Origin of the sequence: Glycomyces sp. NPDC021274, from assembly GCF_040641195.1 — a bacterium.
Lineage (GTDB): Bacteria > Actinomycetota > Actinomycetes > Mycobacteriales > Micromonosporaceae > Glycomyces.
On sequence record NZ_JBFADC010000005.1, the window covers coordinates 1 to 422,967 of the forward strand.

The window sequence follows — 422,967 nt, forward strand, 5'->3', positions numbered from 1 at the left end:
GTGGGGGCGGGTCGGGCCGGGGGCCCCCCCGGGGCCCCCCCTCGTCCCGTATCCCCCTCCGCCTTTCCCGCCCGCCGGTGGGGCCCCTCCTCGCCCGGCCCCCCCCCCGCCCCGCCCCCGCTCGATGGGGGTCGGCACCCTCGGGTAGCATTTCCAATCGACACGAACGCCCAGCGTGCGTGAAAATAGAACATCGGGTTGTGGCGCAGCTTGGTAGCGCACCTCGTTCGGGACGAGGGGGTCGCAGGTTCAAATCCTGTCAACCCGACAGATGAAAAAGCAGTTCAGGGCCGGTCTCCCATCTTCGGGATTCCGGCCCTGACTGTGTCTACAGCAGCGGTTTACAGCAACGCTAGTCCTCGGACTCAAAACTCTCGCTCAGCTTCCGCAGCGCCTCCCTGGTGGCCTTGTCGGAAGCCTGCGCGTAGACCTCCATGGTCATCTTGAAGTCCGAGTGCCGCATGATCGCCATGATCACCCGAGGGTGAACGTCGAGATCCACGAGCAGCGAGCTACAGGTCCGCCGGGCGTCGTGCACCGAGATCCGGGGGAGTCCCGCTGCTTCGAGATGGTTGACGAAGTACCGGTGAAAGTTGCGAGGCTCGATCGCCGTCCCGTACCGAGTGGTGAAGACCAGACCCGACTCATGCCAGACATCGGCCTTCGCCCGGTCCCGAAGCTGCCGCTCCCGACGCTCCCGCAGCGCCTTGACGCACAGATCAGGCATCGGCAGGGCGTTCTCTGACTCCTCTGTCTTGGCCTTCCTCTTGTGGATCAGTTCGCCCATGACCCTCTGGAGCTGCCACTGCGGCTCAAGAACGCCCTCGTCCAGGTCGAGGCTGTCCCAAGTCAAGCCGAGCACTTCTCCCTTGCGCAAGCCCATCGCGAGGACCAGCAGATACGCCGCATAGTGCGGATCCGGGCGCACGTGTTCGAGGAACCGCCGCGCCTCATCGGTGCCCCACGACTTCTTGCGCCGCTTGCGTCCACTGGGCAGACGGATCTGCATCGCTCGGTTCACCGACACCAGCTCATCGGTGACCGCCTGCGACAGCGCCGAGCGCAGCACCGTCCGGGCATCACTGATCGACCTGGCTGACAACACCTTTCGACAGCATGCGCCCTTCGCGCAGCACTTGTGCGGCGTCCGAAGCTCATCAACGCCCTGTTGGCAGCACTGACACACCGTCGCGAGCTTGTTCGCCCACTGTTGGATATCCCGCGCCGACAGCCGATCAAGCTTCTTCTTCCCGAGCCACGGCACGATGTGCAGCCGAATGAACCGCTCGTACCCGTCGTAGGTCTTGGGCTCCCGGTTGGGCCTGATTACCTCTGCGAGCCAGGCGTGCAAGTACTGCTCGACGGTCTTGGACTTGGTCTCGACAGCACCGCGCGCGGCGGCCTGGTGGAGATCGAGCCACTTGCCGTGGACCGCTTCACGGGTCGGGCCGTAGACGTACTTCCGTTTCTTCACACCCGCAGGGGTCGTTACCCACACGTAGGCGGCGTAACCGTTGCCATGCGGGTAGATCGAGCCTTCCCCGTTGCCCCGCTTGCTCATGCCGCACCCACATAGTCGTCCTGGCGGGCGAAGCGCTCAACGTATTCCTCGATCCATTCGGGCAGGACACGGCGGTGGCCGCCGACCTTGACCGAGCGCAGCTCACCGGAGGCAATGAGCATCTTGACCTTCGAGACCCCAAAGCCGAGGACCTCGGCGGTCTGCCTGGTGTCGTACCAACGCGGTTTGAGTACCGTGCTTCCTTCCATCGCAATCAATCCAATCAATCCATAGTGTTTAGTTCATCCAAAGCTTCACGGGCAAGCTGCCGCTGCTCCCGGGCACGAGCGGCAGCGGAAGAGGCCATGAGGGCGTCAGCCTCGGTGTGCCAGCCGGTGCCGTCGTAGCGGAGGTAGTTGACGAGCACGATGGTTTCAGTCGGATCGGTGTCAAGCTCGTGTTGACAGCGGATCCATTGCGCGCGTGCGTCTCTGAGTGCGCCGAAGGTGGTGGACCAGGCGCGCGCCTTGGTCATGAAGTGGCCGCCGAAGCCGAGCATGTGCGCCCACTTGCGGAGCCTGATCCATTCCCCGCCTTCGGAACCGAGACGCCAGCACGCGGCGATGAGACGGGCGATGTGATCGCCTTCAGGATCGGCGTAGACGGCGACGGTGGCCTCAGTGAGACGGCCGGACAGGTGGCCGGTGTCCTCCGTGGCTTTGGTGGCGTACTTGGCGAGATAGCCCGCCGCATGGTTCTCACTCAACTCGTCATCGCCGAGCTCGACCTGGCGGACATCGACTTGCGCACCCCAACGGATAAGCCAGCCCTCAGAGCGCTCGTCGTGTTCGTCGGTGCGGAAGCTGGTCGAGGCGGCGGCATCGGCGACGAGGGCGGCGATGGAGTCGGCGTCGAGGGCGGCAGGCGGCGGCAGGATCGCGTCACTGCCAGCCATGCGACCGTCGAGGCGAATGAGCGCGTGGAAGTGAACGGCACCGCGCCTCTGGAACTCGGCGACCTTGACATAGCGGAGCCGCACCGAGGCCGGGTCGATGCCGTGGGCTTTGGCGAGGCGCGACAATCCGCGGTCGATGTTGATGCGGGTGCGCCGCCACAGTTCGCCGGAGGCGACGTTCCAGACGACTTGGGCGTCATGGTCGTAGCAGTCCAGGCACAGCGGCTGGCCGATTCGGCCGGCGCTTTCGCCGTGGCGAGTGTGGCAGGCCAGTTGGACGCCATGGGGGCAGGTTTCGGCGTCGCGACGGGCGCGGCAGGGACGGACCTTGCCCGAGGCGGTGAGCGTTCGGGTGTGGACGGGGCCGAAGGCGGGGGCGGTGAGGGTGACGAACAGGGCTGGGTGGGCGGTGACGGTGTCGGGGACGCCTTTACCGCCGGTCATGCCGGAGCGCACAAGGTGGAACGCGTCGTGCTGATAAGTCTTCGCGCAGGTCGGGCAGAGGGAGGCCCGACGCGTGCCGCAAGCTTTGTAGATCACGCTATCGGGCATCGTGCCGGTGGTGCGCGCGGAGAGGATTTCGCCGGTGGACTCGTTGACCGTGTGGAGGTCACCGTGGAGCCGAACCGGGTTGGAGCATCCAGCGGCACCGGCGACGTGGGAGAGCCACGGCTCCCAACCGGTTGACTCGGACCGGGCGATGATGTCGGCGGCGAGGCCGGGCGTGATCGTGCTGTGTTCCATGCGGTTGCCTCCCTTCAGATGCGCTTGGGGTCATGGCCCCGCCGGGCTGCTCGACGTCGGTTGCGTGGTCGAGGGCCGGGCGGGGCCGGTGCTAGGTGTTGGTTTCGGTGTCCCGTTGATCGGGGATGGCCTTGCCCCAGCGCTGCTGGGCGGCCTGCCTGGACATGCCGATACGTTCGGCAATCTCGGCCCAGGAGTAGCCAAAGGCACGAAGGCCCCTGACGGCGTTGGTGATGGCCTCATCGAGGGAGGCGGAGAGCTCAAGGAGCTCGGGGAGTGCGTCCACGTCACCCTCAGCGACCCGGCGCCCGTAGGCGCGGATGATGCGGCGGGCGAAGCCGTTGAACTCGCGGTTCTCGACCATCGCGATCACCGGTCCCCGTTGCCGAGGTTGGCGAAGGCGTTGGCCCAGTCCGGCTGAGCAGGCTCAGCGGCGACGGCAGAGCGCTCGGTTTGGAGGCTCGGCACGTCGATCGGATCCGAGGAGGCGACCGGAGCCGACTCCCTCCAATCCGATTCCGCGAATGAGGCCACCGGCGATTCGGCCGGCTGTGCCTCAGCGGGCCGCGAGAGCACGACCTTGACCAGGGTCAAGAACCCCAGGGCCGAGGCCGAAGCCGCGAGCCAGCCGACAACAGTCGGTTCGGCGTCGAGGACCTGGGCCCCAAGCGAGAGAGCGATGAAGAACATCATCATCGCCATCACGGACTTGACCTTGTGGCCGCCGTTGCGGCGGCGGCGTCGCACCTCGAGACCGAGGGCGATCACCATCAACTCGATGGTCACCGCGTTGACCCAGCCGACCCAGGAGGGCTGACCGGCCGCGACGGTGGCGTCGTGGACGTGGGTGAAGGAGACCGCGCCAGCGGCCACACCCATGGACAGCATGATGACGGTTTGCACGCCGTCTTCGAGTTTCATTTCTGGCTCCTTGGTTTCTGCCACTGCACGCCGGTGCAGTAGTCGCATTTCTTGGAGTGCTCGACCGTTGGCACGGTCTCTTCGCCGCAGACGTCGCACGCCCGCATTTCCCAGCCCTCGAAGGGCAGAGAGACGAAGAGGTGCCTGTCGTCGTCGGCGAGTTCGGTTCCGGTCATGTGCACGTCGCAGACGACGCAGAGGAACCGCATGCGGGAAAGATCGGGCTCCCACGGGGGAAGCGAGTCGATCTGCTTGACGCGATGCAGTGGCATCGCTTCGCGGAAGATGGCGAACGCGGCGAGGAGATCGGTCATCGCGCGCCGCCTTCGAAGCAGGCGAGGCATTCGCCGTAGCGCTTGGGGATGTAGTAGCCGTATTCCGTCTGGCATGACGGGCAGGTCGACAGGGCAACCCACGCTTTCATCAGGGCCCGCAGTTGGGCATCGGTGGCCGGACGCTTGGGCACGGCCAGATCACGCTTGTACAGGTAGGCGAACCTCTTGCCGCGACGCCAGATGATCTGGCCTGCGATAGGTTGCCGCCCGGGGGTAAGGCCCTCAAGGGCGAGTTGTCGGCGGGTGTACAAGCCGTCCGGCGCAGAGCGGTAATTGAAGGTCGGCAGTCCGCCATGGCTGACGCCTTCCGGGTCATCAAATTCGGTACGGAACATTGCACACTCCTCCTCTCTTTTTCATTCGTGATTGCTATTACCGCGTGAGCGTCGGGGTCTCGAACCCCGAAGATTGCCAATCGCTCTACCAATCGGTCAGTCGGTGACTCGACCGATCTCGATTCTGCGGATCTCATCCGCATCCACCCATTCGCCCGACTTGAGCAACGGAGTGCCGTTGTACAACTCGTACTTCTGAACCAGGATGTCCGCGCTAGCGCAGAAGTCCGAGAAGATCCTCACGGCGCTGTCTTCGGTCGTGCGGAAGCTCTGCTTGTACCCGTTCCGGTAGAACATCGTGATGCGCTTCATCGGTTCGTGACCTCGATCAACATGATCTGGTCGGCTCGGACGTAGGTTGTGCAGACCCGGATCAGGCGGTCCTCGTTGTAGTTCTCAATGGCCATCGCACGGCCCGCTTTCATTTCCGTCACGACGGCGGCAGCGTTGTCATCGGTGGTGAGGTAGTGCTTCACTTCCCCGTTTTCGCCGCGACCGTTGTCGAATACGACTCGGAGGTGCTTCATGCTTGAACCTCGCTTTCTTTTTCTATTGCTTCATCGGCAAATTGGCGCAGTACTGGCCTGGTGCGTATTTGCGGTGGCTTTCCTTGCGACGTGGACGCCGGGGAATCGAACCCCGGGTGAACCGTTCGCCCTGGAGTGCCGTCAACTGCCCGTTGACATCGGCTGGCGCTGACGGCACTCGCTCTAGGCAGAGGCCCTGTGGCCCCGAAGCTGCGCAGCGAAGGCCGCGACAGTCTGAATCTCTTCGTCGGTCATCCAGGCCGCTCGCATCCGCTGGGGTGCATTGCCCTCGGCGAGGAGGAAGGAATCCCCAGGCTTCTTGGGGTCCAGGCTCATGGCGTTGTAGCCCGCTTCGGCCCAACCGGCCCCGAGCGCGACATCAGAGGAGCCGGGCGTGGTCGCGCGGCCGGTCCACCGGTAGGCGAACAGGTCGCGCAGTGCGGTCGGCAAGATGTCGAACGAGGCACGCTGCGTGCCCATGATCGGGATGATCGCCGCCGCCCGTCCCCGAGCAACCACGTCACGGAAGAGCGCGGAGAACAGCTCCTGCTCGACCTTGGTTCCTGCGACCGAGGTGTAGTACGCGACCTCATCGAGGAAGAGCACCCACGCCGGTTCGGCCGGCGACGGGACGAGCTTGCGGATCCGGTTACGAGACATCCAGTCGTAGCGGCGGTCCATGAGCTTCTGGATCCACAGCATCGTTTGGAGCGCCTTGCGCATCTCCGGGCCCACGAACACGTCCATGACATCGGTCCAGGGCATCAGCTCGACCAACTTGGCGTCGAAGCCGAGCATTCGCGCGTCCGGCATCAGCGACACCTGCGCGATCATGTTGTTCATCAGCCCCGACTTGCCCGAGCCGGGCTCGCCGTTGAGCATCATGTTCTTGCCGTACATGGTGACGTTCACGGCCTCGTTCGAAGCCGACCGGCCCAGGTAGATGGGGTCTTTGATCGACATGACCGGTCCCAGTGCGATGTTCATCGTGCAATCTCCTTAGTGAAATCGGTGCATCTATCGATGCGTGAGTCTTGGTGGTGGGAGCCGGTACTTGGCCTAGTTGGCTTCCACGGCTCCCACCGTGAGCAGCCCCAGCTGGGGAGCTTTCTGGTTAGACCCAGGCGGGCATGTCGCCCTCGTCCGGGTTTTCATCGGGTGCGGTGGTCTGGCCGTCATCGGCCTTGCGCTGACGCGGTTTGCGACCGCCCTTGGTGCCCAGCAGGGCATCCAGTTCGGCGTTCACCGACTCCGGTGTCAGGTCGACGCCTTCGGAGTCGTCCACCCGGCGGTATTCGACCGGGTAGGAATCGGGATCGATGCCTTCGAGCATTTCGGTGACCGGCATGGCCACGCCCTCAGCGAGGACGTCACGACGACGGATGTCCACGACCACGTAGGCCGCTTTCGACCCGGCCATTTCGGCGGATGCCTCGTGAGCCCAGCACACCGAAGCGAGTTCGGTGAGACGGTCCCGCAGATCGTCCAAGGTGAGGTCACCGCGCAGCCACAGCCACACACGCTCACCGGAATCCGTGGGACGAGCCCACAGGATCAACGGCATCACCGAACCGCGAACACCCTTGCCCTCAATGAAGGCATCGCAGGCGACACGGATGCGGTGACGCACGATCATGCACCAGGCCCAACGGACCAGGAACCGGCACACCGGGCGGAACAGCCACGGCACACCGACTAGCAGGAGCGTCGCGCCAAGAGCGACCAGCGGACCCGCCCAAGCGTTGAGCAACGCCCAGACGGTGACCACCAGCGCCAGAACGACCAGCTCTCCAGCCCAGTGCCACGCCATGCGCAGCCCCGGCCAGATCAGCACCAAACCAGCGGCAACGAAGCCGGTGGCGAAGGCGACGACGACCGCCAGGAGGAACGCCGCGGCGCCATCCTTGACCGTCAGAGCGATAGCGAAGCCGACCAGGCCGGCGAAGACGCCAGCGAGGATGCCGACGATCTTGGCCCGGCGCTTCGCCGAGTCGATTTCGAAGGTGTCGATAATGGTCTGACCAGCACGAACACCCGAGCGGGAGCGCCCGGAGCTGGTACGGTTGCTACCATTACTAGGCATGGCAGCACTCCTTTCCGCCCCCTTGAGGGCAAGGGATGGTTGCTTGTTGGAAACCGGGGAACCGGTCGAGTTCTTGGTCGGATTTGGACCGGTTCCCCAGTGCCGCTTAAGCGGCGAGTTTGATATCGGTGGTGGCTTCGCCCTCCAGGACGAACTTGGTTCGGCTCTTCGCCGGAGCGTTGTCAAGCGTCCGTTGACGGTTGCCCGTCCGCTCGACTTCATCGGCCAACTGGTGCAGACTCTCTGCGAGCCTTCGCAGTTCGCCGGGAGCGCCGAAGATCGCCAGCCTGTTGCTGTCGCTGGGATCTTCGATCCGCATCACGCCCTGACTGATCAGGTGCGGGTACAGGTCGTACCCCTTCAAGACCATGTCCTCTTTCAAGAAGACGTCGGTCCGGAAACTGGTTCGCATGGCAGATCCTCTCGGGATCAAGAGGCATACGCCTCAGGGTGACTACTTACCGGCTTTCGCCAGGTTGATCGCAGCGGCGCGGTAGGCCGTGCCGAGGGTTCCCTGCTTGGAGACCCACGGGACCGCCTCCAGGTCGACAACCGAGACCGGCTGCCCCTTCGGGAGGTTCGGCTTCTCACCGGTGGTGACGACCTTGATGACCGACGCACCCTCGTCCTCGGACGAGCCGAGCGCAATGAGTTCGGTGGTCCACTTCAGCGAACCGTCCTTGTCGGTCTGGTGCTTGCCGTCGTACTCCTTGGCCACGGGGGCCAGCGACACCATGAAAGTCACGTCCGAGACATCCAGCTTGAGCTTCATAGCCCTACCTCTTCCTTGTTTGTTGACTGCCCTCATTGGGCTTCAACCCGGGACTTCCGGGCTGATGCAACAAGACTCGCGGATTCTGGAGGACGAGTTCACCGCGTGGAGGGACTTCTAGGGACGTCTCTGTTAGGATGAAGTCGTCCCTAGAAGTCCCTTCCCGGTTCGAAGCGAGGGCTCACCTATGCCGAATGAACGTCTCCGAGATGCGATGCAGTCCAACGGCTTCAGCCCTGCGAGCCTGGCCGTGCAGATCGGTGTGGACCCAAAGACCGTCGAACGGTGGATCACTCAAGGACGTCCGCCGTACCCCAAGTACCGGCGAGAGGTCGCGGCACTCGTCAAGGAGAGCGAGAACTACTTGTGGCCCAACATGCTTCCCGAGCAGAAGCAGGTGGCTGTCTCAGAGTCGGAGCTGGTGAAGACCTACCCGCGCCGGTACGCCGTACCCAACGACCTGTGGTCACGCCTGCTTGACCAAGCTCAGGACTTCATCGGAGTCCTCGCGTACGCCGGGCTGTTCCTGCCCGAACAGACAGACCTCATCGAATTGATCAAAGCGAAGGCAGCGGAGGGCACAAAGATCGTCATCCTCTTGGGAGATCCCGACTCGGACGCTGTTGCCCTCAGGGGCGAGGAGGAGGGAATCAAGGGAGCGATGGCGGAGAAGGTCAGGAACGTCCTGGCGTACTACAACCAGCTCGAAGGTACTGAAGGCGTGTACGTCGGCTTCCACAACACGGCGCTGTACAACAGCATCTACAGATTCGACAATGAGATGCTGGTGAACACGCACATCTTTGGGTGCCCCGCGGCGCACGCTCCTGTGATGCACCTGAGGGAACTCGCAGGCGGAAGCATGTTCAGGACGTTCTCCGACAGCTTTGACAAGGTTTGGTCCGCTTCCAAGGACGTTTGGACGAACCCAGTTGGGAAGGTCAAACCATGAGCCGCATTGACCACATCAACAACCCCGATGCGCCCGCTCCGAACAGCGTCGTTCCCTCGACCACGGCGTTCGTGCTCGATGAAAAGCACCAGGTTCTCCTCATCAGGCGCACCGACAACGGAGACTGGGCGCTTCCCGGTGGCGCTCATGACCTCGGCGAGTCCATCGCACAGACAGCCATACGGGAGACCAAGGAAGAGTCCGGCATCGATATCGAGGTCACCGGAATCGTTGGCATATATACAGATCCCGGCCATTTGATCGAGTACAGCGACGGCGAGGTCCGCCAGCAGTTCTCGATCTGTTTCAGAGGCAGGCAGACAGGCGGGACGCCAGCCGTGAGCGCAGAATCATCCCAAGTTGAGTGGTTCGACCGAGCCGAGCTTGCGGATCTTCCAATCAACCCCTCTATGCGCCTGAGGATCGAGCACGGGTATGACCGAGGAGATACGCCCTACGTGGGCTGAGCGGCTAGACGTTGCTCGGTCTGGCGTACCGCATCAAGGATCAGAGGGCGCGCACGCTTGATGAACCGAGTGACCACGTGTTCCGGGCCGTACCGTTCAAGGATCTCGGCGAGCCGAGTTTCGACCTTGAGATCCGTACCGTCGGGCCCAGTCGTCATGTCGCAGAACCAGAGCGCCTGAGTAACGGCAGAATCTTCGTTCATGAACTCTGACTCAAGTTCCCGACGGAGGCCACGTTCATCGGCTTCGAGCGTGGCGCACGAGTGATGGGCAACGAGCGACGTTACCCGGTCGTCCCAGCCCTCAGCACGGAGCCAGCGAGCACCGTCAAGCGGATGAAATCCGGTCTTGACCAGTTCCGGGGAGTACCCCACATCGTGGAGGATCGCTGCCATCGCAAGGGCATCGGCATCGTCGGCTGAGAAGAGACGGCCACCCACATCGAGAGCCTTCCTACCAACCGCTTGTACATGCCTCCAGCGCCGGGGAAGTGCTTCAGAAAGCAAACGCTGGGAGGTCTCAAATGCGGTTTCGTAGGTACTCATCGATTCGACCCTAACACCAGGCCAGGGACACTGTCACCTGCGACGCAGGGTGCCCGCCAAGGGACCTGTGAGAACTTTCTATACATCTTCAAGGCGGCCTTGCGGCCGCGCCTTCGTGGCAGGCCTGCGGTCCGGTCCTCGCTTCGCTCCGGGCGGTCCTCGGCCGGCCACGGGCCAAGCAGAGGACGCCTTGAGGATGGAATGAAAGGTTCCGGCCGGAACCCTTGGCCGGGGACCCCTGCGGGCGCGCGCCCAGGCCGGATTGAGGGCGATCCCTGCGGGCCCGCCCTGTCGCTTGGGCGAGCGTATCGCGCGCCCGCCCCCGCCCAATGAACCCGGCCTTCAAATGTGCATATCGGAGCAGAAACTCAGTCCGAGCCAATTCGAAGATCGGTGTCGCGATCAATAGAGACAGATGCCTGATTTGTTACTAGGAGAAGATCAACTGCGCGTCCACGTGTCAGGAATACATCCCCAGAATTTACTGCGGCCAACATCTTGAAAACATCTCTTAGTGCATCAACGGAATTCTGGCTCAGGTTCTCAGAGTCGATGGCTTTTCTCATCAACCTCTGCAGTCGAAGCGCGTTGAATTCTGTCGGCGCAGGTTCATGTCGTTCTAGGAAACGCCACAAAGCACGACCCAGCCTATTTTTTCCATATTGGATAAGCTGCTCACCATTTTTTTCCGCGAGGCTCTCCAGGATCCAACGTGAAATTTGGGAATCAGAAGAAGGCATCTCGTGGTGATTGAGCAGGACTGACTCGAACTTCTTGCGCCTCGACTCAGCTGGGGGTTCCTTCTTAATCTCAATTTTGCTCGCGTCCGTCTGGCCATTTGCAGTGTCAATGTCAGCCTGGGGCTGCGGTTCGCTGTCCTCTTTCGCTCCAAGCGCGGCGCCAAGGTCGCTCGGTGTTGCGGTTTCGTCACTTTCTGCTTCTGCCTCACTTGCAGCCTCAGCCCTAGCCGTGATCGCGTCCCATTTTGCAACTACACCCCAGCCCTCAAGGTGCCCGGAGCCCTTTCCCAAAAGCTTCGAAACGGCATCTTGCATCGTCTTCCGAAATAGCAATAGACCTGCAACCACAACGAGGGGCCATACGAGATCGCCGACGAGCGCTGCAGTGAACTCCAACTTCGACACCACCCCATTGTGCACCAAGGCTCCCGGGCAGGGGTGCGCGTCCAGCGGGGTGCAGCAGCCCGAGAATCGGCCAATGAGACGTTTAAGGAGGAGCCGGAATTTGAGCCCGCGAGCGGACACCCCGAGCCTGCTCAGAGGGTAGAGCCTTGGGGCCAGGTACAGCAGGGAAGTGCAGCAACCGCAGTGCACGAAGATGTCTTGGGTTGGCTCTGACCAGCCTTGATGCACCTTGGTTGGCCCCCAGTGACCCCCGTGCCGCTAGTTCGGGACGAGGGGGTCGCAGGTTCAAATCCTGTCAACCCGACCAAAGGTAAGGGGGCCGGAAGGCCCCCTTTCCCGTGTGCGCGCGGAGGACGGCCGGGTCCGGGGGACCCAACGGTTGGTAGTCACTCGGCTGCAAAGGGGATGTGCGGGAGTTGCGAACGGGCATAACCTGCTTGCCTGCCCCTGGCACGATCCTCTCAACCCTCGGGAGATCCCGTGTCCGTCAACAACGCTGGTCAAGGTCCGAATGCGGGCCGCCCACAATCCTGGTCCGATCTGCCGAAGGCGTCGCAGGTCGCCATCATCTCGATCCTGGCGATCCTCGTGCTCTGCTGCGGCATCATGCTGCTCCCGGACGCCGATGAGCCCGGCTCATCGGGGGAGGTGCCCACCGAGAGCGAGACGAGCGAGTCGGCGTCGCCGACCGAGCCGGAGCCGACCACCGCCCGGGCGGCGCCGACTGAGGCCGCCACTTCGGCATCTCCTGAGCCGCCGCCCGAGACCACCGAGGCCGAAGCGGAGGCCGAGGAGGAGGTCTACTACGAGAACTGCGACGCGGTGCGTGACGCGGGCGCGGCCCCGATCTACGAAGGCGAGCCGGGCTATCGCGCGGGGCTCGACGGCGACGGGGACGGCGAAGGCTGTGAGGACACGTCGAGTTCCGACTCCGGCGGCGGCGGAGGCGGCGGGAATGACGATGACGACGACGGCGGCAGCGTCTACTACGAGAACTGCGACGCGGCCCGGGCCGCGGGCGCGGCCCCGGTCCACGCCGGCGACCCCGGGTACGGCTCCCACCTCGACCGGGACGGCGACGGCACCGGATGCGAAGGCTGAGGCCCTCTGCGCGGACAGGGTGGAGATAACTTCACCGTGAAGTCGGGTACCAGCGGCAATGTGCGGGGCGGCGCGCGAACCTACTGTTCAAGGCATGGACATTTCAGCGGCGTCGCCGATCCCCTGGCGAAGTGCCCCGCGAGCAGCGGTGCGGGCCTTCTGGGCGGGGTCGACTTGGCGCTCACTCATGCATCTGGTCACCGGAGCGGTGGTCGGCGTCGCCGGCGGTGGCGCCATCGCCGTGCTCGTGATCCTCGGCGTCGGCGGGTTCCTCACGGTGGTGATCCCGGTCTTCGCGGGTGGGACGCTGCTCGTGGTGAGCGGCGGGCTCACGGCGGTGCAGCGCAGCCGCCACACCGCGTTCCTCGATGCGGAGTGGCCCGACGGGCCGTTCGCGCAGCCGGTGACGTTCGCGCCCCGTGCATTGCTGGCCCTGGTGAAGAACCCCCGCACCTGGCGGCAGTTCTCCTACCACGTGATCGCCGGGGCCTTCGGCTTCTTCGCGGCGGCGATCGCGGTCGCCGCGTGGACCACTGGCCCCGCGATGATCATGGCGCCGCTCATCGGACTCGAGGCGGGATTGGAGACCAGGCACTGGGTACTGTGCGGCGCAGGCATAGTTGTGACGTTCGCAGCGCCTTGGATTACGCGGGGCCTGGCGGCACTCGACGGGCTCCTGGCGCGAGTGTTGCTGGGCACCAGCCGGGCCGAGGCGCTTGAGACCCGGGTAAGCGATCTTGCAGCCAGCCGGGATTCTACTGTGGATGCGGCCGATGCGGAACGCCGGCGCATTGAGCGGGACCTCCACGACGGTGCGCAGCAGCGGCTGACCTCGCTCGCCATGAACCTCGGGATCGCTCGGGCCACCCTCGACGACCTCCCGGAGGAGGGCGCCCGCGCCATCGCGCAGGCCCATGAGGAGGCCAAGCAGGTCCTGACCGACCTGCGCGACCTGGTGCGCGGCCTCCACCCGGCCGTGCTCGAGGACCGCGGCCTGGACGCGGCGCTCTCCGCGGTCGCCGCCCGCTCGCCGATCCCGGTGCGGCTGCGGGTCGACATGGACCGGCGCGTCGCCCGCGACGTGGAGGCCGTGGCCTACTTCGTCGTCTCCGAGGCACTGACCAATGTGGCCCGGCACTCCGAGGCGGAGCACGCGGCCGTCGAAGTGTCCCTAGAGGATGACGCGCTGCGACTGCGCATCGCCGACGACGGACGCGGCGGCGCCGATGCCCAAGGCGGCACCGGACTCCAGGGCCTGTCCGACCGGGTCCGCTCGGTCGACGGCAGGTTCCGCATCACCAGCCCCCTCGGGGGACCCACCGTCATCGAAGCGGAGCTGCCATGCGCGTCGTGATCGCCGAAGACTCGGTCCTGCTGCGGGAGGGCCTCGCCCGGCTCATGGAGGTCGGCGGCATCGAAGTCATCGACACCGTGGGCGACGCCGAGGCGCTGCTGCGCTCGGTCGAGCGCGACCGCCCCGACCTGGTCGTGGCCGACGTGCGGATGCCGCCCGACCAGAGCGACGAGGGCGTGCGCGCCGCACTGGTGCTGCGCCGCCAGTACCCGGACCTCGCGATCCTCATGCTCTCCCAGTACGTCGAGGAGCGCTACGCCGTCGAACTGCTCACCGGGCAGATGCGCGGCATCGGGTACCTGCTCAAGGACCGGGTGGCCGATGTCGCCGAGTTCCTCGACTCGCTGCGCCGCGTCGCCGACGGCGGCACCGCACTCGACCCCGAAGTTGTCTCCCAGCTCCTGGTGCGCCGCAACGGCAGCGAGCTCGACCGCCTCACCCCGAGGGAGCGGGAAGTGCTGTCGCACATGGCAGAAGGCCGCTCGAACGCCGGCATCGCCGCCGTCCTCGTCCTCAGCGAGGGCGCGATCAGCAAGCACATCAACTCGATTTTCACGAAGCTCGGCCTCCCGCCCAGCGACAGCGGGAACCGCCGCGTTCTCGCCATTCTCAAGTTCCTGCAAGGCAACACGAAGGACCGGTCATGATCGACAGCCCCGAGAAGCCGACCACCGCCCCCCAGCCCGAAACCCAGCGCGCCGCCCGCACCGTCTGGTGGATCATCGGCGCGGCCTGCACCGGCCTCGTGCTCCTGGCCGCCATGGCCGTCGCCGGCGTCTGGATCTGGTCCACCGCCTCGCCCGAGAAGACCGAGACCCACAGCGAGACGTACACCCAGCACACTGCGGGCGTCGAGGTCGTCGTGGAGGTCGGCAGGATCGAGCTCAACGCCTCCGCCGACGACGCGCTCGTCGTCGACAGCGAGATCATCTGGCGCGGTGAGGATCCCAAGCTGGTCGAGCAGTGGCAGGGCGACACCTTCACGGCCGACGGCACGTGCAACGACCGCCTGATCGTCTTCGCCAGTGACGAGTGCGATGTGAACTACACGCTCGCCCTGCCGAGCGGCGCCGCCGCCGAAGCGGAGAGCTCGGTCGGCGATGTGCACATCGACGGCCTCGACGGTGCGATCGACATCGAGACCAGCGTCGGCGACATCCAGGGCGAGAACCTGCGCACCACCGAGACCAGGGTCGAATCCAGCGTCGGCTCCGTCCGGTTGGCGTTCGCCGAGGTCCGGGGCGACATCAACGTCATCAACAGCACCGGCGATGTCGAGATCATCGTGCCCGACGACGGCACCACCTACGACGTGGTGTTCGAGTCCGGCGTCGGCAGCGAGCACATCGACATCGCCACCGACCCTTCGAGCAGCGCCGACTACGTCATCTCGGTCAACACCAGCGTCGGGGACCTCATCGTCCGCTACGCCGACTGAGCCCCATCCTCCCGCCGCCCGCGACCGGTCTCCGGCCGCGGGCGGCGTCGTCCCCTGAGGTGTTGTGACGCAACGGCTTCCGAGCTCGTCAGCGGGCTGTCAGTGCCGCGTCAGCGTCGGCGGCGAAGGTACTGGCACGGGCCCGGACAACAGCTCCGACCGCAGACCCCTCGACCTCAGGAGACTCCCGTGTTCGCCAAGCGCAACCGCCCCACCGCCGTCACCATCGCCGCGTTCCTCCACTTCGCGATCGCCCTCGCGTTCGCCTCGATTCCGATCATCGGGCTGCTCTACGGCGCCGACGTCCAGGCCGCCGCTGAGGCCGAGGTCGTACGCCAAGGTCAGGACCCGGACCTGCTGGCCGCCAACGGGCTCGCCTTCGACGAACGCGGCGTTGCGATCTGGGCCACGTTCGCGATCACCGCCGCCCTCGCCCTCCTCGGCGCGATGCTGCTGACTGGAAGACGTGTCGCCCGCGTCCTCGCCTTCGTCGCCCTGCCGCTCGTGCTCGCAGGCAACGCCCTCATCGTGGCCAGCAACGCGACCGCCACCGCCAAGGTCCAAGCACTCTTCGATGCTTCCGGGGACGCGGCCGTGCGTTCCCTCGACGCCGCCGCGATTCTCGATGCCGCGTTCGCCGCTTACCCGGACTGGCTGCCGACCCTCGAAGGAGTGCGCTTCGCGGTGGTCACCGCCGGCTGCGTCCTCGGCGTGGTGCTGCTGGCGCTGCGCCCGGCGCGCGAGTACTTCCGCAAGGCATAGCAGCAGGAGCAGGCAGGAGCATTCGGCCCCGCGCGTCGCGCGGGGCCGCACGCCGTGGCGGGCGCGGCGGTAGCGTACGAGCATGACCGAGTTGCTGCACCTGACCGAACGGAGCCTCTGGGAGGCCGCGCTCGCCACTGGCGTGTACGAAGGCTCCACACGCGGGAAGACCCTCGCCGAGGAGGGTTTCATCCACTGCTCGCTGCCCGAGCAGCTCGAGGCCGTGGCTGCGTTCGTATACGGCGATCACCCAGGGCCGCTTGTGGTTCTGGTCATCGACCCCGAGCTGGTCGACGTGCCGATCCGGTACGAAGCGCCCGCTCCCGGCGCGCCCGAGTACCCGCACCTGTACGGCCCGCTGGCGACGAGAGCGGTCGTTGAAGTGCGGCCCTGGGGCGCAGGTTGATCCGAACGCCTCAATCCCGCTCGGCGCAGGCTGATCCGAGCGGGATCAATGCCTGAAACGCACTACAGGTTCGTGAGCAGCAGTTCGACGACGGCGTCGCGTTCGAGCGCGGCACCGGTTTCGTACGTGGCCTGGAACGCGGTGTCGCCCAGCGCCTCCCGAGTGCGGTCAAACGTTCGCAGCGCCGTGTCGTAACCCCGCCGGTCCTCAGTGCCGAGCAGCGACACGGCGGCACCGAGCAGTCTCGCCGCGTGTGCCGCGTCCCCGTCCGCGAGAGCGGTCGCCGCCCGCACGCGCACGGCCACAGCCAGATTCGGACCCGCGGCGCCTTCGATGCCGGGAGCCGTGAGCGCATTGAGATGGCGGTGCGCCAGTGCCGCATCGCCCTCGATGAGCGCGACGATCGCGCGCAGCGACGCCCCCCAGACCTGGATGCGCGAGTCGATCCTGGTCCCGCCGAAGACGTCCTCAGCGGCGGCGAGCGCGCTCAGTCCCTGCTCGTGCTCGCCCGCGCACAAGAGGACTTGGGCCCGGCACCAGTGCACGTACGCGGTGGTCTGCGGGGTGCGTTCGGCGTCGGCCCGATCCAGGCCGAGGCGCAGGGCCTCCCGGGCCTGCGCGATCGCCGGGGGTTCGCCGGGGCCTTCGATCAGGGAGCTGAGGGCGCTGCTGCGGGCGGTGACGAGCGCGAGTTCGGCGTAGGTCTCGGCGGCGTCGGCTGCGGTGCCGAGTTCGTCGAAGAGGTGTCCGGCCTGCGCGAGGGCGTCCTTGGCCTCGTCGTGGTCGCCGTGGCGCGCCGAGTATTCGGCGCGCATCCGCAGGGCGGAGGCAAGGCCGAAGCGTTCGCCGAGCTTCGCGAACTCGGCTTCGGCCCGTTCGATCTGGTCGAGGCCTTCGGCGCCGGTGCCGCCTTCGCCGGCGGCGGCCTCAGTGAGCAGGATGACGCCGAGCTCCCAGCCCTCGGCCATGGCGCGGTCTGCGGACACGGCCGGGTCGGAGAGGAACGCGGGGGCGATGGCCATGAGCGAGCGTCCCGCGACCGGGGCGTTCAGGTGGTGTCCCAGTTCGATGCCTTCGAGGATCGATCGTGCGGCCTCCTCGGTGTCGCCGAACTCGAACTGCCCCATGCCGGTGAGCAGCTTGACGGCGGGGACGAGCGGTTCGGGGATCTCACCGGGGAGCCCGAGCAGCGCCGGGTACCAGTGCTGGAGCTGAGTGCGGAACCCGCGCAGGTGCCAGAACCAGAAGAGGGCTGCGATCATGCGCAGACCGGTCTCCTTGTCCCCGAACTCGACCGAGCGGGCGAGGACGGCGAGGAGGTTGTCGTGTTCGGCGTCCAGGCGGGCCATCGCCTCGAGCTGGGCCGCTGCCCTGATCTTGTCGTCGGCGCGTTCGACCAGGTCGAGGCAGTAGCGGGCCATCGCGTCCCGTTCGGAGGCGGCCCGGTCGGGCTCGAGTTGCGCCTCAGCGTAGGTGCGGATGGTCTCGAGCATGCGGTACCGCTCGCCGGTGCGCTCCACTAGGGACTTGTCGACGAGTCCGGCGAGCGCCTCGAGGTCGTCGACCCGGTCGAGGCCCACGCCGCCGGGGTAGACGGCCATGCGCATGGCAAGCGCCCGTTCGGCATCGGAGAGCAAGTCCCAGCTCCAGGCGATGACCCCTTCGAGCGTGCGGTGCCGCTCGGGCGCGGTCCGGTCGGACCCGGCGAGCAGCGCGAACCGGTCGTCCAGGCGCGCGGCGATCTGCGACGCGTCGAGGGCGCGCATGCGGGCGGCGGCCAGCTCGACGGCGAGGGGCAGGCCGTCGAGGCGGCGGCAGATCTCCACGACCGCTTCGGTATTGGACTCGTCGAGCTTGAAATCGGGCCGCACGGCGGCGGCTCGCTCGCAGAACAACCGCACCGCTGGGCTCACTTCTGGACGGTCACCGGAGAGCGGCAGCGGCGGGATCGGAAACAGCCGCTCGCCGCCGATGCCGAGGGCTTCGCGGCTGGTGGCGAGGAGCCGAAGGCCGGGGCAGGCGCCGAGAAGCCGGGGGGCGAGGCGCGCGGCGGCGTCGATGCGGTGCTCGCAGTTGTCGAGGATGATGAGCGCGTCCTGGTCGGCGAAGTACTCCTCCAGGCGGGACTCGGCATCGTGCGCGGACGGCTCCAGCAGCCCCGACTCACGTGCGCCGATGGCGCGCAGGACTGCGGGCGCGACGTCGGCGTCATCGCCCACCGCGGCGAGTTCGGCGAGCCAGATGCCTTGGGGCGCAAGGTCCGACATCGTCGCCGCGGCCTCGACCGCGAGGCGGGTCTTGCCCGCGCCTCCGGGCCCGGTGACGGTGACCAGGCGTGACGCGGCGACGGCTGCGGCGAGCGCGTCCAGGTCGGCTTCCCGGCCGACGAAGCTGGTGAGCTGCGCTTTGAGATTGGTGCGCTTCTCGACCCGAGCGGCTGGGGCCGCGCTCTGGCGCAGTATCTGCAGGTGCAGCTCGGCGAGTTCGGGGGAGGGGTCGGCGCCGAGCTCGTCGGCGAGGCGTTCGCGGGCGCGCTCGAACGCGTCGAGGGCTTCGGCCGGGCGGCCGGTCGCGTAGAGGGCCCGCATGAGGAGGGCCTGCCAGCGCTCGTCCAGCGGGTGGGCTTCGGCGACGGGCTCGAGTTCGGCGAGAACGTCGGCGCCGGTGGTGATCTCGAGCGCGAGGCGCTCGCGGGCGGTCTCGTTCCGCAGGCGCTCCAGGCGGATCGCTTCGTTCTCGGCGAACCGGAGGTGGCGCAGATCGGCGAGGGCCGGTCCGCGCCAAAGGGATTCGGCTTCGCGGAGTGCGGCGAGGTCCGCTTGTCTGCGGCCGGTTTCCGAGAGGCGCTCGAACCGCTGCACGTCCACGTCGCCGGGTTCGACGGCGAGGCGGTATCCGGCGGCGCCGCGAGTGAGTCTGTCGGCGCCGATGGCGCGGCGGACTCGGGAGACCAAGGCCTGCAACGCGTTCGCCGAGGGAGCGTCGTCTTCCCAGATCGCGTCGAGCAGGGTGTCGGCGGTGACCTCGCGGCCCGGTTCGAGAGCGAGGCGGGCGACGAGGGCGCGGAGGCGCGCGCCGGCGAGCTCGACGGGTTCGTCGTCGCCGTCGCGGATCTCGAACGGGCCGAGCAGGTGTACGCGCATGGGTGTAAGTGTGCCGGGGAGGGAGCGAGCGGGGGCGTGGAGGGCGGCGCACCACGATCGTTGCGGGTTGCGGTCCCAGGTGTGGCCGAATGCCGCCGCACACTCGGCTGCGGCGGCACGGCACGGCCCGTCCGGTCCTGCCCGCCCGCTTGAGCCCCGGTCCGAGTCCGAGTGGGCCTACCGAGACCGGCCTTGCGATTCAGGCGCGCCCGCGAACCCTGCGGAACTGGCGTCCGGCGAGGTCGATCGCCGTCACCTCACCGCGCTCGTCCCGCGCGAAGTAGCCGCGCTGGCCTTGGAGCGGGCCTTCGGTGACGATGTAGTCGTCGCCGTCCTCGTGGAGGAAGCCCATGTGCGCGGGCTCGCAGTCGGCGGGCATTTCCGGCGAGTCCACACGCAGTTCGGGCCGGATGCAGGCCGCAAGGCTCAAGTAGTCGCCCTCGTCGACAACGCTCACGACCATCATGTCCACCTCGTAGTCGCCAATGATCCCGGCGGCGCGCTCCCGGTCGAACGCGACCGGCTCGGGGTCGCGGTCGACCAGCCCGAGGTAGTGTTCCAGCGCCCAGCGGATGACCGCGAGGTTGCAGGGCGTGCCGCCCGGTTCGGCGTTGGTCACCACGGCGATCGCGAAGTCGTGCTCGGGCACGGCGATGAAGTCCGCGAACTGTCCGACGGACGAGCCGCCGTGGGCGAACGTGGCCGCGCCGTCGATCTCCCGCAGGAACCAGCAGATGCCGAACCCGTCTCCCAGGGAGCTGCCGCGCAACTCCACGGTCTGGCGTCGCATCGCTTGCAGCGCTTCGGCAGAGACGATCCGCTCGCCGGACTCCGCGCGGCCGTCCCCGAGGTGGAACCGGGCCCAGCGGACGAGGTCGCGCGCGGTGGAGGCGCCGCCCCCGCCGGGGTTCTGGGAGCGGTGGACCTTCCAGGTCGGGACGACCGTGGTGCCGTCGGCCGTGACACTGTGGCCGAGGGAGAACTTGCGGGTCATCGCCTCGGCGGCGAAGAACGTGGAGTTCTCGAGCCCGAGCGGCTTGAACAGGAGGTCGGCCATCGCCTGTTCGTAGGTCGTGCCGGTGACCACCTCGATGACGCGTCCGAGGAGGTTGTACGCGGCTTGACTATAGGAGGCCCGCTCGCCGGGCTCGGCGATGACGGTCAGCTCGTCGAGATGGTCCACATAGGTTTTGAGGGCGTCGTCGCCGTCACCGGTGTCCCGGAGCATCCAGGTGTCCAGGCCCGCGGTGTGGTTGAGCAGGTGCCCGACCGTGATCGCGGCGGCGGACCGCTCGTCGGCGAGCCGCAGGTCGGGGAGGTAGCGGCGCACGGGAGCGTCGAAGTCGACCTTGCCCTGCTCGGCGAGGATCACGAGCGCGGTCGCCGTGAAGCTCTTGCTGGTCGAGCCGAGGGTGAAGATCGTGTCCTCATCGACCGGGTGCGGGTTCGCGACGCTGGTGACGCCGTGGGCCGCGTAGATCTCGCGGCCCTGGTGCCAGATGCCGACCGCGATGCCGGGCACCGCGAACTCGGCGGCGGCCTTGGCGACGAACTGCTGGAATGCATTGGTGCTCAAGGTGGGTTCCCCTCTCGGATGCCGCCGGAGTCTTCCCGGAAGCCGTGTCGAGAGGAACCATCGCCTCGAGCGCTGACGCGCCGCTGACACGCGGCTGACGACGCCGCCCGCACGACCCCCGAACCGGGTGTCACTGCAGGTCAGGCTCCTGGTGAACGAAAATGTCGTACCCCGCTTCTACAGTTGCGGAGGCAACTGAATAGCGCGCGCAACGCCCGATGGCGGGGCGCGAGAACCGATTGGACGAAGCGATGGCAGCGAAACCATCAGACAGTTCACGGAACCAGGCGAGCCTCGAGGTGATCACCCGGGCCTTGCCGTTCACGACCATCCCCGACGAGCCACTCCGAGCGCATTTCGCCAGGTGGCTTCTCGATTCCCTGGCGACCGCGGACCGGCTCGGACCGTTCCCCAGCCTCGAACCCGAGACCCGCCCACCGGCGACCGGTCCGGAAGCAGCAGCGCCGACCACGGCACCCGAGGCCGACCCTCGGTCATCGCCGCCCGCAACGCCGATCGAAGCCGCAGCCGATACCGCCCTTGCGGTCGACACTCGGCCACCTCCGATCGCCACGCCCTCCGAGGACGCGGTCGAAACCGCCCCCGAGGCGGCTCCACCTGACGACCCGCCGAGAGGCGAGCCGCTGCCGCTCGAGTGGCAAGGACCGCCCGCACCGCCCAGACCGCAGTTCGTACGCCAACGCGACGGCACGATCTGGGTGACCAAGCCGATCCTGCGCTCGCGAGGCTGGACCGACTCCGCAGTCCGCGACTTCCTGCCCCAACCTGAAGGCCTGAAACCGAATCCGAGGTTCGCGTCCACCGGCGCCCCCATGCCGGTCTGGCGGCCCGCGACCGTGGCGGCCGTTGAGAAGACGCCGGAGTGGCAGGCCTGGCTGGAGCGATCACTGCGGCGGCGGCAGACCACGCTCGAAGCGCTGGCCGAGACCGAGGACGAGGACTTCCGCGCCCGAGTGGAAGCGGCCCGCATCGCCATCGAGTCGGAAGGAGGCGTGTCGAACGCCTAGCCGAAGACCGGTTTCGACCATGCCAGGCTCGGCGAAACGCCGGTGTCGCGGTCGTTGATCTCCTAGGTTGGAAGGCGGCCAACACGGTCCGTGCCGATGCGGACCATGGGCGCAGTCGAGGAAGGAGACGGTCATGACCGATTTCGCGTTCGCGGGGAAGGCCTTCGACATCCGCTTGGACAACGGGGTGCTCTTCCACAACACCTTTGCGGCGGAAGGCAACAAGCTGGTGTACGAGCAGATCGACGGCGCGGTGGAAGGCGCTTCGGAGGAGGTGCAGCTGTACGTCGCCGAGGTCGCGCCGCGGATGTACCTGATCGGCTGGAACGAGCTCTCCGGGGCGACCGTGGCCCACGTGATGGATTTCAAGACCAAGAGGATCACCGCGTTCCGATCGCTCGACGCCGGCGGCAGCAGGGTCGGCGAGGTGCACACCGGAACCTTCGAGGAGGTGAGATAAGGAACCCCCGCTAGACGGCTCAGGCCAGCTTGAAGCCCGCGGCGGTCGCCAGCTCGCCCGCGATCTCGACCGCTTGGTCCGCGGTGATGAGCGCTCCGCGCAGGCTCATGAGGCCGTTGATACCCGACAGCTCCGCACGCCGCAGGTCGCAGCCCTTGGCGTTCGAGACGCGTGAGAAGTCCGCGCCCGGGAAGGCGCAGTCGATGAACACGGTCCTGGAGAGGTCGCCGAGGAACGTCGCGTTCATGAAACGGCACCGCTCGAAGACCACCGGGCCCTTGGCGGTGCCGATCGAGATGCCGGCGAAGTCGGCCCGGCAGTCGGCGATATAGACGTCCTGGGCCAGCGCGAACTGCGCCTGCCAGCCCACCAGCTGGCTGTCGGTGATCTCCAGCCGCCGCGCGGTCGCCCGCTCCCAGCGGGCGTTGGCCAGCATCGAGCGTTCGACGGTCACGTCCACGATCTCGAAGGGCGACAGCACCGTCCCCGAGAAGTCGACGCTGCGCAGCAGCGACTGGTCCAGGCTGCCGTCGCCGTGTCCGCCGGTCCACTGCAGGCCGTCGAAGAGGCACTCGCTGAGTTCGAAGTCCGGTTCGGGCTCCTCGTCGAACGACCGCAACCGCTCGGTTTCCCAGAGCGGCCTGCGCATCGAAAGCTTGTCGTCGATCTTCCTGAACTTCACCGAGCCTCCAAGGTCATCGTGACCCCGGCAGGCTACGCGAGCGCGCCGACAATTTCACGCACGCCGCCGAGCAACGAGTGGCCCTAGTCACTCTAACTCTTTGCGGGTTGCGGCACGACTGAGCGCATCGGGCCTGGACGGCACCCGGTCGTCGGCTCAAGCCCAGGGGCGCAGTTCGAGCAGCGCCCTGACGGTCTCGATGTACTGCGGGTTCGTGTAGTCCGGGCCGCCGCCGGCGTCGAGCACGGTCTCGACCGTGCCGAAACCCGCCTGGTATGCCGAGATCACGGCGTTGAGCAGGCACCGCTCGAGATGGTCGGGCACGTCCTCGTCCCGGCCGCAGTCGTCCTGCAGCGAGTAGCTGCCCGGGTCGGAGCCGTCGAAGTAGTTGACCGCGAAGTACTTCGCGAGCCACTGGAGCTGCGCGCTGCCGAGCATCGCGTTCTCCTCGACCCCGGTCCGGTCGAGGTCGAGTTCGAACCGCTCGTTGATGAACGCCTCGGTCTCGGGCTGGATCTGCATGAGGCCCGTCCCACCGTCGCACGCGACGATGTCGGACTGCCAGCCGCTCTCCATCCAGGCCACGGCCTTGATGAGGTCGTGAGGGACGTCGACGCTCGAGTTCGTCCACACCTGGGTTTCGGCGGCTTCTTCAAGGGCCGCTTCGACTTCAGAGACCGGAGCGGGGCCGCCGCCGAGGTAGGTGGTGCAAGGCGGGTGCTCCGAGGGCGGCACGGTCGGGAACGCCGCGCTCGTGGTCTCGGCCGCGCTGGTCGTCTCGAGGAGGCTCGGCGCCGGCTCGCTGAGGGGTTCGGGGCTCGGCGTGCTGCTCGGTCGTTCGGTGGCGCTCGCGGTCTCGGTCGCGGCCGGAGTCGTGGCGGCCGCCGAGGTCCCGTCGCCGCCAGAGGGGAGGATGAGGTACACGACGATCGCGACCGTCGCGAAGAGCAGGAGGAACAGCACGATCCAGGTGACGGGCGCGCGGTCCTCGTCGTCGGGTTCGTGCTCGAAGGGGATATCGGTCATGGAGGGGGTCCTTTACCGAACGTGAAGTTCACTGTGGACAGCGTACCGAGTGCGGGGCCGGTGTGGGAAGCTGCAGACGTCAGGATCCGCGCTGGTGTGCGGCGTGTCTCGCGTCAGTCTCCAAGAATGTATTTGAACGTGTTCAACTAGGCGGGTAGGCTTGGCGGGGAAGGAGGAACCCCATGAAGATCGTCATTCCCGGCGGGACCGGCAGTGTCGGTGCCGTCCTTGAACGCGGACTCCTCGCCGCAGGCCACCGCCTCATCGTCCTCACCCGCAGTCCTTCCCGCCCGCACCACGTCCACTGGGACGGCCGCACCCTCGGCCCCTGGGTCGAGGCCGTCGACGGCGCCGACATCGTGATCAACCTCGCCGGACGCAGCGTCAGCTGCCGCTACACCCGCGAGAACCTCGCCGCGATGATGGACTCCCGCGTCGACTCGACCCGCGTCGTCGGCGAGGCCATCGCCGCCGCCGACCAGCCCCCTGCCGTGTGGCTCCAGATGAGCACCGCCACCATCTACGCCCACACCTTCGACCGCGCGAACGACGAGGCCACCGGCGTCATCGGCGGCGGCGAACCCGATGTGCCCGCTTACTGGGCCAAGAGCATCGAGATCGCCCAGGCCTGGGAACGCACCCTCGACGAGGCAGAGACGCCCCGCACCCGCAAGGTCGCGATGCGCTCGGCGATGGTGATGAGCACCGACCGCGGCTCGGTCTTCGACATGCTCTCCCGCATGACCCTGCTCGGCCTCGGCGGGGCCGTCGGGGGCGGACGCCAGTTCGTGTCGTGGATCCACGAAGCGGACTTCACGCGGGCCGTGCAGTTCCTCATCGATCGCGACGACCTCGCCGGACCTGTCAATCTCGCCGCACCGCATCCCTTGCGGCAGAAGGACCTCATGCGGACTCTCCGGCGCGCCTGGGGCGGGCACTTCGGCGTCCCGGCGGCGAAGTGGATGGCCGAGATCGGCGCGTTCGCGCTCCGCAGCGACACCGAGCTGCTGCTCAAGAGCCGCCGCGTCATCCCCGGTCGCCTCGAGGACGCCGGGTTCGAGTTCACCTATCCCGCTTGGGAAGCCGCAGCGGACGACCTCGCGCGGCGCACGGCCGCTGATCGGAAGTGGCCGTTGATGCGCAGACCCGGACTCAAGGCGGTCAGGGCATTGACCGGCAGCTGAGCCGCAGCAACCGAATGCGCCGGATCCCGCTGGCGGCGGCTGAGCGGCGGGAGGTCTGCGGCCCGGGAATGGAGCGGTGCGCGCAGGCCAGTCGTCCCGCGCCTACGATCGCGACTCGGGCGCGACAGGTGGCTTGTTGCGCGCGGGGACGTGCCGACTCACCGCCGATCGCATCCAGGACGCCTCAGGCGGAGCGTCCCCGGTGTGCTTCGGCGAACGCCGCCACTGCCATCGCGGCGGCTACCGCCGCAGCGATCCCGCACACCGCCCCGAAGGACACCGCGTTCGCCAGCACCGAGCCGAGCCCGGCCGCCACGAGGTACACCGCCCACACCCCGGCCTGCAGGCGGGCAGTCCGAAGCCCACTGCGCCCGCCGGAGAGGTTGACGGACAACGCGATGAGCGTGCCGGTCAGGACCGTGGTCGTGACGCCCGCGAGCCCGATCCGGGCCGCGTGAACGCTCTGCACGCCCATCGCGAACGCCGCCAGCGCAATCGCGAGCGAGAAGCCCTGGCTGAGTCCCGCCAGCGCGAGCATCACGACCTCGACCACCAGGAGCAGCGGCACGCCGAAGCTGGTGAGGACGTGGCGGCGCGTCGCGAGCGAGGCGAGCACCGCGCCCAGCGAGAACCCCGCAAGGGACCACAGTGGGCCGACTGGCGAGAGTCCGTCCTCGCGTCCGGTCAGTTCGCCGGACACGGCGACGGCGAGCAGTACCGCGTTGCCGGTCTGGTTCGCGACGAACTGCTGGCTCAGGCTGAGGAATCCGGCGCCGTCGACGGCACCGGCGATCGCGGTGAGGACCAGCGCGGTCCAGGTGTGCGCGTACGTGGGAGTCGCCGGTTTCATCGACTGCCGCCGTTTCGCTGCGGCCGTGCGGAGAAGGACGAAGCGAAACGGCGGCACATGCGCCCCAGGCTAACGCCGGCACAGGCGCGGCCACGATCGACCCGCCGCACGCTCCGGAGAGCCGATGCGCAAGAGCAGGCCCGTGAGGAAGCGGCCGTCGACGCGCACGCCCACGAGGCCCCCGCGATCGCCCGCAGCGAGCGACGCCGCCCTTGCCGGAGGCGATCGAGACACGCGAGTGCGCGACTCGGGCAGGCTGAACGGGATCACCGGTTCGGCGCCCGGACGCCCGCCTTGCGGCTTCGTCTGCAGGTCGCGGCTCCGGTCGGGTGCACTTACTCGCCCGCTCGCTTTCGCGCCGCGGCGATCAGCGCCACCGCACCACCCGCGACCAGGACAGCAGCGGTGATCATGAACGCCCGCATGTCGCCGCCGGTTGTGGCCAGGCCGCTGCTTCCGTTCCCGGAACCGCCCGCGCCATCGCTGCCGGTATCGGTGCCGCCGGTAGGTGCCGTGGTTACGTCGCCGGTGGTCGGGGCGTCGGTGCTGCCGTCGGGGGTGGGATTCACATCGCTGTCGCAGGTCAGTTCCGCATTGAATGGGAAGTGGTGGATCTCGCCGCCGTTTTCACCGTCCTCGCCGAGGCTCGCGTTCTTGGCGATGATCTGGCCTTCGACGTTCGCGGGGCTGATGTCGGAGTAGTCGGCGTCAGGGGCGAGGATCGAGCCCTCGACCGTGTCGCCCGCGCTGATGCGCAGTCGCGTGGTCTCGTTGAAGTTCCACAGCATGTACGGCGCCTGCTGACCGCTGATGCCGGCCTGGGAGGCGACTCGCCAGTCCAGTTCGCCGCCGGTGCCGGAGGTGTCGACGTTGATCAGGAGCGGTGTGTCGGCGTTCGGCATGTTCTCGAAGACGATGTCCGCCATGGCGTTGAGGTCCCCGCCCGTGACGCGGAGGATGTTGGTGACGCCCTCCTCCAGCGTGATGCGGACCTGCTGGTTCTGCTGCACCTGGCCTTTCGGCACGGTGACGCCCTGGTCGTCCTTCATCACGACTTCGTGCGCTTCGCACGCGTACAGGTCGGCCGCGTTCGCCCGGAGCTCGGTGAACGCGGCGCCGAAGTCGATGGGGGAGGTCGGGCCCACCGAGGCGAGCGGCTGCTGCAGGTTCAGCTCGATTCTGGGCGTCGAGTCGTAGCCCGCGCCGGCGGCGACCACATGGGTGTTCACCGAGGCGTTGTTGGCGTCGGTGTTCATCACCTCGGCGCCGCTCAGGTCGCCGATCTTCACGTAGTCGTGGACCTGCACGACCGAGGTCGCCGGGTCCTTGGTGAAGTCGATCCGGCCGCCCACGACCAGGGCGCTCGGCGTGGAGTCGCCAGGCGCGGTGAACGTGCTCGCGTCGTGGATGTTGACGTTGTAGGGGCCTGAGATGACGAGGTTTCCGCCCGTCGCGACGCCGCCTTCGGATTCGGTCGAGGCGAGGACCGTCTCGTTCTCGACGAACGCGTTGAACCCGAGCGCGCTCGCGAGGGGATCGATGCCGGCCGACGCCGCCTGTGCATTGGGGACCGTGGCCACTGTGGCGAGCGCCGCGACCGCGACGACGCCTGCGGCGGTGCCGAGCACCGCCATGCGACGCGTTCGGACTCGGTGCATGGGCTTCGGCGGTGTGAACGGCATGGTGCTCCCCTGGATAGGACGACGGTCGACTGTGCAGGGGGGATTCGCGCCTGAGCGTATCAAGTCAAATATGGATCAAGTGGGGTGAAACGCGCGGATCGAGGGCCACGGGCAATGGTCCCGGTTCGGCCGCCCGGGCTGCGGTGCAGCGCCTGAACCTTGCGACCGCACCCTGCTTCCTGGAGGATTGGCGTTGTGGGGCAACCGAATCCGTCCCTCACATGACCAAGGAGGACCCCATGGAGCATTCCTACGGACGCCACGAGCGCGGACTCAAGACCCTGCAGCATCTCTCGGGCGAAGCCGAACCCACGGTCGTCACCTCGCTGGCCGACATCGCCCCCGATCTCGGCCGGTTCATCGCCGAGTTCGCGTACGGCGACGTCCTCACCCGTCCCGAACTCGACCTGCGCGACCGCGAGCTCGTCACGATCGGAGCCCTCGCGGCGCTGGGCAACGCCGCCCCGCAGCTGCGCTTCCACATCAACGGCGCCCTCAACGCCGGCTGCACGAGGGTCGAGGTGATCGAGGCGCTCATCCAGATCGCCGTGTACGCCGGCTTCCCCGCCGCGATCAACGCTGTCGAGGCCGCCAGGGAGGTCTTCGCCGCCCGCGATGCCGCGAGCTGATTCCCGACTGGCCGAGCGCGTGGTGTCGGGACTCGGCGGGCTGCGACGCGGGCTGAATCCCATCAGGCCGAGCCTTCCGTGTCGGGGCCCGTCGAGCTGATCCTGCGATGCCGCTGATGCATTGAACTCGCCCATCGAGTCGACCCGACGAAGATGAATCTTTGAGAAGTATTCGCATATAGCCGAGGGGCGCATCGCGATCGCGATGCGCCCCTCGGCTGTCGTACCCCGCTGGGAGTATTGAATTTGGGGTTTCCAGGGTGTCCGATTTGAAGGCTAGCGCCCCAAAATGTACTAGAGATACTGCCCGATGTGCTGCTGCGGGATCGGAGGCTCCGTCCGCGTCGGGTCAGTGCCGCCGCGCCGCGCGTACAGCTCGGCGAGGGTCATCGGCTCGCGCACCGGGTCGCCGCCGAGCCAATCGCTCGACTCCAGCGCCGAGAGCGCCCCGACCTCGATCTGCGCCAGGCACCGCCCCGGACGCACCACGGCCGGGTGCAGCCGGTCGAGCCGCTCGTTCGTGGTGATCGCGACCATGATCTCGCGGCCCTGACCGAGCAGGCCGTCCGTCAGGTTCAGCAGCCGCGCCAGCGACTGCCCCGACGCCTCTTTCGCCTCGCCGCGGATGAGCTCGTCGCAGTCCTCCAGGACCATGAGCCGCCAGTGCCCGCGCCGCGGCTCGTCCGGATTCAGGTCCGCGTCCAGCACCAGGTCCATCTCCGACCCGATGATGACCTCCATCAGGTAGGACGGGTCCGCGAAGAACGCCTCCGGGTCCAGCACCGTGTCCACCTGGCACCACGGCGCCCACTCGCGCGCCAGAGCCCGCAGCGCCGTCGTCTTGCCGGTCCCCGGCGGGCCGTGGAACAGCACCAGCCGCCCCGCCACGTCCGAAGCCTGCGTCGCCATCAGCTTCCCCAGCGCCGAGCCGGCGTTCGAGGAGTAGTTCCGCTCGATCTCCGGCCACCGCGGTGCGCTGATCGAGCGCGTGGACCGGAACGGTCCCCGCGCCGACCGGTACCAGAAGCCCATGTCGACCTTGTCCTCGCCGACCTCCTCGACCGAACCGGTCCGGTCGGTCAGGTAGGCGGCGATCTCCTCGGCGCGCTCGCGCGTCACCGCCGTCACGACCGCCTGGCCCGAACCGTCGCGCCACCGCTGCGTCCGCAGCGTCCAGCCCTCACCGGTCACCAGTTGCAGAAAAGAAGCCCCGGAAATCGACCGTACGAGTGAACCGCCCTCAGGAATGAGGTCCACGTCGTCGGCGACCATGTCGAGCGCCCGCACCACCGCATGCGGCTGCTCCCCGGATACGTACGCGTCCAGAGCCATGAGGTTCAGCACGTTCGACGGATCGTCCGAGCCGTCGAGCGTGAAGTGCATGTTGCCGAGCACGCCACCGCTCCCCTGAAGCAGGTTCATGATCTCACCGCGTCTTTCGATGATTCCCATCGCGATCCACCATAGAAAACTACGGCGACGCCTCCGCCGCCGTGACTGCCATCGCACGGCATCGCATGCCGCACTCCGTGACCGTGCCTTATGACTGTGCCTTGCAACCCCGACACGGCTGGGCGCGCCGTGGAGTTGCACGAGATAACTGGACCCCACCCGGTGGGGCGTGAGCTGGAACAATCAGCCATGCTGGGTTACGTGACCGCATCGACCGAGACCAGCCAAAACACCGCCGCTACCATACCTGGCGGCGGCGCGGGGTCCCGAGGCGGGCAGCAGGCGCGGCACCGGCGCGGACTGCGCGCGCTGGCCGTCGCCGCGGCAGTGCTCGCGGGGCTCGCCGTCGCCGTGATCGCACTCGACCTCGGCGGTGCCGTGGACGTCGCGGACCTGCCCGGCCTGTCGACCGCCGACCCCACCGTCACGTGGGCCGCGGGCCTCCTCAAGTACGGGTACGACCTGGCAATGCTCGCCGCGGTCGGCTGCATGATCGCGGCCGCGTGCTTCCTGCCCGGACGAAAGGGCGACCGCGCCCGGCTCACCGGCCAGTCCTGGCGGTGGCTGCGCGTCGGCGCCGTCGCCTCCGGCATCTGGGCGGCCGTGGCGCTGGTGAGCCTGCCGGTCGACTTCGCGAACTCGTTCGCCCGGCCGCTCGGCGGGGTCACCGCCCTCGGCCTGTGGTCGTATGTGGGCCAGTACGAGCAGGGGCAGGCGCTCGGCCTGACGGCGCTGCTCGCGATCGCCGCGGCCGTGGTCGCGGCGCGGGCGTTCACGATCCCCGGCGCGGTGCTGGCGGCCGCGCTCGCGGTCGCGGCGGCGCTCCCGCCGGTGTTCACCGGGCACTCGGCGTCGAACGGGAACCACCAGATCGCCGTCGACGGCCTCCTCATCCACGTCATCGCCGCCGCGTTCTGGGCGGGCGGCCTGTTCGCGCTGTTCATCGCCCGCCGCGACCCTCTCGCCGCCGCCCGCCGGTACTCCGCCGCCGCCGTGTTCGCCTACGCGGCGGTCGGCTTCTCGGGCCTGATCGTGTTCTGCGCCAACGTGAACCTCACGGACCTGTGGACGTCCTCGTACGGGCGCATCGCGCTCGCGAAGCTCGTGGTCCTCGCGATCGGCGGTGTCTTCGGCTGGGCGCACCGGCGCGCCACCCTGCCGCGCATCGCAGCGGGCGACCGGAGCGTGTTCACACGCCTCGCCGCGGTCGAGCTGGGGCTCATGGCGGCCGCGTTCGGCCTGGCCTCGTCCCTGTCGGTGACGCCGCCGCCGTCGGAGGAGCTGCCGGACCCGAACACGGCCCTGCTCGGCTTCCCCACGCCCGGCCCGCTCTCGTTCGAGTCGATCGTCCTCGACTGGTACCCGTCCGTGCTGTTCTGCACGGCCGCACTGGCACTCGTGGGTGGATACGTCGCGGGCGTCGTGCGCCTGCGCCGCCGCGGCGACTCCTGGCCCTGGTACCGCACGGCGCTGTGGATCGCCGGGTGGGCGGTCATCGTCTTCACCACCTCCTCCGGGTTGAGCAAGTACGGGATGGTGCTGTTCAGCGCGCACATGGTGCAGCACATGGCGTTGAACATGCTCGCGCCGATCCTGCTCGTCCTGGCCGCTCCGGTGACGCTCGCGCTGCGGGCACTCAAGCCCGACCGCGCCGGCGGGCCGCGCGAATGGCTGCTCGCGGCGATCCACAGCCGCTGGTCGCGGTTCGTGTCGCGCCCGCTCGTGGCCCTGTTCGTCTACCTGACGAGCCTGTACCTCATGTACTTCACCGGCATGTTCGAGTGGGGGATGCGCGAGCACTTCGGGCACCTGTTCATCACCATGCACTTCCTCGCCGCCGGGAGCCTGTTCTTCTGGGTCATCATCGGCCCGGACCCGAAGCCGCGCCCGCTCTCCTACCCGGCGAAGGTGCTGCTGTACTTCGTGTCGATCGTCTTCCACGCGATCTTCGGGCTCACACTCATGATGGGCACCAACCTGATCGCCGTCGACTGGTACACCCAGATCGCCATCCCGTGGGTGGGCGACCTCCTCGCCGACCAGCGCGCCGGGGGCGGCATCGCGTGGGCGTTCGGGGAGATCCCGAGCCTCATCATCATCGTCGTGCTCATCGCGCAGTGGACGCGATCGGAAGAGCGCGAAGGCCGCCGCATCGACCGCATCGCCGAGCGCGCCGCCGCCTCGGGCCGCCCCGAGGACGACCCGCACGAGGTGTACAACGCCTACCTGGACGGCCTCGACCAGGAGCGCCGCTGAAGCGACGTGACTTTCTACAGGGTACGAACCGGTCATTAGACAGATGCGGCCCCGATCCGCCCGAACGTAATGTGGCTGCATGACCACAGACAACGTTCGCTTCGAGACACTCGCCGTCCACGCCGCCGAACCCCGGCCCGCACATGGCCGCTCCGTCGTCTTCCCCATCTACCAGGGCACGGTCTACGAGATCGAACCCGGCGCCGGCGTCGACTACCTGCGCTACTCCAACACGCCAACGCAGAACTATCTGCAGGAGAAGCTCGCGGCCCTCGAAGGAGCCGAGGCCGCCGTCGCCACCGCCTCGGGCATGGCCGCGATCAGCACCGCGCTCCGCAGCATTCTCGCCGCCGGCGACCGCATCATCGTCGCCGGGAACATCTACGGCGGCACCCACGCGCTCCTCGCCGAGGAGTCCCGCCGGTCCGGCTGGGGCGTCGACTTCGTGGACGCCGCCGACCCTGCGGCCTGGGCCGCCGCGCTCACTGCCGAGACGAAAGCGGTCTACGTCGAGTCGATCACCAACCCGCTCATCAGGGTCGGCGACCTCACCGGGCTCGCCGCGTTCGCGCGCGAGCACGGCCTGACCTCGATCATCGACAACACCTTCCCCACCCCGATGCTGTTCCGGCCGCACACCATCGGCTACGACCTGGTGTGCCACTCGGCGACCAAGGCCCTCAATGGGCACTCGGACCTCGTCGCCGGCGTCGTGACCGGCTCGACCGAGCGGATCGAGCAGGTGCGCCACCACCTGACGCTGTTCGGCGGCAGCATCGACCCGCACGCCGCGTTCCTCCTCTCGCGCGGCATCAAGACCCTCGCGGTCCGGGTCAAGGCCCAGGGCGAGAACGCGTTCGCGCTGGCGCGGTTCCTGGAGGGGCACAGTGCGATCGCCGAGGTGCACTACCCGGGTCTGGAGTCGCACCCCGACCACGCGCGGGCCTCGGAGCTGTTCTCCGGGTTCGGTTCGATGCTGGCGTTCCGGCCGGTCGGGGGCCTGGAGGCGGCCGAGCGGCTGCTGAAGGCGCTGCAGATCCCGTACTCGGCGGCAAGTCTGGGCGGGGTCGAGTCGCTGGTGACGCGTCCGGCGATCAGCAGCCACGCGAAGCTGACCGCCGAAGAGCGGGCGGCGGTGGGCATCCCCGATGACCTCATCCGGTTCTCGACCGGCATCGAGGCGGCCGAGGATCTCATCGAAGATTTCGGGAGGGCGCTTGGGGAATAGGAGGTACGGCAATTCGGAGGAGAGAGGAGGTGCGACGGGACCTCGGAAGTGAGCGGAGGATCGACGAGGCTTCGAGGACGAGCTGAAGCGCAACGCGGCGACGGGAACGAGCCGAAGCGCGGCAGGCCCGCCGCGCGGGCCGGACGAGCGTCAGGCCAGCCCGACCTGGCTAAGGCCGCGACCAGGCGGAGTGCAGGCCGACTCCCAGCGGGCCGAAGGAACGGAGCTCTCAGACCGCTCCACGACGAGTCGGCGAGACCCGCGACGCGGTTGAACGTGGCGTCGGCGGCCTTGGCGGGGATGAAGGGTCGGCCGTCTGCGGAACGGCGGAGTTCGACCGGATGCCCACCGCGGTCTACCGGGCCTTCGGCCGTGTCAAGTAGGCCGCCGCGCTCGTGAACGCCGCCCGAGGCGCCGACGGAGTCGGCACGCCCGTGCACGGACCCGATGGCGGGCGCGTTGCCCGGGCCGGGGGCGGGCGGCCGCGATCACTGAGCCGAGTGCATGGGTGCGCTGATCGCCTCGACGCACCACCGGGTCGGCTCGGTCAGGCTCGTCTGCTCCAGTGCGGCATGGGGATCGGGGCGAACCTGATTCTCGTGCCGGGGCGGGCCTGGGCGGCGGCGGCCTGGGCTTCGGCTCCGACGACGCCGATGACGGGGTAGCCGCCCGTGGTCGGGTGGTCGGCGCCGAAGAGGATCGGCTGCCCGTTCGGGGGCACTTGCAGGCCGCCCGCGACGATGCCCTCGCTCGGGAGCTCCGCGGTGTCGGTGCGCCGCAGCGCGGGGCCGTCGAGTCGCAGGCCGATCCGGTTGGAGTGCTCCGAGACCGTCCACACGCCGCGCGCGAGTTCCGCGACCGCCTCGGGCCGGAACCACTCGAGGCGAGGCCCCAGGTGGAGCTTCATGACGAGTTCCTCGCTCACCCCGGCCCACGGCGTCGGCCACTGCGTGGGCAGCGGCGGGTGCGCGGGGCTGGGGCCGAGCGGGATCGTGTCGCCGTCGGCCAGGGGCGCGGGGCCCAGGCCCGAGAGCAGGCAGGTCGAGTGCGAGCCGAGGCTCGACTTCGGGTGCAGCCCACCGGAGAACGCCAGGTAGGACCGCACGCCGACCTCGGCGGGGCCGGCGTCGAGCACCGACCCGGCCTTGAGCTTCACCGGCTGGCCCCAGGACTCCGGGCGTCCGTCCACAGTCACCGGGCAGGGGGCTCCGCCCACGACGACCGTGACGTTCCGGTGCGCCTTGACCGTGCAGCCGTTCAGGGTCGTCTCGAGTGCGCAGGCGCCGGTCGGGTTGCCCGCCAACTGGTTCGCGAGCCGCCACGAGGGCCGGTCGGCAGCGCCCGAGGGCGGCACCGCGAGGTGGCCCCAGCCGGGGCGGCCGGCGTCCTGGCAGGTGGTGAGCACGCCCGCGCGCAGGATCTCGATGTGGCTCATACCCGCACCGCCGCGAATCGCACCTTGGTGCCGGGGACGAGGAGCGCCGCGGGTTCGCGGTGCTCGTTCCACAACCGGCCCGGGTTCGTCATCGTCGCGATGAGCTGCCACCCGCCGGGGCTCGACCGCGGGTACACGCCCGTGTAAGGCCCGGCGATCGCCACCGATCCGGCCGGGACCGAGGTCCGCGGGCTCTCGCGCCGCGGCACCTGGTACTCCGCGGGCAGGCCCTCGAGGTACGCGAACCCGGGGGTGAACCCGCAGAACGCCGCCTCGTACTCGATGCCGGAGTGGATGTCGGCCACCGCGTCGGTGCTCACGCCCCACAGCTTCGCCACGGTCTCGAGGTCGCGCCCGTCGTAGCAGACGGGGATCTCGACGGCCTCGCTCACCGATTCGGGCTCTTCCGTGAGCGGCCAGCCGGGGAGCTCGGCCGCCAGCAGCTCGGGTTCGTCGACACCGTCGACGAGCACCGTGGTCGCGCCCGGCACCAGGTCGGCGGCCTCCAAAAGCCCGGACATGCGCCGGGCCTGGAGCGAGCGGTAGCAGGCGCGGGCGAGCGCGGTGGTGCCGCAGTCGATCAGGATGCCGCGCGGCCCGGCCGGGAGCGGCCTGAGCCCGCGGTTGGAGGTGGGTGCGGTGGGTCTGGTGCTCACGAGAAAGCCTCCACGTCGATGCCTCGTTCGTCCAATGCGGACCTGATTGACGCGGCGACCGCCACCGCGTCGGGACCGTCGCCGTGCACGCAGATTGATTCGGCCGCAACAGGAGTGACAGTACCGTCGATCGCTGTCACGACGCCGTCGGCGGCGAGCGATACGGCCTGCGCCACCGCTTCGACGTGCCCGAGGAGCGCTCCCGGGAGTCCGCGCGGCACGAGGTGCCCGTCGGGAAGGTACCCGCGATCGGCGAAGGCCTCACCCACGACGCGGAGCCCGGCCTCGGTCGCGAGGCGGTCGAGCGCGTTCCCGCGCTGGGTGAGCAGCACGCCCACACCCGCGAGCTTCGCGCCCTCGACCACCGCGGCGGCCTGCACCGGATCGCGTCCGGCGCGGTGGTACAGCGCCCCATGGGGCTTCACGTACGCCACTTCGGCGCCGGCGGCCTGGGCGAAGACCCGGAGCGCGCCGATCTGGTAGGCCACTTCGGCGGCAAGCTCCTCCGGGGGGACGTCGATCTCGCGCCTGCCGAACCCGGCGAGGTCCCGGTACGAGACCTGGGCACCGATGCGCACGCCTCCGGCGGCGGCGAGGGCGGTGACGCGGCGCAGTGTCGAGGGGTCCCCGGCGTGGAAGCCGCACGCCACATTCGCGCTCGTGACGATGCGCAGCAGCGCGTCATCGTCCGTGAGCACCCAGCGCCCGAAACCCTCCCCCAGGTCCGCGTTGAGGTCCATGACTAAACGGTACCGGAGTGCGCGGGATTCGGGCGCTTCGGGAACGGGGGGAGAAACCCCACCTGCGACTCACCCGTTCGAGTGAGGCGAGGGCTGCCGCCGAACGCGAACGGGTGAAGCGGCGGTCGTGTGTTCCGAGCGCGCCAGTGGGACTCGAGTGCATCGTGGAATGCGCACCAATATGGACAGAGTCGACATCGTGACACTCGGTAAACAGACTTGCCAAAACCCCTGGTAGGCACCAATATTCAGGGGACCCGAAACGAGCGTCGCCGGTCTATGCTGATACTCACATTCGAGTCCACTGAGCCCCTCGGAGGCGGCATGTTCGGTGAGGACGCCATCGCCCAGCAGCTGGCGGAAGCCCGCTCGCAACTGGACGTCGTCAGGCAGACGCAACAGGACCACCAGGTCCCCCCGGTCACCGCGGAGGCGGCCGACGGGCGCATCAAGATCACCCTCGGCGCGAACGGCCGCGTCGAGCGGTTCGAGTTCACAGAGGTGCGAGTCCTCAAGGAAGGCACCGAATTCCTCGAGGAAGAGCTCCGCAACGTCGTCAACGCGGCCCTCGACGCCCGCGCCGAGTCCCTCGGCCACGACACCGCCGCGCCCGACCTCGAAGCCATCGGCGAGGCCGTCACCAAGATCCAGGACCAGGGCCTCGCCCAGATGCGGGCCATGAGCACCCAGATCAGCGCCGTGATGAAGAAACTCCAGGGAGGGGCCTGACATGGTGGTGCAGCTCGACCTCGACTCGATCCGGGAAGGCGCCGAAGCGCTCGACGCCGCCACCGAGACCGTCCAATGCCTCTTCGACGAGTTCAAATCCGCCGTCGAAGGCCTCGCCGACTCCTTCGGCAGCGACATGATCGGCTCGCTCCTCGACCTCGCGCACCAGGTGTGCATGGAGGCCCTCATGGAGTGCATCGAATCGAACATCGAAGACCTCCTCGACTACGCCGTCAACCTCCGCGAGATGGCCGACACCCACGAAGCCGCCGACAGCGAGGCCGCGCGCATCTTCCGCGAACTCCTCGCCGAACTCGGCCTCTAGCCCCGCCCCGCCCGGCCGCCGGCACCGGTCGCGCCCTCCCATCACCCTTCGCGTTCCTCCCCTTACGAAGGAGACCCAAAGTGGGTATGTCACTGCCCTCCGAACTCACGAGCCTGCTCTCCATGCTCGGCTACGACTGGCCCGAATCGGACGAGACGAAGCTCTTCGACCTCGGCAACACCTGGACCAGGCTGTCCGACCAGATCACCGGCGCGATCGACCAGCTCGAGGACGCCGCCCGCACCGTCACCGACAACAACATCAGCAAGGACATCGAGGCCTTCCGCTCCGAATGGGAGGACGGCGAGTCCGCGGTGCGCAACATCGCCGACATCGGCGAGCCCTCGAACATCATCAGCATCGGCCTCATGATCGCCGCCGGCGTCGTGCTCGCCCTGAAACTTCAGATGATCGTCCAGCTCGTCACCCTCGCCATCCAGATCGCCCAGGCCATCGCCACCGCCGTGGTCACCTTCGGCGCGTCGCTCCTGGAGATCCCGATCTTCAAGATGATCACCTCGATGCTCATCGACCAGCTGCTCAACATGGCGATCGAGGCGGTGCTCAATGGCTAGGGCACGCACCAGGGCCGCCCGGAAGTCCGTGGCGAAGGGCGCCAAGATCATCTCCGCGATCATCGACAACCCGCGCTTCTTCCGCGCAGGCAAGGGCCGCGGCATCAAACCCAAGGTCGTCACCGTCAGGTTCGACCCGAAGATGAGCAAGAAGGACTTCCGCACGAAGGCCGACTCCCTCCGGCGCCTCAGCCGCGAGGGCAAGCTCCGCAAGACCCCCGTCAAACGCGACCCGCAGATCACCCGCAACTACCGCGGTGCGACGATCCGCAAACTCGCCGGCCAGCACCGCGGCAACCGCGACCAGCAGCGGCGCATCGCCCAGAAGTTCGGCGGCCGCAACTCGGTCACCCGCGCCGGCGACGGACTCGACCCCGACCACGTGCACGAATTGCAGCTGGGCGGGCGCGACCACGCTGATAACCTCCGCTGGATGGACGCCTACACGAACCGCACGATCGGCTCCCAGATAGCCGGGCAGCTCAGAGGCGTCCCCGACGGCACACCCGTCATCATCAGGGTCATCGGGTACTGAAAGGACAGTCCAGGATGGAACTCGCGGCCAAAGTGGCGCTCGTCCGCCCCCGCATGGGGGAGCTCGAGCGCAACGGCTGGGCCCACGAGCTCGGCGAACCCGCCGAGGCCGAAGGCCTGCCGCCCGCGCTCGCGGACCTGTACCGGGTCTTCGACGGCCTGAGCACCCGCATGGGCCTCATCGACCTCTTCGCGGCCGACGACGTCCTGGCCGAACTCGGCAAGCACGGGACGGGGGACCTGCACGACCCCGTCCCGCAGCTCCTCCAGTTCGGCAACGTCTGCTACAGCTTCACGCTCTGCACCGACATCGATTCCGGTGCAGTGCATCTGGTCGACGCGGACGCCCTCGTCGAGGCGATCGAGCAGGGCGGGCCCCTGCCGACCGAACCCATCGCGCCGAACCCGGTCGCGTTCGCCGACGCGTTCCTGTTCGGCCCGCGCTACCGCGAGCTCATCGACCTCGCGGGCGGCTACCAGACCCCCGAGGACGAGGAGGAGGACGAATGGCGCCTCCTCATCGAGGAACTCGACTTCGCCTGACCCTGCGCCCGTCCCCCGCCCCGTCTCCCGCCCCGTCTCCCGCCCCGTCTCCCGCCACCGAACGACCCCCGACCTGAGGAGGACCGCATGCCCGCGGCAGCGAAGTACCAAGCACTGTGGACCGAAGACGAACTGGTCCCGTACCCGCGCGAAGCCTGGCTCGCCGACGGCTTCCCCGCCGCCGCCCTCCCCGAGGGCGACGAGGTCCCCCTCGACGTCGAGGTCGTCTACACCGCCTTCCTCCCCGGCAGCCCCGGCCTCTACGACACGATCAGCCTCGGCACCGAGGACGGCAAGGTCGACCTGCGCCTCATCGTGGTCGGCGCGGTCGAGGACGACAAGAACCTCCTGTACGTGCTCGACCCCGACAGCGGCGACATCCTCCAGCTCGACCAGGCCAACCCCCGCGACGTCCAGGCGGTGAACTCCAACTACCGCTGCTTCATCGAGTTCCTCTACCACTTCCAGCAGTTCGTCAACGCCGACGAAGGCAAGGAGGGCCGCGCCGCCCGCGCCGCCTCCCTCCGCGAGATCCTGATCCGCCTCGACCCCAACGCCTTCGCCGCCGGAGCCTGGTGGCCGCTGGTCTTCGACCAGCTCACCGCCTGACCGGGGCGCCCGCGGCCAGGCCGGTGCCGGTGATCGCCGGTGCGGCGAGTGTTCTGCGCCTTCGAGAGACGGATCGTGCGACGCGGGAAGCGGCGTCGGACCCGAGCGGCGAAAGCTGTGACCGGTAGGGCGCTGCGATGCGCGACGCTGGCGAGGCCGGCCCGCCAGGGCAGGTGACGCGCCCCGGCCGTCACCGGCGCGCCCGCCCCCGGGCGCGGCACCACGAGGAGGCCGCCGATGAGCACCATGGACCCCGTCGCCGCACAGCGGGCGAAGCGCCTGCAGCGCACCGGAGACCGGCGCTTCCTGGCCTGGGCGATCGCCGTTGCGGCGATCATGACCGGATGCGCCGCCCTGTGCGGACTGGCCGTTGCGGCGACCGCGGACATGTTGCGGCATTCCATCATCGACAGCGTCTTCGACGACCGGCTGCCGTTCCCGACGTTCTGGGGCATGGGCACCCTCGGGTACCTCTGGAGCCTCGGCATGATCGGAACGTTCACCAGCGCCAAGGTGGCTTCTTGGCTGCTCGACACCTACAGGGGCGGGGAGCAGCAGCCGCGGATCCTGCCGTCCCTCGCGGTCTGCGCAGCAGCCGCCGCCGTCGTGGCAGACGCGCCGACCTGGCTCGCCCCGCTCGAGGTCGGCATCGAATCGGATCCCGTGTTCCACGAGGACGCTCCTTGGAGCGTCTTCGGATGGACCGCCTACTACGCCGACATCTGGCTGCCCGTCATTGTCGTGATCATCGCTGGTCTCGTTGTGGCCCACGCGATCCGGCACTACCGCCGCCTGCAGCGCCAGATCGCCGACCGGGACCGCCTGCTCGCGGAGGGCCGCCGCACCAGGGGCGCGATCACCGACATGGTGCTGCGGACCTCGGCGAACGACCAGGGGCAGCGTTCGGTCGTCGGCGCCGAGGTCACGGTGCGGTTCACCGACGCCCACGGCGTCGAACGGTGGGTGACCCGCTTCAGCCGCGGACGGACCGCGATGCCGACCACGGGCTTCGCCATGGTGCTCTTCGACCCGCGGCGGCCGGGGGACGACCACCTGATCTTCGTCTCGTTCCATCCCGACCCGACCCCGCCGGAGTGGATCGGCACAGCGCTTTAATGAGCCGTTGCGACCGAGAAAAGGCTGTGCAAGGCTCGCAACGGCGTCCACCACGGGCGCGTGCCGTTCCGCTCGTGACGGGTTCCAGGCGTTGAGCAGGTGCAGCGTCGTCATGCGGAAGGCCAGGGCGCGCACCAGCAACTGCTCCCACTCCGCGATGTCCCTGCCCGCCGAGGACAGCAGCTCTGTCGGCGCGCCGTGCCAGCACACCGCATCCACGACCGCGATCGCGGCACCGAGACCGGCCGGCCGCCAATACGGCGCCCAATCGATGATCGTCGGCGGCTCGCCTTCGGTGAAGAGGACATTGCCGAGCAGGTCACCGTGGATGAGCTGCGACGACGACGCAACCGGACGGAACCGCTCCGCGAGGCGGCCGAGCATCGCATCGGAAGGCAGCGCGCCCTCTCCCCACACGATCCGGTCCGCCCGAGCCCACGGGTCGTCGGAGGTGTCGATGAACGCCGGCCGAGCGAGGTCCGAGATCGCTTGGTGGAACGCTGCTCCCGCCTTGACGATGTCCGAGACCCGCGACTCGTCCGCAGCCCCGGGCACCCACTGCCAGGCCTCCCATCCGTCGACGATCCACTCGCCTGAAGCGGCTCGGATCGGTCGCGGCGTTCGGAACTCCTCGGTGTGCTCCAGGTGTTCGAGCACGCCTGCCCGCCAGTTCGCCTCGTCCCCGCCACCTGTCGGCCGCAGGACCACGGGCCCGGCCCGCCATGTCAACCCACGGCCGCCCTCGAGCTTCTCCCGTCGTGCCTCTCCGCTGCCGAACGTGGAGAACACTTCGTCTGATGGACTTCCTTGAGCTGTCACGCCTGTAGGCTACCGAGCAGGCCGAGCTGCGGCGTCGTCCTGCACCACCGGCCACCCACCCTGGTGCGCATTGATCCTCGAACAGGCCAGGCGCACATCAGAGTCTGGTGATCCTGAGGCCGTCCTGCTCGGGCACCCCGCCGGTTACTGCGGTCCGCCCGGCAGCGGCCGATTCGGATCGGGCTCGCCGGGTTCCGGATACGGCCGCATCGGGTCGGGCCGGTTCGGGTCCGGCGGCTGGTTCGGGTCCGGGTACGGTCGCGTCGGATCGCCCGGCTCCGGGTACGGCCGCATGGGGTCGGGCCGGTTCGGATCGGGGATCGGCTGCGCGGGGTCGGGCCTGCCGGGATCGCGCGGTACCGGGCGGTTGGGCACCGGCTCCTCCTGCTCGCCCGCGATCTCAGGCTCTTCTCCGGCGATCTCCTGCTGAAGCGGCGTGCCCCGGCGCTCCTCCTCAGGAGTCAGCCCGAAATGCTCGCCCCTGTAGTCCTCCGCGTCGTCTTCGATCTTGCGATTGCCGCGGTCATGAGCCGTGTGTCGATCAGACATGTCTCCCCCTCTGCTCCGAGGCAGAGGGGTACCCGCTCAACGACCGCTCATGCCGGGACGAGCAACGCCGCAGGTGGCGCCGCTTCGTGAAACCGGAAACGGCAGGGCGGCTAGCCCTTCGAGCCCATCTGCATGAGCGCGATGGACCACCAGGACTCGCGGTCGGAGAGCGCTTCCGGGTCGATGGCGTTCATTGTGGCGCGCAGGGCCTTCGCGCGCTTGGCGCGGCCGAAGCCGCCCGTGTCGGCGTCGATGAAGAGCGCGAAGTGGTACAGGAACTCGGTGAGGGCCTTGAACGTCGAGTTCACGAGCTCCAGCGTCCCGTCGTCGACACCGAGGAGCAGGATCCGCCCGCTGTCGCCGTCGAGGCAGAACAGCATGTCGTCCCGGTCTTCCGGGACCGCGCCGACGACCGCCAGCGGGAGCGTCCCGTCCGGGCCCATGTCCAGGTTGATCCTGCTGTACAGGTCGAACCGGGCGCCCTCGAGGTATGCGGTGAACACCGCGGACATGTCGATCGGCAGGAAGTCGACCGCGGGGTAGGTCGCGGCGGGCGCGGCGAACTCGTCCAGCCACTGCTGCCGCGGGTAGGGGATGACGTTGTCAGGCTCCCAGGCCTTCAGAAAAGCGTCGCTGTCGGTCACGGTGCTTCCTCACAGGGGATCGGGTGCTCGCCGGGGATCAGGCCGATTTCGCGCAGGTAAGCGTACCAAGGATCGGTCGCCCACCACGGGTCGTCGCCGGTGGGGCCGAGCAGCTCGCGGTGGCCGGGACCGAGTGCGACGGTGTCGATGAACGCCGGGACGTCAGGGCGGCGCAGCATCACCGGGGACGCCCAGCCGTACTTGAAATAGCGGTCGAAGTAGACGATGACCTCGCCGGACTCCGCGTCCATGAGGATCGCGTCCTCGTGCCCCACATCGCCGATGCGCAGCCACGAGCGGTCGTCGATCGGCTCGCCGAGCGAGTCCACTGCGCTCTGCGGTGCAACCGACCTCTCGGGACTCATGCTCACGCGGCCGAAGTTCGCGGTCGCGCAGAGCCGGAACCAGTCGCCGAGTCCGCCGGGCCAGTCCCGCGCCGGCTCGGCGCCGTCCTCGATCCGAGGGACCTCGTACCCCGCGAAGTCGTCGTCGACCTCGGCGGCGTCCCATCGCCGATAGATCTCGGCCGGCGCATCGAGTTCACGCAGCAGCGCCAGCTTGCGCCGCACGTCGGAAAGATGAGCACTCACGCCGCTAGAACAGCCCGGAGACGGCCGCGACGACGAACAGGACCAGGATCACGAGCACCCCGATCGCGATGTACAAGAAGATCTCCGGATTGATCGCGATCAGGATCAGCGCCAGCGCCACCGCGATCGCGACCGAGACGCCGACGACCTTCCACTTCCGCGAACCCTCGCCGGCACTGTCGCGCAACTGCTGGTTCACCTTCGACAACGGCGCCCCGGGCATGACCGCCGTCGGCTCCAGCCCGGCCGCCGAAAACCCCGGTGGCGGCAGCTTCTGGAGGTCCGACAGCAGGATGTCCAACTCGGAATAGACCTTCGCCTGCATGGCGGCGTCCACGCGCTCCTGGTACTCGGCCACGTCGAGCCGGCCCTCCTCGACCGCCTCCCGCAGCCGCTCCATCACGACCTGCCGGTCGGACTCCGACGCACGCATCTGATCGCGATCCATTCGGCGACACCTCCATAGTCGGATGCTCCTCAAGGATGCCAGCACCCCGCAACACGCGCCAGAGAAACCTCCCCGCCGCGACCCTCGCCCCCATCCTCCCGCACGACTCGCGAGCCCCACCGCGGCAGACCCTTCCCCGGGAGCCCCGAAGCTGCGACGATGGGACCGTGAGCGAACGGGAGCAACTGATCGTCGGCGTGGGCGCCGGCACCGAGACCACCGACATGGTGCTCAACATCGGCCCGCAGCACCCGTCCACCCACGGCGTGCTGCGATTGCGGCTGCGCGTCGACGGCGAACGCGTCACCGCCTGCGAACCGATCATCGGCTACATGCACCGCGGCGCCGAGAAGCTCTACGAAGTGCGCGACTTCCGCCAGATCATGCTGCTCGCCAACCGCCACGACTGGCTCTCCGCTTTCTCCTCCGAGCTCGGCGTCGCCCTCGCCGCCGAACGCCTCGCCGGCATCGAAGTGCCCGAACGCGCCACCTGGCTGCGCATGGCCCTCGCCGAGATGAACCGGGTGCTCAACCACCTCATGTTCCTCGGCTCGTACCCGCTCGAAATCGGGGCGATCACCCCGATGTTCTATGCCTTCACCGAACGCGAACGGCTCCAGCAGGTGTTCGAGGAGGCCAGCGGCGGACGCATCCACTACATGTACAACTGCGTCGGCGGCCTCAAAGCCGACGTCCCCTCAGGCTGGGAAGGCCGCGCGCACCGCGCCCTCGACGAGGTCGAGCACGGCATGATCCGTCTCGACAAGCTCCTGCGCCACAACGAGATCTTCGCGGCCCGCACCAAAGGCGTGGGCGTGCTCGACCCCGCCACTGCCGCCGCGTACGGCGTCACCGGGCCGGTCGCGCGCGCCAGCGGCCTCGACTTCGACCTGCGCCGCGACGAGCCGTACCTGGCCTACGACCAGCTGGACGTGCCGGTCGTGCTGCGCACCGAAGGCGACTGCTACGCCCGCTTCATCTGCCTCCTCGACCAGGTCGCCGTCTCGATCGGGCTCGCCCGGCAATGCCTGGAGCAGGCGGCCCTCACCAGCGGACCCGTGAACGTGAAGCAGCCGAAGATCTTCAAACCGCCCGTCGGCGAGACCTACGTGTGGACCGAGAACCCCTTGGGCGCCAACGGCTACTACCTGGTGAGCCGGGGCGAGAAGACGCCGTGGCGGCTCAAGCTGCGCACCGCGTCCTATGCGAACGTGCAGGCGCTGGCGACGCTGATGACCGGCTGCCTGATCCCGGACATGATCGCGATCCTCGGTTCGATGTTCTTCGTGGTCGGCGACATCGACAAGTGAGCGGGCGGCTCAGACCACGAACACGTTGTAGACCACCACGAAGCCGACGATCCCGATGGTGAAGATCGAGCCGAGGATGAACGCGAGGCGGTTCTGCGTCACCGTCTGCGACCTGGGGTTGGGGATCGGCCCGGTGTAGACGGGCGGCTGCTGGGGGTGCGGCGGATACGGCGCGGGCGGGTGCGGGGCCTGCTGGTACGGCTGCGGCGTGTGCATGGGCGGGGCTTGGTGCATCGGCTGCTGGTACGGCGCGGGGGCCTGCTGGTACTGCGGCTGCTGACCTGGCTGCCATTGCGGCGGTTGATAAGTCACGAGGAGGGACTCCTTCGGGGAAGGGCGTGAAGGCCCGCTCACCGTACCGCAGCGGTGCCGCGGGGGGACTGCTCAGCCCGCGTCGGCTGCAGGGCCGGGGCGGTCGCCTTGAACCGGCTTCAGGCGCAGCCGCCGGTGGTCTCGTGGACGCGCATGGGCTGGGCGTCGAGCGGCTCGGTCCAACTGGTCAGGGTCTCCCCACCGGGGCAGTCGATCGAGCCGTAGTTCCAGGCGGCGGTCGCTTCGGCCGGGGGCTCCGGCGTGAACGACCCGACGGGCGCCTCAAGCGGCCTGCAGCCGCTGGTCGCCTGCACCGCAACGGGTTCGGCCCAACGCCCGCCCGGGGGATCGGCGGCCGGGGCGGTGACCCGCACGCTGAGGAACTCCTGGGTCGTGCCCGACCAGGACGCGCCGTCGGGTTCGCTGGTCAAGGAGCGCAGCGCGAACCGCTCGGTCAGCGCCTCCACGTGCTCGACCGTCGCGCCCGAAACCTGGAGGGTCCGTTCGAGCGACAGGCCCGGCCGCACCGGCGTCACGTCGCATGACTCCCAGGTCAGCGGCCCCACCGCGAGGACCGCCGCGCCGGTGAACGCCGCCGCCGCCTCGCCCACCGCGGCGTCGAGCAGCCCGCGGGCCCCGGCGGCGTCGACCTGCTCGCGCACCGTGGCGCGCGAGCCCGCGAACGCGACCGCGACCAGCAGCACCGCCCACACGACGACCGCGATGCGCAAGCGGCGGCGCCACCGCTCCGAGAGGTTCGAGAACACGGCACAAGTCTGCCCTACGCCTCCCGTGAGATGCCGGTCACAATCTGCGATCCGATGTCACACTCTTGAACCATGCCCCGTCCTCCTCGCATGAACGGTCAGGAAGCGCACCACCCCGAGGCACCCGCCGAGGCGCCTCCCGAGAGCCGCGCGCTCACGCAGTTCGAAGCACTCCGTCCACGCCTCTTCGGCGTCGCCTACGGACTCCTCGGCTCGGTCGCCGAAGCCGAAGACGTCGTCCAGGACGCCTGGATCCGCCTCCAGCGCACCGCGATCGACGAGATCGAGGACCTCACGGGCTGGCTCGTCACCACCACCTCCCGCCTCGCCCTCGACGTCCTCCGCGCCGCCCGCACCCGCCGCGAAGCCTACGTCGGCCCCTGGCTCCCCGAACCGGTCGAGACCGCGCCGGACCCGGCCGACTCGGTCAGCCTCGCCGACTCCATGTCCTGGGCGATGCTCGTGGTCCTGGAGACCCTGAGCCCGGCCGAACGCGCCGCATTCGTCCTCCACGACGTCTTCGGCCTCACCTTCGACGAAGTCGGCGCGGCCCTCGGCCGCAGCGCCGCCGCCTGCCGCAAACTCGCCAGCCGCGCCCGCGAACACGTCGAAGAGCGCCGACCCCGCTTCGACGTCGACCCCGAGGCGCACCGCGCCGTCGTGGAGGCCTTCTCCAAGGCCACCCGCTCCGGCGACCTCGACGGCCTCCTCGAGCTCCTCGACCCCGAAGCGGTCCTCACCACCGACGGCGGCGGACTCGTGAGGGCCGCCCGCAACCCGGTCCGCGGCGCGGACAAGGTCGCCCGCTTCCTGGTCGGCGTCTCCCACAAGTACGCCGACCGCGTCCACCGCCCGATCGTCATCAACGGCAGCCCCGCCCTCGTCACCGTGGGCGGCGGCGTGGTCGACGGCGTGATCGCCCTCGGCATCGAGCACGGCCGCATCGTCACCGTCGACTACCTCCGCAATCCGCAGAAGTTCGCCGGCCTGCGCACCACGCAGGCCGAACAATAGAAAGGACACCACCATGGGACCCCGACTCGCCTTCGCCGAGACCGAGTTCGCCAAGCAGTACTACAAGCACATGCTCGCCAACGAGAAGCTCTTCCACACCGGACCCGTCCCGCACACCACCATGGAACTGCTCAAACTGCGGGTCAGCCAGATCAACGGATGCGGCTTCTGCGTCGACATGCACTACAAGGACGCCGTGCACGCCGGAGAAGACCCCGAACGCCTCAACCTGGTCACCGTGTGGCGCGAGGCCCCCGCCTTCACCGAGGCCGAGCGCGCCGCGCTGGCGCTCGCCGAGGAGTCGGCCCGCCTCGCGGACAACCCGCACGGCGTCACGGACGAGACCTGGGAGCAGGTGCGCAAGCACTACGACGACGAGCAGATCGCCGCCCTGGTCGCGATGACCGCGCAGATCAACGCCTGGAACCGCATCAACGTCGCCCTCCGCACCCCGGCGGGCTTCTACGACCCGGCCACCAAGACGGCCCGATACAAGGACCTCGACAAGTAGGAAGGAGAACGACCACGAGGGCGGCAGGCCGCCGCCAGAAGGCCGAACTCGCCGGCGTTCTCGGTTCCGCCCGCGCGCTAGGGTGCGGTCATGGAACTCCTCGCTTCGGGCCGGGCCTCGGCCGTTTATGCGATCGACGAGCGGACCGTGCTGCGGCGCACCGGTTTCGACATCGCGGGCGAGGTGCGGCTCATGCGGTACCTCCGGGAGCGGGGCTATCCGGTCCCGGAGGTCTATGCGGCCGATGGCGGCGAGATGCGAATGGAGCGCCTGCACGGTCCGACGCTCGCGCACGAACTGTCAACCGGCCGCATCGGTCCGGTGCAGTGCGCCGAGCTGATCCGGGGACTGCACGACGACCTGCACCGCATCGAACCGCCGACGTGGCTCGCCACCGAGGCCCGGGGCGTCGACCTGACCGGCGGCACGCGCGGCTGCGCAGTCCTGCACCTCGACCTGCACCCCGAGAACATCCTGCTCACCGAGGACGGCCCGCAGGTCATCGACTGGACCAATGCCGCAGCGGGCGATCCGGAGATCGACCTCGCGGTCACGTGGGCGGTCTTCGCCGGCGTCGATGCGACGCTGCTGGAGCCCGAACTCGCCGCGAGCCTCGACCTACTGCTCGAACTGCTGGCCAGCGGCCCCTCCCGCGAGGCGCTGAACGCGGGAGTGGCGTTTCGGGAGGCCGACGGCAATCTCGATGCGACTGAGCTGCATCGGCTGCGGAGCCGCGCGGCAGAGCTGCGGCGCTGATGCCGACAGAAACCCAGCCCGCTGACCTCGAAGCGGTCGGCTTCGAACGCTGGCTCGCGGGCCTCGCGGCTGCTGGAGTTCAGCGGATACGTGCGCTTGGAGGCGAGCCCGGCGAGCTCCTTCGGGCGCACGTCCTCGGCCCAACAAGTCAAGGTCGTTGAGGCCGTGGAACCTTCGAGAGCTCGGGGCCAGTTTGCCCGCGCTCCTGGAGGCCATGGCGGGCACCGGAACGGAGAAAAGGCAAGGCGCTCGAACCCGGCGGCGTCTAGCCTGAGTTGCGGCCCCGGCCCCGGCCCCGGCCCCGGCCCCGGCCCCGGCCCCGGCCCCGCTTCCCGCCCCCGCTCCCGGCCCCTGTCCCGCTTCCCGCCCCCGGCCGGCGACCGACATCGAGCCGCGAACAGTCCCGAAGGACACCGATGACAAGCGATCGCACCCTCCCCACCGCCGACCGGATCGAAGCGGCCCTCGCCGCCCACGACGGCCCATGGGGGTCGACGTCCCGCGTACACCAGGTCGAGGACCTCTCGCCAGGACTCGGCCAGGCCGCAGTCATGCGCGTGCACACCACCGACCGCAACACGGCGAACCAGACACAGTGGATCGTGAAGATTCCCGGCGGCGGCGCACGATCGCTCCTGGATTCACAAGACGCGCAGCTGAACGACCGGGAAGTCGCCTTCTTCCGCAGCACCCTGCCCGCCCGGCTCCCGACCGGGATCACCACGCCCCCGGCCGCAGTGATCCCCGGCGACCACGGCCGGGAATGGATCGTCATGCGCGACCTCGGTCCGGCACTGGCGAATCCGTGGACGCCCGAAGCCACCGCGACCGCCGCCGCCCGCCTGGCGCTCCTGCACACCCCGGTCGCCGCCGACCCCGCCCTGCTCGACCTGCCCTTTCTGGAGCGGACCGGACACCACGCCTACGCCCACCACGTCCCCTCCGGCCATGACAACCTCGAAGCGCTCCCAACCGACCCCCGCCTGGCGGACCTGTTCACCCCAGCGCAGGTCCGGGCGCTGCACCGGTGCCTCGATGCCGCCGAAGCGCTGGCCGACCGCGCCGCGCGCCTGCCGCCCACGCTCGTGCACGGCGACTTCACGCCGCGCAACACGGGACTGGACTCGACACAGACACTGGTCCTGATCGACTGGGAACACGCCGGAGTCGGCCCGGTCGGCTTCGACCTGGCCACGTTCGTCGCCATGCACCAGGCCTTCGGCGGGCTCGGCGCACTCGATGAGCGGGCGCTGCTGAAGACCTACAGTCGTGCCCTGGCCGAGGTGACGGGCACCGACCTCGCCGACCAGGCCGAGGCCGGTTTCGCGATCGTCCACCTCACCTGGGGACTGCACCTGCGGCTGGGACCGGGCCTGGCGGCGGTCCGGCTCGGCGCCTTCGACCATGCCCCGGCGCAACGGTCCGCGGCTTTGGAGGACATCCGCACCGGTTGCCTGCGGGCCCTGCTGTGGGCGGGAGCCGCCGGAGTCGACGCGGGTTCCTGAGGTGCCGGAACGGACCGGGCTCCCGTTCGGCGCAAGGCAAGAGGCGGGGCTGCTCGCGCCGCTCGTGCTCAGGCGTGCAAATGGGGCCGCTGGTCAGCCTCTCCTCGGGCACGCAAAAGGCGGGGCCGCTGATGCGGCCCCGCCCTTCAGACTGGGTTACGAGCTGAATCGCCCCGGTCGGTCTCGGTGATCGTGATCGACTAGCGGCTCACGGCCAGCTTGGTCTCGTTGAGACCGCGGTCGGCCTCGACCTCGCCGGTGGCGTCGCCGTAGCGCGAGAGCGCGCGGAGCGTCCACTTGCCGGGGGCGGCGAAGAAGCGGAACTGCCCGCCCTCGCCGGTCACGACCTCGGCCGTGAACTCGCCCGAGCCGTCGAGCAGGCGCACGTAAGCGCCCTGCACGAGTTCGCCCTCGTCGTTCACGACGGTGCCCGTGAGCACGGTCTCCTTCTCGATGTCGACCGACGCCGGCAGGGCCGCGTCCTGGTCAGGTGCAGCGCAGCTGTCAGACATGGTTGTTCCTCTCAGTACCGTCGCCGGTGTTACTTGGTGCCGGGCTCGTCGCCGAGGGCGATCGGCACGCCGACCAGCGAGCCGTACTCGGTCCAGGAGCCGTCGTAGTTCTTCACGTCCTCGTAGCCGAGGAGCTCGCGGAGCGCGAACCAGGTGTGGCTGGAGCGCTCGCCGATGCGGCAGTAGGCGATCGTGGACTTGGTCTCGTCCAGACCGGCGTCGCCGACGTAGAGCTCGCGCAGCTCGGCCTCGGACTTGAAGGTCCCGTCCTCGTTCGCGGCCTTGCTCCACGGCACGCTGAGCGCGGTGGGGATGTGGCCGGCGCGCTGGGACTGCTCCTGGGGGAGGTGGGCCGGGGCCAGGAGGCGGCCGGCGTACTCGTCGGGGGAGCGCACGTCGATGAGGTTCTTGACGCCGATGGCGGCCTCGACCTCGTCGCGCTTGGCGCGCAGGTCCCAGTTGAGGGGCTTGGCGACGTAGTTGGTGCGTTCGCGCTTGACGACCTCGGCGGTCACGTCGCGGGCGTCGAGCTCCCACTTCTTGCGGCCGCCGTCGAGGAGCTTGACGTCCTCGTGGCCGTACAGCTTGAAGTACCAGTACGCGTAAGCGGCGAACCAGTTGTTGTTGCCGCCGTAGAGGACGACGGTGTCGTCGTTCGAGATCCCGCGCTCGGAAAGGAGCTGCGAGAACTGCTCCTGGTTGACGAAGTCGCGGCGGATCGGGTCCTGGAGGTCGTCCTTCCAGTCGATCTTCACCGCGCCCTTGATGTGGCCGTAGTCGTAGGCGGAGGCGTCTTCGTCGACCTCGACGAACACGACTCCGGGGGTGTCGAGGTTCTCTTCCGCCCAATCGGCGGTGACCAGCACGTCTTCACGAGCCATGGCTTGTTCTCTCCTGAACGTAAATGAAACTTGAGTTCTAAGGTTCGAGAGCGAGCCCAGTACGTGGTGCGAAGCGGGGCGGAACGCTGCTGTTCGCAGCTGAGCAGGGTTCGTCCTGGACAGATGGTCCGGGATTCGAGCCGATTGACGTCACACCCGAGCAGTACCGCTTTTCGCAAGCGGGCCTTGGGTTTTGGTGAGTCGTAAGCCTTGCTCTGAAGTTCGCGCACGCTGGGCCGCAATGCGGCGACCGCCGTCGGGCCTCTGAGGGCCTGGCGAGTCGCCTAGGGCATTCGACAGAGCGTGGTCGCGATCATGCAGTAGTCGATCGCGCGCCGCTTGGTGAGCATCGGCTTGCGCATGGCTGGAACGCTAGCAGACTTCCCGGGCCGAATCCATACCCGTTCTCGCGATGCGGACTGTGACGAAGACCCAGCGCTACGGCCCGGTGTCGCCCGGTGCCCGCCCGCGCCGGCGGCGGACGGGCATGGAAAGCGCAGGTGGATCAGGTGAGGACGACGTCCTGGGCGGTGCCGGAGACGGTCACGATGTCGCCTTCGAATCGGATCTCCGACAGTTCGATCCCATATGGCAGCTCCGGCAGTGTCACGGTGGAGGCGAACTCGCCGGCGGCCTGGTCGATCAGCGGCTGGATCTGCGGCGGCACGCTCTCGGTGAGGGCTTCGACGGCGTCCGGCGTGAAGGTGAGCGTGTTGTCGGCGAACGCGAACTGGCCGGTGGCCTCGAGTTCGACCTGGGTGCCGAGGAACTCCTGCGAGCCGGTCAGCGAGGCCGTGCCGTCCTCGTCGATCTGCAGGTCGAAGCCGGTCTGCTCGGCCATGATCGCCTCGATCGAGTCGACCGAGACGGAGCCGCTCACGTCGAGGGTGCTCGCGACGGCGTCGCCGCCGTTGCTGAGCTCGCGCCAGTCGGCGTCCACGTCGTGCGCCACCATCTCCAGGGACGGGAAGGTGAGGCCGTTGGAGCCGACGTCCTGGAGCGTGATGTCGATCTGCTCGAACTCGCCGGTCCAGGCCTGGGTGAGGAACGGCCAGCCGTGGATCTTGACGTCCGGTTCCTGGTCGGAGTAGGCGCCGTTCTCGGCGGCGGTAGTCGCCACCTCGTCGGCGATGCGGCGTTCGACCAGCGCGTTCGCGACCCGGTCGCCGAGGGCGACGACCGCGGCGACGATGACGAGGGTGATGAGCAGGCGGCGGAGGATCTTCACCAGCGGGTCTCCTGTGCAGCGGTGTGCCCGGCGGGGTGCGCCTGGGGGCGGTCGACGGACGGAATGTGTCAGTCGATCATGTAATAGGCGCTCAAGAGGTACACGACGGGGCCGGTGATGGCGAACGCGAGGAGCGGCCCGGCGGCGCTGACCACCGGGTTCGGGGCGGTGCCCGCGCCGTCGATGCGCCGCGACGCGGACATGTACCCGCACGCGAGGTCGGCGAGGACCGCAGTGAGTGCGATGAGGAGCCCGCCGACCGCGGCGTGGGTGGGGTCGGGGCCTTCGATGACGAGCCCGGCGTACGCGGCGGACGCGGTGCCGCACATGGTGCCGATGACGATGCCGAACGCGCCGCGCGTCACCTGCCGGTTGATGCGCGGGTCGGGCATGACGAGGTCGACGGCGCGGGCGGCGAGTATCGCGGTGCCGGCCGCGACGACCGCCGAGTACATGGCGGGCGGGGCGGAGCCGAGTCGCGAGAGCGCGATGTAGCAGGCGTAGCCGCATACGGCGAGGCAGAGCAGCATCGTGAACCCGAGGTTCTCGGTGACGCCCACGTGGGTGCGGCGCACGAGCTGCGCGGCGACGGCGGCACCGAAGCCGAGTGCGAGGAGCACGGTGATCGGGACGAGCGAGACGGGCGTCCAGACGACGGCGGCAGTGCTGGCGGCGATCGCCAGGAGCGAGGCGACGGCGAGGGGCACCCAGGCGCCGTCGATCCTGCGCACCCAGGTCACGAGGCCGACGGTGGCGAGTTGGAGGACGGCGATCCCGGCGGCGTAGACGGGGCGTTCCATCTGGGCGCCGAGGACGAGGCCGGCGCTGATGACGATCGTGGCCGCGATGGCGGGGAGGCGGTGCAGGAGGGCGGGGCTGGGCGGGGGGAGGGTGTGGTCCTCGGTGCCGTCGGCGCCGCTGGTCCGGTAGGAGCCGGTGCTCCCCGGGGGCGCGCCGGTCCCGCCGGAGCGGGCGGCGGCGCGGCGGCGTTCGGTGCGGCGGGGAGGGGCGTCGGGCCCAGGGGGTTCTGCGGGTCCGCCGCGCTCGTCGGCGGCGCCGGCGGTTCCGGCGTAGGCGTCGCCCCAGGCGGAGCCCTCGGCGGCGCCGGGCGCCTCGGGAGGCTCGTAGCCCCAGGTCTCGTCGGGTCGGCTGTACGACACGTCCACAGCCTACGGCAGCAGGAAATCCCGGCTCGCGAGCTTCGCCATGAGTCACCCTTGCGGACGGTCGTCCGGCACGTCGGGTGACGCCGGGTCCGGTCGGGCGGGTCCGGTGCCGGACTGTCGCCCGCCTCGCATCGTCTCATCATGTGGACGCGTGGAGGAGCGGGCAGGAGCGCGTTCGGCGGCCCGTTGCGGAGGCGCTTTCGGATCCGGTACGGGCCAACGGCGTAGGGCGGGATCGTGACCGTATCGTGTCGGCGCGGTGAACGCGACTTGACGGAGACCTACCGTTGCGTCGTCCCGCATGGTGAGGTTTCACGGTGGTGACGCTGGTCTTTTGACTGGTGACCGTTTACACTTGTCCAGGACTCCACCTACCGCATGTAAGCCCGCCCGCCGCCGACGCCGGGAAGAGCGATAGTCGCGTGTGCTCACCAACCAGCGGAGGACTGCTGTGGAAATCCTTATCCTCACTTCCAACCCCGTTCCGGAGTCCCCTGAGTCGATCCTGCCCTCGCTGGAACTGCTGCCCCACCGCGCGCGCTACGCCGGCCGGGACGTGCGGGCCCTGCTGAGCGGCCCGAGCCCCGATGCGGTGATGGTCGACGCCAGGTCCGACCTCGCCGATGCCCGCGCCACCTGCCGGGTCCTGCAGGCCACCGGACTGACGGTGCCGCTGTACGCCATCGTCACCGAGGCCGGCCTGGCGGCATTGCAGGCCGACTGGGGTGTGGACGACTTCCTTCTCGCTTCCTCCGGTCCGGCCGAGGTCGAGGCGCGGCTGCGCCTGGCCACGGGCAAGCCGAACGCGGCCACGGCCGCGGGCCCGGCCGTGATCCGCGCCGGGGACCTGACGGTCGACCCGGACACGTACGCCGCGAAGCTCAAGGGCACGCCGCTGGACCTCACGTACAAGGAGTTCGAGCTGCTGCGCTTCCTGGCCCAGCACCCCGGCCGGGTCTTCACCCGCGAGCAGCTGCTGCGGGAGGTGTGGGGCTACGACTACTTCGGCGGCACCCGCACCGTCGACGTCCACGTGCGGCGCCTGCGCGCGAAGCTCGGCAGCGAGTACGAGTCGATGATCGGCACGGTGCGGCAGGTCGGCTACAAGTTCGTGGCCCCGCCGCCGGAGAACCTGCGCGAGTCCGAGCCGGTCCCCAAGCGGGTCGACGCCTGACTCCGGGCCTTCACTGGCGAGTGAATACCGACGAGTGAATTTCGAGCGGGTCCGCGGAAGCGGACCCGCTCAATTCTTTGTGTCCAAAGTTGACTGAGTGGCGATTGCGCTCACTGGTGAATCAGTAACGCATTGATTCGAAGCGACGGCGGCAACTTGCGGTCGAATAAGGAAAACTTACCATTCTCGGTGGGGCGAAAGAATGGTCCTATCCGGACAAATGCCGCAACTCTACGTACCCATGGTATTGCTCTCGGTGGTTAGAATTGAGTTCGCTTTGGACTTAACCTTCCCCTTGGAGTGTGACCCCGTGTCCGATCGCTCCGTCGACCCCGAAGCCCTCGCGGTGTTCCGCGAGATCGCGCAGGGCCGCTTGGACTATCTCGAAACCCTCATCGATCAGTTGCGCAACGGCAACGAACTGGGCGTCGAACCCGGGTTCGGGCTGCTCGACAGCGCCCTGACCGCGCGCGATGCCTATCGCGAGTTCCACCGCCAGACCTGGACCAACCTCCAGGACCTGCGGGCGGACCTGACCGGCATCATCGCCACGCTTGACGGTGTCGCCGATCGGGTCGTCGAAGACGACGAGACCTCCGCCGTCCAGATGTCGCGCGGGAGGGACTGAACGCCATGTCAGACACCCAGCAGCAGCAGAACCAGTCGCAGGACCCGGACCTCGGCGACGACCCGAACTACGACGACGAGCTCGACCCCGACCGCGCCGTCGAACCGGACGAGGAGCCCGCCGACGTCCCTGTCGATCCCGACGCGGACGACGATGAAGTCCCGGCCGAGGACTCGGATGAGGACGCGGACGCGGACGACGCCGACGATGACGACTCCGAGCCTGACGAGGACGAAGGAGACGACGACTCCGAAGGCGAAGAGGACGACGACTCCGAGGACGAGGACTCCGATGAGGAGGACGACGACGAGGACTCGGACGACGACGGCAAGAAGGAAGAAGAAGAGGACGACGGCAAGGACCACCAGGGCCGGCAGACCTACGAGCGCGAGGAATGGGACAACTCGGCCCCCGACAACTCCACCGACTTCGAGTACCAGCGCATGGACGCCGAAGCCCTGTTCCTCTCCGGCACCCCCTGCCCGCACGCGACCTGCCAGAACACCCAGAACCCCGCCGAGGCCGCCTGGATCAAACTGGTCTCCGCGATTCCCGAGGTAGGGCAGGTCAGCAACCTCACCGTCGTCACCACCGGCACGGCCGCGCCCAGTCAGGACGCCATCCAGTCACTGGTGTCCCAGGTGCGGCCGGACAGCCCGGACACTTACGCGCTCAGGGCGATCAGCTCGCACTGGCAGAGCTTCAAGGACGGCTTCGACTCCGACCCGACCACCGGGATCGCCCCGATGCTCAAGGCGGGCCTGCGAACCCTCTCCGAGCACTGGCAGGGGGACGACTTCGACGCGTTCGCCGAGCAGGTGGAGGTGGTGATGTCCAACTGCGCGTCGATCTGCGACGACATCGGCGACCTCTCCTCGGGCGCGGTGGGGCTGCTGGAGCAGAAGGCCGACGAGTTCTACGGCCTGCAGGGCGGCTCCTCGGGGGAGTTGCCGTATCCCGCGCCGCTGTACTGGATCTCGGACATGGAAGTGATGTTCACCGACCCGTTCGTGCATGTGCGGCCGCCGTTCCGCAGTGGATCCTGCGATGTCACGGACGGCTGCGGGCACTCCGGCGGGCTCCTCGGCTCGCTGCTGGAGCTCGGCGGCTTCGACAGCGACTACCTGCGTGAGACCAGGAACTACGTCGAGGCGCAGACCGAGTACTACATGAACAAGTTCAAGAACGAGGATCCGCCGGTCACCGAGGACCAGGCGCGGACGTGGGCGCAGGCCGACGCGAACAACGCGATCAGCACCGACATGGTCGACGGCATGGAGGACTACGAGTCGCGGTCGCGGATCGCGAACGAGGATGTCGTCAACCGGTGGGAGAACGCCGAGGAGTCGGCGGGAACCTTTACGCCCGAGGCGAAGCCGTCGAACCCGTCGAACTTCCGGGAGGCCTCCGACATGCTCGGGGACTCCTACGGGGGCTTGGACGCGGGCTCGGGCGGCTTCCAGCCCGGCGGCGAACCGCCCTCGCCGGACGCCGGCGGCGGTGGAGGGGGCGGCGGCGGTGGCGGCGGTCTGGTGCCGCCCGGCGACGTGAGCGGTGGTCTCGCCAGCGGCGGGAAGACGCTCGGCGGCGGCGGCGCGTTCCCGGTCGGCCCGGCATCCTCCACATTGGAGGGCGGCAGTTCGGCGGGCGGTGCGGGCGGCGGGCGCGGCGTCGGCGGTATGGGCGGCATGATGGGCGGCGGCGCCGGTGGCGGTCGCGGCATGGGCGGCGACCAGCAGGCCGAAGGCGAGCACCGCGACTGGCTCGAGGAGGACGAGGAGATCTGGGGCATCCGCGCCATCGACGACGACCCTTACGCCTGAGCGCGTGGCACTGAGCGCGATGCACTGAGCCTCATTGCAAGGCGGCGGGCCGCGATCCTTCGGGATCGCGGCCCGTGCCGGTTCGGGGACGGACTCATGACCGAGCCGTGACGGGAGTGGCGAGTGTGTGCCGAACGAACCCCCCGACGCGAACGGAGCGCCAGCAATGTCGTACCAGCCCGATCCCCAGCCCCCGTACTCGGATGGAACGCAGCCCGGCGTTCCGCCGCAGCACCCGGATCAGCGCGCGCAGCCGGGCGTGCAACCGCAAGGGCTGCAGTCGAATCCACATCCGTACGCGCCCGGGCCGGTCGGCCCTTCGGGCCTGACCGCGGAGGAGGAGGCCCAGCACCGGCAGCTGGTCCTGGCCGGCATCGGGCTGCTGGTCGTGCCGATCCTGCTCGCGATCATCCTGTCCGCGGTCGACGCCCCGATCGACCCGAGGTTCACGGGCCCGGTCTTCTCGGCGGTGCTCATCGCCGGCGCGGCCACGCTCGGCAAGGCGTACCGGTTCAAGCGCGACACCAAGCGGCGTTGACGAGGCACCGCAGTGGCGGACGGACCGGTGGGCCCGCTATTGCAGCGGGCCCACCGGTTCTTCAGTTGTGCGTGCCGTTCGGCCTCGGCCCGATCCGGGCGGTCCGAGGCGCCGTCAAGGTCTTACTCGGTGTCGGTCCAGCGGTGCCGGTGGTGGACGCCGAGCGAAAAGCGCTGCAGCCCTTCGGCTCCTCAGCGCTGTCGGTCCTAGACGCCGTCCAGGAGCGGCCAGCCCTGGGCGTTCCATTCGATCTTCTCGATGCCGAGGTCGAAGTGCCCGTCCTGGTGGTAGGAGTGGTATGCCATGAGGCCGTTGGAGATCGACTGCCCGCCGGTGGCGACGTAGTCGCCGTGGGCGCCGAGCACGAGGGTGCCGCCGCCGTCCGTGAGAGCGACGCCGTCAGCGTCGACGAACGGGCCGGTCGGCGACGTGGAGCGGCCGACGCGGATGTTGTACGTCGAGTCGGCGCCCGCGCAGCAGACGTCCCAGGACGTGAAGAGGTAGTAGTAGCCGTCGTGCTCGGTCAGCACGGGCGCCTCGATGCCGGCGCCGCCGCGGCCGGCGATGTGGATCGGCTCCGCGCCGTCCGCGGCCTTGCCCGAGGGCCAGTCGAGTTCGAGCATGTAGATGCCCTGCCACCAGGAGCCGTACGACATGTAGTGCTTGCCGTCGGCTTCGAGGATGGTCGGGTCGATGGCGTTGTACGGGTCGCCGGGGTTGGACTCCCAGACCTGGCCCTCGTCGACCCACTCGTAGTCGTCGTCGGCGGGGTCGAGGGTCTCGTTGGTCGCGACGCCGATGACCGAGCGCTGCTTGCCGAAGGTCGAGGCCGAGTAGTACAGGTAGTACCGGTCCTGGTCCTCGTCGAAGTAGATCTCGGGGGCCCAGATGTTGTCGACGCCGGGGACGGCGTCCTTGAGCCACTGGGGTTTGGTGTCCCACACGGTGTCGACGTAGTTCCAGGTCGCGCCCTCGTCGGTGGAGGAGCGGATGGTGACGTTGCCGTCGCCGAGGGGCCCCCAGCCGGTGGCGAACACGTACCAGGGGTCGCCGTCGGTGCAGGGGGCGAAGAGTCCGGGGTCGTGGGCGCCGAGGTCGCCGCCGAGCGCGCCGGGCGCTTCGAGGTCGCATTGCTGCCGGTCGTGGCCGTGCGCATTGCCGTTCCCGTTCCCGTTGCCATTGCCGGGGCCGGCCAGCGCGGCCGGCGTGATGATCGCCAGCGCCGCTGCGGCGAGGCCGATCGCGCCGGTCGCGGCTATGAGGGTGGTGCGCTTCCGTTGCATGGAAGACCGCCTTGTCCGTGAATCGATTGATTGAAACGACTCAATGTTAACGGGAACATGACGGCCGGGTCAATCGTTCGAGTGAACTTCGACGCGCCCCGACGACAACGCCCGCCGCAGCCGACCGCGAGCCTTGCGGCCCCAGTCGCCCACGACGGGCGCGTCGATCACATCGAACCTTGCGGCTAAACCGATCAGGTAGTGATCCCCACGATCGTCGAATCGATCGCAGAGCCGTCGGCCGAGTAGTTCACCGTGCCGAGGAACCGCTGCCCCTCAGCCAGACCCGACCACGTCAGACCCACCGAGTACGGATCGCCCATGGCGACCGACTGCTCGGCCGGATCCACCGCGAGGTTCCCCTCGTCAGCACCCGGAACCACCCACGCGTGCAGCTTCGCCTCCAGCGGCGAAGGCCCGGCCCACTCGTCCACGAACACCACGAACGTGTAGCCGCCCGGCAGCGTCACGGTCTCGTTCGTACCGCCCGAAGCCGAACTGCCCACCAGCGTCAACGCGCCGTCAGCAGCCTTCGCGTACACGAACAGGTCAAGGTCCGTGCCCGCCGGGTGCTCCGCGTCGAAGGTCGAGAAACGCACCAGCGCCGCATCCTCCGGCGTCGTGAACTCGTACGACACCGCGTGCGAGCTCTCCACCGGCGCAGCAGACGGGAACGTCGACGAATCCGGGTCCGACAGCGTCGCCGTCTTCACCTCGGAAGCGACCAGACCCGACACCGAAGCGCCCAGCGAACCCTCGAAGCCCGACGTGCCCGAAAGCGTCGCCGAACCCGAAGCGCCCGTGAAGGTCGCCTCATCGGAGGCCGCCAGCTGCACCGGCTTCACCACGATCGGCGACCGCACCTCGTGCACCGTCTTGGTGCCCTTCTTCTCCACCCACGTGACATCACCGAACGCCCACTCGCCGAACGCCGCGTCAGTACGAGTGATCTGGAGCGTGTACGTCGCCGACTCGCCCGGCTTCAACGTGAACTTCGAAACGTCAGAAGTCACCTCGAAACCCGCCGGAGCCGTGAACTCGGCCTTGTACGTGCTCTTCTTCTCCGACACGTTCGTGACCGTACGCGTCACCTGGTACGAACCCGTCAGCTCCGCCACCGTGATCGACGGGTAGTTCAGCTGCGACGGGTCCATCGAACCCAGAGCATCGCAATACGACTGCAGCTTCGACGCCTCAGGCGTACCGCACACGTACTGGATCCACTCCGTCGGGCTCGACTCGTACACCAGGCCCGGATCGAACATCGACTGCGCGTCGACATGCCCCGCACCGTAGTCGAACGGCGTCGCATCCGCGCCACCGCGCTGAATCGGGTCACCGTTCTGATCGGTCTGGTACGCCGTCGTCATGATCGCCGACTTCACCGCCATCGGCGACCACTCGGGGTTCGCCGACTTCAGCAGCGCCGCCAGACCCGCAATGTGCGGGCTCGACATCGACGTGCCCTGGTTCGTCGCGAAATCGTTCCCCGCGTGGTTGAACGGCGTAATGCCGGCCAGAATCTCCACACCGGGAGCGGTGATGTCAGGCTTCAGCAGGTTCTGCTCCGCCGCCAGCGCCGGACCGTTCGACGAGAACGCCGCCATGCTCGGCGCGTTCTGGTAGTCCAGCTCCGACGTCTCGACCTCGATGCGCGGGTTCGACTTCGAATCCACCCACTCGGCCAGCGCCAGACCGTCCTCATAGCTCACATGCACGACCGGAACGGCCTGCGACGTGACCACACTGGCCGGGCCGCGATCGTACTGGTCGCGCACGATCAGCGCCACGCCGCCCACAGAGGCGATGTGGTTCGCGTTGTCGCTGAACAGGTTCCCGCGCACGCAGATGATCGCGAAGTCCTCGGCCTTCGCCGGGTCCAGCGTGCCCGCGTCACAGCGGGCGGCGGCCTCCGGGTCGGCCCCGTCGTACGCCGCGTCAACCGCGTTCTTCACGTACCACTTGGCCTCGCCGACCGCCGCAGCCGCTTCGATCTCCTCGCGGCCGAACTCGACCTCGGTGCGGAACGTCTGGTCGTGCGTCGAAGCACCCACCGTGGTCACCCACGGCTCCTGGTGGTCCACCGTCGAAGTGGGGCCGTCGTTGCCGGCGCTGGCCGCCACGAAGACGCCCGCCGCGGCCGCGTTGAAGAACGCGAGCGACACCGAGTCGATGAACTCGGCGGTGCCGGTGGAGCCGATCGAGAAGTTGATGACGTCGACGCCGTCGTTCACGGCCGCTTCGATGCCCGCGACGAGGTCGGCGCCGGGGCAGCCGCCCCAGCAGACCTTGTAGGCGGCGACGCGCGCAGCCGGGGCCATCCCGGAGAACGTGCCCATCTTCTCGCCGTCGATCTCGACCTTGGTCTTGTAGTTGCCAGCGGCGGTCGTGGCGGTGTGGGTGCCGTGGCCGTCCTGGTCGCGGGGCGAGGCGAAGCCGTCCTCGCTGTAACCCCAGGTGTCGAAGTACCGGGCGCCGATGAGCTTGTTGTTGCACTCGACGTTGTTGGCCGGGTCCTCGTCGACGCCGGTGACGCACTCGCCGTTCCACTTCGCGTCGATGATGTGCTGGTCGGGGCGCGGCTCGGGAAGCGGGGCCAGGGCCGGGTTCTCGGGCCAGATTCCGGTGTCGAGGACGCCTACGATGACGCCTTCGCCGGCCTCCTTCGCGCCGCCGAACTCGTCTTCCCAGGCGCCGTTGCCACCGGATAGACCCAGGAAGCCGGCGGTGTCGACCGCGGCGGTCGGCTGGTAGATCGTCTCGGGGACGACCGCGGCGACGTCGTCGCTGGCGGCCAGTTCCTCGGCTTCGGCTGCGGTGAGGTTCGCGGCGAAGCCGTTGAGGACGGTGTCGTACTCGGCGATCGCGTCGACGTCGTACTCGTTGATGACCGCTTCGCGCTCTTCGGCGAGGGTGTTGCGGTACTCCTCGACGGCCGAGGCCTCGAAGTCGATCGTCTCGCCCTCGGCGGGCGCGGTGGCCTCGTGGGTGGCGATGGGGTCCGAGGCGAGCTGGACGATGTAGTTACCGTCCACGTAGTCGATCGGCAGCGCCGCACCCTCTTTGAGGTATTCGGGTGTGACCTCAGGGAGGGCGGGGGGCTCGGCCGAGACGGGGGCGGCGGCGGTGGTGAACGCGATGGCCACCAAGGGGACGGCCGCGGCCGCCATGACGGCTCTGGTTCTGGCTCGGGCGCGCGTCGACGCGCGCCCTTGCCTGCGGAGGGACGGAGATCCCATGCGATGAGCTCCTCTCAAGGGGGAGTGCGCCGTGGGTGAGTGATCCGGCGCGGACAGCGATATGCGGCCGCGCCGCGGCGCACGGAAAGGAGCCTATTGCGAGGTTGGTTCGCTGTAAACCCTCATATGAGGAGAATGCCGGGATCAGGCATGACTGTTATGAGTCCGTGACATGTTCGGTTCCGGCAGGTGGATATTCAGTGAATTGCGCGCAATGCAGGCGCCGCGATCACCAGCGCCACCAGAGGAATCGCCGCTCATGGCGAATCGTGACCGATCCGAGCCTCGCCTTGCCCCTGACGGTGAATCGCACCCCGTCCCCTCCTTTGTAGGGGGCGCGGTTCGTGACGGAGCCGAAAGTCGCTTCGACGCCGTCTTCCAGGGCGTAGGCCCCGGCGGGGAGGATGACCTCGAGCGAGGACATGTTGAAGTCGACGTCGATCTCCACGGTCCGGCCGGTGAAGGTGGCGTGGCGGCAGTCGAGTTTGACCGAGCTCATGCTGCCCCGGACGACCACTTTCGGCGGGACGACCCACTCACCGCGGCGTTCCACCGAGGAGCCGGTGGGGCTGAGGCGCAGCTCGGCGGGTCCACTCACGGGGGAGCGGACCGCGGCGGGGACGGCGACGGCCCCTGTCGTCTCGGGCAGGTCGGCGAGGAGGCGCGCGACCTCGCCGTAGGTGCGGGCCTCGTAGACCTGGCGGGAGCGGTCGGCGAACTCGTCGAGGTCGAGGCGGCCCTCCTCGGTGGCGGCGTGGAGCTTGGCGAGGATCGCCTCGCGCTCGGCGTTGGAGACGCGCATGTTCGGGTCGTGCGTCATCGTGGACTCGCAGGCTTCGTCGTGGTCTTCATCGGGTCAGGGCTTTCTCGTCGGGCCGGGGTTCAGCCGCCGGGGCCCGCGCACCAGCCCGCCGTTGCACCATTCGTGGTAGTCGAACAGGTCGGGCTGGCGGATGAGCGCTTTGGTGTTGGCGGCCCAGAGTTCAACGTACTGGTCGCGGGATTCGACCGCCTTCTCGAGGAGGCGGTCGACGCGCTTGCGCGAGTGGACCCGGAAGTTGGTGCGCACGGCGTCGCCGGCGTAGATGTAGAGCACGTGGAGGGCGAAGGAGCGCTTCGGGCACGTCGCGTCGGCGGCGAGTTCCAGCCAGGTGTCGACGAGCTCGTCGGTGGCGAGGGTGAGATCCCACTGGCGGCCCTCGGGGGCGGTCGAGTAGGGGTCGAGCGCCCAGTCGCGGATCTCCTGGGGGGTGGGCACGGCGGGGCGCGCGAACCCGGTGAAGGACCCTTCCGCCACTGCCGCTCCTACCGATTCGAACGATGCTCGCACCGATCCTAGCCCGCCGCCGCCCCGATCCCGGTCCACGATTGCAAACCGTGAGATCTGCCGGCGGGCTCCGATTCGGGGAGAGATGCGTGCCTTCTCGGGCAAAGCGGGCGGATCGCTCGGGCCTCCCTGGGGCCCCTCCCCCCCCCCGCCCCCACCCACCCCACCCCTCCCTCGTCCACCCACTCCCCACCCACCGCTCCGCCCACCCGCCGCCCCGCGCTCGGGCCGCCTGCGGTGGCGCCGACCGCTCGGCCGCTCGAGCGGGCCCGCAGGCGCTTCGCCTCGAGGATGCGTTGCCGCCCTTCGGCTTCGGTTCGCTGGACCGGTGGTCGGGAGGCGCCTTCCCGCGCCACCGGTCCAGCGTTCGGTCAGCCGCGGCCCACTGCCATGTGCACCGCCTCGATGCGCTCGTTGATGTCGCGCAGCTCATTCGTGTCCGGGTCCCAGCCGCGGGCGAGGAGCGTCTCCCGGAGCCGGACCAGCCACGGCCGCGGGTGCTCCATCACATCGGAGGCGGAGAGGACCAGGACCTCCCAGCCGAGGTTCTGGAGCATCTGGTGGCGGCGCCGGTCGGCGGTCTCGGTGGCGAGGCCGAAATGCGTGCCCATACCGTCGTACTCCACCCCGACCCGCCACTGCTCCCAGCCGAGGTCGAGGAACTTGGAGCGCCCGTTCGGCGTGCGCACCCGCAGCTGCGGGACCGGCGCAGGCAGGCCCGCGTCGCCGACCAGGCAGCGCGCCCAGGACTCCATCGGCGACTCCGACCGCGGATCGGCCGCGAGCAGGGTCGCGTTCGCTCGTCTGAGCCGGTCGCCGTGCAGCGGTTCGAGTGCGGCCGACAAGCTTCCCGCGTCGATGCCGGCCCGCAGGAACTGATCCGCCGCGGCCACCGCCTCCAGCCGGGGAAGATCGGCCGCGCAGTCGACCAGGGTGCGCGCCAAGCGGGTCACCGGCAGGCCGTCGATCACCGTGATGTCCGACAGCGGCGGATCGGGCGAGCTCTCGACCGGCCACTCGCGCTGGTCGGCTCCCGGTGGCAGTACGTCGAAACCGTGTATCCAGGCCGCGGTGCGGCCCGTGGCCACCAGGCTGAAGTCGGCTTCGAATGCGGCCTCGAAGCGCATGAGAAGGTCGTCGGGGGTCTCTCCCGCGTCGCGGAGCGGCCCGTCGAGCGGCCGGTTCATCGTTGCCGTCATCGCGGCGGTAGTGGTGCGGTACATCGGTATCTGTGTCATGTACCAACTGTCGCCGACCCGATGCGGAGCGTCAACGATTACTTTTCCGCCTGTGGATAACTCTGGGGAGTTGGAAGGAAGGTGCAGGTGAGAGGCCGGCAAGGGGCGTCGGGCGTGGATTCGGGGGCTGGTTCGGAGGGGTTCCGGCCGGCGGGCGAATGCAAAACGAACGGCCGTGGGCCCCAAGGGCTTCCACGGCCGTCCTACTTCAGATCTCGCTCGAACGCGGTCGGTGTGCGGCTGCTACTCGACGAATCCGTACTGCACGTCGTAGAGCTTCCAGGCTCCGTCTTCCTGCACCAGGGTGTAGGTGTAACCGGAGAGGGGGTCGTCAGCGCTCTCGGGGGCCGTGTCGTCCAAGGTCCAGCCCGCCCAGGCCTGCATGGTGCCGTCGTCGTTCTCTTTCGCCATGCCCCAGTACGGGTACGGGTACGGCTCAGTCGTGTCCTCGATCTCCCACTCGAGGTCGACCAACATGGCGTTGGTCGCGTCAGCGCTCACCAGCGCGCGCATGGCGTCGTCGTCCCCGGTGTTCTGCGCGACCTGGTAGGCGATCGCAACGCCTTCGGGGCTGGCCGGGTCGAAATCTTCGGAACTCGACGGCGGTCCCCAGGCACTGAAGTCGCCGCCCGCGTCAGGAGTGGCCGACTCCTCCGCCGCGGTCGTCTCCTCGGCCGCCTCGGTCGTCGCCTCCTCCTCTTTCGAGGGTTCGGTGGTCTCAGTGGTGCCCTCGCCCGCCTGCGGGTCGTCGTCGTCCACCATCCCGGGGATGATCAGGACCGCGGCGATGCCGAGGACCACGACGAGGACGACGATCACGCCCAGGATCACCGGCAGGTTGCCGCCCTGCTTCGCCGGCGGGAGCGGCGGGGGCAGCACCGATCCGGGCGCCGACGGGTAGCCCGGCTGCACGCCCACGGGCGGCATCGGCGGCTGGGTCGGCGGCTGCGTGTACTGCGGCGGCGGCTGCTGCTGGTAGTAGTTGCCGGGCGGAGGCGTGCTGTTGTATCCCTGCGAGTAGGGGTCGCTTGGCTGCTGCGGTTCGGGCTGCAGCTGGTACTGCGGGTTCCCACCGCCGGGGGGCGGATACGTCATCGCTTCTACACGCCTCGTCTGCTCGGGGGCAATCGGTCGCGGTGATTGGGCTTCACCGGGGTGACCTCGATCGTACAGGTAGCAGACGACATCGTGGCCCCCGGAAATCCCCAGGTCGCATCGCATGCCAATGGCAAAGGGGCCGTACAGGGGCGAATTGCTCCGCAAGCCCCGCCGCGAGCGAACCGTCGCACACCCAGTGCGACGGCCTGTCCCCCGGTAGGACTACGATTTATGCCCCGGCACCACGCATGCGGCCTCAAAACAAGGCGCCGTCGATCCCACGTCGAGGCCGCGCGGCGCCCGAGGCAGTCCGCTGCCGCGGACGCCGGTGGAACCGCACCGAGAAGTCCCCGCCGACCACGCTTCTACCCGAGGTTCGACGTATGGCGAACGCCAATGCAGTGCAGCTTTGGACCATCCGCTTCTCCGCCGCGCTCGCCCCCGTCCCGGTGGTCGAGCTCCTCGACGCGGGACGCTGGGGCTACGGCCTCCTCTATCCCGCGCTCGCCGCGACCTGGGCGACCGGCCGCTGGCAGCGCCGCCGCCAGCTCGCCCGCATGCGCGACGAGCCCGACCCGCACCCCCGCCTGACCCGCACCCGCTTCTGGGACAGCGACTCCGACGCACCGGACGAGGACCGCATCGGCTCCTACGAGTCCGCGATCAGCGACGCCTACCGCTCACCCGCCGGAGCCGAGCCGCTGACAGGCGCATTCGGCGGGGCGGGCGAGTCGAGCGGCTCACTCGTCGAGCAATCGGTCGGCCCCTTCGGCGACGCTCGCGAACCGTCGATCGGCCCCTTCGGCGACGCGTGCGAGCCGTCAATCGGGATGGCCGTCGTAGCCGTCCCGCATCAGCGCCGCGACCGCGCCATGAGCAACCTCGTGGGCTCCATCAAGAACGAGGCGATCGACGCCGAACTGCGCATCCAGCTCATCCAGGACCTCGTCGACCTCGGCGGCCGGGACATGGCCATGCGTCTCTCTTCCGTAGCCAATTCGTCCAATGTGGACGTAGAGGTGCGGCTCGAAGTCGCCGAGCACATGGGCCGCTTCAGCGTCGAGGACGCCGCCCGCGCACTCGAGTCGATCGCCGCCGACACCACAGTAGACGCCAAGTACCGCCTGGACGCCGCCAGCGCCCTCGTCGACTGCGCCGCCGGTCCGGCCGGGATCGCGCTCATGCAGCTGGTCACCGACGAGTCGGTGAGCGAGTACGTGCGGCACAGCGCCGCCCACGCGCTGCGCAACGTGCACGGTTCGGCCGCCGCGATGGCGCTGCGGCACTTGGCGAACGCACCGCTGATCTCGGTGCGGCTGCGGATCATCTGCGCCGAGCAGCTCGCCGAGGACAGCGTGATCGACGCGGAGAACGCGTTGTGGCGCATCGTCAAGGGCGTGGAGTCCGTCATGGACTTCCATCTGGGCATCGATGCGGCGGAGGCGATGCACGGCATCAGCCCGGATGTGGGGGTCGAGGCGTACTCGGTGCTGGCCTCCGACGACTGCTTTCATTGGCTCGGGCGCATCGAGGCCGCGTACCGGCTCGGGCGGCTCGGGCTGCGCGACGGGTACGACCTGCTCAGCGATTTCGCGCGCGCCGAGCACCTGGAAGAGGTGTACGCGCGGGCGGCGCTGGAGCGGCTGTTCCAGCTCGAGGTCGACTCCGGGAGCGAGTGAAGGCCGCTCAGGGTTTGACGGCGATGAAGTACGTGTCGATCGACAGGTGGTGGAGGTCGCGGCGGCGGCCGAGCCAGTCAGGGCCGTCTGCGTCGAGGAGGCGGGCCCAGGCGGCCTTGTCGTCGTCGCTGAGGTAGTGCTCGAACCACTCCACCCTGGTCTGCAGTGATTCGAGGGCGTGGGTGAGGGCGGTGCCGTCGAGCGGGGCGGGGGTCGCGTCGAGCTCGTTCACCTCGCGCACCTCGGTCAGGCCCGCGCGTTCGAGGGCGAGGTTCCAGCCGTACGGGAGGGGCGTGGAGCCGTGTTCGGCGCCTTCGCCTTCGAGGCGGCGCGATCCGGCTTCGATGAGGCGCAGTTCCAGGCCGGGCCTGCCGACGCCCACGTGCCAGGGCAGGTACTGCGGGGCGGTGCCGCCTTCGCCGATCGCGAGCCGCCCGCCGCGGGCGAGCATGTCGGCCAGGTTGCCGAGGGCCGCTTGGGGGTCGGCGGCGTGGTGGATGACGTGTCCGGCCCACAGGAGGTCGGCGGGGGCGCCGAACACTGCGGCGAGCGCTTCCGGGTCGTCGACCGACGCCTGCGCGGCGCGCACTCCGGTGCCGGTCTCGGCGGCTCGCTCGCGTACGAGGTCGAGCATGGCCGGTTCGGCGTCCACGGCCACCACCTGGGCTTCGGGGAGGGTCTCGGCGAGCGCGAACGCCATGGACGCGGCCCCGCATCCGATGTCGGCGACGAGGTGGTCGGCCGGGTCCGCGAGCCGTTCGGCGAGCCGCCGGTACTCGGCGGCCTCGGCGGCGGCGCGCTCTTTGAAGCGGGGCGCGGCTTCGGCGAAGTCGAAGGCGGCGGAGTGGTCGTCGTGCCGGTGTCCGTGATGCGCTGCCATGCGCCCCAACCTAGCCCACGGGGGTTCCCGGCGCGAACGAACGACCGGGCGGCCGCGTGAGGCGGCCGCCCGGTCGGGTTTCCCGGAGTCGGGGTCTATGCGGCGGCGAGGCGCTCCTGGACGCGGGTGACCTCGGCGTCGATCGTGGCGGTGCGGACCGGGGGCTGGGGTGCGTCCGATTCGGTGAGCGAGGCGAGGAGGCCCTTGCCGAGGGCGGCCTGGGTGATGGCGAAGCCGCGCAGGACCAGCGGCAGCAGCAGGGCCATGACGAGTCCGCCGAGGACGGCGAGGAGGGAGGCGGCGGCGTACGAGTCGCCCCAGCCGAGCCAGCGCGTCGCGTACTCCAGGCCGTCGCCACCGTCGCTGCCGACGGCGCGGTTGATGATCCAGGCGTACAGGGGGTAGGCGAGGGAGGCCACGGTTGCGGCCCACCAGCTCAGGGCGACGCAGAAGCCGGCGACGGCGAGCGGGAAGTTCACCAGGCCCCACAGGAGGTTGAGCCACGACTGGCCGTCGGTGACGGGGGTGAGGGCGCGGCGGAGCGCGGAGGCGTTCTCGGGGGCCCGCTTGTAGTGCGGCTGGTTGATCGGCTGGCGCAGGACGGCGCTGAGCTGGCTGCGTCCGGCGGCGGCGAGGCCGCGCATGGCGAAGAGGGTCGCGGCGAGGATCGGGACGCCGATCCAGACGACGGCGGTGCCGATGCCGGCGGCGAAGCCGGTGACGGTGATGACGAACGCGGGGATCGCGATCGGGAACGAGGAGAGCAGGTACGCGGAGTCGGCGCCGAGCTGTTTGAAGATCTTGTTCATGGGATCAATCTTCGTCCGATCCGGCTCTCGCAACGACCCTGCGAGCAGGCATTTCGCGGGTGGGGACAGCCCTACCGGGGTTGTCGGGCCTGCCCTTGCGGGCGGAGCGGAGTGCGGCGCCGGCGGCCGGGTGCGGCCGTCGGCGCCGTTCATGCGGTCGGGTTCAGCAGCGGCGTGTCCACCAGGGTCCTGGTGGTGCGGTCGGGTCGGGGAAGGTGCGGTTGCGGAAGCGCTCGTCGAGGGGTGCGATGAGTCGGCGCAGTTCGCGGGCGGGGCGCGTGGGAAGATCCCGCATCGCCATCTCGAGGGCTTCCCTTGACGGCGGGCAGCAGCCCCAGATGCCGCACTCGCCCACGAACCCGTACCCGAGGGGGCTGGGGGTGGGTCGGTTCGCTATGCGGCGCCAGGTGTTGAAGGATCGTGCGACGTCGCCGGGGCCGAGCCAGGCGTGGTGCAGCTCGAGCAGCTGGACAGCGGCGTGCAGGGTGCTTGAAGCATGGGGGAGGCGGGGGAGCCGTCGCCACGGCGCGGTGGGCCTGGGGTGCCGGCGCTGCTGTGCGCGGACTCGCGCGGGCGGCCTACGCGGCATCGCCCTTTCTGTTGTCGCTCATGGCGACCATTGTGCATCGCCCCCGCCACGAAGGGCATAGGTGCGGCCCGGGTGGTTGACCTCCATCCCGGGCCGCCATGTGCCACATAGTGGCCGCTGCGATCTGCGGTAGCCGTTGAGTCTGCTGCTAGCACCGTGCTCTGCCATTGAGCTACCGCCGCATGTGGTGCGGCGGGAGGGATTCGAACCCCCAACATCGATGTCCCAGAGGGACTACTCGCGGATCGTGCGGCGTGGCGAATGCTGAAGCTGGAGCGAGAGTCTCAGTTTTGGCGGAGAACGTGTGCCGATGGGCCTTCGGCGGCTAAAGCCGAAGGAGGGCTCATACCCTCAAGAGTTCCCGCGTATTACTCGGACTGAACTTCAATTTCAGCGTGTTTCGGCGCATTCTGCGCCACCCCTGTCGCTCAAACAGGGGGGTCTGTGTGCCCTAGTCGCCGAGCAGGTAGCCGAAGACCTTCGCGCCGATCTGCTCGTCGACGACGTCGGTCCCGTTGGCCTCCTCCCGGGCGAACTTGACGGCGATCTGGAGTTTCTCGAGCCGTTCGGAGAGTTGCGCGACGCGCTTGGCGGGGGCCGCGCCGGAGAACTTCACGGTCGTCCAGTACCCGACCGGGATGTCCTCGTAGTACACCTCGACCTGCGCCGGGTGCTCCTCGGTGGCCTCGGCCTTGACGTGGTTGCGCGGGATCTTCTTGGTGCGCACCGTCTTCACGGGGTCGGTCGCGAAGGCGTCGGAGGCGTCGTTGTACGTCCAGGACTCGGCCGCGTCCAGCACGGGCAGGGCCTTGACGAACGCCTGCAGTTCGGCGAGCTGCTTCTCCAGGAACAGGAGGTAGGTGACGGGGACGTCGGCGACCAGCACCTCACCGTCCACTGTGATGTCCGCGGTGGCGAGGGCGTTGGTGCGGTCCTTGGTGGCCGTGACGTCGAACAGCCGGGTCATCGCCGCGGACACCTCGCGCAGCTGCTCTTCGACGCGGCGCTGCACCTTGGTGGACTCGGGCGGCAGCTGCTCGCCCTCCTCGTCCTTCGGCTGGTAGGTCCGGGAGATGCCGGACAGCAGCGGCGCCTTGCCGAGCTCGCGTCCGGCGTCGCCGAGCGCACGCGCGGCTTTCGCCTTGACGCTCTTCTCGATCGCGATGATCTGGTTCAACTTGGTCACGGAGCAACCCTCACTTTCGGGCTTCACCATAGGACCCGCGTGCCAACGCGGGCAACGCGTTAAACGCGGCGCGGCCGCCGGAGGATCGAGCCCTCCGGCGGCCGCTCAGCACGTGCTACTCGTTGCACCAGCGCTTGGAGTCCGCAGTGGACAGCAGGCTGATGATGATGGCGGCCAAGGCGATGCCGATGACCGCACCGATGACGGTGCCGGCCGTGTTGCTCGTTGCGGCGCCGTTGGTGACCTCGACCTCGGGGGTGAAGAGCCACGACAGGACCGCCAGACCCAGGCCGACCAGCTCGAGGATGATCGCGCCCTTGCGGGCGCTCGCGCTGCGCTTGGCGATGCGCACCGCGAAGATCGCGCGCAGGACCGTCCAGACCAGGATCTGGACGATCGAGGCGATCAGGAACGGCATGAACGAGGACGGGATCACCACGTCACCGGTGTCCTCCAGGCCCGCGAGCATCGTGTAGCCGACGACCGAGAGGGCGCCGCCGCAGATGCCGAATCCGAACAGGATCCACAGGAGCACCACGGCGCCCTTCGTGGAACCGGGCATCGTCTCGGGCGCGGACCCGAGCGGCGGGCCGGGCGGGGGAGCGGGGGGAAGCGGCGGATTGCTCATGGGGGTTCTCCTAACATCGGGCGGAACAAACGGGTCTCGCGGTCACCGGGGCGACCGCGAGCAAGCAGATGACGAGGTACGCGGCCGCGCCCGCCCGGAGCGCACGGCGGCCGCAGGCCCGGCAGGCGCGGTTTCGGGGGTGGCCGGTGCGGGGCGTGCGGCGGAACATGGTGCATGGGCGGGAGTGCTGCGGCGGACGGCCAACGGCGGACCTCCAGGGGCGATGAAGGGCTAGTTGCTCATTGTAGGTGCTTCGAGGCCGAAACGGGGTACCCCGTTTCGGCAACCGTTATGCGCGCATACCGAACACCCAGGTCAATGCGGTGGTGTTCATGCGTTTCGCGAAGGGGTACTAGGCTGGACGGAGGCCCGCGCCGCCCGAAATGACGGGTTCGTCGCGGCGGAGCGGCGTGTGCGAACGCCGCGCGGGCGAGCGGCCGACGGTTGGACGGAGGAGTAGATGATCACGCGATTGGCCGAGTCCCTCGGGTACCGGGTGTTGGAGGTACGCGACGGGGACGGCACGCTGTCGGTGGGCGGCCACGACGGGGCGAGTGCGCTCCGCGTCGGGTGGAGACCGCTCATCGTCGAGGGATACACCGGTTCAGGCTCGATCGACCGCTTCGCGATCCGCACCCGCGACGCGGCCTTCCGCGGGTCCCTGCGCGACCTGCGCGGGCGCCTGCGCCACGCCACCCGCGACACCGATCCGGTCGAACTCGCGCGGCCGATCCTCGGGCTCCTGCAGCCCGGCCACTACGGGGTGCGGATCTGGCGCGACGCCAACGTGCACATCGAGCCGTTCGGCGACAACGGCACCGCCTGGTGGTACCCGTACGAGCCCATCGGCACCGAGGGCACCGCCGTCATCCCCACCGACACGTGGCCGCCCCGCGACGAGGAGACCACCGCCGGCTACGTGGACGCCATCGAGGACGGCGACCGCCCGCTCGCGGTCATCCTCCGCTCCGAGCCTCCCGGCGACGAGCAGGACTGCGCGTCGTTCCTCATCGACGGCCACCACAAGCTGGCCGCCTACCGCCGCACCGGCATCGCCCCGCACTTCCTCGACATCGCCCGCCTCGCCGACCGCCGCCCGTGCGAACCCGCCGACCTCCGCGACGTCATCGACGGCGACGAGAAGCTGCAGCAGTCCGCGGCGAAGCTGATGCGCTACCTGGAGGACCGGGGCAACTGACCGGGACGCGATCCCGGTGGGGCGCACGCTACTGCGCCTCCGCCGCGCGCTGGGACAGGTGGCGCAGCAGGTTCGCGGTGGCCTCCCGCAGCACCGGATCCTCGCCGGTGACCGCGGCGAGATCCGCTGGGTCGCAGGCGGTCTCGTCCGACATCCTGGCGATGTCCAGGCAGTGCGGGGCCACGCCGAGGTGCTGGTAGGCGGCCAGCTTGTGGTGGCCGTCGACGACGAACGCGACCGCGTCGTCCTCGTCCTCCGGCGGGCCCGCGCGGAGGGTCACCACCAGGGGCCGCTCGCCGCTCCTGATCCTGCGGCGGTAGTCGGCGACCGTGGCGGCGTCCTGGGGCGGCCACTGGTCGGTCGGGAGGAGGACCGCACCGAGGTCCGGGGTCGTGATCCCCACGTACCAGCTCGTGACCCGCTCGGGCTGCACCGCCTCCACGTAGTAGGTGTCCGGCACCCAGCGGCGCAGGCCGTACCGCCCCGGCGCGAGCAGCGGCCACAGCGCCCGCGACAGCTCCAGGGCCGAGTCCCGCGCGGGATCGCGGAGGGACGCCCGCAGCCGCCGCACCTTCCGGCGCACCCACGGGTCACCCGAGCGCACGGCAAGGCGGTCGGCCGTCCCCGAGCCGGTGTACCCCTCGACCAGGCAGGGCTTGCCGCCGATCCGCAGGGCGCTCGCCCCGTCGCGGCCCACGACATGGAGCACGCCGGTCCCGAACTCGTTCTCGGCGTGCTGGTACTCCGACGACGGTCCCTCCAGATAGGAGAGATGGTCGCGGCGCGCGGTGTAGGCCTCGATCACGACGCACACCGGATCGCGTTCGAGCGCAAGGTAGGCGGCGAGTTTGTGGTGCCCGTCCAGAAGGTAGTGCGCCTCCGACTCCGGGTGCGTGACGAGGATGAGCGCCGGCTGCGCCCGCGCGTCGGCGATCCGCTCCCGGTAGTCGGCCACGGCCGCCTTGTCCGGCGGCGGCCAGTGGTGCGTCGGGATGATCGTGTGCCCGAAGAACGGAATGGAGCTGTCGGCGTACCACTTCGCCTCCTTGCCGGTCTTCACCGCCCGCACATGGGCGTTCGGGAGGGTCCCGACCCCGATCCCGTACCGGCCCGGCGCGAGCAGCCCCAGGAGCGGGCGCAGCGGCGCCACCGGATCGTCCTCGGGCTCGATGTGGCGCACCCACTGGCGCAGCACGTCCCACTCCTCCGGCTCTGTCCACGCCTCAGGACGATGCAGCGGCTCGTCATCCGGTTGCGGCGCAATGCGACTGGCGAGCCACATGATGGAGCCGCCGCCGTCGTGCCCGTCGCGGGCGATCGGGTCCCCGGCGAGCCGCAGCGTGACCCGGCTCGGCCCGGCGTCGAAGTCGACGACGCCGAGGCCGTGCGGCACGTCGACGCGGTGGACGGAGCGCGGGAATTCGAACGGCATAGTGGAGCGACCGTACCCGGCGGCGGCAACTCAGCCGAGGACCAGCTGCGGGGCGTACGCGATCGCGATGAAGCGGATCGAGCGGCCGACCATGCAGGCCGCGACGAACAGCGGGAGGTTGATGCGCGTGCCCGCGGCGTAGATGCTCGTGGCCATCAACGGCGGCAGACCTGTTGTGGCGCTGAGGAGCAGGATCGGCACGGCGAGAGACGGGCGGTCCAGCAGCGCGAGGAGCCTGCGGCCGGTCGCGATCAGCGCCGCGATCGGACCGCGGCGCACCCGCGTCGCGGTCGGAGCGCCCCCGCCTCCCTCCGGCGCGGCCCCGCCATCGTCCGCCCGCACGCCGTCGTCCGATGCGGGCTCGGCGCACCGGTCCGCGCGCCGCCGCTCACGCCGCTCCTCGGCGGCCTCGACCCACCGGCGCAGCCGAGCCGACCGGAATGCCCCGCGCGCCCCCAGGAAGAGCGTCGTCTTCCCGAGCGTCTGGCCCACGGCCGCAGCGATGCCGAGCGCGATCGGGCTGTACGCGGTGGCCGCGGCCAGCGCCAGCAGGTAGGGCTCGACGGGCGTGATCGGGAAGAACGCCGACACGAACGCCGTGAGCGCCGCCGTCAGGCACGCGGCGATCACGGCCGCGCCGTCGGCGCGAGCGGGGCCGCGTCACCGACGCGGTCGCGGGTGGCCCTCGGGGCGGGGGTGGCGGGTCGCTCGATCATTCCCAGTTCGTGTTCGCTGGCGGGGGTGTGGGTTGGCGCACTGGGAGCGACTGTAGTGCACCGGCGCTGGCCGGGGAACCCCCGCCGCTGCGTTCAGCCGCCCGTTCGGTTGCGCCCCATCCGGATACCGCCCTGACGATCGATCGCCTTGAACAGGGCCTTCGCGTCCCAGTCGGCCGGCGGCGCGCCCTCGGCCGATTCGAGGTACGCCTCCATGAACGCGCGCAGCGGCGCGCCCGAGAGCCGGTCCGGGCGTCCTTGCGTGAAGGATGCGTCGGCGTGGAGCACCAGGAGCAGCATTCCGCGCACCCGCCGCGCGGGGCTGCCGATGCCGGGCTGGAAGTACGGCAGGTCGAGGACGCGCGCGCCCGCGGCCTCGTAGAACGCCAGGCGGCGGCGCGGGTCGCCGTAGGCCTCATGCGCCATGGGTGCGTCCGGGGCTTCGACTTCGGCGACGATCACGCACGGGTCGTACCGCTCGCGCCACGCTTCGACCGCGTCGTGCAGCAGCCGCCCGCCCAGGCCGTGCCCGCGCGTGCCCGGCTTGACCGCCAGGTACGCCAGCAACTGCACCCGCGACGCCTCCGACCAGCGCCCGAACGCCGCCCCGGCCGGCCGGCCCGCGTCGTCGACCGCCACGAGCAGGCTCCCGAGCCCGGCCTCCAGCGTCTCGGCGATCCCCGCCTCGCCCTCGATCTCCTCGGGCGGGAACGCGGGCACCAGCACCTCCCGGTACACCTGCCCGAGCAGCCCGCCGGGCCGCGTCTGCTCCATGATCCGGTACTTCATCCCCAGCCCCCTCAGGCGCCAGTATCCCAAGGAACGGCAGCTCAGGAGGCCACTCCCGCAGACCGCCCGAACGACACCCACTGTGGAGTGTGCCGACCGATCGGCGCGAATCTTGTACCCTGAAGTTCACGAAACGGCTTCATGTCAGAAGGAGGTGCACGGTGGCAGGCGATCCGATCCTGGTGGAACCCGGCAAGCTGCGTTCGACTGCGTCGCAGATGAAGTCGACCGCGTCGCGATTCCCGCAGCAGCACCCTCCGGTGGACAACGGAGTCGACAGCGCGTCCAAGGCGAACCGCGGCTACCTCACCAGCTCGGCGGCGGACAACTTCGCGACGCAGCTCAAACCCGTGCTCGAATCCATAGAAGACCGGATCGAGCAGCAAGCCGAATCGATCGAGGACAGCGCGAAGGCCTGGGAGGCCGCAGACGACCAGGCCGCCCAGGACCTGGACGGCATCGCCGGGGAAATCGAGGCATAGGAGCAGCCATGCCCACGTTCCAGCAGGTCATCGACTCCAACCCCGCCAAGTACAGCGACGCCGGCGGCGACCTCGGCTCGGCCGGGTCCGACGTCGGTGACCTCCGCAGCGAATACGGTCGCCAGGTCAAGGCACTCGGCGCGAGCTGGAACGGCGACGACTACGACGCGCTCACCCGCGACAAGGACACGCTCGTCATCAACATCAACGCCACCAAGCTGAAGGTCGAGGCGGCAGGGAAGGCCCTCCAGCTCAACGGCCCCATCATGAAGGCACTGTCCGAGACGCTCGAGCAGACCAAGCGGGGCGCCGAGACCGCGCAGTTCAAAGTCCTCCCCATGCCCTTCTGCGTGCCCAGCCAGCAGCAGCTGCAGCAGGCCTCCTCCCTGGGGCCGGGAGCCCCGGCCGCCTACTCGGCGCTTTTCGCCACCTCCACCGCGATCGCCACCGCACTGATCGCCCAGTACACCGCGATCTGCGTCCAGGACGCCACCGCGGCCGCCGCCCTCCACACCCTCGGCCTCAGCCTGCGCGACGTCACCGGCGCCATCGGGCAGGGCATCAGCATCGGCGACGTCTCCAAGACCGTGAAGCAGGACCCGGGCCAGCGCCCGGGCAGTTTCCGGCAGCAGACGACGAAGGACGCCAAAGACCGCTCCAAGGACAGCCAAGGGGTCGTGCGGGACTGGCACACGCAGCAGCCGATCAACACTGCCGACCGCAAGACCTGGGACATGGGGCACCCGTACGGCTACGAGTCGAAGAAGCACGAAGAAGTAGCCCGGTTGTGGGAGAGCAAGATCGAGCAGCTGGGCAAGCGACCCCGCACCGAAGTGCTCAGGCAGCACAACGACGTCCCCTACCGCGTCGAGTCCACCAACACCAACCGCAGCCACATCGGTGAGGCGCCCGACGAGACCAACTACTGGGTGCAGAAGTACCGGGCCGCCTACGGCGACCCGCTCCACCCCGTCATCTGACGGCTCCGGAAGAGGCGATGAACATGGCAGACCGGCACGACGTCGACGACCGCCTGGCGTTCGCCATCGCCGACGCGGTCGGTGGGCGGGCCCCCGACGGCATCGTCCGGCACACCGACGGCGCCGGCACGAAGCACATCGACCTGGTGCGCTTCGACAACGTCCCGTTCCGCGGCGGCGTCACCTTCGGCACGCTCGGCCTCTCGTCGTTCCCGATCGGCGGACAGCCGGCCGAGGGAGAACCGGACCTTCGGGTCGAACTCGTCGGCGCCGCCTACGAGCAGTTCAGGACCTACGACAACGTCCTCGCCACCGGCGCGTTCAGTGTCATGGACGGCGCGCCCATCATGCCGGGCCAGATCTATGAGGGCGCGGTCGAGCCCTACTTCCCCGGCTTCGAACTCAAGCACGTGCTGTTCGCAGAGCCGTACTTGTGGGACGACGCCTTCACCCTCCTGGAGCTCGGCGACATCACCGTGGTGTGGCTCCAGCCGGTGCCGATCACCCAGCGCGAACTCGACTTCGCGGTCGCCGTCGGCACTGACGCCCTGATCGAGCGCTTCGAGGAGGAGCGGATCGACGCCGCCGACATGGCCCGCGAATCAGTGATCTAATCCGGCGGTGACGACCATGCAGCAGCCCGAACTCGACCTGCCGCCGGAATGGGCGCGACTCGTCATGCCCCGCAAAGGCGGGCGCACGCCGACCGAGCCGATCAGATTCGACTCCGAAGCGCCCGCACGGATCGACGGCCTGGTACGGGAGCACTTCGCGTTCATCGAATCCTTCTTCCCGCCGCTCTTCACCGACATGGTCCTGCGCAACGCCACCGCAGCGCACCTCAGCACCGGTCCCGACCCGACCGGCGCCGCAGTGCTGCACTTGATCCTCGGACACCTCGTGACGGGAGAACAGCGGTTCGGGCCGTTCCTCGACGCCTGGATCATCGAACACGGCCCGGCGTTCGCCGCCGCCGCAGCACTCGAACGCTGCATGATCACCAGCGAGTACACGATGATCGGCGACCACCGACGGGTCACCGCCGACGAACCCGGCGGCCTGAAATGGGCCGCCGGCCTCGACCGCGAAGACCTGCGCCGACTCCGGTCCGCCATCGCGAGCGCCGACGACTACGACGCAGTGGTCCAAGCCCTGGCCGCACGCCGTTCGAGCCCTTGGCGGAACACGGTCGCCGCGTTCCTCGTCCCCACCGAGACGAACTGGGTGAGCGAGGCATTGGACGCCGACTTCCCCGAACGGTTCACGGTCGACTGGATGTGGTGGCATGCCGTCTCGACCGCAGACCACCTCACGGCCCTGGACCGCCGCAGCGACTGGCCGAGCCGCGGCGACACCGGAACACTGGCCACCTTCCTCGACGGCTGCGGAGCCGCCGGTCTGCCGGTACTCGCAGGCAGCTCGCGCCGCTCGGGCTGGGAACCCGCGACCCGCCCTGAAATGGCCACGGCCCTGACCGCCACCGAATCCCCAGAAGCATTGCGACGCTTGCTGTCGAGCTTGGAAATCCGAGGTGCGCTCCCACTGGCCGGAGCCATCGCACGACGCTTCCCGGCGATGGCGGTACAGGGCATCGCCGCTCACGCCGCCGAATCCTGCACCACCCCGGAACTGGCGGCACTGCTGCCCTCCGATCCGGTCGTCTGGAGGGCCATCGCAGCCGAACTCTCCGACTCCGACATGGCCGCAACGGCGAGCATGCGTGAAGTCGGCCCCGAGACACCGGTGGCCGACCCCGCCGACCTGCCGTCACTGCTCACCGAACCGCCATGGCTGCACCGGGACCAGGCGCCCGTACCACCGCAGCCGCTTGCCACACCCGCCCCCGTCGACATCGCATGGCGCTGGCTGCCAACGGAAGAGCCCATCCCCACCGACGCCGATTCTGCAGCCGTGTTGGAAGCGATCGTCGACCGGCCCGATCTCGGCGATCGCCTGCTGCCGTTGACGGGCCTGCGACCGGCCCGCGTGGCGGCCTCGTGGTTGAGCGGGAAGCCGCAGGCGCGCAAAGCGAGCCGCGCCTGGTTCGATCGCCACGGCGTGGCGACCGTGCCATGGCTGGCCTTCGACGCCTTGGGTGCTCCCGGTCCGCTTCGTGACGCCGCCGCTCAAGCCTGGCGGTACCTCGCGTTCCGGCACGGTGCTGAGGCCGTGGCCGCCGAGATCGCCGATCACGGCGAAGCAGGACACGCGGCATTGGAGTCGATTCTCGGCCCCGAAGCCCTCTACGCGCTCCCGCGAACCATGCCCCGGATCCCCGACTGGGCGAACCCGTCACTGCTGCCCCCGATCTGGGCGCGAGACGGCATGGGCGTACTGCCGGAGCGGGCCGTCCAGCACCTGCTGACCATGCTCCTGCTCTCGGCCTCGGACGTGCCATACGCCGGCCTCACCGTCGCGATCCAAGCGTGCGACCGCGAATCCCTCGAGCGGTTCTCCAACGCGATCGTCGAGCAGTGGGAACGGGTCGGCCGAGAGAAGCACGGCGCCAAAGGCTGGGTGCCGCGCCAGGCCGAGCTGATCGGCGCCCCCGGTTCGCGCCCTGCCTCGAGCTAGGACAAGCCGAGCTCGGCGTAGACCTCAGCGGCGATCAGATCGGTGGCCTCGCGGGCCTTCGCCTGTGCTGCGGCGATCGTCGACCGCACCTCCTCGGCCAGCGCCACCCGATCGAGCTCCCGCATGGCATTCGCCTGCAGGAACTGGAAATCGACCAGCTGCTGCCGGAGATTCACCGTCGCGGTGCACAGCTTCGACGGTGAAGTCCGCTCGAAGCGCTCGTAGGCGCGGGACTGGGCGATCGCCTCGATGCGCGCCGTCGCCTCCTGGAGTGCGGCCATCAGTGCGGCGCGCTCGCCCGCGTCACTCATCGCTCCTGCCCTCCGAGTCCACGCGACATCTCCTCGAACCTCGCGCTGTCGGCATCCCGCTGCGCTTCGGCGGCGAGCCAGGCCTCCTGGACCGCTTCTGCGGCCGTCCGGGCGCCCAACCGCACGGCGGCGACGTCGAACTCGACGTCCTGGATGCGACCGCCGGTGTCGATGACGACCTTCACCAGGCGGTCAGGGTCGAAACCGGTGTAACGCGCCTCAGTGAGCGCTGCGAGCAGTTCCTGGGCTTGGACGAGTGCCTGAGCCGCCGCTTCGATCTCGGTCCTGGACGGCGCATTTTCGAGAACCCGCCTGGTGTGCTCCCAGTCGTCGTCGCGGGGGAGTGCCTCCAACGCTTCGATGCCCTGCGCGAGTCGCTCCTCGTAGTCTTCGTCAGCCTCGTAGGGCTGGACGGGCCCGGCGATCGGGTTCGACGAATCCTCTCCGGGCCGACGGCCATCGGACACAGTGGCTCCTTGGGGTAGGGTGCGCGCTTCCTGACACGGTAACACTCCCCGACGTCGAATTCCGTCCTCGAAAGCAGTGGAACTCAACCACATGTATCCGAAAGTCCTTGAGCGCCAAGGGCTCTGCACAGCGCCCCGAATTCGCCGGCAGCGCCTGCCGCCGAGAACCGGTCCGACGCGGTGCGCCGGTCCGGCTCTCGGTCATTCGCAGCCAACGCCGTCTCCGTCGCGGTCCAGATGAGTGTCGTAACCGGGCTCGCCCACATGGATCGGGTCGGCTCCGGCGGCGCGAACGGCGTCGCAGTTCTCGTAGTACACGTCCGACTGCTCCTCGGACTCCTCTGCGGCCTCGGTCGTCGGGTCAGGCTCGGGTTCAGGTTCCGGCTCTGGGTCGGGCTCCGCCTCCCCAGTGGCCGCTTCCTCCGAGGCCGCCCCAGCCGAAGGCGATGCGCTCGATTCGCTCGGCTCGGGTGTGCTCACCGCCTCGGCAGCGGACTCCGTATCAAGCGGGAACGGTGACGCCACGGCTGTGGTCGTCTCACCGACACCCGGATCATCCTCGTCGTCCGACTGGCTCGCGACGATGCCGATCCCGCAGCACAGGATCACGACGGCGCCGAGGGTTCCGTACAGCGCGATCGACTTCCCCGCGCTCACCACGTACTTCCCGGCGCCCTTGCCGTTCTGGCCGTTGATGATCACGCTGCCGGTCTTGCCCGCGAAGCTCCATTCCACGATCCAGGCAGGCGCGAGCACAAGTCGGCAGTCGACCGCCACATCCCCTGTGTCCGTGCCGGTCTGGCGCGCCACGTCACCGCCGATGTCCTGCTTGATGTCCTTGGCGATCGCCTTCTTCCGGGCCGAACGCGCCTCGAGCAGGGCCGACTCAGGCTCCACCGAATACCGCAGCGCCTGATGACCGGCCAGCAAACCCGACTCGAACGGCAACGCCGCGTTGAAGTCCCAGCCTTTCCGCACCTCGCTGATCCAGGGCTCTGTGATGCCGACGAGCGCCGCCGCAGGCACGAACGCCGGGAGGCTGAAATCCTCACGACCGTGCTCCACCTGACCCGAGACGTCCGTCCAGTCGGTCTGCTTGACCTTGTAGTGGCCCTTCTTCGGGTTGTAGAGCGTCTGGGTGACGCGGCGCCCGCGCTGGCCGCGGTAATTCGAGTACAGGTCGGTCCACCCGACCCAGTACGGCAGGTACACCGAGCGCTTCGTGCCGACCTGCACTTCGCGCTTGAAGTCGCCGCGCGCGAGCAGCTCCGAGGCCGCCCAGTTGCGAAAGTGGGCATCGACATCGGCCTCGTTGATGCTGAACGGGATCACCGCGACCGGGGGGATCAGCTCGGTCGCCGCCGGGTCGACGGTGACGGGTCCTCCGCAGGAGACGCAGCGGTCGGAGTAGTGCGGCGTTTGGAAGTTTGCTCCACAAGCGGGGCAACGTACTTGGTGCGGCCCGATGCTCGCGGACGGCTTGTGCGCGGGAAGCTGGACGACTCGCGCAGGATCGGGATGACGGCGTCCTCTGGACGCCGAGGAACTGCGGTTCACGTGTAGGGGTGCTTTCTCGAGAGGACGACCGCCTGCCGAAGCGGAAGGTGATGACTACACGCAGTAGGGTCGTCGGCGGTTGCCTTCGTGCTCTAACGGCCCCACCTCCGGTGAAGTTAAGGGAAGACGCGGGAGGAGTCGCCTGCTTCTAGTTGAGGTCGGTGGTCGGGTCCAATAGGGTGGGGGCATGGGTAGGTTGTTCCGGCGTGTCGTTCGCACCGCCCGCCGCACGCGTCGTGCTAGCCGCGGCTCCACGGTCCGCAGCGCTGACGGCAGGCAGTACCGCGTCGTCGCGGTCAACGAGACTGAGGACACCGAGTTCGCCGACCCGCCAAGGAAGTGGGGACGGGTCGGCCTCATGGCGGGGGCATGGGCCATCGCCCTCTCACTGGGCGCTTGGGTCGCCCCCGGCTTCGCCGCAAGTGGCAACCCGGACAACGTGGACCCGCGCGACGAGCCCGCGACCGACGCGAGCGGTGCTGCCCTCCGGTACATCCGATACGGCTCAAATGAAGACATAGACCGGGCCGACGCCGCCCTCTGCCAGGATGCTTCACCTGAACTCACTCCGGCTGAGATCGATGGGATCCGCCAGGCGTTCGATGAAGAGCTGGGCGGCATTACCCGGACTGACTTCGACGCGGGAGAGCCGTCGCCCGTGGCTGGGGGCACTCAGTTCACGATCACAGCTGCATATATCTATCAGGCGCAACAGCAGTATCAAGATTTCGTTGTCACGGTTGTGGAAGCCGACGGAACCTACTGTGTTTCTGATGCCGCTTTGCCAGAGGGAGATGAGCCGGATGCTGGGGATCGAACAGAGGAGCCAGTGGATCCGAAAGCGATAGCCCGCGACCTGATGCAAGCGGTGGTGCTTGATCGTGATCCCGCCGCAGCTGCTGAGTTCCAGTGTCCCCCTGAGTCCTACATAGGCATAACCCCAGAAGCGCTAGATGCGGCGATCACCGAGTGGGCCTCGGCCAACGGCCCTACAGAAGGTGCCATCGACACGATCAACCCGACAGAGTCCTCAGAGTCTTCGGTCACAGCCTTCGATTTCAAGATTACCCTCAAGGGTGAGCTGATTAGGGAATCCTTCATCTTTACTGTTGGGGTGCAAGGGAACTGTGTTGCGTTGCTCGAAGACGTAGATGGACTCATATGAATGTCATGCGCTCAAAGTCCACTTAAGACTTCGTGACACGCCGGAAGCGGCGGTTGACAATCGAGGGATTATCGCTCACCATTTGGTCAGCGCGTCCCCGCACGGCCGGTTTGATCGGTTTGTGCGAGACCATGCACCCAACTGAAGAAGGCAGTGAAAAATTCTGCCGCCCGGTGGCTCCTACTTTGGCGAGCCGGACCACCGGGCGGCCCCTAACACCAGAGGAGCAAGCTCCCTTGGCAACTACGACCATACTCGATTTCGGGCTGCCCGCAAACAGCCATTCCGGGGCGAATCAGAACCGCCGACCGGGCGTTCCCACCTACCTTGAGCAGGTGGTTTACGCAGCCACCGACGACGCGGATTCGCCCGGCGCGTACCGCTACGACCCCAAGGGGTACGACCCGACCGTCCCCGAATCGGACCCGCGCTCTCCGCGCTACGAGCCGCCGCATCTGCGGCACCAACCCGGCGACACGTGGATCATCGACCGCGACCGCCCGCGCGACCCGCTTGACCCCGGGCCGTTCGGCTCGCTGGACTGGCGCCCGGACAACCGCACCGGCAGACACCGCCGCGGGGAGCTGCCCGACCCGCCAGCTGAGACCGAACCGACCAGGCCTCGGTCCGAGCGCGCCAACCGACCGTCACCCGGCCCCACCTCCGAAGGGGCCGAGGAGCGTCGCCCGTCGCCCGGTCGCGGAGGCAACGAACCGCCCGAACCACCGGTGCGCCCGCGCCGCCGCTTCTGGGAGGACGATCACGAGGACCGCTACGACTTCGGCAAGCTCAGGGAGGATGCCTGGGTGCGGTTCCTGACCGGTTCGCAAGAGCTGCACCATGCCCACCTGATCGCCACCACCACCTTCACCGACCGCTGGGTTCAGTTCTGGATGACCATGCGCGCCTTCCTCTTCCGAATGCTCGGCATCACCCCGGCCGACAACTCGGAGCTGGTCGAGAGCCCGGCTCCGATCAAGGCTTCGCTACCGGTCGAGAGCCCGACCGTGCCGCTCCGAACCGTGAACGCACCGACGAAATCCTTGGCTCGACCGCTCCTCGCCGGAACGCCTTTTCAAGGGGCGCACCGAACCAACCCCATCGCTCCGTACCTGGGGAACTGGGAGCGACATTTCGATGAGCGTCAGGCCTTCCGAGAGGCGGTGGCGCTGTGAGCTACGAGTACGTTGGCGGCCTGGACAAGCGCGCTTCAGATGCTGCGGATGCCGACCTGGACGGCCTGCACTTCGCGGCCGTGATCGGCGGACGAAGGCTCTACTTCGCTGCACTGCCTTCCCAGGCGCGCTTTCGCATCACGATGGCGCGGGCATGGGAGCAGCGGACCGAGCCGCTCGGTTCGGTGATCCGACTCGACACCGACGAACCCGGCCTGCGCGTCTGCGCCCCATTGGAAGTCGAGTGGGCGGACAAGCACGCCGAGAGGATCGTCGCCGAGGCCGTATCGGTGTGGAAGTCGATCGCTCGGGGCAGCGAAGTCTGAGCCGGGAATGAGGGAAGGTCGGCGCACCGCGGTGGGGCAGTGCGCCGACCTTTTCATTATCCAAGTCACCAAAGTCCGAGTTACGGCGGTCCTGGCGGTCCAATGGTTGTGAATTCAGCCGACCTGTGTGGTTTGCGTGCTCCACGGGTCGCCTGCCGTGAACGAAACGGGACCATTTGAGGCCCTCGAGTACGATGGCGGCACCCTACAGTGCCCCCAACCTCAGGAGCCCCGTATGAGCCAAGACCTCTCGGTCGACCCGGATGCGATCAGAGCCGAGGGCGAGCGGCTGAAGGCCCTCGCCGGGGACTTCGACATCGTCGCCGACTACGCCCAGGACGCCGACCCCGACTGGCACATGTGGGGAGTGCCCGGCATCGCGCTGGCGCAGCTCTATTTCGCGAGCGCCGACCAGATCCACACCATCCTCAAGGAATTCGCGCCGGCCACCTCCGGCCTCGCCCAGCGGTTCATCGACTGCGCCGAGGCCTACACCGACTCCGACGAAGAGAGTGGCAAGGAGTTCGACGACCTCGAAGGGGACATCGTCCTTGTCTGACAATCAGAAGGGCCAAGTCGTCGACTTCACCGACGACCCCCAGGCCTCCAAGTTCGGGCTCAACGCCGACGGCAAGATCATCAACGGCGAACTCGGCGAGAACGCGAAGACCGCCGCCCTCGGCAACGCACCGATCTACTCGCAGTGGAACAACGCCAAGACGGCCTGGAACAACGGCCTGAACCCGCCGCAACCGTACTTCCACGGTGAATGGTGGGAGGAACTGCTCAACGCCATGCAGGCGAGCGCCGACATCTGCCTGCAGATCGTCGACGTGTTCGACTACGGCAAAGGCGTCGTGAACCTGTTCACTGGCAACTTCCTCGACATCCTCGGCACCCTCGCGGCGGCCGTGTGCAAAGGCTGGCTGGACTTCCTCTGGAACTCCTTCACACCCTTGCAGGACGCCGTCGGTGTGCTGCTCGGCAACCCTCCGAAGATCACGAACTCCGCGAACATGTGGAACTCGGTGTCCGAGAACCTCAAGGCGCTCCTGGACGCCATGGGCCCGGACCTGGAGCGGACCCTCAACCAGTGCTGGGACGGCCAGGCGGCGTGCAACGCGAGCGTCCGCGCCGGGGACCTCCTGCAGACCGTCGACTTCGCCTCGCAGAGCGCGAAGGGGCTGAGTGAGCTCCTGCTGATCTACGCGGACATGGCAGCGCGGATCAACGACACGGTCCGCCAGTTCATCGCCGACATCGTCGGCACGGTGATCGGCGCCATCGGCGACATCGCCACCAAGGGGCCGCTCGCGATCATTCCGATCGGCATCGACCTGGCGATCCTGCTCGCTCGGTACACGATGCGGCTCATCGGCATCGCCATCCAGGAAGCCTGGTTCATCATCGCCGGGATGCAGCTGCTCATCACGATCAGAGGCTGCTTCGAGAAAGCCATGGAAGTGCTTGAGAAGTTCTCCGGCTACAACCCCACGCTCAGCGTCTAGGAGGTGCTGCAATGGCGACAGACCCGTTCGACCAGGCCACGCTCGCCGCGCTGGCGGAAGGCATCACCGCCACCGCCGCGCATGAGGAATCGCTCGTCAAGGCGACCGCACTCCCGCACGGGGTGATCGTCGAGCTCGAGATCCAGCCGACCCTGCACGACCTGGGCGCCGCCACGGCGGCGGCCGAGATCCTGACCGTTATTCGTGCGGCGCAAGCACAAGCCGATGCGGAGCTCCAGCAGCGAGTGCAAGCGCACATCGCGGCGACGATGCCGGAATTCGGAGGAGGACAGGCATGAGCTTCGACTTCGACTCGCTGAAGCACATGAGACCGGAAGACATGATCGTGCGGCTTGAAGCCATGAAGGCGCAGGCCGAGCAGCAGCTGGCCGCGTTCGAGGCGATGAAGGAGCAGATCACGGCGATCACCGTGACTCGCACCGATGCCGAGGGCATGGTCACGTTGACCGTGGGCAGCGACGGTTACATCACGGACCTCGTCATCGATCCGGCAGTACATGGCCAGCAGTACCGCAGGCTCGGGTCGGTCATCGTCGCGACGCTTGCCGAAGCCCGAGCCGAGCTGCAGCAGAAGCTGAATGAGGCGGCCCCGCGCCGGGGCTGAGGACCACGGACGAGAGGTGGCCATGGACTGGCAGGGAGTTCCGCTGAAGCGGCTCGCCGAGTTGTACGGGGTGGTGACGACTCCTGAAGAGGCCCGGAAGTTCTACCGCAGGCAGGCGCGGATCAACATCCGGCTGATCTGGGGCACCAACCTCTTCTTCATCCTGCTCTTCGCCACCCTGGTGTTCACCGGAGTCCTCGCGTGAACGGCCCGCAGGGGTCGCCGAACCCTCAGGGGGTACCGCCGGAGGTCGAGGCGCGGCTGCGCGATCCCCGGCACCCGGTGCACCACGGCCTCGTTCTTCATCCTGTGCCGAACTTGATCGTCACCCGCAGCACCCCGCGCTACGGGGAGCGGCACCTCAGGATGTCCTGGTGGATGGCCAAGACCGTGGTGTTCGTGCATTACACGCGCATGCAGAAGCTCCTGTACTTCGGCGGCCTCATCGTTCTGATCCTCATGTGGACCGTGATCCCGCTGCTGCTCTTCGCGGATACGCCCAGTTGTGTATTCGACATGTCCAGCAACGGCTGTCCCGCACCTTAAGCACCGTCGTTCGGATTCCCTTCCATCTCGACGGTTTCACCGCCTTCCTGGAAGTAGGGCGGGCACTCGGTATCGGAGGCCTCGTCCAGATACTGCTCGATCTCCGCGACCCTCGATTCAAGGTAGGAACCCCGATAGACGGCCGGGGGGAAGTCCTCGCGCTGCGGCACCTCCAGCAGCACCCGATCACCGGGTTGAAGTGCGCTTTGCGGATCAGACAGTCCGGGATCCAGTACATCGAGCTCCACCGGTGCCGGCGACGCGGCGGGCTTGAGCGGATCCTCGACCGCGAAGGTCACGATGATTCGGTCAGCGACATCGGAGGGCGCCACCGAAACGACCTCCCCCACCGCTATGAACTCGGAGCAGGCGATGTTCTCGGCTTCGTTCAGACTCTGAACGAACGGCTGTCGTTCATTCTTGCCGAAATCAGCCGTGACGAGAATGAACGTGCCAAAGATGACCAGCGAAGCGCCGAGCACCAGTCCGGCGACCAGACCACCCGAGATCCGTTTGCGAGGCGCAGCACCGGCCTCTTTCCCGATCAGGTTGACCGCCCTCCGCAGATCCTCGTCTTCCGGTTCAGGTTCCTTCTCCGTCATTGGATCTCCTCTACTTGCAATCGGGTCCGAAGCGCGGCCACAGCCGAGTTCAGTCGGCTCTTCACTGTGCCTTCCGGGATATCCAGCATGAGAGCGATGTCCCTGACCGGTAGATCGACAAAGAAGCGCAAGGCCACCACCTGCCGCTGGAGATCGGTCAGAAGCTCTAGCCGCTCCGCCACTGCAAGCGCGAGGTCGCGGTCCTCCTGGGGATGATCCGGCGGCGTTGCGGCCCATCGTGCGGCAAGGCGTTCGCGCAGCCCGGTGTCGCGCTTCCGGGAACGGTGCCAGTCTGCCGCCACCCTCGAAGCGGCGACCGAGGCCCAGGCCCCAGGGTTCCGGATCGTCTCGAGATGAGCCTTCGAGCTTGACTGGAGCAGTTTGAGGCGGACCTCCTGGAGTGCGTCGTCCAGTTCGTCCCAGGGCACGCCGCCCAGAGCGAGGACCGCCCGGACCCGCTCCACCTCCTGTTGGTCGGTGAGGAGCGAAGCGCCTCGCTCCGCTCTGGTGCTGCGCTGTCGCGTCATGGCGGCTTCCTCCTTACTGTTGATATCTATGACGCGCGAACCAGGTGGAACGTTCGGAGCCGGTCGTCATTTCATACGGCAGCTCCGCATTGCGGGCGACCGCAGACCTCTTGCAGTCTCCGGCCGCCCGAATCGCGGCTATCTTCCTTGTGGGTCAGACACAGTCGGATGTCGCTGAGAACGCGTCAACCGGGACTTCGGGTGTTGCCGTCGGGGTGGCGGTTTCGAGCTCGGCGACCAGTGCGTCTGCGCTTTGCCCCGCCACCTGCTCTTCCAGGCCGCCGAAGGCCACGTTTTCCTCTGTCGCGGCGAACTGCTGCGGGCTCTGGATCTCACCTTCGAGTTCGCCGTTGCCGAGCACGCCGTCATCGTAGGGAATTTCGGAGCCTTCGCCGAGGCCGCGCCATTGCGCGGGCTCGGATTCTCCGTCCTCGCAGCGCTCGGGTTCCCATCGGATCGCCATGACATAGCTGTGGCCGACCTCGACCCGCGGACGCTCGTGCAGGGCCATCTCGAACGGCTCGGAGGTGTTGCCCTCCGTGAACTGCGCGCCGATCGCGGAGTAGTCCCACGTTGCAGGCGGGGCGACGAGGGTGCCGTCACGCGACCAGAGCACCTCGCTGACCTCCAGGGTCACAGTGCGGCCGATGATGCCCTCGCCGCGATCGAGTTCCGTCTGCGACGGCGGGACGGATACCTCTGATACCGCGCTGACCACGACAACGTGGTCGGCATAGGTGACCCAGTCGGCAGCAGTCTCACTCGGCAGGTGGTCGACACCTTCGACCATGACTGCACCGGGCGGGGGCTGCGATGGGGGGAGGGGCTCCGGAGCGGCGAACCCGGCGATTGCGAGGCCGATGGCCCCAGCGGTGGCCAGTACCGCTCCCACGGAGACGATCAGGGGTAGTCGCTTCATTGCCGTCTCCTCAGTAGGTGTTGTTGATGTTCTCGATGTTGTTGGAGCCGAGCGAGGTGGTGGAACCGACCGGGGTCACCATGCAGCCGAGCCGTGTATCGGTGTTGGTCTTCATCGGGGATGAGACGTTGCCGTGGACCAGACCGACCGCATGCCCCGTCTCGTGGCAAGCGAGTCCACGGGTGTAGGAGCCGGCCCCTCGGATGCGAACGTACTGCTGGTCGCACTTGTCCAGGTCCGATGCGTTGTTGCACCAGGTCATGCCGTCGACACTGGAAGGAATGTCGGCCGAGCCCTCCTGATAGATGATGTCGGTTTCGGCGCTGCCGGAGAACGACGGAGTCGAGTCGTACGAGACGCTCAGGTCGGTGGGGTTGTAGTCGCTGGACATGGTCGCCCGAACGTCGTCCCTGTCCGGAGTTTCGAGTTCGAACTCGCCGCCGCTGTCCATGTAGTACGTGAGTGTGGCGTTGTCCGTGCGGCAGGTGGACTGGCGTGCATTGGGTTCTTCCGAGAAGCAGCCGGCGTTGGCGTACTGCGTCGGATACATGTTGTCCGTGTAAGCGGCCCAAGCGATCCCGGCGGTAGCCGCCAGGGCGATGAGCACAACGGCGCAGAAGCCGACGATTCTGGCCGCGATCTTGTCTGCAAAGGCTGTCAGCAATGCGTCTTCCTGTCTGTTCGAGGAGTCAGGGCATGCCGGAGGCCCCGGAGGGAGACAGGGCGTGCGCCTTGTGTGCATGGCTACGCCCCGACTTTGCGGATGCAAGCCAGTCGGGTCGTGCCGTTTGGTTGGCATTTCGATGCGGGGAGAGGGACGATCTTGCTGTGCCAGAGGGGTGTCCGGCGCTGTGAGGGAGCCTCCATAAGCGATTGCGCAAATTGGATTGCCGCAAGGTTAACAGGGTCTGAAGGCTCTGTCAATCACGCTCTGTTGCTGGGAGGCAACGTCAAACGACGTGCGGGTCGCCGCATGGCCGCTGTCGGCTGCGCCGTCCATCCCTCATCGAAAGGCGGCGACCTCAGTTCAGTGGGGCGCCCATCTGGTTCATGAAGTCGACCGGGTCCACCGCGCCGGCCGGGCTGCGGTCGGCGTTCAGGTGCGTCTCGAAGTGCAGGTGCGGACCGCTCGATCGGCCGGACGAACCCACATAGCCGAGGATCTGACCGGCCTGGACTACGTCGCCCTCCTTCACCAGCGGAGCGGATCCGAAGTGGCAGTAGCGGGTCAGGTAGTCGCCGGCGTGCACGATGTTGACGTACCAGCCGCACCCGGCGACTTCCGGAGAACCGTCCTGGTTGCAGGAGTAGGGCGCACCGTACAGGCTCGCGTTGCACTCTGAGGTGATCACAGTTCCAGCAGCTGCGGCGACCACGGTCGCGCCGCGCGGTGCGCCGATGTCGACGCCGTGGTGGGTTGGTCTTTCAGCAGTACGGAATCCGGAGTTCAGCGGCCCTTCGACTGGAATGATCCAACCTGAAGCGGAGAGCTGCCCGGAGGGATTGCAGTTGCCGAGCTGGGTGTCGACGGCGGCCACGCGACCGCCGCCGCCGGTCAGGGTGTTGACGATCTCGGTCGCCTTCGGCTCGTGCTTGGCGTAGGCATTGGGGAAGGCGGAGATCTGGACCTTCTGCGCCGCAACCGTCAGCGGCAGCGTCTCCCAGTCGTCGATGGTCAGGAGCTTCTCGTAGAACTTCGTCGAGGCGTAGACCGGATCGGTGATCTGTTCCGGTGTGCCCCAACCGGTCGACGGCCGCTGCTGGAACAGGCCGAGCGAGTCGTGGTCGTTCTGGTCGCCGAGGTGGCCGTGGTTCGTCAGGCTCGACTCCTGCATCGCCGTCGCCACGGCGATGATCCAGCCCCGGGCCGGGATCTCGAGGTCCTGTCCGACCGAGATGATGATCGCGGCGTTCTTGATCTCCTCGGAGGTGTACGGGCTGATCGCGGGGAACTCGGCATTCGGGTCGACCGTGGAGTTCGTGCCGCAACCGGCCAGGCTCACCGTGCCCTCGTCGCCGTTCGACTGGTCGGACAGCAGCTGCACGACGGAGACGACCACACCGAGGCAGCACACGCTGACCACGGTGAGAATCCACATCAGCGGCCTGAGCTTCTTGGGGATCTTGGGCGTGATGGGGTCCGCGGAGCGTTCCTTCGCAGTGGTCTCGTCGTCGCCGATGGCACTCATGACTGCTCCCAGTCGATCGCCGAGACGAGCCAGCCGGTCCCGGTCAGGTTGTTGGAGCCTTCAGTCATGGTGAGGGTCAGTGTTCCCGTGTCCATCGGGAAGGCGACCTTCAAGCCCTCTGGGACCGGGGGTCCGGTGACCTCCGTGGCAGGCACCTCGCTTGGGTCGACGCCCTGCATCAGCTCGGCCTGCTCATCGGTGAGGAACGGGATGATCGAGTCGTACCAGCCGTCGGCGCTGTACCCGTTCGGATTGAGCCAGGCCTCGGCGAACTCGACCGATCGGTCGACCGCTTCCTGCGGCAGCTCCTCTTCGGGGTAGCAGTCGTCGCTTTCGCAGTTCTCCGTCGCGAAGCCGTCGTCTTCAGTGAAGGCCTCGGAGCTCGCTTCCGACGTCGAGCCTCCGCCGTTGGCATTGCCGCCGTCGAGCGGTGTCTGTTCGCGTTGGCTTGCCAGTGCGATGACGCCGAGCACGAGGATCAGGATGATGACGACGATCCCGTAGCGGGAGAAGATGATCCGGAGGGCTCGGTTCATCGGTCACTCTTTTCTCGAAGGCCGGTAGACCTCTCCACCGCCGGAACCGCCTCCGCCGGACGCCGCCGTCCCACTTTGACCACCGGCGCCGGCCGGTTGGTCGGCTCCGGTCTTCTGCTCGGGCAGGGTGTCAGTTCCGCGCGGTGTGCGCACGGTATCGGGGACCTCTTCGGGGCGCGCGTCGTCGCGGCGGCGCGAGACCCGCTCGCGCTCACGCTCGCGTTCGGCCTCGCGCTCGGATTCGGTGGTGCGTCTGCCGAGGAGCGAATCGGCCACGCCGCCGCCTGCGACGAGTCCGGCGATGCGCCTTCCTGGTCGTAGGAGCAGCCAAGCGGCGACGCCCAAGAGTCCAATGAGGACGACCTGGAGCCAGACGGGCATCGTGGTGCCCAGGATGCGGCTCGAAGCCCAGATGTAGATCACCGCAGCCAACGAGAAGATCGCGACGTTGATGATCGCCCCGAGGACCGTGTTGACCAGGCGTTTGAATGGGCCGCCAGCCGGGCGCAGCAGCGCGATCGTACCGATGATCGGCAGGGCCACGATCGCGAAGCGCACGATCATGAAGCCCAGGATGATCAGGATCGAGGCCACTAGGTCGAAGAGCGAGAAGAAGATCGCGGTCAGGAGCGCAAGGAAGCCGGTGCCGGTGCGCTCCCAGGCGCGCTGGCCGCTGATGTTGGCGTAGGCCTCAGGGTCCTCGGTCTGGATCTGAGCGACCAGGTTGCGCCAGTTCTCTTGCTTCTCCTCGATAAGGTCGTTGCGATACGTCGCGGAGTCCTCTGCTTCGGCTTGCTCTTCCCAGGAGAAGGCTTGAGCTGCGAAGAGAGCTGGACCGTACTTGTAAGCGGCGTTGGAGTCCGTGACGACGGGGTTTCCCTCGGCGTCCTCAACTACTTTGCCGTCGCGCTCCTGGAACGTGACTTCTTCGCTCTGGCCGAGCATGGTCCGCAGCCAGTTCTGGTAGAGCACCTGCCCGGAGACGGTGTCGGAGGCGACTACAGCGGCAGTGCGGGTGTCGACGCAGAAGTCTTCGCCGTTGTTTTCCTTTAGCTCGTCGTACCGCTCCTGGTCCATACCGTCCTCGCGCCAGCAGCCCTCAACCATGTCATCGTTGATGAGCACGGTGCTGAGGTTCATGCCGATGGTCAAAGCCTGATCCGTGTATTCGGCGGCCTTGACCGGCCAGCGAACCACGGCAGTGACGAGCACGAGAATGAGCACAGCCCAGGCCACGGTCGTGACCGCGTTGTTCATGTCGGCTTGCTTTGAGCGCCAAAGCAGGTAGAGGCCGATGAGTCCTACGGTGACCGCGCCGAAGACCGTGAAGATCTGGCGATACAGGATTTCGGTGCCCTGCTCCATGAACTCGTTGGACCAGCCCCACATGTTGTCGGGCTCCCAGGCGGCCTGCCGCATCGAGTTCGCGGCCCCGACAGTGGCGACCGATAGGTTGAACTCCATGTTCGCCAAGGCGTTCGCGGTGTCGGCACCGTTGGGGATCGACACGGAGTCGACGCAGCCGCCGCCGATCGACATCTCTTGGGAGCCGTACATCGGAAGCTGGTAACCGGCGTACCCGTAGGCGCTATAGGTGCCGATGCCTTCGCTCTTGTCGAGCCTGCTCGGCTCGGCGAACCAACCCGCCATGCCTGAGTCCGGAGAAGCGGGCTGTGGCGCAGCCTCGCATTGAAGCTCTTGACCTGCGGGCAGCTCCTCCAGGCAACTCGACCATTCGGTGTGCCACTCGTAATCGGTGCACCCCTCCGCATCACCCTGCGCCCCAGCCATACCCGGTGTGAACACCAAGGCCCCGGCCGCCGCCGTCAGGGCGAGCAGGACCCGGCCGAGGCGTCCGGCCGCGCGTGCGGCGAGGCCTGGTAGTCGGTGTCGGGTTGATGGAGGAGCAAGGTCGTGATCGGCGGAGGGGTCGGTCACTTCGCCTCCCCGGGCGTGGTGTTCAGGTACTCGAGCAGGTTGCGGACCCAGCTGAAGTCGGCGCGGATGCGCTGCACGCGTCCGTCGACGTCGCGCATCACGAACTCGCGGTAGGGGAGCTTCTGCGTCTCCGCCGCATCCACTTCGGACAGCGAGGCGAGGACGCTCTCGTAGCCGACGCCTGTGGGCACGCGCAGCAGCTTCAGCGCCTCCTCGGCGACCTCGCGGTCCTCGGCGATGCGGCCGACGAAGACCGTGGAGACGAGGTTCTGCACGTCGAGCCCGAGGATGTCCTTCGGGTTCTGGCTCGCCACCAGCGCCGCGAGGTTCCATTTGCGGGAGTCGCGGGCCAGGCGCACCAGGAACGAGCGGCCGGACTTCCAGCCCTCCATGAAGTGCGCCTCGTCGAGGCCGACGAGCTTGCGGCGGTGCATGTCGCCGCCGTAGGCGCGGCGCACGGCCAGGCGGTGCGCGGTGTGGAGCATCGGCAGGGCCAGGGCCTCTTCGGCGCTCCAGTACTCGCGCTCGATCCCGAGGTCGGGCAGGCGCAGGCCGGACATGGTGATCACCGTGAGCGCGGTGTCGTCCTCGAGCACGCCCTTGTCCGGGCTGCCGAAGAACAGCTTCGCGAGCGGCATCTCGGCGGTGTCGAGCAGGAGCGCGGCGAGTTCGGCGCCGTCGCCGGTGGCGTGGTCCTCGGCTTCCTGCAGGGACTCGACGACGTCCTCGATGGTCGAGTCCTCCTCGGCCGGGACGTACCGGGCCGCGTGGCGCAGGAGCCGCGCCGTGGAGGCCTCGCGCTGGATCTGCGGCGGCAGGAGCATCGCGCAGATGTCCTGCACGAGCATGCGCCGTTCGCTGCGCGCGTTGGAGATCGCGATGTCGTACTCGCGCTGGCCGTCCGGGGAGTCGTCGTAGTGCTCGCGTTTCGGGGAGGGGATGAGCGCGTACGGGGCGAGCGTCCCGTGCTCCGAGCCGGTGAGGTTGAGGACCCGCGAGTACGGCTTGAGCTCGGGCATCTCGCACAGCCGCGCGAGCGGGCCCGAAGGGTCGAGGAGCGTGACCTGGACGCCGCGGCGGGCCGCGAGGTAGCCGATCGCGCCCATGAGCGTGGACTTGCCGCCGCCGGGTTCGGCGACGAAGACCGAGAGGCCGGACTTCTCGCGCACTTCGGTGGCGAAGTGCATGTCGAGGAAGACCGGGCGGCGGCAGGTGCCGGCGGTGCGGCCGATGAGGTCGCCCCGCTGGTCGCCCACAGTGGACGCGGCCTGCGGCAGGGCCGCGGCGAAGAGCTTGACGGGCATGCGGCGCACGTAGCCGGTCTGCGCGACCGGCTCGCCCGGGATGAACTCGCGGGCCAGCCAGTCCTGGTTCTTCGGGTGCTGGAGGCTGATGCGCATGTCCCGCTGGTACATCTGCATCAGCGTGCGGGCGCGCTCCAGGCACTCCTCTTTCGTGTCGGCGGTGACGGCGATGCGGTGCCAGCCGTGGGCGCGGGCGGCGTCGATCGGCAGGCCGGTGGTCATCTCGTCGCCCACGCCGAGGGCGCGTTCGGCGAGGCGCTGGAGCTCCGGCGGGGCGTCCATCGCGTGCTCGTCGTAGTCGCGCTGCTGGCTTCGGATGAGGCGCAGGCGGTGGTCGAGGTCGCGGAAGGCCTCGCCGGGGCCGAGGATGTCGATGCGGCTCGAGAGTTCGACGGGCCAGGGGCAGCGCTCGTGGAAGTGCAGCCACGGCTCGTGGCGCTGCGGGATCTCCAGCTCCTCCATGCGCCCCACGGTGAGGACCGCGGTGTGCTTCTCCTCGCCGGTGAGGCGGTTGACGAGCTTCACCGTCGAGCCGTACGGGCTCCGGTAGCGCTCGATCGACTCGGTGAGGGCCAGGACGTCGCCGGTCTCCCACTCGCTGTTGGAGCCTGAGAGCAGGCGCGGCGGCGACATGCCGAGCGCGACGGAGCGGTAGACGAGCCATTCGAGTTCGGCGGTGGTGGCGCGGCGGGCGCGTACACCGAAGGAGCCGAGGACCTCGTCGAACTGGAGGCTGCGCTTCTCGATCTTCTCGCGCTCGGAGAGCTTGGTGCCGCGGCCGAACATGCGGCCGACCTTCTCTCCCAGCTGGTCGAGGGCGCCGCGGCGGCTGAAGGTGATGCCGAGGAAGGTCTCGCCCTCGGCGTGCGAGAGCTGCTGCAGGTGGCGCTGGGCGGCCACGAGGTGGTCGGCCCAGCTGGTGCCGCCCGGGACGGTGCGCAGCGGGCGCGCGGTGTTGCGGTCGACCGTGCGGGCCCACTCGTCGGCCGGGAACGGCCGGGTGGTGCGGCGGAGGTGGACGCGCATGCCCGCGAGGCCGGCGAACTGCTCGGCGATGGCGACGATGAGCGCCTCGCGTTCGAGGTCGGGCCGGAAGGACCAGCGCACGCCGGGCAGCTTGTACCAGGCGGTGACCGAGGCGGGCGTGAACGTGGCGTGCCCGGCGATCTCGGTGAGGCTCAGCTCGCGGAGCGGCTGCTTCTCCTTGTCGCGGGGCAGCGGCTTGACGCGGGTCGGCTTGAGCTCGGTCGTCTGCAGCTGGGCGGCCTCGGCGCGGGCCTGCTTGACCGGGACGAGGTCCTGGCCCGGCACCCGTTGTGCACCCTTTTGTTCAGCTGCTGTACGACCTGTGGAAACATTCCCGCGCCGCTGGTCAACAGCCTGTGGATAACTCTGTCCCGGCTGTGGATAACTTCCGTTGTGCTGTGGATAACCCTGTGGATTTCCGCTGGTGGGAGCCTGTGGGTAACGCTGTTGATACCCCTGTGGATAACTCCCCGGATTCTGTGGATAACCCTGGGGATAAGCCTGTGGACGACTCCCTGACGGAGGGGTCATCGGCGCAGGTGGCGAAGCGTGTCGGACGGAGTCCGAAGAGGAGGACGGGCGCCCGGGCGCCACCGGTGAGGGCTGGGCGGCCGGGCTCGGCTGCGTGGGGCTCGGAGCGGGCGGGCTCGCCGAGCGGTGCGCAATGACCGGCTCGGTGCTCTGCTTCCTGACCGGCTCCGCCCTGCTGTGCCCTTTGACGGGCTCCGCCCGAAATACCGCGTCCGCCAGCGCGGTGGCGTCGTCGCCGAGGTCGCCGGACTGCCGCTCCCGGTCCCGCACGGGTGCGGGGGGCCGGGGGGCGGAGAACTTGGCGACGGGCTGTCGGCGATCCTCGCCGCTCATAGACGCTCCTCAGTTCGGACGGGCTCCACGAGTGTGGGCCGCAAGCGGATCGAACGGGTCGTGAACGCCGGTATCCGCTTCTCGTCGCCGGCGTCGCGCGTGTGCTTCCAGTCGGTGAGCAGCGTGCGAACAACCGTGGTCGCGGGGCGGTCGGCGTCGACGTAGCGGAAGATCAGCGAGGTGGCGACGAGGGCGAGGGAGATCTCGATGGCGGGGAAGAGGTCGACGTCGCCGGTGAAGGTCCAGCGGAGCAGCATGAACAGGGCCAGGAGGGCGGCGAAGGCCCCGTACTGCCCGTAGGGGAGGTGGACGGGGAGGGTGTACCCGGGAGGGCCGAGGTACAGCAGCCGGGCACGGTAGATGTCGTCGTCGGTGCGCAAGCGCATGGGCGTCCTCCGTCCGGCCTTATTTCAGGGGCGATGTGGGGTTGCTAATCCTCGGAGCTGAAGAGGATGTCGACCAGGCCGGTGCCGACGGCGACCAGGACCACCGCTCCGGCGATGAACGCGATCCCGATGATGGCGATCGTGGAGGAGGTGAGCACGCGGCTGACCTCGCCCTTGTTGGAGCGCGCGATGAAGATGAGTCCCAGGATGGCCAAGAGAATCGGGGCGATCTTCGACAGGAAGAATCCGATGATCCCCTGCGTGTTGATCTCGGCGCCGGCCTGGGCGTGCGCGGCCACCGTCCAGAGTGTCTCACTCATCATCGTCAGTCCCAATCCTTCCGTCACAGGGGTCACTGCAGTCTCACGTAACGCAATCTTCACTCATGTTTCTTGTCTCCCAACCCATTGCGGGGTCTGCCCCTCATCATATGCCGCGGTGCTGACAGAACGCACCTTCGTCGGGTCGAAGAGCGACTGCAAGCGCTGACACGAGACAGTGAACTTGATTCAGCGGCGGAAGGCAATCCGATGGACGCGATCACTCCGTGTCGGCAATCCGACACTAAACTCGGGGAGGTCGGTGTCCTACGCTCGGAGACGCCCCTGGGCCGCACAATAGAGCCCGACGAACCAGCACCGACCGACACAACCGAATCCAGCCCACACCGCCGGCCACCAGGCCGAGCACCGACCTCGCGGAGACCACCATGGACTACATCGACGACATCGCCGGGCGGCTGACCGCCGCCGCGATCGCCTTCGCCGTCGCCGGTCTCGCCGTCGCCGCCCTCTCCGCCGCCGCCCTCGGCGGAGTGCGGGCCTCCGAGAAGTGGCCCTCCGCCCCCGTCCCGCGCCTCGGCCGCCCCGCCGTCATGGCCGGCGCACTCCTCGGCCTCGTCATGTTCGCCCTCGCCGCAGGGCTTTTCTCCTTGGCGCAGTTCGGCACCGGGCTCAACGCGAACCTGCGGGTGCTCCTGGCGGTCGGCGTCGACCTCGCCGCCCTCGCCCTCGGATTGTGGTTGGTGAGCTACGTTGCGGGGAACGTCGAGATGCGCACGCTCATCAACGTGCCCGACCAGCCGATGAACCCGCCGCCGATCCCGGTGTCGGGCGACCCGACCCGCTACCAGATGCCGGACTACACGGAGACCCCCATGGAACCCGAGCCGCAGGACTACCCGCACACCGCACCGGAACCGCGCCACCCGCAGCAGTACCAGCAGGCCTACTCCGAACCGCGGTCGCCGTACGCGCCCGACACCGCCGCCACCGGCAGCCTCCCCGCCGCCCGCTCCAAAGTCCCGACCATCCCCACCGACACCCGGCCCGGCTGGGTCTTCCAGGACCGCGGCACCGGCGCCTACTACGCCGCCGTCGCCCAGAGCCGCGGCGGCATCAGCCTCCTCGCCCTCGACGACTTCACCGTCGCCCGCACCGCCTCCCTCGTCGGCCCCCTCGAACTCGTCGGCTCCGTCGAAGCCACCGTGTGGCCCTTGGAGAACGGCGAGAACGGCAGGACCGAGGCCGAAGCCGAACAATGAGTGAACACTGCGGTCAGTCGGCCGCGGGCGCGCAGGTGATCCTCAGCAGATAGGGGTCGAGGTCGTTCTCGGCGTCGACGGCCCCGATGCCCGCTCGCCGCAGGACCGTCTGCACGCGTGCGGTGGCCGCCGTCAGATCGTCGTCGAGGTCGAACTCGTGCCGACCGGCGCCTGCGGCTCGGCGGTCGCCGGCCCGGAGGTTCGCATTCGACTCGAGGCCGATCTCGCCGCCGAAAGCGCGTCGGACACCAGCCCCGCAACCCGCTCGAGCTTCTTCGGCGAAGCCTGCTCAAGACTCATCGACGATGCCGTCCAACCGGACCGGGCCGCGCCGCCGAATCGCTCCTTCGGCGCTGAGCCGCCGCCCATCAGCGCGTGGTCGGATCGTCCATGACCCGGCTGTACAGCTCGGCGCACGCCTCGTCCTCGGTCGCGAAGACCTCCTCGTAAGCCCGCTCGCCGCGCTGCGAATAGTAGACGGCCCAGCCGTTCTCGCGCTGCTCCAGCGTATGGCTCTCGTTCGGCAGCCCGCCCTCGAGCCAGTAGGTGTTCTCGCGTACGCCCTCGGCTTCGAGCAGGCGGGCGAGGTCGTTCTTCTTCATGGCAGGCACCTTACAGTCGAGTGAGCTTCGAATACCCGGACGCATCAGGTTTCAGCAGGTCTTTTACCGCGGACGGCAGCTTGTACTGCGTCCCCATGCCCGGCTCGCCGAACCACGGCGCGATGGTCGCCTCGTCCACCTCGATGTCCTCGTTCAGCCGGAACCTGCTGTACGGCGACGACCTGCCTTCGGGCGGCATCGCCCGCTGCTCGAACGGGATCCCGTCGGGCGAGGTGTAGTCGCCCCAGTCGCTGCCGTACCGGTCGATGATCGTGCCCTTGGGCAGGGTGACCTTCCGGGAAGGGCCGAGCGCGCCCGCATCCGGCGGCCAGTTGAGGTCGCCCCGGGGCAGGCCCGGAGCGGGCGGCGTGTCCCGGTCGCCATGGCCGGGACCGGGATTGGAGCCTATCGGTGAGGGGCCGGTCATCCACTGCTTGTGCAGATCGGCCATGGTGGGCGCGGACGAGGCCGACGAGCGGCGGGCGCTGCTGCGGGGCAGGCCGCCTGGATGCTTTCCAGTCGTCATGGGGGTGCGGACCTTCCGTGGGGGAACCCGGAAGCGGGGTTATCCAGCAAACTAGACCAGCGGTGCCAGTACCACCGTCGTGGCCGCCGATTCCGTGCGCACCAGCCCTGGCGGGCCGGTGCTAGCCTGACCGCACAGCACCACCGCACCCCCGAGGAGGCTTGACGTGTTCGGTCTCGTGCAAGTCGAAAGCCAGGCGATACGCAGCGCTTCCAGCCGGATGAAGCAGTTCGCGAGCCAGGCGAAGAGCCTTCCCCAGAACGCGGTCCAGGCCGCGCAGCGAGCCGAGAGCGCCAACCGGGGATTCATGTGCGCCGACGGCGCCAAGGACTTCGCCGACGACCTCGAAGAGGACATGAAGGACCTCAACGAGCACCTGGAGGACACCGCCGAAGTCCTCGAGGACATCGCCGACCACTGGGACCGCGCGGACGAGGACGCCGCCGCCGACTTCAAGCCGATCGGCTCCGAACTGAGCGGCTTCAACGTCCCCACCATCCCCGGAGGAGCGTGACGCGATGCCGACCTTCCAGCAGTGCCTCGACGCCAACCCCGCCCAGCTCATGACCCTCGGCGCCTCCATCGCCGGGGCCGCCGCGCAGCTGACCCAGCTCGGCGCGACCTACGGCCAGACCGTCGCCGGCCTCGCCGCCTCCTGGCAGGGCAAGGACTACCAGGAACTCGTCAAATGGTCCACAGAGGTCGGTCTGTTCATCGGCCGCAGCGACGCCGCGATGCTCACCTGCGCCGGCGCCCTCGAAGGCACCGGCGCCGCCCTCATGGCCACCTGCTTCGCCATGAAGGCCACCAAGCAGGCCGCCGAAGCCGTCGGCTACAAGGTCCTGCCTACCCCGTTCGTGATCCTCGGCCCCAGCCAGTGGTCCCAGGTCTCCTCGGCCGGACCCGCCGCCCCGGCGGTCCTCGCCGCCTACCAGTCCGGCGCGATCGCGTTCACCACCGCGCTGGTCTCCATGTACACCGCGGTCATCGCCCAGGACACCGCCGGGTACGCGATCATCCGCACCGCCCTCGCCCTGAGCCCGTCGTAGAAAGCCCGGCCCATGACGACGAGCAAGCACGGCAGTCCGCTCCCCAGCAGCAATGCCCGCAAGCCGGTGCACGCCAACGCGACCACACTTGCGACCGCACCGAACTTCCGCCGCACCATCGGAACCCGCGTCGGCTACGGAGAGACGCCGCTCGGACGGCATGTCGCCGACATGCGGCAGGTGCGGCACCGACCGCCGCCGCCCACGCTCGACCCGGGCATGGGCCGAAACATCGCGGCTGCACGGCTCAGCGACGGCAGCGTGATCGACGGCGTGAGCGGCAACCCCCACGGATGCTCCGAGAACGAGATCCAGGGCAAGCTCGACGCGCTCAACAACGGGCGGACACCACCGTTGAAGATCGAGGAGCTCTATACGGAGCGCCAGCCGTGCTGCAACTGCGAGAACCTGATGAACACCAAGCACTCCGGAGCCGACGTGAACTGGACTGTCGAACACTTCGACGTGCCGGGTACGCCCTCTACTCCCGAGGAGGCGAAGGCACTCCGTCAGCTGAAGAACCTCGAAACGGCCGAGCTGAAGCGCGCGGCGTACACGTACCATGGCATCTGATCCCGAACAGCGAGAAGAGGTCCCTCGGTGAGTCTTGACCAGGCGTCCGACGACGAATTGGAACGGGTGCGCGGCCTGGTGGCGGACGCGTTGGAGTCGGCGGGCATCCGCTGGCAGTTGCATGAGAAGCCGCAGTCGTACGCGGTCGCGCAAGTGACCATCGACTACGGCCGGGACTCCGGCCGCGGCGTGTTCGTCTCCTGGGAGCAGAGCCTCGCCGAGCACGAGTCGCTCATGCGCCTCGTCCGCGAAGGCGACCACATGAACCCGCGCATCCTCGCCGCAGACGACGAGGCCCAAGCAGTCAACGCGCGGCTCCAGGCGGCGCTGCGCGCGGCCGGCATCGAATCCGAGGACGCCGAGAACGACTTCGCCCCCTACCTGCTGCGAATCGTCTCCGCCCCGGGCACCGCCTAGTACCCGGCCACGACTGGAGCTCCACATGACCCCCGCTGAAGACCCCAAGCCGTTCGAGTTCGCGGTGCCCGAGGACTACGAGCGGCACATCGACGAGGCGCGGGCCGCGCTCGACGTCGTGCCCCGCAACGAGAACTGGGAGAACGCCCAGCGCGTCCTCGCCGACCCGCCCAGCCGTGAAGCGATCGAGGCCGCACAGCGCGAAGCCGCCGAGGCCATGGCGATGCTCGCCGCGTTCCAGCAGGCCCGCCACACCGGCTACGACCCCGACCAGACCACCAAGGTCGTCATCGACGCCGCCGGGGAACTGCGCGAACTCGAATTCGGCGTCGACGCCGTCCGCCTGGGCAACCACGGCCTCGCCGACGCCATCGGCCTCGCCTGGGCCGCGGCACAGGACGCGCGCGCCGAGAGCCAAGGCGACTACACCTCGCGCACCGGCGCGCTCGGCGGCGGCAACACCCCCGCCGAGCAGGTGCTCGCCGACATCGAGTTCGCCCTCAGCGCCCGCGAGCACGAGCGCTTCGGGGCCACCACCGAGGACGGGCTCACCAAACTCGCCGTCAACCTGCGCGGACGCCTCACCGAGGTGGTGTTCCTGCAGAACAACGTCCTCAACCTCACCGACCGCCACACCCTCGCCGAACAGCTCACCGCCGCCGTGCAGCGGGCGCAGTCGGACGCGGCGGCCGTCGTCGGCGAGATCGGCGCCGCCCACTACGCCCGGTTGGGATAGCGCCCGCCGCGGCGGTGAGCTGCTCTAACGGCCGCCCCTACCGCTCGTGCAGCGGTGCGCTCCGCACGCGTTTGTTCGGTATTGTCATGGTGACGTCCACCGAAGTGAGCCGCCGCTGTGACCGATCCCGGCCAGACTTTCACCGACATCGATGAATATGTGACGCTGCGCCTCGACGACGACAAGATCATCGTCGCGGTGACGGCCGCCGGTTTCCGCCAACCCCCGAGCACCATCGCACGCCTGGTCACCGAACTCGCCGCCCGGCTGCCCCGCCCCGGCGCCGAAGCCGACGCCGCGGTCGCCAACGGCATCAAGGCCATCGGCGAACTCCAGGACGCCGCCGCCACCGGCGGCTACGAGGCCTTCGCCGCCATGATGCGCGGGCGCCTCGGCATCGGCGGCGTCGCCAGCCCGATCGGCCCCAACACCCTCAGCCGCGACCCCGAGCACGACCGCGCCCTCGCCGGCCACCTCGACGGCGTCCTCAAGACCATGCGCGCCGCCCAGACCGCCCGCACCGGGCCCGCCGCCGACCGCGACCACCTCGACGTCAAAGTCCACAGCGACGAAGGCGACCTCAGCGTCACCGCCAGCGCCGAACGCGCCGTCGCCGCCGTCTGGATCGGACCCACCGCCCGCCAGCGGGGCCTCGACGGCCTCGGCCGGGCGCTCACCGACCTCATCGCCCGCGCCCGCGACGAACTGCGCCGCGCAGCAGAGCAGCGCGCCCGGGACACCCTCCCCGCCGACCTCGCCCGCAAGACCGAGCAGGCCCCCGCCGCCGCCGACCGCGCCACCCGCGCCGCCGGGGACATGGCCGAACGCGTCCAGCAGCTCAGCGACAGCATCCAGCGAAAGGCAGGACCCCGATGACCCGCGTCTTCGACAGCGAATTCGTCCGGCAGCTCGGCGCCGACATCGAGGCCAAGGTGGTCCCGATCCTGGAGAGCACCGACGAGTACCTCCAGGTCATGAGCGAGATCGACCGCGGCCTCTACACCACCGTCACCCTCCCCATGGCCGCCGCCTACTCCATCGCCACGTCCACCGTCACCGAGTCCATGGCCGGAGCCGCCGCATGCTTCCGCGAGGTCAACGCCGCACTTGACGCGTGCGCGCAGGATATGGACGACACCGACGAAGCCTGCGCCACCGCGTTCGGCGCGAACGGATAGGAGCGGGCGACCATGTCAACGGGGCAGAGCATCATGGAGGCCGGGGAGGCGATGGCCGGTGAGTACAACGCCGTCATCAAGGGCTGCGCCATCGGCATCGCCGCGCCCGCCATCGCCTTCGGGCTCTCCACGCAGGCGCTCGCCACCGTCGTCTACCTCAACCAGTGCAACCCCGGCGACATCATGAAAGGCGCCGGCGCCTGGATCGCCTTGGCGGAGAAGAACCTCGAAGCGGTCGAAGCGCTCCAGGCCGAGGTCGACAAGGTCGACGACGAGCACTGGTCGGGCGCCGACGCCGAAGCGTTCAAAGCCGCCTCCGGGGACGTGAAGGCCCAGCTCACCCAGCTCGCCGTCAACGCCTACCTCGTCGGCGCGCAGCTGCTCGCGTTCGCGGTGATGCTCACCGTCTTCTGGATGTTCCTCACCGCCGCCACCGCCATCATGGCCGTCTACTTCGGCGCGTACATCGCGGCCCTGTCGGGCGTCGTCAGCGCCGTCGGCGCCCCCGCGATCATGGCCAGCGCGAACGTCACGGCCGCCTCCCTGCTGGCCACCGCCAAGAGCTTCGAGGCCACCCTCATTTCCATCTCGACCGGGTGCGCGGCGATCACCGGTGCGATGTCGGTGTTCACGTTCGCGTTCCAGAAGTCCCAGGGCAACCCGGTCTCGCCGCTCGACATCGCCGGCGCGGGCCTGGCCAACATGCTCGAGGGCCTGCTCGTGTACGGCATCAACGCCGCCACGATGACCTCGGGCGGGCGGCACGCCACGGGGGCGCTGGCCAGCGGCTGGGCGCTCGCGGGGCACCTCACCCAGGCCGCCTCGACGTTCTTCCCCGCGTACAAGGGCGAGGACGACGGATGGGAGGCCGGGTTCGACGGCGGCGGGCCGCTGCTCGGCGTCCCCGACTCGGCGCTCAACTGGCTGTGGGAGGACAACGCGCCCGAGTCGATGAAGAACCCCGAAGACCTGGACTGGTCCTGATGCGCACCGGGAGCCCTTCGTTCCGGCCGCCGCGGCCGGGCTGGGAGATCGCCCGCATCGGCGAGCCGCGCCCGGCGGACGGCGGCGTGCTGGACCTGCGGGTCGGCCACTGCGGCGGCGCGACCGACAAGACGCCGGCCCAAGCGGCGGTGAACATCTCGGAGCGCCGGAAGGCGGGCGACCCGATCGCCGTCTGGAGCGACCTGCGGTCGAGCCTCGTCCCGGTCGTGCTCGTCGACGGCACGCCGGTCGCGACCGGCTGGGGCCGCATCGAACTGCCGCTCCCCGCGGGCCGGCACCTGATCGAGGTGCAGAGCCAGCACTCGCGCACGTGGCGGGCGTTCGACATCGCGGCGGGGAAGGCCACGAAGCTCGACTACATCGGGATGCTCGGCGAAGCGCACCGGGCGTACGGCGAAGCGGAGCTGCGGTGGAACCTCCAGGGCCTGCACGGGCACACGGTGGGGCCGCGCGGGCGTCTGAACTACTTCCAGTACCTGCCCGCGAACGCCAAGGAGCGCAAAAGCTTCCTCGCTTTCATGCTCGCGGCGCTCGTAGGCGCGACGCTCTCGGCCGCGCTCGCGTACGCGGGCGTCCCGGCCGGCATCGCGATCCCGGCGGGCGCCGTCATCTGGGCGAGCGCCCTGGCGGCGTGGGGGATCAGGGTCCTGTGGACGCACCTGCGGTACAACCGGCTCGCGCCCGAAGCGCCGCTCGACACGCGCCCGTTCACCCGCGGCACGGCCGCGCCGCTCGTGCTCGACGCCGACGGGGACCTGCCCGAACTGGGGCCGGGGGCGGCGGCGGTGCTCCTCGACGCGCGGTTCCTGAAGGCCGACCTCGCCTCCGACGAGCTGGCGCTGCAGCTGCCCGAAGGCCAGGACCGCATCGACGGGAAGCAGGCCAAGGCGTTCAACGCGGTCGGCGAGGTCGTCCCGATCCGGCACCGGTACGCCGTGCCGCCGCCGGAGGTCCTGCTCGACGGGGTCGCCTTGGGGGCCTTCTGGACCCGCATGTGGCTCGCGGTGCCGCCCGGGACGCACCGGCTCGAGGTGCGCACGCCGGCCGCGCCGCTCCCGGTCGAAGGGCGGGCGCATCAGCCGCACACCGCCGTCGCCACGGTCAACGTCGACGCGGGCGAGGTCGCCCGGGTCGACCTCTCGGTCACGGTGACCGCGGTGCCCGACCCGCTGCGTCCCGTGCTGCACCTCTGGCACTGCCGCATCGACCGGCTCGGCCCCGCCGCGGCGCACGAGGCGCCCGCCGTTCCGAGGGCCGACGTCCGCGGCGGCCTGCGCCGCGCCGTCACGGGCCGGTACTGGGAGACCAAAGACGACATTCCTCCCACGCGGTGATCACGGTCTTTCGCGAGGTTCCATCGATGGCGCCTTGTTGCTACCGTGAACCCGTCCGGTCACCCCTGAAGCCGCGAGGTGCGTATCGATGAGCGACAACTCGAGTGCGTCCTACCCTGGACTCGACGCCGCCGCGCCGGCCATGGGTGCCCCCGCGTTCGGCAGTGCCGCGCCGCCCGCGGCGCCTCCGCCGCCCCCGCCTCCCGCTGACGAGACGGTCGCCCCGCCGGTGGCCGAGGAGAGCCTCCCCGCTGGCCGCACGCCCTGCTCGAACCCCAACTGCGGCAACCCGACCGAGCACCCCGCCGAACTGGACTGGCAGCAGCTCGTCTCGGCCGTGCCCGTCACGGGCCAGCTGTACCGCCTGCGCCCCAAGGAAGCCGGGATGGCGTTCCCGACCGAGGCCGACTTCCGCGCGGCCGTCGCCGCCGTGCGGCCCGAGCGCGCCGACGCGCACTCGCTCGAGCACCTGCGCAACGCCTGGAGCGAGAACGTGACCGGGCGGATCGCCGACTGGTCCGAGCAGATCAAGTCCAACCTGAACGAGCTCGCCGAAGGCTGGTCGGGCACCGACTTCGAGGCCTTCGAGGCCACATGCACGCAGACGCGCGAACTCGTCGACGACCTGGTCGACGACATCGACGCCACCGTCGCCAACCTGCAGTCCACTGAGGAGGCGCTCTACTCGATCCAAGGCGGCAGCTCGGGCGAGATCCCGTACCCCGCACCGCAGTTCTGGATCGACGGCGACTGGCACAGCTGGGTGTCGGTGCATGTGCGGCCCGCGTGGTGGCACGGCGACTGCATCGAGTACACCTGCCAGGACGCCGAGCACGTGCTCGCCCTCGGCGGCGCCGAACCCGAGCTCGCCACCGAGATCATCGACTACATCGACGAGCGCATCCTCCACTACATCGACTACTACGCCAGCCCCGTCAACATCGAGCGCGACGGCCTCGACCCCACGAAGGGCCTCACAGTCGTGGAGGCCAAGGAGCTCGCCGTCGCCGACGCGATGGAGCACTACGGGACCCTCGTCGACCAGAGCTGGGGCGCGTACGACGCCCGCCAAGCAGAGTCCAATGAGGACATTCAGCAGCGGAGCACCGACACCGATGCCGAGGACCGCTCCGTGCGGACCGTGCACAGCGACAAGGAGTACCCGCCGTCCGCCGACCCGGCGTACATGAACCTCGAACCCCCGCCGATGGAGCAGCCCAGCGGCAGCGCGCAGCCCATGGCCAGCGAAGACCCCTCGCTCGACCCGCCCGTCGGCGAGACCCCCGCCGAACCGGTCGACCCAGCGGCGCCCGACGATCCCGCGGAGGACGACGGCGAGGAGCCGAGCGGCGGCCTGGCGAGCGGCGGCGCGGGCACGGGCACCGCGGGCGGCTTCGGCGGAGGAGGCGGCGGCGGTTTCGGCGCTGGTGCCGTACCTGCAAGTGCCACTTCGGGTTCCGGCGCTTCGATGGGCGGCGCCCTCGGCGGCGCGGCCCTCGGCGCGGCAGCGGGCGGTGCCGCGGCCGCCACGGGATCGCGCGGCTCCGCGGCCATGATGAGCGGTGGCGGCGGGGCGGGAGCCGGGCGCGGCATGAACATGGACGACAAGGACCGCGAACCGGACGTCGACCTGGTCGAGGACGAGAACATGTGGGGCTTCGTCAACGAGGACGACGACCCCTACGCTTAACGCACCCCGTCCCTGAAACCTTCGGAAAGGAACCCTGAGATGCCAACGCGCGCTTTCGATCCGGCCGCACTCGAGCGCTACCGGCAGTTCCTCGCCGGACTCCTCGAAGAACTCGAGAACGAGATCATCCCGTCCCTCAGCGACGGCGACCTGAAGAAGGCCCCCGCCTTCGGCACCGCCCCCGGCGCGGCCGAGAACGCCGCCATCGAGTACGCCGACTTCCACGCCACCACCTGGCGAAACCTCCAGTACCTCCGCGGCACCCTCCACGGCCTCATCAACGGCCTCCAAACCGCCATCGACACCGGCGGCACCGTCGACCAGCAGGTCGCCACCGACATCGCGAGCCTCACCGGGGGCGACGACCTCTACGCCTGATCCTGACGCGGCCCAACGCGCATCGCGTGGGGCCCGTGAGTGCTGCTGGGGCACAAGTGATCGTTGAACCCGGACATTTGCCATGTCGGTATATGATGAGTGATCCTCAGATACCACAAGGCAACTGGAGATCACATGTTCGGAGAGGACGCGATTGCGCAGCAACTGGCGGACGCCCGCGCGACACTGAGCACGGCAGTCAGGTCTCCTGAGGACCACCAGATCGAACCAGTGATCGTGGAGGGCGTAGACGGCCTCCTCAAACTGACACTCGGCGTCGAAGGCCGCGTGGACAAGTTCGAGTTCGATCCCCGCATCATGCGCATCGGCTCCGAAGTCCTCTTCGACGAGATCAAGCGAATGGTCAACGCCGCCTTGGACGAACGCGCCGAGGCTCTGGGCACCGACGAACCCGCCCCCGACCTTGAAGCGATCAACGAGTCGGTGGCCGAGATCCAGGACCGGTCGCTGCGCCAGTTCCAGGCCATGAGCGCCTCGATCAGCGAGGTCATGAACAAGCTCCATGGAGGCAGGTAGCCATGCCGAGCTTCGACATCGACCCCGAGACTTTCCGGCAGGCCGCCGACCAACTTGACGCCGCCAAGGACGAAGTCCAGGGTCTCCTCGACCAGTTCACCGGAGCCTTGGAACAGTTCGCCGACGCCTTCGGCGGCGACGAGATCGGCATGCTCGTCGGCATCGCCCACCAGGCTTGCACTGACGCCCTGACCGAGTGCTTCTCGACCAATATCGAAGAGCTGGCCGACTACGCGCAGTGCGTGCGGGAGATGGCCGACAACCACCAGGCCACGGACGACGAGACCGCGCAGATCTTCAACGAGCTCCTCGGCGAACTCGGCACCTGACCCTTCACTCCCGCTCCTCGAGGAGGTATCACCCCCATGGGCCTGCAACTGCCCTCAGAACTCACCGGCCTATTGAGCATGCTCGGCTACGACTTCCCGGAGTCCGATGAGGAGTCGATCTTCAACCTGGCCGGTGAATGGACCGGCATGGCCGACCAGATCACCGGCCGGATCGAGTCGCTCAACAGCGCGGCGTCCACACTGCTGGAGAACAACCTCGGCAAGGAGATCGACGCCTTCAAGGACGAATGGGACGACGCCGAGTCCGCGGTGCGGAACATCGCCGACGCAGCCAACCCGACCAACCTCATCAACATCGGACTGACCATCGCCGCCGGCGTGGTCCTAGCCCTGAAGGTGCAGGTGATCGTCCAACTGGTAATGCTCGCCTTCCAGATCTTCCAGGCGATCGCCACTGCTGCAGTCACCTTCGGCGCCTCGCTCGCACAGATTCCGATCTTCAAGATCATCAGCGGGATCATCATCGACCAGCTCATCGGCATGGCGATCGACATGGTGCTCAATGGCTAGGCAGCGGAACCAGCCGCCGCGACAGGCGACCGAGGCCGGCGGCAAGCTCGTCTCGAAGGTCCTCAAAGACGTGGACGCGTTCCGCACCGGCAAAGGCGGGAGCAGCAAGCCAGATCTCAGTAAGCCGCTCGACAAGAGCAAATACGACAAGCGAATCTTTATCGATCCTAAGAAGTATCCCGAAACAGCCGCCCACATCCGAAAAGCCCAGAACGACGGGCATCCACGGGTCCTCACCAAGGACTCCGCGAACAAGAGTGAGGTGCGGAAGCGGCGCAGAGCAGCGACGAAGGTACTTCCGCCGAAGAAGCGCAACACCGAGGACCGCGACGAGTACCCGTTCGCTTCGACGAAGGAGGGCGGCGAGGGATCGAGCGTCCAGTACGTGAAGTGGGACGACAACCAAGGCGCCGGCAACGAGATCAAGAACCAGTGGGCAGGCGTGCCACAAGGATCTAGGATTTGGGTGGATACGTACGCCAGATCAGGCGGCACCTAGTGACTAACGAAAGGCTCATGTTATGGCGCAGCAGGACTTGGCAGATCTCCTGGCTCAGGGGGGTAGCGCGCTGGGGCCTTCGCTACGGCCTCCGCAGGTTGCAGTCCAGATTCCCGAACCGCTGAAGCCGATGCTCATGCAGAAGAACGGGTTCTACGCCTTTGGTCCGGCGCTCTTCGTTCGTCCATGGGGCGCGAACATCAGCGGAAACTGCCTGTGGTGGAACGCAACGGACACATGGCGTAGGGAGTTTGCCGGGGAAGGCGATGATTTGCTGTTCTTCGCGGAGGACATCTTCGGCTTCCAGTTCGCGATCCATCCGAAGGGCTTTTACCAGTTCGACCCGGAGACAACGGACCGGGAATTCATGGGTAACGACATCTACGAATGGGCTGGCATACTCATGGGTGATCTCGAGTACTTCACAGGTGCCCCGATCGCCGAGCGCTGGCAGGAACTCAACGGTCCTCTACCGGTAGGTAAACGGTTGGCCCCACCTGTTCCGTTCGCATTCGGGGGGGAGTTCGAAGCTGAGCAGCTCGGTGCGATCACCGACGTCGAACTGATGCGCTTCCGTGGCGACATCTACATGCAGACCAAAGACCTTCCGGACGGGGCGAGCATCGAGTTCGAAGCCTAGCCGCTCTGCCAGGTGAAGGCAGCGCGGTCGAATCGTCGAAGCCGGAGATCCTCAGCTCTGATGAACCAGTACAGAGTTCCCGTATCGCCCCAGTGCATCTCGGCCTCGTCATCTTCGGAAATCTGAAGGAGCAGTTGCCATTCGCGGCTGACCTCGATGAAAGCCGGACTTTCGCTGTCTAGTTCGGGATGCCTGCCAACACCCACCTCGTACTCGGGGGCACCTTGGGTCTCGGCCGGATAGCCACCGACTTGATGGAGCGGCTTGTCCCACGGAGCGAGGGCATCGACAAATGCATCGTCGGCCAATTGCCGGGCCGTTTCGGGGTCGTCGAGGTCAAATGTATCGGCGAGAGCGGGACTATCCTCGTCGGGAGCGCTCCAGACGGTTCTTGCATGCAGCGGGACTCGCGAGTAAGGCTGGAGCCCTTCAGGATGCGACCGTGATTCAACCTTCGCATCCTGGTCCAAGTAGAGCACCTGCGCCGCAGCGGAAGTCTCTGGAAGCCGGCCGTTGACGAATGCCTGATCACCGTCGACTTGGCCGTCGAAGTAGAAGAATAGCAACGAGCCGCTGTCGGGCAGTTCGAGATCGGTCCCTCGCAACATTGCGCAATCGAGACCGGCAATGAAGGTGAGAGGTCCATGCCCCGGCCAGCTTGGCCACGGTGCGTCCACCGGAAGCAGGGGCTCGCCGCCTAGCTGACCAGCGATCTTCCCCTTCGCAGAGGCCTCAAGTGTAAGTGCCGGACGCAACAGCGATATCCATTGCCCAGCAAGATTGCTAGGTAGATGTTCTGTTGCGACATCGATGAATGCGGCGCGATCCTCCATGTCTCTAATACTGACATGGCGGTGTGACAGATCCAATTGCACGGTCGGATCGGCCTGAAGTCGACCGCGTTCCTGCGCAAGGAGGAAGCGAGACGCGATCGTGACCGTCTTCGCCGCCTGGGCGACTCCGGGTTGACACCCTCGTCGACTACGAGCTCTACGTGTTCGAAGTCGGCAAGGACCACCGGTCCCGGACCGATCCTGGGAGGGGCTGGGTCCACGGGACTCTTGATCCGAGAGGGTTCTTCGATGCATCCGTGGTCGGACCCAAGTACCCTGAGCTGATCGACGGGATCATCGGATTCGAACCGAGTGCCGATTGAGGCGCCGTGGATGAATGGCGTGACGTCATCCGCCAGATCAGCTGAGGTCCGGCATCGATGCATGACTCGCCGATGCGATCTCTGTTCACTGCGACAGATTCTTGAAACGGGTGCATCATCGGGGTCGAATTCCCTTTCCGCATCATCCCGCGCGTCGGATTCTCCTTCGTGCGCTTCGGGGAGCCCCTCTCGCAGCACCGGCAAGGACTCGGCGAGTTCGAATCATGGCAGCGTGATCCCGCCCGGCCTCGAGAGACCGACCTCTACCTCGACATGCTCATGAGCTTGGACTACGACGACCAGGATCGCCTCGACTACATCGAGGTGATCAACGACGAGGGGCAGATCCTCCTGGACGATCTTCCCATTCTGGCAGCGCCCCTTGGCGAAGTGCTCAGTGGGCTCTCCGCACGCGGGTTCGAGGCGATCGGACCCCGAGTCGGCATGTATGCGATACCCGAGCTGGGACTCCGGTTCGGAACCCGATTCGACGACGAGCGCGAGGTCGAGGTCGTGGAGGGCATGGGCCTGGTACCTGAAGAGACCCAACCGAATTTTCAACGCGGCTAGCAGATGGTTCGTGCTTTGGCATGCTGAGAAGTCGGTAGATGACCGGCCGCGAGTACGACCTGCGTGAAGACGCCCGCAGCCTGGTCACTGGCCAATGGCTCAAGTCGGGCGAGACGTTGCGCGCCTTCGCCCCGACCGGACGCGGGAACTACCGCTCCGAGATTCGCGGATACCCCTCGGCCCCATGGCGGGCCATGACCGCGACCGGGTGGGCGGTGGCGAAACTCGCCAGCCCGCTGGGAATCGTCACCGGCGGCGTCCCGTACTGGAACGAACTGCGACGATTCGAGGGCCACCCGCCAGGTCTCATCGCCTTCGGTGACGGCAGGGCATGCCAGGCCGCCCGCGTCCTCGGCACCGGCCCACGAAAGAGCGGCATCTGGATCCTCACGCGCGAGCGGTTCGGCTTCGCCGCTGTTCGCGTCACTTCGGCCACGAAGAGCCCTGACGGGCTGCGCCGGTCCGGTGACCTGAGCATCGTCCTGGAAGCGCTCATCGAAGTCCCATCAACACAGTTCGACTTTGAGGACCGGGTGACCAGAGGCGACGACACCTACCTCCGCATCCGCTTCCACGACGGCTCCGGGCTCGACCTCCACGCGTTCTCCCGGCGCTGAGCGATGCCGCGAGCGCTAGCGGGTTCTAGGCGCGCGGGCTCGGATGCCATGGTGTGAGCATGGGAATCGACTGGACCGCGGTGTTCAACGCGCTCGTGGTGGCAGCGCTCGCGGCACTTGTCGTCGCCGTCGTCGCGACTTATGGACGACGAGCCCGGATCATCGCCACGCAGGCACACGAGGTTCCGCGATGGGCAGACGAGCACGGGTTCGCACTGCTCGACAACGTCGAGGCGGTTCGCGCCACCGGAAGACGACAGGGGCTTACAGGCAGCAGCGCCAAGCTGTTCGCAGGGATCGCGGCGACGCCGTTCGAGGAGAACGTCAAGCTGCTGCTGCATCGGCCGGCCACCGGTCATTGGGTCGTGCAGCACGGGATCCGGAACGGGAACCCGCGCCGGGCACAACCGCGTACTGCCCTGGGCATGGCACTGGACTACCACTGGGCCGATGCGGTCGCGGTCGGCCTGCCGGGCAATGCCGGGCCACTGCTCATCACCCGCCGCAACCGGATGCGGGCCTCGCTGTGGATCCACCGGCGGTTGCGGCTCGCGACCGGAGACCGGGCGTTCGACCGTGAGTTCGGCGTGGTCGGAGCCGATGCCGGATATGCGGAGATGGTGCTCAGCAAAAGCGTGCGCTCTTGGTTGCTCGAGGCGGAGTTCCCTGCCAAGACGGTGCTGGTGCTCGACGGCGGCTGGTGCTACGCCGCCCGACATGAGCCTTTGCGCCTCGCCACCGTGCCCGACCGCATCGCGCTCGTCACCGGCTTCGTTGAGCGACTGCCAAGGGAGGCTTGGAAAGCGGCGGACCGGTAGCGGTTCACGACTCCGCGAAACCCGACATTCCCGACGCCCGCACGCAGCCCCGGTTCGCCGCATCTGCTGGATTTCGAGGCCTTCTTTCGGGGAAGCACCGGTTGCGGGGCTTTGCTAACCTGAATTCCAAGCTACTAACCTGTCTACTGGAGCCCCCACCTCCCCCGAAGGAGCCCTGATGTCTCAGCGCGAGTTCGATCCGGAAGCTGTCGCCGATTTCCAAAGGATCCTCAAAGCTGACCTCGACTTCATCGAGGAGCAGATCATCCCGCGGATGCGAGACGGCGACCTCAGCTACATGCCGGCGTTCGGGCTCGAAGGAGTCGAGGGGAAGAAGAGCGAGTACCAGACCAGCTTTGCGTCGACCTGGACAGATATACAGAACATCAAAGTGACGATCAAGAAGATGCTGGAAGCGCTCGACGAGATCGTGAAGCAGAACGCGGACACCGAAGACTCCAACGTCACCGAGATCGAGCAGTACCTCAGTGTCGGAGAATCGGTTCCCGCGGAAGCCCCCACGACCAACTACTACGACGAACTGTGATCCGGTCAGTCCGGGCAGAACCTAGAGAGGAACCAGTCCAGGCATGTTCAAGCAGCGTATGAAGGTGTTCTCGGCGGGCCTAGCAGGTACCGCTCTGGTGTTGCTGTCCGGATGCTCGGCCCTGACCGGCGGCGGCGACTCGGACAATGGGGGGGAAACCTCCGAAAGCGGGTTCACTGACGTCACCAATCAGGTCGCGAGCTGGGACATGTGCGAGGTCCTCCCGATCGATCCGATCCGCGACAAGGTTGCAGCGACCGCCTATGCCGAAGGACCGAACCATGTCGGCATGGGTTCGGCGATCGATACTGAGGCTGTCTCGTGCAGAGCTGAGATCGAGGTCCCCGATACGGATGGCACGATCCACTGGATGTCGGTCACTCTCGCGGTGTTCCCTGGACTCTCGACCGAACACGTCGATGACATGTGGGGATTGCGTCAAGACGGCTGGTACAGGGACAACGTCGAAACCAATGCCCGGGACCTCACCGCTGAAGACTTGCTGATTGACAAGGACCTCGAGGGCGATTGGGACCAAGCCCATGCGTATGCCGTCATGGGCACTCAAGGAGAGCGCTCAGGAGAAGCTGGGTCGATGATCGTAGATGCTCGTACCAGCAACTACATCGTCGAAGTGTACTTGACGATTCCGACAGACGCGGAACAAACTGCTGCGGCCCGATATGGACTGAGTCAGGAAGAGATCGACGCGCGTACTGCACTCGCATTCGATCGGACTGAACTGGTCAATTGGGTTGCCGACGAGTACATCTACACGATGTTCGAAGCAGTCAGTAGCCAGCTCGAATCCTGATCTGAAGGAGCCCCCCAATGGCGGAAGAAGAGATCGAGACCCATGAGGGTCCGGCAGAGCACGAAGCGAAGCATTACCAGCAGACCACCCGTTGCCATGCCGATGGCTGTTCGCTCGGGAGAGCCCAGGCTGACACCGACTGGGAATCCTTGATGGCCGGTGTCTATCAGGATGGGACGAGCTTCAAGCTCGAAAACTCCGGGCACCGGTATGCGGCACCAGACGAGGCAACATTCCAGGCCGTTCTCGCTGCGGTTCGACCAAGCGAAAAACACGCGATCTACCCCATGATCGAAGCGTGGAAGCAGGTCGGCAAGGACCTCACCGATTTCGAAGAGCGCCACAAGTACAACATTGAGCAGCTCTCGAAGTTCTGGACCGGTGATGACTTCGACTCCTTCAGCGATACCAATGATGAGCTGAAGACGCTGATCTTTGACACGGTCGATAAAATCGATAGTGTCGCGACCTCGTTGGAACAAGCAGGGCAGGAAATCTATGCCCAGCAAGGTGGCGACAGCGGGCACATTCCCTTCCCCGAACCGCAGTACTACGTCAAGAACGGCGGCTGCGGTGACGCCAAGATCCACTTCCGTCCCCCGTGGCACTCCGGTGACTGCGAGATCATGGACGACGAGAAGGCGGCTTTCTGGTTCGGTGGTGGCGCTGCCGACGGTGGTACCGGCGACGGGAACACCAACTGGGGCGAGGAAATGTTCGTCTCGGCCAACGAATGGCGAGAGGGCCGCGTCAACTACCTCGTTCAGAACGGCATGGACCAGGCTGAAGCCCAGTCCATTGCGGAGAGCGAGCTCGACGACTGGATCTTCTACGAGCGCGAAGACGTGGCCGAGGCGCTCAAATCCGCTTCCGAGCGCACGGCCGACGACATCAACACTCGCAAGACCAACCAGGAAACCGGCGTCAACGAGACCGACTACGACGCAACCCCGGGCAAGCCCCCGGAGATCGTCGCCGGTGAGGAACTGGAGCAGCCGCCGAACCTGACCAACCCGTCCCCGCCTGGGTCGCCGAGTATTCCCGGTGGCATGGGCGACATGCCTTCGGCCAAGCCGCCGGGGGACTTCTCGAGCGACCTCGGCACGCCTGACTCGCCCCCCGGGCTCGGCTCGGGCACCGGTGGCGGTCTCGGCAACGGCACCTACAACCCCGGCATCGACACCGGCGGTCTCGATTCCGACAACCCGTGGGACTCCAACGTTCCCGACCCTGACGACATCTCCGGCGGCCTGGCCTCCGGCGGCGGTCTCAGCGGTGGTGGACTCGGTGGCGGCGGGCTCCCCGGCGGCGGCGGACCTGGTGGCGGCCTCGGTGGCGGTGCCGGTGCCGGCGGCGGTCTTGGCGGCGGCATGGGTGCCGGTATGGGCGGCATGATGGGCGGCGCCGGTGGCGGACGCGGAGCCGGCGCAGGTGCCGGTGGCGGCCGTGGTGCCGGCGGTCGCGGTGCCGGTGGCCCCAAGGGCATGGGCAAAGGCATGGGCGGCGGTATGGGCGGCATGATGGGCGGCGCCGGTGGCGGACGCGGCATGGGCGGCCAAGGTGAAGGCGAGCAAGAGGCCGGCACCTGGCTGACCGAGGACGAGGACGTCTGGGGCATCGGCAACGAAGAAGAAGACCCCTACTCGTAAATCGATTCCGGGCCGGACGATGACCACATCGTCCGGCCCGCTTTCTATACCTGATGGAAAGCGCGACGAGCTGATAGGCACTGCGGCCCTGCCGGAGCAGAACCTCGCCGCTCCCGGCGGGGCAGGAGCGCTCAACACGGCGACTGGGTCGTATCCGATTGCGAAGGAGCACAACATGGTCGAGATGCTGCTCGAAGGGCTCATGAACGCCGGTGTCGATTCGGTCGACCAGCGCCTTCATGCTCGCCGCACGGCTCGGTTCGCGGAGAAGGCGGGGCTGCGCTACGACGCGGCCGTGCAGGCGCCGCACATGGCCCGGGCCTTCGGTGAGATCGGTTCGGGTCCGCTGCGGAATGTGGTCTCCGGGCAGATCGACGGCGGGCACGCGATCGCCTGGGAGCGGGTCGTCAAGGTGCCGCTCGGTGAGGACCACGTCCAGTACCAGAGCCTGCATCCGGGCGGTGCGTTCGTCGCGGTTCCGCTGCAGCGACCGCGTCCGGCCGTTGTCGTGCGGCAGTGGGTGCCGGTGGTGACGAGCGATGAATGCGGTTGGCTCGCAGGGGGATCCAGGGTGCACCTGCAGGATCCGACGGCCGAGCGGCTGGTTCGGGTCTCGGCCGTCGACCATGCTTTCGCCCGGCATCTCATCGACGAACGCGGGCTGCTCGCGAAGCCCCGTCGTTCCTGGGCGGTGCTGGGCGGTTGGGCGGTCTCGTTCGGGGACCGGATCCGTCGGCGCGGGAAGCGCGGACTGCACGCGGAGGTCGCGTTCCTTCGTGAGTTGGCGGGCCGCTGCGACCGGATGTGAAGGACTACCGGGAGCTTGCTCCAGTGCGTTAGATTGGGCCGGTCGCCGACCCCGAAGCGACACTGAGCGTTCATCCCCGGCCCACTGGAGTCTGATGCCATGGCAGGCAATGCCGATCAATACGGATCCGATATCTCGCAGTACGACATGCCCACCGAAGACGGCACCCTCACCGACATCGCGCAGGGCACCCCGGTAGTCAAGAGCGTCTACAAGACCGCTGAAGACATCTACGGCACGGTGGCCGGCGACAACCGGATGGCCTCCGCGGCGGGGCTCGCCGGCGACATCTACACCCTCGGCCTCGACGCGATGCTCGCCGTCCGCGACCCGGTCTACGCACTCGTCAACGCCGGGTTGAGCATCGTGCTCGAGCTCGTCGACCCCCTGCAGGAGATGCTGCACGCGGTCTCGGGCGACCCCGACGAGATGCAGGTCCAGATCGATGTCTGGGGCCAGGTCGCGGAGGCGCTGACCGCGCTCAAGGACGAGACGGCGGACGCGGTGAACAGCCACCTGACCGCGTGGACCGGCCAGGCCGCGGACGCCGCGTACGACCAGCTCGGCGGGCTCGAGGCCTCGGCCTACGCCGCCGCGCACGAGGTCGAGGGCGTGCAGCAGCTCCTGAAGTGGTCGAAGCTGCTGGCCGAGACCATCGAAGCGGTCATCAGGTCGATCATCGCCGAACTCGTGTCCTGGCTGATCATGCGGGGGCTCCTGGCCCTGGCCTCCAGCGCGTTCACGTTCGGGGCGTCCGTCGCGACCTTCCTCCTCTCGGCGGCGTACAAGTCGTACTCGATGTTCAGCCGCGCGTTCCGGAAGTTCTCCGAGTCCAGCCGCCTCTTCCGCATGCTGTACGGCTTCCTCGGGAAGTTCCTCCTCGACAACCCGGTGATCCTGCGCGGCGCGGGCGGTTTCCTGGACTTCCTGAAGGCGATCGGCGCCAAGGCCGGCCTCTCGATCGCCACCGTCGGCGGGCTCGGGGCGGTCATGCAGGGCAAGGACATCGGGAAGAACGCCGCACTGGACGCGTTGATGCCGAACGAGAGCGGCATCTCGCGCGGCAGCAGCGGGCAGCTGGCCGTGGACCCGGATGAGCTGGTGGCCACCGCTTCGGCGCTCGACAACCTCGCCGGCAACACCGACTCGATCAAGTCGGTCGCCCAGGAGGCCACCTCCGCGGACATGACCTGGGGCCTGCCGGGCCTGATCTTCGCCGAGAAGTACACCGACACCGGCCAGGGCCTCACCGAGGTCATCGGCGACCTTTCAACGGCGCAGACTGCGACGGCGACCAGCCTCCGCCAGTGCGCGCAGGACTATTCGACGGCCGATGGCGACATCGCCGGCGAGTTCGGCAACCTTCAGGGGCAGCTCGACGGCAAGTGATTCGGGGCGGGCCCCGGTCACTGCCCGGGGCCCGGCCAGAACCGCAGCGGGACCCACTGGTCGGCTTTGCCGTTGTCGGTGTTGGCGACCTTGCCGAGTTTGCTCTGCGGCACCTTGGTGACCGCCTGCGCGATCTGCGGCGGGAACCCGATGAGGGCGCCGGTGCGCTCGTCCCAGATGCGGAACACGCGGATCGGGACGTGCAGCACGGTCATGTCGGGCACCGCGGCAACGGTGAAGGTGAAGTCGAGCGCGGCTTCGTCGTCGCCGTACACGACCCGGCAGCGGTGTTCGCCGGCGGCGAGCGGGTAGTGCCACGCGGCCCAGTCGCAGGGGACTTCGGCGTCGTCGATCCAGGCGCGCACGCCCGCGGCGTGGGCGAGGGCCAGGGTCTCGCCGCTGCCGGTGTACGCGGCGGTGCCGTCCGCGTTGCGGGTCAGGCGGAACAAGTGCAGGTCGAAGACCATGAGCGGCCCCTGCACGGCCCGCTCGGCCGACCAGTCCTTGGCGTCCTGCGGTGACGGGAAGGCCACTGCCTGGCCGGTCAGCACGCCGTGTCGGCCCGGCGCGGTCCGGCCGGTGGGGAGCCGGTTCGCTTTGGCGCGCTTGTGAAGTGCCCCGGTGGTTCGGACGCCGAAGATGAAGCCGACGACGAGCGCGACGACGCCGATCAGCGCCGGGATGCCGATGAGCTCCGAGGCGGCCGAGTCGTCGCCGACGAACATGGCGAGGACCGCGGTCAGGACGCACAGCAGGACGCCGGCGAGGGCGAGCAGGCACCCGGCGCCGGAGCGGTTGGCCGCCTTCTGGGAGAGCACCGGGACGAAGTCGGAGGCGTCCTTGACGCGGTACAGCTGGGTGCGGAAGTCGACCTGGTGGCGGACCGCGCAGCCCTGGCCGGTCGTGAAGTGCGCGGTGGCGCCCGCATTGATGCTGAACTCGGTGGTGGAGGCGTCGATGCCCTGCACTTCCAGCCGGTGCTCGCCGGGGGCGACCTCGAACTGGTAGCGGCCGTCGCCCGCCGCGATCGGGACGCCGTCGAGGAGGAGGACGCCGGTGGCGTCCATGGACTCCACAGTGCAGACGAGGACGTCGACGAGGCCGTTCCCGGCGCTGGGCGAGAGCGTCGCGGTGCGGCCCTCGCGGTAGTCGGCGATCGTCGCGAACTGCAGCGCGGGCGCGTTCGGCGTCTCGTAGCGCCGGCCTGCGGCGTCCCGGTAGGCGGCCTCGGGGATCGCGTCGATGTTGTTGGGGGCGCTGAATCCGCGCTTGGAGGTGGTCATTCGGTCCTTCGATGATCGCGGGATCCCCGAGCGTATCGGCGGCGCGCCGATCGGACCCGCCCGGTGGGTGCGAGGTCCCGCGCACGCTGTGTCCGGGTGCGAGCGGCACCCGGTTAGCATGCAGGTGAACCGCGGGCGGAGTGCGATCGCGGCGGAATCGAAGGGAGGCGCCGTGGACGCGGATCCGACAGCGGACATGCAGCGCAAAGCGGGCGACATTCAGCGCCTCGTCGTCGAGGCCCAGGGCGAGGCGGTGAGCGAGGACGGGACCGTCCGCGTGGTCACCGGCGCTGCCGGGGACCTCCGGGAGCTCGACCTGCGGCTCAGCGCGTTCGAGTTGAGCGGCGTCGAACTCGGCGAAGTGATCGTCGCGACCATCAGGGCTGCAGAGCACAAGGTGCAGGCCGGCCTGTCCGCGGAGATGTCCCGCGTCATGGGCATGCCCGTCGGAGAAGACGTGTTCGGCGGCGGGCTGCAGCGCATCGACCCCGAGACGGAGGCGTGACGATGACCGACCGGAACCGCGACCCCCAGGAGATGCTGCGGCGCCTGGAGCAGATGCAGGCCGACGCCGAGCAGATGATGGCGAAGTACAACCGGCTCGCGGAGGAGTCGGGGGCGAGCGAGGTCGAGGTGGTCTCGGACGACGGCCTCCTGCGCGTGAAGCTCGACGCCGAAGGCAAGGTCGCCCACATCGGCATCGACGAGTACGCGATGCGGATGCGCCAGTCCCTGGCGCCCGCGATCATCGCGCTCATCGAGCAGGCCAAGGCCGAGTACGGCGTCAAGATGACCGAGATGGCCCAAGAGCTCCTCGGCGACCGCATGGACGTGATGGGCATGGTGCGCGGGACGCTGCCCGAGGACATGCGCGCCCGGTTCGACCGCGAACGCGGCCTCTAGCCGCAATCCCCCTGGCAGCAAAGGCCCCCGATGCCGCGAAACCCCCGCTTCGATCTGCAGCTGGACTCCCCGGGCCTGCTCGAACGCCAATGGCTGGAGCCCGGTGAGAAGACCGTCGACTGGATCCCGCAGTGGAAGCTGCCCGAGTTCGAGGGCGTGCCGCGACCGCCATGGACGATCGAGCAGGTCCTGCGGCGCGTCGCGAAGGTCCTCTGGTTGACGCTCGTCTGGGTCGTCGGCTCGGTGGTGCTCCTGATCGTCCTGGCGATCCTCGCCGACGGCCTGAGCGGCGCGGATGCCGGCGGCTCCGGCAAGAAGGTCAAGGGCCCCAACGTGGTCCTGCGCGGCAAAGGCCGGGACTCGGTCATGGGCCGCCTGATCACGCCCGAGCTGCGCTGCCGCGGCCTGTGGGTGTTCACGAACCGGCGCATCGCGTTCGTCGCGGTGGACGGGCGCACCCACGGGAAGCTCCTCAGCGGCTCAGGGGACCCCAGCACGTTCACCGAGCCGGTGCCGATCCGGACGCTCTTCGAGGTGCGCGACCCGCAGTACCGGTACGAGGGCGAGGTGGACCGGCTGCGCCGGACCCGGATCCTGCGCCGGTTCAAACCGGCCGGGGTGTACCGGCGGATCACGTTCGCCGACGGCTCGGGCATCGACCTGCGCCGCTACCGGAAGTAGACGCCATGCACGCCGATTACCCCTACGGCCCCAAGGAGCCGGGGCGGATCGAGAAGACCCTCGACCTCGCCGTGAAGATCCTCGACGACCCCTTCCCCGACCCCGAGGACGACCTGCGGCGCGAGCCGACGCCGCGCGAGATCGGACGCGAGTGGGTCGAGCACTGGCGCCGCTTCGCGGACGAGCACGGCTTCGCCTACCGGGGCGGCGTGTCCGCCCCGGGATTCGCGCCCGACGGGCCGGACGCGGCGTTCCTCGCCGACATGCGGGCACTGCACCTCCCGCTGCACGAGACCGCGGGCCTGTGCCGCGGCACGTGGCAGGGCGTGCCCTTCACGAGCTTCGACGCGATCAACTTCGGCGCGGCCGGCACGCACTGGCCGTACCGGTTCGTCTGTGCACAGGTGCGCGGCGGCGCAGGTGCACAGGTGCGCGAGCACGGGCCGGAGGTCGTCCACGACCGCGCGCTGGCGAAGCGGCGGCCCTACCACGTCGAGTGGTACCCGCGGCTGCCCGAGTACCAGCGCTACAACGGTCCGTGGAACGAACCGGACAGCGTCGTGAAGGTGCCTGCCGCGTTGCGGCGCACCGCATTCGGCAGGGGCCTCTCGAAGGCCGTCGAGAGCGCGGCCGACCGGCTGACGATGCCGAAGCTGCACACCACGTCGCTGGATCTGGCCGCGGCAATCGGCGCGCGACCGTATGAGCCGCAGGCGTTCGAGTACAACTGGGCGGTCCGGGGCCGCTGGCTGTGCGTGTTCCAGATGGTGCCCGACCGCATCCGCGACGACGCCGCGGAGCGCATCGTCTCGCTGCTGGACGGCTTCGTTGCGGTGCACCGACTCTGGGAGGCAGTGAGCGATGGCGAGTGAAGGCTGGGCCGGCGGCCCGAAGGACAGGCACCGGGGCTGGCGGAAGCTCGACAACCTCGTCTACGTGACCGACCTGGTCATCGGGGACGCAACCCTCGACGCGACGCGGACCAAGGTCGACCTGGTCAACGAGGCCTCGAGAGCGTGGCAGTGGAACGCCCGCTCCAACGGCCTGGAGTACCGCGACCCGAAGTCCGACGCCGAGGCGTTCGCGCTGCCGCAGTGGGGGCCGCTGCTCGCACAGCTGCGGGCGCTCGGCCTGCCGGTGCAGCGGGTGCGAACGCTGGTGCGCGGTGAGCGCGGCGGCATCCCGTTCGAGAGCCTGTGCGTGTGCGACGCCGACGAGGACGGCGAGGTCCTCCCGTACCGGATCTGGGTGCTCCGCAACACCGAGCGGCTGCCCGACCTCGTATGCGACTACCGTTCCAGCCGAGGCGAAGTGCCCGACGAGGTCGCCTGGTGCGAGTCGCCGGGCGCCTTCGTGAAGGCGACGGCGTTCAAGGCGGACAGGCCCGTGATCAAGGAGGGGCGCTTCACGAAGAGCCTCATCGGCCGCGCGATCGCCGGGAAGGTCAACGACTTCCTCGACACCTCGGTGCAGGTCACCGTGTGGGCCAAGGACTCCGGTGCCGCGCAGGCCGTGGCGGAGGCGGCGAAGGACGAGCTGCACCAGCGCCGCGTCGTATGGATGGCGCGCGGCGGCCTGTTCGTGTACGCGACGCCGGGCCTCACGCAGGGCGCGGACGCGAAGAGCGAGCAGGAGCACCTCTTCACGCTCAAGCTCGCTGCGCTGCAGCGGAAGTACGCGGCGATCCTGAACGGCTAAGCGGTCTCGAGCCACAGGCGCGGCTCGAAGGTCTCGATGTCGCCCTTCGCAGGACGCCAGATCGCGTACACGTGCGCTTCGGCTTTGACCGGGATCGCCTGGCCCGCATGGGCTTCGATGACGAGGTCGCGCTGCTTCTCGGGGCTGCCGGTGTGGCGGTCGGGGACGTCGAGGTTCACCGCGCGGCCGTCGACGACCACCGTGATCTGGTACGCCCCAGTGGGAACCAGATAGCGCCAGTGGCCCCACGCGGCGGGCCGCTCGGTGCCGTTGATGAGCACGCGCGGCGGCCGCGTCCAGGCGCGTGAGAGGAACGAGCCGTGCGCGGCCTTGCGGCGGCCCGCCCACAGGTGCCTGCCGCATTCGAGGTGCAGGTCGATCGCGGCCATGCCGTCCGGCAGCGGAGGGACCGCGGTCGGCAAGGCGCCCAACAGGATCGTGTCGGGCTGGTATGCGACGGGTTCGCGCGGGAGTGCGCGGCGCTGCTCGGCGATGTCCCGGTGGTACTTGGCCTTCGTGCGCCGGTACATGGGCCAGCCGGTCGCGATGAGCGCCACCGCGACCGCGCCGAGGACGAGGCCCGACACCCAGTGCCAGGTCTCGGTCGGCATGAGGGTCATGACCGCGCTCATCGGCAGGCAGCAGACCGAGGAGGTCAGCACGAACCACGACCAGCAGCCCGCGTTCGTGGGGATGAACTCGGCGGTCTCGGGCAGTTCGCCGAGGACGCGGTGGCCGCTCACGCCGTCCTCGAAGTACTGGAGCTGGTGCGCGCCGCCCTCGGCGATCTGCACGACGACCGGGTCGACGGTGGCGGTGTTCTGCACCTCCACGGTGTGCCGCCCGGCGCGGAGCAGGAGGTCGAGCTGGCCGTTGCCGAGCGCGACGGGCACGCCGTCGACGGCGATCACCGGCGCGGTGGCCCCGCTGTCGACCACGATCGACAGGACGCCCTCGCCCGGCCCCGGCCCGAGGTCGGGATTCGCGACCACGCGCATCGGCTTGCGGTTCGGCAGGCCCAGGGCGTCGGTACGGGACTTCGACGGGCGCGCGGCCGCCGTGACCCGCTCGTTCAGGACGCGCATCTCGTTGTCGCCCACCCGAAGCGGTCGCGGCACGAGGTAGGCGTCCCCGCGGTCGCTGTACGCGCCGCGGTCGAAGCCGTTCGGGCGGGGCAGGTCGTCGCGGGCGGTCATCGGGCTCCTCTCGCCGGGGCGTGCGCGGTGCTGTAGCCAACCTAGGCGATGGGTGCTTCACCGGGTGACCGGGCGGTCGCGGTACGGCTCATGAGCGTCGCCGACGCTGGCCGCGGACCTGTATCTTGCTCGCATGGGAATGAAAGACCGCCTTGAGCAGATGAAGCAGCGCGCGCAGGAAGCGGGCAAGTTGGTCGTCGACGTCGGCGTCGACGCGGCCCGGGAGAAGCGCGACGCCGCCGTCGGCCTCGCCAAGAGCAAAGTGGACGCCACTACTGGTTACGTGGTCGACAAGCGCGACGGCGCCGTCAATTTCGCGAGCGACGCCAAGACCGCGTTCAAAGAGGGCGACCTCGAAGAGCTCCTGAAGCGGCTGCCGCTGCCGGCCTCGCCGGTGCAGGAGGAGTGGCAGTGGAGCCTCGGCAAGCTCATCACCTCGGGCAGCAAGCCCCCCATGGGCACCGGAATGCTCCTGGGCCTGCTCGACAACTTCGGGACGATCGACATCGGCCCCGAAGAGGTCGGCTTCGACGGCGCGACCGCGAAGTGGCCCAAGGTGAAGGCCATCCGCACGCGTTCCCTGGACGGCATCATCCAGAAGCTCTCCACCGACTCGTTCAGCGAGAGCATCGAGAACCTGCTGCCGCTCGTGCCCGGCCGCGGCTGGGTCGCCGAGAAGGCCACGTCCGCGATCTTCACGATCTGGGCGATGGTCGCCGACCTCGCCATCCGCGACCCCGAAGCCGGTCGGCGCCAAGTGGTCTGCGAGATCGAGTACAAGGGCTGGATCCGCACGAAGGAGGCCGAGACCGGGTTCTTCACCGGCCCGGTGATGGCCCTGCTGCCGGGCCTGGACCAGGTCTTCCGCGAGGAGGCCGCGCGGCGCGGCGTGCTCGTCGAGCAGGCCGAGCAGACCGCGATCGAGACCGCCGAGAACCGGGTGGCGTGGCTGCGCGAGAAGCACGCGGCCATCAGCGCGAAACGCGAAGAGGCCCGCAAGCAGATCGAGTACTGATCCGCCTGCGGGCCTTGGAGTCTGAGTTACCTCGGATGGGTCTCGCCGGGGTAGCGCAGCCCGATCTGGGCGCGCGCCTCGTCCATGATCTCCATGACTTCGATGGTGGCCTGGGGCGGCACGAGCGTCGACTCGAGTCGCCCCTGGCGCAGCGCCCGGTGCACCTCCAGCGCCTCGTGGACGTAACCGTGGCCGACGTAGGGCGCCTCGAACTCGCGGGGCGACTCGTCGTACCGGACCAGCGTGTACCCGCTCGGACGGTAGGCGTACTCGCGCAGTTCGATGCGGCCCAGCGTGCCGCTGATCGTGACCTCGTTGGCCGGCCCGCCCCGGTAGGAGCAGGAGAGCTGCGCGATCGCGTTCGGGTACTTGAGGGTCAGCGCGGTCTGCGCGTCCACCCCGGTGGTGTCCATGATGCTGTGGGCCTCGACCGCATCGGGCTTGCCGAGGACCAGGTGCGCCAAGGTGATCGGGTAGACCCCGAGGTCGAGGAGGGCGCCCCCGGCGAGCTCGAGGTTGCGGAGCCGGTGGCTGGGCGGCATGTCGCCGGCGAAGGAGAAGTTGCCGTTCACGGACACGACCTCGCCGATCATGCCCTCCTTGATGGCGCGGCGCATCTCGCGGATCGCCGGGTTGCAGCGGGTCCACATCGCCTCCATGAGGAAGCGCTGGTGCTCGCGGGCGACGTCGAACATCGTGCGGGCCTGCGAGGCGTTGTAGGCGAAGGCCTTCTCACACAGGACGTGCTTGCCGGCTTCGAGGAGCTGGAGGGTGGGCAGGTAGTGATGGGAGTGCGGGGTCGCGACGTAGACGATGTCGACTTCGTCGTCTGCCGCAAGGGCCTGGACGGACTCCCAGGCCTGGGGGATGTCGTGCTTCTTGGCGAACGCGGCGGCGCGCTCCGCCGATCGAGAGGCCACAGCGGTGACGCGGCAATCGTCGAGGAGGGCAAGATCTTCCACAAAGGTCGATGCGATTCCGCCGGTCGCCAGGATTCCCCATCGGATCGGTTCAACCATGGACGTAAGCACACCACAACTTCTCGCGATCGTCAACACGAGGGTCAGCGGTACTATCTGCGCCAACCGGGCCATTCTCGCCAACGGTGATCACCGTCCGTCACGTCCCTCCTGTGACCTGGTGATTGATGTGACCTTTCCCGCAATGGGGAACCGAACGCTCCGTGGCAGTATGGCGAAATGGATCGAACTCCCGTACTCCGCTCCCGAGCCCGGCGCGCCGCCGCACTGGCGCTGGCCGCCGCCGGCGGCGGTCTCCTGACGCTCGGCCTCGCCGCTCCGGTCTCGGCGCACGCGGCGCTCACCGGCACCGACCCCGAGGACGGAGCCACCGTTGCGGTAGCGCCCGCCGAGGTCTCGGCCACGTTCTCCGAGATCCTCGACGAGGCCTCGACCGAGATCGCGGTGACCGACCCTCACGGCGCCGTCCTCGACGTGGCCGACCCGAGCTACGACGCGGACACGTTCGTCCAGCCGATGCTCTACACCACGCCCGGCGAGTACACGGTGGCGTTCCGGGTGATCTCCGAGGACGGGCACCGCGTGGACGACACGATCACGTTCACCGTCGAGTCGATCCCCGAAGGCCTGTACGCGCCCGGCGCCGAACCGACCGCCGAGGCCACGACCGGGGCCGAGGCGACCGCGGACCCCACGACGCAGGAGGAGACCAGCCGGGCGACCGGCGGCCAGACCCGCGATGAGGAGGACTCGAACACGGGCGCGGCGCTGGCCGCGATCCTGCTCGGCTTCCTGGTGGTCGTGGTCGGCGGCGTGGTCCTGGTGAAGACCTTGGGCCGCAAGCAGAAGGACGAGGGCGGCGAAGCCGGCGAGTAGCGGCGAGGACGGGCCCGTCCCGTCCCTCAGCGGTTGAAGCCGGCGACGAGTCGCGTGTAGTCGCCGAAGGCCGCCTCGACGCCGTCGAGGTCAAGCCCGTAGCGGGTCAACCCGTACTCGTGGCGGCGGTCGGTGACCGGCCGGGCCAGCGCGCTGTCCAGGTTCGCGGCGTCCCGGTCGGTCCATTCGGCGCCGATGGCCTCGTAGATCTTGGGGACGTTGCGGTGCGGGTCGGAGTTGAGCAGGTGGTAGGGCACGTCCACGACCGACTCCGGCGGCAGCGCGGAGCGGGCGGTCCGGGCGCGGTCGATCGCCTTGACCATGAGCTCGAGGCTGAGCTTTCCGATGGCCCCCAGGTCCGGCCGCTTGCGGGCCATCGACCAGGAGGTCTCCAGGAGGCTGCACATGGAGCCCATGGCGGTGGTGGGGTCGCGGTGGGTCCACACGAACGTCGCGTCCGGGAAGACCTTCACGATGGTCTCCATGTCGTTGAGGTGCAGCGGGTACTTGAGGATCCAGCGCTTGGGCGCGCGGTCGAACTGGAGCACCTGGAGCGCCAGCTTGAGCTGCTCGTAGTCCTGGGTGGTGTCGCGTGACTCCAGCCAGCGCTGGTACCGGGGCATGGGGCCGCGCAGCAGCGGGTGGAAGTAGCCGTGGGGGAGCAGGAACAACGACTCCTCGGGCTGGTCGACGCGGATGGGGTGGATGACCTCCCACAGCGGCGAGATCTTCGCGACCGCGCCGATCTGCTTGGCGAGCGCGCGCACACGGCGGTCGATGACGGCGGGGTCGGTCTCGATGTCGGTGTGCAGCATCTCCCACATGAGCGGTCCGCGGTGGTCCGCGGAGAGCGCGAGGATCTTGTGCGCGAGCGTGGTGGCGGTGCGAGGCAGCCCGATGACGAAGACCGGGCGGCGAATCTCCTCGTCGAGGACCGCGGGGTGATCGGCGGTGATCCGGTTCATGCGCAGGTGGTTCTCCAAGCGGCCCTTCACGTCGGAGTGCACGGCCTGCCACCCGAGCGGGGTGAGGTCGTCGGCGGCGTGGGCGAGGCTGGCGAGCGCGAAGCCCTGCTCGTCGGCGAACTGCCGCTCTGCATCGTTGAGGGGGCGGCCGTGGGCCTTCTCGGCGGCGGCGACGGTCTGCCGCCACGCGGCTTCGGGGCGCTTGCGCCCGCCCGAGGCTGGGGTGAGGGCGAGGTTCAGGAGTCGGGCGGTGACGGTGATGCGACTGGTCATAAGGGGTACGGCTCCTCCGCGGGGGTGACGGTTGGCACTTCGGAGGCAGTCTATGGCAGCATCCGTCACCGATCAACGTGGAGCGTCGGCGGATATCCTGCGGCGCATCGGCATCGCGGCGCCCAGGTCACCCGCCGACGGGCGCTACGGGCAGTTGACCCATTCGTCGGTGCCGTCGTCGAAGAACTGGTGCTTCCAGATCGGGAGGCGGGCCTTCACTTCGTCGACGAGGTCGGCGCAGGCGTCGAAGGCCTCCTTGCGGTGCTCGGCGGCGACGGCCGCGACGAGGGCGGGGTCGCCGATCGCCAGGTCGCCGATCCGGTGCGAGACGACGACGCCCCGTACGCCCGGGCGAGCCGCGATCTCCTCGGCGATCGTGCGCAGCAGGTCGCCCGAGGACGGGTGGCCCTCGTAGGAGAGCCGGAGCACGCCCCGGCCGTGGTCGTGGTTGCGGACGACGCCCGAGAACGACACGACCGCCCCGGCCTCGGCCGCGGCGACCGCGGCCTCATGCTCGGCGACGTCGAGCGGGGCGTCCAGCACGCGTGCGCGGATCATGGTTTCACGCTCCAGGAACAGTGGCGAGTTCGACTGTGACCCCTTGGGCCCCAGTGCTTTCGGGGCCGATCACGGCGAACCCGGCGGCGTTGGCCAGGCCCCGCAGCATTGCGGAGCCGTGGTGGCCGAGGCGGTGCCCGTCCCGGTCGACCAGGGCCAGGTGGGTGAAGTCGCCGCGGCCGGGGACGTCCTCGGCGAGTGCGACGGTGCCGAGCGCCGGCAGCGGCAGGCCGCGCAGGCCTGCGAGCAGCGGCGCGACGAGCGTGACGACCGCGATCACCGCGGACTGCGGGTTGCCCGGCAGGCCCGCGATGAACTTGCCGTCCTCGGTGCGCGCCAGCAGCATCGGGAAGCCCGGCCGCACCGCGACGGTGTTGATGACGTACTCGGCGCCGATCTCGGCGAGCGCGGCGTGGAGGTGGTCGACGGGGCCGACCATGGTGCCGCCGGTGGTGCACACCAGGTCCGCGTCGGCGAGCGCTTCGCGCAGCGCCGCGACATGCGCTTCGAGGGTGTCCTCGACCGGCCCGATGCTCGGCCCGGCCGCCGCGCCGGCGGCCGTCAGCATGTGGGGGACCATGGGCCCCAAGGAATCGCGCACCCGGCCGTCGCGGGAGACGCCGGAGGTCAGCAGCTCGTCGCCGAAGACGACCACGCGGGCCGCGGGCTTGGCGTGCGCGGGCAGCGTCGCGTGTCCGGCGGCGGCCGCGAGGCCGATCACGGGCGGGCTGATCGGGGTGCCGGCGGCGAGCAGCTCCTCGCCCTGTGCGGCCTCCTCGCCGGCCTCGCGCCATTCGCGCGCGGCGGGACCGCCGACCAGGCCGTCCTCGATCGTGCTGTGCTCCAAGCGGATGATGCCTTCGGTCCCTTCGGGGACCTGCGCGCCGGTCGCGATCTTGACCGCCTGTCCGGGCTTGAGCGCCTCCGGCACCTGCCCGGCCAGTACGGCCCCGCCGAACAGCGCCGGTTCGACGCGCCACGGACCCTCACCGGCGACGGCCCAGCCGTCGACCGCGGAGGTCGGGAACGCGGGCAGGTCGGAGACGGCCACGAGCGGCGCGGCCAGGGCGGAACCCACCGCCTCGCCGAACGGCAGCTCGGTCGCGGCGGGTTTGGCCGCATATCCTGCGGCCCAAGCGGTCTCGCGGGCCTCGGCCCAGGGGTGCGCGGTCGTCATCAGGGTTGCCTCCTGTGCGCTTCGGTGTCGTCGCCGGGCGTGTGTGTCGTGTCGGTGCTGCCGGGTGTCCGCGCGGTGTCGGTGTCGCCCGACGCCGATGCTGCGCCGGGGTCGCGCTCCTGCGCCCCGCCGGGGGTCTCGCCGGGCGTGTGCGTTGCGGCGGTGCCGTGCACTTGCGCCACGCTGGCCGCATCTGCGGCGTCCGACGTCCCGCCCGAGGCCTCGCCGTGGTCTTCCCCCGCATCCGCGCGCATGTGGTCGCCGCCGTGCAGCTGCGACACCGCGTGCTCGATGAGCTCGGCGGTGAGCACCGCCAGCCCGTCCTTCGCGGCACCCGTGGACCCGGCGAGGTTCACGATCAGCGTCTTTCCCGCGACCCCGGCGATGCCGCGCGAGAGCGCCGCGTGCGGGGTCTTCGCGAGCCCGGCGGCGCGGATGGCCTCGGCGATGCCGGGGACCTCGTAGTCGACGACGCGGCTCGTCATGTCCGGTGTCAGGTCCAAGGGCGTCAGCCCGGTGCCGCCCGAGGTGACGACCAGGTCGAACCCGTCGTCCACGGCGTCGCGCAAGGCCTGCTCGACCTCCTCGCCGTCGTGCACGACCATCGGCCCGACCACGCCGAAACCGGCGGCGGCGAACCCCTGGATGAGGATCGGCCCGGAGGTGTCCTCGTAAACCCCGTCGGCGGCGCGGTTCGAGGCGACGACGACCAGTGCGCTTATCGGTGCCATGTGCCGGTCTTCCCTCCGAGTTTTTCCTCCACACGGATGTCGGCGATGACCGCGGCCGGGTCGACGGCTTTCACCATGTCCACCAAGGTCAACGCTGCCACGGACACGGCCGTGAGGGCTTCCATCTCGACGCCGGTGCGGTCGGCGGTCTTCACGCGCGCCGCGATCTCGACGCCCTCGTCGGTCACCGTGAGGTCGACCTTCACGCCGCTGATCGCGATCGGATGGCACAGCGGCACCAGGTCGGGCGTGCGCTTCGCCGCCATGATCCCGGCGATCCGCGCCGTCGCCAGCGCGTCGCCCTTCGCGAGCGAGTTCTCGCGCAGCGCCGCGACCACCTCGGGGGTGGTCAGGAGCCGCCCGGTCGCGAGCGCCGAACGATGCGAGACGTCCTTCTCCGAGACGTCGACCATCCGGGCTGCACCCTGGGAGTCGACATGCGTGAGGTCTGCCATGCCGCGAAGTCTAGTCGCGCGGTGGGACGCCGCCGAACTTCTCGGCACGGCGCTGCCAGAACAGCTCGTAGTGGAGCCAGCGTGCGGGGGCGACGAACCGGGTCGGCGAGCACCGCGGCGGCCACTTCGCGGTGCGGCCTCGGATTCGCCGCCGGAGGCCTGTATTAGCGTCGAGGCGTGATCGAATGGCTCTACCTCGCCGTCCAGGCCGCCGCGCTGGGGATGAGCGCCTGGTTCTTCGTGGACACGGCCCGCTCCCAGCTCGTCGGCCGCCGCCACTTCGTCGGTGTCGCGGCATTGGAAGTGCTGCTTCTGGCGCAGCTCGTGGTGGCGATCGCGATCGTGCCGGGCGAGGCCGGCGACGGGAAGGCGCTGTTCTTCTCGTACCTGGTGACGACGATCCTGGTGCCCGTCGCGGCCTGCTTCTGGGGCTCGATCGACCGGAGCCGGTGGGGGATAGGGACCGTGGCGGCGTCGGGCCTGATCGCGGCGGCGCTCATGCTGCGCGTCCACCAGATCTGGGAGCTGCAGGTCCATGTCTGAGACCGGGTCTGAGGCAGAGGCGGCGCCGCGGGCGCTCGCGGCGGGGTTCGGGCGCCTCATCGTGCTGGTCTACGTGGTGTTCGCCGTCTCGGCGGGCGTGCGGGCCGTGTTCCAGGTGGTCGTGAAGTTCGACGCGGCGCCGGTGAGCTTCACGCTGAGCGCGATCGCCGCGCTCATCTACCTGGTGGCCGCGGTCGCGATCATCCGCGGCGCGGGCGCCCTCGCGATGCTCGCGGTGGGCGTGGAGATGGCCGGGGTGCTCGCGGTGGGCGCGTTGAGTTTCGCGGTGCCGCACTGGTTCCCGGAGCCCTCGGTGTGGTCGCACTTCGGGTCCGGGTACGGCTATGTGCCGCTGATCCTGCCCGCGGTGGGCCTGGTGTACCTCTTCAGGCGCCGCAGGGACTAAGCGCGCTCGAGGAGATCGAGTGCGGCGTCCAGGCTGTGGACGGCGCTGGCGGTGTCGACCCGGGCGAGGGCGTAGGCCGCGACGACGAGGGCGGTGCAGGTCTCGGTGAGCCGCTGCGTGTCGGCGTCGTCGAGGTCGGGGCGGTGGGCGCGGATGCCGTTGCCGATGGCCCGGCCGAGTTCGGCGCGGTAGGCGGTGATGGTCTCGCGGACGGCGGCGTCGTCGGCGATGGCGGCCCCGGCGGCGTTGATGAGCAGGCAGCCGTTGGCGGCGATGAAGGACCCGGCGCGTTCCAGGGCGTCGCGCAGGCCCCGCAGGTATTCGAGGATCGCGTCCGGCGCGGGTGCGGCGAGCGGGGCGAGGCGCGGGCGCACGATCTCGTCGAGGTAGGACTCGACGGCGGCGTCGAAGAGGCCGCGTTTGCTGCCGAAGGCGTGGTAGATGCTGGATCGGCGCAGGCCGGTGGCGGCTTCGAGGGCGGGCACTGAGGCGGCCTCGTAGCCGTGCCTCCAGAACACCCCTCGGGCGGCCCGGACCACTGCGTCGGTGTCGAAGGTCTGCGTTCGCCCCATGACCGACCTCTCTTTGCGGAATGATCGTTCCAGTATATATTAGTAGAACGACCATTACAAAACGAGGGGATTCGCCATGTCAGAGGCCGTCAGCACCCAGATCCAACTCGTCCGCCGCCCGCAGGGGTGGCCGACGCACGAGGACTTCCGCACCGAGCGGGTGAGCCTCGGCGAGCTCGCGCCCGGGCAGGTGCGGGTCGCCAACGAATTCCTGTCGGTCGACCCGTACATGCGCGGGCGCATGAACGACGCCAAGAGCTACATCCCGCAGTTCAACCTGGGCGAGACCATGACCGGCGGCGCGGTCGGCCGCGTCGTCGAGTCCGCCGCCGACGCCCTCCCGGTCGGCACCGTCGTCCTCCACCAGTACGGGTGGCGCGACCTCGTCCAGGAGGACGCCGCCGGGTTCACCGCCGTGCCCGAGGTCCCGGGCGTGCCGCTCTCACTGCGGCTGGGCATCCTCGGCATGACCGGGATGACCGGCTATGTCGGCCTCACCGCCATCGCGGGCCTGCAGCCGGGCGACACCGTCTTCGTCTCCGGCGCGGCGGGCGCCGTCGGCACCGCGGCCGGCCAGATCGCCAAGCTCCTCGGCGCGGGCCGCGTCATCGGCTCCGCCGGCAGCCCCGAGAAGGTCCGCCTCCTCACCGAGAAGTACGGCTACGACGCGGCGTTCAACTACAAGGACGCGCCCGTCCGCGAGCAGCTCAAGGCGATCGCGCCCGACGGCGTGGACGTCTTCTTCGACAACGTCGGCGGCGACCACCTCGAGGCCGCGCTCGACGTGATGAACCGCGACGGGCGCATCGCGATGTGCGGCGCGATCTCCTTGTACAACAACACGGAGCGGGTGCCCGGCCCGGACAACCTCGCCAAGATCGTGCAGCAGAGCCTCACCGTCAAGGGCTTCACCCTCGGCGGCTACACGCACCTGCGCGAGGAGTTCGGCACGCGCATGACCGAGTGGTTCGGCCAAGGCGCGATCGCCTACGACGAGACCATTGTAGACGGCGTCGAGCACGCGGTGGACGCGCTCCTCGACATGATGCGCGGCAAGAACACCGGCAAGATGATCGTGCGGGTCTGAGCCGCCGCTAAGCGCGCTCGCAGGCGTCGGCCGCGGCGGCCAGGAACCGCAGCGCCGACGCCGCGTCATCCTCGCCGCGCGTCCGCAGGCGACCGCGATGCCAACCCACCGCCCAGTTCGCCCGCACCATCCACGAACGGTCAAGCGGCCCTTCGCCGTTCAACGCCGCGAGCACCGCGCTCGCCGACGCCGGATCGGCCGCGGTGACCGTCCTGGACGACCTCGCAGGAGTCGGCACTGGCAGGCACGGGCCATCGGGCTTGAACCAGGCCGGCGGCTCGCTCGCGACCAGGAGATCCGGAACCGCCCGTGCCAACCGCACCGCGGTGAACCGGTACGGGACATGGCGCTTGCGCTTGTGCCAGATCAGGTTCTCGAACCCGAGCACGTGCCGGCCCTGGTACCCGCCCGCGAACGTGTCGGCCACCGGCTGCACGAACGGCACACCCAGCATCTCCAGCTCGTCGAATTGCCCCGAGACTTCGATGTCCTCAGGACGGCCCTCCGCATGGAAGCTGAGGCCGAGCGAAGCGGCGAAGGCCGCGGCCCGACGCCGCCGCGCGGCCCGCGAGGCCTCGCCGAACACGACCTCGACGATGCCCTGGGCGAAGACCTCCATGCGTGACTCCTAGGCCAGCTCGTTGTACTTCGCCTCGAACTCCGCCGCGGCGACCTCGTCAGAGGAGCAGTATGCCGCCTTGCAGTCCCGCAGCAGCTGCCCGTGCCCGTTGAGCGACTCCGAGAGCTGCCCGGTCGACGCGACCGCCTCCTCGCAGGAGCCCTGGTACGACGAGGCGAAGAACAGCCCCGTCAATCCCCAGGTCATCTCCTCCGAAGCGGCCCCGGACGCGACCGTGTTGATCGACGCCCCGTTGCCGGAGAGCCCCTCGAGCTGGGACGCGAGGGCGTCCAGCTCGTCCAGGTCGACGGTGAGGCCCACCGGGCTGCCCGCCGAGACCGAAGCCGTGGGGCCGGAGCCGCTCGACAACTGCTGGTAGCCCGTGGTGGCCGCCCCCAGGCCGCCGGTGATGGCGCCCGTGACCAGTCCCTTCATCAGTACGGCCTTCCACAGCGGCTTGCCCGCGGGCAGGAAGAACTTCGTCAGCAGCGGCGCGATCTTCGCGAAGATCTTGCCCGCCTTCGCGAACTTGTCGATCGCCCGCGAGATCGCCGACATGGCCTTCACCATGCCGCTGATCAGGAACTCCGCGAACGCCGCGCCGAACGTGAACGAGCTGGCCGCCAACGCGATCAGCCCCCGCATGATCAGCCACGACACCAGTTCGGCGAGGATCGACTTGATGACGTCGTAGATGGTCTGCGCGACGACCTCGGCCCAGGCCAGCAGCTGCTTGATGCCGCCCGCCTCGTGCCCCATCGCGCCGATCGCGGCCGACAGCCCGTACAGCTGGTTGTACGCCGCGTCGGCCGCCGAGCCCTGCCAGTTCGGGATGCACGTGTCGACGGCGGTGCCGACCTCTTCGCTCAGCGCGCCCAGCGCCTCCTGGACCTGGCCCCAGACCTCCTGCTGTTGCTGCATCTGGCCCGGGTCGCCGGAGACCATCTCGAGCAGGTCGTTCAGCGGCGTCACCAGCTCCAGGAGCATCGTCAGGCCCGCGTTCGCGAGCGCGTAGACGGGGTCCTTGATGAACATGAGCCCGCCCGCGGCGAGCATCCCCAGGTCGGCGGCGATCCCTCCCGCGGCGTCGGCGATGGACGTGTCGCCGTTGACGGCGTCGTTGATCTCCTGGGCGATCCCGTACACGGGCTTGGCCAGGGGGATGTCGTTCGCGATCCGCTCACCCGCGCCAGGGCTATCGACCGGGGCGTACTGGGTGATGTCGGAACCGTGCTCGCTGGAATCGGACATGGTGTCAGCCATTCTGCTCGCGCACCGCAAGGCAATTACTAGGGGAGGGAACGGCCCCCGCACGGTGCTGCTACAGCGACTATAAGCCGAGAATGCCACCCGGCTGAACACGCCTGTACCGGCCGCGACCAGGGACGACCCACGCCCGGCGTTCGTCCCTCGGACTGCCGGTCCGCGGATCGCGGTTCAGCTGAAGAAGCCCAGGCACGCCACGACGAGCGTCGAGCCGCACACGACGAGGCCGAGGCGGTAGTTGCGTTCGAGGCGCTTCTCCTCGTCGCCGATCCTGGGGCGGGCGGCGACGCCGATCGTCAACCAGCCCAGGCCGAACGCCCCGAGCGGAGCCCCGATGAGGACGGCCGCGAGGAGGACCGCGCTGAGCGTGTCCTCGGCGCGCAGGTTGCGCAGCACGAACAGCTGGACCGCGACGCAGACGAGCGCGAACAAGCCGTAGATGAGCCCGTTTCGCTCGTCCGCGCGCCAGCGCGGCAGGAGCGGCGCCCGGTGCGCGAGGTACCGGGCCTCTTCCAGTTCTGTTGCCGCCGTGTGCAGGTCGGTCTCGGCGGCGGCGAGGTCGGCCGCCGGGTCGCCGTGCAGCGGCGGCGGGTTCGGGGTGCGCTGCGGCGGTGGGATGCGCGCGGCGCGGGCGAGGTCGTCGATCGCGGTGCGCTGCGCGGCGGCCTGCTCGGCGAGGCGGGCCGTGCGCTGGCCGAGGGACTCGGTCGCGGTGGCGGTGCGGGCGGCTGCCTCGTCGGCGCTGCGGCGGGCGTCGTCGAGGCGGCGCAGCTGCGCGAGGTAGTCGTCGAAGGCGCTCACTGGCGGGTCCTCTCCATTGGCGTGCTGCCGCCGCTGCGCTGCGGGCCCGGCCCGTGGTCTTCGATGCGGGAGAACGGGACCACGAGCTTGCCGCCGCCGGTGTCGGCGTGGCGGTCGATGAGCAGCGCCCGGCCCGCGCGCGGGCTCCAGTGCTGGAACTGCTGTCCGAAGTGGCCCATGATCTCGCCGCCGGGGAGGTTGAGGACGAGCGCGCACGCGATGTCCTCGCGGCCCGCGGTGCCGCCGATGTCGTCGGTGAAGCGGCGGAAGTTCCGCCACCAGCCGAGCAGGTGCACGCCTCGGGCGGGGCCGGTGCGCAGCAGTGCGCGGAGCGCTTGCTGCGCTTTGATATCGAGCGCTGCGGCGTCGAGGCCCCAGGCGGCGAGGACGGTGTTGTCGGGGATCTCGGCGAGCGCGCCCGCGAACGCCTCCGGCGAAATCCTATAGGATATATCCTGTAGGGTCGCGGCGCCGGTGAAGTCGGCGGCCCACACCTGCGCGCCGTTCCCCGCCAGGCATTCCACGGCGGCTTCCAGGGCTTCGCCGCCCACCGGGTCGGAGCCGAGCACGGCCAGGTGCCGGCCGGGGCGGCGGTCGAGGTCGACTCCGGCGGCGTCGAGGCGCAGCGAGACCTCGCGGCCGAGCAGCGCGCGTCCCGGTCGCCGTTCGCCCGGCAGGGTGTCGGCGAGGTGCACGGGCCGGTAGCCGTAGAACACGCGCGGCGCGCCCGTGCCCGCGTGGGCCTCGCCGAGCTGCTCGCGCAGCCGACGCATGACCTGCGTGTCGGTGTCGGGGAACCGCGCGATCCGGTCGGCCCTGGCGGTGCCGCCCTCGGTGTTCACCACGACCTGACCGAGCGAGATCCGCGACGCCGCATCGTTGTTCGTCTCCAGCACGGTGCGCGCGCCCGGCAGGGCGATGCGCATCGGGAACTGCCCGAAGATCGAGTCCTTCTTCGCCCACAGCGCCTCGATCCCCGAGACGGTCTGCGAGGCGAGCACGAGGTGCACCCCGTACGAGCGGCCCTTGCGGGCCAGGTTCTCCAGCAGCGCAACGGCTTCGGAGGCGACCCGGTCGTTCCCGGCGAGGAGCACCTGGAACTCGTCGGCGACGCACACGATCCGCGGGTACGCCTCGTGCTCGCGCAGCCCCGCGAACGACGCCACCCCGTAGCGCTTCATCACCGTCGAGCGGCGCGTCATCTCCTCGTTCAGTGTCTTGAGCACGGCCAGCCCGTACTCGCGGTCGGACTCGACGCCGACGGCGCGCGCGTGCGGGATGAAACTGGGATCGCGCTCGGTCGGGATGAACTCGGTGAACGAGACGCCCTCTTTGAAGTCGAGCAGGAAAAGCGCCAGATCCGAAGGGGCGTATCGGGACGCGAGTCCGTACAGGACGTCGAGGAGGAACACGGTCTTGCCGCCGCCGGTGCGCCCGCCCACGAGCCAGTGCGGGGTCGCGTCGTCGAACCGCAGCCGCACCTCCCCGGCCGCGTCGCGTCCGATGAGGACTTCCAGACCCCGCGACGGGTCGCCGGACGCGGGCCGGGACGGGATGAGGTCGGCGAACGTGAGCGTCGCGGCGGCCTTGGCGCGCTCGGCGAGCCGCAGCGCCTCGCCGGCCACGAAGGACGGGTCGAGGGCCTCGGGCCAGTCGACCGGCGCGGCCAGCCGCTCGCCGCGCCCGAACGGCGCCGCGGGCGGGTTCGTGATCGCCACCGCGCCCGCCTCGGCGTGCATGACGGCGGCCTGCGGCAGCTCGGGCAGCCCGCAGCCGAGGACCGTGACGCCGTGCGCCAGGCCCGAGCGCGCCAGCGCGTAGACGCGTTCGACGAGCTGCCGCGGCGCTTCGCCGAGGGAGGCCGCGACGAGCAGCATCCGGTCGGTGCGGCGTCCCGCGATGTGCTCGGCCACTTGGGTTTCGGCCAGGGCGACGGCGTCGGCTGCGGCGCGCGCGTCAGTGGCGACCGCTTCGATCACGCCCGCGTCGGCGAGCGGGCGCAGCGGCGCGAACGACGCCCCGAGGGTCGCGGTGTCGATGCCGACCACCCGCAGCCCGCCCGGTTCGCGGGTGCCCACGGCGTGGAGTATCGCGGTCCGAACGAGGTTCGCGACGCCTTCGACGCGGGCGTCCACCGAGGTCGCGAGGTGCCCGCGCTCGCCGAACGGCACGATGAGCGGCACGGTGCGTCCTTCGTGGAGGATCACCCGGCCGGCGTGGAGGAGTTCGGGGTCGGTGCGCAGCTGCTGCGCGGAGGCGGCGGCCGCGTCGGCGATCTGGCGCTCGGCCGCGAGGAGCTCGGGGTCCACTGGGGTCTGGAAGGCGGCGTCGCCGAGGCGCTGCGCCACCTGGGCGAGGCGGGCGGCGGCGGCATCGCAGCCTGCGGCCGCGTTCGCCAGTGCGGTCGGGAAACCGGGCACCGGACCTCCTTGCGCGATGTGAGTGACGGCCTGTCCGCCTTGCGGGCGGACGAGCTGTTCGGCCGGTCACACCATATCGCGGGGGGGCTCCCCGGGCCTGCCCAGTGCCGGGGCCCGGAGGCGGGCGCGGGGTCCTCGGTGTTTCCTGGTGGGGGTCCCGGTGCCGCCCGCAATGCCGGTCGGCGGGCCGGACCGTCCGCTTTGCGCGACCTTCCCCGCAGGGGACGCGTGCATTACCCTAGAAGCAGGCCCGATCTCGCTGACCCGGAGAGACCGGCCGAACGCCTACAGCGCCGCAAACGCCCGCATCCGCTGCCCGCGGGCCCTCGGCCTCGCCAAAAGGACCCGTGCCCCATGAGTGAGTTCCTGGATATAGCCCTCTCCTTCCCACCGGTCGTCTTCTCCTTCGGCCTCGTCGTCGTCGTCCTGTACTGGCTCACGGTGATCATCGGCGCGCTCGACGTCGACATCGTGGACGTGGGCGACGCCGAGCTCGACTCCGGAGGCGGCTTCTGGTCGGCGTTCGGGTTCGGCGCGGTCCCGTTCACCGTCGTCCTCTCGCTGTGGATCACCTTGGGCTGGATCGTGACCGTGCTCGGCACCACCTGGGTGCGCAGCGCGGACATGTTCATCCCGCCCGCCCTCACCGGCACCGCCGTGCTCGTCGCCGGGATCGGCGTGGGCATGCTCGGCGCGAAGCTCCTCACCAAGCCGCTCGGCCGGCTCTTCGAGGACGCCCCCGCCACCGCGCACGCCGACCTCGTCGGCCGGGTCTGCGTGGTGCGCACCGGCACCGTCACCCTCGACTCGGGCCAGGCCGAGATCACCGACGACGAGGGCAGCCTGCTGCTCATCAACGTGCGCCGCTCCCCGCACGAGCCCGAAGGCCTCGACGAGGAGCTGTTCACGCGCCACTCGAAGGTCGTGGTCTTCGACTACGACGAGGTCGAGAAGGTGTTCCTGGTCGTGCCGGTGGCGCTCCCGCCGGACCTCGTCATGGAGTCCTGATCCCGCCGCTGCCCGCCACCTCACAGCCGACCGCCACGTATTGCCACGATGTGCCCGGTTTGCACTCTCCCGGTTTCGTGCCGCGAGCACCCTCGCGTACCCACAGCCTGGCGCGCCTTGGTTAGGGTGTGGTCACGCCCGCCGCGGCGGCGCTGACCACTCGCGCCCCGCAAGTCCCCGTTCCCCCGAAGTCTCGTTAGGAACCACCGCATGGACGCCTCCAACTCGACGACGCTGATCGGCCTCGTGGTCGGCGCGCTCGTCTTCCTCGGCATCATTCTCATGGTCGTCCGCCTGTACCGCAAGGTCGCGCCCGGCCAGGCCCTCGTCGTGACGAAGCTGCGCGCGCGCAAGGTCTCCTTCACCTCCGCGCTGGTGCTGCCGATCATCCACCGCGCCGAGTACATGGACATCTCGGTCAAGACCATCGAGATCAACCGCGCGGGCAAGGACGGCCTGATCTGCCAGGACAACATCCGCGCCGACATCTCCATCACGTTCTTCGTGCGCGTCAACGCCACGGTCGAGGACGTCATCAACGTGGCCGGTGCGATCGGCACCAAGCGCGCCTCCGACCAGGAGACGCTGCAGGAGCTGTTCAACGCCAAGTTCGCCGAGGCGCTCAAGACCGTCGGCAAGCAGCTCGACTTCACCGACCTCTACACGAACCGCGACGAGTTCCGCGACCGCATCATCAACGTCATCGGCACCGACCTCAACGGGTACTCCCTTGAGGACGCGGCGATCGACTACCTCGAGCAGACCCCGATGGACCAGCTCGACCCCAAGAACATCCTCGACGCGCAGGGCATCCGCAAGATCACCCAGCTCACCGCGATCGAAGCGGTCACCACGAACGAGCACCGCCGCACCGAGGAGAAGGAGATCAAGCGCCAGGACGTCGAGGCCCGCGAGGCCGTGCTCGAACTCGAGCGCCGCCAGACCGAGGCCGAGATCCGCCAGCAGCGCGAGATCGAGACCCTGCGCGCCCGCGAGTCCGCCGAGGTCCAGAAGGTCCAGGCCGAGGAGCGCCTCAAGAGCGAGACCGCCCGGATCAAGACCGAAGAGGCCACGGGCATCCAGCACGAGAACCGCCTCCGCGAGATCGCCGTCGCCGAGAAGAACCGCGAGCGTGTGATCGCCGTCGAGACCGAGCGCATCGAGAAGGACCGCATCCTCGAGGTCGTCGGCCGCGAGCGCGAGGAAGAGCTCGCCCGCATCGCCGCTCAGAAAGAGCTCGAGGCGCAGAAGCGCGACATCGCCGACGTCATCCGCGAGCGCATCGCCGTCGAGAAGACCGTCGCCGAGCAGGAAGAGGGCATCAAGCGCCTGCGCGCGGTCGAAGAGGCCGAGCGCGAGCGCCAGCGCGTCATCATCCTCGCCGAGGCCGAGGCCCAGGAGAGCCTGGTCAAGGACATCAAGGCCGCCGAAGCCGGCGAGGCCGCGTCCAAGCACCTCGCCCGCCAGCGCCTGACCGAGGCCGAAGCGGCCCAGCAGGCCGCCGAGCTCGAGGCCCGCGCCAAGATCCGCCAGGCCGAAGGGGACCAGGCCATCGCGGCCGCCCCGGGTCTGGCCGCCGTCCAGGTCCGCGAGGCCGAGGCGGACGCGATCGAGAAGGGCGGGCTCGCCGAGGCGAAGGCCGCCGAGGCCAAGGGCCTGGCCGAAGCCGAGGCGCAGGCCGCCATCGGCAAGGCCGAGGCGACCGCGACCTCCGCGAAGGGCCTGGCCGAGGCCGAAGCCCAGGCCGCGAAGGGCACCGCCGAGGCGAACGCCCTGCGCGAGCGCCTCCTCGCCGAGTCCGTGGGCCTCACCGAGAAGGCCGCCGCGATGGACGCCCTCTCGGACGCCAGCCGCGGGCACGAGGAGTACCGCCTGCGCCTGGAGATGGAGAAGGAGCTGCGGGGCATGGAGATCGACGCCCGCCGCTCGATCGCCGAGCAGCAGGCCGGGGTCATCGCCGCGGGCCTCACCAGCGCCGACATCTCGATCGTCGGCGGCGACACGCAGTTCTTCGACCGGGTCGTCGGCGCGATCGGCTACGGCAAGGCCGTCGACGGCTTCGTCGCCAACTCCGATGTGGCGCAGAGCGTCGCGGCCTCCTGGGGCAACGGCTCCACGTCGTTCGCCGAGGACCTCAAGGGCGTCCTCAGCGGTGTCGGCAGCGAGGACGTCAAGAACCTGACGGTCTCGGCCGCGCTCGTCAAGCTCATGCAGGGCGGCGGCGACCACGACGTCCTGTCGGGTCTCCTCGGCAAGGCCAAGGAACTCGGCGTCGCCGAGAAGCCGGCGCTCGAAATCGCCAAGTAGGTCATTGAGAACGGGACCGCGGCCCGTCGGGTCGCGGTCCCTCAGTCCGACTCCCAACGCTCCCAGGGGAACCCATGGCCGAAGAGAAGTCCGCCACCGAAGCGCCCGCTGCTGCCGCCCTCGACGCCGGCACCTACGAGGTCCTCTCGTCCCGCCTCGCCGACTTCGCCGACGAGCTCGCCGGGCGCGCCGAGGCGCTCAATACCGCCCGCACCGACGCCTTCGGCTCCACGGGGCTCACCCTCCTGGGCACCACCCGCATCCGCACCGCCAACAACTGCGTGCCCCGCGACATCGCCCGCGTCGGCGACCGCCTCCTCTTCGGCTACAACGTCCACATGGGACTCAAGTCCCACTCGGGCGTCGGCGACGTCTTCGCCCTCCATGATTTCAAGCGCGAGGGCAACGAGTTCGCGTTCACCGAGGTCACCGAACCCGGGCACCTGCTCGACCAGCCGAAGTTCACCGCCGACTTCACCGAGATGTACCGGTACTACCGGTCCACCGAGCTCCTCCAGGTCCGCGAGGTCGACGGTCGCCTCCTCGCCGTCTTCAAGATCGGCGACAACCTCGCCGACCAGCGCGTCCTGCGCTGGCAGCTCGCCCCCGGCAAGGAACCGGCCTATATGGACGCCCGCGGCGACGCTGACGCCCGCTGGCCCGACCCGTACGACTTCGAGTGGACCCCGACGGGACGCGAGCACCACGTCACCGGCCGCCACCCGCACGTCTCCATCGAGGACGAGATCTTCGTGGAGTGCCTCAACGGCGACCTCACCGTCAAGATCGAGGACAACACCGAGTCCGGCGAGGGCATCTACAGCGAGCCGGTCGCCGAGCCCCTGCAGTCCCTCGCCGACGCCGACATCGCCTACGCCCGCATCGGCCCTCTCATCCTGCTGAAGATCCTCCCCTACAAGGAGACCGTCACCCGGTACCTGATCTTCAACTCCCGCACCGGCACCATCGTCCGCGCGGACGCCATCGGCCAGGCCTGCCGCCGCCTCCCCGAGGACCACGGCCTCATCTTCCCCGGCGGCTACTACCTCAACGAGGGCAAGCTCAAGACCTTCGACCACGATGTGACGGACCTCCGCTTCAAGCGCGTGATCCGCTCGCCCAACGGCGAAGACGTCCTCTTCGTCTTCTACCACGAGGTCGAGGGCCGCTCACTGCTCTTGCCGTACAACGTCATCCGCAAGGAAGTGGCCGCGCCGATGAGCGTCCACGGCTACGCGGTCTTCGACGACGGCACCCTCGCGGCCTTCCGCTTCACCGGCGAGGAGGCCACCCGCGTCCACCCGATGCAGATCTGGTCCACGCCGTTCGTCTCCGAAGCCCACGCCGCCGCAACGGAAACCGGCGACACGCCCGTGCACCGCATCGGCAACGCCGAGGCCGTGCGCGCCGTCTCGGACGCGCTCTCGGTCGCCCGCATGGTGCGCGAGATGCAGCCGGCCCAGGCGGTCTTCGAAGCGCTCATCGCCGCCGCCACCCGCTGCCTCGACGACTACCCGTGGCTCGGCGACGACGGCCTGCACGACCTGGACGAGAGCCTCGCGAAGGTCCGCGACACCGCCGAAGCCGTGCTCGACGAGTACGCCACCGTGGCCGAGCTGACCGCCGAAGCGAAGAAGGCCCTCGAACTCGCCCAGACCGACACGGTCAAGCTCCTGCGCCGCGCCCGCGGCGAAGCCCCCAAGTCCGCCGAGCAGTGGGTCGCGCTCCTCGCCGAGCTGCGCGGCGCCGGCGGCCACCTCGTCACCCTCCGCGAGACCCGCTACATCGACCTCGCCGGACTCGACGCGCTCGCCGCCGAGGTCACCGAGACGCTCGACTCCACGGGCCGGCGCGCCGTCGCGTTCCTGGAGCGGGAGGACGCGTTCGCCGCGTACTTCGAGCAGGTCGCCGACCTCGAGCGCAAGGCCGAGGCGATCGGTTCCGTCGCCGAGTCCGACCCGCTCCTGAGCGACCTGGACGAGCGCCAGCGGGGCCTGGAGACGCTGACCGAAGTGGTCGCGACCCTGGAGATCGGCGACGCCGTCGTGCGCACCGCGATCCTCGGGCGCGTCTCGGAAGTGCTCGCCGCCGTCAACCGCGCCCGCGCCACGCTCGCCGCGCGCCGCCGCGAACTCGCCGTGGGCGAAGGCAAAGCGGAGTTCGCTGCCGAGTTCGCGCTGCTCGGCCAGTCCGTCACCGCCGCGATCGCCGCCGCCGACACGCCCGCCGCGTGCGACGAGCAGCTGGGCCGCCTCCTGCTCACCGTCGAGAACCTCGAGACCCGCTTCGCGGACTTCGACGAGTTCCTGACCCGCCTGGCCGACAAGCGGACCGACGTCTACGAGGCGTTCTCCGGCCGCAAGCAGCACCTCCTCGACGAGGCCGCCCGCCGCGCCGAGCAGCTCGCGCAGTCGGCCGCCCGCATCCTGGAGGCCGTGGCCCGCCGCACCGCCACACTGTCCTCATTGGACGAAGTGAACACCTACTTCGCCACCGACCCGATGGTCGAGCGCCTCCGCAAGGTCGTCGCCGAGCTGCGCGGCCTCGACGACACCGTGCGCGCGGAGGAGATCGAGGGCCGCATCAGCGCCGCCCGCGCCGAGGCCGGGCGCGCGCTCAGCGACCGGCTCGACCTCTTCGACGGCGATGCCGTCAAGTTCGGCGAGCACCGCATCCCCGTCAACACGCAGCCGCTCGACCTCACCCTCGTGCCCTCCGGGGACGCGCTCGCGTTCTCGCTCACCGGCACCGACTACCGGCAGGTCGTCACCGACCCCGGCTTCAGCGACACGAAGCCGTACTGGCACCAGTTCCTGCCCTCGGAGAACGAGAGCGTCTACCGCGCCGAGCACCTCGCCGCCGCGCTCCTGGCCGAGCACGGCCCCGCGAAGCTCCTCGCCGAAGACCTCCCCGCGTTCACCGCCACCGCCGCCGCCGAACGCTACGACGAGGGGTACGAGCGCGGCGTCCACGACGCCGACGCCGCCGCGATCCTCGCCGAGGTCCTGCGCCTCTACGCCGCCTCGGGACTCCTGCGCTACCGCTCCGCCGAGCGGGCCGCCACCCAGCTCTACTGGGGGCACGGCATCCCGAAGGAGGAGCGGATCGCGATCCGCACCCAGGCCCGCTCGCTCGCGCGCGCCCGCGCCGTGTTCGGCCGCGCCGACGCCCTCGCCGACCTCGGCGCGGACCTCGGCGAAGCCGTCAACCACTACCTCAACAGCACCCTGCTGCCGCTCGAGGTCGACCCCGACCTCGCCGGGGAGTACCTGGTCGAGGAGCTCGCCGACCCCAGCGGCGGGTTCGCGGTCTCGCAGCGGGCGCGCTCGCTCCTGGCCGCGTTCGAACGCCAGATCGGGCCGGGCGCCAAGGCGGACTTCGAATCCGACCTGCGCGCCCTCGAAGGCGACATGACCTCCAAATGGGAGCTCGCCGCCGTCTGGCTCGAGTCGTTCCTGCACCAGGCCGAACCCGACGGCTTCGACGAAGCGGACCTCCCCGAGGCGCTCGCGGTGATCCTCGCCGAGGTCGACACGTACGACGTCACCGCCGAACTCTCCAGCAGCGTCACCGGCCTGCTCGGCACCCACGCGCGCATCGAGGGCCGCGTGCTGCCGCTGCGTCTGGACGAGTTCCTGGCCCGCACCGGGCGGTTCCGCCGCACCGTGCTCCCCGGCTACCGCGCCTACCAGCGCCGCCGCGGCGAGCTCATCGAAGGCCACCGCCGCAAGCTCCGCGTCGAGGAGTTCAAGCCCAAGACGATGGCCGGGTTCGTGCGCAACCAGCTCATCGACGACGTGTACCTGCCGCTCATCGGCTCGAACCTCGCCAAGCAGATCGGCGCCGGGTCAGGGGAGGGGCGCCGCACCGACCAGTCGGGCATGCTCATGCTCATCTCCCCGCCCGGCTACGGCAAGACCACGCTCATGGAGTACGTGGCCGACCGGCTCGGGATGCTCCTGGTCAAGGTCAACGGGCCCGCGCTCGGGCACGAGACGGTGTCGGTCGACCCCGAGGACGCGCCGAACGCGACCGCCCGCGCCGAGGTCGAGAAGATCAACTTCGCGCTCGAATGCGGCAACAACGTGCTGCTCTACCTCGACGACATCCAGCACACCAACCCCGAGCTGCTGCAGAAGTTCATCTCGCTGTGCGACGCGCAGCGGAAGATGGAGGGCGTCTGGAACGGCCGCACCCGCACGTACGACCTGCGCGGCAAGCGATTCGCGGTGTGCATGGCCGGCAACCCGTACACCGAGGCCGGCCAGAAGTTCCGCATCCCGGACATGCTCGCCAACCGCGCCGACGTGTGGAACCTCGGCGACGTCCTCTCCGGACGCGACCAGGTGTTCGCGCAGTCCTACATCGAGAACGCGCTGACCTCCAACAAGGTCACCGCGCCGCTCGCCGGGCGCGAGCGCTCCGACACGTCGATCCTCATCCGCCTCGCCAACGGCGACCCGACGGCCGCGCCCGAAGCGCTCAAGCACCCCTACAGCGCTGGCGAGCTCGACCAGCTCCTCTCCGTGCTGCGCAAGCTCGTGCGCATCCAGAAGACCGTGCTCGGCAACAACCTCGCGTACATCGCCTCCGCGGCGATGGACGACAGCGCCCGCACCGAGCCGCCGTTCCTCCTCCAGGGCTCCTACCGGAACATGAACCGGCTCGCCGAACGGGTGGTTCCGGTGATGAACGACGACGAGCTCGAAGCGGTCATCGACGACCACTACGCGGGCGAGGCGCAGACGCTCGCGTCCGGCGCGGAGGCCAACCTGCTCAAACTCGCCGACCTCCGCGGCCGACTCACACCCGAACGCGCTTCGCGTTGGGAGGCCGTGAAAGAGGCCTACCGGCGCGAGCAGACCCTCGGCGGATCGAGCGACGATCCAATGTCGAGAGCGGTCGGCGCCATCACCTTGCTCTCCGACCGCGTCAAGGGCATCGAGACGGCTTTGCAGCAAAGGAACGGCGCCGAACTGGAATAAGTCCTCTCCGCTGGCCCGGGCCTCCCTTGCCACCCGGTACGCTCTTGAGCAAAAGCTTGGCGCGTAGCCCGTAGTGCCCCTGCAGCCACTGACCATCGAATAAGGGAGGTCCCCCGTGCCGACGAAGACGGGAGATAAGGTCCGGATCATCGTCCTGGGCACCGGCCCCGACGCCGAAACTGCCCGCCTCATCGCCGAGTCCGACGCCGATGTCGCCCTCGCCAAACAGTTCACCAAGACCGTGACCCACCTGGTCATCGACGACACCGTGAAGCCCACCGAAGCCCGCTTGAAGAAGGCCGAGGAGGCCGGCGTGCCGGTCCTCTCCTTCGCCGAGTTCAAGGCGCTGCTGGTCGCCGGCGCGGAGGACGAGGTCGAGGAAGTCGTGGAGGCCGAGCTCGAGACGGCCCCCGCCGAGACCCCTGTGGCCGTGGTGGACACCGAGCCCGAACCCGAGCCCGAGTCCGAACCCGTCGACGAACCCGGACCCGTGGTGGTGCCCGAACCTGAGCGCGAGCCCGTCGAGGAGCCCGAACCGGTCGCCGACCCCGACCCGGGCATCATCGACGAGCCCGGACTCACCACGGACTCCGTGCCCGCGCCCGTCGAGACCGAGACCGCTGAGCCGGAAGCCGCTGCGCCCGGGGCGAAGGATGAAGCGAAGGACGCCGACGTCAAGCCGGTCGCCGAGGCGATCGACGAGCCCGAGGAAGTCCCGGCCGACCCCGAGAAGACGGTCCCGTCCCAGGCGGACGCCCCCGCCATCGAGACCGACGTGAGGGGCGGCACCAAGCCCTCCTTCATCGACAAGATCAAGTCGATCTTCGGCAAGAGCGTCGCCAAGAAGTAGCGCACGCCAGTGCGCGGAAAGCCCTGGGCCCCAGCGGCCCAGGGCTTTCCGCGTCTCTCTCACCACAACGGCGGCGCCACCACCGACATGTCCAGCCGCGACGCGCCCCTCGCCGTCCACGCCAGGGCCGCCGTCAACGGCGCGGTCGCCCGGCGAAAGCGCCGCGATCGGCGACGCGCTGGCCCATACGCTCCGACCGCACCCGCCGGAGGCTTTACGCTACGGGCGAAACGGATCGAACCCGTCCCGGGAAGTTGAGTCGGATACACTCAACTTCGGGCCGCTTCGGCAGCCGCGCCCGGGTGCGTCGCACCTCGGAGCGTACGAGGCCCGCATGCCGTGGACACCATTCCTGTCGGACATCAGAGGAGCAGGGGAACCGTGGACGTCAACCGTCTGACCACCAAGAGCCGAGAAGTGATCTCCCAGGCCGCGCGCACTGCGGCCGCCGGCGGCAACCCCGCCGTCGAACCCTGGCACCTCCTCGACGCGCTCCTCACCGTCGACGGCTCCACCGCGCCCGGCCTGCTCCAGCTCGTCGGCGTCACCCCCGGCACCGTCTCGGCCGAGACCGAGCGGCGCATCGACGAGCTCCCGTCGGCCTCCGGGCCCTCCGTGTCCGAGCCGTCCATGGCCCGCGAATCCCTGCGCGCCATCAACGCCGCAGACAAGCTCGCGACCGACTACGGCGACGAGTACGTCTCCACCGAGCACCTCCTCACCGGCCTCGCCCAGGCCGGCGGCGACGTCGGCACGTTCCTCGCCGCCCAGGGTGCCACCGAGAAGAAGCTCATCAGCGCCTTCCCGACCCTGCGCGGCGGCGACCGCAAGATCTCCACCGCCGACCCCGAGCAGGGTTACAAGGCCCTCGAGAAGTACGGCGTCGACCTCACCGAGACCGCCCGGTCCGGCAAGGTCGACCCGGTCATCGGCCGCGACACCGAGATCCGCCGCGTCATCCAGGTCCTGTCCCGCCGCACCAAGAACAACCCGGTGCTCATCGGCGAGCCCGGCGTCGGCAAGACCGCGATCGTCGAAGGCCTCGCCCAGCGCATCGTCGCCGGGGACGTCCCGGAGTCGCTGCGCGACCGCCGCGTCATCCTCCTCGACCTCGCCAGCATGATCGCCGGCGCCCAGTACCGCGGCCAGTTCGAGGAGCGCTTCAAGTCCGTCATGGAGGAGATCAAGTCCTCTGACGGTGAGATCATCCCGTTCATCGACGAGCTCCACACCATGGTCGGCGCCGGCAAGTCCGAAGGCTCCCTCGACGCCTCGAACATGCTCAAGCCCGCCCTCGCCCGCGGCGAGCTCCACATGATCGGCGCGACCACCCTCAACGAGTACCGCGAGCACATCGAGAAGGACGCCGCCCTCGAACGCCGCTTCCAGCAGGTGTACGTCGGCGAGCCCACGATCGAGGACACCGTCGCGATCCTCCGCGGCCTCAAGGAGCGCTACGAGGTCCACCACGGCGTGCGCATCACCGACTCCGCGCTCGTCGCCGCCGCGCAGCTCTCCGCCCGCTACCTCCCCGACCGCAGGCTGCCTGACAAGGCCATCGACCTCATCGACGAGGCCGCCAGCCGCCTGCGCATCGAGATCGACTCGCGCCCTGAGGAGATCGACACGATCGAGCGCGCGGTGCGCCGCCTCGAGATCGAGGAGACCGCCCTCCAGAACGAGAAGGACGACCCGGCCTCCGCCGAGCGCCTCGCGTCCCTTCAGCGCGAACTCGCCGACGAACGCGAGAAGCTCGCCGCCCTCTCCCGCCAATGGGAGTCCGAGAAGAACCGCATCGGCAAGGTCTCGGACCTGAAAGAGGAACTCGACGACCTCCGCACCCAGGCCGAACGCGCCGAACGCGAATACGACCTCGAGAAGGCCGCGCAGCTGCGCTACGGCCGTATCCCCGAGCTCGAGCAGCAGCTCACCGCCGCCGAGGCCGAACTCGCGAGCGCGGACACCGACCCTGCGGCCCAGCCGATGCTGAAGGAGGAGATCGACGCGGACGAGATCGCCGACGTCGTCTCCGCGTGGACCGGCATCCCCGCCGGCCGCCTCCAGGAAAGCGAGAGCCACAAGCTCCTCCACGCCGAGCAGGTCCTGGGCGAACGAGTGGTGGGCCAGCTCGAAGCCGTCACCGTCGTCTCCGACGCGCTCCGCCGCGCCAGGGCCGGCCTCTCGGACCCGAACCGCCCCACGGGCTCGTTCATCTTCGCGGGCCCCACGGGCGTCGGCAAGACCGAGCTCGCGAAAGCCCTGGCCGAGTTCATGTTCGACGACGACCGCGCCATGATCCGCATCGACATGGGCGAGTACACCGAGCAGCACTCCACGGCCCGCCTCATCGGCGCCCCGCCTGGGTACGTCGGCTACGAGGAGGGCGGCCAGCTCACCGAGCCCGTGCGCCGCCGCCCGTACTCGGTGGTCCTCCTGGACGAGGTCGAGAAGGCCCACCCGAGGGTCTTCGACACCCTCTTGCAGGTCCTGGACGACGGCCGCCTCACCGACGGCCAGGGCCGCACGGTCGACTTCCGCAACGTCATCCTCATCATGACCTCGAACCTCGGCTCCTCGGCCCTGGTCGACCCGCTGCTGGAGGACACCGCGAAGCACGACCAGGTCATGGCGGCCATCCGCTCGCACTTCAAGCCGGAGTTCCTGAACCGCCTGGACGACATCGTCATCTTCCACGCGCTCGAGCACGACCACCTGAAGTCGATCGTGGAAGTCCAGCTCCGCTTCCTGGAGCACCGCATGGAGACCCGCCGCCTCAAGCTCGCCGTCAGCGACGCCGCCAAGTCCTGGCTCGCCGACCGCGGCTTCGACCCGGTCTACGGCGCCCGGCCGCTGCGCCGCCTCATCCAGTCCGCCATCGGCGACCCGCTCTCCCGCGAAATCCTCGAAGGCAAGATCATCGACGGCGACACCGTCGAAGTCGGCGTGAGCGACAAAGGCGACAAACTCACCGTCTCCAGGAGCTGACACCGACATCGATCGCCGCAAACAATACGAATTCCTGCCTTAACGGAACCGCACGTCAGATGCTGCGACGACGCGTCTGACATTGGCACCGACCCGGCATTCCAGAGTGGTCTCAGCCGTCTACAGTCATGTTCAGCTTTCCCCCGGAAGGACCGAACATGACTGTCAGCAATCCCTCCGCAGTGAACCGCCGATGGTTCATGCGCCTCGTCGGCGGCGCCGCCGCGGCCGCCACCGGAAGTGCCGCCGGAGCCGTCGCGGTCGCGGGGTCGAGTGCCGCCGTCGAGCTGCCGCCGGGCACCGCCGTGGCGCAACGGCCGCACGGGAGCCCCGCCGAGCCCCCGCTCCCGCCGCTGCCGGAGCAGCTGGAGGGCGGCAGCGCCACGCCGCCGAGCAACCCGGTGCCCGAGCCGCGCAGCGCGCCGGAGGCCGAGTCGTTCGCCATGGACGACGTCCCGACCACGCTGCCGTTCGAGTTCAACCAGAACGGGTACCTCGCCGTCGTGGACCTGCCCGAGGCCATGCGGCCCTGGCGGGACCGACCCACGAGGTGGGAGAACGTCACCCCCAACACCCAGCACACGTACCTGGACGAGGAAGGCGTGATCCAGTATCGGCCCGACTGGGACGTGCCGGGCTACGACCAGCCCGTCACCCAGATCCAGTTCGGACTCGGCTGCATCTCCAGCTACCGCACCGAGCAGGACCCCGCCCGCAAGGAGCTGTTCCTGACCCGGGCGAAAGCCCAGGCCGGACGCCTGATCGAAACCCGGGTGGAGGCCCGCGGCGCCTGGTACTTCCCGTACCCCTTCGACTTCAGCTCCGCCACCCACAGCGGCGTCTCCTACAAGGCCCCCTGGTACTCCGGGATGGCCCAGGGCGAGTCGCTCAGCCTCTTCATCCAGCTCTCGGAACTCGACGGGGTCACCGACGAGGAGCGCACGCTGTACCGCGAGGCCGCCGACGCCGCCTTCGCCTCCCTGCTCCGCGGCGACGACGGCACGCCCTGGGTCGTCCACCGCGACCGGTCCGGGTACCTGTGGATCCAGGAGTACCCGAGCAGCACGCCGGGCACCGGGGACTTCACCTACAACGGCATGATCTTCGCGATCTTCGGCCTGTGGGACTACGTGCGGGCCACCGGCAACGAGCTCGCCGCGGCGCTCTTCGACGGCTCGTGCACGACGATGGACCGCTTCTACCCGCTGCTGCGGAACCCGCGCTGGATCTCCTTCTACTGCCAGCAGCACCGGGTCCCCACCGTGTCGTACCACCAGCACGAGATCAACTTGTACCGGCAGCTCAGCTGGCAGACGGGCGTTCCCGCCTTCGCCCAGAAGGCCGAGCAGCTCACGGACGACTACCCGTGGCCCTCGCTGGCCCAGGGCTGCAACATCGCGTTCGCCGCGGGCACCCACACCTTGTACAAGCTCGACACCGACGCTGACGGCGACTACGTCGCGTCGAAGGGCGACGCTGAGCTCGACCGCAAGACGGTGACGTTCACCCGCGCCACCCAGGCGCCCGCGAACCGGCGCCGACGGATCAAGGACCGCGGCATCTACTACCGGATCTCCGCCGGCGCCTACACGGGCTGGTGGGTCGGCGAGGCCTACCCGAAGGCCTACCTGGTCGGCGAGTACCTGCCGGTCGTGTGCTACCCCGCCCGGACGCTCACCTTCCCCGCGAACACCGAAGTCGACTGCTTCACGCTCGGAGCGGACGGCCGCTTCGACACCACCCGCACCGTCTCCTTCACCAAGAACTCCAACGCCCCCTTCGACAGGCGTTCCATCGTCAACGGCAGGCCGATGTACCGCATCTCCGGCGGCTACCTCACCGGCTACTGGGTCTGGTACGGCCACGTCACCGTCGACGGGAACTGACCGCAAGAGCCTGACGCCCGGGTCCCGCAACAGCGAGGCCCGGGCGTCGGTGGTCCTTCGTCGCTGTTCAGTCGCACCGGCGTCTGCCGAAGGCAAGAGCACTATGGAATGAAAAACCGCGGTTTCCCGGAATAACCCGTCATCATTGGTCATAGTGCGTAGATGGCCGTTCCTGAACCACTGGGCCTGACACGTCGCACCGTCCTCACCGGTGCGGCAGCCCTCCTCGCCGCCGGAACCGCGGGTCTCACCGCCGCGCGACCAGCCCGCGCGGCGAACCTGCCGCAGATCCGCGCCGCCGCAGCGGGCTGGATCGGACGGGGCGGCGAACTCCTCGTCCTCACCGCCGACCCCGCGACCGAAGCCGACTACGCGCTCCGCCTGCTCAAAGCGACCGAGAACCCTGCCAGCGGCGCCGAACTCGGCCCGCCGCTCCCGCTCCCGCTGCCCTCCGGGTTCCACCCGCATTCGATGGCCGCGCTCGGCGACACGCTCTGGATCACCGGCGCGACCGAACTCGCGCCCGACCAAGCCCGGCCCGCGCTCGTCCGCGTCCGCGACTCAAGGACCGCGTACGCCGATCTGCCCGTGCCGAAGGCGATCCGCTCCGGTATCGCCACCGCCATCACGCCGGTCGGCGACCGCGGCCTCGCCGTCGCCATCGAAGGCTGCCCCGACCAGCACCTGGCCGTCATCACCCGCGCCCACCTCGCCCGCACCGCCGACGCCGGCCGCACCTGGACGGAGCGGCCGCTCGCCACCGGCCTCGGCGAGGGTTACGGCACCGTCCTCACCTCGCACGACGGCGGCCTCTTCGTTGCGATCGGCAGTGGTGAAGGCGCCCAGGCGATCCACACCGCCGGTGCCCGGACCGCACTGACCCGGGCCGCGACGATCAGCGACGCCGGCCGCCCGATGGCCGCCGTCGCCGCGGCCGACCACGTCAGCGTCTTCTCCGATCACCTCGGGACCGTCACCGAGACCCGCTTCACCGCCGCGGGCGCGCCCCTCGAAGCCGCCCCCGCGTGCGCGTGCCAAGGCGAGATCCACGCCGTCCCGGGCAGACCCGGCACCTGGCTCGAGACCGACGGCCAGACCATCCACATCAGAGGCGCCAGCTGACGCACCGGCACGGCGAAGGAGGACCCATGGCATTCCCCAGCAGCAGCACCGCATTCGCGCGCTCGACCTGCGACTACCCCGACATCACGCGCGACTGGCTCCACCAGAGCGCGCTCAAGACCCGCTACCGCACCGCCTTCGACGGGGACGGCAACGGCGTCCACCCCTCCACCACCTCGTTCACCATGCACGAGGAGGCCCACGCCAAGGCCGGCCTGGTCATCCGCGACCTCCACAACCTCGGCGCGAAGTACGCCCGCAGCGAAGGCCCCTGGACCTACCGGTGGACCGGCCTCGCAGGCGCCAAAGTCTGCAAACCCGGCTACCACCGCTACGGCGCCGCCATCGACTTCACCCGCTTCGACTGGGGCTCAGGGCACTACGTCGACACCGCGCTCCACGGCAAGGACAGCCGCCTCTACATGCGGCGCCGCTACCTCGCCGTGATCGCGACCTGCCGCAAGCACTTCGGCACCGTCCTCCACTGCAACCACGACCCTGACGGCTCCCACTGGAACCACATCCACGTCGACCGCGGCCGCCAGGCCGTCGCCGCCAACTGGGGCTACCAGACCGACACGACCATCATCCAGTGGGCCGCAAGGGATCTCGCGGGCGTGAAGGACATGCCCATCGACGGCGACTTCGGCCCCAAGACCAAGCGCGGCTACGAGCTGCTGCGCGAAAAGTTCGGGACGGGCGGCGTCGACCCGACCGCCTCCGGCGGCAACTTCCGGGTCTGGCTCGACCTCATCGGCCGCCACGGCATCGCCGACAAGCCCGCCGGCACGTTCCGCGCCACCACCGCAACGGCGACCGAGACCGCCGCCGCGAGCGACTGACCGAGACCCGCCCGCACCAGTAAGGAGCAAGCCTTGGACGACCCGCACCGGACCGGCAACGGCCGCAAGCACTTCGCCATCGCCCTGGTGCTCGCAGGCGTGCTCGCCGCCTGCGACCTCGACGCGTCCGGTGACGGCGCCGACGCCGGCGTGTTCTACGCCTTGGGCGACGACCACCGGCTCTACCGCTGGGACCCGGGCGCCGAGGCCGACGGCACCGAGGACGAGTCCGCAGGCGTCGAACCCGTGCTCGACCTCAGCGGCGTCTGGGACGGCGAAGGCGACGTCGGCACCGTCCTGCGCGCGTCCCTTAGCATCGACCCGAGCGGTCGGCACGCCGCGTGGGTCGCCGGGGCGAGTCCCGGTGCGTCGCTCATGTTCGGCGACCTCGAGACCGGCGAGATCACCACCGCCGTCCAGTACCCCGTGGACCACGCGTGCATCGACCCCGCCTGGTTGCCCGACGGCTCCGCGATCCTCGCCCACCGCGCCCCGGTCTGGGGCACCGAGACCGCCGCGGGCGACGAGATCCCCTTCCCCGTCACGACCTGGGGCGCCACCGAATGGCACTCGCCCGACGCCGGACAGCTGCCCACCACTGTGGACCTGGACCCGCACGGTTGCCGGATGCGCTGGTACACCGCCGAAGACGGCTCGGCCCAGGCGATCTACCACGACCTCGCGTTCAACTACCTCTACCGCGTCGACGCGAACGGCGATGTGCTGCAAACGATCCCGCTGTCGAGCCTGGCCGGAGCGCGGACGCTCACCATCGGGCTCGTCGGCGTCGACCCGACCGGCCGCTACGTGTGCGTCGTCGACGGCTACACGCCCGACAGCGCCGCCAAGGGCGGCTTCACGATTCGCGCCGAATCCGGCACCCGCGTGCTCGACCTCGACTCAGGCGAAGCGGTCGGCCCCGACGAAGCCCGATGCACCACCCTCCACGAGGACGGCTTCGTCTCCCGCAGCGACGCCTCGGTCGCCTTCATCGGCTACGACGGCGACAACCGCTGGACCACCGAGCTTCCCGAACCGATCGCCGAATCGCCGGTCCTGTACTTCTTCCCCGACGGGTCCTGAACGGTCCGGCATAGAATCGCGGGCGTGAACCGCGTCATCGGCATCCGCCGCCACCCGCTCAAATCGGCCGCCGCCGAGCTTGTGACCGAGGCGTTCATCGGCAAGCACGGCCTCGACGGCGACCGCACCTGGACCTGCCTCGACGCCGACGGCACCATCGGCAGCGCCAAGCAGCCGCGCCTGTGGGGAACCCTCCTCGACGTCAAGGCCTTCTTTCAACCGGCCCAAGGCGACACCCCGGGCACTGTCCACATCGAAGCTCCCGGTGCGGCCCCCGCGCTAGCAGGCACCGCGGAGGCCGACAAGGCCGTCTCGGCGTGGCTCGGCCGACCCGTCCGCCTCACCCGCAGTGCGCCCCAACAGCTCAAACGCCACCACTGGTGGCCCGACGAGCCCGGCATGATCCCCGACTGGGCCGCCGACAAAACGCCCGGCGACGATGACATCGTCACCGCGGGCCACGACGCCGAAGGCGGCCGCTTCTTCGACTACGGCCCCGTCCACCTCGTCACCACCGGTGCCCTGGAACGGCTCAGCGCCGAGCACGGCCGGGAGGTCGACCCGACCCGCTTCCGCCCCAACCTCATCCTCGACCTCCCCGAGGACCCCGAACCGGGCCAGCGCATCGCCATCGGTCCCGATGCCGTCCTCGAAGTGGCGATCCCGACCCCGCGCTGCGTCATCCCGTCCCTCGCCCACGGCGACGCGCTCGCCGACCGCGCGCTCCTCAAGACCCTCGCCGCGCACCACCGCATCGACGTCCCCGCCTTCGGCCGCGCCACCTGCTTCGGCCTCTACGCCAACGTGCTCGCGGTAGGCACGGTCACCATCGGCGACCGTGTCACCGCCGCAGCGCAGTGAACGGCCCGTCCAGCGCTGAGCGCCGAACGGGCCGTCCACGAGCTCGTCGAAGCCGGTCGCGAAATACCGCCGGCCTTGCAACCTGTCGCGCAATGCCGCTGAACTAGTTGAAACCGGTCGCGTAGTACCGCGCCTTGTAGAACTCCGCGCCGCTGCGCGTCCGGTCGGCCGACTGCGAGAACACCACCGTCGGGCTGCCCCAGTCGCGCGAGCCGGCGTTGTCGCCGCGCACGTAGAAGTACTCGCCCGTGCGCATCTTCACGTACGCCTTGATGCGCGTGGTCGTGTGCAGCGTCGTCTTCGACAGCGTCGACTTGCTGATCGAATAGACCCCGTACGAGTCCGAGACCAGCAGCCGGTCGGAGTTCGAATAATCCGGCTGCAGGTCGTGCCCGAGCCCCGAGAGCGCCACCTTCTTGCTGGTCGCGCTGATCCGCACGTTCCGGTACGTGCCCGACACCTTGTACGCCTGCACGACCTTGTTCCCGCAGGCCCACAGCAGCTTGTTGTTCGGGTCCCACAGCACGCCGTGCGCGCCCGCGAGCGTCACCCGCTGCACCTGCGCGAGCGTCGACGGATTCGAGACCGCCGTCGGCCCGTACACCGTCAGATACCCGTCGGACGAGGCCGCCACGAACGCGCCGATGTCCGGGATGCGCTCCAGCGCATGCGGGTTCCCACCCGGCGTCGCGCTCCATAGGACATCATTGAGTTCCTGGTCCTTCTCGTCGGTGATGTTCCAGATCCCGACCCGCCCGCCCGACGCCGCGGCCAGCCCGATCGCCCCGAACTGCGCCGTGTCCCGAATCCGGCAGTCGGACAGGTTCGCCCACCCGCCCGTGCCCGGGCTCCACGACTTGTACCGGTTGGCGTCGCTGAACGCCGCGTTCTTGTCGAACACCATCACCTTGTTGGCGACCTGCTCGGTCACCATCACCTTGAAGTTCGCCGTGTCCGCCGACGCCACACCGGCCCCGACCACCCCGGCCGCCGCCAACGGCGCCCCAATGGCCGCCACCCGCAGAAAACTCCGCCGTCTCATGCTGCTCCTCATGGGGGTAGGAAGCGTCCGCACCCAACCCAGGCCGCGAACCACCCACCAGTGTGCGACACCCGAACCAGTCCAAAGCAACACGCGCCCTCTGGCCGCCCCAGCAGCAATGGCCCCGAGAACCAGAAAAGCCAGGTCCGGAGACCTGGCTTTCGTTGGTGCGCCGCGAGGGATTCGAACCCCCAACCTTCTGATCCGTAGTCAGATGCTCTATCCGTTGAGCTAGCGGCGCAGGTCGGCTTGATCGTTTCGATCAGGACCGGGCATAACCTTACCTGGGGCGAAAACCGATCTGCAACCGGGTATGCGGATGTGCGCTGGGTCATTGCGCATGGTTTGGGCTGTCCGTGGGATTCGAACCCACGGTCAGCGGGCGTTCAGCAGTTGTCGAGGACGGTCTTCGCCAGGGCTCGCCAGGCGGCGGGGAGGGCCTCGGCGCGTTCGGGGAGGGGGGCGTTCGCTGCGGCCCATACTGCGGCTTCGGCCTCGGTGACCTCGTCGCCGAGCAGGTAGCGCTCGACGAAGGCCGCGCGGTGCTCGTGGCCGGGGAAGAAGTAGCCGCCCGCCGCGAAGAGCGCGACGTAGGCGCGGTGCAATCCCGCGGTGAGGGTCTCGGCCAGCTCCCAGGGGTCGGCGGCGTCGCCCAGGCGCTTGGCCAGGGTCTCGACCTCGCCGGCCACGGCCTCGCGGGAGGCGTCGGCCAGGGCCTGCGGGAACTCGGTGACCTCGGCGCGGGCCTTCGAGCCCAGTTCGGAGTCGTCGGCGAGGAGGGTGCCCTCGGCGAAGCGGGCGATGACGTGCAGGGGCTCGTCGCCGGGGTGCTGCCAGCCCTCGCCGCGGTCGAGGGCCTCCAGGTCGGATTGGAAGCGCGCGACCGTGAGGTGCACGGCCTCGTCGCTGGCGTCGGCGGGGACGGTGTCGGTCTCCCACACGCAGACCAGTTCGGCCTCCTCCCCGAAACCGGACAGGGCGGGGCCGTGCGCATAGGCGAACGCGAGGCGCTCGTCGTCGTTGATCTCGGCGAGGACGTCGGTGGAGAGCCTCAGGACCGCGTTGGGAAGGGACATGCCGCAATTGTGGCCGTTGTTCGCAACCGCGTCTACCCGTACGTTCGTACGCGCACGCGGTGATTCCGGCCATGCGGCCGGGCGCAGTGGAACACGCTGATCGGCGGAGGGCTCATGTCGTAAGGGCCGGTTAGCATGTCCACATGGCATCACCCACCGGCCGCGTCGGCACCGATCTCGAGCCGGGCGCGGTCGCCGCCTGGCGGGCCCACTCCCAGCGGCTCTGGGGCGAGCGCTTCGCCACACCCCTGGACGCGTTCAGGCACCTGGGCGCGGTCCAGTCCCAGGAGTTCCAGCCCTCGAAACTCACCCCCGCCATGCGCACCCGCCCCGACGCCGAGGGCCTGGCGTTCGCGGGCGTCGACGCGGTCGACGCGCTCATCGAGAAGGGCGCGGTGATCCGCACCCACGTGCTGCGTCCGACCTGGCACACCGTCCCGGTCGAGGACATGCGGATGATGCTCGGGGCCACCGCCCACCGGGTCATGCAGGTCGCCGGCACGCAGTTCCGCAGCCTCGGGCTCAGTGAGGCCGAGCTGCTGCTCGGGGACGAGGCGCTCGCGGCGGCCACCGCCGGCGGGCGGCACCTGCTGCGCGAGGAGGCGTCCGAGGCGCTGGCGGCCGCCGGGATCGCCGACCCGACCGGGATGCGCCTCATCCACCTGCTCTTCCACGCTGAACTGGAGTCGGCGATCTGCTCGGGCACGCCGAAGGGCGGCAAGCAGACCTACGCGAACTTCGACGAGCGCGTCCCGGCCGGATCGGTCGATCAGGACGAGGCGGTCCGGGCGCTGGCGCTGCGGTTCTTCACCTCGCGCGGGCCCGCCACCGTCAAGGACTTCACGCGCTGGGCGACCTTGAAGGTGGCCGACGCGAAGGCGGCGATCGACGGGCTCGGGCTGGAGGAGCTGCGGGTCGGCGAGCGGGTGCTCTACTACGTGCAGGAGCCGCCGGCCGGGCGCGATGCGGGCCCGGTGGTGGACTTCGTGCAGGGCTTCGACGAGATGATGTGCTCGTACACGGACACGAAGGAGTTCGTGACGCACCACTCGGTGCCGCCGACGCGGTTCCCGGGCCGGGCGCGGTACACGTCGGTGATCCTGCTGGACGGCCAGGTGATCGGCAGTTGGAAGGCGACGCTGAAGCGCGAGAGCGTGCTGCTCGAGACGTGGCGGGTCCGGGGGTTCACGGCCGCCGAGATCGCGGCGCTGCGCCGCGGCGCGGACCGGCTGCGGGCCTGGTACGGCAAGCCGGAGATGGAGCTCGTGCTCGACCACGAGGACTGACACTGCGTAAGCGGGCAAATCCGGAATGACGGATATGTTCCGTACGCAGTGCCCCCGTTCAACAACCTGTACCTCGCCGGTACGACAACCCGCGTGAACGCGAAACGGCCTCGCTCGCACTGCGAGCGAGGCCGTTTCGTCAGTACTACTAGAGGCGGCCGAGGGCCTCGGCGAACGGGGCGAGTCCCATCGAGCCGAGGTTCAGCGCGTCCGAGTGGAACTGCTTGAGCGAGAAGTCGGCGCCCTTGCGGGCCTTGTAGTCCTCGCGGGCCTGCATCCACAGGCGCTCGCCGACCTTGTACGACGGGGCCTGGCCGGCCCAGCCGAGGTAGCGGTTGACCTCGAAGTGGAGCATGTCGTCCTCGATCGTGCGGGTGTGGGCCCGCATGAACTCGAACATCTTCTCGCCGTCCCAGGTCTCGCCGGCGCGCCAGCCGAACGGGTTGTCCTCGGGGATGGCGAACTCGCAGTGGAGGCCGATGTCGACCACGACGCGGGCGGCGCGGAACGCCTGCGCGTCGAGCATGCCGAGGCGCCCGGCCGGGTCCTCGTCGTAGTAGCCGAGCTCGTCCATGAGCCGCTCGGAGTAGAGCGCCCAGCCCTCGCCGTGGCCCGAGCACCACATCATCTGGCGCTGGAAGCGGTTGAGGAGCTCGATGCGGGCCATGGTCTGGCCGACCTGGAGGTGGTGGCCCGGCACGCCCTCGTGGTACACAGTGGACTTCTCACGCCACTTGCCGAACAGCTTCTGGCCCTCCGGCACCGACCACCACATGGCGCCGGGACGGGAGAAGTCCTCGCTCGGCCCCGTGTAGTAGATCGCCCCGTCCTCGGTCGGCGCGATCTTGCAGTCGATCGTGCGGATCTGCTCGGGGATGTCGAAGTGCTTGTCCGCGAGGTCGGCGATCGTGGAGTCGGCGAGGTCCTGCATCCAGTCGCGGAACACGGCCTTGTCGGTCATGTTCTCGTTGGGGTCCTGGTCCAGGAACGCCACGACCTCCTCGATCGACGCGCCGGGCTTGATGCGCTCGCAGGTCGCGCGCATGTCGTCCTCAATGCGGGCCAGCTCCTGCCAGCCCCACGCGTAGGTCTCCTCGAGGTCGATCGCGGAGCCGATGAAGTAGCGGGACGCGCGCGAGTACCGGTCGCGGCCCACCGCGTCGTTCTTGGGCGCCTGCGGGGCCAGCTCCTCGCGCAGGAACAGCGCGAACTTCGTCGCGGCGTACCGGGCGCGGGTCGCGCCGTCGCTCAGGGCGATGCGCAGCGGGCCGGTCTTGATCGGCTCCCCGTCCACGGTGACCCCGTTGACCAGGTTCGCCCAGAAGTCGGTCTCGATGCCTTTGGCGCCGTTCCAGTTGTCGCAGTGCGTGGCGACCTCGAGGACCTGCCGCTCGGCGGCGACGCGGCCCGCGGCGGCCTCGGCGCGCAGCGTCTCCGTGTACTGCTCGAACGCGGTGGGGACGGCCTCGAGGCGGGCTGCGATGTTGCGTGCGGCCTCCTCGCCGTCCTTCGGCATGAGGTCGAAGATCTGGCGCACGCTGTGCACGGGGGAGGCCAGGACGTTGAGGCTCAAGTAGGTGTCGCCCGTTTCGTGGCGCTCCATCTGGAGGCGCAGGCGCTCCAGGATGGCGTCCTTGGCGACGCGCTCGCGCTCGTCGACCGGCTCGGCGGCTTCCAGGTCGGCGATCGCCTTGCGGGTCAAGGCGGCCTCGGCCTCGAGCCCGGCGGGCGAGAGGTCGTCGATCTCGTGGTCGTGTCCGGGGACGCCCATGCTCGTTGCCGTGAGGGGGCTCAGGGCGATGACGTCCTCTACGTACTGGTCGGCGATGCGATCGATGCTTCTCATGGAGTGGACTTTACGCGAGGGCGCCGGGCGAGCGCGACCTCGCTTTCGACCGCTTCGAGCCATCCGCCGGCCGCGCCCAGCTCCATGAGCGACGCCCTCGTGAGCGGGATGCGCTGCGCCGCTTCAGGTTCGGGCGGCCAGTCGGCACGGAGTGCGCGGGCCCGGTCGAACCATTCACTGATTGAGTTCGGCCGATCGGTGTAGGCGTCCAGGTCCGCCGCCGCAGCGTCCAGCTGCACGGCGAGGTCCTCCACGGCCGCCATGAGCTGCTCCCGGTTGCCTTCGCACATCCCGGTGAACAGCGCGGTCGGGCTGGCCGCGACGCGGGTGCCGTCCCGGAACGAGCCGGCCGCGAGCGTGCGGGCCAGCGGCTCGTCGGCGACGTGCACGAGCGCGGCGGCGACCAGGTGCTCGAGGTGCGAGATGCGGGCGGCGGCCCGGTCGTGGTCGGCGGCCGTGGCAGGCACGACCTGCGCGCCGATCGATGTCCACAGCCCGGCGAGGGCCGTCCAGTCCGCGAGGTCGGTGCCCGTTTCGAGGCACAGCACCCACTTGCGGCCCTGGAACAGGCCCGCCTCGGCGGCGCCGAACCCGGCGGTCTCCTTGCCCGCCATGGGATGCCCGCCCACGAACCGGTGGCGCGCGAAGATCCGCGCGGGCTCGGCCTTCACCGAGGAGACGTCGGTGACCAGGCCGGTGTAGCCGTCCAGGGTCGCGGACGCGACGGCGGCGAGGTGGCGGAACGGGGCGGCCACGACCGCGAGGTCGGTGTCCGCGAGCGCGGCCGGGTCGGCGGTGACGGGGAAGTGCGCGGCGGCGGCCTCGCGGGTGGCCGGGTCCGGGTCGAGGCCGAGCACGTCGTGCCCGGCGTCGGCCAGGGCCAGCGCGGCGGAGCCGCCGATGAGGCCGAGCCCGATGACCGCGACGCGCATCAGAGGTAGAGCCCCGTGCCGTCGTTGTCGACGCGCTTGGCGGCGACCGCGTGGATGTCGCGTTCGCGCAGGAGGATGAAGGTGCGGCCCTGCATCTCGACCTCGGCCTTGTCCTCGGGGTCGAACAGGACGCGGTCGCCGGTGACGACCGAGCGCACGAGCGGCCCGACGCCCACGGCTTCGGCCCAGTGCAGGCGCCGGCCCATGGCGGCGGTGGCGGGGATGACGATCCCGGCGGCGGAGCGGCGCTCGGAGTCCGCGTCCTCGCGCACGAGGAGGCGGTCGTGCAAGAGCCGGACCGGCAGGCCGGTCGTGGAGTCCAACGGTGTATCGGTCACAACGCGCCAGCTTACCGGCAGCGGTGGCCGGGCGCGAAATGCGAGCGGGGAGTCTCACGTCCGCCCCCGGGGTCGGGGGTGTCGGATCCCCGCGCCCCTGAACACAAGGGTGCCCTGCGGGTACGACACTTCGCCCGCCGCCCGCGAGCCGCCGCCCCGCCGCGGGGTGCCCACGGGCACTCGGTACAGGCTGCTGTATCGGCGCAGTCGCACCCAACCGGTACGGTACGTGTTGACGTTGCACCCACCTCCTTCCGGAGGAACCGTCCTTGGAGAGACCGTGAGCCGATTCCGCCGCACCACCGCCCGGGCACGTCAATTGTGGATCGGCATGCGTCTCAACCCGGTCGCCGAACGGGCGCTGGCCCGGCGTGACGAACCGGTCGAGGACGACATCGAGATCCCCAGCGGCATACCGCCGGAACTGGACCAGTCCGGCGACGGCGAGCGCCCCGAACGCGACTTCGTCCCCACGGGCCTGGCGGTCGGCGCGGCCTGGTCCTGGCGGCTTCTCATCATCGGCGCCGCGATCGCCGTGGTCCTCTACCTGCTCAGCTACGTCACCACGGTCGTCATCCCCGTCGCGATCTCCTTCCTCCTGGCCGCCATGCTCCAGCCGCCCGCGGCGTGGCTGATCCGCAAAGGCTGGAACAAGTCCCTCGCCTCGATCCTCATGCTCGTGGCCGGGCTCGCCGCCGTCGGCGCGATCCTCACGTTCGTCGTCCAGCAGTTCATCGCCGGCATCCCCGACTTCTACGACTCGATCGTCACCGGCCTCCGCGACACCCAGGCCTGGCTCGAATCCGGCCCCTACGGCCTCAACGGCGCCCAGGTCGCCGAGATCGTCGCGAACATCCAGGACAACATCACCAACTGGTACGACGAGAACCAGCAGGCCATCGTCCAGACCGGCGTGGACGTCGCCACCTCCACCGCCTCCGGCCTCGGCAACTTCGCGGCAGGCCTGTTCCTGGTCCTGTTCACGACCTACTTCTTCATCCGCGACGGCCGCCGCATCTGGACCTTCCTCACCGGGATGCTCCCGCGCACCGCCTCAGAGCCGCTGCGCTACGCCGGCGGCGCCGGCTGGTCGACCCTCGTGCAGTACATGCGCACCATCGTGGTGGTCGCCGCAGTGGACGCGATCTTCATCGGCCTGGGCCTGTACCTCCTCAAGGTGCCGCTGTGGCTGCCGCTGACCACGCTGATCTTCCTCGGCGCGTTCATCCCGATCATCGGCGCCACGATCTCGGGCATCGTCGCCGTCGTCGTGGCCCTCGTCGGCGCCCCGAACGGCCTCGTCACCGCGCTCATCGTCCTCGGCATCGTCCTCGCGGTGCAGCAGCTCGAGTCGAACCTGCTGCAGCCCTTCCTGATGAGCCGCGCGGTCAAACTCCATCCACTCGCGATCGTCCTCGCCGTCACCGCGGGCGGCTTCGTGTGGGGCATCATCGGCGCCCTCGTCGCCGTGCCGCTCCTGGCGATCGTCAACGGCACCGTCCGCGCCCTCAACCGCTACCGCGAGGCCCGCCGCGAAGCCCAGTCCCGCGGCCTCGAAGGCGAGGACGCCACCGCCGAAGCGGTCAGAGTCAGCGCCGCCGCCAGTGCAGCAGAGCGGGCCCGCCGCGCCGCCGGCTCCAAGGGCACCGGCAAAGACAGCACTGACACCGGCGAGCAGGCGGCGCAGGAGGCATGAGCACCAACGCCACGGTCACTGAAGTCCCCGCCCAGCCCGCTCCGAAAGCCGCCACCAAAGCCGAACGGGACGCCCTCGCCATCCTGGACGCCGCCGTCGCGGCCACCCCGCACGGGCAGGCCCGTGAAGGCCAGCGCGAGATGTGCGCGGCCGTCGCCAAGGCCGTCGATTCCGGCGAGCACCTGCTGGTCCAGGCCGGCACCGGCACCGGCAAGTCCCTCGCCTACCTGTGCGCGGCGCTCGCCGCGGGCAAGCCCGTGGTCGTCTCGACCGCCACGCTCGCGCTCCAGCACCAGCTCGTCGCCGTCGACCTGCCGCGCCTGGTCGAGGCCGTCGCGCCCCTTCTGGGCCGCACGCCGACCTTCGCGCTCCTCAAGGGCCGCCACAACTACATCTGCAAGCGGAAGATCGCGGGCGAAGAGGACGAGGACGACGGCGCGATCGAGGGCACCGAGACCCTGAAATGGGCCGGGCAGCAGGCGTCCTTCGCCAAGCAGGTGCAGCGCCTCTTCGACTGGGCGGGCGACACCGACACGGGCGACCGCGACGACCTCGACCCGGGCGTCTCCGACCGCGCCTGGAAGCAGGCCTCCACCTCCTCCACCGAGTGCCCCGGCGCGAAGGACTGCGCGCAGGGCCCCGACTGCTTCGCCGAGTGGGCCCGCGCCAAAGCTCATGAGGCGGACATCGTCGTCACCAACCACGCCCTGCTCTCGATCGACATGATGAACGAGCGCAGCGTCCTGCCCGAGCACGCCGTGCTCATCGTGGACGAGGCCCACGAGCTGGTCGACCGCGTCACCTCGGCCGCCCGCGCCGAGCTCCACCCTGCCCGGCTGCGCTGGCTCGCCCAGCGCGGGCGCCGCCTCATCGACCCCGATGTGGCCGACCAGGTCCGGGAGGCCGCGGACGCGCTCGAGGGCGCGCTCACCGCGGCCGGTGAGCGGCGGTTCTCCGGTGAGCTGCCCGCGCCGCTCGTGGAGGCGCTCAACCTGATCAACGGCGCGTGCGTGAAGGCCACCACCCACCTGTCCACGCTCGACGCGGAGACGAAGAAGCAGTTGAGCGCCCAGCAGCTCAAGGCCGGGCTCGTGGAAACGATCGAGACCGCGGGGCGCTGCATCGGCCCGGCGGGGGACGACGTGATCTGGGCGGAGCCGAACGGCCCGCAGCTGGTCGCCGCGCCGCTCTCGGTGGGCGGCCTGCTCTCGGCGATGCTCTATGAGGACCGCACGGTGATCGCGGCGTCCGCGACGCTGACGCTCGGGGGCCGGTTCGACATCGTGGCGCGCAACATCGGTCTGCCCGCCGACGGCCACGGCTGGACGTCACTTGACGTCGGCTCGCCGTTCGACTACCGCAAGCAGGGCATCCTCTACGTGGCGGCGTCGCTGCCGCGCCCGACCGCGTCGGGCCTGTCGGCCGAGTCCGGCAAGGAGCTGCTGCGCCTGGTCGAGGCGAGCCGCGGGGCGGCCCTCGGCCTGTTCTCGTCGAAGAAGGCCGCCGAGGCGGCGGCCGAACTGCTTCGCGCCCAGACCGACTACGACATCCTGCTCCAGGGCGAGGAGACGCTCGGGAGCCTCGTGAAGCGGTTCAAGGAGGAGGAGTCGACCTGCCTCCTGGGGGTCATGAGCCTCTGGCAGGGCGTGGACGTGCCGGGGATGACCTGCCGCCTCGTGGTGGTGGACCGGATTCCGTTCCCGCGCCCGACCGAGCCGCTGACGGCGGCGCGTTCGGAGGCGGCGGACGCGGCGGGCCGCTCGGGCTTCGCCGAGGTGTCGGTCCCGGCCGCGGCGATCCGGCTCGCGCAAGGAGCGGGGCGGCTGATCCGCCGCACGTCGGACCGCGGCGTGGTCGCGATCCTCGACTCGCGGCTGGAGACGAGCCGCTCGTACGGGAAGTTCATGCGGGATTCGCTGCCGCCGTTCTGGTACACGACGAAGTCGGATTCGGTGGTGGCCGCGCTGGGTCGGCTCGCCGACACCGCGAACGACTGATTAGACGCGGGCGGCCCGGGGAACCCGTCTTCTCGGCATGGCAGGAGCACCGCAGTGCGGCGCTTGAGTGGTGCCTCCCGAAGTTAAAGGTGAACGCAAGGTGAATTCAAATGAAACCTTTGCATAACCCCAGCTTGGAGCGGTTTCGTGGATTCACACACACGAGACATCGCGAGCTTGTGTCGAGTTCACCTGGATGTTAACTTCGCGGTGACGATTTCCACCCGTCCCCTGAGCCGATCGGTACAGTGAGGACAGTCAAACCGACCGAAAGCAGGGGTGCCCAGTGCGGTTCTCGCTGAAGCCTCAGGACGACACGTTCTACGCCTTCTTCAATGACGCGGCAGACAACATCCGCCGCGGCGTGGCGATCCTGGCCGAACTGGGAGACGAGTCGGCTGACTACCAGAAGATCTCCGAGCGCCTCGTCGACGTCGAGCACGACAACGACCAGCTGACCCACCGGCTGTTCAACAAGATCAACTCGACGTTCGTGACCCCGATGGACCGCACGGACATGTACCACCTGGCCGGCAAGCTCGACGACATCCTCGACCACATCGAGGCCGCCGCCAACCTGGTCTACCTCTACGGCCTCTCCGAGCTCCCCGACCTGCCGCGCGAGATGATCGAGCAGATCACCGTGCTCGGCGCCCAGGCCGACCTCCTCGCCGAGTACATGCCGAAGCTCAAGGGCCTCAACGAGGGCATGAAGGAGTTCTGGGTCGAGTGCAACCGCCTCGAGAACGACGGCGACCGCGCTTACCGCATGCTCCTGGTGCGCCTGTACTCCGGCGAGTACCCGGCGCTGACGGTCATGAAGCTGAAAGAGGTCGCCGACGAGCTCGAAGCCGCGTGCGACTCCTTCGAGTCGGTCTCCAACGTCGTCGAGTCGGTCTACGTCAAGGAATCCTGAACGTGGACAGTGTGTTCATCGCGGTCGCGGTCTGCATCGCCGCGGCCCTCCTCTTCGGCTACACCAACGGGTTCCACGACTCCGCGAACGCCATCGCCACCTCGATCTCGACCCGGGCGCTCAAGCCCCGGGTCGCACTCGGCATGGCCGCGATCGGCAACTTCGTCGGCGCGCACCTCGGCGGCAAGGTCGCGGCGACCGTGGCCAGCGGCCTGGTGGAGCTCCCCGACGGCATCGACGGCATCCTGATCGTCATCGCCGGCCTCTTCGGCGCGATCGCCTGGAACTTCACCACCTGGTACTTCGGCCTCCCCACATCCTCCTCGCACGCCCTGTTCGGCGGCATGGTCGGCGCGACCATGGCCGGCGGCGCGGTCGTCCTCTGGGGCGGCATCCTCGACAAGATCGTGCTCCCCACGATCGTCTCCCCGCTCGTCGGGTTCACCCTCGGCTTCCTCGTCATGATCGCCGTGTACTGGCTCTTCCGGCGCGGACGCCCCGACAAGCTCAACCGCGGCTTCCGCCACGCCCAGACCGCCTCCGCCGCCGCGATGGCCATCGGCCACGGCATGCAGGACGCCGCCAAGGTCATGGGCATCATCATCCTGGCCCTCTCGGTCGGCGGGTACTACACCGACGCCGAGCCGATCCCCGAATGGGTCTACCTCGCCAGCGCCGCCGTCATGGCCGCCGGCACCTACGCGGGCGGCTGGCGCATCATCAAGACCATGGGCCGCAAGATCATCGACCTCGGCCCGCCTCAGGGCTTCGCGGCCGAGACCGTCGCCAGCGCCGTGCTCTACGCGAACACGTTCCTGCTCGGCGCGCCCATCTCGACCACCCACACGATCACCTCGGCGATCATGGGCGTCGGCTCGACCGGCGGCAAGCGCGCCGTCAGGTGGGGCGTGGCCCGCTCGATCGTGATCGCCTGGATCATCACGTTCCCGATCGCGGCGATCGTGGGCGCCCTGTTCTACCTGCCGATCCAGTTCATCGGCTAGGCCACGGACCCGACCGGCCCGACTTCGGTCGGGCCGCTGTCGTTTCGGCCGTTGCGCGCTGGAATCAGTCGGTCTTGGGTTAGCGTGATGGCATGTCCATCCAGCGCTTCGGGAAATGGGACTTCAGAGCGGTCGACTCGGCGTCGGCCGCTCGTGCTCTCGCCCGCCTCCGCAGCCAGGGCGCTCCCGCCGAGCCCGAGCGCGCCGCCGCCGTCGTCCTCCTGCGCGAGGCCCCGCTGCGGGTGTTCCTGCTGCGGCACGCGGCGAAGGAGCCGTTCGGGCTCCCGTCGATCGGCCCGGCCGAGACGCTCCAGGTGCGCGAACGGTGGTCGCACCTCGACGTCGACCACTACGAGAACGCCATGAACGGGCCCCGCGGCGCCCAGTACGGCTTCCCGGGCGGCCGGCACAAGCCCGACGACCCGGACGTGGCCATGACGGGCATGCGGTCCGTGGAGGAGGAGACCGGCGCGATGGTCGCCCTGCAGCGCGCCTGGGCGCGCTGGGTGACGCCGGAGTACGAGCCGGTGCGATTCGACACGTGGATCTACGTGGCGACGCTCGCCGAGGGCTTCCAGCCGCGCATCCGGGTGCGCGAGCCGGAGTACGCGACGTGGATCGGGCCGGAGCAGGCGGTGTGCCAGTACGGCGGCCAGATGTCGATCCCGGAGGCCACGACGTTGGCCGAACTCGCGCGGTTCTCGACGGTCGGCGAGGTGTTCGCCGCGGCCGAGCAGCGCGACATGTCGCCGATCCTGCCGCGCGTCGCGGTCACCGGCGAGGAGGCCCGGTTGGTGCTGCCGGGCGAAGAGGGCTATCCGACGGACGCGCTGGCTTCGACTTGACGACGGCGCATTTCCGGAATTACGGAAATGTCCTTGGCAAAAGCCCCCTTGCAAACCAACGTACCCGCGTGGTCCGACACCGCGGAGCCGATCGTTCACGCGAGTCTCGCTCGCTGCCGCTCAGCGCAGGCGCTTCGCCCACTGCACGTCGGTGCGCACGACATCGAACCCCTGCGAGCGGTAGAGCTTGACCGCCTTGGCATTCGACTCGTCCGCGTAGAGGTCGACCTGCCTGATGCCGTGCGCCGCAAGGTGGGCGAGTCCCGCGAGGGTGAGGGTCCGGCCGAGTCCCGTGCCCTGGGCCCGGGGGTCGACGCCGAGGACGTACACCTCGCCGATGCCGTCCTCCACTTTGGTCCAGTGGAAGCCGAGCAGGCCCGCCTCGTCCTCGGCCACGAGCAGGCCATCAGGGTCGAACCAGGTCTCCTGCTCGCGCGCGGCGAGATCCGCTGCGGTCCAGCGCCCCTGCTCGGGATGGTGGGCGAACGCCGCCGCGTTCACCCGCAGCCACTCGGCCTCGTCGCGGCCGACCCTGAACGGCCGCAAGCGCACCCCTTCCGGCAGGGTCGCGGCCGGGCCGTCGCCGACCGGCCAGTTCCGGCCGATGCCCTCCGGCCACGCCGCGGGCCAAGCGAAACCGTCGAGATCGCGCGAGAACTGGAACAGCACGCGGTCCCGCGTGAAACCGTGCTTCGCCGCGAACCGCTGTGAAACGGGCAGATCGCCGTGCGCCCACACCCGCAATATCGTGATGTCCGCCTCAATCCAATCCAAGACGTTGATCAGCAGCCGGTGTCCGACGCCCTTGCCGCGATGGGCGGGATCGACGGCCATCTCTGCCTCGGCGACCTCCCCGACCTTCTCCACCCCGGCGTACGCGATCACCGCATCCCCAAGGCGCACAACGAAATGCCTGCGGCCCCGCACCGGGTGGCGGGACAGCGCGAGCGTCGTCTGCTCGTTGAACGGGGCGATGCCGTCCGCCTCCTCGCAGCGGTGCGCCATCGTAACGATTCTGTGAATATCCCGACCCGGAAGTGAAGCATGTTGCGCCATGGGGTTACCCTAATCGTGGACTCAGCACCGTGCCGGGGTGCTGAGTCCTTTTTCATGTCCCGGGCACGGGAAGACCCCCTGGCGCACAGCGGTAGCCGGGGGTTGTGCGATCGGGATCCCGCGCGAAAGCGCTATTCGTCGGAAATGTCGCGAACGATCGGCGACAGGTGGCGGAGAGGGTGGGATTCGAACCCACGGTGAGCTTTGACACCCACGGCGGTTTTCAAGACCGCTGCACTAGTCCACTATGCGACCCCTCCAGGGCCCCTTGAGGCAAGCGCCAATCTACCAAACGACCGTCAGGGCCGCTCGGTGCGGACGCAGCAGGTCGAGCAGGTGCGGTTGCCGTCGATGGTGAGCGCGAGGCAGCAGGTGCGCCGCTGGTAGACCAGGCGGCCCACAGCGTCCGTGCTGATGTCGACCAGGTCCGCGACGTCGAACGCCTCCAGGAGCGTCTTGGCGAGCACGTCGTCCGGGTCCGGCACGACCTGCGCGATCGACGCGACCGCGTAGGCGATCCCCGAAGCGACCGAGCCCATGAGGGTGCGCCTCCCGACCCTGGCCTTCGCGAGGAACGCGTCCAGCACCGGGCCCAGGTGGGCCTCGAACACGGTGGCGTGCAAGCGGTCGAGCAGGACCGACTCGTTCGCGACCACTTCCGCGTCCGGATGCGCCGCGCACGGGTCGTGCGGCAGGACCAGGAACCGCGGCCGCAGCTGGCGCACGGAGAACATCGGCGCGTCCTCGGCGACACGGAAGACCGCGTTCGACGCGTCCATCACCGGGACGCGGCGGGCGGCGACATAGCCGAGCACGACCGGTGCGAGCGTCCAGTAGCAGTAGGTCTTCCAGGCGAGGGCCGCGTTCGCGTGGGCGGAGCCGCCCCACAGTGCGGCGGCCGTCCCCATGAGCTCCTCAACCCGCTCGCCAGCGGCCAACTCGGCGGCGTGGAACTCGATCCCGTCACTGGGCTCGACGCGGCTCTCGCGAGCACTGCCGTTCCCGTGGGGGCTGTCGAGCCAGGCCCGCACGCCCGCGAGCGGGTGGACGCTGACCTCGCGGTCGACCCGGTCGGCGACGGCGCGGAGCGCGTCGATCGGATGGGGGAGCGGTGCCGGCAGACGACCCGGAGTCGTCGTGGGCAGAGCCGTCATGAGCAGGGGCGCCGGCGGGCGTCGATCGATTGCGGTGGCGCTCAGGACGTGAGCCTCCGCAGTCGCGAGCCGCATAGCGTACCCCTCTCAGGTAAGGACTGGCTAACCTTACCTGATCCACATCGAGGAGTGTCAAGAAACCGACAGACACCGGGCCGCGACAGGGTGTAGGAAAGCGAGGTGCCGTGAATGGTGAGCGTCGCCGAGTGGGATGAGATTCACAGCACCTCGCCTCGCACGATGATCATCCCCAACCCCCGCGCAGGGGCGTCGCACACGCAGTGCGATGCGCTCGATCCCGGGCTTTTCCCGGGCGTGTCGACCGGTCGGCGCGTCCGTCCCGCCGTTCTGGCAGGCTGGAACGCATGTCGAACCGCTCCGAGACCGCGCTCGCCGAAGAACCGGCGCCGGCGCCGCTGCTCGCGCCCCGCGCCATCGGGCGCGAGATCTGGATCGTCCTCGCCGTCTCCCTAGGCGCGTCGGCGATCTGGTCGATCGTCGACATCGTCGGCACCCTCACCGAACCGGGCGGCCTCGCCGACAGCGTCCAGCCGATGAACTCGGCGAAGGCCGAGGCCGAACGGCCCTGGTACGACCTCGCGCAGCAGCTCGTCAGCCTCGTTCTCGCCATGGCGCCCGTCGCGCTCGCCCTGCACCTGCTCAGCCTCGACCGCGGGAACCCCTTCCGCGCCATCGGCCTCGACACCCGCCGCCCCGGCTTCGACCTCCTCAGCGGTGCCGGACTCGCCGCCTGCATCGGCATCCCCGGCCTCGGCCTCTACTTCACCGCCCGCGCTCTGGGCCTGAACGCCGAGATCGCCGCCGCCAACCTCAACGACGTGTGGTGGGCCGTCCCGATCCTCGTCCTCGCCGCGCTCAAGAACGCGATCATCGAAGAGGTCATCGGCCTCGGCTACCTCGTCACGCGCCTGCGCCAGCTCGCCTGGAGCCCGTTCGCGATCATCGCCGCCCACTCGCTCCTCCGCGGCACGTACCACCTCTACCAAGGCTTCGGCGGCTTCATCGGCAACATGGTCATGGGCGCCGTCTTCGCATCCTTCTACCTCCGCTGGAAGCGCACCGGCCCCCTCATCGTGGCCCACACCCTCCTCGACATCGCCGCCTTCGTCGGATACCTCCTGGTCGCACCCCACGTGAGCTGGCTCTGACCGACCCGAACCCGCTTGGGCGTTCCGCCACCGGCCCGGTATGCTCTGTGCTTGGTACGCGCTCCGGCGCGTCCTGGAGGATTCGCATAGTGGCCTAGTGCGCCCGCCTGCTAAGCGGGTTTCGGGTGATACCCGATCATGGGTTCAAATCCCATATCCTCCGCCACTTTCGCGTAAAGCGACGTACATGACCTGCGGGGACACTGTCACAAAGGACAGTGTCCCCGCAGTCGTCTTCGAACATCCGCGACTATGTACGAAAATCTGCCGTTCGTGGCCTCTGACCTGATGAAATACCGCTTGTCTGACTCTTCGTCGCCATCTGCGTACAGCGCTGTCCAGCGGTCGCCAGGCAGTTTTCCGCCAAATACCCGCCAAAGTTTTGAAGCGAAAGCGGCTGTTGCTCAGCATCGTTCACCCATTGGAGTGAAACCTCCGGCCTGTGTCCCATACCTTAGGACCCCTTGGCTCCATGGGCGTTCTAGCAGCGGAGACATCTGGAATCGCGTCACCGGAATCTTTTGCCCCTTTGACGCGGGTGAGGTCGTCGGGCACTTCGGGCATGCCCGGCAGCTCACTGAACGGGTTGGCTTTCGCGGTGTGGGCGCGGGCCCAGGCCAGCCACGCGCGAGCGGATTCGGTCTGGGCTGCTTGAGGATCGGCTGCATCGAGGTGCGCTTCGAGTTGATCGCAGTAGGCAGTGAGGAGCCGCCAACGCTCCAACTCCCTGGCTCGGCGATCGAGTTCCTGTGCGAGGAAGACTTCGACTGCCCGCTCTCGGTCTCTGGCTGCTTCTGCTGCCCCGGCCACCTGTTGGGCGGCCCGCGCGTGTGCTTCCGCTGCGGTCCGTTCCTGATCTGCTGCGACGCGGTGGGAGAGGGCCTCGATCACTTCGGGCAGCCGCTGCTCCAGCAGGACCGTTTTCGCATCGGTCCATGTCGATTGCAAGTCTGTATGCGACTGGGGGAGTGCGATCTTGAGGCGGCTGGCCTTGGCAGGGTCAGGTGCCTGCGGGGACTTCTGATCGACCGTGACCGTGTACCTGAACCCGTTGATCCCGATCCGGACCACTCCTTCACGGGCGAGCCGAACCTGCTGCTTCTCCGACAAGGTGCTGCCTCGGTCGCCTGGCGCGTCGGTGACGTCCCAGCCGCGCTCGACCGCGGCCTCGGCGAGGGCCTGCAGGATGCAGAGACCGCGATGGCGCACCTCGCTCGGCATTTCCATCCGTTCAGAGTCGTCCCGCAGCCGAGCGATGACCGGGTGGGGTTGGTCCAGCCGGCCAGGGACCGGGACCGGTGGGAGCTGTGCGGCCCGCTTCAAGGCGGCGGTGGGGTGCGTCGCGGCGACGAGTCGAACGGTCATCGTGCTGGCGGCTGGATGGTTGCATTCGATCCGGTGACCCTCGGGCACTAGGCCGTGCCGCTTCGCGTAGTCGATGGTCTTGCGCCACCGGTCGACTTCCGCCTCGGACAGCGACAGCAGGTCCACGATCCGCTCCGCGCGCAGACGCTCGACCAGCTCGACGGCGTCGCAATGGCGCTCGCCCGCCGATGCCGGCCGCTTCAGCGCAGGCGGCCCATAGCGGGGACTCGCACCCGACGAGGCATCATCGGCGGGGCGGGTGCGCTGCCTCGGCGTCCGGCCCGCTGCTGCGGATGCGCCCGCAGCCTCGGGGTGAGTACCGTGCTCGAGGTAGAAGCGACCGGCCTCGGTGATCACGGCCCGCCACCGGTCCTCAGCCCGGCTGACCAAGACCAGCCCACGCGACTGCAGCGCCCTCGCCGTGTTCCGAAACTGCACTGAAGCTTCACCACTGAGGTCGTCGCCGTCACCGACAAGCCCGAGGACCTTGAGCTGGCCGCTCGTTCAGCTTCCCGGTTCGTTCCAACCAGAGCCCCCTATCCGCGATTTTTTCCCATGCGATCATGGCCGACCGGCAACTTTCCTACATTGACCGACTCGTCTGGCGGCCTTTTAATCCGACAACCCGAGCCTCTGGCATCTCAGGCTTGCCGCACCGCTGGGTAAGCCTGGGGCGACTCGGACCCAAACGCGGGTCGGGAATCAGACTCGGAAAGCCGTGTGTGAGTGGCCGTGTGGCCCGGTCAGCGCTACCGGTTCCTCGTCGACGGCGAGCACGAACGATCCGTCGGTGTCCACACCGGTCGGTAGGCGGCTTGCGATGTCGGGGAACACGTGGGCCCCCTCGTTGCTGATCCAGACACAGTTCAGATTCGACACGGTGTCGCGGAACCGGGCTCGGTCGGCGGTGGACACGTAGACGAGGACCGCGGAGTGGAACACCACGAGCGTCGCTTCCGTCGGCGCGTCCGCGGCGACCTCGGCCAGCACCTCGTTGAGGTCTCCGACGCGGATCGGTGCCGGTGCCGCGGCGGCGATGCGGGCGGCGGCCGCGATGCGCTCGCGTCGTTCGTCCTGTCCGGGCCATACCAGTGTCTCCAGCCAGGAGCGGGTGTCCGGGTCGGTGGCGTCGAGCGGGTTGCGGTCGATACCGGCGCGCCAGACCACGTCCGGGAGCCGGGTCGGCGCGGGCGTGCCGTACAGCGCGCATTCGAGGACCACCGGGCTCGGGCCGGAGTCGGGGTTGAGTGCTGCCGGGGCGTCGCTGGTGAAGCGGTAGGAGTACTGGTCGGGGTAGAGGCACAGGCCCGCCGAAGCGCCGACCTCCAGGAGGGCCACGGGCCCCTCGATCCGGGACAGGACCGGGAGCAATGTCGCGCAGCGGGCGGCCTCGTTGGTCTGGGTCGCACGTGCCATCACGATCGGCCGCACCGATTCCCAGTGCTCCAGCAGCCATTCGCGCCAGGGCTCGTAGGGGCCGACCGGGGCCCCGGCGTGCCGGGAGGCCGCGAACACCAGGTTCGGTTGGCGCTTCGCGACCGGTAGCGCGGCGATGAGCGCCCGGACCGGTTCGTCGGCGGTGACGCCGCCGGCCCAGGCCTCGTAGATGGGGGAGACGCCCGCCGTCTCGTGCGCCGCGAAGCGAGCGTACGTGCGCGCGACCTGATCGGACTCTGAGTCCGCGTCCAGGATCGGATCGAACATGCGCGCCATGCTACGCCGCGCCGGCGGCGGATCCGCTTCCCATTCAACGACAGTCCGGTGCCGATCGCCTTACGGGGCTCGCGATCTCGTTCGGGGCGGGCCGGGGGTGTCGTGTTCGGCACAGATCTTTGCTGATGCGTCAGTAACTGAGTCATAGTTGCTGACATGTCAGATAGAACTACGGCTCAGCAGCGGCGGGTGTGGCAGAACTTCCTGGTCCTGTCCGAGACGGTCCGCCGCGAGACCGCTCGCGACCTCCAGGAGGTCTCCGGGCTCTCCGGCACCGACTTCACCGTGCTGGCCACGCTCGCCTCCGCGGAGGGCTCCGCGATGCGCTCGACTGAGATCGCCCGCGCGCTCGACTGGGAGACCGGCCGCATGTCGCACCACCTGCGCCGCATGGAGGTGCGCGGCCTGATCCAGCGCTGCCGCGATGCCGAGGTCGACGGCCGGGCCGCGATCGTGAAGCTCACCGATGAGGGCCTCGCCGCCTACCGGCGCTCGCTCGGCCCGCACTTCCGGTCCATCAAGCACTGGTTCCTCGACGGCCTCGACCCCGAGCGGGTCGACCAGATCGACGTGATCCTGCAAGCGCTGCTGGACCACGTTCAGCACACCAACCGCACCAAAGGCAAGGAGCCATCATGAACACCACAGTGGACCGACCGAGTTGGGCGCAGCCGCTCACCGACCTCACCGGCAAGACCGTGCTCGTCATCGGCGGCGCGGGAGGCGTCGGCGAAGGCGTCACCCGCGGGCTGCTCGCGGCGGGCGCCCACGTGATCGCCACCGCCCGAAGCGAAACCAAGCTCGACGAATTCGCCGCCCGGCTCAGCAGCGAGCGGTTGTCGACGCTTCGGCTCGATCTCGCCGAGCCCGGTCTCGACGCGGCCCTCGCGAAGGCCGCCGCCGAGCACGGGGGCCTCGACGGGGCCGTGGTCAGCGTTGGCGACTGGGGGCCGCAGGGCCGCAGGGACCTCGTCGATCTCAAGGACGACGAGTGGGCCTACCTGATCGAGAACAACCTGACCTCGGTGTTCCGGGCCCTCCGCGGACTCGTCCCGGTGCTCGCGCCGGGCGGCGCGCTCGTCCACGTCAACGGCGGCAGTGCCGAGATCGCCTGGCCCGGGCACGCGGTCCTGGCCATGTCCGCGGCCGCCGGCAAGTCGCTGACCCGCAGTCTCGCCGTGGAGACCAGGAAGTCGGGAGTGCGGGTGCACGACCTCATCCTCGGCGTCATCAGCACCCGGCCGAAGCGCGCCGCCGGCATGGACCACCCGGCGTGGATCCCCGCCGAGGAGGTCGGTGTGCACGTCGCCGAACTCCTCGCGGGCAGCAGTCCCCTGACGGGCTCGGTGGTCCAGTACTTCACCTCGCGGCAGCAGGGACCGACCACGACCGTGCCGGACCTGGGGTAGGCCAGTCATGCTCGATATCATCCGCCCCGGCGACAGGCCCTACGAGGAGGTCCGGCACGTCTACACCGCTACCGGGTCGCCGGCGGCGGTGATCCGACCCCGGACCTCGGCCGAGGTGGCCGAGGCACTGCGCCTGGCCCGCGACACCGGAGGCCCGCTCGCGATCCGGTCCGGTGGGCACGGCATCTCCAGCCGCGCCACCAACGACGGCGGCACCGTCATCGACCTGGCCGAAATGCGTTCGGTCGAGCGGATCGATCCCGGCGATGACCTCGTCCGCATCGGGCCGGGGGCCCGCTGGGCCGAAGTGGCCCGCTCCCTGCGGCCCTGGGGGCTGGCGGTCAGCTCGGGCGACTCGGGTGGCGTGGGCGTCGGCGGCCTGGGAACGACCGCGGGCATCGGCCTGCTCGGCCGCGCCCACGGCCTGACGATCGACCACATGGTCGCAGCCGAGATCGTGACCGCCGACGGGCAAGTCCGCACCGTAGACGCCGAGCACGACCCGGACCTGTTCTGGGCCGTGCGCGGCGCCGGAGCGAACGTCGGCATCGTGACCGCAATGGACTTCCGTGCGGCGCGCGTGCCCCGCGTCGCCCATGCGACCCTCCAGTTCCAGGTCGACCGGCCGGCCCCGTTCCTGGAGGCATGGGGCGCGACGGTCGAGAACGCGCCCCGCGAGCTCACCGCGTTCGCCTACCTCGGCAGCGGCGGACATGCGATGGCCTTGATCGTGTACGCCGGGGACGACACCGAGGCGGCCGAGCGGGCCTTCGCGCCGTTCGCCGATCTCGCTCCGCTGCTGGGACAGCGGGCGGTGCTGGTGCCCTACGACGCCGTCCTGGTCGGTGCTCGGGGACCGCATTACGGCCAGCAGACCGGCCACGTGCGCAACGGCTTCGCGGTCCACCTGGATCGGCCGCTGAGTGAGCGGCTCGGTACGCTGCTCGGCTCGCTTCCCGGAGCGATGCTCCAGGTCCGCGCGGTCGGTGGCGCGGTCAACGATGTTCCCGCCGACGCCACCGCCTTTGCCCACCGGCACCAGAACTTCAACGTCGCAGCGATGACCCACGCGCCCACCTCGCTCCTCGACAAAGCGTGGGAGGACGTCCGGCCCGCCCTGGACGGCCTCTATCTCAGTTTCGAATCCGCGTTCTCGCCACAGCGCCTCGCTGACGCGTTCCCGCCACCCACACTGCACCGGCTGCGCGAGATCAAACGCAAAGTCGACCCGGACAACGTCTTCCACCAGAACTTCCCCGTGGCTTGAAAGCGTCGGGCGTGCCGCCAATCAACGAAAATCGACGAATCTAAATACTTGACCACATGCCCTGGTCGGTGCCATACTTCCTTTGAATGTTTTCGAAAACATTCAGCCTGAGCACTCTCGGAGGATCGACGACTCTCATGCTTCACATCGCTGCTACCCACAGACCGCGAACGCGAAGGCGTTCACCCCGGCAGTTCCTCATCGGCGTCCTGAGCACCTTGATCATGGTGCCGCTCGTCGCCTTGTCCACCGCGTCGCCCGCGGCCGCTGACACCAGCGGGTTCCGGGGCTTCAACTGGGCCGTCCTGGGGGACAACTACGTCGAAGGCCCGCTCGTCCTCGACAAGCTGAGCCAGTCCGACAGCTACAACACGGTCAGGGCCAAGGCCGACGCGATCTACGCCGACATGGCCTCGACCATGGGCGCCAATACCGTGCGCTTGCCGGTCAACACCCACACTGTCGGCACGACCTGGTGGAACGCCTACCGCGCCGCCATCGATGCCGCCACTGCCCGGGGCTTCAAGGTCATCCTCGCCTACTGGGAGGACGGCGCGGCGGACGGCGGCCGGATCACCAACATGACCGCGTTCAACACCATGTGGAACACGGTCGTCTCGCAGTACGGGTCCAACAGCCTGGTCTACTTCGAGCCGATGAACGAACCCCACGGCTACAGCGCGACTGAGTGGACGAACGTCGCCGCCGCCTGGGTCAGCGCTCGCTCCTCGGTCCCGAAGGGCCGCATCCTCATCGGCGGCGCCGGCTACAGCCAGGACGTCAAGCCCGTCTGCGCCGACTCCCGCCTGGCCGGCACGCTCCTGTCCTACCACCACTACCAGTTCTTCTACGGCACCAAGGACTACGCGGGCTGGGTGCAGAGCTTCCGCGACGGCCTGGGCTCGTGCGCCTCCCGCTCGGTGCTCACCGAGTTCGGCGCGCCTATGGACAACGGCCTCAACTACGCGAACGCGGGCAGCACCGACAACTTCGTGCGCTACTTCCGGGCGGTCACCGAAACGGCTCGTGAACTGAACATGGGCTCGACCTATTGGCCTGCCATCGGCGGCAAGCTGACCGGCACTTCGGGCTACGACTGGTACTCGATGTACGCCGTCTCGGGCAGCGGCACCGACCTCAACCTGACCATCCGCAACACCTCGGCGGCCGATCGAGTCCGGTACTCCTGGGGCGACGACATCGGAGCGCAGGCAACCGACATCGTCGGCCGCGCCTCGGGCAAGTGCGTGGACGTGGTGACCGGTTCCACCGCTGACGGCGCCGAGATCATCCAGTACGACTGCCACGGCGGGGCCAACCAGCAGTGGTACCTGCAGAGCGCGGGCAGCGGCTACGTCCAGATCATCTCGAAGGCATCGGGCAAGTGCCTCGACGTCGCCTCGGCATCGACGGCCAACAACGCCAGAGTCCTCCAATACACGTGCAACGGCGGCACCAACCAGCAATGGCAGCTGCGCACCGTGAGCGGCGGCTATGTCGAGATCGTGGCGCGCCACTCCGGAAAGTGCCTCGACGTGGTGAGCGCCTCGACGGCGAACAGCGCCCGCATCCAGCAGTACGACTGCTACGGCGGGACCAACCAGCATTGGACCGTGTGAGGTCGCAGTTGCAGACTGAGATGGGGCGGGACCCGGCAACGGTCCCGCCCCACCTGCGTTCGCCCGCTCTACTCGAAGTACAAGTTCCCGCCGCCAGCGCTGTACCGGCTGCGCAAGATCAAGCGCAAGGCCGACCCGAACAACGTCTTCAGCCAGAGCTTCCCTGCGGCAGGAGCGGCCCCAGGTACCGGCCGGTGACGCTGGCCTCGGTGCGGACGATCTGCTCAGGTGTGCCGGCCGCGACGATGCGCCCACCGGCGGCGCCGCCGCCGGGGCCGAGGTCGACGACGTGGTCGGCGTTGGCGATCATGTCGAGGTCGTGTTCGATGTAGACGATCGTCGCGCCGTTGTCGACCAGGCGCTGCAGTACGCCGAGGAGGACCTGGACGTCGCGCGGGTGCAGGCCGACGCTCGGTTCGTCGAGGACGAACAGGGCGTCGCGCTGGTCGCGGTCGAGTTCGGAGGCGAGCTTCAGCCGCTGGGCCTCGCCGCCGGACAGTGCTGGCGTGGCTTCGCCCAGGGTCAAATAGCCCAGGCCCAGGTCGTGCAGGGTCTGGAGGCGGGCGCGGACTTTCGCGATGTCGCCGACGGTCTCGATGGCCTGGGTGACGGTGCAGGCCATCAGCTGCGGCAGCGTCAGCGCCTCGCCGTCTCCGTGCGTGGTGCGGGTGATGGCGTCGGCTTCGGGGGCGTAGCGCCGCCCCTCGCAGTCGGGGCAGATGATGTCGACGTCGGGCAGGAACTGCACGTCGAGTGCGATCTGTCCGGTGCCCTCGCAGGTGGGGCAGCGCAGTGATCCGGTGTTGTAGGAGAAGTCGCCGGCTTTGAGCCCGCGTTCCTTCGCCGCCGGAGTGGCGGCCAAAGCACGGCGGAGATCGTCCAGGACACCTGAGTAGGTCGCGACGGTGGAGCGCACGTTGATGCCGATCGGGGAGGCGTCGACGACGTTGACGCGGGTGACGCCCTCGGGGGCGATCTTGCGGACGTGGCCCGGGAGCTCCCGGCCGGCCGCGTGGGCTCTGATCGCCGGGACCAGGCTCTCGAGCACGAGGGTGGTCTTGCCCGAGCCCGAGGCCCCTGTGACAGCGGTGATCCGGCCGCGCGGAATCTCGAAATCGAGCGCGTGGACGGTGTGCAGCGGCGCGGTCCGCAGCCGCACCCGCCCGAGCTTGAAGACGTCGTCGGCATCGGGCCGGTCGCGGACCAGGACGTCCTCCTCGCCGTTGAGGAATCCGCCGATGATCGAACGGCGGTCGCGGCCGATGGACGCGACGGTGCCGGTGGCGATCACGTTGCCGCCGTCGCGGCCCGAGCCGGGGCCGATCTCGATGAGATGGTCGGCCTCGCGCAGGATCTGGAGGTCGTGGTCGACCACGACCACCGAGTTCCCGTCGGCCAGCAGGCCGCGGACGACACTCAGGAGTCCGTCGACATTGGCCGGATGCAGGCCGATCGAGGGCTCGTCCAGGACGTACAGCACGCCCGTGGTCCGGTTGCGGACGGCGCGGGAGAGCGCGACGCGCTGGCGCTCCCCTGTGGAGAGCGTGGACGAGGCCCGGTCCAGGCCGAGGTAGCCCAGGCCGAGTTCGATGAGCCGCCGGGAGGTCTCGACCATGCTGGAGACGATGCTCTCGGCCATCGGCTTCATCGGCGCGGGCACCGTGCCGGGAATGGTCTGCACCCAGACGGTGACCTCGTCGAGGGTCTTGGCGGTGGCCTCGGCGAGGTCGATGCCGTCGACCAGGCTCGAGCGGGCCAGGGCGCTCAATCGCGTGCCGTGGCAGTCGGGGCAGGTCTGGACGGACAGGAACTTTTCGACGCGGGCCAGGCCCTTGGCGGTCGACGCGTTCTTCAACGCCTCCTCGACGGCTGCGCGGGCGTTGCGGTAGGAGGCGTTGAGCTCGAAGAGCTTGCCGTTCCTGGCCGGGTATACGATGCGCCGTTTCACCGGTGCACCCTCGAAGACGACGGCCCGTTCTTTCTTCGTCAGCTTCGCGAACGGCACGTCCGTGCGAACGCCGAGCTCGGCGGCGACCTGCGGCATGGCCGCGAGCCCGAACATCGACCACGGCACGACCGCGCCCTGGTCGATGCTGAGCGAGGGGTCGGGGACGAGGGTGTCGACGTCGACCTCGCGAACGAAGCCGGTGCCCTCGCAGCGCGGGCAGGCGCCCTCGGAGTTGAACGCGAACGACTCGGCGCTGGGAGGGCCGAAGACCGCCCCGCATTCGGGGCAGGTCAACGGCAGGTCGAGGGCGACGTCCATGGTCGGCTCCAGGCGGTGCCCGTTGGGGCACTGGTGGTGGCCGAGCCGCGAGTAGAGCAGGCGCAGGCTGTTGAGCAGTTCGGTAGAGGTCCCGAAGGTGCTGCGCACGCCGGGGATGCCCGGGCGCTGGCGCAGCGCGAGCGCGGCGGGCACGTGCTCGACGCTGTCGACGGCGGCGTGCGCGGCCTGCGTCAGGCGCCGCCGCGTGTAGGTCGACAGCGCCTCGAGGTAGCGTCGCGACCCTTCGGCGTACAGGACGCCGAGGGCGAGCGAGGACTTGCCCGAGCCTGAGACTCCGGCGATCGCCACCAGCTTGCCGAGCGGCACTGCCACATCGACGTTCTTGAGGTTGTGGACGCGGGCGCCGCGCACCTCGATCGCGTCGGGTGCCGTGCGCTGCTTCGCGGTCTTCGCCATGGTCGTACCTCGATTCCTCTCGTATCGCTTCGTCGCTGCGATCAGTGGCGGGCGTTGGGTCGGTCGCGGCGCGGCAGGGATTGCGCCGCCAGCTCGTAGGAGGTGGCGACGAGATCGGCCACCAGGCCTGAGGTGATGTCGTCTCCGGCGGCGACCGAGATCCAGTGCCGCTTGTCGAGGTAGTGTCCGACCGTGACCGATGCGTACTGCAGCTTCAGGGCCTCGGCGTCGCCCGGATCGGCTTTGACGGTGATGATCTGCTCGGCGGGATCGTCGGTGACGATGAGGAAGACCTTCCCGGCGACCTTGTAGACGTCGAGCTTGTCGACGAAAGGCCTCCCTTCGGTGACCTCCGGCAGCGAGGAGGCGACCTCGCGCGCGACGGCTTGGAGCCGTTTGCCGTCCATCACTCGTCCTCCAATACTGCGGTCATCAGTCGACGGACCTGGAGCCAACGTAGGGGTTAAAGCCGCGCCGGGCTCGCGAATACCATCGGCGCGGCAGCGCGATCCCGATCTACTTCCCGACGCTGTTTCCGATGTTGTAGCGATCCCAGGCGTCACGCAGGGACAGGTGCCCATGCGTCAGCAGCCACTCGCCGTCGGTCTTCCGGAAGATGAGCGACATGTTCCACGTCAGGAACTCCTGCTCCTCGCCGTTGTCGTCCTGCCGGTACGTGGTGAAGTTGAAGACCAGCAGGACCTCGCTGTCGCTGAGTGCGCGGGCGATCTCGTTGCTGTACTCCTGCCGGGTGATGCCCGCGGGGCCGGTGTGGATGCGCTTGAAGTGCTCGCGCACGGCTCCACGGCCGACGACGACGTACTCGGTGAGCGGATCGAAGTAGGTGACGTCCTCGGCCAGGGCGTCCATGTAACCCGTCGGATCCCCCGAGCTCCATCGCCATTGAATTTCCTTCTCGAACTCCTTGAGGGCCTCGACTTCATCGCGAGTCATCGCATGTTCCTCTCTCCTGTAGTAGGCGCGTGCACTGCGGCACGGGCTATTGTTTCCGGATTCGGATGGTTTCGAGTCGCAAAAGACGGACAGTTCATGGTCAGCAGCGGACACTTTGGCGAGAGCGCACCGGACCTCAACGGGGCTCGCCCGCCGCTGTACGGTTTCCAACCTCCGGTCGGCACCCCGTTCGGTCTGGAGGTCACCACGGTCGAGGACTTCTTCGACCGGCACGACGACTGGCCGTGGAACCCGCCCCGCCCTGGGCGCGCCACCTTCCACTACCTCATCCTCGTGACTTCCGGCGAGCTGCTGCACGACGTCGACCACGTCACCCGCACCGTCGGGCCCGGCCAGTGGCTGTGGGTCCGTCCCGGCCACACCCAATGCTGGCATCCGCCCGGCAGCGCCCGCGGCCCGTTCATCCTGTTCGAGCAGGGCGTGCTGCGGCCCGAGACCGCCCGGCTCCTCGCTCCCGCCACCGCCCACGACGCCTCCGCCGTCCTGACCCCCGGCGCCGACGGCCACTGGGCCGAGCAGACCGCGCTCCAGCTCCTGGACGAGCACCGTGCCCTCGGGCGACGCCCGCTTGAGCTGCACCACGCGCTGCGGCGAAGCCTGCTCGAGGCGCTGCTGCTGCGCCTCGCCCACGGACCGGACATCCCCGCCCGCGAGGCCGACACCCCCCGCGACCGCCGCGCCTCGACCTACCGCCAGTTTCTCGACGCCGTCGAGTTGCACTTCCGTGAAATGCATCATGTGGACGACTACGCCCGGCTGCTGCGCTGCTCGGCCCGCACCCTCACCCGCGCCGCGCGGGCCGCAGTCGGCACCGGCGCGCGGGAAGTGATCGACGCGCGCCGGGTCCTGGAGGCCCGCCGCCTCCTCGACGCTGGCTGGACGGCCGGCGCCGTAGCCGCTCACCTCGGCTTCGGCGACGCCGCCAACTTCGGACGGTTCTTCCGCAACCACACCGGCGTCGCTCCCGCCGCCTATACCGCGCGGCAGGCGCACGACGGCACCAGTCTCGGGAGGTGATCGCCCGCGCCTCGACCCAACCCATCACCGAAGGCTTTCGAGGCGCGGGCGATACCGGACGATCGGCTTCCCCAAACCGATCGTCCGCTCCGCGGGATCGCCTTCCGCGAAGTCTCAGAGCGAGGCGAACGCGTCCTTGTGGGTGATCAGCCAGTCCTTGAACGACTGGGGTGAGGGGACGAGGCCGCGGAGCACGGCCGGATTGCGCTGGGCGAGCAGGCTCTCGGAGAATTCGGCGTAGACCTGGAACATGTTTGCCAGCTCCGCACCGCCGGGGATGCCCGGGTCCCGCAAAGCCTGGTACGGGAAAGGCGCGTACGCCACGGGCTCCCCCAGGACGTTGGTGAACACCTGCGCGTACTGGTCACCGGTCAAGTGCTCGGCGGCGACGGCGATGGTCTGCCCCAGCAGTTCTCGGCCTCGCTTGAACACGCCGAGCGCGCTGCGTCCGATGTCCTCGACCGCGATGCCCGCCAGTGCGGCCTCGCCCAGCGCGAGCGGCAGGACCAGGGTGCCGTCGTCCTGCCGCCGCAGCGGGATCGAGGAGAGGAAGTTGTCGAAGTAGAACGACGTCCGCAGGAATGTCGTCGGAACGCCGGCCTCGGTGAACCAGGCGTCGGCCTCACCTTTGACATCGCAATGCGGGACCTTGTACTTGCCGTCCAGCGTCGGGATGCGGTCGTCGTCGAGCGGGAAGGTCTCGCGGAAGTCCTCCAGGGTCGACCAGATCGCGTGCGCGATATTCGCCGCCTTAGCGGCGCCTACCAGGTTGCGGGCCTGGGCCGCTTCGCGTTCGGGGTCCATGTGCTCCCAGAAGTTGGTGACCAGGAACGCCCCGTAGGCCCCATCGAACGCCTTGGCAAGGCTCGCTTCGTCGTCCATGTCCGCCTGCACGACTTCGGCGCCGCGCCGGGCCAGTTCCCGCGCCGCGTCGGAGCCGGGATTGCGGGTGATCGCGCGGACGGTGAACGCCGAGTCGGGCTCGTCCAGGATCGCGCGGGCGAGCCCGCCGCCCTGGGCTCCGGTCGCACCGGTCACCGCGATGATCTGCTTCTCTGCCATGATCCTTCTCCTTTTATCCATGGGTCGCAGCGGCGCGGCGCGGGGCCGGCCGTTGAGGTTTGCGTAGTGCGCGAGGTCAGGCGATGCCGCCGTTGGCGTGGATGGTCTGGCCGTTGATCCAGTGGCCTTCGGGCGAGGCCAGGAAAGCCGTAAGCGCGGCGATCTCGTCGGGCTGGCCGATGCGCTCGTAGGGAGAGAGCGCGGCTCCCTCCTTCAAGCTCTCCTCGGTCTGAACGGCGTAGAGCATGTCGGTGGCCGTCAGACCGGGGGCGATCGCGTTCACCGAAACGTCCTTGCCGCGGAGCTCGCGTGCGAGCGTCAAGGGAATCGTCTCGACCGCGGCCTTGCTCGCGGCGTATGGCCCGACGGACGGGGTGATCAAGACGGTCGCCGAGCTGGAGAGCAGGACGATCGCACCGCCGCGGCGGACCCGGCGCGCCGCCTGTTGCGCGACCACGAATGGCCCCCGGATGTTGGTGCGGTGCAGAGCGTCCAGTTCGCCGAGATCGATGTCAGCGATCGGTGCCGCGTACGCGGCGGCGGCGGAGTGGACGACGACGTCGATGCCGCCGAACTGCGATTCGGCTTCGGCGAACATGGCTGCGACCGCGGTCTCGTCGGCCACGTCGGCCTGAAAGGCGATCGCCTTCCCTCCGGCGAGGAGGGCCTCGCCGACCGCCGCGGCGGCCTCGCCGGCGTTGGAGGCGTAGCCGACCACGATTGAATAGCCTTGTGCGGCGAGTCGCCGCACGATCCCTCGACCGATGCCCCTCGAACCACCGGTGACGATGGCGACGCGGCTGCCGGATTCGGTGCTCATATCGGGATGTCCCTTCACGCAATGGGCGGTGTCGGGGCAATACTCACCGGGGCGGCGGTGTTGAGCCTGGGGGATGTTCACCCCGGGGATGCCGTCCCCATCCACAGCCCGGTGCCGAGTGAAGGGAAGATTGACGAATGGATGCCACGGAGCTCGCCGCGTTCCTGCGCTCGAGGCGCGACCGGATCAAGCCCGCCGACGTCGGCCTGCCCAGCGGCTCTCACCGGAGGGTGCCCGGCCTGCGGCGCGAGGAGGTCGCATTCCTGGCCAACGCCTCGATCGACTACTACATCGAACTGGAGCGAGCCCGCGGATCCCAGCCGTCGGCCCAGATGCTGCTCTCACTGGCCCGAGCCCTGCGCTTGACCAGCGACGAACGCGACCACCTGTTCCACCTGGCCGGCCACGGCACGCCACCCCGACCACGTCCGCTGCGGCAGACCGACCCGTCCCTGCTGACCCTGCTCGAACGCCTCGACGGCACCCCGGCGAGGATCGTGACCGACCTGTACCAGCCACTGGCGCAGAACCGGCTGGCCGCCGCACTGCTGTGGGAGATGGAGCCCGGCGAGGAACTGGACTACACCCACAGCGACATCTTCCGCTGGTTCACCGAACCGGCCGCCAGGACCGTCTTCCCGGCCGCTGACCACGACCGGCAATCCCGCTCCTACGTCGTGGATCTGCGGGCGACCGCCGCCCGTCGCGCAGTCTATGGCGGCGAGGCCGAAGCGGAGAAGATGATCGCCGAACTACTCGACCGCAGCGGCGAATTCACCAGGCATTGGGGCTATAGAGACGTCGGGGTGTGCCGCTGGGAACGACGGCTCCTGACCAACCCCGTGATCGGCGACATCGAACTCGACATCCACCATCAGTCCACAGAAGACGGAAGTCAGCGCCTGCAATGGATGACGGCACCGCACGGCAGCGAAGCCGCCGCCAAGCTCGCACTCCTGGCTGCACCGAACGCACCGGTCGTGGCGGCGCCGTAGACTTTTGCGATCCCGGGCTGTAGCTGTCCCTTGCCCAAGGAACTTGTAGCCCGCCTACCTAAGCGGGTTTCGGGTGATACCCGATCATGGGTTCAAATCCCATATCCTCCGCCACAAAGCCCCGCTGACCTGCGGAAACGCAGGATCACCGGGGCTTTTCACATGCCACCGCTTCGAACCTTGGTGCAAGTGGCTGTTCCGGGCCGTCGTCAGCTCGATTTGAACAGGTCGAGTGGCCAGGCGTGGATCGTGTGCACGCCTCCGTCCTCGACCCTGGTCTGCATCTCGTTGTCCTTGCCGCCGATGTAGTCGCCGGGGAGTTCGACGAGGGTGCCGTCGGTCAGATTCACCGCGTAGACGCCGTCGAAGAAGCCGCCGAACGCGGTGCCTTCGCTGAAGATCCACATGGTGGACCCGGACACATAGGTCTTGGCGTAGTAGTTGACCGGAGCGGTGACGCGCCAGATCTCCTCGCCGGTGGCGAGGTCGTACCCGGCGAGGTTGTCGGTGTCGCCCGCCCAGTCGAGCGCGGCGAGCACGTTCGCGTCGGTGCCGTAGGCCTGGCCTTCGACTTCGGCGGTCCATTCGATCTGCCCGGTCCGGGCGTCGATGACGGCCGGATGCCGCCCGTCGGTGACGGCCAGTCTGCCCGCCGCCGGTTCGGTCATCGGCTGGGCCCCGCAGCGGCTGAGGTCCTCGTTCTTGCGCATCTGCGAGTCGAACTCCCAGGCGAGAGCGCCGGAGTCGGCCGGATAGGCGCGGACGACGGCGGTGCACCCGGCGGTGGGGTCGCCGTCGTAGTCGAGCCAGAGGTACACCATCCCGCCGGCGAGGACCGGGTCGGATTCATAGTCGCCTTCGAGGTGGTCGATGCCGCTGACCGACCCCGTCGACAGTTCGCGGGCGGTGTACTGGACGCCGTCGTCCAAACCCGCTGCCGCGGTGAACACCAGCAGGGTCTCCTCGTCGGCCGCGCTGGCCTGGGAGGCGCCAACGTCGTCGACCGACCAGAGGACATCGCCGGTGGCGGGGTCCCTGGCGGAGAGGACGCAGGTGCCGCCGTCATCGGCGTCACCGTCGCAACTGGAGGTGTACACACCGCCGCCCACGAACTCGCCGTAGGAGACTTCGGTGTCGGACCAGCGCGGCTCGCCGCCCTCCAGTGCGAAGGCCTCGATGGTCTGGCGAGCAGGCCACTCCCAGCCGTCGGGGTGCCTGGTCTTGACCAGGACGGTGTCGCCGGCGAGCAGGTAGCCGGCGACTTCTTCCTCCCAGGAATGCTCCCAGACGACCGAACCCGCTGTCTCATACCGGATCGAGCCGTAGTCGTAGATCAGGAAGCCCTGATCGGTCCGCAGCACCGAGTCGCCGTCGCGGCCCTCGTAGGTCCAGGCGGGGTCACCGTTGTAGGCGGTGAACTCGACCTCCGGTTCCTCGCCGCCTTCGAGGTCGTCGACGGGCGTGTAGGAGGGCAGGTCCTCAAGGGTGTCCAGCGGGCCGCCGTCCCATCCGGCAGGCACCGCGACCAGGCCGCGGTCGGCGATGCCGAGCAGGACCGGGACGGCGACCAGGACTCCGGCTGCCGATGCCGCGGTGATCCGCAGTGCCTTCGGCCAGCTCAGATATTCAGCTGCCAGCTTTTCGGCGGCATTGCGGTCGGCGTCGCGGCGCTTCACGGGATCTCCAGGGGTGGGGGATCCGGCCACGATAGCCGTTACGCGCCAATGGCACCGGGTAGCTACCCTGGCGTACGCCGCCGCCCCCACCGTGAGGAACCATGACTCCCAGACCCCTGCCCCGAGGCCGTCGCACGGTCACCAAGCGCCGGGTCGCCTGGATCGCCGTGTTCGCACTGCTGCTGGTGCCGACGTATGTCATGAAGCAGCGTCTGGAGCCCACGACGGCCATCGAGATCGTCGAGGCCTATCTGCTCGCCGTCGCTGACCGCGACATCGATGCGGCGCTGGGCTATCTCGACCTCCAGATCGTCGAGGACCCACCGGACAGCGAAGGTGAGACGGCATTCTCGGCTTGGCGGGAGGAGTACAACGGCGCGTTCTACAGTGCAGCGATCGTGCTCTCCGAGAGCGAAGCAAGTCTGCTCGCGCCTGCGGCGGTCGACTCCGAATGGCGGGTCGTGGAAGTCGAAGAGCTCGAGACCTACCTCCTGGACGAGGGGAGGGCGGAGGTCGAGGCGACGATCGCCCACCCCGGCGGGACCGCCACCGGCACCTTCGATGTCGATGTGGACCGCCGGAAGGTGCTCAACGGGCTCGGGCGCGTCGCTTTCGCGCCATCGGCCTTCACGTATGTCACGGTCAACAGCGCCGCCTTCGACCAGGGCCCGTGGGCGGCGCAATGGGATCCGAAGTACGCGCTCTTCCCTGGGGTGTACCGCTTCCCAGGCGCTGCGGACCCGGTCGCGGTCATGGGCGACGACCTCCCCGGTGTCGTCCCGCCGCCCGAGCCGGTCCTGGATGAGGACGTTCGGGCGGCGGTCCAGGCCGCGCTCGAGTCGTATATCGACGAGTGCGCCGCAGCGCTGGTCCAGGTCCCGCCCGGATGCCCGTTCGGCACCGACGGCGAGATCGACTCTGCATCGAACGGTCGCGTCCACCCCGAACACAGCCTGGCATGGGAGGTGCTCGAATACCCGCGAGCGGTGCTGCGCGTGGGCGACACGGCATCCGATGACGGCTCGGCGCTGCTGATCGACTTGGAGGCCGAGGGGTTGATCGAGTTGAGCGGGACCGGCGAGGACCAGCAGGAGGCCCTGGTCGAGTTCACTGCCCGCTGCCATTTCGACGCCGCGTACCTCATCGCCTACCTCAACGCCGACGGCACCGCCGAAGTGCGGTGGAACGCTGCGGCGGCCGAGTACAACTACTCCGAGTACGACTTCGACACCTGCCGCGGCACCGCCTGATCCGACCGTCGATCATCAGCGTCGACGGACCGGCCGCCGTCAAGGATGCGGATGCTGCTGGACATCTGCGGGCGGAACTGGGGGTGTCATCAAGTGACACTGCGTTGTTCGAAGAACGGCGTCGTACCGGGGCACTAGTCTCAGGACGCTCGACCCGGTCGCCGCTGCAGCGACACCCCCGAACACGCCGCGCCCCAAGCGGACCGGCGCGAACCTCCGGCGGCCTGGACCGCGAAGAGCGACCGCGCCGAGGAGGCGCAGTCACCCGGCCGCCCGCGACTCCTGAACCCGGAAGGAACGCCATGACGTACGAAGCCTCCCAAGAGGACCGCCTCGACCTCCCCTCCCACTGGGGATCCGACCCCCTTCCGCGCCGCTCCGAGCCCGGCGAGCCGCCCGTTCTCGACCCCGAGGGCCCCAAGGAGGTCGCGCGGATCATCCGCCGCAACGAGGACGACGTCCGCCACGTCCTCGCGCGGCACACCGCCGGCATCCCGACTGCGGAGGCGCTGCGCCACCTCGACGGCGAGCCCGATCCCGTGGGCGCCGGCGTGGTCTCGGCGGTCTTGTCCTCGCGCGAACGCAACGGACAGTATTCGATGCTGCGCCCCGAACTCGACGCCTGGGTGGCCGAGCACGGCCTCCCGTTCGCAGTCACCGCGACGATCACCCGGCTCGGGCTGCGCGCCTGGCGGAGCTACAAGGCGACGCTGCGCGACGCCACCCTGCGGCCGCTCACCCTCAGCGAGCTCGGCTCGGTCCGCGGGGAGGTCGACCGCGGCATCCGCGTCCTGCGCGGCCTGCTCGCGAACGCGTCCGAAGCGGACTACGCGGCCGCCGCGGCCGCCGCCCTCCGGGGCGACCCGGTCGAACGGTTCCTCACCATGCTCCTCTTCCCCGACGAGACCGCCTGGACCGAAGCGGTCTGCGGCGAGTACAAGGGCAACGGCGACCACAGCACCAGCGTGCTGCTGTGGCGCACGATCGACCGCGCCGACCTCCTCGTCACCGCCGGGCTGACGCGCCTCGATCCCTGGCTCATCACCCGCGACACCGTCGGCGCGATCCTGCGCAACCTCGGCGCCGACGCCCTCCCGTTCCTGACCGCGTCGCTGCACCAGCAGATCGCGAGCAGCGAGCGGCACCTCCTCATCGACGCGATCGCCCTCGTGCCCGGCGAGGACGCCGCGGCGTTCCTCGTCAGCCGCCTCGGGGAAGAGCACATGTACCAGGCCGCCGCCGAAGCCGTGAAGCACTTCCCGCGCCGCGTCCTCCGCGCGATCGCCGCCGCGGCCGACCGCACCGCCCCCGAACTGCGGCCCCGTCTCGCCGCGCTCGCCGCCGACATCCCCGCCGAGCACCGCGCGGTCCTCACCGACGCCGACCGGGCCGCAGTCGAGGCGCTCCTCGAGCCTTCGCCGACCCCGATCGCCGACTCTGCGCAGCTGCCGCAGATCCTCACCGCTCCGCCGTGGACCGTGAAGGGCCCCAAGCGGAAACCGAAGAGCATCGAGCTGAGCGCCGACGCGGGCCCGACCATGGCCTGGGCCGAGGGCGAACTCGACCGCTGGATCAAGCCGGACCACGACTACTACAGCCGCACCAGCGACGCCGAGTGGGAGCGAATGCTGGACAAAGACCACCACAACGGCTCGCGCACCCGCTATTCCACCATCGTGACCTACGCGCCCACCTCGCTCGCCCTACGCGCCCTCGAGAAGTGGGACGGCAGCTTCAACGCCTACATCTCCAGTGATCTCAAAGTCATCGCCGCGCGCTTCGGATCGGCTGCCGCACCCCAGCTCGTGGCCGCATTGCGGGCAAACCCGAACAACCACGAAGCCCTCGTGCCCATCCGCAGCCTCGAGGCCGCCCGCCTCGCCGCCGACTGGTACGCCCGCCTCAAGGGCGCCCGCGCCAGCGCCATCGCCTGGTTCGAGCGACACGGCGCCGACGGCGCGGCCCTGCTCGTCCCCGACGCGCTCGGCGCCGACAAGAAGCTCCGCGGCAATGCCGAAGGCGCCCTGTGGAACATCGCGCTCCGCCATGGCGCCGACGCCGTCACCAGCGCCGCCGAACCCTACGGCCCCGAAGCGGTCGAGGCCGTCGCCGAACTCCTCGCGGGGGACCCGCTCGAACCGCGCGGCGTCAAGCTCCCCAAACCCGGGGCCTGGGCCTCGCCGGTGATGCTCCCCGAAGTCCTCACCGCACCGAAGACCCACGCGCTCCCCGCCGAGTCGGTGCACCACCTCATCACCGTCCTGGCACTGTCCTCACCGGAGTACCCGTACGCCGGGCTCGACGCGGCCGCCGAGGCGCTCGACCGGGGTTCGCTCACCCGGTTCAGCCGGGGGCTGTTCCAGCTGTGGCTCTCGATGGGCTCGCCCTCGAAGGACGGCTGGGCGCTCACCCAGCTCTCGCACTTCGCCGACGACGACACCGTCCGCCTCCTGGCCCCGCTGATCCGCGAATGGCCCGGCCAGTCCCAGCACAAGCGGGCCGTCAGCGGCCTGGGCGTGCTCGGCGCGATCGGCTCCGAGGAGGCGCTGCGCGCCATCCAGGGCATCGCCGAGAAGGTGAAGTTCAAGGCGCTCAAGGAGGAGGCGCGCGTCCAGATCGCGGCGATCGCCCAGAGCCTCGGCCTCACCCGCGACCAGCTCGCCGACCGGCTCCTCCCGGACTTCGGCCTCGACGAGGAGGGCGCGCTCGTCCTCGACTACGGGCCGCGCCGGTTCACCGTGGTCTTCGACGAGCAGCTCAAGCCGTTCGTCAAGGACGAGACAGGCAAGCCCCGCAAGAGCCTCCCCAAGCCCGGCGCGAAGGACGACCCCGAGGTCGCCGACGCCGCCTACAAGCGGTTCGCCGCCCTCAAGAAGGAGCTGCGCACCGTCGCTGCCGACCAGGTCCAGCGCCTCGAAGCGGCGATGGTCAACGGCCGCACCTGGACCAAGGACGAGTTCGAGCGCTACTACGTGCGCCACCCGCTCACCTGGCACCTCACGCGGCGCCTCGTCTGGTCCGCCACTGTCGGGGAAGGCCGGCCCGGGGGAGTCGCGACGGCCTTCCGCGTCGCCGAGGACCGCACCTACACCGACGCGGACGACGACACGTTCGACCTCCCCGACGACGCCGTGATCCGTCTCGACCACCCGGTCCGCCTGGGGGACAAGGCCGCCGACTGGGCTGAGCTGTTCGCCGACTACGAGATCCTCCAGCCGTTCGACCAGCTCTCGCGCCCCGTTCTCGCGTTCACCCCCGAAGAGCTGGAGACCGGCCTGCTCGAACGCTTCTGGGGCGCGAAGGTCGAGGTCGGCAAGCTCCTGGGGCTCACCAGCCGCGGCTGGCACCGCTCCGCTCCCGAGGACGGCGGCGTCGAGCCCGGCATCTACTTCCCGCTGCCCGGCGGCGGGTACGTCACCGTGTCGCTCGACCCGGGCATCTGGGTCGGCATGATCGCCGAGAACCCGATCCAGACCCTTGACAGCGTCCGCATCTCGGCCACCGAGGACTACTGGTGGAGCCGTGCCGGCCGCGCCGCGGACGGGAACCACCCGCGGGACATCGACCCGGTCACCGCCTCCGAGGTCCTGGGCGCCCTCACCCGGGTCACGGCGACGGACTGACCATGACGAGCGTTGCGGTGTGCTTGGAGCGTGCCAGAGTGAGCACTGCGGGGGCACAAGGCATCTCGGGTCTCAGTCGCCCAGCTCGACCTCTCCCCAGCGTGTCGCGGGATCCGGTTCCGCATCGTCCAGCTCGACGTCGTGGCCCCACCGCTCGGTCTGCACCAGCGCCGCGACCGCCGCCGACTCCACATCGGAGAGACGGCCGCGCGCCTCCCACCGATGCTCGGCACCGTCTCAACGCTCGATGTTGGCTGCGCGCGGCCGGGGCGAGCCTCAGCCGACGAACGCGATCGCGTTGCCGTCCGGGTCGCGCACGATGAAGTCGGTGCCGCCCCACGCTTGTTTGGTCAGCTTCTGCACGATCTCGGCATTGGCGGCCCGATACTCGGTGTACAGCTCGCGCACGTTCGGTGCATCGATGAAAGCCATGATGAGCCCTTCTCGTTCCGCGGCACCGGCCGCGAACACCGGTTCGTCGACGAGTTTCAGGTGCAGGGTCGCGCCCTCGCGCGACACCGACCCGTAGAACGGCGGCTCGCCGTGCACGAAGTCGATCTGGAAGCCGAGCCGGTCTCGGTAGAACTCGGCCGAGGCATCGACGTCGGCGACGTACAGCACTGGTTTGGCGCTCGCGACTGCCGTGTGCTGGGTTTTCGGCTGGCTGGTGGGCGGGGCCGCTTCCGTGCTCGCCTTCAGCTCGGCCCAGCTCGCAAAGCCCGCTTCGAGGGCGATGATCTCTTGGGCCTCGGTGAGCGGAAACTTCAGTGCGAGCGCTTCGCGGTCGGACAACTCGCTGTAGCGCGCGAGCTGCCGGATGCGGCCGCCGATCGAGAAGTTCCCGTCGCGGTGCCAGCGAACCAGCAGTTTCGCCTGCTTCTTGTACGTTTCGAGCTTAGGCATGGCGCTCCCTCTTCGGTGTTGAAGTAGGTGGGCCTTGCCCTTTCGGCTGCTTGTGCCGTTGCGCCCTACGACCGGGTCTGCACCCGCGCCTGCGACGTTCAGATTATCACGGGGAATCGGCCCCCGAACGGTGTGCAGGGGCCGATGACGTGGGCAAACTTGCCTATTCCCGGTCCACGTCGCAGGTCACCGATGACGGACTCACGCGGTTGTGGAAGATGCGGTGCCGGGCGGCCAGGACTTCGGTGTCGGTCCCGATCGGCGCGCCGGTTCCTGCGTTCCTGTCGAACTGCGGGAAATCGCTGCCGGCGATCTCCAGCCGGATCCGGTGCCCGGCGTGGAAACGCCAGGCCGTATCGCCCAGGTCCACTCGGTACTCGTAGGTGACGTCCGGTTCTACCGGCTCGGCCGCGTCGATGCCCTCGCGGTAGCGGGCCCGCAGCAGGCCCTCGGCCACCGGCAGTGCGGTCCCGTCCGGTGCGACGTCGACGAGCTTGACCGCGAAGTCGGCGTCGCGGGCCGAGGTCGCGGCGAACAGGCGGACCGTGACCGCGCCGACGACGTCCAGCGCGCGATCGAGCCGTTCGCCGGTGTAGCAGAGGACGTCGCTCCGCGCTTCGACGCCGCGCCGGTCGAGCGGCCCGCCGACGAGCCGGCCCATGCTCGCGACACGGCCGCCGTGTGAAGGCACGGGATCCTCCGGGTCGTGGCACAGGACGTCCTGCACCGCTTCGGAAACGCCGGGCTCACGGACGAGTCTGCCGTTCCCCGAAGCGGTCCGGGCGTCGCCGCGGCTGGCCAGGTACCAGGTCTCGCTGCGGGAGGTGCGCGGCGGCCAGGAGTCGGCGGTGCGCCACTCGTCGGCGCCCATCAGGAAGTACTGGACGGCCGGCACGGGATCGGCGCGCCGCCCCTTGAGGTGCTCGTCGAAGAAGGCCAGGTGCCGGCCGGGCACGTCGGCGAAACCGGCGTACCCGGCCGGCCCGAAATTGCGCTGGCCCTGCACGCCCGGCAGGTGACCGTCGTGCGACCACGGTCCGATGATCAGCCGGTGCCCCGCGTCCGGTTGCGCGCGCGCCATCGCCTGGAAGGCGGCGATCGTGGCGGAGCAGTAGATGTCGTACCAGCCGCCGAGCGAGAGCGTCGGGACGGCGACGCGTTCGTATTCGTACCGGGGCGGTAGGCCCGCCGTTCCGGCCAGGACCGCGCGGAGGTCGACGGGGAGGCCGGGGATGTCGAACTGCGGCATGGCGTCGAGCGGCAGGCGGAGCACGGCCGGGGTCGGGTCCTCGAGCAGCGCGAGCATGGCGGCGTCGACTGCGGGATCGACTGCGTGCCCCGCCTGCCGCCGGTACCGCGCCCATTCGAGCGTCGTCAGCGCCAGCCAGTAGACGAGCTGGTTGAGCCGCACCGCGCCGCCCGAGGCGGCGCGTTCGAGCTCGCCGCTGCTGTGCATGCCGGGGGCGACGGCCCGCAGGTGCGGCGGCCGGGCGGCGGCGCCGAGCCATTGCACGATGCCCAGGTAGGAGGCGCCGGCCATGGCGACATTGCCGTCGCACCAGGGCTGGGCGGCGACCCATTCGACGCTGTCGAAGGTGTCGAGCGCCTCCTGGTCCCATTGGAAGGGCGCCCAGTCGCCGCCGGAGTCCCCGGTGCCCCGGGCGTCTTGCACGATGCACGCGTAGCCGCGGCGCACGCAGTGCTCGGGGCGCAGCGCGTCCGCGTTGAACAGTGAACGGCCGTAAGGGGTGCGGATGAGGACGGCCGGGTGCGGCCCGGGGCCGGCGGGGCGCCAGAGGTCGGCGCGGAGACCGGCGCCGTCCCTCATGGACATGGTGACGCCGTAGTCGATGGTCGCGGTCATCGTGGTCGCCCCGTTCATGCCCGCAGGCATCGGTAGACGGTGTCGACGAGTTCGTTGACGCGGAGGTCGTTGCCTTCCAGCAGTTCGGATCCGCGGTTCGGGGTGTACCCGAACGCGAGGCCGCCGGCGGGGTCGGCGAACGCGAAGGACCCGGTCGCGCCGCCGTGGCCGAAGCTTCCTGCCGGGACGCCGCCGGGGACGAACGGCCCGCCGGGGACCATGAATCCCAGGCCCCAGTCGGTGCGGATGTTCAGCACCTGGTCGCGGCCGGTGCTGTAGACCGTTCCGGACTGCCGGGCGAGCTCGGGGCCGAACAGGCGGATGCCGTCGACGTCGCCGATGGTGGCGGCGAACAGCTTCGCGAGGCCGGCCGCGTTCGCCGTGCCGTCGGTGGAGGGCGCTTCGACCAGCGAGAACTTGGGGTCGCTCGCCGACTCCCATCCGATCTGGAAGCTGCCGTACATGGCCCGGTACGTGAGCGAGGCCGGGTCCGCGAGCCCTTCGTACAGCCCTTGGAGTTCGGCGACCTGGCTGCCCAGCATCACCTCCTCGGTCGCGGCCGGCACGACGAGCGACGCCAGGCGCGGCATCTCGCTCTCGGGCAGGCCGATGTAGCAGTCCAGGCCCAGGGGCTCGGCGATCGCGTCGGCGAAGTACCGGCCGACGGTGGCGCCGGTGACCGCTTTGACGACCGCGCTGAGCAGGTGCCCGAAGGTGACACCGTGGTACCCGTGCGCCTCGCCGGGCGTCCATTGCGGATGCGCGGCGGCGATCGCGTCGAACACCGGGTTGCCTGCGGCCAGCGCCTCGTAGGTGACCGGCGCGTGTTCGAGCGAGACGACGCCGGAGCGGTGGGTGAGCACCATGCGGAGGGTGATGTCCTGCTTGCCTTCGGCGGCGAACGCGGGCCAGTAGTCGGCGATCGGCCGGTCCAGTTCCAGGCTGCCGCGGTCGACCAGGTGCAGGACGCTGATCGCGGCCATGGCCTTGGTGGTCGAGGCGATGCCGGTGACGGTGTCGCGGCGCCAGGGCCGGCCCGATTCGGGATCGGCCAGGCCGCCCCACAGGTCGACGACCGGTCGGCCGTGGTGGAGCACGGCGACCGCTGCTCCGACCTCTCTGCGTTCGGCGAAGTTGCGTGCGAAGCATTCGCGTACCGGCTCGAAGCCCGTCGCGGTCGTGCCCTCGATCGTTGTCATGTGCGGGCCCTCTCTCGTAGCCTACCGTCCGGTCGGTAGATTAACCTACCGCCCGGTCGGTAGTCAATGGGGTAGCATGATCGGCACAGCGACGATGAAGGAGCGGCATTGGCGGGCAGGCAGGACACCGCGGTCACGCGGGACCGGATCTTGGAGACCGCCCGCGAGCTGTTCGGCACGAACACGTACCGGGCCTCCTCGATGCGCGAGATCGCGGCCAGGCTCGGCATCGCCAAACCCTCGCTCTACCACCACTTCAGCAGCAAAGCGGAGATCCTCGAGCAGCTGGTGCGCGCACCGATCGACGCGCTCGGCGCGGCCGTGGACGCCGCGGCCGAGGAGCCCGACGCCGACGAGGCGCGGCGCCGCCTCCTGCGCGACTGCATCGCGGTGATGATCACGCACCAGGACGTCATGCGGCTGCTCCTGCGGGACGCGTCGATCTACAGCGACGACTCGATGCAGCTCGTCGGCACGGTCGTGGGCACCGTCGACCGCGCGGTGGCGATCCTCGCCGGACCGGACGCCGACTGGCGCCGGCGGCTCCGCGCCGCGCAGGCGTTCGCCGCCGCAACGGATCCGGTCGGACAGTTCCCGGACGCCCCGGCCGAAGCGCTCCGCGAGGCCCTCTACGAAGGCGCCGCCGAACTCCTCGGCCTCGACGCGGACGCAGCGCACCGCCCCGAGTGACGCGAACGCCTGACATGAGCCGCGATCGCAAGTAGGGTGCTCGGATGCCGACCCATCATCTCTCCCGAACGCTCACCTGGCAGGGACGGACGATCGCGTGGGACCGCTTCGGGTCCGGGCCCGCGCTGGTGCTCCTCCACGGCACGCCCTGGTCCTCCTACCTGTGGCGGCCCTTCGCCGACGCGTTCGCCGAGCGCTTCACCGTCCACCTCTGGGACATGCCCGGCTACGGACAGTCCTCTAAGGACTCCTCACATGCCGTCGACCTCGGCTTCCAGTCCGAAGTGTTCGCGCACCTGCTCCAGGAGTGGGGCCTCGAACGGCCGCACGTGATCGCCCACGACTACGGCGGCACCGTCGCCCTGCGGGCCCGACTGCTCCACGGCGCCCGGTACGCCTCGCTGTGCCTGATCGACGTCGTCGCGCTGCGGCCCTGGGGCTCGCCGTTCTACCGCCTCGTGCGCGAGCACGCCGACGTCCTCACGCAGCTGCCGCCGGCCGTCCACCGCGGCGCCGTCGAGGCCTACATCCGCAGCGCCTCCCACCGCGGACTGAGCAAGGCCGACCTCGAGGCGCTGGTCGAGCCGTGGACCGGCGAGGCGGGCCTGCCGGCGTTCTACCGGCAGATCGAGGCGGCCGACGAGCGGTTCACCGACGAGGTCGAGGACCGCTACGGCGACATCGACGAACCGACCCGCATCGTGTGGGGCGCCGACGACGCGTGGATCCCGGTGGACCACGCGCACCGGCTCCAAGCGGCCATGCCGGGCGCTTCGCTCGCCCTCATCGAGGACGCCGGGCACCTCGTGCAGCTCGACGCGCCGGTCCGCCTCGCGGCCGAACTGACGCGCTGGACCGAGTCCGTGAGGTCGACGCCGTAGGCGACTTAGGAGCTCGGATCCGCCGGCTCGTCGGAGCGGTGCTTCGGCGCGGTGAGGGCGACGAGGCCCGCGCCCAGGAGCGCGGCGATGAGGGACCCGGCGAGCACGCCGATCTTCGCCTCGTCGGTCAGCAGTTCGGTGCCTTCGCCGCGGAAGGCGAGCTCGGTGATGAACAGCGCCACCGTGAACCCGATCCCGGCGACCGCGGCGATGCCGATCAGCAGCGGCCAGCTCGTCCCGGTCGGCAGGCGGCCCGCGCCGATCCGCACCGCGATCCAGGTCGCGAGCGTGATGCCCACGGTCTTGCCCAGCACCAGACCCAGGACGATGCCGAGCGTGACCGCCGAGGTCGCGGCCGTGGCCAGCAGGTCGCCGGAGAGCACCACGCCGGCGTTGGCGAGGGCGAACAGCGGGAGCACGACGAACGAGGAGAACGGGTGGTTGGCCGCCTGCAACCGGTCGGTCGGGGCGAGCGCGTCGCGACGCAACCGCACCACCTGTTCGGTCTCCTCGGCCGTGAGCCCTTCCTTCGCCAGTTCCTGGGCCCTGGCGTGCGCCGCGGCCGGGTCGAACAGCGGCTTGGCGGCGATGATGAGGCCCATGATGACGCCCGCGATGGTGGCGTGGACGCCGGATTCGAGCATGGCCAGCCACAGCGCGATGCCGACGATGAGGTAGACCGGCGCGGACCAGACGTTCAGCAGGCGCAGCCCGATCGCGATCACCAGGATGACCCCGGCCGCGGTGAGCCAGCCCAGGGACACCTTCTCGGTGTAGAACACCGCGATCACCGCGATCGCGCCCAGGTCGTCGACGATCGCGAGGGTCAGCAGGAACACCCTTGCCGCCGAAGGGATCCGGGAGCCGAAGAGGGCCAGGACGCCGACGGCGAACGCGATGTCGGTGGCCATCGGCACACCCCAGCCGCCCGCGCCCGGGCCACCGGCGTTGAAGGCCGCGTAGACCAGTGCGGGTACGGCCATGCCGCCGATCGCGCCGGCGATCGGGGCGACCGCGTTGCGGACGCTGCGCAGCTCGCCGGAGACGATCTCGCTCTTGATCTCCATGCCCACGACGAAGAAGAAGATCGCCATGAGGCCGTCGTTGATCCACTCGCGCAGCGTGTGGTGCAGCTCGAAGCCTCCGATGTGGAGGCTGATGTCCATGCCCCACAGCCACTCGTAGGACCCCGCCCACGGCGAGTTCGCCCAGACCATCGCGATCACCGCGCACGCCAGCAGCACGATGCCCGACGCGGGCTCGATGTGGAGGAAGGCGGCGGCCGGGCGTCCGACGAAGCGGGCGAGCGGCTTGCTGGAGTACAGGAACGCCGGGCGCGAGCGCCACAGCGGCGAGGTCCAGGGCTCTTTCACAGACGGCATGGGCAGTGACTCCGATCAGCGGGGACGACGAACGCTCGCCGACCAGACTTCCCGGCACACCAAGCCACACCCTACCCCACGCCACCACCCGCCCCACCCCCTCGACCGCCGACACAGGGCTGCGCTACGCCGGGCATTCGACGCTCCGGCGTTCGAAGCCCGCGGCCCCAACCGAAGGCGGTCGCGCGCTGATTCGGGCCGGTAGGGTTGCGTTCCTGGACACAGAGGGCGGGGTGGCGATGGACGAGGGCGAGTTCATGCAGATCGGCGAGGTGGCCGACCGGACCTCCTTGAGCCTGCGGACGATCCGCTACTACGAGGAGGTCGGCCTGGTGGTGCCCTCAGGGCGCAGCCAGGGCCGGTTCCGCCTCTACTCAGAGGCCGATGTGCGCCGCCTGTGGCTGATCCGCAAGCTCAAGCCGCTCGACCTCTCGCTCGACCAGATCCGCGACCTGCTGGCCGCCCTCGACCGGTCCAGCGCCGGGGATGTCGGCCCCGACGAGGCCGCCGCGCTGCGCTCGTCCCTGGCCGCGTTCCACGCCATCGCCCGCGCCCGGTGTGCTCTGATGCGGGAGCAGCTGGTCGGCGCGGAGGAGTTCGCCGCCGACGTGGCCGACAGGATCGCCGCACTCGCACCCGCCGACGAGACCGCGTCGAAGCGCTGATCAGCGGAACGCGCGCACTCGCGGGTCAGTGGCCGCCGGAGAGCGTGCCGGTGAGTTCGCCGTGGAGTTCGGCGCTGCGGTGGTCGAGCCCGACGATCTCGACGGTCTTGCCCCGCGCGTGGTACTTCGCTTCGATCGCGTCCAGTGCCGAGACCGTGGAGGCGTCCCACACGCGCGCGTCGGAGAGGTCGATGACGACCTTGCCGGGGTCGCCGTCGTAGTCGAAGCAGTGGACCAGGTCGTTCGACGAGGCGAAGAACAGCTGGCCGGTGACCGCGTAGATCACGGAGCCGCCCTCGGGGTCGGTGACGCTGGTGACCTCCACGACGTGGGCCACGCGGCGGGCGAAGGCGACCATCGCGACGATGACCCCCGCGCCGACGCCGATGGCGAGGTTGTGTGTCGCCACGGTGGCGGCGACGGTGGTGATCATGACGATGGTCTCGGAGACCGGCATCTTCTTCAAGGTCCTGGGGCGGACGGAGTGCCAGTCGAAGGTCACCGCGGACACGAAGACCATGACGGCGACCAGGGCGGCCATGGGGATCTGCGCGACCACGCCGCCGAGGACGACGATGAGGATGAGCAGGAAGAACCCGGCCGAGAACGTCGAGAGGCGCGAACGCGCACCCGACTTGACGTTGATCATGGTCTGGCCGATCATCGCGCACCCGGCCATGCCGCCGAAGAATCCGACCAGCACGTTCCCGATGCCCTGGCCCGCGGCTTCGCGGGTCTTGTTGGAGCGGGTGTCGGTGGCGTCGTCCACGACCTTCGCGGTCATCAACGACTCCAGCAGCCCGACCGCGGCGAGGCCGATCGCGTACGGCGCGATCACGCTCAGGGTGTCGAGGTCGAACGGGACGTCGGGGAGGGCGAGGAACGGCAGGCCCGAAGGCAGTTCGCCCATGTCGCCCACGTTCGGCACCGCGATCCCGAAAGCGACCGTGGCCGCAGTGAGCGCGACGATCGCCACCAGCGGCGAAGGGACGGCCTTGAAGACCAGGGGCAGGCCCCAGATGACGGCCAGCCCGGCGCCGATGAGGGCCCACACGACCCAGCTCGCGCCCCAGAAGTGCGGGATCTGCGCCATGAAGATCAAGATCGCGAGGGCGTTGATGAACCCGGTGAGGACGCTGCGGGGGATGAACCGCATCAGCTTCGCGACCCCGGTGAACGCCAGCACCACCTGGATCAGGCCCGCGAGGACGGTCGCGGCGATCAGGTAGTCGACGCCGTGCGAGGCGACCAAGGGGGCGGCCACGAGGGCCATTGCGCCGGTCGCGGCGGAGATCATGGCGGGCCGCCCGCCGAGGAACGCGATCGAGCAGGCCATCACGAAGGAGGCGAACAGGCCGACCCGGGGGTCGACGCCGGCGATGATCGAGAACGCGATCGCCTCGGGGATCAGCGCGAGCGCGACCAGCAGACCGGCGAGCAGTTCGGTGCGCAGGAACGGCGCGAGCGGTCTGGGCAGCGTGAAACGGGCACGGCGGAGCGCGGGCAATGCGGCAGAGGACATACAGCACCGTTCAGGAGAGGCGTCGGACTCGCACCGAGACGGCATTGGGACGGTGCCGGAAGACGGTACCGATACTACTGCGCCACCGGAGGGTGTCCACGCTCATCGAGTCTGGTGGTGTGGCGTTTAACAATGACGTCGCGGAAGAGTTGGGTGCGGCGGGCAGCCGTACTGGTCGAGCGCGGGCTCCGCGACTGCGCCCCGCCTTCGAGGCGGCGCGACCGGCGGTTCGTCGTTGCCGAGCTATTCGGCGTGCATGACGCGCAGCTCCAGCGCGTCCAGCCGCGCGGGATCGCCGACCGCTTCGATCGCGGCGATCTTGTCGCCCTTGAACGACACCGTCAGGACCAGCCGCAGTCTGCCGCGCGGCGCCAGGACCACACCGGGCTCGCCGTCCAAGAGCGCCGCCCGCGTCCAGTGGCCTCCACCGCAGAACTGCTCCGCGATGGTCCGGCCGCCGTGCACCTCGGTTCCGGCCCCGAGGCGGCGCGCCGCCTCGTCCGGCCGGTAGGTCGCGTCGGGGTCCAGCATCGACAGCAGCGTCGCGAACTCGCCGTGCCTCGACGCCCGCAGGAACGCGTCGACCGCGCGGAAGCGGCGGACCCGGTCCCCGCCGCGCACCTCGCCCCGGTCCCGGACCCGGCGCCGGGCCCGGCTCGCGATCCGCTGCGTCGTCTCCGGGCTGCGGCCCACGATCGGGGCGATGTCCGCGAACGGCACTGCGAACAGGTCGTGCAGCACGAACGCCAGCCGCTCGGCCGGTGACAGCGCCTCCATGACGACCAGGAGCGCCAACCCGACCGAGTCGGCCATGACCAGCTCGGCCTCGGGGTCGGTGCGCCGGCGCAGGCGCACCACGGGCTCGGCGGGCCGCTCCTCGAGCGGGTCCTCACGCCGCGACTTGCGCGAGCGCAGCAGGTCCAGGCACACCCGGCTGACCACGGTGGTCAACCAGCCCGCGAGGTTCGCGACCCCGCTGACGTCGGCGCGGGCGGCCTTGATCCACGTCTCCTGGACCGCGTCCTCGGCCTCGCTCAGCGAACCGAGCATCCGGTAGGCCACCGCGAGCAGGTGAGCCCGGTGCTCCTCGAAGCGCTCGGCCGGCAGATTTGCTGCGTCCATCGGTCTTGTTTCCCTGCCTCCGTAGGAAAAGGGGGCCGGTGGCGCGGTGGGCGCCACCGGCTTGCCGGCTACTTGTCGATGATCGCGGGTTGCTTCGTCACGACGTTGAGGCGGTTGAAGAGGTTCGTGACGCCGATCATCAGGAGGATCGCGGCGAGCGCCTTCTCATCGTAGTGCTCGGCGGCTTCGCGCCAGGTCTCGTCGGTGACCGCGTCCGGCCGGTCGGCGATCCTCGTCGCGGCTTCGCCCAGCGCGAGCGCGGCGCGCTCGGCCTCGGTGAACAGCGGCGATTCGCGCCAGACGGCGACGGCGTGGAGCCGCTCGTCCGTCTCGCCACGCTGCGTCGCCTGGTGGACCCCGAAGACGACGCAGCCGGCGCAGCCGTTGATCTGGCTGACGCGCAGGTGCACCAGTTCGAGGGTGCTCTCCGGCACGCCGCTCGAGGTGATCGCCTTGTGGAGCATGACGATGGCCTGGTGGGCCTCGGGGATGAGAAAGGCGGGGTTGGTCATCCGGGCTTCCATGGTTGACTTCCTTCGGGTTCGTCGGTGCGGCTTCCACCTCTTTGACGGGCGTCGCGGAGCGAACCAGACGTGCATTCGAGATTGCTTTCGCCACCGCGAGGACAGCGAGGTCACACGGGATGTCAGCCGATCCGATCGACGAGATGGCGCGGGGCCGGTTCGCGAACGTGCGCTGCGAGGGCGGCACCGTGGTGCGGCATCCCGCGGTCGACAACGCGGGTTCGCTTGCGCTGCTGCGGCATTTCGAGGCCGAGGGCTGCGCGCTGACGCCCCGGGTGCTCGAGGCGTCCGAGCAGCGCGAGCGGCTCTCCTATATTCCGGGCGTGACCGGCTATCCGCCGCTGACGGCGGACCTGCGGTCAGAGGACGCGCTCGTCTCGGTGGCGCGGGCCGCGCGCACGATCCATGACCTCTCGGCGTCCTTCGCCGGTCGCGGGGACTACGAGTGGCATCCGCTCGAGACCTGCCGACCGGTCCGGGACCTCGACGTCATCGGGCACGGCGACCTGGCCCCGTGGAACATCGTGTTCGAGGGCGCTGAGGTGGTCGGCATCATCGACTGGGACGCGGCCGGGCCGATGACCCGGTCCTGGGACATGGCCTACCTCGCGCACCAGTTCGTGCCGTTCCACCTGGGCGACGACCTCTCGAGCTGGGGATGGGACCGCCCGCCGGACCGGCGTGCCCGGCTCGCCCTGCTGTGCGAGGCCTACGGAGGGCTCGACCCGGAGGACGTGGTGGACGACGCGATCCTGCGCCTGCACTCGACCGGCATGTTCCTGCGGCAGCGCATCACCGCCGGCGACCCGCGGTTCGAGGCGCAGCGCCGGGAGCGCCACGATCGGGGATTCATGGCGGCCGCGGCGCACCTGGCGGCGTACCGAGACTCCCTGCTGGAGCCCGAATTACGGTCCATGCCGAGGCCGAGTGCCTCAATCGGACGGTCGGGCCACGGTGATGAGGACGACCGCGTCCTCGAGCACTTCGAGGTCGTAGTCGCCCACGTCGGGGACGGGGAGGAGTTCGAAGGGGCCGCCCGTGGTGGACTCGCCGTTCGCGGAGAGGCGGACGCGGCCGCGGATGACGAGGAAGGTGGTCTCGGCCGGGTTGGGGTTGTCGTCCAGGACCGCGCCGCGGTTGAGGGCGATGAGGGTCTGGCCGAGGATCCGTCCGCTGCCTCCGTGCACCGTCCGGCCCGCCCTGCCGGAGGGCGATGCATCGGCGGCCCGTACCAGTTCCTCGACGACTGTTCCTTCTGCGCTTATCTGCATAGCCCGATGCTAAAGCGCTAGCACAGTTCACGTTGCCGTACGGGCAAATCGGCCGAACCCCGGCATCGCGTCAGCCTTTGATGGCGCCGGTGATGACGGCCTTCGTGAAGTGCTTCTGGATGAACGGGTACATGATCACGATCGGGATGATGGTGCAGACGACGGCGGCCATCTTGAGCGAGGCGGCCGGGGCGTTCTCCATTCCCGAGGAGATCGCGGCCGCGGCGGCGGCGTCCTGGCCGGCGGGTCCGGTGGAGGCGATGAGCCACTGCTGGATGAGCACCTGGATGGGTTTGGTCTCCAGGCCGGGCGTGTAGAGCACGGAGATGAAGTACGTGTTCCAGTAGCCGACGGCGTAGAACAGGCCGATGACCGCGAGGATCGCCTTCGACATCGGCAGCACCACTTTGAACAGGGTCCGGAACTCGCCGGCGCCGTCGATCTTCGCGGCGTCGATCAACTCGCCGGGGACGCTCGTCATGAAGAAGGTGCGCAGCACGATGAGGTTCCACGCGGAGAAGCACACCGGGAGGATGAGCGCCCACATGTTGTTCAGCAGCCCGAGGTCCTGCACGACCAGGTACGACGGGTACATGCCGGGGGCGAACAGGAGGGTGATGAGGATGGCGGTGAGGAACTTGCGGTGCCACACCGAGCCGGGCCGCGACAGCCCGTAGGCCGCGCCGACGGTGAGGACCAGGCTGATGGCGGTGCCCACGGCCGTGAGCATGAGCGTGAACAGCAGCGACTTGGTGACCGCGCCGCCGGAGAGGATCTCGCGGTAGGCCTGGAAGCTCACGTCGGTGGGCAGGAAGATCATGTCGCCGCCGCTTCTGGCGAGCGCTTCGTCGGTGGCGAGGCTCGTGGCGAGCACCGCCCACAGGGGAATGATGATCGCGGCGGCGTAGACGAGCAGGAACAGCGCCTTCGCGGACTTGCCGACGAACGACGGCTCCTCGTCCCAGACGGGGCGCTGGTCGCGGCGGCGGCGAGGGCGGGTTGCGGTGAGGGTGCTCATGACTTCTGGTAGATCCCTTGCTCTCCGAGGCGGTGGGCGATGTGGTTGGCGGCGAGGATGAGCAGCAGCCCGATGACGCCCTTGAACAGGCCTGCGGCGGTGCCGAGGGATTCGCCGTTGGAGGACAGGATGGTCCGGTAGTAGACGAACGTGTCGAGCACTTCGGCAGCGCCCCAGCCGACCGCGGCCCGCTGCAGCTGGTACTGCTCGAAGCCGACCGAGAGGATGCCGCCGAGCTGGAGGATGAGCAGCAGGACGATGACGGGGCGGATGCTGGGCAGGGTGATGTGCCACAGGCGCCTCCAGCGGTTGGCGCCGTCGACCGCCGCCGCCTCGTAGAGCGCGGGGTTGATCGAGGCGAGGGCCGCGAGGAAGATGATCATGCCCCAGCCGGCGTCCTTCCAGGTCCACTGCAGCCACGCCAGGAACATGAAGCTGTCGGGGTCGCGCATGATGTCGAGCCGTTCGCCGCCCATGCCGACCAGCCAGCGGCTGAACAGGCCGTCCTGGCCCAGCACCTGGGTGAAGACCGAGACGACCAGCACCCAGGAGAAGAAGTAGGGCAGGTACACGATCGACTGGAACGTGCTGCGCAGCTTCGTGGAGATCACCGAGTGCATGACCAGCGCGAGCACGATCGAGAACGGGAACACGAACGCCAGCTGCGCGAACGCGAACTTGAGGGTGTTGAGGAGCGCGTCGACGAAGTACGGGTCCTGGAAGAGGATCTGGAAGTGGGTGAACCCCACGATCGGGTTCTCCCACAGCGACCGGTACGGGCTGTAGTCCATGAACGCGATGACGCTGTACGCCGAGGGGGCGTAGAAGAAGATCGCCAGCTGCGCCAGCGCGGGCACGGTGAGCACGACCAGCGGCCAGTCCAGCCGCAGGCGGTGGCGCAGGGGCTTGCGCCTGGGCTTGGTCGCGGGGGGCTTCGGGGCCGCGGCGGGCGCCGCCGGCTCTGCTGTCACTGCCATGTCGCTCTCGTCATCTCCGCAGGGGTCGCTCGTCGGTCACGTCCATAGTGGTGCGCGGGCGGGGCCGGTCCCGCCCGCGCGGCGTCACTCGTCGTGCAGCTGCTTGTAGGCCTGCTCGTAGAACTCGCGGGCCTCGTCGCCGCCTTCGGACTTCCAGGTCGCGACGGCCGCGTCCAGTTCGCTGAGTTCGGCGCGGCCGTAGATGATGTCGTTGACCTTCTCGTCCATGACCGCTCCGGCGTTCGTGCCGGCTTCGGGGCTGGTCAGGCGCAGTCCCGCGAACGGGTTCGTGTCGAGGTACGGCAGGATCGCCTCGTCGAACGCGAACCGGGCCTCGATGATGTCGGCGGGGCCTTCGAGCAGGTACTCGGTGGTGCCGCTCATCGCGGTGTAGGACAGGGAGTCCTGGAAGCCGCGGACGCCGGCCTCGGTGAGCGCGGGCCTGCCGTCCGCGTCGTACTCGAACTGCCGGCCCTCGAAACCGAACTGGACCGTCTCGTACTCCTTCGTGCCGTACGGGGCCGCCACGTAGTTCGAGACGTCGAGCAGTTCGGCGATCGCGTCCTGCCCGAGGTCCTTGCGGAAGAACAGCCAGCCGCCGACGCCCCACGCGGAGTGGTACATCGGCTCGCGGCCCTGGAAGGTGAGCGCGCCGACCGGCCCGAGTTCGAACGCGGGGTTCTCGCCGGTGGCCCGCACTTCGGTCGTCATCTGCCACCAGCGGCTCCAGCCGTCCTGGTCGAACAGGATCTCGCCGGTCCGCTGGAGGGTCTTGCCGTCGAAGTCGGCGCTGCCGACGCTGGGGTGGCGCAGTCCCTCGTCGGTCAGGGTGCGCTGGAACTGGACCCACTCCTTGAACTCGGAGCGCTCGTAGTTGTGGACCAGGCCCGAGCCGTCCCACAGCCAGCCGGTGGACTCGAGCCGGAACCAGGCCCTGGACATGTAGTCGGTCGCGCCGATCGCCCACCGGCCGGCCTTGTCGTCGGTCCAGTCGCGCGCGAGCTCGAGCAGTTCCTCGACCGTGGTCGGCACCTCGTACCCGGCTTCGGCCATGAGGTCGGCGCGGTGGAAGAACGCGTTGCCGGGTCCGCCGCCCAGGCCCCACGGGACGCCGTAGATCCCGGCGGTCTCCTGCGGCTTCTCAGGGTCGGAGGACCAGACCGAGTCGGCCCAGGCGGCGTCGCCGCGACCGGCCAGCAGCGGCCAGCGCTCGGCGATGTCCCCGGATACGATGTCGGTGATGTCGGCGAACCGGTTGACGACGGTCTCGTTGAAGTTGGCGTGGGAGTTGGTCATCCACCCGAACATGAAGATCGCGTCGCCGAACTCCTCGGCCTGGATCCACTGGGTCGACGCCTCGGCGAACGCCTCGCCGTCGCTCTGGACGAACTCGATCTTCGTGCCGCCCGTCGCCTCCTGCATCGCGAGGAGGTAAGGGTCGTCCTTCGAGAGGGTCGGCCCCCAGTTGGGGACGTACACCTGGTACGACCCGGAGTTGCTCGGCGGGTTCGCGATCGCCTTCGCGGGCGGGTTCGGGTAGGCGAGGTAGCCGCTGGGGTGGTTGGGCGGCTCGCCGATGAGGTCGGGTTCGATCGGGAGCGGCCACTCCTGGTAGGAGGGCAGGATGTCGAGTGTCTGGTCGACCTCCTGCACGTTGCCCTCGCCGCCGCTGACCTCGCCGCAGGCGGACAGCAGGGGGATGCCGGCGGCGCCGGCGGTGCCGATGCCGGCCGCTTTGAGCAGTGAGCGGCGCCGGAACGGCGATTCGTCAGAGGGAGCAGGCATGTCGTCGTCCTCGTCCTTCAGCGGGGGATGCGGATTTGCCCGGGCCGGCCACGCCGAGATCGAAGTATTTCCATGGCCTGCCTGGTGCGCAGTACGGTACACAGCCCGCAATACTTTGTCAACAGATGAAATCAAGTCGGCGTGCTACTCGGGCGGTTATCACCGCAATCGCTGACATATTGGCAAGGACGCCTACTCGCTTCGAGCCGGTAGGCTTCACCCGAAACAAAGCGAGGAGCTTCCATGACGAGTTCGACCGGCTTCGAGAACGCGGGACCCGAGCCGTGGCCGGCCCTGGGCGGCGTCGAGCGCCAGGCCTTGCGCGAGCTGCTGATCCACGGCCCGAAGTCGCGCGCCGAGATCGCCCGGCAGCTCGGCATGTCCCGCGCGAGCCTCACCCGCGTCACCCGCACGCTGGTCGACCACGGCTTCGTCGCCGAAGGCGCCTCAGAGCTGCGCGGCGCCACCGGCCGCCCCAGCGAACTGCTCCACGTCCGCCCCGAAGCGCGCAGCTTCCTCGGGGTCAAACTCACCAAAGAGGCCCTGTTCGCCGTGGTCACCGACCTCACCGCGAACGTCCTCACCTCCCACGACGAACCGCTGCGCGCCAAAGCCGTCGACGACGTCGTCGCGCAGATCGGCGAAGTCCACGACCGCCTCAAGGCCGTCCACCCCGACATCACGGCCGCGGGCATCGCCCTCCCCGGGGACGTCACGGAGGCGGAGGGCCGCCAGGTCGTCGCCCAGTCGGTGTTCCTCGGCTGGCAGCAGGTCGAACTCGCCGCACTGGCCGGCGAGCGCCTGGGCATCCCGGTCGCCACCGAGAACGACGTGCGGTCCCTGACGGCCGCTGAGCACTGGTTCGGGGTCGGCGCCGGGTACGACTCGATGGCGCTGCTCACCGTGGGCGCCGGGGTCGGCCTCGGCCTGGTCGTGGACGGCAAGGTCGTCACCGGCGCGCACGGCAAGAGCGCCCGGGTCGACCACCAGCTCGTGGACTCGAACGGCCCGCAATGCGGGCAGGGGCACCGCGGCTGCGTCAGCTCCTACCTGCCGAACGGTTCGATCGTCGGCTCGCTGCGCACCCCCGGCCTCGACTACGACGCGGTCGTGGCGCTGGCCCGGAACCACGACCACGCGGCCCTGCGGGCCTTCGCCGAAGCCGGGCGCGCGCTCGGCGTCCTGGTGGCGACCGTGGCCAACACCATGGACCCTGAGAAGATCGTGGTCACCGGCGACGGCATCGCGGTCACCGAGTTCGCCCGAACCGAGATCGCGGCCGCGATCGAGGCCCACCGCCACCCCTACGGCGCTCCCATCACCTTCGACATCCAGCCGTTCGAGTTCGTGGAGTGGGCCCGCGCCGGGGCCGTCCTCGCGATCCGCTCCTGCCTCCGCTTCTGATACCGGAAAGCCGCCCCTCATTAGTTTCATTGATTGACAAAGCGCGATTGACAAAGCAACGGCCCGTGCGCATACTTGGGCGTCCGCTGCAGTCGTCTTCGAGAGGCCCGCATGAACGAGCCCGCATCCGCCATCGCCCCGGCACCGCCCCACCCGAGGCCGGACCGGCCCTCGCGCGGTGCCGGCGCACCCGAGCCCGCCGAACCGATCCGGGTCCTGCGCGGCGGCGGCGTCGCGGTGGTCGTGGACGTCGCCGACGACGGACTGCCGCAGGTGCTGCACTGGGGCCGCGACCTGGGCGAACTCGCACCCGGCGACCTCGCCGGACTGCGGCTGGCCCGCGCGCGGCCGGTCTCGCCGAGCGCGCTGGACGAGCCGTGGCCGCTCACACTGCTCCCCGGCGAGCACGACGGCTGGGAAGGACGCCCGGGGTTCGCGGCCCACCGCGCCGGCCGCACCGAACACCCCCGGTGGGCCGTCACCGAAGTCCGGACCGAGCCCGCACGGCTGCACGTCCGCGCCGCGGCCGACGGCCTCGCCCTCGACACCGACCTCTCGCTCGACGACGCGGGCGTCCTGCGCCTCGCGCACGAGCTCACCAACACCGCCGCCGAGCCGCTCGCGCTCACCGGCCTGGAAACCGTGCTGCCCGTAGGCGACCGCGTCGGCGAGGTCCTCGACTTCACCGGCCGCTGGACCCGCGAAAGGGCACCGCAGCGCCGGCCCCTCGCGCAGGGCAGCCATGTGCGCGAGACGCGGCGCGGGCGCACCGGCCACGACGCCCCGTTCGTCCTCGCCCTCGGCACGCCCGGGTTCTCGGCGGACGCCGGCGAGCTCTGGGCCGTCCACCTCGCGTGGAGCGGCGACGCCGTCTACCGCCACGACGCGCTCCCCGAAGCCCGGCCACTCGTGGGCGTCGGGCCGCTCCTGCGCGCCGGCGAGATCGAACTCGCGCCCGGGGAGTCGTTCCGCACCCCGACAGGCGTCTTCGTCTGGAGCGACGCCGGCACCGACGGGATCGGCGCCCGCCTGCACCGCTCCCTGCGGTCCCGGCCCGCACACCCGCGCGGTCCGCGGCCGGTCGTGCTCAACACCTGGGAAGCGGTCTACTTCCAGCACGACCTGGCCCGGCTCGCCGCGCTCGCCGACACGGCCGCGAGCATCGGCGTCGAGCGGTTCGTGCTCGACGACGGCTGGTTCCGGGGCCGCCGCGACGACAGTGCGGGCCTGGGCGACTGGACCGTCGACGCCGAAGTCTGGCCCGAAGGGCTGCATCCGATCGCGGACAGGGTCCGCTCCCTGGGCATGCAGTTCGGGCTGTGGTTCGAGCCCGAGATGGTCAACCCCGACTCCGACCTCGCCCGCGCTCATCCCGACTGGATGCTCCAGCCGCTCGACGCGGGTATCCGGCCCTGGCGCGGCCAGTACGTGCTCAACGTCGCCCACCCGGCGGCGTTCGAGTACCTGCGCACGGCCATCTCAGTGATCGTCGACGAATACGGCCTCGACTACATCAAGTGGGACCAGAACCGCGACCTGATCGAGGCCGTGCACGAGGGCCGGGCGAACGTCCACCGCCACACCGAGGCCGTGTACCGCCTGCTCGACCGGCTGCGGGCCGACCGTCCTTCGCTCGAGATCGAGTCCTGCGCTTCGGGCGGCGCGCGGGTCGACCTGGGCGTCCTCGAACGCACCGACCGGGTGTGGGCCTCGGACACGAACGACCCGATCGAGCGCCTCGCGATCCAGCGCTGGACCGAACTGCTCCTGCCGCTCGAACTCATCGGCTCGCACGTCGGCCCCGAGGTCGCCCACACCACCCACCGCGCCGCGAGCCTGGACTTCCGGATCGCGACAGCGCTCTTCGGCTCCGCCGGCATCGAATGGGACATCACCGCTTGCACCCCAGGCGAACTCGACCGGTTGCGCGAGGGCATCGCCGCTTACCGCCGACTCCGGGGCCTGCTGCACTCGGGCGCGCTCACCCACCCCGACACGGGTGACGACGGCGCGACCGCCACCGCAGTGATCAGTGAGGACCGGAGCCGCGCGGTGGTGCGACTCGCCCGGCACGCCACCGCGAACCGCGCCCTCGCGCCGATGCTCCGCATCCCCGGACTCGACCCGACCGGCCGCTATCGCGTTGCGCCCGTTGCGGAACTGCAGGTCCCGCGCGGGTTGGACGACACGCCGCCGCCGTGGCTCGCGGAGGGTCTGCTCCTGCCCGGCGCGGTCCTCACCGAGGTCGGTGTCCAGCCGCCGCTGCTCGCACCGGGCGAAGCGCTCGTCCTCGAACTCACCCGCGAACCGCGCGGCTGAACGCACGGCAGAGGCCCTGCCGGTCGTCCGTCCCTCATGGACCGACCGGCAGGGCCTTGATCGTGCGCGCCGGATCTGCGCTCACGTGTTAGGCGGCGGCGCAGCTCACCTCCGCCGCGGTGCTCGGGCCGGTGCCGATGAACCCGAAGACGCCGCGGGTCTGCCCCGCCGAGACGGTGGCGTTCCAGCCGACGTCCGAGGCGGTCACGGTCTTCCCCGACTGGGTGAGGTCGGCGTTCCAGTGCGAACTGATCGTCTGTGCGCCGGGCCAGTCCCAGGTGAGGGTCCAGCCGTCGACCGCGCCGTGGTCCGCGGTGATGCTGACGTTCCCCTGCCAGCCCGAACCCCAGTCGCTCACGACCTCGATCCGGGCGGTGCAGTCGCCCTCGGCCGGGGTGGTCGGCTCCTGGGAGGTGGTCGGTTCGTCCGAAGTGGTCGGCTCGGTGCCGCCGTCGAAGATCGTGGCCCGCTCAGCGGTCGCCCCGATGCCGTTGGCGCCGTGGAAGACCCGCTCGCCCCACGGGCGCATCTGGTTCGGGTCGAAGTCGATCACCTGGTCGTGGTCGACGCTGCTGTTGCCGCTCCAGGACCAGGCGATCCAGCCGATGCCGCGTTCTTGCGCCTCTTCTTCGATCGTGAGGGGCGTGTCGTGGCCGAACTCGCCGACGATCAAGGGCAGGCCCTTCGCCTCGAACGCGTCGAAGTAGTCGATGACGGTCTGGCCTTCGGCGTACACGCTGTACATGTGGACGGAGAAGACCGTGTTGCCCAGGACGTCTGCGTCGAAGATGTTCTGGGCGGCGTCGCCGTCGCGCATGGTGTTGGTCCAGTCCTGGCCCCAGTTCGGGGCGTCGACCACGAGCGTGTGCTCGAAGCCGATCTCGCGCATCCGCTCGACCGCGGCCGTGGTGGCCGGCTCCCAGCCGGAGACGTTGTCGTTGCCCCAGGCCTCGTTGCCGATGTTGATGAGGATGTACTCCTCCTCGCCGACCAGGACGTCCTTGATGGACTCCCAGTAGTCGACGGCCTGGTCCAGGCTGGCGGCGTTCGGGGCGTACTGGTCGCCGTAACCGGTGGTGTCGTGGACTTCGAGGACGCAGACGACCTTGTTGGCCTTGCACTCCTCGATGAGGTCCGCGACGGTGGCGGCGGGGCTCGGGCCCCACTGCTGCCCTGAGCCGAGGACGACGCGGACCGTGTTGGCGCCGAGCGCGCTCATGTCCGCGATCGCTTCGGTCTCGCCCTGGTACCACTCGTGGGGGTGGGTGGAGCCGCGCATGATGAAGACGTTCCCGTTGGCGTCCACCAGGTCGCTGCCGACGACGTGGAAGCCGGGCGTCTGGGCTTGGGCGGCGGGCAGGAAGAAGGCGGCGGCCGCTGCCGTCGCCGCAGCGGTGAGCACCGTGAGGAGCACGCGGCGAAGCGGGCGTCGCCTCCCGGGCGCGGGTGTCGCTGACATGGTGAGACCTCTCTGGAGTCGATCGCCGTCGGAGGGTCGGGCGTGCCGGGCGATCGTGACTGATCACTGACCCGACCTCGGGATAGCTAAACATAAATGCTTCGATCAGTCAATCATCTATGTTCAAGTAAGAAACAAAACGATGCCAACGAGATCGGACGGATGAGCCAACGAACTGGCTAGCAGTTTCCCTCAGGACCTGATGGAACACGTGGCCATGGCCGCCGCAACCACAGGCGACGGCACGCTCGCGGAACGCGGCTGGCCGCAGCTGGTTTGTTCACGGCGATACGCCGCTTCCCATAACGGAACCGATCGTTGCAATGAACCAGCAGGTCAAACGTCAAACTGGAGCTTCGCCGACCATCAGTTGGTTTCGGTAATTGACAAAGAAATGGAAGTTTCGTATCGTACTTGCGCGGCGGCCCGGCGACGAAACGGCCGGAACCGCCACCTCCCAACCCTTCAACGGCGAGGACCGCAAGATGAACCATCCCTCGAACACGCCGCCGCTCAGGCGCCGCTCACTGCTCAAAGCCGCCGGCATCGGCACGGCCGCCGCCGGCCTGCCGCTCGCCGCCGGCTGCGCCGACGTCAGCGGCGGCGAAGGCAACGTGCAGGAACTCGACCAGACCCTCGACCTCCTCCCCGAATACCGGGAATGGCCCCTCCCGGCCCGACCCGACCTCGTCGGCGAACCCCCGCACCACCCCAGCGCCTTCCTCAGCTACCCCAGCCCTGTCCCGCAGGCGATCCCGAACCCGCCGAGCAACTCCGGCTCCTATCAGGTCTACGTCCCGAACTGGGGTCCGGCGATGAGCAAGGACGACCCCTATTTTGACGCGATGCAGGAGGCCACGGGCGGCACGAGGATCGAGTTCGTCCAGAACACCGCCGACACCTACGCCGACGCCGCCGTGCAGTGGATCAAGGCCGAGGAGTTCGGGGACGCGATCTTCCTCCAGACCTGGATGGGCGGCGTCGACGCGAACTTCAACGAGACCGTCGTCAACCGGTTCGCGAACCTCACCGACATCGTCTCCGGTGACATCGCCGAGCGCTGGCCGCTGCTGGCCGGCCGAGGCGACGACGCCTGGGCCAACTGCGTCTGGTCCACCGACCCCGAGAAGCCGCAGGAGACCGCGGGGATCTACGCGATCCCGTGGACCCTGAAGGGCGGGCCCGGCAACGCCGTCTTCTACCGGGCCGACCTGCTCGCCGCGGCCGATCTCGCGGTCCCGACCACTGTGGAGGGACTGCTGGAGGTCGCCCGCGCCTGGTCGGACGACGCGGCGGGCCGCTGGGCCATCGCCGGGACCGACTGGATGTCCCCGGCCTGGTTCGGGCTGACCGCCGGCAACGGCTGGTCCTGGGACGGCTCAGGCATGGTCCACAACTACGAGCGCCCCGAGTACAAGGACTACGTCGAATTCCACCGCACCCTGACCGACGAGAAGCTCCGCCACCCCGGTGTGGGCAGCCCGGACTTCGACTACCGGGCGGCGCACCGGATCGGCGAGGTCGTCTTCGATCAGGACGGCTGGAACCGCTGGCCCGAGCTCACCGCGGAGGTCCGCACCTCCGGTGAGAACCCCGACTTCGAACTCGGCGCCCTGGGCGCGCTGAACTACAAGGGCCGCGACCCGGTCTACTTCGCCGCGCACGGCATCGACGGCTGGCTGTTCCTCAGCAAGCACCTGAGCGAAGACGCGATCGCCGAGATCCTCGACGTGTGCAACTTCGTCGCCGCCCCGTACGGCACCAAGGAGTACGAGATGGTCACCTTCGGGATCGAAGGCGAGCACTTCGAATACGACGCGGACGGCAAGCCGGCGTTCACCGAGGCCGGCAACATCGCGAAGCAGGACTCGTTCGCCTACACCGCGATGAGCGGCGTGACCCAGGTGTTCATCGACGGGCCCGCCGATGTCGTCGAGGCCCGCTTCGCGTTCGACGCGGCGATGCAGCCGTACCTGGACGAGGACCTCTTCAAAGGGCTCCGGTTGACCGCACCGGAATCGGGCCACGCCGCGGGGACGGTCTTCAACGAGAAGATGCAGGACATCATCCACGGCCGCGCGGAGATGAGCGAGTACGACGCGGCGGTCGAGGCCTGGAAGGCCGATGGCCTCGAGGAGTCCCGCGAGTTCTTCGCAACGGCCTACAAGCAGCTTCACGGCGAGTAGCGACGCCGCCGCAGTCCGCCGGATCCCCCACCTTTGCCGGGCGGGGATCCGGCCTTCTTCCTGCACGGGCGGGTCGCGGACCCGTCGGCCGCCCTCGCGCCAGCCATTGGCGGATTCAGGTTCGCTGAGAAGTTTCTGCAATCGGTTGCATCGAAGGTCTTGACCCCGGGAAAGCCCTTTCCCTAAACTCATTGACATATATCGATGCATCTTCCGTGAAGGAGAACCCCCCAGATGAGACGAACCGTCACCCGCAGGATCGCCGCGGTGCTCGCCACCGCAGCCGTGGTCGCAGCAGGCGTCGCCCTGTCGATCACCAACGCCTCCGCGGCAACCGGCGGCGTAACCGGCTACGCCACGCAGAACGGCGGGACCACCGGCGGCGCCGGCGGCCAGGTCGTCCGCGCCACCACCGGCACCCAGATCAACCAGGCCCTGTGCAACCGGGCCAGCTCCAGCACCCCGATCATCATCCAGGTCGAGGGGACCATCAACCACGGCAACACCAGCGACGTCTCCGGCGACAGCTGCGACGTCGGCTCCACCCTCATCGACCTCAAAGAGGTCAGCAACGTGACGATCGTCGGCGTCGGCTCCGGCGCCGTGTTCGACCAGATCGGGATCCACATCCGGTCCTCCAGCAACATCATCCTGCAGAACTTCACCGTGAGGAACGTGAAGAAGTCCGGCTCGCCCACCTCCAACGGCGGCGACGCGATCGGCATGGAAGCAGGCGTGCGCAACGTCTGGGCCGACCACCTCACCCTCGAAGCCTCAGGCGGCGAAGCCGAAGGCTACGACGGCCTCTTCGACATGAAGAACGACACCGAGTACGTCACCCTCTCCTACAGCATCCTGCGCAACTCCGAGCGCGGCGGCCTGGTCGGCTCCAGCGAGAGCGACACGTCGAACAACTACATCACCTACCACCACAACCTGTACGACAACCTCAACTCCCGGGTGCCGCTGCTGCGCGGCGCCACGGCCCACATCTACAACAACCACTACACCGGGATCGTGGAGTCGGGCATCAACTCCCGTGCCGGCGGCAAGGCCAAAGTGGACAACAACTACTTCGAGGACTCGAAGGACGTCCTCGGCACCTTCTACACCAACGAGCGCGGGACCTGGCAGACCAGCGGGAACATCCTCGACAACGTGACCTGGTCGGCCCAGGGCAGCGAGAACTACCCCGCCGGACCCAGCATGCCCTCCACCACCACCATCAGCGTCCCCTACAGCTACTCGCTCGACAACGCCTCCTGCGTGCCGAGCATCGTGAGCAAGACGGCCGGCGCGAACAAGGGCAACCAGGTCTCGGACGGCAGCTGCAACGTGCAGTCCCCGTCGCCGAACCCGACCAACCCCACCACCAGCCCCACCACTGGCCCGACTGACCCTGGCACGAGTCCGACCACCCCGCCCGGCGGCACCAACCTCAGCATCGGCGCCGGCGCCGACGGCTCCAGCAAGGCCAGCGGCACCAGCTACGGCAACGTCATCGACGGGAGCATGAGCACCTACTGGTCGCCCAGCGGCACCACCGGCACGGTCTCCGTGAAATGGAGTTCGGCCAAGACGATCGACACCGTCAACATCCGTGAAGCCGCAGGCACCGCGGGCAACATCGACAACTGGCAGCTCGTGAACCACGCCACGGGCGCCGTCCTCGCCTCCGGCACCGGCGCGGGGGTGATCTCCTTCTCCGCCGTCTCCACGACGAAGGTCAGCTTCGTGATCACGAGCGCGAGCGGCACGCCGAGAGTCGCCGAATTCGAGGTCTACGCCTGACCCAGGGCGCCCCGCGCGGCCCCGGCTGCGCGGGGTGTCTCCCCTCACGCCCGACCCGAACCGCAGCGTTGGCCCCGTGACCTGCGACTTTGATACAGTCGCAGGAGTGATCGCGGGGCCTTCGCGTTCGCGGAATCGGGGGAACGGTGCAACAGGACGAGCTCGACGGGCTGCCGCTCGAAGGACGCGCCCGCTACGCGGTGCTCGGCGTCCTCCAGCGGGCCCGGAGCCTGCGCCTCGACTGGGTCGACGCCGCCTCCGACCTCGAAGGCGGCTCGGGCGATCCCGGCTGGCCGGCGGCGCTCGCCGGCGTCTTCGACGAACTCGGCGGCGACGCGGCCCTGCGCGCCTGGGAGTGGGGCTGGATGCCGCGAGAGGCCTTGAGCGCCTTGCGGAAGTCCCTCAGCCCGGAGGCGGTGCGGGCCGGCGCGGTCATGATGCGCGGCCAGCTCGCGCAGTACCGCGACATGCAGCTGAGCGACCGCTGGAACGTGCAGCGCGAAGAGCTCGCCGCGATCGCCCCGTTCGCGGGCGTCGCCAAGGCGAGCGCGGGCCTGGGCCGCTGGGACCGGATCGTCCTGTGGGGAGCCGTCCTCGAAGCCCTCGACTTCCTCAGTGGACTCCCGAAGATCCCGAAGGTCGAGCCGCTCCCGGGCGACCTGCTCATCACGCACGGGCTCGGCGTCGCGGAGTCCTCCCGCGTCTACGAGAAGATCCGGGCCCTGCTCGCCAAGGCCGAGTCGACCGACTCCGACGCCGAAGCCGAGGCGTTCACCGCCAAGGCGCAGCAGCTCATCGCCCGCCACAGCATCAACGAGGCGCTCCTTTCCGAAGCGGGCGAAGGCAAGCGCGACCCAGAGGCGCTCCGCGTCATCATCGAGCGCCCTTACGAGCAGCCCAAGTCCGAGCTCCTCGCCCAGATCGCCGACGCCAACCACTGCCGCTCCGTGTACTGGCCCGACGGCGGTTTCACCACCTTGATCGGCGACCGCGCGGACCTCCGCTCGGTCGAGCTCCTCTTCAACTCCCTGCTGGTGCAGGCCACTGCGGCGATGACCCGGGTCGGCTCGATCTCGGCCAAGCGCGGCAAGTCCCAGACGCGCTCGTTCCGCCAGTCGTTCCTGGCGTCCTTCGCCATGCGCATCGGCGAACGCCTCCGCGAATCCGCCGAGGACACCGCCCGCGAGTACACCGAGGAGACCGGCACCGACCTCGTCCCCGTGATGCGCCAACGCGACCAGCGCGTCGACTCCCGCACCGAAGAACTCTTCCCCCGCCTCAAATTCGGCCGCTCCACCCGCATCACCAACTACGAGGGCCACATAGCCGGCCTCGCCGCAGCCGACGCCGCCCGCCTCACCGCCCCGGAGCCCATCACCCGCCGCTGAATCAGCACCCCGGGATCCGTTTCGAGACGCGCAGGCGCCGCCGGGAACGCGATGAGGCCCCCGGCGCTGTGCGCTCGGGGGCCTCGCTGATGGTTCAGCGCCGCTGCATCGGGCGGCGGTTGGCGTGGATGAGGTCGCAGTGGTCGAGTCGCCAACCGTGCTGCGTCGCACGGAAGGTCAAGGTCATGGCCTGGTGGGCGGTGCCGTTCTCGACCATGGCGACGATCTCGGCCGACTCCTTGGTGGGGAAGTTCGCGCGGACGACCCGGACTTGGCGGAACCGGGTGGGGACGCGGCGCTGGACCCTGGTGAAGGCCCGCCAGCCGGCATCGGTGGCGAACATGCGGGCCTCGGCGGCGGATTTGCGTCCGGTGAGGACGTTCAGGAAGAAGGTCGAGTAGGAGACGGCCTGGCGGGGCGGGAATCGGTTCGGTATGTCGCTGACGTTATTGCGGCACTTCATGGTTCCTCCAGGATCGGTGGGGCCCGGTCGAAGGAGAATCTATTCATCACTTTAGGTGAAGTCAAGCACACCAGTAGTGATGACCCTGGTCTTGCCGCGTCTCGATTGTGGAATCCGCACGAGTGGCACTTCGCAACGGCTGCTTCGTAAGGGACAGGAGCGCTACGTTGAAGCGCGTCTCCTGTGGAACCCTACAAAAACCAATCGGCTGCCCGTGGCGTGTCGCGAGGCGCGAATCGGCCGGGCCGGTCACCGCAGCTGCGGTGACCGGCCCGGCCGTATTCAGTTGTGTCTTAACCCTCGGATTCAGCCTTTGACGGCGCCGGTGAGGACGCCGGAGGTGAAGAAGCGCTGGAGGAACGGGTAGACGATGAGGATGGGGACCGTCGCGAGGACGATGACGGCCATCTGGAGGGTCACGCCGGGGGGCGGGGGCTGGTCGGGGGAGACGACGGCTCCCGGGATGGCGACGCCGGCGAGGACGTACTGCTGGAGGACGACCTGGATGGGCCACTTCTCGCTGTCGTTGATGTAGAGCAGCGCGTTGAAGTAGGTGTTCCAGTAGGCCACGGCGTAGAACAGGCCCATCACGGCGAGCACGGGTTTGGAGAGCGGCAGGACGATCTGGAGGAAGATCCGCCATTCGCCCGCGCCGTCGATGCGCGCCGCTTCGATGAGTTCCTCGGGCAGGCCTTGGAAGAAGTTCCGGATCACGATCATGTTGAAGGCCGAGATGAGGCCCGGGATGATCAGGGACCACGTGGAGTCCAGGAGCCCGAGGTACTTGATGAGCATGAAGTTCGGGATGATGCCGGCGCTGAAGAACATCGTCGCGAGGATGCCGATGAGCACGATCTTGGCGCCGGGGACCTGGCGGGTGCGCACCAGGCCCCAGGCGAGCATCGAGGTCGCGGCGAGGGAGAGGAGCGTGCCGACGACGGTGATGAAGAGCGAGTTCTGGAGGCCGTTGACGACGGTGCCGCCGTTGAAGATCGCGCGGTAGGCGTCGAGCGAGTACTCGGTGGGGAAGACGACGCCCGCGCGGGCCTGCTCGGGCGAGGCGAAGCTCATCGCGATGACGTAGACCAGCGGGTAGATCATCGTGATGACGATGCAGACGATGACGATCGCCTTGACGCCCCTGACCCACACCGGGGGCGGGTTCATCCATGGTGGACGGCTGACGGTTGCGGTGGCCATTAGAAGATCCCCTCTCCGCCCATCTTCTTGGCGAGCTTGTTGGCCGACAGGACCAGGATGGTGCCGATGATGCCCTTGAGCAGGCCTGCGGCGGTGGCGATGCCCCATTGGCCGCCGAGGACGCCTCTGAAGTAGACGAACGTGTCGAGCACTTGCGCGGCGTCGGCGCCGACCATGGGCTGCTGGAGCAGGAGCTGCTCGAAGCCGACGGTGAGGATCGAGCCGATGTTGAGGATGAGCAGGAGCGTCGCGACCGGGATGAGCGCGGGCAGCGTGATGTGCCAGGTGCGCTGCCAGCCCGAGGCGCCGTCGATCGCGGCGGCCTCGTAGCGCTCGGAGGGGATGCCGGCGATGGCGGCGAAGAAGATGATGGTGCCCCAGCCGGCGTCCTTCCAGATGTTCTGGGCGACGACGAGGAATTTGAAGCCGTCCGCGTCGGTCATGAGGTCGAAGCCGGGCATGCCGAAGCCGTCGAGGATGCCCGCGACGAGTCCGCCGCCGCCTACGACCTGCTGCCACACCGAGATCACGATGACCCAGGAGAGGAAGTTGGGCAGGTAGACGATGGTCTGGACGAGCCGCTTCACCTTCTCCGACAGCAGTGAGTGCAGCAGGAGCGCGAGGGCGATCGGCGCCGGGAAGGCGAAGGCCAGCTGGAGGAACGCGATGATGAGCGTGTTCCGCAGGGCGGTGATGATCTCGGGGTCGGTCCAGATCGCGGTGAAGTTCGCGAGGCCGACCCACGGTGAGCCCTCGATGCCGCGGAACGGCGAGTAGTCCTGGAACGCGACGACGTTGCCCGCCATGGGCACGTACATGAAGACCAGAAAGAACGCGGCGCCGGGGATGATGAACGTGTACGACCAGCGTTCACGCCAGATCCGTTGGCGCAGCGTCAGTTTGCGTCGCTGCGGGGGCGCGGACGGCCCCGGGGCCCGCGCAGTGCGGGTCCCGGGGCCGGCGTCCGTGGTGTTCACGCTCACTTGCCCGCGTCCTTCAGCGCCTGGGTGTATTCGTCGCGGACCTGGGTGCCTCCCTGCGACATGTAGTTGTCCACGAAGGACTGCAGGTCGTCGATGCTCTCGCGGCCGGTGATCACGCCGGTCTCGAAGTCCGTCCACAGCTGCTTGAGCTGCGCGCCCTTGGTGACGAAGGTCTGCGAGGCGGCCTCGAGCCCTTCGAGGGGCCGCGCGATCGAGTGCTCCGCCAGGGCCTCCATGACCGTGACGAAGGATTCGGCCCACGGGGCCGCGTTCGGGTGGATGCGGTACGAGTTGTCGCCGGAGGTGACGCCGACGTACTGGACGGCCAGCGCGGTAGCGCTGTCGGGGTTGACGATCGGGATGCCGTGCGCGTCGACGGTGTGGTGGACGCCCTCGGTGCCGTTGGCGATGAAGTACTGCTCCTCGGAGCCGAACGGGGCCGAGAGGTAGTCGAGGACGTTGAGGATCTCGGTGAGGCGGTCCTCGTCCTCGGCCGCGGCCGCCGATACGCAGGTCGACCGGCCGTAGGGCACGTTGCGCACGACGACCTGGCCGGAGCCGTCGAAGCCGGGCATGTCGAAGAAGTCGTACGTCGCGCCCGGCAGGTCGGCCTCCCACTGGGACAGGCCGAGTGCGCCGATGGCCCCGCCGACCGGGTCGTAGCGCAGGGCCGCACCGGAGACGATGTCGGTGGCCGTGGGGGACATGGAGACCGGGTCGAAGATCCCCTCGGCCCAGGCGCGGGCGAGCCATTCGAGCATCGCCCGGTAGTTCTCGGTCGAGGTGATGTGGACCAGGTCGCCGTCGGCGTTCACCTGCCATTCGGCGCCGGTCTTGAACAGGCGCTGGAACATCACCGCGGTGTTGGGGTGGGCGTCGTACTTGTTGAGCCCGTAGACCTTCTGGCCGCCGGGGCCCGTGCCGAGGGCCGAGACCTCTTTGAGCATGGTGAACAGCTCGTCGGCGTCCTTGGGGGCGCGTCCGATCGAGGTCTGGTCGACCAGGTCGGTGCGCATCGTCGGCACGTTGGTGAGGGCCCAGACGGTCGAGGGGACCTGGTAGATGCGGCCGTCCTTGAGGCTGGCCTGCCAGATTTCCTCTTTGCGCGCGGCGAGGTTGGGCCACTTGAGGATGTTGTCGCCCGAGAACGTCTCGGAGAGGTCGGCGAACGCGCCGTCGCGGATGCCCTGGAGGTTCCCCGCGGACTGGTCGTTGACGAAGACCAGGTCGGGGACGTCGCCAGAGGCGAGCATGGTCGCGAACTTCTGGTCGAAGACCGGCTGGGGCACGAACTGCGGCTCGAAGCTGACGCCCAGGCGCTCGTTCAGCTCCTGCCAGTACGGGTTCTCCTCGAGCGGGGTGGCGGGGTCGCCCCAGGTGAGCTGGAAGCTCGTGACCTTGCCGCCCGAGCCCGGCTCGCGGTCGACCGACTTGAAGAACGTCTTCGGGTACTCGGTGTAGACGCTCTCCATGCCCGGGGTCTCGCTCGTGTAGTACGGCTGGACCTCGAGTTCCGGGGCGGGCTGGTACGTCGGCATCTCGTAGTCGCCGCCCGTGGCGCCGCCTCCGGCGCTGCCGGAGCAGGCGGCGGTCGTACCGAGTGCGGCAGTGGCGGCTGCGGCGCCGGCGGCACCGAGGAGCTTGCGGCGAGAGACTTCGGCCATGAGGGGCCTCCTTAGATCAACGTTGATACAGGGGTGAGGGATGAGGCTGTTGTGAAGATTATTCCGACGGCCGGTGCGGTCGTCCTGCCGGGTGCTGCACCAGGTCGCCGGGGAGATAACGGTATCATCAGGTATGGAAATCAGTCAATGATTCGCCTGCCGAAATCTCGGTTCTCAGAGCGTTCTATTCGATTGCGGCGCAACGTATTCGCAGGATGATGCGAATTCGTTGCCGTCCGCGCGGGCGTTTCCAGTCTCGCCGGTGCACCGGAAAACGGTCAGATATCGGTTTCTATCTTCGTCGCATCAGGCCTGCCTCCAGAGCGTCTCGGGATCCACCCGGTGCAGCAGCGGCTCGCCCGCCGCGTACCGCTCGGCGTCCTCGACCATGAACAGGCCCATACGGGACAACTCGTTGCCGTGCGAGCCGGCCACGTGCGGAGTGAGGAAGACATTGGGAAGGTCGTACAGCGGCGAGTGCGCCGGCAGCGGCTCCGGGTGCGTCACGTCGATGACCGCCGAGAGCCGCCCGTTGAGCAGCTCCACGGTGAGCGCCGCAGTGTCGACCAGGCGCCCGCGCGCCGTGTTGACCACCACCGTGCCGTCCCGCATGAGCGCCAGCCGCTCGGCGTTGATGAGGTGCTCGGTCTCGGGCAGATCGGGCGCGTGGACGCTGACCACGTCCGCCCGGGCCACCAGCTCATCGAGCCCGACCGACTCCGCGCCCAGCTCGGCCGCCTCGGCCGCACCCACGAACGGGTCGTACAGCAGCACCGTGAAATCGAACGGCCGCAGCAGCTCCAGCACCCGCCGCCCGATCTTCGAGGCGCTCACGACACCGATCGTGCGACCGAAATTGCCGACCCCCGGGTGGATGTACCCCAGCGTGAAACTGCGCTCCTTGCGGAAGTCCTCGCGCAGCTGGAAGATCCCCTTGCCCGCCATCAGGATCGACGCGAGCGTGTACTCCGCGACCGGCAGCGCGTTCGCCCCCGACGAGCTGGAGACGACGATGCCCCGCTCCCAGCCGGCGTCGCCGAGGATCCACTTCACCGTGCCGGCCGCGTGCAGCACCGCCTTCAGATGCGGCGCCCCGGCCAGCACGTCGTCGTTCAGTTTCGGTACACCCCAACTGGAGACGACGACCTCGGCCTCCGCCAGCGCCGCCTTCGCGGCGGGCTCGGAGAAGTCCTGGACGACGAATTCGGGGTCGAAGTCGAGCACCGCGGCGAGACGCCGCATGAGCGGCTCGGGGAAGAGCTGCGGGAGGAACTCGGGGCTCATGGCCAAGAGCGCTCGGGGTCGGTCTGCCACTCGGGGGTCCTTCGGAGTCGCCGGATAGATATCGGTTTCTAAGTTAGATCTCAATCGCTGACTTGTCGAGACCCTCTGATCGATCAATGTCAGCAGCAGGGACCCAGATCACCTGTCGATACAACCGATCATGCAGCTAGACAACGTGATCTTCCCAAGATAACAATTCGGTAACCCGACGCAGGGGTCAAAACTTGCCCATACCAACGAGCAGAGAACGTTATCTGCCAGAGCCTTGATTCTCGCCACCGCAGCCGCTATCGTCCGCATAGACGGATTCCGATATGCAGCTGCTTGTGCACCCGACCGGACCCCTCCGGCGCCGCCACCCCCGCCGGCAGACCCGGAAGGCCCCCGCCTTGAAAGGCCTCCCCTTGCAAGGCTCTACCCCGAAAGGACGTGCAATGACGCAAGTCGACCGACGAAAGCGGCCGCGCCTCATCGCGCTGGCCGCCGCCCTCGCGGCGGGCATCGCGGTGGTCGCCGCACCGCCGCCCGCGCAGGCCCAGGAGCAGGACGAACTGCCCTACGCCGGCCTCCTCACCGACCACGTGGTCGAGATCAACGAGACCGTGAGCGACGCCGGGTTCGTCCACCCCGGCGTGGGCCTCTCGGCCGACGACCTGCGCAACGCCCAGGAGATGGTCCGCTCGGGCCAGGAGCCGTGGGCCTCCTACTTCGACGCGATGACCAAGACCGGCGCCACCTCCAAGACCTACCGCGCGTCCAACTCCAAGTCCGCCGCGCAACCGGACGTCGCGCTCGACCCGAACTTCAACCACGGGGGCCTGCGCGGCCGCGAGACGAACGACTCCTACGGCGCGCTCAGCCAGTCCCTCATGTGGGTCATGACCGGCAACGAGGTGTACCGCAAGAACGCGATCCAGGCCCTGCGCACGTGGGCGAGCATGAACCCCGACGGGTTCAAGTACTTCCCCGACGCGCACATCCACACCGGCAAGCCGCTCTCCCAGTTCCTCATGGCCGCCGAGATCATCCGCGCCACCGAACCGGCCGCCGACGACACGCCGGGCACGCACGACGGCTACAGCGTCGAATGGACCGCCGACGACGACGCGAAGCTGCTCGGCAACTTCGCCCAGCCGCTCGTCGACACGTTCCTGTACTCGCCCGAGCGGTGGATGAACCAGCACAACTTCGGGTTGTACGGCCGCATCGCGACCGCGATCTACGCCGACGACGCCGAGGCCTACGCCAAGGGCGTCGAGTGGTTCACCGTGAACTCCGAGTTCGTGAACTACACCAGCGGCGGCCTCGCGCAGCAGATCCCGCTCATCGAGGCCGACGACCCCGCCAACCCCTACGGCGAGGACTTCGTGCAGCTGCGCGAGATGGGCCGCGACCAGGCCCACGCCGAATGCAACATCGACAACTTCGCGGCGATGGCGCGCTTCCTCCACGTCCAGGGCACCAGAGTGGACCCTGAGGACGGCACCGTCTCCACCGCCGACGACGCCGTGACCGCCTACGGCTTCCTCGGCAACCGGCTCCTGGCCGGCGCGGACGCGTTCGACGGCTACATGATGGGGCAGCCCACGAAGTACATCGACGACCGCGGCACCGGCGGCGTCATCTCGCCGGCCTACCGGGGCCGGATGTTCAACGCGCTCAACGAGTTGTACTACCAGTACAAGTACGTCGAAGGCGTCGACGTCGAGGCCGAGGCACCGAACGTCGCCCTCCTGAACGAGCGCATGGACGGCCCCCTCTACAAGTACGGGACCGGCGTCCACAACTTCTGGTCCCCAGGCGACAAGAGCATCGAGTACTGGGTGGCGTTCCCGCCCGAGATCGCCGGCACCGAGCCGCGACCGGCCGAGGACACCGCGCTCACCTTCGGCAACTACGGCATCCCGCTCGACGACGGCACCGAGATCATCAGCGAGGACGGCGCCACCTTCGCCCGCGCCACCGCGGACGCGGACGGCACCGTCAGCGTCGTCAGCCGTGTGATGTACCCCGGCAACAGCACGACGGGCGTGCTCGTGCGCACCGACGGCCCCGCCGTCATGGAAGTGCTCGACAAGGAGGAGCGCGACCCGCGCAACGAGGCCGAACCCGAGCCGGGCGTCCTGGCGCGGATGGAACTGCCCGACACGCAAGGCGAATGGCGGTACGTCACGTACCCCGCGGTCGGCCTCAACACCCAGTTCTACCGCATCACCGGTGACGGCACCACTGTGGACATGGACTCGCTCCTGCTCGACGCCCAGAAGCAGCTCACCCCGCCCGCCTTCGAGCAGGCCCGCGGCAAGTACCACCTGTGGCCGGACGCGACCTCCACGTTCGAGCTCGGCGCGACCGACACCGGGAACGCCCCCGCCTACACCGCCGCAGGCCTCCCGGAAGGCGCCGAACTCGACCCCGAGACCGGCACCCTCACCTGGAAGCCGACCTCGCACGACCGCGGCGTCCACCAGGTCCAGATCATCGCCGACGACGGCGACGCCGTCTCCGCCCGGACCTTCGAACTCGCCGTGGCCAAGAACCGGCCCAAGATGATCGACGCGGCCGTCGCCGACGGCACCGAGGAGGGCGCGGTCTACACCACGGCCTCGAACGAGCCGTACCAGGCCGCGCTCGACGCCGCGAAGGACTCGGCCGAGAACGGCACCGATGAGGAGTTCCGCACCGCGTTCCAGGCCCTGCTCGACGCCATCGAGGCGCTCGAACTGCTCAACCCGCGGCTGGCGGACGGATCGCTCGACTACCGCAACGCGGTCGCCCCGGCCAACATGACCGCGGACCAGGCCCGCGCCCTCGCCGACGGCAACAACAACAGCCACTTCGGCGACCTGCGGGTCGGGTTCGTCACGCTCGACTTCGGCACCCGGTACCGCGTCGCCGCCGAGGAGTTCGGCCTCCAGGCCCGCTTCTCGTTCCCGATGCGCTCGCAGGGCACCAACGTGTACGGGTCCAACGACGGCATCACCTGGGACCTGCTCACCGAGCGGCCGACCGGCGACACCAACGAGATGGAGACCATCCCGGTCGTCGCCGAGCACCGCGGCAAGGAGTACCGCTACCTGAAGCTCCAGATCGACGATCCGGCCCCGCCGATCGACCCCGCCTACCCGGGCATCTGGTCGGTCGCCGAGTTCCACGTCTTCGGCGACCGCTCCGAGGTCCCCGGCGATATCACCGACGTGTCGGTGGCCTCACCGGACGCCGAAGCGGGCAGGGTGATCAGCGGCGACGAGGTCAACGTGACCTTCACCAGCGCGAAGCCGATCAGCGACGTCGCGGTCAGCGTCGGCGGCCAGGAGCTCGCCGCGACCAGCGAGGACTCGCTGTCGTGGACGGCCACCGGCACGCTCGGCGACCTCACCGGCGGCGGCCGCCTCGACCTCGTGGTCGACCACACCACTGAGGACGGTGAGACGGCCGCGACGATCCACGGCGCGACGGACAGCACCGCCCTCTACGGCTCGGACGAACGGAACCTCGTCGACCTCGCCGACGCGCAAGTGATCAAGGCGGACGGTTCGGCCGACTCGTCGAATGCCGCCCAGTCGCAGAAGATGCTCGACGGCAACCCCGCGACCTTCAGCGACGTGCCCGCCGTCGACGGCCAGCACTCCCTCGTGTGGGACTTCGGCGCCGGCGTGCAGGTCAGCGTGGACCGCTTCGACTATCTTGCGCGCCAAGACAGCGAGGGCGTGCGCCGCATGGACGACCAGGTGCTCCAGGGCTCGAACGACCTCACCACCTGGACCACCGTCGGTGACGCGTCGTTCAAGACGCTGTCGTGGCAGAACCTCCCGTCGCAGGACGACGAAGGCTACCGCTACCTGCGGGTCGTGAACAGCGCGCCGGTCTACATCGCGGAGCTCCGGCTCTTCGGCACCGCCGTCTACGACATCGACCCGATCCTGGAGCGCGCGGACGCCGTGGACCTGAGCGGCTACACCCGCGGTTCGCAGCTCCTCTTCCCGCGGGAAGTCGCCGCGGTCCGCGAGGCCCTCGCCGAACCGGAGGCCGACGAGCAGGCCCTCGCCCAGCGCCTCATCAACGCCTGGGACCTCCTCGACCCGTCGGCGACCGAGGCGCCCGCCGGTTTCGATCAGTCCTGGGTCGCGGCCAGCACGGGCTCGTGGGACGGCTCGAAGGACGCGGCCGCCAACGGCTGGGCCATGTTCGACGGCAACACCGGGACGTTCACCGACACGACCACCAAGTCCTGCACGAACACCGTGCTCCCGACCGACGGGACCGGGTACACCGTGGTCGGCGTGAAGTACTTCCCGCGCGACAGCGCGTGGTTGCGGGCGACCGGCCTGAAGATCCAGGGCTCCAACGACGGCGGCGCCACCTGGACCGAGTTCGCGAGCACCGGCACCCCGGTCCGCGGCTGGAACACGGTCCCTCTGGCCGAGCCCGTCCACTACGAGGCCCTGCGCATCAGCGGCGGCAACGGCTACTGCAACGTCGCCGAACTCCAGTTCATCGTCGAAGTCATCGACAAGTCCGGCCTCGCCGTCCACCTCGACGATGCGGCCGCGCTCACCGAAGCCGGCTGGACCGCCGACTCCTGGACGGCGCTCACCGCCGCCCGAGACGCGGCGACCACCGTCAACGACGACAAGGGCGCCACCCAGGAAGAGGTGGACACCGCCTCCGATGCCCTCACCACCGCGATCGACGGCCTCGTGAAGGCCTGACACCGCTCGACACCAAGGACCCCAAGCGCTTACGCGCTTGGGGCCCTTCGTCAATCATCGCGTCCCGTTCGCGAGCAGCGCGGGCTCCACGGGCGGACGCACAGGCGGCTACCGACCCGCGGGGATCGTCATCGTCACCGCGATCATCGGAGCCTGCCCCTCCACATGAGTCGGTGCACCTCGCCGACCTGACCGGCTACGATCCGCCCGCGTGGATCTCCAGCGAATCCGGCAGGTCCGGCGTCCTCGCGCGGCGGACCGCATCGATCTGAGCGCGCACGTATTCCTGGAGTTCCGCGTCCTTCCGTTCGCCGGCCATGCGGCCCAGGACCGTCAAGTGCTCCAAGGCTCCATCGGCGTCATCGAGCCGCCGATAGCACTCGACCAGCAGCTTGCGGTGCTCGTCGGCCGTCGACGGCTCCTCAAGGCGCCCACGTTCGCGCTCTTCGTCGAGGAAGTCGGCGTCGACTTCCGCGACGTCGACTGCGTCTTCGAAGCGACCGGCCGCGAAATACCCCCGCGCGAGCCAATGCCAGTGCATGGTCGGCACCCCGCTGGAACGCTCCGCGGCGATCAGCGCCTCCAACGCCGGCACGGCCTCCGCCTCCCTGCCCTCGCCGATGCGGACCCGGGCCTGCGCGAAGCCGAAGCCCACCCGAACCAGATGCGGTGTGCCGGAGGAGAACCCGGCGATCCGCTCCTCGATCTCCCGGTGGTAGGCGGCCGACGTGCCCGCCTTGGCGTGGGCCGTCTCGAGGTGGGCGAACGCACGGACCGCTTGAGCCGGCCACTCCGCGTCCAGCGCGGCGTCCCGCATCGTCGCGGCCAGCGCGATGATCTGCGAGGGCGGCAGATCCTGATGCACCGCCCGCTGCACCCTGGAATGCGCGACGACGGCGGCGACATGGGGGTCGCCGGACTCGGCGGCCCGCTCGGCGGCACGAGCCAGCGCGCGGTCGGCCTCGTCCTGGTCCGACCACTCCACCACGTTCGCGAACTTGCACTCCGCCAGTGCGGCCGTCTTCGGGTCGGGCAGCCGGCACAGCAGGTCGCGCATCTTGGTGACCAGCGGCAGCGCCTCGTCGAGCATCCCGTTGTCGCCCATCCACACCGCGACATCGCACAGGCAGAGCGCCATGCCGATCATGTCGTCCTCGTCCCGGTACCGCCCGGCCGCCTCGTGCAGATCGGATCCCGTGTCCGGTCCTTTGCGCATCAGCGCCCGCAGATGCGCATGGCGGGCGGCCAGATGCGCGGGCGGCTGCCCGAGCGCCCGGAGGTGGTCCTCGGCTGCGGTGCGCTGCTCGCGTTCGCGATGCCACTCGGCGCGGGCCAGCAGCTCCTCGGCCGACAGTTCCCCGGGGATGCCGGCGGTGAACCGGTAGCTCGCGGCGTCCACCCGGAACTGCGCGACCGGCCGCGCGTCGAGGCGGGCGCGCGCCCGGTCGCCTTGCGCCGCAGTGCCGTTGCGCGCATCGAAGGTCGCCGCGAGATCGAGCGCGATGCCGCGCATCCGCGCAAGCATCTGCGCGGCGTCGACGTACTCGTCCTCGCCCTGCCCGGCCCAGCCGATGGGCTCGTCGCCGCGACCGGCGTCGACCATCTGCCGCATCAGCACCGCCACGGCGACGGCGAACTCCATCTTCCCGGTCGGCCGGTCCAGGCTCGCGAAGCCCCACATCATCCTGCTGAGCGTCTCGAGGCCCGCATCGAGGTTCCCGGTGAGCGCGCAGAACTCGATGAGCCTGCCGCTGTACTCGTAGCGGTACACGCCGCGCCTGATGCGGCGACGGGCGAGCCGGAACGCCCGCCTCGCCTCGTCGTGCCGTCCCAGCCGCGCCAGGGGGAGGAGCATGTCGATCTGCACCGGCACCGGGGGTTCGGTGACGGTTCGTGCGGCGGCCAGCACCGGGGCGGCCAGCTCGTACGCCGCCGCGTCGTCCCCGCGGTCGGTGAGCCGGTCGACTTGCAGGGCGAAGTCCCACATGCGCATCGGATTCGGCCCGTCGGCGGCGATCCACCGCTGGAACCAGTGCGCCTCCTGCTCCCAGTCCGCGACGATGTGGGCCACGGACCGGCGGGTCGCGTACACCTCGGTGAGGTTCCGGCCCGCCTCCCGGTGGCGCTGTTCGACATCGTCGAGCGCCGCGTGGATCAGGGGCAGTCCGACCGCCGGGAACTCGGCCATCGTCTGGACGATCCAGCAGTACCAGGAGAGCAGCTCCGCCTCTTGGTCCGGATCGAGCTCGTGCCTGCGGGCGTCGTGTTCGGAGAGGCAGCGGGAGAACAGGGGAAAGGCCCGGGACCATTGCCGCCCCACGCAGTACGCGTCCGCCAGCGCGCGCCGGGCGGTGAAGGCCAGCCGGGCGAAGCCCCGTGCCTCGGCCCAGCCGACGACGTCTTCGAGTTGCGCCTGCCGTATCTCGTGGTCCTCGACCGTATGCGCCGTTTCCAACGCGGCCCACAGCTGCGGTTCGTCGTAGTCCATGCTTTCTCCTGATCGCAGGTCGGTGTGCCGGATCGAGACCGAACGAACGCACGAGTCCGGGCCGTGAGGTTCACCGGACTGCGTGATGCCCCCGCAGGCGGCGGGTGCGGACGCCGCTGCCGTCTACGGGCACCGATCGGTCCGGTCGACCGGGTCCGGGCGCCTACCAAAATACTTCGGGACCGCCGGTCGGACCGGGCGCCTGCGGCACTGTCGAAGGTCGGGGAATTTTGGGGCCGGAACCTTGGAGTCCTCGCAGGGAGACTCAGGGGTGGAGGGTTGGATGTTGATGGGGGACAAGGCGATAGGGATGTGCTGAAGTGTCGGCGGTTGCGTGACCGCGTGCGGTCGAGGGCGGCGGGTTCTGCGCGAGTCCGGTAGCGTGCTCGATGTTTCCCCCCGAATCTGGAAGGTGCCCGACGTGGCGAGTGTTGATGAGTTGTCGGCTGCGGTTGCGGCGGCGCGCGATGCGATCGAGCAGAGCAATGCGGTTGTCGAGGGCGCGAAGCAGCAGGCCGAGGAATTGAGCGGGCAGCTGGCGGCGCTGGGCGTCGAGCAGAAATCGGGCCAGGCCATGCAGGTCAAAGATAGCCTCGAGCAGATGCAGGCCCAGGTCGCGGCGTTGACGAGCGCGGCCGAGCAGGTGCAGCAGCAGGCGGAGGCGTTGAGGGGTTTACAGGGCGGTACCGGCGGCGGAGTTGCAGTAGGGGATGCCATTGGCGGCAACCAAATCCCCACCCCCGCCGGAGCCTCGGGAGGAGGAGGGGATCGCAACGGTCCGCCCCCAACCGAGCCCCCAACCCCAGCCGCAGCGAGCAACGAACCGCCCGACGATTCGAACTCCAACGAACCGCCGAAGTTCACCTTCAGCAGCCGCTTCCAGCCCGATCCCGAGTTCAACGAGAAACTCGCCGAACTCTGGGATCCGCCCGACGCGATCGAAGCCGATCAACGGAAGACCAGAATCGCCAGAGTCGGCCGAGGCCTTGTCCGAAAGGGCGACGACATCGGCCAAGCAAGCAAGGACGCTGGTTCGACGATCGATAAGCTCCTCAGCGACAGCTTCGACCCGCTGTCGAACACCTCAACGGGCACCGTGGCCGACACGAATCCACCCGGTCCGACGGTTTCCCGGCCGGACCCCGTTATGCCAGACTGGGGTTCAGCCGCCGCTGCCGGCCTGATGATCGCCATAACCGCCGTTGAAGCGGTGAGCCGCTTCGTTGAAGCACACGATAGAAGGAAGTGACAACATGCAGCGCGAGGAACTGCTCCGCGAGCAAGTCAAAGCGATGATCTTCAACGAGCCAGCACGGTCTACCGAACTCCGCACGCAGATCGGGGAGCAGGGGCTTGCACGCGCGCACTTCAACTTCACGACTGCCGTGTTCGCCGGTGCAGTAATTCAGTACTTCGGCGAAGAGCTCGACCTTGCCGCGCTCAGGACATTCATGACCGGCATTCGACACGACTTCCGGAAGGCGGACCCACCGCTCAAGTTCATGACCGTCGAAGGAGCAGTCCGCGCCATCTATGGCGAAGACCACTTCCTCGATGAGATGACCGGTGAGGAACAGCTAATCGCCATGAGTGCGGTAATCCGGAAGATCACGTTCGAGACCCCGTACATCACCGACAACATCGAGCCCTTCCTCGATGAGGCCGAGAAGCTTGCTCGGCAGTGGGAGTCCGAGGGTTAACCAGTAGAGCAACGAACCGCAATGCGAGATCCACCGCGCCGAAGGCGCGGTGGATCTCGCATATCTGCATACATTTTTGAGGTTCAGGGCACTTCCGTTGCGCGCCTTGCTATTTGAGAAAGTTCTAGACCCAAAATCCTCGTAAGTTGACAGCGGATATTTCGTTGCGTCATCATCGGACATACGACCTTGCGCGATCGCAAGGGAGCCAGTTCCTTACGTCTCGAACGGAGACTCTTACGAAGCATCCCAAGAAGTTCGGCCTTATTCGATAGGCCAGAATGTTAACGCCGCCCGGTGGTCCACGGACTACCAATCAGAGTTCCACCGGGCGGCTCCAACAACAGAAAGCGAGCTTTCCGTGTCGTCTACGACGATACGCTATTCGGGCGTACCTGAAAACAGCCATTCCCGCGACCTTTCCCACGATTCCCGCGAATCCCCGGCTCCCCTGGATGCCAGGGGTTGCCGGGACTCCAGCGATCCGCACGGCTCGCGGGACTCCTGGGAACCTCGGCCTTCCGGAGGCACCTCCGTCCCCTCCGGCACATCTGGCGCATCTGCCACCTCTGCCATCTCTGGCGCGTTTTCCGATGCGCCCGAAGCGGTCTCGGACCTCGACACCGACGCCGATGCCAATACCAGTAGCGGCCTCTCAATTCAGGCCGACGGCTACTACGACTGGGCGGGCCGCCGCCTGTTCCTGCTCGACGGTTCACCAGACCCGTTGACACCGGGCGCTTACCGCTACCAGGCAAGCCCCGACTACTGCGACCTGTCGGCACCCGAGTCCGACCCGTCCAGCCCGCGCTACGAACCTCCCCACCTGCGCCATCAACCCGGCGACACCTGGGAGATCGGCGGCAAGCCGTTCGACATCCACGACCCGGGGCCCTACGGCAACCCACTCTGGCGTCCGGACCCCCGTACCGGCCGCCACCGCCGAGGCGAACTCCCCGACCCGATGCCACCCAGTGGCGCAAAGCAACCCGCGAATTCGCAGGTCGAGCAGCCCGTCTCCGCCGGTTCGGTCCCTCCTTGGGGCCCGCGCCCGCGTACCGCCGCGCCGTCCCCGGAGCCGCCCGACGACGAGGACGAAGGCCAAGGCGGCCAACCGAACACGTCTCGACCCATCACACCGGACCGGCCCCGGCCCGCTCCGCGCGACCGCTCGCGCTTCTGGTCGCAGGCCGACAGCAGCCAACCGGAGCACACCATGAACCGTCAGCGCCGCGACCACTCCACCCACGACACCGACAACACCGCGCCCGTACCTGGGTTCGCCCCCGAACCCGAAACGCCGCTCCGGACCCGGACTCACGCCGGACCTGCGATCGATTCAGCATCCAGCTCCGTACCATTCCGATTCGACAAGCTGCGCGAAGACGCCTGGGACCGGTTCCTCGAGAAATCCAGCGACCTCGCCGCCGCCCATCGCACCGATCGCGGTACCGCCCTCGAACGCGAATGCGGTTGGCAGATAGCCCTATGGGTCCGCTTCTTTCGCTGGCTCGCCGCCGTCTTCAACCGATCCACGAAGGTCGAACCGCCGCAACAGGATTCCGTACCGCCTCCGCAGGACCAACCAGTGCTGCCGATCCAACCCGACCTGTCCGGTCAGACCGAACGCAACGCGCGGACGCGGCGCACCGAGCTCGCCGACCGCTCGACTCGCTTCGCCGGCGCGGTCAACGGTGCCAGACGCGCCAGGGCCGAGTCCAGCGCAGGTCCCCTCGCGGAAGCCCTTGAGGCCCAACTGATCGGAGGTCGGGCATGGGCGTAGGCCGACTCTCCCTGCACCGCGTCCGCGCGAAGTACGCCCGCGCACTCGCCCAGATTCCGCTGCCGGTCCGCTCGCTCACCGAGATCGACCCGGCGGCGCTGCGGACGATATCCCGAGTGGAGTTCGCGGACCGAACCGTCCAGTTCGGACTGCTTGAGGGCACGCCACGCCTGTGGATCATTGCCCCCGATCATCTGCCGCCGGTCATGGGCTATGTGACCGGCCTGCACACCGGGAAGCCAGAAGTGCACATCACCGCCACCGACCACATCGACTGGGCCCGCCAGCCCGGCCGCACCCACCGCCTCCTGGCCGCTGCGCTCACCGCATGGCGAGGCGCCCAACGCGAATGCGAAGGATAGGAACACCCGTGAACGAGACCGTCACCGACTCCGCTCCGGACCCCGCGCCCGACTCCGCACCCGACTCCGCTTCTGACAACGACAGCAGCCGCGAGGCACGGGCCGCGCTCTTCCGCGCCCACGCCACCGCCCGCTTCCGTCTCGACACGGCCGAAGCCGCCCGCCTGGCCGCGACGCTCAGACCCGAACACCGCATGGGACACCTGCTCTTCCAGGTGTGCCTGTTCGCCCAAGTCGTCTTCGACGAGTACGGCACAGCCCCCGACCCCGGCGACCTCGCCGAACTCACCGAGACCCTGCACCGCAAGCACTACCCGAAAGACCGGAACTTCACCGCCATCAAGGCCGAAGCGATGATCAGGGCCGTGTGCGACGAATCGCTCCTGCTCACCGAGATCCCGCAAGCCGAGCAACCCGGCTACATGTGGGCTGTCATGAACGAACTCGTGCGCCCTGACGCCACCGACGCCGACCTGGCCGAGCGCTTCGAGGTCGCCGAAGAAGTGGGACCCGACCTGCTGAAACAGGCATTCGAGCAGACGATCGCCGCCCCCGTGAAGGAGGCAAGCGCATGAAACCCGAGCAACTGCACCGCCGCCACCTCACCGCCCTCATCGCAGGCGACCACGACACCGCCGCGAACCTCCGCAAGCACTTCGGCCGCACCGACCACGACACCGCCGTCCAGTTTCTGCGCGCCGCCACCGCGGTCAGCCTCGAATACCGCTTCGGCCCCGGAGCCGGACTCGGCGCCGGCCCCATCGACTACGACGAACTCGCGGCGTTCATGTCCGAACTGCGCCGCACCTGCGAGGGCGCCGAACCGCCGCCCGACTACCTCGCCGTCGAAGCGGCCATCCGCGCCCTCTACGGCGAACCGCACCTCATCGAACCGCTACAGCGCCAACAGCACAGCCAAGCGCTCTACCTCGCGCTCACGGCGCAGACCCGCCGCCACCCGTGGATCGCCGCCAATCCCGAATGGGTCCTGGACCGCGCCAAGCACACCTCACTGATCTGGCTCCTCAGCTGAGGAACCTCGGCGGGCCGAATGGTCGAAGCGACCGTCCGGCCCGCCGCCCGCCCCGTCTCCCGCGATGCCGAACTCCTCGCCCAGCCAGACGGGGACCGGGACCCGCGCACATCACGCTGCAAGGCCCAGATCGCCGAGCCCCTCCCAATCGTGCGCGCCGGACTTGAGCAGCCTCGTCAGTGTCGGCTCACCCTCGAAACGCACGATGTCCCTGGCGCAGTAGCAGTTGCGGATCGAACGCCCCCGCCGCAGGCAGGCCTGCACACCGATGAGCTGCATGGTGCGGCCGACCATCACCGGTGACAGTCCCTCGCCGGCACTGGGGAAACCGCTGACCAGCAGATCCTCCACTCCGACACAAGGAAGCCCGGCGCCGGCGAGGAGGCAGGACAGGAATATCGACGGCGCGGGCACCTCGTCGTTCTCCAATGCGAACGCGGCCGCCTTCGCGAGCGCTTCGCAGCGGTGGCACGCCCGGCCGGAGATCGCCTTCCGGTACACCTTCGGATCGAGGAGCCGCGACGCCTGCTCGTCGAACTCGCTGAACCAATCGTCGTCGACCAGGTGACGGAGGTGCGAATCGAAGCGGTCGTACCGGGCTCTGGCCTCATCGTGCAGTTGCGAGGACCACGGTCCCGTGATCACCGGCACCCGCTTCTTCAATTTGAACAGCAGGTGGTCGTGGTAGCCGTCCAGATACATGCGGCCACCGCCGACAGGGATCTGCGGCAAGCCCGGATGCTGGTCGCAAGTCCGGCCGGGCTCGCCGGGCCTCCGGCAAGGCAGGGCGTCTCTCTTCCTCGGAGCTCTGCACGCTTTCAAGGGGTTCTGCGTCATCATTCATGTCATGGTCCCGTGATTGAACGATGACTCGCCAGCACTGGTGGTGTCGCTTTCACGACTCTCGGTGGTCGGTGTCTGAAGCTGATGAGAACTGCGTCGGCGGAGGCTCAGGGCGATAGCATCGGCCGATGAAGCTGCTGCGGGGACGGGAATCCCCTGGGGTCGGCCCGGGCGCCTCGCGCCGCGCCCGAGTCTTCGCGTTCGTCCTCATGGCGACCGGCGCCGTCGTCTTCGCGGTCGGCGCCGTGCTCGTGCTCCTGCACCCCTGGGGCGCCGCTGATGCAGCCGTCATCGCTGCAGTCCTCGGCGGCCCTGCCCTCTACGTGGTCGGCGACCTCGTACACAGGCGAACAAGCACCGGCCGCGTCGCGGTCTCGCGCGTCCTGGCGCTCGGTTGCCTGGGCGTGTTCGCGCTCATCGCGCTCGCGCTGCCGGCGCTCGTCCTCGCGGCCCTCGTGCTCGCCGTCCTCCTGCTGCTCGCGCTCGGGGCCTCCGGCTGGTTCCGGCCGCCGTCCGTGAACGTCGACGAGTGATCAGCGGCGGAGCGTGTTCAGCCGCATCGCCGGCTCTTCCGAGACGGTGAACCCGAGCTCCCGGTACAGGCCCTCGCCCTGCTGCGAGGCGAGCAGTTCCAGGACGTTCACGCCCTGGTCCTCGAACCAGTCCAGGAGCGCCCGCGTGCACGCCCGGCTGTAGCCGCGCCCCCGCCACTGCTGGTCGGTGACCACGTTGAAGATCCAGCCGTACCGCCCCGAAGGGTTGACCGGGTTCGGCAGCCGCTCGCTGATCACCCCGGTCGCGCAGGACGCCAGCGCCCCCGACCCGTCCGGGGCCTCGACGACGGTGACGGCCATGGTCGGCTTCGGCTCGTCGAGGCGGCGCTGGAGGATCGCGGCGGTCTCGGGCTTCCAGCCGGTGTCGCTCATGTCGAACCAGGGCGCGAGCATGACCTCGCGGAGCCGGATGATCTCGTCGATGTCGCCGAGGTCGGCGTGGCGTGCATTCGTCATGCCGGGGAGCTTACGGGCGGACCGGGGTCCTCGCCCAGCCCGTTTCACGGGTTCCCTTGTCGCGCAGAACGTGCCATGATGTGGTCTATGTCCCACCGCCCCAAGGACCTCAGTCCTGAGCAGCTCCGCTTCCGGCCGCAGGGGCCGGTGCGCTGGCTGTCGCCGCGCACGCTGCTCGATACGAGCATGCGGTTCGGGCTCGCGCGGGTGTTCGGCGGCTATGTGGACAAGCGCGAGATCATCGGCGGTCGCCCGCAGGGGGTGTACAACCACGCCGACGCCGACGAGTTGTGGCTCGATTACGTGGCGGACGTGGGGGACGGTTTCAACGCCACGTACTCGGTCGCGTATCTGATGGCGCAGGACCACATCGAGGTGGGCGGGGAGCGGCTGCCGCGCGGGTCGGTGCTCGTCATGGGCGGCGACGAGGTGTATCCGGCGGGGGACTGGCTCGAGTACGAGCAGCGGATGAAGGGCCCGTACGAGGCGGCGAATCCCAGCAGCATGGTGTCGCTGTACGCGATCCCGGGGAACCACGACTGGTTCGACGGGTTGACCGCGTTCGCGCGGCAGTTCACCGAGGGCCGGAAGGTGGGCGGGTACCGGACGTACCAGAAGCGCTCGTATTTCGCGCTGGAGCTGCCGCACCGCTGGTGGCTGTTCGCGGTGGACGCCCAGTTCGACACGCATCTGGACCAGACGCAGATCGAGTACTTCCGGCATGCGGCGGAGCGGATGCGCCAGGGCGACCAGGTGATCCTGTGCGTGCCGCAGCCGTCGTGGCTGTGGACGGAGGACGATCCTCGCTCGTTCGACCGGATCGACCATTTCATCCGGGACGTGGTGGCCGCGCGGGGCGCCCGCGTGCCGCTCGTGATCACCGGCGACCGGCATCATTACGCGCACTACGAGGAGGTCGACGGGTCGCGGCACCTGGTCACGGCCGGCGGCGGGGGCGCGTACCTGTCGCCGACGCACACGCTGCCGGAGGCGTTGACGGCGCCGCGGAAGTCGGTGTCGGAGCCGGAGGCGCGCGAGCGGGACTACCGGTTGACGCAGACGTACCCGTCGAAGGCGAAGTCGATGGGGTACGCGTTCGGGATCTTCGCGCGGCTGCCGTGGTTCAACAAGGGGTTCGTGGCGCTCATGGCCGTGGTGGGCCTCATCGCGACGGTGTCCATTCTGGAGGGCACGGGCACGTTCGTGGCGGTGACGGCGGTGCTCCTGGGGGCCGGAGTCGGATTCGCGCACCCCGGGCAGGGCAGCCGCACGTCGCGCCATTACATGCTCGGCGGCCTGCACGGCCTCGCGCAGGTGGCCCTGTCGTGGGGCGGGGCGCAGGCGATCAAGATGGTCGACGACGTGAGCCTGTGGACGTACCTGGCGTACCTGCCCCTCGCGGGGCTCGCGGGCACCTGGGTCGTGGGGCTGTACCTGGTGGTCGCGAACCGGGTGGGCGTCAACGCGAACGAGTTGTTCGCGGGGCTGAACGTGATCGACCAGAAGTGCTTCCTGCGGATCCGGGTCGCGGCGGACGGGGTCACCGTGTACCCGATCGGCCTCGACCGCGTGTCCCGCCGGTGGGTCGCCGATCCCGATGGGGCGCCGACGGATTCGTTCATCAAGCCGGTGGATCCGTTGAAGCCGCGCCTCATCGAGCCGGGCTTCTCGGCCCTCCATCCGGGGCCGCGCAGCGCCGAGCTGCCGCCGCAGAACCCGGTGCGCCGCCTGGTCGCCCAGGCTGGCGAGTGGTTCAAGCAGGGTTAGGGCCTGTCCGGGCCCCGCCCGACCGGGCCGTTTCCAAGCGGGCCTCTCCCGAACTCGGGCTCCGGCGGCGTCTCGAGCGTCGCGTCGGGGCCGTGCCCGCCGCGTCCCATGAGCCGGTGGAGCGCGGGACTGCAGATCGCGAGGACGACGGCGGTGAGGATCGCGATGCCGGCGAGGATGTAGAAGAACGCGGCCTCGCCGACCTTCGGCACGAGGAACGCGAACGCCTGCCCGCCGAGCGGTGTGCCCACGGCGGGGCCGAGGAACCACACGCCCATCATCTGCCCCTTGAGGTTCGGCGGCGCGAGCTGCGTCGTGACGCTCAGTCCGACGGGCGAGACGCACAGCTCGCCGAAGGTGAGCAGCAGGTACACCCAGGCCATCCAGGCGAGGCCGACGAGGAGCCCGTCGTCGGCGCGGGTCTGGAGCCAGCCGAGGAACACGTACGCGAAGCCGACGAGGAACACGCCGATCGCGAACTTGTACGCGGTCCCGAAGCGGGTGCCGGCCTTCAGCCAGATGACGCCGAAGATCGGGGAGAACACCAGGATGAAGATCGAGTTGAAGTTCTGGACGCCGCCGGCGGGCAGGTGGAAGCCCCACGAGTCGAGGTCGACCGAGTTGGCCGCGAACGCGGTGAGCACGGAGCCCATCTGGAGGTACAGCATCCAGAACACGACCGAGGCGATGAACAGGCCGACGTAGGCGCGCAGCCCGGCCTTCTGGGCGGGCGTGATGTCCTTGGCCTCGCCGAAGATGTAGATGAAGTACCAGACGGCGGCGGCGATCGACAGGCCGGTGACGACGGTGGGCACGGTCGCGAGCGTGAGCGTCCCGGTCCAGGCCCAGATCGCGATCGCGACGGCCGCGATGGCCAGGGCGATGACGAGGATCCGGGTGGTCTTCTGCTTCTCGGCTTCGCTGAGGGGGCGCGCCGGGCCGATGCCGGCGTTCGTCAGGCGCGGCCAGCCGCGCACGTACCAGAGGAGGCCGAGGGCCATGCCGACCGCGGCGGCGCCGAAGCCGAGGTGCCACCGGTCGTCCCCGGCCAGGTACGGCGTGATGAGGATGCCGAGGAACGCGCCGAGGTTGATGCCCATGTAGAACACGGAGAACCCGGCGTCGCGGCGGGCGTCGGTGTCGTCGTCGTAGAGCTTGCCGACCATCACGGAGATGTTCGGTTTGAGCAGGCCCGAGCCGGCCACGACCAGGAACAGGCCGAAGAACACCATGGCGGGGCTCTTGATCGGGATCGCCATGGAGAGGTGGCCGGCCATGATGACGATGCCGCCGATGAGGACGGCGCGGCGGGGCCCGAGGATGCGGTCGGCGAGCCAGCCGCCGGGCAGCGCCGTCAGGTACACGAGCCCGGAGTAGAGCGAGGCGATCGGGACGGCGACGGTGTCGGCGAGGCCGAGGCCGTTCTGCGCGACGTCCGCGACGAGGAACGTGAGGAGGATGCCCTGCAGGCCGTAGAAGCTGAACCGCTCCCACATCTCGGTGCCGAAGAGGACGGCCAGGCCGCGGGGGTGCCCGAAGAATGTCTTCTCGCGGCCGACGGGACGCATCTCGCGGTGGGACATCGGCGCTCCCGGTGTGCTCGGCGGCTGCTGCAACCGGCGCGACGTGCGCCGATACCTGCGTACGGTAGTGGTTCGGGGGCGGCCGGGCAGGGGAATGCGCGAACGTGTCATCCCCGAACGGATGCGTTGCAGCCGTTTGTCTGATATGCACGGTTGCTTGGTTTACGATCCGGCGTATGAGCGACGATCCTTACTGGAACTCCGGGCGGACCGGCGAACCGTCGGGCCGCTTCTCCGGCGGCGACCCCCTGGTGACCGACACCTTCGAAGGCTGGTGGCACGCGTCGATGGACGTCGTGCAGCGCTCCTGGCGCACGGTCGGCCTCATCCTCCTCATCGGGGTCGTCCTGCCGCGCTGGGTCCTCGGCGCGTTCAACAACACCGTGCGCACCCCCGACATCGACGTGAACCAGACCGACTGGGGCACCATCGTCCGCGAGTACAGCCCCGGCGTCGCCGTCGGCGTCATCGGCGCGATCCTCTCCCTCGCCGTCCTCTACGTCTCCGGCTCGGCCGCCCTCGCCGCCGTGCGCACCGCCGCCGCCGAAGCGGCCGGCGGCTTCCTCGCCCTCGGCGAGGCGTTCTCGTTCGGGTTCAAACGCGGCGGCCGGTTCTTCCTGTGGCTCCTGCTCGCCTGGGTCACCATCGCCGTCGGCCTCGTCCTCTGCGTCCTGCCCGGCCTGTGGGCGATCTTCGCGCTCAGCCTCATGGCCCCCGCCGCCGTCTTCGAGGCCCGCCGCAGCCCCTACGCCCGCTCGATCCAGTTGACGCACTCGGCGTTCTGGCTCGCCTTGGGCCGCATCGTCATCGTGGTGCTCGTCGCCGTCGCCGCGAACCTCATCATCTCGCTCGTCGGCCTGCTCCTGGCCGGCGTGTGGCACGCGGTCTTCGCGTCCTGGCTCGCCACCGTCCTCACCGTCCTCACCGAGGCGGTCATGGCGCTGCTCCTGCTCGTGCCGATGATCTGGATCCTCGCCGCGTCCCTGTGCACGTACGCATGGCTGCGCGGACGCGCCGAATCCGTCTCGGCCACCTCGCTCTCCGCGGAGGCCGCGGGCGTCGCCGTCGACCCGGCCGCCCCCGGCGAGCCGGGCCACCCGACGCCGCCACCGAGCCCCGAGTCACCGAACCCCCCGCCGCCGCATCCGTAGACCGCACCAGCGAGGCCCGGGCCCCAGCCCGGGCCTCCTTGCATCTACGGCTCGCAAGCGTCGCCGAGGCTGCTTTTCACCACTTGTTTCACGCCCCGGATTGGCACTCTCAAGGCGAGAGTGCTATACCTGGAGCTGGCACTCGCAGCTGGCGAGTGCTAAGAACGCTAAGAAACGCGATGAGGTGGTCGAGCCTTCACCGGCTCACCGTCGCGGGGATGCCGCCTCACCGTCGACCACGAACGTTATCCGAAAGGAAGCCATCGACCATGGCGAAGATGATCGCATTCGACGAGGAGGCTCGCCGCGGGCTCGAGCGAGGCATGAACACCCTCGCTGAAGCCGTCAAGGTGACCCTCGGCCCGAAGGGCCGCAACGTGGTGCTCGACAAGAAGTGGGGCGCCCCCACGATCACCAACGACGGCGTGTCCGTCGCCAAGGAGATCGAGCTCGAAGACCCGTACGAGCGCATCGGCGCCGAACTGGTCAAGGAAGTCGCCAAGAAGACCGACGACGTCGCGGGCGACGGCACCACCACCGCCACCGTGCTGGCCCAGGCCCTCGTCAAGGAAGGCCTCCGCGCGGTCGCCGCCGGCGCCAACCCGATCGCCATCAAGAAGGGCATCGAGAAGGCCGTCGCCGCCGTCGTCGAGCACCTCCAGTCCACCTCCACCGAGGTCGAGACCGAGGAGCAGATCGCCAGCACCGCTTCCATCTCCGCCGGCGACGTCACCGTCGGCGCCATCATCGCCGAGGCGATGGAGAAGGTCGGCAAGGAAGGCGTCATCACCGTCGAGGAGTCGAACACCTTCGGCCTCGACCTCGAGCTCACCGAGGGCATGCGCTTCGACAAGGGCTACCTGTCCGGTTACTTCGTGACCGACCAGGACCGCATGGAGGCCGTGCTCGAGGACCCGTACATCCTCGTCGCCAACCAGAAGATCTCCGCGGTCAAGGACCTGCTCCCGACCCTGGAGAAGGTCACCCAGACCGGCAAGCCGCTCCTGATCATCGCCGAGGACGTGGACGGCGAAGCCCTCCCGACCCTCGTCGTGAACAAGATCCGCGGCATCTTCAAGTCGGCCGCCGTCAAGGCCCCCGGCTTCGGCGACCGCCGCAAGGCCATGCTCGGCGACATCGCCATCCTCACCGGCGGTCAGGTCATCTCCGAGGAGATCGGCCTCAAGCTGGAGAACACCGACCTGTCCCTGCTGGGCCAGGCCCGCAAGGTCGTCATCACCAAGGACGACACCATCATCGTCGACGGTGGCGGCGAGGAAGAGGCGATCCAGGGCCGGATCAACCAGATCCGCGCCGAGATCGACAACTCCGACTCCGACTACGACCGCGAGAAGCTGCAGGAGCGCCTGGCGCGCCTCGCCGGCGGCGTCGCCGTCATCAAGGTCGGCGCGGCCACCGAGGTCGAGCTCAAGGAGCGCAAGCACCGCGTCGAAGACGCCGTGCGCAACGCCAAGGCTGCCGTCGAAGAGGGCATCCTCGCCGGCGGCGGCACCGCGCTGGCCCAGGCCGGCGCGATCGCCTTCGACAAGATCGAGGCCGAGGGCGACGAGGCGACCGGTGTCGAGATCGTGCGCCGCTCGCTCGGTGCGCCGCTGCGCGCCATCGCCGAGAACGCCGGCCTCGAGGGCGGCGTCGTGGTGGAGAAGGTCCGCAACCTGCCCACCGGTCACGGCCTGAACGCCGCGACCGGCGAGTACGTGGACATGCTTGCCGCGGGCATCCCCGACCCGACCAAGGTCACCCGCTCGGCGCTGCAGAACGCCGCGTCGATCGCCGCGCTGTTCCTCACCACCGAGGCCGTCGTCGCCGACGCCCCGGAGAAGGAATCCGCCGGCGGCGCGCCCGACATGGGCGGCATGGGCGGCATGATGTAAGCAGCCCTTCGGGTTTGCTTGCTCAGGCCGACTGAGTACTGCAAGGGAGGACCGCTCACTGTATTGTGAGTGGTTCTCCCTTTCTCTGTACTGGCTGCCAGTGCAGACGGCGTAGTCCGCTGCGCAAGCGCGGCATACCGCCCCTTCCAAGGACGGTATGCCGCGTCCTTGCCCGCGTCATGTGCCCTTGCGGCGGGATGCCGCGTCCTTCCTGCCGCCGCCACTCTTTCGGGTGACAGATGTCCTTACGACGGTAAGAACAGCGGTTTTCTGTCGGACCCCGGCGGAACACTTGAATCGGGGTCGCCCCCCTGGGAGGGCGGGGGACTGCCCGGGTATCGCGGCAGGGGCCGGACCGCATGCGCGCCAGCGCATTCCGCCCCTTCACATCGAGTGCCGCTCGCGTTACCCTGAGCCCGTGCCCCCCGCGCCCCGCCCCCAGCACCGCCTCGCGAAGGCCGTCTTCGCCGTGATCGCCCTGGGCGTGCTCGCCTTGAGCTGCAGCGCAGGCGGCATGGCGGCCGATGTCCGCACCACCGGCATCGACGCGGAACGGTCGCCCGACGACACCGCGCCGCCCGCATACCGCGAGGACGGGCCCGTGCTCCTCGTCTGCACCGACGACGCCGAGGACTTCGCCGAACGCAACGACGACGTCGACATCGGCCGCATCGAGAACGAACGCCTCTACGAGGACTGCCTCGCGAGCGGCCACCGCGAACTCGCCTCCGCCGTCGCCGCGGCCGAACCAGGCTCCCGCATCCTCGTCCTCCCCGGCCACTACGACCTCGCCGAGACGCTGCTCCTCGAAGGCACCGCCGACCTCCAGATCGAAGGCCTGGGCGACGGCCCCGAAGCCGTACTCCTCTCCGGCGGCTTCCAACTGGACACGGTCCTCGAAGCCCGGGACGCCACCGGCCTGTACCTCAGGAACCTGACCCTCGGTCAGGCCCGCGAAACCGGCCTCCTGCTCGACGGTGTCGAAAGCGCCACCGTCGAATCCGTCACCGCCGTCCAGAGCGGCGGCCACGGCCTGCATGTCATCCGCTCCCGCGCCGTCGCCCTCACCGACTGCCGCGCTGCAGCCGCCGACGACGCCGGGATCGCCATCGAGACCGCAACGGCGACCGTCGAAGCCTGCGAGGCCACCGGCAGCCTCACCGGGCTGCTCGTCTCCGGCAGCGGCGCGGTCGTGGTCGACGGGAACCGCCTGCACGGCAACACCACCGGCCTCGCCGTCACCGATACGGGACCGGTCCCCGACGTCACGGTCTCTGAAAACCTCGTGTACGGCAACAACACCGGCCACTACGCGCATCTCGGCACGCCCGCCTGCGCCGCCGACCTCGCCGACCGCGACTGGACCGCAGGGACCGTCTGCCCGGAGCGCACCGTCCCGCGCGGTGTCGGCGTCCTCGTCGCCGACGCCGCCCGCGTCCACGTCACCGGCAACCGCATCTGGAACCAGGACACCGCCGCCATCGCCGCGTGGGGCACCCCCGGTGTCCACGGCGTCGCCGGAGACGCGAACACCTTCGCCGGCAACACCTTCGGCGTCCGCGAGGACGGCCAGCGCGAACGCAACCGCCTCGACCTGTGGTGGGACGGCGTCGGCGCCGGGAACTGCTTCGACCAGCCGAACGCCTTCCGGACACTCCCGGCCGTGCTGCCGCCCTGCGACACCGAGTTCCCGCCCGCGCGCGTCGCGGGCGACCCGCTGCGGGCCTTGAAGCTCTGGCAGTGCGGCATCGGCGACGCCACCGCGGGCGTCCCCGAAGGCTGCGACTGGTTCGGGGCGCGCTTCACCGACCGCCTCGAGTTCCAGGCGGCCGTCGTCTTCGCCGCCTCGCTGCTGTTCCTCACCGGCGCAGGCTGGCTCGCCGCCGCCCGCACCGACGAACCGCCGCGCGCGGGCCGGATGACGTTCTCCGCCATGGCGACCGGAGCCGGTGGGCTGCTGCTCGTGCTCGCCGTCTGGTCGGGCCGGGCCGACTACGAGGCGCTGGCGACCGGCCTGTGGGGCGTCGGCTGGCTGCTCGCCGGGCGGTCGTGGCGGCAGTGCGGGATGACGTTCTTCGGGCTGTTCACGGGCCTCATCGGTGCGGTCGCGGTACTCGACGCGGTCGACCGCGCGGTCTGGACGCTCCCGTTCGTGCCGGTCGCTCCGGCGTGGATCTGGGTCGCGATGCTGCCTTTGTGGACACTCGTGGCGCTGAGTCTCGCGTTCGGTCCGCGCCGCCGCGAGGAGGCCCCGGCCCCGGTCGAGCGCACCCCGGTGACCGCGCCCACCCGCGACCGCTTCGACTGGTGACCTCCGCAACCCCACCCCCGCAATGGAGACGACATGACCGCACCACCCGACAGCGACGCCGCCCCTGACTCCACTGCCGCTGACCCCGCCGCAGCCGGCTCCGCCGACCCCACCGCCCTCAACCCTGCCGCCTGGCTGCTGATGCTCTGGTCCCTGGCGTTCGGCGGCCTCAGCGCCTACTGGGCCTGCGGCGGCACCTGGCTGGCCGACAAGGTCTCCGAGCAGGCGCTGGCGATGGCCGCCGACCGGATCTGGTGGTTCATGCTGCTGCTGTGGCTCACCGCCGTCGTGAAGTTCGGGTACGGGGTGTGGGCGCTCGCGATCACGCGCCCGTGGGGCCGGCGGTTCCCGCGCTGGCTGCTGCTCCTCGGCGGCTGGGGCGTCGGCCTGGCGACGCTCGGCTACGGGGCCGTGCAGCTCGCACTGTCGGCACCGGTGTACACCGGTGCCGTCGTGTACGCGAACGCCCCCGACCGGGCCACCTTGTGGTGGCACGTGTTCGTCTGGCAGCCGGTCTGGATCGCCGGAGGGCTGCTCGTCCTGGTCGCCACGCTCACGTTCCAGTTGCAGAGCAGACGGTCCCGGTCCGTTGCGACGTGACGGCTCGGCAATCGCGGCAGCGGCCGATCACGTACTGTTGTCCCATGACTTGGACCTGGAAGCTCGAAGACGCCGACGGCAACGCGATCGAAACTCCGGACAGCGACCTGGGCAGCCAGGGCGACGCGGAGTCGTGGCTCGGCGAGCGGTGGCGCGAGTTCGCCGACCAGGGCGCCGCCGCCGCGATCCTGCTCGAGGACGGCCGCCAGGTCTACCGCATGGAGCTCTCCCCGGCCGAAGAGTAGCGGCCCTCGCGATTCGCGCACTGCGCGTGAGTTGCCGGTGTGGCAAGAACGGCGCACTGTGAGAGTCGCCGTCTGCGGCCGGGCCGTAATAGGCTGGGCGGCGTGACCGACTCTGGTTCCCTCACTTTGACAGCGACCCGCGCCAAGGCCGGGCTCGACGCCCGGCGCGGCATCGTGCGCCTCCACCCCGAAGCCCTCACCGCGCTCGGCCTCCGCGCCGGCGACGCGGTGGAGCTGACGGGGCGGCGCTCGACGGCCGCGATCGCGCTGGCCGCCGACCGGTACGCGTCCCGGCGGGCGCTGTACGCCGACGACCTGACCTTGGGGAACATCGGTGCGCGCGACGGCGACCCGGTGCGGCTCTCGCCCGTCGCGCTCGCCGCCGCCGACCGCGTCGTGCTCTCCGGCCCGGCGTCGGCGGTGGCCGTGGTCGACCCGGACACGCTGCGCCTGGCGCTCCTGTCGAAGGTCGTGGGCGAGGGCGACGACGTGTCGCTCCTGCCGATCGAGCTGGGGGACGTGCAGCGCGACATCGTCGCCTCGACCCGCCGCACGCTCAACAACACGCTCGGCATCGGCTGGACCACGATGGTGCTCAACGTGGTCGAGGCCAGCCCGGCGAGCGGCGCCATGATCACCTCGGACACGCGCGTGGAGTGGGAGAACGACGCCCCCGCCGCGATCGACCTGCCCCTGGAGTCCGGCCGGGTCGCGAGCCTGGGCCGCGCCCCCGCGCCGATGCCCGCGCCCCGCTCCGGCGGCGAGGCCGCCGCGACCCGCCCGCGCACCGAACCGCAGGGCCGCGTCAGTGCGACTCCTGAAGCCCCGCCCGGGATCGCGGCGATCCCCTACGAGGAGCTGGCCGGGGCCAAGATCCCCGCCGAGGAGCTGCGCGAACTGCTGGACCTCGGCTTCAACCACCGCGAGGTCCTGAAGGTGGTGGGCACTGACATGGCGCTCGGCGTGCTCGTCTCGGGGCCCTCGGGCGCCGGGAAGGCCACTGTGACCCGCTCGGTCGCGGCCGCCGTCGGCGCCCGCGTCAGCGAGGTCTCCGGCCACGACCTGGCCGCGCTCGAAGCGAACGCGGCGGCCGACCGGCTCCGCGCCGCCGTCGCCGCGCTCACCGTCCCCGGCGTGCTCCTGGTCCGCGGCGTCGAGGCGATCGCCCCGGCCGGGAAGCGGACCCCGTTGGGCACCATGTTCACCCAACTGTGCGACGAGGTCCTCGCCGAAGCGGGCGAGCACGCGGTGGTGTGCACGACCGCGCGCGTCGAGGACGTCGACACCGCGCTGCGCTCGCGCCTCGAGCACGAGGTCGTCGTCCCGATGCCGGACGCCGACGCCCGACGCGACCTCCTCGTGTACTTCACGCGCGGCATGAAGGTGGCCGAGGACGTGAAGCTGGAGTCCGTGGCGCACCGCGCGCCGGGCTACGTCGCCTCCGACCTCGCCGTCATGGTCCGCGAGGCCGGCGTCCGCGCCGCCATGCGCGCCAAGGCCGGCGGCGCGACCGCCTTGCAGCGCAGCGACTTCGACGGCGCGCTCGAGTCGGTGCGGCCCACGAGCATGTCCGGAGACTCGGTCGAGCTCGGCGGGCTCACCCTCGCCGACGTCGGCGGCATGGAGGACCTCAAGCAGACCCTCACCGAGACCGTGCTCTGGCCCCTCACGTACCCGGACGCGTTCACGCGCCTGGGCATCGAGGCCCCCCGCGGCATCCTCCTCTATGGACCTCCCGGTTGCGGCAAGACCTACATCGTGCGCGCCGTGGCCGGCGAAGGCCACGCGAACGTCTTGAGCGTCAAAGGCTCCGAGCTGCTGAACAAATGGGTCGGCGAGTCGGAGAAGAACGTGCGTGAGCTGTTCCGCCGCGCCCGCCAGGCCAGCCCGACCCTCATGTTCTTCGACGAGCTCGACGCCCTCGCGCCCGTGCGCGGCGGCGGGACCGACGGCGGCACCGCCGACCGCGTCGTCGCCGCCCTGCTCACCGAACTCGACGGCGCCGAGTCCCTGCGGGACGTCGTCGTGGTCGGCGCGACGAACCGGCCGGACATGATCGACCCCGCGCTCCTGCGGCCCGGCCGCCTCGAACGCCTCGTGTACGTGCCCCCGCCGGACGCCGTCGGCCGCGCGGACATCCTGCGCGCCAACGCCAAGAACGTGCCGTTCGCCGACGACGTGAACCTCGACGAGGTCGCCGACGAGCTGTGGCTCTACTCGGCCGCGGACTGCGCCGCGCTCGTGCGCGAGGCCGCGCTCACCGCGATGCGCGAGTCCCTGGACGCCAGCATCGTCACCGCCTCCCACATGGCCCAGGCGATGGAGCGCGTCCGCCCCAGCCTCGACCCCGAGCAGCTCGAGTACCTGGAGAACTACGCCCGCAACCGCGAAGCCTGAGGCGCGGCCGGCGGACCGCGCGCCCACGCTCCGCTGGATAGCCTGGGGCCATGTCCGCATCCTCGACGCACCCCGCCGACCCTTCGGGCTGGCCTCCCCAGCTGACCGCCTGGGAACGCGCGACCAACCTGCCCCTGTTCGCCCTCGCCCTGCTGTTCCTCGTCGCCTACGCCGTCCCGATCCTCGACCCGGGGCTTCCCGCGTGGGTCGGCACGGCCGCGACCACGGTATACGTCCTGGTGTGGGCGCTGTACGCCGCGGATTTCGCCGTCCGGCTCGTGATGGCCGGCCGGGGGAACCGGTGGCGGTTCGTCTACTCGCACCCGCTCGACCTCCTCATGGTGCTGCTCCCCATGCTGCGTCCGCTGCGGGTCGTGCGGATCGTCGTGCTGCTGGCCGAGGTCTTCCGCCGCCACGCGGAGGCCTCCAAGCGCTTCCAGGCCGTCTTCTACGTCGTCAGCGTGACCGGGATGATCCTGCTGGTCTCCAGCCTGGCGATCCTCGACGCCGAACGGGACGCCCACGGCACGCAGGTCGCCGACTTCGGCGACGCCGTGTGGTGGTCGGTCGTCACCGCGACCACGGTGGGCTACGGCGACATGGTGCCCCAGACCGTCGAGGGCAAGGCCATCGCGGCGTTCCTCATGTTCGCGGCCATCGGCCTCGTCGGCCTGGTGAGCGGCTCGCTCGCGTCCTGGTTCGTCGACCGCGTCTCGGCCGCCGAGGAGACCACCGAGCGCGCCGAGTTCGTCGAGCTGCGCTCGCGACTGGAGCGGTTGGAGCTGCAGCTCGCGGAGATCCACGCGGCCCTCGTGCCCGGGACCGCAGGTGGCGAGCCCGCGGCGGTGCCGGCCCCGCGCGGCGAACCCACCGGCGGCGCGGGCGCGCAGTGAGACCCGGAGACTCCACAGAGGATCAGTGGTTCCGGCGCTGTTGGCCCGGAGTTGGTGCGCCCGTTACCGAAGGGCACTAGCCTGCCCGGTGGCGTGCCACGGCGGCCGCCGCCGCACCCTTCCGGGAGGGAACCCCATGCGAATGACGCGACTGCTGCCCGCGCGGCTGCGCCGCAGGCTGCGCACGCTCCGCGCCGGCGGCGCCGGCCTCGACCGCGCCGCCCGCGGCCCGCTCCCGGCCTCCTCCGAGTTCCTGCACGTCGTTGCCACCCGGCACGGCATCGGCGTGTTCGACGAGCAGTGGTTCGCGTACCGCCAGCTCCTCCTGGAGCACCTGACGCTCGCCTCGCTCGACGCGCAGACCCACCGCGACTTCGTCTGGTACATCGCGATCGACCGCGAGATGCCGCCGGTCGCGCGGCAGCGCCTCACCGCGCTCGCCGCCGAACGGCCGTGGATCCACCTGGCCGAGACCGAGCTGAAACGCGACTTCGTCCCCGACCTCGTCGCCTGGACCCGCGAGGAGGCCCGCGCCCGCGGCAAGGGCTGGGCCCTGACCACGCGCCTCGACGACGACGACGCGGTCCACCGCGACCTCGTCGGCCGCCTCCACGAGTCCGCCGCCGCCTACCTCGGCGCAGCGAGCGCCGCGCCCGCGATCCTCTCGCCCACCTTGGGCTGCAACTGGGTGCCGTCAGAGGCCGCCGGCCACCGCACCTACCACCACAGCCCCTCGATCGGCCTGAGCCTCCTGGAGCCCGCCTCGCGCGCCCTGAGCGTCTACCGCCGCAACCACTCCACGCTCGCGCAGAAGCTCGTCCCCAGCGGCGTCAGCGTCCGGCACATCGACGGCGAGACCATGTGGTGGCTCTACGCCCACACCGGCCTCTCCGACCAGCAGCGCGAAGGCTCCGAGCGGATGTCCAACGTGGCCGGGCACCCGAACGCGGTCGCACTCGACGCGGCCGCGCTCGCCCAGTTCGGCATCACCGCCGAAGGCCTGCGCCTGCTGCGGCGCACGCCCGAACCCGAGCCGCACGAGACCCTGCACCTGCTCAACCGCCGCGGCCTCGACGTCGAGCAGGAGATCCACGACCTGCGGGAGGCCATGTCCCGCAGCGGCGACGGCGACGCGGTCCTGCGCGAGAAGATCGCCAAGCTCCACGCCGAACGCCGCCGCATGCACGAGAAGCTCATCCGCTGAGGCCGCGCTGACTGCCGCCGCTTCAGCACGGGAGAGCAGTCGCGGCGTCGAACGCCGCGTCGGCGGTCAGCCGAGCTTCTTCTGGTAGACGTTCTCGTGGCAGACGAGCCGGTACCCGACCGCTTCGTTGATGGCGATCATGTGGCTGTTGCTGGTCGCGTTGCCGGTCCAGACGTACCGCATCTTCGGCCGCCATTCGCGGATCGCGCGCTGGTTGGCGATCTTGAGGATCGTCCCGAGCCGGTGGCCCCGGAAGCGCGGGTCGACGATCGTGTCGCCCTGCACGCAGTGCTCCTCCGCGCCGGCCTCGACGATGACCTCGGTGAGGCCCGCGATCGTGCCGCTCTCCTTGTGCCGCACCACGGCCTGGAGGTGGAGTTCGCCCCGCTGGCGGCGCACGCGCGCCCCGTCGAGGATCCGGTCGCCGTCGACCTCGGCCTCCTGGAGGTCCCAGTCGCCCAGCGGCATGTCGGTGTACATGCGCGCGTGCAGGTACGCGATGCCGTCGAGCAGTTCGGCGGGAGGCGCGCCCGTGAAGGTGACCAGCTCGAAGCCCTCGGCCCGCTCCCAGGCGGCGTCCCAGAGCCGGTCGAGCTCGGCTGCGTCGACCTTGTCGAGGTCGCAGGCGCGCACGGCGCCTTCGAGCGACCGCGCGTAGCCCTGGTGCGCCGCGAAATGCGCGCCCGCAGCGTTGATCGGCGCGCCGCCCTCCACCGGTACCGGCACCCATGAGGAGAGGGTCGTCCGCTGCTCGGCGGCGGCACGGTCCTCCAAGTGCCGCAACAGGGCCGAGCCGACCCCGCGACGGCGCTCGTCGGGGTGGGCCCCCAGCTCGAAATGGACGAGGTGGGTGTTGTCGAGAACCGGGAACGAGAGGTCGAGGTACCCGAGGGCCCGGCCGTCGCACACCGCCGCCCATCGTTCGCGCCGTACGTCATTGCTGCTGAGTACCAATGGCGACAAGCGGTACACGGGGCTGGACGGGCGGATGCCGGTCCAGTCGTGGGCGTCGATCGCCTCGTGGACCGCGAGCCAGGACTGCACCAGGGCGTGGTCGTTCGGGTCGACCGGCACGATGTCGAAATGCGTCATGGCCAGAGTTTCGCGCAGCGGTACGACACGGGCAAGCGCATTTGCGGAAAGGTTTGGGGGAGTGGCGGTCTGGGCACCCGAATGGCAAGTGAAGGCCGCAGGCACGTGGGAGGATTGGTCGGGAGACCGCAGTTCCTGACACCGGCTGGCGCTGCTCGACACGTTCTAGCCCCAGGACTCGCAGTCAACCGGGTTTAGTGGCGACAGGACGTCTGCGGCCTCCCGCAAGAAGAATTCTTACCTATTCACTGAATAGGGTCAAGACCCGGCGAGCGATTGATTTCTGTCGGGTACCCGACACAAGCATTCACATCGGTCACGCTCAGTGATAAATTCGGGAGTTCGGAAAGCGTTTGACTGGCAATGCTTTCCAAACTCCCGCTCCACTCAGGACTCGAGAAGTCCCGCTTCCTTTGCCGCCTTCAACGAAGGCTTCACGGTGTGCGTCGGTCCGACCAGCGAGGACACTGCATCGAGCGTTTTCAGTCCCTCACCGGTGTTGTAAATGACCGTCTCGGCCTCCGGGTCCAACTGCCCCGACTCCAGGAGCTTACGGAGCGTAGCGACGACCACGCCGCCGGCCGTTTCGGCGAAGACCCCGGTCGTCGCCGCGAGCAGCCGCACGCCCTCGCGGATCTCGTCGTCGTTCACTTTGGCCATGCCGCCGCCCGTGCTGCGGCACGCCTCGATCGCATAGGGCCCGGCCGCCGGGTCCCCGATGTTGAGGCTCTTCGCGATGCCCGTCGGCTTCACCGGCGTGATCACGTCGGTGCCCTCGGCGTACGCGTCGGCGATCGGGCTGCACCCGGCCGACTGCGCGCCGAAGACCCGTACCTTGCCCGGCTCGACCAGCCCGATCTCGGCCGACTCCTCGAACGCCTTGTGGATCTTGGTCAGGAGTTCGCCCGAGGCCATCGGCACCACGACCTGCTCCGGCAGCCGCCAGCCGAGCTGCTCGGCCACCTCGTACCCGAGCGTCTTCGAGCCCTCGGCGTAGTAGGGGCGGATGTTGACGTTCACGAACGCCGTCGTCTCGAAGTCGTCCGTCTCCGTCAGCTCCGAGCACAGCCGGTTCACGTCGTCGTACGAGCCCTGCACCGCGACCAGCTTGCCGCCGTAGATCGCCGACTGCACGATCTTCCCCGGCTCCAGGTCGTGCGGGATGAACACGATCGACGGCACGCCCGCGCGGGCCGCGTGCGCGGCCACCGAGTTCGCCAGGTTCCCCGTCGAAGCGCACGCGAACCGGTCGAAGCCGAGCTTGATCGCGGCCGAGACCGCGGTCGACACCACGCGGTCCTTGAACGAGTGGGTGGGGTTCGCCGAGTCGTCCTTCACCCACAGCTTGCGCATCCCCAGGGCCTTGGCGAGGTTCTTCGCGTCGATGAGCGGGGTCAGGCCCGGGTTCAGGCTCACCCGGTCCTCGGGGTGGACGCCGACGGGCAGCAGCGGCGCGTACCGCCAGATGTTCTGCGGGCCGGCCTCGATCTGCTCACGCGTGACCTTCGCCAGCTCCGCCTGGTCGTAGTCGACTTCGAGCGGCCCGAAACACTGCCAACAGGCGTGCTGGGCTACAAGCTCATAGGTGGCGTTGCAGTTGCGGCAGACCAGGCCCTTGGCCGGGCTGTCGTCGAACAGGGTATTGGACATACGAGAAGGCTCCTCCCTCATCTTCCCCGCGCAGCGGGCCGGAATTGGCACCTGCCGCCTGCCCTCGAAGAGCGGGTCGGTGGTTGCCGCAGCGTCACAGGGCCGGACCCCTCAGCTGCTCTGGATGAAGTACGAGCCGAATGCTACGGGTGTGACAGCCGCATCCGCAACCGATGTTCCAAGTTTCGAGATGGGCTCGCAATCCCACCGGTCCGATCGGTGCACCGCGCACGCCCAGGTCACAGCGCACTGCGCCGCAGCGCGCCGACGGCGCGCTGTCCGTGATCTGTCAGGCCTACCGGGCCCGGCGCGTCGCCATCCACACGGCCCGCGCATCGGCCGTCCCGGCCACGTCGTGCACCCGCACGCCCCACGCGCCCGCCTCGAACGCCAGCAGCGAGGTCGCCAGCGTCGCCGCCTCCCGCTGCCCCACCGGACGCGGCTTCCCGCTCTCGTCCTCCAGGAGCTTCCCCAGGTACGACTTGCGCGAAGCGCCGAACAGCACCGGGAACCCCAGCGCCACGAACTCGTCGAGGTGCGCCGAGAGCCGCCAGTTGTGCTCTGCCGACTTCGCGAACCCCAGGCCCGGGTCCAGGATCAGCTTCGAGCGGTCCACACCGGAGTCCAGGGCCGCCTCGACCCGGTCCTCCAGCTCGGCCTTCACATCGGCCACGACATTGTCGTAGTGCTGGAGGCGCTGCATGTCCGCCGAATGGCCGCGCCAGTGCATGAGCACCCACCGCACGCCCGTGTCCGCCACGACCCGCCCCATGTCCGGATCGGCCAGGCCGCCCGACACGTCGTTCACAACGCTCGCACCGGCCTCGATCGCCGCCGCGGCCACCGCCGCCCGGGTCGTGTCGATCGAGACGGCAAGGCCCCGTTCGGACAGCGCCGCCACCACGTCCACGACACGCGCGATCTCGGTCGCCGGATCCACCCGGTCCGCGCCCGGGCGCGTCGACTCGCCGCCCACGTCGATCAGGTCGGCCCCTTCGGCGCCCATCTGCTCGCCGTGCGCCACCGCGTCGCCGAAGTCGAGGTAGCGTCCACCGTCGGAGAACGAGTCGGGGGTGACATTGAGGACACCCATGATCTCGGGCCGGGCCGGGCCCGCCTCCTGCGGTGCGCTCAAGTCTCCAGGTGTGGTCACGGCATCGACGTTACCCGTGCCCGGTCAGCGAACGCCTCGCATTAAGCGAGGTCCGTGAGGTCCAGCACGTGCCACTCGAGCAGCTCCCCGGTCCCGGTCGACCACCACAGGCACCGCGCGTCGGCACCCGTCTCGCCCGCACTCGAGGCCACCAGGTACTCGGCGTCCCCTTCGAGGTCGAAGAGCGTCACCGTCGTCGCATCGCCCGTGGCGGCCTTGGCCTCCGCGAGCGGCTCGAACCGGTCGATGAGCCCCACGTCGGGCGACACCGCCGACTTGAAGCCCTCCGCGACGGTGACCCGGTCGCTCCCGTCTGGACGGACGAGGTCCACGCGCGCCCCGTCCTCGGCGTTCACGATCAGCCGGCACCACGTGGCAGAGCACAGCGTCAGCTCGTCCGACCCCGAGAACACCTTCACGCCCGCGCCCGTGTCGGTGCGCACGAGCTGCGCCCCGCCGAGCGAATCGGATCCGGCGCTCGCGAGCCACGGCCATGCGGCGGACTGCCACGCCCCGCGGTGGCCGACGACCTCCACGTCGCCGCCTTCGACGGCGATCGAGCGGTGCTCGGTGACGAGCGTGTCGCCGCGCGCGTTCGAGAGCCAGTGCAGCCCTTCGGCGGCGAACTGGAGGTCGTACGCGCTGCCGGCGGTGATGACGTCGCCGGTGTCGGCCGTCAGCAGCGCGGCCTCACCGGGCCTGCCGTCGGCGCCGCGCTCGGCGGTCCACAACTCGGAGACGACCCTGCCCTGCGCATCGGGCACGGTCTGGAGCCACGCGAGGCGGTCATCGGTGGCCGCAGCGGCGACCACGCCGGGCACGCCGCCGGGCTCGGCGACCACGGTCAGGACCGCCTCCCCACTAGCGGGTCGCTCCACATAGAGCAGTGACCCGGCTTCGTCGGTGCCGAGCATTGCGTCGACATCGGGGGCCGGGTCGTCGAGGACGGCGAGCGGGGTCCACGCCCGATCGTCGATGAGGCCGGGCAGGTCGACGGGCTCGGCGTCCCAGGTCTCCCACACCGTCGGCACCGCAATGGGGACCGCGGCGGTCTCGGGGCGGTCGGGGGAGGGCCAGGCGAGCCAGGCGACGGCGAGGACGGCCGCCCCCGCGAGGGTGAGCCGCTGCGCCGTGTCGATATGCCCTGCCATGCGCCCTATTCTGCTACCGGCCCGATCCGGGCCGCCGCTAGTCCCGCTCGCGGGACTTGTACAGGTACAGCAGGCCCGCGCCCACCCCGGCGGCGGCCGCGGTCGGCAGCGCGAGCTTCGCGGCGCGGCGCCCGCGGCGGTAGTCGAGGACGGGCCAGCCGTAGTGGCGGGCCTGGCGGGCGAGGCGCGTGTCCGGGTTGACGGCGATGGCGCGGCCGACCTTGCGCAGCATCGGCAGGTCGTTCGCCGAGTCCGAGTAGGCGGTGCACTGCTCGAGGTCGAGGCCGCGCTCGGCAGCGAGCTGGGCGATCCCGTCCGCTTTCGCGGGGCCGTGCATGAGGTCGCCGACGAGGCGGCCGGTGTAGCAGCCCTCCTCGATCTCGGCGATCGTGCCGAGCGCCCCGGTCAGGCCCAGGCGCGAGGCGAGGACCCCGGCCAGCTCGACCGGGCTGGCCGTCACGAGCCACACCTCCTGGTCGGACTGGAGGTGGCGTTCGGCCAGGCGGCGCACGGGCGCGAGGATGCGCGGGGAGATGTCGCGGTCGACGACCTCCTCGCAGAGCGCCCGCATCTCCGCGACCGGGAACCCGGCGACGAGTTCCAGCGCGGAGGACTTGACCGAGGAGATGTGCCCGTGGTTCTCGGCGCCGAACTTGAAGCGGGCCTGCTTCCAGGCGAAGCTGAGGATGTCGCGGCCGGAGAGCACGCCGTGCTTGGCGAGGGCGCGGGCCAGCCAGTAGGTGGAGGCGCCGTGCATGAGGGTGTTGTCGACGTCGAAGAAGGCGGCGGTGGGGATGTGGGCGAGCTCGTCGTCGCCCGGCGCGGCGGGCTCGACGACGACGGAATGGGTCAGCGCGGAACCGCCGGCCCGCACGGTTCGTGGAAGGGGCGTGGCGGAGGCGGTGAAGGAAGCCTCGATCTCAGACACTCTAAAAGCCTACAAGCCTCAGGCAGACGCCCTGTAACGCCAGGACGCGAGGTCGGTGAATTTCCAGTGTGGCCCTGGTTATACGGGCAGGACGGGCGCGATGGGAAGGGCGTCAAGAAGAGCGGCGCTGCAACGCCCGGCTCCCGCGACCGCATCCCGCTCGGCGACTCCCTCCGGACCGACGACCCACTTTCGGGTGACACAGCCTTCTCAACCCCTTCGTTCTGTCGTACCCCCGCGCCATCGTGGTGACTACGGTCCCCGGGTGGGTGGGGGTTAGGGAAGGTATACGGCCTTGAGCACCTACGGCGGCGGGCCGGGACGCCTTGCGGCATCCCGGCCCGTTACTCCACACCTTGCACATGTACGGCTCCGCAAGCGTTCGCCGAGGCCGCATATCCACGACTCGGCAAGTGTTCACCGAGACCGCATATGCCCGGCTCGGTGAGTTTCACCGAGGCCGCACATGTTCGGCCCCGCAAGCGTTCACGGAAGCCGCAATTTATCGGTCCGACATCGGTCCGACCGGCATACCCCGAAGGGCGCCGCCTTACTCGAACAGGTCCGAGAGGATTCCGGTCAGTTCGCCGAGGACGTCCTCGTCCTCGGGTTCGCTGCTCGGATCACTGGTGGTCGCCGGGTCGCTCGCGCCGCCCGTCGCCGGGTCCGTCTGCGGTTCCTCGGTGCCGTCGGCGGGCTGGTCGCCCGTCGCGGGCTCCGACTCGCCGTCGGCCCCGCCGGTCGACTCGCCGTCGCCGGTCTCCGCCGTACCGCTCTCGGTGCCGTTGGCGCCGCTCGGCTCGACCGGGGCCGTCGCGTCCATCGAGTCCTTCGCGCACGAGCCCGGGATCGGGCCCAGCTCGTCGGTCTCGCCGCCGGACTCGGTGCAGTCGAGCGCGCCGCGCAGCTCCACCGAGCGGACCGCCGCGGCCTCGAGCACCGCGACCAGCTCCTCGCCGGCCGTCAGCGCCTCGCCGTCGAGCTCGGCCACCAGGTCCTCGAGCACCCAGCGGTGCTCGTTGGTGAACAGGTCCACGTAGTCGAGCGGTGCCGGGTCGCCGCTCTCCACCGCGACCTCGCCCAGCAGCGCGGTGCCGCTGCGCAGTTCGCCCGTGGCGTCGCTCAGCGCGCTGGCGACAGCCGCGTCGTCGCCGACGACCTCGGTGGCCTCCTGGATGCGCGTGCGCGCGAACTCCAGGTACAGCTGCGCGCGCCCGAGGTCGTTGCCCGCCAGAGCGAGCTGCGCCCGCTCGGTGGAGCGCTTGACCCCGTAGAGCGTCTCGCCCGGCAGCGCGTCCCCTGAGGCCGCTGAGACCCCGGAGACGGCCACGGTGCCGGTGAGCAGGGCCGCCACGATCGCGAGGCGGCGCCCGCCGCGGGGGCGGCGCGGGAACATGTCGTCGAGCACCGGCGCCCGCTTGGTCTCGGGCACGGCGGCGCTGGCGCGGGCCCGGGCGGTGACGCCGATGCCTTCTTCTGCGGCGACGGCCATGAGCCGCCGCCTGGTGGCGTCGTGCCATTGCTGCGACGGCCGGCTGGCGGCCATGAGCTGCTCGCCGAGACCGCCGAGTCTTTCGGTGACGCCGACGAGTTCGGCGAACGCTTCCGCGGCATCCGTGTGCACTGTCGCGGTCGATTTGTCAGCGCTGTGCTGGTGAGGGAGGGAGGGTTCCTCGGAGTCAAGCAGCCGTGCGAATTCCTCCGCGCGGCGGCGCTCCATAGGGTTCAAAGTCACCGGGCACACCCCCTCTCACTGCATGGATCCTGCTCCTGTACTGAGAACAACGCACGAGTAGCCCCTGAGGTTACGGTTCGCCGAGAACCTTGCGACGCGGACCACTTTGTCCGCCTCGCAGCGCGGTTCCACGGCGGCAGAGGGCCGGTGAACGGCCCTGACCTGGCAGTGTCGGTCCGGCCGGGTAGGGTCCGGCCGATCATTGATGACGGGTTCGCGGGTCGGTGCCCGCGGAGACGGGATTTTGTCGGGTTTCCGACAGCAGCCTGAGCCGTCGGAGAAGGGAATGGGAAAGGGATCGGAAACGCCCCGCCCGCCTTGGCGACCGCTCGCGGAGCCATAAATGTGCTCAGCCTCGGAAGCCGTCCGGCAGCAGCCGGGCGAGGGTGCGCACGGCCCGGTACTGCAGGGCCTTGACCGCGCCTTCGTTCTTGCCCATGGTGCGGGCGGTCTCGGCGACGGTGAACCCCTGCAGGAACCGCAGGACGATGCACTCCTGCTGGTCGGGGTTGAGCTTCTTGACCGCGGTGAGGAGGGTGGCGTTGGTGAGCTTCTCCAGCGCGGCGGTCTCGGGGGAGGTGGTCGGGTCCGTCTCGGGGGAGTCGGTCCCCAGGACGTCGGGTTTGACGATCTCGAGCCGGTACCGGCCCGATTTGAAGTGGTCGACGACGAGGTTCCGCGCGATCGTCACCAGCCAGGCCCCGAAGGCCCGGCCCTGCCAGCTGAAGCTGGAGATGCGGCGCAGTGCCCGGAGGAACGTCTCTGAGGCGAGGTCCTCCGCCAGCTGGGCGTTGTTCACGCGGAAGTAGATGTAGCGGTAGACCGTTTCGCTGTAGCGGTCGTAGATCTCGCCGAAGGCGCTCGGGTCGCCGTCCTGGGCGCGTGCCACCAGGTCGGCCACTTCGTCGCCGTCGACCTGGTCGGTGCTCGGGTCGTGCTGGTCGGGGCCGGCGGCCTCGGTGGCGCCGCCCGCGGCGCCGGCGCCGGAGCGCACGTGGTGCTGCTCGGCGGTGCCGGTGTCGAGGCTCAGGACCGTCCAGACGGCCTGCCGGAGCCGCTCGAAGGTCGGGGCGGGCAGCCGCACCAGGGTCTCGGCGACGGCGGTTGCATTCAGGTAAGGGGCGAAATCTGCCGTGAGCATTGCGGTGTGGTTCGCGTACGTCGTCACCATTGCTGGTGCAATACCGGGCACTAGTGGCCTCCTCGTGTGAGGGGTCGGGCCGAGTCATGCGATCGGGTCCCGCAGGGACTGACCCGCCTGAGTCTAGAAATCAGGAAGGCCGCCGACGCGGATTTGCGTTCGGCGTGTCGCGTTCGGTGACGGCTTGGCTGCGGATGATGTCGGCGTTCGCCCGGCGCACCGACGTACCCTTCTTCGCGGGGGCGGAATCCCACCATTACCTCCCCAAATGTTTGGAGGTCCGCGTTCGCGGACCGGTTCTGGCTCAATAGTGATCGAGGAATGACGGAGGGTGTCGCACAGATTGTGCGATCTTCTGATCCAGGGAGGGAGCAGGGTGAACAGGCTGACGCTGTTGACTACAAGGGATTGCCATCTCTGCGGCGCCGCGCGCGCCGATCTCGGCCGGGTGGCGCGCGAGGCGGGCCTCGGTTTCACCGAGATCGACGTCGCCGATGACGCTGCGTTGGCGCGCGAATACGGGGACCGGCTGCCCGTGGTGCTGCTCGACGGCCGCGAGCACAGCTACTGGGACGTCGACGTGCCGCGCCTGAAACGCGATCTCGAGACTTCCTCGAATTCGTGATGCCGGGGACGACGCGCCGAAAAACACTGATTTACGGGCATCAGCGGTCTTTTAGGGCAAAATCAATCCGGACGGCGGCTCGCCGGGAACCGGCTTTCGGTACAGCTGGGCTTCGCCCAGTGTTACGGGGGTGTACCGCACCGGTCCCGCGAGCCGCCGAGTCGCGTCCGGCGCGGGTTAGCGCCGCCTGTGCGAGCTCCCCCACGGTCCACCTCCTAAGCTGGGTTGCGCGCCGGTGAACGGCGGCGCGGAACTAGCGGACCTGGAGTTCCACCATTGACGACCACCGGCGAAGGCACTGACCACCGGGCCCCCAGCGGCCCTCCCGCAACGGCCGCCGACCTCCCGGCCGCGACGGTCAGGCGCCTGCCCGAGTACCTGCGGGCGCTCAGCTCGCTGGGCGAGTCCGGCGTCGAGACCGTCTCCTCCGAAACCCTCGCGGCCGCCACGGGCGTCAACTCGGCGATGCTCCGCAAGGACCTCTCCCAGCTCGGGGCCTCCGGGATGCGCGGTGTCGGCTACAACGTGGCCGCGCTCGCCGCCTACATCGCGGGTGTGCTCGGACTCACGAAAGACTCCCGCGTGGCCATCATCGGCCTGGGCCACTTGGGCCAAGCCCTGGCCAGGTACCCCGGGTTCTCCGAACGCGGCTTCGACATCGTTGGCCTCTTCGACGCCGACCCGGGCATCATAGGGAAGGACCTGGACGGGATCCTGGTGCGCGACGTGGCGCTCCTGGCCGGCGCGGTACGTGACGAAGGCATCAACATAGGGGTCATCGCCACACCTGGCGCAGCCGCGCAACACGTGGCCGACCTACTCGTAGATGCTGGTGTCACAAGCATTCTCAACTTCGCGCCATGTGTTCTCGCCGTGCCGCAGGGCGTGGCGGTCCGCAAGGTCGACCTGGCCGTCGAGCTGCAGATCCTCTCCTTCCACGAACACCACAAGACCATCGGCCGGACGAACACAGAGGTCAAGCAGTCACGCCGCCCGCTCGCGGGGACGTGAGAGAGTACGGCCGAGAGACGGGAACGGTGAAGTGAACCTCCTGGTAGTGGGCATCTCGCACCGCAGTGCCGCGGTGGAGACCCTGGAACGGCTCGCGGTGGGCCCCGAGGCCGCCGCCGATCTCGCGCGCTCGCTCCTGAGCGGCGGCGAGGTCCGCGAAGCCGTCGTGCTCTCGACCTGCAACCGCGTCGAGGTCTACGCCACCGCTGCCACCTTCCACGGAGGCCTCTCCGCGATCGTCGACGAGCTCCACCGCGTCTGGGGCCTGAACGAGTCCGAGGCGGAGCTCGACTTCGCCTCCTGCGGGTACGTGCGCCACGGCGCCGACGCCGCCGCCCACGCCTTCCGGGTCGCCGCCGGCCTCGACTCCATGGTCGCGGGCGAACCGCAGATCCTCGGCCAGCTGCGCGACGCCTACGAGACCGCCCGTGAGGCCGACCAGGTCGGACGCCACCTCCACGAGCTGTTCCAGCAGGCCCTGCGCGTCGGCAAGCGGATCCACGCCGAGACCGACGTGGACGCCGCCGCGCCCTCCGTCGTCACCGCCGCCCTTGAGCTCGCCGAGCGCGAACTGGCCCGCGCCGGGTTCGCCAACGGCCTCACCCAGGCCCGCGCCGCCGTCGTCGGCGCCGGGGCCATGGGCAGCCTCGCCACCGCGACCCTCGCCCGCTCGGGCGTCACCTCCCTCAAGGTCGCCAACCGCGACCACGAGAAGGCCGAACGCCTCGCGTCCGTCTGGGACGCCGAGACCGCCGCCTACGACGACCTCACTTCCCTTGCCGCGCAAGTCGACCTGCTCGTGTGCGCGACCTCCTCGCCCGAGCCGGTGCTGCGCGCCGTCCACCTCGCGGGCCGCACCGCGCCGCTCGTCGTCTGCGACCTCGCCCTCCCCAAGGACGTGGCCGAGGAGGTGTCGCGGCTCGACCACGTGCACGTCGTCGACATCGCCGAGATCCAGCGAGCCGACGCCGCCGGAGCCGCCGCCGACACCCTCGCCGAAGTCGAAGCCCTGCTCGCCGAGGAGATCGCGGCCTACAACGAGAGCCTGCGCGCGGACGCCGTCACGCCCACCGTCGCCGCCCTGCGCTCGGCCGCCGCCGACATCGTCGAGGCCGAGCTCTCCCGCGTCGCCCGCCGCGGCGACTTCACCGACGACCAGCGCGCCGAGGTGGCCCGCACCGTGCACCGCGTAGTGCAGCGCCTCCTCCACGAGCCCACCGTCCGCGTCCGGGAACTCGCCGGGCAACCCGGCGCGCCCGACTACGCCCGCGCCCTGCGCGACCTGTTCGCGCTCGACGCGGCCGCCGTCGCCGAACCGCAGAGCGGCGACCTCGCGGAAGCCCTCAAGATCAATCCGGTCCTCGCGACCGAAGCACGCAACACCCTCGGCACTGCCCCGCAGCAGCCCGGAGCGCCTTCGCGCCGCCGGCCTTAGGAAGGGAAACCACCTGTGATCCGAATCGGGACCAGGGGATCGAAGCTCGCGCTCGCGCAGAGCGGCATGATCGCGGACGAGATCACGCGCCTCACGGGGGAGCAGGTCGAGCTCGTCGAGATCAAGACCACAGGAGACGGCACCACCGTGCCCGTCGCCCAGCTCGGCGTCGGGGTCTTCGTCAACCAGCTGCGCGATGCGCTGGAGCGCGAGGAGATCGACATCGCCGTCCACTCGTACAAGGACCTGCCCACGGCCCAGCCCGAGCACCTCGTCATCGCGGTGCCCCCGCGCGCCGACCCCCGGGACGTGCTCGTCGCCTCCGACGGCCGCACCCTCTCCGACCTGGGGCCGGGCGCGCGGATCGGGACCGGTTCGCCCCGGCGCATCGCACAGCTGAACGCCCTGGGGCGCGGCTTCGAGTGCGTGCCGATCCGCGGCAACATCGACACCCGCATCGGCCGCGTCGGCGACGACCTCGATGGGGTGATCCTCGCCGCCGCAGGCATCAAGCGCATCGGACGGCAGGCGGAGATCACCGAATACCTGGACCCGCTAGTGATGCTTCCCGCCCCGGCACAAGGGGCATTGGCGGTCGAATGCCGCAAAGCCGACATGACATCTGCGCGGATCTCAAGTAAGCTCAACGACCGGTACGCACAGGCCGCCGTCGCCGCCGAACGCGCCCTTCTGCAACGACTCGAAGCCGGATGCAGCGCTCCCGTCGCCGCACTCGCCGATGTCGCCGAAGGCGCTTCGCCAGACGAGGTCGACCTGTATCTGCGGGGGGCCGTCGGTGCCGAGGACGGTTCCGTCATCGAGCGGCTCTCGACCACCGCCGCTCTCCCTGACACAGGCGACGCGGGCGCCGCCGAAATGGCCGCCCGGGCCGCCGCCGTGGGGCGAGCGCTGGCCGAGGACCTCCTCGAAGCCGGTGCCGAGCAACTATTGAAGTTAGACCCAAGCTCTAGACGACTGTTGATGGAGAGAACATGACCAGTGCCCGTAAGCCGGTGGGCCGCGTGCGTTTCGTCGGGACCGGCCCAGGCGACCCGGGACTGCTGACCAAGCGCGCCCTCGACGCGATCCGCGAGGCCGACCGGGTCTACTACGACCGGTCGCTCCCGCAGTCGCTCATCGAGACCGCGAAGGAGCTCAACGGCGACGACTCGCGGATCAAGCTCATCGAGTCCTCCCCGAGCGACCAGGGCAAGCTCATGGCCGCCGCCGCGCGCGAGGGCGAGAACATCGCCCGCCTCATCGTCGGCGACGCGTACCCGAACCGGCTGGCCAAGGCCGAGATCAGGGCCGCCAGCGCCGAGCAGGCCCGCTTCGAGGTCATCCCGGGCATGAGCCACGCGCAGGCCGTCGCCGTGTACGCGGGGATGCCTCCGGGGGAGATCCGCACGGTCATCGACATCGACGACATCGCCTCCATCGAGCCGCTCATGATCGCGGACGCGATCAAGCGCGGCAGCCTCACCGTCACCGCCGACGTCTCGGACCTGTCGAGCCTGCGGGACATCCTGCTCGCGGGCGGCGTCTCGGGTGAGACCGCCGTTGCGGTCACGGGCGACGCGACCGGCGAGACCGAGTACACCACGACGTCCTCTGTGGACACCTTTGTGGAGGCTGCGCTCGGCTATGCCGGGCAGGTCGTGCTCACCATCGGCCCCGGGGTCGACGACCGGCACGAGCTCGCGTGGTGGGAGGGCCGCCCGCTGTACGGCTGGAAGGTCCTCATCCCGCGCACCAAGGAGCAGGCCGGCATCATGTCGGAGCGCCTGCGCGCGTACGGCGCGATCCCGTGCGAGGTGCCGACGATCGCCGTCGAGCCGCCCCGCACGCCCGCTCAGATGGAGCGGGCCATCAAGGGCCTGGTCGACGGCCGCTACGCGTGGATCGTGTTCACCAGCCAGAACTCGGTGAAGGCGATCTGGGAGAAGTTCAAGGAGCACGGCCTGGACGCGCGCGCGTTCGGCGGGCTGCGCATCGCCTGCATCGGCGAGGCCACCGCGAACGCCGTGCGCGAGTTCGGCATCGAGCCGGAGCTGATCCCGACCGGCCAGCAGTCCTCGGAGGGCCTGCTCGAGGTCTTCCCGCCGCACGACCCGATCCTCGACATGGTCGGCCGGGTCCTGCTGCCGCGCGCCGACATCGCGACCGAGACCCTGGTCTCGGGCCTGACCGAGCGCGGCTGGGAGGTCGACGACGTGACCGCGTACCGCACGGTGCGCGCGTCGCCGCCGGCCGCTGACATCCGCGACGCCATCAAGTCCGGCGGGTTCGACGCGGTGCTCTTCACCTCGTCGTCCACGGTGCGCAACCTCGTGGGCATCGCGGGCAAGCCGCACCAGCGCACCGTGGTGGCGTGCATCGGCCCGGCGACGGCCGACACGGCGACCGAGTTCGGTCTGCGCGTGGACGCCAAGCCGGACAACGCCTCCGTCCCGGACCTCATCGAGGCCCTCGCGGAGTACGCCATGGAGCTGAAGCAGCGCCTGGCCGAGGGCCCGATCAAGACCCGCCGGGGCCAGAAGATCCAGGGGCCGACGGCCCTGAGGTTCCGTTAACGAAGACAGTAAGGAAGTGGTCGCAGTGCCGAACAGTCCCGAGTTCCCGGTCATCCGCCCTCGGAGGCTGCGACGCACTGCGGCCCTTCGCCGTCTCGTGGCCGAGACGCGCGTCCATCCCGCGGACCTGGTGCTGCCGGTGTTCGTCAAGGAGGGCCTGATCGAGCCGGTCGAGATCGCCTCGATGCCGGGCGTGTACCAGCATTCGGTGGACTCGATCCGCAAGCTCGCGGTCGAGGCCGCGCGGGCCGGGATCGGCGGGCTCATGCCCTTCGGCATCCCGGCGGTGCGCGACGCGATCGGTTCGGCCGCAACCGATCCGAACGGCATCTTGAACGTCACGACGCGGGTGATCCGCGAGGAGGTCGGCGACGACCTCGTGGTCATCCCGGACCTGTGCCTCGACGAGTTCACCGACCACGGCCACTGCGGCGTGCTCCGCCCGGACGGCACTGTGGACAACGACGCTTCGCTGGTGCGGTACGCCGAGATGGGTGTGGCCCTTGCGGAATCGGGCGCGGACCTGCTCGGCGCCTCGGGGATGATGGACGGCCAGATCGGTTATGTGCGTGCGGCCCTTGACGAGGCGGGCCGCACCGACACTGGTCTCCTGGCGTACGCGGCGAAGTACGCGAGCGCGTTCTACGGTCCGTTCCGCGACGCGGTCGAGTCCCAGCTCCAGGGCGACCGCCGCACGTACCAGCAGGACAACGCGAACGTGACCGAGGCGCTGCACGAGATCGACTTGGACATCCAGCAGGGCGCGGACATCGTCATGGTCAAGCCCGCGCTGCCGTACCTCGACATCGTAAAGGCCGCCGCGGAGCGCAGCCCGGTTCCCGTTGCGGCGTATCACATCAGCGGCGAGTACGCCCAGATCGTGGCGGCGGCTGAGCGAGGCTGGATCGACCGCGACGCGGCGATCCTGGAGTCCCTGACCAGCATCAAGCGAGCCGGTGCGGGCGTCATCGCCACCTATGCGGCAATGGAAGCGGCGGCGCTCCTCCGCTAGAGCGGCAGATCTTCAGGAAGTGCCGTGCTGCCTGGCATCGGTGCCCATTGATGACCCGACAGCGGTTGAGCCTCAATCGCCTTGGCCTCGCGTGCGCGTATTGCGCTGCGGCGTTGCATCCGGATCGATTCGGGGCGACAGGTAGTTGAAGAGGACTTCCTTCGTCTCGGTGACTATGGCAGGCAGTTCGTCCTCGGTCGCGCTCATGATGAGGGGGAGCAGGCCCCTGAAGAGGTGGACCGCGACTTCCGCCGTGCGGGTTCGCTGTTCGGCCGGGAGGTCGGGGGCTCGTCGTTCGAGGATCTGGTCGAGGCGTTGGAACATGAGCTTCTGGGCTGGTTTCTTCGCGCCGGCGAGTTCCGGTGAGAGGTGCGGGTCCGACATGAGCGCGTAGAACCCCGGGTTGGCGCGGTCGAAGGCGACGACCGGGTCGATGGTGCGGTCGAGCATCTCCGGCAGCGGCAGTTCGGCCACGGCCGGGTCGAAGGCTTCGCCGTGGGCCGCTCGGAGTCGGGCCACATACCGCGCCATGAGCGCTTCGGCGATGGCGTCCTTGTTCTGGAAGAACTGGTACAGCGTCCCCGGGGAGGCGCCCGCGCGCCGGGCGATCTCGTTCGTGCCCGCGGCTTTGTAGCCGCGCTCGGCGAAGACCGCTGCGGCGGCGTCGAGCAGTTCCTCGATGCGCTTCTCGCCTCTGGCCTGGCGTTTTCGTTCGGGCTTCGCTGTGTCGTCGGGCACGATGCAATCTCCGGCTTGAAATTACGAGCGATCGCTCGTATTTTTATTTGCGAGTGCTCACTCGCATTCTCAAGTCTAGCCAGTCGGAGACCCCATGCACCGCCTCGGTCGATTCACCGTGCACCGCAGACGCATCCTGCTCCTCGCCGCACTCCTCGTCCTCCTCGCCAGCGCCTTCATCGGCTCCGGCACCATGAACGCGCTCGTCCTCTCCCGCTTCGAAGCGCCCGGTTCCGAGTCGATCGTCGCCGGGGACGAACTCGACGAGCGCTTCGGCGTCGGCAGCGCCAACTTCCTGCTGCTCGTCACCGCCGCGGACGGCGACGTGGACTCGGCCGCGAGCGCCGCCGCCGGCACCGCCCTCGCCGCCGAGCTGGCCGCCGCCGACGGCATCGCGACCGTCGACTCCTACTGGGACACCGACTCTCCCGCGCTGCGCTCCGAGGACGGCTCCCAGGCGCTCATCACCGCCTACGTGCCCGGCGACGTCACGTATGTCAGGGCCGAACTCATTCCTGAACTGAAGGAGAGGTTCGCCCGGGACGACGGGACGCTCGCCGTCGCGGTCGGCGGTTCCGACGAGATGTTCCGCGAGGCCGCCGAGCTGGCCCGCGAGGACTTCGTGCTCGCCGAGGCGATCATCATCCCGGGGATGCTGGTGCTGCTCATCGTCCTCTACCGGCGCCCGGCCGCGGCGTTTCTGACCCTGGGCGTCGGGATCTTCGCGCTCGCACTCTCCTTGGCCGCCATGCGCGCCGTCGCGGCGATGACCGAGGTCTCGACGTTCGCGGCGAACCTCATCCTGGTCATGAGCATGGGCCTGGCCGTCGACTACTGCCTGTTCATCGTCAACCGCTTCCGGGAGGAGTCGGTGCGGCACGACCGCGCCGAGGCGGTCGCCCGCACCGTGGCCAGCGCGGGCCGCACGGTCGTCTTCAGCGCCGTCACGGTGGCCGCGAGCCTGTCGGTGCTGCTGCTCATGCCCTTCCCGTTCCTGCAGTCCTTCGGGTACGCGGGGATCGTCGTGCCGCTCGCCGCGCTCCTCGGCGCGGTGGTCGTACTGCCTGCGGCCCTGGCGGTCTGGGGCGGACGGGTGGTGCGCGCGCGTCCGGCCCGGCCGGTCGAGGCGGGCCGGTGGTTCCGGCTCGCGTCCGCGGTCATGCGCCGTCCGCTCCTCTGGGGCGGTGCCGCGCTGGTCCTGGTGCTGACGTTGGCGTCGCCGATGCTGGGCGTCCGTTTCGGGGTCGCCGACGAGCGGGTGCTGCCGGAGGACGCGGCGAGCCGGGTGGTCACCGACCAGGTGACCGCGGGGTTCGCAGCCGAGGAGACCGACGCGTTCCAGATCCTCGTCGCGGGGGCCGAGGCGCAAGCGCTGGAATCGTATGCGGTCGAACTGTCGACTGTGGATGGAGTTGCGCAGGTCGACTCCGGCCTCGGACGCTTCGTGGACGGCATCGCCGTCGCGCCCGGAGACACCGAGCGCTTCACCGAGAACGACGGTGCCACTTGGCTTTCCGTGGTACCGACCATGGAGGTGATGCGGGAGGACCCGTACGGACTGGTCGGCGACGTCCGCGCCGTCGACGCCGGGTTCACGACCTCGGTGTCCGGCTACCCTGCCGACCTCGCGGACTTCCGCGACGCGCTGCTCGACCGGCTGCCCCTGGTGATCGGCCTCATCGTCCTCGTCACCTTCGTGATCCTGTTCCTCATGACCGGCAGCGTGATCGCGCCCGTCAAGGCCACCATACTCAATGGACTCTCGCTGGCGGTGATGTTCGGGGCCATGATCTGGGTCTTCCAGGACGGGCACCTCTCCGGCCTCATCGGGTTCACCCCGCAGGGCTCGTTCGAGCCGAGCATCCCGATCCTCATGTTCTGCATCGCCTACGGCCTGTCCATGGACTACGAGGTGTTCATGCTCTCGCGCATCAAGGAGGAGTACGACCGCACCGGGAACCGGACCGGTTCGATCGCGGCGGGCCTGCAGCGGTCCGCGCCGCTCGTGACCGCCGCGGCGGCCGTGCTGGCATTCTCCTTCGCGGTATACGCGACCGGCGACATGGTGTTCCTGCAGATGCTCGGCCTCGGCATGGCTCTCGCAGTGCTCGTGGACGCCACCGTGATCCGCGGGATACTGCTGCCCGCGCTCATGCGCCTCACGGGCCGGTGGAACTGGTGGGCCCCGCCCCCGCTGCGGCGCCTCCACGAACGGATCGGCCTGCGGGACTGAGCCTGCGGGGTTTACAGCTCCGCGTTGACCATCACCGGCTCGGGGTGGAGGCGGACGCCGAACGCCGCTTCCACACCGTCGGCCACCTCCGCGGCGAGCGCGAGGACATCGGCCGCGCTCGCACCGCCGCGGTTCGTCAATGCGAGGGTGTGCTTCGTCGAAAGACCGGCCTCGCCCCTGCGGTGGCCCTTCTCGAAACCGGCCGCGCCGATGAGCCACGCCGCCGAGACCTTCACCAGGCCCTCACCCGCAGGCCAGTGCGGCGGCTCGCCCCCGGCCCGCTCGGCCACCTTGCGCAACGCCCCCGCGTCGATGATCGGGTTCGTGAAGAACGAACCGGCGCTCCACGTGTCGTGGTCGTCCTCGTCCAGCACCATGCCCTTGCCCCGGCGCAGCTCCAGGACCGCCTCCCGGACCAGATGCACCGGCGCCCGGTCGCCCACCTCGACCTCAAGCCGCTTCGCCAGCTCCGCATACGCGATCGGCTCCGACTCCTCGCCCTCCGCGAGCCGGAAGTCGACGCTCAGCACCAGGTACCGGTCCGAGTGCTTGAACACGCTGCGGCGGTACGCGAACCCGCACTCCGCCGGCGACCAGTCGCGGATCTCGTCCGCCTCCCGGTCCCACACCTTCACCGCCGCGATGGTCTGCGCGACCTCCTGGCCGTACGCGCCCACGTTCTGGATCGGGGTCGCCCCGGTCGAACCGGGGATCCCGCTCAGGCACTCGACACCCGAGAAGCCGTTGCTGACGGTCCAGGCGACGAAATCGTCCCACACATGACCGGCCTGGACCCGGAACAGCTCGGGGCCGACCTCCTCGATGCCCTCGCCGCGCAGCAGCACCACCGTCCCGTCGAAGCCCGCGTCGCCGATCACGACGTTCGAGCCGCCCCCGAGCACCAGCGTCGGACCGGCCGCCCCGCGGATCGCCGCGACGGCCTCCGACCAGTGGCGGGTCTCGATCATTTCGCGGGCCGGACCTCCTATCCTCAGCGTCGTGTACTCGCTGAGGGACCTGCCCGGGACCGGGCCGTTCGGAGCCTGCTCGCGCGGCGTTGGACTGGCGTGTGTCACACCGGAAAGCCTAAGCTTTACGCAGGCTACGAGGAACGGCGGTCACCATGGCTAAGCTGCGCATCACCGACTACCTCACCGAGTTGAAGACCGAGGCCGCAGGCCTGCGCTCGGCGTGCGGACCCGAAGTCCTCGACCGCGTCGCCCCCTCCCGCCCCGACTCCACCGTCGCCGGCATCCTCCTCGAACTCGCCCGCGAATACCGCTGGGCCGTCGAAGCCCTCTTCACCCGCCCCTCAGCAGACCAGGACCTCCCGCAGCCGCCACCGGTGACCGCCGAGGGCACCGCCGTGCTCGACGTGTACGACCAGGCGCTGGCGTCCGTGCTCGACGCGATCGAGGCGCGCGGGGCCGACTCGCCGGCGTGGACGTGGGCGCCCGTGGAGTGGCGGGGCGAGTTCTGGCACCGCAGGGTCGCCGTCGCCACCGGGCTGGCCCGCTGGGACGTCCAGATGGCCGTGGGCGCCACCGCGCCCGTGCCCGTGGCGCTCGCCGCCGAGGCGATCAGCGAAGTGTTCGAAGCGTTCCTGCCCGTCGGCGCCCGCCGCGGCGCCCATCCGCAGGCCTCGGGCCTGGTGCAGCTGTTCGCGCAGGACGCGGACGCGACCTGGTTCGTGCGCCTGCGGGACGGCCGGGTCGCGCTGCTCGACCAGCCCGATTCGCGCACCGAACTGCAGGCCCGCGCGGCGGGCTCGGCCTCGGACATCGCCCTCGCGCTGTGGGGCCGGCTGCCCTTCGGGATCTGCGACGTGGCCGGCGACGAGGGGCTCCTGCAGGCCATGCGGGTGGAATAACGTTTCGGTAAACCTTCCCAGTAAACCGGACAAACGTTCGGCAGCGACTTGGCAAAGGCATTCCCCCGCGGCTAGGCTCACCTCACGACCGCACGGTGCTCCGCATCACGCGGTCGTGATCGCAGCGCAGGGTCGCGCCGCTCCGGCGAGGTCCCGTCTGTGATGAAAAGCCGCCTTTTACTACGGATCGTCTGGCACGTGCCTGCCAGTGAAAGGGACCATAATCATGGCCACAGTGACGTACGCCGGTGCCACGCGCATCTACCCGGGCACCGAGAAGCCCGCCGTCGACAAGCTCGACATCGAGATCCAGGACGGCGAATTCCTCGTCCTCGTCGGCCCCTCCGGTTGTGGAAAGTCCACCTCCCTCCGGATGCTCGCCGGCCTCGAAGAGGTCGACGAAGGCTCGATCTTCATCAACGACACCGACGTGTCGAACCTCCCCCCGAAGTCCCGCGACATCGCGATGGTCTTCCAGAACTACGCGCTCTATCCGCACATGTCCGTCTTCGACAACATGGCGTTCGCCCTCAAGCTGCGCCGCATGCCGAAGGCCGAGATCAAGCAGCGCGTGGAAGACGCCGCGAAGCTCCTCGACCTCCAGGACTACCTCGGCCGCAAGCCGAAGGCCCTCTCCGGCGGCCAGCGCCAGCGCGTCGCCATGGGCCGCGCCATCGTGCGCGAGCCGCAGGTGTTCCTCATGGACGAGCCGCTGTCGAACCTCGACGCCAAGCTCCGCGTCCAGACCCGCTCGCAGATCGCCTCGCTCCAGAAGCGCCTCGGCATCACCACCGTCTACGTCACCCACGACCAGGTCGAGGCGCTGACGATGGGCCACCGCATCGCGGTCATGAAGGACGGCCTGCTCCAGCAGTGCGACACTCCTCGTACGCTGTACGACGCGCCGAAGAACACCTTCGTCGCCGGCTTCATCGGCTCCCCGGCCATGAACCTGAAGACCGTCAGCCTCACCGAGGCCGGCGGCCTGTTCGGCGACGTGACCCTCCCGCTCTCGCGCGAGGTCCGCGACGCCGCCACCCAGGACGGCGGCGACCAGAAGGTCACCATCGGCATCCGCCCCGAGCACTGCAAGCTCGGCACCGAGGGCTCCGGCGGCATCCCGATCGAGGTCGACCTCGTCGAGGAGCTGGGTTCGGAGGCCTACGTGTACGGCCACGCCGCGTACAACGGCGACTCCGAGCGCTTCGTCGTCCGGACCGAGTCGGCCAACGTGCCGCGCCTGGCCGAGACCGTGTACGTCGTCCCCGAGCCGGGCCACGAGCACGTCTTCCACGCCAACACCGGCGAGCGCCTGAACTAGTACCGCCGGGCCGCACACAGGCCCGCAACGGTCGAGACCGGTAGGGGTCGCGCCGAGCAGACCGATCGCTCGGGGCGGCCCCTTTCGCGTGCGCACCGCTCGTGTCGATGCCGAAACGCACCGGCAACGGAGCGGGCGCTACCGTAGTGAGTATGGCCACCCTCACTCCCCGTAGGCCACGGACCGCAGGGGCCGACGAGTTCACCGTCGGCACCGGCTTCCACCGCGCCCTCGACGACGGCCGCCTCGAGTGCACCGTCTGCCCCCGCGCCTGCCGCCTGCGCGAGGGACAGCGCGGCCTGTGCTTCGTGCGGGCCCGCCACGGCGACCAGATCGTGCTCACCTCGTACGGGCGCTCCTCGGGGTTCTGCATCGATCCCGTGGAGAAGAAGCCCCTCAACCACTTCCTGCCCGGCACGCCCGTCCTCTCCTTCGGCACCGCCGGATGCAACCTGGCCTGCCGGTTCTGCCAGAACTGGGACATCTCCAAGTCCCGCGAGATCGACACGCTCGCTTCGGAGGCCGAGCCCGAGACCCTCGCCACCACCGCGAAGCGCCTGGGCTGCAGGTCGATCGCGTTCACCTACAATGACCCCACGGTGTTCCTCGAATACGCCGCGGACTGCGCGGACGCGGCCCGCGAGGCCGGGCTCAAAGCGGTGGCGGTCTCGGCGGGGTACATCAGACCTGAAGCGCGACGAGAGCTCTACGCGCACATGGACGCCGCGAACATCGACCTCAAGGCGTTCACCGAGGAGTTCTACCGCAAGATCGCGTTCGCTTCACTGAGGACTGTCCTCGACACACTCGAATACCTGGTGCACGAGACCGACGTGTGGACCGAGATCACCACGCTGCTCATTCCCGGGCACAACGATTCGGATGCGGAGATCGCCGCCGAATGCGCGTGGATCCATGAGCACCTCGGACCCGACGTGCCGCTGCACTTCACCGCGTTCCACCCGGACTTCAAGATGCGCGACGTGCCGCCGACCCCGGTCGCGACACTCCGCCGGGCCAGGCGCATCGCCTGCGACGCGGGCCTGCGCCACGTCTACACCGGCAACGTGCACGACCCCGAAGGCCAGACCACGACCTGCTCCAGTTGTGGCGAAGCCCTCATCGTGCGTGATTGGTACCGAATTGACCGGTATGCAGTGTCGGATAGCGGACAGTGCGGCCGTTGCGGCGCGAACGTTCCCGGAGTTTTCGACGGACCGGCGGGAGACTGGGGTCCCAAGCGGCAACCGATCCGCATCGCCCCGCCGTCAACCAGACGAGCACCGGCACACGACGATATTGCGGCTCACCGACCAGAGCCTTCACACCGACCATAGGAACCACCACCGGAAGACCTGCGATGCCTTCGATCAAATCAGACACCGTACGGCCCGCTGCCGTCGCCGGACGCTTCTACCCGGCCGACCCCGGGCTGCTCCGCGCCGACATCGAGCGGCTCATCGACGCCGCCGGACCGGTGAGCGAACCGCTCGCCGCCGCCTACATCGCCCCGCACGCCGGCCACCGCTACTCCGGGCCCGTCGCCGCCGAGGTCTACGCCCGCCTCGCGGTCCACCGCGGCCGCGTCAAGCGCGTGGTCCTCGTCGGCCCCTCCCACCACTACCCGCTCCGCGGACACGCCGCCGCGCCGTACGCGCGCTGGGAGACCCCGCTGGGCGAGGTCAAGGTGGCCGCCACGGGCGTGGTCGGATCCTCGCGCCTCCCGCACGAGGCCGAGCACTCGCTCGAGGTGCAGCTGCCGTTCCTGCAGGTCGCGCTTGGCCCGGACATCGAGATCACGCCCGTCGCGTTCGGCATGGGCCAGTCCCCGGACGGCGCGAGGCTCATCAGCGCCCTCCGTGAGGAGGCCGGCGAGGACTCGGTCATCATCTGCTCCACGGACCTCTCGCACTACCACGACCAGGCCACCGCGCAGCGCATCGACGCCGTCACCGCCGAGGCCATCCGGAGCCTGCGTCCGCGCGAGATCGCCCCGCAGCACGCCTGCGGCGTCTTCGCGCTGCGCGCCACGCTCGCCTGGGCCGACGCCACCGGCCGCCGCCCGCGCCAGCTCGCACTCGCCACGTCCGCGGACACGGTGGGCGGGCCCGAGCGCGTCGTCGGCTACCCGGCGTTCGCGATCGAGCGGCCGATCCTGGCCGAATAGCGGCCCGCCCGGCGGGCGTGAGCAGCACTCGCGTGCTGTTCGATGTCGGACCCGTGTGGGAGGGTGATCGCATTTATCCGGTCGGTCGGAGGTGGATGCGGGTGGGAAGGGGCATGCCCTACGGCCGCTCCCGGCCGCGGCGCGCGGTGTGACACGGCGCGATGAGGGGAAACTCGCATGCCGCCGCGCAGGGGCGGCATTTACCCTGTAAGACGTGACCGAGCACGAGCAGCACGCAGACAGCACCGACGACCTTCCCGAGCAGATGCAGATCCGGCGCGAGAAGCGCGCCGCCCTCCTCGCGGAAGGCAAGGAGCCCTACGCGCTCGGCTACCCGCGCACCCACACGCTGGCCGAGCTGCGCGAGCAGTTCGCGGGCCTCGCCGACGGCGAGTCCTCAGGCGTCACCGTGGGCACCACCGGACGGGTGATCTTCGTCCGCACGGCCGGGAAGCTCTGCTTCGCGCGCCTGCGCGACGGCGACGGCACCGAGTTCCAGGTGATGCTCTCCCAAGGCAAGATCGGCGAGGAGCGCCTGTCCGATTGGAAGCGCCTGGCCGACATCGGCGACCACATCGGCGTCACCGGCGAGGTCGTCACCTCCAAGCGCGGCGAGCTGTCGGTCATGGCCGACTCCTTCGAGATCACCGCGAAGGCCCTGCGGCCCCTGCCGGTGGCCCACAAGCCGCTCGCGGAGGAGACGCGCGTGCGCCAGCGGTACGTGGACCTCATCGTCCGCCCCGAGGCCCGCGCGAACGCCCGCAACCGCGCCAAGGTCATCCGGTCGCTCCGCGAGCAGCTGGACGACCGCGACTTCATCGAGGTCGAGACCCCGATGATGCAGGTGCAGCCGGGCGGGGCCACTGCGCGGCCGTTCGTGACGCACATGAACGCGTACGACATGGACCTCTACTTGCGCATCGCGCCCGAGCTCTATCTGAAAAGGTGCGTGGTCGGCGGTATCGACCGCGTATTCGAGATCAACCGGAACTTCCGCAACGAGGGCGCGGACTCGTCGCATTCGCCGGAGTTCGCGATGCTCGAGGCTTATCAGGCCTACGGCGACTACCGCACGATCGCCGGGCTCACCAAGTCGCTCATTCAAGGTGCGGCGCGCGCGGTGTTCGGCTCCGAGACGGTGACTCTCGCGGACGGCACCGAGTACGATCTCGGCGGCGAGTGGGCCGAGATCACCGTGTTCGGGTCCCTTTCCGAAGCGCTCGGGGAAACCGTGACCGTCGACACCCCGCTCGAGACGCTCCGGGCTTACGCGGACAAAGTCGAACTCGGCGTCGACCCCCTCTGGGGACCCGGGAAACTCGCCGAGGAATTGTTCGAGATGCTGGTCTCCGACCACCTCCACGAGCCGACCTTCGTCTTCGACTACCCGGAGGAGACCTCACCGCTCACGCGCGGTCACCGCACCACTCCCGGGCTCGCGGAGAAATGGGACCTGTACATCCGCGGCTTCGAACTTGGCACCGGCTATTCGGAGCTGATCGACCCGGTGATCCAGCGCGAGCGACTGGAGGCCCAGGCCAGACTGGCCGCGAAGGGCGACGCCGAGGCGATGCCGCTCGACGAGGACTTCCTGCGCGCGATGGAGTACGGCCTCCCGCCGCTGTGCGGGATGGGCATGGGAATCGACCGGTTGCTTATGGCACTCACCGGACTCGGTATCCGAGAGACCATCCTCTTCCCGCTGGTGAAACCCGAATAGCAAAGCCAAAGGAACCGCGCTCGAAGACCGCCTATTCATGGGATGGCCTTCGGGCGCGGTCCCTTTTCGCCCGGAGCCGGGAGACTCGGACGCATTCAAGTCGCCCGTGGCCTGGACGGTAGCGGCGTATTCACAAATAGATGCGCCCACCCTCTTTCCCTTCGCTAATGGACTCGTATATGCTCTGGCACTAGCAAGACGGTTGTCCCGGCAGCGGTAGTCGCTACAGTTCGAGAGGAATTTGCCATGGCGAAGAAGACACAGGTCATCCTGATCGACGATATCGACGGCAGCAAGGCTGAGGAGACCGTCAAATTCGCTATCGACGGACAGGCCTACGAGATCGATCTCTCGGCCGGTCATGCCAAGGAACTGCGCGACGCCTTGGAGAAGTTCCAGGAGGCCGGCACCCGACTCGGCCGTTACAGCCTGGGCGCTCCCCGCGGCCCGGTCCGCGGCGCCGTCGCCCCCCGCCGCCAGACCGTGGACCGCGAGCAGAACAAGGCCATCCGCGAGTGGGCCGAGCGCAGCGGCAAGCGCGTCTCGCCCCGCGGGCGCATCCCGCAGGCCATCGTCGAGGAATACAACGCCGCGCACAACTAGTCAGGCACCCGGCGAACCGACTTCCATGCCCGCTCTCCCCTGGGGAGCGGGCATTTTCGTGCAGCGAACAGCGATCCAGTCGCGCAGCGAACGGCACCGCCGATCGCACTGCGAACGGCGTCGCGGGCACGCAGCGAATTCCGGCGCGGAACGGCGGCGGCGTTCCGTTCCTTGGGACGATGAGTCGGCCGGGGTGTCACACCCCTCGGGCACCATTGGATTGCCGCGGCGGGGAGAGGGGTATTGCGCTCACAGCGAACCTGTTATCACCTGGAATGGTCGAAGAGGCACGCTTGTTGTCACCCACGTGGCACCCGTCGTCCGCGGACCCGGGAGATAAGGTGTACCCACAGGGTTTTGCAAGCCACGACCAGTAACGACGACAAGTAGCGGCGCCACCTCGGCGAAGCTGGCGAGCCGTGTATTAGCGGTGCGAGGAGCGGAAGCGCATGTTTGAACGGTTTACGGACCGTGCCCGACGCGTGGTCGTCTTGGCTCAAGAAGAGGCCAGGATGCTCAACCACAACTACATCGGCACGGAACACATCCTGCTCGGCCTCATCCACGAGGGCGAGGGCGTGGCGGCGAAGGCCCTGGAGAGCCTGGGCATCTCCCTGGAAGGCGTCCGCCAGCAGGTCGAGGAGATCATCGGCCAGGGCCAGCAGGCCCCGTCCGGGCACATCCCCTTCACCCCGCGGGCGAAGAAGGTGCTCGAGCTGAGCCTGCGCGAGGCGCTGCAGCTCGGCCACAACTACATCGGGACCGAGCACATCCTGCTCGGCCTGATCCGCGAGGGCGAGGGCGTCGCCGCCCAGGTCCTCATCAAGCTCGGCGCGGACCTCAACCGCGTCCGCCAGCAGGTGCTGCAGCTGCTCTCCGGCTACCAGGGCAAGGAGCCCGCGGGCGCGACCGCCGGCGGCACCTCCCAGGAGGCGCAGCAGTCCGGTTCGCTCGTGCTCGACCAGTTCGGCCGCAACCTCACGCAGGCCGCGCGCGACGGCAAGCTCGACCCCGTGATCGGGCGCCAGCGCGAGATCGAACGCGTCATGCAGGTCCTGTCCCGCCGCACCAAGAACAACCCGGTGCTCATCGGCGAGCCCGGCGTCGGCAAGACCGCCGCCGTCGAGGGCCTCGCGCAGGCGATCACCAAGGGCGAGGTCCCCGAGACCCTCAAGGACAAGCAGCTGTACACGCTCGACCTCGGCGCCCTGGTCGCCGGGTCGCGCTACCGCGGCGACTTCGAAGAGCGCCTGAAGAAGGTCCTCAAGGAGATCAAGACCCGCGGCGACATCATCCTGTTCATCGACGAGATCCACACCCTCGTCGGTGCGGGGGCCGCCGAGGGCGCGATCGACGCGGCCTCGATCCTCAAGCCCATGCTGGCCCGCGGCGAGCTGCAGACCATCGGCGCGACCACCCTCGACGAGTACCGCAAGTACCTCGAGAAGGACGCCGCCCTGGAGCGCCGCTTCCAGCCGATCCAGGTGGCCGAGCCGTCGCTGGCGCACACCATCGAGATCCTCAAGGGCCTGCGCGACCGGTACGAGGCCCACCACCGCGTCTCCATCACGGACGGCGCCCTGGTGCAGGCCGCGACCCTCGCGGACCGCTACATCTCGGACCGGTTCCTGCCGGACAAGGCCATCGACCTCATCGACGAGGCCGGCGCGAGAATGCGCATCCGCCGCATGACCGCACCGCCGGACCTCCGCGAGATCGACGAGGAGATCGCGGAGACGCGCCGCCAGAAGGAGTCGGCGATCGACGCCCAGGACTTCGAGGCCGCCGCGCGCCTGCGCGACACCGAGAAGCGCCTCCACGAGAAGCGCGCCAAGCGCGAGCAGGAGTGGAAGGCCGGCGACCTCGACCAGGTCACCGAGGTCGACGAGGAGATGATCTCCGAGGTCCTCGCGAACTGGACCGGCATCCCGGTCTACAAGCTCACTGAGGAGGAGACCTCCCGTCTGCTGAAGATGGAGGAGGAGATCCACAAGCGGATCATCGGCCAGGAGGACGCCGTCAAGGCCGTCTCGAAGGCGATCCGCCGCACCCGCGCCGGGCTCAAGGACCCCAAGCGCCCCTCCGGTTCGTTCATCTTCGCCGGCCCGTCCGGTGTCGGCAAGACCGAACTGGCGAAGGCGCTCGCGGAGTTCCTGTTCGGCTCCGAGGACTCGCTGATCCAGCTCGACATGTCCGAGTTCCACGACCGGTACACGGTGTCGCGCCTCGTCGGTGCGCCTCCCGGGTACGTCGGGTACGACGAGGGCGGCCAGCTCACCGAGAAGGTGCGCCGCAAGCCGTTCTCCGTGGTCCTGTTCGACGAGATCGAGAAGGCCCACCCGGACGTGTTCAACACGCTCCTGCAGATCCTGGAGGACGGTCGCCTGACCGACGGCCAGGGCCGCATCGTGGACTTCAAGAACACGGTGATCATCCTGACCACCAACCTCGGCACCAAGGACGTCGGCAAGGCCGTCTCCCTGGGCTTCCAGTCGGACGCGTCCGAGGGCGGCGACTACGACCGGATGAAGGAGAAGGTCTCGGAGGAGCTGAAGAACCACTTCCGCCCCGAGTTCCTGAACCGCATCGACGACACCATCGTGTTCCCCAAGCACACGCAGGACGCGATCGTCGCGATCGTCGACCTCATGGTCAAGCGCATCGAGGACCAGCTCGCGAACCGCGACATGGCCCTGGAGCTGACGGACGCCGCGAAGCTGTACCTGGGCCACAAGGGCTACGACCCGGTCATGGGCGCGCGGCCGCTGCGCCGCACGATCCAGCGCGAGATCGAGGACACGCTCTCGGAGAAGATCCTCTTCAACGAGTTCGTGCCCGGCCAGATCGTGATCGTGGACGTCGACGGCGACCCGAAGGACGTCGAGAAGACGAACCTGACGTTCAGGGGCGCCGACAAGCCCGCGAGCGTCCCGGACACGCCTCCGGCCGAGCTGGCCGGCGAGCGGGCTCCCAAGAGCCCGGGAGCCGGTACCGGCACGATGCCGCCGAAGAGCCCGGGGGCCGGGCCGCGCGGCGGCCAGGTCGGCCAGGGCGGCGCCGCTTAACCGCGGCAGCCGATAGAGCGAACAAGGGGGCGGGACCGCGAGGTCCCGCCCCCTTCGTCATACCGCGGCGAGCCGGCGGCGGTCGCGCTGCCCGAGCGGGCTCGCGCAGCGGGCGCACACGTGCTCGCCGTCCAGGCCCGGCCGGACCAGCCAGCCCTCGGCCTCGGCGGCGTCGCACAGCACCGGCCAGCTGTAGTAGGAGTCGTCCCCGCAGTCGAACCGGGCGCCGCAGTGGTCGCAGACCAGTTCGTAGTCGGGGATGCCGCCGAGCGAGTAGTAGACGTTGCCGCACATCGTGTTCCTCCCGTCCGGGTGCCGGCCCGGTCGCGGGCGCGCCGCGACCGGGCGCGGCTGGCTACTGCTCGATGGCCTGCTTGCCGCTGCCGACGAGCACCTTGCGGGGCTTGGCCTCCTCGGCCAAGGGGATCGTCAGCGTGAGAACGCCGTCCCGGTAGGCCGCTTCGACGTGCTCGGTGTCGAGGGCGTCGCTGAGGAAGATCTGCCGCATGAACGTGCCCGCCGGGCGTTCGGCGTGGATGATCTCGCGGTCGCCGTTCGCGGCATTGCCGTTGTCGACAGTGCGGCGCTCGGCCTTGACGGTGAGGACGTTGCGCTCGACCTCGAGGTCGATGTCGTCCTCCCGGACGCCGGGCAGGTCGAGCTCCACCTTGAACCGGTGGCCCTCCTTCCACGCGTCCATCGGCATGGCCAGCCGGGTGTCGTTCTGTCCGAGCAGCTGCTGTGCGAGACGGTCGAGCTCGCGGAACGGGTCCGTGCGCATCAGCATCGCCAGGTCACCTCCTGCAATGAGAGTGCTTACGATCGATACGAAAAATATATAACACACGATGGAGATTTCGTCCAGCCAAGGGTTGCAGATAAACTAGTGGGGTACGTTCCCGTAGTGATGGAGGAGCACTTGGACCGCCAGCCGCAGCCCGCCGCCCGGCCCGCCCCCGACCATGCCGTCTACGGCATCTCGGTCGCGGCCGAGCTGCTGAACCTGGCCCCGCAGACCCTGCGCGTCTACGAGGCGCGCGGCCTCGTCGAGCCCCGCCGCACCTCCGGAGGCACCCGCCGCTACAGCGACGACGACATCGACCGCGTCCGCCGCATCGGCGAACTCCTCGCCGCCGGCCTCAACCTCGCCGGCGTCAAGCTCGTCCTCGACATGGAACTGGAGAACCGCCGCCTCCGCGCCGAACTCGGCGAAGCCCAGGCCCGCCTCGCCTCCCGCGACTGAAACCGGGTCAACCCCAGGGCACGAAAAAAGCCGGAGCGCCTGCTCCGGCTTCTCTCTTCTCACCAATTGGCGGAGGATAGGGGATTCGAACCCCTGAGGGCGTTAACCCAACACGCTTTCCAAGCGTGCGCACTAGGCCACTATGCGAATCCTCCGCGGAAGACCTTACCGGATGCCCCCGGCGACTTCCAACCGGGTTGATCGAGGTGACCTGCACTGCATCCCGCCCGATCGGGGCGTTCCCGGTTCAGTGGCGGCGGAGGCGTGGGGTAGACTTTCGCCCGTCCCTCATGCGGCGTCATCTTGTGAACCTCCCCAGGGCCGGAAGGCAGCAAGGATAAGCGGGCTCTGTCGGGTGCGTGAGGGACCCCGCCGCCTTAGCTCAGTCGGTAGAGCGTGTTACTCGTAATAACAAGGTCGACGGTTCGATTCCGTCAGGCGGCTCCAACATGAAAGGCCCCGGTGCAACCGGGGCCTTTGTCGTTTCCCGGTCAGTCGCCTGCGACCGGCAGTCGCACCGTGACCGCCAGGCCCCCCTCAGCGCGGGCTGCCGCTGTGACCTCGCCGCCGTGGGCCTTCGCGACCGCGCGCACGATGGACAGGCCGAGACCGGCCCCTTTCGATGCGGTGGCCAGCCGCTCGGTCCCCAGGCGCCGGAACGGCTCGAACAGGCCCTCGACCTCGAACACCGGCACCACGGGTCCGGAGTTCACGACCTCCAGGACCGCCGAGGCGCCCTCGCGGCGGGTCGACACCCGCACCCAGCCGTCCTCCGGCACGTTGTAGCGGATCGCGTTCTCCACCAGGTTCTGCGCCAGCCGCTCCAGCAGCACCGACTCGCCCAGCGTCGGCGCCTCCTCGCAGTCGGCCGACACCGCGACCCCGCCCGCAGGCGTCTGGGCCACCACGTACTCGGCCACGTCCGACAGGTCCACGTACGACCGCTCCGCGAGCTCGCGGTCCGAGCGCATGAGCAGCAGCAGCCCCTCGATGAGCCGCTCGTGCCGCGCGTTCACCTCCAGCAGCGTGCCGCCCAGCAGCCGCACCTCCTCGGACGCGTCCGGACGGTGCACCGCCACCTCCAGGAGCGCCCGCGTCACCGTCAGCGGGGTCCGCAGCTCATGGGAGGCGTTGGAGATGAAGGTGCGCTGGCCGTCGAAGGACTGGTCGAGTCGTTCCAGCATCCGGTTGAACGTCTCCGAGAGCTCCCGCAGTTCGTCGCGCGGACCGCTCACCTTGATGCGCTGGTGCAGGCCCCGGTCGGCCGCGGGGGACTCGGCGATCTGCGCCGCGGTGTCGGTCACCCGCTGTAGTGGCCGCAGCATCCGCCCGGCCACGAGCCAGCCGATCGCGATCGTGCCGAGGCTGACCAGCAGGAGTGCCTGCGGGCCCTGGTTGCGGATGGCGTCGAGCGCCTCGGCCCATACTTCGTTCGTGGCGATGAGCCGCAGATGCTGCGCCTCTGTCAGCGACTGGTCGGATTCGGGAAGGGGGATCTCCTCTCCGGACGAGTCGAAGCCGCGGACGATCGTCCCCTCATCGGGGATGCCCTGCTCGACGAGGCTGTAGGTGAGGACCAGGAGCAGTGCCCCGCCGGCGAGGAACAGCCCGCCGTACACCAGGGTCAGGCGGGCACGGAGCGTGAGTCGGATGCGGTGCTTCATGTCAGGTGGTGTCCCGCTCATTTGAGGTGGTAGCCCACGCCGGGCTCGGTCAGGACCACCGGCGGGTCGCCGAGTTTGCGCCTGAGCTTGAGGATGGTCATGCGCACCGCCTGCGTGAACGGGTCGGTGTGCTCGTCCCAGGCCTTCTCGAGCAGCTGCTCGGCCGAGACGGGCGCGCCGTCCGCTCGCAGGAGTTCTGCGAGGACCGCGAACTCCTTGCGTGACAACGGCACGTAGCGGCCGTCGCGGAACACCTGGTGCAGGTGCGTGTCGAGGGTGATGCCGGCCCGCGAGAGCACTGGTGGCGCCGCCGGCCGGGCCCGCCGGCCCAGTGCGGCCACGCGCGCCGCGAGCTCCCGGAATGCGAACGGTTTCGGCAGGTAGTCGTCCGCGCCGAGCGCGAGGCCGGTGACCCGGTCGTCGATGTCCGACGCGGCCGTCAGCATGAGCACCCGCGTGTCGCCGTGCTCGGCCGCGATCGTCCGGCACACCTGGTCGCCGTGCACCCCGGGCAGGTCCCGGTCGAGGACGACGACGTCGTAGTCGTTGACGCTGAACCGTTCGAGCGCCGCCGCCCCGTCGAACGCGATGTCCACCGCATGCGACTCACCGCGCAGCCACTCGGCCACGGCATCGGCGAGCAGCGGCTCGTCCTCCACCACCAGGATTCTCATCCCCCCATCATGGCCCGCCCCGCATTGCCGGGGCGTTGCCGTTTCGGCTTACGGCCGGGCAACGCCGCCGCGGTTGTACTGGTGCTGCCGCCGGGACCTCCCCGGCGGCGGTGAAAGGACGAACATTCATGCGGCGACAGATGATCGCACTCCTCCTAGGCCTGCTGGCCCTCTCAGCGGCCGCCTGCGGCGGCGACGGCGACGACGGCGGCGGTGTGGCCGACGCCGGCGGCACGGCGTCGGAGTCGGCGAGCGAGGGTGCGGGCGAAGGCGAGGAACTGGACGGTTTCGAGGAGGCCCTGGCCTATTCGGAGTGCATGCGCGAGAACGGGGTCGCGGAGTTCCCCGACCCTGAGCAGGACGGCGAGGGCATGCGGTTGGGCCTGCCCGAGGGCATCGACCCCGAGTCGGAGGAGTTCAAGGCGGCCGAGGAGGCCTGCGAGGACTTGACGCCCGGCCCCAAGGAGGGCGCGACGATCGACCCCGAGATCTACGAGGCGCTGCTCGCGTACGCCGCGTGCATGCGGGAGAACGGCGTTCCGGAGTTCCCGGACCCGCAGCCGAACGGCGGGATCATGATGAACGGCGACATGGGCTTCGACCCCGAGAGCGACGAGTTCCAGGCGGCCGACGAGGCCTGCTCGGAGCTGCGCCCCGAGCGCGGCGAAGGCCCGGCGGACGACGGCGGGGACGAGTGATGACCCGCAAGCGCCGCAAGGGCGGTGCCGGGAAGGTCGTGGCCGTGACCGCCGTGGTGGTGGCCGCCGCCGGGGCGGGTGCGGCCGCCCTCGGGTTCGACCCGCGGGCGTTCTTCGAGGAGGCCGAGGCGGGCGCGTCGCAGGAGACCCCGGCGACCGCGGAGGTCGTGCAGCAGACGCTCACCGAGACCGTCACGGTCTCCGGGGATCTCGGCTTCGGGGACGTGATCGGCCTCGACTGCCTGCGCGGCGGCACCTTCACGGCGCTGCCGAAGGCGGGCGACGTGATCGAACGGGGCGGCGAACTGTACTCAGTGGACGATCAGCCAGTGACCCTCCTCTACGGGGACCTGCCCGCGTACCGGTCTTTGACGCCCGGCGCCGAGGGCGCCGACGTGGAGCAGTTCGAGGAGAACCTGTCGAAGCTCGGCTACGACGGGTTCACCGTCGACGACGAGTACACGGACGCGACCGCCGAAGCGGTCGAGGAGTGGCAGGACGACCTCGGCTTGACCGAGACCGGCACGGTCGAGCTCGGCCAGGTCGTCTACGCCCCGGGCGAGGTCCGCGTCGACACGGTCGGCGTGGAACCGGGCGACCCGGCGCAGCCGGGCTCGCCGGTGCTCGACTACACGGGCCTCGACAAGGTCGTCACGGTCGAGGTCGACCTTGAGGACCAGGAGCTGGTCACCGTCGGCGAGGCCGTCGCGATCACCCTCCCGGACGGCACCCAGGCGACCGGCACCATCGCCGACGCCGAGACCCTGGTGAGCGAGGCGGACGGCGACAGCGAGGCCACCACGTACCTCGAGGTGACGGTCGCGGCCGACGACCCGGCGGTGTTCGACGGCCTCGACCAGGCCGCCGTCGACGTCGGCTTCGCCGGCGACACGGCCGAAGACGTGCTCACCGTTCCCGTGGAGGCCCTGCTCGGGCTCAACGGCGGCGGGTACGGGCTCGAGATCGCCGCGGGCGGCACGACCGAGATCATCGCGGTCGACACGGGCCTGTTCGCCGACGGTTCGGTGGAAGTCAGCGGCGAGGGCCTCGAAGCGGGCATGGCCGTGGTGGTGCCCTCATGAGCGCCCTCGCGGACACCGCTGCCGAGGTCGAGGCGCCGTCCGGGCCGCGGCCGGTGGTCGAGCTCGACGGGGTCTCGAAGACCTATCCGGGCGGGGTGCGGGCGCTGCGCGGCGTCTCCCTGCGGATCGACGCGGGGGAGATGTGCGCGATCGTCGGCCCTTCGGGCTCGGGCAAGTCGACGATGCTGCACCTCATCGGCACGCTCGACCGGCCCAGTGAGGGCACGGTGCGCATCGACGGGTTCGATGTGGCGCGGCTGCGCGACAAGCAGCTGTCTGCGCTGCGCGCCACCAGGATCGGGTTCGTGTTCCAGCAGTTCCACCTCGCGGTGGGCCAGCAGGTGCTCGACAACGTCGCGGACGGGCTGCTCTATTCGGGGCGGCGCGGACCGGACCGGCGGGCCCGTGCCGCCGAGGCCTTGGAGAAGGTCGGGCTCGGGCACCGCCTGGACCACTTGCCGAACGAGCTCTCCGGCGGCGAGCGCCAGCGGGTGGCGGTGGCGCGGGCGATCGTCGGCGAACCGGCGGTGCTGCTCGCGGACGAGCCGACGGGGAACCTCGATTCGGTGTCCGGGTCCGGCGTGATGGCGCTGCTGCACGAGCTGCACGAGGCCGGCACCACCGTCGTGGTCATCACACACGACCAGGACATCGCGCGGTCGCTGCCGCGGCAGGTTGCGATGCGCGACGGAGAGGTGGTCTGAATGTCAACGCCCCCAACGGGTCCGGGACGCGGCGAGGAGCCGCCGCCCGGCGGCTGGCCGCCCCCGCCGATCCCCGCCCCGCCGGCACCGAAAGCGGCCGGGACCGACACACCCGGAGGCCGACGGGAACCGCGCGGGCCCGACCGGCCTGCACGGTTCGGACCGGCCGAGTCGGCACCGAGCGCCGACGACCCGACGCCGAAGGCCGACGGGCCGGTGACACCGAGCCGGGCCGCGGGCGCGTTGCCACAGGGTGGCTCGCCGGATCCGAACGCCGCCGGCGCGGCGGCACCGGCTCGCGCCGCGAGCACGCCTTCGCGACCGCAGCCGGGCACGCCGTCACCGGGTCCCTCGCTCGACCCGCAACTGAACACTGACGGGCCGGGAGCACCGAGCCGATTCGCGAGGGCGCGTTCGCGACCGCAGCAGGGCGCGTCGCCACAGAATGACTCGCCGGATCCGCAGCCGGAGTTGGACGGAGCGGCAGCGAGCACGGCCGCAGGCGCGGGTTCGCGACCGCAGCCGGACGCCGCACTACCGGGCGATCCGCTCGGACCGGCACCGCGCGCCGTCCCGCTCGAACCGGCATCGGATGCACCGCCCGGGCCGCCTCCGGCGCCGACCGGTCCTGCGGCGCCCGCAGCTTCCCGGCGGCGAGCGAAGGGCTCTCGCCGGATGCGGTCGCTGCGGGCGTCCGATCCGGCGGAGCCTTCCGCGAAGTCGCTGCGGGCGGCCCGGATGCGGCCCGGCGACGTACTGCGGGTGGGGGCCACCGGACTGCGCACGCGGCCGCTGCGGGCGTGGTTGTCCGCGTTGGGGATCGCGATCGGGATCGCGGCGATGATCGCGGTCGTCGGGATCTCGTCGTCGAGCCGGGCCGAGCTCGACCGGCAGCTCGCGGCCCTGGGCACGAACCTGCTCACGGTCTCGCCGGGCACGTCGATGATGAGCGGCGAGGTCGGGGTGCTGCCGTACGAGGCGGTGTCGATGATCGGCCGGATCGCGCCGGTCACGCAGGTCGCGGCGACCGGCCAGGTGCCCGACGTGAACGTGTACCGGTCGGACCGGATTCCCGAGGCGCAGAGCGGCGGCATGACCGTGCAGGCGGCCGAACTGGCCCTGCTCGACACGGTGGGCGCGGAGCTCGCTGACGGGGTGTGGCTCAACGAGGCCACGTCCCGGTACCCGGCGGTGGTGCTCGGAGCGAGCGCCGCCGAGCAGCTGGGGATCACCGGCGCCGGCGTGGACGTCTACATCGGCGGGCAGTGGTTCTCGGTGGTGGGCGTCCTCGAACCGGTGACGCTCGCGCCGGAACTCGACCTGACGGCGCTGGTCGGCTGGGAGTCAGCGGCGACGTACCTCGGGTTCGACGGGCACGCGACCACGGTGTACACCCGCGCCGAGGACGCTTACGTGGTCGATGTCGCGAACGTGCTCGCGGCGACGGCCGATCCGTCGGCGCCCGACGAGATGTCGGTGTCGCGGCCCTCTGACGCGCTCGAGGCGCAGCAGGCGGTGGACTCGGCGTTCACCGGGATGCTGCTGGGGCTCGGCGCGGTCGCGCTGCTCGTCGGCGGGGTCGGCGTCGCGAACACGATGGTGATCTCGGTCCTGGAGCGGCGCAGTGAGATCGGGCTGCGACGGTCGCTGGGGGCGACGCGCGGCCAGGTGCGGGTGCAGTTCCTCGCGGAGTCGCTGCTGCTCAGTGCCCTGGGCGGCCTGGGCGGGGTGCTCATCGGGACCATCGTCACCGCCGGGTACGCGTCCTCGCAGGGCTGGCCCGCCGTGGTGCCGTACTGGGCGAGCGCGGGCGGTGTCGGTGCGACGCTGTTCATCGGCGCGGTCGCGGGGCTCTACCCGGCGATCCGGGCGTCCCGGCTCTCACCGACCGAAGCGCTTGCCGCGCAATAGGTCCCGTCACCGAACGGTCAGTTCATGTAGTGAAAGCGGTGCCCCGGCCGACCGGCCGGGGCACCGCTCCTCTCCGCTACAGGTACTGGCGCAGGACCGGCGTCAGCAGGCCCGCGATCTTCGCATGGCCGGCGTCGTGCGGGTGCACGTTGTCGCTGGTGTCGGTGGCCGGGTTGACCCAGCCTCGCGTGTCGACGTAGTGGACCTTCGCGTCACCGGCGTTGTTGCGGTTGGCGACGGCGTTCTGGACCTCCGTGAGCAGGCGCTCGCGGAAGACGCCCATCGCGAGGATCTCCGCGTTCGGGTAGTGCTGCCGGACCCGCTGCAGCAGCAGGATGTAGTCGGCCTGGAACTGCGCCGCCGACACCTTGTTGTTGGTGCCCAGGTTGATGACGACCAGGTCGGTCTCGTAGGTGTTGAACTCCCACATGTCGTTGGCGTCCTGGTTGGTGGTGCGCATGAACCAGTCGACCATGCCGCGGCAGTCGGTGGTGGAGACGCACGCCCCGCCCTCGGCGACCTGCATGTGGGACGCGCCGACCGCTTCGGCCGAGTTCCACGCGTACGTCGAGAAGGGACGGTTGGCGTTCGGCTGGCCCACGGTGATGGAGTCGCCGATGAACTCGATGTGCGTGTCGGGCCGCACGGTCGCGCTGGTCGCGCCGCCCGAGGCGAGGATGAACCCGCCGAAGGACGGGTCGCCGGTGTAGGAGCCGGCCCGCTCGCGGAAGCCGATGCGGATCGTGTGGGTGCCGCTGAGGCCGCTCCTGACGGTCACGTTCCCGGAGACGTTCCGCATCCAGGTCTCGTTGCCGCCGTCGATCGAGTACCACATGTCGATGGTGTTGCGCAGTCGCACGCCGATCGAGGAGCCGGTGAAGGCGGTCTCGACGTAGCCGCCGGCCCAGCCCATCTGGTAGAAGGTCGCGTTGTCCTTGTCCCAGCGGCCGTAGAACTGGACGTTCGCGTCGGTGAGGGAGCCGTTCCCGGCCGTGCCGCCCGTGCCGACCGGCACGAGCTTCCAGTGCTGCGTCTCGAGGTTGTTGCGGGTGTACTGCGAGACGCGGCTGCCGGGGGCGGTCGCGCCCTCCCAGTTGTCGAGGGCCTTGCCCGAGTTGCGGTTCACGAGCTCGACGCTGCCGTCGGACTGGTCGTTGACCTGCCACTGCTGGTTGGTGCCGTTGTTGTCCGTCCACTGCACGACGTCGGCGCCGTTCGCGGTGGATTTGGCGTAGACGTCGAGTACCTGATTCGAGTGCCGGGCTTGGATCCGGTAGTAGCCGCCGCCGGAGTCGACGAAGCGGAACTGCTGGTTGGTGGCGTTGGAGGGCGTGGCCAGCACTGTCAGGGCGCCCGCGGTGGTGGCGCTGTTCTGGATGCTGACGGCGAGGCCGGACTGGTCGTTGACGATCCGGTACCAGGTGTTGGTCTCCACGGCGGCGGCCGGGGAGGCGGTGAGCGCGGTGAGGCCCGCGGCGGTGCAGACGGCGACCACGGCGGCGGCCAGCCAGCGTGCGAGCCGCGGGCGGTGCGGTGTGGGAGAACGCAAGGGGGAACTCCTTCTATTGAAACGTTTAAATACGTTGGTGCTTCTAGAGGATACCGCTTGCTCGTGAGTGTGGCCACCCCTCCAGACGTCCGAAATCACCGGGTTCGCACGCCCGGACGACCCCGACCCCACCCCGACCCGCCCTCCCGGCCCACCCGCGCCGCACCAATGCGTGGGACAGGCCCCAGACCGGCGGTCGCACCGCCGAACGTCGGACCCAGGCCGTACCCTGGCAGGAACGGAAGAGCCCCGGCCAGCAGGAGGAAGACGTGGCACTCGCGCTGTACCGCAAATACCGGCCGCAGACCTTCGCCGAGGTCGTAGGCCAAGAGCACGTCACCGAACCGCTCATCAACGCCATCCGCGCCGGGCGCCTCAACCACGCCTACCTCTTCTCAGGACCCCGCGGCTGCGGCAAGACCTCCTCCGCCCGCATCCTCGCCCGCTCCCTCAACTGCGCCCAAGGCCCCACCCCCGAACCCTGCGGCGAATGCCGCTCCTGCCGCGCCCTCGCCGCCGACGGCCACGGCTCCGTCGACGTCATCGAAATCGACGCCGCCAGCCACGGCGGCGTCGACGACGCCCGCGAACTGCGCGAACGCGCCGTCTTCGCCCCCGTCGACTCCCGCTTCAAGATCTACATCATCGACGAAGCCCACATGGTCACCGCCGCAGGCTTCAACGCCCTCCTCAAACTCGTCGAAGAACCCCCCGAATACGTCCTCTTCATCTTCGCCACCACCGAACCGGACAAGGTCCTCCCGACCATCCGCTCCCGCACCCACCACTACCCCTTCCGCCTCATCGCCCCGCCCGCCATGCGCGAACTCTGCCGCAAACTCTGCGACGAAGAAGGCGCCGTCGTCGCCGACGACGTCCTCCCCCTCGTCGTCCGCGCCGGCGGCGGCTCCGCCCGCGACACCCTCTCCGTCCTCGACCAGCTCATCGCCGGCGCCGGACCCGAAGGCGTCACCTACGAACGCGCCGCCGGACTCCTCGGCGTCACCGACGCCGGACTCCTCGACGAAATGTGCGAAGCCTTCGCCGCCGCCGACGGCCGCGCCGTCATGGAAGTCGTCGAACGCGTCGTCGAAGGCGGCCACGACCCCCGCCGCTTCGCCGGCGACCTCCTCGAACGCCTCCGCGACCTCATCGTCCTCCACCAGGTCCCCGACGCCGGCTCCAACGGACTCGTCGACGCCCCCGCCGACCAGCTCGCCAAGATGACCAGCCAGGCCACCCGCATGGGCACCTCCACCCTCACCCGCATGGCCGAGGTCATCGCCGCCGGACTCGCCGGTATGCGCGGCGCCACCGCCCCCCGCCTCCTCCTCGAACTCGCCTGCGTCCGCGCCATCCTGCCCGGCTCCGACGAATCGATGGCCGGCCTCACCCAGCGCCTCGAGACCCTCGAACAGCGCGCCGCCGGAGCCGCCTTCGCCGCACCGGCACGCGACACCTCGACCGGCGGCACCACCGGCGCGGCAGCGGCGCGCGCCGCGCTGGCGAAGACCGCCGAGCCCGCTGCGTCGACTCCTGCTGCAGCCTCTGTCCCGGTCCCGGCACCGCCTGTGGAAGACACCGTGGCCGCCGCACCGACCGGGCCGGTCGCCGTGCCGCCGTGGGAAGAGGAAGCCCCGCAGGCGAGCCCTCCGCGGCCCGCGCCGGCCTCCGAGCCGGTGGCGCCCGTTGACGACTGGGCCGACGCCGAGCCCGTCCCGGCCCCAGAGCCGACGGCCCCGGCGTACGCGCCGGTGGCCGAGTCCGGCGGCGCCTCGGCCGCTTCGATCCGGCGCCAGTGGGACCGGATCATGATGGCGGTCAAGGACAAGAAGCGCACCACCGCGGCGCTGCTGCAGGATGCGACGATCGCGGACGCCACGGACAACGAAGTGGTGCTCGCCTTCAAGCACTCCTTCCATGCGGAGAACCTGCAGAAGGAGCCCGCGTACGGGATCGTCGTGGGGGTCCTCAACGACGTCCTCGGCGGCAACTGGAAGATCCGGTGCGAGGTGGGGGAGGCCGGCAGCCTCCCAAAAGCGGGAACGGGACCGGCGCCTAGCCCGGCGCCGAGCCGCCCCGCGCCTGCGGGGCCGTCGAGCGGCCAGGCGCCGAGCGCACGGCCGCAGCGCGCGCCGTCCCGCCAGGCCCCGCCTCCCGCCGCGGAGTCCTTCGAGGAGCCCCCTGCGGACGACTACGACGAGCCGAGCCCTGACGACCCTGTCGCCCCGGGCGGCTTCGGCACGAGCGAGGAGCAGGCCGTGCAGCTCCTGACGACCGCCTTCAGCGCCAAGCAGATCGCCTGAGTCCCGCTCGCAAAAAGTTATCCACAAGCGATTCACCTGCGCTTACATCAGTTTCCTCCTGAGTTATCCACAGGCGGGAAACTTCTGTTGCCGCTCCACTACCCCTCGTGTTGTAGTAGATAGCAAAAAACGCCATCGGGCACCGGCGGGATGGCGGCGACATAAGGGGATTCGCGAACGTCGCCATACCGAGGCCGCGCGCGGGAAGCCACCCGCGCGCGGTCCCCGCCCAGTGCCCCACCACCCCTCGCCCCGCGGGGGAACGCGCGGGCGGCCGAGGAACCACCTCGGTCGCCCGCCACAACACAGATGTCGCCCGAGACGGCTAGGCTGGCGGGACACCTAGGAGACCCGGAGCCGACGGCGAGGAGTGACATGGACATGTTCGCAGGAGGAGACCTGCAGAAGATGCTGCAGCAGGCGCAGCAGATGCAGGCCGACATGATGCAGGCCCAGGCCGAGCTGGCCGAGTCCGAGGTCACGGCCTCCGCCGGCGGCGGGCTCGTGAGCGCCACGGTCACCGGCGACGGCGAGCTCAAGGGCGTCAAGATCGACCCGAAGGCGATCGACCCCGACGATGTCGAGACCCTCGAAGACCTCATCCTCGCTGCGGTCCAGGCCGCCAACGCGGATGCCAAGCGCCTCGCCGCCGAGAAGATGGGCCCGCTCGGCGACGCCATCGGCGGCATGACCGGCGGCCTCGGCCTGCCCGGCATGTAAATCGAAGACCCCGGGCCCTCCTGGGCCCCGGCGCCTTCCGGCAGGTAGGCCGCACGACCCCAGGGCCCCAAGGGCCCCGGCGCGTTCGCGCCGTTCATCAGCCGCCACCCCCAAATCGATCACGAACGAGCCGCAGGAAAAGAGAGATCCTTGTACGACGGGGCTTTGGGCGACCTCATCGAAGAGCTGGGGCAGCTCCCGGGCATCGGGCCGAAGAGCGCCCAGCGGCTGGCCTTCCATCTGCTCGCTTCCGAGAGCGTCGATGTCGAGCGCCTCACTTCCGCGCTTGAGCGGGTCAAGGCCCAGGTGCGCTTCTGCGAGACCTGCGGCAATGTGACCGAGGCCGAGCAGTGCGGCATCTGCCGGGACCCGCGCCGGTCCGAGGCGCTCATCTGCGTCGTCGAGGAACCCAAGGACGTGCTCGCGATCGAGCGCACCGGCGAGTTCCGGGGCAGGTACCACGTGCTGGGCGGGGCGATCAACCCGCTCGAGGGCATCGGGCCGGACGACCTGCGCATCCGCCAGCTCATGATCCGCCTCCAAAAGGGAGAGACGAAGGAGCTGATCCTGGCCACGGACCCGAACACCGAGGGCGAGGCGACCGCCACCTACCTGGCGATGCTCATCAAGCCCATGGGGTTCAAGGTGACCCGGCTCGCGAGCGGCCTGCCCGTGGGCGGCGACCTCGAGTACGCGGACGAGGTGACACTCGGCCGGGCGTTCTCGGGTCGGCGCGACGTCGACTAGCGAGGTCGGAAAGCCGCGTCCTTGGTCGGAATGCCAGAGGGGTCGGAAAGCCGGGCCCCGCTTGGAAAGCCGCGGCCCTGGTTGGAAAGCCGGCGAGGTCGGAAGACCGGACCCGGGAGCCGGGGCGGGGGCGGCAGGCATCGTCCGGAACGCGAAGTGGGCGGCGGCTGTCGGCGTGCGAAGCGGGTGAGCTTGAAGCGGCTTGCGGAGCCCGGAGCCGTTGGGGCGCGGCGGGCTGTAATTGGCAGGTTTGCGCTCCGTTACGGCGCGCCAGGCGGGGCCGTTTTGGGTTCCCTTGTGGCGCAACGGGATTCACTTCGATGCGATCCTTACGATTTGGGTAACAATATTCGCCGAAACGGTCACGATCACATAACGCTTAACAGTGGTGTAACTCACCTGGACTTACGCTGTCTCTACCTCCGAATACCCAACGACCGACGGGTGAGACAACCTATGCGCATGTCACCAACCCCAATCAGGCGCGCTCTGGCCGCAGCGGCGGGCGCCGCAATGACATTGGGCCTGCTCGCCGCCTGCGGCTCCGACGGTGAGACCGGCGGGGACGCCGACTCCGCCGAGGACTTCGACTTCTCGTGTCCTGAACGCACCGACGGCGAACCCGCCGCCGACACGGCCAGGAACGACTCGGAGCCGTTCGTCTTCGGCACCCCTGGCGACCCGACCAGCCTCGACCCGATCCTCGCCTCCGACGGCGAGACGTTCCGCGTCAACCGCCAGGTCTTCGACACCCTCCTGGACGCCGACTGCACCGACACCGTCCCCGGTCTCGCCGAGTCCTACGAGCAGAACGAGGAAGGCACGGAGTGGACGTTCCACCTGCGTGAGGGCGTGACCTTCCACGACGGGCAGCCCCTCGACGGCGCCGCCGTGTGCAAGAACTTCGACCGCTGGGCGAACTTCAAGGCGGGCTACCAGTCCCCGAACTTCACGTACTACTACTCGTCGGTCTTCGGCGGCTTCGCCGAGAACGACCCGGCCATGGGCATCGAGACCGAGTCGATCTACGAGGGCTGCACCGCAGACGGCCTCGACGCGACCATCAGCCTGAGCAAGTACACCTCGAGCTTCCCGGGCGCGTTCACCCTCGAATCGCTCTCGATCATCAGCCCGGCCTCGATCGACGCCGTCGCCGACGCCGCGATCCCCGCGGCCGACTCGCCGCTGCCGGAGTACACCCAGACCGTCGGCACCCTCGCCGGCACCGGGCCCTACAAGCTCGAGAGCTGGGACCACAGCTCGCAGGAGGTCGTCCTCACCCGCAACGACGAGTACTTCGGCGAGCCCGCGAAGGTCAAGACGGTCATCTTCAAGACCATTTCGGACGAGACCGCCCGCCGCCAGGCCCTCGTGGCCGGGGACATCCACGGCTACGACCTCGCCGCCCCGGCCGACGCGCAGGCGCTCATCGAGGACGGCTACCAGGTGCCCGTCCGCGGCGTCTTCAACCTGCTGTACCTCGCGTACACGCAGAGCCACGCCCCGCTCGAGGACCACGCCGTCCGCGAGGCCCTCTCCTACGCCATCGACCGCGAGCGCATCGTCAACTCGGTGCTCCCGGCCGGCGGCATGGTCGCCACCCAGTTCATTCCCCCGAGCCTCGAGGGGTACTCGGAGGACGTCGCCACCTACGACTACGACGCCGAGAAGGCCAAGCAGATGCTCGCCGACGCGGGCGCGGAAGACCTCACCATCACCTTCTGCTACCCGACCGACGTGACCCGGCCGTACATGCCGGCGCCGAAGGACATCTTCGACATGATCTCCTCCGACCTGCAGGCCGCAGGAGTCACGGTGGAGGCCAAGCCGATCACGTGGGTCGACTACATCCCGACCACCCGCTCCGGCGAATGCCCGCTGTACCTGCTGGGCTGGACCGGCGACTTCGCCGACCCGTACAACTTCCTCGGCACCTGGTTCGCCACCGAGTCCACCGAATGGGGCTTCGACAACCAGGAGGTGTTCGACGCGATCGCCGCCGCGAACACCGAGCCCGACCAGGCCACCCGCGTGGACCTGTGGAAGACCGCGAACGAGGCCGTGATGGAGGAGCTGCCGGGCCTGCCGATCTCGTCCTCGCCGCCGTCGATCGCGTTCGCCCCGGACGTGTACCCGCCGGACGTCTCCCCGCTGACGCGGGAGGACTTCTCGCAGGTCTACTTCACCACCGGCTCCTGACCGGAACGATTACAGCCGAATATGCTGCGCTACACCGTTAAGCGCCTCCTGCAGCTGTCCGTGGCGCTCTTGGGACTCTCACTGCTCCTGTTCGCGTGGTTCAAAGCCCTCCCGGGCGGACCCGAGAACCGGCTGCTCCCCGAGAACGCCACGGACCAGCAGCGGGAGGCGCTGCGGGCCGCCCTGGGTCTGGACGAGCCGGTCTGGACCCAGTACGGCGAGTTCCTCTCCCGGATCGTCCGCCTCGACTTCGGCTCCTCGCTGTCGAGCGGGCGTCCGATCGCGACGGAGCTCGCCGAACGCCTGCCCGCCACCGTCGAACTCTCCTTGGCCGCCATGCTCATCGCCGTCGGCCTGGGCATCCCGCTCGGGTACCTCGCGGCGAAGCGCCGCGGCACCTGGATCGACTTCAGCACCGTCTCCGGCTCGCTCCTGGGCACCTGCATCCCGATCTTCTTCCTGGCCGCCATGCTGAAAGTGGTGTTCGCGCAGGAGCTCGGGTGGCTGCCGACGACGTTCCGCCTGACCGCCGGCGCCGACTTCACCGAAGTGACGGGCCTGCGCGTACTGGACGGGCTCATCACCGGCGAGCTCGACATCGCCTGGGACGCGGTGAAGCACCTCATCCTGCCCGCGATCGCGCTCTCGTCGATCCCGCTCGCGGTCATCGTCCGCATCACCCGCGCGAGCGTGCTCGACGTGGTCGGCGAGGACTACGTGCGCACCGCGGACGCCAAGGGCCTCAAGCCCTCCACCGTCCGCGGCCGCCACGTCATGCGGAACGCGATGCTGCCCATCGCCACGATCATCGGCCTGCTGCTGGGCAGCCTCTTCGCGGGCGCGGTGCTCACCGAGAGCGTGTTCGCGTTCGGCGGCATCGGCTCGTTCGTCTACCAGGCGACGACCGAGCGCGACTACCCGGCGCTCATGGGCTTCATCCTCGTCATCGCCGTGTTCTACGTGGTCATCAACCTCATCGTGGACCTGTCGTACGGCCTGCTCGACCCGAGAGTGCGGGTGCGCAAATGACCATCGCGAAAATCGAGAAGCTCGACCGGCTCATCGAGGCCAACGCCACCGCCCGGGACGCCAGGACCGGTTCCCTGTGGCGGCAGTCGATCCGCCGGATGCGCCGCTCGCCGATGGCGATCACCGGCGCGGTCATCGTGGGCCTGTTCGTGCTCGTGGCGGTCGTCGGCCCGTGGGTCGCACCCTACGACCCGACGGCCCAGACCTGGGGCCGCGAGGTCTTCCTGAACCGGAACATCTTCCCGGGCCCGCGCCCGGAGAACTGGTTCGGCCTCGACCACCTGGGCCGGGACATGTTCTCCCGCATGATCGTCGGTGCCCGGCAGACGCTGCTCGTCGGTGTCGTGGCGACGCTCATCGGGTTCGTCGCGGGCGCGTTCATCGGCGGTGTCGCCGCTGCTGCGGGCACGTTCGGCGGGCGCTGGGGCGAACGCCTCGAAGCCGTCATCATGCGCGCCGTCGACGTGGCGCTGGCGATCCCGATGCTGCTCCTGGCGTTGAGCGTCGCGGCGCTGCTGGGGCCGTCGCTGCGGACGGTGATGATCGCGGTCGGCGTCGCGCAGATCCCGATCTTCGCGCGGCTGCTGCGCGGTTCGATGCTGGCGCAGGCCCATTCGGACTACGTGCTCGCGGCGATCGCCATCGGTGTCCCCAAGGGACGGATCGTGGTCTCGCACATCCTGCCGAACTCGCTGGGGCCGGTGATCGTCCAGGCGACGCTGGTGCTGGCGACGGCGATCATCGAGGCCGCCGCGCTCTCGTACCTGGGCCTCGGCAACCCCGACCCGGGCAGCGCCGAGTGGGGCACGATGCTCGCCGACGCGCAGCGGTTCCTCTCGGGCGCACCGCAACTGGCGATCTACCCGGCCGTCGGCATCATCGTCACGGCGCTCGGCTTCACCCTCCTGGGCGAGGCCATGCGCGAATCGCTCGACCCGAGACTGCGGAGGCAGGAATAGTGGCACTGCTCGAAGTCGAAGACCTGCGGGTCGCCTTCGGGGCGTCCACCGCCGTCGACGGCGTGTCCTTCTCGGTCCCGGAAGGGAAGGTGGTCGGGCTCGTCGGCGAGTCCGGCTGCGGCAAGTCGGTGACGAGCCTGGCGATCATGGGGCTCCTGCCGAAGCCCCGCGGCCGCAGGGCCCGCCAGACCGTCCAGGCCGCCGCCTCCACTCCTGTCGACAGTGGACTGAAGGCGACCGCGGTCGCCCTGCAGTCCGTCGCCGCGGTCGGCGGCCGGCGCCGCGGCGGCGCGGAGGTCGACGGGCGGGCCGTCTTCGACGGCACCGACCTCCTGTCGCTCGCGCCGGCCGCGATGCGCCGCCGGCGCGGCAAGGACCTCGCCATGGTCTTCCAGGACCCGCTGTCGAGCCTCAACCCGGTCGTGCCGATCGGACGCCAGATCACCGAGGTCCTCGAACGCCACCGCGGCCTCAAGGGCGACAAGGCGACGAAGGAGGCCTCGCACCTGCTCGACCGCGTCGGCATCCCCGACCCGGCCCGCCGCCTCAAGGAGTACCCGCACCAGCTCTCGGGCGGCATGCGCCAGCGCGTGCTCATCGCGATCGCGGTCGCGTGCGCGCCGAGGCTGTTGATCGCCGATGAGCCGACGACGGCGCTCGACGTGACGATCCAGGCGCAGATCCTCGAGCTCCTGAAGGACCTTGTGGAGGCCGAGGGGACGGCGCTGCTGATGATCACGCACGACCTCGGTGTGGTCGCGGGGATCTGCGATGAGGTGAACGTGCTGTATTCGGGGCGTGTGGTCGAGTCGGCGCCGGTGCGGGAGCTGTTCCGGCGGCCGACGCATCCTTACACGATCGGGCTGCTCGGTTCGATTCCGCGCCTTGATCTTCCGATTCATGAGCCGTTGACGCCGATCCGCGGTTCGATCGCGGATGTGATCCGCTGGCGGGACGGCTGCGCGTTCGCGCCGCGCTGCGACCGGGTCGCCGCGCCCTGCGTCGAGGGCGAGCCCGCACTGGTCGGGGCGGTGCACGCGCACCGCTGCGTCATGGCCGAGGAGATCGCATGAGCACTGAGCAGGACGCGGAGCCGCACGTGCCCGCGCAGCGCACGGAGGAGCCTGATTTGTCCACTGCCGCAACGCCTGCCGCTTCGACGCCGCTGCTCGAGGTGGAGGATCTGAAGGTCCATTTCCCGATCCGGCGCGGGATCGTGGTGGAGCGCACCGTGGGGCATGTGCAGGCGGTCGACGGGGTCGGCCTGCAGATCGATGCGGGCGGCACGTACGGCCTGGTGGGCGAGTCGGGTTGCGGCAAGACGACGTTCGGTCGGGCGGTGCTGCGGCTGGAGGAGCCGACGGGGGGCCGGGTGCGGCTCGGCGGTGACGAGGTGACGGCGATGAAGGGCGAGCGTCTGCGCCGTTTCAGGTCGCGGATGCAGATGGTGTTCCAGGATCCGCTGGGTTCGCTGAATCCTCGGCACAATGTGGACATGCTGCTGTCGGAGCCGTTGAAGGTCCACGGGGTCGGGTCGAAGGCCGAGCGGCGCAAGCTGGCGGTCGAGACGCTCGATGCGGTGGGTCTGCCGAAGTCGGTGCTGGAGCGGTTCCCGCACGAGTTCTCGGGCGGTCAGCGCCAGCGCCTGGGTATCGCGCGGGCGTTGATGCTGCGTCCGGACTTGATCGTGTGCGACGAGCCGGTGAGTGCGCTGGACGTGTCGATCCAGGCGCAGGTGATGAACCTGCTCGATGAGTTGCAGGACGAGTTCGGGTTGACGTATCTGGTGATCGCGCACGATCTCGCGGTGGTGCGGCACCTCTCCGACCGGGTCGGGGTCATGTACCTCGGGAAGCTGGTGGAGGAGGCGGACTCGGAGACGATCTATGAGCGCCCGCGGCATCCGTACACGAAGGCGCTGCTTTCGGCTGTGCCGCAGCCTGATCCGGAGGTCGAGGCGAGCCGTGAGCGGATCATTTTGAAGGGTGACCTGCCGTCGCCGGCGAATCCGCCGTCGGGTTGTCGTTTCCGCACGCGCTGCCCTTGGGCGGAGGACATCTGCGCTGAGGTGGAGCCTGAGTGGCGGGAGGCGGCGAGCGGTCACAAGGTCGCTTGCCACTTCGATCTGTAAGCGAACGAACGAATGGACGGCGCGGGCGGGGGGTGCATCCCGCCCGCGCCGGTCGCTTTAGTCGCGCAGGAAGCCCGGGTGGGTCTCTTCGGGCATGAGTCCGATGTTCTTGACGGTGTAGTCGTCGAGTTCGCCGTCGTAGTCGCATCGCAGGCGCATGCCCAGTTCGGGGACGGCGTACATGCCGGCGCTCTTGAGCGGTGGCAGTCCGGTGAGGTCGGTGAGTGCGGCGATGGCCTGCTGTTCGGGCTGGTTCAGGAGTGGGACGCCTTCGTAGAGGACTTCGATCTCGTCGTTCATGACTTCGATGAAGTTGAGCCGGTCCGTGTCGTCGTAGTCGAGGGACACCAGGGTGGGGAGGTAGAGGTCGGTGTCGGCGGTCGCCGTCAGGTCTCGTTGCCAGGCTTCGTATTCGCCGAGTCGGCTGCGGTGTTCCGACCGGGTCTCTCCGAACCGGGCGAAGGCGAATCCGGTCTTGGGGATGATGGTCATGGGGCTGGTGATCAACAGGGTTCCTTGCGTGGTCAGGCGAGTCGCCATGTTCTGACGGTGCCGTCGTCGTATCCGATGAGGGCGGTGCGCTGGTCGGGGGCGATGAGGGAGGCGAGGGCGACGGGGTGCGGTTCGCCGGGTGCGGTGAGTTCCCGCCGGTCGCCTTCGTCGGTGCCGGCGAGGACGGGGAGGCCGTTCTCGATGGTGAGGATGGCGTCGCCGTTCCCGCTGGGCAGGAGCCAGGTGTCGTGGGGGGCGTCGATCGGGGCGAGCGGGAGTGGTCCGCCGATGGATTCGTAGGTCCAGAGGTCGATTTGGTAGTAGTGCTGGTCGGTCGCGTTGTACACGAATCCGCGCGGGCTGCCGTCTGCGGCTTGGGCGATCCAGAGGCCGGCGGTGCGGGCGGTTTCGGGCCGCCAGTCGGCGTGGGGCGGCACGCGTCCGCGGATGGAGCCGTCGGCGGGGTGGTGGAGGGTGACCGCGCCGTCGGGTTCGGCGTGGGCGACGGCGAGTTCGCCCCTGTTGGGGGCGAGGGCGGCGTGGTCGATGAACCCGGGCTGGAGGGTCATGCCCTGGCCGGGGGCGCCGGTGTCGAGGTCGATTGTGGCGCAGCCGGTCGGGGTCATGGCGGTGAGCAGTGTGGCGTCGTTGCGGACGTGGGGCGCGTAGGTGGCCGCGGCGGTGTCGAAGTCGCCGGTGCCGATCTTGGTGAACTCGGTGCTTCCGGGTTCGGCGACGTGCACTCCTGATGCGCGGTCGACGGCGATCACGCGGGCGCGGCCGCCCGGGACGGGTGCGAGGAGCAGGGCGGTGACCGGGTGCTCGACCTCGGTCGCTCCGAGTGCCGTGCCGAGGTTGAGGTCCCAGAGCCGCAGTTCGGTTCCCGCCGCGGTGTAGAGCACCGGCCCGGCTGCGCCGGGCGCGGGGGTCATTGCGGCGATCGGGGTGTCGTGGGCGGTGAGGAGGAGTCCGTCGTGGGGGAGGACGACGGTGGTCGGTACGGCGGCCTCTTCGGTCGAGGCGCCGTCGTCGCGTTGCCGGGTGGTGTTGAGCCACCAGGCGGCGGCTGCGGCCCCGGCTGCGACGGGGGTGCCGATGGCGGCGGCCAGGAGGGTGCGGCGGCGCGTCGTGCGGGCGGCCCCGGGCCGCGGCAGGGGGAGGGTGGATTCGGGGGTGTCCGGGTTGTCGCCGCGGCAGGCGGCGGCGAGGTCGGCCGCGTCGCGCCACCGCTGGGCGGGGTTCTTCTCCAGGGCCCGCATGACGACGGCGCGGGCGTCGTCGGGGACGGTCGCGGGGAGTTCCGGCGGTGGTCGGTGCAGGTGGCCGTGGACGACCGGGGAGAGGGTCGGCCCGGTGAACGGCGGTTGGCCGCTGAGGCATTCGTAGGCGACGACGCCGAGCGAGTACAGGTCGCCGGCGGGTGTGAGCGGCGCGCCGTCGATCTGCTCGGGGGAGGCGTAGGTGAGGGTGCCGAGCCGCACGTCGGGTCCGGTGAGGGCGGTCTCGTCGGAGAGGAGGGCGATGCCGAAGTCGACGAGGCGGGCGTGGGAGTCGGTGCCGACGATGATGTTGGCGGGCTTGATGTCGCGGTGGATGACGCCGGAGCCGTGGGCGGTCGCGAGGGCGTCGGCGATCTCGGCGCACAGGCGCATCGCCTCGCCGGGCGGCAGCGGCCCGTCGGCGAGGACGGCGCTGAGCGGCCGGCCTTCCACGTACTCCATGACGAGGTAGGACCGGGTGTCGTCGGGGCCGGTGTCCTCCCCGTAGTCGTGCAGGACTGCGATGCCGGGGTGGCGGAGGCGGGCCACGGCCTGCGCTTCGCGCACGAACCGGGCATGGGCCGCTGCCGCGCCTTCGAAGCCGCCGCGGTGCAGCAGTTTGATGGCGACGTCGCGGCGCAGCCCGGTGTCGAACGCCCGCCACACCTCGCCCATGCCGCCGGCGCCGATGAGCGCGTCGAGCCGGTACCGGTCGGCGATGAGCTGTCCTGCGGGCATCGGGTTCCTCACGGCTGCCGGGAAAAGGGGGTGGGGGACCCAGCATAAACACCCCGACCCGGGTGCCTCCAGGATCAGCGCGAGCCCGTGAGCCGGTCCGCTTTCACCTCGCCGTCCTGCATGATCAGCCGCAGGTTCGCTCCGGGATCGGTGAGGACGGCGAGGTCCGCGAGAGGGTCGCCGTCGATGACGAGCAGGTCGGCGAGGGCGCCGGGGACGACCTGGCCGAGGCGTCCCTCCTCCTTGAGCAGCCTTGCGGCGGTGACCGTGGCTGAGCGGATGACGGCGGCCGCAGGGAGCACCGCGCCGCGGATCGTGAACTCCAGCAGCTGGTGCCGGCGCATACCGCCGAGGAGGTCGGAGCCGTAGCAGATGTTGACGCCCGCGCGGTGGGCGAGTTCGAGGGCGCGCAGGCCCGCGTCGAGGACGATCGGGTTCTTCGCGATGCTGGCCGCGGGGAGCCCGTGCTCGGCCCCTTCGGCGGCCATGCGCTGGTAGGTGACCAAGGTGGGCACCAGGAACGCGTCATGCTCCAGGAACAGATCCACACTGGACTCGTCGAGGAGGTTGCCGTGCTCGATGGAGCGCACCCCCGCCGCGAGGCCCCGGTTGATCGCCCGCGCCGTGTAGGCGTGCCCGGCCACGTACCGGTTCGCGGCCTCGGCCTCCTCGACGATCGCGCGGATCTCCTCCATCGAGAACTGGGTCGAGTCGATCCGGTCGGTCGGCGAGGCCACCCCGCCCGACAGCATGATCTTCACGTGGAACGCCCCGGTGCGCAGCTGCTCGCGGGCGGCCCGCCGCACCTCGTCAACGCCGTCGCACACCGTGCTCAGATCGGGGCAGCACTGGTGGTCCTCGCGCACGCGCCGCCCGCGCGGGCGCCCGTCGCCGTGCCCGCCGGTCTGCGAGAGCGCCTTGCCGCCGAAGTACAGGCGCGGGCCCTCCACAATCCCTTGCACGACCGCCTCGTGCAGCCCGAAGTCCGCGCCGCCGGGGTCGCGCACAGTGGTGAAGCCGCGGTGCAGCATCTCCCGCATCTCCTTGGCGGCCTTCAACGCGACGTACGCGGGCGACTCGTCGGCCAGCCCGGCGAGGTCCGCACTGTGGGCGTTGACGTGCGCATGGCAGTCGATGAGGCCCGGCATGAGGGTCCGCCCGGCCACGTCGATCACCCGGGCGCCCTCGGGCGCTTCGACATCGGGTCCGACTTCGGCGATCTCATTGCCGCGCACCAGCACGCGCTGGCCGCGGACCAGTTCGCCCGCGGCGGTGTCGAGCACGGTCGCCCGCTCGAACAGTACGGTCCCGGTCATCGGCCACTCCCAACGCTCCACGGCGACCTACTGGCCGCCCGGCTAGTGCACACACCAATATGCCGGATCGCATTGGAGGAACGGCACCCGGCCGGTCGGTCGAGCCCCCCGGGCCCGTTACGCCGCTTCACGGCAAGAGCAGGGCGTATTCCCTCAGGTGCTTCTCGAAGCCCGGCGCGATCCCGACCTCGACGATCACCTCGTCGAGGCTCTGGAAGGGACCCAGCTGCTCAACGCGCTCGCGGACCTGCAGGGCGGTCGCCTCATTGAACCCCGGCAGGTCGCGAAGGACCTCGACCGGCGCGTGGTTGAGGTCGACGAGCCCGCCGTCGTCGAGGCTCCGCGGCAGGTCGGGGCGGCCGACCCCGTTGCGCTTGGCCAACGCGGGGTCGGCATCGGCCAGCCGGCGGGCGTCGTCGCGCGGAGCCGGGCCGCGCGGTTCAGTGCCGGTGCGACCCAGTCGGTGCCGTGCGGCGCCGGCTTCGGGGCCCTGGGTGCCGTAGGGCGCGGTTCCACAGGGGCCCAGACGTATCGGCGGATCGCGAGCAGGTGCGCGGCGGCTCCGCCGGTGGCGGCCAGGAGCGCGGTCATGCCGAGCAGGCCCGACCACCAGGGCCGGTCCTCGCCGGGGCCGACCGCGTAGACGCACGCGAAGAAGACGACCAAGGTGGCCGGGTAGACCACGAGCGGAACGATGGTGGTCGCCGAGGGGCGGCGGGCGAGGCCGACGGCGCATGCGATCGGTGCACCGAGGCCCGGGAGCAGCAGTGGAAGCAGCGCTCAGGCGATGGTGCCCGCGGTGCGGGCCGCATTCCGGCGAGGGGGCGCCTCACGGGCGAGAGAGGTGTCGGGCATCCCGCAATGCTACTGATCCGCGACTACCGGTGCGCTGCTCGCCGCCGTGCACCGACGGGCTCCGAGCGCCCGCGCCGTTCGCAAGCGTGCCGACGTCGCCGCCCGGCCCGACGCCGGGTTGCACCGGACAAGACGAAAGGCCCGGCGGTCAGACCGCCGGGCCCTTCGCTTCGCTATGCGTCCCTTAGAGGTTCTCGATGACCTCGCGCATGAGGCGCGCGGTCTCGCTCGGGGTCTTGCCGACCTTGACGCCGGCGGCCTCGAGGGCCGCCTGCTTCGACTCGGCGGTGCCGGCCGAACCGGAGATGATGGCGCCCGCGTGGCCCATCGTCTTGCCCTCGGGGGCGGTGAAACCGGCGATGTAGCCGACGACCGGCTTCGTCACGTGGTTCTTGATGTACTCGGCCGCGCGCTCCTCGGCGTCGCCGCCGATCTCGCCGATCATGACGATCGCCTTGGTCTCGGGGTCCGCTTCGAACGCCTCGAGGCAGTCGATGTGGGTGGTCCCGATGACCGGGTCGCCGCCGATGCCGACGGACGTCGAGAAGCCGAGGTCCCGCAGCTCGTACATGAGCTGGTAGGTCAGCGTGCCCGACTTCGAGACGAGGCCGATCGGGCCCGCCCCGGTGATGTCGGCCGGGGTGATGCCCGCGTTCGACTTGCCGGGGGAGGCGATGCCGGGGCAGTTCGGGCCGACGATGCGGGTCTTATTGCCCTTCTCCTCGGCGTAGTTCCAGAACTTCACCGAGTCGTGCACCGGGATGCCCTCGGTGATGACGATCGCCAGCTCGATCTCGGCGTCGATCGCCTCGATGACGGCGTCGCGGCAGAACGCCGGGGGCACGAACACGACGGAGGTGTTGGCGCCGGTCTCGGCCATGGCCTCGGCCACGGACGCGAACACCGGGAGGCTCACGCCGTCGACGTCGACCTTGGTGCCGGCCTTGCGCGGGTTCACGCCGCCGACGATCTCGGTGCCGGCCTTGAGCATGCGGCGGGTGTGCTTCATGCCCTCGGAGCCGGTCATGCCCTGGACGATGACCTTGGAGTTCTCGTTGAGGAAGATTGCCATCTGACTAGGCCCCCTTGTGCGCGAGTTCGGCGGCCTTGTCGGCTGCGGCGTCCATGGTCTCGACCACGGTGATGAGCGGGTGGTTCGCGTCGGCGAGGATCTGGCGGCCGGCCTCGGCGTTGTTGCCGTCGATGCGCGCGACGAGCGGCTTGGTGACGTCCTCACCGCGGTCGGCGAGCGTCTTGAGCGCGCCGAGGATGCCGTTGGCGACCTCGTCGCAGGCGGTGATGCCGCCGAAGATGTTCACGAACACGCTCTTGACCTGCGGGTCCGACAGGACCACTTCGAGGCCGTTCGCCATCACGGCGGCAGAGGCGCCGCCGCCGATGTCGAGGAAGTTCGCGGGCTTGACGCCGCCGTGCGCCTCACCGGCGTACGACACGACGTCGAGGGTGGACATGACGAGGCCGGCGCCGTTGCCGATGATGCCGACGGAGCCGTCGAGCTTCACGTAGTTCAGGCCGGAGTCCTTGGCGCGCTGCTCGAGCGGGTCCACGGCCGACTTGTCCTCGAACTCGGCGTTCTCGGGGTGGCGGAAGTCCGCGTTCTCGTCCAGGGTGACCTTCGCGTCGAGCGCGAGGACCTTGCCCTCGGGCGTGCGCACGAGCGGGTTGACCTCGACGAGCGTCGCGTCCTCGGTGACGAACGCGTCCCAGAGCTTGACGAACACGTCCACGAGCTGGGTGCGCAGGTCCTCGGGGAACCCGGCGCGGGTCACGATGTCGTTCGCGATGTCCGCGTTGACGCCGACGCCGGCGTCGATCGGGAGCTTCACGACCTTGTCGGGGTCGGTGTGGGCGACCTCTTCGATCTCCATGCCGCCCGCCGTCGAGGCGATGCACAGGAACGTGCGGTTCGCCCGGTCGAGGAGGTAGGAGAAGTAGTACTCCTGGTCGATGTCGGCGGTCACGGTGAGCATGACCTTCTCGACGGTGTGGCCCTTGATGTCCATGCCGAGGATGTTGGTGGCGTGGGTCTTGACCTCGTCGACGTTGTCGGCGAGTTTGACGCCGCCCGCCTTGCCTCGGCCGCCGACCTTCACCTGTGCTTTGACGACCACCCGGTCACCGAGGCGCTCAGCGAGCTCCACGGCCTCCTGCGTGGTGGTGGCGACGCCGCCGTCCAGTACCGGCACGTTGTGCCGGGCGAACAGTGCGCGGCCCTGGTATTCGTACAGATCCACTGTAGAGTCCGCTCCACTAGCTAGTCTTCTTTGACCGGACGGCCTGGCCGCCCCGCCGGCGGGCGGGGTCCGGGTTCAGGTGCCCGTTCCCGCAGGGTAACCCTTAGCGAGTGCGGCGGAGCGTGCGGCGGGCGACCGGTGTGACGAGTCTGGCGGGGAATGCGCCGAAGTAGGCATTCCGCACAATCGCGGCGGTGAACCGTGAGGCGGTGCGGCCGTCATCTGAGGCCGGATGTGGCGCGGGGAGGCGATATGGCACGGGGCGCCGGGGCGTGTCGGGATTCGCGGGGCATAGAGGCGGGGACCGGACGCACCCCTCAGGCGTCCGGTCCCCTTAGCGGGAATCAAGCCCACCCCTCAAAGGCTTGACTCCCTTAGGCACGATGCCCTATCGCCACCCCTCAATCGACAGGGCATCGGCAGTTTGTGGCACAGCTCTATGAGCCGTGCGATATTGCCGCGAACCCGACCGGAAGTGAACTTCCGGTGCCGCGGCGGCCTTTCGCAATAGCGGCCTATCGAGCCGCTGCCGATGCGTCTTCCGCGGTATTGCACTGCGTCCGACACTATTAAGAACGAGGGCGCTCGCGGCCGGTTACGGTCTTCTCAGAGAATTTTTTAACGAGGGCGTTTTCGCAGCTCAACGCCGTCAGACGGCCGCAGGGCGGCCCTGATCGGGTGAGGCGACACCGGGCGAGGGAACATGCCCGCGCACCCATTCGGCGATCACCTGCGTCGAGGCGCCGGGGCCGAATATCGCGGCCACTCCGGCTTCGCGCAGTTGCGCCGCATCCTCCTCGGGAATGATGCCGCCGCCGAAGACCACGATGTCGCGCGCATCCGCTTCGTCGAGTAGTCGCAGCACTCGCGGGAACAGCGTCATATGCGCGCCGGAGAGAATGCTCAGACCGATCGCGTCGGCGTCCTCCGCGAGCGCGGTCGCCACGACCTGCTCGGGGGAGTTGTGCAGGCCGGTGTAGATGACCTCCAGCCCTGCGTCGCGCAGTGCCCGCGCCACGACCTTCGCGCCCCGGTCGTGCCCGTCGAGGCCGACTTTCGCGACGACCACCCGGATCGGTGTCCCGGTTGCGGACATAGATGTACCTCCTCGTACATGTGGCCGCGGCCCGCACGGCGCTCTTGGCGGTCCGTGCGTGCCGCGGCCGTTGCTTACGAGTGAGCTTAGTCGCGTCCGGTGTGAGGCGGTAGGGCTAACCGCCGTAGGGGGCCTGCGGCGGCTGCTGGCCCTGCTGCGGGTAGCCCGGAGGCGGCGGCGGGTACGCACCCGGCTGCTGCTGGGGCTGCTGCGGGCCGGGCTGGCCGTAGCCGGGAGGCGGCTGCTGGCCGTACTGCTGCTGCGGTTGCTGCGGGTACCCGGCCGGCGGGTAGCCGCCGGCCACCGCCGGAGCGCCCTTGATGTAGTCCTTGACCTCCTGCTTCGTGATGTACAGGAAGCTGGCGTAGCCGTAGATCCCGGCATTGATCAGGTACATGATGAGCATGACCGGGAAGATGAAGGAGCCGAGGGCGGCGATGAGCGAGCCGCCGGCGCCGATCATCATGAGGATGATGCCGGTCAGGCGCAGCCCGCCGGAGGTGATCTTCCCCTTCGGCAGCGCCCAGCCGTACCAGCCGAACGCGGCCGCCACGAGGACGCTGATGACGAGGCCGCCCATCGCGAAGACGCCGTAGGTGGCCACGCTGATGATGCTGAAGACCAGGCCGACACCCGCGCCGGCCATCGCCATGAGGCCGATGTGCTTGATGCCGGTGGGCGCCTCGCCCTGGGGCACGCCGGGGTGGGCCTGCGGGAATCCGGGCTGCTGCTGCGGCGGCGGGCCCGGGAAGGGCTGCGGCTGCTGGCCGTAGGGCTGCTGCGCCTGCGGCTGCGGGACCGGGCTGCCGAGCGGGTTGGGCTGCTGGGGCTGCGAGGCGGGCTGGAAGCCGGTCTGCGAGCCGCCCTGCTGCGGCATGACGGTGGTCTCGGCGAAGGAGGCGACGTTCGGCTCTGCCGGGCCGGTCGGGTTGCCGAGCGGTGAGGGCGGCGGGGGCGGGGTCGCTGCACCCGCCGGGCCGCCGCCTTGGCGCTGGATCTTCATGGTGCGGTCGAGGCCGGACTCGTCAGCGCCGCCGCTGGACGGGGCGGGCGCGGGTGCGCCGCCTGCGGCGCCGGGCTTCAGTTTGAAGGTGCCGCCGTCGTCGTCGGGTTGTTCGTTGTCTGGGGGAGTCATTGATTCCACGCTCCACGGGCCGGATCGGTTGTGACTGCTCTCGCGTTCACCATACCGACCGAGGCTGGGAGTCGGGGAAAGCCGTCCAGCCCGGGCGCGGGAGTGCCACGCCCCCAGCGGTATCGGATTAGGCGCAGGTCTCCGCGCGGGAGGAGGCGGCGGGGTCGGTGAGGTGCTTGACGAGGACGGCCCGATGGGTGGGCTTGGCGGCCTCGAAGCGCTCCAGGCCCGCGGGGGTGAGCATGAGGAAGTTGGCGCGGCGGTCGAAGTCGCAGGCGGCGCGGGTGACGAGCCCGGCCTTCTCGAGGCGGGTGACGGTGCGGGAGAGGGCGCTCTGGCTGAGGTACATCTCGGCCTCGATGTCCTTCATCCGGGCCTTGTTCTCGCCCTTGTCGCCGCAGGCGCGCCCGAGGATGAGGAGCACCTCGAACTCGCTGAGGCCCAGGTCGTGCCGGGCCTGCAGCTCGTTCTCGAGCTCGCACGATGTGTTGTGGTACACGCGAAGTGTTTCAGACCACTTGGCGCAGACGTCTACGTCGGTTCCAGCCTCCATGACCAGCACATTACCATGTCAAGACATTTAATGTCCACTCATTAGATGTGTTGACATCCAATGCGTGTGCATGTAAGTTTCTCGGCATGACGATCACCGAAACCAAGCCGCCCCACTCCAACGAACTGCCCGACACCCCCGATCACGACGCACACGCCCCGAGCCGATGGGGACCAAAGCTCTGGGCCGTCCTGTTCGTCGCCGGCCTGGCGATGTTCCTCGACGCCCTCGACGTCTCCATGGTCGGCGTCGCACTCCCGTCCATCGGCGCCGAACTCGGCCTCGAGACCAGCTCGCTGCAGTGGATCGTCAACGGCTACATCCTCGGCTACGGCGGCCTGCTCCTCCTGGGCGGACGCATGGCCGACCTGCTCGGCCGCCGCCGCGTCTTCCTCGCCGCGCTCGTCGTCTTCGGCCTCGCCTCCCTCGTCGGCGGCCTCGTCGACAACGAGGGCCTGCTCATCGCCTCGCGCATCGTCAAGGGCGTCGCCGCCGCCTTCACCGCCCCGGCCGCGCTCTCGATCATCACCACCACCTTCAAAGAAGGCCACGACCGCAACAAGGCGCTCTCGATCTTCACCGTCTTCGGTGCGACCGGCTACGCCTCGGGCCTCATCGTCTCGGGCCTGCTCACCGGCATCGACTGGCGCCTGACGTTCTACGTGCCGACGGTCGTCGTCGCCGCCGTGATCGTCGCCGCGTTCTTCGTCATCCCCAAGAGCGAAGGCGAGCACGGCCGCATCGACTTCGGCGGCGCCGTCCTGCTCACCGGCGGCATGCTCGCCGCGGTCTACACCATCGTCACCGTCCCCGAGCACGGCTTCACGCCGTTCACCGTGGTCACCACCATCGCCGCCGTCGTCCTCATCGGCGCGTTCCTGGTGGTGGAGAACAAGATCCGCGAACCGCTCGTGCGCCTCGGCATCCTGAAGGTCAAGTCGATCGTCCGCGCCAACCTCGCCGCCATGGCGATCTTCGGCTCGTACATCAGCTTCCAGACCATCGTGTCGCTCTACCTGCAGAACACGCTCCAGTGGGGCCCGCTGCAGATGGCGCTCGCGCTCGCTCCGGCCGGCATCATCGTCGCGATCCTCTCGCCGCTCGCCGGCAAGTTCATCGACCGCTACGGCACCACGCCGATGATCATCGCCTCGATGGGCTCGTTCGTGCTCGGCTACCTCTGGTTCATCGTCCGCGCCGGCGACCCGACGCCCGCCTACTTCGTGGACTACCTGCCCGCGTTCCTGCTGCTCGGCCTCGGCTTCGCCATCGGCTTCTCGGCCACCATGGTCCAGGCCACCGAAGGCATCGACGACGACGAGCAGGGCCTGGCCTCCGGCCTGGTCCAGACCTCCGGCCAGATCGGCGGCGCGGTCGTCCTGGCCGTCGTCACCGGCCTGATCTCCGGCGGCGCCGCCACCGGCATCGGCCAGTACACGCCCGGCCTCTACCTGGTCACGGTCGTGGCGATCGTCGGACTGCTCGCCAGCGCCACCGCGCTGCTGGGCCGCCGCGCCGCGATCGAAGCCGCCTAACGTCACCGAACACCGCGGAAGCGGGGGCCGCCTTGACAGGCGGCCCCCGCTTCCGTTTCCCAGTGGATCCGGTCTATTCGGCCGCCGCGACCAGTGTGGTGAGCGGCGTCCTGAGCGCCTTCCTGGTGGGGATCGCGATGGCGGCGTTGGCGACCAGTGCGGTGAGCGCGGCGACGGCGGGGATCACCCACAGCGGGCCCTGCGGCCAGGGCTCGCCGAGGAAGACCAGGCTCAGCAGTGTCATCGGCAGGACCGAGACTGCGAGTCCGGCCCCGATCGCCAAGGCGCACAGGAACACTGTCTCGCGGCGCATCATGGCCCGCACCTGGCGCGGGGTCGCGCCGGCCGCACGCAGGCCCGCGAACTCGCCTCTTCTGCGGGCGGTGGCGGCGACGAGGCTGTTGGCCGCGCCGAGCATCACATAGCCGCAGAGCACGAGCGTGACCATGATGTTGAGCCACTGGTCCGCGGTCATCCCGGTCGCCGTGTACGGAACAGTTGCTCCCGGCTCCGCGGTGAGGCCCGGGACGCCGGCGGCCCAGTCCGCTACTGCCGCTTCGTCACCGGTGGCGAGCGCGGCGTCGTAGAAGCGGGGCCCGGCGTGGCCGGTGACGAGGTCGGCGGCGAGGATCACCGTGCCGAACCCGAAGCCGCGCCTGTAGGTCGCGGCGACCTCGGCGTCCACGGGGGTGCCGTCGGCGAGGATCAGGCCGATCCGGTCGCCCACGTCGGCGCCCCACAGGCGGGCGGTCGCGGCGTCGAGTGCGACGGTGTCGCCGGTGAGGTTCGCGAGGTCGCCGTCTTCGAGGTCGAGGTCGGCGACCTGGTCGATGCCGGGGCCGAAGGCGAGCGCGGGGCACGGGTCGGCCTCCTCGTCGCCCGCCATCTCGTACGTGCGCAGCACGGAGGTCTCGATGACGCCGACGGCCGCCTCGACGCCGCTCACGTCGTTGAGCGCGGCGAGGTCTGCGGCGCTGATGCCGCCGGTGACGGTGGCGTCGGCCCTTGCGCCGTCCGCGATCTCGGCGGCGGCGGTCTGGCTGAACGTGGACTGGGCGGACACCTGCGTGACCGTGAGGCCCACGGCGAGTGCCAGGACCGCGACGGCTCCGGCGGTGCGCCGGGCGTAGGCGCGGCCGTTGCCGGCCGCCAGCCATTCCGGGGCGCCGATGTTCGCGCCCGACCTGCGGGCCCGCAACCGCAGCACGGTCCTGACCAGGGCCGGACCGGCCAGGGCCAGGCCGATCACGGCGGTGAGGGTGGCGGTCGCGGCGGAGGCGAACGCGGCCTCGCCGGGCACGACGAGCGGCGCGAGGGACTGCGCGATGGCCATCGCCAGGACGAGCAGCCCGATGATGGTGCGCACGCGCCCGCCTTCGCGCGGTTCGACGCGGGATTCGGTGACGGCCGCGGTGGCCGGGAGCCGGGAGGTGCGCCAGGCCGCGACGCGGGCGGCGAACTGCACCGTGAGGAGGAGCAGCGCCGCGGCGATGAGGCCGCTGACCGGCGTCAACGCGACCGGCAGGCCTGCGGGCATCATCCCGGACCCGGCGAGGAACGCGGTGAACCGGTCGGCGAGCAGGTAGCCGACGCCGATGCCGGGAATGAGCCCGGCCGCGGCGACGATGGTGGCCTGGGCGGCGACGAGCCGCCGCACCTGGCGGGGCGTGGCGCCGACGGCGCGCAGGAGTGCGAGGTCGCGGCGCTGGCCGGCGACCGAGACGCTGATCGCGCCGCCGGTGATGAAGCCGACGAGCAGCACGATCGTGGCGGACAAGGCGGTGGCCAGTTCGATGAGCTCGCTGCGGGCGGTGCCGCTCGCGAGGGTCTCGGCGTCGCCGCGGGCGTCGCCGGTGACGACCTCGAAGCCGGTGCCGGACAGGGCGGAGCGGAGGTCGTCGGCGACGGCCTCGACGGCGTCCTCGGTGGCGTCGGCTGCGCCCGCTGCCGCGGCGACATCGACGGCGATGAGGTCCGCTTGGCCTGCACCGTGGCCGGCGAGCGCCAGGGCGGTCGCGGCGTCGGTGTAGAGGCCCTGGCCGGGCAGGTCGGCGACGGCGCTGACGGTGTACTCGGCGCTGCCCACCGGAGTGGTGAGGGCGACGGTGTCGCCGGGGTGGAGCCCGGCCGCGTCGGCGGTCTCGGTGTCGAGCACGAGTTCACCGGTGCCGGGAGCGGCGGTCGCTGTGTCGAAGAGCGCGGCGGTGTCCCAGCTGTGCCCGGCGACCTCGGCGACTGCACCGCTTTCGCCGGTACCACCGGTGCCGCTTCGGGTCCCTTCGAGCCGGGCCGCGAACGTGAGGTCGGCGGCGGCACCGGCAACGCCGGGCACCGCCGCGAGGTCGGCGGCGAGATCGGCCGGGAGGGTCTGGCGTTCGGGGAACGGGATGTCGGGGTCCTCGGCCACCGGGTGGCGCTGCGGCGCCGTCACGAGGATCTCGGCGTCGGCGAGGCGGTCGGGGGCGAGGTGGGAGGTCACACCGGTCTCGCCGACGACGGCGGTGGCGGTGACCATGGCGGCTCCGCCGAAGACCGCGCAGGCGACGGCGACGAGGCCGGCGATCCGGTGGCGGGCCATGCGGATCGACGGTCGGGCCATGGTGAGCCGACCGCCCGGGATGGGGGGACGCAAGGTCAGCGCCTCCGCAGGCCGGCGAAGATCGCGGCGAGCTGCGCCGCGCTCGCCCCGGGCACGTAGTGCTCGATGCGGCCGTCCGCGACGACCGCCGTGGCGTGCGCGCGGGCCGCGGCGGCCGGGTCGTGCGTCACCATGACCACGGTCTGCCCCGAGTCGTCCACAAGTTCCCGCAGCAGGTCCAGGACCTCGGCGGCCGTGTCCAGGTCGAGCGCCCCCGTCGGCTCGTCCGCGAACACGACCTCCGGGCGGGCCGCGAGCGAACGCGCGATCGCCGCCCGCTGCTGCTGGCCGCCCGAGAGCTCCCCGGGGCGCCGGTGCAGCAGGTCCGCGATGCCCACGCGCTCGACCAGGTCCCGCAGCCAGCGCCGGTCCGCCGGGGCCCCGGCGAGGCGCAGCGGCAGCGTCAGGTTCTCCTCCACCGTGAGCGACGGCAGCAGGTTGTACGACTGGAATACGAACCCGATCCGGCTGCGCCGCAACCGGGTCCGCTGGTTCTCGCTGAGCTTCCCGATCGCGGTCCCGCCGATCAGGACCTCGCCCGACGTGGGCGTGTCGAGTCCGGCCGCGCAGTGCAGCAGCGTCGACTTGCCCGACCCGGAAGGGCCCATGACCGCCAGGAACGAGCCGCGACGCACCTCGAGCGAGACGCGGTCGAGCGCGGTGTGCGCTCGAGTCGAATTCCCGGCTTGCAAGCGGGCGCCGTGGGTGTCGTAGGTCTTCGTGACGTCGCGCAGGAGCAGCGCAGGAGGCCGGCCCGTCTCGGTGAGCGCGGAGGGGCGAGGGGCGGTGAGCGTGCTCAACGCTGCCCCCCGGAGACCCGCTGCTTGCGGTTCTTGACGGCGCGGACGATGAGTGCGACGCCGCAGGCCAGCGCGAACGCCCCGAACGGGACGGCGAGGAGCGGCAGCCCCACGGACTGCAGGCCCGTGTTCAGGACGGCGCCGACGATGAGCCCGGTCCACAGCACGATGCTCATGATCGTGAAGTGGCCGACCGCCGGTTTCGGCGGCGGTTCGGTGATGCGGTACTGGTCGTTCATGGCGTCCCCCAACGGATCGGATCGGTTGTCCAGAACGCTATGGGGAAACGCGCTGCGGCCCAATGCGGCTGACTGGCCGATTCGCAGGGGGGCCTGGTGCAGGCCCGGTGGTATAGCCAGCTCTACCGACGATCCGGCCCGCGGCGGGTAGCTTTCAAGGTCGACCTGACCAGGAGAGAGGGGGCGTGCATGGTCCGCGAGCAGATGCGGCAGGCGAAGGCCTGGATCGAAGGGCAGCTGCGTCCCGAAGGGGAGTCGGCCGACCTGTGGGTGCTGCTGCTCGCGTCGCTGCGCGCCACCGGCTACGGCATCGTCGGCGCCGCGTTCGCGTTCCTCGCCCTCTACACGATTCCGCTGCTCCTGCTCACCACGGTCCTGGTGTTCCTCGGCCCCGGCCGGCTCCTGATCCGGCCCATGACCCGCTGGGTGCGGACCATCGCGGGCCTGGAGCGCGGGCGGCTGCGCCGCCTCGGATACGAGATCAAGAACCCCTATCTCGGGCCCTACATCGACACGCCGCGCCGACTCCGGGAACTGCGGGCCGACCCGAGCGTCCGCCGCGACCTCACCTGGCTCGTCATCCACGGCACGTGGGGCCTCATCCTCGGCGCGCTCCTGCTGCAGATGCCGTTCACCGCCGTCCACGACGTCACCTACCCGGTGTGGTGGATCGTCGCCCCCGAGGCCGAGCAGAACATTCTCAACGGCCTGGTCAAGGCCGATACCGCGGGCGCCGCGCTGCTCGGCTGCGCCACCGGCGTCGCCGTGTTCGTCCTCTGGATCCTCTTCGGCCCCAAGCTCCTCGACCTCCAGACCCGCCCCGGCCGGTCGTTCCTCGGCCCGGACCCGGGCATGGACCTGTCTGAGAAGGTCGCGCGCCTCACCGCGACCCGCGCCGCCGCCCTCGACGCGCACGCGGTCGAACTGCGCCGCATCGAACGGGCCCTGCACGACGGCGCGCAGAACCGCATCGTCGCCGTCAACGTGCTCATCGGCGCCGCCCGCCGCGAGGTCGAGCGCGACCCCGCGCGCGCCGACCAGATCCTCGAACGCGCCCAGGACACCGTCGAAGGCGCGCTCGCCGAGCTGCGGGCCGTGGTCCGCTCGATCCTGCCGCCCGTGCTCGAGGACCGTGGCCTGACCGGGGCGCTCAGCGCGCTGGCCTCCGACTGCGCCGTCCCGTGCACGCTCGAGGTGGACGTGGAGGGCCGGTGCCCGGCGAGCGTTGAGGCCACCGCGTACTTCGTGGTCGCCGAGTCGCTCACGAACGTGGCCAAGCACTCCGGCGCGTCCGGTGCCTCGGTCGAGGTGCGCCGCACGGGGAATACCCTCAACGTGCTCGTGGCCGACGACGGCCGGGGCGGCGCCGACGCCGCCGGCGGCTCGGGGCTCGCGGGCATCGCGCGCCGCGTGGAGGCGCTCGACGGCACCGTGGCCGTCCACAGCCCTGTGGGCGGGCCGACCGAGATCAGAGTGGAGCTGCCATGCGGATCGTGATCGCCGAGGACGACTTCCTCCTGCGCGAGGGCCTCAACCTCGTCCTGCAAGGGGAGGGCTTCGACGTCGTGGCCTCGGTGGGCGGGCCCGAGGAGTTCCTCGCCGCCGTCGAGGAGCACCGGCCCGAGCTCGCGGTCGTGGACGTGCGGATGCCGCCCACCCACACCGACGAGGGCATCAAGGCCGCGGTCGCCGCGCGCCGCGCCCACCCGGGCCTGGCGGTGCTCGTGCTCTCCGCCTATGTGGAGCAGAGCTTCGCCACCGACCTCCTCGCGGACGGCGCGCGCAGCGTCGGCTACCTGCTGAAGGAGCGTGTCGGCCGCGTCGACGCGTTCGTGGAGGCCCTGCACCGGGTCGCCAAGGGCGGCACGGCGATCGACCCGGAGGTGGTGGCGCAGCTGTTCGCGCAGCGCCGCGCCGACGACCCCGTCGAGCGGTTGACGCCGCGTGAGAAGGAGGTCCTGTCGGTCATGGCCGAGGGCCTGGGGAACCAGGCGATCGCCCAGCGCCTCTTCATCACGGAGAACGCCGTCCACAAGCACATCCGCAACATCTTCCTGAAGCTCGACCTCACCCCGGACGACCAGACCGACCGCCGCGTCGCCGCCGTCCTCCACTACCTCGAGCGCGCCTGAACGGGGCACCCCCTTCGCCGAAGGGGGTGCCCGTTTCGCGTGCGTCAGTCGTGGACCGGCGAGGCCCACATGCCGCGGCGCTCGGCCTTGGCGAGCTTCTCCGCCTTGCGCAGCGTGTCGCCGATCGTGAGCTCCTGCTGCCGCAGGATGTAGGTGTGCGCCATGCCCTCGGCGACCGCCAAGACCGCGTAGTTCATGCCGTTCTCCATCACCACGTGCATGAGGAGGCGGTCGTACTGGTCGTAGGCCGGGTCGCCCGGGTCGGTGAAGAGGTGCACGGTGCGGCCCTCGAGCTTCTTGCGCGCGTATGCCTTCGCCTCGGCGCCCCAGTCCTCTTCTTCACGGAAGCCGCCGGACTCGGGGGAGTTGATCCCCATGATGCGCACGCGGACCTTCTCGCCGTCGACGACCGCGCGGAACGTGTCCCCGTCGACCACGTCGACCACGTCGACCGTGGCGTAGAAATCGCCCGGACCTTCCATGTGCTGCCTCCTCCCGGCCGGCCCCAGTAGCCGGACGTTCGGCTGTCATCCTCGCATTCCGAAGCCGTGGACGGGAACCGTCCTCCACGTGCCCGGCTGTGACAGACTGGTCGGCGTGGAGCGACGACCGAACCGACGCCCTGGCAGAGCAGGGTCAGCGCAGCGGGACACCGTGCCAATTTACGGCTCGCAGCAGTCGCCGAAGGGACGCTCGCAGGCCGCGCCGAAAGGCGACGGCACCGCTGTAGACGCTCCGTCGCGCGGTCGCACCGCCGACACCGAAGTGGTCGACACCGCCGCCTATGCCAAGCGCGCCAAGGCGAAACGTCCGCGAGCGCTCCTCGCGTCAGCGCTGGCCACGACCGTGTGGGCCGTGACCGTCGTCTTCACGCCGATCCTCGTGGTCGTCATCCTCGGTTGGTGGCAGGCCGGCGCCGAAGGCCCCGTCTCGACCGTCGCCGCCGCCGCGGGCATCGCGTGGCTCTCGGGGCACGGCGTGCCCGTCGACATCGGACCGCTCCACCTCAGCGTCGCCCCGCTCGCGCTCACCGTCCTCGTCTTCTGGCGCCTCGCCAAGGCCGCCGCCGGGACCACCCGCGCCATCGGCGGCCGCGACGCCGCCGCCGTGCGCGCCGCCGCGGGCCTCGTCACGATCCTCTACACCGGACTCGTCGCGGGCGCCGCCGCCCTCAGCACCACCGGGCCGTTCGCGGTCGACATGCTGCCGGCGCTGCTCCACGCCGTGCCGCTCATCGTCGCCGCCACCGCGTTCGGCGCCGCCCGCGAAGCCGGGGTCCTGCCCTGGGACACCGCCTCGGTGTGGATGCGGCGCGGCCTGCGCACCGGCATGACCACCGCCGGGGCCCTGCTCGCCGTCGGCGCCGCCGCCACCGGCGTCGCGTTCGCCGTGCGCGGCCCCGCCGTCGCGGACACCATGGGGCTCTACGGGAACGAATCCTGGATCGTCGCGCTCCTGAGCCTGCTCTACCTGCCGAACTGCGCCGTCTGGGCCACCGCGTACATCACCGGCCCCGGCTTCGCCGTCGGCGCGGGCACCGCAGTGCAGGCCTCCATGGTCGAGCTCGGGCCGCTCCCGGCGTTCCCGGTTTTCGCGGCCGTCCCCGGCGAGACCCTGCCTTCTTACGCGACCATCCTCATCGGACTCCCGCTGATGCTCGCGGCCGTCTTCGGCGTCGTCCTCACCTACCGCTCCCCGGACCTGCGCGTCCCGCGCGTCACCACCGCCGCGACGGTGGCCGCCGCGACCGCCGCCGCCGTCCTCGGCCTGCTCTCCTACCTCTCGGGCGGCGCGGCCGGCTCCAACCTCATGGCCGACCTCGGACCCGACCCGCTCGCCGTCGCCGGGGTCGCCGCCGTCCAGTTCGTCATCGGCCTCGTCGGCGCCGCGCTCATCGCCCGCCTCTTCGCCGTCCACCGCCGCGCCGCCGAGGCCGAGCTGGTGCGGAGGGACACGGTGGTCATCCCCGAACCCGCGCCGAACCGCGACGACGCGTTACCGTACTGACGTGACCCAAGCATCGCCGACCGTGCCCAAGCGGCTCGTCGTCCTCGTCTCCGGCTCCGGCTCCAACCTCCAGGCACTCATGGACGCCTGCGCGGACCCCGCCTACGGGGCCGAGGTGGTCGCGGTCGGCGCCGACCGCGAGGGCACCTACGGCGCCGAACGCGCCGAGAAGGCCGGCATCCCCACGTTCGTCCACCGCGTCAAGGACTACCCCGACCGCGACGCCTGGGACCGGGCCCTCACCGAAGACGTGGCCTCCTACGAGCCCGACATCGTCGTCTCCGCCGGGTTCCTCAAGCTCTGCGGCCCCCGCTTCCTCGCGGCCTTCCCCGGGCGCTACATCAACACCCACAACTCGCTGCTCCCGGCCTTTCCCGGCATGAACGGCCCCGGCGAAGCCCTCGCCGCCGGCGTCAAACTCGCGGGCGCGACCCTCTTCATCTGCGACGCCGGCGTCGACACCGGCCCGATCATCGCCCAGTGCGCGGTCCCCGTCGAGGACGACGACACCGTCGAGACCCTCACCGAGCGCATCAAGGAAGCCGAACGCGCCCAGCTGGTCGCCTCGGTCGGCCGCATGGTCCAAGGCGGCTGGAAGGTCGAAGGCAACCGCGTCCGCCTCGGTTAGAGCGCGAAACACGAAACGAATCCAGCGCGTCGGGGTGTCGCTGCGCCGTTTTCTGGTTTACGCTTGTAAACATTGAAGATGTGAAGGAACGATACCGATTCGACGAAGCGTCGTACGACGCCATCGCATCAGCCGGACTCCACTGGATGGACGTGCAGGACGTACTGGACGGGAAGCCGCTGGTACGCCACCACATCGGTGCAGTGCTGCGGGTTATGGGGCAGGACCGGCGAGATCGCTGGATTCTCGTGGCGTTGATCGAGGAAGCGATCGACAACGAGTTTCTCGTGGTTTCCGCCCGGTTCATGGACACCGCCGAAATCGCTGTCGTCGAACGGATCTTCAGGGAAGGAACCGAGTCATGACAAGCCGAGAAGAAGCGCTGCGGGCGCTCGAATCCCGCGACCTTACGGGTGCCTATATCGACGACGTCAAGCGACAGATCTCGATCGTGCACTCGGTCCGCGTCGATCAGGAGCTCTCCGAGTGGATCGCGGCTGAGTGCGATCGGCGCGGCGTGAGCCCGAGTCTGATCATTCGTGATGCCCTGATGGAGGCCAAGGCCGCGCAGGCGAGCGACGAGACGGTCACGCTGAAACTGAGTGACCTGCACCGGGCGGTCAACCGCCTGGTTCAGCCGATCGGCTACCGCACGGCCTAGCGCTGCGGCGCATACCGAGCGATCAGGGCGTCGACCGCTTCTCTGAGGAGGTCCGACCTGGTGCGGTGAGCCGCGCGGCCGTCTCGGTCAGTGCGCGATGCTGTTCGTCACGCAGGCGAACGGTCAATCGGTGCATACGCGCCATCGTGCACTGCGGGGCCCGCGGCGGCCGACCAGGCCCGGATAGGGTCGCTGCATGACCCCTCCCCTCGCCATCAACGCGCTTGAGACCACAACCGTCTTCGTCTCGATCGCCTTGGTGCCGTTGGGATTGCTCACCGCCTGGGTGCTCGCTGCCATGCGGATCCGGCGCGGGACGCCCCGCCGGACCGCCTGGCGCTACTCGGTCGCCGAGGTCGGGGCCGTGTTCGGAACCCTGCCGTGGCTGTTCCTCGTGCTCACGCCCCGAGGCGGCGACGGCGGCGTGCAGTTGATTCCGTTCGCGGACCTCATCGACCTCGCCGCCGCCGACCCCCGCACGATCATCGAGCAGCTGGTCGGCAACATGCTCCTGTTCTTCCTCGCCGGGCTCTTCGTGCCGCTGCGCTTCAGGGTCGGGCTGCTCGCGGTGTTCCTCGGCGGGGCACTCGGGGCGGCACTGGTCGAGACCGCGCAGTACGCATTCGGCACCGGCCGGGTCGCATCAGTCGACGACGTCCTGCTCAACGCCGCGGGCGCGCTGCTCGGCGCGCTCGCGTCCCGCCGCTGGTGGCGGGTCTCACCGGCGCCTTCGGTCGCGGCCGGGGTTCCCGGGGCGACCGTGTTACGCTCGGCTGGTCGCGACTGGCGAGTGACGTCTTTCGAGGTTTCCCGTGGCACGGACCGGGCAGCTCGTTGTTGAGGGGAAGCCTTCTGAGACGTTCACGGGTGGAGTACCACCAGGGAGCGGCACTGCTGAACCTGTTACTGCGGTCGAACGCCTGGGCCGCAGTCATTAGACCATCAGGAGCAGTGCATTCATGTCCGAGCGGAAGCGCATTCAGCGAGCCCTCATCTCAGTCTTCGACAAGACCGGCGTGGTCGAACTCGCCGCAGACCTCCACCAGGCGGGCGTCCAGCTCGTCTCCACCGGCTCCACCGCCGCGCGCATCAGCGAGGCCGGCATCCCCGTCACCAAGGTCGAGGACCTGACCGGGTTCCCCGAGATCCTCGACGACCGCGTGAAGACCCTCCACCCGAAGGTCCACGCCGGAATGCTCGCGGACGTGCGCCGCGAATCCCACCGCCAGGAGCTCGAAGACCTCGGCATCGAGGCGTTCGACCTCTTCGTGGGCAACCTCTACCCGTTCCAGGACACCGTCGCCTCCGGCGCGGGCTTCGACGACATCGTCGAGAAGATCGACGTCGGCGGGCCCTCCATGACCCGCGGCGCCGCCAAGAACCACGCCAACGTCGCGGTCGTCGTCGACCCCGCCGACTACGACCTCGTGCGCACCGCCGCGGTCGAAGGCACCACCGCCGCCGAGCGGCTTCGCCTCGCCGCCAAGGCCTTCGCGCACCTCGCGACCTACGACGCGGCCGTCGCGACCTGGCTCGCGGAGCAGTCCACCGAGGCTCTGCACATTGACGGCTCCGCAGGCTCCGCCGAAGCGGTGCTCCCGGACTTCCAGGCCGTGCCGATGACCAAGCTCGCGGACCTGCGCTACGGCGAGAACCCGCACCAGGCCGCCGCCGTCTACGCGGCCCCCGGCGCGGCCGGGCTCGCGCAGGCCGATCAGCTGCACGGCAAGGCCATGAGCTTCAACAACTACACCGACGCGGACGCCGCCTGGCGCGCCGCGCACGACTTCACCGAGCCGTGCGTCGCGATCATCAAGCACGCCAACCCGTGCGGCATCGCCGTCGGCGGCTCGATCGCCGCGGCCCACCGCGCCGCGCACGAGTGCGACCCGGTGAGCGCCTTCGGCGGGGTCATCGCCGCCAACGGCGAGATCGACGCCGAGGCCGCCGCGCAGATCGCCGAGATCTTCACCGAGGTCGTCGTCGCACCGTCGTTCACCGACGAGGCGCTGGCGATCCTCTCCGCGAAGAAGAACATCCGGCTGCTCCGCGCCCCCGAATGGGTCCCGGCGGAGCTCGAGCTCAAGCCGATCTCCGGCGGTGTGCTCGCGCAGCGCCCCGACCGCATCGACGCCGCGGGCGACGACCCGGCGAACTGGACGCTCGCCACGGGCGACGCCGTCGACGAGGCGACCCTCGCCGATCTCGCCTTCGCCTGGCGCGCGGTGCGTTCGGTGAAGTCGAACGCGATCCTGCTCGCCTCGGGCGGCGCTTCGGTCGGCGTCGGCATGGGCCAGGTCAACCGGGTCGACTCCGCGAAGCTCGCGGTCGAGCGCGCGGGCGAGCGGGCCTCCGGTTCGGTCGCCTCCTCTGACGCGTTCTTCCCGTTCGCCGACGGCCTCCAGATCCTCATCGACGGCGGCGTCAAAGCCGTCGTGCAGCCGGGCGGCTCCGTCCGCGACGAAGAGGTCATCGCCGCGGCGAAGGAAGCCGGCATCACGATGTACCTCACCGGGACGCGCCACTTCACGCACTAGCACCTTTGAGGTGACCTGAGACTCGTTGGCGGGCAAGGAATTTCTACGATTCCCTGCCCGCCTTCGGCATCTTTGCGGAACCGCCCGGCGTATCGGGTGCGAGAACCTTCGCACAACCGAAAGGTGTTCCCATGCGCAGAAGAGCGTTCGCCGCGGCCTCGGCCGCCGCCGTCGCCGGGGTCGTCGGCGGCATCGCCGCCGCCTCCTCGGCCTCCGCCGACAACAGCCTCCCGGCCGCACCTGCCGGCAGCGCCAACGTCCACGCCACGGACACGCCGGTCGTCGCCGTCATGGGCCTCGGCGGGGCGACCTACCACCTTGTCGAGCCGGCGAGCTTCCGCATCTCCGAGTTCAGCTCGGTCGGGGACCTGGAGTGGTTCCAGTGGGGTCCCGCCGTCGCGATCGCCACCGGCCACCTCCGGGGCCTGTGGATCGAGAACGAGGAGAGCCGGTACGACAACGTCACCGTGACCCTCTTCAACGTCCAGAACGGCTTCTTCACCGAGTTCTGGATCACCGGCCCGTTCGAGCAGCCCGAACACCCGAACGACTTCACCCACGGGTACTTCTCCACCCACCCCGAGGGCGGCTCTTGACTTACCGGGCCGGCCGCCGTTTCCGGCGGCCGGCCCTCACGCTTACGAAGCCCAGGTGACGCAGGCGCTCGGGACGTAGCCCCATGCGTCGCCCGCGTAGTTGACGTACGCCCACTGGCTGGTGGTGGCGCCGCAGGCCGTGTAGGACTGGCCGGGGACCAGGGCGCAGTCGGCGTCGTAGGTGCGGCCGGCGATCACCGAGCCGACCGCGCCTCCGGACGTGCCGGGCTGGGTCCAGACCGCGCGGTTCTCGTCCGCGACCGCCGCGCAGATCGCCGTCGCCTCCGCGTCCGCGGCCTGGGCCGCCGCCGCTGTTCCGGCGGTGAACGCCGTCGCCGCTGCACAGGCCAAGAGCGCCATCATCATTCGTTTCACGGTCCACTCCCTTTTCTGTCGACTTGCGGGGATTGCCCGCACCAAGACGACGCTGGCATGAACCTGGACCGCTGTCGACGTCTGGACGCCGTTCGTCGGATTTCTTACTCCAGGCGTTCCAGCTGAGAGAACTCACAGGTGGAGAGCCCGCATGTGGTTGGGCATCCATGCGCGATCCACGATAGGTTGTTGTCATGATGCAGATGCTCTGTCCGAAATGTCAGAACCCCATGCACCAGTACGAGCGCAACGGCGTTGTCGTGGAGCAGTGCGCCGAGTGCAAGGGCATTTTCCTCGACCGCGGTGAACTCGAGCACCTGATGAAGTTCGAGCAGTCGTTCCACGCCGGTCCGCCGGTCGCCGCCGCTCCCGCGGGCCCGCCGCCGCGCGACCCCCGCTACGACGACCGCCGCCATGACGACCGTCGCTACGACGATCGCCGCCGCGATGACGACCACCGTCGCGAGGGCCACTACGACGACCACCGCCGCAAGGACGACTACTACTACAAGAAGAAGAAAAAGAAGAGCGTCTTCGAGGACCTCTTCGACTTCTAGAACGAAGCGGCGACGCAAACGGACCGAGCGGCGATTGGCCCCTCGGTCCTCGTCGTCTGCCCGCCGCGTCGTGCTGGTCGGCTGGTCATGCTGTGGATGGCGACCAGCTTCCTCCGCGACTACCAGCGCGAACGGCTCGAGGCGAAGCGGCGGGAAGTATCCGGCTCCGCAGGTGCGCAGTAGGAAGACCCGTAGGGGAGTGCCCGGTCGGCAGGGTTGGGATCAGTCGTCTTCGTCGTCGGCGAAGTACGCCTCGATGCGGCGGTTGAGCTCTCGGTGCTGCTCGCGGTCGACGGCGGGGCCGTTGCAGAGGTCGGCCTGCATCTCACGGAGCAGATGGTGCCAAGGGTCCGCTTCGATGCCCGGGAACTCGTCGGCGTCCATCTTGAGGATCACGGCGAGCTCGACCAGGTTCTGGTAGTAGAGCCGCTCGTATTCGGGGCCGAGCGCGACCTCGTCGACGAAGGAGGCGAGCGAGTCCTTCACGAAGATGAAGTTGTCCATGAGATTCCAGTCCCAGGCGTCGGAGTCGTAAAGGACCGTCTCCCCGGTGTGGGCGTTGACCAGGATCGCCGTGGTGGTGGCGAGCGCTGATTCGCCGACGACGATCCAGTCGTGCTCGCCTTGCCATTCGGTCTCCGACTCGTCCATCCTCCATATCTGCGGATTGGGCGCGGGGTAGAACCACAACTGTCCGAGCTGCTGGTCCGCGAGCGCCGTGAGGAGGCGGCTCTGCGATTCGGGAGGCGTGTCGTCGAGCGCGTCGCGCAGCGCGGCGGGGTCCTCCCATCGGCGCAGCACGTTGGCCGCGAATCTGATGTCGTCGCGGGTGCGCAGGTAGTCGATTTTCGCCTTGATCGAATCGAGCTCCGCGTTCACAGTGGCCCTTTCGGTGTCACGGGGAGGTGATGGCGGGTCCGGCTCAGCCGGTGAGTTGGTAGACCGCGCGCGGGGTCCAGGGGATGGGCGCGCCGGCCAGTGTCTCGCCGCTCCAGTCGCCCGGGCTGGGGTGCGTGTACAGGGTGAACGAGTCGACCCGGAACCTCGCCTCGAAGCCGGCGAGGGACCGGAAGGCGCGATCGAGGGCGGCGGTGCCGACGTTCTGCGCGATGGTGACGTGCGGGTGGTACGGGAAGGTCCGCTCGCGGCCGGCCGGGCCTTGGCGGATCGCCGATTCCAGCTGCTCGCACACCGCGATGCCGTCCACGACGGCCGCGAACACCACCTCGGTGACGGGCCGGAACGAACCGGTCCCGCGCAGGTGCAGGTCGAACGCCGGGCAGGCCGCGGCGACCCCTTCGAGGTGCGCGCGGTAGCCCTCGAGGGTCCCGGCCGGGATCTCGGTGGGGCCCAGCAGGGTCAGGTGCGCCGGGACGATGCCGCCGAGGGGGTCGCCGGAGGCGATGCGGGCGTCGTCCAGGACCTCGCGCCACGGCGAGGGCACGGGGATCGCCACGCCGACCGTGACGGCCCGGGCGGAACGCTCCACTAAAGCGCCACCGGCGGGTAGAAGCCGACCTTCTTGTACGCCTTGGCGAGTGTGCGCGCGGCGACGTGGCGGGCCTTCTCGGCGCCGGCGGTCAGGATGCGGTCGAGTTCGGCCTTGTCGGCCAGGAACTCCTTGGTCTTCGCGCTGATCGGGCCGAGGTAATCGGCCACGACCTCGGCGAGATCGCCCTTGAAGTCGCCGTAGCCCTTGCCGGCGTACTCGGCCTCGATCTTCTCGTGCGTCGTGGCGCCCAGCGCGGCGTAGATGTTCATCAGGTTCGACACGCCCGGCTTGTGCTCGGGGTCGTAGCGGACCTCGGCGTCGGAGTCGGTGACGGCGCTCTTGATCTTCTTGCGCATCTGGTTCGGCTCGTCGAGGAGGTAGAGGCATCCGCGCGGCGACGGGGAGGACTTCGACATCTTCTTCTCGGGCTCGGCGAGGTCCTTGATCGTCGCGGTCTCCTTGACGATGTAGGCGTCCGGGACGGTGAAGGTCTGGCCGTACGTGGTGTTGAACCGGATCGCGAGGTCCCGGGTCAGCTCGAGGTGCTGGCGCTGGTCCTCGCCGACCGGGACCTGGTCGGTCTGGTACAGCAGGATGTCGGCGGCCTGGAGGATCGGGTAGGTGAACAGCCCGACGGTTGTGCGTTCTTGTTTGGCCGACTTGTCCTTGAACTGGGTCATGCGGGACGCTTCGCCGAACCCGGTCTCGGTGCCGAGGATCCAGGCGAGCATCGTGTGCTCGGGCACCTGGGACTGGATGAACAGGGTGCACCGCTCGGGGTCGACGCCCAGCGCAAGGAGCTGAGCGGCGCTCACGCGTGAGCGCTGGTGCAATACCTTTGGATCGTGATCGACGGTGATCGCGTGTTGGTCGACGACGAAGTAGAACGCGTCGGTGGAGTCCTGCATCGCCACCCACTGCCGGATCGCGCCCAGGTAGTTCCCGAGGTGGAACGAGTCCGAGGTCGGTTGGATACCGGAGAGGACGCGTGGTTTGCGGTCGGCAGTGGTCATGGACCGATTCTGACATCCACGCCGAGAGGGCGGCCACCCGGTATTGCGGCGCCGGAGATCCTGATGTTTAATTGTGTTGGATCTTGAGCACTCTGCTCTCGAAACATGAGGAGGCGGCATGCTGGCGCAGCAGCGACAGAGCCGGATCGCCGAACGCGTCCACCGAACCGGCGCGGTCCGGGTTGCGGAACTGGTCGAAGAGTTCGGCGTGTCCGACATGACCATCCGCCGCGACCTCGAGACCCTCGCCGACCGCGGCCTCGTCGCCAAGGTCCACGGCGGCGCGACCGCCGTCGACTTCGGCTCCACCACCGAGCCCGGCTTCGCCGTCAAGCAGGTCCGCCAGGAAGCCGAGAAGGAGGCCATCGCCGACGCCGCCGCGACCCTCGTCGGCCCCGGCCAGGCCATCGCCCTCTCCGCCGGCACGACCACCTGGACCCTCGCCCACCGCCTCACCGACGTCCCCGACCTCACCGTCGTCACCAACTCCGTACCCGTCGCCGACGTCTTCTACCGCGCCGGCCGCGCCGACCAGACCGTGATCCTCACGGGAGGAGTGCGAACGCCTTCCGACGCCCTCGTCGGACCCTTCGCGGTCGCCTCGCTCGAACGCGTCAACGTCGACACCGTCTTCCTCGGCGTCCACGGCATGTCCCTGCGTGCCGGATTCACCACCCCGAACCTCCTCGAAGCCGAGACCGTCGCGACGCTCGCCGCCAAGGGCCGCCGCCTCGTGGTCGTCGCCGACCACACCAAGTTCGACGTCGTCGGCATCGCCACGATCGCGTCCCTCGACGACGCCGACGTCATCGTCACCGACTCCCTCCTCGACGAGGAGGCCCGGCGCCAGCTCCGCGAACACGTCGACCAGGTCGTGCTCGCCCCGGTCCCGGCCGCACCCGGCCCCGGGAAACAACGCACTACACCCGAGAAGAGACGATGAGACCCGAGTTGCACATGGAGTCCGGCAGCCTCGCCGACGGCCGCCAGATCCTCTACTACTCGACCGAGCCGGCGAGCGGCCGCGCCGCCTACGCCGACAAGCGCGACCTCGGCGAGCGCGGCAGCGCCGGCGAGATCCGCTACGACCGGCTCCGCGACGAGTGGGTGGCCGTCTCCGCCGGCCGCTCCGGCCGCCCGCAGCTGCCCGTGGCCTGCCCGCTGTGCCCCTCCCGGGACGGCGAGCTCACCGAGGTCCCCGCCCCCGACTACGAGGTCGCGGTCTTCGAGAACCGCTTCCCGAGCTTCGGCGGCTTCGCGGTGCCGGGCCCGCTCGCACCGACCGAGATCGGCCCGGAGATGGAGGTGTCGGCCCCCGCGAGCGGCCGCTGCGAGGTCGTCGTCTTCTCCGACGACCACGACTCCTCGCTCGTCGACCTCGGCCCCGAACGCGTCGCCCTCGTGGTCCGGGCCCAGGCCCAGCGCACCGCCGACCTGTACGCCCGCGGCGACGTCGCCCAGGTCTTCTGCTTCGAGAACCGCGGCGTCGAGATCGGCGTGACCCTCCACCACCCGCACGGCCAGATCTACGGCTACCCGTACACCACCCCGCAGACCCGCAAGTACCTCGACGCCGCCAAGCGCCACAAGCAGGCCACCGGCCGCGACCTCTTCGACGACATCATCGAATCGGAGCGCGGCTCCGAACGGGTGATCCTCGAGAACGAGCACTGGATCGCGTTCACGCCCTTCGCCGCGCGCTGGCCCTTCGAGGTCCAGGTGTACCCGAAGGCCCGCTTCGCCGACCTCACCGAGCTGCCCGAGGAGCACATCGACTCCTTCGCGCCGCTCTACCTGGAGCTGCTGCGGCGCGCCGACGCCGCCTACCCGGGCGAGCCGATGCCGTACATGTCAGGCTGGCACCAGGCCCCGATCGGGGCCGACCGCGAGTTCGGGCGCCTGCGCCTGGAGCTCGTCTCGATCCGCCGCGGCCCCGGCCGCGTCAAGTTCCTGGCCTCGTCGGAGTCCGTCATGGGCGGCTGGGTCCACGACCTGGGCCCCGAGGCTTCAGCGGCGCTGTTGAAAAATTCGAGTCTCAAGGGAGCACTGTGAAGTACCTCGTCACCGGCGGCGCCGGTTACATCGGTTCGATCGTCGCCACGATGCTGCTCGAAGCGGGCCACGAAGTGGTCGTGCTCGACAACTGCTCGACCGGCTCGGCCGAGCGCGTCCCGGTCGGGGCGATCCTGGTGCGCAAGGACGTCCGCGACGCCCGCGAGGTCATCGACGCCACCTTCGACGGCGTCCTGCACTTCGCGGGCCTCATCGCCGCCGGCGAGTCGATGAGCCGCCCGGAGATCTACTGGGACGCCAACACCACGGGCACCTTCGCGCTGCTCGAGGCCATGCGCGAGGCGAACGTGCGGACCCTCGTGTTCTCCTCCACCGCCGCGGTCTACGGCAACCCGACCGAGGTGCCCATCAAGGAGGAGGCCGTCAAGTCGCCCACCTCCACGTACGGCGCGACGAAGCTCGCCAGCGACATGGCGATCGCCTCCGAGGTCACCGCGTACGGCCTCGCCGCGGTCTCCCTGCGCTACTTCAACGTCGTGGGCGCCTACCAGGACCAGGCCGGGACCTGGCACGGGGAGAACCACGACCCGGAGACGCACATCATCCCGATCGCGTTCGATGCCGCCGCCGGGAAGCGCGAGTCGTTCGGGCTCTTCGGAGACGACTACCCGACCCCGGACGGCACCTGCATCCGCGACTACATCCACGTCGCCGACCTCGCCGACGCGCACCTGCTCGCCCTCCAGGCCGCCGAGGCCGGGCAGCACAAGATCTACAACCTCGGCAACGGCAACGGCTTCTCCAACAAGGAGGTCGTGGCCACCGTCAAGGCCGTCACCGGGAAGGACTTCCCCGTGGTCATCGGGCCCCGCCGCCCCGGCGACCCGGCCGAACTCGTCGCCTCCTCGGAGCGCGCGAAGACCGAACTCGGCTGGAAGCCCAGCCGGGACACCCTCGACCGCATGGTCGACGACGCGTGGAAGTACTACCAGCATGCCCACTCCTGACCTGCACGCCATGGAACTCGCCGAGACCGCCGCGAAGGCGTTCCGCGACGTGTTCGGCGCCGAGCCCGAAGGCCTCTGGGCCTCGCCCGGCCGCGTGAACCTCATCGGCGAGCACACCGATTACAACGAGGGCTTCGTGATGCCCTTCGCGCTGCCGTTCTACGCCGCGGCGGCCGTCGCCAAGGCCGAGACCTGGGAGTTCCACTCCACCTACGGCGGTGGCGACACGGTCCGCACGGCTACCCTTGAAGGCGTCGAGGGCTGGGCCGCGTACCTCGCCGGGGTCGCGTGGGCCCTGAACGAGTCGGGCTACCCGGTCGGGCCGGTGCGCATCGCGATCGAATCGGACGTGCCGCACGGCGCGGGCCTCTCTTCTTCCGCCGCGCTCGAATGCGCGGTGCTCATCGCGCTGGCCGACCTGTACGGGCACGAGATCGACCGGGCCGAGGCCGCGCGCATCGCGCAGAAGGCCGAGAACGAGTACGTCGGCGCGCCCACGGGCGTGCTCGACCAGTCGGCCTCGCTGCTGTGCACCGAAGGGAACGTCATGTTCCTGGACTGCCGGGACTTCTCGCGCGAGCAGGTGCCGTTCGACCTGGCCGCCGAGGGCCTGGTGATGCTCGTGATCGACACGCAGGCCCCGCACCGGCACGTCGACGGCGAGTACGGCGCGCGCCGAGCCGACTGCGAGGAGGCGGCCAGGCGGCTGGGCGTCCCGTTCCTGCGCGACGCGCCGCGCGACGCCAAACTCGACGACGAGCGCCTGAACCGGCGGATGCGCCACATCCTCACCGAGAACGAGCGCGTCCTCGAGACTGCGGCGATCCTCAAGCGCGGCAACGTCTCCGGGATCGGCGACCTGCTCACGGCCTCGCACGTGTCGCTGCGCGACGACTACGAGGTCTCCTCGGTCGAGCTCGACTCGGCCGTGGACGCCGCGCTCGGCGCGGGCGCGCTGGGCGCGCGCATGACCGGCGGCGGGTTCGGCGGCAGCGCCATCGCGCTCGTCGAGTCGGCCGCGGCCCCGAAGGTGGAGGCCGCCGTGCTCGAGGCCGCCGCGAAGCAGGGCCTGCCCGTGCCGCGGGTCTTCGTCGCCCGCGCCGCCGCGGGAGCGCACCGGGTCATCTGACCGTCCGCCCGTCTGCTGCCGTTCGCGGCAGCAGACGGGCTTGCGTACAACTTGTACGAGACGTACCATTGGTACATGACTGACGCGGCAAATGAGATTCAGGTGAGCGAGCTGCGCTCGCACCTGGCCGATGTGCTCAATGAGGCCGCCTCTGCGGGGGTTCGGACCTATGTCACGCGGGCAGGGAAGCGGATCGCGGCCATCGTGCCCGCCGACGAAGCCGACATGCTCGAGGCCGCCGAGGACGCCTACCTGATGCAGCTCGCCGATCAGGCCGAAGCCAACCAGGGCGACCAGGCCTACAAGCCGCTGTCGCAAGTGCTGGCTGAGTACGCCGATGAGTTCGGCGAGCAAGCCGCGTGAGCGAAGAGCGGTATCGCCTGGTCATCTCCGAAGCCGCCGACAAGCAGCTGCAGCAGCTGGACAAACCGGTGCGGCGCCGGATCATCCTGGCCCTCGCGAAGTTGGAGGACGACCCCCGGCCCGATGGCGTGAAGAAGCTCAAGGGCAGCGCCGATCGCTGGCGCATCCGCGTCGGCGACTGGCGGATCGTCTACCGGATCGAGGACGGAGAACTGCTGGTGCTGGTGATCGCGGTCGGCCACCGCAGCAAGGTCTACCGCGGCGCCTGATCGGCGTGGGCGCGCTGCCGTGGCCCGGGCTCCGGATCGGCCGCTCGCCCGATCCCGCTCCTCTGCAATACTCCTGAGCATGGAATTCGTCCACTTGCTGCTGCGCTACCTCCACCTGCTCGGGTTCGCGGCCGTCTTCGGCGGCTGGCTCGTCTCCTTCCTCTCCAAGCGGTTCAACTTCAATACGGCGATGCTCTACGGCATCGCGACCCAGCTCGCCACCGGTGTCGTCCTGTACGGGATCGCCTCCGCGGACGGCGACGCGAACCACGCCAAACTCGGCGTGAAGTTCCTGCTCGCGCTGATGCTGGGCGTCATGATCGCGATTCCGGTGTGGAAGAAGCGTGAGAAGGTCGCCGCGGGGCACTTCTACGCGACCGGCGCGCTCATCGCGGTGACCGCCGGTGTGGCCGTTTTCTGGACCTGAGGGCTCCCGGTCCAAGGGGCCGAATTGTGACCCTGTGCGGGCCCGCGAGCTGCAATCGCGCCGTAGTGCGGGTGAAACACCTGTTCACCGCTGGTCTCAGTCATAGGATGTTTCGGTAACGAAATCATCAAGGTCGGTGTCAAAGGCCACCGACTGCGGCCATGATGGTGCGGGTATCGACTTACCCCTTGGATCGTCAAAGGAGACCGAGATGGCTGTCAAGCCGTTCAAGCTGGCCGTGGCGGGTCTTTCCGCCGTCGGCCTCGCCGCCCTTGCCGCTTGCGGCCAGGCCCCGTCCGAGAACGGCGGCGACGACAACGCCGACGCTTCGTTCCTCGCGTGCATGGTCACCGACTCCGGTGGCGTGGACGACAAGTCCTTCAACGAGTCCTCCTGGGCCGGCATGGAAGCCGCCGCCGAGGAGAACGACGACATCGAGGTCAAGGTCAAGGAGTCCAGCTCCGAGACCGACTACGACCCGAACCTGCAGGCCACGGTCGACGACGGCTGCAACTTCGTCGTGGGCGTCGGCGGTCTCATGACCGAGAACGTGGACAAGATCGCCACCGCGAACCCGGACACCGCGTTCGCCACGGTCGACGGCTTCTCCGAGGTCGCGAACGTCTACTCGATCCAGTTCGACACCGCCCAGTCCGCCTTCCTCGCCGGTTACGTCGCCGCGTCGCAGTCCAAGACGGGCACGGTCGCCACCTGGGGCGGCATCCAGATCCCGCCGGTGACCATCTTCATGGACGGCTTCGCCGAGGGCATCGCCAAGCACAACGAGGACAAGGGCACCGACGTGCAGCTCCTGGGCTGGGACGTCGAGGCCCAGACCGGCACCTTCATCAACGGCTTCGAAGACGCCGCCGCCGGCAAGAGCACTTCGGACACCTTCATCACGCAGGGCGCCGACATCCTCTTCCCGGTCGCCGGCCCCGCCGGCATCGGCGCGCTGACCGCCGCCGCCGAGAACGACGCGGTCTCCGCGATCTGGGTCGACACCGACGGCTACGAGTCCACCGAGTACGGCGCCGAGATCATCACCTCGGCCGAGAAGGGCCTGGAGACCGCCGTCAAGGACGCCGTGCTCGCCGCTTACGACGCCGCCAACGGCGGGGACGCCATCTCCGGCTCCTACGTGGGCACGCTCGCCAACGACGGCGTCTCCATCGCGCCGTTCCACGACTTCGACGCGGCCGTCTCGGACGAGACCAAGGCCGAGCTCGACGCGCTGACCCAGCAGATCATCGACGGCTCGCTCGTCGTCGAGTCGCCGGCCAGCCCTGCCGCCCAGTAGCCGGACGGATCGAAGCAAAAGGACACGCACTTGCGACTCGAACTGAAGGGCCTGACGAAGAAGTTCGGCTCGTTCACCGCTGACGACGACATCGACCTCGTGGTCGAGCCCGGCCAGATCCACGCCATCCTCGGCGAGAACGGCGCGGGCAAGTCGACGCTCATGAACATGCTCTACGGGATCCTGACGCCCACCAGCGGCGAGATCCTCATCGACGGGGAGCCGGTCTCCTTCTCAGGTCCGGGCGACGCCATCGCCGCCGGGATCGGGATGGTGCACCAGCACTTCAAGCTCGTCGGTCCCTTCAGCGTCGCTGACAATGTGCAGCTGGGCCGGGAGCACGCCACTGCTGGCGTGCTCTCGGCCAAGGCCGCCCGCAAGGCCGTGCTCGACGTGTCCGAGGAGTACGGCCTCAAGCTCGACCCCGACGCGATCTGCGAGGACCTGCCCGTGGGCGTCCAGCAGCGCGTCGAGATCGTCAAGGCCCTCTCCGGGCCGAAGACGCAACTGCTCATCCTCGACGAGCCGACCGCGGTGCTCACGCCCGCGGAGATCACCGAGCTCCTGCAGATCATGCGGAACCTCGCCGCCGCCGGCACGTCGATCCTGTTCATCTCCCACAAGCTCAAAGAGGTCCAGGCCGTCGCCGACACCATCACGGTGATCCGGCGCGGCAAAGTGGTCGCCGAGCTGGAACCGGCCGCCTCGGAGGCCGAGATGGCCTCCGCGATGGTCGGCCGGGCCGTCACCCTCCAGGTCGACAAGACCCCGGCCGTGCCGGGCGAGGCGCGCCTGGAGGTCAAGGACCTCACCGTCGTCTCCGACGCGGGGGTGAAAGTGGTCGACGGACTCGACCTCACCGTCCACTCCGGAGAGATCGTGGGCCTCGCGGGCGTGGAGGGCAACGGCCAGACCGAACTGGCCCGCTCGATCCTCGGCCTCATCAGGCCCGACTCGGGCCACATCGCGATCGACGGCAAGGACGTGCACGGCACGGGCCCGGCCGCCCGCATCGCCGGCGGCCTCGGCTACATCCCCGAGGACCGCGGCCGCGACGGCGTCATCAGCGAGTTCTCGGTCGCCGAGAACCTCGTGCTCAACCAGTACCGCGACGCCCCGTTCAGCAGGCGCGGCGCCGTGAACGCAGGCGCGGTGCGCAAGCAGGCCGAGAACTCGATCGCGGAGTTCGACATCCGCACCCAGTCCCCGGAGGAGCCCGTCTCGGCGCTCTCGGGCGGCAACGCGCAGAAGGTCATCATCGCCCGCGAGTTCTCCCGGCCCCGCCGGTTCCTCGTCGCGGCGCAGCCGACCCGCGGTGTGGACGTCGGCGCGACCGAGTTCATCCACTCCCGGCTCGTCGCCGAGCGCGACACCGGCACCGGGGTCCTGCTCATCTCGTCCGAACTCGACGAGATCTACGCCCTCGCCGACCGCATCGCCGTGATCTACAACGGCCGCATCGTCGGCGAGGTCGCCCCCGACACGCCCCGCGAGGTGATCGGCCGCCTCATGGTCGGCGCCGACATCGCCCCCGCGGGCGAACCCGCAACGGCGAGCAGTGAAGACCAGAACGCAGACGCGGACGACGCGACCGCGAACGACGAGGAAGCCAACGGAGGTGACCGATGAGCACGGATACGAAAGCCCCGGCCGCAGACCAGCCTGAGGCGGGCGAGACCCCCGAGGAGAAGCCGGGCTTCATGCGGCTCTTCGGCCGCTACCTGACCGAGGCCAACTCGGTCATGGTCACCATCTACTCGCTCCTCCTGGCGTTCCTCATCGGCGCGATCCTCCTCATCGTCTCCGACGAGTACGTGCGCTCCACCTACACGTACTTCTTCGCCCGCCCCCAGGACGCCCTCTCCGCCTCCTGGTACCTCGTGCGCGACTCCTACATCGCGCTGTTCGAGGGCGCGATCCTCAACCTCAACACCCTCGACCGGTTCGCGGCCGGCACCGCCGAGTTCGGCGACCTGCTCCGCCCCCTGTCCGAGACCCTCACCTACGCGACCCCGCTGATCTTCACCGGCCTCGCCGTGGGCCTGGCGTTCCGCGCCGGCCTGTTCAACATCGGCGCCCAGGGCCAGATGATCTTCGGCATGCTCGGCGCGCTCATCGTCGGCTTCGCCCTGGACCTCCCGCCCGTGCTCCACCTGCCGCTGGCCGTCATCGCGGGCGCGCTCGCGGGCGCCGCGTTCGGCGCAGTGCCCGGCGTCCTCAAGGCCACGACCGGCGCGCACGAGGTCATCTCCTCGATCATGCTGAACAACATCGCGGCGCTGTTCCTGGTGTGGGCCATCGGCACCGACTTCCTCCACTCGGAGACGAAGCCGGACCTCATCACCAAGCCGGTGGACGAGTCGGCGATCATGCCGAGGCTCCTCTCCGGGCTCGGCGAGAGCCTGCGCGTCAACTGGGCGCTCATGGTCGGCATCGCCGCCGCGGTCTTCACCTGGTGGCTGCTCTCGCGGTCCACGTTCGGGTTCCGCATCCGCGCGGTCGGCTTCAACGAGCACGCCTCCGCGACCGCGGGTATGCGCATCGGCTCGACGTACACGACCACGATGGCAGTCGCGGGCGGGCTCGCGGGCCTCGCGGGCGCGGCCCTCTCCCTGGGCGTCGGCTCCTCGGGCATCACCACGAACACGGCCCTGGAGTACGGCTTCGACGGCATCACCGTCGCCCTCCTCGGCCGCGCCAACCCCGGCGGCATCGTCGCCGCGGCGCTCCTGTTCGGCGCGCTGAAGGCCGGAGCCCTGTCGGCCCAGCCCGATGTGCCCGTTGACATCTCGACGCTGCTGCAGGCGATCATCGTGCTCTTCATCGCCGCACCCGCACTGGTCAAGGCGATCCTGCATCTGCGCACGCCGCGCGGCGGCCTGGTCACCCTCGAAGCGAAAGGCTGGTGAGCCCCATGGCAGTGGACACCATGACCGCCTCACCCGCGCACATCGACGAGAGCGCCCCGGTCAAGTACGCCAAGGCCGGCGGCATCCTCGCCGCGCTCGGCCTGCTGCTCATCGTCATCGCCTTCGCGGTGATCGCCGGCGGCGACACGACCACGATCAGCTTCGACCGCACCCTCACCGACGTCGAGTGGGCCCTGCCCACCACGGCCTGCGTGGCCGTCCTCGGCGCGATCACGGCCGCGGCGGGCGCCTGGATGCTCATCGGGATCCCCAAGCGCCGCTTGAAGCTCGTCTCCGGGATCGCGGTGGCCGCGTTCGTGCTCGGCCTGCTGTTCTGGGCGTACTCGCAGCCGGGCACGCTCTTCCGCGCCGAGTCGATCCTCGCCGGGGCGCTGTTCCTCTCGCTCCCTTACCTGTTCGGTGCGCTCTCGGGCGTGATCTGCGAACGCTCGGGCGTCATCAACATCGGCATCGAGGGCCAGTTCCTCATGGGCGCCTTCACCGGCGTCCTGGTCGCGAACATCACCGGGAACGTCTACGCCGGCATGGTCGGCGCGATGCTCGCAGGCCTCCTCTCGACCATGCTCCTGGCCCTGCTCGCCACGAAGTACCAGGTCAACCAGGTCGTCGTGGGCGTCATCCTCAACCTGCTGGCGCTGGGCTTCACCAGCTTCATGTTCGACCAGCTGAAGAAGGCCGAGGGCCTCAACAGCGCGTTCACGGTGCCGACGATCACCTGGGGTCCCCTCGCCGACATCCCGGTGATCGGCCCGGTCCTCTTCCAGCAGAAGATCTTCGTCTACATCGGACTCGTCCTGGTGTTCGTGGTGTGGTTCCTGCTCTACCGCACCCGCTGGGGCCTGCGCACCCGCGCGGTCGGCGAGCACCCCGCCGCCGCGGACTCCATGGGCGTCAACGTGAACCGACTCCGGTACTGGAACGTCACCCTCGCCGGCCTCATCGCCGGCTTCGGCGGCGCCTGGTTCACCATCGCGAACTCCCTGGCGTTCAGCAAGAACATGACGGCCGGTCTCGGCTTCGTGGCGCTCGCGGTCATGATCGTGGGCCGCTGGAACCCGCTCGGCGTGCTCGCCGGCGCGCTCATCTTCGGCTTCACCACCCAGGTCGCCCGCGACCTGGACGCCGCGGGCGGCGCCCTGGTGCCCGGCGAGTTCCTGCAGATGCTCCCGTACGCGGTCACGCTCGTGGTCGTCGCCGGGCTCATCGGCAAGGCCAAGGCCCCTGCGGCCGACGGCGTTCCGTACAACCCGGGGGACAAGTAGCCATGGGCGCAGCGATGGCCGAAATCGACTGGGACGCCTTGCGCGACAAGGCACGCGAGGCCATGCGCCACGCCTACGCGCCGTACTCGAAGTTCCCGGTGGGCGTCGCCGGCCTCGTCGACGACGGCCGGATCGTCTCCGGCTGCAACGTCGAGAACGCCTCGTTCGGCCTGACCCTCTGCGCCGAATGCGGCATGGTCTCCGAACTCGCGCGCACCGGCGGCGGGCGACTGGTCGCGATCGCATGCGTCGACCGCGCAGGGGAACCCCTCACCCCCTGCGGCCGGTGCCGCCAGCTCCTCTACGAGCACGGCGGCGCCGAGTGCCTGGTGGACGACACGCCGGAGCCGACGACCGTGGGGGCCCTGCTCCCGGGCGCGTTCGGCCCCGACTACCTGTAGGGCGGGGGCAGGTCAGGTGACCTGCCCTCGCGCTCTCGGTCATCGAATTCCATTGTCTGTGAGGGAAACCCAAATGATCACCGCTGTAGACGTCATCCGCACCAAGCGCGACGGCGGCGAACTCTCGACCGCCCAGATCGACTGGGTCATCGACGCCTACACCAAGGGCGCGGTCGCCGACGAGCAGATGTCCGCCCTCGCCATGGCGATCTTCCTCAATGGAGCGAAGCCGCGCGAGATCGCCGACTGGACGGCCGCGATGATCCGCTCCGGCATCACCCTCGACCTCTCCTCCGTGGGCAAGCCGTGCGTCGACAAGCACTCCACCGGCGGTGTGGGCGACAAGATCACGCTCCCGCTGGCACCGCTCGTCGCCGTCTTCGACGTCGCGGTCCCGCAGCTCTCGGGCCGCGGACTCGGCCACACCGGCGGCACGCTCGACAAGCTCGAGTCCATCCCCGGCTTCCAGGTCGACATGACCGAGGCCCAGGTGCTCGAGCAGCTCAAGGACATCGGCGCGGTCATCTGCGCCGCCACGGGCGACCTCGCCCCCGCGGACAAGAAGCTGTACGCGCTGCGCGACATCACCTCCACTGTGGAGGCCATCCCGCTCATCGCCTCCTCGATCATGTGCAAGAAGATCGCCGAGGGCGCGGACGCGATCGTCCTCGACGTCAAGGTCGGCTCCGGCGCCTTCATGAAGGACTTCGCGCAGGCCCGCGAACTCGCCGAGACCATGGTCCGCCTCGGCAAGGACCACGACGTGGACACCCGCGCGCTCCTCACGGACATGTCGATCCCCTTGGGCCGCACGGCGGGCAACGCGCTCGAAGTGCGCGAGTCGGTCGAGGTCCTGGCCGGTGGCGGCCCTGCGGACGTCGTCGAGCTCACGGTCGCTCTCGCCAAGGAAATGCTCGCCGCGGCAGGCCAGCCCGACGCCGACCCGGCCGCCGCACTCAACGACGGCCGCGCGATGGACAAGTGGCGCAAGATGATCGCCGCCCAGGGCGGACAGGTCGACGCCCCGCTCCCGATCGCGCGCGAGTTCGAGGAGATCAAGGCCGACGCTGACGGCTTCGTCTCGGAGATGGACGCCTACGCCGTGGGCGTCGCCGCCTGGCGCCTGGGCGCGGGCCGCGAACGCCAGGGCCAACCGGTCCAGTTCGGCGCGGGCATCGAGATCCTGAAGACCGTCGGCGAGCCGGTCCAGAAGGGCGACACCGTCTTCCGCCTCCACACCGACACCCCCGAACGCTTCACGGGTGCCAAGGAATCCCTCGAAGGCCAGTGGAAGGTCGGGGCGGAACCCGCCAAGCGCGGCCCGATCATCCTCGACCGCGTCGTCTAGACGCGGTCCCCGGCTTCACCGCCGGACAATAGGGCAAGACTTAGGGCGGCAACGCGAAGGCGTTGCCGCCCTTGGTGTTATAGGTCTTCCCAACCGGGGTTCGGGCCGGCGAATGATCTCCGACGTTGCCGTCGCCGAGTACGCTCGGCGGCATAAAGTATCCCCGGACAATCAGGTGCAAAGCTGCGTTCTGGGGTGCTGTCTTGGGTTGCGCCATCGCCGGCAGCCTCTTGCTCACTTTGGTCGTTATCGTGATCGTCTATCGAGACGGCGCCGATGCCGAGAGCCGCAGGGAGGCTCCGGCGTACATCGGATTCTTCGCGATTTTCACGATCGCAACGGCTGCAGCCCTTCCGTGCAAGATCATCGTGGACCGAGACGAGGTCACGTTCATCCGCCGGTTCGGGCGGCGCCAAACGTTTCGGTGGGACCAGATCTGGGGCTTCGAGGCCGTCCACGATAAGAGCACGTCCTAGGGCGAGGTCATCGGTATGGACGGTCGGCGATTCCGGCCCGCTGCGCTCATGTGCTTCACGTTCGGGATCGATCAGCCCGACACGCTCAACTACACCTGCTACCTGCTCAACTACGAGCTCTATTTGCGGCGGTCGAACGCTCTCCGCCGGTGAGAAGCGCTTGGGGCCCAGCCTCTCTCGGGGAATCTCCGCGATCGCGGGGTTGCGAGCCTTAGCCTGGTGGCATGGAGATGCCACGACTCACTTTGAACGCCATCACCATCGGTGCGCCCGATCCGCTCGCTCTCGCCGACTTCTACGGGCGGCTCCTCGGTCGGACGGTGACCACCAAATCCGGACCCGCGCCAGGCGAGCCGCCCGAGGCCGGGTTCGCCAAGATCGCCTCGAACGGGCACGACCTCGAGTTGAACTTCGAGTATGAGCGCCGCTGGAGGACGCCCGTCTGGCCCGCCGAACCGGACCGGCCGTTCGCGACGCAGCACCTCGACATCCAGGTCGACGACCTTGACGACGCAGTCGCACACGCCGTCGCCCAATGCGCCACCCTCGCCGAGACCCAACCCCAATCCGACGTCCGCGTCCTCTTCGACCCGGCCGGCCACCCCTTCTGCCTGTACCTCTAGGGCAGCGTTTCAAGGCCGATGGCTGCTTGTGCGAACGTGGATCGGGGGGCTCGCTCGGTGTTCGGCACCCGTCGTGTGATGCTGGGGCAATGACCGATCGACGCAAGGTTGCCATTGTCCGCTGGCCAGGTCAGGGCCCTTCCGTGGATCGGTTGGCCGAGTTGCTGGCGGCCTACCATCTGCGGACGGAGGCAGAGAAGGGTGAGGCCGTTGTCGATGTGGACGGGTTGCCGGACCGCTACAGGGCAGAAGTCCTGGACCCGCGGGCCGTGTTCGCCGACGATGTGGTGCTGATGGCCCTGAGCGGTGACACAGCCGTGGGCTGCTTGGTGGTGACCGCCCCCGTCGGCGGCCGGTCAGAGGTCAAGAGGCTCTGGACAGACCCGGCATTCCGGAGCCGTGGCATCGCGTCCGGCCTGGTCAACGCCGCGCTTGCGCATGCCGCGGAGAGCGGCGCCAGCACGGTGCGGCTGTCGGTATGGCAGTGGCGGGCAGGTGCCATCGCCCTGTACGAGCGGCTCGGTTTCACCGTCGCCGAATCGTGGGAGGAACGGGATCAACTGGTGTGCATGGAGCGTGCCGTCTGAAGTCGTCGACGAGTGCCCTTCCACTTCGGATAGAGGAGCGCGCCCGGGGCGGCGATCTGTATGCGTCCCAGACAGCATCGGACATCGGCAGCGGAGCAGGAGCCACCGGGACGTGCTCCCGAGGTTTTTGACAGGCTCCGCGATCCCGTACAGTGCCAAGTCGTCCATGGATTGGGGTTTTGACGTGCGCGCAGTGCTTCTGGGTGGGACCGGCGCCATCGGCGGGGCGACAGCGATGCTGCTGTCCGAGGCGGGATGGGACGTCGAGGTGACCGGACGCGACCGGTCCCGAATGCCCGAGGCGATGGATGAGGCGGGTGTCCGTTTCCACCAACTCGAACGAAGCGACACCCGCGGTGTGCAACGCCTCGTCGGCGACGGCGCCGACTTGCTGGTCGACCTCGTGGCCTACACCGCCGAGGACGTGCGGGCCCTCCTTCCGGCCATGTCCTCCGTGCAAAGCCTGGTATTGATATCGGGCCGAGCCGTCTACGTTGACGACGCCGGCCGCCACCTCAACGGCGACGAACCGCCGCAGTTTCGCCATCCGGTCAGCGAAGCGGCACCGACCCTGCCGCCCGCCCCGGACGGCACGGATCCGTTCACCCGCGAAGGCTACGGCCCCTGCAAGGCCGCAGCCGAGCAGACGGCCCTCGCATCGGGCCTCCCGGTCACCGTCATCAGACCCTCGAAAGTGCACGGGCGGTGGGCGCGCAACGCGCGCACCGAGAGCATCATCGACCGGATGCTCAGCGGCGACCAGCGCATCGAGCTCGCGCACGCGGACACCATCGATCACCTCACCGCGGCCAAGAATGCTGCGGCCCTGATCAAGACCGTCGCAACCCGTCCGGGCCGCCGCATCTTGAACGCCGCAGATCCCGACACTCCGACCGCCGAGGAGATCGTGGGCGCCATAGCCACCGAACTCTCCTGGGACGGACGGATCGAGCCCGTCCCAGGCGGCTCCGAGCGGGGGCGACACCCGTGGCAGACCCCGATGGTGCTGGATACGACCGCCGCGCTCGAGCTCGGGTACGAGCCGGTCGGGAACGGCATCGATCTCATCACCGAAGAAATCCGCTGGCTGCTGTCCAGGAGATCCGACCGGTAAGGCATCCGCTCGCGAGTGCAGCGCTTCGACCCACGGCCTAGATGTCACCAGGACTGTCGGCGAACTCCGGCTTCGGCGACCGCGAGGAGGGCGCGCGTCCGGTACTCGCCCGGTGCCATCGACAGTGCCAAGTGCTCGGCGCGCGCCGGCGCGGACCTGCAGAACTCTTCCACGAGCGCGGCCTGGGTCCGCAGGAGCTCCCAGTTCTCGCTGATCATCGAAGCGAACTGCTGGGCGCGGCGAGGATCATTGGGCGCCATGGCCTTGGCCGCGTTTCCAAGATCCGCATCGCGCGCGCTCCACTGATCTGGCAGCGTCTCCGCAATCCGCTCCGCCCGCTTGGGTGCGATCAACGCCAATCCGATCATGACCTCGGCCAGTAGCGAAGTCCGGTCGTCGGGATCGTCGTCGGGGTTCGCCGACGCGCAGGCTTCAGCTCGTGCGAGCAGCTTGGATATCTGCAGGGTTGCTGAACCGATCTCGATGTACACCGTTGCGATTTTGGATAGCATCGCACCTTTGCGGCAGTCATCCTTCATCGAGTTGGCCGTCGTTTCCGCCAGCCTGAGCAGTTGCTCGGCCTGGTACGGATTCTGACCGACGAGAGCCCGGCCTGCTGCGCACAGGGCGGTGATCCTCGCATAGCCGCAATCATCGTTGTCCGGAATGCGACGGGCTAGCGCGCCGGCGCGTTCGGGCTCGCTTGCCACGATCTTCTGCACGATTGTCAGTAGCGCATGACCGCGACGGGCCTGGTCTTCGATGTCGAACGCGAGCTCTGCGGCTCGATCCGGCTCGGTCTCGGCCAAGGATGCGGCGGCGCTCTCGATGACCAAGTTCTTGAAGGGCGAATCTGGGAACGGCGCTATCAGTTGCATCGCCCGATCGGGATCGATTTTGGCGACCCCCTCATAGACGGCGGCCACCGGAGTACCGAGTCCGTCGCCATCATTGAACACATCGGCGAGCATCGAGATCCGATCAGGGAACGCGGCGGTGACCACTGCGGCGACCTTCGCGATCGCAGCCGGCCGGCGGCCATCGGTTCCCGGTATCGACTTCAGCAGTCGCACCGCGTGCTCGGGGTCGACCGCCGCGAATGCCTCAGCGAGGGTGCCGAGCTCCTGGGCCTGCTCGGACTCGTCGATGATCGACAGGACCAATCGCTCAGCCGCAGTGGCGATGTGCCGAGCCGCGCTCGCATCGACGGCGGCGGCCTCCTTCGCGAGTCTGATCAGGTTCCGGCGCATGCGATCCTCGTCGGGGTCGAGCCGTAGAAGGCGACCAGCGGCCACCGGTGCGGAGGCGACCAGCGCTTCTGCGGCCGAAGAGACCTGCCACCACTCGTTGTCCGACACCCGATCGGCGGCGCGCTCCATCATGGTGACCAGATGGTCGGCGGTGGTCGGCGTGGGACCGGGCGATGCCCCCACCAGGCCGATCAGAGCGTCGAAGAACTCGATCCAGTCATCCTGGGACCTGCAGCGACGTTCGGCGACCTCAAAGAGCCGATGGCCGGTCGCCGGATCGACGCCGAGCATGGCGGCGCCGCCCATGGTGATGTCGGCGATCGGCAGCAGCTTGAACGCGGGTTCCGGCAGGAAGTGATCTCCCGATCTGAAGAAGTCCTGTGCGGCAACGGGGTCGAACAGTGCCAACTTCAGCGCCGCATCGGCCTGACTCTGCGCTCTCACAACCGGATCCCGCTCTTGCGAGAGGCAGGACTTCAGCGCGAGGTCAAATTCGGCCCAGATCTCCCGATCGGCAGAATTGAGTCCTTTCGCGACTCGGACGAGCGCGGCAACGCTTTCTGGAGGTTCAGCTACGTCGAGGTAAGACCGGATCTCCAGGATGCGGACGATAAGCCGCGCTACCCGCTTGCCGGATTGCAGCGCGCACGAGTCGAACGCGTCCCAGAGGACCCGCTGTGCCAGCTCCTGCTCAGATTCGGGGAGCACGGAGGCGATTGCAAGATGAGCGCCGGTGCGTTCCGGGCTACCGAGGTAGAAGTCTCGAGCGAATTCGATCGCCTGGATGGGGTTCAGCTTCGCGAGCCCGGTGAGGAGGGCCTCGGCGACCGCCTGCCGTTCAGGGCCGTTGCCGAGCCGCTTCAACACTGCTATGGGCCATCGCACATCGAATCGGGCAGCCTCTTCTGCGACCTCCTGCAAAGCTCTGCTCGCCTGGCCGCGATCCTTCTCGGACAGGGCGGATGTCGCCGCTTCATTGAGCAGAGTCCACAGATGGGTCCGAGGTTCAGGGAGGGCCGGCACGATCGGTCCCGACCGCGAACGTCCGAGTTCGGGCGTTCTCTGGTCGGGTATCGGTGCAGACTGCGCGGCAACGGTATCGGTCGTGACCGGGGCGATGTCAACCTGAGATGGCGCAGAAGGGGTCTTGCGGGGGGACCGATTGGCGAGTGCTATCGAGCCTTCGCCGTCGAAGTAGAACTGGGGGCGGGAGTTGCCGGCCGGGCTGAGTTCGGTTTCCACGTAGTCGTAGAGGTCTTGGGTGGTGAGTCGGCCGTCGGCCCGTGCGAAGCGCAGGCCGGTGACCAGGGCGCTGGTGAACGGGCTTGTGCCTCCCGGGCCGAACGCGTCCAAGGCGAGTTCGTTGGCGCTGGCGCTGGTGATGACACAACGGCCTTTGCCGGTGGCCTTGACCTTGAGTTCGCCTCCTCGGAAGGCGCCGCTGTGGCAGCAGTCGAGGATTGTGACGGCAGCGTTCGCCGGAGATTCCTTGATCAGCTCCTCGATGTGCTCCTTGTACTGCAATGCAGTCACCCGCAGTGAGTCCATCCGGGTGTCATTGGTGCACAGGTGGAGTCGGCCCTGAATATCGAGCTTGCCGTGACCGCTGTAGTAGAGGAAGAGGACGTCGTCCGGCGTCGCATCTGTGACGAAAAAGCGGTACAGCTCCTCGCGCAGACTCTGCAAGCTGCGGTCGATGAGCGTTTCGATCTCCTCGACGGCGAACAGGCCCGACTCGGGGTCGGCCAGGGCATCGCAGAGGGCGTCGACGTCGGCTCGCGGGCCGTGCAGTTTGGGGAGGCCTTGCGGGTCTCGCCTGAATACGGCGTTGCCGATGAGGAGGGCACGGTAACGGTGTTCAGGCATCAGCCGCGCTCGATCATGCGGCCGATGGATTCGCTCATGGCAGTGAGCGACTGCTGGTCGATGTTCTCACCTGTCAGGGTGAACCGTCGTTCCTTGCCGTCTTCGTCGGTCCAGGTGGCGGTGATCGTGCGGGTCTTGTCGCGGCCGAGCCAGGCGCGGAAGACCTGCACGGCGGAGAGGAGGGCTCCCGAGGTACCTAGCGCGAGGATGATCTCCACGACGCCGCCCTTGGTGCCTGATACCGGCATGGACTGCGTTGCGACCCTTCCGGTCTCGCGATGCAGTTCGGCGTGGAGAGCGGCGACCTCGCGTCGCCATTGGGGGCTGTCGGGGGCGTATTTGGCGGTCTCCGTGGAGATCGCGACTTCGACGGTCGAGGACATGGCCACCTCTCAGACGAGTGTCGCTCAATGATATTTGGCGGGTGCACAGTGTGTGGGTCCGCATACGAGGCCGACTATCGAAGCGCCGGAGGGCAGGTGGCTTGTGCGCCGGGTTGGGATGAAATCTTCCCCGGATGAAGTTTTGTTTCACTGGGGGACTTCTCAGCGAAAGGTTTCTTCGATATGGTTCCGTGACACGACCGTTGTCGCGTCGATCACACCCCTCGGTGCGTACCCCTGGAAGGGACCGAACAGATGACCTCCCTGACCTCCCAACCGTCCGGAACACCCCACCCCCGCTCCCGCCGCTGGCTCCTTCGCCGCGCCATCATGGCCGCCGGCGGCATCGGCGCCGCCACCGTTCCTGCCGTTCTCAGCGGGAACGCCGCCCAGGCCGCCACCGCCGTCGACATGGAACTCGTGCTCGTCGCCGCCATGGTCGACCCGCCGAAGTCCGGCACCGGGACCACGCTCACAGCCGGACCGCACGTCAGGGTCGTGGAGCAGGCACTCGACGCCAAGAACTTCCTCGCCGCGGGCTCGGTGGACGGCCACTACGGCACCACCACCATCAGCGCCTACTCCGCCTGGCAGAAGTCCTTGGGCTACACCGGACTCGACGCCAACGGCATCCCCGGCCCGACCTCGCTCACCAAGCTCGGGTCCGACACCGGCCTGTTCACCGTGACCCGCGCGATCAACGTCGGGTCGAGCACGGACTCGTACGGCGGCAGGCGGGTCAACACCCGCACCAAGAACATGCTCGTTGCCGCCGACGCCATGCTCTCCTGGAGCATCACGCTCAGCCAGGGCTCGTACACCACCGGGAACCCGAGCTCCGCAGGGACGCATGACGGCGGCGGGGTCGTCGATGTCAATGTCGGTTCGATGACGGCGACGCAGCGCTGGCAGACGGTGAAGGCGATGCGCGACGTCGGTTTCGCGGCCTGGCTGCGCACGCCCGAGCAGGGGTTCAGCTACCACATTCACGCGAATGCGGTGGGCGACACCGACATGTCGGGTCCGGCGCAGCGGCAGGTGCACGACTACTTCTTCGGCAAGAACGGTCTGGCGAGTCACGCCGCTGACAACACGCCGTCGGCATATCGAGGTACCTTCACTTGGTGGGAGAAGTACAAACGCGGTTAGCCGCCCTGAAGCCGAGCCGGTCGGCCGCGCCCCCGTGGGCCGGCCGGCTCTCCTAATTCCGGAACTTCTTCTGGCGAATTCCCAATGCAAGGCAAAGCAAAAGGGCGCCGTCCATTGCGGACGGCGCCCTTCGTTGTGTTCGGGTCAGCTTGCGGCGGTGATGAGTTCGTCGATGAGCTTGCGGACCGCGATCGGCGTGTCCGACCCGGGATGCCAGGTGCAGGCGATGGTCATGGCGGCGACTCTGCCCGTGGCGAGGATGCGCAGGGCCGCGTCCCGGATCTGGTCGGGGGCGGGGCCCGGGGTGACCGGGTACCGCAGGCCGGGGACCGCGTCGGCGTCGATGACGTCCAGGTCGATGTGGAGGTAGATCGGTCCTTCTGGGGCCGTTGCGGTTTCCACGGTGGCGTGGGTGATGGGACTGTCGGCGAGGTAGTCGACCTCGGGTCCGTCGAGGTCGCGGGCGTCGACGAGGGTCACCCGCTCGGGCGGGACCGGGGAGAGGGCGGTGGCCGCGGCGATCGCGGGGTCGCCGTCGCCGAGGAGGGTGCGCAGCACCATGCCGCCGGGGTAGCCGGAGGCGCTGCTGGTGGACGTGTGGAGGTCGCCGTGGGCGTCGAACCAGATGATCGACGGTTCGATGCCCTGGCGCTGGAGTCCCGCGACGACGCCGATGGCGACGGTGCAGTCGGCGGTGACCACGGTGGGGCGGTCGGCGGTGGCTACGGCGTCGCCGACGAGGGCGTAGAGGTCGGCGGCGCGGGCCCAGAAGGTCCCCTCGGGCAGGTCCTTGGTCACGACGCGGTCGGCGACGACCGGGAACTCGTCATCGGGAAGGCGCTCGTCGAGGTGGTACGGCACCAGGAGCACGGTCATCGTCTAGCCTCCAGATCTCGATCGTGATGGCGGGCGTGGCCTGAGTCATTATTACCGGAAAGCGGCCGTCGCCAACAAGTCTCAGTGGACTGTTTCACGACCGGTCGCGGAGGCCGGCCGACTCGCCGGAGAACACGGTGCCGGGGGTGAGCGGAGGGTCGCGCTCGGCGAGGGGACGGGGAAGGATTTGCGCACGGCGAAGGGCCGGAGCGTCGCCGCTCCGGCCCTTGGTCGCTGCGTCCCGGGCTAGGCCAGGAATGCGGTGTTGAGCAGCAGGTTGGGGCTGCCGTTCGGCTCGGTCACGACGTCCGGGAGGGCGCCGCCGGTGAGGGCGGTGGCGACTTCGTCGGGCGTGGCGCCCGGGTTCGACTCGAGGAACAGGGCGGCGACGCCCGCGACGTGCGGGGTGGCCATCGAGGTGCCCGAGATGGTCTTCTCGGCGTCGGTGCCGTCGATCCAGGCGGAGGTGATGCCCACGCCCGGGGCGAGGAGGTCGACGCATTCGCCGAAGTTCGAGAACGAGGCTGCGGCGTCGTCCTTGTCGGTGGCGCCCACGGTGATCGCGCTCGGCTCGGAGCCCGGGGACACGTTGCACGCGTCCTGGCCCTCGTTGCCCGCGGCGATCGCGAAGGTCACGCCGGACTCGACGGCAGCGCTGATGGCGTCGTTGAGGGCCTGGCTGAACGAGCCGCCGAGGCTCATGTTGGCGACGGCCGACTCGCCGGCGTTCGCGGCGACCCAGTCGATGCCGGCGATGATCGCGGCGTACGAGCCGGAGCCCTGGCAGTCGAGGACGCGGACGGGGAGGATCGTGACGTCCTTGGCGACACCGTACGTCGAGCCGCCGACGGTCCCGGCGACGTGCGTGCCGTGGCCGTGGCAGTCGGCCGGGTCCGCGTCGTCGTCGATGAAGTCGTAGCCCTCGCCGATGCGGCCCTCGAACTCCTGGTGCTCGAGGTTCACGCCGGTGTCGAGCACGAACGCCTCGACGCCCGTGCCTGACTGGGTGTACTCATAGGACTGGTCGAGGGGGAGCGCGTCCTGGTCGACGCGGTCGAGGCCCCACGACGGCGGGTCGGCCTGCACCTCTGAGGCGTGGGCCAGCTGGTTCTGCTCGACGTAGGCGACCGCGTCGTCGGCGGCGAGCTCGACCGCTTCGGCCTCGCTCATCTGGGCGACGTAGCCGTCGACGATGCCGAGGGTGTCCTCGACGTCGAGCGTGACGCCGAGGTCGTCGGCGAGCGCGTCCAGTCCGCCTGCGGTCTTGGCGCCCTGGTCTTCCATGACGACGATGTACTCGCCGGCGATCGCGTCGGGGGAGTCGGCGCCGATGATGTCACTGGCGTCGGGTGCCGGGGCCGCTGCTGCGCCTGCGAATGCGGAGACCGCGATGAGCGATCCTCCGGCCGCGGCGGCCGCGATGCCGATCGCGGCGGCGGCGCGGAGGCGCCGTTTCGTTCCTGCCGTGTACAAGACGGAACTCCTTCTGTTGTGCGGGGCGTCCGCCTGCTTGGGGGCGGCCGACCCGGGGGGAGGGTGGTGCGGACCGGCGGGAGCGGACCGGGCGGGGGCCCGGTCCGCTGCACCCGTCCGGGCCCAGCGGCTCTGCGACGGGCCGTCAGACCCTTTTTGTGAGCCTAAGGTGTAGAACAAACTGTGTAAACCCCCCGAATGCCATGAAGCGATCACTGAATGAGCAAATCCAGCCTTTGGTCTAAAAGGGATAAACAGAGCGAGGCCTTGCGCTCACAGAGCGCAAGGCCTCGCGGGTCTATCGACGGGTTATAGGGTGTACAGGAGCCGGTTCGGGCTGCCGGTGCCCGCGCCGGTCACCACGCCGGTGGTCGCGTTCCCGGTGATCCACGAGGTCACCGCGGCGGTCGACGCGCCCGGGCTGGCGTCCAGGTACAGCGCGACCGCGCCCGCGACGTGCGGGGAGGCCATCGAGGTGCCCGAGATGGTGCGGGTGGACGTGGTGCCGGTGCGCCACGCCGAGGTGATGCTCGAGCCCGGCGCGAACACGTCGAGGCAGGAGCCGAAGTTGGAGTAGCCGGCCCGCGCGTCCGTGGAGGTGGTCGCGCCGACGGTGATCGCCGCCGGGGCCGAGGCCGGGGAGACGTTGCAGGCGTTCTGGTTCTCGTTGCCGGCCGCGACCACGAAGGTCACGCCCGAGTTCACCGCGGCGGTGACGGCGTTGTTGAGCGCCGCCGAGTAGCCGCCGCCGAGGCTCATGTTCGCCACGGCCGGCTTGATCGCGTTGGCCGCGACCCAGTTGATGCCGTTGACGACACCGGCGGTGGTGCCGGAGCCGGAGTTGTTGAGCACGCGCACGCCGTGGAGCGTGACGTCCTTGGCCACACCGTAGATCGTGCCGCCGACGGTCCCGGCGACATGGGTGCCGTGCCCGTTGCCGTCCTGCGGGGTGGTGTCGTTGGAAACGAAGTCGTAGCCGTTGCCGATGCGCCCGGCGAACTCGTTGTGGGAGGCGTTGATGCCGGTGTCCACGATGTACGCGTGCACGCCTTCACCGGTGTAGTTGTACGTGTAGGTGCCCGAGAGCGGCCGGTTGCGCTGGTCGATCCGGTCGAGGCCCCAGGTCGCGTTCGACTGGGTCGCGCTGATCGAGACGACCGCGTTCTGCTCGACGAAGGCCACGCCGTCCGCGGCGGCGAGCTCCTTCGCCTCGGATTCGCTTGACTCCATGAGGAACGCGTCGACCTCGGGGAACGTCTCGACGACCTCTTCGCCTTCGATGCCCTTGACGGCGGTCGAGACGGAGGTGCCGTCCTCCAGGACGACGAGGTACTCGCCCGCGATGGCGCCCGCGGCGTCCTCGCCGACGATCTGGCCCTGCGCGGGCCCGGCTTCGGCGGCGGTGGCCGTGAAGGAGAGTGCGGTGAAGGCGGCGACGCCGATGGCGGCCGCCGCGACGGATCTGCGTTTGCGTGACATGGACATTGGGTCCCTTCGGGTGGTCCGGGCCGGTCCAGGGCCGGGACGGGATGAGGGTGGTGGGATGCGGTACGGCCGGCGCCGTCGGGGATCGGAGCTCATCGGGAGTGCGGGGCCGCGGTGCGGGCCCTGGCGCGGCCTCCCGGCGGGCGACGGCTCCAGGTCGCCCAGCCGGGTTGCGACGCGACGGGGAGGGCCCGCCCGCGGTCACCCGCTATTCAGTTGTTCGGGGGGGTCACAGCTCGAGGGCCCAGGAGTTGAGCGTCCCGGTGTCGCCGGAGTAGGCGTCGACGATGCGCAGTGTCCAAGTGCCCGTTGCGGTCTCACTGGAGAGGTTCACCGGGTAGGTGGCGATGACGTTGTCGGCCGAGTCCCCGCTCGAGGAGGTCTTGAGCGTGTAGCTCGTGCCGTCGGGGGCGATCAGGTAGATCGCGAGGTCCCCGCGCCAGGTGTGGGTGATGTTCACGGCCACGGTGCTGTTGCTGCGGGCGTTGCCGTCGCAGCTGAGCGCCAGGGTCGAGTTGACGGTGGCGCGGTCGGCGATGCGGGTGGCGGTCGAGTTGGTCGCCTTGCAGTCGCTCGGGTCCGGGTCGGTGCCGCCGCCGGTCCCGGTGTACAGCAGCAGGTTCGGGCTGCCCTGGACGTCCGAGATCTTGTTCTCGCCGGCGTTGCCGGTCACCCAGGAGGCGACGGCGCTGGTGGAGGCGGACGGGTTGAGCCCCAGGTAGACCGCGACGGCTCCGGCGACGTGCGGGGAGGCCATCGAGGTGCCCGAGATGGTGTTGGTGGCGCTGTTGGAGGTGTGCCACGCGGAGGTGATGTTCACGCCCGGCGCGAACACGTCCACACAGGACCCGAAGTTGGAGAAGTAGGCGCGGACGTCGGCGTTGTCGCTGGCGGCCACGGTGATCGCCGCCGGAGCGGAGGCGGGGGAGACGTTGCAGGCGTTCTGGTCCTCGTTGCCGGCCGCGACCGCGAAGGTCACGCCGGAGTTCACGGCCGCGGTGACGGCGTTGTTCAGCGAGGCGGAGTAGCCGCCGCCGAGGCTCATGTTCGCCACGGCCGGCTTGATCGCGTTGGTGGCGACCCAGTTGATGCCGTTGACGACGCCGGCGGTGGTGCCCGAGCCGGCGTTGTCGAGGACGCGCACGCCGTGCAGGGTCACGTTCTTGGCGACGCCGTAGGTCGTGCCGCCCACGGTGCCCGCGACGTGCGTGCCGTGGCCGTTGCCGTCCTGCGGAGTCGAGTCGTTCTGGATGAAGTCGTAGCCGTTGCCCACGCGTCCGGCGAACTCGGTGTGCGAGGCGTTGATGCCGGTGTCCACGATGTACGCGTGCACGCCCGAGCCGGTGCCCAGGTACTCGTAGCTGTTGCTCAGCGGCAGGTTCACCTGGTCGATGCGGTCGAGGCCCCAGGTGGCGGGGGACTGGACGGCGTCGATGGAGACGACCGCGTTCTGCTCGACGAAGGCCACGCCGTCGGCGGCGGCCAGTTCGCGGGCCTCGGATTCGGTGGCGTCGACGAGGACGGTGTCGACCTCGGCGAAGTCGTCGACGACCGATGCGCCGGCGTCAGCGGCGATCTCGTCGGCCTCGCGGTAGGCGGCGGGGTCCATGACGACGAGGTACTCGCCGTCGATGGCGTCGGGAGCGTCGGCGCCGACGATCTGGCCGACCGGATCGGCGTGCGCGGCAAGGCCGCCGAAGGCGACCGAGCCGAGTGCCGCCACGCCCACGAGGGACGCGGCCGCAATGCGGCGAAGGGAAAGTTGCGAGACAGTCATGGGGGTGGAACTCCCTCTCGGTTCAGGCGGTCGATGCGCAAGGGATCAATGGGGGCGCACTGCCGCACAGGGCACGGTTCGGTGGAACCGGTCCCTTTCGGGCTTTCAACCTGAGGTTAGGGAAATCACAATGAATTGTGAAGACCCTGGAAGAGGCCCATAAATCACTGAATGAAGAGTCGGTTACCAGCCGGTATGGGAGCGTTCGGACCCGCTAGAATATTCGGCTCCGTTACGAAACCGCGACGCACCGGAGCCGCCGCCCACTGCGAAGGTGAGCGGCGTGAAGCCAAGCGGCGCAAGGCGATGCGGGCTGGTGCAGCGGCGCGGACTCAGTCCGCGAGCTCCATCCAGCGCTCCTCGATCTCGTCCCGCTCGGTCTCCAAAGAGGTCACCTGATCCTGCAGTTCCCCGAGCTTCGCCGGGTCCGTCGCGTGCTCGGCCATCTCGGCGTAGAGGCCCGCGATCTTCTCCTCGACCTTCGCCAAGCGCCGCTCGAGCTTCGACAGCTCCTTCTGCGTCGCCCGGTCCTCTGCCGCCGACGACGGCGCCTGCCCGACCCCCGGCGCGTTGCTCAGGCCCTTGCCCTTCGCCTGCGGCACAGCGGACTTGTCCGCCCGGCGCTCCAGGTACTCCTCGATCCCGCGCGGCAGGTGACGCAGCTTGCGGTCGCCCAGCAGCGCCCACGTCTCGTCCGCGACCCGCTCGGTGAAGTACCGGTCGTGGCTGACCACGACCATCGTCCCCGCCCAGTCGTCGAGCAGGTCCTCCAGCTGCGTCAGCGTCTCGATGTCCAGGTCGTTCGTCGGCTCGTCGAGGAACAGCACGTTCGGCTCGGCCATGAGCAGCCGCGCCAGCTGCAGGCGGCGCCGCTGCCCGCCCGAGAGGTCGCGCACGAACGTGCGCTGCTTCCCGCCCAGGAAGCCCAGGCGCTCCGCGAGCTGCCCGGCCGACATCTCCTTCTTGCCCAACTGGACCCGCTTCGCGACGTTCTCGATCGCCTCGAGCACGCGCCACGAGCCGTCCAGGTCCTCCATGTGCTGCGTGAGCCACGCCAGCTTCACCGTGCGGCCCACCTTGACGCGGCCCGCCGCCGGCTGCTCGTCGTGCAGCGCGTTCGCGAGCGTGCGCAGCAGCGAGGTCTTGCCCGCCCCGTTCACCCCGAGGAGCCCGACCCGCTTGCCCGGACCCAGGATCCAGTCCAAGTGCTCCAGCAGCGTCTGGTCCCCGGCCTTCACCGTGACGTTCTCCGCCTCGAACACCGTCTTGCCCAGGCGCCCGGTCGCGAAACTCACCAGCTCGGCCGTGTCACGCGGCGGCGGCTCGTTCGCGATCAGCTCGTTGGCCGCATCGACGCGGTACTTCGCCTTCCCCGTGCGCGCCTTGGCGCCCCGGCGCAGCCACGCCAGCTCCTTGCGCATGAGGTTCTGGCGCTTCTCCTCGGCCACGCTCGCCTGGCGCTCGCGCTCGGCGCGGGCCAGGACGTACGCCGTGTACCCGCCGTCGTACTCGAACACGTTGCCGCGCTGCACATCCCAGATGCGGTCGCAGATCTCGTCGAGGAACCACCGGTCGTGCGTGACGACGACGATCGCCGCCCGCATGGAGTTCAGATACGAAGCGAGCCAAGCGATCCCCTCGATGTCGAGGTGGTTCGTGGGCTCGTCGAGGAGCAGCAGGTCCGCGTCCTCGGACATGACCCGGGCGAGGTCGACGCGGCGGCGCTCGCCACCGGAGAGCACCCCGATCCGCGAGTCCAGCCCCTCGGGGAGCACGGGCGCGTCGAGGCCGCCGAACAGGCCGGTGAGGATCTCCCGTACGCGGGGGTCGCGCGCCCACTCGTGGGCGTCGGCGTCACCGAACAGCTGCGAACGCACGGTGGCGTCGTCGCGGAGGCCGTCGGTCTGGCCCAGCACGGCGATGCGGGTCCCGCCGGTGTGCACGACCCGGCCCGAATCCGGGGCGTCGGCGCGGGCGATGAGGCGCAGCAGCGTCGACTTCCCGTCGCCGTTGCGGCCGACGACACCGACGCGCTGGCCTGCGGCGATGCCGAGGGAGACCGCGTCGAGGACCACCTGGTCGGGGTAGGCCTTGGAGACGGTTTCGAGGTTGACGAGATTGGGCGCTGACACGAGGCACAACACTACCCGCGGTATCGAACGGGTGAAGGAGAGCCGGGTCGCGGCAGTGACGGGCCGGATTGTCGGACCCCCGCGCCAGGGTTTGAACCGGGGGCCCGGAATTCCCGCTCCCGACCTCCTTCGCCGTGCCCTCCAACCGTCCCGCCTCCCGCCCCGGCCTCCTTTGCCATGCCCTCCAACCGACCCGCCTCCCGCCCCGGCCTCCTTTGCCGTGCCCTCCAACCGACCCACCCCGCGCTCCGGCCTCATTTGCCATGCCCTCCAGCCGGCCCCGGCTCACGGTCCGGGTCTTGCGAGCGCTTCCACACTTCGCTATGGTGTCGTTGAACAGTCATCATGACGTCATGAACGGATACATATGACACCCCCTAATGTCACGCCGGTGCGCTTCGAGGCCGGCCGGGCCGTGCTCGCCGTCGTGCGGCTCCTTCCGCAGATCAGCCGCCCCCGCACCGCCCTCTTCGCCGCCACCACGGTCCTGGTCGCGGCGCTCCCGCTGGCCATGACCATCGCCACCGGCCTCCTCATCGGCGCCGTCCCCGACGCCGCCGAGGCCGGCCCCGGCTCGCCCGAAGCCCGCTACGCCTACACGCTCCTCGCCGCGGGCGTCACCGCGCTGCTCCTCGGCCGCCTCGTCGACAACGTCCACCGCGCCAACGCCTACAACCTCGGCCGCGAACTCGAACTGCTCCTCCAGGACCGCCTCGTCGCCGCCGTCGCCCGGCCCACCGGGATCGCGCACCTCGAGGACGACAACGTGCTCGCCCTCCTGCGCGTCGCCCGCCAGCTCGGCAGCGACCACATCCGGCCCGAGCGCGCCATCCGCGGCCTCGCGGCCATCGCCCCCGAGTTCCTCGCCGCCGCCGGGGCCTCGATCGTGCTGTGCGTCTTCAACATCTGGATCGGCCTCGCCTGGCTCGTCGCCTGGCCGCTGATCTTCCTCGCCATGCAGAACGAGTACACGCGGGTCGGCAAGACCGCCTACATGCGCTCCACCGAGATGCGCGAGAGCGAGTACATGCGCGACCTCGCCGTCACCGCCGAGCCCGCCAAGGAGATCCGCGTCTGGGGCCTCATGGGCTGGCTCCTCGAACGGTACGACCGCCAGTGGGCTGCGCGGATGGCGTACTCGAGTCGGTTCCTGCGCCTCCGCGCCCGCACCGCAGTCGGCGTCATCGGCGCCCTGCTCGCGCTCACCGCCGCCACCGCGCTGCTGCTCGTGCAGGCCGGGCTCGACGGGGCCGTGGGCTTCGCCGCGCTCTCGGTCTACCTGGTCGCGCTGACCACGATGTTCAACTTCACCGCCTTCGACGACGTGGCCGCGTTCCTCGCGCTCGGTTCGCTCCCGGTCCCGAAAGCCCTCGCCCTCGAATCGGAGCTGGTCGCCGACGCGCCTCCCGTCACCACCGAGCTCCCCGCCGCCGCCCCTGAGCAGGCGGTGCGGTTCGAGGGCGTCGACTTCGCCTACCCCGGTGCCAGTCGGCCCGTGATCGGCGGGCTCGACCTGGAGATCAAGGCCGGGACCTCCCTGGCCGTGGTGGGCCACAACGGCGCCGGCAAGACCAGTCTCGTGAAGCTCCTCGCCGGGCTCTACGAGCCCACCGGCGGGAAGATCACTGTGGACGGTGTGGATCTCGCCGGAGTCGACCCGGCGGTCTGGCGCACCCGCCTCTCGGCCCTGTTCCAGGACTTCACCCGCTACCAGCTGACGGTGCGCGACAACATCACCCTCGGCGCCCCGCACCTGGCCGGCGACACCGAGCGGATCTGGAAGGCGTGCGAGCCCATGGGCATCCGGGCGCTCATCGATTCGCTCCCCAATGGACTCGACACCGTCCTGTCGAGCGAGTACAAGGAGGGCACGGACCTCTCCGGCGGCCAGTGGCAGCGGATCGCCCTGGCCCGCGCCCTGTTCGCCGTCCAGGCCGGGGCGAAGATCCTCATCCTCGACGAGCCCGCCGCCGCACTCGACGTGCGCGCCGAAGCCGAGCTCTACGAGCAGTTCCTCGACATCACCGCAGGTCTCACCACGATCGTCATCTCGCACCGCTTCTCCACGGTGCGCCGCGCCGACCGCATCGTCGTCCTCGACGGCGGCCGCGTCGTCGAAGACGGCAGCCACGATGAGCTCATGGCGTTCGGCGGACGCTACGCCGAAGCGTTCACCCTCCAAGCCAACCGCCTCGCCCGATCCCCCCTCGCCTAGGAGCCCCCATGTTGCACACCATCGCGAAGCGCCTGCGCGGCTTGAAGGACGGCCTCGCCGTCGGATACCGCTCGCATCCGAAGGCGATCATCGCCCTGATCGTCCTGGGCGTCGTCCAGGCGATCCTCATGCCGCTGCTCGTCTACTTGACGAAGGTCGTGATCGACGCCGTCCAAACCGGACACCACCGCGAGGCCCTGCTCGCCGCAGCCGGACTCGGCGTCGGCGTCGCCCTGATCTGGACCGTCGTCTTCGTCTACGTCAAGTTCGTGTTCCTCGTCCTCGACCACACCGCCCGCGCCTCCGACCGCGAGCTCATGGTGCTCATGGGCACGCCGCCCGGGCTCGACCACCACGAGCGGCCCGAGTACCTCGACGAGGTGCAGTACATCCGCGAGAACCGCTGGCTCCTCGCCGGCGGCGTCAACCAGCTCGCCCAGTGGCTGCGCGCCATCGTCACCATCGTCGTCGGCGGCGCGCTCCTCTTCCAGGTCCACCCGCTGCTGCTCGTGTTCCCGCTGCTCGCGTTGGTGGCCATGGCCATCGCCCACCGCGCCGGGATGATCGAGGACGAGGTCAACGCGGCCACGAGCGAACCCGAACGCAAACGCCGCCACCTCTTCGAGGTCGCGACGCACGGCGAATCCGGCAAGGAACTGCGCATCTTCGGCTCCGCGGCGGCGGTCGCCGAGCGCCACCACGAGTCCGGAGCGGCCGTCGTCGCCGAACGCAACCGCGGCCAGTGGAGGGCCGCCCGGCTCTCCAGCGGCGAAGGCCTCATCTCCGCGGCCGGTATGGCCGCCGGGATCGGCATCGTGCTCTACCTGGCGATCCGCGGCCAGGCCACCGCCGGCGACGTCGTCCTCCTCGTCGGCCTCATCGGCATGGTCGCCGGGGCCGCCGCGAACGTCGCGTTCCAAGGCATGTTCATGGCGCGCCTCGCCAAGATGGGCGAGCGCATCGGCCGCCTGCGCGACTACGCCGCGCAGTCCAGCGGCCCGGCGGTGCCCTTCGACGTCCCCGAACGCCTCACCGGCGGCATCACCCTCGAAGGCGTCTCCTTCTCCTACCCCGAATCGAAGCGCCAGTCCCTCGATGACGTGGACCTGCACCTCCCCGCCGGGAAGGTCGTCGCCCTCGTCGGCGAGAACGGCGCGGGCAAGACCACCCTCGTCAAGCTCCTGTCCGGTTTCTACCAGCCGACCTCCGGCCGGATCAAAGTGGACAACACGGACCTGAGCGATTTCGAAGTGGCCGCCTGGCGTGAGCGCATCGGCGCGACCTTCCAGGACTTCACCCGCTTCGAGTTCACCGCCCGCGAGGCCATCGGCATCGGCGACCTCAAAGGCGGCTTCGACGACGACACCGTCCGTGCCGCAATGGATCGCGCGGGAGCCGACGACCTCATCGACGACCTCCCCGCCGGACTCGACACCCGCCTCGGCGCGAAATGGGACGACGGCACCGACCTCTCCGGCGGCCAGTGGCAGAAACTCGCCATCGGCCGCGGGCGCATGCGCCAAGACCCGCTCCTCGTCCTCTTCGACGAGCCGACCGCCGCTCTCGACCCCCAGACCGAGCACGCCCTCTTCGAGCGCTTCGCCGAGGAGGTCCACGCGGGCCGCCAGCGCGGCACGGTCACCGTCCTTGTCTCCCACCGCTTCTCGACCGTGTCCATGGCCGATCTCATCATCGTCCTCGAGCAGGGCCGGGTCGCCGAATCGGGCACCCACGACGAGCTCATGGCCCGCAACGGCGCCTACGCGGAGCTGTACTCGCTCCAGAGCGCCGCCTACCGCTGACCTGGCCGAACCCGTTCCCTAGAATTCGCGAGGTCCCCGCCGAACCCGGCCGGGACCTCGCGCTCTGCCCTGATCGAAAGCCCCACAATGTCATACGAAACCCTTGAACCCCCGCGTTCCGACGGCCCTGTGGAAGCCGCTCTTCCCGGCGGTCCGGCCGAACCCCCGCGAGCCGACCCGCAGATCTTCGTCGAGGCCGCGCCGATCCCCGGCGCCAGTGCTCCGGGCTGGGCTGAGCCGGTCGTGACCCGGACGAAGCGCCATCGATGCCCGCACTGGGTGCGGTTCGCCGACCTGAATGCGAAAGGCCGCGGCAGGCGCGCGCTCTCGGTCCTGGCCGTCTGGTCGAGCTGGGCGGTCATCGCGTTCGGCTTGTTCGCTGGTCTCGCAGGCGTGTTCGCGGCCTTTGAGAAAGGTGCCGAGCCGGTCGCGTTCGGCGGACTGACCATGGCCTGCGGGGCGGTGCTGCAAGCGGTCAGCACTGTGGCACTGGCATGGGCGTGGAGACGGCTGCACCGGCCGAAGGACTTCGTGATCGGGCTGGCCGCGTCCGGGTTCCTCCTGCACCTCATCGGCTTGGGCGTGTTCCTGACGATCGTCGACTCGCATCATGCGGTTCTCGTGGCGGCGGCAGTGCCGTACGCGTTGGTCCTGTGGCAACTCGTCGCATTCCGGAACATGCTCTACCCGCGTGACACGTGCCGGACCCACCCCGGCTTGCCGCCCGCGATTCTCGCTCTGTTGAAGGACGATCCCGTCCTGCACGCGGCTTCGCAGGGGTCGCCGCAGTTCCGCGTCGCCGACTGCCCGCACCGACTCGAGTTCCGCAGCCTCCGCGGCGGGTATCGGGTGATGGCCGTGGTGAATACGGTGCTGCTCATGGGGTATGTCGGCTCCCTGCTGAACCTGATGGCGGACATGTTGGCGCTCTCCGAGTTCGCTCCCGAGCGCGAAGACGGCGCGCTCGCGTTCGTGTTGGTGCTGGCGTTGGGAAACCTGTGCTCGCTCGCGGAGATGCACGCTCGCTCGACGCGTTTCCACCGCGCCCCGCTGCACATTGCGATCGGAGCGTTCATCGGCTATGCCGCGACTTTTGCCGCCGGCATTTGGGCGTGGGGCGACGTGGCAACCCCCGCACTTCTTGCCACGTTGGCGCTTGCGGCCTACTGGGCCTCCAGTGCGGCTTACGCGATGAAGCATCTGCCGCCTCGTTCCGAGTGCGCCTCTCTGCGCGAACCGCCTCCCGTGATCCAGAAGATGCTCAGAGCCTGAACGTCGAACGGCGTCGGGTCCTCCGTTTCGCCTCCGGCCTATAGGATGTGGACATCTCCGGCCTGTCCACCCCCGCTTTCGAAAGCCCCCGCATGGATTCCGAACCTCCCGTGGCGGCAATGCCCGGACCGATCATCACCGTCGAGCCGGCGCCGTTCGAGCCTGGTGCGGGGGAGGATCCGGGCTGGGCCCATGGGCGGCTCGCCGCCTCGTACCGTGCAGTCGCCCCAGGCGCGTGCCCGCACCGGGTCAGGGTGCGAGACCTGAAGGGCCACATGCAGTTCGTGTTCCTCGTGGTCGTGCTCCTGGTGTACGGGTCGGGGCTGCTGTCGCTCGGCAGCCTGCTGTTCGGGGGCGTGATGGTCGGCATGTCGGTCGGCGAGGCGGATGCCGTGATGCTCCTCGTCGGCTCGGTCATGGCGACGCTCGCCGCCGCCCTCGTGTTCGGTTTCGTCGCCTGCGTCCGCGTCTGGCGCGGACTCCACCAGCCCGGGCTCGCGGTCTGCGTGCTGAGCACGGTCGCGCCGCCGCTGATCCTCCTGTTCGTCGCGATGCTGGCGTTCGGGGGCGGGTTGCCGTGGCTGATGCTCCTCGTGGTGCCGCCGGTGGCGCCGATGATCGCGCTCTGGTACTTCCGAGCGGTGCTGTACCCGCGGGAGACCTGCGCGGGTCATCCCCGGCTCCCCACGACGATCATCGCGAAGCTCAGGCGCTGAGGTTATCGGCCGCATTGTCGGCTATCCGACGTTGCCGGCAGCGGATTTCGCGTTCTCGTGCCGAGCGCGGCGCTGCTCTTCGAGGATGGGCCTGGAAACCCAGGAGCCACCCTTGAGGAGCCGCACATGCCGACGCCCGCCGCCAAGATCCTGACCGCCGCCGCGATCGGCGCGCTCGCGGTGACCGCGTGGAATGCCGCGCCGGCCGCCGCGTCCGAGGCCCGGACCGAGCCGATCGTGATCGAGCACGAGGAGGAGGACTACGGGTCCGACCTCGGCGAGATCTGGAACTGCGTCTGGGCGGTCGGCCCGATCGACTGCGGCACCGCCAAGGGCGCCGCGACCGATGCCGAGGCCGCCACGGTCGAGGAGGTGAACTGGGGCAACTTCCCGTTCGACTCCATGCACAACGGCAAGGCCGACGGCTTCCGCCACTGCTACTGGAACGCGCTGATGACCCACCGCATCGACGCCGAGCAGGCGAAGGAGGTCGCTGACGCCCACGAGGACAAGCCGGGCCAGCCGGCGGCGGAGAAGGACATGGACCTGCACAACAACCAGGTCGGGCGCGACATCGGCTCGCGCTCGGGTTCCGAGGGCGCGTCGCGGGACCAGTGCCGGGACGCGGCGCGGAACGGCACGCTCAAGACCCTGAAATGATCGGCGCGCGCTGCGCGGCCTCGTAGACTGCGGCCTGTCCGAGCACCTTGCGGGAAGGCCATGGCAGTGCAGCGAACCGACAGCGAGCAGCGCGACCTCGAGACGCCGCGGCTCCGCCGCCGATATGCGGGGGCCGCGGCGGCGGGGTTCGTCGCCGCAGGTCTGCTGGTCCTGCCGGATGTGGTGCGGTTGGATCATTGGACGCCGTTCGCGCAGGTCATCGCGTTCAGGCCCGTGCTCGTCGTCGCCTTCGCGATCGCGGGGGCGGGCCTGCTGCTCGTCCGCCGCCCGGCCGTGCGCTGGGCCGCGGCCGCCGGTCTCGCGGCCTGCCTCATCGCGGCCGTCTCGATCGCGCATCGCGCCGTGCCCGACCCGGGGCTGCCGGGTGCGACCGGGTCGCTCACGGTGGCGACGATCAACGTCAAGGGCGGCAACGCGTCCGTCGAGGAGGTCGCCGCGGTGATCGCGCGCGGCGGCGCGGACCTGGTGGCGCTTCCCGAGGCGGGCGAGGACTACCGGGCCCGACTGGAAGCGGCCGTCGGGGACGACTACACCGGTGCGAGCCTGCAAGTCTCGGATTCGGCGGTGAGCGCGGTGTCGGTGCTCTACCGGACCGACCTCGGTGCGGTCACGGCCGAGCCGTCGATCGCGGGCTCGTTCCCGACCTGGGAGCTCACCGGCGGCGAGCTCGGCTCGCTGCGCTTCGTGGCCTTCCACGCGTACCCGCCGCTGCCGCTCTCCACCGGGCGCTGGCGCGGCGATCTCGAAGGGCTGCAAGGGCTCTGCCGGGCCGTCGATGGGGCGATCATCGCGGGGGACTTCAACGCGACGCTCGACCACAGTGCGCTTCGCGCCGCCACGGACGGGTGCACTGATGCCGCCGCGACGACAGGCCAAGGCTTGCACGGCACCTGGCCCGCGAGCGCGCCCGGTCTGCTGCGGGCACCGATCGACCACGTCTTCACTACCGATGGTCTGCAAACCGACTCGGTGGCGTTCACCGAGATCGACGGCACCGATCATCTTGCGGTCGTCGCGCAGATAGCGGTCGTGTCCTAGGCGTGGTGGTCCCTCTCGAAAGCGGGCGAAAGAGCACCCGCCGCTAATCCATGTTGTGGCCGCCGTTGACCGTGATCCGCTGCCCGGTGACGAATCCCGCGGCCTCGGACGCCAGGTAGGAGACGGCCGAGGCGATGTCGTCGGGCTTCCCGATGCGGCCCATGGGAACCTCTGCGACATACCCGGCGAGGTCGGCGTCCGTGAGCTCGCCGTGGCGTTCCACGGGTACCCAGCCCGGTGCGACCAGGTTGACCGTGATGCCGTCGCCGCCCAGTTCCCTTGCCCAAGTGCGGGTGAGGCCCCATTGCGCGCCCTTGGCGGCGTTGTACGCCGAGAAGCCGGGCAGCGCGCGCTCGAACATGTCGGACCCGATCTGGACCACGCGCCCGCCGCCGGCCGCGCGCATGTCCGCGAGGACCGCGCGGAGCAGGAGGGTCGGGCTCTTGACGAAGAACGCCAACTGGTCCAGGTGGTCCTGCCATTCGAGCCGGTCGAGGGGCACCTCGGGCTGCGGGCCGGTCGCGTTGGCCACGAGGACCGTGACCGGCCCGAGCTCGGCGCGGACGCGCTCGATCATGTCGTTCACGGCGGTTTCGTCGGTCACGTCGCCGCCGAACGCCGCGGCCGTGCCGCCCGCCTCGCGGATGTCGGCCACGACCTTCTCCGCGCCTTCGCGGCCCTTCGCGTAGTTGACCGCGACGGCGAATCCGTCGGCGGCGAGCCGCCGCGCGATGACGGCGCCGAGGCCGCGTGAAGCGCCAGAGACGAAAGCGACGGACATGGTTGACCTCCGGGTTCCGCGGCGGGGCCGCGTCGATGCCGTGTTGCCGTCAGTCTCCTCGCCCGGTTCGCGGGGCCCGCGCAGAGTCCTTGCGATCGTCGATGTCCTCACCACCGGCGTGATGCGGCCCAAGGACCTTCGCCGAGGCCGAGGGATCGCGGGCGCGGGACGGGTCAGAACATCTCGGTGCGGTTCACGTGCTGCTCAGAGACCGGGCAGTAGTAGAGCTGGAGGATGTAGGCCCGGCCGATGATGACCTCGACCGGATTGGTGTACCGCCCGTCGGTGTCCTCCACCGCGTTCCAGCTCCTGCTGTCGCCGCCGGATTCGCCGCTGTCGGCGGTGAACAGCGGCAGCTGGCGTTCGCCGCATTCGCAGACGATCGGGTACGGGTCGATGATCGCCCAGTTGCCGCCCTGGCCCACGGCCTTCCAGCCGGGCGCGACCGAGAGGTCCAGGATGTAGGTGGATTCTTCGTCGATCTGCTCTTCCCAGCCGTCGATCGCCTCCTGCAGCGGCTCGGGCAGTTCCCGGAACACCGGGTACTCCGTCACCACCTCGGGGTGCAGGACGCACGGGTTCGGCAGGTAGTCGCCGTTGCCGACGACCGGCCGCGGAGGATCGACGAGGCGTTCCTTGACGTCCTCGCCGCTGCGCCAACGGAGTTGGAAGACCGGGTTGTACGGGGTGTCGGCGTCGGGGTGGTCGCGCGGGCACCACAGGATCTGGAGCAGGTCGAACCGGTCGGCCCACGGGAGCCCAGGCACGTCCCGGTAGTACAGCTGCGCCAGCGGGATCAGCGGCGGTGGTGCGTCCTCGTCGTACCCGGGGTACTTGTCGACGGCGTACTGGGCCTCCAGTTCGGCCATGCGGGCGCGTTCGGCGTCCCAGTCGAGCGCATCGCCCTGCTTTTGGCGCCGGTCGCGGTCCGCGAAGTAGTCGCGCATCGCGAACGTGTAGTCGAGTGGTTCGTCCTGGCAGTCCTCATGGGTGAGTCCGCAAGTCGGCCACGGCTCATCGGCGGGCCAGAGCAGCGGGCCGCCGATGGAGCTGTCGCCGACGCCGGGCTCGCCCTGGCGCGGGTGGAGCCGGGCGGCCGGCCTGGCGTACTGCGCGAGTTCGGGGAACTGCCCGGTGATGCCATGGGGGCGCGGGGGTGTCGTGCGGGTCATCGGTCCTGCAATCTGCTGTGGAGGAACACGGTGCGCGCATCGTACTCATGGAGGGCGACAACCCCGTCCCGCTCAGTGCGCCGAAAGGGGCGGGCCGCTTTCGCGGTCCGCCCCAACGGGTTCGATGCTCGAAATGCAAGGCGAGCGAGCTCGCCAAAGTGTGGGCTGCGGCTACGCCCGGTTGTAGGCGCTCGCGACGGCCCGCATCGTCGCCAGGACGATGTTCGGGTGGACGCCTGCGCCCCATACGGTCCGACCGTCGATGGCGCACTCCACATAGGACGCGGCCTGGGCGTGCTGGCCGGCGGACAGGGCGTGTTCGGCGTAGTCCAGGACCTCGACGTCGACGCCGACCGAGGACAGGGCGTCGGTGAACGCCGAGAGCGGGCCGTTGCCGGTGCCGGAGACCTTCTGCTCGACACCGTTCAGCACGATGTGCGCGTCCAGGGTCAGCGTCTCTCCGGTGTAGACGGTGGTGTGGTCCTCGACGACCAGGCGCGGCGTGGGCTGGTACTCGGGGTGGTACTCGCGGCGGAAGATGTCGTGGATCTCCTGCGTCGAGACCTCCTTGCCGGAGGCGTCAGTGTGCCGCTGGATCGCGCCGCTGAACTCGATCTGCATGCGCCGCGGCAGGTCGAAGCCGTACTCGCTCTGCATGACGTACGCGACCCCGCCCTTGCCGGACTGGGAGTTGACGCGGATGACGGCCTCGTAGGTGCGGCCGACGTCCTTCGGGTCGATCGGCAGGTACGGTACGCCCCAAGTGAACTCGTCGACCGGGACGCCCGCCGCCTCGGCGTCGGCCTCCAGGTGCGCGAAGCCCTTCTTGATGGCGTCCTGGTGCGAACCGGAGAACGCCGTGTACACCAGGTCCCCGGCGTACGGGTGCCGCTCGGGCACCGGCAGCTGGTTGCAGTACTCGACGGCGCGCTTGATCTCGTCGATGTTGGAGAAGTCGATGCGGGGGTCCACGCCTTGGCTGAACAGGTTCAGGCCCAGCGTGACCAGGCAGACGTTGCCGGTGCGTTCGCCGTTGCCGAACAGGCAGCCTTCGACGCGGTCGGCGCCGGCCTGCACGGCCAGCTCGGCGGCGGCGACGCCGGTGCCCCGGTCGTTGTGCGGGTGCACCGAGAGGATCAGCGACTCCCGGTTCGGCAGGTTGCGGTGCATCCACTCGATCGAGTCGGCGTACACGTTCGGGGTGGCCATCTCGACGGTGGCGGGCAGGTTCACGATCAGCGGCCACTCGGGGGTGGGCTGGATGACCTCGGCGACCTTGGCGCACACCTCGACCGCGTAGTCCAGCTCGGTGCCCGTGTACGACTCGGGGGAGTACTCGTAGCGGATCGCCGTGTCGGGGGTGTGCATCTCGGCGTACTTCAGGCACAGCCGCGCGCCCTGCGTGGCGATGTCGGTGATCCCGTCCTTGTCCAGGCCGAACACGACGCGGCGCTGCAGCGTCGAGGTCGAGTTGTAGAAGTGGACGATGGCCTGCTTGGCGCCGCGCAGGCTCTCGAAGGTCCGCTCGATCAGGTGCTCGCGGCACTGGGTCAGGACCTGGATGGTGACGTCGTCGGGGATGAGGTCCTGCTCGATCAGCTGCCGTACGAAGTCGAAGTCGGTCTGCGAGGCGGAGGGGAACCCGACCTCGATCTCCTTGTAGCCCATGTCGACCAGCAGCTGGAACATCTTCTTCTTGCGGTCGGGGGTCATGGGGTCGATGAGCGCCTGGTTGCCGTCGCGCAGGTCCACCGCGCACCAGATCGGCGCGGTGTCGGTGATCTGGTCCGGCCACGTGCGGTCGGGCAGGTCGACCTTGAACTGGGAGTGGTACGGCTGGTAGCGCTTGGCGCGGTCGGCGAAAGCCGAGCCGTTGGAAGTCATGGATGTCACGGATGCTCCTGTGGAGATGGCTGTGGGTCTGAGTCGCTTCTGACTGATCCAGCCGGCATGCGAAAACCCGCGACGAGGAGCCGACCTAGTTGGCCCCGCCGCGGCAGCTAAGGAGCATCGTGAACCGCATGACCCCGAGAGCTTACACCGCAGGTGTGACTCAGGTCGACTTCGACGCCCGGATGCTGGGACGGTCCCGCTGAAGACCGGGCTGCGGCGATGCGGCACCGGCCACCGCCGCCCTACGGGTGGATGAGCAGGTCGCCGATCGCGAGACGGGCGCGCGGCGACCGGTCCGGGCCCGCCACCGCGTCGTCCAGGTCGGCCGGGTCGCCCGGCAGGCCGATCGCGACCACCGTGGTCGGCACCAGCGGCGCGGCCAGATCGAACTCGGCGGCCAGCGCGGCGGCGTCGAAGCCGCCCATCTGGCGGACGGTGAGCCCTTCGGCGGCGGCCTGGAACGTCAGGTGCGCGATCGCCTGCCCGAGGTCGTAGGCGGCATGCGCGAGCGGGCCGCGGTCGTTGGCGTCGGTGCGGACGGCCACGAGCAGCGCGGAGGCCTGCCCGGCCCAGTCGCGGTTGCCGGGGTTGAGGGTCTCGACGACGCGCTTGAACTCGCCGGTGTCGCGCCGCGCGAGGAGGAACCGCCACGGCTGCGTGTTGCCGGCGCTCGGGGCCCAGCGGGCCGCTTCGAGGAGGGCCGCGACCTGGCCTTCGGTGAGGTCGACGCCGGGCGCGAAGGCGCGCGTGGACTGGCGGGAGGCGAGCAGCGGGTGGATCGGCACCGCGGTCTGGGCGTGGCGGGGCTGGAAAGGCTCGGTCGGTGCGGTCATGCGCGTTCCTTCGGATCTGGGTCTCGCACGGCTGCCGGCGCCGGGGTCCCGGCGGGGCGCGTCTGCGGTCCGGTGGCGGCATCGCAGCGGTGCCGTCCTTGTAGCGGCGTCGTCGCTCGCCATCGTTCATGGTGCCACGAACAGGGAGCGGGCCGCCTGCTCGTGTCGGCTTCCTTACTCCTCGGGCGAAGGCGTCGGGGACGGCGACGGCGCGGTCGACGGCGTGCCGCCCGCCCCCGGCGAGGGCGTCGCGGACGGGTCCACGCTCGGGCTGGGCTCCACGGGTGCCTTGTGCCCCAACGGTTCGGCGTCGCTGAGGTCGCCGGGGAGCTCGACCGTGGCGACCGCCTCGGCCGGGGCTCCGACGAGCTGCAGGGTCCCGAACGCGGCGCTCTCGACGGACAGGATCGTCCCGGCCTCGTCCAGGCACCATTCGCCGGGCGGGATCGGCGGGTCGACCACCACCGTGTTCGGGGTGAGGGTGAAGCAGTCGCCGTCCTGCCCGATCGCGAACGGCAGGTGCCGGTCGAGCAGCTGCGGGAGCCATTCGACGAACGGGAGCTGCACCTTCGGGTCGTACTCCTTCGGGATCTCGCCGGTGATCCCCGCGAGGCGCACGCAGCGGCCCGCGGCGCACTGGAAGAACCCGCCGGTGGTCCACGCGACGGTGACGTCGACCGTGCCGCCGAGCGCCCAACTGGGGACGTCCACGCGCCAGGTGCCGTCGGCGGCGGCCCACACCGTGACCGTGCCGCCCTCGGACCACTCGTACTGCGCGGTGTACGTCTCGTCCAGCGCCAGGCTCACGCGGCCGATGAGGGTCGCGCGGGCGCTGGCGCGCGGCGCCGTCTCCTCGGGGGTGTCGACGGCGGTCGCCGTCCCGCACCCCGCCAGCACCGCCACGAGCGTGAGCGCCGCCACTGTCTTGCCCGTCCATGTCCATGCCACCGCCCGATTCTCTGTCTCACCACCCAGAACGACCTGGCGACACACCGGTATGCGCAGCTAAGGTGAGGTGGCCGCCCCCGCAAGGGCGGTTTCGAGTGACCTGAGACACGAGCGAGTGAGGTGAAATCCGTGGCGCTAGTCGTGCAGAAGTACGGCGGTTCATCGGTGGAGAATGCCGAACGCGTCAAGCGCGTCGCCGAACGAGTGGTCGCGACGCGAAAGCGCGGCGACGACGTGGTCGTCGTCGTCTCCGCCATGGGTGACACCACCGACGAGCTGCTGGACCTCGCGGCCCAGGTCTCGCCGGTGCCCGAACCCCGGGAACTCGACATGCTGCTGACCGCCGGCGAGCGCATCTCCATGGCGCTCCTGGCGATGGCGATCAACAACCTCGGCTTCCAGGCCCGGTCGTTCACCGGGTCGCAGGCCGGGATGATCACGACCGCCGCGCACGGCGTCGCCCGCATCATCGACGTCACGCCCGGACGCATCCGCTCCTCGCTCGACGAGGGGTTCATCACGATCGTCGCCGGGTTCCAGGGCGTCAGCCAGGACACCAAGGACATCACCACGCTCGGCCGCGGCGGCTCGGACACGACCGCCGTCGCACTCGCCGCAGCGCTGGAAGCGGACGTCTGCGAGATCTACTCCGACGTCGACGGCGTCTTCACCGCCGACCCGCGGATCGTGCCGAACGCGAAGAAGCTCGACGCGATCACCTTCGAGGAGATGCTGGAGATGGCCGCCTCGGGCGCCAAGATCCTGCACCTGCGCGCCGTGGAGTACGCCCGGCGCTACGGGCTCCCGCTGCACGTCCGTTCGTCGTACTCGACCAAGACCGGCACGATGGTGTCGGGTTACATGGAGGAGCTGCCCGTGGAGCAAGCACTCATCAGCGGCGTCGCGCACGACCGCTCCGAGGCCAAGATCACCGTCACGAGCGTCCCGGACAAGCCCGGCGCCGCCGCCGCGATCTTCCAGGTGATCGCCGACGCCGAGATCGACATCGACATGATCGTGCAGAACGTGTCGACCGCCGGGAACGGCCACACCGACATCTCGTTCACCCTCCCCAAGGAGGCCGGACCGAAGGCGACCGGGGCGCTGAAGAAGCACCAGACGGCGATCGGGTTCGAGAAGCTCATCTACGACGAGAACATCGGCAAGATCTCGCTCATCGGCGCCGGGATGCGCTCGCACCCGGGCGTGACCGCGAACTTCTGCCAGGCGCTCGCCGACGCCGGCGTCAACATCGAGATCATCTCGACCTCGGAGATCCGCATCTCCGTGGTCTGCCGCGACACCGACCTCGACGCGGCGGTGCGCGCGGTGCACGACAAGTTCGAGCTCGGCGGCGCCGAAGAGGCCGTCGTCTACGCCGGAACGGGGCGATAGGCATGGCGCGCAAACTGAACGTGGCGATCGTCGGCGCGACCGGCGTCGTCGGATCGATCATGCGGCGGCTCCTCGCCGAGGAGCGCGGCAACTGGGGCGAGGTGCGCCTCATCGCGTCCGCGCGCTCGGCCGGCAAGGTCCTGTCGGTCGGCGACGAGAGCATCGAAGTGCAGGCGATCAGCCCTGAGGCCTTCGACGGCATCGACATCGCGCACTTCGACCTGCCCGACGAAGTGAGCGCCGAGTGGGTGCCGATCGCGGCCGCGAAGGGCGTCGTCGTCATCGACAAGTCCGCGCACTACCGCATGGACCCCGAGGTGCCGCTGGTGTGCCGCGAGGCGAACCCGGAGGCGGCCGCCGTGCGGCCCAAGGGGATCATCGCGAACGCCAACTGCACGACCCTCGCGCTCATCCCGTCCCTGGCGGCGCTGAACGCGGAGTTCGGACTCGTGTCGATGAGCGTGGCCTCGTACCAGGCCGCGTCCGGCTCGGGCAAGGAAGGCCTCGAGGCGCTGTACGCGCAGTTCCAGAAGCTCGCCGGCGTCGACAAGGTCGGCACCGAGCTCGGCGACGTGCGCGCGGTCCTCGGCGAGGACTTCAACGCGCCGTTCGGGGCGCCGCTGGCGCTCAACGTCGTGCCGAAGGTGGGCGGCTGGAAGGCGGACGGCTGGACCTCCGAGGAGCTGAAGGTCCGCAACGAGTCCCGCAAGATCCTCGGCCTGCCCGACCTCAAAGTCGCCTCGACCTGCGTGCGCGTGCCCGTGGCCGTCGGCCACTCGCAGGTCGTGCACGCCACCTTCGAACGCGAGGTGACCGTCGCCGAAGCGCACCGCGTGCTCGCGGCGGCCGACGGCGTCGACCTCGTCGACGACCCGGAGAACATGGTGTTCCCGATGCCGATCGACTCGGTCGGCAAGGGCGGCACCCAGGTCGGGCGCGTGCGCCAGTCGATCGACTTCCCGAACTCGCTCGAGTTCTTCGTCGTCGCCGACAACCTCATGAAGGGCGCCGCACTCAACTCGATCGAGACCGCGGACCTCGTGCGCCGCGAACTCGAAGCGAACGCATAAGCGAGAACGACGACGGCGGCCCGGAGCGAAAGCCCCGGGCCGCCGTTCGCGTCTCCTACCGCGCTCGCTTCCTTACGCGTCGCGCTTCTTGAACAGGATCCAAGCACCCGCGATGATCAGAGCCGCGAAGGCCGCGAACACGCCGCCCGAGCCCCAGCGGCCGAAGTAGTCGAAGTCCGGCATGCCCTCGCCCGACATCATCGACAGGTCCAGCGACATCAGCCGCGCACCCGACAAGAACGGCAGGAACTTCACGACCGGCACCAGCCAGTCCGCCATCGGCAGGAACGACAGGCCGAAGATCAGGTTCTCGATGATCAGCGGCATCAGGAAGATGACCACCAGCGCCGACGGCACACCCCGGAACAGCAGCCCCAGGCCCAGCCCCGCCAGCGTGTAGATCAGCGTGTACACCACGTACCCGAGCAGCGCCGACCGCAGCGGGTCCTCGAACAGCCCCGGCACGTCGCCCCAGAAGACGAGCATCGCCAGCGCGTTGATCGCCATCGAGAACACCGTCACCGCGACCGTCACGCCCGAGATCACCAGGATCTTCGCCGCGATGAGCGTCGAGCGCTGCGGCAGCGCCGTCAGTGTCGGCTGGATCGTCCCGTGCCGGTACTCGTGCCCGGTCGCGAAGATCCCGATGATCGCCATGAACACGGCGAGGAACGGGATGCCGAACGCGGCACCGCCGTTGAGGCCCGCCGCCACCGTCTCCGGCACCAGCGGGTCGTCACTGACCACGATCCCCGCGATCACCGGGATCGCGAGCGAGCAGAGCACACCGATACCGATGAGCCAGTAGGTCGAACGCAGCGTCGTCAGCCGCGTCCACTCGTAACGAAGGGCATCAAGCATGGTCGGCACCACCGGTCTGGGTAGCAGGGGCCTGGGCGGCAGGGGCCGCAGCCGGGGCGGCGAGCGGCTCGGCCGCGACGAACTCCTCAGAGGACCCGGTCGCGGACATGAACGCCTCCTCGAGCGAGGCGCTGCGGGTGGACAGCTCGGACAGCTCCACGTTCTCCGTGAACGCCAGGTGCCCGACCGCGCCGATCTCCATCCCGGAGACCACCAGCTCGCCGTCCTTGCCCTTCGCGACCTCCGCGCCGGCGCCTTCCAGCGCCGCCGCGAACCCGTCGGCCGAAGGACTGCGAACCACCACTGTGGACTGCGTGAAGTCCCGCACGAACTGGTTCACGTCACCGTTGAAGATCATCGTGCCGCGCCCGATCACCACGAGCTCGTCCGCCATCAGCTGCATCTCCGACAGCAGGTGGCTGGACACGAAGATGGTGCGCCCCTCGGCGGCGAGGTGCTTGAGCATGTCGCGCATCCAGTGGATGCCGTGCGGGTCGAGGCCGTTCGTCGGCTCGTCCAGCAGCAGGATGCCGGGATCGCCCAAAAGCGCCTGCGCCAGGCCCAGCCGCTGCGCCATGCCCAGCGAATAGCCCTTCGGCTTCTTGCGCTTCACACTGCCGAGGCCGACGAGGTCCATGACCTCGTCGACCCGCTTGTCGCCGATGCCGTTGGCGCTGGCGAGCATCCGCAGGTGGTTGCGGGCCGAACGGGTGGGGTGGAACGGCTTCGCCTCCAAGAGGGTGCCGACCTTGTTCATGGGGCGGCGGATGTCGGTGAAGGACTCGCCGTCGAAGAGGGTCTGGCCCTCACCGTGGTCGAGGCCGAGCATCAGCCGCATGGTGGTGGACTTCCCGGAGCCGTTGGGCCCCAGGAATCCGGTGACGACGCCAGGCCGGACGTCGAACGACAACTGGTTGACCGCGACGGTCTTCCGGTATCGCTTGTACAGGCCTTTCGCTGTGATCATCGGGCTCCTCATCAGGTCTTCAGTTCGAGGGGTGCGGGCGGAGTCCCTGGGGACGCGGCCAGTCTATGAGGACACAGATCCCCGCGCACCGGCTCACGGACCGATCTTCTCCTCCTGCCGGAGGAGGAGGCGCAGGGCCCGCCCAGTACCGGGGTACTACCCGCGGCCGCGTAATACCGGCCCGGTGCGGCGTCGCGCAAGCACTGGCGCGACCTTGAGCGCGGACACGCGGGCCGGGCGGGGGCCAGGCGTGGCCTGGTTGTTTAGACTTGACGAGTGAGCCTGCGACTGTACGACACCGGCACCCGATCCGTCCTCGACTTCCAGCCCCGGAAGCCCGGCGAAGTCGGCGTCTACCTGTGCGGCCTCACCGTCCAGGGACCGCCCCACATCGGCCACCTCCGCTCGGGCGTCTCCTACGACGTGCTCATCCGCTGGCTGCGCCGCAGCGGCTACAACGTCACCTACGTGCGCAACATCACCGACATCGACGACAAGATCCTCGTGCGCGGCGAAGAGCAGGGCCGCCCCTGGTGGTCCATCGCCTACGCCAACGAATGCGTGCTCGCCGACGCCTACGCGGCCCTCGGCGCCGAGCCGCCCACGTACGAGCCGCGCGCGACCGGCCACATCACCCAGATGATCGACCTCATCTCGGAGCTCATCGCCCGCGGCCACGCCTACGTCACCGGCGCCGGCGACGTCTGGTTCGACGTCTCCTCCTGGCCCGACTACGGCGAACTCTCCCACCGCCGCCCCGAGGACATGCTCTCCAGCGCCGAGCCCGGCGCCAAGCGCGACTCTCGCGACTTCGGCCTCTGGAAGGCCCACAAGCCCGGCGAGCCCGCCGACGCCGCCTGGACCTCCCCGTGGGGCCCCGGCCGCCCCGGCTGGCACATCGAGTGCTCCGCGATGGCCCGCCGCTATCTCGGCGACGGCTTCGACATCCACGGCGGCGGCACCGACATCATGTTCCCCCACCACGAGAACGAGCTCGCCCAGTCCAGCGCCGCCGGACTGCCCTTCGCCAAGTACTGGGTGCACAACGGCATGCTCAACCTCGCCGGCACCAAGATGTCCAAGTCCCTCGGCAACACCCTCTCCATCGGCGCCCTCGGCGAGAAGGGCTTCGGCACCGCGGCCATCCGGTACTACCTCACCGGCGTCCACTACCGGTCCGCCGTCGACTTCTCCGAGGACGCCCTCGGCGAGGCCCGCTCGGCCTGGGAGCGCCTCTCCAACTTCGTGCACCGCGCCGCCGACGCCCTCGGCGCGGAGGCCACCATCGGCGGCTCCCTCGCACTCGAGTTCACCGCCGCGATGGACGACGACCTCAACACGCCCGCCGCCGTCGCCGTGATCCACGACTCCGCGCGCGAGGGCAACGCCGCACTTGACGCGGGTGACGACACCGCCGCGGCCCGCCACGCCGCCGCCGTCCGAGCTATGCTCGACCAGCTCGGCCTCGACCCGCTCGACCCGCACTGGGACGACCCGGGGGACGCGAAGCTGACCGGCGCCGTCGACGCGCTGGTGAAGCTCGCGCTCGAACAGCGCGCCGAGGCCAGGGCCCGCAAGGACTACGCGGCTGCCGACCGCATTCGCGATGAGCTCAGCGGAGCCGGCATCACCGTCAAGGACACCCCTCGCGGTCCCGTATGGACAGTCAACTAGGTGAAGCCTGCGAGCCTTGACTGCGCACGTGTGATGTTGAGTCCTGGCGAAGCCTGCGAGCCTGACTGCACGTGTGATGTTGAGTCCGGGCGAAGCTTGCGAGCCTGTGTAAATGTGACCGGCGGCGACGCCAGCACGCCTGAGACTTCAGGCGATGCAGCCGCCCGCGACGACCGAGACCTGGGGAACCGAGACCGATGAGCACCAAGGGTGGACACCCGAACCGCCGCAAGACCTCCAAAGCCGGACCGAAGATCGGCTCCGGCGGCGGCAAGAAGGGCCTGGCCGGCAAGGGGCGCACCCTCAAAGCCGAGGACCGCCCCTGGCACAAGGAGTACCAGGGCGACGACAAGCCCCGCAAGACCCAGTGGAAGCAGTCCAAGGAGCGCGCCAAGGCCGCCTCCGAAGGCCGCACCACCAACATCGGCAAGGCCCGGCCCTCCGGTCCCGTGCGCCGCCGCCGCGACGACGAGCCCGAGCTCATCCTCGGCCGCAACCCGGTCCTGGAGGCCCTGCGCGCCAAAGTCCCCGCGACCGCGCTGTACGTGGCCTTCGGCACCGAGCTCGACGACCGCATCGCCGAGTCCGTGCGCCTCGCCGGCAACCGCGACCTCCCCATCAAGGAGCTCGCCCGCCGCGACCTCGACCGCCGCACCAACAACGCCCTCCACCAGGGCATCGGCCTCCAGATCGAGCCGTACCAGTACAGCGAGTTCGAAGACCTCCTGCACATCAGCAAGACCTCCGGCACCGCGCCGCTCCTGGTCGCCCTCGACGGCGTCACCGACCCGCGCAACCTCGGCGCGATCATCCGCTCCGCCGCCGCCTTCGGCGGCCACGGCCTGATCATCCCGTCCAAGCGCGCCGCCTCCGTGACGGCCGTCGCCTGGCGCACCAGCGCCGGCGCCGCCGCCCGCCTGCCCGTCGCCAAGGTCGTCAACCTCACCCGCACCATCCAGGCCTGCCAGCAGGCCGGGTTCATGACGGTCGCGCTCGACGCCGGCGGCGACATCGACGTGTTCGACATGCCCGTGGCCACCGACCCGCTCCTCATCGTCGTCGGCGATGAAGGCAAGGGCGTCTCCCGGCTCGTCGCCGAGACCTGCGACCACATCGCGAGCATCCCGATCGCGGGCGAGGTGGAGTCGCTCAACGCCTCCGTCGCGGCCTCGATCGCCCTCGCCGAAGTCCAGCGCCAGCGCCGCTAGCGGACCGCCCGGGACGACCGCCCGCCCCGCGCCGGCGGCCGTCCCGAACAGCGTGCGCACCGCCCGAGACCGCCCGCAGGCGCGGGCGACGCACTCGACCACAAACGGTCATCCCGTGACCGCACGATTCGCCGCACCGGACTAACCTGGAACGACCCTGCACGCCCTAGCGCCCCCGGAGCTGCAACCACATGCCGGCTGAATACCTCCTGAGCGTCGACCTCGGCACCTCCCACACCGTGGCGGTGCTGGTGTGGCCCGACGGCCGCACCCGGCCGCTGCTCTTCGACGGCTCCCCGGTCATGCCCTCCGCCGTGTTCCTCGACCCGGGCGGCACCATCCACACCGGACGGGACGCCGAACGGCTCGCGCTCACCGCCCCCGAGCGGTTCGAGCCGAACCCCAAGCAGCGCATCGCCGACGGCACGATCCTCCTCGGCGACCGCGAGATCCCCGTCGCCGCCGCGCTCGCCGCGATCCTCGCCCGCGTCGCCCGCACGGCCGTCGAGTCCGTCGGGCACCTGCCGAACACGGTCCTCACCTGCCCGGCCGCCTGGAGCGAGCAGCGCCGCGCCACCCTGCACGACGCGGCCGCCAAAGCCGGGTACCGGCCCGTCAAGATCCTCACCGAACCCGTTGCGGCGGCGCACTACTACACCTCCCGCCTCTCCCACCCGATGCGCCCTGGGCAGGCGCTCGCGGTGTTCGACTTCGGCGGCGGCACCCTCGACATCGCCGTTCTCGAGCGCCGCCAGGACGGCTCGTTCGGCGTCCTCGCCGACGGCGGCCTGCCCGACCTCGGCGGCCTCGACTTCGACGCCGTGCTCGTCGACCACATCGGCGCCACGGTGCGCCAGCGCGACCCCGAGATCTGGAAGCGGCTCGAGAACCCCAGCGGCGCTTCCGAAATGCGCAACCGCCGCGAACTGTGGGAAGAGGTGCGCGCCGCCAAGGAGATGCTCTCGCGCTCCTCGGTCGCGCCCGTCACGGTGCCCGACATGGCGCAGTCCCTGCATTTGACCCGCGGCGAGCTCGACCAGTTGTCGCGTCCCCTGCTGTCTCGCGCGGTGGGCGAGACCCAGCGCGTTCTCGGCCTCACCGGCCGCCGCCCCGAGCAGCTCGCCGGCCTGTTCCTCGTGGGCGGCTCGAGCCGCATGCCCATGGTGTCCAAGGTGCTCCATGAAGGTCTCGGCATCGCGCCCACGGTCCTCGAGCAGCCCGAACTGCCCGTGAGCGAGGGCGCGGCCCTCGCCATGGCCGGGCCCGCCCCGGTGACGCCGCCCGCGCAGGTGCCGTCGCCGCCGATCCAGTCCCCGACTGCCCCGCACACCTCGCCGCCGATGCGGTCGGGCAGCCTGCCGCCGGTCACGCCGGGCACGGACGAGACGATCATGCTGCGCCGGGGCGAACCCGAGCCGCCGAAGCGCAAGATTCGTCCGAAGTGGATCGCGATCGCGGCGGTCGTGGTGGTGCTCGCGATCCTGCTGCCCATCGGCTGGCTCTGGCTCACGAACCCGTACAAGCAGAAGCCGTTCGACGAGGCGCTCGCGCCGGTCGGCGAGGCCACCGCGTTCGGCGGCGCAGTGAACAACAACGTCTACCAGGTGCGCGTCTGGGACGACAAGACCCTGTTCGCCTACACGACCGCCTCCACCGACCCCAGCGGCGAGGAGCTCCACCTGCGCGCCGTCGACACCGACACCGGCGAACCGCTGTGGGAGGGCGACATGGTGTTCCCCGGCGCGGGCTGGGACGGCAACTTCTACGTCTCCGAAGACCTCGTGGCCTTCTCGCAGGAGGTCGACACCGCCAGCGAGACCCCGTACCGCTTCTACTTCCTGGACTGGAAGGACGGCGAGACCCGCAACACGGTCGACAGCGCCGACCGCACGGCCGCCCGCTCGGGCGACTACCTCGTGCTCGGCCCCTTGGGCGGCAACACCTTCACGGTGTACGACGGCGCCGGCGAGACCGTCTCCAGCTGGGAGCTCGGGAACGTCGAAGAAGGCGTCACCGTGTCCAATTGGGACCTCGTTGGCACGCCTGACGACCTCGAGGAGCCGTCGCTGCGCGCCAACGGGAACGGCCGGGTCTGGGCGGTCACGAGCGACAACGTGGTGCACGTCCACCACCTCGAGTCCGGCGAGAAGGTGGCCTCCAAGGAGGTCGAGACCGTCGAGGACCTGTACTTCGGCTGGGACAACCTGCTGTACGTGGCGGTCGACAAGGAGACCGGCTACGACCTCAACGTCTACGACATCGACGACGGTCTGTCCCGTGTGGACGAAGAGACCGTCACGTCCGAGACCCCGGCGCCCGACCAGCTCAAAGCCTGCGGCGAGAAGCTGATCTGCGTGCGCGAACCGGTCGCCGACGTCATCGACATCTACACCTGGCGGCTCTACAACCCCGACAAAGAGGAGATCGTGCACGTCTTCGACGAGCGCGAGTACCGCTACATCCTCCCGCTGGGCGACCGCATGATGGTCGAGCACTACGAAGGCGACGACGTGCGCACCCAGATCTACGACAAGGGCTTCGACGCGGTCGGCAACGACGTGGGCGAGAGCGACTTCGAGGCCATCGACGGCGGCAGCGCCCTCACCTGGCCCGCGGCCTCCGGCTTCAGCACCAGCACCGGCAACGTGATCGGCCTCGGCCGCGACGGCACCCGCACCTCGCTCCACATCGACCTCGAGGTCTACGCCTGCGACGCCAGCGAGACCCGCCTGGCCTGCCTCACCCTCGAAGGCATGCAGGTGTACTCCTTCAGGGACGCATAGGGAACGACGCACAGCAAACGGGGCGGGCGCATATGCGCCCGCCCCGCTCCGTTTCCGGCTCAGGCTGCCACGCGGTCCCTGCGGCGCAGCCACCACAGGAACTGCAGCAGCGCACCGAGCGCGGGCAGTCCGAGGAACGTCCACGCGAACAGCTCGTCCTTCGTGATGAAGTCGATGCCCGGGTAGAACGAGGTGCCGGAGTAGAGCAGCCGCAGCCCGACGCCGAGGATCACGCACGCCAGCGCGGCGGCCCCATACGCGATCCGCCGCCCCGGCAGCGGCACGGCCGCCGCGACGAACACTGCCGCCGCGGCGAAGTAGACGACCATGAGCTCGACCGGCGCCGGCCCCTCGTTGAACATCATGTAGGTGAGGGTCGCGAGGTACAGGGAGATGAACCCCGTCAGCAGCGCGCCGCCTTCCGCGACGTACGTGTCCACGCGCGGCCGCGGCATCCGCCACGACGCCCACAGCAGCCACGGCGCGGGCAGCGCCAGCAGTACGACGAACGTGATCGTCGATACCGGCCCGTTGCTGATCAACAGGACCCAGACGACGAGCAGCGCCGCCCAGACGAAGGGCGCCACGGCCCACTTGACGACTGATGAGCGAGCGCTGCGCTCGACGTTTTCCGTTGCAGTGTTCATGCGACCAGTGTCGCAACCCAACGCAACCGATCCACTACCAAATTCGTGCCTTCGTTGGAGGTTTCCTACAACACCGGCCGGTCCAACGCCCGCTTCCGCCCATCTTTTTTCTAGGTTTCCACCAAACGCGCCACCAGGCCCGCGCCCGATCGGGGCGGGCCGCCGGTTGCGCCGGGGTCGGCTAGAATCGTTCCGTCGCGCTGTGGATACGGCGCTGACCTGCCGGTGTAGCTTTAATTGGTAGAGCGCCTGATTTGTAATCAGTAGGTTGCGGGTTCGAGTCCTGTCACCGGCTCCATTGCCCGACCTTTGGTCGGGCTTTTTCGTTGTCTCAGTTCAGCTTTCGGGCGTGGACTGGTTACACCATCTCCGGGATTCCGTGCTTGCCAGTGAGGCGATCAGGGCGAGTGGGACCAGGCTGAGCAGGGCCGGCATCAGGCCCGGGCCGGGGCCGTCTTGGACGAAGTTCAGGATCGCCGCGATGAGTAGCCAGGCCGCGTAGGCCGCTGCGAGGACGACCGATGCCCAGCGGGCCCAGTTGCGGTGGCACGAGAAGCCGATGTTCAACGCGCCCTGAACGAGTGCGAGCAGCAGTACCGCGCCCGCGGCCCAGGCTGTTCCCGTCCCGGCCATGTCGGCTTCGTCGCCCGCCAGCGCCAGGAGTGCCGCCGCGCCGGCGTAGAGGGCGATGCCGATGGCCGTCCAGAGGACGAGGAGCGAGGCGACGACCTGGTGGGGCGGTTGTGCGGCGGTGTTGATCTTGGGGCTGTGGCGGGGCGCGTCGCAGTCGCACCAGTCGCGGGTGGGGCGTAGGAGCAGGAGGACGAGGAGGAGGGCGAACAGGAGGGTGCCGGTGATGCCGGTGCCGGGGTTCGTTCCGACTCCGGTGAGGATTGCAGCGGCGAGGGCTATTGCGGTGGTGATGGCGATGACGTGGCGGGCCCAGTCGCGGCCGCTGCGGAGTTTGAGCGCGAGGAGTCCGAGGAGGACGGCGGCGGCTGCGATGAGGGCCGGTTCGACGAACTCCAGCGGGCTCCAGGCGCCGGCGTGGCGGACGCTCACTTCGAAGGAGGTCGCCACGGCGGATACGAGCGCGACCCAGGCGGCCAGGGCGGTGAGCAGCCAGAGCAGGACGACCGCGATGAGGACCGTTGCGGGTGTGCGCGGTTTTGGCGGTGTCGCCGCCGGTGGTTCGGGTGGCGGCCCCGGAACGGGTGGCTCGGATGCGGCCGGCTGCGGTTCCGGCGGCGGGCCTGGTGGCTTGGACGCCGCGGCGGGCTGCGGTTCGGACTCGGGCGCTTCTGGCGGTTCGGCTCGGTCCATGTCACGGCTTTCGATGGGCGACGGGAACACTGCTGACGTTAAGCCATCAGGCTCGCCTCCACCACCTACACGGACAGGTCGGCGCCAAGGGTTCGCGTCGGCCGCAGTTGCGGGTACGTGAGCAGGAATCGCGTTTGGTGGAGTGTCGGACCCGTGTGGGACAGTCGTCTCATTTATTCGGTTGGTCGGAGGTGGATGCGGGTGGGAAGGGGCATGCCCTATGGGCGGCGTCGCGGAGCGCCGCGCGCCAGCGCGCAGCATCTCACCGCGCGGCATTAGTCCTCTGCGGTCACCGTGCCCGAGACCAGGCCGGCCGCGGCTGCTGCGGTGAGGGCCTCGGCGTCGGCTCCTGCTTGGGCGAGGGCGGCGCGCAGGTCTTCCAGGGCTGTGTAGGCCGCGCCGCGCCGCTGCTGTTCGGCGAGGGCGATGCGGGGGATCTTCACTGAGAGCAGGCGGCGTTTCGCGCCGGTCGCGGTGCGTTTGGTCGCGGTGGGGAGGCGGGCGGCGAGGGCGGCGGCGATCCAGCCGAGGTCGACTGTGGGTCCGCAGCTGACGGTCCATTGTGTCTCGGTGGCGTCGCTGCGGGGGCCGAGGCGCACCTGTGGTTCGCCCACTGGGTCGACGATGACGCATCTGGCGTCGTCGTCCCCTTGCGGCCCAGTGCTGCCGCCCGGGGCGATGAGTAGGTGCCCGTCGCGTTCGAGGTCGGCCAGGCTCGTCTCCGGGGTGCTCGCTTCGGCGCCGGTGCCGAAGCGCGGCAGCGGGTGCCGCGCCAGCCCGCCGAGCCGGTCGCCTAGGCCCGCAACGGATTCGGCGAGGCTCGCGGCGTCGCCGGTGGCGCTGGCGAGGTAGACCGCGGGGGAGATGTCGACGTCCTCGTCCCAGAGTCGCATGAGGGGCACGGTGGTCGAGTCGGCGGTGGCGAGCGGCGCGTCCGGTGTGGCGGTGAACTGCCGCCAGGCCTCGGCCAAGTCGCCGCCGCCGGAGACGAGCAGCTGGGTGGTCTCGCCGCGCGGGGCGAGGATCCAGATGTGCGCCTTGGCTTCAGGGGAGTCGACGACGGCGCGCAGTGCGCCCCAGCGGAGCAGTTCGGAGCGGATGCGCCGCCCGGTGCGGCGGTGGGCGACTTGGGCGGGCATGCGCACGACGGCGTGTCCGCCGGGGGCGAGGAGGGCGACGCAGTGCAGGGCCCAGGCGAGTTCGGGTTCGGTGCGCGGCGGGGTGCCGTAGGCGAGGCGGGGGTCGTCGCCGACTGCGTATTGGTTCGCGCCGCCGTCCTTGACGTTGAACGGCGGGTCGCAGACCACGAGGTCGTACCGTTCGCCGGGTACGGGTTGCAGCAGTGAATCGCCCACGCGCGCAACCACTGCCGCTTCAGCGTCGAGGAGTCGCAGGCGCTGCTCGGCGATGGCGGCGCGCGGGGCGGAGAGGTCTTGGCCGCTGAGGACGCGGCAGTGGCCGGTGCGGCGGGCGACTTCGGCGAGGAGGTCGCCTTCGTCGCAGGCCGGGTCGTGGACTGCGGGCCGCGCGGTGCCCTGTGTGACGGCGGCGGCGATGTCGGCGAGGGGCGCGATGCCCGGCGGTACGCCGGTGCCGGCGGCTTCGCGGGCGCGCTCGATGAAGAACTCAAATAGGGCCGAGGCAGGGGTCTCGCGTCGCAAGTCGTTGAGCTGCTTGGTGATCGCGGGTTCGCCGCCGTCGCCGAAGGCCGCGGCGACCGCGCTGAGCGCGGCCTCGGCGGTCGGGTGCGTGTCGGCGAGGGTGAACCAGAGCCGGTCGGCGCCGGTGACGTCGAGTGCCCGGCCGTGCCGTTCGGCCCACTGCTCGAGTTCGTGGAGCGCGAACCGGGGCCGCCGGGACGTTGCGTCCACGGGGGCCGGGAAGTCGGTTTCGCGGCGGCGCCAGTTGCTGACGGCGTTGCGGCCGACGCCCGCGAGTCGGGCGAGGTCGGTCAGCGTGATGGTCTCGCCGGAACTGGCGTCACGGGTGGTCATGCGGCTCCCCTGTCTGGATTTATCGAATCGTAACCCACCCCGCGTTGCGGACGCTCGACACAGTCGTTTAATCTCGTGAAGTGAGTTCACAAGATCTGAACTACGAACACCACTCCACAGAAGGTTGATCATGAACATCGAATTCCCCGAGATCTCGAAGCGCCTCCTCGCCGCCTCCGGCGCCGGCCTCATCGCCCTCGCCGCCCTCTCCGCTTGCGGCGCAGAGGACACTGGCTCGGGGGACACCGCGAACGCCGCCGAAGAGGCCGGTGCCGACACCGAAGCGGAGGCCGAGGCCCCGGCCGGCGACGGCACCAGTCCCGAGTCCCCGCTCGCGGCGGGCTCCACCCTGGAGATCGGCGACTGGACCGTCACCGCCTCCGAGGCCACGCTGGACGCGACCGACGCGATCCTCGCCGCCGACGAGTTCAACGCGGCCCCGGCCGACGGCTTCCAGCAGAGCCTGGTCACCCTCGACGGCACCTACAACGGCACCGAGACCGGCTCGCTGTGGCTCGACGTGACCTTCGGCGTCTGGGCCGACGGCACCTTCTACGACAGCATCGACTGCATGAACACCGTCGAGGACCAGATCACCCTCGTCCCGGACGTCTCCAGCGGCGGCACCTCCACAGGCTCGGCCTGCGTCGAGGTCCCCGCGGGCGCCGACCAGTACCTCCTCTACTTCGAGGACATCATGAGCCTGGACGGCACCCAGTACTTCGTCGAGATCGGCTGAGTACCCCAGGGCCGGAGGACGCGGTGACCATTGGGCGGAACCCGCGTCCTCCTTTGCGCCCCAGGCCATCCCGTGCATCGGCTGAGGTTCCTGGCACCTTGACCGAATTGCAACCATTGTGATCCTCGCCATGATGGCGGCGGCGCGACGCCGCGACCGCAGTGAAGTCCCAGTTCAGCGACGTGGCGGGCGGCATGGTAACGATCCCTGCCGTCTCAGTAGTTGAGTCCCTCCCATATCGTCGCGCTGAATTCCCTAGCACCGCCCCACCCGATAGGCGGTGACCCACAGAAAGCAGCTCATGAACCTCAATTCCGAGACCCTCGGTCCCATCCGCCGCATCCTCGCCGTCGGCGGCGTCGCCCTCGCCGGCAGCATCGCCCTGACCGGCTGCGGCATCCTCGAGGACGCCGCCTCCGACAGCGCCACCGACAACGAAGTCAGCGAGGAGCAGGTCGACGCCGTCGCGGACGCCAAAGTCGGCGACTGCCTCCCCGAAGAGATGATCAGCGCCGACCCGTCCATCTTCGCGGTCGAGTGCTCCGACCCCACCGCGTTCTGGACCATCACCGCGTTCGAGGCCGACCCGGGCCTGACCGCCAACACCGACGGCTCCAGCCTCACCGACCCGCAGCCGGTCTTCGACATGTGCGGCGAGACCGTCGGCGCGCAGGTCCCCGGCGCGACCTGGACCGACTGGAGCATGATCTACGACCAGACCACCTACACGGTCGACTACATCTTCTGCGTCGAGTCCAACGGCGTCCCGAGCTCCCTGGGCACCAACCCGGTGGTCCCGGCCGCCGGCGACTGCTTCAACTCCATGGCCGCCGAGTACCAGTACGGCACGCTGCCCTGCGACTCGCCCGACGTCGACTCCACTGTGGTCGACGTGGTCGAGGTCGACCCGGCCGAGTGGATGGGCGCCGACGCCAACGCTGAAGCCCTCGCCGCCGACTGCTCCGGCGACTACACCGCCTACCTCCCCGCAGTCGACCAGTTCGGCCGCACCGCCGCCGTCTACTGCCTCGCCTGACAGCGACCGGCGCGCTCCCCGCAGCGCAGGGCGACAACGCTCGGCCCCGAGACCAGGTCTCGGGGCCTTTCGCTTGCCCGCCAACGGCTTACGGAATGAAGACGCAGTACTCGCGCAGGTGGTGCTCGAAGGTCGGGCTGAGATCGATCACGAGCATGACCTCGCCGAGGCTGCCGAACGGCCCCGACTGCGCCACCCAGTCCTGGATCTGCCGTGCACTGCGCTCGGTGACCCCCGGGAGGGTCATGAGCTCCTGCAGCGGGGCGTGGTTGAGGTCGATGAGGCCGCCGTCGTCGAACTGGCGCGGCAGGTCCGGCCGCCCGATCCCGAGCCGCTTCGCCAGCATCGGGTCCGCCTCCGCGGTGCGCCGGGCCTGCTCCCGCAGCTTCCGCGCCCGGTCCACCACCTCCGAACTGGACAGTTTCGCCACCGGCACCTCCAGTCGCGCGGGCGGCGCCCACACCGCCGAGCGGATCACGAGCAGATGCGCGGTGGCACCGAACGCGCACAAGGCCATCGACGTGGTGAAGAGCGTGAGGGCCCACGTCGGGACCGGATCCTCGGACGCGAAGATCGCGAAGCAGCCCGCGAGGACCAGCGCCGAGTGGACCACCAGCGCCCACAGCGTCAGGTTGTCGCGGCGCCTGCCGAGCGCCAGGCCGAACATGATCGGGGCGGCGTAGCCGCACGTGAGCAGGGGCGCGAACGCCCAGAGGTAGGAGCCGATCAGGGCGAGGCGGCGGTTGCGGGTCTTCGTGTCGTCGGCGGGCGGGGCGTACGGACCGAGGGCGGTCATCGAGGAGGACTCCCAGGCGAGGCGGGGGGCGGCACCGGCCACGCGGGACCCGTCGGGGACACCGCCGTAAGGCGCGGAGTGGACCAGGTCCGCAGCAGCCGTTCGGCTTCGATCGTATCGGCATCGGCCGGGCCGAGCGCCGCGGCCATCTCGTGAACCACAGTGGACAATTCGCGATGCGCCTCCGGGCCCCGGCCCAGGACGGCGAGCAGGTCGGCGGCGATGCGCCGGGACCGCAGGGTCGAGCGGGCGCGGTCGCCCTCGAGGCGGCGCTGCCGTTCGATGACCCGCGTGAGCCCGGTGAGGGCGCTGGCCGCGTTCCCAAGGGCCGCAAGGCACTGCGCGGCGCGCATTTGGCAGTGCAGGGCCAGCGCGGGGTCGGGGCTCTCGAAGTCCTTGGCGAGGGATCGGAACGCGGAGAGCGCGCCGTTGTAGTCGCCCATGCCGAAGGCCCGGTCGGCTTCGGCGATGCGCTCGCGCCGGTCCGGTGCGGCCGTGACCGCGGCCTGCGAAGCGGCGAGTGCCGCGACCCGGGCGGGGGCGAGCGGGGCCCGGAACGGCCAGGTCGGGTCGCCGCAGTCGTGGACGGGGGCGTTCGAGGCGGGCGCGGCGGCGAGGAGCGCGGCGAGGCGCAGGTGGATCTGGGCCGCGTCGGAGCCGCGTTCGGCGGGTTCCTTGGAGAGCAGGCGCGAGACGAGGCCGTCGAGTTCCGCGGGGAGGTCGGGGCGGTGGCGGCGCACGGGGTCGGGCAGTTCTTTGAGGTGGGCGGTCTGGACCTCGTAGGCGGAGCCGCGGTCGGCGAAGAGCCGTTCGCCCGTGGCCATCTCGTACAGGAGCGCGCCGAGCGCGTAGAGGTCGGCGGCGGGCCCGGCGGGCTGGGCGCGGATCTGCTCGGGGGCCATGTAGTTGAGGGTGCCGGGCTTGTCGCCGGTCATGGTGAGGCGGGAGGCGTCGGGTTCGAGGACGGCGGCGATGCCGAAGTCGACGACGTGCACGAGGCCTTCGGGGCCGACGATGATGTTGGCGGGCTTGAGGTCGCGGTGGACGACCTGCTTGGCGTGGGCGGCGGCGAGGACGGAGGCGAGTTGCGCGCCGACGGCGAGGGTCCAGTCGCCGGGGAGTGCGCCGGTCTCGTCGAGGAGGTCGCGGAGGTTGAGGCCGGGGAGGTAGGCCATGACGAGGTAGAGCTCGCCGGAGGCCTCGTCGAGTCCGGCGTCGAAGATCGCGGGGACGCCGGGGTGCTGGATCTGGGCGGTGACGCGGGCTTCGCGGCGGAAGCGGGCGGCGGCCTCGTGCCGCTGGGGGCCGTCGAGGAGGTCGGGTTTGACGACTTTGACGGCGACCTCGCGTTCGAGGTGGAGGTCGAGGCCCTGCCAGACGCGGCCCATGCCGCCGGCGCCCACGGGCCGGACGAGGCGGTACCGCTCGCCGAAGACCTGGGGAGTGCTCACGGTACAAGCATGCCCGGCGCGGCGGGGAAGGCGAAGGCCGGACCCTCGGGGAGGAGGGAGTCCGGCCTTCGGGCCCGGAGGGCCTGCCATCTAGACGCCGTCCGATGTGACCGGAGTTGCCCGTGCTTTCGCCCGATCCTGGCGAACCCGTCCGTTCATCGTCGAACGGGTGTCGAACGGGCGTGGTTACCGATGCGTTCACTTCGCCCCGGGGGACACTTGCGACTCACGCGCGGTAGGAGTGAAACACCTGCGTAATACGTAGATAGAAGGTTAAAGATTTCCTCTGCCCGCGTTGACTCCGGCGTGTGGTGGACGCTACAGTTCTTCACAATCACCCTTCCTAGTGAACGCGCATTCACCCCTCCGGTGAACCCCAAAAGTGGTAGGGAGCCCTATGCCGACGGCGATCTCAGACCAGCGAAGCGTTCGACTGCGCACAGTGGACGGACTCAGCGCGCTCGGCATACCGGCGCCCCCCGCCCAGTTCCCCCTCCCGTTCCCCGCCGGCCAGCTCCCGCGCCTGCGCCCCCGCGGCCACGTCGAGGCCCGCGCCGCGATCCTCAACATCGTCCAGGCCCGCGTCTTCGACATGCCCGAGGAACTGGCGATGCGCTGGCTCCTGGACGCGCACGTCCTCGACCACCTCTCCCCGGACGAATGGGGCTTCATCGCCTGCGGCCGCGGCGAACGCGAGCGCTACGCCGACCAGCTCGAGAGCCTCTACACCGTCTCGTGGCTGCTCGGCCTCGTCGACCACCTCGACCCGGCCGTGCCGTGCAGCGAAGAGCTCCCCGAGCTGCTGCCGGACCTGCGCCGGCCCGAGTCCTTCGGGGCCTGGCGCGACCGCCAGCTCACGCCCACGCGCGACCCCGCGGTGATCGCCGAGATGCTCGACCTCTACTACTGCCTCGACTGGGTCTGCGACCAGGCCCGCCGCGCCGGGCAGGCCCCGCCGCGCGGCGTCGACGACAACCTGGTCTGGCACCGCCGGTGGGCGCTCGAATGGGCCGTGGTCTTCGCCGACGAGCGGCCCGTCCACTGGGACGAAGTGCGGCTGTGAGGCAGGCCCGCGAAAGCGGCTGACTATATTCATGGGATGAATCCCAAGCCACTTGCAGTCGACGCCATCCGCAAGGCCCCCAAAGCCGTGCTCCACGAGCACCTCGACGGCGGCCTGCGCCCCCAGACGATCATCGAGATCGCCGACGAGATCGGCCACCCCCTGCCCGCGAGCGAACCCGAGGCCCTGAAGAACTGGTTCTTCGAGGCCGCCGACTCCGGCACCCTCGAGCGCTACCTCGAGACCTTCGCGCACACCGTCGCCGTCATGCAGCGCGCCGAGGACTGCTTCCGCGTCGCCTCCGAAGCGGCCCAGGACCTCGCCGCCGACGGCGTCGTCTACGCCGAACTCCGGTACGCCCCCGAGCAGCAGCTCCTCGCCGGCCTCAGTCTCGAAGAAGTCGTCGAGGCCACCCTCGCCGGGTTCGAGGAGGGCCAGCGCCTCGCCGCCGCCGCGGGCAGCCCCATCACCGTGCGCACCCTCCTGTGCGGCATGCGCCACGCCGACCGCACCAAGGAGATCGCCGAACTCGCGGTCGCCTACCGCGACAAGGGCGTCGTCGGGTTCGACATCGCCGGCGGCGAGATCGGCAACCCCGCAGAGCGCCACGTCGACGCCTTCGACTACCTGCGCCGCGAGAACATGCCGTTCACGATCCACGCCGGCGAGTCCTGCGGCCCCGAGTCGATCTGGGGCGCGGTCGCCGTGTGCGGCGCCAACCGCATCGGCCACGGCGTGCAGCTCATCAAGGACATCGACCTGACCGGGGACGAGGCGAAGCTCTCCGACCTCGCGCACTACATCCGCGACCGCCGGATCGCGCTCGAGGTCGCGCCGTCCTCGAACCTCCAGACCGAGGGGGCCGAATCGATCGAGACGCACCCGATCAAGGCCCTCTACGACCTGGGCTTCCGCGTCACCGTGAACAACGACAACCGCCTCCAGAGCCGCACCAGCGTCTCCCGCGAGTTCCAGATCCTCTCCGAGACGTTCGGCTGGGGCTGGGCCGAGGTCAAGCGCTGCACGGAGAACGCGATGAAGGCCTCGTTCCTGCACCACCCGGAGCGCCGCCGGATCATCGAGGAGGTCATCCGCCCCGCGTACGCCGCGCTGGAGTCCACTGGGGCTGAGTAAGCTCGGTTCCATGCACGTATACACCGCCCCTGTCGTCGTCCCCATTGCGGACCAGCCGATTCGCGAGGGCGCGGTCGGGGTCGACGACGGGCGGATCGCCTACGTCGGCCCCGCCGCCGACGCCCCCGAAGCCGAAGCGACCACCGCCTTCGACGGCGTGCTCACCCCCGGGCTCGTCAACGCCCACACCCACCTGTGCTACTCCGCGTTCGCCGACATGTACGGCAACGAGAAGGAGTTCTTCGAGTGGATCCAGGACTTCGCGCGCCGCAACCCCACGACCGCCGATGAGGCCTGGAAGGCCTCCGTGCAGCTCGGCATCGACGAATCGCTCGGCCACGGGGTCACAGCGGTGGCCGACATCGTCACGCCCGCAGCCGGTTTCGAGCCGCTCTTCGCCTCCGACCTCGCGGGCGTCGCCTACTGGGAGGCGTGCTTCATCGACGGCGCCGCCTGGGAGGTCCGCCGCAGCGCCTGGCGCGAGATCGTGACCGACAGCCGCGCCGTCAACAACTCCGACGTGGCCGTGGGCATCAGCCCGCACACGCTGTACACGCTGGGCACCGAGGTCGGCAAGAGCCTCGCGGAGCTCGCGCGCACGCTCGACATCCGCCTCCACCCGCACCTGGCGGAGACCATGCACGAGGACATGTTCGTGCGCCGCGGCTCCGGCCCGTTCGCGTTCATGAACCGCCGCGCCGGGCTCGCCCTCGAGATCGCGGACGGCGGCACCGGGCTCTCCCCGGCCGCCCACATGGAGAAGGTCGGCTGGCTCGGCCCCGATTCGCATGTGGCGCACGGCGTCCACCTCGACAAGTCCGACCGCGAGCTGCTGCGCAACCTCGGCACCGCCGTCGCGCTCTGCGCCCGCTCGAACGCCCGCCTCGAAGCCGGCGAGCCGCCCGTCGCGTCCTACCGCGCCGAAGGCAACACCGTCGCGATCGGCACCGACTCGCGCGCGTCCAGCCCCGACCTCGACGTCGCCGCCGAATGGCCCCTGCTGCGCAAGCTCGCGCTGGCCCAGGGCGACGGCGGCGAAGGCCTCAACGAGTGGCTGGTCCGGGCCGCCACCGAGGGCGGCGCGAAGGCCCTCGGCCGCGACGACATCGGTGCGATCAAGGTGGGCAACCGCGCCGACCTCGCGGTCTTCGACGTCGACACCGAAGGCGACCCGTACGCGGCCCTCGTCAACGGCGCGGCCGGCCACTGCACCGCCACGGTGCTCAAAGGCAGTCTCATCCAGCGGTAGACCGTGAATAACGCTTCGATCTCGTCACTTGCCGATCGGCCCCGCACCGGCGATGCTGAATAGGGCCTGAACGCAGGCTGAACGACTTCCTTCACCGGAGAGGTCCGCCTCTCTGTGTATCCCCTGGAGAAGGCGGGGCGCGCATGCGCGCCCCGCCGTTTTTGCGCCCGCCTCTCGGAGCTGGACACCGGCCCGCAAAACGGTGGATCCAGCGGTTATCCGACGAAGGCATACGAGTGCGTCGCTCCCTATGGCAACCGGCACGCGATTGCTATCGGAAGGGTTACACGGGATAACGGTTCGGTTTCATAGATCGACATCACAGCTTCCATGCGTCAATGTGGTCGTGTAGCGCAGACCGCACTCGGGGGATCTCTCAGCGTCATCCCAGCCGGGATCGACACCGGTCCGCGCTCCTTGAGAACCGAACGCGACAAGGAGGCGCCATGCACCGCTCACTCGAGCATCACGCATCGCCTTCCGGTGCGCCCCAGGCGTTCCCGTCGTCGCGATCCGAGGTTCACCCGCCAGCCTTCCTCCAGGGCGAGCGAGCGGCTCCCTGCTCCCTCAGGGCCGCCCGCGCCGCGTTACCCCGCGCGCGTCCGATATAACCCCTTGATCCGCCGGGGCCCACACCGACAGGGCTCCGGCGGATTTTCCGTTTCCCGTGTGCAAGGCTGTGCGAGTGATCGAGGCGAACGAAGCGAATACCCCGCGTAAAGAACCCGGCCGCATCGCGGCGATGTTCGACCGGGTCGCGCCGGGCTACGACCGCACCAACACCGTGATGGTCGCCGGGCAGGACAAGCGGTGGCGCAAGGCGACCCGCGAGGCGCTGAGCCTCCAGCCGGGCGAGCGCTGCCTCGACCTCGGCGCGGGCACCGGCGTCTCCACGGCCGAGCTCGCGAAGTCGGGCGCGGACGTCGTCGGCGTCGACTTCTCCCTCGAGATGCTCAAGCACCACAAGGACCGCCAGGTGCCGCTGGTGAACGCCGACGCGCTGCGCCTGCCGTTCGCCGACGACGCGTTCAACGCCGTCACCGGCTCCTTCTTCATCCGCAACGTCGTCGACCTCGACGCCTGCCTCACCGAGATCCGCCGCGTCCTCGCCCCCGGCGGCCGCATGGTCCTGTGCGAGGTCTCCCGGCCGGTCTGGAAGCCCTACCGCAAGGCCCACGGCGTGTTCGTCAAGCACGTGCTGCCGAAGGTCGCCTCCCGCGTCGCCTCCGACCCGGAGGCGTACCAGTACCTCTCCGACACGACCATGGCCTGGCCCGACCAGGCCGAGTTCGCCGACCGCATCGTCAAGGCCGGCTTCCGGAAGGTCGCCTGGCGCAACCTCGCCGGCGGCGCGGTCGCCATGCACCGCGGCTTCAAGTAAGCAGAGGCATAGGTGCGCCGTCCGGCCGCAAGGTGGGTGCGGCGCGGACGGCGCGTGCGGGCCGGGATTTGACGATCACCTGCCCGCGGCTTTCGAGCCCGCCCCGTGGTCGGGCCCGCTCAGTTGAGTTGGAACGAGCGCTTCGAGAGCCCCATCCAGTACCCGTCGATCACGGTGGTCGCGGCCTGCTCCTGCTCGCTCGCGGCCCCGTAGGTCACGAACAGCGGCACGTAGTGGTCCACCGTCGGGTGCGCGTACGGCATCCCCGGCGCCTGCGAGCGGTAGCGCGCCAGCTCCTCGATGTCCCCGCGCGCCAAGGCCTCCCCGGCCCATTCGTCGAAGTCGGCCGACCAGCCCGGCACGATCTCGGGGCGGCGGAAGTCGAGGAACGGCAGGCCGTGGGTCATGAACCCCGACCCGACCACCAGGTAGCCCTCCTCGCGCAGCGGCCGCAGCCGCGCCCCGATCGCCATGAGGCGGTCCGGGTCGTGCGTGGGGATCGACATCTGCAGCACCGGCACGTCCGCGTCCGGGTACATGACCTTGAGCGGCACCCACGCGCCGTGGTCGAGGCCGCGGCTCGCGTGCTGGTGCAGCGGTTCCGTGTCGGGCATGGCCGCGGCGACCCGGCGGGCCATCGCGGTCGCGTCCGGCGTCGCGTACCGCATCTGGAAGTACCGCTCGGGGAAGCCCCCGAAGTCGTACACGAGCGGGGTCCCGGCCGCGGGGCTCGAGATCATGAGCGGCGCGGCCTCCCAGTGGGCCGAGACGATGAGGATGCCCTTGGGCCGCGGCAGGCCCTGCGCCCAGTCGAAGAGCTCGCCCATCCACGCGGCCTCGTCGAACAGCGGTGGCGCGCCGTGGCTCAGGTACAGCGCCGGGAGGGGCCCGTCCTCGGGCGCCCAGTCGCGGCGCTCGGCGGCGGCGGGCGCGGCGTCCGCGAGGAACGCGTCGAACGCGGCGCCGGGCCGACCAGCGCTCATCTCTCGCCTCGCCATCGACACTCCTGAATCGTTGAACCTTCAACGAATCTAGCGCGGGATCCTTGATGTATCAAGTAGTCCAGTTAAGCTTGTTGCATGAGTGATGAAGCGCCTTGGCTCGACGAAGCGGAGATGACGACCTGGCTGGCGTTCATCCGCGTGGTCATGCGGCTCCCGAGCGCCCTCGACGGACAGGTCAGGAACGACGCCGACATCAGCTACTTCGAGTACAGCGTGCTCGTGGTGCTCGAGCACGCCGAAGACCAGACGATGCGCATGAGCGACCTCGCCTTCCTCTGCAACGGCTCGCTCTCCCGCCTCTCGCATGTGGCCCGGCGCCTCGAGAACGACGGCCTCATCCGGCGCTACGCCTGCCCCACCGACGGCCGCTCGACCCTCGCCGCCCTCACCGACCGCGGACGCGAAAAGCTCGCCCAGGCGGCCCCCGGCCACGTGAAACTGGTGCGCGCCTTCGTCTTCGACGAACTCACCCGCGACGAGATGCGCCAACTCGGCGAACTGTCCGAACGCATCCTCGCCCGCATCCAGGCCTGACACGCCGTTTCACGGCCGGTCCGTGTTGCCTCCGCTCGTTATAGTGAGCGAAAGATTCGTTCCTATACCCCGAGGACTCGAACCATGCCCCCTGCCTCCCAGGTCACCCCCTACCCGAAGGCCGCCCATGGCCGGCGCTGACGTCTTCGCCATGGACCCCGACGAGGTCCGCAAATCCGTCGAGATCCTCTTCGAGATCGAAGCCGAAGTCGACACCCAGGCGATCGCCATCGCCACCGCCACCACCGAAGCCGCCGGCCCCCTCAAGGAGGCCGCCACCGCACTCGGCCCCGCCCTCGAAGCGGCCGGCGAATGGTGGCAGATCCACCGCGCCGGCGGATTCCGCGGACTCGTCGGCAACACCGGCGAATACCTCGCCGTCTGCGCCGAGGAAGCCGTCGAGGTCGACGACTACAACGCCGGCACCTTCGCGTCCGTCGCCGGCGACCGCTACCCCGAGCGTCCCAACGCGAACGCCTCCTCCCGGCCCGACTGGTAGCGCCCATGAGCGAAATGACCTGGGAGCACCTGCGCGACCTCGACTGCACCGCCGTCCGCACCCTCGGCGAATCCTGGAAGACCTACGTCGACCAGCAGCTCGCCCACACCGAGCGCCTCCGCACCGACGTCATCGAGGGCCACCTCAGCGCCGAGCACTACGAGTCCGACACCGCCACCCAGGTGCGCGAGCAGATCGGCATGACCGCCGACCGCTACGAGGACGACCTCTCCGACTACGCCGGCACCCGCATCGCCACCACCCTCCTCGAAGCCGCCGACGCGTTCGAGAAGGAGCAGAACGAGCTCAAGGAGCTCATCCCGCTCATCGAGCAGCACGACTTCGCGATCGAAGGCCCCCACAGCGAATACGACGTCAACCTCTCCGGCGGCCTCCACCGGGCGATCCTCAGCCTGGACCCGCCGCAGTGGCTCTGCGACAAGTGCGGCGTCAAGAAACCCGACGGCTTCTGGGACATCGACACCCTCAAAGTCCTCTTCGACAGCGTCGACCTCTACGGCACCGCCATCGGCCTCGCCGGGCAGTACCAGGACTGGCTCCGCGCCGTCATGTCCCGCGCCCACGACGCCGACGACGAGGCCGCCGCCGCCCTCGCCGAGATGCGCGAGAACCCCACCGAACTCCCGCCCCACCTCGGCGCGACCTACGACGACCTCGTCGACGACTACAAGGAAGGCGTCACCGAAGAAGTCGCCGACGAAGCCGAGGCCATCGCCGAAGGCACCTCAGGCATGTCGCCCGAACAGGTCAACCAGTGGTGGCAGCACCTCAGCGAATCCGAGCGCCAAGCCCTCATCGCAGAGCACCCCGAATGGGTCGGCCCCGTCGACGGCATCCCCACGGCGTCCCGGGACACCGCCAACCGCACCCTCCTCGACAACGACATCGACGGACTCGACAGCCGGATCGCCGCCAAAGAGCAGGCGCTCCAAGGCATGGACCCCGAATCCGACGAGTACGAACAGGCCAAGCAGGAGCTCGACGACCTCAAAGGCGACCGCAGCGACCTCGCCAACCTCCAGGACCGCATCACCAACGACGACGGCACCCCCGCCCTCGCCGAAGGACCCGAACCGCAGCAGCCCTACTACCTGCTCGGCTTCGGCACCCAGGACAGCGGCCGCGCGATCGTCTCGATCGGCAACCCCGACACCGCCGACAACGTCAACACGTTCGTCCCCGGCACCACCGCGAACCTCGGCGGCGCCCCCGGCATCCTCAACCGCACCGAGACCATGCAGAGCGACGCGCAGCTCGCCTCACCCGGATCCTCGAACGCCACGGTCATGTGGCTCGGCTACGACGCCCCCGACACGATCGTCCCCGAGGCCGCGCAGGAACGATGGGCCGACGGCGCGAGCGAAGACCTCGAGAACTTCACCCAGGGCCTCAGCGCCACCGGCCAGGAGCACACCAACCACACGCTCACCGGCCACTCCTACGGCACCACCGTGATCGGCCACGCCGCCACCAAGGACGGCGTCGACGCGGACAACATCGTCTTCGTCGCCTCCCCGGGCGTCGGCACCGACACCGCCAGCGCCCTCGGCGTCGACGAGGACAACGTCTGGGCGACAAGGAACTCGCTCGACCCGATCCATCTCTCGCCGGACTTCCTCCACGGCGCCGACCCCACGGGCGACGACTTCGGCGGCAACGCGTACCACAGCGACACCGGCGCCTGGAACGCCAACAACCACAGCACGTACTGGGACGACACCAACATGGCCGGACGCGAGACCCTCGCCGACATCGCCACCGGTCAGCGATGACCCGACCGCATGTCGCGCCGACCCCGACCCGGCCCGCCGTGGCGCCGCGCCCTCGCAGCGCTCGCCGCCCTGCCGCCGGTCCGCTCGATCGTGGAGAACCTCATGGACAACCCGCCTGAACCGCAGTACACGCAGGCCGAGGCCTACGCGCCCATGGAGGCCGCGGCCGCGGACGCCGTCGCCGTGCTCCCGGACTTCCCGGGTTTCAAGGAGCGCATCTGGGGGGAGCTGCCCGCGACCCGCAACGGCATCGACGTGCAGGGGTTCACGATCGTCGAGATCACCTACGTCTTCTCACTCCCGGACTCCGGCACACCGCTGGTCCGCGAGACCTACCTCGACGTGCTCCGCGAGCACTGGACCGCCTTGGGCTACACGATCACCCGCGACGCCGTGAAGGAGAAGCCCGACCGCATCGACCGCAGCCTGGTCGCGATCAGGCCCGACGGCATCGCCCTCTGGTACTGGGCGTCCGGCTACACCGTGCTGCGGGTGCAGTCCGGCCCGGTGACGGCCAGCGAGCCCGGGACCATCGAGTACGTCCCGCCCACCGGCGGCGTGCGAGCGGGCGGCCGGTACGACAAGGTCGGCAAGTACTTCCCCGAAGGCATCCCCGTCGACCGCGACGCGGTGGACCCGTTCGACTCGCCCGATTCGTACGAGGACTCGCTGTGACCCGAGCGAGAGCGGCCGGGCTCGCCGCGGCGGCACTCGCACTCGGCACGGGCACTGCCGCTTGCACTGGGCCGCAGGTGAACGAGGAGTTCAACGACACCGAGGCACTGGCCGCGATGGAAGGGTTCGTCGCGGACTCGATCGCCGAGCTGGAGGACTTCCCCGGGTTCCAGTCGCGGACAGTCGACCTCGAGCAGTGCCTGCACGGCGTGGACCGCAACGAGGTGCTCGACGGACACGACACCGTCTACCTGCAATACGTCTTCCCCGAAGCGAGCTGGGAGGACCCGCTCGTGCGAGAGACGTACCCGGAGGCGCTGGCCGAGTTCTGGAAGGCGGAGGGCCACGAGGTCGAGGTCGACCGCGACGACACGGGCGCCGTCTCGCATGTGAGGGCCGTCCGCGATGACGGCATCGGCCTCAACTACGTGGTCTGGGGCCAGGTCGCCATCGAGGTCTCGCTCGGCGGCGGACCGGAGTGCGTCGAGGCGGACCCCGACTTCTCGGCCCCCGAACCGCTCGGAGGCGTGCAGCCCGATCACGACAGCGTTCCGGAAGGCGGACAAGCCAATGGCGGATGACATGCGGCCGTCAGAGCCTGCACCGCGACGGGTGCCGTGGACCGCGATCGTCGCGGGCATCATTCCTCCGCTCTATTGCTTCGTCGTCGCCGGGCTGCTGATCTCCATGGGAGAGGTCCAGGACTTCGGCGACATGGCCGAAGTCGGCAGGCCGCTCCTGGTGATCGGCGCCGTCGAACTCGTGTTCTCACTGGGCGTCTGGTTCGGGTCGCGGTTCCTGTGGTGGGCCGCGGTAGTCGGTCACGGCATGGTCATCCCAGTGCTGATCTTCGCCCAGGCCGTGGATCTGGGAGCAGTGTGGGTGTATGCGGCGTGCATGGTCGTTCCAGCGGTCTTGACGCTGCCGTTCCTTCTGCTGCCGCAGTCCCAACGCTGGTGCCGAGTCGGCACGCACTGATTGCGGGAGGCGGTGAGCAGGCATTGCCGGTGTCGCGCTGGCGGGTGTTGCTCAAATCGCGGTTGCCTCCGTGTGAGGCATCGCCTTCCCGTGAGGGTGATCCTGACGGGGATCGTCCACCCAGTCACGGCCCATCGGGGGCGCGGACAGCTGCGGGCGATAGCACTGGGATGAGATCTGGAATCCCCGGTGGGGGCTGAGTGCCTCGAAACAAGTCGGTTTGCCGGTTCAGCCAGAGGCTTGTCGTAGTCTGCTTGCACCTACCCGGCACCTGTACGAATTTCCTGTCCCTGTACGTGCCTCAATTGTCTCCGAAACAGACCCACGCCGTCATCACCCACAGGTGTACAAGACCCTCACATTCCACCCCGGAACCACTGCGCTGCAAGGAAAGTCGCTCCACAGCCCCCGCGCTCGGGTGTGTCGCGGCCCGCTCCCGAATCGAACCCGCAGCCCCGCCACCCGACCCCACCCCACGCCCACCCCTCCGTCGCTGACCGCCTGAACCCCGACCAAAGACCGACCGCAAGGGAGCACGACAAAGCGCCCGCTGGATCCTCCCGATACCTAGGAGGCCCGAACGGGCGCTTCAGAGTCGTGCGTCGTGCGTCGCGTGTCGCGTGTCGCGTGTCGCGTGTCGTGCGCTCGCTACCGCTTAAGCGGCAAGAGCGGCGCGGCCGGCCTTGAGGGCTGCGGCGGTCTCGACGACGCGCTCGGCCTGGGCGGCCGCGGCGGTGATGGTCGTCTCGTCGACGGGCTCGGAGCCGTAGTGCGAGACGCCGTACGGCGAGGCGTTCGCGAAGAGGGCCTCGTTGGTGTAGCCGGGGGCCACCACGATGCCGCCGAAGTGGTGGAAGGAGTTGTACAGCGCCAGGATCGTGGACTCGTTGCCGCCGTGCTTGCCGGAGGTCGCGGCGAAGCCGGAGTAGACCTTGTTGGCGAGCTTGCCCTGGAACCAGAGGCCGCCAAGGGTGTCGAGGAACTGCTTGGCCTGCGAGGCGATGTTGCCGAAGCGGGTCGGGGAGCCGACGATGACGGCGTCCGCCCAGTCGACGTCGTCCGGGGTGACCTCGGGGATGTCGGCGGTGGCCTGCACGTTGGCGGCCCAGGCCGGGTTCGAGTCGATCGCGGCCTGCGGGGCCAGCTCTGCGACGCGGCGCAGGCGCACTTCGGCGCCGGCCTTCTCCGCGGCGGAGGCGATCTGGCGAGCCAGCGCGGTGACGTTGCCGGTGGCCGAGTAGTAGATAACGGAGACCTTGACAGGCTCGGACATATTTCTACCTCTTCCAGGAGAACGAACTAAGTAGTTCAGATTTGAATTACCCATCGACCATACGGGTCCCGGCCGGAAGTTTCAAATTTGAACGATGTGTCGCTGGCCACGTTGCCTGAGCATCCGGAGGCCTCCAGGGGAACCCACCCCCCGCTTGTTACGAGAGTGTTTCAAGCGGTCGCATGTGACAAGGGTGGCCGACTGTCGGCTTTATCACTGCCCGGTCATAGCCCACCCCAGCCGCTCGCTTCGCTTGCGCAACTCTGGTTCAGGCACGTCTGTATGCATCGTGACCTCGAATAATGACTACTTAGGCGGACCTAAGTGACAGGGCGTGGATAGCGGAGTTCTAGACTTGCGGCAAACGCTTGTGAAGAGCTTCACAAGCAGCATGGTCGTTACAAGGATCACCGCCCCGTTCGCCTGAGAGGACGCCCGTGACCACTCACGCAACCCCCGAGGCCGACGTCATCGTCGTCGGCGCGGGACCTGGTGGTTCGGCCGCGGCCTACCACCTGGCCTCCCGGGGGCTCGACGTTCTGCTGCTGGAGAAGACCCATTTCCCGCGCGAGAAGGTCTGCGGCGACGGCCTCACCCCCCGCGCCGTCGCGCAGCTGCTCAAGATGGGCGTCGACACCTCCGAGTCCGCCGGTTGGATCCGCAACCGCGGCCTCCGCGTCGTCGCCGACGACATCGCCATCGAGCTCGACTGGCCCGTCCTCGAGCACTTCCCGAACTACGGCCTCACCCGCACCCGCCTCGACTTCGACCAGATCCTCGCCGACCGCGCCGTCGCCGCCGGGGCGAAACTCCTGTGCGGCGTCAAGGTCACCGCGCCGGTCTTCGACCTCGCCGGGCGCGTCTGCGGCGTCACCGCGGTCAAGGACGGCGAGCAGGTCGCCTACCGCGCGCCGCTCGTCATCGCCGCCGACGGCGTCTCCGGCCGGCTCGCACTCGCCTTGGGCCTCAAGCGGAACGAGAAGCGCCCCATGGGCGTTGCGGTCCGCCAGTACTACCAGTCCCCGGCCAAGCACGACGACGACTACCTCGAGTCCTGGCTCGCGCTGCGCACCGCCGCCGAGCCGGACGTGCTGCAGCCGGGTTACGGCTGGATCTTCGGCCTCGGCGACGGCCGCGTGAACGTCGGCCTCGGGGTGCTCAACTCCTCCGAGGGCTACGGCAAGACCGACTACCGTGCGCTGCTGCGCGACTGGCTCGCCAACACTCCCGAGGAGTGGGGCCTGGCCGACGAGGCGAACGCCGACGGGCCCGTGCGCGGGGCCGCGCTTCCCATGGGCTTCAACCGGACCCCGCACTACAGCCGCGGCCTCATGCTCGTGGGCGACTCCGGCGGCATGGTCAACCCCTTCAACGGCGAGGGCATCGCCTACGCCGTCGAGGCCGGCGAGGTCGCCGCCTCTGTTGTCGCCCAAGCGCTCAAGGCCCGCTCGGTGCCGCGCCGCGAAGCGATCCTGCGGACCTACGCCGACCGGATGGACGACCTCTGGGGCTCGTACTACCGCATGGGCGGCATCTTCTCGACCCTCATCGGCAAGCCCGCCGTGATGAAGCTGTGCACCGAGCACGGCCTGAAGCGTCCCGCGCTCATGCGCGTCGTGTTGAAACTGCTGGCGAACCTCACCGACCGACCCGGGCGCGACACCGCCGACCGGATCGTCAACGGCATGCGGATCGTCACCCCGACTCTCGGCAGTACACAAGTCCGGCTCGCAAGCTTCGCCGGAAGAAGGGTCTGAGAACGTGGAAGTCTATGTGCCCGTAGTGATCATGTTCGCGATCGGCGCCGGTTTCGGCATCGTCTCGGTGGTCGCCTCGCGCATCACCGGCCCGCACCGGAAGAACCGCGCCAAGTACGACCCTTACGAATGCGGCATCGAGCCGGCCCCCACGACCTCGGGGCCCACGAAGTTCCCGGTGAAGTTCTACCTCACCGCGATGCTGTTCATCGTCTTCGACATCGAGATCATCTTCCTCGTGCCGTGGGCGGTCCACCACGACGTCCTCGGGATCTTCGGGTTCTGGGCCGTCTTCATGTTCATCGCCGCGCTGTTCGTCGCCTACGCCTATGAATGGCGCCGCGGCGGACTGGACTGGGACTGAGGAACCGACATGGGTGTAGAAGAGAAACTCCCGCAGGGCATCATCCTCACCACTGTTGAGGCCCTGGTGAACTGGACGCGCAAGTCGTCGATGTGGCCCGCCACGTTCGGGCTCGCCTGCTGCGCCATCGAGATGATGGCCACCGGCGCCGCCCGCTACGACACCGGCCGCTTCGGCATGGAGGTCTTCCGCGCCTCCCCGCGCCAGGCCGACCTGATGATCGTGGCCGGGCGCGTGAGCCAGAAGATGGCCCCCGTCCTGCGCCAGATCTACGACCAGATGCCCGAACCGAAGTGGGTCCTCTCGATGGGCGTGTGCGCCACCTCCGGCGGCATGTTCAACAACTACGCGATCGTGCAGGGCGTCGACCACGTCGTCCCGGTCGACATGTACCTCCCCGGCTGCCCTCCGCGCCCGGAGATGCTGCTCGACGCGATCCTCAAGCTCCACGAGAAGGTCCAGCACGAGCCTCTCGGCGAGAAGCGCCGCCAGGCCCTCGCCGACCTCCCCGAGCCCGTGGTCAAGCCCGGCGCGATGCCGTCCTCCTACCGCTTCAACAAGCAGCGCAAGAAGGAGTGGACCGAGGCCGTGGAAGCCGGAACGGAAGAGCAGCTGCGCATCCGGAAGGCGGTGGCGAAGCGATGACCTCCTCCGATCCCACGGGAACGGGCAGCGCGGCCCCGGACGACGTCCAGCCCGTCGGCATCCAGCGCCCGAAGGGCCTCTTCGGCGTCGCCGACACCGGCGACACCTCCGGCTTCGGCGGCCTCGTGCAGGCCACGCCGAGCGCGGGGGAGATCGTCTCGACGCCCGAACCGCTCGGCGGCTACTTCGACGAGATCCTCGCGGCCCTGCGCGAAGCGCACGGCGACGAGATCACCCGTGCGGTGATCGTGGACCGCGGCGAGCTCACCATCCACATCGCGCCCGACCGCGTCGCCGAGGTCTGCAAGACCATGCGCGACGACGAGAGCCTGCGCTTCGAGCTCTGCAACTCGGTGTCCGGTGTGGACTACCCGGACCAGCGCAACCGGCTCCACATCGCCTACCACCTGACCTCGATGACCTACCGGCGCCGCGTGCGCCTCGAAACCGCTGTGGGCCTTGACCACCCCACGGTCGCCTCGGTGACCGCGGTGTACCCGACCGCCGACTGGCAGGAGCGGGAGGCGTACGACATGTTCGGCGTCGTCTTCGAGGGCCACCCGCACCTCACCCGCATCCTCATGCCCGACGACTGGGAGGGCTTCCCGCAGCGGAAGGACTACCCGCTCGGAGGCATCGCCGTCGAATACAAGGGGGCGCACATCCCGCCGCCGGACGAACGGAGGGCTTACAAGTGACCGCCACAGAGAACGCCCAAGACGCTTACGCCGCTGAGCGCGACACCACCGAAGGCCGCGTCTACACCGTCACCGGCGGGGACTGGGACGAGCTCGTCGCCTCGGTCGACCCGGTCAGCGAAGAGCGCCTCATCGTCAACCTCGGCCCGCAGCACCCGTCCACGCACGGCGTGCTCCGCCTGGTCTGCGAGCTCGAGGGCGAGACCGTCCGCTCGGTCCGCCCCATCGTCGGCTACCTCCACACCGGGATCGAGAAGAACCTCGAGTACCGCAACTGGACCCAGGGCACGACCTTCGTGACCCGCGCCGACTACCTCGCGCCGATCTTCAACGAGACCGCGTACTGCCTCGCGGTGGAGAAGCTGCTCGGCATCACCGTCCCCCGGCGCGCCGACGTGATCCGCGTGATCATGATGGAGCTCAACCGCATCAGCTCCCACCTCGTGGCCCTGGCGACCACCGGCATGGAGCTCGGCGCGCTCTCGATGATGATCTACGGCTTCCGCGACCGCGAGAAGATCCTCGACATCTTCGAGGCCGTCTGCGGCCTGCGCATGAACATGGCGTACGTGCGCCCCGGCGGCGTCGCCCAGGACCTCCCGCGCGACGGCGTCAAGATGATCCGCGACTTCGTGGAGTACATGCCGCAGGGCCTCGACGACTACGAGGGCCTGCTCACCGGCAACGCCATCTGGCAGGAGCGCACCCAGGGCGTCGGCTACCTCGACGTCTCCGGCTGCCTCGCCCTCGGCGTCACCGGCCCGGTCCTGCGGTCCGCCGGTCTCGCCTGGGACCTGCGCAAGACCATGCCGTACTGCGGCTACGAGGAGTACGACTTCGAGGTGCCGACCCACAACGGGGCCGACGCCTGGGCCCGCTACGTCGTGCGCCTCGACGAGATCCGCGAGAGCCTCAAGATCATCAGCCAGGGCCTGGACAAGCTCGAGCCCGGCCCGGTCATGGTCGAGGACAAGAAGATCGCCTGGCCCGCGCAGCTCGCCCTCGGCGGCGACGGCATGGGCAACAGCCTCAACCACATCCGGCACATCATGAGCCAGTCGATGGAGGCGCTGATCCACCACTTCAAGCTCGTCACCGAGGGCTTCCGGGTCCCGGCCGGGCAGGTGTACACCGCCATCGAGGCGCCACGCGGCGAGCTCGGCATCCACGCCGTCTCCGACGGCGGCACGAGGCCGTTCCGCGTCCACATGCGAGAGCCCTCCTTCATCAACCTGCAGTCGATCCCCGCGCTCGCCGAAGGCGGCCTGCTCGCGGACGTCATCGCGGGCGGGGCCTCGCTCGACCCGGTCATGGGAGGTTGCGACAGGTGAACTACCCGGAGAAGATCCGCGAGCAGGCCGAGGCCATCCTCGTCCGCTACCCCGAGGGCCGCGAGCGCTCGGCGCTCCTGCCGCTGCTGCACCTGGTGCAGTCGCACGACGGCTACGTCTCGGACGAGGGCATCGCCTTCTGCGCCGAGGTCCTGAACATCACCAAGGCCCAGGTGCAGGCGGTCTCGACCTTCTACACCATGTACAAGCGCGAACCGGCCGGCGACTGGCTGGTCTCGGTGTGCACCAACACCCTCTGCCAGGTCAAGGGCGGGCAGAAGGTCTTCGACGCGCTGAGCGACGAGCTCGACGTCGGCCACAACGAGACGACCGCGGACGGCAAGATCACGCTGGAGCACGCCGAGTGCCTCGCCGCGTGCGACTACGCGCCCGTCGTCACCGTCAACTACGAGTTCTACGACGACATGGACGAGGACCGCTCCCTCGAGCTCGTGCGCGAGCTCAAAGAGGGCCGCCGCCCCGTCCCCAGCCGCGGTGCTCCACTGTGCACACTGCGGGAGATCTCGGTGCAGCTGGCCGGGTTCGACGAGGAGCGCACCGCCGGGCTCGAAGGCAACGCCCAGGGCGACGCCACGCTCGCCGGGGCCCGCCTCGCGGCGGAAGCCGGGATCACCGCACCCGCGTTCGACCCCACCGCGCCTTTGCTGGCCAAGCAACCCGAGGAAGCGAAGTGAGCGTTACCGTGCCCGGTCCCCGGCGGCCCCGCGAGGACGCCCTCAACAAGCTCAAGCCCGTCGTCACGAAGCGCTGGATGTCCCCCGGCGCGTGGAAGCTCGACGTCTACGAGCAGCTCGACGGCTACAAGGCGCTCCGCAAGGCGCTCCAGTACTCCGAGGGCGACCTCATCACGTTCATGAAGGAGTCCGGCCACAGGGGACGCGGCGGCGCCGGGTTCCCCGTCGGCATGAAGTGGCAGTTCGTGCCCGACGACGGCCAGGAGCACTACCTGGTCGTCAACGCCGACGAAGGCGAGCCGGGCACCTGCAAGGACCTGCCGCTCATGATGAACGACCCGCACTCGCTCATCGAGGGCATCATCATCGCCTCCTACGCCATCAAGGCCTCCCGGGCCTTCGTGTACGTGCGCGGCGAGGCGATCCACGCGGCCCGCCGCCTGCGCAACGCGGTCAGGGAAGCCAAGGAGGCCGGCTACCTCGGCAAGGACATCCTCGGCAGCGGCTTCGAGCTCGAGGTCGTGATCCACTCCGGCGCAGGCGCTTACATCTGCGGCGAAGAGACCGCCCTCCTCGACTCCCTCGAGGGCAAGCGCGGCCAGCCGCGCCTGCGCCCGCCCTTCCCCGCCACGCACGGGCTCTACAACAAGCCCACCTGCATCAACAACGTCGGCTCCATCGCCGCCGTCCCGCACATCGTGCTCGGCGGCGCGCAGTGGTGGAAGGACCTCGGCTCCGAGAACGCCGCGGGCACGATGATCTACTCGCTGTCGGGCCGCGTCAAGCGCCCCGGCCAGTACGAGTGCTCGCTGGGCACCACGCTCCGCGAGCTCATCGAACTCGCCGGCGGCATGGAGGACGGCCACGAGCTGCGGTACTTCACGCCCGGCGGATCCTCGACCCCGATGCTCTCGGCCGACTCGATCGACGTCCCGCTCGACTTCGACAACGTCGCCAAGGCCGGCTCGATCCTCGGCACCACCGCCGTCATGATCTTCTCCGACCAGGACTGCCCGGTGGTCTCCTGCTGGCGCTGGATCAAGTTCTACGCCCACGAGTCCTGCGGCAAGTGCACGCCGTGCCGCGAGGGCAACTACTGGATGGTGCGCGTCTACGAGCGCATCCTCTCCGGCCGCGGGCAGCTGGGCGACCTCAAGCTCCTCGAGTCCGCGTGCAAGAACCTCCTCGGCCGCTCCTTCTGCGGTCTCGGCGACGGCGCGACCTCGTGCGTCACGTCCTCGCTGAAGTTCTTCCGCCAGGACTACCTCGACTACATCGAGGGGCACAAGCCCGCCCTCTTCGACGCTGAAAAGATCGGAGCGCACTGACATGACCGATCAAGTCACGTTCACCATCGACGGCGTCGAAGTCACGGTCCCCAAGGGCACCTTGATCATCCGGGCCGCCGAGCAGCTCGGCATCGAGATCCCCCGCTTCTGCGACCACCCGCTCCTCGAACCGGCCGGCGCCTGCCGCCAGTGCCTTGTGGACGTTCCCGACATGGGCAACGGCCGCGGCATGCCCAAGCCCGCCGCCTCCTGCACGACCACCGCCATGGAGGGCATGGTCGTCAAGACCCAGCACACCAGCGAGGTCGCCAAGGAGGCCCAGGAGGGGATCATGGAGTTCCTCCTGATCAACCACCCCCTGGACTGCCCGGTCTGCGACAAGGGCGGCGAGTGCCCGCTCCAGAACCAGGCCATGAGCACCGGCCGCACCGAGACGCGCATGGAGCCCGAGGACAAGCGCCACTACAAGAAGGCGCTGCCGATCTCCTCCCAGGTGCTGCTCGACCGCGAGCGCTGCGTGCTCTGCGCGCGCTGCACCCGCTTCTCCGACCAAGTCGCGGGCGACCCGTTCATCGAGCTCATGGAGCGCTCCGCGCTGGAGCAGGTGGGCGTCTACGAGGACGAGCCGTTCGAGTCCTACTTCTCGGGCAACACCGTCCAGATCTGCCCGGTCGGCGCGCTCACCGGCACGCAGTACCGGTTCCGCTCCAGGCCGTTCGACCTCGTGTCGACGCCGAGCGTGTGCGAGCACTGCTCGGCCGGGTGCGCGCAGCGCTCGGACCACCGCCGCGGCAAGGTCATGCGCCGCCTCGCGGGCGAGGACCCGGCGGTGAACGAGGAGTGGAACTGCGACAAGGGCCGCTGGGGCTCCTCCTACATCGAGGCCGCCGACCGCATCACGAAGCCGCTGGTCCGCGACCCCGACGGGTCGCTGCGCGAGGCGTCCTGGCCCGAGGCCCTGCGCCGCGCGGCCGCCGGACTCGCTGAAGCGACCGGCCGGGTCGGCGTCCTCCCCGGGGGCCGCCTCACCGTCGAGGACGCCTACGCGTACGCGAAGTTCGCACGGGTCGCCCTCGGCACCAACGACATCGACTTCCGCTCCCGCCCCCACTCCACTGAGGAGTCGGAGTTCCTGGCGCACGCCGTGGCCGGGGTCTACCCCTCCAGCGGCGCGGTCACCTATGAGGACCTGGAGAAGGCCCCCGTGGTCCTCACCGTGGGCCTCGAGGTCGAAGAGGAATGCCCGATCGCCTTCCTGCGCCTGCGCAAAGCCGTGCGCAGCAACGGCCAGCGCGTGCACGTGGTCGCGCCGTTCGCGACGCGCGGCACCGCCAAGCTCAACGCGAACCTCATCGAGGCCCTGCCCGGTGAGGAGGCCGAGATGCTCGACGGCTGGAGCCGCGGCGGCTTCCTGCGCGACGCGCTCGGCGAGGACGGCGCGGTCATCCTGCTCGGCGAGCGTCTGGCCACTGTGGAGGGCGCGTTCTCGGCGGCCGTCCGGCTGGCCAGGGTCACGGGCGCGCGGATCGCCTGGATTCCCCGGCGCGCGGGCGACCGCGGCGCGGTCGAAGCCGGGTGCCTTCCCGGCCTGCTGCCGGGCGGCGGCCTCGCCTCCTATGCGGCGGACCGCGAGCAGCTGGCCGAGTACTGGGGCGTCGAGTCCCTGCCCGGCAATGACGGCCGCGGGGCCTGGGACATCCTCCAGTCCGCCGCTGACGGCGAGCTGGACGCGCTGCTCATCGGCGGTGTGGACCCGTACGACTTCGCGGACGGTCCCGCTGTGGAGGCGGCCCTGTACGCGGCCCGGTTCGTGGTCTCCCTGGAGATCCGGCACTCGGCCGTGACCCGCGTGGCCGACGTGATCCTGCCGGTCGCTCCGGTGACCGGCAAGCCCGGCGCGTACTTCGACTGGGAGGGGCGCCTGCGGACCTTCGACACGGTGATCCCGACGGATCTCATGTCGGACCACGCGGTGCTCGACACGCTCGGGGAGGCCATGGGCTTCAAGCTGGGCCTCGCCGAGACCCGCACGGTGCGCGGCGAACTCGCCGGGCTCCCGGACCCGATCACGCGCCAGCCCGCGCCGGACTGGTCCTCGGACCGGCCCGCGCACGCCCATGAGGACGGCAAGGCCGTGCTCGCGACGTGGCGTCAGCTGCTCGACGGCGGTTCGCTCCAGGAGAACAACCCGCACCTCGCCGGCTGCGCCCCCGACCCGGTGGTGCGGCTGAGCGCCGCCACGGCGAAGGCGATCGGCGCGAGCGAGGGCAGCGGGGTGACCGTGGCGACCGCGATCGGCGGGATCACGCTGCCGCTCAGGGTCACCGACATGCCCGAGGGCGTGGTCTGGCTGCCGCAGAACGCGCCGGGTCGCGGGATCTACCGCCACCTCGGCGCCGGTTCGGGCGATGTGGTCACGATCCGCGCCTACCCGAACGTCCCCCGCCCGGCCGCTGCCGCCGAGCACGCTGTCGGCTCGCAAGCGTCGCCGGGCGACGGTGAATCCGTGGAGGCGGTCAAGTGATGAACGATCCGATCTGGCTCATGCTCGTCAAGGGCGTGCTCGTCTTCGTGGTGCTCGTGCTGCTGGTGCTCTTCACCATCTGGTACGAGCGGCGCGTGGTGGCGATCATGCAGGTGCGGCCGGGGCCGAACCGCAACGGGCCCTTCGGTCTGCTGCAGTCGCTCGCGGACGGCCTGAAGCTGGCGTTCAAAGAGGACGTGATGCCGCGGACGGCCGACAAGGTCGTGTTCATCGCGGCCCCGGTCATCGCGGTGGCCTGCGCGTTCACGGCGTTCGCGGTGATCCCGTTCGGGCCCGAGGTGAACATCTTCGGGATCGAGACCGAGCTGCAGCTCACCGACTTCGAGGTGAGCGTGCTGCTCATCCTCGCGTGCTCGGCGGTCGGCGTCTACGGGATCGTGCTCGCGGGCTGGTCCTCCGGCTCCACGTACTCGCTGCTGGGCGCGCTTCGCGCTGCGGCGCAGGTGATCTCGTACGAGATCGCGCTGGGCCTGGCGGTCCTGACGGTCTTCTTCCAGTCGCAGCTGATGTCCACGGGCGCCATTGTGGAGGCGCAGGCGCAGGGCCTGCCGCTGAACTTCGGCGGCACGGAGATCACGCTGCCGGGCTGGTACTTCATCATCCTCGCGCCGAGCTTCGTGATCTTCGTGATCTCGATGGTCGGCGAGACCAACCGCGCGCCGTTCGACCTTCCGGAAGCGGAGTCGGAGCTGGTGGCGGGCTTCGCGACCGAGTACTCGAGCTTGAAGTACGCGTCGTTCTTCCTGGCCGAGTACGTCAACATGGTCACGATGTCGGCCCTGTGCGTGACGCTCTTCCTGGGCGGCTGGGCCGCGCCGTTCCCGAACTCGTGGTGGCCGGGCGCGAACGAGGGGTTCATGCCGCTCGTCTGGTTCTTCGGGAAGGTCCTGGCGTTCCTGTTCTTCTACGTGTGGCTGCGCGGCACGCTGCCGCGCCTGCGCTACGACCAGTTCATGCGCCTGGGCTGGAAGGTCCTCGTGCCGGTCTCGCTGGTGTGGCTCATGGTCCTGGCGGCCATGAACATCGGCCTCGACACCGACAACGACCTGCCGACCCGGATCGCCTTCGCTGGCGGTGCGGCGATCGTCGTGATGGCCCTGATCTTCTTCTGGCCCAGCCGGAAGCAGTACGACCCGCCGGCCGAGCCGGACACCGGCATGGGCGGCTTCCCCGTCCCGCCGATGGACCTGGTCGTCCCGCCGAACCCGAGGGCCCTCAAGGAACTCGAACCGGCCAGCACCGCCGTTCCCGTCAACGGCTCTCGTTCCCACGACAATGGAGAGGAGGAGTAATGTCCGGTTTCGCAAAAGGCTTCGGCGTCACCTTCTCGCACATGTTCAAGCCCAAGGTCACCGTGGACTACCCGGAGGAGCCCTCGAAGCTCGAGCCGCGCTACCACGGCCGGCACGTGCTCAACCGCCACCCTGACGGGCTCGAGAAGTGCATCGGCTGCGAGCTGTGCGCCTGGGCCTGCCCGGCCGACGCGATCTACGTCGAAGGCGCGGAGAACACCGAGGCCGAGCGGTTCTCGCCCGGCGAGCGGTACGCCAAGACCTACCAGATCAACTACGCGCGCTGCATCTTCTGCGGCCTGTGCATCGAGGCCTGCCCGACCCGCTCGCTCACGATGAGCAACGAGTACGAGCTGGCCCGCGACGACCGCCGCGACCTCATCTTCACCAAGGAGGAGCTGCTGGCTCCGCTCTTGGAGGGCATGGAGCAGCCGCCGCACCCGATGCGCCTGGGCGACAGCGAGAAGGCCTACTACGAGTCGGGCCCCCGCAACCCCGGGGCGAGCGAGGGCGCGGAGTTCTCGCTCACCGAGATGCTGGCGCAGAACCGAAGGGCCGAGCAGTGATCGACCTCGCGCAGACCGTCGCCCAGAATGCGTCCGCGGGCGAGTCGGTGTTCTTCTGGATCCTCGCGCCGATCGCGCTCGGCGGGGCCATGGGCCTCGTGCTGGCGCGCTCGGCGATCCACGCGGCGCTGATGCTCGCGATCACCATGATGTGCCTGGCGGTCTTCTACATCATGCAGGCCGCCCCGTTCCTCGGGTTCGTGCAGATCATGGTGTACACCGGCGCGATCATGATGCTGTTCCTGTTCGTGCTCATGCTGTTCGGGCGCGACTCGAAGGACTCCATGTTCGAGACGCTGCGCGGGCAGCGCCTCCTCGCCGTGTGCCTCGGCATCGGCCTGGCGGCGCTCCTGTCCTCCGGGCTCGCCCGCGCGGTCTCGGGCATGACGATCGCGGCCGACCCGCGCTGGGCCACCGGCGCGCAGTCGAACGTCGAGGCCATCGCCGAAGCGCTGTTCACGACCTACCTGTTCCCGTTCGAGGTCGTCTCGGGCGTGCTCACCGTGGCCGCCGTCGGCGCCCTGATGTTCGCGCACGTCGCCAAGAAGGGCGGCCACCGCGGGCAGAAGGAGCACAGCCGCGAGCGGTTCGCCCCCGGCGTCTACCCGGGCCCGAAGCCCGGCCCGGGCGTGTTCGCGACCTCGGACTCGACCGCGACGCCCGCGCTGCGGCCGGACGGCTCGATCGAGCCCGCGTCGCTGTCGGAGTACGTCCCGCCGCGCCAGCTCACGGCCGCTGAAGCCGCGCCGAAGCACACGGAAGGACGGGACGCATGAGCCCTGAGTACTACCTGATCCTGGCCGCCGCGCTGTTCACGATCGGCGCGGTCGGCGTCCTGGTGCGGCGCAACTCGATCGTCGTGTTCATGTGCGTGGAGCTGATGCTCAACGCCGGGAACCTGACCCTGGTCACCTTCGCCCGCACCAGCGGCAACATCGACGGGCAGGTGATGGCTTTCTTCGTGATGGCCGTGGCCGCCGCCGAGGTCGTCGTCGGCCTGGCGATCATCATGGCGATCTACCGGTCCCGGCGCTCCGCCTCCGTCGACGACGCCAACCTGCTGAAGGCCTAGAGAGGACACAGTGGACGAAATCTCGTACGCCCCGGCCGAAGGGGTCCTCTCGCTGGCGTGGCTGCTCATCGCCCTGCCCGCGATCGGCGCCGCGGTCCTGCTGCTCGCCGGCCGCAGAGCCGACAAGTGGGGCCACTGGCTCGGCGTCGCCACGATCGGCGGCGCCTTCGCGCTCGCCCTGGCGATGTTCGGCTCGCTCGCGGGCCTGGAGAACAAGAGCGCGGACCTCCACCTGTTCACGATGATCTCCGTCGGGGACCTGAACGTCGAGGCGAACCTGCTCTTCGACCCGCTGAGCGCGGTCTTCTGCCTGCTCATCACCGGCGTCGGCTTCCTCATCCACGTCTACGCGGTCGGCTACATGGCGCACGACCCCGAGCGCCGGAAGTTCTTCGCCTACTTCAACCTGTTCGCCGCCGCGATGCTCGTCCTCGTGCTCGGCGGCAACTACTTCATGACCTTCATCGGCTGGGAGGGCGTGGGCCTCGCCTCGTACCTCCTCATCTCGTTCTGGCAGGCCAAGCCCGCCGCGGCGACCGCCGGGAAGAAGGCCTTCCTCACCAACCGCGTGGCCGACGTCGGGTTCCTCCTGGCGATGTTCACGATGATCGGCGCCCTCGGCACCGTGGACTTCGCGGGCGTCTTCAACGGCGCCGCGTCGCTCTCCACCGGCACGAGCCTCGCCATCGGGCTGCTGCTCCTCGCCGCCGCCTGCGGCAAGTCCGGCCAGTTCCCGTTCCAGACCTGGCTCCCGGACGCCATGGAGGGCCCGACCCCGGTGTCCGCGCTCATCCACGCGGCCACCATGGTCACCGCGGGCGTGTACCTCATCGCCCGCTCGCACGTCATCTTCAGCCTCAACGCGGACGTGCAGACCGCCGTCGTCATCGTCGGCGCCCTGACCCTCCTCTTCGGAGCGATCGTGGGCTGTGCGAAGGACGACATCAAGCGCGTCCTCGCCTGGTCCACGGTCTCGCAGATCGGCTACATGTTCCTCGCGGTCGGCCTCGGCGGCGGGGCGTTCGCGCTCGGCATCATCCACCTGCTGGCCCACGGCTTCTTCAAGGCCGGCCTGTTCCTCGGCTCCGGCTCGGTCATGCACGCCATGAACGACCAGACCGACATCCGCCGCTTCGGCGGGCTCTGGCGGGTCATGCCGTTCACGTACGCGACCTTCGCGGCCGGATGGCTCGCGATCATCGGCCTGTTCCCGTTCTCGGGCTTCTTCACCAAGGACCCGATCATCCACGACGCGTTCGCCCGCGAAGGCTGGCAGGGCTGGGTCGTCGGCGGCGCCGCGCTCCTGGGCGCGGCACTGACGGCGTTCTACATGACCCGCCTGTTCGTGCTCACCTTCCACGGCCCCAAGCGCTGGACGGACGACGTGCACCCGCACGAGTCCCCGGCGATCATGACCGTGCCGCTGGTGCTGCTCGGCCTCGGCTCGCTCGCCGCCGGCGGCCTCATGGCCACCTCGGTCCCCGAATGGCTCACCCCCGTCTTCGGCGAGCCCCACGAGGTCCACGGCCACCTCAGCCACATGCAGGTCACCGTCGCCACCACCGTCGTGGTGGTCCTCGGCGCGGGCCTGGGCTGGCTCCTGTTCCGAGGCGGCACGGACGAAGTGCCGCGCGCCGCCGCCTGGCCGGTGCGCTTCGCCCGCGCCGACCTCGGCGGCGAGGCCGTCAACCGCGGGCTCTTCGAACGCCCGAGCCGCCTGGCCGCCAGCGCCTCGGTCGCCGTGGACGGCCGGGTCGTCGACGGTGCCGTGAACGGCCTGTCCGCCGCGATCGGCGGCACCTCGCGCCGCCTGCTCGTGGTGCAGACCGGTTTCGTGCGCTCCTATGCCCTGTCGATTCTTTCCGGTGCGGTCATCCTGGTGGCCGCGCTCATGGTGGTGGTCGTGCAATGAACGAACTCCCGTTGCTGTCGGCGCTGGTCGCCGTGCCCCTGATCGGGGCCGTGGTCGTCGCGTCGATTCGCCGCGAGAACGCCGACGCGGCCCGCTGGACCGCGCTCGCGGTCTCCGGGCTGGTCGCGGTGATCGCGGTGCTCGTGGCGGTCGGCTTCGACTACTCCGCGGGCGCGCCGTGGCTCCAGTTCACGGAGTCGTATGCGTGGGTGGACACCTGGGACCTGAACCTGTCGTGGGGTGTCGACGGCATCGCGCTGCTCATGCTCCTGCTCACCGCGGGGCTGACGCCGATCGCGATGCTCGCGGCCTGGCGCGACCTGGACTCGGTGAAGCGCTCGGTGCCGGCGTTCTTCGCGCTGATCCTCGCGCTGGAAGCGGCGATGATCGCGACGTTCCTGGCCTCGAACATCCTGCTGTTCTACTTCTTCTTCGAAGCGATGCTCGTGCCGATGTACTTCCTCATCGGCTCGTACGGCACCGGCCCGAAGAAGCAGTACGCGGCGGTGAAGTTCTTCCTGTACTCGCTGCTGGGCGGCCTGTTCATGCTCGTGGCCGTCATCGGCCTGTGGGTGCACAACGGCGGCGTCTTCGACTGGCAGACCCTCGTGGAAGCCGAGCCGATGGCGGACGGGACGCTCCAGAACTGGCTGTTCCTGGGCTTCTTCATCGCGTTCGCGATCAAGGCCCCGTTCTTCCCGTTCCACACCTGGCTGCCGGACGCGGGCGGTGCGGCGCCTGCCGCGGTCGCGGCGCTGCTGGTCGGCGTGATGGACAAGATCGGGACGTTCGCGATCCTGCGCTACTGCCTCCCGCTGTTCCCGGAGGCGACGCAGACGTTCGCGCCGTGGATCATCGGGATGAGCGTGATCGGCGTGGTCTACGCGGCGTTCGTCGCGATCGGGCAGACGGACCTGAAGCGGCTGGTCGCCTACACGTCGATCGCCCACTTCGGATTCATCGGCCTCGGGATCTTCGCGTTCACGCAGGCCTCCGCCACTGGCGCGGTGCTCTACATGTTCAACCACGGGCTCGCCACGGGCCTGCTGTTCATCGTCGTCGGGTTCCTCACGATCCGGCGCGGTTCGGCGCAGATCGCCGACTACGGCGGGGCCGCCAAGACCCTGCCGCTGCTCGCGGGGATCTTCCTGTTCGCGGGCCTCGCGTCGCTGTCGCTGCCCGGGACCGCGCCGTTCATCTCCGAGTTCCTGGTCCTGTTCGGCGCCTTCACCGGCAACGAGCCGGTCGCGGTCGTCGCGACCCTGGGCATCATCCTCGCCGCCGCGTACGTGATCTGGATGTACCAGCGCACCATGCAGGGCGACCGGAACCCGGCGCTCGACAAGGTGCCCGCGATGCAGCGCGACCTCACGTTGCGCGAGAAGGCGCTCGTCGCGCCGCTGGTGATCGCGATCCTCGGCTTCGGGTTCTTCCCGCAGCCGCTGATCAACGCGGTCGAGCCGGCGGTCGACAACACGCTCCTCTTCATCTCAGGCTCCCCTGAAGACCTGCCCGCCGCCGAAGGAGTCACCAATGAATGAGCTCCAGATCGACTGGGCCGGTCTGGCCCCCATGATCATCGTGTTCGTCGCGGCGTTCGGCGGGCTGCTCGTCGAGGCCACGGTCCCCAAGGGCCGCAGGCTGGTCGTGCAGGTGGGCCTCGCGGTCCTGGCCCTGGCGGCGGCGTTCGTGGCCGTGGTCTTCAACAAGGGCAAGAACGGCACGGCGTTCGCGATCGAGGGCACGGAGATCGGCTCGGTCGTCCTCGACGGCCCCGGCCTGTTCCTCCAGGGGACGCTCGCGATGCTCTCGATCATCGCGGTCCTGCTCCTCGCCGAGCGCCGCACGACGCGCGGCGGCGACTTCGTCGCCGAGGCCGCCGTGGTCGCCGACTCGGCCGCGGACAAGGAGCAGCGGCGCGAGGACGGCGCGACGGAGATCTTCCCGCTGACGCTCTTCGCGGTCGGCGGCATGATGATGTTCGTGACCGCGGGCGACCTGCTCACCATGTTCGTCGCCCTCGAGATGCTGAGCCTGCCGCTGTACCTGCTGTGCGGGCTCGCCAAGCGCCGCCGGCTCATCAGCCAGGAGGCCGCGCTCAAGTACTTCCTGCTGGGCGCGTTCGCCTCCGCGTTCTACGTGTACGGCATGGCGATGCTCTTCGGCTTCGCGGGCACTGTGGACCTCGCGGGGATCAACCAGGCGGGCGTCGACTCGGCCCAGCCGCGCATCTTCCTGTACATCGGGGTCGCGATGCTCGCGGTCGCGATGCTCTTCAAGGCGGCGGCGGTGCCGTTCCACATGTGGACGCCCGACGTCTACACGGGAGCGCCGACGCCGGTGACCGCCCTGATGGCGGCCTGCGTCAAGGTCGCGGCCTTCGGCGGGCTGCTGCGGGTCTTCAACGTGGGCCTGGCGTCCTCGGCCTGGGACTGGCACCTGATCCTCACGGTGATCGCCGTGGCGACGATGCTGGGCGGCGCGATCTTCGCGGTCACGCAGCGGAACATCAAGCGGCTCTTGGCGTACAGCTCGATCGCCAACGCGGGCTACCTCCTCATCGGCGTGATCGCCCTCGGTGAGGCGGTCGGCCAGACCATGTTCTACCTGGCCGCCTACGGCTTCACCGTGATCGCCACCTTCGCGGTCGTCTCGCTGGTGCGCGACGGCGACGAGGAGGCGACCCACCTGGCCCGCTGGGCGGGGCTCGGCAAGAAGTCGCCGGGGACCGCCATCGTGGTCACGATCCTGATGCTCGCCCTGGCGGGCCTGCCGTTCACGAGCGGCTTCAGCGCCAAGTTCAACCTGTTCGCGGCGGCGCTGCAGGCGGACGAACTCGGCCTCGTGATCGTCGGCGTCGTCTCCTCGGCGATCCTCGCGTTCCCGTACCTGAAGGTGGTCGTCCTGCTCTGGCTCAACGAGCCCGCGCTGGACGCGCCCACGGTGAACCTGCCGAGCCCGATGGCCGGCACGGTGGTCGCGGCGGGCGTGGTCGCCACGATGCTCCTCGGCGTCGCCCCGGACTTCTTCCTCGAGATCGTCAACGAGGCCAGCACCTTCCTGAACACCTAACGCACTGAGTGAAAGCCGCGGGGGACCACCGGTCCTCCGCGGCTTTTCGCCGTTTCGGGTGGGGCCAGCCTCACCCCGAACCTGCCCGCTGGCTTCATGGTGCCGCCCCGCCCCCGCTCATACCGTTGAGGCATGCGCACCATCCAAAGGCCAAGAGGCGAAGCACAACCGAGCAGACTCCGTCCCATGAGGACGGTCATCGCCGCGGTGGCGGTCGCGGTCGCCGCGGGCGCTCTGGCGTCCCCGGCCCGTGCCCAGGAGCCCGCCGACATCGAAGCGATCGTCACCGAGGCCATGGAAGAGCGCGGGATCCCCGGCGCCATGGTCGCCGTCACCTCGGGCGGTGCGACCTCCACGTACGGGTTCGGGCTCGCCGACATCGACGCCGGCACCCCGGTCGACCCCGACGCCACCCGCTTCCCGATCGACTCGGTCTCCAAGACCTTCACCGCCACCGCGATCATGACCCTTGTGGACGACGGCACCCTCGACCTCGACACCGACGTCAACGAGTACCTCGACAACGCCGAAGTCGAGGACGCCTACCCCGGGCAGCCGATCACCCTGCGGCACCTGCTCACCCACACCGCGGGGTTCGAAGAGGCGATCATCGGGCTCATGGCGCGTGCCGCGGACGACGGCGACCGGCTGGAGGAGTCCCTGCTCGAGCTCCCCGAGCGCGTCAGGCCGCCCGGCGAGGTGTACGCCTACTCCAACTCCGGGCTCGCCCTCGCGGGCCTGGCCGCCGCCGACGCGCTCGACGTCGACTTCGACCAGGTCCTGGCCGAGCGCGTCTTCGAGCCGCTCGGCCTGGACCACACCGAGGTCAACACCGGCACCGCCACCGCGGACCGACCCCTCGCCACCGCCTACGCCCTCCAGGACGGCGAGCAGGTCGCCTACGAGCGCGGGGCCGAGAGCGACTACCCCGCCGGCGGCATCATCGCGACCGCCGCCGACATGGGCGCGTACATGGCCTACCACCTCGGTGACGGCCGGCCGCTCCTCTCTGCCGACGCCCTCACCGAACTCCACGGCCCGCAGTTCCACCCCGACCCGCGACTTCCCGGCTCGGCCCTCGGGTTCTACGAGATGTACCACGGCGCGACCCGCCTGGTCGCCCACGGCGGCGACGGCCCCGGCTCGCACAGCCTCATGACGCTCGTGCCCGACCACGACCTCGGGATCTACATCGCCTTCAACGGCGACGGCGACGACGGCGGGGCCGCGTTCGCCGCCGAGGAGGCCACCAGGGCGATCCTCGACCGCATGCTCGGCGAGGCCACCGAAGCCGACGGCCCCGCCGGAGCGGCCGCCCCGGACACGGCCGTCGAGGCCGCCGCGGGCACCTACCGCTCGACCCGCATGAACGAGAGCGACTACTCGAACCTGTTCCTCGCCATCGGCTCCGACATCACCGTGGCCGTCGAGGACGACGGCACGGTCACCACCACCGGCCTCTCCTACGATCCGGAGGTGGACGAGCAGCACTGGGAACCCCAGGGCGACGGCCTCTACCGCGAAGTCGACGGCACACGACTGATCGCGTTCGGCACCAACGACTCCGACACCATGCTCTACACCGGCGACGCCGCCTACGAGCAGACCGCCTGGCTCGAGCAGACGAACGTGCTCCTCGCCGCCGCTGCCGCAGGCCTCCTGCTCCTCGCGAGCCTCCTCGCCTGGCCGATCGGCAAGCTCTTCCGCCGCCTCCGCGGCCGCCCGGCGACGCGCCCCGGCAGCCGCACCGCACTCGTCCTCGCCGCCACGGCCGGCGTGCTCAGCGCCGCGTTCATCGCGATCATGGCCGCATACCTGGCCGACACCGACGCCTTCATCGTCGCGCTCCTCGAAGGCACCCCGCTCGTCCCGCTGGCGGCGATCCCGCTCGCGCTCGCCGCGATCGCGACCGCGGCCGCCCTGGTCACGGCCGTCCTCGCCTGGACCCGCCGCTGGTGGACCGCCGGCCGCCGCCTCCACTACACCCTCGCGATCCTCGGCGCCGCGGTCTTCATCGCCGTCACCGAGTACTACCACTTCGTCACCGCACCACTGCAGCTCTTCTCCTGACACCCAAAGAAAGCCGCGGGGAGCGAATGCTCCCCGCGGCTTTCCGCTTCCCCGCTGCGTTGTACCGAACGCCTTGCGCCGCAATGCGAAGATGGATCTCCGAGAACCCACTCCGGAGGTCACGACCCGACATGCTGCCGAGTCGGCAAGGCCGATACCGACCCTTCGATCCGGAACGCGACACCGCGGCCCTGATCCGCGACCAGGTGCTCGCGGCGGACGAGCAGCTTCGTTGGAGTTCGATCGAGGGCATCCGGTACTACGAGGTGCCCGGCCGCGAACGCGACGGCGACAGGGCCAGGCGCGGAAGCCGCTGGCGAACCCCCTGAAGCGCACTGCGCTTTTCGTCTCCTACCCGGTCACCCTCGTCGGCGCGGTGTGGATGGGCGACGCCACGTTCTCCGGCGGAGACCGCGACGACGACGTCCCGCTGTTCACCGCCCGGAAGGTACCGCCCACCTCGATCGTCTTCGGCTCCGATCCCGACTGCGAAGCGGTGCTCCACCGGCGCGGACCCACGCCCGGCCGGGGTGTGGGGCTGTGGCTGCTCACTGATCGCCGGTTCGCCAGGTTCACCTTCGCATACGCGCTCCCGCAGGCCGACCGCGATCAGCACACCGACGAGGACCCCGACGACTCCCTTCCCCCCGAGCCGATGACGCTCCGCACCGACCTGGAAGTCCCCACCTCGACCCTCCGCCACGAACCGGACCACGAACGCCACCTCCCTCGCCGCTTCAACCCCCGCACCGCGACCTACCAGCGGTTCATCCTCAGCGACGGCTCCGGTTTCGACATCAGTGAAAGGAACGGCGACATCGCAACGCCGGGTCGTTGACCAAACGCGACCCGCCGAGCGCGGCATGGCGTGACCCGATCCGGTTCGGGTTCGCCCTGGCAGCGACGACGAGGTCCCTTCGGCTGGGGCCGGGTCTTCGTTCTCGGCCCGATGCAGTCCTGGTTCAGGCGGGCGGCGACAAAGAGGTCTGCAGCTCACCGGGTGGCATTGCGGCTGGCGGATGGGCATTCCTGAGGCCCTCATGGGGTCGGTTTCCGGCCCTGGGCATGGTGAGGGGCCCGATCCCGTGCGGGGATCAGGCTGCGCTGCGTGGTGTGGCGGCGCTTCCCCCAGCAGTCGCCTGCTGGGGCAGCCTAAGACGGGCACTGGAACCGGTGGTGGTGTCCCGAACTTCTCTCG

393 protein-coding genes, 7 tRNA genes, 1 other RNA gene, 3 pseudogenes and 1 riboswitch are annotated in these 422,967 nt (G+C 69.5%); of the genes and pseudogenes, 236 read left to right on the forward strand and 168 right to left on the reverse strand.

The window, feature by feature from the left end:
• Positions 1 to 194: 194 nt before the first annotated feature.
• A tRNA-Pro gene (locus tag AB0I03_RS12950) sits at positions 195 to 268 on the forward strand.
• Positions 269 to 352: 84 nt separating this feature from the next.
• Here the strand turns inward: AB0I03_RS12950 and AB0I03_RS12955 are convergent.
• The 13 genes from AB0I03_RS12955 to AB0I03_RS13015 all read right to left on the reverse strand — a co-directional run bounded on the left by AB0I03_RS12955 (position 353) and on the right by AB0I03_RS13015 (position 8,173).
• Positions 353 to 1,561 carry a site-specific integrase gene (locus AB0I03_RS12955; protein ID WP_360411095.1) on the reverse strand — a complete coding sequence of 403 codons (1,209 nt, stop codon included), beginning with the start codon at positions 1,559 to 1,561 and terminating at the stop codon, positions 353 to 355.
• Complete coding sequence (locus AB0I03_RS12960; protein WP_270118158.1) at positions 1,558 to 1,770, reverse strand: helix-turn-helix domain-containing protein; 213 nt, start codon at positions 1,768 to 1,770, stop codon at positions 1,558 to 1,560. Before AB0I03_RS12960 ends, AB0I03_RS12955 begins: the two co-directional genes overlap by 4 nt.
• Positions 1,771 to 1,784: 14 nt before the next feature.
• Complete coding sequence (locus tag AB0I03_RS12965) at positions 1,785 to 3,200, reverse strand: replication initiator (protein WP_360411099.1); 1,416 nt, start codon at positions 3,198 to 3,200, stop codon at positions 1,785 to 1,787.
• Between the two features lie 91 nt (positions 3,201 to 3,291).
• Positions 3,292 to 3,564: a hypothetical protein gene (locus AB0I03_RS12970; RefSeq protein WP_360412188.1), complete on the reverse strand. Its 273-nt coding sequence runs from the start codon at positions 3,562 to 3,564 to the stop codon at positions 3,292 to 3,294.
• A gap of 5 nt (positions 3,565 to 3,569) precedes the next feature.
• Positions 3,570 to 4,121 (reverse strand): DUF2637 domain-containing protein, encoded by a 552-nt coding sequence (locus AB0I03_RS12975; protein WP_360411102.1) that lies wholly within the window; start codon positions 4,119 to 4,121, stop codon positions 3,570 to 3,572.
• Entirely contained in the window at positions 4,118 to 4,435 is a 318-nt protein-coding gene (locus AB0I03_RS12980) for a hypothetical protein (protein WP_360411105.1), read from the reverse strand. Before AB0I03_RS12980 ends, AB0I03_RS12975 begins: the two co-directional genes overlap by 4 nt.
• Positions 4,432 to 4,791 carry an RRQRL motif-containing zinc-binding protein gene (locus AB0I03_RS12985; RefSeq protein ID WP_360411108.1) on the reverse strand — a complete coding sequence of 120 codons (360 nt, stop codon included), beginning with the start codon at positions 4,789 to 4,791 and terminating at the stop codon, positions 4,432 to 4,434. Before AB0I03_RS12985 ends, AB0I03_RS12980 begins: the two co-directional genes overlap by 4 nt.
• 96 nt (positions 4,792 to 4,887) lie before the next feature.
• Positions 4,888 to 5,103, reverse strand: coding sequence for a hypothetical protein (locus AB0I03_RS12990; RefSeq protein WP_360411111.1), 216 nt, complete (start codon positions 5,101 to 5,103; stop codon positions 4,888 to 4,890).
• A complete protein-coding gene (locus AB0I03_RS12995; protein ID WP_360411114.1) occupies positions 5,100 to 5,318 on the reverse strand; it encodes a hypothetical protein in 219 nt (72 codons plus the stop codon). The genes AB0I03_RS12990 and AB0I03_RS12995 overlap by 4 nt, the downstream gene beginning before the upstream one ends.
• A 183-nt stretch (positions 5,319 to 5,501) precedes the next feature.
• Positions 5,502 to 6,305, reverse strand: coding sequence for an FtsK/SpoIIIE domain-containing protein (locus tag AB0I03_RS13000; RefSeq protein ID WP_289958731.1), 804 nt, complete (start codon positions 6,303 to 6,305; stop codon positions 5,502 to 5,504).
• A 127-nt stretch (positions 6,306 to 6,432) separates the two neighbouring features.
• Positions 6,433 to 7,401, reverse strand: a complete 969-nt coding sequence (locus AB0I03_RS13005) for a hypothetical protein (protein WP_360411118.1) — start codon at positions 7,399 to 7,401, stop codon at positions 6,433 to 6,435.
• Between the two features lie 106 nt (positions 7,402 to 7,507).
• On the reverse strand, positions 7,508 to 7,813 hold the full coding sequence (locus tag AB0I03_RS13010; protein ID WP_360411121.1) for a hypothetical protein: 306 nt from the start codon (positions 7,811 to 7,813) through the stop codon (positions 7,508 to 7,510).
• Between the two features lie 42 nt (positions 7,814 to 7,855).
• Positions 7,856 to 8,173, reverse strand: coding sequence for a hypothetical protein (locus AB0I03_RS13015; RefSeq protein ID WP_270118144.1), 318 nt, complete (start codon positions 8,171 to 8,173; stop codon positions 7,856 to 7,858).
• A gap of 187 nt (positions 8,174 to 8,360) precedes the next feature.
• Here AB0I03_RS13015 and AB0I03_RS13020 point away from each other — a divergent pair, with 187 nt between their 5' ends.
• Both AB0I03_RS13020 and AB0I03_RS13025 read left to right on the forward strand, forming a co-directional pair.
• A complete protein-coding gene (locus AB0I03_RS13020) occupies positions 8,361 to 9,125 on the forward strand; it encodes a helix-turn-helix transcriptional regulator (protein WP_360411124.1) in 765 nt (254 codons plus the stop codon).
• Positions 9,122 to 9,592 (forward strand): NUDIX domain-containing protein, encoded by a 471-nt coding sequence (locus tag AB0I03_RS13025; RefSeq protein ID WP_360411127.1) that lies wholly within the window; start codon positions 9,122 to 9,124, stop codon positions 9,590 to 9,592. Before AB0I03_RS13020 ends, AB0I03_RS13025 begins: the two co-directional genes overlap by 4 nt.
• On the opposite strand, the gene AB0I03_RS13030 is transcribed toward AB0I03_RS13025, so the two are convergent.
• Positions 9,580 to 10,137: an HD domain-containing protein gene (locus tag AB0I03_RS13030; protein ID WP_360411130.1), complete on the reverse strand. Its 558-nt coding sequence runs from the start codon at positions 10,135 to 10,137 to the stop codon at positions 9,580 to 9,582. The genes AB0I03_RS13025 and AB0I03_RS13030 overlap by 13 nt on opposite strands.
• Before the next feature lie 368 nt (positions 10,138 to 10,505).
• Positions 10,506 to 11,282, reverse strand: a complete 777-nt coding sequence (locus AB0I03_RS13035; protein WP_360411133.1) for a hypothetical protein — start codon at positions 11,280 to 11,282, stop codon at positions 10,506 to 10,508.
• 480 nt (positions 11,283 to 11,762) lie between these two features.
• On the opposite strand from AB0I03_RS13035, the gene AB0I03_RS13040 reads away from it, so the two are divergent.
• The 6 genes from AB0I03_RS13040 (at position 11,763) to AB0I03_RS13065 (ending at position 16,343) form a co-directional block, all read left to right on the forward strand.
• On the forward strand, positions 11,763 to 12,383 hold the full coding sequence (locus AB0I03_RS13040; protein ID WP_360411136.1) for an excalibur calcium-binding domain-containing protein: 621 nt from the start codon (positions 11,763 to 11,765) through the stop codon (positions 12,381 to 12,383).
• 187 nt (positions 12,384 to 12,570) lie between these two features.
• Complete coding sequence (locus AB0I03_RS13045) at positions 12,571 to 13,737, forward strand: histidine kinase (protein ID WP_360411139.1); 1,167 nt, start codon at positions 12,571 to 12,573, stop codon at positions 13,735 to 13,737.
• The gene (locus AB0I03_RS13050) at positions 13,725 to 14,384 is read left to right on the forward strand and encodes a response regulator transcription factor (protein WP_360411142.1); all 660 of its coding nucleotides are present in this window, start codon (positions 13,725 to 13,727) and stop codon (positions 14,382 to 14,384) included. The genes AB0I03_RS13045 and AB0I03_RS13050 overlap by 13 nt, the downstream gene beginning before the upstream one ends.
• Entirely contained in the window at positions 14,381 to 15,175 is a 795-nt protein-coding gene (locus AB0I03_RS13055) for a DUF4097 family beta strand repeat-containing protein (protein WP_360411145.1), read from the forward strand. Before AB0I03_RS13050 ends, AB0I03_RS13055 begins: the two co-directional genes overlap by 4 nt.
• 189 nt (positions 15,176 to 15,364) lie before the next feature.
• A complete protein-coding gene (locus AB0I03_RS13060) occupies positions 15,365 to 15,937 on the forward strand; it encodes a hypothetical protein (RefSeq protein ID WP_360411148.1) in 573 nt (190 codons plus the stop codon).
• Between the two features lie 82 nt (positions 15,938 to 16,019).
• The gene (locus tag AB0I03_RS13065) at positions 16,020 to 16,343 is read left to right on the forward strand and encodes a DUF952 domain-containing protein (protein ID WP_360411149.1); all 324 of its coding nucleotides are present in this window, start codon (positions 16,020 to 16,022) and stop codon (positions 16,341 to 16,343) included.
• Positions 16,344 to 16,405: 62 nt separating this feature from the next.
• On the opposite strand, the gene AB0I03_RS13070 is transcribed toward AB0I03_RS13065, so the two are convergent.
• Both AB0I03_RS13070 and AB0I03_RS13075 read right to left on the reverse strand, forming a co-directional pair.
• Positions 16,406 to 19,486, reverse strand: a complete 3,081-nt coding sequence (locus AB0I03_RS13070) for a BTAD domain-containing putative transcriptional regulator (protein WP_360411152.1) — start codon at positions 19,484 to 19,486, stop codon at positions 16,406 to 16,408.
• A 199-nt stretch (positions 19,487 to 19,685) separates the two neighbouring features.
• Positions 19,686 to 21,062, reverse strand: coding sequence for a serine hydrolase domain-containing protein (locus AB0I03_RS13075; RefSeq protein WP_360411155.1), 1,377 nt, complete (start codon positions 21,060 to 21,062; stop codon positions 19,686 to 19,688).
• Positions 21,063 to 21,781: 719 nt separating this feature from the next.
• Between AB0I03_RS13075 and AB0I03_RS13080 the strand changes: the two genes are divergently transcribed.
• Together AB0I03_RS13080 and AB0I03_RS13085 are read left to right on the forward strand one after the other, a co-directional pair.
• The gene (locus AB0I03_RS13080; RefSeq protein ID WP_360411158.1) at positions 21,782 to 22,090 is read left to right on the forward strand and encodes a hypothetical protein; all 309 of its coding nucleotides are present in this window, start codon (positions 21,782 to 21,784) and stop codon (positions 22,088 to 22,090) included.
• Between the two features lie 133 nt (positions 22,091 to 22,223).
• On the forward strand, positions 22,224 to 22,550 hold the full coding sequence (locus AB0I03_RS13085) for a hypothetical protein (RefSeq protein WP_360411161.1): 327 nt from the start codon (positions 22,224 to 22,226) through the stop codon (positions 22,548 to 22,550).
• Positions 22,551 to 22,569: 19 nt separating this feature from the next.
• Here AB0I03_RS13085 and AB0I03_RS13090 read toward each other — a convergent pair whose 3' ends face one another.
• Complete coding sequence (locus AB0I03_RS13090; RefSeq protein WP_360411164.1) at positions 22,570 to 23,232, reverse strand: pentapeptide repeat-containing protein; 663 nt, start codon at positions 23,230 to 23,232, stop codon at positions 22,570 to 22,572.
• 156 nt (positions 23,233 to 23,388) lie between these two features.
• Positions 23,389 to 24,258, reverse strand: coding sequence for a transglycosylase SLT domain-containing protein (locus AB0I03_RS13095; protein WP_360411167.1), 870 nt, complete (start codon positions 24,256 to 24,258; stop codon positions 23,389 to 23,391).
• 182 nt (positions 24,259 to 24,440) lie between these two features.
• On the opposite strand from AB0I03_RS13095, the gene AB0I03_RS13100 reads away from it, so the two are divergent.
• Positions 24,441 to 25,442 carry a TIGR01777 family oxidoreductase gene (locus AB0I03_RS13100; protein WP_360411170.1) on the forward strand — a complete coding sequence of 334 codons (1,002 nt, stop codon included), beginning with the start codon at positions 24,441 to 24,443 and terminating at the stop codon, positions 25,440 to 25,442.
• 184 nt (positions 25,443 to 25,626) lie between these two features.
• Here the strand turns inward: AB0I03_RS13100 and AB0I03_RS13105 are convergent, their stop codons facing one another.
• Both AB0I03_RS13105 and AB0I03_RS13110 read right to left on the reverse strand, forming a co-directional pair.
• Positions 25,627 to 26,292, reverse strand: a complete 666-nt coding sequence (locus tag AB0I03_RS13105; protein WP_360411174.1) for a YoaK family protein — start codon at positions 26,290 to 26,292, stop codon at positions 25,627 to 25,629.
• A gap of 335 nt (positions 26,293 to 26,627) precedes the next feature.
• On the reverse strand, positions 26,628 to 27,974 hold the full coding sequence (locus AB0I03_RS13110) for a choice-of-anchor A family protein (protein ID WP_360411177.1): 1,347 nt from the start codon (positions 27,972 to 27,974) through the stop codon (positions 26,628 to 26,630).
• 239 nt (positions 27,975 to 28,213) lie between these two features.
• Here AB0I03_RS13110 and AB0I03_RS13115 point away from each other — a divergent pair, with 239 nt between their 5' ends.
• Positions 28,214 to 28,603, forward strand: a complete 390-nt coding sequence (locus AB0I03_RS13115) for a carboxymuconolactone decarboxylase family protein (protein WP_360411180.1) — start codon at positions 28,214 to 28,216, stop codon at positions 28,601 to 28,603.
• A gap of 294 nt (positions 28,604 to 28,897) precedes the next feature.
• Here the strand turns inward: AB0I03_RS13115 and AB0I03_RS13120 are convergent, their stop codons facing one another.
• A complete protein-coding gene (locus AB0I03_RS13120) occupies positions 28,898 to 30,055 on the reverse strand; it encodes a DUF5925 domain-containing protein (RefSeq protein ID WP_360411183.1) in 1,158 nt (385 codons plus the stop codon).
• 201 nt (positions 30,056 to 30,256) lie between these two features.
• Here AB0I03_RS13120 and AB0I03_RS13125 point away from each other — a divergent pair, with 201 nt between their 5' ends.
• Positions 30,257 to 32,311 (forward strand): cytochrome c oxidase assembly protein, encoded by a 2,055-nt coding sequence (locus tag AB0I03_RS13125; RefSeq protein ID WP_360411186.1) that lies wholly within the window; start codon positions 30,257 to 30,259, stop codon positions 32,309 to 32,311.
• A 79-nt stretch (positions 32,312 to 32,390) separates the two neighbouring features.
• A complete protein-coding gene (locus AB0I03_RS13130; RefSeq protein ID WP_360411189.1) occupies positions 32,391 to 33,539 on the forward strand; it encodes an aminotransferase class I/II-fold pyridoxal phosphate-dependent enzyme in 1,149 nt (382 codons plus the stop codon).
• Positions 33,540 to 34,086: 547 nt separating this feature from the next.
• On the opposite strand, the gene AB0I03_RS13135 is transcribed toward AB0I03_RS13130, so the two are convergent.
• From AB0I03_RS13135 to AB0I03_RS13145, 3 genes are read right to left on the reverse strand one after another with little or no spacing between them, the layout of a single operon-like run.
• Positions 34,087 to 34,974, reverse strand: a complete 888-nt coding sequence (locus AB0I03_RS13135; protein ID WP_360411192.1) for a biotin-dependent carboxyltransferase family protein — start codon at positions 34,972 to 34,974, stop codon at positions 34,087 to 34,089.
• Positions 34,971 to 35,630: an allophanate hydrolase subunit 1 gene (locus tag AB0I03_RS13140; protein WP_360411195.1), complete on the reverse strand. Its 660-nt coding sequence runs from the start codon at positions 35,628 to 35,630 to the stop codon at positions 34,971 to 34,973. The genes AB0I03_RS13135 and AB0I03_RS13140 overlap by 4 nt, the downstream gene beginning before the upstream one ends.
• Positions 35,627 to 36,370, reverse strand: coding sequence for a 5-oxoprolinase subunit PxpA (locus AB0I03_RS13145; protein WP_360411198.1), 744 nt, complete (start codon positions 36,368 to 36,370; stop codon positions 35,627 to 35,629). Before AB0I03_RS13145 ends, AB0I03_RS13140 begins: the two co-directional genes overlap by 4 nt.
• Positions 36,371 to 36,649: 279 nt before the next feature.
• On the opposite strand from AB0I03_RS13145, the gene AB0I03_RS13150 reads away from it, so the two are divergent.
• The 7 genes from AB0I03_RS13150 to AB0I03_RS13180 all read left to right on the forward strand — a co-directional run bounded on the left by AB0I03_RS13150 (position 36,650) and on the right by AB0I03_RS13180 (position 40,801).
• A complete protein-coding gene (locus AB0I03_RS13150; RefSeq protein WP_360411201.1) occupies positions 36,650 to 37,099 on the forward strand; it encodes a YbaB/EbfC family nucleoid-associated protein in 450 nt (149 codons plus the stop codon).
• Position 37,100: 1 nt separating this feature from the next.
• Positions 37,101 to 37,424, forward strand: a complete 324-nt coding sequence (locus AB0I03_RS13155; protein WP_360411204.1) for a hypothetical protein — start codon at positions 37,101 to 37,103, stop codon at positions 37,422 to 37,424.
• Positions 37,425 to 37,510: 86 nt separating this feature from the next.
• The gene (locus AB0I03_RS13160; protein WP_360411207.1) at positions 37,511 to 37,999 is read left to right on the forward strand and encodes a hypothetical protein; all 489 of its coding nucleotides are present in this window, start codon (positions 37,511 to 37,513) and stop codon (positions 37,997 to 37,999) included.
• Positions 37,992 to 38,534 carry a hypothetical protein gene (locus AB0I03_RS13165; protein ID WP_360411210.1) on the forward strand — a complete coding sequence of 181 codons (543 nt, stop codon included), beginning with the start codon at positions 37,992 to 37,994 and terminating at the stop codon, positions 38,532 to 38,534. Before AB0I03_RS13160 ends, AB0I03_RS13165 begins: the two co-directional genes overlap by 8 nt.
• 14 nt (positions 38,535 to 38,548) lie before the next feature.
• A complete protein-coding gene (locus tag AB0I03_RS13170) occupies positions 38,549 to 39,076 on the forward strand; it encodes a hypothetical protein (protein WP_360411213.1) in 528 nt (175 codons plus the stop codon).
• Positions 39,077 to 39,163: 87 nt separating this feature from the next.
• Complete coding sequence (locus AB0I03_RS13175) at positions 39,164 to 39,685, forward strand: SUKH-4 family immunity protein (protein ID WP_360411216.1); 522 nt, start codon at positions 39,164 to 39,166, stop codon at positions 39,683 to 39,685.
• A gap of 237 nt (positions 39,686 to 39,922) precedes the next feature.
• Positions 39,923 to 40,801 (forward strand): hypothetical protein, encoded by an 879-nt coding sequence (locus AB0I03_RS13180; RefSeq protein WP_360411219.1) that lies wholly within the window; start codon positions 39,923 to 39,925, stop codon positions 40,799 to 40,801.
• A 963-nt stretch (positions 40,802 to 41,764) separates the two neighbouring features.
• Here AB0I03_RS13180 and AB0I03_RS13185 read toward each other — a convergent pair.
• From AB0I03_RS13185 to AB0I03_RS13200, 4 genes are all read right to left on the reverse strand, one after another.
• Complete coding sequence (locus tag AB0I03_RS13185) at positions 41,765 to 42,169, reverse strand: hypothetical protein (RefSeq protein WP_360411222.1); 405 nt, start codon at positions 42,167 to 42,169, stop codon at positions 41,765 to 41,767.
• 110 nt (positions 42,170 to 42,279) lie between these two features.
• Positions 42,280 to 42,813: an SUKH-4 family immunity protein gene (locus AB0I03_RS13190; RefSeq protein ID WP_360411225.1), complete on the reverse strand. Its 534-nt coding sequence runs from the start codon at positions 42,811 to 42,813 to the stop codon at positions 42,280 to 42,282.
• On the reverse strand, positions 42,810 to 43,382 hold the full coding sequence (locus AB0I03_RS13195) for a hypothetical protein (protein ID WP_360411228.1): 573 nt from the start codon (positions 43,380 to 43,382) through the stop codon (positions 42,810 to 42,812). Before AB0I03_RS13195 ends, AB0I03_RS13190 begins: the two co-directional genes overlap by 4 nt.
• 25 nt (positions 43,383 to 43,407) lie before the next feature.
• Complete coding sequence (locus AB0I03_RS13200) at positions 43,408 to 43,851, reverse strand: DUF1707 domain-containing protein (RefSeq protein WP_360411231.1); 444 nt, start codon at positions 43,849 to 43,851, stop codon at positions 43,408 to 43,410.
• A 224-nt stretch (positions 43,852 to 44,075) separates the two neighbouring features.
• Between AB0I03_RS13200 and AB0I03_RS13205 the strand changes: the two genes are divergently transcribed.
• Positions 44,076 to 45,161, forward strand: coding sequence for an NADH-quinone oxidoreductase subunit D (locus tag AB0I03_RS13205; protein ID WP_360412191.1), 1,086 nt, complete (start codon positions 44,076 to 44,078; stop codon positions 45,159 to 45,161).
• Between the two features lie 142 nt (positions 45,162 to 45,303).
• Positions 45,304 to 45,441 (forward strand): annotated as a pseudogene (locus AB0I03_RS13210) (heterocycloanthracin/sonorensin family bacteriocin); the annotation flags it as partial.
• Between the two features lie 151 nt (positions 45,442 to 45,592).
• Here AB0I03_RS13210 and AB0I03_RS13215 read toward each other — a convergent pair.
• Entirely contained in the window at positions 45,593 to 46,240 is a 648-nt protein-coding gene (locus AB0I03_RS13215; RefSeq protein WP_360411234.1) for a hypothetical protein, read from the reverse strand.
• Positions 46,241 to 46,330: 90 nt separating this feature from the next.
• Here AB0I03_RS13215 and sigJ point away from each other — a divergent pair, with 90 nt between their 5' ends.
• The 4 genes from sigJ (at position 46,331) to AB0I03_RS13235 (ending at position 50,026) form a co-directional block, all read left to right on the forward strand.
• Positions 46,331 to 47,254 (forward strand): RNA polymerase sigma factor SigJ, encoded by a 924-nt coding sequence (sigJ, locus tag AB0I03_RS13220; protein WP_360411237.1) that lies wholly within the window; start codon positions 46,331 to 46,333, stop codon positions 47,252 to 47,254.
• 70 nt (positions 47,255 to 47,324) lie between these two features.
• A complete protein-coding gene (locus AB0I03_RS13225) occupies positions 47,325 to 47,765 on the forward strand; it encodes a carboxymuconolactone decarboxylase family protein (RefSeq protein ID WP_360412194.1) in 441 nt (146 codons plus the stop codon).
• A gap of 90 nt (positions 47,766 to 47,855) precedes the next feature.
• Positions 47,856 to 48,521, forward strand: a complete 666-nt coding sequence (locus tag AB0I03_RS13230; protein WP_360411240.1) for a phosphotransferase — start codon at positions 47,856 to 47,858, stop codon at positions 48,519 to 48,521.
• A gap of 416 nt (positions 48,522 to 48,937) precedes the next feature.
• Positions 48,938 to 50,026 (forward strand): phosphotransferase, encoded by a 1,089-nt coding sequence (locus tag AB0I03_RS13235; protein WP_360411243.1) that lies wholly within the window; start codon positions 48,938 to 48,940, stop codon positions 50,024 to 50,026.
• 200 nt (positions 50,027 to 50,226) lie between these two features.
• Here AB0I03_RS13235 and AB0I03_RS13240 read toward each other — a convergent pair whose 3' ends face one another.
• From AB0I03_RS13240 to AB0I03_RS13255, 4 genes are all read right to left on the reverse strand, one after another.
• Positions 50,227 to 50,538 carry a DUF1416 domain-containing protein gene (locus tag AB0I03_RS13240; RefSeq protein WP_205326659.1) on the reverse strand — a complete coding sequence of 104 codons (312 nt, stop codon included), beginning with the start codon at positions 50,536 to 50,538 and terminating at the stop codon, positions 50,227 to 50,229.
• Positions 50,539 to 50,567: 29 nt separating this feature from the next.
• Positions 50,568 to 51,419: a sulfurtransferase gene (locus AB0I03_RS13245; protein WP_360411247.1), complete on the reverse strand. Its 852-nt coding sequence runs from the start codon at positions 51,417 to 51,419 to the stop codon at positions 50,568 to 50,570.
• Between the two features lie 505 nt (positions 51,420 to 51,924).
• Entirely contained in the window at positions 51,925 to 52,647 is a 723-nt protein-coding gene (locus tag AB0I03_RS13250) for a DUF2993 domain-containing protein (protein ID WP_360411250.1), read from the reverse strand.
• Between the two features lie 68 nt (positions 52,648 to 52,715).
• A complete protein-coding gene (locus AB0I03_RS13255) occupies positions 52,716 to 53,807 on the reverse strand; it encodes a hypothetical protein (protein ID WP_360411253.1) in 1,092 nt (363 codons plus the stop codon).
• A 457-nt stretch (positions 53,808 to 54,264) separates the two neighbouring features.
• Here AB0I03_RS13255 and AB0I03_RS13260 point away from each other — a divergent pair, with 457 nt between their 5' ends.
• From AB0I03_RS13260 to AB0I03_RS13275, 4 genes are all read left to right on the forward strand, one after another.
• Complete coding sequence (locus tag AB0I03_RS13260) at positions 54,265 to 54,987, forward strand: response regulator transcription factor (RefSeq protein ID WP_270116924.1); 723 nt, start codon at positions 54,265 to 54,267, stop codon at positions 54,985 to 54,987.
• Positions 54,988 to 55,297: 310 nt separating this feature from the next.
• The gene (locus AB0I03_RS13265; protein WP_360411255.1) at positions 55,298 to 55,615 is read left to right on the forward strand and encodes a hypothetical protein; all 318 of its coding nucleotides are present in this window, start codon (positions 55,298 to 55,300) and stop codon (positions 55,613 to 55,615) included.
• 5 nt (positions 55,616 to 55,620) lie between these two features.
• Positions 55,621 to 57,438 carry a hypothetical protein gene (locus AB0I03_RS13270; protein WP_360411258.1) on the forward strand — a complete coding sequence of 606 codons (1,818 nt, stop codon included), beginning with the start codon at positions 55,621 to 55,623 and terminating at the stop codon, positions 57,436 to 57,438.
• 166 nt (positions 57,439 to 57,604) lie between these two features.
• Positions 57,605 to 57,976, forward strand: coding sequence for a hypothetical protein (locus AB0I03_RS13275; protein WP_360411261.1), 372 nt, complete (start codon positions 57,605 to 57,607; stop codon positions 57,974 to 57,976).
• A 206-nt stretch (positions 57,977 to 58,182) separates the two neighbouring features.
• Here the strand turns inward: AB0I03_RS13275 and AB0I03_RS13280 are convergent, their stop codons facing one another.
• From AB0I03_RS13280 to AB0I03_RS13305, 6 genes are all read right to left on the reverse strand, one after another.
• Positions 58,183 to 59,259: an arabinan endo-1,5-alpha-L-arabinosidase gene (locus tag AB0I03_RS13280; protein ID WP_360411264.1), complete on the reverse strand. Its 1,077-nt coding sequence runs from the start codon at positions 59,257 to 59,259 to the stop codon at positions 58,183 to 58,185.
• A gap of 194 nt (positions 59,260 to 59,453) precedes the next feature.
• Entirely contained in the window at positions 59,454 to 62,498 is a 3,045-nt protein-coding gene (locus AB0I03_RS13285) for a S8 family serine peptidase (protein WP_360411267.1), read from the reverse strand.
• A 229-nt stretch (positions 62,499 to 62,727) separates the two neighbouring features.
• The gene (locus AB0I03_RS13290) at positions 62,728 to 63,318 is read right to left on the reverse strand and encodes a DUF1707 domain-containing protein (protein WP_360411270.1); all 591 of its coding nucleotides are present in this window, start codon (positions 63,316 to 63,318) and stop codon (positions 62,728 to 62,730) included.
• 36 nt (positions 63,319 to 63,354) lie between these two features.
• On the reverse strand, positions 63,355 to 63,795 hold the full coding sequence (locus tag AB0I03_RS13295; RefSeq protein ID WP_360411273.1) for a hypothetical protein: 441 nt from the start codon (positions 63,793 to 63,795) through the stop codon (positions 63,355 to 63,357).
• Positions 63,796 to 64,196: 401 nt separating this feature from the next.
• The gene (locus AB0I03_RS13300; RefSeq protein ID WP_360411276.1) at positions 64,197 to 65,063 is read right to left on the reverse strand and encodes a hypothetical protein; all 867 of its coding nucleotides are present in this window, start codon (positions 65,061 to 65,063) and stop codon (positions 64,197 to 64,199) included.
• Positions 65,064 to 65,306: 243 nt separating this feature from the next.
• Positions 65,307 to 66,158 (reverse strand): hypothetical protein, encoded by an 852-nt coding sequence (locus tag AB0I03_RS13305; RefSeq protein WP_360411279.1) that lies wholly within the window; start codon positions 66,156 to 66,158, stop codon positions 65,307 to 65,309.
• Between the two features lie 386 nt (positions 66,159 to 66,544).
• Between AB0I03_RS13305 and AB0I03_RS13310 the strand changes: the two genes are divergently transcribed.
• Positions 66,545 to 67,840: a hypothetical protein gene (locus AB0I03_RS13310; RefSeq protein WP_360411282.1), complete on the forward strand. Its 1,296-nt coding sequence runs from the start codon at positions 66,545 to 66,547 to the stop codon at positions 67,838 to 67,840.
• A 7-nt stretch (positions 67,841 to 67,847) separates the two neighbouring features.
• Here the strand turns inward: AB0I03_RS13310 and AB0I03_RS13315 are convergent, their stop codons facing one another.
• The 5 genes from AB0I03_RS13315 to AB0I03_RS13335 form a co-directional block, all read right to left on the reverse strand.
• The gene (locus tag AB0I03_RS13315; protein ID WP_360411285.1) at positions 67,848 to 68,720 is read right to left on the reverse strand and encodes a class I SAM-dependent methyltransferase; all 873 of its coding nucleotides are present in this window, start codon (positions 68,718 to 68,720) and stop codon (positions 67,848 to 67,850) included.
• A 95-nt stretch (positions 68,721 to 68,815) separates the two neighbouring features.
• Positions 68,816 to 69,529 carry a sensor domain-containing protein gene (locus AB0I03_RS13320; protein ID WP_360411287.1) on the reverse strand — a complete coding sequence of 238 codons (714 nt, stop codon included), beginning with the start codon at positions 69,527 to 69,529 and terminating at the stop codon, positions 68,816 to 68,818.
• A 163-nt stretch (positions 69,530 to 69,692) separates the two neighbouring features.
• Positions 69,693 to 70,118 (reverse strand): hypothetical protein, encoded by a 426-nt coding sequence (locus AB0I03_RS13325; protein ID WP_360411290.1) that lies wholly within the window; start codon positions 70,116 to 70,118, stop codon positions 69,693 to 69,695.
• Positions 70,119 to 70,569: 451 nt separating this feature from the next.
• Positions 70,570 to 71,304, reverse strand: coding sequence for a hypothetical protein (locus AB0I03_RS13330; RefSeq protein WP_360411293.1), 735 nt, complete (start codon positions 71,302 to 71,304; stop codon positions 70,570 to 70,572).
• 115 nt (positions 71,305 to 71,419) lie between these two features.
• Entirely contained in the window at positions 71,420 to 71,932 is a 513-nt protein-coding gene (locus AB0I03_RS13335) for a hypothetical protein (RefSeq protein ID WP_360411296.1), read from the reverse strand.
• Positions 71,933 to 72,392: 460 nt separating this feature from the next.
• Between AB0I03_RS13335 and AB0I03_RS13340 the strand changes: the two genes are divergently transcribed.
• Entirely contained in the window at positions 72,393 to 73,130 is a 738-nt protein-coding gene (locus tag AB0I03_RS13340) for a hypothetical protein (protein WP_360411299.1), read from the forward strand.
• Positions 73,131 to 73,158: 28 nt separating this feature from the next.
• On the opposite strand, the gene AB0I03_RS13345 is transcribed toward AB0I03_RS13340, so the two are convergent.
• The 3 genes from AB0I03_RS13345 to AB0I03_RS13355 all read right to left on the reverse strand — a co-directional run bounded on the left by AB0I03_RS13345 (position 73,159) and on the right by AB0I03_RS13355 (position 76,067).
• Positions 73,159 to 74,562: a hypothetical protein gene (locus AB0I03_RS13345; RefSeq protein WP_360411302.1), complete on the reverse strand. Its 1,404-nt coding sequence runs from the start codon at positions 74,560 to 74,562 to the stop codon at positions 73,159 to 73,161.
• A 30-nt stretch (positions 74,563 to 74,592) separates the two neighbouring features.
• Positions 74,593 to 75,192: a hypothetical protein gene (locus AB0I03_RS13350; protein WP_360411305.1), complete on the reverse strand. Its 600-nt coding sequence runs from the start codon at positions 75,190 to 75,192 to the stop codon at positions 74,593 to 74,595.
• 179 nt (positions 75,193 to 75,371) lie between these two features.
• The gene (locus tag AB0I03_RS13355) at positions 75,372 to 76,067 is read right to left on the reverse strand and encodes a GNAT family N-acetyltransferase (RefSeq protein WP_360411308.1); all 696 of its coding nucleotides are present in this window, start codon (positions 76,065 to 76,067) and stop codon (positions 75,372 to 75,374) included.
• Positions 76,068 to 76,228: 161 nt separating this feature from the next.
• Here AB0I03_RS13355 and AB0I03_RS13360 point away from each other — a divergent pair, with 161 nt between their 5' ends.
• Genes AB0I03_RS13360 through AB0I03_RS13375 form a run of 4 tightly spaced genes read left to right on the forward strand, consistent with a single transcriptional unit; the run spans position 76,229 to position 80,103 of the window.
• Positions 76,229 to 76,549: a type VII secretion target gene (locus tag AB0I03_RS13360; RefSeq protein ID WP_360411311.1), complete on the forward strand. Its 321-nt coding sequence runs from the start codon at positions 76,229 to 76,231 to the stop codon at positions 76,547 to 76,549.
• 8 nt (positions 76,550 to 76,557) lie between these two features.
• Positions 76,558 to 77,529 (forward strand): hypothetical protein, encoded by a 972-nt coding sequence (locus AB0I03_RS13365; protein WP_360411314.1) that lies wholly within the window; start codon positions 76,558 to 76,560, stop codon positions 77,527 to 77,529.
• Positions 77,530 to 77,552: 23 nt separating this feature from the next.
• Positions 77,553 to 78,143, forward strand: a complete 591-nt coding sequence (locus AB0I03_RS13370) for a suppressor of fused domain protein (RefSeq protein ID WP_360411317.1) — start codon at positions 77,553 to 77,555, stop codon at positions 78,141 to 78,143.
• A gap of 7 nt (positions 78,144 to 78,150) precedes the next feature.
• On the forward strand, positions 78,151 to 80,103 hold the full coding sequence (locus AB0I03_RS13375) for a hypothetical protein (protein ID WP_360411320.1): 1,953 nt from the start codon (positions 78,151 to 78,153) through the stop codon (positions 80,101 to 80,103).
• Here AB0I03_RS13375 and AB0I03_RS13380 read toward each other — a convergent pair.
• The 3 genes from AB0I03_RS13380 to AB0I03_RS13390 form a co-directional block, all read right to left on the reverse strand.
• Positions 80,100 to 80,414: a YbaB/EbfC family nucleoid-associated protein gene (locus AB0I03_RS13380; protein ID WP_360411323.1), complete on the reverse strand. Its 315-nt coding sequence runs from the start codon at positions 80,412 to 80,414 to the stop codon at positions 80,100 to 80,102. The two genes, AB0I03_RS13375 and AB0I03_RS13380, sit on opposite strands and share 4 nt — an antisense overlap.
• The gene (locus AB0I03_RS13385; protein WP_360411326.1) at positions 80,411 to 80,881 is read right to left on the reverse strand and encodes a YbaB/EbfC family nucleoid-associated protein; all 471 of its coding nucleotides are present in this window, start codon (positions 80,879 to 80,881) and stop codon (positions 80,411 to 80,413) included. The genes AB0I03_RS13380 and AB0I03_RS13385 overlap by 4 nt, the downstream gene beginning before the upstream one ends.
• A 201-nt stretch (positions 80,882 to 81,082) precedes the next feature.
• Positions 81,083 to 82,213 carry an excalibur calcium-binding domain-containing protein gene (locus tag AB0I03_RS13390; protein WP_360411329.1) on the reverse strand — a complete coding sequence of 377 codons (1,131 nt, stop codon included), beginning with the start codon at positions 82,211 to 82,213 and terminating at the stop codon, positions 81,083 to 81,085.
• 412 nt (positions 82,214 to 82,625) lie between these two features.
• Here AB0I03_RS13390 and AB0I03_RS13395 point away from each other — a divergent pair, with 412 nt between their 5' ends.
• The 9 genes from AB0I03_RS13395 to AB0I03_RS13435 all read left to right on the forward strand — a co-directional run bounded on the left by AB0I03_RS13395 (position 82,626) and on the right by AB0I03_RS13435 (position 87,783).
• A complete protein-coding gene (locus AB0I03_RS13395) occupies positions 82,626 to 83,603 on the forward strand; it encodes a hypothetical protein (protein WP_360411332.1) in 978 nt (325 codons plus the stop codon).
• Between the two features lie 131 nt (positions 83,604 to 83,734).
• Positions 83,735 to 84,778, forward strand: coding sequence for a hypothetical protein (locus tag AB0I03_RS13400; RefSeq protein WP_360411335.1), 1,044 nt, complete (start codon positions 83,735 to 83,737; stop codon positions 84,776 to 84,778).
• Positions 84,775 to 85,104, forward strand: coding sequence for a hypothetical protein (locus AB0I03_RS13405; protein ID WP_360411338.1), 330 nt, complete (start codon positions 84,775 to 84,777; stop codon positions 85,102 to 85,104). Before AB0I03_RS13400 ends, AB0I03_RS13405 begins: the two co-directional genes overlap by 4 nt.
• Positions 85,105 to 85,339: 235 nt before the next feature.
• On the forward strand, positions 85,340 to 85,663 hold the full coding sequence (locus AB0I03_RS13410; RefSeq protein ID WP_360411341.1) for a type VII secretion target: 324 nt from the start codon (positions 85,340 to 85,342) through the stop codon (positions 85,661 to 85,663).
• Positions 85,656 to 86,612 carry a hypothetical protein gene (locus AB0I03_RS13415; RefSeq protein ID WP_360411344.1) on the forward strand — a complete coding sequence of 319 codons (957 nt, stop codon included), beginning with the start codon at positions 85,656 to 85,658 and terminating at the stop codon, positions 86,610 to 86,612. The genes AB0I03_RS13410 and AB0I03_RS13415 overlap by 8 nt, the downstream gene beginning before the upstream one ends.
• A gap of 11 nt (positions 86,613 to 86,623) precedes the next feature.
• A complete protein-coding gene (locus tag AB0I03_RS13420) occupies positions 86,624 to 86,911 on the forward strand; it encodes a hypothetical protein (protein WP_360411347.1) in 288 nt (95 codons plus the stop codon).
• Positions 86,908 to 87,237 carry a YbaB/EbfC family nucleoid-associated protein gene (locus tag AB0I03_RS13425; RefSeq protein ID WP_360411350.1) on the forward strand — a complete coding sequence of 110 codons (330 nt, stop codon included), beginning with the start codon at positions 86,908 to 86,910 and terminating at the stop codon, positions 87,235 to 87,237. The genes AB0I03_RS13420 and AB0I03_RS13425 overlap by 4 nt, the downstream gene beginning before the upstream one ends.
• Before the next feature lie 22 nt (positions 87,238 to 87,259).
• Positions 87,260 to 87,442: a hypothetical protein gene (locus tag AB0I03_RS13430; RefSeq protein WP_360411353.1), complete on the forward strand. Its 183-nt coding sequence runs from the start codon at positions 87,260 to 87,262 to the stop codon at positions 87,440 to 87,442.
• A complete protein-coding gene (locus tag AB0I03_RS13435; protein ID WP_360411356.1) occupies positions 87,439 to 87,783 on the forward strand; it encodes a hypothetical protein in 345 nt (114 codons plus the stop codon). Before AB0I03_RS13430 ends, AB0I03_RS13435 begins: the two co-directional genes overlap by 4 nt.
• On the opposite strand, the gene AB0I03_RS13440 is transcribed toward AB0I03_RS13435, so the two are convergent.
• The 10 genes from AB0I03_RS13440 to AB0I03_RS13485 all read right to left on the reverse strand — a co-directional run bounded on the left by AB0I03_RS13440 (position 87,780) and on the right by AB0I03_RS13485 (position 98,397).
• Positions 87,780 to 88,385 (reverse strand): hypothetical protein, encoded by a 606-nt coding sequence (locus AB0I03_RS13440; RefSeq protein ID WP_360411359.1) that lies wholly within the window; start codon positions 88,383 to 88,385, stop codon positions 87,780 to 87,782. The two genes, AB0I03_RS13435 and AB0I03_RS13440, sit on opposite strands and share 4 nt — an antisense overlap.
• The gene (locus AB0I03_RS13445; protein ID WP_360411362.1) at positions 88,382 to 88,912 is read right to left on the reverse strand and encodes a sigma-70 family RNA polymerase sigma factor; all 531 of its coding nucleotides are present in this window, start codon (positions 88,910 to 88,912) and stop codon (positions 88,382 to 88,384) included. The genes AB0I03_RS13440 and AB0I03_RS13445 overlap by 4 nt, the downstream gene beginning before the upstream one ends.
• Positions 88,913 to 89,066: 154 nt before the next feature.
• Complete coding sequence (locus tag AB0I03_RS13450) at positions 89,067 to 89,702, reverse strand: hypothetical protein (protein ID WP_360411365.1); 636 nt, start codon at positions 89,700 to 89,702, stop codon at positions 89,067 to 89,069.
• Between the two features lie 139 nt (positions 89,703 to 89,841).
• Positions 89,842 to 90,495, reverse strand: a complete 654-nt coding sequence (locus AB0I03_RS13455) for a hypothetical protein (protein WP_360411368.1) — start codon at positions 90,493 to 90,495, stop codon at positions 89,842 to 89,844.
• Positions 90,496 to 90,853: 358 nt separating this feature from the next.
• Entirely contained in the window at positions 90,854 to 92,020 is a 1,167-nt protein-coding gene (locus AB0I03_RS13460; protein WP_360411371.1) for a M23 family metallopeptidase, read from the reverse strand.
• A complete protein-coding gene (locus AB0I03_RS13465) occupies positions 92,017 to 92,556 on the reverse strand; it encodes a hypothetical protein (protein WP_360411374.1) in 540 nt (179 codons plus the stop codon). The genes AB0I03_RS13460 and AB0I03_RS13465 overlap by 4 nt, the downstream gene beginning before the upstream one ends.
• 3 nt (positions 92,557 to 92,559) lie before the next feature.
• The gene (locus AB0I03_RS13470; protein WP_360411377.1) at positions 92,560 to 94,494 is read right to left on the reverse strand and encodes a hypothetical protein; all 1,935 of its coding nucleotides are present in this window, start codon (positions 94,492 to 94,494) and stop codon (positions 92,560 to 92,562) included.
• Entirely contained in the window at positions 94,491 to 97,688 is a 3,198-nt protein-coding gene (locus tag AB0I03_RS13475) for an ATP-binding protein (RefSeq protein WP_360411380.1), read from the reverse strand. Before AB0I03_RS13475 ends, AB0I03_RS13470 begins: the two co-directional genes overlap by 4 nt.
• On the reverse strand, positions 97,685 to 98,074 hold the full coding sequence (locus AB0I03_RS13480; protein ID WP_360411383.1) for a hypothetical protein: 390 nt from the start codon (positions 98,072 to 98,074) through the stop codon (positions 97,685 to 97,687). Before AB0I03_RS13480 ends, AB0I03_RS13475 begins: the two co-directional genes overlap by 4 nt.
• A gap of 44 nt (positions 98,075 to 98,118) precedes the next feature.
• Positions 98,119 to 98,397, reverse strand: coding sequence for a hypothetical protein (locus tag AB0I03_RS13485; RefSeq protein ID WP_360411386.1), 279 nt, complete (start codon positions 98,395 to 98,397; stop codon positions 98,119 to 98,121).
• 386 nt (positions 98,398 to 98,783) lie between these two features.
• On the opposite strand from AB0I03_RS13485, the gene AB0I03_RS13490 reads away from it, so the two are divergent.
• On the forward strand, positions 98,784 to 99,617 hold the full coding sequence (locus AB0I03_RS13490) for a hypothetical protein (protein WP_360411389.1): 834 nt from the start codon (positions 98,784 to 98,786) through the stop codon (positions 99,615 to 99,617).
• Between the two features lie 132 nt (positions 99,618 to 99,749).
• Here AB0I03_RS13490 and AB0I03_RS13495 read toward each other — a convergent pair whose 3' ends face one another.
• The 3 genes from AB0I03_RS13495 to AB0I03_RS13505 form a co-directional block, all read right to left on the reverse strand.
• Positions 99,750 to 99,917 carry a hypothetical protein gene (locus AB0I03_RS13495; protein WP_360411392.1) on the reverse strand — a complete coding sequence of 56 codons (168 nt, stop codon included), beginning with the start codon at positions 99,915 to 99,917 and terminating at the stop codon, positions 99,750 to 99,752.
• A 68-nt stretch (positions 99,918 to 99,985) separates the two neighbouring features.
• Positions 99,986 to 100,219, reverse strand: a complete 234-nt coding sequence (locus AB0I03_RS13500) for a hypothetical protein (protein WP_360411395.1) — start codon at positions 100,217 to 100,219, stop codon at positions 99,986 to 99,988.
• A gap of 10 nt (positions 100,220 to 100,229) precedes the next feature.
• The gene (locus AB0I03_RS13505) at positions 100,230 to 100,745 is read right to left on the reverse strand and encodes a TNT domain-containing protein (protein WP_360411398.1); all 516 of its coding nucleotides are present in this window, start codon (positions 100,743 to 100,745) and stop codon (positions 100,230 to 100,232) included.
• A gap of 166 nt (positions 100,746 to 100,911) precedes the next feature.
• Between AB0I03_RS13505 and AB0I03_RS13510 the strand changes: the two genes are divergently transcribed.
• The 16 genes from AB0I03_RS13510 to AB0I03_RS13585 all read left to right on the forward strand — a co-directional run bounded on the left by AB0I03_RS13510 (position 100,912) and on the right by AB0I03_RS13585 (position 111,641).
• Entirely contained in the window at positions 100,912 to 101,259 is a 348-nt protein-coding gene (locus AB0I03_RS13510) for a type VII secretion target (RefSeq protein ID WP_360411401.1), read from the forward strand.
• Between the two features lie 4 nt (positions 101,260 to 101,263).
• Positions 101,264 to 101,794: a hypothetical protein gene (locus AB0I03_RS13515; RefSeq protein ID WP_360411404.1), complete on the forward strand. Its 531-nt coding sequence runs from the start codon at positions 101,264 to 101,266 to the stop codon at positions 101,792 to 101,794.
• Positions 101,795 to 101,806: 12 nt separating this feature from the next.
• On the forward strand, positions 101,807 to 102,367 hold the full coding sequence (locus AB0I03_RS13520) for a nucleic acid/nucleotide deaminase domain-containing protein (protein WP_360411407.1): 561 nt from the start codon (positions 101,807 to 101,809) through the stop codon (positions 102,365 to 102,367).
• A gap of 27 nt (positions 102,368 to 102,394) precedes the next feature.
• Positions 102,395 to 102,784, forward strand: coding sequence for a hypothetical protein (locus tag AB0I03_RS13525; RefSeq protein ID WP_360411410.1), 390 nt, complete (start codon positions 102,395 to 102,397; stop codon positions 102,782 to 102,784).
• Between the two features lie 25 nt (positions 102,785 to 102,809).
• Complete coding sequence (locus AB0I03_RS13530; RefSeq protein ID WP_360411413.1) at positions 102,810 to 103,520, forward strand: hypothetical protein; 711 nt, start codon at positions 102,810 to 102,812, stop codon at positions 103,518 to 103,520.
• A gap of 117 nt (positions 103,521 to 103,637) precedes the next feature.
• The gene (locus tag AB0I03_RS13535; RefSeq protein ID WP_360411416.1) at positions 103,638 to 104,396 is read left to right on the forward strand and encodes a hypothetical protein; all 759 of its coding nucleotides are present in this window, start codon (positions 103,638 to 103,640) and stop codon (positions 104,394 to 104,396) included.
• Positions 104,393 to 104,698: a hypothetical protein gene (locus AB0I03_RS13540; RefSeq protein ID WP_360411419.1), complete on the forward strand. Its 306-nt coding sequence runs from the start codon at positions 104,393 to 104,395 to the stop codon at positions 104,696 to 104,698. The genes AB0I03_RS13535 and AB0I03_RS13540 overlap by 4 nt, the downstream gene beginning before the upstream one ends.
• Positions 104,699 to 104,710: 12 nt before the next feature.
• Positions 104,711 to 105,682 carry a hypothetical protein gene (locus AB0I03_RS13545; RefSeq protein ID WP_360411422.1) on the forward strand — a complete coding sequence of 324 codons (972 nt, stop codon included), beginning with the start codon at positions 104,711 to 104,713 and terminating at the stop codon, positions 105,680 to 105,682.
• Positions 105,682 to 107,037: a hypothetical protein gene (locus AB0I03_RS13550; protein WP_360411425.1), complete on the forward strand. Its 1,356-nt coding sequence runs from the start codon at positions 105,682 to 105,684 to the stop codon at positions 107,035 to 107,037. The genes AB0I03_RS13545 and AB0I03_RS13550 overlap by 1 nt, the downstream gene beginning before the upstream one ends.
• 88 nt (positions 107,038 to 107,125) lie before the next feature.
• Positions 107,126 to 108,727, forward strand: a complete 1,602-nt coding sequence (locus AB0I03_RS13555; RefSeq protein ID WP_360411428.1) for a hypothetical protein — start codon at positions 107,126 to 107,128, stop codon at positions 108,725 to 108,727.
• 39 nt (positions 108,728 to 108,766) lie between these two features.
• Positions 108,767 to 109,105, forward strand: a complete 339-nt coding sequence (locus AB0I03_RS13560; RefSeq protein WP_360411430.1) for a hypothetical protein — start codon at positions 108,767 to 108,769, stop codon at positions 109,103 to 109,105.
• 135 nt (positions 109,106 to 109,240) lie between these two features.
• Positions 109,241 to 109,642 (forward strand): hypothetical protein, encoded by a 402-nt coding sequence (locus tag AB0I03_RS13565; RefSeq protein WP_360411433.1) that lies wholly within the window; start codon positions 109,241 to 109,243, stop codon positions 109,640 to 109,642.
• A 2-nt stretch (positions 109,643 to 109,644) separates the two neighbouring features.
• A complete protein-coding gene (locus AB0I03_RS13570) occupies positions 109,645 to 109,971 on the forward strand; it encodes a hypothetical protein (protein WP_360411436.1) in 327 nt (108 codons plus the stop codon).
• Positions 109,972 to 110,007: 36 nt separating this feature from the next.
• Entirely contained in the window at positions 110,008 to 110,502 is a 495-nt protein-coding gene (locus AB0I03_RS13575) for a hypothetical protein (protein ID WP_360411439.1), read from the forward strand.
• The gene (locus AB0I03_RS13580; RefSeq protein ID WP_360411442.1) at positions 110,495 to 111,001 is read left to right on the forward strand and encodes a NucA/NucB deoxyribonuclease domain-containing protein; all 507 of its coding nucleotides are present in this window, start codon (positions 110,495 to 110,497) and stop codon (positions 110,999 to 111,001) included. The genes AB0I03_RS13575 and AB0I03_RS13580 overlap by 8 nt, the downstream gene beginning before the upstream one ends.
• Positions 111,002 to 111,023: 22 nt before the next feature.
• Positions 111,024 to 111,641 (forward strand): SMI1/KNR4 family protein, encoded by a 618-nt coding sequence (locus AB0I03_RS13585; RefSeq protein ID WP_360411444.1) that lies wholly within the window; start codon positions 111,024 to 111,026, stop codon positions 111,639 to 111,641.
• On the opposite strand, the gene AB0I03_RS13590 is transcribed toward AB0I03_RS13585, so the two are convergent.
• Positions 111,638 to 112,474: a YwqG family protein gene (locus AB0I03_RS13590; protein WP_360411447.1), complete on the reverse strand. Its 837-nt coding sequence runs from the start codon at positions 112,472 to 112,474 to the stop codon at positions 111,638 to 111,640. The two genes, AB0I03_RS13585 and AB0I03_RS13590, sit on opposite strands and share 4 nt — an antisense overlap.
• A gap of 608 nt (positions 112,475 to 113,082) precedes the next feature.
• Between AB0I03_RS13590 and AB0I03_RS13595 the strand changes: the two genes are divergently transcribed.
• The 8 genes from AB0I03_RS13595 (at position 113,083) to AB0I03_RS13630 (ending at position 120,009) form a co-directional block, all read left to right on the forward strand.
• Positions 113,083 to 113,367, forward strand: a complete 285-nt coding sequence (locus AB0I03_RS13595; RefSeq protein WP_360411450.1) for a hypothetical protein — start codon at positions 113,083 to 113,085, stop codon at positions 113,365 to 113,367.
• A gap of 38 nt (positions 113,368 to 113,405) precedes the next feature.
• On the forward strand, positions 113,406 to 113,984 hold the full coding sequence (locus tag AB0I03_RS13600) for a hypothetical protein (RefSeq protein WP_360411453.1): 579 nt from the start codon (positions 113,406 to 113,408) through the stop codon (positions 113,982 to 113,984).
• 59 nt (positions 113,985 to 114,043) lie between these two features.
• Positions 114,044 to 114,802: a hypothetical protein gene (locus AB0I03_RS13605; RefSeq protein WP_360411456.1), complete on the forward strand. Its 759-nt coding sequence runs from the start codon at positions 114,044 to 114,046 to the stop codon at positions 114,800 to 114,802.
• A 178-nt stretch (positions 114,803 to 114,980) separates the two neighbouring features.
• Positions 114,981 to 115,349, forward strand: a complete 369-nt coding sequence (locus AB0I03_RS13610) for a hypothetical protein (protein WP_360411459.1) — start codon at positions 114,981 to 114,983, stop codon at positions 115,347 to 115,349.
• A 43-nt stretch (positions 115,350 to 115,392) separates the two neighbouring features.
• Positions 115,393 to 116,163 (forward strand): hypothetical protein, encoded by a 771-nt coding sequence (locus AB0I03_RS13615; RefSeq protein ID WP_360411462.1) that lies wholly within the window; start codon positions 115,393 to 115,395, stop codon positions 116,161 to 116,163.
• 17 nt (positions 116,164 to 116,180) lie between these two features.
• Positions 116,181 to 117,812, forward strand: a complete 1,632-nt coding sequence (locus AB0I03_RS13620; protein WP_360411465.1) for a hypothetical protein — start codon at positions 116,181 to 116,183, stop codon at positions 117,810 to 117,812.
• A 175-nt stretch (positions 117,813 to 117,987) separates the two neighbouring features.
• Positions 117,988 to 118,620, forward strand: a complete 633-nt coding sequence (locus tag AB0I03_RS13625; protein WP_360411468.1) for a hypothetical protein — start codon at positions 117,988 to 117,990, stop codon at positions 118,618 to 118,620.
• 99 nt (positions 118,621 to 118,719) lie between these two features.
• Positions 118,720 to 120,009, forward strand: a complete 1,290-nt coding sequence (locus tag AB0I03_RS13630; protein WP_360411471.1) for a type VII secretion target — start codon at positions 118,720 to 118,722, stop codon at positions 120,007 to 120,009.
• Positions 120,010 to 120,026: 17 nt separating this feature from the next.
• On the opposite strand, the gene AB0I03_RS13635 is transcribed toward AB0I03_RS13630, so the two are convergent.
• On the reverse strand, positions 120,027 to 121,292 hold the full coding sequence (locus AB0I03_RS13635; protein WP_360411474.1) for a hypothetical protein: 1,266 nt from the start codon (positions 121,290 to 121,292) through the stop codon (positions 120,027 to 120,029).
• A 172-nt stretch (positions 121,293 to 121,464) separates the two neighbouring features.
• Between AB0I03_RS13635 and AB0I03_RS13640 the strand changes: the two genes are divergently transcribed.
• Genes AB0I03_RS13640 through AB0I03_RS13660 form a run of 5 tightly spaced genes read left to right on the forward strand, consistent with a single transcriptional unit; the run spans position 121,465 to position 124,574 of the window.
• Positions 121,465 to 121,797, forward strand: a complete 333-nt coding sequence (locus tag AB0I03_RS13640; protein WP_360411477.1) for a YbaB/EbfC family nucleoid-associated protein — start codon at positions 121,465 to 121,467, stop codon at positions 121,795 to 121,797.
• A 2-nt stretch (positions 121,798 to 121,799) separates the two neighbouring features.
• On the forward strand, positions 121,800 to 122,195 hold the full coding sequence (locus tag AB0I03_RS13645; RefSeq protein ID WP_360411480.1) for a YbaB/EbfC family nucleoid-associated protein: 396 nt from the start codon (positions 121,800 to 121,802) through the stop codon (positions 122,193 to 122,195).
• Between the two features lie 30 nt (positions 122,196 to 122,225).
• Positions 122,226 to 122,876 carry a hypothetical protein gene (locus tag AB0I03_RS13650; protein WP_360411483.1) on the forward strand — a complete coding sequence of 217 codons (651 nt, stop codon included), beginning with the start codon at positions 122,226 to 122,228 and terminating at the stop codon, positions 122,874 to 122,876.
• Between the two features lie 5 nt (positions 122,877 to 122,881).
• A complete protein-coding gene (locus AB0I03_RS13655; protein WP_360411486.1) occupies positions 122,882 to 123,748 on the forward strand; it encodes a hypothetical protein in 867 nt (288 codons plus the stop codon).
• Positions 123,738 to 124,574 carry a hypothetical protein gene (locus AB0I03_RS13660; RefSeq protein ID WP_360411489.1) on the forward strand — a complete coding sequence of 279 codons (837 nt, stop codon included), beginning with the start codon at positions 123,738 to 123,740 and terminating at the stop codon, positions 124,572 to 124,574. The genes AB0I03_RS13655 and AB0I03_RS13660 overlap by 11 nt, the downstream gene beginning before the upstream one ends.
• On the opposite strand, the gene AB0I03_RS13665 is transcribed toward AB0I03_RS13660, so the two are convergent.
• Positions 124,571 to 125,770: a hypothetical protein gene (locus AB0I03_RS13665; RefSeq protein ID WP_360411492.1), complete on the reverse strand. Its 1,200-nt coding sequence runs from the start codon at positions 125,768 to 125,770 to the stop codon at positions 124,571 to 124,573. The genes AB0I03_RS13660 and AB0I03_RS13665 overlap by 4 nt on opposite strands.
• Positions 125,771 to 125,903: 133 nt before the next feature.
• Here AB0I03_RS13665 and AB0I03_RS13670 point away from each other — a divergent pair, with 133 nt between their 5' ends.
• On the forward strand, positions 125,904 to 126,785 hold the full coding sequence (locus AB0I03_RS13670) for a hypothetical protein (protein WP_360411495.1): 882 nt from the start codon (positions 125,904 to 125,906) through the stop codon (positions 126,783 to 126,785).
• Positions 126,786 to 126,811: 26 nt separating this feature from the next.
• Here AB0I03_RS13670 and AB0I03_RS13675 read toward each other — a convergent pair whose 3' ends face one another.
• Complete coding sequence (locus AB0I03_RS13675; protein ID WP_360411498.1) at positions 126,812 to 127,804, reverse strand: Gfo/Idh/MocA family oxidoreductase; 993 nt, start codon at positions 127,802 to 127,804, stop codon at positions 126,812 to 126,814.
• Between the two features lie 180 nt (positions 127,805 to 127,984).
• Here AB0I03_RS13675 and AB0I03_RS13680 point away from each other — a divergent pair, with 180 nt between their 5' ends.
• Positions 127,985 to 128,641 carry a copper resistance CopC family protein gene (locus AB0I03_RS13680; RefSeq protein ID WP_360411501.1) on the forward strand — a complete coding sequence of 219 codons (657 nt, stop codon included), beginning with the start codon at positions 127,985 to 127,987 and terminating at the stop codon, positions 128,639 to 128,641.
• Between the two features lie 26 nt (positions 128,642 to 128,667).
• Here AB0I03_RS13680 and AB0I03_RS13685 read toward each other — a convergent pair whose 3' ends face one another.
• The 5 genes from AB0I03_RS13685 to moaC all read right to left on the reverse strand — a co-directional run bounded on the left by AB0I03_RS13685 (position 128,668) and on the right by moaC (position 132,800).
• The gene (locus AB0I03_RS13685) at positions 128,668 to 129,879 is read right to left on the reverse strand and encodes a sulfotransferase (protein ID WP_360411504.1); all 1,212 of its coding nucleotides are present in this window, start codon (positions 129,877 to 129,879) and stop codon (positions 128,668 to 128,670) included.
• Between the two features lie 144 nt (positions 129,880 to 130,023).
• Complete coding sequence (locus AB0I03_RS13690; RefSeq protein ID WP_360411507.1) at positions 130,024 to 130,437, reverse strand: molybdenum cofactor biosynthesis protein MoaE; 414 nt, start codon at positions 130,435 to 130,437, stop codon at positions 130,024 to 130,026.
• A gap of 4 nt (positions 130,438 to 130,441) precedes the next feature.
• Complete coding sequence (locus AB0I03_RS13695; protein WP_360411510.1) at positions 130,442 to 131,614, reverse strand: molybdopterin molybdotransferase MoeA; 1,173 nt, start codon at positions 131,612 to 131,614, stop codon at positions 130,442 to 130,444.
• Positions 131,614 to 132,345, reverse strand: a complete 732-nt coding sequence (locus AB0I03_RS13700; RefSeq protein ID WP_360411513.1) for a MogA/MoaB family molybdenum cofactor biosynthesis protein — start codon at positions 132,343 to 132,345, stop codon at positions 131,614 to 131,616. The genes AB0I03_RS13695 and AB0I03_RS13700 overlap by 1 nt, the downstream gene beginning before the upstream one ends.
• Positions 132,333 to 132,800: a cyclic pyranopterin monophosphate synthase MoaC gene (moaC, locus tag AB0I03_RS13705; RefSeq protein WP_360411516.1), complete on the reverse strand. Its 468-nt coding sequence runs from the start codon at positions 132,798 to 132,800 to the stop codon at positions 132,333 to 132,335. Before moaC ends, AB0I03_RS13700 begins: the two co-directional genes overlap by 13 nt.
• Before the next feature lie 177 nt (positions 132,801 to 132,977).
• Between moaC and AB0I03_RS13710 the strand changes: the two genes are divergently transcribed.
• Positions 132,978 to 133,343, forward strand: coding sequence for a hypothetical protein (locus AB0I03_RS13710; RefSeq protein ID WP_360411519.1), 366 nt, complete (start codon positions 132,978 to 132,980; stop codon positions 133,341 to 133,343).
• Positions 133,336 to 133,749: a hypothetical protein gene (locus AB0I03_RS13715; RefSeq protein ID WP_360411522.1), complete on the forward strand. Its 414-nt coding sequence runs from the start codon at positions 133,336 to 133,338 to the stop codon at positions 133,747 to 133,749. Before AB0I03_RS13710 ends, AB0I03_RS13715 begins: the two co-directional genes overlap by 8 nt.
• On the opposite strand, the gene AB0I03_RS13720 is transcribed toward AB0I03_RS13715, so the two are convergent.
• Positions 133,746 to 134,321 (reverse strand): helix-turn-helix domain-containing protein, encoded by a 576-nt coding sequence (locus tag AB0I03_RS13720; protein WP_360411525.1) that lies wholly within the window; start codon positions 134,319 to 134,321, stop codon positions 133,746 to 133,748. The two genes, AB0I03_RS13715 and AB0I03_RS13720, sit on opposite strands and share 4 nt — an antisense overlap.
• 76 nt (positions 134,322 to 134,397) lie before the next feature.
• On the opposite strand from AB0I03_RS13720, the gene AB0I03_RS13725 reads away from it, so the two are divergent.
• Entirely contained in the window at positions 134,398 to 135,408 is a 1,011-nt protein-coding gene (locus AB0I03_RS13725; protein ID WP_360411528.1) for an NADP-dependent oxidoreductase, read from the forward strand.
• A gap of 7 nt (positions 135,409 to 135,415) precedes the next feature.
• Here the strand turns inward: AB0I03_RS13725 and AB0I03_RS13730 are convergent, their stop codons facing one another.
• From AB0I03_RS13730 to AB0I03_RS13745, 4 genes are all read right to left on the reverse strand, one after another.
• Positions 135,416 to 136,027: a hypothetical protein gene (locus tag AB0I03_RS13730; protein WP_360411530.1), complete on the reverse strand. Its 612-nt coding sequence runs from the start codon at positions 136,025 to 136,027 to the stop codon at positions 135,416 to 135,418.
• A 9-nt stretch (positions 136,028 to 136,036) separates the two neighbouring features.
• Positions 136,037 to 137,278 (reverse strand): hypothetical protein, encoded by a 1,242-nt coding sequence (locus tag AB0I03_RS13735; RefSeq protein WP_360411533.1) that lies wholly within the window; start codon positions 137,276 to 137,278, stop codon positions 136,037 to 136,039.
• Between the two features lie 186 nt (positions 137,279 to 137,464).
• The gene (locus tag AB0I03_RS13740; protein WP_360411536.1) at positions 137,465 to 138,094 is read right to left on the reverse strand and encodes a hypothetical protein; all 630 of its coding nucleotides are present in this window, start codon (positions 138,092 to 138,094) and stop codon (positions 137,465 to 137,467) included.
• On the reverse strand, positions 138,091 to 140,514 hold the full coding sequence (locus tag AB0I03_RS13745) for an FtsK/SpoIIIE domain-containing protein (RefSeq protein ID WP_360411539.1): 2,424 nt from the start codon (positions 140,512 to 140,514) through the stop codon (positions 138,091 to 138,093). The genes AB0I03_RS13740 and AB0I03_RS13745 overlap by 4 nt, the downstream gene beginning before the upstream one ends.
• Before the next feature lie 354 nt (positions 140,515 to 140,868).
• On the opposite strand from AB0I03_RS13745, the gene AB0I03_RS13750 reads away from it, so the two are divergent.
• The 10 genes from AB0I03_RS13750 to AB0I03_RS13795 all read left to right on the forward strand — a co-directional run bounded on the left by AB0I03_RS13750 (position 140,869) and on the right by AB0I03_RS13795 (position 158,443).
• Positions 140,869 to 141,522: a hypothetical protein gene (locus AB0I03_RS13750; protein ID WP_360411542.1), complete on the forward strand. Its 654-nt coding sequence runs from the start codon at positions 140,869 to 140,871 to the stop codon at positions 141,520 to 141,522.
• 210 nt (positions 141,523 to 141,732) lie between these two features.
• Positions 141,733 to 143,829 carry an SPFH domain-containing protein gene (locus AB0I03_RS13755; protein ID WP_360411545.1) on the forward strand — a complete coding sequence of 699 codons (2,097 nt, stop codon included), beginning with the start codon at positions 141,733 to 141,735 and terminating at the stop codon, positions 143,827 to 143,829.
• A 74-nt stretch (positions 143,830 to 143,903) separates the two neighbouring features.
• Positions 143,904 to 148,814: a DNA repair ATPase gene (locus AB0I03_RS13760; RefSeq protein WP_360411548.1), complete on the forward strand. Its 4,911-nt coding sequence runs from the start codon at positions 143,904 to 143,906 to the stop codon at positions 148,812 to 148,814.
• A gap of 115 nt (positions 148,815 to 148,929) precedes the next feature.
• Positions 148,930 to 149,664 (forward strand): hypothetical protein, encoded by a 735-nt coding sequence (locus AB0I03_RS13765; protein ID WP_360411551.1) that lies wholly within the window; start codon positions 148,930 to 148,932, stop codon positions 149,662 to 149,664.
• Between the two features lie 381 nt (positions 149,665 to 150,045).
• Positions 150,046 to 152,649 carry an ATP-dependent chaperone ClpB gene (gene clpB / locus AB0I03_RS13770; protein ID WP_360411554.1) on the forward strand — a complete coding sequence of 868 codons (2,604 nt, stop codon included), beginning with the start codon at positions 150,046 to 150,048 and terminating at the stop codon, positions 152,647 to 152,649.
• 158 nt (positions 152,650 to 152,807) lie between these two features.
• On the forward strand, positions 152,808 to 154,535 hold the full coding sequence (locus tag AB0I03_RS13775; RefSeq protein WP_360411557.1) for a D-glucuronyl C5-epimerase family protein: 1,728 nt from the start codon (positions 152,808 to 152,810) through the stop codon (positions 154,533 to 154,535).
• Positions 154,536 to 154,697: 162 nt separating this feature from the next.
• Complete coding sequence (locus AB0I03_RS13780; protein ID WP_360411559.1) at positions 154,698 to 155,657, forward strand: hypothetical protein; 960 nt, start codon at positions 154,698 to 154,700, stop codon at positions 155,655 to 155,657.
• A gap of 26 nt (positions 155,658 to 155,683) precedes the next feature.
• Positions 155,684 to 156,499 carry a hypothetical protein gene (locus AB0I03_RS13785; RefSeq protein WP_360411562.1) on the forward strand — a complete coding sequence of 272 codons (816 nt, stop codon included), beginning with the start codon at positions 155,684 to 155,686 and terminating at the stop codon, positions 156,497 to 156,499.
• Between the two features lie 33 nt (positions 156,500 to 156,532).
• On the forward strand, positions 156,533 to 157,582 hold the full coding sequence (locus AB0I03_RS13790; protein ID WP_360411565.1) for a hypothetical protein: 1,050 nt from the start codon (positions 156,533 to 156,535) through the stop codon (positions 157,580 to 157,582).
• A 24-nt stretch (positions 157,583 to 157,606) separates the two neighbouring features.
• Positions 157,607 to 158,443 (forward strand): MOSC domain-containing protein, encoded by an 837-nt coding sequence (locus AB0I03_RS13795; RefSeq protein WP_360411568.1) that lies wholly within the window; start codon positions 157,607 to 157,609, stop codon positions 158,441 to 158,443.
• Positions 158,444 to 158,546: 103 nt separating this feature from the next.
• On the opposite strand, the gene AB0I03_RS13800 is transcribed toward AB0I03_RS13795, so the two are convergent.
• From AB0I03_RS13800 to AB0I03_RS13810, 3 genes are all read right to left on the reverse strand, one after another.
• On the reverse strand, positions 158,547 to 159,485 hold the full coding sequence (locus AB0I03_RS13800) for a DUF6528 family protein (RefSeq protein WP_360411571.1): 939 nt from the start codon (positions 159,483 to 159,485) through the stop codon (positions 158,547 to 158,549).
• 165 nt (positions 159,486 to 159,650) lie between these two features.
• Positions 159,651 to 159,726, reverse strand: a tRNA-Arg gene (locus AB0I03_RS13805).
• A 145-nt stretch (positions 159,727 to 159,871) separates the two neighbouring features.
• Positions 159,872 to 160,561, reverse strand: coding sequence for a hypothetical protein (locus AB0I03_RS13810; protein ID WP_360411574.1), 690 nt, complete (start codon positions 160,559 to 160,561; stop codon positions 159,872 to 159,874).
• A gap of 143 nt (positions 160,562 to 160,704) precedes the next feature.
• Between AB0I03_RS13810 and AB0I03_RS13815 the strand changes: the two genes are divergently transcribed.
• Positions 160,705 to 161,847 (forward strand): winged helix DNA-binding domain-containing protein, encoded by a 1,143-nt coding sequence (locus AB0I03_RS13815; protein WP_360411577.1) that lies wholly within the window; start codon positions 160,705 to 160,707, stop codon positions 161,845 to 161,847.
• 148 nt (positions 161,848 to 161,995) lie between these two features.
• Here the strand turns inward: AB0I03_RS13815 and AB0I03_RS13820 are convergent, their stop codons facing one another.
• Genes AB0I03_RS13820 through AB0I03_RS13830 form a run of 3 tightly spaced genes read right to left on the reverse strand, consistent with a single transcriptional unit; the run spans position 161,996 to position 164,963 of the window.
• Positions 161,996 to 163,693, reverse strand: coding sequence for a DUF885 domain-containing protein (locus AB0I03_RS13820; protein WP_360411580.1), 1,698 nt, complete (start codon positions 163,691 to 163,693; stop codon positions 161,996 to 161,998).
• Positions 163,690 to 164,625: a prephenate dehydrogenase/arogenate dehydrogenase family protein gene (locus AB0I03_RS13825; protein WP_360411583.1), complete on the reverse strand. Its 936-nt coding sequence runs from the start codon at positions 164,623 to 164,625 to the stop codon at positions 163,690 to 163,692. The genes AB0I03_RS13820 and AB0I03_RS13825 overlap by 4 nt, the downstream gene beginning before the upstream one ends.
• A complete protein-coding gene (locus AB0I03_RS13830) occupies positions 164,625 to 164,963 on the reverse strand; it encodes a co-chaperone GroES (RefSeq protein WP_360411586.1) in 339 nt (112 codons plus the stop codon). The genes AB0I03_RS13825 and AB0I03_RS13830 overlap by 1 nt, the downstream gene beginning before the upstream one ends.
• A gap of 280 nt (positions 164,964 to 165,243) precedes the next feature.
• Here AB0I03_RS13830 and AB0I03_RS13835 point away from each other — a divergent pair, with 280 nt between their 5' ends.
• The 5 genes from AB0I03_RS13835 to AB0I03_RS13855 all read left to right on the forward strand — a co-directional run bounded on the left by AB0I03_RS13835 (position 165,244) and on the right by AB0I03_RS13855 (position 171,421).
• Complete coding sequence (locus AB0I03_RS13835; RefSeq protein ID WP_360411589.1) at positions 165,244 to 166,659, forward strand: AI-2E family transporter; 1,416 nt, start codon at positions 165,244 to 165,246, stop codon at positions 166,657 to 166,659.
• A 140-nt stretch (positions 166,660 to 166,799) separates the two neighbouring features.
• On the forward strand, positions 166,800 to 168,656 hold the full coding sequence (locus AB0I03_RS13840; protein WP_360412197.1) for an ATP-dependent DNA helicase: 1,857 nt from the start codon (positions 166,800 to 166,802) through the stop codon (positions 168,654 to 168,656).
• A 286-nt stretch (positions 168,657 to 168,942) separates the two neighbouring features.
• A complete protein-coding gene (locus AB0I03_RS13845) occupies positions 168,943 to 169,572 on the forward strand; it encodes a DUF47 family protein (protein WP_360411592.1) in 630 nt (209 codons plus the stop codon).
• Between the two features lie 2 nt (positions 169,573 to 169,574).
• Positions 169,575 to 170,576: an inorganic phosphate transporter gene (locus tag AB0I03_RS13850; protein ID WP_360411595.1), complete on the forward strand. Its 1,002-nt coding sequence runs from the start codon at positions 169,575 to 169,577 to the stop codon at positions 170,574 to 170,576.
• Between the two features lie 92 nt (positions 170,577 to 170,668).
• On the forward strand, positions 170,669 to 171,421 hold the full coding sequence (locus AB0I03_RS13855; RefSeq protein WP_360411598.1) for a hypothetical protein: 753 nt from the start codon (positions 170,669 to 170,671) through the stop codon (positions 171,419 to 171,421).
• A 120-nt stretch (positions 171,422 to 171,541) separates the two neighbouring features.
• Here the strand turns inward: AB0I03_RS13855 and mshD are convergent, their stop codons facing one another.
• The 3 genes from mshD to AB0I03_RS13870 all read right to left on the reverse strand — a co-directional run bounded on the left by mshD (position 171,542) and on the right by AB0I03_RS13870 (position 173,631).
• The gene (mshD, locus tag AB0I03_RS13860) at positions 171,542 to 172,477 is read right to left on the reverse strand and encodes a mycothiol synthase (RefSeq protein WP_360411601.1); all 936 of its coding nucleotides are present in this window, start codon (positions 172,475 to 172,477) and stop codon (positions 171,542 to 171,544) included.
• A 168-nt stretch (positions 172,478 to 172,645) separates the two neighbouring features.
• A tRNA-Ser gene (locus tag AB0I03_RS13865) sits at positions 172,646 to 172,737 on the reverse strand.
• Between the two features lie 39 nt (positions 172,738 to 172,776).
• Complete coding sequence (locus tag AB0I03_RS13870; protein ID WP_360411604.1) at positions 172,777 to 173,631, reverse strand: hypothetical protein; 855 nt, start codon at positions 173,629 to 173,631, stop codon at positions 172,777 to 172,779.
• 365 nt (positions 173,632 to 173,996) lie between these two features.
• On the opposite strand from AB0I03_RS13870, the gene AB0I03_RS13875 reads away from it, so the two are divergent.
• Entirely contained in the window at positions 173,997 to 174,800 is an 804-nt protein-coding gene (locus AB0I03_RS13875; protein WP_360411607.1) for a type II CAAX endopeptidase family protein, read from the forward strand.
• Positions 174,801 to 174,875: 75 nt separating this feature from the next.
• Positions 174,876 to 174,966: transfer RNA gene (locus tag AB0I03_RS13880), tRNA-Ser, on the forward strand.
• A 248-nt stretch (positions 174,967 to 175,214) separates the two neighbouring features.
• On the opposite strand, the gene AB0I03_RS13885 is transcribed toward AB0I03_RS13880, so the two are convergent.
• On the reverse strand, positions 175,215 to 176,522 hold the full coding sequence (locus tag AB0I03_RS13885; protein ID WP_360411610.1) for a hypothetical protein: 1,308 nt from the start codon (positions 176,520 to 176,522) through the stop codon (positions 175,215 to 175,217).
• Between the two features lie 345 nt (positions 176,523 to 176,867).
• Complete coding sequence (locus tag AB0I03_RS13890; RefSeq protein WP_360411613.1) at positions 176,868 to 177,869, reverse strand: DUF2332 domain-containing protein; 1,002 nt, start codon at positions 177,867 to 177,869, stop codon at positions 176,868 to 176,870.
• 165 nt (positions 177,870 to 178,034) lie between these two features.
• On the opposite strand from AB0I03_RS13890, the gene AB0I03_RS13895 reads away from it, so the two are divergent.
• From AB0I03_RS13895 to AB0I03_RS13915, 5 genes are all read left to right on the forward strand, one after another.
• Entirely contained in the window at positions 178,035 to 178,517 is a 483-nt protein-coding gene (locus tag AB0I03_RS13895) for a MarR family winged helix-turn-helix transcriptional regulator (protein ID WP_360411616.1), read from the forward strand.
• On the forward strand, positions 178,514 to 179,287 hold the full coding sequence (locus AB0I03_RS13900; RefSeq protein WP_360411619.1) for an SDR family oxidoreductase: 774 nt from the start codon (positions 178,514 to 178,516) through the stop codon (positions 179,285 to 179,287). Before AB0I03_RS13895 ends, AB0I03_RS13900 begins: the two co-directional genes overlap by 4 nt.
• A gap of 7 nt (positions 179,288 to 179,294) precedes the next feature.
• Positions 179,295 to 180,554: an FAD-binding oxidoreductase gene (locus AB0I03_RS13905; protein WP_360411622.1), complete on the forward strand. Its 1,260-nt coding sequence runs from the start codon at positions 179,295 to 179,297 to the stop codon at positions 180,552 to 180,554.
• A gap of 224 nt (positions 180,555 to 180,778) precedes the next feature.
• Positions 180,779 to 182,173, forward strand: coding sequence for a ricin-type beta-trefoil lectin domain protein (locus tag AB0I03_RS13910; protein WP_360411625.1), 1,395 nt, complete (start codon positions 180,779 to 180,781; stop codon positions 182,171 to 182,173).
• 15 nt (positions 182,174 to 182,188) lie between these two features.
• A complete protein-coding gene (locus AB0I03_RS13915) occupies positions 182,189 to 182,371 on the forward strand; it encodes a BBE domain-containing protein (RefSeq protein ID WP_360412200.1) in 183 nt (60 codons plus the stop codon).
• Here AB0I03_RS13915 and AB0I03_RS13920 read toward each other — a convergent pair.
• The 3 genes from AB0I03_RS13920 to AB0I03_RS13930 form a co-directional block, all read right to left on the reverse strand.
• Entirely contained in the window at positions 182,322 to 184,856 is a 2,535-nt protein-coding gene (locus AB0I03_RS13920) for an excinuclease ABC subunit UvrA (protein ID WP_360411628.1), read from the reverse strand. The two genes, AB0I03_RS13915 and AB0I03_RS13920, sit on opposite strands and share 50 nt — an antisense overlap.
• 41 nt (positions 184,857 to 184,897) lie before the next feature.
• Positions 184,898 to 185,263 (reverse strand): MmcQ/YjbR family DNA-binding protein, encoded by a 366-nt coding sequence (locus AB0I03_RS13925; RefSeq protein WP_360411631.1) that lies wholly within the window; start codon positions 185,261 to 185,263, stop codon positions 184,898 to 184,900.
• Between the two features lie 109 nt (positions 185,264 to 185,372).
• Positions 185,373 to 185,810, reverse strand: a complete 438-nt coding sequence (locus AB0I03_RS13930) for an SgcJ/EcaC family oxidoreductase (protein WP_360411634.1) — start codon at positions 185,808 to 185,810, stop codon at positions 185,373 to 185,375.
• A gap of 96 nt (positions 185,811 to 185,906) precedes the next feature.
• On the opposite strand from AB0I03_RS13930, the gene AB0I03_RS13935 reads away from it, so the two are divergent.
• Positions 185,907 to 186,848, forward strand: a complete 942-nt coding sequence (locus AB0I03_RS13935; RefSeq protein ID WP_360411637.1) for a helix-turn-helix domain-containing protein — start codon at positions 185,907 to 185,909, stop codon at positions 186,846 to 186,848.
• Between the two features lie 114 nt (positions 186,849 to 186,962).
• Here AB0I03_RS13935 and AB0I03_RS13940 read toward each other — a convergent pair whose 3' ends face one another.
• Together AB0I03_RS13940 and AB0I03_RS13945 are read right to left on the reverse strand one after the other, a co-directional pair.
• Entirely contained in the window at positions 186,963 to 187,910 is a 948-nt protein-coding gene (locus tag AB0I03_RS13940) for an NmrA/HSCARG family protein (RefSeq protein ID WP_360411640.1), read from the reverse strand.
• 76 nt (positions 187,911 to 187,986) lie between these two features.
• Complete coding sequence (locus tag AB0I03_RS13945) at positions 187,987 to 188,730, reverse strand: SDR family oxidoreductase (protein ID WP_360412203.1); 744 nt, start codon at positions 188,728 to 188,730, stop codon at positions 187,987 to 187,989.
• A 137-nt stretch (positions 188,731 to 188,867) separates the two neighbouring features.
• Between AB0I03_RS13945 and AB0I03_RS13950 the strand changes: the two genes are divergently transcribed.
• Entirely contained in the window at positions 188,868 to 189,725 is an 858-nt protein-coding gene (locus tag AB0I03_RS13950; protein WP_360411643.1) for a helix-turn-helix domain-containing protein, read from the forward strand.
• Between the two features lie 209 nt (positions 189,726 to 189,934).
• Here the strand turns inward: AB0I03_RS13950 and AB0I03_RS13955 are convergent, their stop codons facing one another.
• On the reverse strand, positions 189,935 to 191,401 hold the full coding sequence (locus AB0I03_RS13955) for a PQQ-binding-like beta-propeller repeat protein (protein ID WP_360411646.1): 1,467 nt from the start codon (positions 191,399 to 191,401) through the stop codon (positions 189,935 to 189,937).
• 101 nt (positions 191,402 to 191,502) lie between these two features.
• Here AB0I03_RS13955 and AB0I03_RS13960 point away from each other — a divergent pair, with 101 nt between their 5' ends.
• Entirely contained in the window at positions 191,503 to 192,651 is a 1,149-nt protein-coding gene (locus AB0I03_RS13960) for a hypothetical protein (protein ID WP_360411649.1), read from the forward strand.
• A gap of 302 nt (positions 192,652 to 192,953) precedes the next feature.
• Positions 192,954 to 196,274 (forward strand): DUF4132 domain-containing protein, encoded by a 3,321-nt coding sequence (locus AB0I03_RS13965; protein WP_360411652.1) that lies wholly within the window; start codon positions 192,954 to 192,956, stop codon positions 196,272 to 196,274.
• 276 nt (positions 196,275 to 196,550) lie between these two features.
• On the opposite strand, the gene AB0I03_RS13970 is transcribed toward AB0I03_RS13965, so the two are convergent.
• The 3 genes from AB0I03_RS13970 to AB0I03_RS13980 form a co-directional block, all read right to left on the reverse strand.
• Positions 196,551 to 197,177 (reverse strand): glyoxalase superfamily protein, encoded by a 627-nt coding sequence (locus tag AB0I03_RS13970; protein ID WP_360411655.1) that lies wholly within the window; start codon positions 197,175 to 197,177, stop codon positions 196,551 to 196,553.
• 163 nt (positions 197,178 to 197,340) lie between these two features.
• Complete coding sequence (locus AB0I03_RS13975; protein WP_360411657.1) at positions 197,341 to 199,071, reverse strand: CocE/NonD family hydrolase; 1,731 nt, start codon at positions 199,069 to 199,071, stop codon at positions 197,341 to 197,343.
• Positions 199,056 to 200,240, reverse strand: a complete 1,185-nt coding sequence (locus AB0I03_RS13980; RefSeq protein WP_360411660.1) for a serine hydrolase domain-containing protein — start codon at positions 200,238 to 200,240, stop codon at positions 199,056 to 199,058. Before AB0I03_RS13980 ends, AB0I03_RS13975 begins: the two co-directional genes overlap by 16 nt.
• Positions 200,241 to 200,348: 108 nt before the next feature.
• Here AB0I03_RS13980 and AB0I03_RS13985 point away from each other — a divergent pair, with 108 nt between their 5' ends.
• Positions 200,349 to 200,930, forward strand: coding sequence for a helix-turn-helix domain-containing protein (locus AB0I03_RS13985; RefSeq protein WP_360411663.1), 582 nt, complete (start codon positions 200,349 to 200,351; stop codon positions 200,928 to 200,930).
• A 44-nt stretch (positions 200,931 to 200,974) separates the two neighbouring features.
• Positions 200,975 to 201,811, forward strand: coding sequence for an alpha/beta fold hydrolase (locus tag AB0I03_RS13990; RefSeq protein ID WP_360411666.1), 837 nt, complete (start codon positions 200,975 to 200,977; stop codon positions 201,809 to 201,811).
• 5 nt (positions 201,812 to 201,816) lie between these two features.
• On the opposite strand, the gene nhaA is transcribed toward AB0I03_RS13990, so the two are convergent.
• The gene (gene nhaA, locus AB0I03_RS13995) at positions 201,817 to 203,193 is read right to left on the reverse strand and encodes a Na+/H+ antiporter NhaA (protein ID WP_360411669.1); all 1,377 of its coding nucleotides are present in this window, start codon (positions 203,191 to 203,193) and stop codon (positions 201,817 to 201,819) included.
• Between the two features lie 239 nt (positions 203,194 to 203,432).
• On the opposite strand from nhaA, the gene AB0I03_RS14000 reads away from it, so the two are divergent.
• A complete protein-coding gene (locus AB0I03_RS14000) occupies positions 203,433 to 203,858 on the forward strand; it encodes a MerR family transcriptional regulator (protein WP_360412206.1) in 426 nt (141 codons plus the stop codon).
• A gap of 25 nt (positions 203,859 to 203,883) precedes the next feature.
• Here AB0I03_RS14000 and AB0I03_RS14005 read toward each other — a convergent pair whose 3' ends face one another.
• The 3 genes from AB0I03_RS14005 to AB0I03_RS14015 all read right to left on the reverse strand — a co-directional run bounded on the left by AB0I03_RS14005 (position 203,884) and on the right by AB0I03_RS14015 (position 207,026).
• Positions 203,884 to 205,380, reverse strand: coding sequence for a SulP family inorganic anion transporter (locus tag AB0I03_RS14005; RefSeq protein ID WP_360411671.1), 1,497 nt, complete (start codon positions 205,378 to 205,380; stop codon positions 203,884 to 203,886).
• 243 nt (positions 205,381 to 205,623) lie between these two features.
• Entirely contained in the window at positions 205,624 to 206,502 is an 879-nt protein-coding gene (locus tag AB0I03_RS14010) for a sigma-70 family RNA polymerase sigma factor (protein WP_360411674.1), read from the reverse strand.
• Between the two features lie 68 nt (positions 206,503 to 206,570).
• Entirely contained in the window at positions 206,571 to 207,026 is a 456-nt protein-coding gene (locus AB0I03_RS14015) for a carboxymuconolactone decarboxylase family protein (RefSeq protein WP_360411677.1), read from the reverse strand.
• Positions 207,027 to 207,145: 119 nt separating this feature from the next.
• Between AB0I03_RS14015 and AB0I03_RS14020 the strand changes: the two genes are divergently transcribed.
• Positions 207,146 to 208,318, forward strand: a complete 1,173-nt coding sequence (locus AB0I03_RS14020) for a phosphotransferase (RefSeq protein WP_360411680.1) — start codon at positions 207,146 to 207,148, stop codon at positions 208,316 to 208,318.
• A gap of 49 nt (positions 208,319 to 208,367) precedes the next feature.
• Here AB0I03_RS14020 and AB0I03_RS14025 read toward each other — a convergent pair whose 3' ends face one another.
• The 3 genes from AB0I03_RS14025 to AB0I03_RS14035 form a co-directional block, all read right to left on the reverse strand.
• A complete protein-coding gene (locus tag AB0I03_RS14025; protein WP_360411683.1) occupies positions 208,368 to 209,315 on the reverse strand; it encodes a carbohydrate ABC transporter permease in 948 nt (315 codons plus the stop codon).
• Positions 209,312 to 210,292 carry an ABC transporter permease subunit gene (locus tag AB0I03_RS14030; RefSeq protein WP_360411686.1) on the reverse strand — a complete coding sequence of 327 codons (981 nt, stop codon included), beginning with the start codon at positions 210,290 to 210,292 and terminating at the stop codon, positions 209,312 to 209,314. Before AB0I03_RS14030 ends, AB0I03_RS14025 begins: the two co-directional genes overlap by 4 nt.
• A gap of 84 nt (positions 210,293 to 210,376) precedes the next feature.
• On the reverse strand, positions 210,377 to 212,077 hold the full coding sequence (locus AB0I03_RS14035) for a hypothetical protein (RefSeq protein WP_360411689.1): 1,701 nt from the start codon (positions 212,075 to 212,077) through the stop codon (positions 210,377 to 210,379).
• Between the two features lie 243 nt (positions 212,078 to 212,320).
• Between AB0I03_RS14035 and AB0I03_RS14040 the strand changes: the two genes are divergently transcribed.
• Together AB0I03_RS14040 and AB0I03_RS14045 are read left to right on the forward strand one after the other, a co-directional pair.
• A complete protein-coding gene (locus tag AB0I03_RS14040) occupies positions 212,321 to 213,481 on the forward strand; it encodes an ROK family transcriptional regulator (RefSeq protein WP_360411692.1) in 1,161 nt (386 codons plus the stop codon).
• Positions 213,482 to 213,592: 111 nt separating this feature from the next.
• Positions 213,593 to 215,800, forward strand: coding sequence for an alpha-galactosidase (locus tag AB0I03_RS14045; protein ID WP_360411695.1), 2,208 nt, complete (start codon positions 213,593 to 213,595; stop codon positions 215,798 to 215,800).
• An 88-nt stretch (positions 215,801 to 215,888) separates the two neighbouring features.
• Here the strand turns inward: AB0I03_RS14045 and AB0I03_RS14050 are convergent, their stop codons facing one another.
• Complete coding sequence (locus AB0I03_RS14050) at positions 215,889 to 217,259, reverse strand: cellulase family glycosylhydrolase (RefSeq protein WP_360411698.1); 1,371 nt, start codon at positions 217,257 to 217,259, stop codon at positions 215,889 to 215,891.
• Between the two features lie 485 nt (positions 217,260 to 217,744).
• On the opposite strand from AB0I03_RS14050, the gene AB0I03_RS14055 reads away from it, so the two are divergent.
• The 3 genes from AB0I03_RS14055 to AB0I03_RS14065 all read left to right on the forward strand — a co-directional run bounded on the left by AB0I03_RS14055 (position 217,745) and on the right by AB0I03_RS14065 (position 222,624).
• The gene (locus AB0I03_RS14055) at positions 217,745 to 219,445 is read left to right on the forward strand and encodes a hypothetical protein (RefSeq protein WP_360411701.1); all 1,701 of its coding nucleotides are present in this window, start codon (positions 217,745 to 217,747) and stop codon (positions 219,443 to 219,445) included.
• A 234-nt stretch (positions 219,446 to 219,679) separates the two neighbouring features.
• Complete coding sequence (locus AB0I03_RS14060; protein WP_360411704.1) at positions 219,680 to 221,236, forward strand: pectate lyase; 1,557 nt, start codon at positions 219,680 to 219,682, stop codon at positions 221,234 to 221,236.
• A gap of 146 nt (positions 221,237 to 221,382) precedes the next feature.
• Positions 221,383 to 222,624 carry a DUF2786 domain-containing protein gene (locus AB0I03_RS14065; RefSeq protein WP_360411707.1) on the forward strand — a complete coding sequence of 414 codons (1,242 nt, stop codon included), beginning with the start codon at positions 221,383 to 221,385 and terminating at the stop codon, positions 222,622 to 222,624.
• Positions 222,625 to 222,718: 94 nt separating this feature from the next.
• On the opposite strand, the gene AB0I03_RS14070 is transcribed toward AB0I03_RS14065, so the two are convergent.
• The 5 genes from AB0I03_RS14070 to AB0I03_RS14090 form a co-directional block, all read right to left on the reverse strand.
• Positions 222,719 to 223,087 carry an Rv3235 family protein gene (locus AB0I03_RS14070; RefSeq protein ID WP_360411710.1) on the reverse strand — a complete coding sequence of 123 codons (369 nt, stop codon included), beginning with the start codon at positions 223,085 to 223,087 and terminating at the stop codon, positions 222,719 to 222,721.
• A 306-nt stretch (positions 223,088 to 223,393) separates the two neighbouring features.
• Positions 223,394 to 224,287 carry a carbohydrate ABC transporter permease gene (locus AB0I03_RS14075; RefSeq protein WP_360411713.1) on the reverse strand — a complete coding sequence of 298 codons (894 nt, stop codon included), beginning with the start codon at positions 224,285 to 224,287 and terminating at the stop codon, positions 223,394 to 223,396.
• On the reverse strand, positions 224,287 to 225,270 hold the full coding sequence (locus AB0I03_RS14080) for an ABC transporter permease subunit (protein WP_360411716.1): 984 nt from the start codon (positions 225,268 to 225,270) through the stop codon (positions 224,287 to 224,289). Before AB0I03_RS14080 ends, AB0I03_RS14075 begins: the two co-directional genes overlap by 1 nt.
• A complete protein-coding gene (locus AB0I03_RS14085; RefSeq protein WP_360411719.1) occupies positions 225,267 to 226,934 on the reverse strand; it encodes an extracellular solute-binding protein in 1,668 nt (555 codons plus the stop codon). Before AB0I03_RS14085 ends, AB0I03_RS14080 begins: the two co-directional genes overlap by 4 nt.
• A 306-nt stretch (positions 226,935 to 227,240) precedes the next feature.
• Positions 227,241 to 228,218 carry a hydroxyacid dehydrogenase gene (locus tag AB0I03_RS14090; RefSeq protein ID WP_360412209.1) on the reverse strand — a complete coding sequence of 326 codons (978 nt, stop codon included), beginning with the start codon at positions 228,216 to 228,218 and terminating at the stop codon, positions 227,241 to 227,243.
• Between the two features lie 434 nt (positions 228,219 to 228,652).
• On the opposite strand from AB0I03_RS14090, the gene AB0I03_RS14095 reads away from it, so the two are divergent.
• The gene (locus tag AB0I03_RS14095; RefSeq protein ID WP_360411722.1) at positions 228,653 to 232,930 is read left to right on the forward strand and encodes a putative Ig domain-containing protein; all 4,278 of its coding nucleotides are present in this window, start codon (positions 228,653 to 228,655) and stop codon (positions 232,928 to 232,930) included.
• A 196-nt stretch (positions 232,931 to 233,126) separates the two neighbouring features.
• On the opposite strand, the gene AB0I03_RS14100 is transcribed toward AB0I03_RS14095, so the two are convergent.
• Positions 233,127 to 235,418, reverse strand: a complete 2,292-nt coding sequence (locus AB0I03_RS14100; RefSeq protein ID WP_360411725.1) for a hypothetical protein — start codon at positions 235,416 to 235,418, stop codon at positions 233,127 to 233,129.
• A 421-nt stretch (positions 235,419 to 235,839) separates the two neighbouring features.
• Between AB0I03_RS14100 and AB0I03_RS14105 the strand changes: the two genes are divergently transcribed.
• From AB0I03_RS14105 to AB0I03_RS14130, 6 genes are all read left to right on the forward strand, one after another.
• A complete protein-coding gene (locus AB0I03_RS14105) occupies positions 235,840 to 236,667 on the forward strand; it encodes a hypothetical protein (protein WP_360411727.1) in 828 nt (275 codons plus the stop codon).
• Positions 236,668 to 236,671: 4 nt separating this feature from the next.
• A complete protein-coding gene (locus tag AB0I03_RS14110) occupies positions 236,672 to 237,118 on the forward strand; it encodes a hypothetical protein (protein ID WP_360411729.1) in 447 nt (148 codons plus the stop codon).
• A 361-nt stretch (positions 237,119 to 237,479) separates the two neighbouring features.
• A complete protein-coding gene (locus AB0I03_RS14115; RefSeq protein ID WP_360411732.1) occupies positions 237,480 to 238,901 on the forward strand; it encodes a hypothetical protein in 1,422 nt (473 codons plus the stop codon).
• A complete protein-coding gene (locus AB0I03_RS14120; RefSeq protein ID WP_360411735.1) occupies positions 238,892 to 239,263 on the forward strand; it encodes a hypothetical protein in 372 nt (123 codons plus the stop codon). The genes AB0I03_RS14115 and AB0I03_RS14120 overlap by 10 nt, the downstream gene beginning before the upstream one ends.
• A gap of 8 nt (positions 239,264 to 239,271) precedes the next feature.
• On the forward strand, positions 239,272 to 239,838 hold the full coding sequence (locus tag AB0I03_RS14125; protein ID WP_360411738.1) for a hypothetical protein: 567 nt from the start codon (positions 239,272 to 239,274) through the stop codon (positions 239,836 to 239,838).
• Positions 239,835 to 240,296, forward strand: a complete 462-nt coding sequence (locus AB0I03_RS14130; RefSeq protein ID WP_360411741.1) for a hypothetical protein — start codon at positions 239,835 to 239,837, stop codon at positions 240,294 to 240,296. Before AB0I03_RS14125 ends, AB0I03_RS14130 begins: the two co-directional genes overlap by 4 nt.
• Before the next feature lie 111 nt (positions 240,297 to 240,407).
• On the opposite strand, the gene AB0I03_RS14135 is transcribed toward AB0I03_RS14130, so the two are convergent.
• Entirely contained in the window at positions 240,408 to 241,028 is a 621-nt protein-coding gene (locus AB0I03_RS14135; protein WP_360411744.1) for a hypothetical protein, read from the reverse strand.
• A gap of 239 nt (positions 241,029 to 241,267) precedes the next feature.
• On the opposite strand from AB0I03_RS14135, the gene AB0I03_RS14140 reads away from it, so the two are divergent.
• A complete protein-coding gene (locus tag AB0I03_RS14140) occupies positions 241,268 to 241,672 on the forward strand; it encodes a low temperature requirement protein A (RefSeq protein ID WP_360411747.1) in 405 nt (134 codons plus the stop codon).
• On the opposite strand, the gene AB0I03_RS14145 is transcribed toward AB0I03_RS14140, so the two are convergent.
• Positions 241,673 to 242,149 (reverse strand): GNAT family N-acetyltransferase, encoded by a 477-nt coding sequence (locus AB0I03_RS14145; RefSeq protein ID WP_360411750.1) that lies wholly within the window; start codon positions 242,147 to 242,149, stop codon positions 241,673 to 241,675.
• Positions 242,150 to 242,236: 87 nt separating this feature from the next.
• On the opposite strand from AB0I03_RS14145, the gene AB0I03_RS14150 reads away from it, so the two are divergent.
• Positions 242,237 to 243,916: a metallophosphoesterase gene (locus AB0I03_RS14150; protein WP_360411753.1), complete on the forward strand. Its 1,680-nt coding sequence runs from the start codon at positions 242,237 to 242,239 to the stop codon at positions 243,914 to 243,916.
• Here the strand turns inward: AB0I03_RS14150 and AB0I03_RS14155 are convergent.
• The gene (locus AB0I03_RS14155; RefSeq protein WP_360411756.1) at positions 243,913 to 245,499 is read right to left on the reverse strand and encodes an oligopeptide:H+ symporter; all 1,587 of its coding nucleotides are present in this window, start codon (positions 245,497 to 245,499) and stop codon (positions 243,913 to 243,915) included. The genes AB0I03_RS14150 and AB0I03_RS14155 overlap by 4 nt on opposite strands.
• A 176-nt stretch (positions 245,500 to 245,675) precedes the next feature.
• On the opposite strand from AB0I03_RS14155, the gene AB0I03_RS14160 reads away from it, so the two are divergent.
• The 8 genes from AB0I03_RS14160 to AB0I03_RS14195 all read left to right on the forward strand — a co-directional run bounded on the left by AB0I03_RS14160 (position 245,676) and on the right by AB0I03_RS14195 (position 256,195).
• Positions 245,676 to 246,650 carry a hypothetical protein gene (locus AB0I03_RS14160; RefSeq protein ID WP_360411759.1) on the forward strand — a complete coding sequence of 325 codons (975 nt, stop codon included), beginning with the start codon at positions 245,676 to 245,678 and terminating at the stop codon, positions 246,648 to 246,650.
• A gap of 269 nt (positions 246,651 to 246,919) precedes the next feature.
• Complete coding sequence (gene groL / locus AB0I03_RS14165; RefSeq protein ID WP_208498747.1) at positions 246,920 to 248,545, forward strand: chaperonin GroEL; 1,626 nt, start codon at positions 246,920 to 246,922, stop codon at positions 248,543 to 248,545.
• 418 nt (positions 248,546 to 248,963) lie between these two features.
• A complete protein-coding gene (locus tag AB0I03_RS14170) occupies positions 248,964 to 250,856 on the forward strand; it encodes a right-handed parallel beta-helix repeat-containing protein (RefSeq protein ID WP_360411763.1) in 1,893 nt (630 codons plus the stop codon).
• A gap of 33 nt (positions 250,857 to 250,889) precedes the next feature.
• Positions 250,890 to 251,456 carry a DUF3995 domain-containing protein gene (locus AB0I03_RS14175; RefSeq protein WP_360411766.1) on the forward strand — a complete coding sequence of 189 codons (567 nt, stop codon included), beginning with the start codon at positions 250,890 to 250,892 and terminating at the stop codon, positions 251,454 to 251,456.
• A gap of 44 nt (positions 251,457 to 251,500) precedes the next feature.
• On the forward strand, positions 251,501 to 251,701 hold the full coding sequence (locus tag AB0I03_RS14180) for a hypothetical protein (RefSeq protein ID WP_360411769.1): 201 nt from the start codon (positions 251,501 to 251,503) through the stop codon (positions 251,699 to 251,701).
• A 102-nt stretch (positions 251,702 to 251,803) separates the two neighbouring features.
• Positions 251,804 to 254,098, forward strand: a complete 2,295-nt coding sequence (locus AB0I03_RS14185) for an AAA family ATPase (protein WP_360411772.1) — start codon at positions 251,804 to 251,806, stop codon at positions 254,096 to 254,098.
• A 50-nt stretch (positions 254,099 to 254,148) separates the two neighbouring features.
• On the forward strand, positions 254,149 to 254,991 hold the full coding sequence (locus tag AB0I03_RS14190) for an ion channel (protein ID WP_360411775.1): 843 nt from the start codon (positions 254,149 to 254,151) through the stop codon (positions 254,989 to 254,991).
• 136 nt (positions 254,992 to 255,127) lie between these two features.
• Positions 255,128 to 256,195 (forward strand): glycosyltransferase, encoded by a 1,068-nt coding sequence (locus tag AB0I03_RS14195; RefSeq protein WP_360411778.1) that lies wholly within the window; start codon positions 255,128 to 255,130, stop codon positions 256,193 to 256,195.
• 66 nt (positions 256,196 to 256,261) lie between these two features.
• Here AB0I03_RS14195 and AB0I03_RS14200 read toward each other — a convergent pair whose 3' ends face one another.
• The 7 genes from AB0I03_RS14200 to AB0I03_RS14230 all read right to left on the reverse strand — a co-directional run bounded on the left by AB0I03_RS14200 (position 256,262) and on the right by AB0I03_RS14230 (position 265,075).
• The gene (locus tag AB0I03_RS14200) at positions 256,262 to 257,287 is read right to left on the reverse strand and encodes a GNAT family N-acetyltransferase (RefSeq protein WP_360411781.1); all 1,026 of its coding nucleotides are present in this window, start codon (positions 257,285 to 257,287) and stop codon (positions 256,262 to 256,264) included.
• Positions 257,288 to 257,674: 387 nt separating this feature from the next.
• Positions 257,675 to 258,937 carry a threonine synthase gene (gene thrC, locus AB0I03_RS14205; RefSeq protein WP_360411784.1) on the reverse strand — a complete coding sequence of 421 codons (1,263 nt, stop codon included), beginning with the start codon at positions 258,935 to 258,937 and terminating at the stop codon, positions 257,675 to 257,677.
• Positions 258,938 to 258,951: 14 nt separating this feature from the next.
• Positions 258,952 to 259,068, reverse strand: a riboswitch (SAM riboswitch).
• Positions 259,069 to 259,232: 164 nt separating this feature from the next.
• Entirely contained in the window at positions 259,233 to 260,030 is a 798-nt protein-coding gene (gene folP, locus AB0I03_RS14210) for a dihydropteroate synthase (protein ID WP_360412212.1), read from the reverse strand.
• Between the two features lie 101 nt (positions 260,031 to 260,131).
• Positions 260,132 to 261,241 carry a hypothetical protein gene (locus AB0I03_RS14215; protein WP_360411787.1) on the reverse strand — a complete coding sequence of 370 codons (1,110 nt, stop codon included), beginning with the start codon at positions 261,239 to 261,241 and terminating at the stop codon, positions 260,132 to 260,134.
• A 37-nt stretch (positions 261,242 to 261,278) separates the two neighbouring features.
• Positions 261,279 to 262,169, reverse strand: a complete 891-nt coding sequence (locus AB0I03_RS14220; protein ID WP_360411790.1) for an HAD-IB family hydrolase — start codon at positions 262,167 to 262,169, stop codon at positions 261,279 to 261,281.
• 550 nt (positions 262,170 to 262,719) lie between these two features.
• The gene (locus AB0I03_RS14225; protein ID WP_360411793.1) at positions 262,720 to 263,793 is read right to left on the reverse strand and encodes a DUF5667 domain-containing protein; all 1,074 of its coding nucleotides are present in this window, start codon (positions 263,791 to 263,793) and stop codon (positions 262,720 to 262,722) included.
• 460 nt (positions 263,794 to 264,253) lie between these two features.
• The gene (locus AB0I03_RS14230; RefSeq protein ID WP_360411796.1) at positions 264,254 to 265,075 is read right to left on the reverse strand and encodes an ECF subfamily RNA polymerase sigma factor, BldN family; all 822 of its coding nucleotides are present in this window, start codon (positions 265,073 to 265,075) and stop codon (positions 264,254 to 264,256) included.
• Between the two features lie 346 nt (positions 265,076 to 265,421).
• Here AB0I03_RS14230 and AB0I03_RS14235 point away from each other — a divergent pair, with 346 nt between their 5' ends.
• The 6 genes from AB0I03_RS14235 to hemB all read left to right on the forward strand — a co-directional run bounded on the left by AB0I03_RS14235 (position 265,422) and on the right by hemB (position 271,701).
• Complete coding sequence (locus AB0I03_RS14235; protein ID WP_360411799.1) at positions 265,422 to 265,670, forward strand: glutaredoxin family protein; 249 nt, start codon at positions 265,422 to 265,424, stop codon at positions 265,668 to 265,670.
• 276 nt (positions 265,671 to 265,946) lie between these two features.
• Positions 265,947 to 266,681 (forward strand): redox-sensing transcriptional repressor Rex, encoded by a 735-nt coding sequence (locus AB0I03_RS14240; protein ID WP_360411802.1) that lies wholly within the window; start codon positions 265,947 to 265,949, stop codon positions 266,679 to 266,681.
• A 31-nt stretch (positions 266,682 to 266,712) separates the two neighbouring features.
• The gene (locus AB0I03_RS14245) at positions 266,713 to 268,116 is read left to right on the forward strand and encodes a glutamyl-tRNA reductase (RefSeq protein ID WP_360411805.1); all 1,404 of its coding nucleotides are present in this window, start codon (positions 266,713 to 266,715) and stop codon (positions 268,114 to 268,116) included.
• A gap of 15 nt (positions 268,117 to 268,131) precedes the next feature.
• Positions 268,132 to 269,112, forward strand: a complete 981-nt coding sequence (gene hemC / locus AB0I03_RS14250) for a hydroxymethylbilane synthase (protein WP_360411808.1) — start codon at positions 268,132 to 268,134, stop codon at positions 269,110 to 269,112.
• Positions 269,109 to 270,689 (forward strand): uroporphyrinogen-III synthase, encoded by a 1,581-nt coding sequence (locus AB0I03_RS14255; RefSeq protein ID WP_360411811.1) that lies wholly within the window; start codon positions 269,109 to 269,111, stop codon positions 270,687 to 270,689. Before hemC ends, AB0I03_RS14255 begins: the two co-directional genes overlap by 4 nt.
• 25 nt (positions 270,690 to 270,714) lie before the next feature.
• Positions 270,715 to 271,701 (forward strand): porphobilinogen synthase, encoded by a 987-nt coding sequence (gene hemB / locus AB0I03_RS14260; protein WP_360411814.1) that lies wholly within the window; start codon positions 270,715 to 270,717, stop codon positions 271,699 to 271,701.
• Between the two features lie 72 nt (positions 271,702 to 271,773).
• Here hemB and AB0I03_RS14265 read toward each other — a convergent pair whose 3' ends face one another.
• Positions 271,774 to 272,439 (reverse strand): TetR/AcrR family transcriptional regulator, encoded by a 666-nt coding sequence (locus AB0I03_RS14265; protein WP_360411817.1) that lies wholly within the window; start codon positions 272,437 to 272,439, stop codon positions 271,774 to 271,776.
• A 94-nt stretch (positions 272,440 to 272,533) separates the two neighbouring features.
• Between AB0I03_RS14265 and AB0I03_RS14270 the strand changes: the two genes are divergently transcribed.
• Positions 272,534 to 274,672, forward strand: a complete 2,139-nt coding sequence (locus AB0I03_RS14270) for an MMPL family transporter (RefSeq protein WP_360411820.1) — start codon at positions 272,534 to 272,536, stop codon at positions 274,670 to 274,672.
• Between the two features lie 11 nt (positions 274,673 to 274,683).
• Here the strand turns inward: AB0I03_RS14270 and AB0I03_RS14275 are convergent, their stop codons facing one another.
• Positions 274,684 to 275,748 carry a UDP-N-acetylmuramate dehydrogenase gene (locus tag AB0I03_RS14275; protein WP_360411823.1) on the reverse strand — a complete coding sequence of 355 codons (1,065 nt, stop codon included), beginning with the start codon at positions 275,746 to 275,748 and terminating at the stop codon, positions 274,684 to 274,686.
• A 47-nt stretch (positions 275,749 to 275,795) separates the two neighbouring features.
• On the opposite strand from AB0I03_RS14275, the gene AB0I03_RS14280 reads away from it, so the two are divergent.
• The 7 genes and pseudogenes from AB0I03_RS14280 to AB0I03_RS14310 form a co-directional block, all read left to right on the forward strand.
• Positions 275,796 to 276,542, forward strand: a complete 747-nt coding sequence (locus AB0I03_RS14280; RefSeq protein WP_360411826.1) for a hypothetical protein — start codon at positions 275,796 to 275,798, stop codon at positions 276,540 to 276,542.
• Between the two features lie 226 nt (positions 276,543 to 276,768).
• Positions 276,769 to 277,863 (forward strand): sn-glycerol-3-phosphate ABC transporter ATP-binding protein UgpC, encoded by a 1,095-nt coding sequence (gene ugpC / locus AB0I03_RS14285; RefSeq protein WP_360411829.1) that lies wholly within the window; start codon positions 276,769 to 276,771, stop codon positions 277,861 to 277,863.
• Positions 277,864 to 278,015: 152 nt separating this feature from the next.
• On the forward strand, positions 278,016 to 279,200 hold the full coding sequence (gene amrS / locus AB0I03_RS14290; protein ID WP_360411832.1) for an AmmeMemoRadiSam system radical SAM enzyme: 1,185 nt from the start codon (positions 278,016 to 278,018) through the stop codon (positions 279,198 to 279,200).
• A gap of 23 nt (positions 279,201 to 279,223) precedes the next feature.
• The gene (gene amrB / locus AB0I03_RS14295; protein WP_360411835.1) at positions 279,224 to 280,030 is read left to right on the forward strand and encodes an AmmeMemoRadiSam system protein B; all 807 of its coding nucleotides are present in this window, start codon (positions 279,224 to 279,226) and stop codon (positions 280,028 to 280,030) included.
• 265 nt (positions 280,031 to 280,295) lie between these two features.
• Positions 280,296 to 281,750 (forward strand): lysine--tRNA ligase, encoded by a 1,455-nt coding sequence (lysS, locus tag AB0I03_RS14300; RefSeq protein WP_360412215.1) that lies wholly within the window; start codon positions 280,296 to 280,298, stop codon positions 281,748 to 281,750.
• Between the two features lie 246 nt (positions 281,751 to 281,996).
• A complete protein-coding gene (locus tag AB0I03_RS14305; protein ID WP_208498769.1) occupies positions 281,997 to 282,353 on the forward strand; it encodes an Lsr2 family protein in 357 nt (118 codons plus the stop codon).
• 449 nt (positions 282,354 to 282,802) lie between these two features.
• Positions 282,803 to 285,313: pseudogene (locus AB0I03_RS14310) on the forward strand (ATP-dependent Clp protease ATP-binding subunit); the annotation flags it as partial.
• Positions 285,314 to 285,475: 162 nt separating this feature from the next.
• On the opposite strand, the gene AB0I03_RS14315 reads toward AB0I03_RS14310, so the two are convergent.
• Complete coding sequence (locus AB0I03_RS14315) at positions 285,476 to 285,712, reverse strand: hypothetical protein (RefSeq protein ID WP_360411838.1); 237 nt, start codon at positions 285,710 to 285,712, stop codon at positions 285,476 to 285,478.
• Positions 285,713 to 285,773: 61 nt separating this feature from the next.
• Positions 285,774 to 286,205, reverse strand: a complete 432-nt coding sequence (locus AB0I03_RS14320) for an Hsp20/alpha crystallin family protein (protein WP_360411841.1) — start codon at positions 286,203 to 286,205, stop codon at positions 285,774 to 285,776.
• A gap of 120 nt (positions 286,206 to 286,325) precedes the next feature.
• Here AB0I03_RS14320 and AB0I03_RS14325 point away from each other — a divergent pair, with 120 nt between their 5' ends.
• Positions 286,326 to 286,661 (forward strand): MerR family transcriptional regulator, encoded by a 336-nt coding sequence (locus AB0I03_RS14325; RefSeq protein ID WP_360411844.1) that lies wholly within the window; start codon positions 286,326 to 286,328, stop codon positions 286,659 to 286,661.
• A 67-nt stretch (positions 286,662 to 286,728) separates the two neighbouring features.
• On the opposite strand, the gene AB0I03_RS14330 is transcribed toward AB0I03_RS14325, so the two are convergent.
• Positions 286,729 to 286,816: transfer RNA gene (locus AB0I03_RS14330), tRNA-Ser, on the reverse strand.
• 125 nt (positions 286,817 to 286,941) lie between these two features.
• Here AB0I03_RS14330 and ffs point away from each other — a divergent pair.
• An RNA gene (gene ffs / locus AB0I03_RS14335) (signal recognition particle sRNA small type) lies at positions 286,942 to 287,035 on the forward strand.
• Positions 287,033 to 287,108: transfer RNA gene (locus tag AB0I03_RS14340), tRNA-Thr, on the forward strand. Before ffs ends, AB0I03_RS14340 begins: the two co-directional genes overlap by 3 nt.
• 44 nt (positions 287,109 to 287,152) lie before the next feature.
• Here AB0I03_RS14340 and AB0I03_RS14345 read toward each other — a convergent pair.
• Together AB0I03_RS14345 and AB0I03_RS14350 are read right to left on the reverse strand one after the other, a co-directional pair.
• A complete protein-coding gene (locus tag AB0I03_RS14345) occupies positions 287,153 to 288,325 on the reverse strand; it encodes an ATP-binding protein (protein ID WP_360411847.1) in 1,173 nt (390 codons plus the stop codon).
• A 17-nt stretch (positions 288,326 to 288,342) separates the two neighbouring features.
• Entirely contained in the window at positions 288,343 to 288,999 is a 657-nt protein-coding gene (locus AB0I03_RS14350; RefSeq protein WP_360411850.1) for a response regulator transcription factor, read from the reverse strand.
• 128 nt (positions 289,000 to 289,127) lie between these two features.
• Between AB0I03_RS14350 and AB0I03_RS14355 the strand changes: the two genes are divergently transcribed.
• The 4 genes from AB0I03_RS14355 to AB0I03_RS14370 all read left to right on the forward strand — a co-directional run bounded on the left by AB0I03_RS14355 (position 289,128) and on the right by AB0I03_RS14370 (position 293,394).
• On the forward strand, positions 289,128 to 289,697 hold the full coding sequence (locus AB0I03_RS14355) for a hypothetical protein (RefSeq protein WP_360411853.1): 570 nt from the start codon (positions 289,128 to 289,130) through the stop codon (positions 289,695 to 289,697).
• A complete protein-coding gene (locus AB0I03_RS14360; RefSeq protein ID WP_360411856.1) occupies positions 289,697 to 290,779 on the forward strand; it encodes a peptidoglycan-binding protein in 1,083 nt (360 codons plus the stop codon). Before AB0I03_RS14355 ends, AB0I03_RS14360 begins: the two co-directional genes overlap by 1 nt.
• A complete protein-coding gene (locus tag AB0I03_RS14365; protein WP_360411859.1) occupies positions 290,776 to 291,483 on the forward strand; it encodes an ABC transporter ATP-binding protein in 708 nt (235 codons plus the stop codon). The genes AB0I03_RS14360 and AB0I03_RS14365 overlap by 4 nt, the downstream gene beginning before the upstream one ends.
• Positions 291,484 to 292,158: 675 nt before the next feature.
• Entirely contained in the window at positions 292,159 to 293,394 is a 1,236-nt protein-coding gene (locus AB0I03_RS14370) for an ABC transporter permease (RefSeq protein ID WP_360411862.1), read from the forward strand.
• Between the two features lie 76 nt (positions 293,395 to 293,470).
• Here the strand turns inward: AB0I03_RS14370 and AB0I03_RS14375 are convergent, their stop codons facing one another.
• Positions 293,471 to 294,943 carry an RICIN domain-containing protein gene (locus AB0I03_RS14375; protein ID WP_360411865.1) on the reverse strand — a complete coding sequence of 491 codons (1,473 nt, stop codon included), beginning with the start codon at positions 294,941 to 294,943 and terminating at the stop codon, positions 293,471 to 293,473.
• Between the two features lie 269 nt (positions 294,944 to 295,212).
• Between AB0I03_RS14375 and AB0I03_RS14380 the strand changes: the two genes are divergently transcribed.
• The 8 genes from AB0I03_RS14380 (at position 295,213) to AB0I03_RS14415 (ending at position 305,034) form a co-directional block, all read left to right on the forward strand.
• Positions 295,213 to 297,249 (forward strand): DNA polymerase III subunit gamma and tau, encoded by a 2,037-nt coding sequence (locus tag AB0I03_RS14380; protein ID WP_360411868.1) that lies wholly within the window; start codon positions 295,213 to 295,215, stop codon positions 297,247 to 297,249.
• A gap of 381 nt (positions 297,250 to 297,630) precedes the next feature.
• Complete coding sequence (locus AB0I03_RS14385) at positions 297,631 to 297,969, forward strand: YbaB/EbfC family nucleoid-associated protein (protein ID WP_360412218.1); 339 nt, start codon at positions 297,631 to 297,633, stop codon at positions 297,967 to 297,969.
• A 150-nt stretch (positions 297,970 to 298,119) separates the two neighbouring features.
• Entirely contained in the window at positions 298,120 to 298,716 is a 597-nt protein-coding gene (gene recR, locus AB0I03_RS14390; RefSeq protein ID WP_360411871.1) for a recombination mediator RecR, read from the forward strand.
• A 462-nt stretch (positions 298,717 to 299,178) separates the two neighbouring features.
• Positions 299,179 to 300,915 carry an ABC transporter substrate-binding protein gene (locus AB0I03_RS14395; protein WP_360411874.1) on the forward strand — a complete coding sequence of 579 codons (1,737 nt, stop codon included), beginning with the start codon at positions 299,179 to 299,181 and terminating at the stop codon, positions 300,913 to 300,915.
• 21 nt (positions 300,916 to 300,936) lie between these two features.
• Positions 300,937 to 301,944 (forward strand): ABC transporter permease, encoded by a 1,008-nt coding sequence (locus AB0I03_RS14400; protein ID WP_360411877.1) that lies wholly within the window; start codon positions 300,937 to 300,939, stop codon positions 301,942 to 301,944.
• A complete protein-coding gene (locus AB0I03_RS14405) occupies positions 301,941 to 302,903 on the forward strand; it encodes an ABC transporter permease (protein ID WP_360411880.1) in 963 nt (320 codons plus the stop codon). Before AB0I03_RS14400 ends, AB0I03_RS14405 begins: the two co-directional genes overlap by 4 nt.
• Positions 302,903 to 303,976: an ABC transporter ATP-binding protein gene (locus AB0I03_RS14410; protein WP_360411883.1), complete on the forward strand. Its 1,074-nt coding sequence runs from the start codon at positions 302,903 to 302,905 to the stop codon at positions 303,974 to 303,976. The genes AB0I03_RS14405 and AB0I03_RS14410 overlap by 1 nt, the downstream gene beginning before the upstream one ends.
• Entirely contained in the window at positions 303,973 to 305,034 is a 1,062-nt protein-coding gene (locus AB0I03_RS14415) for an ABC transporter ATP-binding protein (protein ID WP_360411886.1), read from the forward strand. The genes AB0I03_RS14410 and AB0I03_RS14415 overlap by 4 nt, the downstream gene beginning before the upstream one ends.
• A gap of 57 nt (positions 305,035 to 305,091) precedes the next feature.
• Here AB0I03_RS14415 and AB0I03_RS14420 read toward each other — a convergent pair whose 3' ends face one another.
• From AB0I03_RS14420 to AB0I03_RS14460, 9 genes are all read right to left on the reverse strand, one after another.
• Positions 305,092 to 305,541, reverse strand: a complete 450-nt coding sequence (locus tag AB0I03_RS14420) for a hypothetical protein (RefSeq protein WP_360411889.1) — start codon at positions 305,539 to 305,541, stop codon at positions 305,092 to 305,094.
• A gap of 17 nt (positions 305,542 to 305,558) precedes the next feature.
• Positions 305,559 to 307,523: a serine/threonine-protein kinase gene (locus AB0I03_RS14425; protein WP_360411892.1), complete on the reverse strand. Its 1,965-nt coding sequence runs from the start codon at positions 307,521 to 307,523 to the stop codon at positions 305,559 to 305,561.
• Positions 307,524 to 307,597: 74 nt separating this feature from the next.
• Complete coding sequence (locus AB0I03_RS14430; RefSeq protein WP_360411895.1) at positions 307,598 to 308,839, reverse strand: amidohydrolase family protein; 1,242 nt, start codon at positions 308,837 to 308,839, stop codon at positions 307,598 to 307,600.
• Positions 308,840 to 308,966: 127 nt separating this feature from the next.
• Positions 308,967 to 309,221 carry a helix-hairpin-helix domain-containing protein gene (locus AB0I03_RS14435; protein WP_360411898.1) on the reverse strand — a complete coding sequence of 85 codons (255 nt, stop codon included), beginning with the start codon at positions 309,219 to 309,221 and terminating at the stop codon, positions 308,967 to 308,969.
• A gap of 657 nt (positions 309,222 to 309,878) precedes the next feature.
• The gene (sucD, locus tag AB0I03_RS14440) at positions 309,879 to 310,766 is read right to left on the reverse strand and encodes a succinate--CoA ligase subunit alpha (RefSeq protein WP_360411901.1); all 888 of its coding nucleotides are present in this window, start codon (positions 310,764 to 310,766) and stop codon (positions 309,879 to 309,881) included.
• Positions 310,767 to 310,770: 4 nt separating this feature from the next.
• Complete coding sequence (gene sucC / locus AB0I03_RS14445) at positions 310,771 to 311,949, reverse strand: ADP-forming succinate--CoA ligase subunit beta (protein ID WP_360411904.1); 1,179 nt, start codon at positions 311,947 to 311,949, stop codon at positions 310,771 to 310,773.
• Between the two features lie 649 nt (positions 311,950 to 312,598).
• The gene (locus AB0I03_RS14450) at positions 312,599 to 313,045 is read right to left on the reverse strand and encodes a cobalamin B12-binding domain-containing protein (protein WP_270117170.1); all 447 of its coding nucleotides are present in this window, start codon (positions 313,043 to 313,045) and stop codon (positions 312,599 to 312,601) included.
• Between the two features lie 115 nt (positions 313,046 to 313,160).
• Entirely contained in the window at positions 313,161 to 314,180 is a 1,020-nt protein-coding gene (locus AB0I03_RS14455) for a hypothetical protein (RefSeq protein ID WP_360411908.1), read from the reverse strand.
• Between the two features lie 127 nt (positions 314,181 to 314,307).
• Positions 314,308 to 314,679 (reverse strand): MarR family transcriptional regulator, encoded by a 372-nt coding sequence (locus AB0I03_RS14460; RefSeq protein WP_360411911.1) that lies wholly within the window; start codon positions 314,677 to 314,679, stop codon positions 314,308 to 314,310.
• Between the two features lie 266 nt (positions 314,680 to 314,945).
• On the opposite strand from AB0I03_RS14460, the gene AB0I03_RS14465 reads away from it, so the two are divergent.
• Positions 314,946 to 316,268, forward strand: a complete 1,323-nt coding sequence (locus AB0I03_RS14465; RefSeq protein WP_360412221.1) for an MFS transporter — start codon at positions 314,946 to 314,948, stop codon at positions 316,266 to 316,268.
• A gap of 73 nt (positions 316,269 to 316,341) precedes the next feature.
• On the opposite strand, the gene AB0I03_RS14470 is transcribed toward AB0I03_RS14465, so the two are convergent.
• The 3 genes from AB0I03_RS14470 to AB0I03_RS14480 form a co-directional block, all read right to left on the reverse strand.
• Positions 316,342 to 318,900 (reverse strand): ABC transporter permease, encoded by a 2,559-nt coding sequence (locus AB0I03_RS14470; RefSeq protein WP_360411914.1) that lies wholly within the window; start codon positions 318,898 to 318,900, stop codon positions 316,342 to 316,344.
• A gap of 2 nt (positions 318,901 to 318,902) precedes the next feature.
• On the reverse strand, positions 318,903 to 319,598 hold the full coding sequence (locus AB0I03_RS14475) for an ABC transporter ATP-binding protein (protein ID WP_360412224.1): 696 nt from the start codon (positions 319,596 to 319,598) through the stop codon (positions 318,903 to 318,905).
• Positions 319,599 to 319,702: 104 nt separating this feature from the next.
• The gene (locus AB0I03_RS14480) at positions 319,703 to 319,945 is read right to left on the reverse strand and encodes a hypothetical protein (protein ID WP_360411917.1); all 243 of its coding nucleotides are present in this window, start codon (positions 319,943 to 319,945) and stop codon (positions 319,703 to 319,705) included.
• A gap of 189 nt (positions 319,946 to 320,134) precedes the next feature.
• Here AB0I03_RS14480 and AB0I03_RS14485 point away from each other — a divergent pair, with 189 nt between their 5' ends.
• The gene (locus AB0I03_RS14485) at positions 320,135 to 321,442 is read left to right on the forward strand and encodes a sensor domain-containing protein (protein WP_360411920.1); all 1,308 of its coding nucleotides are present in this window, start codon (positions 320,135 to 320,137) and stop codon (positions 321,440 to 321,442) included.
• Positions 321,430 to 322,077 (forward strand): response regulator transcription factor, encoded by a 648-nt coding sequence (locus AB0I03_RS14490; RefSeq protein ID WP_289958063.1) that lies wholly within the window; start codon positions 321,430 to 321,432, stop codon positions 322,075 to 322,077. Before AB0I03_RS14485 ends, AB0I03_RS14490 begins: the two co-directional genes overlap by 13 nt.
• A gap of 44 nt (positions 322,078 to 322,121) precedes the next feature.
• Here the strand turns inward: AB0I03_RS14490 and AB0I03_RS14495 are convergent, their stop codons facing one another.
• Positions 322,122 to 322,559 (reverse strand): thermonuclease family protein, encoded by a 438-nt coding sequence (locus AB0I03_RS14495; RefSeq protein ID WP_360411923.1) that lies wholly within the window; start codon positions 322,557 to 322,559, stop codon positions 322,122 to 322,124.
• A gap of 172 nt (positions 322,560 to 322,731) precedes the next feature.
• Between AB0I03_RS14495 and AB0I03_RS14500 the strand changes: the two genes are divergently transcribed.
• From AB0I03_RS14500 to AB0I03_RS14530, 7 genes are all read left to right on the forward strand, one after another.
• Positions 322,732 to 324,084 (forward strand): DUF6350 family protein, encoded by a 1,353-nt coding sequence (locus AB0I03_RS14500; RefSeq protein WP_360411926.1) that lies wholly within the window; start codon positions 322,732 to 322,734, stop codon positions 324,082 to 324,084.
• Position 324,085: 1 nt separating this feature from the next.
• Positions 324,086 to 324,712, forward strand: a complete 627-nt coding sequence (purN, locus tag AB0I03_RS14505) for a phosphoribosylglycinamide formyltransferase (protein ID WP_360411929.1) — start codon at positions 324,086 to 324,088, stop codon at positions 324,710 to 324,712.
• Positions 324,713 to 324,792: 80 nt separating this feature from the next.
• The gene (locus tag AB0I03_RS14510) at positions 324,793 to 325,077 is read left to right on the forward strand and encodes a hypothetical protein (RefSeq protein ID WP_360411932.1); all 285 of its coding nucleotides are present in this window, start codon (positions 324,793 to 324,795) and stop codon (positions 325,075 to 325,077) included.
• A complete protein-coding gene (locus tag AB0I03_RS14515; RefSeq protein ID WP_360411935.1) occupies positions 325,074 to 325,373 on the forward strand; it encodes a CopG family transcriptional regulator in 300 nt (99 codons plus the stop codon). The genes AB0I03_RS14510 and AB0I03_RS14515 overlap by 4 nt, the downstream gene beginning before the upstream one ends.
• Positions 325,374 to 325,569: 196 nt before the next feature.
• On the forward strand, positions 325,570 to 326,214 hold the full coding sequence (locus AB0I03_RS14520) for a VanZ family protein (protein WP_360411938.1): 645 nt from the start codon (positions 325,570 to 325,572) through the stop codon (positions 326,212 to 326,214).
• A 118-nt stretch (positions 326,215 to 326,332) separates the two neighbouring features.
• On the forward strand, positions 326,333 to 327,910 hold the full coding sequence (gene purH, locus AB0I03_RS14525; RefSeq protein WP_360411941.1) for a bifunctional phosphoribosylaminoimidazolecarboxamide formyltransferase/IMP cyclohydrolase: 1,578 nt from the start codon (positions 326,333 to 326,335) through the stop codon (positions 327,908 to 327,910).
• 131 nt (positions 327,911 to 328,041) lie between these two features.
• Entirely contained in the window at positions 328,042 to 328,506 is a 465-nt protein-coding gene (locus AB0I03_RS14530) for a hypothetical protein (RefSeq protein WP_360411944.1), read from the forward strand.
• 42 nt (positions 328,507 to 328,548) lie between these two features.
• Here AB0I03_RS14530 and AB0I03_RS14535 read toward each other — a convergent pair whose 3' ends face one another.
• Positions 328,549 to 328,881, reverse strand: a complete 333-nt coding sequence (locus AB0I03_RS14535; RefSeq protein ID WP_360411947.1) for a hypothetical protein — start codon at positions 328,879 to 328,881, stop codon at positions 328,549 to 328,551.
• A 194-nt stretch (positions 328,882 to 329,075) separates the two neighbouring features.
• Here AB0I03_RS14535 and AB0I03_RS14540 point away from each other — a divergent pair, with 194 nt between their 5' ends.
• Complete coding sequence (locus AB0I03_RS14540) at positions 329,076 to 329,438, forward strand: zf-TFIIB domain-containing protein (protein WP_360411950.1); 363 nt, start codon at positions 329,076 to 329,078, stop codon at positions 329,436 to 329,438.
• A gap of 222 nt (positions 329,439 to 329,660) precedes the next feature.
• Here the strand turns inward: AB0I03_RS14540 and AB0I03_RS14545 are convergent, their stop codons facing one another.
• Genes AB0I03_RS14545 through trpS form a run of 3 tightly spaced genes read right to left on the reverse strand, consistent with a single transcriptional unit; the run spans position 329,661 to position 331,943 of the window.
• Positions 329,661 to 330,317, reverse strand: coding sequence for a hypothetical protein (locus AB0I03_RS14545; RefSeq protein WP_360411953.1), 657 nt, complete (start codon positions 330,315 to 330,317; stop codon positions 329,661 to 329,663).
• Between the two features lie 43 nt (positions 330,318 to 330,360).
• Positions 330,361 to 330,927, reverse strand: a complete 567-nt coding sequence (locus AB0I03_RS14550) for a 2'-5' RNA ligase family protein (protein WP_360411956.1) — start codon at positions 330,925 to 330,927, stop codon at positions 330,361 to 330,363.
• Positions 330,927 to 331,943, reverse strand: coding sequence for a tryptophan--tRNA ligase (trpS, locus tag AB0I03_RS14555; protein WP_360411959.1), 1,017 nt, complete (start codon positions 331,941 to 331,943; stop codon positions 330,927 to 330,929). The genes AB0I03_RS14550 and trpS overlap by 1 nt, the downstream gene beginning before the upstream one ends.
• A gap of 118 nt (positions 331,944 to 332,061) precedes the next feature.
• Between trpS and AB0I03_RS14560 the strand changes: the two genes are divergently transcribed.
• The 18 genes from AB0I03_RS14560 (at position 332,062) to AB0I03_RS14645 (ending at position 347,192) form a co-directional block, all read left to right on the forward strand.
• Entirely contained in the window at positions 332,062 to 332,886 is an 825-nt protein-coding gene (locus tag AB0I03_RS14560; RefSeq protein WP_360411962.1) for a DeoR/GlpR family DNA-binding transcription regulator, read from the forward strand.
• Positions 332,883 to 333,995: a galactose-1-phosphate uridylyltransferase gene (gene galT, locus AB0I03_RS14565; protein WP_360411965.1), complete on the forward strand. Its 1,113-nt coding sequence runs from the start codon at positions 332,883 to 332,885 to the stop codon at positions 333,993 to 333,995. The genes AB0I03_RS14560 and galT overlap by 4 nt, the downstream gene beginning before the upstream one ends.
• Positions 333,992 to 334,963, forward strand: a complete 972-nt coding sequence (gene galE / locus AB0I03_RS14570; RefSeq protein WP_360411968.1) for a UDP-glucose 4-epimerase GalE — start codon at positions 333,992 to 333,994, stop codon at positions 334,961 to 334,963. Before galT ends, galE begins: the two co-directional genes overlap by 4 nt.
• Positions 334,950 to 336,092 (forward strand): galactokinase, encoded by a 1,143-nt coding sequence (galK, locus tag AB0I03_RS14575; RefSeq protein ID WP_360411971.1) that lies wholly within the window; start codon positions 334,950 to 334,952, stop codon positions 336,090 to 336,092. The genes galE and galK overlap by 14 nt, the downstream gene beginning before the upstream one ends.
• A gap of 75 nt (positions 336,093 to 336,167) precedes the next feature.
• Entirely contained in the window at positions 336,168 to 336,455 is a 288-nt protein-coding gene (locus AB0I03_RS14580; protein WP_360411974.1) for a type II toxin-antitoxin system Phd/YefM family antitoxin, read from the forward strand.
• On the forward strand, positions 336,452 to 336,724 hold the full coding sequence (locus AB0I03_RS14585) for a type II toxin-antitoxin system RelE/ParE family toxin (protein ID WP_360411977.1): 273 nt from the start codon (positions 336,452 to 336,454) through the stop codon (positions 336,722 to 336,724). The genes AB0I03_RS14580 and AB0I03_RS14585 overlap by 4 nt, the downstream gene beginning before the upstream one ends.
• Before the next feature lie 79 nt (positions 336,725 to 336,803).
• A complete protein-coding gene (locus AB0I03_RS14590) occupies positions 336,804 to 337,151 on the forward strand; it encodes a hypothetical protein (RefSeq protein WP_360411980.1) in 348 nt (115 codons plus the stop codon).
• 211 nt (positions 337,152 to 337,362) lie between these two features.
• Entirely contained in the window at positions 337,363 to 338,451 is a 1,089-nt protein-coding gene (locus tag AB0I03_RS14595; RefSeq protein WP_360411983.1) for a BMP family ABC transporter substrate-binding protein, read from the forward strand.
• A gap of 30 nt (positions 338,452 to 338,481) precedes the next feature.
• Positions 338,482 to 340,080 carry an ABC transporter ATP-binding protein gene (locus AB0I03_RS14600; RefSeq protein ID WP_360411986.1) on the forward strand — a complete coding sequence of 533 codons (1,599 nt, stop codon included), beginning with the start codon at positions 338,482 to 338,484 and terminating at the stop codon, positions 340,078 to 340,080.
• Positions 340,077 to 341,360 (forward strand): ABC transporter permease, encoded by a 1,284-nt coding sequence (locus AB0I03_RS14605; RefSeq protein WP_360411989.1) that lies wholly within the window; start codon positions 340,077 to 340,079, stop codon positions 341,358 to 341,360. Before AB0I03_RS14600 ends, AB0I03_RS14605 begins: the two co-directional genes overlap by 4 nt.
• Positions 341,361 to 341,365: 5 nt before the next feature.
• Positions 341,366 to 342,643 (forward strand): ABC transporter permease, encoded by a 1,278-nt coding sequence (locus AB0I03_RS14610; protein WP_360411992.1) that lies wholly within the window; start codon positions 341,366 to 341,368, stop codon positions 342,641 to 342,643.
• 14 nt (positions 342,644 to 342,657) lie between these two features.
• Positions 342,658 to 343,044: a cytidine deaminase gene (locus AB0I03_RS14615; protein ID WP_360412227.1), complete on the forward strand. Its 387-nt coding sequence runs from the start codon at positions 342,658 to 342,660 to the stop codon at positions 343,042 to 343,044.
• A gap of 73 nt (positions 343,045 to 343,117) precedes the next feature.
• Complete coding sequence (locus AB0I03_RS14620; RefSeq protein WP_360411995.1) at positions 343,118 to 344,392, forward strand: thymidine phosphorylase; 1,275 nt, start codon at positions 343,118 to 343,120, stop codon at positions 344,390 to 344,392.
• A gap of 203 nt (positions 344,393 to 344,595) precedes the next feature.
• Positions 344,596 to 344,868, forward strand: a complete 273-nt coding sequence (locus AB0I03_RS14625) for a hypothetical protein (RefSeq protein ID WP_360411998.1) — start codon at positions 344,596 to 344,598, stop codon at positions 344,866 to 344,868.
• Between the two features lie 15 nt (positions 344,869 to 344,883).
• Positions 344,884 to 345,021 carry a hypothetical protein gene (locus AB0I03_RS14630; RefSeq protein WP_360412001.1) on the forward strand — a complete coding sequence of 46 codons (138 nt, stop codon included), beginning with the start codon at positions 344,884 to 344,886 and terminating at the stop codon, positions 345,019 to 345,021.
• Between the two features lie 71 nt (positions 345,022 to 345,092).
• Entirely contained in the window at positions 345,093 to 345,491 is a 399-nt protein-coding gene (locus AB0I03_RS14635) for a VOC family protein (RefSeq protein ID WP_360412004.1), read from the forward strand.
• 89 nt (positions 345,492 to 345,580) lie between these two features.
• Positions 345,581 to 346,078, forward strand: coding sequence for a GNAT family N-acetyltransferase (locus AB0I03_RS14640; RefSeq protein WP_360412007.1), 498 nt, complete (start codon positions 345,581 to 345,583; stop codon positions 346,076 to 346,078).
• Positions 346,079 to 346,262: 184 nt separating this feature from the next.
• A complete protein-coding gene (locus tag AB0I03_RS14645; RefSeq protein WP_360412010.1) occupies positions 346,263 to 347,192 on the forward strand; it encodes an NAD-dependent epimerase/dehydratase family protein in 930 nt (309 codons plus the stop codon).
• A gap of 44 nt (positions 347,193 to 347,236) precedes the next feature.
• On the opposite strand, the gene AB0I03_RS14650 is transcribed toward AB0I03_RS14645, so the two are convergent.
• Both AB0I03_RS14650 and AB0I03_RS14655 read right to left on the reverse strand, forming a co-directional pair.
• Entirely contained in the window at positions 347,237 to 350,308 is a 3,072-nt protein-coding gene (locus tag AB0I03_RS14650) for a caspase family protein (protein WP_360412013.1), read from the reverse strand.
• Positions 350,308 to 350,691 carry a hypothetical protein gene (locus AB0I03_RS14655; protein ID WP_360412016.1) on the reverse strand — a complete coding sequence of 128 codons (384 nt, stop codon included), beginning with the start codon at positions 350,689 to 350,691 and terminating at the stop codon, positions 350,308 to 350,310. Before AB0I03_RS14655 ends, AB0I03_RS14650 begins: the two co-directional genes overlap by 1 nt.
• Positions 350,692 to 350,946: 255 nt before the next feature.
• Between AB0I03_RS14655 and AB0I03_RS14660 the strand changes: the two genes are divergently transcribed.
• Complete coding sequence (locus AB0I03_RS14660; RefSeq protein ID WP_360412019.1) at positions 350,947 to 351,840, forward strand: peptidoglycan-binding protein; 894 nt, start codon at positions 350,947 to 350,949, stop codon at positions 351,838 to 351,840.
• Positions 351,841 to 351,984: 144 nt separating this feature from the next.
• On the opposite strand, the gene AB0I03_RS14665 is transcribed toward AB0I03_RS14660, so the two are convergent.
• The 5 genes from AB0I03_RS14665 to AB0I03_RS14685 form a co-directional block, all read right to left on the reverse strand.
• On the reverse strand, positions 351,985 to 352,716 hold the full coding sequence (locus AB0I03_RS14665) for an arginase family protein (RefSeq protein WP_360412022.1): 732 nt from the start codon (positions 352,714 to 352,716) through the stop codon (positions 351,985 to 351,987).
• Between the two features lie 246 nt (positions 352,717 to 352,962).
• Positions 352,963 to 354,189, reverse strand: a complete 1,227-nt coding sequence (locus AB0I03_RS14670) for a S8 family serine peptidase (RefSeq protein WP_360412025.1) — start codon at positions 354,187 to 354,189, stop codon at positions 352,963 to 352,965.
• A gap of 309 nt (positions 354,190 to 354,498) precedes the next feature.
• Positions 354,499 to 355,668 (reverse strand): S8 family peptidase, encoded by a 1,170-nt coding sequence (locus AB0I03_RS14675; RefSeq protein WP_360412028.1) that lies wholly within the window; start codon positions 355,666 to 355,668, stop codon positions 354,499 to 354,501.
• A gap of 235 nt (positions 355,669 to 355,903) precedes the next feature.
• Complete coding sequence (locus tag AB0I03_RS14680) at positions 355,904 to 357,451, reverse strand: S8 family serine peptidase (RefSeq protein WP_360412031.1); 1,548 nt, start codon at positions 357,449 to 357,451, stop codon at positions 355,904 to 355,906.
• Positions 357,452 to 357,783: 332 nt separating this feature from the next.
• Positions 357,784 to 359,583, reverse strand: coding sequence for an ABC-F family ATP-binding cassette domain-containing protein (locus AB0I03_RS14685; RefSeq protein WP_360412034.1), 1,800 nt, complete (start codon positions 359,581 to 359,583; stop codon positions 357,784 to 357,786).
• Positions 359,584 to 359,950: 367 nt separating this feature from the next.
• Between AB0I03_RS14685 and AB0I03_RS14690 the strand changes: the two genes are divergently transcribed.
• The 6 genes from AB0I03_RS14690 (at position 359,951) to AB0I03_RS14715 (ending at position 367,307) form a co-directional block, all read left to right on the forward strand.
• Positions 359,951 to 361,798: an ABC transporter ATP-binding protein gene (locus AB0I03_RS14690; RefSeq protein WP_360412037.1), complete on the forward strand. Its 1,848-nt coding sequence runs from the start codon at positions 359,951 to 359,953 to the stop codon at positions 361,796 to 361,798.
• A gap of 8 nt (positions 361,799 to 361,806) precedes the next feature.
• Positions 361,807 to 363,600 (forward strand): ABC transporter ATP-binding protein, encoded by a 1,794-nt coding sequence (locus AB0I03_RS14695; protein ID WP_360412040.1) that lies wholly within the window; start codon positions 361,807 to 361,809, stop codon positions 363,598 to 363,600.
• 87 nt (positions 363,601 to 363,687) lie between these two features.
• Positions 363,688 to 364,872 (forward strand): hypothetical protein, encoded by a 1,185-nt coding sequence (locus tag AB0I03_RS14700; RefSeq protein ID WP_360412043.1) that lies wholly within the window; start codon positions 363,688 to 363,690, stop codon positions 364,870 to 364,872.
• A 119-nt stretch (positions 364,873 to 364,991) separates the two neighbouring features.
• Complete coding sequence (locus AB0I03_RS14705; RefSeq protein WP_360412046.1) at positions 364,992 to 365,588, forward strand: hypothetical protein; 597 nt, start codon at positions 364,992 to 364,994, stop codon at positions 365,586 to 365,588.
• 126 nt (positions 365,589 to 365,714) lie between these two features.
• Positions 365,715 to 366,248, forward strand: coding sequence for a hypothetical protein (locus tag AB0I03_RS14710; protein ID WP_360412049.1), 534 nt, complete (start codon positions 365,715 to 365,717; stop codon positions 366,246 to 366,248).
• A gap of 60 nt (positions 366,249 to 366,308) precedes the next feature.
• Entirely contained in the window at positions 366,309 to 367,307 is a 999-nt protein-coding gene (locus AB0I03_RS14715; RefSeq protein WP_360412052.1) for an endonuclease/exonuclease/phosphatase family protein, read from the forward strand.
• A gap of 43 nt (positions 367,308 to 367,350) precedes the next feature.
• Here AB0I03_RS14715 and AB0I03_RS14720 read toward each other — a convergent pair whose 3' ends face one another.
• The 5 genes from AB0I03_RS14720 to AB0I03_RS14740 all read right to left on the reverse strand — a co-directional run bounded on the left by AB0I03_RS14720 (position 367,351) and on the right by AB0I03_RS14740 (position 372,934).
• A complete protein-coding gene (locus tag AB0I03_RS14720; RefSeq protein WP_360412055.1) occupies positions 367,351 to 368,088 on the reverse strand; it encodes an SDR family oxidoreductase in 738 nt (245 codons plus the stop codon).
• A gap of 173 nt (positions 368,089 to 368,261) precedes the next feature.
• Complete coding sequence (locus tag AB0I03_RS14725) at positions 368,262 to 369,260, reverse strand: hypothetical protein (RefSeq protein ID WP_360412058.1); 999 nt, start codon at positions 369,258 to 369,260, stop codon at positions 368,262 to 368,264.
• A gap of 171 nt (positions 369,261 to 369,431) precedes the next feature.
• A complete protein-coding gene (gene leuA / locus AB0I03_RS14730) occupies positions 369,432 to 371,144 on the reverse strand; it encodes a 2-isopropylmalate synthase (protein ID WP_360412230.1) in 1,713 nt (570 codons plus the stop codon).
• A gap of 251 nt (positions 371,145 to 371,395) precedes the next feature.
• Entirely contained in the window at positions 371,396 to 371,986 is a 591-nt protein-coding gene (locus tag AB0I03_RS14735) for a nitroreductase family protein (RefSeq protein ID WP_360412061.1), read from the reverse strand.
• A 174-nt stretch (positions 371,987 to 372,160) separates the two neighbouring features.
• Positions 372,161 to 372,934, reverse strand: coding sequence for a hypothetical protein (locus tag AB0I03_RS14740; RefSeq protein WP_360412064.1), 774 nt, complete (start codon positions 372,932 to 372,934; stop codon positions 372,161 to 372,163).
• Positions 372,935 to 373,063: 129 nt separating this feature from the next.
• Between AB0I03_RS14740 and AB0I03_RS14745 the strand changes: the two genes are divergently transcribed.
• Both AB0I03_RS14745 and AB0I03_RS14750 read left to right on the forward strand, forming a co-directional pair.
• The gene (locus AB0I03_RS14745) at positions 373,064 to 374,329 is read left to right on the forward strand and encodes an aspartate kinase (RefSeq protein WP_360412067.1); all 1,266 of its coding nucleotides are present in this window, start codon (positions 373,064 to 373,066) and stop codon (positions 374,327 to 374,329) included.
• A 2-nt stretch (positions 374,330 to 374,331) separates the two neighbouring features.
• Positions 374,332 to 375,399 (forward strand): aspartate-semialdehyde dehydrogenase, encoded by a 1,068-nt coding sequence (locus AB0I03_RS14750; protein ID WP_360412070.1) that lies wholly within the window; start codon positions 374,332 to 374,334, stop codon positions 375,397 to 375,399.
• A 72-nt stretch (positions 375,400 to 375,471) separates the two neighbouring features.
• On the opposite strand, the gene AB0I03_RS14755 is transcribed toward AB0I03_RS14750, so the two are convergent.
• Positions 375,472 to 376,260, reverse strand: coding sequence for a hypothetical protein (locus AB0I03_RS14755; protein WP_360412073.1), 789 nt, complete (start codon positions 376,258 to 376,260; stop codon positions 375,472 to 375,474).
• On the reverse strand, positions 376,253 to 377,227 hold the full coding sequence (locus AB0I03_RS14760) for an ATP-binding cassette domain-containing protein (RefSeq protein WP_360412076.1): 975 nt from the start codon (positions 377,225 to 377,227) through the stop codon (positions 376,253 to 376,255). Before AB0I03_RS14760 ends, AB0I03_RS14755 begins: the two co-directional genes overlap by 8 nt.
• A gap of 276 nt (positions 377,228 to 377,503) precedes the next feature.
• Between AB0I03_RS14760 and cysS the strand changes: the two genes are divergently transcribed.
• The 3 genes from cysS (at position 377,504) to AB0I03_RS14775 (ending at position 382,892) form a co-directional block, all read left to right on the forward strand.
• Positions 377,504 to 378,901, forward strand: coding sequence for a cysteine--tRNA ligase (gene cysS, locus AB0I03_RS14765; RefSeq protein WP_360412079.1), 1,398 nt, complete (start codon positions 377,504 to 377,506; stop codon positions 378,899 to 378,901).
• Positions 378,902 to 379,098: 197 nt separating this feature from the next.
• Positions 379,099 to 380,109: a 23S rRNA (guanosine(2251)-2'-O)-methyltransferase RlmB gene (gene rlmB / locus AB0I03_RS14770; protein WP_360412082.1), complete on the forward strand. Its 1,011-nt coding sequence runs from the start codon at positions 379,099 to 379,101 to the stop codon at positions 380,107 to 380,109.
• A 191-nt stretch (positions 380,110 to 380,300) separates the two neighbouring features.
• Entirely contained in the window at positions 380,301 to 382,892 is a 2,592-nt protein-coding gene (locus tag AB0I03_RS14775) for an Hsp70 family protein (protein WP_360412085.1), read from the forward strand.
• A 59-nt stretch (positions 382,893 to 382,951) separates the two neighbouring features.
• Here AB0I03_RS14775 and AB0I03_RS14780 read toward each other — a convergent pair whose 3' ends face one another.
• A complete protein-coding gene (locus AB0I03_RS14780) occupies positions 382,952 to 383,539 on the reverse strand; it encodes a hypothetical protein (RefSeq protein WP_360412088.1) in 588 nt (195 codons plus the stop codon).
• 221 nt (positions 383,540 to 383,760) lie between these two features.
• On the opposite strand from AB0I03_RS14780, the gene AB0I03_RS14785 reads away from it, so the two are divergent.
• Positions 383,761 to 383,837, forward strand: a tRNA-Thr gene (locus tag AB0I03_RS14785).
• 38 nt (positions 383,838 to 383,875) lie between these two features.
• Here the strand turns inward: AB0I03_RS14785 and AB0I03_RS14790 are convergent.
• Together AB0I03_RS14790 and AB0I03_RS14795 are read right to left on the reverse strand one after the other, a co-directional pair.
• Positions 383,876 to 384,862, reverse strand: a complete 987-nt coding sequence (locus AB0I03_RS14790; protein ID WP_360412091.1) for a hypothetical protein — start codon at positions 384,860 to 384,862, stop codon at positions 383,876 to 383,878.
• A gap of 275 nt (positions 384,863 to 385,137) precedes the next feature.
• On the reverse strand, positions 385,138 to 386,856 hold the full coding sequence (locus AB0I03_RS14795) for an N-6 DNA methylase (protein ID WP_360412094.1): 1,719 nt from the start codon (positions 386,854 to 386,856) through the stop codon (positions 385,138 to 385,140).
• Positions 386,857 to 386,986: 130 nt separating this feature from the next.
• Here AB0I03_RS14795 and AB0I03_RS14800 point away from each other — a divergent pair, with 130 nt between their 5' ends.
• Entirely contained in the window at positions 386,987 to 387,595 is a 609-nt protein-coding gene (locus tag AB0I03_RS14800) for a hypothetical protein (RefSeq protein ID WP_360412097.1), read from the forward strand.
• A gap of 301 nt (positions 387,596 to 387,896) precedes the next feature.
• Positions 387,897 to 388,631, forward strand: coding sequence for a hypothetical protein (locus tag AB0I03_RS14805; RefSeq protein WP_360412100.1), 735 nt, complete (start codon positions 387,897 to 387,899; stop codon positions 388,629 to 388,631).
• A gap of 88 nt (positions 388,632 to 388,719) precedes the next feature.
• Here the strand turns inward: AB0I03_RS14805 and AB0I03_RS14810 are convergent, their stop codons facing one another.
• Both AB0I03_RS14810 and AB0I03_RS14815 read right to left on the reverse strand, forming a co-directional pair.
• Complete coding sequence (locus tag AB0I03_RS14810) at positions 388,720 to 389,427, reverse strand: helix-hairpin-helix domain-containing protein (protein WP_360412102.1); 708 nt, start codon at positions 389,425 to 389,427, stop codon at positions 388,720 to 388,722.
• Entirely contained in the window at positions 389,424 to 390,878 is a 1,455-nt protein-coding gene (locus AB0I03_RS14815) for a serine/threonine-protein kinase (RefSeq protein ID WP_360412105.1), read from the reverse strand. Before AB0I03_RS14815 ends, AB0I03_RS14810 begins: the two co-directional genes overlap by 4 nt.
• A gap of 442 nt (positions 390,879 to 391,320) precedes the next feature.
• Here AB0I03_RS14815 and AB0I03_RS14820 point away from each other — a divergent pair, with 442 nt between their 5' ends.
• From AB0I03_RS14820 to AB0I03_RS14835, 4 genes are all read left to right on the forward strand, one after another.
• A complete protein-coding gene (locus AB0I03_RS14820) occupies positions 391,321 to 391,941 on the forward strand; it encodes a DUF4272 domain-containing protein (RefSeq protein ID WP_360412108.1) in 621 nt (206 codons plus the stop codon).
• A gap of 36 nt (positions 391,942 to 391,977) precedes the next feature.
• Positions 391,978 to 393,075 (forward strand): adenosine deaminase, encoded by a 1,098-nt coding sequence (locus tag AB0I03_RS14825; protein ID WP_360412111.1) that lies wholly within the window; start codon positions 391,978 to 391,980, stop codon positions 393,073 to 393,075.
• A 10-nt stretch (positions 393,076 to 393,085) separates the two neighbouring features.
• Entirely contained in the window at positions 393,086 to 394,324 is a 1,239-nt protein-coding gene (locus AB0I03_RS14830) for an amidohydrolase family protein (protein ID WP_360412114.1), read from the forward strand.
• Between the two features lie 742 nt (positions 394,325 to 395,066).
• Positions 395,067 to 395,705 carry a class I SAM-dependent methyltransferase gene (locus AB0I03_RS14835; protein ID WP_360412233.1) on the forward strand — a complete coding sequence of 213 codons (639 nt, stop codon included), beginning with the start codon at positions 395,067 to 395,069 and terminating at the stop codon, positions 395,703 to 395,705.
• A 119-nt stretch (positions 395,706 to 395,824) separates the two neighbouring features.
• Here AB0I03_RS14835 and AB0I03_RS14840 read toward each other — a convergent pair whose 3' ends face one another.
• The gene (locus AB0I03_RS14840) at positions 395,825 to 396,703 is read right to left on the reverse strand and encodes a class III extradiol ring-cleavage dioxygenase (protein WP_360412117.1); all 879 of its coding nucleotides are present in this window, start codon (positions 396,701 to 396,703) and stop codon (positions 395,825 to 395,827) included.
• Positions 396,704 to 396,784: 81 nt separating this feature from the next.
• Here AB0I03_RS14840 and AB0I03_RS14845 point away from each other — a divergent pair, with 81 nt between their 5' ends.
• From AB0I03_RS14845 to AB0I03_RS14870, 6 genes are all read left to right on the forward strand, one after another.
• Complete coding sequence (locus AB0I03_RS14845; RefSeq protein WP_360412120.1) at positions 396,785 to 397,243, forward strand: MarR family transcriptional regulator; 459 nt, start codon at positions 396,785 to 396,787, stop codon at positions 397,241 to 397,243.
• Between the two features lie 127 nt (positions 397,244 to 397,370).
• Positions 397,371 to 397,742 (forward strand): hypothetical protein, encoded by a 372-nt coding sequence (locus AB0I03_RS14850; RefSeq protein ID WP_360412123.1) that lies wholly within the window; start codon positions 397,371 to 397,373, stop codon positions 397,740 to 397,742.
• Positions 397,743 to 397,747: 5 nt separating this feature from the next.
• Positions 397,748 to 399,535 (forward strand): alpha/beta hydrolase, encoded by a 1,788-nt coding sequence (locus AB0I03_RS14855; protein WP_360412126.1) that lies wholly within the window; start codon positions 397,748 to 397,750, stop codon positions 399,533 to 399,535.
• Between the two features lie 9 nt (positions 399,536 to 399,544).
• Positions 399,545 to 400,210: a hypothetical protein gene (locus AB0I03_RS14860; RefSeq protein WP_360412129.1), complete on the forward strand. Its 666-nt coding sequence runs from the start codon at positions 399,545 to 399,547 to the stop codon at positions 400,208 to 400,210.
• Entirely contained in the window at positions 400,207 to 400,791 is a 585-nt protein-coding gene (locus AB0I03_RS14865) for a hypothetical protein (RefSeq protein WP_360412132.1), read from the forward strand. Before AB0I03_RS14860 ends, AB0I03_RS14865 begins: the two co-directional genes overlap by 4 nt.
• Positions 400,781 to 401,188 (forward strand): hypothetical protein, encoded by a 408-nt coding sequence (locus tag AB0I03_RS14870; protein ID WP_360412135.1) that lies wholly within the window; start codon positions 400,781 to 400,783, stop codon positions 401,186 to 401,188. The genes AB0I03_RS14865 and AB0I03_RS14870 overlap by 11 nt, the downstream gene beginning before the upstream one ends.
• A 655-nt stretch (positions 401,189 to 401,843) precedes the next feature.
• Here AB0I03_RS14870 and wrbA read toward each other — a convergent pair.
• Positions 401,844 to 402,461 carry an NAD(P)H:quinone oxidoreductase gene (gene wrbA, locus AB0I03_RS14875; RefSeq protein WP_360412138.1) on the reverse strand — a complete coding sequence of 206 codons (618 nt, stop codon included), beginning with the start codon at positions 402,459 to 402,461 and terminating at the stop codon, positions 401,844 to 401,846.
• 437 nt (positions 402,462 to 402,898) lie between these two features.
• Between wrbA and AB0I03_RS14880 the strand changes: the two genes are divergently transcribed.
• The 18 genes and pseudogenes from AB0I03_RS14880 to AB0I03_RS14965 all read left to right on the forward strand — a co-directional run bounded on the left by AB0I03_RS14880 (position 402,899) and on the right by AB0I03_RS14965 (position 422,607).
• The gene (locus AB0I03_RS14880) at positions 402,899 to 404,218 is read left to right on the forward strand and encodes a geranylgeranyl reductase family protein (protein WP_360412141.1); all 1,320 of its coding nucleotides are present in this window, start codon (positions 402,899 to 402,901) and stop codon (positions 404,216 to 404,218) included.
• A gap of 4 nt (positions 404,219 to 404,222) precedes the next feature.
• Positions 404,223 to 404,582, forward strand: coding sequence for an NADH-quinone oxidoreductase subunit A (locus AB0I03_RS14885; RefSeq protein ID WP_270117280.1), 360 nt, complete (start codon positions 404,223 to 404,225; stop codon positions 404,580 to 404,582).
• 9 nt (positions 404,583 to 404,591) lie between these two features.
• Entirely contained in the window at positions 404,592 to 405,227 is a 636-nt protein-coding gene (locus AB0I03_RS14890) for an NADH-quinone oxidoreductase subunit B family protein (RefSeq protein WP_360412144.1), read from the forward strand.
• A complete protein-coding gene (locus AB0I03_RS14895; RefSeq protein ID WP_360412147.1) occupies positions 405,224 to 405,925 on the forward strand; it encodes an NADH-quinone oxidoreductase subunit C in 702 nt (233 codons plus the stop codon). The genes AB0I03_RS14890 and AB0I03_RS14895 overlap by 4 nt, the downstream gene beginning before the upstream one ends.
• The gene (locus AB0I03_RS14900; RefSeq protein ID WP_360412150.1) at positions 405,922 to 407,256 is read left to right on the forward strand and encodes an NADH-quinone oxidoreductase subunit D; all 1,335 of its coding nucleotides are present in this window, start codon (positions 405,922 to 405,924) and stop codon (positions 407,254 to 407,256) included. Before AB0I03_RS14895 ends, AB0I03_RS14900 begins: the two co-directional genes overlap by 4 nt.
• Positions 407,253 to 407,930 (forward strand): annotated as a pseudogene (nuoE, locus tag AB0I03_RS14905) (NADH-quinone oxidoreductase subunit NuoE); the annotation flags it as partial. The gene AB0I03_RS14900 and the pseudogene nuoE, both read left to right, overlap by 4 nt.
• Before the next feature lie 17 nt (positions 407,931 to 407,947).
• The gene (gene nuoF, locus AB0I03_RS14910) at positions 407,948 to 409,279 is read left to right on the forward strand and encodes an NADH-quinone oxidoreductase subunit NuoF (RefSeq protein ID WP_360412153.1); all 1,332 of its coding nucleotides are present in this window, start codon (positions 407,948 to 407,950) and stop codon (positions 409,277 to 409,279) included.
• 1 nt (position 409,280) lies between these two features.
• Positions 409,281 to 411,764, forward strand: coding sequence for an NADH-quinone oxidoreductase subunit G (locus tag AB0I03_RS14915; RefSeq protein WP_360412156.1), 2,484 nt, complete (start codon positions 409,281 to 409,283; stop codon positions 411,762 to 411,764).
• A complete protein-coding gene (gene nuoH / locus AB0I03_RS14920) occupies positions 411,764 to 413,077 on the forward strand; it encodes an NADH-quinone oxidoreductase subunit NuoH (protein ID WP_360412159.1) in 1,314 nt (437 codons plus the stop codon). The genes AB0I03_RS14915 and nuoH overlap by 1 nt, the downstream gene beginning before the upstream one ends.
• Positions 413,077 to 413,643, forward strand: a complete 567-nt coding sequence (gene nuoI / locus AB0I03_RS14925; RefSeq protein ID WP_360412162.1) for an NADH-quinone oxidoreductase subunit NuoI — start codon at positions 413,077 to 413,079, stop codon at positions 413,641 to 413,643. Before nuoH ends, nuoI begins: the two co-directional genes overlap by 1 nt.
• Positions 413,640 to 414,419, forward strand: a complete 780-nt coding sequence (locus AB0I03_RS14930; protein WP_360412165.1) for an NADH-quinone oxidoreductase subunit J — start codon at positions 413,640 to 413,642, stop codon at positions 414,417 to 414,419. The genes nuoI and AB0I03_RS14930 overlap by 4 nt, the downstream gene beginning before the upstream one ends.
• Positions 414,416 to 414,715 (forward strand): NADH-quinone oxidoreductase subunit NuoK, encoded by a 300-nt coding sequence (nuoK, locus tag AB0I03_RS14935; RefSeq protein ID WP_208496840.1) that lies wholly within the window; start codon positions 414,416 to 414,418, stop codon positions 414,713 to 414,715. The genes AB0I03_RS14930 and nuoK overlap by 4 nt, the downstream gene beginning before the upstream one ends.
• A 10-nt stretch (positions 414,716 to 414,725) precedes the next feature.
• Positions 414,726 to 416,627, forward strand: coding sequence for an NADH-quinone oxidoreductase subunit L (gene nuoL, locus AB0I03_RS14940; protein ID WP_360412170.1), 1,902 nt, complete (start codon positions 414,726 to 414,728; stop codon positions 416,625 to 416,627).
• Positions 416,624 to 418,168, forward strand: a complete 1,545-nt coding sequence (locus AB0I03_RS14945; protein WP_360412173.1) for an NADH-quinone oxidoreductase subunit M — start codon at positions 416,624 to 416,626, stop codon at positions 418,166 to 418,168. The genes nuoL and AB0I03_RS14945 overlap by 4 nt, the downstream gene beginning before the upstream one ends.
• On the forward strand, positions 418,161 to 419,699 hold the full coding sequence (gene nuoN / locus AB0I03_RS14950) for an NADH-quinone oxidoreductase subunit NuoN (RefSeq protein WP_360412176.1): 1,539 nt from the start codon (positions 418,161 to 418,163) through the stop codon (positions 419,697 to 419,699). The genes AB0I03_RS14945 and nuoN overlap by 8 nt, the downstream gene beginning before the upstream one ends.
• Before the next feature lie 186 nt (positions 419,700 to 419,885).
• Positions 419,886 to 421,769 carry a serine hydrolase domain-containing protein gene (locus AB0I03_RS14955; protein ID WP_360412179.1) on the forward strand — a complete coding sequence of 628 codons (1,884 nt, stop codon included), beginning with the start codon at positions 419,886 to 419,888 and terminating at the stop codon, positions 421,767 to 421,769.
• Between the two features lie 131 nt (positions 421,770 to 421,900).
• Positions 421,901 to 422,098: a hypothetical protein gene (locus AB0I03_RS14960; protein WP_360412182.1), complete on the forward strand. Its 198-nt coding sequence runs from the start codon at positions 421,901 to 421,903 to the stop codon at positions 422,096 to 422,098.
• Positions 422,099 to 422,151: 53 nt separating this feature from the next.
• A complete protein-coding gene (locus AB0I03_RS14965; RefSeq protein ID WP_360412185.1) occupies positions 422,152 to 422,607 on the forward strand; it encodes a hypothetical protein in 456 nt (151 codons plus the stop codon).
• The last annotated feature ends 360 nt before the right edge of the window (positions 422,608 to 422,967 follow it).

Coding starts and splice junctions, on each gene's coding strand:
- AB0I03_RS13840 (WP_360412197.1), top strand. CDS start 166,800: ATGTGCGCGGCCGTCGCCAAGGCCGTCGATTCCGGCGAGCACCTGCTG.
- AB0I03_RS13175 (WP_360411216.1), top strand. CDS start 39,164: ATGCCCGCGGCAGCGAAGTACCAAGCACTGTGGACCGAAGACGAACTG.
- AB0I03_RS13940 (WP_360411640.1), bottom strand. CDS start 187,910: ATGGCAGAGAAGCAGATCATCGCGGTGACCGGTGCGACCGGAGCCCAG.
- AB0I03_RS13480 (WP_360411383.1), bottom strand. CDS start 98,074: ATGCGCTTGCGCACCGACGACGACATCTACCGTGCCCGGCTGCTGTAC.
- trpS (WP_360411959.1), bottom strand. CDS start 331,943: ATGACCACTGCCGACCGCAAACCACGCGTCCTCTCCGGTATCCAACCG.
- AB0I03_RS13685 (WP_360411504.1), bottom strand. CDS start 129,879: ATGACCAGTCGCATCACCGTCACCGCCCGACTCCTGAACCTCGCCCTC.
- AB0I03_RS13965 (WP_360411652.1), top strand. CDS start 192,954: ATGACGTACGAAGCCTCCCAAGAGGACCGCCTCGACCTCCCCTCCCAC.
- AB0I03_RS13605 (WP_360411456.1), top strand. CDS start 114,044: ATGGGAATCGACTGGACCGCGGTGTTCAACGCGCTCGTGGTGGCAGCG.
- AB0I03_RS13285 (WP_360411267.1), bottom strand. CDS start 62,498: ATGGGATCTCCGTCCCTCCGCAGGCAAGGGCGCGCGTCGACGCGCGCC.
- AB0I03_RS13820 (WP_360411580.1), bottom strand. CDS start 163,693: ATGAGAAGCATCGATCGCATCGCCGACCAGTACGTAGAGGACGTCATC.
- AB0I03_RS13570 (WP_360411436.1), top strand. CDS start 109,645: ATGCCGAGCTTCGACATCGACCCCGAGACTTTCCGGCAGGCCGCCGAC.
- AB0I03_RS13430 (WP_360411353.1), top strand. CDS start 87,260: ATGGACTGGCAGGGAGTTCCGCTGAAGCGGCTCGCCGAGTTGTACGGG.
- AB0I03_RS14200 (WP_360411781.1), bottom strand. CDS start 257,287: ATGACGCATTTCGACATCGTGCCGGTCGACCCGAACGACCACGCCCTG.
- AB0I03_RS14195 (WP_360411778.1), top strand. CDS start 255,128: ATGCGAATGACGCGACTGCTGCCCGCGCGGCTGCGCCGCAGGCTGCGC.
- AB0I03_RS13520 (WP_360411407.1), top strand. CDS start 101,807: ATGACGACGAGCAAGCACGGCAGTCCGCTCCCCAGCAGCAATGCCCGC.
- galT (WP_360411965.1), top strand. CDS start 332,883: ATGAGACCCGAGTTGCACATGGAGTCCGGCAGCCTCGCCGACGGCCGC.
- AB0I03_RS12970 (WP_360412188.1), bottom strand. CDS start 3,564: ATGGTCGAGAACCGCGAGTTCAACGGCTTCGCCCGCCGCATCATCCGC.
- AB0I03_RS12990 (WP_360411111.1), bottom strand. CDS start 5,103: ATGAAGCGCATCACGATGTTCTACCGGAACGGGTACAAGCAGAGCTTC.
- AB0I03_RS14540 (WP_360411950.1), top strand. CDS start 329,076: ATGATGCAGATGCTCTGTCCGAAATGTCAGAACCCCATGCACCAGTAC.
- AB0I03_RS14945 (WP_360412173.1), top strand. CDS start 416,624: ATGAACGAACTCCCGTTGCTGTCGGCGCTGGTCGCCGTGCCCCTGATC.
- ugpC (WP_360411829.1), top strand. CDS start 276,769: ATGGCCACAGTGACGTACGCCGGTGCCACGCGCATCTACCCGGGCACC.
- AB0I03_RS13775 (WP_360411557.1), top strand. CDS start 152,808: ATGACTGTCAGCAATCCCTCCGCAGTGAACCGCCGATGGTTCATGCGC.
- AB0I03_RS14120 (WP_360411735.1), top strand. CDS start 238,892: ATGGGCGTAGGCCGACTCTCCCTGCACCGCGTCCGCGCGAAGTACGCC.
- AB0I03_RS14010 (WP_360411674.1), bottom strand. CDS start 206,502: ATGGACGCAGCAAATCTGCCGGCCGAGCGCTTCGAGGAGCACCGGGCT.
- AB0I03_RS14630 (WP_360412001.1), top strand. CDS start 344,884: ATGGACGGTCGGCGATTCCGGCCCGCTGCGCTCATGTGCTTCACGTTC.
- AB0I03_RS14660 (WP_360412019.1), top strand. CDS start 350,947: ATGACCTCCCTGACCTCCCAACCGTCCGGAACACCCCACCCCCGCTCC.
- AB0I03_RS13335 (WP_360411296.1), bottom strand. CDS start 71,932: ATGAGCAATCCGCCGCTTCCCCCCGCTCCCCCGCCCGGCCCGCCGCTC.
- AB0I03_RS13440 (WP_360411359.1), bottom strand. CDS start 88,385: ATGACGGAGAAGGAACCTGAACCGGAAGACGAGGATCTGCGGAGGGCG.
- AB0I03_RS13990 (WP_360411666.1), top strand. CDS start 200,975: ATGCCGACCCATCATCTCTCCCGAACGCTCACCTGGCAGGGACGGACG.
- AB0I03_RS13750 (WP_360411542.1), top strand. CDS start 140,869: ATGAGTGAGTTCCTGGATATAGCCCTCTCCTTCCCACCGGTCGTCTTC.
- AB0I03_RS13815 (WP_360411577.1), top strand. CDS start 160,705: ATGGCATCACCCACCGGCCGCGTCGGCACCGATCTCGAGCCGGGCGCG.
- AB0I03_RS13120 (WP_360411183.1), bottom strand. CDS start 30,055: ATGGGAATCATCGAAAGACGCGGTGAGATCATGAACCTGCTTCAGGGG.
- AB0I03_RS13700 (WP_360411513.1), bottom strand. CDS start 132,345: ATGGCACCGATAAGCGCACTGGTCGTCGTCGCCTCGAACCGCGCCGCC.
- AB0I03_RS13695 (WP_360411510.1), bottom strand. CDS start 131,614: ATGACGACCGCGCACCCCTGGGCCGAGGCCCGCGAGACCGCTTGGGCC.
- AB0I03_RS14485 (WP_360411920.1), top strand. CDS start 320,135: ATGGTCCGCGAGCAGATGCGGCAGGCGAAGGCCTGGATCGAAGGGCAG.
- amrS (WP_360411832.1), top strand. CDS start 278,016: ATGGCCACCCTCACTCCCCGTAGGCCACGGACCGCAGGGGCCGACGAG.
- AB0I03_RS13735 (WP_360411533.1), bottom strand. CDS start 137,278: ATGTCCGATTCCAGCGAGCACGGTTCCGACATCACCCAGTACGCCCCG.
- AB0I03_RS14070 (WP_360411710.1), bottom strand. CDS start 223,087: ATGAAGTGCCGCAATAACGTCAGCGACATACCGAACCGATTCCCGCCC.
- AB0I03_RS13045 (WP_360411139.1), top strand. CDS start 12,571: ATGCATCTGGTCACCGGAGCGGTGGTCGGCGTCGCCGGCGGTGGCGCC.
- AB0I03_RS14110 (WP_360411729.1), top strand. CDS start 236,672: ATGCAGCGCGAGGAACTGCTCCGCGAGCAAGTCAAAGCGATGATCTTC.
- AB0I03_RS13355 (WP_360411308.1), bottom strand. CDS start 76,067: ATGAAGTACCGGATCATGGAGCAGACGCGGCCCGGCGGGCTGCTCGGG.
- AB0I03_RS14825 (WP_360412111.1), top strand. CDS start 391,978: ATGAATCCCAAGCCACTTGCAGTCGACGCCATCCGCAAGGCCCCCAAA.
- AB0I03_RS13180 (WP_360411219.1), top strand. CDS start 39,923: ATGAGCACCATGGACCCCGTCGCCGCACAGCGGGCGAAGCGCCTGCAG.
- AB0I03_RS14425 (WP_360411892.1), bottom strand. CDS start 307,523: ATGCCCGCAGGACAGCTCATCGCCGACCGGTACCGGCTCGACGCGCTC.
- AB0I03_RS13655 (WP_360411486.1), top strand. CDS start 122,882: ATGCACGCCGATTACCCCTACGGCCCCAAGGAGCCGGGGCGGATCGAG.
- AB0I03_RS13290 (WP_360411270.1), bottom strand. CDS start 63,318: ATGACGCACGACCCGAACATGCGCGTCTCCAACGCCGAGCGCGAGGCG.
- AB0I03_RS14325 (WP_360411844.1), top strand. CDS start 286,326: ATGGAGGAGCACTTGGACCGCCAGCCGCAGCCCGCCGCCCGGCCCGCC.
- AB0I03_RS14020 (WP_360411680.1), top strand. CDS start 207,146: ATGTCAGCCGATCCGATCGACGAGATGGCGCGGGGCCGGTTCGCGAAC.
- AB0I03_RS13000 (WP_289958731.1), bottom strand. CDS start 6,305: ATGAACATCGCACTGGGACCGGTCATGTCGATCAAAGACCCCATCTAC.
- AB0I03_RS13495 (WP_360411392.1), bottom strand. CDS start 99,917: ATGAGTCTTGAGCAGGCTTCGCCGAAGAAGCTCGAGCGGGTTGCGGGG.
- AB0I03_RS14720 (WP_360412055.1), bottom strand. CDS start 368,088: ATGTCCGTCGCTTTCGTCTCTGGCGCTTCACGCGGCCTCGGCGCCGTC.
- AB0I03_RS13545 (WP_360411422.1), top strand. CDS start 104,711: ATGTCAACGGGGCAGAGCATCATGGAGGCCGGGGAGGCGATGGCCGGT.
- AB0I03_RS14355 (WP_360411853.1), top strand. CDS start 289,128: ATGCGGCGACAGATGATCGCACTCCTCCTAGGCCTGCTGGCCCTCTCA.
- AB0I03_RS14595 (WP_360411983.1), top strand. CDS start 337,363: ATGGCTGTCAAGCCGTTCAAGCTGGCCGTGGCGGGTCTTTCCGCCGTC.
- AB0I03_RS14755 (WP_360412073.1), bottom strand. CDS start 376,260: ATGCTTGATGCCCTTCGTTACGAGTGGACGCGGCTGACGACGCTGCGT.
- AB0I03_RS13680 (WP_360411501.1), top strand. CDS start 127,985: ATGGATCGAACTCCCGTACTCCGCTCCCGAGCCCGGCGCGCCGCCGCA.
- AB0I03_RS14675 (WP_360412028.1), bottom strand. CDS start 355,668: ATGTCACGCAAACGCAGATCCGTCGCGGCGGCCGCCATCGGCGTCGCC.
- AB0I03_RS14465 (WP_360412221.1), top strand. CDS start 314,946: ATGTTCCTCGACGCCCTCGACGTCTCCATGGTCGGCGTCGCACTCCCG.
- AB0I03_RS14780 (WP_360412088.1), bottom strand. CDS start 383,539: ATGAACACTGCAACGGAAAACGTCGAGCGCAGCGCTCGCTCATCAGTC.
- AB0I03_RS14830 (WP_360412114.1), top strand. CDS start 393,086: ATGCACGTATACACCGCCCCTGTCGTCGTCCCCATTGCGGACCAGCCG.
- AB0I03_RS14690 (WP_360412037.1), top strand. CDS start 359,951: ATGACACCCCCTAATGTCACGCCGGTGCGCTTCGAGGCCGGCCGGGCC.
- AB0I03_RS14810 (WP_360412102.1), bottom strand. CDS start 389,427: ATGACCGCCCTCGGTCCGTACGCCCCGCCCGCCGACGACACGAAGACC.
- AB0I03_RS13005 (WP_360411118.1), bottom strand. CDS start 7,401: ATGCCTAGTAATGGTAGCAACCGTACCAGCTCCGGGCGCTCCCGCTCG.
- AB0I03_RS13715 (WP_360411522.1), top strand. CDS start 133,336: ATGTCTGAGACCGGGTCTGAGGCAGAGGCGGCGCCGCGGGCGCTCGCG.
- purH (WP_360411941.1), top strand. CDS start 326,333: ATGTCCGAGCGGAAGCGCATTCAGCGAGCCCTCATCTCAGTCTTCGAC.
- AB0I03_RS14035 (WP_360411689.1), bottom strand. CDS start 212,077: ATGCCTGCTCCCTCTGACGAATCGCCGTTCCGGCGCCGCTCACTGCTC.
- AB0I03_RS14680 (WP_360412031.1), bottom strand. CDS start 357,451: ATGACTGTCTCGCAACTTTCCCTTCGCCGCATTGCGGCCGCGTCCCTC.
- AB0I03_RS14180 (WP_360411769.1), top strand. CDS start 251,501: ATGACTTGGACCTGGAAGCTCGAAGACGCCGACGGCAACGCGATCGAA.
- AB0I03_RS13555 (WP_360411428.1), top strand. CDS start 107,126: ATGAGCGACAACTCGAGTGCGTCCTACCCTGGACTCGACGCCGCCGCG.
- AB0I03_RS14840 (WP_360412117.1), bottom strand. CDS start 396,703: ATGGCGAGGCGAGAGATGAGCGCTGGTCGGCCCGGCGCCGCGTTCGAC.
- AB0I03_RS14635 (WP_360412004.1), top strand. CDS start 345,093: ATGGAGATGCCACGACTCACTTTGAACGCCATCACCATCGGTGCGCCC.
- AB0I03_RS13155 (WP_360411204.1), top strand. CDS start 37,101: ATGGTGGTGCAGCTCGACCTCGACTCGATCCGGGAAGGCGCCGAAGCG.
- AB0I03_RS13280 (WP_360411264.1), bottom strand. CDS start 59,259: ATGCAACGGAAGCGCACCACCCTCATAGCCGCGACCGGCGCGATCGGC.
- AB0I03_RS13130 (WP_360411189.1), top strand. CDS start 32,391: ATGACCACAGACAACGTTCGCTTCGAGACACTCGCCGTCCACGCCGCC.
- AB0I03_RS13170 (WP_360411213.1), top strand. CDS start 38,549: ATGGAACTCGCGGCCAAAGTGGCGCTCGTCCGCCCCCGCATGGGGGAG.
- AB0I03_RS13800 (WP_360411571.1), bottom strand. CDS start 159,485: ATGAGACGGCGGAGTTTTCTGCGGGTGGCGGCCATTGGGGCGCCGTTG.
- AB0I03_RS13550 (WP_360411425.1), top strand. CDS start 105,682: ATGCGCACCGGGAGCCCTTCGTTCCGGCCGCCGCGGCCGGGCTGGGAG.
- AB0I03_RS14455 (WP_360411908.1), bottom strand. CDS start 314,180: ATGACTCCCCCAGACAACGAACAACCCGACGACGACGGCGGCACCTTC.
- AB0I03_RS13870 (WP_360411604.1), bottom strand. CDS start 173,631: ATGACGGCTCTGCCCACGACGACTCCGGGTCGTCTGCCGGCACCGCTC.
- sigJ (WP_360411237.1), top strand. CDS start 46,331: ATGAACGGTCAGGAAGCGCACCACCCCGAGGCACCCGCCGAGGCGCCT.
- AB0I03_RS13065 (WP_360411149.1), top strand. CDS start 16,020: ATGACCGAGTTGCTGCACCTGACCGAACGGAGCCTCTGGGAGGCCGCG.
- AB0I03_RS13305 (WP_360411279.1), bottom strand. CDS start 66,158: ATGACGTATCCGCCCCCCGGCGGTGGGAACCCGCAGTACCAGCTGCAG.
- AB0I03_RS13325 (WP_360411290.1), bottom strand. CDS start 70,118: ATGCCGCGTAGGCCGCCCGCGCGAGTCCGCGCACAGCAGCGCCGGCAC.
- AB0I03_RS13575 (WP_360411439.1), top strand. CDS start 110,008: ATGGGCCTGCAACTGCCCTCAGAACTCACCGGCCTATTGAGCATGCTC.
- AB0I03_RS13420 (WP_360411347.1), top strand. CDS start 86,624: ATGGCGACAGACCCGTTCGACCAGGCCACGCTCGCCGCGCTGGCGGAA.
- AB0I03_RS13030 (WP_360411130.1), bottom strand. CDS start 10,137: ATGAGTACCTACGAAACCGCATTTGAGACCTCCCAGCGTTTGCTTTCT.
- AB0I03_RS14045 (WP_360411695.1), top strand. CDS start 213,593: ATGAACGAGCCCGCATCCGCCATCGCCCCGGCACCGCCCCACCCGAGG.
- AB0I03_RS14710 (WP_360412049.1), top strand. CDS start 365,715: ATGCCGACGCCCGCCGCCAAGATCCTGACCGCCGCCGCGATCGGCGCG.
- AB0I03_RS13010 (WP_360411121.1), bottom strand. CDS start 7,813: ATGCGAACCAGTTTCCGGACCGACGTCTTCTTGAAAGAGGACATGGTC.
- AB0I03_RS14015 (WP_360411677.1), bottom strand. CDS start 207,026: ATGGAAGCCCGGATGACCAACCCCGCCTTTCTCATCCCCGAGGCCCAC.
- AB0I03_RS14415 (WP_360411886.1), top strand. CDS start 303,973: ATGAGCACTGAGCAGGACGCGGAGCCGCACGTGCCCGCGCAGCGCACG.
- AB0I03_RS13560 (WP_360411430.1), top strand. CDS start 108,767: ATGCCAACGCGCGCTTTCGATCCGGCCGCACTCGAGCGCTACCGGCAG.
- rlmB (WP_360412082.1), top strand. CDS start 379,099: ATGAGCACCAAGGGTGGACACCCGAACCGCCGCAAGACCTCCAAAGCC.
- AB0I03_RS13645 (WP_360411480.1), top strand. CDS start 121,800: ATGACCGACCGGAACCGCGACCCCCAGGAGATGCTGCGGCGCCTGGAG.
- AB0I03_RS14395 (WP_360411874.1), top strand. CDS start 299,179: ATGTCACCAACCCCAATCAGGCGCGCTCTGGCCGCAGCGGCGGGCGCC.
- AB0I03_RS13635 (WP_360411474.1), bottom strand. CDS start 121,292: ATGACCACCTCCAAGCGCGGATTCAGCGCCCCCAACAACATCGACGCG.
- AB0I03_RS14315 (WP_360411838.1), bottom strand. CDS start 285,712: ATGTGCGGCAACGTCTACTACTCGCTCGGCGGCATCCCCGACTACGAA.
- AB0I03_RS13110 (WP_360411177.1), bottom strand. CDS start 27,974: ATGCCGTTCACACCGCCGAAGCCCATGCACCGAGTCCGAACGCGTCGC.
- AB0I03_RS13085 (WP_360411161.1), top strand. CDS start 22,224: ATGACCGATTTCGCGTTCGCGGGGAAGGCCTTCGACATCCGCTTGGAC.
- AB0I03_RS13365 (WP_360411314.1), top strand. CDS start 76,558: ATGCCCACGTTCCAGCAGGTCATCGACTCCAACCCCGCCAAGTACAGC.
- AB0I03_RS14215 (WP_360411787.1), bottom strand. CDS start 261,241: ATGGCAGGGCATATCGACACGGCGCAGCGGCTCACCCTCGCGGGGGCG.
- AB0I03_RS13615 (WP_360411462.1), top strand. CDS start 115,393: ATGTTCAAGCAGCGTATGAAGGTGTTCTCGGCGGGCCTAGCAGGTACC.
- nuoI (WP_360412162.1), top strand. CDS start 413,077: ATGTCCGGTTTCGCAAAAGGCTTCGGCGTCACCTTCTCGCACATGTTC.
- AB0I03_RS13565 (WP_360411433.1), top strand. CDS start 109,241: ATGTTCGGAGAGGACGCGATTGCGCAGCAACTGGCGGACGCCCGCGCG.
- AB0I03_RS13720 (WP_360411525.1), bottom strand. CDS start 134,321: ATGGGGCGAACGCAGACCTTCGACACCGACGCAGTGGTCCGGGCCGCC.
- AB0I03_RS13825 (WP_360411583.1), bottom strand. CDS start 164,625: ATGCGCGTCGCGGTCATCGGGCTCGGCCTCATCGGCGGCTCCGCCGCG.
- AB0I03_RS13960 (WP_360411649.1), top strand. CDS start 191,503: ATGACTCCCAGACCCCTGCCCCGAGGCCGTCGCACGGTCACCAAGCGC.
- AB0I03_RS13460 (WP_360411371.1), bottom strand. CDS start 92,020: ATGAGTGCCATCGGCGACGACGAGACCACTGCGAAGGAACGCTCCGCG.
- AB0I03_RS14360 (WP_360411856.1), top strand. CDS start 289,697: ATGACCCGCAAGCGCCGCAAGGGCGGTGCCGGGAAGGTCGTGGCCGTG.
- AB0I03_RS14760 (WP_360412076.1), bottom strand. CDS start 377,227: ATGATCACAGCGAAAGGCCTGTACAAGCGATACCGGAAGACCGTCGCG.
- AB0I03_RS14255 (WP_360411811.1), top strand. CDS start 269,109: ATGACCAGTGCCCGTAAGCCGGTGGGCCGCGTGCGTTTCGTCGGGACC.
- AB0I03_RS14345 (WP_360411847.1), bottom strand. CDS start 288,325: ATGAAGCACCGCATCCGACTCACGCTCCGTGCCCGCCTGACCCTGGTG.
- AB0I03_RS13970 (WP_360411655.1), bottom strand. CDS start 197,177: ATGCCTAAGCTCGAAACGTACAAGAAGCAGGCGAAACTGCTGGTTCGC.
- AB0I03_RS13730 (WP_360411530.1), bottom strand. CDS start 136,027: ATGGAGGTCTTCGCCCAGGGCATCGTCGAGGTCGTGTTCGGCGAGGCC.
- wrbA (WP_360412138.1), bottom strand. CDS start 402,461: ATGTCCGAGCCTGTCAAGGTCTCCGTTATCTACTACTCGGCCACCGGC.
- AB0I03_RS13245 (WP_360411247.1), bottom strand. CDS start 51,419: ATGGCTCGTGAAGACGTGCTGGTCACCGCCGATTGGGCGGAAGAGAAC.
- AB0I03_RS14590 (WP_360411980.1), top strand. CDS start 336,804: ATGGAATTCGTCCACTTGCTGCTGCGCTACCTCCACCTGCTCGGGTTC.
- AB0I03_RS13310 (WP_360411282.1), top strand. CDS start 66,545: ATGGCGAACGCCAATGCAGTGCAGCTTTGGACCATCCGCTTCTCCGCC.
- AB0I03_RS13200 (WP_360411231.1), bottom strand. CDS start 43,851: ATGGATCGCGATCAGATGCGTGCGTCGGAGTCCGACCGGCAGGTCGTG.
- AB0I03_RS13620 (WP_360411465.1), top strand. CDS start 116,181: ATGGCGGAAGAAGAGATCGAGACCCATGAGGGTCCGGCAGAGCACGAA.
- AB0I03_RS14855 (WP_360412126.1), top strand. CDS start 397,748: ATGAGCGAAATGACCTGGGAGCACCTGCGCGACCTCGACTGCACCGCC.
- AB0I03_RS13380 (WP_360411323.1), bottom strand. CDS start 80,414: ATGAGTGACGCGGGCGAGCGCGCCGCACTGATGGCCGCACTCCAGGAG.
- AB0I03_RS14230 (WP_360411796.1), bottom strand. CDS start 265,075: ATGGTGACGACGTACGCGAACCACACCGCAATGCTCACGGCAGATTTC.
- AB0I03_RS13025 (WP_360411127.1), top strand. CDS start 9,122: ATGAGCCGCATTGACCACATCAACAACCCCGATGCGCCCGCTCCGAAC.
- AB0I03_RS14350 (WP_360411850.1), bottom strand. CDS start 288,999: ATGAGAATCCTGGTGGTGGAGGACGAGCCGCTGCTCGCCGATGCCGTG.
- AB0I03_RS14870 (WP_360412135.1), top strand. CDS start 400,781: ATGGCGGATGACATGCGGCCGTCAGAGCCTGCACCGCGACGGGTGCCG.
- AB0I03_RS14735 (WP_360412061.1), bottom strand. CDS start 371,986: ATGACCGCACCGACCGAGCCTTTCCAGCCCCGCCACGCCCAGACCGCG.
- AB0I03_RS13675 (WP_360411498.1), bottom strand. CDS start 127,804: ATGGTTGAACCGATCCGATGGGGAATCCTGGCGACCGGCGGAATCGCA.
- AB0I03_RS13785 (WP_360411562.1), top strand. CDS start 155,684: ATGGCATTCCCCAGCAGCAGCACCGCATTCGCGCGCTCGACCTGCGAC.
- AB0I03_RS14150 (WP_360411753.1), top strand. CDS start 242,237: ATGTCCCACCGCCCCAAGGACCTCAGTCCTGAGCAGCTCCGCTTCCGG.
- AB0I03_RS14705 (WP_360412046.1), top strand. CDS start 364,992: ATGCCCGGACCGATCATCACCGTCGAGCCGGCGCCGTTCGAGCCTGGT.
- moaC (WP_360411516.1), bottom strand. CDS start 132,800: ATGGCAGACCTCACGCATGTCGACTCCCAGGGTGCAGCCCGGATGGTC.
- mshD (WP_360411601.1), bottom strand. CDS start 172,477: ATGGCGCAACATGCTTCACTTCCGGGTCGGGATATTCACAGAATCGTT.
- AB0I03_RS13235 (WP_360411243.1), top strand. CDS start 48,938: ATGACAAGCGATCGCACCCTCCCCACCGCCGACCGGATCGAAGCGGCC.
- AB0I03_RS14400 (WP_360411877.1), top strand. CDS start 300,937: ATGCTGCGCTACACCGTTAAGCGCCTCCTGCAGCTGTCCGTGGCGCTC.
- AB0I03_RS14895 (WP_360412147.1), top strand. CDS start 405,224: ATGACCTCCTCCGATCCCACGGGAACGGGCAGCGCGGCCCCGGACGAC.
- AB0I03_RS14365 (WP_360411859.1), top strand. CDS start 290,776: ATGAGCGCCCTCGCGGACACCGCTGCCGAGGTCGAGGCGCCGTCCGGG.
- AB0I03_RS13020 (WP_360411124.1), top strand. CDS start 8,361: ATGCCGAATGAACGTCTCCGAGATGCGATGCAGTCCAACGGCTTCAGC.
- AB0I03_RS14270 (WP_360411820.1), top strand. CDS start 272,534: ATGCACCGCCTCGGTCGATTCACCGTGCACCGCAGACGCATCCTGCTC.
- AB0I03_RS14640 (WP_360412007.1), top strand. CDS start 345,581: ATGACCGATCGACGCAAGGTTGCCATTGTCCGCTGGCCAGGTCAGGGC.
- AB0I03_RS14075 (WP_360411713.1), bottom strand. CDS start 224,287: ATGGCCACCGCAACCGTCAGCCGTCCACCATGGATGAACCCGCCCCCG.
- AB0I03_RS14800 (WP_360412097.1), top strand. CDS start 386,987: ATGAACATCGAATTCCCCGAGATCTCGAAGCGCCTCCTCGCCGCCTCC.
- AB0I03_RS12965 (WP_360411099.1), bottom strand. CDS start 3,200: ATGGAACACAGCACGATCACGCCCGGCCTCGCCGCCGACATCATCGCC.
- AB0I03_RS13755 (WP_360411545.1), top strand. CDS start 141,733: ATGGACGCCTCCAACTCGACGACGCTGATCGGCCTCGTGGTCGGCGCG.
- AB0I03_RS14795 (WP_360412094.1), bottom strand. CDS start 386,856: ATGACCACCCGTGACGCCAGTTCCGGCGAGACCATCACGCTGACCGAC.
- AB0I03_RS14050 (WP_360411698.1), bottom strand. CDS start 217,259: ATGTCAGCGACACCCGCGCCCGGGAGGCGACGCCCGCTTCGCCGCGTG.
- AB0I03_RS14370 (WP_360411862.1), top strand. CDS start 292,159: ATGCGGTCGCTGCGGGCGTCCGATCCGGCGGAGCCTTCCGCGAAGTCG.
- AB0I03_RS13670 (WP_360411495.1), top strand. CDS start 125,904: ATGGGAATGAAAGACCGCCTTGAGCAGATGAAGCAGCGCGCGCAGGAA.
- AB0I03_RS14860 (WP_360412129.1), top strand. CDS start 399,545: ATGTCGCGCCGACCCCGACCCGGCCCGCCGTGGCGCCGCGCCCTCGCA.
- AB0I03_RS13900 (WP_360411619.1), top strand. CDS start 178,514: ATGAACACCACAGTGGACCGACCGAGTTGGGCGCAGCCGCTCACCGAC.
- AB0I03_RS14620 (WP_360411995.1), top strand. CDS start 343,118: ATGATCACCGCTGTAGACGTCATCCGCACCAAGCGCGACGGCGGCGAA.
- groL (WP_208498747.1), top strand. CDS start 246,920: ATGGCGAAGATGATCGCATTCGACGAGGAGGCTCGCCGCGGGCTCGAG.
- AB0I03_RS13780 (WP_360411559.1), top strand. CDS start 154,698: ATGGCCGTTCCTGAACCACTGGGCCTGACACGTCGCACCGTCCTCACC.
- sucD (WP_360411901.1), bottom strand. CDS start 310,766: ATGGCAATCTTCCTCAACGAGAACTCCAAGGTCATCGTCCAGGGCATG.
- AB0I03_RS13930 (WP_360411634.1), bottom strand. CDS start 185,810: ATGACTCGCGATGAAGTCGAGGCCCTCAAGGAGTTCGAGAAGGAAATT.
- AB0I03_RS14615 (WP_360412227.1), top strand. CDS start 342,658: ATGGCCGAAATCGACTGGGACGCCTTGCGCGACAAGGCACGCGAGGCC.
- AB0I03_RS13320 (WP_360411287.1), bottom strand. CDS start 69,529: ATGAACAAGATCTTCAAACAGCTCGGCGCCGACTCCGCGTACCTGCTC.
- AB0I03_RS13115 (WP_360411180.1), top strand. CDS start 28,214: ATGGAGCATTCCTACGGACGCCACGAGCGCGGACTCAAGACCCTGCAG.
- nuoH (WP_360412159.1), top strand. CDS start 411,764: ATGAACGATCCGATCTGGCTCATGCTCGTCAAGGGCGTGCTCGTCTTC.
- AB0I03_RS13660 (WP_360411489.1), top strand. CDS start 123,738: ATGGCGAGTGAAGGCTGGGCCGGCGGCCCGAAGGACAGGCACCGGGGC.
- AB0I03_RS14025 (WP_360411683.1), bottom strand. CDS start 209,315: ATGAGCACCCTCACCGCAACCCGCCCTCGCCGCCGCCGCGACCAGCGC.
- AB0I03_RS14030 (WP_360411686.1), bottom strand. CDS start 210,292: ATGGCAGTGACAGCAGAGCCGGCGGCGCCCGCCGCGGCCCCGAAGCCC.
- AB0I03_RS13145 (WP_360411198.1), bottom strand. CDS start 36,370: ATGGACCTCAACGCGGACCTGGGGGAGGGTTTCGGGCGCTGGGTGCTC.
- AB0I03_RS14580 (WP_360411974.1), top strand. CDS start 336,168: ATGACTGACGCGGCAAATGAGATTCAGGTGAGCGAGCTGCGCTCGCAC.
- AB0I03_RS14055 (WP_360411701.1), top strand. CDS start 217,745: ATGAACCATCCCTCGAACACGCCGCCGCTCAGGCGCCGCTCACTGCTC.
- galK (WP_360411971.1), top strand. CDS start 334,950: ATGCCCACTCCTGACCTGCACGCCATGGAACTCGCCGAGACCGCCGCG.
- AB0I03_RS14495 (WP_360411923.1), bottom strand. CDS start 322,559: ATGGAAGGTCCGGGCGATTTCTACGCCACGGTCGACGTGGTCGACGTG.
- AB0I03_RS14695 (WP_360412040.1), top strand. CDS start 361,807: ATGTTGCACACCATCGCGAAGCGCCTGCGCGGCTTGAAGGACGGCCTC.
- AB0I03_RS14965 (WP_360412185.1), top strand. CDS start 422,152: ATGGGCGACGCCACGTTCTCCGGCGGAGACCGCGACGACGACGTCCCG.
- AB0I03_RS14960 (WP_360412182.1), top strand. CDS start 421,901: ATGCTGCCGAGTCGGCAAGGCCGATACCGACCCTTCGATCCGGAACGC.
- AB0I03_RS12955 (WP_360411095.1), bottom strand. CDS start 1,561: ATGAGCAAGCGGGGCAACGGGGAAGGCTCGATCTACCCGCATGGCAAC.
- AB0I03_RS14450 (WP_270117170.1), bottom strand. CDS start 313,045: ATGTCCGCAACCGGGACACCGATCCGGGTGGTCGTCGCGAAAGTCGGC.
- AB0I03_RS13580 (WP_360411442.1), top strand. CDS start 110,495: ATGGCTAGGCAGCGGAACCAGCCGCCGCGACAGGCGACCGAGGCCGGC.
- AB0I03_RS12960 (WP_270118158.1), bottom strand. CDS start 1,770: ATGGAAGGAAGCACGGTACTCAAACCGCGTTGGTACGACACCAGGCAG.
- AB0I03_RS14155 (WP_360411756.1), bottom strand. CDS start 245,499: ATGTCCCACCGCGAGATGCGTCCCGTCGGCCGCGAGAAGACATTCTTC.
- nhaA (WP_360411669.1), bottom strand. CDS start 203,193: ATGCCGTCTGTGAAAGAGCCCTGGACCTCGCCGCTGTGGCGCTCGCGC.
- AB0I03_RS13585 (WP_360411444.1), top strand. CDS start 111,024: ATGGCGCAGCAGGACTTGGCAGATCTCCTGGCTCAGGGGGGTAGCGCG.
- AB0I03_RS13135 (WP_360411192.1), bottom strand. CDS start 34,974: ATGAGCCACATCGAGATCCTGCGCGCGGGCGTGCTCACCACCTGCCAG.
- AB0I03_RS13515 (WP_360411404.1), top strand. CDS start 101,264: ATGCCGACCTTCCAGCAGTGCCTCGACGCCAACCCCGCCCAGCTCATG.
- AB0I03_RS13050 (WP_360411142.1), top strand. CDS start 13,725: ATGCGCGTCGTGATCGCCGAAGACTCGGTCCTGCTGCGGGAGGGCCTC.
- folP (WP_360412212.1), bottom strand. CDS start 260,030: ATGGGTGTCCTCAATGTCACCCCCGACTCGTTCTCCGACGGTGGACGC.
- AB0I03_RS13875 (WP_360411607.1), top strand. CDS start 173,997: ATGTCGAACCGCTCCGAGACCGCGCTCGCCGAAGAACCGGCGCCGGCG.
- AB0I03_RS13300 (WP_360411276.1), bottom strand. CDS start 65,063: ATGACACAGATACCGATGTACCGCACCACTACCGCCGCGATGACGGCA.
- AB0I03_RS13625 (WP_360411468.1), top strand. CDS start 117,988: ATGGTCGAGATGCTGCTCGAAGGGCTCATGAACGCCGGTGTCGATTCG.
- AB0I03_RS14490 (WP_289958063.1), top strand. CDS start 321,430: ATGCGGATCGTGATCGCCGAGGACGACTTCCTCCTGCGCGAGGGCCTC.
- AB0I03_RS13165 (WP_360411210.1), top strand. CDS start 37,992: ATGGCTAGGGCACGCACCAGGGCCGCCCGGAAGTCCGTGGCGAAGGGC.
- AB0I03_RS12980 (WP_360411105.1), bottom strand. CDS start 4,435: ATGACCGATCTCCTCGCCGCGTTCGCCATCTTCCGCGAAGCGATGCCA.
- AB0I03_RS14090 (WP_360412209.1), bottom strand. CDS start 228,218: ATGAGCCCCGAGTTCCTCCCGCAGCTCTTCCCCGAGCCGCTCATGCGG.
- AB0I03_RS13530 (WP_360411413.1), top strand. CDS start 102,810: ATGACCCCCGCTGAAGACCCCAAGCCGTTCGAGTTCGCGGTGCCCGAG.
- amrB (WP_360411835.1), top strand. CDS start 279,224: ATGCCTTCGATCAAATCAGACACCGTACGGCCCGCTGCCGTCGCCGGA.
- AB0I03_RS14805 (WP_360412100.1), top strand. CDS start 387,897: ATGAACCTCAATTCCGAGACCCTCGGTCCCATCCGCCGCATCCTCGCC.
- AB0I03_RS14060 (WP_360411704.1), top strand. CDS start 219,680: ATGAGACGAACCGTCACCCGCAGGATCGCCGCGGTGCTCGCCACCGCA.
- AB0I03_RS13340 (WP_360411299.1), top strand. CDS start 72,393: ATGATCACGCGATTGGCCGAGTCCCTCGGGTACCGGGTGTTGGAGGTA.
- AB0I03_RS12975 (WP_360411102.1), bottom strand. CDS start 4,121: ATGAAACTCGAAGACGGCGTGCAAACCGTCATCATGCTGTCCATGGGT.
- AB0I03_RS14130 (WP_360411741.1), top strand. CDS start 239,835: ATGAAACCCGAGCAACTGCACCGCCGCCACCTCACCGCCCTCATCGCA.
- AB0I03_RS14100 (WP_360411725.1), bottom strand. CDS start 235,418: ATGGACTACGACGAACCGCAGCTGTGGGCCGCGTTGGAAACGGCGCAT.
- AB0I03_RS13315 (WP_360411285.1), bottom strand. CDS start 68,720: ATGGCAGCGCATCACGGACACCGGCACGACGACCACTCCGCCGCCTTC.
- AB0I03_RS14280 (WP_360411826.1), top strand. CDS start 275,796: ATGGCTAAGCTGCGCATCACCGACTACCTCACCGAGTTGAAGACCGAG.
- AB0I03_RS13445 (WP_360411362.1), bottom strand. CDS start 88,912: ATGACGCGACAGCGCAGCACCAGAGCGGAGCGAGGCGCTTCGCTCCTC.
- AB0I03_RS13725 (WP_360411528.1), top strand. CDS start 134,398: ATGTCAGAGGCCGTCAGCACCCAGATCCAACTCGTCCGCCGCCCGCAG.
- AB0I03_RS13105 (WP_360411174.1), bottom strand. CDS start 26,292: ATGAAACCGGCGACTCCCACGTACGCGCACACCTGGACCGCGCTGGTC.
- AB0I03_RS13855 (WP_360411598.1), top strand. CDS start 170,669: ATGTCCATCCAGCGCTTCGGGAAATGGGACTTCAGAGCGGTCGACTCG.
- AB0I03_RS13665 (WP_360411492.1), bottom strand. CDS start 125,770: ATGACCGCCCGCGACGACCTGCCCCGCCCGAACGGCTTCGACCGCGGC.
- AB0I03_RS13070 (WP_360411152.1), bottom strand. CDS start 19,486: ATGCGCGTACACCTGCTCGGCCCGTTCGAGATCCGCGACGGCGACGAC.
- thrC (WP_360411784.1), bottom strand. CDS start 258,937: ATGTCCAATACCCTGTTCGACGACAGCCCGGCCAAGGGCCTGGTCTGC.
- AB0I03_RS14715 (WP_360412052.1), top strand. CDS start 366,309: ATGGCAGTGCAGCGAACCGACAGCGAGCAGCGCGACCTCGAGACGCCG.
- AB0I03_RS13450 (WP_360411365.1), bottom strand. CDS start 89,702: ATGGTCGAAGGTGTCGACCACCTGCCGAGTGAGACTGCTGCCGACTGG.
- AB0I03_RS14190 (WP_360411775.1), top strand. CDS start 254,149: ATGTCCGCATCCTCGACGCACCCCGCCGACCCTTCGGGCTGGCCTCCC.
- nuoN (WP_360412176.1), top strand. CDS start 418,161: ATGAATGAGCTCCAGATCGACTGGGCCGGTCTGGCCCCCATGATCATC.
- AB0I03_RS13185 (WP_360411222.1), bottom strand. CDS start 42,169: ATGTCTGATCGACACACGGCTCATGACCGCGGCAATCGCAAGATCGAA.
- AB0I03_RS13935 (WP_360411637.1), top strand. CDS start 185,907: ATGGTCAGCAGCGGACACTTTGGCGAGAGCGCACCGGACCTCAACGGG.
- AB0I03_RS13400 (WP_360411335.1), top strand. CDS start 83,735: ATGCACCCAACTGAAGAAGGCAGTGAAAAATTCTGCCGCCCGGTGGCT.
- AB0I03_RS13015 (WP_270118144.1), bottom strand. CDS start 8,173: ATGAAGCTCAAGCTGGATGTCTCGGACGTGACTTTCATGGTGTCGCTG.
- AB0I03_RS14405 (WP_360411880.1), top strand. CDS start 301,941: ATGACCATCGCGAAAATCGAGAAGCTCGACCGGCTCATCGAGGCCAAC.
- AB0I03_RS13270 (WP_360411258.1), top strand. CDS start 55,621: ATGTCAGACACCCAGCAGCAGCAGAACCAGTCGCAGGACCCGGACCTC.
- AB0I03_RS13205 (WP_360412191.1), top strand. CDS start 44,076: ATGGTGCTCAACATCGGCCCGCAGCACCCGTCCACCCACGGCGTGCTG.
- AB0I03_RS13475 (WP_360411380.1), bottom strand. CDS start 97,688: ATGAGCGGCGAGGATCGCCGACAGCCCGTCGCCAAGTTCTCCGCCCCC.
- AB0I03_RS13760 (WP_360411548.1), top strand. CDS start 143,904: ATGGCCGAAGAGAAGTCCGCCACCGAAGCGCCCGCTGCTGCCGCCCTC.
- AB0I03_RS13925 (WP_360411631.1), bottom strand. CDS start 185,263: ATGGACGGCAAACGGCTCCAAGCCGTCGCGCGCGAGGTCGCCTCCTCG.
- AB0I03_RS14665 (WP_360412022.1), bottom strand. CDS start 352,716: ATGACCGTGCTCCTGGTGCCGTACCACCTCGACGAGCGCCTTCCCGAT.
- AB0I03_RS14095 (WP_360411722.1), top strand. CDS start 228,653: ATGACGCAAGTCGACCGACGAAAGCGGCCGCGCCTCATCGCGCTGGCC.
- AB0I03_RS14655 (WP_360412016.1), bottom strand. CDS start 350,691: ATGTCCTCGACCGTCGAAGTCGCGATCTCCACGGAGACCGCCAAATAC.
- AB0I03_RS13395 (WP_360411332.1), top strand. CDS start 82,626: ATGGGTAGGTTGTTCCGGCGTGTCGTTCGCACCGCCCGCCGCACGCGT.
- AB0I03_RS13980 (WP_360411660.1), bottom strand. CDS start 200,240: ATGACAACGATCGAGGGCACGACCGCGACGGGCTTCGAGCCGGTACGC.
- AB0I03_RS13690 (WP_360411507.1), bottom strand. CDS start 130,437: ATGATCCGCGCACGCGTGCTGGACGCCCCGCTCGACGTCGCCGAGCAT.
- AB0I03_RS14835 (WP_360412233.1), top strand. CDS start 395,067: ATGTTCGACCGGGTCGCGCCGGGCTACGACCGCACCAACACCGTGATG.
- AB0I03_RS14515 (WP_360411935.1), top strand. CDS start 325,074: ATGACAAGCCGAGAAGAAGCGCTGCGGGCGCTCGAATCCCGCGACCTT.
- AB0I03_RS13095 (WP_360411167.1), bottom strand. CDS start 24,258: ATGACCGATATCCCCTTCGAGCACGAACCCGACGACGAGGACCGCGCG.
- AB0I03_RS14725 (WP_360412058.1), bottom strand. CDS start 369,260: ATGACCCGCACGACACCCCCGCGCCCCCATGGCATCACCGGGCAGTTC.
- AB0I03_RS13500 (WP_360411395.1), bottom strand. CDS start 100,219: ATGAAGAAGAACGACCTCGCCCGCCTGCTCGAAGCCGAGGGCGTACGC.
- AB0I03_RS12995 (WP_360411114.1), bottom strand. CDS start 5,318: ATGAAGCACCTCCGAGTCGTATTCGACAACGGTCGCGGCGAAAACGGG.
- AB0I03_RS14140 (WP_360411747.1), top strand. CDS start 241,268: ATGAAGCTGCTGCGGGGACGGGAATCCCCTGGGGTCGGCCCGGGCGCC.
- AB0I03_RS13370 (WP_360411317.1), top strand. CDS start 77,553: ATGGCAGACCGGCACGACGTCGACGACCGCCTGGCGTTCGCCATCGCC.
- AB0I03_RS14430 (WP_360411895.1), bottom strand. CDS start 308,839: ATGACCGGGACCGTACTGTTCGAGCGGGCGACCGTGCTCGACACCGCC.
- nuoK (WP_208496840.1), top strand. CDS start 414,416: ATGAGCCCTGAGTACTACCTGATCCTGGCCGCCGCGCTGTTCACGATC.
- AB0I03_RS14305 (WP_208498769.1), top strand. CDS start 281,997: ATGGCGAAGAAGACACAGGTCATCCTGATCGACGATATCGACGGCAGC.
- AB0I03_RS13345 (WP_360411302.1), bottom strand. CDS start 74,562: ATGCCGTTCGAATTCCCGCGCTCCGTCCACCGCGTCGACGTGCCGCAC.
- AB0I03_RS14320 (WP_360411841.1), bottom strand. CDS start 286,205: ATGCTGATGCGCACGGACCCGTTCCGCGAGCTCGACCGTCTCGCACAG.
- AB0I03_RS13610 (WP_360411459.1), top strand. CDS start 114,981: ATGTCTCAGCGCGAGTTCGATCCGGAAGCTGTCGCCGATTTCCAAAGG.
- AB0I03_RS13650 (WP_360411483.1), top strand. CDS start 122,226: ATGCCGCGAAACCCCCGCTTCGATCTGCAGCTGGACTCCCCGGGCCTG.
- AB0I03_RS14775 (WP_360412085.1), top strand. CDS start 380,301: ATGCCGGCTGAATACCTCCTGAGCGTCGACCTCGGCACCTCCCACACC.
- AB0I03_RS14085 (WP_360411719.1), bottom strand. CDS start 226,934: ATGGCCGAAGTCTCTCGCCGCAAGCTCCTCGGTGCCGCCGGCGCCGCA.
- AB0I03_RS13895 (WP_360411616.1), top strand. CDS start 178,035: ATGTCAGATAGAACTACGGCTCAGCAGCGGCGGGTGTGGCAGAACTTC.
- AB0I03_RS14385 (WP_360412218.1), top strand. CDS start 297,631: ATGTTCGCAGGAGGAGACCTGCAGAAGATGCTGCAGCAGGCGCAGCAG.
- AB0I03_RS14890 (WP_360412144.1), top strand. CDS start 404,592: ATGGGTGTAGAAGAGAAACTCCCGCAGGGCATCATCCTCACCACTGTT.
- AB0I03_RS13240 (WP_205326659.1), bottom strand. CDS start 50,538: ATGTCTGACAGCTGCGCTGCACCTGACCAGGACGCGGCCCTGCCGGCG.
- AB0I03_RS14850 (WP_360412123.1), top strand. CDS start 397,371: ATGGCCGGCGCTGACGTCTTCGCCATGGACCCCGACGAGGTCCGCAAA.
- AB0I03_RS14145 (WP_360411750.1), bottom strand. CDS start 242,149: ATGACGAATGCACGCCACGCCGACCTCGGCGACATCGACGAGATCATC.
- AB0I03_RS14480 (WP_360411917.1), bottom strand. CDS start 319,945: ATGAACGACCAGTACCGCATCACCGAACCGCCGCCGAAACCGGCGGTC.
- AB0I03_RS13055 (WP_360411145.1), top strand. CDS start 14,381: ATGATCGACAGCCCCGAGAAGCCGACCACCGCCCCCCAGCCCGAAACC.
- AB0I03_RS14700 (WP_360412043.1), top strand. CDS start 363,688: ATGTCATACGAAACCCTTGAACCCCCGCGTTCCGACGGCCCTGTGGAA.
- AB0I03_RS14845 (WP_360412120.1), top strand. CDS start 396,785: ATGAGTGATGAAGCGCCTTGGCTCGACGAAGCGGAGATGACGACCTGG.
- AB0I03_RS14160 (WP_360411759.1), top strand. CDS start 245,676: ATGAGCGACGATCCTTACTGGAACTCCGGGCGGACCGGCGAACCGTCG.
- AB0I03_RS14000 (WP_360412206.1), top strand. CDS start 203,433: ATGGACGAGGGCGAGTTCATGCAGATCGGCGAGGTGGCCGACCGGACC.
- AB0I03_RS12985 (WP_360411108.1), bottom strand. CDS start 4,791: ATGTTCCGTACCGAATTTGATGACCCGGAAGGCGTCAGCCATGGCGGA.
- AB0I03_RS13410 (WP_360411341.1), top strand. CDS start 85,340: ATGAGCCAAGACCTCTCGGTCGACCCGGATGCGATCAGAGCCGAGGGC.
- AB0I03_RS13100 (WP_360411170.1), top strand. CDS start 24,441: ATGAAGATCGTCATTCCCGGCGGGACCGGCAGTGTCGGTGCCGTCCTT.
- AB0I03_RS14915 (WP_360412156.1), top strand. CDS start 409,281: ATGACCGATCAAGTCACGTTCACCATCGACGGCGTCGAAGTCACGGTC.
- AB0I03_RS14610 (WP_360411992.1), top strand. CDS start 341,366: ATGGCAGTGGACACCATGACCGCCTCACCCGCGCACATCGACGAGAGC.
- AB0I03_RS13890 (WP_360411613.1), bottom strand. CDS start 177,869: ATGTTCGATCCGATCCTGGACGCGGACTCAGAGTCCGATCAGGTCGCG.
- AB0I03_RS14650 (WP_360412013.1), bottom strand. CDS start 350,308: ATGCCTGAACACCGTTACCGTGCCCTCCTCATCGGCAACGCCGTATTC.
- AB0I03_RS14520 (WP_360411938.1), top strand. CDS start 325,570: ATGACCCCTCCCCTCGCCATCAACGCGCTTGAGACCACAACCGTCTTC.
- AB0I03_RS13910 (WP_360411625.1), top strand. CDS start 180,779: ATGGTGCCGCTCGTCGCCTTGTCCACCGCGTCGCCCGCGGCCGCTGAC.
- AB0I03_RS14175 (WP_360411766.1), top strand. CDS start 250,890: ATGACCGCACCACCCGACAGCGACGCCGCCCCTGACTCCACTGCCGCT.
- AB0I03_RS13275 (WP_360411261.1), top strand. CDS start 57,605: ATGTCGTACCAGCCCGATCCCCAGCCCCCGTACTCGGATGGAACGCAG.
- AB0I03_RS14605 (WP_360411989.1), top strand. CDS start 340,077: ATGAGCACGGATACGAAAGCCCCGGCCGCAGACCAGCCTGAGGCGGGC.
- AB0I03_RS13230 (WP_360411240.1), top strand. CDS start 47,856: ATGGAACTCCTCGCTTCGGGCCGGGCCTCGGCCGTTTATGCGATCGAC.
- AB0I03_RS13590 (WP_360411447.1), bottom strand. CDS start 112,474: ATGGAGGATCGCGCCGCATTCATCGATGTCGCAACAGAACATCTACCT.
- AB0I03_RS14750 (WP_360412070.1), top strand. CDS start 374,332: ATGGCGCGCAAACTGAACGTGGCGATCGTCGGCGCGACCGGCGTCGTC.
- AB0I03_RS13425 (WP_360411350.1), top strand. CDS start 86,908: ATGAGCTTCGACTTCGACTCGCTGAAGCACATGAGACCGGAAGACATG.
- lysS (WP_360412215.1), top strand. CDS start 280,296: ATGCAGATCCGGCGCGAGAAGCGCGCCGCCCTCCTCGCGGAAGGCAAG.
- AB0I03_RS13905 (WP_360411622.1), top strand. CDS start 179,295: ATGCTCGATATCATCCGCCCCGGCGACAGGCCCTACGAGGAGGTCCGG.
- AB0I03_RS13630 (WP_360411471.1), top strand. CDS start 118,720: ATGGCAGGCAATGCCGATCAATACGGATCCGATATCTCGCAGTACGAC.
- AB0I03_RS13540 (WP_360411419.1), top strand. CDS start 104,393: ATGACCCGCGTCTTCGACAGCGAATTCGTCCGGCAGCTCGGCGCCGAC.
- AB0I03_RS13945 (WP_360412203.1), bottom strand. CDS start 188,730: ATGAGCACCGAATCCGGCAGCCGCGTCGCCATCGTCACCGGTGGTTCG.
- leuA (WP_360412230.1), bottom strand. CDS start 371,144: ATGACTTCCAACGGCTCGGCTTTCGCCGACCGCGCCAAGCGCTACCAG.
- AB0I03_RS13505 (WP_360411398.1), bottom strand. CDS start 100,745: ATGACGACTGGAAAGCATCCAGGCGGCCTGCCCCGCAGCAGCGCCCGC.
- AB0I03_RS14005 (WP_360411671.1), bottom strand. CDS start 205,380: ATGTCCTCTGCCGCATTGCCCGCGCTCCGCCGTGCCCGTTTCACGCTG.
- AB0I03_RS14530 (WP_360411944.1), top strand. CDS start 328,042: ATGCGCAGAAGAGCGTTCGCCGCGGCCTCGGCCGCCGCCGTCGCCGGG.
- AB0I03_RS13600 (WP_360411453.1), top strand. CDS start 113,406: ATGACCGGCCGCGAGTACGACCTGCGTGAAGACGCCCGCAGCCTGGTC.
- AB0I03_RS13490 (WP_360411389.1), top strand. CDS start 98,784: ATGGACTACATCGACGACATCGCCGGGCGGCTGACCGCCGCCGCGATC.
- AB0I03_RS13950 (WP_360411643.1), top strand. CDS start 188,868: ATGGATGCCACGGAGCTCGCCGCGTTCCTGCGCTCGAGGCGCGACCGG.
- AB0I03_RS14560 (WP_360411962.1), top strand. CDS start 332,062: ATGCTGGCGCAGCAGCGACAGAGCCGGATCGCCGAACGCGTCCACCGA.
- AB0I03_RS13465 (WP_360411374.1), bottom strand. CDS start 92,556: ATGAACCGAGCCCTCCGGATCATCTTCTCCCGCTACGGGATCGTCGTC.
- AB0I03_RS14040 (WP_360411692.1), top strand. CDS start 212,321: ATGACGAGTTCGACCGGCTTCGAGAACGCGGGACCCGAGCCGTGGCCG.
- AB0I03_RS14955 (WP_360412179.1), top strand. CDS start 419,886: ATGAGGACGGTCATCGCCGCGGTGGCGGTCGCGGTCGCCGCGGGCGCT.
- AB0I03_RS13485 (WP_360411386.1), bottom strand. CDS start 98,397: ATGATGAGTGAGACACTCTGGACGGTGGCCGCGCACGCCCAGGCCGGC.
- AB0I03_RS13810 (WP_360411574.1), bottom strand. CDS start 160,561: ATGTCCCTTCCCAACGCGGTCCTGAGGCTCTCCACCGACGTCCTCGCC.
- AB0I03_RS13160 (WP_360411207.1), top strand. CDS start 37,511: ATGTCACTGCCCTCCGAACTCACGAGCCTGCTCTCCATGCTCGGCTAC.
- AB0I03_RS13150 (WP_360411201.1), top strand. CDS start 36,650: ATGCTGATACTCACATTCGAGTCCACTGAGCCCCTCGGAGGCGGCATG.
- AB0I03_RS14790 (WP_360412091.1), bottom strand. CDS start 384,862: ATGGACCGAGCCGAACCGCCAGAAGCGCCCGAGTCCGAACCGCAGCCC.
- AB0I03_RS13920 (WP_360411628.1), bottom strand. CDS start 184,856: ATGGCGAAGACCGCGAAGCAGCGCACGGCACCCGACGCGATCGAGGTG.
- AB0I03_RS13975 (WP_360411657.1), bottom strand. CDS start 199,071: ATGCCTGCGGGCATGAACGGGGCGACCACGATGACCGCGACCATCGAC.
- AB0I03_RS13225 (WP_360412194.1), top strand. CDS start 47,325: ATGCTCGCCAACGAGAAGCTCTTCCACACCGGACCCGTCCCGCACACC.